General features: G+C 45.4%; 446 protein-coding genes, 2 tRNA genes, 1 other RNA gene and 2 pseudogenes (2 of these 451 running past the window's edge). 361 read left to right on the forward strand and 90 right to left on the reverse strand.

Annotation, left to right across the window (positions count from 1 at the left end; all coding sequences use genetic code 11):
* Both ABXS75_02560 and ABXS75_02565 read left to right on the forward strand, forming a co-directional pair.
* On the forward strand, nucleotides 1–679 hold the end of the coding sequence (locus tag ABXS75_02560; GenBank protein ID XCP85702.1) for an FtsX-like permease family protein. Its footprint begins 1,655 nt before the window's first position; the window shows 679 of its 2,334 coding nt (coding positions 1,656–2,334); its start codon lies beyond the left edge, outside the window; the stop codon is at nucleotides 677–679.
* Between the two features lie 206 nt (nucleotides 680–885).
* Nucleotides 886–2,232, forward strand: a complete 1,347-nt coding sequence (locus ABXS75_02565) for an MATE family efflux transporter (GenBank protein ID XCP87072.1) — start codon at nucleotides 886–888, stop codon at nucleotides 2,230–2,232.
* 140 nt (nucleotides 2,233–2,372) lie between these two features.
* Here the strand turns inward: ABXS75_02565 and pepI are convergent, their stop codons facing one another.
* Together pepI and ABXS75_02575 are read right to left on the reverse strand one after the other, a co-directional pair.
* Nucleotides 2,373–3,257, reverse strand: a complete 885-nt coding sequence (pepI, locus tag ABXS75_02570; GenBank protein ID XCP87073.1) for a proline iminopeptidase — start codon at nucleotides 3,255–3,257, stop codon at nucleotides 2,373–2,375.
* Between the two features lie 166 nt (nucleotides 3,258–3,423).
* Entirely contained in the window at nucleotides 3,424–4,278 is an 855-nt protein-coding gene (locus ABXS75_02575) for a DMT family transporter (GenBank protein XCP85703.1), read from the reverse strand.
* Nucleotides 4,279–4,596: 318 nt separating this feature from the next.
* Between ABXS75_02575 and ABXS75_02580 the strand changes: the two genes are divergently transcribed.
* The 4 genes from ABXS75_02580 to ABXS75_02595 all read left to right on the forward strand — a co-directional run bounded on the left by ABXS75_02580 (nucleotide 4,597) and on the right by ABXS75_02595 (nucleotide 8,434).
* Nucleotides 4,597–5,937: an MATE family efflux transporter gene (locus ABXS75_02580; GenBank protein XCP85704.1), complete on the forward strand. Its 1,341-nt coding sequence runs from the start codon at nucleotides 4,597–4,599 to the stop codon at nucleotides 5,935–5,937.
* 164 nt (nucleotides 5,938–6,101) lie between these two features.
* A tRNA-Gly gene (locus ABXS75_02585) sits at nucleotides 6,102–6,172 on the forward strand.
* Between the two features lie 226 nt (nucleotides 6,173–6,398).
* Nucleotides 6,399–7,220: a hypothetical protein gene (locus tag ABXS75_02590; GenBank protein ID XCP85705.1), complete on the forward strand. Its 822-nt coding sequence runs from the start codon at nucleotides 6,399–6,401 to the stop codon at nucleotides 7,218–7,220.
* A 182-nt stretch (nucleotides 7,221–7,402) separates the two neighbouring features.
* Nucleotides 7,403–8,434 (forward strand): aldo/keto reductase, encoded by a 1,032-nt coding sequence (locus ABXS75_02595; GenBank protein XCP85706.1) that lies wholly within the window; start codon nucleotides 7,403–7,405, stop codon nucleotides 8,432–8,434.
* A 129-nt stretch (nucleotides 8,435–8,563) separates the two neighbouring features.
* Here the strand turns inward: ABXS75_02595 and ABXS75_02600 are convergent, their stop codons facing one another.
* Nucleotides 8,564–9,043 (reverse strand): QueT transporter family protein, encoded by a 480-nt coding sequence (locus tag ABXS75_02600; protein XCP85707.1) that lies wholly within the window; start codon nucleotides 9,041–9,043, stop codon nucleotides 8,564–8,566.
* Between the two features lie 630 nt (nucleotides 9,044–9,673).
* On the opposite strand from ABXS75_02600, the gene ABXS75_02605 reads away from it, so the two are divergent.
* The 3 genes from ABXS75_02605 to ABXS75_02615 all read left to right on the forward strand — a co-directional run bounded on the left by ABXS75_02605 (nucleotide 9,674) and on the right by ABXS75_02615 (nucleotide 12,911).
* Nucleotides 9,674–10,906, forward strand: a complete 1,233-nt coding sequence (locus ABXS75_02605) for an MFS transporter (GenBank protein ID XCP85708.1) — start codon at nucleotides 9,674–9,676, stop codon at nucleotides 10,904–10,906.
* Between the two features lie 194 nt (nucleotides 10,907–11,100).
* Nucleotides 11,101–11,625, forward strand: a complete 525-nt coding sequence (locus tag ABXS75_02610; protein XCP85709.1) for a nucleoside recognition domain-containing protein — start codon at nucleotides 11,101–11,103, stop codon at nucleotides 11,623–11,625.
* Between the two features lie 233 nt (nucleotides 11,626–11,858).
* A complete protein-coding gene (locus ABXS75_02615) occupies nucleotides 11,859–12,911 on the forward strand; it encodes a PTS sugar transporter subunit IIC (GenBank protein ID XCP85710.1) in 1,053 nt (350 codons plus the stop codon).
* Between the two features lie 222 nt (nucleotides 12,912–13,133).
* Here the strand turns inward: ABXS75_02615 and ABXS75_02620 are convergent, their stop codons facing one another.
* The gene (locus tag ABXS75_02620) at nucleotides 13,134–14,975 is read right to left on the reverse strand and encodes a DUF885 domain-containing protein (protein ID XCP85711.1); all 1,842 of its coding nucleotides are present in this window, start codon (nucleotides 14,973–14,975) and stop codon (nucleotides 13,134–13,136) included.
* Between the two features lie 155 nt (nucleotides 14,976–15,130).
* On the opposite strand from ABXS75_02620, the gene ABXS75_02625 reads away from it, so the two are divergent.
* Both ABXS75_02625 and ABXS75_02630 read left to right on the forward strand, forming a co-directional pair.
* Nucleotides 15,131–15,667 carry a transcription repressor NadR gene (locus tag ABXS75_02625; GenBank protein ID XCP85712.1) on the forward strand — a complete coding sequence of 179 codons (537 nt, stop codon included), beginning with the start codon at nucleotides 15,131–15,133 and terminating at the stop codon, nucleotides 15,665–15,667.
* Between the two features lie 111 nt (nucleotides 15,668–15,778).
* Nucleotides 15,779–16,777: a PD-(D/E)XK nuclease family transposase gene (locus ABXS75_02630; GenBank protein ID XCP85713.1), complete on the forward strand. Its 999-nt coding sequence runs from the start codon at nucleotides 15,779–15,781 to the stop codon at nucleotides 16,775–16,777.
* Between the two features lie 137 nt (nucleotides 16,778–16,914).
* Here ABXS75_02630 and ABXS75_02635 read toward each other — a convergent pair whose 3' ends face one another.
* Nucleotides 16,915–18,210, reverse strand: coding sequence for an IS110 family transposase (locus ABXS75_02635; GenBank protein ID XCP85714.1), 1,296 nt, complete (start codon nucleotides 18,208–18,210; stop codon nucleotides 16,915–16,917).
* Nucleotides 18,211–18,676: 466 nt separating this feature from the next.
* Here ABXS75_02635 and asnS point away from each other — a divergent pair, with 466 nt between their 5' ends.
* The 5 genes from asnS (at nucleotide 18,677) to ABXS75_02660 (ending at nucleotide 24,638) form a co-directional block, all read left to right on the forward strand.
* The gene (gene asnS / locus ABXS75_02640) at nucleotides 18,677–20,068 is read left to right on the forward strand and encodes an asparagine--tRNA ligase (protein ID XCP85715.1); all 1,392 of its coding nucleotides are present in this window, start codon (nucleotides 18,677–18,679) and stop codon (nucleotides 20,066–20,068) included.
* A 144-nt stretch (nucleotides 20,069–20,212) separates the two neighbouring features.
* The gene (gene vanR, locus ABXS75_02645) at nucleotides 20,213–20,899 is read left to right on the forward strand and encodes a VanR-ABDEGLN family response regulator transcription factor (GenBank protein ID XCP85716.1); all 687 of its coding nucleotides are present in this window, start codon (nucleotides 20,213–20,215) and stop codon (nucleotides 20,897–20,899) included.
* Nucleotides 20,892–22,121, forward strand: coding sequence for an ATP-binding protein (locus ABXS75_02650; protein ID XCP85717.1), 1,230 nt, complete (start codon nucleotides 20,892–20,894; stop codon nucleotides 22,119–22,121). Before vanR ends, ABXS75_02650 begins: the two co-directional genes overlap by 8 nt.
* Entirely contained in the window at nucleotides 22,027–23,082 is a 1,056-nt protein-coding gene (locus ABXS75_02655) for an exonuclease SbcCD subunit D (protein XCP85718.1), read from the forward strand. The genes ABXS75_02650 and ABXS75_02655 overlap by 95 nt, the downstream gene beginning before the upstream one ends.
* Before the next feature lie 2 nt (nucleotides 23,083–23,084).
* Complete coding sequence (locus ABXS75_02660; protein ID XCP85719.1) at nucleotides 23,085–24,638, forward strand: AAA family ATPase; 1,554 nt, start codon at nucleotides 23,085–23,087, stop codon at nucleotides 24,636–24,638.
* Between the two features lie 305 nt (nucleotides 24,639–24,943).
* Here the strand turns inward: ABXS75_02660 and ABXS75_02665 are convergent, their stop codons facing one another.
* The 4 genes from ABXS75_02665 to murC all read right to left on the reverse strand — a co-directional run bounded on the left by ABXS75_02665 (nucleotide 24,944) and on the right by murC (nucleotide 29,863).
* Nucleotides 24,944–26,131, reverse strand: coding sequence for a ribose-phosphate pyrophosphokinase (locus tag ABXS75_02665; protein ID XCP85720.1), 1,188 nt, complete (start codon nucleotides 26,129–26,131; stop codon nucleotides 24,944–24,946).
* The gene (locus tag ABXS75_02670; protein XCP85721.1) at nucleotides 26,132–27,127 is read right to left on the reverse strand and encodes an ATP-binding protein; all 996 of its coding nucleotides are present in this window, start codon (nucleotides 27,125–27,127) and stop codon (nucleotides 26,132–26,134) included.
* A gap of 77 nt (nucleotides 27,128–27,204) precedes the next feature.
* Nucleotides 27,205–28,344: a DnaD domain protein gene (locus ABXS75_02675; protein ID XCP85722.1), complete on the reverse strand. Its 1,140-nt coding sequence runs from the start codon at nucleotides 28,342–28,344 to the stop codon at nucleotides 27,205–27,207.
* Nucleotides 28,345–28,483: 139 nt separating this feature from the next.
* Nucleotides 28,484–29,863, reverse strand: a complete 1,380-nt coding sequence (murC, locus tag ABXS75_02680) for a UDP-N-acetylmuramate--L-alanine ligase (GenBank protein ID XCP85723.1) — start codon at nucleotides 29,861–29,863, stop codon at nucleotides 28,484–28,486.
* Between the two features lie 214 nt (nucleotides 29,864–30,077).
* Between murC and ABXS75_02685 the strand changes: the two genes are divergently transcribed.
* The 7 genes from ABXS75_02685 (at nucleotide 30,078) to ABXS75_02715 (ending at nucleotide 36,963) form a co-directional block, all read left to right on the forward strand.
* Complete coding sequence (locus ABXS75_02685; protein XCP85724.1) at nucleotides 30,078–31,349, forward strand: glucose-1-phosphate adenylyltransferase; 1,272 nt, start codon at nucleotides 30,078–30,080, stop codon at nucleotides 31,347–31,349.
* Nucleotides 31,349–32,467 carry a glucose-1-phosphate adenylyltransferase subunit GlgD gene (gene glgD / locus ABXS75_02690; protein ID XCP87074.1) on the forward strand — a complete coding sequence of 373 codons (1,119 nt, stop codon included), beginning with the start codon at nucleotides 31,349–31,351 and terminating at the stop codon, nucleotides 32,465–32,467. Before ABXS75_02685 ends, glgD begins: the two co-directional genes overlap by 1 nt.
* 96 nt (nucleotides 32,468–32,563) lie before the next feature.
* Nucleotides 32,564–32,839, forward strand: coding sequence for a septation regulator SpoVG (spoVG, locus tag ABXS75_02695; protein ID XCP85725.1), 276 nt, complete (start codon nucleotides 32,564–32,566; stop codon nucleotides 32,837–32,839).
* A gap of 216 nt (nucleotides 32,840–33,055) precedes the next feature.
* Nucleotides 33,056–33,466 (forward strand): hypothetical protein, encoded by a 411-nt coding sequence (locus ABXS75_02700; protein XCP85726.1) that lies wholly within the window; start codon nucleotides 33,056–33,058, stop codon nucleotides 33,464–33,466.
* A gap of 257 nt (nucleotides 33,467–33,723) precedes the next feature.
* Nucleotides 33,724–35,082 (forward strand): AAA family ATPase, encoded by a 1,359-nt coding sequence (locus ABXS75_02705; GenBank protein ID XCP85727.1) that lies wholly within the window; start codon nucleotides 33,724–33,726, stop codon nucleotides 35,080–35,082.
* Nucleotides 35,083–35,084: 2 nt separating this feature from the next.
* Nucleotides 35,085–35,786 carry an RloB family protein gene (locus ABXS75_02710; GenBank protein ID XCP85728.1) on the forward strand — a complete coding sequence of 234 codons (702 nt, stop codon included), beginning with the start codon at nucleotides 35,085–35,087 and terminating at the stop codon, nucleotides 35,784–35,786.
* A gap of 217 nt (nucleotides 35,787–36,003) precedes the next feature.
* The gene (locus ABXS75_02715; protein XCP85729.1) at nucleotides 36,004–36,963 is read left to right on the forward strand and encodes a carbohydrate kinase; all 960 of its coding nucleotides are present in this window, start codon (nucleotides 36,004–36,006) and stop codon (nucleotides 36,961–36,963) included.
* 228 nt (nucleotides 36,964–37,191) lie between these two features.
* On the opposite strand, the gene ABXS75_02720 is transcribed toward ABXS75_02715, so the two are convergent.
* From ABXS75_02720 to ABXS75_02735, 4 genes are read right to left on the reverse strand one after another with little or no spacing between them, the layout of a single operon-like run.
* A complete protein-coding gene (locus ABXS75_02720) occupies nucleotides 37,192–38,130 on the reverse strand; it encodes a transketolase C-terminal domain-containing protein (protein ID XCP85730.1) in 939 nt (312 codons plus the stop codon).
* Nucleotides 38,131–38,994: a transketolase gene (locus ABXS75_02725; protein XCP85731.1), complete on the reverse strand. Its 864-nt coding sequence runs from the start codon at nucleotides 38,992–38,994 to the stop codon at nucleotides 38,131–38,133. It abuts the gene before it with no gap.
* Between the two features lie 13 nt (nucleotides 38,995–39,007).
* Complete coding sequence (locus ABXS75_02730) at nucleotides 39,008–40,039, reverse strand: PHP domain-containing protein (protein ID XCP85732.1); 1,032 nt, start codon at nucleotides 40,037–40,039, stop codon at nucleotides 39,008–39,010.
* The gene (locus ABXS75_02735) at nucleotides 39,993–40,844 is read right to left on the reverse strand and encodes a class II fructose-bisphosphate aldolase (GenBank protein XCP85733.1); all 852 of its coding nucleotides are present in this window, start codon (nucleotides 40,842–40,844) and stop codon (nucleotides 39,993–39,995) included. The genes ABXS75_02730 and ABXS75_02735 overlap by 47 nt, the downstream gene beginning before the upstream one ends.
* Before the next feature lie 173 nt (nucleotides 40,845–41,017).
* Here ABXS75_02735 and ABXS75_02740 point away from each other — a divergent pair, with 173 nt between their 5' ends.
* Nucleotides 41,018–42,469 carry a DDE-type integrase/transposase/recombinase gene (locus ABXS75_02740; GenBank protein XCP85734.1) on the forward strand — a complete coding sequence of 484 codons (1,452 nt, stop codon included), beginning with the start codon at nucleotides 41,018–41,020 and terminating at the stop codon, nucleotides 42,467–42,469.
* 379 nt (nucleotides 42,470–42,848) lie between these two features.
* Here the strand turns inward: ABXS75_02740 and ABXS75_02745 are convergent, their stop codons facing one another.
* Nucleotides 42,849–44,153 (reverse strand): transaldolase family protein, encoded by a 1,305-nt coding sequence (locus tag ABXS75_02745; GenBank protein XCP85735.1) that lies wholly within the window; start codon nucleotides 44,151–44,153, stop codon nucleotides 42,849–42,851.
* 145 nt (nucleotides 44,154–44,298) lie between these two features.
* Between ABXS75_02745 and ABXS75_02750 the strand changes: the two genes are divergently transcribed.
* A complete protein-coding gene (locus ABXS75_02750) occupies nucleotides 44,299–45,057 on the forward strand; it encodes a GntR family transcriptional regulator (GenBank protein ID XCP85736.1) in 759 nt (252 codons plus the stop codon).
* A gap of 223 nt (nucleotides 45,058–45,280) precedes the next feature.
* On the opposite strand, the gene ABXS75_02755 is transcribed toward ABXS75_02750, so the two are convergent.
* Both ABXS75_02755 and ABXS75_02760 read right to left on the reverse strand, forming a co-directional pair.
* On the reverse strand, nucleotides 45,281–46,132 hold the full coding sequence (locus ABXS75_02755; protein XCP85737.1) for a hypothetical protein: 852 nt from the start codon (nucleotides 46,130–46,132) through the stop codon (nucleotides 45,281–45,283).
* Nucleotides 46,129–46,665, reverse strand: coding sequence for an RNA polymerase sigma factor (locus ABXS75_02760; GenBank protein XCP85738.1), 537 nt, complete (start codon nucleotides 46,663–46,665; stop codon nucleotides 46,129–46,131). The genes ABXS75_02755 and ABXS75_02760 overlap by 4 nt, the downstream gene beginning before the upstream one ends.
* Before the next feature lie 174 nt (nucleotides 46,666–46,839).
* On the opposite strand from ABXS75_02760, the gene ABXS75_02765 reads away from it, so the two are divergent.
* Nucleotides 46,840–46,986 carry a hypothetical protein gene (locus tag ABXS75_02765; GenBank protein XCP85739.1) on the forward strand — a complete coding sequence of 49 codons (147 nt, stop codon included), beginning with the start codon at nucleotides 46,840–46,842 and terminating at the stop codon, nucleotides 46,984–46,986.
* 146 nt (nucleotides 46,987–47,132) lie between these two features.
* On the opposite strand, the gene ABXS75_02770 is transcribed toward ABXS75_02765, so the two are convergent.
* Genes ABXS75_02770 through ABXS75_02790 form a run of 5 tightly spaced genes read right to left on the reverse strand, consistent with a single transcriptional unit; the run spans nucleotide 47,133 to nucleotide 52,644 of the window.
* Nucleotides 47,133–47,945 carry a Cof-type HAD-IIB family hydrolase gene (locus tag ABXS75_02770; protein XCP85740.1) on the reverse strand — a complete coding sequence of 271 codons (813 nt, stop codon included), beginning with the start codon at nucleotides 47,943–47,945 and terminating at the stop codon, nucleotides 47,133–47,135.
* A gap of 26 nt (nucleotides 47,946–47,971) precedes the next feature.
* Nucleotides 47,972–49,351 (reverse strand): UDP-N-acetylmuramoyl-tripeptide--D-alanyl-D-alanine ligase, encoded by a 1,380-nt coding sequence (murF, locus tag ABXS75_02775; protein ID XCP85741.1) that lies wholly within the window; start codon nucleotides 49,349–49,351, stop codon nucleotides 47,972–47,974.
* On the reverse strand, nucleotides 49,348–50,406 hold the full coding sequence (locus ABXS75_02780) for a D-alanine--D-alanine ligase (GenBank protein XCP85742.1): 1,059 nt from the start codon (nucleotides 50,404–50,406) through the stop codon (nucleotides 49,348–49,350). Before ABXS75_02780 ends, murF begins: the two co-directional genes overlap by 4 nt.
* A gap of 13 nt (nucleotides 50,407–50,419) precedes the next feature.
* The gene (locus ABXS75_02785; protein ID XCP85743.1) at nucleotides 50,420–51,880 is read right to left on the reverse strand and encodes a nicotinate phosphoribosyltransferase; all 1,461 of its coding nucleotides are present in this window, start codon (nucleotides 51,878–51,880) and stop codon (nucleotides 50,420–50,422) included.
* Nucleotides 51,881–51,909: 29 nt separating this feature from the next.
* A complete protein-coding gene (locus ABXS75_02790) occupies nucleotides 51,910–52,644 on the reverse strand; it encodes a lysophospholipid acyltransferase family protein (GenBank protein ID XCP85744.1) in 735 nt (244 codons plus the stop codon).
* Nucleotides 52,645–52,756: 112 nt separating this feature from the next.
* Between ABXS75_02790 and ABXS75_02795 the strand changes: the two genes are divergently transcribed.
* The 5 genes from ABXS75_02795 to spoIIR all read left to right on the forward strand — a co-directional run bounded on the left by ABXS75_02795 (nucleotide 52,757) and on the right by spoIIR (nucleotide 57,629).
* Complete coding sequence (locus ABXS75_02795) at nucleotides 52,757–53,164, forward strand: protease complex subunit PrcB family protein (protein XCP85745.1); 408 nt, start codon at nucleotides 52,757–52,759, stop codon at nucleotides 53,162–53,164.
* A gap of 27 nt (nucleotides 53,165–53,191) precedes the next feature.
* On the forward strand, nucleotides 53,192–54,748 hold the full coding sequence (locus ABXS75_02800) for an SPOCS domain-containing protein (GenBank protein ID XCP85746.1): 1,557 nt from the start codon (nucleotides 53,192–53,194) through the stop codon (nucleotides 54,746–54,748).
* 117 nt (nucleotides 54,749–54,865) lie between these two features.
* Nucleotides 54,866–55,753 carry a 4-(cytidine 5'-diphospho)-2-C-methyl-D-erythritol kinase gene (gene ispE / locus ABXS75_02805; GenBank protein ID XCP85747.1) on the forward strand — a complete coding sequence of 296 codons (888 nt, stop codon included), beginning with the start codon at nucleotides 54,866–54,868 and terminating at the stop codon, nucleotides 55,751–55,753.
* 3 nt (nucleotides 55,754–55,756) lie between these two features.
* Nucleotides 55,757–56,431, forward strand: a complete 675-nt coding sequence (locus ABXS75_02810) for a GntR family transcriptional regulator (GenBank protein XCP85748.1) — start codon at nucleotides 55,757–55,759, stop codon at nucleotides 56,429–56,431.
* Nucleotides 56,432–56,942: 511 nt separating this feature from the next.
* Complete coding sequence (gene spoIIR, locus ABXS75_02815; GenBank protein ID XCP85749.1) at nucleotides 56,943–57,629, forward strand: stage II sporulation protein R; 687 nt, start codon at nucleotides 56,943–56,945, stop codon at nucleotides 57,627–57,629.
* Between the two features lie 435 nt (nucleotides 57,630–58,064).
* Here spoIIR and ABXS75_02820 read toward each other — a convergent pair whose 3' ends face one another.
* Nucleotides 58,065–59,279, reverse strand: a complete 1,215-nt coding sequence (locus ABXS75_02820; GenBank protein XCP85750.1) for an IS256 family transposase — start codon at nucleotides 59,277–59,279, stop codon at nucleotides 58,065–58,067.
* 109 nt (nucleotides 59,280–59,388) lie between these two features.
* On the reverse strand, nucleotides 59,389–60,108 hold the full coding sequence (locus tag ABXS75_02825; GenBank protein ID XCP85751.1) for a GntR family transcriptional regulator: 720 nt from the start codon (nucleotides 60,106–60,108) through the stop codon (nucleotides 59,389–59,391).
* 190 nt (nucleotides 60,109–60,298) lie between these two features.
* Here ABXS75_02825 and deoC point away from each other — a divergent pair, with 190 nt between their 5' ends.
* The 21 genes from deoC to ABXS75_02930 all read left to right on the forward strand — a co-directional run bounded on the left by deoC (nucleotide 60,299) and on the right by ABXS75_02930 (nucleotide 86,206).
* Entirely contained in the window at nucleotides 60,299–61,027 is a 729-nt protein-coding gene (gene deoC / locus ABXS75_02830) for a deoxyribose-phosphate aldolase (GenBank protein XCP85752.1), read from the forward strand.
* Between the two features lie 9 nt (nucleotides 61,028–61,036).
* Nucleotides 61,037–62,587, forward strand: coding sequence for an FGGY family carbohydrate kinase (locus tag ABXS75_02835; GenBank protein ID XCP85753.1), 1,551 nt, complete (start codon nucleotides 61,037–61,039; stop codon nucleotides 62,585–62,587).
* A gap of 1 nt (nucleotide 62,588) precedes the next feature.
* Entirely contained in the window at nucleotides 62,589–63,989 is a 1,401-nt protein-coding gene (locus ABXS75_02840) for a TIGR00366 family protein (protein ID XCP85754.1), read from the forward strand.
* A gap of 69 nt (nucleotides 63,990–64,058) precedes the next feature.
* Entirely contained in the window at nucleotides 64,059–64,460 is a 402-nt protein-coding gene (locus ABXS75_02845) for a DUF805 domain-containing protein (GenBank protein ID XCP85755.1), read from the forward strand.
* Between the two features lie 136 nt (nucleotides 64,461–64,596).
* Nucleotides 64,597–65,364, forward strand: coding sequence for a GntR family transcriptional regulator (locus tag ABXS75_02850; protein ID XCP85756.1), 768 nt, complete (start codon nucleotides 64,597–64,599; stop codon nucleotides 65,362–65,364).
* A gap of 407 nt (nucleotides 65,365–65,771) precedes the next feature.
* Complete coding sequence (locus ABXS75_02855; protein XCP85757.1) at nucleotides 65,772–66,947, forward strand: cation diffusion facilitator family transporter; 1,176 nt, start codon at nucleotides 65,772–65,774, stop codon at nucleotides 66,945–66,947.
* 44 nt (nucleotides 66,948–66,991) lie between these two features.
* A complete protein-coding gene (locus ABXS75_02860) occupies nucleotides 66,992–67,693 on the forward strand; it encodes an acyl-ACP thioesterase domain-containing protein (GenBank protein ID XCP85758.1) in 702 nt (233 codons plus the stop codon).
* Between the two features lie 29 nt (nucleotides 67,694–67,722).
* On the forward strand, nucleotides 67,723–68,550 hold the full coding sequence (locus ABXS75_02865; GenBank protein ID XCP85759.1) for a S1-like domain-containing RNA-binding protein: 828 nt from the start codon (nucleotides 67,723–67,725) through the stop codon (nucleotides 68,548–68,550).
* Between the two features lie 238 nt (nucleotides 68,551–68,788).
* The gene (locus tag ABXS75_02870; protein ID XCP85760.1) at nucleotides 68,789–69,022 is read left to right on the forward strand and encodes a polya polymerase; all 234 of its coding nucleotides are present in this window, start codon (nucleotides 68,789–68,791) and stop codon (nucleotides 69,020–69,022) included.
* Between the two features lie 231 nt (nucleotides 69,023–69,253).
* A complete protein-coding gene (locus ABXS75_02875) occupies nucleotides 69,254–70,231 on the forward strand; it encodes a LacI family DNA-binding transcriptional regulator (GenBank protein XCP85761.1) in 978 nt (325 codons plus the stop codon).
* Nucleotides 70,232–70,263: 32 nt separating this feature from the next.
* Nucleotides 70,264–73,731: a DNA polymerase III subunit alpha gene (locus tag ABXS75_02880; GenBank protein ID XCP85762.1), complete on the forward strand. Its 3,468-nt coding sequence runs from the start codon at nucleotides 70,264–70,266 to the stop codon at nucleotides 73,729–73,731.
* Nucleotides 73,732–74,046: 315 nt separating this feature from the next.
* Entirely contained in the window at nucleotides 74,047–75,024 is a 978-nt protein-coding gene (gene pfkA / locus ABXS75_02885) for a 6-phosphofructokinase (protein ID XCP85763.1), read from the forward strand.
* A gap of 105 nt (nucleotides 75,025–75,129) precedes the next feature.
* Nucleotides 75,130–75,594 (forward strand): DUF1934 domain-containing protein, encoded by a 465-nt coding sequence (locus tag ABXS75_02890; protein XCP85764.1) that lies wholly within the window; start codon nucleotides 75,130–75,132, stop codon nucleotides 75,592–75,594.
* An 892-nt stretch (nucleotides 75,595–76,486) separates the two neighbouring features.
* On the forward strand, nucleotides 76,487–76,987 hold the full coding sequence (locus ABXS75_02895) for a hypothetical protein (GenBank protein XCP85765.1): 501 nt from the start codon (nucleotides 76,487–76,489) through the stop codon (nucleotides 76,985–76,987).
* Nucleotides 76,988–77,027: 40 nt separating this feature from the next.
* A complete protein-coding gene (locus ABXS75_02900) occupies nucleotides 77,028–77,423 on the forward strand; it encodes a hypothetical protein (protein XCP85766.1) in 396 nt (131 codons plus the stop codon).
* Between the two features lie 310 nt (nucleotides 77,424–77,733).
* Nucleotides 77,734–78,675: an AraC family transcriptional regulator gene (locus ABXS75_02905; GenBank protein XCP85767.1), complete on the forward strand. Its 942-nt coding sequence runs from the start codon at nucleotides 77,734–77,736 to the stop codon at nucleotides 78,673–78,675.
* A gap of 279 nt (nucleotides 78,676–78,954) precedes the next feature.
* Nucleotides 78,955–80,262 (forward strand): extracellular solute-binding protein, encoded by a 1,308-nt coding sequence (locus ABXS75_02910; GenBank protein ID XCP85768.1) that lies wholly within the window; start codon nucleotides 78,955–78,957, stop codon nucleotides 80,260–80,262.
* 72 nt (nucleotides 80,263–80,334) lie between these two features.
* The gene (locus tag ABXS75_02915; protein ID XCP87075.1) at nucleotides 80,335–81,207 is read left to right on the forward strand and encodes a sugar ABC transporter permease; all 873 of its coding nucleotides are present in this window, start codon (nucleotides 80,335–80,337) and stop codon (nucleotides 81,205–81,207) included.
* Nucleotides 81,200–82,006 (forward strand): carbohydrate ABC transporter permease, encoded by an 807-nt coding sequence (locus ABXS75_02920; GenBank protein XCP85769.1) that lies wholly within the window; start codon nucleotides 81,200–81,202, stop codon nucleotides 82,004–82,006. The genes ABXS75_02915 and ABXS75_02920 overlap by 8 nt, the downstream gene beginning before the upstream one ends.
* Nucleotides 82,007–82,063: 57 nt before the next feature.
* On the forward strand, nucleotides 82,064–85,171 hold the full coding sequence (locus tag ABXS75_02925) for a glycoside hydrolase family 2 TIM barrel-domain containing protein (GenBank protein ID XCP85770.1): 3,108 nt from the start codon (nucleotides 82,064–82,066) through the stop codon (nucleotides 85,169–85,171).
* A gap of 153 nt (nucleotides 85,172–85,324) precedes the next feature.
* Entirely contained in the window at nucleotides 85,325–86,206 is an 882-nt protein-coding gene (locus ABXS75_02930) for a DUF2935 domain-containing protein (GenBank protein XCP85771.1), read from the forward strand.
* Between the two features lie 48 nt (nucleotides 86,207–86,254).
* Here the strand turns inward: ABXS75_02930 and proC are convergent, their stop codons facing one another.
* Entirely contained in the window at nucleotides 86,255–87,052 is a 798-nt protein-coding gene (gene proC / locus ABXS75_02935) for a pyrroline-5-carboxylate reductase (protein ID XCP85772.1), read from the reverse strand.
* 170 nt (nucleotides 87,053–87,222) lie between these two features.
* Between proC and ABXS75_02940 the strand changes: the two genes are divergently transcribed.
* The 12 genes from ABXS75_02940 (at nucleotide 87,223) to ABXS75_02995 (ending at nucleotide 98,009) form a co-directional block, all read left to right on the forward strand.
* The gene (locus ABXS75_02940) at nucleotides 87,223–88,035 is read left to right on the forward strand and encodes a Fic family protein (GenBank protein ID XCP85773.1); all 813 of its coding nucleotides are present in this window, start codon (nucleotides 87,223–87,225) and stop codon (nucleotides 88,033–88,035) included.
* Nucleotides 88,036–88,048: 13 nt separating this feature from the next.
* Entirely contained in the window at nucleotides 88,049–88,975 is a 927-nt protein-coding gene (locus ABXS75_02945) for a radical SAM protein (GenBank protein ID XCP85774.1), read from the forward strand.
* A 173-nt stretch (nucleotides 88,976–89,148) separates the two neighbouring features.
* Complete coding sequence (locus ABXS75_02950) at nucleotides 89,149–90,150, forward strand: Fic family protein (GenBank protein ID XCP87076.1); 1,002 nt, start codon at nucleotides 89,149–89,151, stop codon at nucleotides 90,148–90,150.
* A 169-nt stretch (nucleotides 90,151–90,319) separates the two neighbouring features.
* On the forward strand, nucleotides 90,320–90,682 hold the full coding sequence (locus ABXS75_02955) for a BlaI/MecI/CopY family transcriptional regulator (protein XCP85775.1): 363 nt from the start codon (nucleotides 90,320–90,322) through the stop codon (nucleotides 90,680–90,682).
* A 2-nt stretch (nucleotides 90,683–90,684) separates the two neighbouring features.
* Nucleotides 90,685–92,634 (forward strand): M56 family metallopeptidase, encoded by a 1,950-nt coding sequence (locus ABXS75_02960; GenBank protein XCP85776.1) that lies wholly within the window; start codon nucleotides 90,685–90,687, stop codon nucleotides 92,632–92,634.
* Nucleotides 92,631–93,206, forward strand: coding sequence for a hypothetical protein (locus tag ABXS75_02965; protein ID XCP85777.1), 576 nt, complete (start codon nucleotides 92,631–92,633; stop codon nucleotides 93,204–93,206). Before ABXS75_02960 ends, ABXS75_02965 begins: the two co-directional genes overlap by 4 nt.
* A gap of 295 nt (nucleotides 93,207–93,501) precedes the next feature.
* The gene (locus ABXS75_02970) at nucleotides 93,502–94,857 is read left to right on the forward strand and encodes a 2-hydroxycarboxylate transporter family protein (protein XCP85778.1); all 1,356 of its coding nucleotides are present in this window, start codon (nucleotides 93,502–93,504) and stop codon (nucleotides 94,855–94,857) included.
* Between the two features lie 17 nt (nucleotides 94,858–94,874).
* A complete protein-coding gene (locus ABXS75_02975; GenBank protein XCP85779.1) occupies nucleotides 94,875–95,198 on the forward strand; it encodes a hypothetical protein in 324 nt (107 codons plus the stop codon).
* Between the two features lie 21 nt (nucleotides 95,199–95,219).
* Nucleotides 95,220–95,843 carry a hypothetical protein gene (locus tag ABXS75_02980; protein ID XCP85780.1) on the forward strand — a complete coding sequence of 208 codons (624 nt, stop codon included), beginning with the start codon at nucleotides 95,220–95,222 and terminating at the stop codon, nucleotides 95,841–95,843.
* The gene (locus ABXS75_02985) at nucleotides 95,809–96,762 is read left to right on the forward strand and encodes an acyclic terpene utilization AtuA family protein (protein XCP85781.1); all 954 of its coding nucleotides are present in this window, start codon (nucleotides 95,809–95,811) and stop codon (nucleotides 96,760–96,762) included. The genes ABXS75_02980 and ABXS75_02985 overlap by 35 nt, the downstream gene beginning before the upstream one ends.
* Nucleotides 96,763–96,772: 10 nt before the next feature.
* Nucleotides 96,773–97,078, forward strand: a complete 306-nt coding sequence (locus tag ABXS75_02990) for a DUF4387 family protein (protein ID XCP85782.1) — start codon at nucleotides 96,773–96,775, stop codon at nucleotides 97,076–97,078.
* Nucleotides 97,079–97,088: 10 nt separating this feature from the next.
* Entirely contained in the window at nucleotides 97,089–98,009 is a 921-nt protein-coding gene (locus ABXS75_02995; GenBank protein ID XCP85783.1) for an FAD-dependent oxidoreductase, read from the forward strand.
* Nucleotides 98,010–98,189: 180 nt separating this feature from the next.
* Here the strand turns inward: ABXS75_02995 and ABXS75_03000 are convergent, their stop codons facing one another.
* Entirely contained in the window at nucleotides 98,190–99,371 is a 1,182-nt protein-coding gene (locus ABXS75_03000; GenBank protein XCP85784.1) for a cation:proton antiporter, read from the reverse strand.
* Between the two features lie 705 nt (nucleotides 99,372–100,076).
* Here ABXS75_03000 and ABXS75_03005 point away from each other — a divergent pair.
* From ABXS75_03005 to ABXS75_03020, 4 genes are read left to right on the forward strand one after another with little or no spacing between them, the layout of a single operon-like run.
* Entirely contained in the window at nucleotides 100,077–100,610 is a 534-nt protein-coding gene (locus tag ABXS75_03005) for an XRE family transcriptional regulator (GenBank protein ID XCP85785.1), read from the forward strand.
* Nucleotides 100,611–100,667: 57 nt separating this feature from the next.
* Complete coding sequence (locus ABXS75_03010) at nucleotides 100,668–102,245, forward strand: ABC transporter ATP-binding protein (GenBank protein XCP85786.1); 1,578 nt, start codon at nucleotides 100,668–100,670, stop codon at nucleotides 102,243–102,245.
* The gene (locus ABXS75_03015) at nucleotides 102,246–103,082 is read left to right on the forward strand and encodes an ABC transporter permease (protein XCP85787.1); all 837 of its coding nucleotides are present in this window, start codon (nucleotides 102,246–102,248) and stop codon (nucleotides 103,080–103,082) included.
* A gap of 5 nt (nucleotides 103,083–103,087) precedes the next feature.
* A complete protein-coding gene (locus tag ABXS75_03020) occupies nucleotides 103,088–104,980 on the forward strand; it encodes an extracellular solute-binding protein (protein ID XCP85788.1) in 1,893 nt (630 codons plus the stop codon).
* A 90-nt stretch (nucleotides 104,981–105,070) separates the two neighbouring features.
* Here the strand turns inward: ABXS75_03020 and ABXS75_03025 are convergent, their stop codons facing one another.
* The 3 genes from ABXS75_03025 to ABXS75_03035 all read right to left on the reverse strand — a co-directional run bounded on the left by ABXS75_03025 (nucleotide 105,071) and on the right by ABXS75_03035 (nucleotide 107,153).
* A complete protein-coding gene (locus ABXS75_03025; protein ID XCP85789.1) occupies nucleotides 105,071–105,871 on the reverse strand; it encodes a hypothetical protein in 801 nt (266 codons plus the stop codon).
* Nucleotides 105,840–106,361 (reverse strand): sigma-70 family RNA polymerase sigma factor, encoded by a 522-nt coding sequence (locus ABXS75_03030; protein ID XCP85790.1) that lies wholly within the window; start codon nucleotides 106,359–106,361, stop codon nucleotides 105,840–105,842. The genes ABXS75_03025 and ABXS75_03030 overlap by 32 nt, the downstream gene beginning before the upstream one ends.
* A 300-nt stretch (nucleotides 106,362–106,661) precedes the next feature.
* Nucleotides 106,662–107,153, reverse strand: coding sequence for a hypothetical protein (locus tag ABXS75_03035; protein XCP85791.1), 492 nt, complete (start codon nucleotides 107,151–107,153; stop codon nucleotides 106,662–106,664).
* A 406-nt stretch (nucleotides 107,154–107,559) separates the two neighbouring features.
* On the opposite strand from ABXS75_03035, the gene ABXS75_03040 reads away from it, so the two are divergent.
* A complete protein-coding gene (locus tag ABXS75_03040) occupies nucleotides 107,560–108,765 on the forward strand; it encodes an AAA-like domain-containing protein (protein XCP85792.1) in 1,206 nt (401 codons plus the stop codon).
* A gap of 264 nt (nucleotides 108,766–109,029) precedes the next feature.
* Complete coding sequence (gene hypB, locus ABXS75_03045; GenBank protein XCP85793.1) at nucleotides 109,030–109,698, forward strand: hydrogenase nickel incorporation protein HypB; 669 nt, start codon at nucleotides 109,030–109,032, stop codon at nucleotides 109,696–109,698.
* Nucleotides 109,699–109,930: 232 nt separating this feature from the next.
* Here the strand turns inward: hypB and ABXS75_03050 are convergent, their stop codons facing one another.
* Nucleotides 109,931–110,641: a GntR family transcriptional regulator gene (locus ABXS75_03050; protein ID XCP85794.1), complete on the reverse strand. Its 711-nt coding sequence runs from the start codon at nucleotides 110,639–110,641 to the stop codon at nucleotides 109,931–109,933.
* 316 nt (nucleotides 110,642–110,957) lie between these two features.
* Between ABXS75_03050 and ABXS75_03055 the strand changes: the two genes are divergently transcribed.
* The 11 genes from ABXS75_03055 (at nucleotide 110,958) to guaA (ending at nucleotide 125,198) form a co-directional block, all read left to right on the forward strand.
* Nucleotides 110,958–113,762, forward strand: coding sequence for an FAD-dependent oxidoreductase (locus tag ABXS75_03055; GenBank protein ID XCP87077.1), 2,805 nt, complete (start codon nucleotides 110,958–110,960; stop codon nucleotides 113,760–113,762).
* Nucleotides 113,763–113,764: 2 nt separating this feature from the next.
* Entirely contained in the window at nucleotides 113,765–114,109 is a 345-nt protein-coding gene (locus ABXS75_03060; protein XCP85795.1) for a hydrogenase maturation nickel metallochaperone HypA, read from the forward strand.
* Nucleotides 114,110–114,403: 294 nt separating this feature from the next.
* On the forward strand, nucleotides 114,404–114,952 hold the full coding sequence (locus tag ABXS75_03065) for a type II toxin-antitoxin system MqsA family antitoxin (GenBank protein ID XCP85796.1): 549 nt from the start codon (nucleotides 114,404–114,406) through the stop codon (nucleotides 114,950–114,952).
* Between the two features lie 3 nt (nucleotides 114,953–114,955).
* Nucleotides 114,956–115,762 (forward strand): hypothetical protein, encoded by an 807-nt coding sequence (locus ABXS75_03070; protein XCP85797.1) that lies wholly within the window; start codon nucleotides 114,956–114,958, stop codon nucleotides 115,760–115,762.
* Between the two features lie 145 nt (nucleotides 115,763–115,907).
* Nucleotides 115,908–116,750, forward strand: a complete 843-nt coding sequence (locus ABXS75_03075) for a hypothetical protein (GenBank protein XCP85798.1) — start codon at nucleotides 115,908–115,910, stop codon at nucleotides 116,748–116,750.
* A gap of 254 nt (nucleotides 116,751–117,004) precedes the next feature.
* Nucleotides 117,005–118,615, forward strand: a complete 1,611-nt coding sequence (locus ABXS75_03080) for an AAA family ATPase (GenBank protein ID XCP85799.1) — start codon at nucleotides 117,005–117,007, stop codon at nucleotides 118,613–118,615.
* Between the two features lie 135 nt (nucleotides 118,616–118,750).
* Nucleotides 118,751–119,008 carry a sporulation transcriptional regulator SpoIIID gene (gene spoIIID / locus ABXS75_03085; protein ID XCP85800.1) on the forward strand — a complete coding sequence of 86 codons (258 nt, stop codon included), beginning with the start codon at nucleotides 118,751–118,753 and terminating at the stop codon, nucleotides 119,006–119,008.
* Between the two features lie 202 nt (nucleotides 119,009–119,210).
* Nucleotides 119,211–120,566 carry an MATE family efflux transporter gene (locus tag ABXS75_03090; GenBank protein XCP85801.1) on the forward strand — a complete coding sequence of 452 codons (1,356 nt, stop codon included), beginning with the start codon at nucleotides 119,211–119,213 and terminating at the stop codon, nucleotides 120,564–120,566.
* A gap of 92 nt (nucleotides 120,567–120,658) precedes the next feature.
* Complete coding sequence (locus ABXS75_03095; protein XCP85802.1) at nucleotides 120,659–122,398, forward strand: transglutaminase domain-containing protein; 1,740 nt, start codon at nucleotides 120,659–120,661, stop codon at nucleotides 122,396–122,398.
* A gap of 12 nt (nucleotides 122,399–122,410) precedes the next feature.
* Nucleotides 122,411–123,364 carry a hypothetical protein gene (locus tag ABXS75_03100; protein ID XCP85803.1) on the forward strand — a complete coding sequence of 318 codons (954 nt, stop codon included), beginning with the start codon at nucleotides 122,411–122,413 and terminating at the stop codon, nucleotides 123,362–123,364.
* A 286-nt stretch (nucleotides 123,365–123,650) separates the two neighbouring features.
* Nucleotides 123,651–125,198 carry a glutamine-hydrolyzing GMP synthase gene (guaA, locus tag ABXS75_03105; GenBank protein XCP85804.1) on the forward strand — a complete coding sequence of 516 codons (1,548 nt, stop codon included), beginning with the start codon at nucleotides 123,651–123,653 and terminating at the stop codon, nucleotides 125,196–125,198.
* Between the two features lie 326 nt (nucleotides 125,199–125,524).
* Here guaA and ABXS75_03110 read toward each other — a convergent pair whose 3' ends face one another.
* Nucleotides 125,525–126,997 (reverse strand): IS1182 family transposase, encoded by a 1,473-nt coding sequence (locus ABXS75_03110; protein ID XCP85805.1) that lies wholly within the window; start codon nucleotides 126,995–126,997, stop codon nucleotides 125,525–125,527.
* 454 nt (nucleotides 126,998–127,451) lie between these two features.
* Between ABXS75_03110 and ABXS75_03115 the strand changes: the two genes are divergently transcribed.
* The 9 genes from ABXS75_03115 (at nucleotide 127,452) to ABXS75_03155 (ending at nucleotide 136,333) form a co-directional block, all read left to right on the forward strand.
* The gene (locus tag ABXS75_03115; GenBank protein XCP85806.1) at nucleotides 127,452–127,799 is read left to right on the forward strand and encodes a hypothetical protein; all 348 of its coding nucleotides are present in this window, start codon (nucleotides 127,452–127,454) and stop codon (nucleotides 127,797–127,799) included.
* Nucleotides 127,786–129,639, forward strand: a complete 1,854-nt coding sequence (locus ABXS75_03120; GenBank protein ID XCP85807.1) for a Mu transposase C-terminal domain-containing protein — start codon at nucleotides 127,786–127,788, stop codon at nucleotides 129,637–129,639. The genes ABXS75_03115 and ABXS75_03120 overlap by 14 nt, the downstream gene beginning before the upstream one ends.
* Nucleotides 129,632–130,921, forward strand: a complete 1,290-nt coding sequence (locus ABXS75_03125; GenBank protein XCP85808.1) for an AAA family ATPase — start codon at nucleotides 129,632–129,634, stop codon at nucleotides 130,919–130,921. The genes ABXS75_03120 and ABXS75_03125 overlap by 8 nt, the downstream gene beginning before the upstream one ends.
* On the forward strand, nucleotides 130,918–132,393 hold the full coding sequence (locus ABXS75_03130) for a TniQ family protein (GenBank protein XCP85809.1): 1,476 nt from the start codon (nucleotides 130,918–130,920) through the stop codon (nucleotides 132,391–132,393). The genes ABXS75_03125 and ABXS75_03130 overlap by 4 nt, the downstream gene beginning before the upstream one ends.
* Nucleotides 132,394–132,462: 69 nt before the next feature.
* Nucleotides 132,463–133,767 (forward strand): AAA family ATPase, encoded by a 1,305-nt coding sequence (locus tag ABXS75_03135; GenBank protein ID XCP85810.1) that lies wholly within the window; start codon nucleotides 132,463–132,465, stop codon nucleotides 133,765–133,767.
* Between the two features lie 228 nt (nucleotides 133,768–133,995).
* A complete protein-coding gene (locus ABXS75_03140) occupies nucleotides 133,996–134,208 on the forward strand; it encodes a hypothetical protein (protein ID XCP85811.1) in 213 nt (70 codons plus the stop codon).
* A 20-nt stretch (nucleotides 134,209–134,228) separates the two neighbouring features.
* On the forward strand, nucleotides 134,229–135,062 hold the full coding sequence (locus ABXS75_03145) for an ArdC family protein (protein ID XCP85812.1): 834 nt from the start codon (nucleotides 134,229–134,231) through the stop codon (nucleotides 135,060–135,062).
* 57 nt (nucleotides 135,063–135,119) lie between these two features.
* Nucleotides 135,120–135,737, forward strand: a complete 618-nt coding sequence (locus ABXS75_03150; GenBank protein XCP85813.1) for a DUF5688 family protein — start codon at nucleotides 135,120–135,122, stop codon at nucleotides 135,735–135,737.
* A gap of 47 nt (nucleotides 135,738–135,784) precedes the next feature.
* The gene (locus tag ABXS75_03155) at nucleotides 135,785–136,333 is read left to right on the forward strand and encodes a JAB domain-containing protein (GenBank protein ID XCP85814.1); all 549 of its coding nucleotides are present in this window, start codon (nucleotides 135,785–135,787) and stop codon (nucleotides 136,331–136,333) included.
* A 44-nt stretch (nucleotides 136,334–136,377) separates the two neighbouring features.
* Here the strand turns inward: ABXS75_03155 and ABXS75_03160 are convergent, their stop codons facing one another.
* From ABXS75_03160 to ABXS75_03190, 7 genes are all read right to left on the reverse strand, one after another.
* Entirely contained in the window at nucleotides 136,378–136,752 is a 375-nt protein-coding gene (locus ABXS75_03160) for a hypothetical protein (protein ID XCP85815.1), read from the reverse strand.
* Between the two features lie 21 nt (nucleotides 136,753–136,773).
* Nucleotides 136,774–137,283 (reverse strand): hypothetical protein, encoded by a 510-nt coding sequence (locus tag ABXS75_03165; protein ID XCP85816.1) that lies wholly within the window; start codon nucleotides 137,281–137,283, stop codon nucleotides 136,774–136,776.
* Nucleotides 137,284–137,311: 28 nt separating this feature from the next.
* Nucleotides 137,312–138,340 carry a relaxase/mobilization nuclease domain-containing protein gene (locus ABXS75_03170; protein ID XCP85817.1) on the reverse strand — a complete coding sequence of 343 codons (1,029 nt, stop codon included), beginning with the start codon at nucleotides 138,338–138,340 and terminating at the stop codon, nucleotides 137,312–137,314.
* On the reverse strand, nucleotides 138,327–138,803 hold the full coding sequence (locus tag ABXS75_03175) for a hypothetical protein (protein XCP85818.1): 477 nt from the start codon (nucleotides 138,801–138,803) through the stop codon (nucleotides 138,327–138,329). Before ABXS75_03175 ends, ABXS75_03170 begins: the two co-directional genes overlap by 14 nt.
* A 158-nt stretch (nucleotides 138,804–138,961) precedes the next feature.
* Entirely contained in the window at nucleotides 138,962–139,291 is a 330-nt protein-coding gene (locus ABXS75_03180) for a hypothetical protein (protein ID XCP85819.1), read from the reverse strand.
* 497 nt (nucleotides 139,292–139,788) lie between these two features.
* A complete protein-coding gene (locus ABXS75_03185; GenBank protein ID XCP85820.1) occupies nucleotides 139,789–141,462 on the reverse strand; it encodes a phage/plasmid primase, P4 family in 1,674 nt (557 codons plus the stop codon).
* Nucleotides 141,463–141,608: 146 nt separating this feature from the next.
* Nucleotides 141,609–141,806 carry an excisionase gene (locus ABXS75_03190; GenBank protein XCP85821.1) on the reverse strand — a complete coding sequence of 66 codons (198 nt, stop codon included), beginning with the start codon at nucleotides 141,804–141,806 and terminating at the stop codon, nucleotides 141,609–141,611.
* A 528-nt stretch (nucleotides 141,807–142,334) separates the two neighbouring features.
* Here ABXS75_03190 and ABXS75_03195 point away from each other — a divergent pair.
* Nucleotides 142,335–142,565, forward strand: a complete 231-nt coding sequence (locus ABXS75_03195) for a hypothetical protein (GenBank protein XCP85822.1) — start codon at nucleotides 142,335–142,337, stop codon at nucleotides 142,563–142,565.
* Nucleotides 142,566–142,988: 423 nt separating this feature from the next.
* On the opposite strand, the gene ABXS75_03200 is transcribed toward ABXS75_03195, so the two are convergent.
* On the reverse strand, nucleotides 142,989–143,198 hold the full coding sequence (locus ABXS75_03200; GenBank protein XCP85823.1) for a helix-turn-helix transcriptional regulator: 210 nt from the start codon (nucleotides 143,196–143,198) through the stop codon (nucleotides 142,989–142,991).
* A 196-nt stretch (nucleotides 143,199–143,394) separates the two neighbouring features.
* Here ABXS75_03200 and ABXS75_03205 point away from each other — a divergent pair, with 196 nt between their 5' ends.
* Together ABXS75_03205 and ABXS75_03210 are read left to right on the forward strand one after the other, a co-directional pair.
* The gene (locus tag ABXS75_03205) at nucleotides 143,395–143,985 is read left to right on the forward strand and encodes a hypothetical protein (GenBank protein XCP85824.1); all 591 of its coding nucleotides are present in this window, start codon (nucleotides 143,395–143,397) and stop codon (nucleotides 143,983–143,985) included.
* Between the two features lie 22 nt (nucleotides 143,986–144,007).
* Nucleotides 144,008–144,667, forward strand: a complete 660-nt coding sequence (locus ABXS75_03210) for a hypothetical protein (protein XCP85825.1) — start codon at nucleotides 144,008–144,010, stop codon at nucleotides 144,665–144,667.
* A 754-nt stretch (nucleotides 144,668–145,421) separates the two neighbouring features.
* Here ABXS75_03210 and ABXS75_03215 read toward each other — a convergent pair.
* Entirely contained in the window at nucleotides 145,422–146,087 is a 666-nt protein-coding gene (locus tag ABXS75_03215; protein XCP85826.1) for a PBECR4 domain-containing protein, read from the reverse strand.
* 473 nt (nucleotides 146,088–146,560) lie between these two features.
* Between ABXS75_03215 and ABXS75_03220 the strand changes: the two genes are divergently transcribed.
* Entirely contained in the window at nucleotides 146,561–147,265 is a 705-nt protein-coding gene (locus ABXS75_03220) for a recombinase family protein (protein XCP85827.1), read from the forward strand.
* Nucleotides 147,266–147,687: 422 nt separating this feature from the next.
* On the opposite strand, the gene ABXS75_03225 is transcribed toward ABXS75_03220, so the two are convergent.
* Both ABXS75_03225 and ABXS75_03230 read right to left on the reverse strand, forming a co-directional pair.
* A complete protein-coding gene (locus tag ABXS75_03225; GenBank protein XCP85828.1) occupies nucleotides 147,688–149,160 on the reverse strand; it encodes an IS1182 family transposase in 1,473 nt (490 codons plus the stop codon).
* 509 nt (nucleotides 149,161–149,669) lie between these two features.
* Complete coding sequence (locus ABXS75_03230) at nucleotides 149,670–150,197, reverse strand: helix-turn-helix transcriptional regulator (protein ID XCP85829.1); 528 nt, start codon at nucleotides 150,195–150,197, stop codon at nucleotides 149,670–149,672.
* 219 nt (nucleotides 150,198–150,416) lie between these two features.
* On the opposite strand from ABXS75_03230, the gene ABXS75_03235 reads away from it, so the two are divergent.
* The 23 genes and pseudogenes from ABXS75_03235 to ABXS75_03345 all read left to right on the forward strand — a co-directional run bounded on the left by ABXS75_03235 (nucleotide 150,417) and on the right by ABXS75_03345 (nucleotide 166,893).
* A complete protein-coding gene (locus tag ABXS75_03235; protein XCP85830.1) occupies nucleotides 150,417–150,596 on the forward strand; it encodes a DNA-binding protein in 180 nt (59 codons plus the stop codon).
* 20 nt (nucleotides 150,597–150,616) lie between these two features.
* Nucleotides 150,617–151,717: a site-specific integrase gene (locus ABXS75_03240; protein ID XCP85831.1), complete on the forward strand. Its 1,101-nt coding sequence runs from the start codon at nucleotides 150,617–150,619 to the stop codon at nucleotides 151,715–151,717.
* Nucleotides 151,701–152,024, forward strand: coding sequence for a mobilization protein (locus tag ABXS75_03245; protein XCP85832.1), 324 nt, complete (start codon nucleotides 151,701–151,703; stop codon nucleotides 152,022–152,024). Before ABXS75_03240 ends, ABXS75_03245 begins: the two co-directional genes overlap by 17 nt.
* A complete protein-coding gene (locus ABXS75_03250) occupies nucleotides 152,021–153,151 on the forward strand; it encodes a helicase RepA family protein (protein XCP85833.1) in 1,131 nt (376 codons plus the stop codon). Before ABXS75_03245 ends, ABXS75_03250 begins: the two co-directional genes overlap by 4 nt.
* 151 nt (nucleotides 153,152–153,302) lie before the next feature.
* Nucleotides 153,303–153,536, forward strand: a complete 234-nt coding sequence (locus tag ABXS75_03255; protein ID XCP87078.1) for a complexin-2 — start codon at nucleotides 153,303–153,305, stop codon at nucleotides 153,534–153,536.
* A gap of 108 nt (nucleotides 153,537–153,644) precedes the next feature.
* Nucleotides 153,645–153,851, forward strand: coding sequence for a hypothetical protein (locus ABXS75_03260; GenBank protein XCP85834.1), 207 nt, complete (start codon nucleotides 153,645–153,647; stop codon nucleotides 153,849–153,851).
* Between the two features lie 171 nt (nucleotides 153,852–154,022).
* Nucleotides 154,023–154,409: pseudogene (locus tag ABXS75_03265) on the forward strand (plasmid recombination protein).
* Between the two features lie 140 nt (nucleotides 154,410–154,549).
* Complete coding sequence (locus ABXS75_03270; protein ID XCP85835.1) at nucleotides 154,550–154,915, forward strand: DUF6050 family protein; 366 nt, start codon at nucleotides 154,550–154,552, stop codon at nucleotides 154,913–154,915.
* Between the two features lie 447 nt (nucleotides 154,916–155,362).
* Nucleotides 155,363–155,644 (forward strand): CD3324 family protein, encoded by a 282-nt coding sequence (locus ABXS75_03275; GenBank protein ID XCP85836.1) that lies wholly within the window; start codon nucleotides 155,363–155,365, stop codon nucleotides 155,642–155,644.
* A 192-nt stretch (nucleotides 155,645–155,836) separates the two neighbouring features.
* Entirely contained in the window at nucleotides 155,837–156,436 is a 600-nt protein-coding gene (locus ABXS75_03280) for a DUF1062 domain-containing protein (GenBank protein ID XCP85837.1), read from the forward strand.
* Nucleotides 156,437–156,707: 271 nt separating this feature from the next.
* Nucleotides 156,708–157,127: a response regulator transcription factor gene (locus tag ABXS75_03285; protein ID XCP85838.1), complete on the forward strand. Its 420-nt coding sequence runs from the start codon at nucleotides 156,708–156,710 to the stop codon at nucleotides 157,125–157,127.
* 77 nt (nucleotides 157,128–157,204) lie between these two features.
* Nucleotides 157,205–157,558: a hypothetical protein gene (locus ABXS75_03290; protein XCP85839.1), complete on the forward strand. Its 354-nt coding sequence runs from the start codon at nucleotides 157,205–157,207 to the stop codon at nucleotides 157,556–157,558.
* Between the two features lie 220 nt (nucleotides 157,559–157,778).
* Nucleotides 157,779–158,081: a DUF2089 family protein gene (locus ABXS75_03295; GenBank protein ID XCP85840.1), complete on the forward strand. Its 303-nt coding sequence runs from the start codon at nucleotides 157,779–157,781 to the stop codon at nucleotides 158,079–158,081.
* Nucleotides 158,078–158,368: a hypothetical protein gene (locus ABXS75_03300; protein XCP85841.1), complete on the forward strand. Its 291-nt coding sequence runs from the start codon at nucleotides 158,078–158,080 to the stop codon at nucleotides 158,366–158,368. Before ABXS75_03295 ends, ABXS75_03300 begins: the two co-directional genes overlap by 4 nt.
* A gap of 15 nt (nucleotides 158,369–158,383) precedes the next feature.
* Nucleotides 158,384–158,572: a cysteine-rich KTR domain-containing protein gene (locus ABXS75_03305; protein ID XCP85842.1), complete on the forward strand. Its 189-nt coding sequence runs from the start codon at nucleotides 158,384–158,386 to the stop codon at nucleotides 158,570–158,572.
* Nucleotides 158,573–158,730: 158 nt separating this feature from the next.
* Entirely contained in the window at nucleotides 158,731–159,756 is a 1,026-nt protein-coding gene (locus tag ABXS75_03310; GenBank protein XCP85843.1) for a radical SAM protein, read from the forward strand.
* A 153-nt stretch (nucleotides 159,757–159,909) separates the two neighbouring features.
* Nucleotides 159,910–163,845, forward strand: coding sequence for an LPD16 domain-containing protein (locus ABXS75_03315; protein ID XCP85844.1), 3,936 nt, complete (start codon nucleotides 159,910–159,912; stop codon nucleotides 163,843–163,845).
* Entirely contained in the window at nucleotides 163,800–164,363 is a 564-nt protein-coding gene (locus ABXS75_03320; protein ID XCP85845.1) for a hypothetical protein, read from the forward strand. Before ABXS75_03315 ends, ABXS75_03320 begins: the two co-directional genes overlap by 46 nt.
* Nucleotides 164,360–164,593, forward strand: coding sequence for a transposon-transfer assisting family protein (locus ABXS75_03325; GenBank protein XCP85846.1), 234 nt, complete (start codon nucleotides 164,360–164,362; stop codon nucleotides 164,591–164,593). Before ABXS75_03320 ends, ABXS75_03325 begins: the two co-directional genes overlap by 4 nt.
* Nucleotides 164,590–165,438, forward strand: coding sequence for a YodL domain-containing protein (locus ABXS75_03330; GenBank protein ID XCP85847.1), 849 nt, complete (start codon nucleotides 164,590–164,592; stop codon nucleotides 165,436–165,438). The genes ABXS75_03325 and ABXS75_03330 overlap by 4 nt, the downstream gene beginning before the upstream one ends.
* A gap of 107 nt (nucleotides 165,439–165,545) precedes the next feature.
* Nucleotides 165,546–165,974 (forward strand): hypothetical protein, encoded by a 429-nt coding sequence (locus ABXS75_03335; protein XCP85848.1) that lies wholly within the window; start codon nucleotides 165,546–165,548, stop codon nucleotides 165,972–165,974.
* Between the two features lie 152 nt (nucleotides 165,975–166,126).
* Entirely contained in the window at nucleotides 166,127–166,312 is a 186-nt protein-coding gene (locus ABXS75_03340) for a hypothetical protein (GenBank protein XCP85849.1), read from the forward strand.
* Nucleotides 166,309–166,893, forward strand: a complete 585-nt coding sequence (locus tag ABXS75_03345; protein ID XCP85850.1) for a GNAT family acetyltransferase — start codon at nucleotides 166,309–166,311, stop codon at nucleotides 166,891–166,893. The genes ABXS75_03340 and ABXS75_03345 overlap by 4 nt, the downstream gene beginning before the upstream one ends.
* Nucleotides 166,894–166,945: 52 nt before the next feature.
* Here the strand turns inward: ABXS75_03345 and ABXS75_03350 are convergent, their stop codons facing one another.
* Both ABXS75_03350 and mobC read right to left on the reverse strand, forming a co-directional pair.
* Complete coding sequence (locus ABXS75_03350; protein XCP85851.1) at nucleotides 166,946–168,622, reverse strand: relaxase/mobilization nuclease domain-containing protein; 1,677 nt, start codon at nucleotides 168,620–168,622, stop codon at nucleotides 166,946–166,948.
* Nucleotides 168,585–169,082 carry a plasmid mobilization relaxosome protein MobC gene (mobC, locus tag ABXS75_03355; GenBank protein XCP85852.1) on the reverse strand — a complete coding sequence of 166 codons (498 nt, stop codon included), beginning with the start codon at nucleotides 169,080–169,082 and terminating at the stop codon, nucleotides 168,585–168,587. The genes ABXS75_03350 and mobC overlap by 38 nt, the downstream gene beginning before the upstream one ends.
* Before the next feature lie 271 nt (nucleotides 169,083–169,353).
* On the opposite strand from mobC, the gene ABXS75_03360 reads away from it, so the two are divergent.
* Both ABXS75_03360 and ABXS75_03365 read left to right on the forward strand, forming a co-directional pair.
* Nucleotides 169,354–170,022 carry a sigma-70 family RNA polymerase sigma factor gene (locus tag ABXS75_03360; GenBank protein XCP85853.1) on the forward strand — a complete coding sequence of 223 codons (669 nt, stop codon included), beginning with the start codon at nucleotides 169,354–169,356 and terminating at the stop codon, nucleotides 170,020–170,022.
* A gap of 67 nt (nucleotides 170,023–170,089) precedes the next feature.
* A complete protein-coding gene (locus ABXS75_03365; GenBank protein ID XCP85854.1) occupies nucleotides 170,090–170,365 on the forward strand; it encodes a DUF6870 family protein in 276 nt (91 codons plus the stop codon).
* A 70-nt stretch (nucleotides 170,366–170,435) separates the two neighbouring features.
* Here ABXS75_03365 and ABXS75_03370 read toward each other — a convergent pair whose 3' ends face one another.
* Nucleotides 170,436–171,743, reverse strand: a complete 1,308-nt coding sequence (locus tag ABXS75_03370) for an IS30 family transposase (GenBank protein ID XCP85855.1) — start codon at nucleotides 171,741–171,743, stop codon at nucleotides 170,436–170,438.
* A 220-nt stretch (nucleotides 171,744–171,963) separates the two neighbouring features.
* On the opposite strand from ABXS75_03370, the gene ABXS75_03375 reads away from it, so the two are divergent.
* From ABXS75_03375 to ABXS75_03400, 6 genes are all read left to right on the forward strand, one after another.
* Nucleotides 171,964–172,545 carry a TetR/AcrR family transcriptional regulator gene (locus ABXS75_03375; GenBank protein ID XCP85856.1) on the forward strand — a complete coding sequence of 194 codons (582 nt, stop codon included), beginning with the start codon at nucleotides 171,964–171,966 and terminating at the stop codon, nucleotides 172,543–172,545.
* An 85-nt stretch (nucleotides 172,546–172,630) separates the two neighbouring features.
* The gene (gene ilvB, locus ABXS75_03380; protein XCP85857.1) at nucleotides 172,631–174,367 is read left to right on the forward strand and encodes a biosynthetic-type acetolactate synthase large subunit; all 1,737 of its coding nucleotides are present in this window, start codon (nucleotides 172,631–172,633) and stop codon (nucleotides 174,365–174,367) included.
* The gene (gene ilvN / locus ABXS75_03385; GenBank protein ID XCP85858.1) at nucleotides 174,367–174,867 is read left to right on the forward strand and encodes an acetolactate synthase small subunit; all 501 of its coding nucleotides are present in this window, start codon (nucleotides 174,367–174,369) and stop codon (nucleotides 174,865–174,867) included. The genes ilvB and ilvN overlap by 1 nt, the downstream gene beginning before the upstream one ends.
* Before the next feature lie 12 nt (nucleotides 174,868–174,879).
* Nucleotides 174,880–175,269, forward strand: coding sequence for a winged helix-turn-helix domain-containing protein (locus ABXS75_03390; protein ID XCP85859.1), 390 nt, complete (start codon nucleotides 174,880–174,882; stop codon nucleotides 175,267–175,269).
* Between the two features lie 232 nt (nucleotides 175,270–175,501).
* Nucleotides 175,502–175,921 (forward strand): hypothetical protein, encoded by a 420-nt coding sequence (locus ABXS75_03395; protein XCP85860.1) that lies wholly within the window; start codon nucleotides 175,502–175,504, stop codon nucleotides 175,919–175,921.
* A 94-nt stretch (nucleotides 175,922–176,015) separates the two neighbouring features.
* Nucleotides 176,016–176,291, forward strand: a complete 276-nt coding sequence (locus tag ABXS75_03400; protein XCP85861.1) for a helix-turn-helix domain-containing protein — start codon at nucleotides 176,016–176,018, stop codon at nucleotides 176,289–176,291.
* Between the two features lie 245 nt (nucleotides 176,292–176,536).
* Here ABXS75_03400 and ABXS75_03405 read toward each other — a convergent pair whose 3' ends face one another.
* Nucleotides 176,537–178,006: a PLP-dependent aminotransferase family protein gene (locus tag ABXS75_03405; protein ID XCP85862.1), complete on the reverse strand. Its 1,470-nt coding sequence runs from the start codon at nucleotides 178,004–178,006 to the stop codon at nucleotides 176,537–176,539.
* A gap of 172 nt (nucleotides 178,007–178,178) precedes the next feature.
* Here ABXS75_03405 and ABXS75_03410 point away from each other — a divergent pair, with 172 nt between their 5' ends.
* Complete coding sequence (locus ABXS75_03410; protein XCP85863.1) at nucleotides 178,179–178,790, forward strand: LysE family transporter; 612 nt, start codon at nucleotides 178,179–178,181, stop codon at nucleotides 178,788–178,790.
* Nucleotides 178,791–178,802: 12 nt separating this feature from the next.
* A complete protein-coding gene (locus ABXS75_03415; GenBank protein XCP87079.1) occupies nucleotides 178,803–178,940 on the forward strand; it encodes a winged helix-turn-helix domain-containing protein in 138 nt (45 codons plus the stop codon).
* Nucleotides 178,941–179,333: 393 nt separating this feature from the next.
* On the opposite strand, the gene ABXS75_03420 is transcribed toward ABXS75_03415, so the two are convergent.
* On the reverse strand, nucleotides 179,334–180,212 hold the full coding sequence (locus tag ABXS75_03420; GenBank protein XCP85864.1) for a LysR family transcriptional regulator: 879 nt from the start codon (nucleotides 180,210–180,212) through the stop codon (nucleotides 179,334–179,336).
* Nucleotides 180,213–180,324: 112 nt separating this feature from the next.
* Here ABXS75_03420 and ABXS75_03425 point away from each other — a divergent pair, with 112 nt between their 5' ends.
* The 25 genes from ABXS75_03425 (at nucleotide 180,325) to ABXS75_03545 (ending at nucleotide 195,139) form a co-directional block, all read left to right on the forward strand.
* On the forward strand, nucleotides 180,325–181,104 hold the full coding sequence (locus ABXS75_03425) for a methyltransferase domain-containing protein (protein ID XCP85865.1): 780 nt from the start codon (nucleotides 180,325–180,327) through the stop codon (nucleotides 181,102–181,104).
* Between the two features lie 23 nt (nucleotides 181,105–181,127).
* Nucleotides 181,128–181,316 (forward strand): cysteine-rich KTR domain-containing protein, encoded by a 189-nt coding sequence (locus ABXS75_03430; protein XCP85866.1) that lies wholly within the window; start codon nucleotides 181,128–181,130, stop codon nucleotides 181,314–181,316.
* Nucleotides 181,317–181,425: 109 nt separating this feature from the next.
* A complete protein-coding gene (locus ABXS75_03435) occupies nucleotides 181,426–181,779 on the forward strand; it encodes a winged helix-turn-helix domain-containing protein (GenBank protein ID XCP85867.1) in 354 nt (117 codons plus the stop codon).
* 282 nt (nucleotides 181,780–182,061) lie between these two features.
* The gene (locus ABXS75_03440) at nucleotides 182,062–182,766 is read left to right on the forward strand and encodes a response regulator transcription factor (GenBank protein ID XCP85868.1); all 705 of its coding nucleotides are present in this window, start codon (nucleotides 182,062–182,064) and stop codon (nucleotides 182,764–182,766) included.
* Between the two features lie 79 nt (nucleotides 182,767–182,845).
* Entirely contained in the window at nucleotides 182,846–184,165 is a 1,320-nt protein-coding gene (locus ABXS75_03445) for a HAMP domain-containing sensor histidine kinase (protein XCP85869.1), read from the forward strand.
* Nucleotides 184,166–184,274: 109 nt separating this feature from the next.
* Nucleotides 184,275–185,177, forward strand: a complete 903-nt coding sequence (locus ABXS75_03450; protein ID XCP85870.1) for an ABC transporter ATP-binding protein — start codon at nucleotides 184,275–184,277, stop codon at nucleotides 185,175–185,177.
* Nucleotides 185,161–186,393, forward strand: coding sequence for an ABC transporter permease subunit (locus ABXS75_03455; protein XCP85871.1), 1,233 nt, complete (start codon nucleotides 185,161–185,163; stop codon nucleotides 186,391–186,393). Before ABXS75_03450 ends, ABXS75_03455 begins: the two co-directional genes overlap by 17 nt.
* Nucleotides 186,394–186,403: 10 nt before the next feature.
* Nucleotides 186,404–186,769, forward strand: coding sequence for a hypothetical protein (locus ABXS75_03460; protein XCP85872.1), 366 nt, complete (start codon nucleotides 186,404–186,406; stop codon nucleotides 186,767–186,769).
* A gap of 61 nt (nucleotides 186,770–186,830) precedes the next feature.
* Nucleotides 186,831–187,148, forward strand: coding sequence for a winged helix-turn-helix domain-containing protein (locus ABXS75_03465; protein XCP85873.1), 318 nt, complete (start codon nucleotides 186,831–186,833; stop codon nucleotides 187,146–187,148).
* Between the two features lie 289 nt (nucleotides 187,149–187,437).
* Nucleotides 187,438–187,563: a hypothetical protein gene (locus ABXS75_03470; GenBank protein XCP85874.1), complete on the forward strand. Its 126-nt coding sequence runs from the start codon at nucleotides 187,438–187,440 to the stop codon at nucleotides 187,561–187,563.
* 426 nt (nucleotides 187,564–187,989) lie between these two features.
* A complete protein-coding gene (locus ABXS75_03475) occupies nucleotides 187,990–188,319 on the forward strand; it encodes a hypothetical protein (protein XCP85875.1) in 330 nt (109 codons plus the stop codon).
* 6 nt (nucleotides 188,320–188,325) lie between these two features.
* On the forward strand, nucleotides 188,326–188,520 hold the full coding sequence (locus ABXS75_03480; GenBank protein XCP85876.1) for a helix-turn-helix transcriptional regulator: 195 nt from the start codon (nucleotides 188,326–188,328) through the stop codon (nucleotides 188,518–188,520).
* A gap of 594 nt (nucleotides 188,521–189,114) precedes the next feature.
* Nucleotides 189,115–189,489: a GntR family transcriptional regulator gene (locus tag ABXS75_03485; GenBank protein ID XCP85877.1), complete on the forward strand. Its 375-nt coding sequence runs from the start codon at nucleotides 189,115–189,117 to the stop codon at nucleotides 189,487–189,489.
* A 2-nt stretch (nucleotides 189,490–189,491) separates the two neighbouring features.
* Complete coding sequence (locus ABXS75_03490; protein ID XCP85878.1) at nucleotides 189,492–190,352, forward strand: ABC transporter ATP-binding protein; 861 nt, start codon at nucleotides 189,492–189,494, stop codon at nucleotides 190,350–190,352.
* The gene (locus ABXS75_03495) at nucleotides 190,349–190,993 is read left to right on the forward strand and encodes an ABC-2 transporter permease (GenBank protein ID XCP85879.1); all 645 of its coding nucleotides are present in this window, start codon (nucleotides 190,349–190,351) and stop codon (nucleotides 190,991–190,993) included. The genes ABXS75_03490 and ABXS75_03495 overlap by 4 nt, the downstream gene beginning before the upstream one ends.
* Before the next feature lie 12 nt (nucleotides 190,994–191,005).
* Nucleotides 191,006–191,245 (forward strand): hypothetical protein, encoded by a 240-nt coding sequence (locus ABXS75_03500; GenBank protein ID XCP85880.1) that lies wholly within the window; start codon nucleotides 191,006–191,008, stop codon nucleotides 191,243–191,245.
* Nucleotides 191,246–191,257: 12 nt separating this feature from the next.
* Entirely contained in the window at nucleotides 191,258–191,656 is a 399-nt protein-coding gene (locus tag ABXS75_03505) for a winged helix-turn-helix domain-containing protein (protein XCP85881.1), read from the forward strand.
* Nucleotides 191,657–191,913: 257 nt separating this feature from the next.
* Nucleotides 191,914–192,360: a YbaK/EbsC family protein gene (locus ABXS75_03510; protein ID XCP85882.1), complete on the forward strand. Its 447-nt coding sequence runs from the start codon at nucleotides 191,914–191,916 to the stop codon at nucleotides 192,358–192,360.
* A gap of 34 nt (nucleotides 192,361–192,394) precedes the next feature.
* Entirely contained in the window at nucleotides 192,395–192,598 is a 204-nt protein-coding gene (locus ABXS75_03515; protein ID XCP85883.1) for a hypothetical protein, read from the forward strand.
* A 98-nt stretch (nucleotides 192,599–192,696) separates the two neighbouring features.
* Nucleotides 192,697–193,485: a methyltransferase domain-containing protein gene (locus tag ABXS75_03520; protein XCP85884.1), complete on the forward strand. Its 789-nt coding sequence runs from the start codon at nucleotides 192,697–192,699 to the stop codon at nucleotides 193,483–193,485.
* 22 nt (nucleotides 193,486–193,507) lie between these two features.
* Nucleotides 193,508–193,924 (forward strand): DUF523 domain-containing protein, encoded by a 417-nt coding sequence (locus tag ABXS75_03525; protein XCP85885.1) that lies wholly within the window; start codon nucleotides 193,508–193,510, stop codon nucleotides 193,922–193,924.
* 35 nt (nucleotides 193,925–193,959) lie between these two features.
* The gene (locus tag ABXS75_03530) at nucleotides 193,960–194,097 is read left to right on the forward strand and encodes a winged helix-turn-helix domain-containing protein (GenBank protein ID XCP87080.1); all 138 of its coding nucleotides are present in this window, start codon (nucleotides 193,960–193,962) and stop codon (nucleotides 194,095–194,097) included.
* A gap of 149 nt (nucleotides 194,098–194,246) precedes the next feature.
* Nucleotides 194,247–194,543, forward strand: a complete 297-nt coding sequence (locus ABXS75_03535) for a DUF2089 family protein (protein XCP85886.1) — start codon at nucleotides 194,247–194,249, stop codon at nucleotides 194,541–194,543.
* A 1-nt stretch (nucleotide 194,544) separates the two neighbouring features.
* Complete coding sequence (locus ABXS75_03540) at nucleotides 194,545–194,832, forward strand: hypothetical protein (protein ID XCP85887.1); 288 nt, start codon at nucleotides 194,545–194,547, stop codon at nucleotides 194,830–194,832.
* A 16-nt stretch (nucleotides 194,833–194,848) separates the two neighbouring features.
* A complete protein-coding gene (locus ABXS75_03545) occupies nucleotides 194,849–195,139 on the forward strand; it encodes a hypothetical protein (GenBank protein XCP85888.1) in 291 nt (96 codons plus the stop codon).
* Between the two features lie 317 nt (nucleotides 195,140–195,456).
* Here ABXS75_03545 and ABXS75_03550 read toward each other — a convergent pair whose 3' ends face one another.
* On the reverse strand, nucleotides 195,457–196,908 hold the full coding sequence (locus tag ABXS75_03550) for a DDE-type integrase/transposase/recombinase (protein ID XCP85889.1): 1,452 nt from the start codon (nucleotides 196,906–196,908) through the stop codon (nucleotides 195,457–195,459).
* A gap of 173 nt (nucleotides 196,909–197,081) precedes the next feature.
* On the opposite strand from ABXS75_03550, the gene ABXS75_03555 reads away from it, so the two are divergent.
* Nucleotides 197,082–197,456 (forward strand): hypothetical protein, encoded by a 375-nt coding sequence (locus ABXS75_03555; GenBank protein ID XCP85890.1) that lies wholly within the window; start codon nucleotides 197,082–197,084, stop codon nucleotides 197,454–197,456.
* A 63-nt stretch (nucleotides 197,457–197,519) separates the two neighbouring features.
* Here ABXS75_03555 and ABXS75_03560 read toward each other — a convergent pair whose 3' ends face one another.
* The 3 genes from ABXS75_03560 to ABXS75_03570 all read right to left on the reverse strand — a co-directional run bounded on the left by ABXS75_03560 (nucleotide 197,520) and on the right by ABXS75_03570 (nucleotide 199,345).
* A complete protein-coding gene (locus ABXS75_03560; GenBank protein ID XCP85891.1) occupies nucleotides 197,520–198,434 on the reverse strand; it encodes a nucleotidyl transferase AbiEii/AbiGii toxin family protein in 915 nt (304 codons plus the stop codon).
* On the reverse strand, nucleotides 198,415–199,044 hold the full coding sequence (locus ABXS75_03565; protein ID XCP85892.1) for a DUF6088 family protein: 630 nt from the start codon (nucleotides 199,042–199,044) through the stop codon (nucleotides 198,415–198,417). Before ABXS75_03565 ends, ABXS75_03560 begins: the two co-directional genes overlap by 20 nt.
* Nucleotides 199,045–199,147: 103 nt before the next feature.
* Nucleotides 199,148–199,345 carry a hypothetical protein gene (locus ABXS75_03570; GenBank protein XCP85893.1) on the reverse strand — a complete coding sequence of 66 codons (198 nt, stop codon included), beginning with the start codon at nucleotides 199,343–199,345 and terminating at the stop codon, nucleotides 199,148–199,150.
* Nucleotides 199,346–199,364: 19 nt separating this feature from the next.
* Between ABXS75_03570 and ABXS75_03575 the strand changes: the two genes are divergently transcribed.
* From ABXS75_03575 to ABXS75_03595, 5 genes are all read left to right on the forward strand, one after another.
* A complete protein-coding gene (locus tag ABXS75_03575; GenBank protein XCP85894.1) occupies nucleotides 199,365–199,565 on the forward strand; it encodes a hypothetical protein in 201 nt (66 codons plus the stop codon).
* Between the two features lie 103 nt (nucleotides 199,566–199,668).
* On the forward strand, nucleotides 199,669–199,917 hold the full coding sequence (locus ABXS75_03580) for a type II toxin-antitoxin system prevent-host-death family antitoxin (GenBank protein ID XCP85895.1): 249 nt from the start codon (nucleotides 199,669–199,671) through the stop codon (nucleotides 199,915–199,917).
* A 3-nt stretch (nucleotides 199,918–199,920) separates the two neighbouring features.
* Nucleotides 199,921–200,220: a type II toxin-antitoxin system RelE/ParE family toxin gene (locus ABXS75_03585; GenBank protein XCP85896.1), complete on the forward strand. Its 300-nt coding sequence runs from the start codon at nucleotides 199,921–199,923 to the stop codon at nucleotides 200,218–200,220.
* 36 nt (nucleotides 200,221–200,256) lie between these two features.
* Nucleotides 200,257–202,227: a DUF262 domain-containing protein gene (locus ABXS75_03590; GenBank protein ID XCP85897.1), complete on the forward strand. Its 1,971-nt coding sequence runs from the start codon at nucleotides 200,257–200,259 to the stop codon at nucleotides 202,225–202,227.
* A 395-nt stretch (nucleotides 202,228–202,622) separates the two neighbouring features.
* A complete protein-coding gene (locus tag ABXS75_03595) occupies nucleotides 202,623–202,844 on the forward strand; it encodes a hypothetical protein (GenBank protein XCP85898.1) in 222 nt (73 codons plus the stop codon).
* A 171-nt stretch (nucleotides 202,845–203,015) separates the two neighbouring features.
* On the opposite strand, the gene ABXS75_03600 is transcribed toward ABXS75_03595, so the two are convergent.
* From ABXS75_03600 to ABXS75_03615, 4 genes are all read right to left on the reverse strand, one after another.
* On the reverse strand, nucleotides 203,016–203,330 hold the full coding sequence (locus ABXS75_03600) for a DUF6618 family protein (GenBank protein ID XCP85899.1): 315 nt from the start codon (nucleotides 203,328–203,330) through the stop codon (nucleotides 203,016–203,018).
* Between the two features lie 19 nt (nucleotides 203,331–203,349).
* Nucleotides 203,350–204,156: an AAA family ATPase gene (locus tag ABXS75_03605; GenBank protein XCP85900.1), complete on the reverse strand. Its 807-nt coding sequence runs from the start codon at nucleotides 204,154–204,156 to the stop codon at nucleotides 203,350–203,352.
* A complete protein-coding gene (locus ABXS75_03610) occupies nucleotides 204,156–205,424 on the reverse strand; it encodes a DDE-type integrase/transposase/recombinase (GenBank protein XCP85901.1) in 1,269 nt (422 codons plus the stop codon). Before ABXS75_03610 ends, ABXS75_03605 begins: the two co-directional genes overlap by 1 nt.
* A gap of 89 nt (nucleotides 205,425–205,513) precedes the next feature.
* The gene (locus tag ABXS75_03615; GenBank protein XCP85902.1) at nucleotides 205,514–206,299 is read right to left on the reverse strand and encodes a DUF6431 domain-containing protein; all 786 of its coding nucleotides are present in this window, start codon (nucleotides 206,297–206,299) and stop codon (nucleotides 205,514–205,516) included.
* A gap of 40 nt (nucleotides 206,300–206,339) precedes the next feature.
* On the opposite strand from ABXS75_03615, the gene ABXS75_03620 reads away from it, so the two are divergent.
* From ABXS75_03620 to ABXS75_03630, 3 genes are all read left to right on the forward strand, one after another.
* Nucleotides 206,340–207,068: a hypothetical protein gene (locus tag ABXS75_03620; GenBank protein XCP85903.1), complete on the forward strand. Its 729-nt coding sequence runs from the start codon at nucleotides 206,340–206,342 to the stop codon at nucleotides 207,066–207,068.
* A gap of 494 nt (nucleotides 207,069–207,562) precedes the next feature.
* On the forward strand, nucleotides 207,563–207,979 hold the full coding sequence (locus ABXS75_03625; protein XCP85904.1) for a YjdF family protein: 417 nt from the start codon (nucleotides 207,563–207,565) through the stop codon (nucleotides 207,977–207,979).
* A gap of 57 nt (nucleotides 207,980–208,036) precedes the next feature.
* Entirely contained in the window at nucleotides 208,037–208,360 is a 324-nt protein-coding gene (locus ABXS75_03630) for a hypothetical protein (protein ID XCP85905.1), read from the forward strand.
* Nucleotides 208,361–208,725: 365 nt separating this feature from the next.
* Here ABXS75_03630 and ABXS75_03635 read toward each other — a convergent pair whose 3' ends face one another.
* From ABXS75_03635 to ABXS75_03645, 3 genes are all read right to left on the reverse strand, one after another.
* Nucleotides 208,726–209,598 carry a MerR family transcriptional regulator gene (locus ABXS75_03635; protein ID XCP85906.1) on the reverse strand — a complete coding sequence of 291 codons (873 nt, stop codon included), beginning with the start codon at nucleotides 209,596–209,598 and terminating at the stop codon, nucleotides 208,726–208,728.
* 428 nt (nucleotides 209,599–210,026) lie between these two features.
* Nucleotides 210,027–210,569 carry a transposase gene (locus tag ABXS75_03640; GenBank protein ID XCP87081.1) on the reverse strand — a complete coding sequence of 181 codons (543 nt, stop codon included), beginning with the start codon at nucleotides 210,567–210,569 and terminating at the stop codon, nucleotides 210,027–210,029.
* The gene (locus ABXS75_03645) at nucleotides 210,530–211,741 is read right to left on the reverse strand and encodes a hypothetical protein (protein XCP85907.1); all 1,212 of its coding nucleotides are present in this window, start codon (nucleotides 211,739–211,741) and stop codon (nucleotides 210,530–210,532) included. The genes ABXS75_03640 and ABXS75_03645 overlap by 40 nt, the downstream gene beginning before the upstream one ends.
* A gap of 200 nt (nucleotides 211,742–211,941) precedes the next feature.
* On the opposite strand from ABXS75_03645, the gene ABXS75_03650 reads away from it, so the two are divergent.
* The 11 genes from ABXS75_03650 to ABXS75_03700 all read left to right on the forward strand — a co-directional run bounded on the left by ABXS75_03650 (nucleotide 211,942) and on the right by ABXS75_03700 (nucleotide 225,371).
* Nucleotides 211,942–213,414 (forward strand): IS1182 family transposase, encoded by a 1,473-nt coding sequence (locus ABXS75_03650; protein XCP85908.1) that lies wholly within the window; start codon nucleotides 211,942–211,944, stop codon nucleotides 213,412–213,414.
* 583 nt (nucleotides 213,415–213,997) lie between these two features.
* Nucleotides 213,998–214,663 carry a signal peptidase I gene (locus tag ABXS75_03655; protein XCP85909.1) on the forward strand — a complete coding sequence of 222 codons (666 nt, stop codon included), beginning with the start codon at nucleotides 213,998–214,000 and terminating at the stop codon, nucleotides 214,661–214,663.
* 157 nt (nucleotides 214,664–214,820) lie between these two features.
* Entirely contained in the window at nucleotides 214,821–215,618 is a 798-nt protein-coding gene (locus tag ABXS75_03660; protein ID XCP85910.1) for a hypothetical protein, read from the forward strand.
* 165 nt (nucleotides 215,619–215,783) lie between these two features.
* Complete coding sequence (locus tag ABXS75_03665; GenBank protein ID XCP85911.1) at nucleotides 215,784–216,794, forward strand: hypothetical protein; 1,011 nt, start codon at nucleotides 215,784–215,786, stop codon at nucleotides 216,792–216,794.
* Nucleotides 216,781–217,374 carry a signal peptidase I gene (locus tag ABXS75_03670; GenBank protein XCP85912.1) on the forward strand — a complete coding sequence of 198 codons (594 nt, stop codon included), beginning with the start codon at nucleotides 216,781–216,783 and terminating at the stop codon, nucleotides 217,372–217,374. Before ABXS75_03665 ends, ABXS75_03670 begins: the two co-directional genes overlap by 14 nt.
* Nucleotides 217,375–217,383: 9 nt before the next feature.
* Nucleotides 217,384–217,635 (forward strand): helix-turn-helix transcriptional regulator, encoded by a 252-nt coding sequence (locus ABXS75_03675; protein XCP85913.1) that lies wholly within the window; start codon nucleotides 217,384–217,386, stop codon nucleotides 217,633–217,635.
* Nucleotides 217,595–217,762 (forward strand): hypothetical protein, encoded by a 168-nt coding sequence (locus ABXS75_03680; GenBank protein XCP85914.1) that lies wholly within the window; start codon nucleotides 217,595–217,597, stop codon nucleotides 217,760–217,762. The genes ABXS75_03675 and ABXS75_03680 overlap by 41 nt, the downstream gene beginning before the upstream one ends.
* 108 nt (nucleotides 217,763–217,870) lie before the next feature.
* Nucleotides 217,871–218,086, forward strand: coding sequence for a hypothetical protein (locus ABXS75_03685; protein ID XCP85915.1), 216 nt, complete (start codon nucleotides 217,871–217,873; stop codon nucleotides 218,084–218,086).
* Between the two features lie 430 nt (nucleotides 218,087–218,516).
* Nucleotides 218,517–219,059, forward strand: a complete 543-nt coding sequence (locus ABXS75_03690) for a hypothetical protein (GenBank protein ID XCP85916.1) — start codon at nucleotides 218,517–218,519, stop codon at nucleotides 219,057–219,059.
* Between the two features lie 13 nt (nucleotides 219,060–219,072).
* A complete protein-coding gene (locus ABXS75_03695; protein ID XCP85917.1) occupies nucleotides 219,073–220,002 on the forward strand; it encodes a hypothetical protein in 930 nt (309 codons plus the stop codon).
* Complete coding sequence (locus ABXS75_03700; protein XCP85918.1) at nucleotides 219,999–225,371, forward strand: hypothetical protein; 5,373 nt, start codon at nucleotides 219,999–220,001, stop codon at nucleotides 225,369–225,371. Before ABXS75_03695 ends, ABXS75_03700 begins: the two co-directional genes overlap by 4 nt.
* Nucleotides 225,372–225,440: 69 nt before the next feature.
* Here ABXS75_03700 and ABXS75_03705 read toward each other — a convergent pair whose 3' ends face one another.
* Both ABXS75_03705 and ABXS75_03710 read right to left on the reverse strand, forming a co-directional pair.
* The gene (locus ABXS75_03705; GenBank protein ID XCP85919.1) at nucleotides 225,441–226,133 is read right to left on the reverse strand and encodes a hypothetical protein; all 693 of its coding nucleotides are present in this window, start codon (nucleotides 226,131–226,133) and stop codon (nucleotides 225,441–225,443) included.
* Between the two features lie 39 nt (nucleotides 226,134–226,172).
* The gene (locus ABXS75_03710; GenBank protein XCP85920.1) at nucleotides 226,173–227,027 is read right to left on the reverse strand and encodes a hypothetical protein; all 855 of its coding nucleotides are present in this window, start codon (nucleotides 227,025–227,027) and stop codon (nucleotides 226,173–226,175) included.
* A gap of 828 nt (nucleotides 227,028–227,855) precedes the next feature.
* Between ABXS75_03710 and ABXS75_03715 the strand changes: the two genes are divergently transcribed.
* The 12 genes from ABXS75_03715 (at nucleotide 227,856) to ABXS75_03770 (ending at nucleotide 244,907) form a co-directional block, all read left to right on the forward strand.
* The gene (locus ABXS75_03715; protein ID XCP85921.1) at nucleotides 227,856–233,732 is read left to right on the forward strand and encodes a hypothetical protein; all 5,877 of its coding nucleotides are present in this window, start codon (nucleotides 227,856–227,858) and stop codon (nucleotides 233,730–233,732) included.
* Nucleotides 233,733–234,098: 366 nt separating this feature from the next.
* Complete coding sequence (locus ABXS75_03720; protein XCP85922.1) at nucleotides 234,099–234,491, forward strand: hypothetical protein; 393 nt, start codon at nucleotides 234,099–234,101, stop codon at nucleotides 234,489–234,491.
* A 350-nt stretch (nucleotides 234,492–234,841) separates the two neighbouring features.
* Nucleotides 234,842–235,591, forward strand: a complete 750-nt coding sequence (locus ABXS75_03725; GenBank protein ID XCP85923.1) for a transposase — start codon at nucleotides 234,842–234,844, stop codon at nucleotides 235,589–235,591.
* Complete coding sequence (locus ABXS75_03730) at nucleotides 235,497–235,697, forward strand: transposase (protein ID XCP87082.1); 201 nt, start codon at nucleotides 235,497–235,499, stop codon at nucleotides 235,695–235,697. The genes ABXS75_03725 and ABXS75_03730 overlap by 95 nt, the downstream gene beginning before the upstream one ends.
* 129 nt (nucleotides 235,698–235,826) lie before the next feature.
* A complete protein-coding gene (locus ABXS75_03735) occupies nucleotides 235,827–236,666 on the forward strand; it encodes an SMR family transporter (protein XCP85924.1) in 840 nt (279 codons plus the stop codon).
* A gap of 53 nt (nucleotides 236,667–236,719) precedes the next feature.
* A complete protein-coding gene (locus ABXS75_03740) occupies nucleotides 236,720–236,884 on the forward strand; it encodes a hypothetical protein (protein XCP85925.1) in 165 nt (54 codons plus the stop codon).
* Nucleotides 236,885–236,912: 28 nt separating this feature from the next.
* Nucleotides 236,913–237,245, forward strand: coding sequence for a DUF3795 domain-containing protein (locus tag ABXS75_03745; protein ID XCP85926.1), 333 nt, complete (start codon nucleotides 236,913–236,915; stop codon nucleotides 237,243–237,245).
* Between the two features lie 36 nt (nucleotides 237,246–237,281).
* Nucleotides 237,282–237,974, forward strand: a complete 693-nt coding sequence (locus tag ABXS75_03750) for a class I SAM-dependent methyltransferase (protein XCP85927.1) — start codon at nucleotides 237,282–237,284, stop codon at nucleotides 237,972–237,974.
* A 155-nt stretch (nucleotides 237,975–238,129) separates the two neighbouring features.
* Nucleotides 238,130–239,464, forward strand: coding sequence for a diguanylate cyclase (locus ABXS75_03755; GenBank protein ID XCP85928.1), 1,335 nt, complete (start codon nucleotides 238,130–238,132; stop codon nucleotides 239,462–239,464).
* Between the two features lie 269 nt (nucleotides 239,465–239,733).
* Nucleotides 239,734–241,008, forward strand: coding sequence for an MFS transporter (locus tag ABXS75_03760; GenBank protein ID XCP85929.1), 1,275 nt, complete (start codon nucleotides 239,734–239,736; stop codon nucleotides 241,006–241,008).
* 283 nt (nucleotides 241,009–241,291) lie between these two features.
* Nucleotides 241,292–243,034: an ABC transporter ATP-binding protein gene (locus tag ABXS75_03765; GenBank protein ID XCP85930.1), complete on the forward strand. Its 1,743-nt coding sequence runs from the start codon at nucleotides 241,292–241,294 to the stop codon at nucleotides 243,032–243,034.
* Entirely contained in the window at nucleotides 243,027–244,907 is a 1,881-nt protein-coding gene (locus ABXS75_03770; GenBank protein XCP85931.1) for an ABC transporter ATP-binding protein, read from the forward strand. The genes ABXS75_03765 and ABXS75_03770 overlap by 8 nt, the downstream gene beginning before the upstream one ends.
* Nucleotides 244,908–245,012: 105 nt before the next feature.
* Here the strand turns inward: ABXS75_03770 and ABXS75_03775 are convergent, their stop codons facing one another.
* A complete protein-coding gene (locus ABXS75_03775) occupies nucleotides 245,013–246,062 on the reverse strand; it encodes a HAMP domain-containing sensor histidine kinase (protein ID XCP85932.1) in 1,050 nt (349 codons plus the stop codon).
* Nucleotides 246,059–246,742 carry a response regulator transcription factor gene (locus ABXS75_03780; GenBank protein XCP85933.1) on the reverse strand — a complete coding sequence of 228 codons (684 nt, stop codon included), beginning with the start codon at nucleotides 246,740–246,742 and terminating at the stop codon, nucleotides 246,059–246,061. The genes ABXS75_03775 and ABXS75_03780 overlap by 4 nt, the downstream gene beginning before the upstream one ends.
* Nucleotides 246,743–247,240: 498 nt before the next feature.
* Between ABXS75_03780 and ABXS75_03785 the strand changes: the two genes are divergently transcribed.
* The 20 genes from ABXS75_03785 (at nucleotide 247,241) to larC (ending at nucleotide 276,393) form a co-directional block, all read left to right on the forward strand.
* Nucleotides 247,241–248,245 carry an ATP-binding cassette domain-containing protein gene (locus ABXS75_03785; protein ID XCP85934.1) on the forward strand — a complete coding sequence of 335 codons (1,005 nt, stop codon included), beginning with the start codon at nucleotides 247,241–247,243 and terminating at the stop codon, nucleotides 248,243–248,245.
* On the forward strand, nucleotides 248,242–249,105 hold the full coding sequence (locus ABXS75_03790; GenBank protein XCP85935.1) for an ABC transporter permease: 864 nt from the start codon (nucleotides 248,242–248,244) through the stop codon (nucleotides 249,103–249,105). The genes ABXS75_03785 and ABXS75_03790 overlap by 4 nt, the downstream gene beginning before the upstream one ends.
* Nucleotides 249,105–250,553 (forward strand): GldG family protein, encoded by a 1,449-nt coding sequence (locus ABXS75_03795; protein XCP85936.1) that lies wholly within the window; start codon nucleotides 249,105–249,107, stop codon nucleotides 250,551–250,553. Before ABXS75_03790 ends, ABXS75_03795 begins: the two co-directional genes overlap by 1 nt.
* A complete protein-coding gene (locus ABXS75_03800; protein XCP85937.1) occupies nucleotides 250,546–251,919 on the forward strand; it encodes a DUF4340 domain-containing protein in 1,374 nt (457 codons plus the stop codon). Before ABXS75_03795 ends, ABXS75_03800 begins: the two co-directional genes overlap by 8 nt.
* 167 nt (nucleotides 251,920–252,086) lie before the next feature.
* Complete coding sequence (locus tag ABXS75_03805) at nucleotides 252,087–253,832, forward strand: ABC transporter ATP-binding protein (protein XCP85938.1); 1,746 nt, start codon at nucleotides 252,087–252,089, stop codon at nucleotides 253,830–253,832.
* 29 nt (nucleotides 253,833–253,861) lie between these two features.
* Nucleotides 253,862–256,411, forward strand: a complete 2,550-nt coding sequence (locus ABXS75_03810; protein XCP85939.1) for a response regulator — start codon at nucleotides 253,862–253,864, stop codon at nucleotides 256,409–256,411.
* 142 nt (nucleotides 256,412–256,553) lie between these two features.
* Nucleotides 256,554–258,251: a Na/Pi cotransporter family protein gene (locus tag ABXS75_03815; protein ID XCP85940.1), complete on the forward strand. Its 1,698-nt coding sequence runs from the start codon at nucleotides 256,554–256,556 to the stop codon at nucleotides 258,249–258,251.
* Between the two features lie 168 nt (nucleotides 258,252–258,419).
* Nucleotides 258,420–258,752, forward strand: a complete 333-nt coding sequence (locus tag ABXS75_03820; GenBank protein ID XCP85941.1) for an MmcQ/YjbR family DNA-binding protein — start codon at nucleotides 258,420–258,422, stop codon at nucleotides 258,750–258,752.
* Nucleotides 258,753–258,827: 75 nt separating this feature from the next.
* A complete protein-coding gene (locus tag ABXS75_03825; GenBank protein ID XCP85942.1) occupies nucleotides 258,828–260,054 on the forward strand; it encodes an exonuclease SbcCD subunit D in 1,227 nt (408 codons plus the stop codon).
* Nucleotides 260,051–262,750: an SMC family ATPase gene (locus tag ABXS75_03830; protein ID XCP85943.1), complete on the forward strand. Its 2,700-nt coding sequence runs from the start codon at nucleotides 260,051–260,053 to the stop codon at nucleotides 262,748–262,750. Before ABXS75_03825 ends, ABXS75_03830 begins: the two co-directional genes overlap by 4 nt.
* 200 nt (nucleotides 262,751–262,950) lie before the next feature.
* Nucleotides 262,951–263,532, forward strand: coding sequence for a hypothetical protein (locus ABXS75_03835; GenBank protein XCP85944.1), 582 nt, complete (start codon nucleotides 262,951–262,953; stop codon nucleotides 263,530–263,532).
* 40 nt (nucleotides 263,533–263,572) lie between these two features.
* Entirely contained in the window at nucleotides 263,573–264,817 is a 1,245-nt protein-coding gene (locus ABXS75_03840; GenBank protein XCP85945.1) for an ISAs1 family transposase, read from the forward strand.
* 347 nt (nucleotides 264,818–265,164) lie between these two features.
* Complete coding sequence (locus tag ABXS75_03845) at nucleotides 265,165–269,367, forward strand: SpaA isopeptide-forming pilin-related protein (protein XCP85946.1); 4,203 nt, start codon at nucleotides 265,165–265,167, stop codon at nucleotides 269,365–269,367.
* Between the two features lie 14 nt (nucleotides 269,368–269,381).
* Entirely contained in the window at nucleotides 269,382–270,341 is a 960-nt protein-coding gene (locus ABXS75_03850) for a DNA glycosylase (protein ID XCP85947.1), read from the forward strand.
* Between the two features lie 97 nt (nucleotides 270,342–270,438).
* Nucleotides 270,439–271,458 carry a PD-(D/E)XK nuclease family transposase gene (locus tag ABXS75_03855; protein ID XCP85948.1) on the forward strand — a complete coding sequence of 340 codons (1,020 nt, stop codon included), beginning with the start codon at nucleotides 270,439–270,441 and terminating at the stop codon, nucleotides 271,456–271,458.
* Between the two features lie 330 nt (nucleotides 271,459–271,788).
* On the forward strand, nucleotides 271,789–272,163 hold the full coding sequence (locus ABXS75_03860; GenBank protein XCP85949.1) for a MerR family transcriptional regulator: 375 nt from the start codon (nucleotides 271,789–271,791) through the stop codon (nucleotides 272,161–272,163).
* Nucleotides 272,164–272,177: 14 nt separating this feature from the next.
* Entirely contained in the window at nucleotides 272,178–273,308 is a 1,131-nt protein-coding gene (locus tag ABXS75_03865) for an aldo/keto reductase (protein XCP85950.1), read from the forward strand.
* Between the two features lie 15 nt (nucleotides 273,309–273,323).
* A complete protein-coding gene (gene larB, locus ABXS75_03870) occupies nucleotides 273,324–274,076 on the forward strand; it encodes a nickel pincer cofactor biosynthesis protein LarB (protein XCP85951.1) in 753 nt (250 codons plus the stop codon).
* 51 nt (nucleotides 274,077–274,127) lie between these two features.
* A complete protein-coding gene (gene larE, locus ABXS75_03875) occupies nucleotides 274,128–274,970 on the forward strand; it encodes an ATP-dependent sacrificial sulfur transferase LarE (protein XCP85952.1) in 843 nt (280 codons plus the stop codon).
* A 97-nt stretch (nucleotides 274,971–275,067) separates the two neighbouring features.
* Nucleotides 275,068–276,393: a nickel pincer cofactor biosynthesis protein LarC gene (gene larC, locus ABXS75_03880; GenBank protein ID XCP85953.1), complete on the forward strand. Its 1,326-nt coding sequence runs from the start codon at nucleotides 275,068–275,070 to the stop codon at nucleotides 276,391–276,393.
* Here the strand turns inward: larC and ABXS75_03885 are convergent.
* Nucleotides 276,388–277,332 (reverse strand): AEC family transporter, encoded by a 945-nt coding sequence (locus tag ABXS75_03885; protein ID XCP85954.1) that lies wholly within the window; start codon nucleotides 277,330–277,332, stop codon nucleotides 276,388–276,390. The two genes, larC and ABXS75_03885, sit on opposite strands and share 6 nt — an antisense overlap.
* A 556-nt stretch (nucleotides 277,333–277,888) precedes the next feature.
* Here ABXS75_03885 and ABXS75_03890 point away from each other — a divergent pair.
* The 9 genes from ABXS75_03890 to ABXS75_03930 all read left to right on the forward strand — a co-directional run bounded on the left by ABXS75_03890 (nucleotide 277,889) and on the right by ABXS75_03930 (nucleotide 286,121).
* Nucleotides 277,889–278,749, forward strand: a complete 861-nt coding sequence (locus ABXS75_03890; GenBank protein ID XCP85955.1) for a YitT family protein — start codon at nucleotides 277,889–277,891, stop codon at nucleotides 278,747–278,749.
* A gap of 15 nt (nucleotides 278,750–278,764) precedes the next feature.
* On the forward strand, nucleotides 278,765–279,175 hold the full coding sequence (locus ABXS75_03895) for a DUF3783 domain-containing protein (protein XCP85956.1): 411 nt from the start codon (nucleotides 278,765–278,767) through the stop codon (nucleotides 279,173–279,175).
* Nucleotides 279,165–279,848 carry a TlpA disulfide reductase family protein gene (locus tag ABXS75_03900; GenBank protein ID XCP85957.1) on the forward strand — a complete coding sequence of 228 codons (684 nt, stop codon included), beginning with the start codon at nucleotides 279,165–279,167 and terminating at the stop codon, nucleotides 279,846–279,848. The genes ABXS75_03895 and ABXS75_03900 overlap by 11 nt, the downstream gene beginning before the upstream one ends.
* Nucleotides 279,848–279,997 (forward strand): CD1871A family CXXC motif-containing protein, encoded by a 150-nt coding sequence (locus ABXS75_03905; protein XCP85958.1) that lies wholly within the window; start codon nucleotides 279,848–279,850, stop codon nucleotides 279,995–279,997. The genes ABXS75_03900 and ABXS75_03905 overlap by 1 nt, the downstream gene beginning before the upstream one ends.
* Complete coding sequence (locus ABXS75_03910; protein ID XCP85959.1) at nucleotides 279,990–280,847, forward strand: 4Fe-4S binding protein; 858 nt, start codon at nucleotides 279,990–279,992, stop codon at nucleotides 280,845–280,847. The genes ABXS75_03905 and ABXS75_03910 overlap by 8 nt, the downstream gene beginning before the upstream one ends.
* 207 nt (nucleotides 280,848–281,054) lie before the next feature.
* Complete coding sequence (locus tag ABXS75_03915; GenBank protein ID XCP85960.1) at nucleotides 281,055–281,510, forward strand: LytTR family DNA-binding domain-containing protein; 456 nt, start codon at nucleotides 281,055–281,057, stop codon at nucleotides 281,508–281,510.
* Nucleotides 281,511–281,513: 3 nt separating this feature from the next.
* Nucleotides 281,514–282,209: a hypothetical protein gene (locus ABXS75_03920; GenBank protein XCP85961.1), complete on the forward strand. Its 696-nt coding sequence runs from the start codon at nucleotides 281,514–281,516 to the stop codon at nucleotides 282,207–282,209.
* A 9-nt stretch (nucleotides 282,210–282,218) separates the two neighbouring features.
* Nucleotides 282,219–283,457 (forward strand): MFS transporter, encoded by a 1,239-nt coding sequence (locus tag ABXS75_03925; GenBank protein XCP85962.1) that lies wholly within the window; start codon nucleotides 282,219–282,221, stop codon nucleotides 283,455–283,457.
* Nucleotides 283,458–283,571: 114 nt separating this feature from the next.
* Nucleotides 283,572–286,121, forward strand: coding sequence for a response regulator (locus ABXS75_03930; protein XCP85963.1), 2,550 nt, complete (start codon nucleotides 283,572–283,574; stop codon nucleotides 286,119–286,121).
* Between the two features lie 68 nt (nucleotides 286,122–286,189).
* On the opposite strand, the gene ABXS75_03935 is transcribed toward ABXS75_03930, so the two are convergent.
* Nucleotides 286,190–286,636 (reverse strand): hypothetical protein, encoded by a 447-nt coding sequence (locus ABXS75_03935; protein XCP85964.1) that lies wholly within the window; start codon nucleotides 286,634–286,636, stop codon nucleotides 286,190–286,192.
* Nucleotides 286,637–286,779: 143 nt separating this feature from the next.
* Nucleotides 286,780–288,132 (reverse strand): MATE family efflux transporter, encoded by a 1,353-nt coding sequence (locus tag ABXS75_03940; GenBank protein ID XCP85965.1) that lies wholly within the window; start codon nucleotides 288,130–288,132, stop codon nucleotides 286,780–286,782.
* A gap of 392 nt (nucleotides 288,133–288,524) precedes the next feature.
* On the opposite strand from ABXS75_03940, the gene tig reads away from it, so the two are divergent.
* A complete protein-coding gene (tig, locus tag ABXS75_03945; GenBank protein XCP85966.1) occupies nucleotides 288,525–289,598 on the forward strand; it encodes a trigger factor in 1,074 nt (357 codons plus the stop codon).
* Between the two features lie 49 nt (nucleotides 289,599–289,647).
* Complete coding sequence (locus ABXS75_03950; GenBank protein XCP85967.1) at nucleotides 289,648–290,292, forward strand: HAD family phosphatase; 645 nt, start codon at nucleotides 289,648–289,650, stop codon at nucleotides 290,290–290,292.
* A gap of 385 nt (nucleotides 290,293–290,677) precedes the next feature.
* On the opposite strand, the gene ABXS75_03955 is transcribed toward ABXS75_03950, so the two are convergent.
* The 3 genes from ABXS75_03955 to ABXS75_03965 form a co-directional block, all read right to left on the reverse strand.
* Entirely contained in the window at nucleotides 290,678–291,751 is a 1,074-nt protein-coding gene (locus ABXS75_03955; GenBank protein ID XCP85968.1) for a M20/M25/M40 family metallo-hydrolase, read from the reverse strand.
* A gap of 278 nt (nucleotides 291,752–292,029) precedes the next feature.
* Nucleotides 292,030–292,287 carry a spore coat protein gene (locus tag ABXS75_03960; protein XCP85969.1) on the reverse strand — a complete coding sequence of 86 codons (258 nt, stop codon included), beginning with the start codon at nucleotides 292,285–292,287 and terminating at the stop codon, nucleotides 292,030–292,032.
* 11 nt (nucleotides 292,288–292,298) lie between these two features.
* Nucleotides 292,299–292,481 (reverse strand): hypothetical protein, encoded by a 183-nt coding sequence (locus ABXS75_03965; GenBank protein XCP85970.1) that lies wholly within the window; start codon nucleotides 292,479–292,481, stop codon nucleotides 292,299–292,301.
* Nucleotides 292,482–292,697: 216 nt separating this feature from the next.
* Here ABXS75_03965 and ABXS75_03970 point away from each other — a divergent pair, with 216 nt between their 5' ends.
* From ABXS75_03970 to ABXS75_04000, 7 genes are read left to right on the forward strand one after another with little or no spacing between them, the layout of a single operon-like run.
* A complete protein-coding gene (locus ABXS75_03970) occupies nucleotides 292,698–293,387 on the forward strand; it encodes a GntR family transcriptional regulator (GenBank protein ID XCP85971.1) in 690 nt (229 codons plus the stop codon).
* A 37-nt stretch (nucleotides 293,388–293,424) separates the two neighbouring features.
* Nucleotides 293,425–294,360, forward strand: coding sequence for an ABC transporter permease (locus ABXS75_03975; GenBank protein ID XCP85972.1), 936 nt, complete (start codon nucleotides 293,425–293,427; stop codon nucleotides 294,358–294,360).
* A 13-nt stretch (nucleotides 294,361–294,373) separates the two neighbouring features.
* Complete coding sequence (locus ABXS75_03980) at nucleotides 294,374–295,321, forward strand: ABC transporter permease (GenBank protein XCP85973.1); 948 nt, start codon at nucleotides 294,374–294,376, stop codon at nucleotides 295,319–295,321.
* 14 nt (nucleotides 295,322–295,335) lie between these two features.
* Nucleotides 295,336–297,348, forward strand: coding sequence for an ABC transporter ATP-binding protein (locus ABXS75_03985; GenBank protein XCP85974.1), 2,013 nt, complete (start codon nucleotides 295,336–295,338; stop codon nucleotides 297,346–297,348).
* 44 nt (nucleotides 297,349–297,392) lie between these two features.
* Nucleotides 297,393–299,093: a peptide ABC transporter substrate-binding protein gene (locus ABXS75_03990; protein ID XCP85975.1), complete on the forward strand. Its 1,701-nt coding sequence runs from the start codon at nucleotides 297,393–297,395 to the stop codon at nucleotides 299,091–299,093.
* Between the two features lie 11 nt (nucleotides 299,094–299,104).
* Entirely contained in the window at nucleotides 299,105–300,220 is a 1,116-nt protein-coding gene (locus tag ABXS75_03995; protein XCP85976.1) for an amidohydrolase family protein, read from the forward strand.
* Nucleotides 300,220–301,374, forward strand: coding sequence for an amidohydrolase family protein (locus ABXS75_04000; protein ID XCP85977.1), 1,155 nt, complete (start codon nucleotides 300,220–300,222; stop codon nucleotides 301,372–301,374). The genes ABXS75_03995 and ABXS75_04000 overlap by 1 nt, the downstream gene beginning before the upstream one ends.
* Nucleotides 301,375–301,540: 166 nt before the next feature.
* Here the strand turns inward: ABXS75_04000 and ABXS75_04005 are convergent, their stop codons facing one another.
* From ABXS75_04005 to ABXS75_04020, 4 genes are all read right to left on the reverse strand, one after another.
* Nucleotides 301,541–302,377: a gamma-glutamyl-gamma-aminobutyrate hydrolase family protein gene (locus ABXS75_04005; protein ID XCP85978.1), complete on the reverse strand. Its 837-nt coding sequence runs from the start codon at nucleotides 302,375–302,377 to the stop codon at nucleotides 301,541–301,543.
* Nucleotides 302,378–302,410: 33 nt separating this feature from the next.
* The gene (locus tag ABXS75_04010) at nucleotides 302,411–302,926 is read right to left on the reverse strand and encodes a hypothetical protein (GenBank protein ID XCP85979.1); all 516 of its coding nucleotides are present in this window, start codon (nucleotides 302,924–302,926) and stop codon (nucleotides 302,411–302,413) included.
* 122 nt (nucleotides 302,927–303,048) lie between these two features.
* Nucleotides 303,049–303,411 (reverse strand): transposase, encoded by a 363-nt coding sequence (locus ABXS75_04015; protein XCP85980.1) that lies wholly within the window; start codon nucleotides 303,409–303,411, stop codon nucleotides 303,049–303,051.
* A 190-nt stretch (nucleotides 303,412–303,601) separates the two neighbouring features.
* Entirely contained in the window at nucleotides 303,602–305,389 is a 1,788-nt protein-coding gene (locus tag ABXS75_04020) for an aminopeptidase P family N-terminal domain-containing protein (protein XCP85981.1), read from the reverse strand.
* 243 nt (nucleotides 305,390–305,632) lie between these two features.
* Between ABXS75_04020 and ABXS75_04025 the strand changes: the two genes are divergently transcribed.
* From ABXS75_04025 to ABXS75_04055, 7 genes are all read left to right on the forward strand, one after another.
* Complete coding sequence (locus ABXS75_04025) at nucleotides 305,633–306,790, forward strand: PucR family transcriptional regulator ligand-binding domain-containing protein (GenBank protein ID XCP85982.1); 1,158 nt, start codon at nucleotides 305,633–305,635, stop codon at nucleotides 306,788–306,790.
* An 89-nt stretch (nucleotides 306,791–306,879) separates the two neighbouring features.
* On the forward strand, nucleotides 306,880–308,070 hold the full coding sequence (gene rocD / locus ABXS75_04030) for an ornithine--oxo-acid transaminase (protein XCP85983.1): 1,191 nt from the start codon (nucleotides 306,880–306,882) through the stop codon (nucleotides 308,068–308,070).
* A 14-nt stretch (nucleotides 308,071–308,084) separates the two neighbouring features.
* Nucleotides 308,085–308,624, forward strand: coding sequence for a 4Fe-4S dicluster domain-containing protein (locus tag ABXS75_04035; GenBank protein ID XCP85984.1), 540 nt, complete (start codon nucleotides 308,085–308,087; stop codon nucleotides 308,622–308,624).
* On the forward strand, nucleotides 308,624–309,901 hold the full coding sequence (locus tag ABXS75_04040; protein ID XCP85985.1) for an FAD-dependent oxidoreductase: 1,278 nt from the start codon (nucleotides 308,624–308,626) through the stop codon (nucleotides 309,899–309,901). Before ABXS75_04035 ends, ABXS75_04040 begins: the two co-directional genes overlap by 1 nt.
* Nucleotides 309,894–312,698: a DMSO/selenate family reductase complex A subunit gene (locus tag ABXS75_04045; GenBank protein ID XCP85986.1), complete on the forward strand. Its 2,805-nt coding sequence runs from the start codon at nucleotides 309,894–309,896 to the stop codon at nucleotides 312,696–312,698. The genes ABXS75_04040 and ABXS75_04045 overlap by 8 nt, the downstream gene beginning before the upstream one ends.
* Nucleotides 312,699–312,763: 65 nt before the next feature.
* Nucleotides 312,764–314,446 (forward strand): M20/M25/M40 family metallo-hydrolase, encoded by a 1,683-nt coding sequence (locus tag ABXS75_04050; protein XCP85987.1) that lies wholly within the window; start codon nucleotides 312,764–312,766, stop codon nucleotides 314,444–314,446.
* A gap of 71 nt (nucleotides 314,447–314,517) precedes the next feature.
* Nucleotides 314,518–315,897, forward strand: coding sequence for an MATE family efflux transporter (locus ABXS75_04055; GenBank protein ID XCP85988.1), 1,380 nt, complete (start codon nucleotides 314,518–314,520; stop codon nucleotides 315,895–315,897).
* A 172-nt stretch (nucleotides 315,898–316,069) separates the two neighbouring features.
* Here ABXS75_04055 and ABXS75_04060 read toward each other — a convergent pair whose 3' ends face one another.
* The 3 genes from ABXS75_04060 to ABXS75_04070 form a co-directional block, all read right to left on the reverse strand.
* A complete protein-coding gene (locus ABXS75_04060; GenBank protein XCP85989.1) occupies nucleotides 316,070–316,930 on the reverse strand; it encodes a class I SAM-dependent methyltransferase in 861 nt (286 codons plus the stop codon).
* A gap of 111 nt (nucleotides 316,931–317,041) precedes the next feature.
* Nucleotides 317,042–317,617 (reverse strand): hypothetical protein, encoded by a 576-nt coding sequence (locus ABXS75_04065; protein XCP85990.1) that lies wholly within the window; start codon nucleotides 317,615–317,617, stop codon nucleotides 317,042–317,044.
* Between the two features lie 21 nt (nucleotides 317,618–317,638).
* Complete coding sequence (locus ABXS75_04070) at nucleotides 317,639–317,803, reverse strand: hypothetical protein (GenBank protein ID XCP85991.1); 165 nt, start codon at nucleotides 317,801–317,803, stop codon at nucleotides 317,639–317,641.
* Nucleotides 317,804–318,243: 440 nt separating this feature from the next.
* Between ABXS75_04070 and ABXS75_04075 the strand changes: the two genes are divergently transcribed.
* Both ABXS75_04075 and ABXS75_04080 read left to right on the forward strand, forming a co-directional pair.
* Entirely contained in the window at nucleotides 318,244–318,402 is a 159-nt protein-coding gene (locus ABXS75_04075) for a hypothetical protein (protein ID XCP85992.1), read from the forward strand.
* A 47-nt stretch (nucleotides 318,403–318,449) separates the two neighbouring features.
* The gene (locus ABXS75_04080; GenBank protein ID XCP85993.1) at nucleotides 318,450–321,686 is read left to right on the forward strand and encodes a hypothetical protein; all 3,237 of its coding nucleotides are present in this window, start codon (nucleotides 318,450–318,452) and stop codon (nucleotides 321,684–321,686) included.
* 156 nt (nucleotides 321,687–321,842) lie between these two features.
* On the opposite strand, the pseudogene ABXS75_04085 reads toward ABXS75_04080, so the two are convergent.
* Nucleotides 321,843–322,878 (reverse strand): annotated as a pseudogene (locus ABXS75_04085) (proline racemase family protein).
* Between the two features lie 363 nt (nucleotides 322,879–323,241).
* Between ABXS75_04085 and ABXS75_04090 the strand changes: the two are divergent.
* The 3 genes from ABXS75_04090 (at nucleotide 323,242) to ABXS75_04100 (ending at nucleotide 325,379) form a co-directional block, all read left to right on the forward strand.
* On the forward strand, nucleotides 323,242–323,634 hold the full coding sequence (locus ABXS75_04090; protein ID XCP85994.1) for a helix-turn-helix transcriptional regulator: 393 nt from the start codon (nucleotides 323,242–323,244) through the stop codon (nucleotides 323,632–323,634).
* A 7-nt stretch (nucleotides 323,635–323,641) separates the two neighbouring features.
* Nucleotides 323,642–325,219 (forward strand): AAA family ATPase, encoded by a 1,578-nt coding sequence (locus ABXS75_04095; protein ID XCP85995.1) that lies wholly within the window; start codon nucleotides 323,642–323,644, stop codon nucleotides 325,217–325,219.
* A 62-nt stretch (nucleotides 325,220–325,281) separates the two neighbouring features.
* Nucleotides 325,282–325,379: transfer RNA gene (locus ABXS75_04100), tRNA-Sec, on the forward strand.
* 1,179 nt (nucleotides 325,380–326,558) lie between these two features.
* On the opposite strand, the gene ABXS75_04105 is transcribed toward ABXS75_04100, so the two are convergent.
* Entirely contained in the window at nucleotides 326,559–328,010 is a 1,452-nt protein-coding gene (locus ABXS75_04105; GenBank protein ID XCP85996.1) for a DDE-type integrase/transposase/recombinase, read from the reverse strand.
* Nucleotides 328,011–328,183: 173 nt separating this feature from the next.
* Between ABXS75_04105 and ABXS75_04110 the strand changes: the two genes are divergently transcribed.
* The 11 genes from ABXS75_04110 (at nucleotide 328,184) to prdB (ending at nucleotide 342,100) form a co-directional block, all read left to right on the forward strand.
* Nucleotides 328,184–329,590 (forward strand): amidohydrolase, encoded by a 1,407-nt coding sequence (locus ABXS75_04110; protein ID XCP85997.1) that lies wholly within the window; start codon nucleotides 328,184–328,186, stop codon nucleotides 329,588–329,590.
* Nucleotides 329,591–329,626: 36 nt separating this feature from the next.
* Nucleotides 329,627–330,094, forward strand: a complete 468-nt coding sequence (locus ABXS75_04115; GenBank protein ID XCP85998.1) for a (2Fe-2S)-binding protein — start codon at nucleotides 329,627–329,629, stop codon at nucleotides 330,092–330,094.
* 5 nt (nucleotides 330,095–330,099) lie between these two features.
* Nucleotides 330,100–332,376, forward strand: coding sequence for a molybdopterin cofactor-binding domain-containing protein (locus ABXS75_04120; GenBank protein XCP85999.1), 2,277 nt, complete (start codon nucleotides 330,100–330,102; stop codon nucleotides 332,374–332,376).
* A 12-nt stretch (nucleotides 332,377–332,388) separates the two neighbouring features.
* Nucleotides 332,389–333,006, forward strand: a complete 618-nt coding sequence (locus tag ABXS75_04125) for a flavodoxin family protein (protein XCP86000.1) — start codon at nucleotides 332,389–332,391, stop codon at nucleotides 333,004–333,006.
* Nucleotides 333,007–333,183: 177 nt separating this feature from the next.
* The gene (locus ABXS75_04130; protein ID XCP86001.1) at nucleotides 333,184–334,539 is read left to right on the forward strand and encodes a solute carrier family 23 protein; all 1,356 of its coding nucleotides are present in this window, start codon (nucleotides 333,184–333,186) and stop codon (nucleotides 334,537–334,539) included.
* Between the two features lie 64 nt (nucleotides 334,540–334,603).
* Nucleotides 334,604–335,083 (forward strand): (2Fe-2S)-binding protein, encoded by a 480-nt coding sequence (locus ABXS75_04135; GenBank protein ID XCP86002.1) that lies wholly within the window; start codon nucleotides 334,604–334,606, stop codon nucleotides 335,081–335,083.
* Nucleotide 335,084: 1 nt separating this feature from the next.
* Entirely contained in the window at nucleotides 335,085–337,349 is a 2,265-nt protein-coding gene (locus tag ABXS75_04140; protein ID XCP86003.1) for a molybdopterin cofactor-binding domain-containing protein, read from the forward strand.
* Between the two features lie 248 nt (nucleotides 337,350–337,597).
* Nucleotides 337,598–338,926 (forward strand): proline reductase-associated electron transfer protein PrdC, encoded by a 1,329-nt coding sequence (gene prdC / locus ABXS75_04145; protein ID XCP86004.1) that lies wholly within the window; start codon nucleotides 337,598–337,600, stop codon nucleotides 338,924–338,926.
* Between the two features lie 112 nt (nucleotides 338,927–339,038).
* The gene (gene prdA / locus ABXS75_04150; GenBank protein XCP86005.1) at nucleotides 339,039–340,940 is read left to right on the forward strand and encodes a D-proline reductase (dithiol) proprotein PrdA; all 1,902 of its coding nucleotides are present in this window, start codon (nucleotides 339,039–339,041) and stop codon (nucleotides 340,938–340,940) included.
* Between the two features lie 98 nt (nucleotides 340,941–341,038).
* Nucleotides 341,039–341,302, forward strand: coding sequence for a CBO2463/CBO2479 domain-containing protein (locus tag ABXS75_04155; protein XCP86006.1), 264 nt, complete (start codon nucleotides 341,039–341,041; stop codon nucleotides 341,300–341,302).
* A 72-nt stretch (nucleotides 341,303–341,374) separates the two neighbouring features.
* Nucleotides 341,375–342,100, forward strand: coding sequence for a D-proline reductase (dithiol) protein PrdB (gene prdB, locus ABXS75_04160; GenBank protein XCP86007.1), 726 nt, complete (start codon nucleotides 341,375–341,377; stop codon nucleotides 342,098–342,100).
* 245 nt (nucleotides 342,101–342,345) lie between these two features.
* Here prdB and ABXS75_04165 read toward each other — a convergent pair whose 3' ends face one another.
* Complete coding sequence (locus ABXS75_04165) at nucleotides 342,346–342,900, reverse strand: hypothetical protein (protein ID XCP86008.1); 555 nt, start codon at nucleotides 342,898–342,900, stop codon at nucleotides 342,346–342,348.
* A 267-nt stretch (nucleotides 342,901–343,167) separates the two neighbouring features.
* Here ABXS75_04165 and ABXS75_04170 point away from each other — a divergent pair, with 267 nt between their 5' ends.
* Genes ABXS75_04170 through ABXS75_04185 form a run of 4 tightly spaced genes read left to right on the forward strand, consistent with a single transcriptional unit; the run spans nucleotide 343,168 to nucleotide 345,749 of the window.
* A complete protein-coding gene (locus tag ABXS75_04170) occupies nucleotides 343,168–343,845 on the forward strand; it encodes a DUF3990 domain-containing protein (protein XCP86009.1) in 678 nt (225 codons plus the stop codon).
* Nucleotides 343,823–344,464, forward strand: a complete 642-nt coding sequence (locus tag ABXS75_04175; protein XCP86010.1) for a helix-turn-helix transcriptional regulator — start codon at nucleotides 343,823–343,825, stop codon at nucleotides 344,462–344,464. The genes ABXS75_04170 and ABXS75_04175 overlap by 23 nt, the downstream gene beginning before the upstream one ends.
* 37 nt (nucleotides 344,465–344,501) lie before the next feature.
* Nucleotides 344,502–345,260, forward strand: coding sequence for a proline reductase cluster protein PrdD (gene prdD, locus ABXS75_04180; GenBank protein XCP86011.1), 759 nt, complete (start codon nucleotides 344,502–344,504; stop codon nucleotides 345,258–345,260).
* Nucleotides 345,261–345,272: 12 nt separating this feature from the next.
* A complete protein-coding gene (locus ABXS75_04185) occupies nucleotides 345,273–345,749 on the forward strand; it encodes a glycine/sarcosine/betaine reductase component B subunit (GenBank protein ID XCP86012.1) in 477 nt (158 codons plus the stop codon).
* 9 nt (nucleotides 345,750–345,758) lie between these two features.
* Here the strand turns inward: ABXS75_04185 and ABXS75_04190 are convergent, their stop codons facing one another.
* On the reverse strand, nucleotides 345,759–346,364 hold the full coding sequence (locus ABXS75_04190; protein XCP86013.1) for a TetR/AcrR family transcriptional regulator: 606 nt from the start codon (nucleotides 346,362–346,364) through the stop codon (nucleotides 345,759–345,761).
* Nucleotides 346,365–346,539: 175 nt separating this feature from the next.
* On the opposite strand from ABXS75_04190, the gene ABXS75_04195 reads away from it, so the two are divergent.
* Together ABXS75_04195 and ABXS75_04200 are read left to right on the forward strand one after the other, a co-directional pair.
* The gene (locus ABXS75_04195; GenBank protein XCP86014.1) at nucleotides 346,540–348,636 is read left to right on the forward strand and encodes an MMPL family transporter; all 2,097 of its coding nucleotides are present in this window, start codon (nucleotides 346,540–346,542) and stop codon (nucleotides 348,634–348,636) included.
* 34 nt (nucleotides 348,637–348,670) lie between these two features.
* A complete protein-coding gene (locus ABXS75_04200; GenBank protein ID XCP86015.1) occupies nucleotides 348,671–351,013 on the forward strand; it encodes a hypothetical protein in 2,343 nt (780 codons plus the stop codon).
* A gap of 112 nt (nucleotides 351,014–351,125) precedes the next feature.
* Here the strand turns inward: ABXS75_04200 and ABXS75_04205 are convergent, their stop codons facing one another.
* Nucleotides 351,126–351,266, reverse strand: coding sequence for a hypothetical protein (locus ABXS75_04205; protein XCP86016.1), 141 nt, complete (start codon nucleotides 351,264–351,266; stop codon nucleotides 351,126–351,128).
* A gap of 822 nt (nucleotides 351,267–352,088) precedes the next feature.
* On the opposite strand from ABXS75_04205, the gene rpsJ reads away from it, so the two are divergent.
* From rpsJ to araA, 41 genes are all read left to right on the forward strand, one after another.
* Nucleotides 352,089–352,406: a 30S ribosomal protein S10 gene (rpsJ, locus tag ABXS75_04210; GenBank protein XCP86017.1), complete on the forward strand. Its 318-nt coding sequence runs from the start codon at nucleotides 352,089–352,091 to the stop codon at nucleotides 352,404–352,406.
* A 163-nt stretch (nucleotides 352,407–352,569) separates the two neighbouring features.
* Complete coding sequence (gene rplC, locus ABXS75_04215) at nucleotides 352,570–353,250, forward strand: 50S ribosomal protein L3 (protein XCP86018.1); 681 nt, start codon at nucleotides 352,570–352,572, stop codon at nucleotides 353,248–353,250.
* A gap of 30 nt (nucleotides 353,251–353,280) precedes the next feature.
* Nucleotides 353,281–353,901 (forward strand): 50S ribosomal protein L4, encoded by a 621-nt coding sequence (rplD, locus tag ABXS75_04220; protein XCP86019.1) that lies wholly within the window; start codon nucleotides 353,281–353,283, stop codon nucleotides 353,899–353,901.
* Nucleotides 353,901–354,206, forward strand: a complete 306-nt coding sequence (gene rplW, locus ABXS75_04225; GenBank protein XCP86020.1) for a 50S ribosomal protein L23 — start codon at nucleotides 353,901–353,903, stop codon at nucleotides 354,204–354,206. The genes rplD and rplW overlap by 1 nt, the downstream gene beginning before the upstream one ends.
* Nucleotides 354,207–354,269: 63 nt before the next feature.
* Nucleotides 354,270–355,112, forward strand: coding sequence for a 50S ribosomal protein L2 (gene rplB, locus ABXS75_04230; GenBank protein XCP86021.1), 843 nt, complete (start codon nucleotides 354,270–354,272; stop codon nucleotides 355,110–355,112).
* 25 nt (nucleotides 355,113–355,137) lie between these two features.
* Complete coding sequence (gene rpsS, locus ABXS75_04235; protein ID XCP86022.1) at nucleotides 355,138–355,419, forward strand: 30S ribosomal protein S19; 282 nt, start codon at nucleotides 355,138–355,140, stop codon at nucleotides 355,417–355,419.
* A gap of 30 nt (nucleotides 355,420–355,449) precedes the next feature.
* A complete protein-coding gene (gene rplV / locus ABXS75_04240) occupies nucleotides 355,450–355,836 on the forward strand; it encodes a 50S ribosomal protein L22 (protein ID XCP86023.1) in 387 nt (128 codons plus the stop codon).
* Between the two features lie 11 nt (nucleotides 355,837–355,847).
* The gene (gene rpsC / locus ABXS75_04245) at nucleotides 355,848–356,504 is read left to right on the forward strand and encodes a 30S ribosomal protein S3 (protein ID XCP86024.1); all 657 of its coding nucleotides are present in this window, start codon (nucleotides 355,848–355,850) and stop codon (nucleotides 356,502–356,504) included.
* Nucleotides 356,504–356,941 carry a 50S ribosomal protein L16 gene (rplP, locus tag ABXS75_04250; GenBank protein ID XCP86025.1) on the forward strand — a complete coding sequence of 146 codons (438 nt, stop codon included), beginning with the start codon at nucleotides 356,504–356,506 and terminating at the stop codon, nucleotides 356,939–356,941. Before rpsC ends, rplP begins: the two co-directional genes overlap by 1 nt.
* The gene (rpmC, locus tag ABXS75_04255) at nucleotides 356,931–357,134 is read left to right on the forward strand and encodes a 50S ribosomal protein L29 (protein XCP86026.1); all 204 of its coding nucleotides are present in this window, start codon (nucleotides 356,931–356,933) and stop codon (nucleotides 357,132–357,134) included. The genes rplP and rpmC overlap by 11 nt, the downstream gene beginning before the upstream one ends.
* A 101-nt stretch (nucleotides 357,135–357,235) precedes the next feature.
* Nucleotides 357,236–357,490, forward strand: a complete 255-nt coding sequence (gene rpsQ / locus ABXS75_04260) for a 30S ribosomal protein S17 (GenBank protein XCP86027.1) — start codon at nucleotides 357,236–357,238, stop codon at nucleotides 357,488–357,490.
* 36 nt (nucleotides 357,491–357,526) lie between these two features.
* A complete protein-coding gene (gene rplN / locus ABXS75_04265; protein ID XCP86028.1) occupies nucleotides 357,527–357,895 on the forward strand; it encodes a 50S ribosomal protein L14 in 369 nt (122 codons plus the stop codon).
* A gap of 15 nt (nucleotides 357,896–357,910) precedes the next feature.
* Nucleotides 357,911–358,222 (forward strand): 50S ribosomal protein L24, encoded by a 312-nt coding sequence (rplX, locus tag ABXS75_04270; protein XCP86029.1) that lies wholly within the window; start codon nucleotides 357,911–357,913, stop codon nucleotides 358,220–358,222.
* Nucleotides 358,223–358,245: 23 nt separating this feature from the next.
* A complete protein-coding gene (gene rplE / locus ABXS75_04275) occupies nucleotides 358,246–358,785 on the forward strand; it encodes a 50S ribosomal protein L5 (protein ID XCP86030.1) in 540 nt (179 codons plus the stop codon).
* Nucleotides 358,786–358,798: 13 nt separating this feature from the next.
* A complete protein-coding gene (locus ABXS75_04280) occupies nucleotides 358,799–358,984 on the forward strand; it encodes a type Z 30S ribosomal protein S14 (protein XCP86031.1) in 186 nt (61 codons plus the stop codon).
* Nucleotides 358,985–359,138: 154 nt separating this feature from the next.
* Nucleotides 359,139–359,540, forward strand: coding sequence for a 30S ribosomal protein S8 (gene rpsH, locus ABXS75_04285; protein XCP86032.1), 402 nt, complete (start codon nucleotides 359,139–359,141; stop codon nucleotides 359,538–359,540).
* A 92-nt stretch (nucleotides 359,541–359,632) separates the two neighbouring features.
* Complete coding sequence (gene rplF / locus ABXS75_04290; GenBank protein ID XCP86033.1) at nucleotides 359,633–360,175, forward strand: 50S ribosomal protein L6; 543 nt, start codon at nucleotides 359,633–359,635, stop codon at nucleotides 360,173–360,175.
* 19 nt (nucleotides 360,176–360,194) lie between these two features.
* Nucleotides 360,195–360,563: a 50S ribosomal protein L18 gene (rplR, locus tag ABXS75_04295; GenBank protein ID XCP86034.1), complete on the forward strand. Its 369-nt coding sequence runs from the start codon at nucleotides 360,195–360,197 to the stop codon at nucleotides 360,561–360,563.
* 15 nt (nucleotides 360,564–360,578) lie between these two features.
* Entirely contained in the window at nucleotides 360,579–361,088 is a 510-nt protein-coding gene (rpsE, locus tag ABXS75_04300; protein XCP86035.1) for a 30S ribosomal protein S5, read from the forward strand.
* A gap of 14 nt (nucleotides 361,089–361,102) precedes the next feature.
* On the forward strand, nucleotides 361,103–361,285 hold the full coding sequence (rpmD, locus tag ABXS75_04305; protein XCP86036.1) for a 50S ribosomal protein L30: 183 nt from the start codon (nucleotides 361,103–361,105) through the stop codon (nucleotides 361,283–361,285).
* 25 nt (nucleotides 361,286–361,310) lie between these two features.
* Nucleotides 361,311–361,751, forward strand: a complete 441-nt coding sequence (gene rplO, locus ABXS75_04310; GenBank protein XCP86037.1) for a 50S ribosomal protein L15 — start codon at nucleotides 361,311–361,313, stop codon at nucleotides 361,749–361,751.
* Nucleotides 361,751–363,106, forward strand: a complete 1,356-nt coding sequence (secY, locus tag ABXS75_04315) for a preprotein translocase subunit SecY (protein ID XCP86038.1) — start codon at nucleotides 361,751–361,753, stop codon at nucleotides 363,104–363,106. The genes rplO and secY overlap by 1 nt, the downstream gene beginning before the upstream one ends.
* Before the next feature lie 169 nt (nucleotides 363,107–363,275).
* A complete protein-coding gene (locus ABXS75_04320; GenBank protein XCP86039.1) occupies nucleotides 363,276–363,920 on the forward strand; it encodes an adenylate kinase in 645 nt (214 codons plus the stop codon).
* A gap of 3 nt (nucleotides 363,921–363,923) precedes the next feature.
* Nucleotides 363,924–364,685: a type I methionyl aminopeptidase gene (gene map, locus ABXS75_04325; protein XCP86040.1), complete on the forward strand. Its 762-nt coding sequence runs from the start codon at nucleotides 363,924–363,926 to the stop codon at nucleotides 364,683–364,685.
* A 6-nt stretch (nucleotides 364,686–364,691) separates the two neighbouring features.
* Nucleotides 364,692–365,000, forward strand: coding sequence for a KOW domain-containing RNA-binding protein (locus ABXS75_04330; GenBank protein XCP86041.1), 309 nt, complete (start codon nucleotides 364,692–364,694; stop codon nucleotides 364,998–365,000).
* Nucleotides 365,001–365,015: 15 nt separating this feature from the next.
* Nucleotides 365,016–365,234 carry a translation initiation factor IF-1 gene (infA, locus tag ABXS75_04335; protein ID XCP86042.1) on the forward strand — a complete coding sequence of 73 codons (219 nt, stop codon included), beginning with the start codon at nucleotides 365,016–365,018 and terminating at the stop codon, nucleotides 365,232–365,234.
* A gap of 138 nt (nucleotides 365,235–365,372) precedes the next feature.
* Nucleotides 365,373–365,486, forward strand: a complete 114-nt coding sequence (rpmJ, locus tag ABXS75_04340; protein XCP86043.1) for a 50S ribosomal protein L36 — start codon at nucleotides 365,373–365,375, stop codon at nucleotides 365,484–365,486.
* A gap of 711 nt (nucleotides 365,487–366,197) precedes the next feature.
* On the forward strand, nucleotides 366,198–366,566 hold the full coding sequence (gene rpsM / locus ABXS75_04345) for a 30S ribosomal protein S13 (GenBank protein XCP86044.1): 369 nt from the start codon (nucleotides 366,198–366,200) through the stop codon (nucleotides 366,564–366,566).
* Nucleotides 366,567–366,696: 130 nt separating this feature from the next.
* Complete coding sequence (gene rpsK, locus ABXS75_04350) at nucleotides 366,697–367,092, forward strand: 30S ribosomal protein S11 (protein XCP86045.1); 396 nt, start codon at nucleotides 366,697–366,699, stop codon at nucleotides 367,090–367,092.
* Between the two features lie 37 nt (nucleotides 367,093–367,129).
* The gene (gene rpsD / locus ABXS75_04355; GenBank protein XCP86046.1) at nucleotides 367,130–367,723 is read left to right on the forward strand and encodes a 30S ribosomal protein S4; all 594 of its coding nucleotides are present in this window, start codon (nucleotides 367,130–367,132) and stop codon (nucleotides 367,721–367,723) included.
* Between the two features lie 93 nt (nucleotides 367,724–367,816).
* On the forward strand, nucleotides 367,817–368,776 hold the full coding sequence (locus ABXS75_04360; GenBank protein XCP86047.1) for a DNA-directed RNA polymerase subunit alpha: 960 nt from the start codon (nucleotides 367,817–367,819) through the stop codon (nucleotides 368,774–368,776).
* Between the two features lie 181 nt (nucleotides 368,777–368,957).
* Nucleotides 368,958–369,494: a L17 family ribosomal protein gene (locus tag ABXS75_04365; protein XCP86048.1), complete on the forward strand. Its 537-nt coding sequence runs from the start codon at nucleotides 368,958–368,960 to the stop codon at nucleotides 369,492–369,494.
* Between the two features lie 141 nt (nucleotides 369,495–369,635).
* Nucleotides 369,636–370,826: a substrate-binding domain-containing protein gene (locus tag ABXS75_04370; GenBank protein XCP86049.1), complete on the forward strand. Its 1,191-nt coding sequence runs from the start codon at nucleotides 369,636–369,638 to the stop codon at nucleotides 370,824–370,826.
* A gap of 121 nt (nucleotides 370,827–370,947) precedes the next feature.
* Nucleotides 370,948–371,388 carry a ribose 5-phosphate isomerase B gene (gene rpiB, locus ABXS75_04375; protein ID XCP86050.1) on the forward strand — a complete coding sequence of 147 codons (441 nt, stop codon included), beginning with the start codon at nucleotides 370,948–370,950 and terminating at the stop codon, nucleotides 371,386–371,388.
* 333 nt (nucleotides 371,389–371,721) lie between these two features.
* Nucleotides 371,722–372,834 carry a multiple monosaccharide ABC transporter substrate-binding protein gene (gene chvE / locus ABXS75_04380; protein ID XCP86051.1) on the forward strand — a complete coding sequence of 371 codons (1,113 nt, stop codon included), beginning with the start codon at nucleotides 371,722–371,724 and terminating at the stop codon, nucleotides 372,832–372,834.
* Nucleotides 372,835–372,981: 147 nt separating this feature from the next.
* Nucleotides 372,982–374,535, forward strand: a complete 1,554-nt coding sequence (mmsA, locus tag ABXS75_04385; GenBank protein ID XCP86052.1) for a multiple monosaccharide ABC transporter ATP-binding protein — start codon at nucleotides 372,982–372,984, stop codon at nucleotides 374,533–374,535.
* Nucleotides 374,536–374,537: 2 nt separating this feature from the next.
* Nucleotides 374,538–375,707: a multiple monosaccharide ABC transporter permease gene (mmsB, locus tag ABXS75_04390; protein XCP86053.1), complete on the forward strand. Its 1,170-nt coding sequence runs from the start codon at nucleotides 374,538–374,540 to the stop codon at nucleotides 375,705–375,707.
* A 59-nt stretch (nucleotides 375,708–375,766) separates the two neighbouring features.
* Complete coding sequence (locus ABXS75_04395) at nucleotides 375,767–376,861, forward strand: GntR family transcriptional regulator (protein ID XCP86054.1); 1,095 nt, start codon at nucleotides 375,767–375,769, stop codon at nucleotides 376,859–376,861.
* A 69-nt stretch (nucleotides 376,862–376,930) separates the two neighbouring features.
* Nucleotides 376,931–378,526, forward strand: coding sequence for an FGGY-family carbohydrate kinase (locus ABXS75_04400; protein ID XCP86055.1), 1,596 nt, complete (start codon nucleotides 376,931–376,933; stop codon nucleotides 378,524–378,526).
* A 113-nt stretch (nucleotides 378,527–378,639) separates the two neighbouring features.
* Nucleotides 378,640–379,329, forward strand: coding sequence for an L-ribulose-5-phosphate 4-epimerase (locus ABXS75_04405; protein ID XCP86056.1), 690 nt, complete (start codon nucleotides 378,640–378,642; stop codon nucleotides 379,327–379,329).
* Nucleotides 379,330–379,385: 56 nt separating this feature from the next.
* Nucleotides 379,386–380,885 (forward strand): L-arabinose isomerase, encoded by a 1,500-nt coding sequence (gene araA, locus ABXS75_04410; GenBank protein ID XCP86057.1) that lies wholly within the window; start codon nucleotides 379,386–379,388, stop codon nucleotides 380,883–380,885.
* 146 nt (nucleotides 380,886–381,031) lie between these two features.
* Here araA and ABXS75_04415 read toward each other — a convergent pair whose 3' ends face one another.
* A complete protein-coding gene (locus ABXS75_04415) occupies nucleotides 381,032–381,850 on the reverse strand; it encodes an undecaprenyl-diphosphate phosphatase (protein XCP86058.1) in 819 nt (272 codons plus the stop codon).
* A 120-nt stretch (nucleotides 381,851–381,970) separates the two neighbouring features.
* The gene (locus ABXS75_04420; protein XCP86059.1) at nucleotides 381,971–382,813 is read right to left on the reverse strand and encodes a Cof-type HAD-IIB family hydrolase; all 843 of its coding nucleotides are present in this window, start codon (nucleotides 382,811–382,813) and stop codon (nucleotides 381,971–381,973) included.
* A 123-nt stretch (nucleotides 382,814–382,936) separates the two neighbouring features.
* On the opposite strand from ABXS75_04420, the gene ABXS75_04425 reads away from it, so the two are divergent.
* The gene (locus tag ABXS75_04425) at nucleotides 382,937–384,052 is read left to right on the forward strand and encodes a cell wall hydrolase (protein XCP86060.1); all 1,116 of its coding nucleotides are present in this window, start codon (nucleotides 382,937–382,939) and stop codon (nucleotides 384,050–384,052) included.
* A 128-nt stretch (nucleotides 384,053–384,180) separates the two neighbouring features.
* Here the strand turns inward: ABXS75_04425 and ABXS75_04430 are convergent, their stop codons facing one another.
* On the reverse strand, nucleotides 384,181–384,960 hold the full coding sequence (locus tag ABXS75_04430; GenBank protein XCP86061.1) for an HAD family hydrolase: 780 nt from the start codon (nucleotides 384,958–384,960) through the stop codon (nucleotides 384,181–384,183).
* Nucleotides 384,961–385,113: 153 nt separating this feature from the next.
* On the opposite strand from ABXS75_04430, the gene ABXS75_04435 reads away from it, so the two are divergent.
* From ABXS75_04435 to panC, 5 genes are all read left to right on the forward strand, one after another.
* Nucleotides 385,114–385,959: a deoxyribonuclease IV gene (locus tag ABXS75_04435; protein ID XCP87083.1), complete on the forward strand. Its 846-nt coding sequence runs from the start codon at nucleotides 385,114–385,116 to the stop codon at nucleotides 385,957–385,959.
* Between the two features lie 77 nt (nucleotides 385,960–386,036).
* Nucleotides 386,037–386,315 carry a type II toxin-antitoxin system Phd/YefM family antitoxin gene (locus ABXS75_04440; protein ID XCP86062.1) on the forward strand — a complete coding sequence of 93 codons (279 nt, stop codon included), beginning with the start codon at nucleotides 386,037–386,039 and terminating at the stop codon, nucleotides 386,313–386,315.
* Nucleotides 386,316–386,317: 2 nt separating this feature from the next.
* The gene (locus ABXS75_04445) at nucleotides 386,318–386,635 is read left to right on the forward strand and encodes a type II toxin-antitoxin system RelE/ParE family toxin (GenBank protein ID XCP86063.1); all 318 of its coding nucleotides are present in this window, start codon (nucleotides 386,318–386,320) and stop codon (nucleotides 386,633–386,635) included.
* A 484-nt stretch (nucleotides 386,636–387,119) separates the two neighbouring features.
* A complete protein-coding gene (gene panD, locus ABXS75_04450) occupies nucleotides 387,120–387,512 on the forward strand; it encodes an aspartate 1-decarboxylase (GenBank protein XCP86064.1) in 393 nt (130 codons plus the stop codon).
* Between the two features lie 32 nt (nucleotides 387,513–387,544).
* The gene (gene panC / locus ABXS75_04455) at nucleotides 387,545–388,384 is read left to right on the forward strand and encodes a pantoate--beta-alanine ligase (GenBank protein ID XCP86065.1); all 840 of its coding nucleotides are present in this window, start codon (nucleotides 387,545–387,547) and stop codon (nucleotides 388,382–388,384) included.
* A 74-nt stretch (nucleotides 388,385–388,458) separates the two neighbouring features.
* On the opposite strand, the gene ABXS75_04460 is transcribed toward panC, so the two are convergent.
* The gene (locus tag ABXS75_04460; GenBank protein ID XCP86066.1) at nucleotides 388,459–389,697 is read right to left on the reverse strand and encodes an IS110 family transposase; all 1,239 of its coding nucleotides are present in this window, start codon (nucleotides 389,695–389,697) and stop codon (nucleotides 388,459–388,461) included.
* Between the two features lie 464 nt (nucleotides 389,698–390,161).
* Nucleotides 390,162–390,740, reverse strand: a complete 579-nt coding sequence (locus tag ABXS75_04465; protein ID XCP86067.1) for a hypothetical protein — start codon at nucleotides 390,738–390,740, stop codon at nucleotides 390,162–390,164.
* A gap of 237 nt (nucleotides 390,741–390,977) precedes the next feature.
* On the opposite strand from ABXS75_04465, the gene ABXS75_04470 reads away from it, so the two are divergent.
* Nucleotides 390,978–391,139, forward strand: coding sequence for a hypothetical protein (locus ABXS75_04470; protein ID XCP86068.1), 162 nt, complete (start codon nucleotides 390,978–390,980; stop codon nucleotides 391,137–391,139).
* Nucleotides 391,139–391,810: an HAD family phosphatase gene (locus tag ABXS75_04475; GenBank protein ID XCP86069.1), complete on the forward strand. Its 672-nt coding sequence runs from the start codon at nucleotides 391,139–391,141 to the stop codon at nucleotides 391,808–391,810. Before ABXS75_04470 ends, ABXS75_04475 begins: the two co-directional genes overlap by 1 nt.
* Before the next feature lie 104 nt (nucleotides 391,811–391,914).
* On the opposite strand, the gene ABXS75_04480 is transcribed toward ABXS75_04475, so the two are convergent.
* Entirely contained in the window at nucleotides 391,915–392,715 is an 801-nt protein-coding gene (locus ABXS75_04480; GenBank protein XCP86070.1) for an RluA family pseudouridine synthase, read from the reverse strand.
* A gap of 363 nt (nucleotides 392,716–393,078) precedes the next feature.
* On the opposite strand from ABXS75_04480, the gene ABXS75_04485 reads away from it, so the two are divergent.
* The 25 genes from ABXS75_04485 (at nucleotide 393,079) to ABXS75_04605 (ending at nucleotide 417,479) form a co-directional block, all read left to right on the forward strand.
* The gene (locus tag ABXS75_04485; protein ID XCP86071.1) at nucleotides 393,079–394,038 is read left to right on the forward strand and encodes a calcium/sodium antiporter; all 960 of its coding nucleotides are present in this window, start codon (nucleotides 393,079–393,081) and stop codon (nucleotides 394,036–394,038) included.
* Nucleotides 394,039–394,108: 70 nt separating this feature from the next.
* On the forward strand, nucleotides 394,109–394,666 hold the full coding sequence (locus tag ABXS75_04490) for a DUF3841 domain-containing protein (protein XCP86072.1): 558 nt from the start codon (nucleotides 394,109–394,111) through the stop codon (nucleotides 394,664–394,666).
* Nucleotides 394,642–395,232 (forward strand): DUF3841 domain-containing protein, encoded by a 591-nt coding sequence (locus ABXS75_04495; GenBank protein XCP86073.1) that lies wholly within the window; start codon nucleotides 394,642–394,644, stop codon nucleotides 395,230–395,232. The genes ABXS75_04490 and ABXS75_04495 overlap by 25 nt, the downstream gene beginning before the upstream one ends.
* Before the next feature lie 215 nt (nucleotides 395,233–395,447).
* A complete protein-coding gene (locus tag ABXS75_04500) occupies nucleotides 395,448–395,585 on the forward strand; it encodes a hypothetical protein (protein ID XCP86074.1) in 138 nt (45 codons plus the stop codon).
* Nucleotides 395,586–395,656: 71 nt separating this feature from the next.
* Entirely contained in the window at nucleotides 395,657–397,096 is a 1,440-nt protein-coding gene (proS, locus tag ABXS75_04505) for a proline--tRNA ligase (GenBank protein ID XCP86075.1), read from the forward strand.
* A 41-nt stretch (nucleotides 397,097–397,137) separates the two neighbouring features.
* Nucleotides 397,138–398,478, forward strand: a complete 1,341-nt coding sequence (locus ABXS75_04510; GenBank protein XCP87084.1) for a CCA tRNA nucleotidyltransferase — start codon at nucleotides 397,138–397,140, stop codon at nucleotides 398,476–398,478.
* 252 nt (nucleotides 398,479–398,730) lie between these two features.
* On the forward strand, nucleotides 398,731–399,723 hold the full coding sequence (locus tag ABXS75_04515) for a phosphotransferase (protein XCP86076.1): 993 nt from the start codon (nucleotides 398,731–398,733) through the stop codon (nucleotides 399,721–399,723).
* 149 nt (nucleotides 399,724–399,872) lie between these two features.
* Entirely contained in the window at nucleotides 399,873–401,609 is a 1,737-nt protein-coding gene (locus tag ABXS75_04520; GenBank protein XCP86077.1) for a phospho-sugar mutase, read from the forward strand.
* Between the two features lie 68 nt (nucleotides 401,610–401,677).
* Nucleotides 401,678–402,130, forward strand: a complete 453-nt coding sequence (locus ABXS75_04525; GenBank protein ID XCP86078.1) for an HU family DNA-binding protein — start codon at nucleotides 401,678–401,680, stop codon at nucleotides 402,128–402,130.
* Nucleotides 402,131–402,335: 205 nt separating this feature from the next.
* Nucleotides 402,336–402,575: an RNA-binding S4 domain-containing protein gene (locus tag ABXS75_04530; GenBank protein ID XCP86079.1), complete on the forward strand. Its 240-nt coding sequence runs from the start codon at nucleotides 402,336–402,338 to the stop codon at nucleotides 402,573–402,575.
* A 131-nt stretch (nucleotides 402,576–402,706) separates the two neighbouring features.
* A complete protein-coding gene (gene yabP, locus ABXS75_04535; protein XCP86080.1) occupies nucleotides 402,707–402,997 on the forward strand; it encodes a sporulation protein YabP in 291 nt (96 codons plus the stop codon).
* A gap of 6 nt (nucleotides 402,998–403,003) precedes the next feature.
* A complete protein-coding gene (yabQ, locus tag ABXS75_04540) occupies nucleotides 403,004–403,348 on the forward strand; it encodes a spore cortex biosynthesis protein YabQ (protein XCP86081.1) in 345 nt (114 codons plus the stop codon).
* Nucleotides 403,349–403,421: 73 nt separating this feature from the next.
* Nucleotides 403,422–403,748, forward strand: a complete 327-nt coding sequence (locus ABXS75_04545; GenBank protein ID XCP86082.1) for a septum formation initiator family protein — start codon at nucleotides 403,422–403,424, stop codon at nucleotides 403,746–403,748.
* 125 nt (nucleotides 403,749–403,873) lie between these two features.
* Complete coding sequence (locus tag ABXS75_04550) at nucleotides 403,874–405,283, forward strand: SpoIIE family protein phosphatase (GenBank protein ID XCP86083.1); 1,410 nt, start codon at nucleotides 403,874–403,876, stop codon at nucleotides 405,281–405,283.
* A 31-nt stretch (nucleotides 405,284–405,314) separates the two neighbouring features.
* Nucleotides 405,315–406,724: a tRNA lysidine(34) synthetase TilS gene (gene tilS, locus ABXS75_04555; GenBank protein XCP86084.1), complete on the forward strand. Its 1,410-nt coding sequence runs from the start codon at nucleotides 405,315–405,317 to the stop codon at nucleotides 406,722–406,724.
* A 15-nt stretch (nucleotides 406,725–406,739) separates the two neighbouring features.
* Entirely contained in the window at nucleotides 406,740–407,261 is a 522-nt protein-coding gene (gene hpt / locus ABXS75_04560) for a hypoxanthine phosphoribosyltransferase (GenBank protein XCP86085.1), read from the forward strand.
* 21 nt (nucleotides 407,262–407,282) lie between these two features.
* Entirely contained in the window at nucleotides 407,283–409,094 is a 1,812-nt protein-coding gene (ftsH, locus tag ABXS75_04565; protein ID XCP86086.1) for an ATP-dependent zinc metalloprotease FtsH, read from the forward strand.
* Between the two features lie 14 nt (nucleotides 409,095–409,108).
* On the forward strand, nucleotides 409,109–411,151 hold the full coding sequence (locus ABXS75_04570; protein ID XCP86087.1) for a glycoside hydrolase family 13 protein: 2,043 nt from the start codon (nucleotides 409,109–409,111) through the stop codon (nucleotides 411,149–411,151).
* A 187-nt stretch (nucleotides 411,152–411,338) separates the two neighbouring features.
* Nucleotides 411,339–412,691 (forward strand): amidohydrolase family protein, encoded by a 1,353-nt coding sequence (locus tag ABXS75_04575; GenBank protein XCP86088.1) that lies wholly within the window; start codon nucleotides 411,339–411,341, stop codon nucleotides 412,689–412,691.
* Nucleotides 412,692–412,707: 16 nt separating this feature from the next.
* Nucleotides 412,708–413,877, forward strand: coding sequence for a M20 family metallopeptidase (locus tag ABXS75_04580; protein ID XCP86089.1), 1,170 nt, complete (start codon nucleotides 412,708–412,710; stop codon nucleotides 413,875–413,877).
* On the forward strand, nucleotides 413,874–415,043 hold the full coding sequence (locus ABXS75_04585) for a hypothetical protein (GenBank protein XCP86090.1): 1,170 nt from the start codon (nucleotides 413,874–413,876) through the stop codon (nucleotides 415,041–415,043). The genes ABXS75_04580 and ABXS75_04585 overlap by 4 nt, the downstream gene beginning before the upstream one ends.
* 52 nt (nucleotides 415,044–415,095) lie before the next feature.
* A complete protein-coding gene (locus tag ABXS75_04590; protein ID XCP86091.1) occupies nucleotides 415,096–415,281 on the forward strand; it encodes a PucR family transcriptional regulator ligand-binding domain-containing protein in 186 nt (61 codons plus the stop codon).
* Nucleotides 415,282–415,345: 64 nt separating this feature from the next.
* A complete protein-coding gene (locus tag ABXS75_04595; GenBank protein ID XCP86092.1) occupies nucleotides 415,346–416,545 on the forward strand; it encodes a helix-turn-helix domain-containing protein in 1,200 nt (399 codons plus the stop codon).
* Nucleotides 416,546–416,596: 51 nt separating this feature from the next.
* Entirely contained in the window at nucleotides 416,597–416,755 is a 159-nt protein-coding gene (locus ABXS75_04600; GenBank protein ID XCP86093.1) for a hypothetical protein, read from the forward strand.
* Nucleotides 416,739–417,479, forward strand: coding sequence for an EamA family transporter (locus ABXS75_04605; protein XCP86094.1), 741 nt, complete (start codon nucleotides 416,739–416,741; stop codon nucleotides 417,477–417,479). Before ABXS75_04600 ends, ABXS75_04605 begins: the two co-directional genes overlap by 17 nt.
* Before the next feature lie 218 nt (nucleotides 417,480–417,697).
* On the opposite strand, the gene ABXS75_04610 is transcribed toward ABXS75_04605, so the two are convergent.
* Nucleotides 417,698–418,948: an ammonium transporter gene (locus ABXS75_04610; protein ID XCP86095.1), complete on the reverse strand. Its 1,251-nt coding sequence runs from the start codon at nucleotides 418,946–418,948 to the stop codon at nucleotides 417,698–417,700.
* A 39-nt stretch (nucleotides 418,949–418,987) separates the two neighbouring features.
* Nucleotides 418,988–419,326, reverse strand: coding sequence for a P-II family nitrogen regulator (locus ABXS75_04615; GenBank protein XCP86096.1), 339 nt, complete (start codon nucleotides 419,324–419,326; stop codon nucleotides 418,988–418,990).
* Between the two features lie 515 nt (nucleotides 419,327–419,841).
* Between ABXS75_04615 and ABXS75_04620 the strand changes: the two genes are divergently transcribed.
* The 5 genes from ABXS75_04620 to ABXS75_04640 all read left to right on the forward strand — a co-directional run bounded on the left by ABXS75_04620 (nucleotide 419,842) and on the right by ABXS75_04640 (nucleotide 424,820).
* On the forward strand, nucleotides 419,842–420,987 hold the full coding sequence (locus tag ABXS75_04620; protein ID XCP86097.1) for a hypothetical protein: 1,146 nt from the start codon (nucleotides 419,842–419,844) through the stop codon (nucleotides 420,985–420,987).
* Nucleotides 420,988–421,009: 22 nt separating this feature from the next.
* Complete coding sequence (locus ABXS75_04625) at nucleotides 421,010–422,491, forward strand: deoxyguanosinetriphosphate triphosphohydrolase (GenBank protein XCP86098.1); 1,482 nt, start codon at nucleotides 421,010–421,012, stop codon at nucleotides 422,489–422,491.
* A 76-nt stretch (nucleotides 422,492–422,567) separates the two neighbouring features.
* A complete protein-coding gene (locus ABXS75_04630) occupies nucleotides 422,568–423,995 on the forward strand; it encodes a hypothetical protein (GenBank protein XCP86099.1) in 1,428 nt (475 codons plus the stop codon).
* A gap of 118 nt (nucleotides 423,996–424,113) precedes the next feature.
* Nucleotides 424,114–424,376: signal recognition particle sRNA large type (ffs, locus tag ABXS75_04635), an RNA gene on the forward strand.
* Nucleotides 424,377–424,397: 21 nt separating this feature from the next.
* Complete coding sequence (locus ABXS75_04640) at nucleotides 424,398–424,820, forward strand: hemerythrin family protein (protein XCP86100.1); 423 nt, start codon at nucleotides 424,398–424,400, stop codon at nucleotides 424,818–424,820.
* A gap of 146 nt (nucleotides 424,821–424,966) precedes the next feature.
* Here ABXS75_04640 and tadA read toward each other — a convergent pair whose 3' ends face one another.
* Entirely contained in the window at nucleotides 424,967–425,464 is a 498-nt protein-coding gene (tadA, locus tag ABXS75_04645; GenBank protein XCP86101.1) for a tRNA adenosine(34) deaminase TadA, read from the reverse strand.
* Between the two features lie 186 nt (nucleotides 425,465–425,650).
* Between tadA and ABXS75_04650 the strand changes: the two genes are divergently transcribed.
* Together ABXS75_04650 and ABXS75_04655 are read left to right on the forward strand one after the other, a co-directional pair.
* A complete protein-coding gene (locus tag ABXS75_04650; protein XCP86102.1) occupies nucleotides 425,651–425,839 on the forward strand; it encodes a ribbon-helix-helix protein, CopG family in 189 nt (62 codons plus the stop codon).
* Between the two features lie 2 nt (nucleotides 425,840–425,841).
* Nucleotides 425,842–427,611: a B12-binding domain-containing radical SAM protein gene (locus ABXS75_04655; GenBank protein ID XCP86103.1), complete on the forward strand. Its 1,770-nt coding sequence runs from the start codon at nucleotides 425,842–425,844 to the stop codon at nucleotides 427,609–427,611.
* 41 nt (nucleotides 427,612–427,652) lie between these two features.
* Here the strand turns inward: ABXS75_04655 and ABXS75_04660 are convergent, their stop codons facing one another.
* Nucleotides 427,653–428,546: a LysR family transcriptional regulator gene (locus tag ABXS75_04660; GenBank protein ID XCP86104.1), complete on the reverse strand. Its 894-nt coding sequence runs from the start codon at nucleotides 428,544–428,546 to the stop codon at nucleotides 427,653–427,655.
* A gap of 275 nt (nucleotides 428,547–428,821) precedes the next feature.
* Here ABXS75_04660 and ABXS75_04665 point away from each other — a divergent pair, with 275 nt between their 5' ends.
* The 26 genes from ABXS75_04665 to ABXS75_04790 all read left to right on the forward strand — a co-directional run bounded on the left by ABXS75_04665 (nucleotide 428,822) and on the right by ABXS75_04790 (nucleotide 454,051).
* Nucleotides 428,822–430,111: an L-serine ammonia-lyase, iron-sulfur-dependent, subunit alpha gene (locus ABXS75_04665; GenBank protein ID XCP86105.1), complete on the forward strand. Its 1,290-nt coding sequence runs from the start codon at nucleotides 428,822–428,824 to the stop codon at nucleotides 430,109–430,111.
* A 159-nt stretch (nucleotides 430,112–430,270) separates the two neighbouring features.
* Nucleotides 430,271–431,683, forward strand: coding sequence for an ABC transporter permease (locus ABXS75_04670; protein XCP86106.1), 1,413 nt, complete (start codon nucleotides 430,271–430,273; stop codon nucleotides 431,681–431,683).
* A 19-nt stretch (nucleotides 431,684–431,702) separates the two neighbouring features.
* Nucleotides 431,703–433,244 (forward strand): ABC transporter permease, encoded by a 1,542-nt coding sequence (locus ABXS75_04675; protein ID XCP86107.1) that lies wholly within the window; start codon nucleotides 431,703–431,705, stop codon nucleotides 433,242–433,244.
* Nucleotides 433,245–433,260: 16 nt separating this feature from the next.
* A complete protein-coding gene (locus ABXS75_04680) occupies nucleotides 433,261–434,238 on the forward strand; it encodes an ABC transporter ATP-binding protein (GenBank protein ID XCP86108.1) in 978 nt (325 codons plus the stop codon).
* Entirely contained in the window at nucleotides 434,238–435,224 is a 987-nt protein-coding gene (locus tag ABXS75_04685; GenBank protein ID XCP86109.1) for an oligopeptide/dipeptide ABC transporter ATP-binding protein, read from the forward strand. Before ABXS75_04680 ends, ABXS75_04685 begins: the two co-directional genes overlap by 1 nt.
* A gap of 102 nt (nucleotides 435,225–435,326) precedes the next feature.
* On the forward strand, nucleotides 435,327–437,138 hold the full coding sequence (locus ABXS75_04690; GenBank protein XCP86110.1) for an ABC transporter substrate-binding protein: 1,812 nt from the start codon (nucleotides 435,327–435,329) through the stop codon (nucleotides 437,136–437,138).
* 157 nt (nucleotides 437,139–437,295) lie between these two features.
* Entirely contained in the window at nucleotides 437,296–437,460 is a 165-nt protein-coding gene (locus ABXS75_04695; GenBank protein XCP86111.1) for a hypothetical protein, read from the forward strand.
* A 242-nt stretch (nucleotides 437,461–437,702) separates the two neighbouring features.
* A complete protein-coding gene (locus ABXS75_04700; GenBank protein ID XCP86112.1) occupies nucleotides 437,703–439,229 on the forward strand; it encodes a VanW family protein in 1,527 nt (508 codons plus the stop codon).
* Nucleotides 439,230–439,240: 11 nt separating this feature from the next.
* Complete coding sequence (locus tag ABXS75_04705) at nucleotides 439,241–440,293, forward strand: AIR synthase-related protein (GenBank protein XCP86113.1); 1,053 nt, start codon at nucleotides 439,241–439,243, stop codon at nucleotides 440,291–440,293.
* A 15-nt stretch (nucleotides 440,294–440,308) separates the two neighbouring features.
* The gene (locus tag ABXS75_04710; protein ID XCP86114.1) at nucleotides 440,309–440,806 is read left to right on the forward strand and encodes an Lrp/AsnC family transcriptional regulator; all 498 of its coding nucleotides are present in this window, start codon (nucleotides 440,309–440,311) and stop codon (nucleotides 440,804–440,806) included.
* A complete protein-coding gene (locus ABXS75_04715) occupies nucleotides 440,806–441,984 on the forward strand; it encodes an aminotransferase class I/II-fold pyridoxal phosphate-dependent enzyme (GenBank protein ID XCP86115.1) in 1,179 nt (392 codons plus the stop codon). Before ABXS75_04710 ends, ABXS75_04715 begins: the two co-directional genes overlap by 1 nt.
* Nucleotides 441,985–442,112: 128 nt before the next feature.
* The gene (locus ABXS75_04720) at nucleotides 442,113–442,610 is read left to right on the forward strand and encodes a tRNA (cytidine(34)-2'-O)-methyltransferase (protein XCP86116.1); all 498 of its coding nucleotides are present in this window, start codon (nucleotides 442,113–442,115) and stop codon (nucleotides 442,608–442,610) included.
* 147 nt (nucleotides 442,611–442,757) lie between these two features.
* Nucleotides 442,758–443,048 (forward strand): AtpZ/AtpI family protein, encoded by a 291-nt coding sequence (locus tag ABXS75_04725; GenBank protein XCP86117.1) that lies wholly within the window; start codon nucleotides 442,758–442,760, stop codon nucleotides 443,046–443,048.
* On the forward strand, nucleotides 443,032–443,427 hold the full coding sequence (locus ABXS75_04730) for an ATP synthase subunit I (GenBank protein XCP86118.1): 396 nt from the start codon (nucleotides 443,032–443,034) through the stop codon (nucleotides 443,425–443,427). The genes ABXS75_04725 and ABXS75_04730 overlap by 17 nt, the downstream gene beginning before the upstream one ends.
* 13 nt (nucleotides 443,428–443,440) lie before the next feature.
* Nucleotides 443,441–444,157: a F0F1 ATP synthase subunit A gene (gene atpB / locus ABXS75_04735; protein ID XCP86119.1), complete on the forward strand. Its 717-nt coding sequence runs from the start codon at nucleotides 443,441–443,443 to the stop codon at nucleotides 444,155–444,157.
* Nucleotides 444,158–444,209: 52 nt separating this feature from the next.
* Nucleotides 444,210–444,476 (forward strand): ATP synthase F0 subunit C, encoded by a 267-nt coding sequence (gene atpE, locus ABXS75_04740; GenBank protein ID XCP86120.1) that lies wholly within the window; start codon nucleotides 444,210–444,212, stop codon nucleotides 444,474–444,476.
* A gap of 119 nt (nucleotides 444,477–444,595) precedes the next feature.
* Nucleotides 444,596–445,111: a F0F1 ATP synthase subunit B gene (gene atpF, locus ABXS75_04745; protein XCP86121.1), complete on the forward strand. Its 516-nt coding sequence runs from the start codon at nucleotides 444,596–444,598 to the stop codon at nucleotides 445,109–445,111.
* Entirely contained in the window at nucleotides 445,099–445,644 is a 546-nt protein-coding gene (gene atpH, locus ABXS75_04750; protein ID XCP86122.1) for an ATP synthase F1 subunit delta, read from the forward strand. The genes atpF and atpH overlap by 13 nt, the downstream gene beginning before the upstream one ends.
* Nucleotides 445,645–445,681: 37 nt before the next feature.
* On the forward strand, nucleotides 445,682–447,184 hold the full coding sequence (gene atpA / locus ABXS75_04755) for a F0F1 ATP synthase subunit alpha (GenBank protein ID XCP86123.1): 1,503 nt from the start codon (nucleotides 445,682–445,684) through the stop codon (nucleotides 447,182–447,184).
* Nucleotides 447,185–447,200: 16 nt separating this feature from the next.
* On the forward strand, nucleotides 447,201–448,073 hold the full coding sequence (gene atpG, locus ABXS75_04760) for an ATP synthase F1 subunit gamma (GenBank protein ID XCP86124.1): 873 nt from the start codon (nucleotides 447,201–447,203) through the stop codon (nucleotides 448,071–448,073).
* Nucleotides 448,074–448,104: 31 nt separating this feature from the next.
* Nucleotides 448,105–449,496, forward strand: coding sequence for a F0F1 ATP synthase subunit beta (atpD, locus tag ABXS75_04765; protein XCP86125.1), 1,392 nt, complete (start codon nucleotides 448,105–448,107; stop codon nucleotides 449,494–449,496).
* A 12-nt stretch (nucleotides 449,497–449,508) separates the two neighbouring features.
* Entirely contained in the window at nucleotides 449,509–449,907 is a 399-nt protein-coding gene (gene atpC, locus ABXS75_04770; protein XCP86126.1) for an ATP synthase F1 subunit epsilon, read from the forward strand.
* A gap of 294 nt (nucleotides 449,908–450,201) precedes the next feature.
* Complete coding sequence (locus ABXS75_04775; GenBank protein ID XCP86127.1) at nucleotides 450,202–451,161, forward strand: PH domain-containing protein; 960 nt, start codon at nucleotides 450,202–450,204, stop codon at nucleotides 451,159–451,161.
* A gap of 64 nt (nucleotides 451,162–451,225) precedes the next feature.
* Nucleotides 451,226–451,582 carry a helix-turn-helix transcriptional regulator gene (locus ABXS75_04780; GenBank protein ID XCP86128.1) on the forward strand — a complete coding sequence of 119 codons (357 nt, stop codon included), beginning with the start codon at nucleotides 451,226–451,228 and terminating at the stop codon, nucleotides 451,580–451,582.
* Nucleotides 451,575–452,219, forward strand: coding sequence for a DUF3887 domain-containing protein (locus tag ABXS75_04785; protein XCP86129.1), 645 nt, complete (start codon nucleotides 451,575–451,577; stop codon nucleotides 452,217–452,219). Before ABXS75_04780 ends, ABXS75_04785 begins: the two co-directional genes overlap by 8 nt.
* A gap of 146 nt (nucleotides 452,220–452,365) precedes the next feature.
* A complete protein-coding gene (locus ABXS75_04790; GenBank protein XCP86130.1) occupies nucleotides 452,366–454,051 on the forward strand; it encodes an AAA family ATPase in 1,686 nt (561 codons plus the stop codon).
* A 246-nt stretch (nucleotides 454,052–454,297) separates the two neighbouring features.
* Here the strand turns inward: ABXS75_04790 and ABXS75_04795 are convergent, their stop codons facing one another.
* Nucleotides 454,298–456,427 (reverse strand): alpha-amylase family glycosyl hydrolase, encoded by a 2,130-nt coding sequence (locus tag ABXS75_04795; protein ID XCP86131.1) that lies wholly within the window; start codon nucleotides 456,425–456,427, stop codon nucleotides 454,298–454,300.
* Between the two features lie 372 nt (nucleotides 456,428–456,799).
* On the opposite strand from ABXS75_04795, the gene fliB reads away from it, so the two are divergent.
* From fliB to ABXS75_04810, 3 genes are all read left to right on the forward strand, one after another.
* Nucleotides 456,800–457,927, forward strand: a complete 1,128-nt coding sequence (gene fliB / locus ABXS75_04800) for a flagellin lysine-N-methylase (protein ID XCP86132.1) — start codon at nucleotides 456,800–456,802, stop codon at nucleotides 457,925–457,927.
* 158 nt (nucleotides 457,928–458,085) lie between these two features.
* Nucleotides 458,086–460,275: a DNA topoisomerase III gene (locus ABXS75_04805; GenBank protein XCP86133.1), complete on the forward strand. Its 2,190-nt coding sequence runs from the start codon at nucleotides 458,086–458,088 to the stop codon at nucleotides 460,273–460,275.
* A 336-nt stretch (nucleotides 460,276–460,611) separates the two neighbouring features.
* Nucleotides 460,612–461,373, forward strand: partial view of a Rossmann-like and DUF2520 domain-containing protein gene (locus ABXS75_04810; GenBank protein XCP86134.1) — the 5' portion only. The gene runs 90 nt beyond the window's last position; the window shows 762 of its 852 coding nt (coding positions 1–762); it begins with the start codon at nucleotides 460,612–460,614; its stop codon lies off the right edge, out of view.

Genomic DNA, 461,373 nt, shown 5'->3' on the forward strand with positions numbered 1-461,373 from the left:
ATTCGCAATAGAACCGGGAGATACGGTGACCCTGAAAGAGAAATATGAGGACGGAGGGTATTCCTTCCGGGTGACGGGAATTTATGATTATGTGGGTTCTCTTTCCCTGTTCATGAGCCAGGAAAAGCTGAATCAGACCTTTGATCTGGGGGAGGATTATTTCAGCGGGTATTTCTCAGATACGGAGATTACGGATATCGATGAGAAATATATTAACTCGGTGATCGATGCGGAGGCGCTCACGAAGATTTCCCGGCAGCTCACGGTCTCTATGGGAGGTATGATGAATCTGGTCAACGGATTTGCGGTGATCATGTTTATGATTCTGATCTATCTTCTGTCCAGGGTCATCATTGAGAAGAATGCGCAGTCCATTTCCATGACGAAGATTCTGGGCTATACCAACGGGGAAATCGGGCGTTTGTATATTGTGTCGACGACGATCGTGGTGATTGTATTTCTGCTGGTCAGCCTGCCTGTTGTAACGAAGGGGATAGAGATTCTCTTTTTTGAATATATGATGACCAGCATTACGGGGTGGATCACGTTTTATATTGATCCGTTCATCTATGTCGAGATGTTTCTGATCGGAATCGCCACGTATGCGGTGGTCGCAATACTGGAATACCGGAAGATCGCGAAGGTGCCGATGGACGAAGCTCTGAAACATGTAGAATAAAAGGAACAAAATCAAAATAAAAACACTGGACGAAAGGAATACGAAGGTAGTAGAATAAAGAATAGTAGGAAAGATATGCATCGATGCAGGAGTAGGATGGCTCTGCATCGATGCTTATACGTTGTAATGAAGATTTGTGCGGAAAGAGATGTACATTTTGGGGGAATTTTGTTGATAAGGAGAGGGAGAATAAGAAGATTTCAGAGATGTCCACAGAGGAAAAAGTCCAGTATATGACGACGGCTCCGATTCCGCATCTGGTGAGCCAGATGGCGGTGCCGACGATTATCAGTATGCTTGTCACATCATTTTATAATATGGTGGATACGATGTTCGTGGGGAGGATCAATACCCAGTCGACCGCGGCAGTGGGTGTGGTATTTTCGGTGATGGCGCTGATTCAGGCAGTGGGATTTTTCTTCGGGCACGGATCGGGGAACTACATTTCCAGGCAGCTAGGGGCGCAGAAATTCGAGGAAGCAAAGAAAATGGCGGCTACCGGGTTCTTTTCCGCCTTCATAACGGGGATCGTCATGGCGACGGCCGGGCTGATTTTCCTAAAACCGCTGTCTTTGTTTTTGGGTTCCACAAAGACGATTCTGCCCTATACGATGAGCTATCTGCGAATCATTCTGCTGGGTGCGCCGTTTATGATGGCCTCCCTGGTGATCAACAATCAGCTTCGATTTCAAGGGTGCGCCTCGTTTGCGATGGTGGGGATCGTGACCGGTGCTGTGTTAAATATCGTGCTGGATCCGGTCCTGATCTTCGGCTGCCATATGGGAGTGGCGGGAGCGGCGCTGGCCACGGTGATCAGCCAGATCGTCAGCTTTGGCGTACTTCTGCGGGCCAGCATGAAAGGCGGGAATTTCCGGATATCCATCAAGAATTTTACGCCGTCCTGGTATTATTTGTCCAACATTTTCCGGGGCGGGATTCCGTCTCTTTGCCGTCAGGGGCTGGGGAGCGTGGCGACGATCTGCCTGAATACGGCGGCGGGAAATTACGGTGGAGCCTGTGCTGACGCGGCGATTGCGGCGATGGGCATCGTCTCCAGGATCACGATGTTTGCCAACTCCGCGCTGATTGGGTTCGGCCAGGGATTCCAGCCTGTATGTGGAACGAATTATGGGGCAAAGAAATATGACCGGGTGCGGGAGGCATTTTTCTTCTGTGTGAAAACGGCGGTGGGAGTGTTGGTCGTGATTTCGATGGTGGGCTTTTTGAGCGCCGGTCCGCTGGTCCATCTGTTCCGGGAGGACGCAGATGTGGTCCGGATCGGGAAAATGGCGCTTCGACTGCAATGTGTGGTATTTCCTCTGAATGCATGGATCGTGATGTCGAATATGCTCTTGCAGACGATTGGCGAAGCGCTCAAGGCTTCGATTCAGGCGGCGGCAAGACAGGGGCTTTTCTTCCTTCCGTTGATCTTCATTTTGCCGAGACTGTTCGGACTTCTGGGGGTACAGATGTGCCAGACGGTTTCCGATGTGTTTACGATGACGCTTTCGGTGCCTCTTAGTATGAGCGTATTGAAACGGTTAAAAGAATAAGAGAGCGGTTTTGATAGAATACTTCTTAAGTGGATTTTGGCTATCTTCTTGTCTACTTGGGAAGTATTCTATTTTTTCGCTCTCTTTTTCAAAAAATCGGATGAACAGAAATGTGGACCTTATGCCAATTTACTTTGGGATTAATCATTCTGCTCCAACCATTCACGAAGCAATTTCACATAGCGCTCATTGTCTTCCACAAAGCACATATGACGGCAGCCCTCGAACAGCTCCCAGCGGGAATTCGGAATCGCATCATACATCGTCTTTGCGATCAATGGAGTACAGAGGTCATCGGTTCCGCTGATGATGAGGGCAGGTTCTTTGATGTCTTGGATCTTATCCCGGTATTCCCAGCCATGCAGGCTTCCGGTAGGATTGTATTCATTGGGTCCCCAGCCTGCGGTGTAGGACTCCGTGCCGGATTTTTTCGGACGACGCAGACATTCCGGGGAATCTTCGGTGACAGCTCCGGCGCAGTGAAGAAGCATATAGCGGTCATTAGCTGCAAGGTAAGCGGGATCGGAGAAATCCCCGGTCTCTTCCGCTTTGGCAATGGCGGCCTGGTCCTCGGGGGACATCTGCCGGATCATGCGATGCTGCTCCTGCTGCCAAAGATCCGCGGATGGCAGAGTGCTGGAGAGGATCACCGATTTGATTCCCTCTGGTTTGTAATCGCAGAGATATTCGATCGCGAGCATTCCGCCCCAGGACTGGCCAAGAAGATGGACCTCATCAAGCTCCAGATGTTTCCGAAGCTGGATCAATTCGTTGTCCCAGGTCCTGGAACACCAGAGCTCCGGGCGTCCTTCCACGTAGGAATTGCCGCAGCCGAGCTGGTCATAGGAAATGATGGCACGTCCGTCCTCGGCGAGTGCGTCCAATACCTCAAAATAGTTGTGCGTGGAGCCGGGTCCTCCATGCATCAGAACCAAAGGTTTCTTGTTTCCGGTGCATTCTCCGGCAATCCGATAATAAGTCTCATAGCCCAGATAGGGCATATATCCTTCTGTGATTTTCATTATGTTTCTCCTTTGTGCAAAATGTTTGTTCCATTATACCTTGTGAAACGGCCGAATGGCCATACGGGATGCCCTTGGGTATACCTTGTGAAACGGCGAATGGCCATACGGGATGCCCTTGGGTATATTTTAAGAAACTGCGATACAGCCTGTTTACTGAAAGGTACTCTTAACGTTTCTTATTATACAGAAACATCATAAGGGAAGCTCCAAAGATCACGGCATATCCGGCAAAGCTTAAGATATCCGGCACTTCTCCCCAGAGAAGGAAGCTCCAGATTCCGGCAAATACAACAATCGTATAATCGTAGATAGAGATCTCACTTCCCGGTGCATTGGCATAAGCTGCCGTGATCGCAAACTGGCCGCCGGACGCGCAGACTCCTGCCAGAATAAGGAACAGAAGCTGTAATCCCGTCATCGGCGTATAGTCCACAATCAGGACGGGAAGCGTCACAAGGCAGGAAAATGCGGAGAAGAAAAATACGATAAACGGTCCTTTTTCTCCGCGCAGGCTCAGGCTGCGGACTGCGGTATACGCGGCGCCGGCCCCCAGCCCTCCCATGAATCCGACCAGCGCCGGCAGGGTGCCCTCAAATGCAAAACCGGGGCGTATGATGAGCAGACTTCCGATAAAAGCGGCCGCCACGCAGAACGTTTGCGTAGGGGTCACCTTCTCCTTCAGAAACAGGTAGGAGAAGAGAATCACGAAGAAGGGGGACAGCTTATTCAGCATGGAAGCGTCCGCTAAGTTCATGTGGCTGATCGCGTAGAAATTACAGAGGATTCCCAATGTGCCAAAGGCAGAGCGCACCAGCAAAAGTCCCAGATTCCCCTTCTGCCAGCGAAACGGGGTGCGGCTTCGTACCAGAAGAATCGCCGCCACGCCCACAGCGACCAGGTTCCGAAAAAAACTTTTTTGTATGGAGGGAATATCTCCCGATAGTTTTACAAACATATTCATGAGAGAAAAACAGAAGGCGGAAATCACGATAAAAAAGATGCCTTTTTGTTTTTTAGTCATAACGTTTCACATTCCTTTCTTTCTTTGAAAGCAAATAGAAAAATTTGCCCGTATGTGTTCATAATAGCACCTTGACAAAAAGAATACAAGTGGGAAGAAAACAGAAGAGTTTCGCCGTTTGATGATTACTTTTCAGTGATTAGCGAAGCAGGTCTGAAGATGGAGATTGGGGTTGCAAGGCAGCGAAAGTTCTTTTATACTAAAGAGTATCCGGCTTGTATTTGGGTACTTTGTGCACTGTGATACAAGGGCAGACATAAAAGGGCGGCAGACAAGGGTACGCCCGCTTATTTGGGGAAATGAAAGAGGTTTTGTAAGATGGAAAATAAGACAGTAATGACAGAGGGAAGTATCTGGAAACAGATTATCCGTTTTTCTATTCCGCTGATATTGGGGAATTTGTTTCAGCAGATGTACAATACGGTAGATTCGATTATTGTAGGAAATTATATAGGAAGTGATGCGCTTGCGGCAGTGGGAGGAAGCGGGGCGCTGATTAATCTGCTGCTGGCATTTTGCATTGGAGCGTCTGCCGGAGCCGGCGTCGTGATCTCACAGTATTATGGCGCGGAAAATGAAAAAGGAATGCACAAGGCAGTACATACCACTCTGGCGATTTCTGTAATTGCAGGGCTTATCATGACTATAATCGGAATCGTCGTTTCGCCGGCACTTCTGGCAATGATGGGAACTCCGGAGACGGTTCTGCCGCAGGCGTCTTTGTATATGCGGATCTTTTTCGGGGGAATGCTGTTTTCCGTAGTATATAATTTTGCCGCAGGTATTTTGAATGCGGTAGGGAATTCCAAAAAGGCGCTTAAGTATCTGATCATAGCCGCCGGTTCCAACGTAGTTCTGGACTGGCTGTTTGTGGTCGTGTTCGGTATGGGCGTAGAAGGGGTGGCCCTGGCGACGGATATTGGGCAATTTTTATCCTGTGTGTTTATCCTTCGCTTCATGATAAAGAGTAAGGATCTGTTTCATGTGAATATGAAGGAAATCCGTTTAGATGTGCCGACGGCGGCGAAAATCATTAAGATGGGGATTCCCACCGGAGTACAGAATATGGTGATTTCCTTTTCCAATGTGATTATACAGTCCAGCGTCAATGCGTTTGGCGCTACACTGATGGCGGCATTTGCGGCTTATGTTAAGATTGATGGATTCAATATTTTGCCAATTATGAGTTTTAGTATGGCGGCGACCACATTTACCGGACAGAATGTAGGCGCCCGGAAATATGATCGGGTAAAACGGGGAATGTGGGCGGCGCTGGGAATGGGACTTGCATACACCTGTGTGACCTCCGTGCTGCTTTTGTGTTTTGGAAAACAATTTGTGGGTGTGTTCGTTGACGATGCACAGGTTATATCACTGGGATGCTATATTTTGAGGTTTTTCTGCCCCTTCTATTTTCTCCTTACGATCATGCATATTCTGGCAGGAACCGTGCGGGGAACGGGGAAAACGCTCCCGCCTATGCTGATCATAATCTTTGCCCTCTGCGTATATCGGGTTATTTGGATACGGATTACGACTTCCCTGTTCCATGATATGAAGTGGATTTTCATGTCCTATCCGATTTCCTGGACGATCGGCGCCACGCTTATGACGCTTTATGCGTGGCTTGCCAAGTGGCTGCCGAGGGAAGAAGGATAAGAGGTGAAGTGGAGTTTAAACTTTCGCTTTAGCACGGAAAAATAGAAAAGAATTGGAAGGATTAAATTCCACCCCAAGGTGGAATTTCGGATTACAAAAGGAGAAAATTTTGAAAATTTTCTATTGACAAATGAAAGACAATTCTTTATAATACTAAGAGTCAAGCGGGTGTAGTTCAATGGTAGAACACCAGCCTTCCAAGCTGGATACGTGGGTTCGATTCCCATCACCCGCTTTTGTTATATCATTTTTTCGAAGAATCCGGGACTGGACCTGGATTTTTTTGTTTTCATGTATGCCTAAGTAGAGATTCGGAGAATTTTTGCCGAGGTGTTAAAACTTACGGCGGTGTACGGTTTGTGAGAAGGTGGATTATGCCTGGCAGGCGGTTTTAGGTGGAGGATGAGAATGTAACTTGTACATTTTAGGCGTCATTTAGCGAGAAAACAGGAGGAGCGCAAATGAAAATATCTGAAAAATGGAAGCGGGCGATCCGTGAGGAGATCAGGGAGCATAGAAGCACTTTTACGGTTTATATTGTGTTGCGTGCTTTGGTCGTGCTATGTATGATTCTGCAGATCTTAAAGCAAAATTATGAGAATGTATTTTTGTGTGCGCTTACCCTGATTTTGTTTCTGGTCCCGATGATGCTTCAGGTGAATTTAAAGATAGAACTGCCGACAACACTGGAGATTATTATTCTGTTGTTCATCTTTGCGGCGGAGATTTTAGGCGAGATTGAAGCCTACTACATTAAGATCCCGAATTGGGATACGATTTTACATACGCTGAACGGCTTTTTGATGGCGGCGATCGGATTTTCCCTGGTGGATATTCTGAACCGGGAAGAACGGTTAAAATTCGAATTGTCTCCGGTGTTTATGTCAATCGTGGCGTTTTGTTTTTCCATGACAGTGGGAGTTGTGTGGGAGTTTTTTGAATTTGGAATGGATCAGTTTTTTGGCTTTGATATGCAGAAAGATACTATTCTTCATAGTATCAGTTCCGTGATGCTTGATCCCGCGGGAGGAAATACGCCGACAGCGATTCGCGGGATTACCGATATTGTTGTGAACGGGCAGAGCCTGGGGCTGGGCGGTTATCTGGATATCGGCCTGCACGATACTATGAAGGATCTTCTTGTGAATTTTGTGGGTGCGGTGGTCTTTTCGATTATTGGGTATTTCTACATTAAGCACAAAGGAAAGGGAAAGATGGCGGCGCGTTTTATACCGAGATTGAAAGAAGGACCGGAGGTGGAAAGCGAAGGAAGCGGGCAATAAAAATATAACGTGGTTCCTGGAAGAGTCCTAAAGCTGCGCAGCCTGTGAACTTGCCGGCTCCGACGGTGTTTTGGAAGAACAAAAGGTTCTGTAGGAGGCATTAATACTGAAACTTGATACAGCACCAAAATAGAGGTAAAATAATTATTATAACAAGATGCCCAATATTAGGAGGAAAGCACATGAATACGGTAACATTAGGAAAAACAGGAATCACAGTAAATAAAAATGGCTTTGGCGCCCTTCCGATTCAGCGTGTCAGCACGGAGGATGCAGTAAAGCTTGCCCGCAAAGCGTATACAGGAGGAATCAGATTCTTTGATACCGCCAGAGCTTATTCAGACAGTGAAGTTAAGCTCGGGGAAGCCTTCGATGGGATGCGTGAGAAAATCTACATCGCGACCAAGACTGCGGCGGAGAATGCAGAAGACTTTTGGAAGGATCTGGAGACCTCTCTTAAGAATCTCCGAACAGATTATGTTGACCTTTACCAGTTCCATAACCCGTCTTTTTGCCCGAAACCGGGAGATGGAACGGGACTTTATGAGGCAGCCCAGGAGGCAAAGCGCCAGGGTAAGATCAGGCATATCGGAATCACAAACCATCGCCTGGCAGTTGCTATGGAGGCGATCGAGTCGGGACTTTATGAGACACTTCAGTTCCCGTTTAGCTATCTGGCAAGTGAGAAAGACATCGAGCTTGTAGAAGCGTGCAAGAAGGAGCAAATGGGCTTTATAGCCATGAAGGCATTATCCGGCGGACTGATAACGAATTCAGCAGCGGCGTATGCATATTTGGCAGAATATGATAATGTGCTTCCAATCTGGGGCGTGCAGAGGGAACGCGAGCTGGATGAATTTCTTTCGTACATAGATAATCCTCCGGTGATGAATGAGGAGATCAGAACTCTGATTGAGAAGGACCGGAGGGAACTAAGTGGAGAATTCTGCCGGGGATGCGGATATTGTATGCCATGTCCGGTGGGAATTGAGATCAATAACTGTGCGAGGATGAGCCTGATGCTCAGGCGTGCGCCGTCAGATGCATGGCTTACCGAAGAGTGGCAGGGAAAGATGAAGAAGATAGAAGAATGCCTGCATTGTGGAAAATGTAAGGGCAAATGTCCTTATGGACTTGATACACCGACCCTTCTTGAGAAGAATTATGAAGATTATAAGAGAGTGCTCTCTGGAGAAGTAAATGTGAAGGCTTAGATATGCTCAGCAGGATTGTGTCGGGAAAATGGTGTTAGCATTTAAGAAGCAAAAAAGAGTGCAGGTTTGTCGGCGATAAAAATATAGCGCAGCGTCAGGAAAAAATCCGAAAGCTGCGCTTTTTCTTTTCTAGAAAATGGTCTTTTTGTATTTATTTAACGCCATATACAAAACCATGCCTAAAACTCCGCATCCGATGACCTCGCCGGCTCCGACGGTAAGCATCATAAACGGAATCGGAAGATTGACGCCATAACCATAGTAAAGTACGAATGGTACGATGAGCGTATTTGCTGCGATTGGAGGAATCGGTGCTAAGAATCGGTTCTGATTCCTTAAGGTATATGTAAAAACAGCGCCGATTAAGGTTGCAATACTCCCGAAAATGATATCCGGCAGAATCGCGCCTCCTACAATATTTCCAATTAAGCATCCGATGAATAGCCCCGGAATTGCTGCCGGTGTAAATACCGGAAGAATGGTGAGAGCTTCTGCGATCCGAATCTGGACCTCGCCGAAGCTGAATGGTGCGAATACAAAAGTGAGCACCACGTAGATAGCGGCTATCATAGCCGCCTGGGTCATGAATAGTACGTTCTTGTTCTTCATATGAAATTCTCTCCTCTAGTTTTGTTTTACGAGTGGAAGGTCTCGAACACTCGGTGAGTTTTGCAACGATTGATAGTATAACATGGGGAAGAGGAAAAATCAAGGTCTGTCTAAAATTTGCCCAAGATTTAAAATTTCATTTTTCAATTATTTCTTTCGTTTTTAAAAAATGTTGAAAATCTAAGAAGAATATGTTAAACTCCACCCAGAACAACCGTTACAGGGTGGAAGACCTCTCATTTTACATAGGTGGGAGGTGGTGCTAATGAACAATAAACATTTTGACTTCAAAGATATGATGCAATTTGGCATGTTCATGATCGCATTACTGACCTTCATTTACTTGATTAGTCATTAGTGCATAGAAAAACCACCCTTCAAAGTCTTGGCGGACTGGGTGGAATTTCAACATTCATTTTAGGTCAACCACTTTGACGGTTGTTCCTTTTGTAATTTTAATATAGCATATCTGCCTGGAATTCGCAAGTGCACATCGAAAAAGTCTTAAATAAATTGAACTGATTACTTCATAGTCGTTACATCTGCTCGGAATATATTTACACTAAACATATAAGAATGTTACAATGGAAAATGCAGGTGAGATATCCTGTGAATATATTTAGAGGATGAATGGGAAAAGGTATGTTATCACAGTATAGGGGATTAAGAAAAGAAAATTACATATTATGCTTTGGCCGCCTGGTGACAGCTATGGGGTCTATGGTCTGGCCTATGCTTACGATGATTTTGAATCAGAAGATGGGGATTCGGGCAGATCACGTCGCATGGATCATGTCTGCCATAGGAATCGTGTCGCTTCCGGCCAATTTGATTGGCGGGAAGATGGCGGACCGTTTTAATAAGAAGATGAATATTATCTGGCTGGATTTAATATCTGTGACATGTTACATAATCTGTGCGGCGATTCCTTTGTCGGCAGCATCGATTGTGCTGATGTCTGTTGCGTCTACCTGCCAGAATATGGAACATTCTTCCTACAATGCACTCACAGCGGATTTGAACGTGGCCAAGGATCGTGAGAGAGCGTATTCGCTCCAGTATCTTGGAGGAAATCTTGGATTTGTCTTGTCGCCGGTGATCGCAGGATTTTTGTTCAAGAATTATTTATGGCTGGCCTTTCTGATCAGTGGGACTTCGATAGGCTGTTCCGCGATACTGATTTTTGTATTGGTAAAAGATATTACGCCGGAAGAGGATGTAAGCTGTCGGGCTTCCTATCAGGCGGACAGGAAAGGAGAGAGCCTGTGGGCTGTTTTAAAGGAAAATAAAATTGTAATACTGTATATACTTATAGTTGGAGGATATTATGCGATTTACCAAATGTATCACTATCTGACGCCTCTGAATTTGGGAAGAGTGCACGGTGACAGAGGCGCAATGATATATGGTTCCATTACCAGTGTGAACTGCGTGGTTGTCGTTATATTTACGCCACTGATCACGAAGCTGTTCCCGAAGCTTTCGGAACCGGTAAAAACAGTTGCCGGACAGATACTGCAGTTGGCAGGCTTTGCTGTTTTTCTGCTGTTTATGGGGAAAATACCGTTCTACTATCTTGCGATGGTAATTCTGACATGGGGAGAGGTTTTTATGGTACTTGCGGAAAGCCCGTATCTGTCCAACCGTATGCCTGCCAGTCATCGGGGGAGAATTAACGGGTTATCTACGGTGACTCGAACGGGTATCACAAGTGGATTTCAGATGCTGGTTGGGAGCATTTACGCAGCCAGAACTTCGACGGAGACATGGATATTTGTCCTGGCAGTAGGAGCTTTCTTTGTATTATTGTCTGTCGTGCTGGTGGTAAAAGACCGGAAGGCTTATGAGAATTTGTATAGATAGTAAGATACCGCCTTTGCACTTTGGTGAGCAAGGGCGGTTTAATAATTAACTTAGGGGACAACTATTTTGATAGTTGTTTTTTGTTGCAAAGCATACCTAAGTGCGTTCGATGGACGTTCATCTCGGTTGCCAGGCATACTCTATGTGGTCTTTTGAATAGATTATTTATAGAAAAAAGCAGAGGAGGCCACAGGATGCATATTTTCCTTTATGTAACAGATTTTATTGTTCCGTTTATGATTCTGTCGATTATTATTTACGGGCTGAGCATGAATGTAAATGTCTATGATACGTTTATCAAAGGAGCAAAAAGCGGTTTTTTTACGGTGATCAAGATCATGCCGACCCTGATCGGGCTTATGGTCGCGGTGGGGATTTTGCGGGCGTCGGGTTTTCTTGACTATTTGTCGCAGCTTCTGGGAATGCTTACCGGACGGTTCGGATTTCCCGGGGCGCTTATGCCGCTCACCATAGTGAAAATGTTTTCTTCTTCGGCGGCGACCGGACTTCTGTTGGACATTTTCAAGGAATTTGGAACGGATTCTTATGTGGGAAGGATCGGTTCCATTTCTATGGCGTGTACGGAGACCATTTTCTATACGATGTCGGTCTATTTTATGACGGCAAAGGTGACGAAGACCCGCTATACGCTGGTCGGAGCGCTTCTGGCTACCCTGGCAGGGCTTGCGGCGAGTGTGGTGCTGGCAGGAATGATGTGAAAAGAAGGCGCAGGAAGGCAAAGGGAAGTTTTACATATAATAAATACCGTGCGCTGTTTGGAGAGTGGCATAAGGGGAGTACCGGAAAAGGCAGGAAAGTATGAATCTGAGAAAACGTTTCAGGAAAAGGATTGACTTCAATTCGAAAATGTGGATAATAGTATAAGACGTATTTAGGTGACTAGACAGCTAAAATGACAGAAGATTATGTGAGTAAAGGCGAGGGATAAGCAATGAAAGAGTTTCTAAAGAAAAAGAATATCGTTTTCTCGGCAAAACGTTATGGAATTGATGCTTTAAGTGCTATGGCGCAGGGGCTTTTTGCCTCTCTGCTGATCGGGACGATCATCAGTACGCTGGGAGAGCAGGCGGGACTTGATATCCTGGTGACTATCGGAGGTTATGCGAAAGGAGCGACCGGGGCGGCTATGGCGGTTTCCATCGGATTTGCGCTGCAGTGTCCGCCGCTGGTACTATTTTCCCTGGCGGCAGTGGGAATGGCGGCGAACGAACTCGGAGGTGCGGGCGGTCCGCTGGCAGTTCTGATCGTGACGATTTTTGCGGCAGAATTTGGGAAGCTGGTCTCCAAGGAGACGAAGGTGGACATCATCGTGACGCCCTTTGTGTCCATCTTTGTGGGCGTGGCGTTATCCATCTGGTGGGCACCCGCAATCGGAGCGGCCGCCAGCAGTGTGGGAAAGGCAATCATGTGGGCGACGGAACTTCAGCCCTTCTTTATGGGAATCGTGGTATCAGTGATTGTGGGAATCGCGCTTACGCTTCCAATCAGCAGTGCGGCGATCTGTGCGGCACTCTCTTTGACAGGGCTGGCAGGAGGCGCGGCTGTTGCGGGGTGCTGTGCCCAGATGGTAGGATTTGCAGTAATGAGTTTCAGGGAAAATAAATGGGGAGGTCTGTTTGCGCAGGGAATCGGTACTTCCATGCTTCAGATGGGAAACATCGTGAAGAATCCAAGAATCTGGATTCCGCCTACACTGGCGTCTGCCATAACAGGACCGATCGCCACCTGTATTTTTCAGATGAAGATGAACGGAGCGGCGGTGGCCTCCGGTATGGGAACCTGCGGCCTGGTAGGGCAGATCGGAGTCTATACCGGCTGGGTTCAGGATATCGCGGAAGGTAGTAAAGCGGCGATCACGGCTATGGACTGGCTGGGGCTTGTGCTGATCTGTTTCGTTTTGCCGGCAGTGCTGTCCTGGGCAATCGCGATTCCGATGAGGAAGGCGGGCTGGATCGGGGAGAATGATCTGAAGCTGGATTTGTAGAGCTGGGGAAGCGATTTTAAGATAGTGTGATGAAATACTGTTTGGGATTATGATGTTGCCTGTAGTAAGAGATTAAAAATATTATCGTGATAAAATACTGCATATGCCCTATTGAAAAATGTAGGGATCATATGCAGTATTTTTGTTGCCATGCATACCTAAGTGAACGTCCGGTGGACGTTCATCTCGGTTGCAAAGCATGCATTTATCGTTTAGGATTCATCATTTTAATAATTTTTCGCGGGCGTAAGACGATACAATATCAAAAGGCGCAGGCCCGACGTCCAGGACGGCCCGGTGAAACTCTTTTTGAGAGAATTTGTCTCCCAGTTCGGCGGCAATTTCCTTTTTGAGATTAAAAAATTGCAGGTAACCAAGGTAGTATTTTAAGTAATTTCCGGGATTTCCGACGATCAGTTCATATACATTTTGAATGGCATTCACATCTGTAATCCCGTAATCCTTGAAAAATGCGGCAGTGTCGGACAGGGACCAGCCATCGTAGTGGATTCCCATGTCGGCGAGAGCGTAGAGCGCCAGCATGACAGAACTGTTTTTCTGAAGGAGAACAGCTTCGTCTTTGGAGAGCGGAGCGAGATAGTAGGACATCATTTCCGCGTAAGTGGCCCAGCCCTCTACATAGCCGCCGAAATCCAGAATGCTTCTGAGGGGATCGGCATTTTGTGCGGTGAAATAGACGGTCTGGTACAAATGACCGGGGTAGCCTTCGTGGGCGAGTGTGGTAAAAAGGTTGAGGCCTTCTACGGTCTGCCCGCGATTGATGTAAATGACATTTTCCGAGGTATTGTCGATGGCTGGAATCATGTAGAAAGCCGGACTTAGGTATTCCTCCATCGCAGCAGGAACATATTTTACGCTGGTATTTACAGATGGAATTTCGGGAAATGCTCCTGTTATTTTGTTTTTCAGATCGTCCAGAATGGAAGTGGGGGCGGCAAGGTCCAGGACCTGGGAGGAATCCACCCGGACAACCGAATTTTTACTTAAGGACGGCGTGGTCAGAATGGGGGCGCCACATTCCCGAATGGCGGAAGGGGCAGTATATTCTGACTGACCATTCTGGCTTCCTGTGGGAAATAGTACCTGTTCCATGGCGTTTAGATCCTCGGCCATCTGCGCTTTCGTCATTTTTTGAAGGGTGGGAATGGACTCGGAAATACCGGTATTTTGTTTTACGACATACTCATAATATTTTTTTCCGTCGGAAAGAAAACAAAGCCCTTTTTCATTTTTGCCGCTTCCTTTCAGGTCATTTAGTTCCTCCGCCAGGCGCTGATAGGCTGGGAAAATGACTTCTTCGATTTGTTTGGCGTTTTCGGCTGAGAGTTCTTTTTTCTCTGCATCTGAAAGGGAAGGAAGAGCGCTCAGCCGTTCTTCAAATGTTGTGTATAGATAATTTTCCTCGCCCATGTCTACGAAGGAGCTGCATTGGGAAATGACAGAATCTGCCTGATAATCCGGCATGAACAGCCCGTTTCTGGATTTGGCCCTCTGGAAAGTGAGAAGGGAGTCAAAGTAGGCGTCTGTCTGCCCGAGAAGTTTGAGATAAGTTTTTGCATCTGCCACATCATAAAACTGGTATTCGGAGAGCAGGACCGGGAGCTGGGCGTGGATCCCGGTAATAGGGCTTAGCGGTTCCTGGTACAGAAGAAAATCGGCGCCCGATATAGCCGTGTTAAGATAAGAATCCAAAATATTGTAGGTGAGGCGGTTTTCGGACGAGAGTTTTGTATCTTTGAACTTATGTAGCGCGGCAGCCACATTTTCGGTGGAGGCCTTTACTGCCGCCTGATCGGTAGTAAATCCTCCATATGTGACGGGAGAGTTTTCCAGTTCGTACCGCCCTGGGTCCTGCAGGGTATAGTGGAGGCTGATCGTGCTTGCGGCTACTTCCTGCCGAAAGAGCTGGTCCGTAAATTTACGGAAATCCTCGTCGCCGGATTTTGTGCGACTGCACCCGGTAATAGTAAGAAGGATAAAAAGAAATAAGAAAAAAGAAAGGAAATACTTTCTTTTTTTGAGAGGGAAACTTGAATGATTCATAAAAACTCCGAGAAAGTTTTTTTATATTTTATGATAAAGAACAAGAAAGTAGACGGGGAAATAAAGGATATGGTATACTTCTAAAGGAAAGGTATTGGTAACTGTGAGGGTACCAAGCAGATACAGGAATTGAAAAATAAAGGGGACTGAATATTATGAATGGTTCTGAGCGAAGAGAACAGATTATAAGCAGAATAAAAAGCAGTAACGGTCCTGTTTCGGGTAAAGCGCTGGCGGAGCTTTTTTCAGTGAGCCGTCAGGTGATCGTGCAGGATATTGCGCTGATCCGGGCGGCTGGATATGATATCATTTCCACCAATCGCGGTTATATTCTGAATTCGCCGCAGGCGGTGACCCGTATCTTCAAGGTCAGCCATACTGATGAGCAGCTTGAAGACGAACTTTGTACGATCGTAGACCTTGGCGGAAAAGTGGTAAATGTTATGGTAAATCACCATGTTTATGGTCATATGGAGGCAGCGTTAAATGTAAATTCCCGCCGGAAAGTCAAAGCCTTTCTGGCGGATATCCAGAGTGGGAAGTCAAGTCCTCTCATGAAGATTACGTCAAACTATCATTATCATTTGGTGGAGGCTGATAGTGAGGAGACACTTGATGAAATTGAGAGGGCGTTGAAAGAAAAAGAATACCTGGTAGAAGGGAAATGGAATAGAAGCCAAGTAAAAATATAATTTCATCGATAAATGTCTATGTTCATCGAAAATATTGCAATTGAGATAAAAGGGTGTATACTTCGTATTACCTATTTGCGGCAATAAGGATAAAGGAGGAGATGGACGTAGATGACAGAAGTTTTAAGAAAGTACTTTCCAATGATCCGAACGCGGGAAGCGATTTTGAAGGATATTAGGGCACAAAAGGATTTATTGCAGATTTTTCAGGAGTGGACGCAGGAACAGCAGGAAGAATTTCTCGATTTCTGTTCTGGCAGTAGAGGAGTCAAGATGCTTTATGATTCATTTTTTAAGGAAATTTTGAATCCTGAAAGTGTGCCGGAAAGGTTGGAAGCATTGATTTCGGAGGTACTTGGAAGAAAAGTAAAAATTATACAAGTTCTACCAAATGACTCAACGCGGCTGGCTGATGAAAGTTCTCTATTAGTAACTGATATTGTGGCAGAGTTGGAAGAGGGGAGCATCATTAATGTAGAGATTCAAAAGATAGGGTATAATTTCCCAGGACAGAGATGTGCTTGTTATTCAGCTGATTTGTTGCTTCGTCAGTATAAACGGGTGAAGGGTGAAAAGAGAAAGAAGTTTAGTTATCGCGATATTCAAAGTGTGTACACAATTATTTTGTTTGAAAAAAGTACGCGGGAATTTCACAAATATACGAAAGAGTATCTGCACCATTTTAAACAGAAGTCAAATACAGGCCTGCAATTGGAACTTTTGCAGGAATATTATTTCATACCGCTTGACATCTTTCAAAAATGTTATCACAATAAAGGTATAGGTAACAAATTAGATGCATGGCTGGCGTTTTTGTGCATGGATAATCCCGAAATAATCGTGAGTATCGTAGAGCAATATCCAGAGTTTCGGGCAATGTATGGAGAAGTGTACGAAATATGCCGGAATGTCGAAGAGGTGATGAAGATGTTCTCGAAAGAATTGTTGGAGCTTGATAGAAATACAGTGCAATATATGATTGATGAGATGCAGGATACGATTGATCGACAGAAAGCAGAATTGGAGAAGCAGAAAGATGACTTTGCTGGAGAAAGAGAGGAGCTTCTTAGACGTATCGAAGAACTGGAGAAAAGAGCTTCCGAAAAATAAAATAAATCATTCTCACAAAACGGCCTCCTGGCTACTCATAACAGGAGGCCATAATCATGGGATTACGGATAAGTGTGAATCCATAACCTGAATTTTGGGCGCACTTCCCCCTTGATGGAAAACAGCTTTTTTAAAGCTTATCCGGTTTGCGCAGCACATTGCTGCTGTATGAGTTTTAAGGTTTCAGGATCAGCTCCTTGCTCTCTCAGGAACTGAAGGGTATTGTCAAGAGTAAGAATAACCGGTTTCTGCTTCGGCGGATTGACTGTGGCTTCGTAGTCATCCGGATGAAAATCTTCGCTGTCTGACAACATGTGGTAAATGCTGGTAAGCATCATCCTTGCAATGGCAATAATGGCTTTTTTCTTGCCGCGCCGTTTGGCGATACGTTGATATTTGATTGCAAAGTATGGTTCTTTTTTGCTTTTGACAGCGGCAAGGGCACACTGGATCAGTAAAGGCTTCAGATATTGTCCAGCTTTTGAACATTTGGTGGATTTCTTTTTGTTGGCACTCTCGTTATTCGCAGGGGTAAGTCCAGCCCATGAACACAGATGCCTGTCGGATTCAAAGACAGACATGTCAGCACCGATTTCTGAAAGGATGAACAAGGCAGAAAGTTCCGTGATTCCCGTAACAGTAGCAATCCGCTTGATATGTGCATCATACTGACGGCTGCGCAGAAAGAGTTCTGCTTCGATTTCATCTATGGATTTGTTGATGAAATCCATGTGTGCCTTTGCGTGTGTCATTTTAAATTTTTGCTCCTCCAGGATGTGATACCCGTGTACGGCGTCCATAACTTCGTCCGGGGAAGCCTTTACCCGGCGGTCAATCAGGGAACGGCATTTTGCCTCATCGAACGGTTCGTCAGAAAGCAGGTAATCCATGATCCGCGTGGCGGACAGGCCAAACGGGTCGGTGAGTACACAGTCAATGCGTATCCGCGAGATCGTCATGCTGTTCTGATAGCGGTTTTTCTCGGCAGTACGCATATAGGAAAGCTTCAGGCGGTAGCGGGAAAGCTCCCGCAAGGCACGTATATCAGCAGGAGGGATAAAAGATGCTTTTACAATATCAAATCGGAACAGGTTAGCGATCCATTTCGCATCACGCTTGTCTGTCTTCTTGCCTTTGATGGCTTTCACATATTTGGGATGTGTGAGGACGACATGCATGTGCGGTTCAAGGATATTAAAAATGGGAATCCAGTATTTACCAGTGGATTCCATACAGACATCGCGGCAGTCCAGTGCGAGAAGCCAGTCGCGCAGGGCGGCGATATCTGAATTGGTGGTGTTAAAGACTTTAGTCTTGTAAGAGGCCGTCAAAGTGACAGGGTCGGAGGTACAGACAGCGGAAACAACCGATTTTTTATGTACGTCAAGGCCGGCACATTTGGGGCGGATCACCTCAAACTGTTGTGAGTCCATAAGGTTCCTCCTTTCGCAAAGGGATGAGAGCATAAAAAGAGGACAGCAGCATTGACTGTCACCCAAGCGAAAAGACTTATCTCAGAACACATGGGTTCTGCCATCTTAAATGATAAGTGTACGGACTCGAAGTCTCAATTGTTTGTGCTTGAAGAGGATGACGGCACAAATAAGTTTTCGGGATAAGATGGTCTTTCGCCACTCACCACACCGTGCTCTGTAGTATACTGATGTCCTCATGGACATTATAGCACGAAACAGGAATAAGAGAAACTATAAACTGGCTGGTGATTCATGTATTGTTTGTGCCGGAAGGCAGGAACGACGTAAGGAGGGCATGCCGCCCGGCATGTTTGGAAGTTTGAAAAATGCCCCCTTCTAAATAAAGTAATAGGTTTTCGATAGGGAGGTTTTGTGTTATACTATTTAGAAGATGCTCAAAAAAAGTAAACGGAGGATTTTTAACATGGATTTAACTACAATTAAGCAATTATACAAAAATCCGGCAGGCTATCTGGATCAGGAAGTTACCATCGGCGGCTGGGTGCGCAGTATTCGCGATTCGAAAGCGTTTGGATTCATTGTGGTAAATGATGGATCTTATTTTGAACCGCTGCAGGTCGTTTATCACGACACAATGGATAATTTTGCGGATATTTCCAAATTGAATGTAGGCTCTGCGATCATCGTGCGCGGAACTCTGGTTGCCACGCCTAAGGCAAAGCAGCCGTTTGAGATTCAGGCGGAGAAAATTACGGTGGAGGGGGCTTCCACCCCGGATTATCCACTGCAGAAGAAACGTCATAGTTTCGAATATCTGAGAACAATTTCGCATCTGCGTCCGCGTACCAATACTTTCCAGGCAGTTTTCCGCGTTCGTTCTCTGACGGCTTATGCGATTCATAAGTTCTTCCAGGAGAGGGATTTCGTATATGTACACACTCCGCTGATCACAGGAAGCGACTGTGAGGGTGCAGGAGAGATGTTCAGGGTCACCACACTTGACATGGAAAATATTCCGAAGAACCCGGACGGAACGGTCGATTATTCGCAGGATTTCTTTAACAAAGAGACAAGCCTGACGGTAAGCGGTCAGTTAAATGGTGAGACCTACGCACAGGCATTCCGCAGCATTTACACATTCGGACCTACCTTCCGTGCGGAGAATTCCAATACCACCCGCCATGCGGCCGAGTTCTGGATGATCGAGCCGGAGATCGCGTTTGCAGACCTGGACGATGATATGGACCTGGCTGAGAGTATGCTGAAATACGTGATCCGTTATGTGATGGAGCATGCACCGGAGGAGATGAAGTTCTTCAATTCCTTTGTGGACAAGGGGCTGATCGACAGACTAAACAATGTAGTGAATTCCGATTTCGCGAGAGTGACCTACACAGAAGCAGTTGAGATTCTGGAAAAGAATAACGACAATTTTGAATACAAGGTATCCTGGGGTACGGACCTGCAGACCGAGCATGAGCGGTACCTCACCGAGCAGGTATACAAACGTCCGGTATTTGTGACGGATTATCCGAAGGAGATCAAGGCGTTCTATATGAAGATGAACGATGACAATAAGACCGTGGCAGCGGTAGACTGTCTGGTGCCGGGAATCGGGGAGATCATCGGCGGAAGCCAGAGAGAGGACGATTATGACAAGCTGCTTGCGAGAATGAAGGAGCTGGGTCTTAAAGAAGAGGACTACCGGTTCTATCTGGACCTGAGAAAATATGGTTCCACCAGACACGCAGGCTTCGGACTGGGATTTGAGAGATGCATCATGTATCTGACCGGCATGTCCAATATCCGCGACGTTATTCCTTTCCCTAGAACAGTAAATAACTGTGATATTTAGGAACGGGTGCAAGTACGGGAGATGAGGAATCTTTGGTCCTGCGGCCGCGTTCACATGTTTTCGCGTGGGATTTCAAAAGAAAATGACATAAGATGAGGGGGAGCACAAAAGAGCAAGTGGGATACTGCACAGGGGAGGCAGAGTATGAATATATTAATAGTGGACGACGAGAGAGAAATTGCAGATGTGGTAGAACTCTATCTGCAAAATGAATATCATGTTCTGAAATTCTATACAGGCGAGGAAGCCCTTGCCTGTATAGAAAATACAAAAATCGATTTGGCAATTCTGGACGTCATGCTTCCGGATATCGACGGATTTACCATTCTGAAAAGAATCAGGGAAAAATATACGTTTCCCGTTATTATGTTGACCGCAAAAACAGAATATCTGGACAAGATCACCGGACTGACGATGGGGGCGGACGATTACATACCCAAGCCGTTTAATCCGCTGGAACTTGTCGCCCGGGTAAAAGCGCAGATGCGCCGCTATACCCAGTACAACGACAGCGCCAGTAAAAAGATTGGTGACGTACTTGATTTTGGCGGACTGGTCATGAACCGGGAGTCCCATGAGTGCACCTACAATGAGAGGCCCCTCACGCTGACTCCGACGGAATTCCAGATTCTTTGGATCTTATGTGAGAACCGGGGAAAGGTCATCAGCTCAGAGCAGCTTTTCCAGCAGGTATGGAACGAGGACTATTATAAAAACAGTAACAATACCGTGATGGTGCATATCCGTCATCTGCGTGAAAAGATGTCGAGACCGGGCGGGAAATCGGATTTTATCAAAACAGTATGGGGAGTGGGATACAAGGTTGAATAATCATTACCGCAAATTAAAGCTCAGCATTTTGCTCCAGACCGTGTTTGTCACGGCGCTCACCGTGTTGGTGGGCGGCTTCATACTGGAGTATTTGATCGACGGCGTTTACAATGACAGCTTTGCAAATATTTTTGTACAGTTCCTAACCAGCCTCCATGTGAGCGAAAAGCGTGCGGTGGAATTGTACTGGATGCTGATCGGACATAACAAAGAGTTTTTTATGATTCTTGGTTTCCTTGCGCTTTTCGCGCTTTTTTTCTATGTGGCGCTTACGAAAATGACGAAATACCTGCGGCAGGTAGAAGTGGGAATTGAGAATATTCTATCCGATTCCACGGAGCCGATTCACTTGATCACGGAGCTGGCGCCCTTGGAGGAACGTTTGAATGAGATTAAGAATACTCTGAAACGCCAGGAGCAGGAGGCATTGGAAAATGAACAGAAGAAGAACGATCTTGTCCTGTTCCTGGCACATGATCTGAAGACGCCATTGACCTCGGTGGTGGCTTATTTAAGTATGCTGGACAGCTATCCGGATATGCCAAAAGAAGAGCGGGCAAGATACACCCACATTTCTTTGGAAAAAGCGACCCGCCTGGGCGAGCTGATTCAGGAGTTTTTCGAGATCACCCGTTTTAACCTGCAGGATATCACCCTGGAAAAAACGGAGCTGAATCTGACGATGATGCTGGAACAGATTGCCGATGAGCTGTATGGAGTTCTGCAGGAAAAGCACCTTACCTGTCAGGTAGACGCCGCGGAGAATCTTGTAGTAAAAGGAGATCCGGATAAGCTGGCGAGAGTGTTTGATAATATCTTAAGAAATGCAATCGTTTACTGCAAAAGTGATTCGGAGCTTACAATCACGGCGGTAGGGCTGAAAGAAGGAGTAGAAATTATTTTTGAAAATGAGGGGCATACCATTTCACCTGAAAATCTGGAGCGGATTTTTGATAAATTCTATCGTGCCGACGCGGCGCGCCAGAGCCGGACAGGGGGTGCCGGACTGGGTCTTGCCATTGCGAAGGAGATTGTGGAGCTGCACGGAGGGAAGATCGGAGCAGAGAGCGAGGAGGGGAAGACCAGATTCATTGTGAATCTGCCGTATGAGAAAGGGGAGAAGAAAGATGAAGTTCATGCACATGGCAGACGTCCATCTCGGGGCAAACCCAGACGCAGGAAGAGCATACACAGAGCACCGGGGCGCAGAACTCTGGGATAGTTTTGAACGGGCAATCCGCATCTGCGAAAAAGAGCAGGTCGACCTGCTGCTCATTGCCGGAGATCTGTTTCATCGTCAGCCGCTGCGCCGGGAGCTGAAGGACGTGGATTATTTGTTCCAGAGCCTGAGCAGGACGAAAGTAGTATTCATCGTGGGAAATCATGACTATCTGAAAATAAATTCTTATTATTGGAATTTCCCCTGGAGTCCGAATGTCTATTCGCTGCTTGGAAGTGAACTGGAGTATGTGGATTTTCCGGAGCTTGGGACCTGCGTATATGGACTCAGCTATGAGAAGAGGGAGATTACCGCAAATCTCTATGATGAGGCGTTCCCGGAAGGAAGGCGTCCAATAGAGATTTTGCTGGCACATGGCGGAGATGAGAAACATATTCCAATTAATAGAAATAAATTAATGGACTTAGGATATGATTATATTGCTCTGGGCCATATTCATCGGCCCGGCGAACTATTGAAAAACCGGATTTGCTATGCGGGTTCTCTGGAACCTACTGATAAAAATGACACGGGTCCCCACGGTTATATTATGGGAACAATCGAGAAGGGACAGACGAAAGTGCGCTTTGTACCTTTTGCAAAACGGGAATATATCCATATGACTGTGGATGTGGATAAAAATATGGCTGCGCTGGAGATAAAAGACAGGGTCGTGTCTCTGATTCAGCAGCGGGGGACCAAAAATATTTACAAAATCACGTTGAGCGGTTTCCGTGATCCGGAACTTCGGCTTGATACAGAGGCGATGGATCGTTATGGAAATATACTGGAGGTCGTCGACCACACGACTGCAGCCTATAACTATGAAAGAATTCAACGGCAAAATGAAGATAATCTGTTGGGAAAATACATTGCATGTCTGAAGGACAGTCCGGAGGGGAGTATCCGGCGTCAGGCATTGTTCGAGGGAGTGAGGGCGCTTCTGGAAACGAAAAGGGGTTAAAGATGAAAATTCATTCACTGATGCTGAAAAATTTCGGCAAATTTGCAGGAAGAGAGATAGAGCTTGCAGACGGGATCAACCTGATTTACGGGGCAAATGAGTCCGGTAAATCCACTCTGCATACATTTCTTAAAGGAATGCTGTTCGGTATGGAGCGTGGCAGGGGAAGAGCGGCGGCGACAGATACGTTCAGTCAATATGAGCCGTGGGAGAATCCGGCCCACTATGCCGGATCCATGCGGTTTAGCTGCGGTGGAAGGAATTTCTGTCTGGAGAGACATTTTGACAAATACTCAAAGAGCGCCAGTTTGTTTTGTGAGGATGACGGGGAGGAATTGTCCATTGAGCACGGCGATTTGGAGATGCTCCTCGAAGGAATGCAGGAGTCTGAATATGAAAATACCATTTCCATAAAGCAGCTGGGAAGCTCGGTAGGCGCCTCTCTTGCAGCCAGACTGAAAGATTATGCGGCGAATTACTATGCTGCCGGAAGCAGTGAATTACAGCTTCACGCGGCTATTACAGCGCTGAAGGAAAAGGAGCGCAGCCTGGATAAGGAGCTTCGCAAAGCCGATATGGAAAAGCAGGCCAGGCGCGATCGGATTGAGCAGGAGGCTTCCTACATCTGGCGTGATATGCACAGGTTGGAAAAAGAAATCAGTCAGGCCCGGGAAGCGCAGGATTCCTGCAAAGAGGAATGGGAGAAGCAGGAGGAAAAAATCCGGCGCAGGCAGGAACTGGAAGGGCAAAAGGGGCGTTTCGATAACTGGCGGATACACCCGTTTGAGATGTTGATCATGGTTTTGGCGGTGGTATTGTCATTTATCCTGTTTCGCCGTCCGTGGAATTTTCTGGTGGCAATCGTTGTCGCGCTTGCGGCAGGACTCTATGTGTGGAATAGCCTGAAAGACGGAAGGCGAAAAAGAGAGGAGGCATCTCTTGAGGAGAAAGGAATTTCCGATGAACTGAATAATGCCATGTCCAAACATATCTGGACGCTTGACAAGTTGGAAGAGGAGTACCGGGAAAAACAGGTGCAGTACGAGAATCTTAAGGAGCAGCTGGAAGAAACGGAACTGTCGGGAAGCGCAGGCGAGGAGTATGAGAACCGGCGAGGAGCACTGCAATTGGCGATCGAGACGATTCAGGAACTGGCGGAGCAGATGCAGAATCAGATGAGCCAGACCCTGAATGAGCAGATTTCGAAGAATTTGAGAGCTATTACCGGTGGAAAATATAGTAAGGTTTGGATGGATGATAGCCTGGATATTTATGTGTATTGTGAGGGGAGAAAGGTTCCGATGTACAGGTTAAGCCGTGGGACGATGGAACAGATTTATCTGTCTATTCGTCTTGCGGCAGCGCAGATGTTGTATGATGAAAAGTATCCGCTCGTTTTGGATGATACCTTTGCTTATTATGATGACAGGCGGCTGGAGAATACGATGAAAATGCTTGGGGAGTATCCGGGGCAGGTGATTATATTGACTTGCCATGAGAGAGAAGAGAGGGCGCTTGAGAGGATTGGGGGGAGGTATTGGAGGGTGGAGCTTTAAAGGGGGGAGAAGGGGACCGCAGGAGACTGGCGCGGGTGTTTCGATTGCGAATGCTCCGACGCTTCGTTCCCTTCGACTAGTGCACGTAGCTGTAACCTTGCGGGGTAGTCGGGCAGAGGCCCTCCTGCCCCGCAAGCTAACATCTACGGCACGGATTCTACGGGAACTCCGCTTAACCTGCGCATTCGCAATCGAAACACCCACGCCAGTCTCTTGCTCCTTGGCTCCATAACGAGGTTGGATGACGGGAGGGAATCGCAAAATGGTTATTTGGCGATTCCCTCTTTCAAATTTGATTCAAATCTTTATTCGATTTCTTCTCCTCGTTTGTACATCTCGACGATATGCTGGATTCTTTCGCTGGGGTCGAGAATGCTGCTGATCGAGCCGTCGTGGTTGAGGGTGTCGATTACGAGGGCGATGTATTTGCTCATGTCGCAGTTAATATAGTACGGTCTGCTGAGTAGTTCTGGTGACTGGTAGATGAGGTTGGTGGTCAGGATGCCGTCCAACGTGCCCTCTTCGTATGCTTTATCGAATTTGTCCATGCCGTTTGTGAATAAGCCGAATGTGGCGGCGGCGTAAATTCGTTTGGCTTTGCGGGCTTTTAGCTGTTTGGCTACGTCCAGGATGCTGTCTCCGGAGGAGATCATATCGTCCAGGATAATCACGTCTTTTCCTTCTACTGAGGAGCCCAGGAACTCGTGTGCAACGATTGGGTTGCGGCCGTCTATGACTTTGGTGTAATCGCGGCGTTTGTAGAACATTCCCATGTCCAGTCCAAGTACGTTGGCCAGGTAGATTGCTCGTTCTGTAGCGCCTTCATCTGGACTGATTGCCATCATGTGGTCGCTGTCGATCTGCAGATCTTTGACGGTGCGAAGCAGTCCTTTGACAAATTGGTATGTCGGGCGTACTGTCTCGAAGCCATTAAGTGGAATGGCGTTCTGTACTCTGGGGTCGTGGGCGTCGAAGGTTACGATGTTGTCCACTCCCATGCGTACCAGTTCCTGAAGAGCGATAGCGCAGTCTAAAGACTCGCGGCCGCTTCGCTTGTGCTGACGGCTCTCATAAAGGAAGGGCATGATGACATTCAGACGTCTTGCCTTTCCTCCTACGGCTGCAATGATTCGTTTCAGGTTCTGGAAATGGTCATCCGGAGACATGTGATTGACATTCCCTGTGAGGGAATAGGTCAGGCTGTAGTTGCACACGTCCACCATGATATAAAGGTCTTTACCGCGGACAGATTCTTCGATAATACCTTTGGCTTCCCCAGAGCCAAACCGCGGTACTTTGGCGTCGATCAGATAGGTATCTTTTTCATACCCGGTAAAGACGATATTGTCTTTATGGGCGTGCCCACCTTCTCTTCTCCATTTTACAAGGAACTTGTCTACTTCCTTTCCCATATCCTCGCAGCCGGTGCAGGCAATGATGCCAAGTGAGCCTACGGGAATATTGTCCAGGATTCGTTCTGTTCGGTGTAACATTTAGTTGTCCTCCCTGTTCATAAGTTTCTTTTGAATACGGATGTCATCGCCTGCAAGGCGGATCATCTTATAATGGTTGCTGATACGGGAAAAAGTGCGCTCCGTATAATGGTTCTTGATTTCCTCCAAATTAAAATTGGTGGAAATGATGGTAGATTTCTGATTTAGTATGCGCTCATTTAAGCATACAAATAACTGGGAAATGACAAACTCGGTGTTTCGTTCTGTTCCCAGGTCATCTATGATGAGCAGATCACAATTCTGAATCTGTTCACAGAGCATGGCGTTTTCGTCCGTCTTGGAGAGGACATACGCCATCTGTGCATCTACAAACTCGGTGGCGGTCAGATAGAGAACGGAATGAATCGACTCCATGATCTCCTTTGCCACACAGTGAGTGAGGAAGGTCTTTCCGCACCCGGTCGTGCCAAACAGAAGAAGGTTCTCACGCCCGTCGTCAAAGTGATCTGCAAATTCCCGACAGATCCGGTAGGCGTCTTCGGCAAGCGCGCGGGAGCTTCGCCCGGTTAGTCGGTCTATATAATTTCTTGAATAATAATCAAAAGAAAAATGGTCAAAATTCTCTGTTTTCAGAATGCCGGCCAGATGTGATCTGGTGTAAAACAGATCAATGATGGCCTTCCGGAAACAATGGCACTTTTCTGTGCCGATGTAGCCAGTGTCCTGGCAATCGGGACAGTCATATATAGGCTCCAGATAATCGGAAGGATAGCCTGAGCCTTCGAGGAGACGATAGCGCTCCTTAGACAGCTCGTGAATCTGTCCTTTTAGGTCCAAGAGAGCCTTGTCATCTCCGCCAAGCAGCTTTTTCGCCTGATTCACACTGATCAGGGAGATGGAATCGTCAATGTCCTTGATCTCCGGAATACGGGTATATACCTGTTCAAAGCGCTGGTTCAGCCGATGACGGTTCTTCACTTGTTTTTCTTCATAAATCCGCATTAACTCATTATATTGTGAATTGGTAAGAGACACGGTAAACTCCTTTTCGGTTAAACTGGTGCATCGCTCACGTTTATAACAAAAGGGTCTAAGCTTGAGGATACACGACACTAGCTGCTCTGAAGTAAATTTCTGGTAAGCTCGTCCATATTGTAAGTATGTTCTTCAAACTGGCAGGTCTTGGCGGCCACAGCCTGACCTGACCGGCCTGATTTTGCTGGTTTTCGGGTATTTGTTTTTTCTTTGGTGAAGGCACTGTCCAATACCTGGATGTCATTCAGTGTATGTACTTCCTGACGGTGCCAGTTCTCCAGAATGCGGTCGGTATATTCAAATCCTGGCTGATGGATCGCTTTCATGGTTCGCGCCACTGCCTCCAGAATAATCTCAAGGTCAAACGCCCAGGTCTCGCTCCATCTGCGAATAAACGCCAGCTCCGGGGCTGCCGGTCCGCGTCCTTTGATTCCGTATGCATTCAGGATCGAATAGCATGTCTTGTTATAGAGCGCAGAGGTATTTCTTGCCTGCTCTACCGAGGTAATATGTGCATCTGCCCAGGAGAGAGCGACCTTCTGTATGTAAGCCATACTCTTGTGGCCGTTTTCCACACAATACTCAATCAAGTAGTCGATTAAATCGGCGGAAAATCCAAGGGTTTCGTAAAAGTAAGTGATACTCTCCATCTCGGTATGACTCAAAGGCTTCCCCATGTATTGCTCCGCCACAAATAGGATCTGTTTTAACTCTTTGCGGTTCACGGTCTGTCTGGCAGGAGCATGTCCTTCACTTTTTGCGGGCTCTGAAGCAGGAGAGGCAAAGTCCGGTTCTGCCGCGGCCTGTGAAGTAATATCGGATTGTTGAAAATGTATCGTATCCGGAGTGCTGCGGCGTATCTCTGAATCTGCCTGGCGGGATACTTTTGCAGCAGTTTGCGAGAATACTGTGTTCCGGCTGGGAATACGTCCGACTTCCACACCGCGCACATTCTGCGCTTCATCATATTCGAGCGTCATGAGCCCCTCTTTTTCCCAGTATTTTAAAGCCCGTACAATATCCCCCTCCGTATTCTCAAGGCAGTCTGCCATCTGGGAGATACTAAGGGATACACAGGGGTTATTCAGGTGGCGGAGTAAAAGCAAATATACTTTTACATATTCGCCGTTTGCTGCCGCCATGTAGTTGTCAATAAAATCATTCTCGATCAGGGTCGTGTTGCCCTGAAAACGGTTACGCAGTATTAAAGCACTCATTCTCATTCCGCCTTTGCTGTCAGGTATTCTTCGCTCATTGAGTGTTCACATTATATCACGAAGTAAGGGGTGGAAAAAGAATTTTTTGCCCTGATTTTCGGGTTTTTTGTGGATAAAATTGTGTGGATAATGGGGATAACTAGGCTTTCAAAAGCGCCTCCCCAATGTTTACAACGTCTCCGGCGCCCATGGTTATCAACAGGTCCCCTTTTTGGCAATGCTCAAGCACATATGCTTCGATTTCCTCAAAGCTGGGGAGATATATGGCGTCTTTGCCTTTTGCCCTGACTGCCTCGGCGAGCTGGGCAGAGGAAACGCCTAAGGTGTCCGTTTCTCTGGCAGCGTAAATGTCTGCCATGATCAGGTGATCTGCATGGGAAAGTGCCTCGGCAAATTCCGGGAACAGGGCCTTTGTGCGGGTGTAGGTGTGAGGCTGGAAAATGCACCATAATTCTTTATGGGGGTAATTCACAGCGGTCTTTAGCGTAGCCATGATCTCGGTCGGGTGATGGGCGTAGTCGTCAATGATCGTAAATCCATTCCGCAGTCCCTTATATTCAAAACGTCTGTCGGTTCCGTGGAAAGAAAGAAGTCCTTCCTGCACACTTTTAGCCGGAACTTTCAGAAGATCTGCCACGGCAACTGCGGAAAGAGCGTTGAGAATATTGTGCTCCCCACCGACAGAAAGGGTGATCCGCTCCCGAATCTGGCCGTCTCTTACTACGTCAAAGGTGCCGCAGCCGTGATCGTCATAGCTGATATTCTCCGCTCTGTAATTGGCTGAAGCGTTTTTGCCAAAGGTGACTACCCGGCAGGAGAGCCCTTCGGTAAAATAGTTCAGATTCTCGATATCGCCGTTAATCACCAGTGTACCATCCTCGGGAAGAAGCTGGGCGAACCGGCGGAAAGAATGGCGGATATCATCAAGGTCCTTGAAAAAGTCAAGATGATCTGCATCTACATTTAAAATCACTCCGATTTTTGGGAAGAAGTGAAGAAAACTGTTCGTGTATTCACACGCTTCCGTCACAAAAATATCGGAATCTCCAACGCGGATATTTCCGCTGATCGCCTTTAAAATGCCGCCCACGGAGATAGTCGGATCCATCTCGCCTGCAAGGAAAATATGGGAGAGCATGGAAGTGGTAGTAGTCTTCCCGTGTGTACCGGATACCGCGATCGGCACGGCATAATTCTTCATAAGCTGGCCCAGAAGTTCCGCTCTGGAGAGCATAGGCAGGCCCTGGCGTTTTGCTTCCATAAATTCTTCATTATCTTCATGAATTGCCGCGGTATAAACGACTGCGTCAATTCCCGGTATGATATTCGAAGCCCTCTGGCCATAGAAAACAGTTGCGCCTTTATTCTCCAAATGATCCGTCAGAGAGGATTCCCTGGAATCTGAGCCGGAAACAGTAAAGCCTTCTTTTAGGAGAATCTCCGCAAGTCCACTCATACTGATGCCGCCTATACCGATAAAATGAATATGACATGGGTGGTCGAAATCAATTTTATACATAAATACACTTCCTATATTTTTATAAATAATATTTTTAAGTTTCCTCCTATATTATATACATATATCTCAAAAAAACCAAGCTATTTCTTTTTGGTATATTTTCATAAAAAGTGATGGATATACGAAAAATTTTTGTAAAATATGTTCACTATATGAAAAGGGTGTGATATAATTAAAATTACCAAGAAGAAATTTACAGCAAAGGGGTGAAGACATGATAAAAAAAGAAATGATAGCGATGCTTCTTGCCGGAGGGCAGGGCAGCCGTCTCGGGGTGCTGACTGCCAAAGTGGCTAAACCTGCAGTGGCTTTTGGCGGCAAGTACCGTATTATCGATTTCCCGCTGAGCAATTGTATTAATTCAGGTATTGATACAGTAGGTGTTTTGACCCAGTATCAACCACTCAGGCTGAACACCCACATCGGAATCGGTATTCCATGGGATCTGGACCGCAATATTGGAGGAGTGTCTATTCTTCCCCCTTACGAGAAGAGTGCGAACAGTGAGTGGTATACCGGAACAGCAAATGCAATCTATCAGAATCTTGAATATATGGAGACGTTTAATCCGGATTATGTGCTGATTTTGTCAGGAGACCATATTTACAAGATGGATTATGAGATTATGCTCAAATACCACAAGGACAATCAGGCGGACGTTACGATTGCGGCGATGCCGGTGCCACTGGAGGAGGCGAGCAGATTCGGAATCCTGGTGACAGATGGAGAGGGACAGATCACTGCATTTGAAGAGAAACCAAAGAAGCCCAGCAGCAATCTGGCTTCTATGGGAATCTACATTTTCAGTTGGCCGGTGTTAAAGGATGCGCTGATTAAGCTGTCGGCCCAGCCGGGGTGTGATTTTGGCAAGCATATTATACCGTATTGCCATGCAAGCGATAAACGGATGTTTGTGTACGAATATAACGGATACTGGAAAGATGTGGGAACTCTAAGCTCTTACTGGGAAGCAAATATGGAGCTGATCGATATCATTCCGGAGTTCAATTTATATGAGGAGTTCTGGAAGATTTACACGAACAGCGACCTTATTCCGCCGCAATATATTTCGGAGCAGGCGGTGATCGGCAGGAGCATCATCGGTGACGGAGCGGAGATTTATGGTGAGGTGCATAATTGTGTCATCGGTTCGGGAGTTACGATCGGACAAGGTACGGTAGTCCGCGATTCCATCATAATGAAGGATGTCACGATTGGAAATGGCTGCGTGGTCGACAAAGCGATCATTGCGGAGAATGTGCGGATCGGAGATGATGTTGTTCTTGGCATTGGAGCCGAAGTGCCAAATAAACTGCGGTCAGACATTTATAATTCGGGCCTTGTTACGATTGGAGAGAATTCAGTGATTCCGCCGAATGTACAGATCGGGAAGAATACGGCGATCAGCGGCGTAACAGTGAGAGAAGATTACTGTGAAGGCATGCTGGAGAGCGGCGGGGTATTAGTAAAGGCAGGTGAGAGATGATGAGAGCAGTAGGAATCATTTTGGCAGGTGGAAACAGTCACAAGATGCGTGAACTGACCCGGAAACGGGCGGTGGCTGCCATGCCGATCGCAGGCAGTTATCGAAGCATCGATTTTGCTCTTAGCAATATGACGAACTCTCATATTCAGAAGGTGGCAGTATTGACCCAGTATAATGCCCGTTCTCTGAACGAGCATCTGAACTCTTCCAAGTGGTGGGATTTTGGAAGAAAACAAGGCGGCTTATACGTATTTACGCCTACGATCACGGCCGACAATGGCTACTGGTACAGGGGTACGGCAGATGCAATTTATCAGAATCTGGATTTCCTGAAAAAATGTCATGAGCCTTATGTGGTCCTGACATCGGGAGATGCGGTCTATAAGATGGACTATAATAAGGTGCTGGAATACCATATTGAAAAGAAGTCGGATATCACTGTGGTCTGTAAAGACTTAGAGCCGGAGGAAGATGCCTGCAGATTCGGCACGCTCAAGATGGACGATAAGATGAGGATTGTGGAATTCGAGGAAAAACCTATGGTGGCAAATTCCAATACAGTCTCCACAGGAATTTATGTGCTTAGAAGGAGGCTGCTCATCGATCTGGTAGAGCATTGCGCCGAGGAAGAGAGATACGATTTTGTAAACGATATTTTGATAAGATATAAGAATCTGAAGAAAATGTATGGGTATCGGATTGAGGATTATTGGAGTAATATTTCCACGATTGACGCTTATTACCGGACGAATATGGATTTCCTGAAGCCGGAGGTGCGGAACTATTTCTTCAAGCAGCATCCGAGTATTTATTCTAAGGTTACGGACCTGCCGCCTGCAAAGTATAATCCGGGGGCAGTTGTGAAAAACAGTCTGGTTTCCAGCGGTTGTATTATCAACGGTATGGTGGAGAATTCGGTGCTGTTCAAGAAGGTATTCGTGGGAAATAATTGTGTGATCAAGAATTCGATCATTTTAAATGATGTGTATCTGGGAGATAACACATACATTGAGAACTGTATTGTGGAAAGCCGTGATACGATTCGCGCCAATACCCGTCATGTGGGAGAAGATGGTGTGAAAGTGGTTGTGGAAAAGAACGAGAGGTATGCGATGTAAGTGCGTGACAACCCATAGCTATCATATGAAGAGAAGAAGCACTTAATAAGTTTGAGAGAGTGCGAATAAGGTATTAAGGAGAAAGGGGCTATTATAATGCAGATTACAGATGTGCGTGTGCGGAAAGTCGCAAAAGAAGGAAAATTAAAGGCAGTGGTATCCATAACGATGGACGAGGAGTTTGTGGTACACGATATTAAGGTGATCGAGGGCGAGAAAGGTCTTTTCATTGCTATGCCGAGCAAGAAGGCAATGGATGGGGAGTATCGGGATATTGCTCATCCGATTAATTCCGGGACCAGGGAGCGGATTCAGAGGATTATTCTGGAGAGGTATGAGAAGGCGCTTTTGGAGGAGCCGGAAGAGGAATAGATGGGAAATGAGAACCAGGTGGGAGCGATCCTGCCTGGTTTTTTTATTTGCCAAGCATACCTGAGTGAACGTCCGGTGGACGTTCATCTCGGTACTGGAGGGACGCCGTCGCCCTGAATGATTGTCTTTCGGCACTCGCTCTCGGGAAAATGTAGTTGCAATCTGGGGGAAAGGGTTATATGATTAGGAAGAAAAATTTAGGACTTGGGAGAGTGTATGATGGAAGTGCGGGAGAGAAATAAGCGGATTTTGATGTGTGTGTTGGGGGTTTTGGTGTGCGGGATTAGTGTGGGGTTTTTTAAGTGCTCGGTGTTTGGGGTGGACCCGTTTCAGACTTTTATGGGAGGGCTGGACGCTGTGGCTCCGATACAGTTTGGGACGCTTTATGTGATCGCGAATCTGATGCTGCTTAGTTTTTCGTTTTTGGCGGACAGGCATTATGTGGGGCTGGCTACGTTTGTGAATTTGTTTCTTTTGGGGTATGTGGTGCAGTATTCGCAGGCGTTCGTGAACTGGGCGTTTCCGAATCCGGGGCTTTTGCTTCGAGTGGTGTTTCTGGCTATCGGGGTCGTGGTGATGTGTCTGGCGTCGGGACGATTATTACGGCGTTTTGTATGGGGCCGTTGATTGAATTTTTTAATGTGCATGTGGCGCAGCCGTTTTTGTATGGAAAAAATAATTTTATGAGAGGAGGTACTAGTTTAGGGAATCAGCGCGTTGGTTGTATAAGAGAAAATATCTTTGAATAATTATTTGTATATTGTGAAATGATATAATGGGGAAGTATTTAGAGAAAAAATCGTTAAATAACAAAAGTTAGATTGACCAATTTGAAAAGAAAAAGTATAATAGTAGTATCTTTTATCCAAAGGAGCGTGGCGCGTATGTTGACCAAAATAGTAGTTGAAAATTTTAAGTCGTTTGATAAGCAGACAGAATTGACGATGGTATCATCTTCAAAAATACGTGCAAAATCAGATCATAGGGTAAAGATCGGAAGTAATACCAGACTGTTAAAGCATGCTGCTATTTATGGTGCAAATGCTTCCGGTAAAAGTAATTTGGTTGATTTTTTTCGCTTTTTTAAATCAACATTAGAAGAAGGCCTGCCGGTATGGGGAGCGAAATATTTTTGCCGTAACGATAAAGAGAATGAAAAAAGGGATAGTATTTTTGAAATACAAATGGAAATTGACGGCAAATTCTATGCGTATGGTTTTTCTGCAACTCTTGCTGATTGTCGGATGACAGGGGAATGGCTTTATGAACTGTATCAAAACGGTGGATCAAAATGTATCTTTGAGAGAGAAGAAAGAGCAAAACCGTTGCTTGATTCTTCCATTACATTATCAAAAGAGGAATATAATCGATTTGAAACATATGCTTCGGATTTTGAGGATAATATAGCTGGTTTGTTTTTGGCAGAGATGAACCATGGGAAGAAGATTTTGGAAAATTCTAATCTTCAGGTATTTAAGAAAGTATTTAATTGGTTGAAGAGCCATATTGTTATTATTACTCCGAATTCCAGAGTGACTGATTTCAAATACTATTATGAAAATGATTCGTTGACATTGATTAATGATTTGATTTCTACGTTTGATACGGGCGTATCGAATGTGCGAATTGAAGAAATTGATTTGAATGATTTGTCAAAGATGTTACCCCGGCCTATTTTAGATGATATAATGGAAAATGTTAAGAAAAATTTGACGGAAACCGGTCAAAAGTCCTTTCACGTGTCTGGTAGATCTGATACGACATTTTTTAATATTGAATCCAATGGAAATGGGGAGCCTAAAATTACCACAATTAAGCTAAGGCATGGAAAGTCATTGTATGATTTTGATTTTGAAGATGAATCTGAGGGTACAAGACGTCTATTTGATTTGATGGATATGCTTCTTGTGAAGGAAGATGATGTTGTCTATATCGTGGATGAGTTGGAGAGAAGTTTGCATCCGAAACTTACAGAGCGTTTTCTGAAATTGTTTAGTGAAAGACATAAGGATCATGGGGTTCAGTTGATTTTTACAACGCATGAAGCTTCAATCATGGATCAGGAGTTATTCCGCAGGGATGAAATCTGGTTTATAGAGAGGAGCGAGGAGAATAATAGCAAGATTTATTCACTTGACCGCTTTAAGGAGCGTTACGATAAAAAATTGAGCAAGGCATATTTGGAAGGGCGGTATGGAGCGATACCTGTTTTTAGCAGATTTGAGTTTAGAAAGGGGGTATAGTTATGGCCCCTATCCGTACATATACTGATTGGAATAAAAGACCATCTGATGCCGAGGAGCAAAAAGAGCCCTTTCGAAAGTATTTTTTCATTTGTGAAGGTTCAAATACGGAAGTGTGGTATTTCCGCAAGCTTATTGATATGAGGAAGAAGTTGGAGATTCATCCGTTAATTGATATTAGATTGATGGAGAAGACAGAAGAGGATGCGCATCTTTCTAATCCTAAAGCGTTGATTGAATTTGCAGAGATGAAGAAAGGGATTGTGAAAAATAAGTTTGATAGCAAGCACGATAAGATGGTTGTTGTTTTTGATGCTGATATATATAAAAACAAGCCGGATAAATTCAAAGAGGTTTATGAAATGGGGCAGAAGAATCATATTCTGGCTATTACAAATCCGAGCTTTGAATTGTTCTTGCTATTACATTATGAAGGGGCTTATGAAGAACTCATATTGCCAAATCGTGACGAGATATTGGAAAATAGAAAGGTTGGTAAGCGTAGGTATATTACTGCGCTTTTTACAAATAAGAGCGAAATGAATCCTAAAGAGAATCCAGCGATCGGAGAATTGGCTGCGAATATACATACAGCAATTGAGCAAGAAGGAAAACTGAATCAGGATGCTGAAAATGCGCTGGGGAACCTTACGAGTAATATTGGAAAGATTATTCAGGGAATTATAGATGATGAGGGCAAATAGTGGTGGTGTTATAGGTGATTAGAGTAATGGATTATAAGTTTATTCGATAAAGAAGCGAGTGAAAGTTGCGAAAGTGGAAGAAAAATGGTATTCTTTTATAAAGTAATTTTTTGCCGCGACGGACGAGTTGCCGGAAAGCCCGGTAATGATTGTGTAGAGGAAGCAGTGTTTTCGAGGAGAGGCAGAATTTTGCGAAAATTCAGGAGGTAAGATCAGAATGGAAAAAGAATTTGATGTAATCGCGCTGGGAGAGTTATTGATTGATTTTACGATGAACGGAAAGAGCGGACAGGGAAACAACCTGTTTGAAGCGAATCCGGGCGGGGCGCCGTGTAACGTTCTTGCTATCTTGCAGAAGCTGGGTAAGAAGACTGCATTTATCGGTAAGGTAGGAAATGACCAGTTCGGACGGCTTTTGCGGGAAACCATCGAGGAGGCAGGAATCAATTCAGAGAACCTTCTTGTAGATGAAGAGATTAATACAACACTTGCATTTGTACATACATTCCCGGATGGAGATAGAGAATTTTCGTTTTACCGGAAACCGGGAGCGGATATGATGCTGAAAAAAGAGGAAATCAGTGAAGAGGCCATCAAGAAGGCGAAGATTTTCCATTTTGGTACATTATCCATGACGCATGAGGATGTGCGGGAGGCAACCTTGAAGGCAGTAGAGCTTGCGAAGAAGAACGGCCTTTTGATTTCTCTTGATCCGAACCTCAGACCGCCGCTCTGGAGCTCTATGGATCTGGCGAAGGAGCAGATGTTATCGGCGATGGAGCACTGTGATATTCTGAAGATCTCTGATAATGAGATTCAGTTCATCAGCGGCGTGGAGGATTATGACGAGGGAATTCAGATTATCCGTGATAAATTCCACATTCCGCTGGTATGCCTTACCATGGGTAAGGACGGAAGCCGTGCATATTACAAAGATCTGCGCGTGGAGGTTCCGGGATTCGCACAGGAGCATGTGGTGGACACGACAGGAGCAGGAGATACCTTCTGCGGAAGCGTGCTGAATTATGTGCTGGAGCATGGAATTGAGGATCTGAGTGAGGAGAATCTGAAGGAAATGCTGACATTTGCAAATGCGGGTGCTTCGCTTATCACTACCAAGAAGGGCGCGATTCGGTCTATGCCGGAGAAGGCGGATATCGAGGCAATGTTAAAGTAAGGATATTAAGATAAAAAGGGCTATTACCTGACTTGAGAGATGGTCAGGTAATGTCAGGAAATCGTATTCCACAGAGACAGCCGCGTCACGGAATGTGTGCACAGTAATTATTGCCGTTGTTTCTGGCTGGGATTAATCTACGAAGTCCTTAATACGTGAGAGAATCCCCGGGGCGTATCACATGGGTACATGAGAGGCTCCGGGGGTTATTAGGAGATACTATATTAATTATTGATGCAAATACTCTGTTATCTTTTCGGCAATTCCTTCGCTGTCGAGATGATAGTAGTGCAGTAATTCTCGGTAATCGCCGCAGGTGATGGCATATGCATTCGGTAATCCCAACCTTCTTACTATAACTCCCTGTTCTTCGCTTAACAATTCAGTTACAATACTTCCGAGGCCACCGTTTTGGTAATGTTCCTCGACAGTGATGACTTTGCCCGTTTTACGGGCGGAGTTGAGAATCAATTCTTTATCCAACGGCCACACGGTAGGCATGCCGATTAATTCAACGGAAATACCTTCCTTCGTCAATTGATGGACTGCCTGAATGGCATCGGCTGTTGTTGAGCCGGTGGAGATTACCGTTACATCTGTACCCTTGGCAAGAATTTCTCCCTCACCAATGACGAACGGTTTTTCGTCAAAGATTTCTTCGATTTTAGGATTCCCTATTCTCATATAGACAGGACCGTTGTGCTCCAACATAGCCTTTGCGGCCGTCCTGATTTCCATCGGATCCTGTGGTGCAAGGATGGTCATGCCCGGGATTATACGCATGATTGCATAGTCGTCGAGACTCTGATGTGTGGCACCCAAATCGGAATAGGTAATGCCGCAGTTTCTTCCGACAATTTTTACGTTTTGCTTCATATAACCAAGGTCATTTCTGACCATCTCAAACGGACGGGCCGTCACAAAGGGAGCAATCGCACAGAAGACAGGAATCTTTCCGGCTGTAGCCATACCTGCTGCCATTCCAACAACACCTTGCTCCATAATACCGCATTCGAAGTAACGTTCGGGAAATAGCTTTGCAAAATTTCCAAAACCGGAACTTTTTCCGCTGTCAGCAGAAAAAACGACAACATCTGGATTTGTTTTTGCAAGTTCTGTAACGGCATTTCCAAATTCTTTTCTGGGATCTAATATTTCACCTTTCATTTATTCTACCACCTCCAGCTGTTGTTCTATCTGTGCAATAACCTCATCAAGTTCGGCTTCCGCACGTTGTATAAGTTCTTCGGTTGCATTCCAGAAATGATAGTTCACATTATTTTCGCCAAAAGAAAGTCCTTTTGCTTTTGTTGTTTTACAGAGGATAGCGATGGGCTTGCCTCCATTATAAGGAAGAGAATCCAGGGTATCCAGGATCTCATTCATATTGTTACCGTTTATGGTGACCACATGCCATCCAAAAGTTCTGAACTTATCATCAATAGGCTCCATATTCATGACGTCTGTGACATTTCCGCTAATCTGCAATCCATTATTATCAATGAAGATTATCAGATTATCCAGCTTAAATTTAGCCGCTGCAGCTGCTGCCTCCCAGTTGGACCCTTCCGGTAACTCCCCGTCACCGGTGATCGCATATACACTGTAATTTAGTTTGTCCAGTTTGGCGGCCATGGCCATTCCTGCGGCGATGGAAAGCCCGTGCCCAAGAGCACCGGTATTTGCCTCCACCCCGGGCAGTTTATGCATATCAGGATGTCCGGGAATATGTGAGCCTAGCGCTCCATAGGTATCTAGAACAGATTTGTCGAAATATCCCTTTTCGGCGAGAACCGCATATTGAGCAAGACATTTATGCCCCGCTGACAGTAAAAATCTATCTCGATCCGATGCATCCTTCTTCTCGGGGGATACATTCATAATATCAAAATAGAGTGCAGCGACGATATCGATTGCCGACAGGGCGCCGCCAACATGTCCGTGACCACCGGCACGTACCATTCGAAAGACATTTTTTCTGGATTTTGCAGCAGCCAGTTCTGCACGTAAAATTCTTGTTTTATCAGCCATTTTCTATACCTCCTCAGTGCCGCGGATCTGCTTGATGTTCCAGGAGACTGCGTAGCTTGAGATTATGATTAAATTCATCCCATGTAAGGCCACATTCGCCCAGTCTTCTGGGATTTTGTACGCCTTTTTTCTCGTCGGCATGGTAATCGGATCCTCCGGATATGATGGATAATCTATCGGCATACTGTAACTTGATTTCACGTTCAATCTCTTTTGCACTTTGTGTGCCGTCATAGCTTGTTTTCTCATAGGTATAGCATGCCTCAATGCCGTCCAGCCCCCAGTGAATCAGACGGTCAATATAATCATGACGAGAGATTCTTCCCTCCGGGAGAAAGATAGGGTCGTTTACAAGATAAGGATGTGCCATGATTGCAATTCCGCCACAACGGTGTACCTCCGATATGACGAACAAAGGATCCGGTTTGCGACGCAGGGACTGGAAAGCGGGATTGTTCTTTACCATGAGCTTTGCTTTGCTCCAGTCCTCCGCGTAGCCTTTGCGTGCCATCAATTCAAAGATCATCTTTTTCTGAATCTGGTTCTCATCAATCGGATGTCCGTTGTTATCCAGAACTTCTTTCCAGCTAAGTGGCATGCCGGCGCTGGTTAAGGCAGCAGTAAGGCGATGATAACTTTCTACTTTTGCGCGGATTACATCTTGCTCAAGTTTTGTGAAGAAAGGATCCGACCAGTCGCATCCGAAGCAGACAAGATGGCAGTCCTCCGCAGTGGTCTCACAAGATATTTCAATGCCTCTTAAGACGGTGACTCCTTTATTGCGCGCGTATTGTTCCACCGGTATTATCTCGAGTGTGTCATCAATCATAATGGTTTCGGGTGGCCGCACATCATGATCAGTGATAGCGATTACTTTCATGCCCAATTCGGCGGCATGGTCAATCAGCATCAGCGGGGTATCCGCTCCGTCGGAGCGAGTCGTATGGCAATGCAGGTCTACAGGATAATTGGGAGTGTAAGCATGGTCATTCATCGGATTAATTCCTGTCCTTTCTGAAAATTTCCATATGTGTCTTTGCTGCATTCTCGATATGATTGGAAAGGTATTTGTCAAAGTCAAGGGGATCGATTTTGGTCGGATTGATCTTAAAATACTCTTTCGCATTATCGAGATAAGCATGTTTGAGAGCGGTTGAAACATTTACCTTCGATGCACCTGATCTGATCAGTCGACGGAAGGTTTCTTCTGAAAGACCTGTGCCGCCGTGAATCACAATAGGAGTATCAATCTCCCGTGCAAGCTGCTCCACCAGATTAAAATCAATATGTGGGACGCCTTTATAAACGCCATGTGCAGTGCCAATAGAGGGTGCAAAAGCATCGATGTCGGCTGTCCGGACGAATTCTAATGATTCCGATAATGATGCTCCTGACGCATTCTCGCTGTCAACCTGAATATCATCCTCAACACCGCTTATGCGTCCGAGTTCACCCTCAACACAGACATTTTTTGCGTGTGCGTAGGCAGCGATTTCTTTGCAGTTTGCTATATTTTCTTCAAAAGGAAGAGCTGAGCCGTCATACATAATGGCGTCCCATCCGTCGTCAATACATCTTTTTGCAAGAGACAGATCCCGGCAGTGATCCAAATGAATCAATACATTTACGGGAGCTTCCTTCTTGACTTGTTTTAACATAGCTCCGAGGGATTCTACGCCGAGCTGTTTAATGGTGGTTACCGATGTCTGAAGGATAACAGGAGTATCTAAAGAGACAGCGGCTTTTACGACAGCTCTGGCGGACAATTCATTAAAGATGTTGAATGCGCCAACGGCATAGGAGTGTTGCTTTGCATAAATTAATTCTTCTGAAAATGTTCTCTTACTCATATGTATACCTCCTTTTTTAATGAGGTAGTGTCAAAAACTACCTGTTTTTTTGTTCCAAAATCTTATAAAAACCTTGATTTTTAGGGAAATCTGCAATAAAAAGAGCATTGACCTCCCTTTTTCGTGTATAATGTCATCGACCAAAACAACACTCACGAAAGGAGCCAATGCTCATGGACATTATACAATACTTACTCTCTGTAATTCAATATCTTTACCAACAAAACTGCTGGCTGATTCACTTTATCTGCAAATATATCCCCCTCAAGCAGTGGGCCTTTGATGATTCTCATTCTCCTAAATACCAGAAGTTCAAAACTGATGAGCTTCCCAAAATGCAGATCCATCAAAATGACTGGGACTGGCAGCTCCTGATTCCCTACTTTGATCACAAGTATCACGAAAAGATCAGACCTATTGCACGCCGCAAGGAATGCGATATCCCTGAGGACCTCATATGTCCCTGCTGTCATGCTCCCCAGCCCTTCCTCTACCGCAACAACGGTAAAAAGGGGCAGATTAAATGCAAGGTCTGCAACACCACTTTTTCTCCTGATGAGAACCGTTTCTCTAAACAATACACCCTTCGCTGCCCTCACTGCGGCAACGCTCTGGCACATAAGAAAGAACGCAAGCACTTTATCATCCATAAATGCGTCAACCCGAAATGCCCTTACTATCTTCATAACCTGAAGAAAGTCGATAAAGAACATCTCGAAAAAGATTATGGCAAGAACGAATACAAGCTCCATTATATCTACCGTGAATTCACGATAGATTTCTTTAAGATGGACTTAAACTCTCTCCCCAGGAATGCTTCCTCCCTCAGGTTCAGCAAGTTCGACTCCCATGTCATGTCCCTGTGTCTGACACTTCACGTGAACCTCAGCCTTTCCCTCAGAAAGACCTCGCAGGCTCTCAAAGACCTGTATAACATCCAGATCTCCCACCAGCAGATCGCCAACTACTGCAAGACAGCCGCCATCTGTATCAAACCTTTTGTAGACAACTACGATTATGATGCCGGTGATACCTTTACCGCTGATGAGACCTACATCAAAATCCGCGGGATCAAGACCTATATCTGGTTCATCATGGACGCCGCCAAACGTTCCATTATCGGCTACCAGGTGTCTGATAACCGTGGTGTCGGCCCCTGCATCATGGCGATGCGCATGGCCTTCCGCCACTTGAAAGAACTTCCCAAAAACTTCCGTTTTATTGCTGATGGTTACAGTGCCTATCCCTTAGCGGCACAGCAGTTCTTCCATGAATTCGGTGATGCTTTTAAATTCAACATCACTCAGGTGATTGGACTTACCAACGACGATGCTGTTTCCAAAGAGTTCCGGCCATTCAAACAGATGATCGAGCGGCTCAACCGCACATACAAAGCATCCTACCGGAAAACAAACGGATTTGACAACATCGACGGTGCCAACTATGACCTGGCTTTATGGGTTGCTTATTATAACTTTCTCCGTCCTCACAAGCACAACAACTATCATGTACTTAACGAAGTGGATATGCTGAAAGGCACGGACAATATGCCGGGAAAATGGCAGCTCCTGATCTTCCTCGGTCAGCAGACAATCCTGAATCTACAAAAATCGGGAACTGCATAAACGGAGCGGAACTGTTGTCAGGTGAACCGTGGAATAATGGGGCAGGGGCCCCGTTATGCCGCGAAAGTCACTTGACATAAGGTTCTCGGATTATCCTGTACAGCAGAAAAGGGGGCAAGTGCGCCCTTTTCCTGCCTTCCGGCGAGGACGGGTTCGGGCAGAGCCCGAAAATGGGTCAAAGGGCTGGCTCCTTGCTGGTTCTTAGGGCAGAGCCCTGAGCCTTCGGAGGACTTATTGTGTGATATATTTGCAATTTTCAAGGTTCACTTGAGCCTGTTTTTTTCGGCTCGTTTTTTCATAGATTACTTGACACTACCTTTAATGAAAAGCGGATGCGGCTTTTTAACATCCTCTTTCTCTCAATACTAAAATTATTTGTTTATTTTGCCCCGTTAGCGGCGTTCATAAAGCGGCGCTGATAGGAGACAACCTGGTTCGCGCTGGAGAATCGTGCCAGATAATTCGGTTCTGCGGTGAGGACAACACGCCCTGCCATATCTCCGTATTCCTTGGAGGAGAGTAGACGGTCGATATCATAGTAGTTCCAGTCTCCTTCCATACTACAGATGATGAGGCGGGTATCATCCATATTGGTTTGACGGAGCAGGCGCAGATTGTGGCGGATGCCGTCGAGACCGTCATTTCCCTCTGCATTGTTGTAATTGCGTTGCGCAATCAATGTCTCTGCAGCGTGCATCACGTCGAGCAGATCCATATTTTCTTCACCGGCGCAGTAGTAATCCTTGCTAACCATAAATTTCCGAAGATCTTCCAGATATTTCTTGCTTCCGGTTGCCTTGTAGAGGTTAAGGAACTGCTGCATTTCCTGTGTCTGCATCAGGCGGTGGCGGATAAAGCTGTTAATGAAGTAAGGACGTGCCTGCAATGCCAATGCGGACTGCGCAGGCTCGAACATTAATGTGAAGTTTACTCTATACCCGTGCTCATGCAGCATCAGTGCCAGATTGTGGCCCCGGAATGCATCCGCGGTAGATACATTGTTGTAACGGCGGTCCAGTTTTTTATCGCCGGTGAGAAGCTGCCCGACATTGTCCTTATTTACGGGACCGGTGTGCGGAACTTTGATGACAACCCGGTATTCGGAGAGCATCTCTTTGAATTTCGCCGCTTCCTCGAGGATTTCTGCGTCACTTTTTCCGAAAGGATCGTTCAGCTCGACACTGATGTCGCAGCCCGGGCCCAGAATCCGCCCGATTTCTGCCATCACCTCATCGCGATCCTTGAACTTGTTGCCCACATTTGCTTTCGGGTTGTTGATGAACAGGTCATAAATGATGCCCGGATTGCAGGTCAGGTTTGCCAGCATCCTGGAAACCGGAGCAACCTCATACGGGTTCGCACTGTCAGCGGAAAACAGAAGATTGGTAGGGCGTTTCCGGCCATTTTTGTCATAAGAAATATTTCTTTTCAAATTGACTCTCAGGACGCGGTCGGCATTCACTTCCATTTGAATCTCGAAACCAGCTGGTGTCTCCCCTGCGGGAACTTTAAAATAGTCGATGACGTTCTTGAATTCCTGTGTCACACCGATGTAATCTGCCATTCCGGAAATGGACTTGAACTCTTCTATGGAGAGTCCCTGCTCCAGGATCCGTGCTACATATTCTTCCTCACCACGGACTGCTGGAAGATTTAAGTTTCTGATTTTTGATTGAATTAACATGGTAAAGCCTCCCTTTGTATATAGCTGTATAACTTGTATATACAGATTATACATGCGGAATATATCCGTGTCAATATTTTTGTTGAATTTTTTTATGCTTTCAATTAGAATATAAAGAAAATAATACTAGTGAGGTAACAGCGTGATGAATGAAGATATAGCAACAGAGAAAGAAGTACTGTTAAATAGAAGAAACGCCACGACTCTTTCGGAACAGCTGAAGGATATCATATATGACAAGATTAGAACCGGAGAATGGAAAGCGAATGAAATGATTCCGTCCGAAAATAAATTGAGCGAGATGTATGGAATCAGCCGTATGACGGCCAGAGGCGTCATCACCCAGTTTGTGTCACAGGGAATTCTGCACCGGATTCCCGGGAAAGGGACATTTGTAAGTGATACAAAGCTGGAGGTGTCTACCTTTGAATATTCCGGTGTTCGGGGACAGTTGGAGGAACAGGGACACAGTGTCAGGACAAAACTGATTTCTTGCGAGAAGATGAGGGCTGATGATTTCGTGTCAGGCAAGCTCGGTATTCGAATGGGCGAGGAGCATTATGTGATTAAGAGGGTGCGCTATGCAAACGAAATACCGATCAGTTTTCATGAATCCTATGTTCCGGTAAAGCTCTGCCCTGATTTGGAGGAGAACGATTTGGAGAACGGATTATTGTGCAGGATTATGCGCGCCAACTATCACCTGAATAGGAGCAGAATGGTCGAGACGCTGGAATCCTATTCGGCTGACAGGGAGAAAGCAAAATATCTGGATATCAAGCCGGGCTTTTCCTTAATTCTGCTACAGGATAAGTTGTTTACTGCCGAAAATGTGCTGTATGAGTATTCCAGGGTTTTTTTCCGGGGGGATAAGATTAAAATAAGTATTGAGTATAGGGATTAGTATACAAGAAACTAAAATATGACAATGAATGGTAATGGGTTGAAACGATTTATATGAGTGATGAAATTTGGTTGTAATAACTAACAAGTGGAGAGGAAATAGTTCTCCACTTGTTTCAATTTTACTTTCAGCGGAGCTGGTATGGTTTATGTGGTAGTGCATTTGTAGGAGGCATTAAATGAAAAATCTAAAAGGTTATCATTTATAGGTCAAGAACACCGGTTTAATGGTGGTCTTGATCAATAGAAATCGTCCCTTCATGAAAACTAATGGTATCGGAACTGGCACTGATCGTAGCCACGTTATAGTAGCAATCTTTTGTCGCCACATACTGATAGGAGAGCTCTTTTCCATAAAATTCAAATATCTCTTTCTTTAATTCTCCATCTACAATATTGACAACCGCTACATGCCGGGCACCTGAATATAGAGTCACCGTAAAATGGAGTTTGTCTCCTTTTTTCAGTCTCCATCCCCGTTTGTCATCCGTTGTAAATACGGCCATTGCATTGTTCGTACAAATAATTTCGGGTGTGATAAAATGTTCTTCCTTCTGGGTAGTAGAAAAGACATCTACGGAATAAGGGATATGTCCGCCTTCTTCTACCGTTTTGACGACTTCATTTTCTTCAAGTTCTATTTCCTGTGCCAAGTGTTCTTCCAATGCCACTTTGATGTCTTCGTTTTCTATAAGTCCCACTTCTTGCCCGAATAGTTCTTCCAGTTCTGCTTGGGTGAGTACATAATCGCCGGATACGTGATGGATTTCCTGCCCCACCATGCCTCTGGTGGAATCATCAATTTTTACTGCACCTCCCGTTTCCCACAGTTCCCAGTAAACCTGAGCCATCACGGAAGAAGAAATCAGCAGGGCCGCAGCTATGGCAATAATCAGTATCTTTTTTGCACTGATTTTTCTTTGACGATGAGGCGGTTTGCGGTTGATTCTTTCGAAAACCATCCTTTTTGTGATGTCTGACGTATACGTATCAATAAGGTCTTCTTCATAATTGCCATTTTGCAAAACATCAATGCATTCATCTTCTGCCATATCAAATATAGAATAATAATTCATAGCGACTCTCCTTTCTTCAATAATTCTCTCAAATGCGTTTTTCCTCTTCTCATATGTGTTTTCACTGTAGATTCGGGAATCTTTTCTTCCTCAGCAATTTCTTTTATGGATTTACACTGGTAATAATATTTAATCAAGACTCTTTGTTCTGACCGCTTTAAGTGTCTGATACAACTGATTACCCATTCTTTGGTAAGGAACTTCTCTATTTCATTGTCTTCATTGTCCCAAATTTCATCCGTGAGAGGAAGCGTTTGTTTATAGGAGTGCAATTTACTTTTTGCGGCATTTATGGCTATGCTTGCTAAGTAATTTTTTAAATCCGCGTAGGTATCCATGTCTATTTTATCTATATTCTTCCATAGCAGAAAAAAGGTATCGTTTATCACATCCTGGATATCCTCTTTTTCCACTATTCCACCAAGTATTTTTAGTACAATTACTGCAACATACCGGTTATATTTATCTATTAACGATTCAAATGCGTTTTGATTGCCTTGACGGATTTTTTCTATGATGATGCGGTCATTCATTCTACCCCTCCTCTTTTTAGCCTGTATTTAAAAGGTATTTGTTTATATATACTGGTTTTATGTGTGAAAAGTTTCAAAAAAATTTTAGAAAAAAATATATTTAGTGAAACTTTTTAGCAAGCTAAAGCGTATATAATTAATATACAGTAAATATTAAGAATGGAGGAATTAATTATGAAAACCGTAAAAAGTTGGTCGGGAAGCACAAGTGGGCGCTATATTTCTGGATATGCTGCCGAAACAGGACACCATAAAGGGTTAATCCGTAATGCTTCTTCTTATGCAATTACAGTGACAGGAGCTGTGTTTGATTTTGAATAAATCTGAAATTTGAATGTTATAGGGTTATTATAGAGCCGGTCAGCTTTTTCCCGAAACGGTTTAATAACTCGGTAAATAGAGAATAAACGAGTAAACTGTAAAAGAAGGTGTTGCCGTTCAAAATTCCCGGCAGCACCTTATCTTTATCAATCCCTCATAAATTCATCAATCACATACAGAACCCCGTCCTCGTCATTGGACCGGGTGATAAAATCCGCCCGCTCCCTCACGAGTGGCTGAGCGTTCTCCATGGCGACGCCCAGTCCTGCACATTCAATCATCGTGATATCATTATAGCCGTCTCCGCAGCAGATCATTTCGTCGGAGGTAAGCCCGATGCTGTTAAGAAGCCGCAAAAGAGAGTGGGCCTTATCGATCTTCTGCGGCATGATCTCCAGGAAAAAGGGGTCGGAACAGTAAATGTTCAGGTATCCGTGGAAACGAGTGTGCAGTACCTCTTTTACCATAGCGATTTCATGAGGCTCACCGGTGAGCAGAAATTTATTGTTTGGCTGCCGGCTTACTGCCTCACGGAAATTCCCGGAATTTGAGATCTGCATAGCATTGATGCGGGATTCCAGTTCCGTGTATTCATTCGGTTTAAATGCCGAGTACAGGAGGTCATCTCCGTAGGCAAGCATATCTACGGGATAGTGGGAGGCGATTTCATAAATAGGGAGAAGCACTTCTTTGGGAAGTGTTCGGTTATAAATGATCTTGCCTGAGCGGCAATCTGTGATTCGTGCTCCGTTAAAAGAAAGAATATAGCTTCCATAGCGTTCTAAATGAAGCTCCCTCGCCAGCGGCAATACGCCGCGGGTCGGACGACCTGAAGCCAGCACCACCTTTTTGCCTGCTTCCTGAATCTCGATCAGAGCCTTCAGGGTAGGAGGAGTGATCTTTTTTTCTGAATTAGTTAAGGTCCCATCTAGATCAAGAACCAAAATCTGGTATTTCATGAGTTTACCTCGTCCTCAGTCCCTGCTTATCGCAGAGACATATTCTTCAAACATTCCACAATCGCAGGAAACTTCATGCCATTCGAAGCTTTCACCAGAATCGTGTCCCCTTTTCGAACCACATTTTTAATCTTATCCAGAAAATCATCGCGGGTCTCAAAATAAAGAACAGCGCTGTCTTTAGCCAATGCCTTTGCGCCCTCATAAGCATCTTTAGATAAGTCTCCAATACAGCAGATCACATCAATACCTTTTTGCGCGGCGTAGGCCCCTGTGTTGTAGTGCAACTCCCGCTCCTTGGGCCCCAGCTCGAACATGTCACCCATAACGGCAACGGTGCGCCCCAGGCCATAGGCAAGCACGTCCAGAGAGCTTTTCATGGAGACCGGGTTCGCGTTATAGCAGTCGTCGATAATCAGGAAAGAGTCCGTCTCGATCAGATTGGTCCTACCGGCGATGGTCTTCATGGTTTCGATGCCACGGGTGATTTCTTCGGCAGTGAGGCCAAGTGCCGCCCCGCAGCAGGCGCCCGCAAGGGCGTTGTAGATCATATGATTTCCGGGGACAGGGATATGTACCTGCAGATCCATATCAGCAAGGTGCAGAGTACAGGAAGTTCCCTTAAGTCCCAGATTCTGAATCTGATCCGCGTAGGCGCAGTGCTGGTCGGACATGCCAAAGAAGATTGGCTTTTTTCCCTGGACCTCGGTGATGGTGGACAGCTTGTCGTCATCTCCGTTCAGGATCACAGATGCGCCGGGCTTTAAGTGTTCAAATACTTCGGTCTTTGCCTGTAAGATGCCGTCCCGGCTTCCCAGGTTCTCCACATGTGCCAGGCCGATGTTGGTGATTACGCATATGTCGGGCTGGCTCATAGATGCGAGGTGATGCATCTCGCCAAAATGGTCGATTCCCATTTCCAGAACGGCAACCTCATGTTCCTCGCGGATATTGAAAATAGTGAGGGGAAGGCCAATCTCGTTGTTGTAGTTGCCCTCCGTTTTCAGGACATGATACTTCTGTGACAGGACAGAAGCGATCATCTCCTTTGTGCTGGTTTTTCCCACACTTCCGGTAATTCCAACGACCTTGATATCAAGGGAATTTCTATAAAATGCGGCCAGCCTTTGCAGCGCCTTCTCGCAGGAAGCGACCCGGATATAGGGATAGTCCGTTTCGCCTAAGTCTTCCTGGGACAGTGTCGCAAGCGCACCTTTTTCCATCACCTGAGGAATAAAGGTATGGCCGTCGACTCTGGCACCTTTGATCGGTACGAATAAAAAACCGGCTCCCGCTTTACGGCTGTCAATCGCAACTCCTGTAATCTCCTGATCTAACAGGCTGTTGTCGCCACAGTATGTACCCTGACATGCTGCGACGATGTTTAATAATGTCATATTTTTCATGAGCGGTACCTTGCTTCCATAGATTTTTCGATAATCAGCTCACATAATTCGCCATACTCGATTCCGGCAGCGGCAGCCTCCTTCGGAAGCAGGCTGGCAGCGGTCATGCCGGGAAGGGTGTTGACCTCGAGACAGTAGATATTTCCCTCATCGTCCAGAAGGAAATCCGCACGGGAATAGACATTCAGCTTTAATGCGCGGAATGCATGTTCCGTAGCCTTTCTCATGCGGGCAGAAATCTCATCAGGAATATTTGCCGGGCAGATCTCTTCCGTACAGCCGGCCTGATATTTGTTGGCGTAGTCAAAAAATCCGCTCTTCGGAATGATCTCAATGACAGGAAGTGCCTTCCCATCGATAATTCCGCAGGCAAATTCGCGGCCTTTGATATATTTTTCAATGATGACACAGGTCTCGGTCTTGAAGGATTCACGGATAGCATTCTGATATTCCTCCTGGGTATGGCAGATATAGACGCCGATACTGGAGCCACCGCAGCAGGGCTTTACAACGACCGGCAGGGAAAGCCCGAATTCGGAGAGCGGCTTATCCTTGGATTTCTTATATAACCAGGTGCCCTCCGGAGTCGGGATATGGTTCTTCTGGAAAATCTGTTTGGTCACGCTTTTGTCCATGGCCAGTGCATTTCCCAGAGAATCCGGGCCGGTGTAGCGGATTCCCAGAATGTCAAAGGCGGCCTGGAGCCGTCCGTCTTCGCCGACGCCTCCGTGGAGGCCGAGAAAGGCGATGTCTGCCATGCGGCAAAGCTCGATGACATTTGGCCCGAGAAAACAATCTGACTGGTCCGCACGGGACGCTTTTACAGCCGCAAGATCCGGCTCGGTCGTTTTGATTCCCTCTGCGATCGAAAGGTTGCCGTCCGGCATCTCGAACACGTCTTCCAGATTCTCAGGGGCATCGGGAAGTCCCAGAAATACGTCCAGAAGGACAGCTTTGTGCCCACGTTCTCTTAAAGTACGGCAGATTCCTGCGCCCGAAGTTAAGGAAACGTCCCGCTCCGTGCTCAGCCCGCCGGCTAAAACGATAATCTTCATTTTAAAAATCCTCCTAATCTGTCTTGCTCATCTCATCCAACAATGATTTCTTTACTTCATACAATTTTTCGGATAAATCAATATATACCTGATGCGGATAGAAAAGACGTTTTGTCTCGTCCCAAAGGGTGTCTTTTTCCTTGGTGCAGTAAGCGGCGATCTCTTTTACGCTGGGCGACTGGTATACGCACTCTCCATTTATAAAAATCGGCTGCATCATCTCGCGCACGGTGTAGGTGCCGCCCTTCATCTTGGTCTTTTTCCAGGTCTCGATCGGATCAAAGAGCAGCAGATCCTCTTCCGGATTCAGTACCTCGTCGGCGAAACAGATCAGATCGGCCTTGACTTTGCCGTTTTCTTTTTCATAAATACGGTAAATGGTCTTGTTGCCAGGGTTGGTGATCTTCTCTGTATTTTCAGACAGCTTGATTTTTGGGACAAATTCTCCATTTGCATCCTGGACTGCGGCCAGTTTGTATACGCCGCCGAATGCAGGACAGTCTTTGGAGGTGATCAGGTTCGTGCCCACGCCCCAGGAATCGATGGCTGCGCCCTGCATCTGCAGGTCATGGATCAGGTATTCGTCCAGATCATTGGAGGCGCAGATGATCGCGTCGGTATGTCCCGCCGCATCTAGCATCTTACGCGCCTTCTTGGAAAGGTATGCCAGGTCCCCGCTGTCCAGCCTGATGCCGAGTTTTCTTGGACTTACGCCCTTTGCCTTCATCTCATCAAATACGCGGATGGCGTTCGGAACGCCGGATTTCAGGGTATCATAGGTATCGACAAGCAGCGTGCAGCCCTCCGGATATAAGTCCGCATAGGCTTTAAACGCAGTATATTCATCCGGGAAGCTCATGATCCAGCTATGGGCGTGCGTTCCCATCACCGGGACGTCAAATAACTGTCCGGCCAGCACATTGGAGGTTCCCACGCACCCTGCGATCATAGCTGCTCTGGCGCCGTAAAGGCCTGCGTCCGGTCCCTGCGCGCGTCTAAGACCAAATTCCATGACTCCGCCGCCATTCGCCGCGTAAACGACTCTGGACGCTTTGGTGGCGATCAGGGACTGGTGGTTGATAATATTTAAAATAGCGGTCTCCACAAGCTGCGCTTCCATGATCGGCGCGATGACCTTAAGAAGCGGTTCCCGCGGAAAGACGACGCTTCCTTCCGGAATGGCGTAAATACTTCCGGTAAAATGATATCCGCTCAAATACTGAAGAAAATCTTCGGAGAAGATACCAAGTCCCCGCAGATAGTCCACATCATCATAACTGAAATTCAGGTTCTTGATATATTCGATTACCTGATCTAAGCCCGCGGCGATGGAATAGCCGGAACCGCAGGGGTTGGACCGGAAAAAAACGTCGAAGATTACGACTTCATTCTCCTGCTTTTCAAAATAACCCTGCATCATAGTCAGCTCATACAGGTCCGTTAAAAGTGTAAGATTTCTGTTAAAGGTATTCATAATACATCCTCTTTTCTTTTGCCGAGATATTATACCAGCTCAGCATTTTTCTTGATTGTCTCCAGAATCAGATTCTGGCAGTACTGCCCTAAGTGTTTGCGCGTCTCTTTGTCCAGTTCTTTTGGATAGATAGGTTTCCCATATTCCAGAACCACATGCGTCTTTTTGATGAACGGCAGATGATTTTCAAAAATCTCGGCGGTATTATTCATGCTGATCGGAATAATAGCGCAACCGGACTTCTCCGCAATCTTCAGGGCGCCGTCTTTAAATGGCAGCATGGTAAGCTCTTCGCCGGTGTTACGTGTCCCCTCGGGGAAAATGCAGATCGAAATTCCCTTTTTCACATAATCGATGGCGGTGAGTATGGTCTTAAGACCTTCTCTCATATCTTTTCTATCGAGGAAAAGGCAGTACAGATAACGCATCCAGTTGGAAAGGAGAGGATAACGTTCCATCTCTTTCTTTGCTACATATCCGGTCAGGCGCCTGCAGCGGGAATATGTCAGCAGAATATCAAAATAGCTCCGGTGATTTCCAATGAACAGGACCGGTTCGTCGGGGACATTCTCCTCGCCAATGACCGTCACCTTCACGCCGGTAATCTTGAGAATGACCTTAAACGCCCACTGCACGATGCGCAGGGAGCTTAAGTCCTTCTTCCCGGGGCTTATAAGGCCGATGATCCATTCGATGAACAGAACAGGAATGGACAGGATAAGAAATGAAAATAAAAATAGTGCGACTAAGATAATACGTATCATATGTCAGATCCTCCGTAAAATGATATCGTTGCCATTTGGATTTATTATACTCTGCGGGGAATGAAAGTGCAAGAAAGTTCATACGATATTGTAAGGCAGGTGATCTTATAACATGAAGCAGACAGGTTTTGTGCTGGCAGCAGTTATTTTAGCAGTGCTTCTTTCGGGGTGCAGTGTGCAGAAAAAGCAGAAGGAGGGAAGAAAGCCCATAGAATACACCATCATCGAGGACGATGAAGTGCCGGAAGGATTTCAGAACATGATTGAGGAAGAGAGCCATACTTTGATGTGTCTGACCTGGGAGGACGAGGACGGCATATATATTGCCAGGGGCTATGGCGAACAGGAAACCAGTGGATATAGCATTGAGGTCAAAGAATGTTCGATGCAGGAAGGGATTATTTACATACATACATCTTTGATTGGACCGGCAAAAGACGAAAAGATCAGCGATACACCCACATGCCCCTATATCGTTTTGAGGGTGCAGGAAAAAGAGAAGGACGTCGTGTTTGAATGATACCACCAAAATAAGGAGGCAATAAAAATGGAGTTAATTAAGAAACGGATTCGGACTAATCGATTAGGGAAAACGGTGACCAGCCAGTTCATGGTCGACGACGATTTTAATGTGCCGGATACGAAAAGTGACGTGGGACGGATTATTTCCGACCAGGGAAGTGTACGGATTGAAGAAGTGAAGAGGGTAGAAAATTATCTGAGGATTACGGGAAAGCTGTATTTTAAGATCCTTTATGTCACGGACGGGGAGGCCATCCTTGCCTCCATGGACGGGAAGCTGCCATTTGAAGAAATGGTCTATCTGGAAGAAGAGGAGACGGGGGAGCCGGTGGCGTCGGTGACCCGGGTGGAACTGGCTTCTTCTCTGATTCATTCCAGAAAACTGGGGATCCGCGCTATGATCGAGCTTTCGGTTCACACGGAGTTGAGGGCGGATGAGGAAGTGACGGTGGACATCGAAGACGCCGAAAATCTCTATAAGAAGAAACTTCCGATCGAGCTGCTGCAGCTTCACACGTCAAAACGAGACGTTTACCGCATCAAAGAAGAGGTGACGATCCCGGGAACCAAGGAAAATATCGGGACCATTCTTTGGACAGAGGTGAGTATGAGCCGTCTGGATACCAAGCTGGTGCAGGATGCGATGCTGCTGACCGGGGAATTACAGGTGTTCTGTTTTTATGCATCACAGGATGAGAAAACCGACTGGGTGTGGCAAAGCGTCCCGTTTGAAGGGCGAATCGAGTGTATGGGAGCAGATGAGACACTGTATCATCACGTCTATGACAATCTGGTCGACGCGATCGTGGAGCCACGGATGGACGGGGACGGTGAGATGCGGACACTGGGAATCGAGGCGAGCCTGGAAATGCGTATCCTGATTTATGAGGAAGAGAAGACAGAGCTTTTGGAAGACGCCTATTCCCTTCGCGAAGAGTGCCTGCCTGAAAAGAAGGATGCGCAATACGAAGAACTGATCATGCAGAATCATTCCAAATATAAATTAAATGAGAAACTCAGCCTCCCGGAGCTGAAAGAGGAAATCCTTCAGATCTGCCATAGCGGGGGAAGTATTCAGGTGGAACATATGGAGGTGGTCCCTGAAGGAATTCAGATCGAAGGCGTGCTGCATATTCATTTCCTGTATGTGAAGGCAAATGATTCGGTTCCCTTCGATATGTGGCAGGGGCTCGTGCCGTTTTCCTACTTATTAGAATGTCAGGGGGCCTGCCCGCAGATGTGCTACGATATCACATACAGTCTGGAGCAGCTCGCCATAGATTTAACGGGGAACGATGAGGTGGAAATGAAGGCCCATCTTGCGTTCCGGAGTTTTCTTCGGTGTCCGGTGAAGACGAATGTGATAACGGATCTGAAATTCCGGCCGTTTGACAGCCAGGAGATGGGAAAACGCCCCGGAATCATAGGATATGTTGTAAAAGACGGAGATGATTTGTGGAGTTTGGCGAAAAGATATTATACGACAAAAGAGGGAATTATGGAAATTAACGAAATGTCGTCGGAAGAGCTGAAAATGGGGGATAAACTCTTGATTTTGAAGGAAAATATGAGTATACTATAAGTATAATGTATACAAGATACATAATACAAGAAACATAGAACATATGCGGCCTGCCTGCTGAGTGGATTTTGATATGTTCTGAGGGTACATTTCCGACAAAGAAGAGGAGCGATTCTGATGGAAAAATTGGAGCTGAAAGCACTGGGGAAGATTAATCTGGGTCTGGACGTACTTGGGAGACGTGAGAACGGATACCATGATGTACGTATGGTAATGCAGACATTGTATCTGTATGATAATGTGACTTTGATCAAAAAGTCCCAGCCGGGTATTGAGGTCGAAACCAATCTGCATTTCCTGCCCAAGGATGAAAATAATATTGCCTGGAAAGCGGCGCAGCTATTGATGGAGGAATTTCAGATCCGGGACGGAATCAAAATTATTCTGGATAAGCATATTCCGGTAGCTGCCGGAATGGCAGGCGGAAGTTCCAATGCGGCGGCGGTGCTGTATGGAATGAATCGGATGTTCTCTTTGGGGCTTTCCGAGAAGGAATTGATGAACCGTGGGGTGAAGCTGGGAGCAGACGTTCCGTATTGTATCATGCGTGGTACGGTGCTGGCGGAAGGGATCGGCGAACAGCTTACCGCGCTGCCGCCTTTGCCAAGGTGTCAGATTCTGATCGCGAAGCCGCCGATCAGCGTGTCGACGAAGATGGTCTATGACAAGCTGGATTCCAAGGAGATTACGGAGCATCCGGATATTGACGGGATTCTGGAAGGACTGGCACAGAAAGATATCCGGATGGTCGCTGCATCGATGGGGAATGTGCTGGAGAAGGTGACGATCGAAGCGTATCCGGTCATTGCAAGGATTAAGGAGAGCATGATGCACTCCGGTGCTATGGGCGCCATGATGAGTGGAAGCGGGCCGACCGTGTTCGGGCTTTTTGAGGACAGGCGGTCAGCGAGGAAAGCAGCGGAGCAGATAAAAAGTAAGGGCCTTGCAAAGCAGGTATACATTGCAGGAGTGCATAATGTGAAACGGGAGTACAAAAGGAGATAAGAAATGGAAGCAAATTTTCAGTTAAACATGAACGAGTATTTACCACTTAGAGATGTCGTGTTCAATACCCTGCGGCAGGCAATTCTGCGTGGGGAGTTAAAGCCGGGTGAGAGACTGATGGAGATTCAGCTTGCCAATAAGCTGGGCGTGAGCAGAACCCCGATCCGCGAGGCGATCAGGAAGCTGGAACTGGAAGGTCTGGTGCTGATGATTCCCAGGCGGGGCGCTGAGGTGGCGGAGATTACGGAAAAGAACCTGATGGACGTGCTTGAGGTGAGAAAGGCGTTGGAGGAACTGGCGGCGGAGCTTGCCTGCGAGCGGATCAGCAAGGAGCAGATCGGCGAACTTAAGGTGGCGGCAAAGGAATTTGAGGAGACACTGAAAAGCGAGGATATCACGAGGATTGCCGAGGCTGATGTGCGGTTTCACGATATCATCTTCTATGCGACGGATAATCAGAGACTGATTACGCTTCTGAATAACCTGCGGGAGCAGATGTACCGCTTCAGGATTGAGTATCTGAAGCATAAGGAATATTATGGACAGCTTATTATGGAGCATGAGAAGATTATTGAATTAATTGAGAAGAAGGAGAAGGAACAGGTTTGTGAGGTGATGGGGAAACATATTGATAATCAGTGTTATCGGGTGGCGGATTTTATTCGGGAGAGGAGATAAGTTTTGAGAAGGGACGCCGCCGAGCTGTGATATAGGGGATTGGAACGCGCTCTCGCTCGGAAAAAAACGCAGCGGTACTAAGATGCCAGGGCGCCGCGAGGCGGCTTCTGCCATCTAAGTGCCGGCGTTTTTTACGGTTCCAATCCCCTATATCACAGCTCGGCGGCTACGCGTTCTCAGGGGGAACTTTGTGAAGTTGTGGAGGGAAGGTTGTGGTGGAATTTTGGGTGTAGTAAAAAGGAGATGATGGAGTTAGTTAGGAATACGGTATAGTATGAGTGATAAAATATAGGCGACCATAGAGGCGCAGAAGTGCGTAATAGCTGAATTATAAGGGAATTTAGATGAGCAGGAGCAGGTGATAACGCTTTTAGGGAATGAATAAAGTTTGAGTGGACAAAAAGTAGATTAGGTATTTAATTTGGGGAAATATGAGCGGGCTGAATAAGCCTGCTTTTTTGTGTGCATACTCCGATTAATCAGAGAATTGGTAAAAAGGAGGTACATAGGTTTGCAGTATAGAGAAGTTTATTTGCCGGATGAGGTGGATCAGATCAGGAGAAGAGATAGGGTTTTTCCGGGGAAGAAGAGTGTGATTTGTTTGGTGGCGGCGGTTTTGATGGCGGGGGTTTTGACGGGGAGTGTGGTGCATGGGCAGAGAGTCTCGGAGAGGGTGAAGAAGACGCAGGAGGATTTGGCCGGGGAGGTGTTTCGGTTTCATGTGCTGGCTAATAGTGACAGTGAGGAGGACCAGGCGCTGAAAATGCGTGTGAAGGAGGCGGTGATTTCTTATATGGAAGAGGAACTTCCGGAGGCGGAATCGGCGGAAGAGACGAAGGAATGGGCCAGGGCGCATGTGGAAGATATAGAAGAGGTTGCGGGAGATGTGATTCATGAAGAGGGATATGGATATGCGGTGAAAGCGAAGGTTACAGAATGTGAATTCCCGGATAAAACGTATGGAGATGTGACATTTCCGGCGGGGAGGTATGAGGCGCTTCGGATTGAGATTGGAGAAGGAGAGGGGCATAATTGGTGGTGTGTGTTGTATCCTAATCTTTGCTTCCTGGATTGTGTACATGCGATTGTGCCGGAGGAAGGAAAGGAGGAGCTGAAAGAGGTGCTCACGGATGAGGAATACGAGATGGTCACGGCGGGGACTAAGTTCAGGATTAAGTGTTTTTTCCTGGGGGAATAGGCGGCATGCTCGATGAAGTAATCATGAATATGCTAAGTTTTTCTGGGGCGAATATATAGGTACTGTAAAGAATGGCGGGGAACTTCCCCGCCATTGAAAAAACACCAGGAGGGCGTAAAAAATCTTGTGTCTATAAAAAATGAATTTTTCTGATAAGAATTAGATATGTAATATTTTGCTGTCGAATTCATGCCTTTACTGTTGTCGAATTAGTTGTTCTATTTATAATATAACCATTTGGCAAGATTTTATACATCTTTTTTGATTTTTTGCATAGCAAACAAGGCATTGTGCTTATTGCTCTTTTGTGGGCTCTGCCCACACCCGACCTCTGGAATAAGATTGGGATTTTTTGGCAATAATACAAATGCCGACGGAATAAAGGAGAGGCGGGAATGGGGGCTTCAGGAGCGTTGCCATTCCTGCCTTTTCTATTTACAGATAATCGGTAAGCCTTTCTCCATATAAAACAATCAGCTGATTCAATACCTGATCCCAGTTCCGATATCTCTGTGTCCACTTCTTAACTACATTTTCACTGGCAAGATATAACATCTTTTCCAATGCCGTATCGCTCGGGAATACACTTTTAGTTTTCGTGACTTTCCGATACTGCCGATTCAATCCCTCTATAATATTCGTTGTGTACATGATCCGTCGGATATCATTTGAAAACTGGAAAAAGGAACTCAAATCTTCCCAGTTGTTTTCCCAGTTACTGATTGCATAGGGATATTTCTTTCCCCATTTTTCTTTAATGGCATCAAGCTCTGACAAAGCTGCTGCTTCAGTTGGGGCATTATATACTGCTTTGAAATCGGAGGAAAATTTTTTTAAATCATTATAGTTTACATATTTGAAGGAATTACGCAGCATATGGATGATACATCTCTGGATCTCTGCCTGAGGATAGACTGCCTGTATTGCTTCTTTAAATCCTGGCAACCCATCTACACAGAAAAAGAGAACATCTTTTACCCCACGATTTTTCAGATCATTCAGCATCCCCAGCCAGAACTTGCTGGTCTCATTGGCACCTACTGTAATGCTCAGGATATCTTTATAACCTTCCACAGTAACCCCAAGGACCACATAGGCAGCACGGCTTAAGATTCTTCCGTCTTCCCTGACCTTGTAATGGATGCAGTCCATAAAAACAAAAGGATAAACCGGATTCAGAGGGCGAGACTGCCATTCTTTGACCTGTGGGAGGATCTTATCAGTAATCTTGCTGACCATTTCTGCTGATAATTCAATTCCATAAAGATCCTGAAGCTGGTCATGAATATCACGTGTACTCATACCACGGGCATATAAAGAAATCACTTTTTCTTCAATCCCGGAAATGTCCCGTTGATATTTAGGAATCAGTTTTGGCTCAAACTCTCCATTGCGGTCTCTCGGGACATCAATTTGAAATTCACCATACTGACTTTTCAGGTTTTTCGTAGAATAACCATTTCTTTTATTGCCGGTGCTCAAATCCCCTTTATGATTTTTTTCATAACCGAGGGTTGCATCCAACTCAGCCTCCATAAGCTCCTGAAGGATGTCTTTGAAACTGTCTTTGAGAAGTGCATATACATCTGCAACGCTGTTGATGTTATTTTCTGAGATAATCTGTCGAATTTGTTCCTTTGCTACTGCCATAAAAATACTCCTTTTCGATAAGAATTGTCATATCTGAATTCTTACCAAAAAGGAGCCATTTTTTACCAAAAAACACAAACTATTTTACACTACCAACACCAGACTTTGATTAATCATACTGTAATTTAATCTTAATCTTGTCGCCTCTGAAAAGCACCTTAGTATATTCGTAAGGCACATTATTAGTATCATATATAACATCTTCTAAAAGTAATAGAGGATGGCCGGCCTCTACTTCGAGCAAACTTCCTTCTTCTTTTGTCGCGATAATAGACTCCAAAGTCTCTGACACTTTTTGTCTGGTGAGACCATACTCCTCATTTAGAATGACGCAAAGCTGCTCTCTTTCCAACAAATCCTCCGAAAGTTTTTCTCTATACTTCTCATTTATGTAGGATACATGAAGGCTAATCGGGGCGTCTTCTATATAACGAATACGCTTAATCATAAATACGGAATCCCCAAATAAAAGATCAAGATTTTTGGCAATCTTACCAGTGCTTTTAATAGTCTTGCATTCTACAATCCGGGTTTTTACTTCATATCCCATTTGTTCCAGTTGTTCACGTATTCCAACGTAGGATGGACTCAAAGTAAGAATCTTTTCACTGACAAAAGTCCCTTTGCCCTGAACACGGTATAAAAGACCCTCTTTGACCAAGTCGGATACCACAGCACGCGCAGTCATTCTGCTCAGTCCATATAGCGAACTCAACTCGTTCTCCGAAGGGATTTTTTCATTTGGTTCCCATTTTCCAGCCTCAATTTCATCCATCAGAATACCTTTCAACTGCTGATATAGCGGTTTTGGCGTATTTCTTTCTAACATTATTTTCCATCCTTTCATACATGTATATTCTATATAATGAAAGTATAGATGTCAATCAAAAGTTTTAATTTGTCAAAAGGTGTTTATTTTTAGAAAATGCATTGACAGACCAATCGAAGGGTGGTATAGTGATATCATAACTTGTATATACAGGAACGTAACAATTAAACAGCGCATAGGAGGTTTCGTTATGAAAAACGCAGATGTAAGAAACATGAGTAAACATGATTTGGGACAATTCTTTGAATGTTCCCACGTGAGTTTTAATCCCAAGGAGAAGATAATTGAAAACTGTCATAAAGCTATTGAGTATAACCTTGCCGGAGTATATTGTAATCCTTACGAAGTTCCAATTGTAAAACCCATTATTGAGGGATCGGGTTTATTCCTTGGTATGAGTCTTGCATTTCCAAGAGGGATTGACCTTCCCGATGTAAAGGCATACAATGCGCAGAAAATTCAGGAGCTTGGCGTGACAAATATTGATTTTGTTATCAATTATCGAGCGGCCAAAGAGGGGCATTGGGATATTATTGAAGAGGAAGTAGAGAAAGTGAGACACGCCGTTCCGGAAGCAGTTTTAAAGATGATTGTTGAATGTTGTGAGCTAAACGATGAGCAGTTGGAAAAAGCTGTACAGATTGGCATTAAGAATAAGGTTAATTATATTAAATCTAATACTGGTCAATTAAAAGGTCCGACTTTCCATCAGATTAAGATGATGGCAGATATGGTGAAAGAGACAGACACGTTACTTAAAGTATCCGGTGTGCAGAGTCCGAAACCACAGAATGCATTTATTTATCTTCTGGCGGGGGCAAGAAGAATTGGCACACAGACTCCTTTTGAAATGCTTGACGGTATTGACGAACTGAGAGAGGCCGGTATTTTTGATTCTGTACAGCTTGATGAGCGGTAGGTGTTTAGTATGGGCAAATATTTAGTAGGTATTGATGAGGGGACAACAGGATGTAAAACATGCGTATTCGATTTAGAAGGTAATCTTATGGGGATGTCCTACAGTGAGTATTCGTGTATATATCCAAAACCTGGCTATGTAGAGCAAAAACCGGAGGAAGTATTATCAAAACTGTTCGCTACTTGCAAAGAAGCCATTGAAAACTCCGGGATAGATGCGAATAACATATTAGCGATGGGGTTGTCAACAATTTCAAATTCATTCAGTATCATGGATGAGAATGAAAATTTACTGCATGATTTTGTAGTGTGGAATGATATTCGTGTTACGGAATTGGAGATTAAAACGTTGAAGGAGAATTTCTCTCCGGAGGAACACTATCATACGACTGGGAGACCTATTACAACAGGAAATGCCGGTATCGCCAAATTCCTATGGTTCCAAAATCATGAGCCGGAAAAGTGGTCGAAAGTTTCCAGAATCTGTTGCACTCAGGATTACTATCTAAAGCAGTTCGGTGCGGACGGCTATTATGTGGATGACACTTCTGCTTCACGGATGGCTGCAACTGATATTATAAAGCATCAGTGGTCGGAAAAACATCTTAAACTTGCTGGGCTTGAAGGCGTTCAGATGCCGGAGATTGTTGTAGAACCGGGAAAAATAGTTGGGACAATAAAAGAAGAGATATCGATTAAGACAGGCCTGCCGGTAGGCTGCAAGATTTGTTTGGGGGCTATTGACCAAAATTGCAGTACCTTTGGCGGTGGTTTGGTGGAAAGCGGATCTGCAGTTATGGTGATTGGTACTTTTGGAAGTTGTTTTATTGCATCTAATCAACCAGCATATGATCCCAATATGAAGCTGGTAGTAAAAGAAAACCATGGCATGGGTAATTATACTGTAGAAGGAATGTCAAGTGCGGCTGGTTCGGCATTCAGATGGTACAGGGATACTTGCTGTCAAGATGAAGTTACTCTTGCAGCAGCTTCAGGAAAAGATGTTTACGACCTTATTGTGGAGGGGGCTAAGGAATCGCCGATCGGAGCTAATGGTGTTTTTTTCCTTCCATATCTTCAGGGAGTATCGGCGAAGCAGGATTATAATGCGCGTGGCACATTTCTTGGCATGACATTAAAGAATGACCACAACGATATGAGCCGTGCCGTATTGGAAGGAGTTTGCTTTGAGATGCTTGACATTGTCAATGCAGAGAGGGCAGCAGGAATTCCTTTATCCAGTATAAGGATTGTCGGCGGAGCGTCGAAAAGTGATTTTTGGTGCCAGATGTTTGCAGATATTATTCAGGTGCCATTTGAGGTGGTTAATTCTACGGAGACGGGGTGCCTTGGGGCCGCAATGTATGCCGGTATCGCCTTGGGGATATATGAGTCCTGCAGTGATGCGGTGAAGAAAGCGGTAGTTGTAAGCAAGATATTTTATCCGGATGAGAGAAAGGCAGAAGAATATCAGAGAGTATTTGATAAATGGAAAAACGCCTATGAAGCGTTAAAGGATGGTTTCTATATGGAAGCCGATAGTGAGGAAGAGAGGAAATGATATGGAGAAACAAAAGAAAGGTAAGATAGAGAAGCTCAGCGATTTTTTTGAGAGAGTGCTGCCTGATTCCATAACAATTGCATTTATACTTATGATTGTTGTTATTATTTTAGCAATTGTCTTAACAGGTGCGCCGTTGATCACTTCAACTGAGGATCAATTGAGCATTGTTGATTCGATTGGTAAGAATTTCTGGAACCTGCTGGCCTTTAGTATGCAGATGTGTCTTGCGTCAATTTTAGGTACTGTTGTTGCAAAATCCCCACCGGCAAGCAAGATATTAGGTAAAGTATGTGCGGTGCCGAACAGTCTGCTGGCATGCTATCTCTTCTCCTGTATCTTATCAGGAGTGTTATCTTGGATTCACTGGGCAGTAGGTTGGTTTGGCTGTATCGTAATTGCAAAACAGATTATGGTTCAGGCGCATAATAAAGGATTAAAGATTCATGCTCCGCACTTTGTTGCTACCACTTTTATTATATGTCTTATGATGGGGCAGGGTCCATCTGCCAGCCAGATTGCTTTTGGAGCCACCCCCGGTTATTTGAAATCGTTGGTTGATCCGGCAACAGCAGCTGGATTGAAGGACTATTATACTATTATTGAAGTGGCTTGTCAGCCTCAGGCTATCATCACAGAATTACTGGCTGCTGCTTTAATGTTTATCGTTCTTTACAAAATGAAACCGAAGGAAGACGCAAAATTTTTTGATGGTATGACGAAGGAACGGTTAATTGATTATACTGCGACCCCTGATTTGGCTGTTGATAAATCTACTCTTGCTAAGAGATTGTCCAACAGTGCAGTGATTGGTGTGCTGATGGGAGTCCTCTTCCTGGTTTATGCAATAAAAGGACTTATAACCAACGGATTTGCGGGATTTGGCATCAACGAATTCAACATGATTCTGTTTGGATTGTGCTTAGTATTATGCTTGAGACCAAGAATTTTTGGTGAATTATTTAAAGAATCTGTAACAAGTGTATGGGGGTTTATAGTTCAGTTTCCTATTTATGCGGCGATTTTTGGTGTTATGACCGGAACTGGACTGGATTCAGTCATTTCCAATGCGTTCCTCACTATTGCCTCCGCTCGTACATGGCCAAGCATAGCGTATGTGTACAGCGCGTTCCTTAATATATTTGTGCCGTCAGGCGGTTCTAAATTTATTATTGAAGCGCCATATATTATTCCAATTACTCAACAGTTGAATGTTGACATAAAAACAATTTTAATGTCCTATGGATTCGGGGATAATTCTACAAATATGTTAACTCCATTCTGGTGGATTGCTCCATGTGGAATGGCAAAAATTGATTATCATAAAGTAATGCCATATGCGGTAGTAGCTTGCGGGGTTAGCGTTGTATATTTTATCATTGCTATGTTCTTCTGGGTATAATTATGCATTTGAGATTTACTGTAAAATTAGGAGAAATATGAAATTGGGATAGTTAAGGAGGGAAAGACAGTGAATTTGCTTAAACAATTTTGGAAGAGAGCATTTGATTATAATGGAGTAATATCCAGAAAAGACTTTCTCTTAACCATTGCGGTAAATGTGCTAATATTTACGTGGTTGAACGTAACGGCATTACTGTTTGCAGTACTGGATTCTCAAAGTGGGGGAATCTTGTTAACGATAGGCGGGAGTTTTGCATACTTGGGAACAGCCTATCTGATATTACAGATATTCCCGATGATTGCGCTCATTATACGCCGACTTCACGACCACAATGAAAAATGGTGGATAATTTTATTGGGAGTGCATCCTATCGGCTTTATCTTTTTGACTGTCATATTATTCATGGGGACTGTGACGGAAGGAAATCGCTGGAGGCAGATGGATATTCAAAAAGGATTACTTATATAATAAATAACGCGATATTAAAAACAGCTGTGAGAAACAGGAGGATTCTCACAGCTGTTTTTAAATTGACATTTAAAAAATATATAGATATAATTGCAATGTAAATAGGAAATTTTTCCATTAGGAAGGTAATGAAAAGATGACAGAAGATTTTTCAAGTTTAATTAACCGGAATTCCAGCAGGAACCTGAGCAGACAGCTGGAGGATATATTTCGTGATTATATAAATGAAGGAAAGTGGAAACCGGATACTCTTATTCCATCGGAAGCTGTGTTAAGCAAATGTTTTGGCGTGAGCAGAGCTACAGTCCGCGCAGCTTTAATCAGTATGGAGCAAGATAAACTGTTGTACCGTATTCAGGGGAAGGGGACGGCAGTGCTGTCAAAGCAGCTTAGTAGCAGTATTCCTGTTGCAGGACTACGGAGAGCAATTCATAAAGCAGGATTGGAAAACAATGAAAAGCTTAATGTGTTGTTGTGTGAAAAAAGAAAGGCGCCAGATGACGTTGCCAAAAAACTGAATATACCGGTAAACGATGCAGTGATTTATGTGGAACGTACCAGTATTCTTGCAGTTTCTAAAGAGCCGCGTTCACTTCAATATATTTATATTCCTGAGAAAATAGCGGATGTTATTAATTTGTCAGAGATAAGGAACCATTTTTTTCATGAACTTTTCGAAAGGGCAGGAATCTACATGTGCAAAACAAAAGAGTGGCTTAGTGTCTCTGGAACGACTCCACATGAATCAGAATGTCTGAAGGTTAATTTGCACACGCCTTCTTTTGTTATTGAGGAGTTGCGTTTTAATCAAAACAAAGTACCATATTATTACATGAAGATAATCCGCCCCAGTGGAAGCTTGAAGTTTGAATTTTCTTCTGTTCAGGATGAGTGGGAAAAGTAGACGCTGTTTAAATTTAGATAAAAGAAGTCAAGAACCTCTTGACGAGAAGGGCAGCGGTGAAGAAGAGTGGTACCACGGAACAAAGTCTTTCGTCTCTTAGCTGTTAAGAGGCGGAGGACTTTTTATAGGTTTAAGAAAACGGAGGAAAAAACAATGGCTGCACCTTATAATCATAAGGCAATCGATAAAAAAATGGAAAGAAAAGAGGGCTGAGATTCCGGTGAACCTCGAAGGGGATGTGAACGGCAATTCAAAGCAGAAGTATTATTGTCGAGGGCGTAAAAAATCTTGTGTCTATAAAAATGAATTTTGAAAAATGAAATAGTAAAACCCTTGCGGTTTCCCTTGAAAGCGTGTAGAATATAATCTAATATTCGATGAAAGCAATAATGAGAGGACGGAATTACATGACAGATTTATTAGTCAGATTATTTGTAAAGGATTATAAGGATACGGAAAAGGTGTCTGTCCGTACTGCTTACGGTGTGTTGGCGAGTATGGTAGGCATCTTTTGTAATGTGGTTTTATCACTGGCGAAGATGGCGGTAGGGTTGGTGCTTCACAGCGTCTCGGTCACGGCAGATGCATTTAACAACCTGTCGGATGCGGGTTCTTCGATCATCGGGCTTGTGGGAGTGAAGATGGCGGAGAAGCCGGCGGACGAGGAGCATCCCTTCGGGCATGGGCGAATTGAGTATATCGCTGCGCTGATCGTGGCCTTTCTGGTCATTGAGGTGGGATTTACCTTTTTCAAAGATTCGATCGCGAAGATCCGGGAGCCACAGGAACTGAAATTTCAGGTGGTATCCGTGTGCATTCTGGTTCTTTCGATTGGAGTGAAGCTGTGGCTGGGATTGTTTAACCGGAAACTGGGGAAACGGATCGACTCCCAGGTGATGATGGCGACAGCGGCAGATTCCATGGGAGATGTAGTTACCACGTCCGCCACAATTTTATCCCTGCTGTTTTTCCAGATCACAGGCAGGAATATTGACGGTTTTGTGGGACTTGGAGTATCGTTGGTGGTTATGTGGGCCGGTATCGGTATTGCGAAAGATACGCTGGAACCTCTGATCGGTGCGCCGGTCACGAAGGAAGAATACAGGAGAATCAAGAAATTTGTAGAACAATATGATGGGATTGTGGGAAGCCACGATCTGATCATTCATAATTACGGGCCGGGGAGGAGCATGGCGAGTATCCATGCGGAGGTGCCGAATGATGTTTCGATTGAGCATTCCCATGAGATTATTGACCGCATCGAGAGGGAGGCTGCAAAAGAACTGGAGATGTTTTTGGTGATACATATGGACCCGATCGAGACCCGGGACGAGAAGGTACTGAAGATCAGGCGACAGACAGAGGAGGTTGTGGCACGCCTGGATGCGAAGTGCAGTATCCACGATTTCCGAATGGTGGACGGAGAGGAGCAGATCAATCTGATCTTCGATTTGGTAGTTCCCTGGGGGTACTCTGCGGACGAGGAAAATGCTCTGATGATGAAGGTGATGGAGGAAGTGCAGAAAATAGATCCGCGTTATCAGTGCGTGATTACTTTGGAACAGAGTTATGTTTCTGAGTAAAGAAAAAATATTATAAGAAATGAAAAAGTTTGCAGGAGGAAGAAATGTACGGATTTGACGGAAGGGTACGATTCAGTGAGATCGATCATACGGAACGGATGACGATGCCCGCGCTAGTCAATTATTTTCAGGATTGCAGTATTTTCCAGTCGGAGGATATCGGGCTTGGAATTGAGAAATTAAAGGAAGAGAAGCGGGCATGGATCTTGTCGGCCTGGCAGATCGAGGTGAACCGCTATCCCATGCTGGGAGAGAAGATTCGGACGTCTACGTGGGCTACCGGATTTGAAGGGTTCTTTGGGACCAGGAATTTTCAAATGGTGAAGGAAGACGGAGAAGTGCTGGCGTATGCCAATTCTATCTGGATTTTCATGGATGTGGAGAAGGGGCGTCCGGTGCGACCGGGGGAAGAGGATATTGCATCGTACGGTACGGAGAAGGCGCTGGATATGGAGTATGCCCCAAGGAAGATCGCTCTGCCGAAGGAGAGCTGTCCGGGGGAGAGTTTCCCGGTGAGAAGATACCAGATTGATACCAATGAGCATGTGAATAACTGCCAGTATATTCAGATGGCGGTGGAGGCGCTGCCGGAGTGTGAGCGGGCAAAACGTATCCGGGTGGAATATAAGAAATCTGCGGTGTTGGGAGATCGGATTTATCCAAGTATTGCGCGGGAGGAGACGAGAAAGGTGGCAGTCCTCGGCGACGAGGCGGGAAAGCCATATGCAGTTGTGGAATTTCGGTAGAATAAAGAGAGTCGATGGAGGAAAGAGAGATGGAGTTAGGAAAAAAACAGGTGCTGACGGTCGTGAAAAAGGTGGAGTTCGGAGTTTATCTTGGAACGGAGAAGGAGAAGGTGCTGCTTCCGAGAAAGCAGGTTCCGGCGGGAATAGAGCCGGGAGACCCGGTGGAGGTGTTCCTGTATAAAGATTCTTCGGATCGTTTGATCGCCACCACGAATGAGCCGAAGCTGACGCTTGGCGAGGCGGCGGTGCTGAAGGTTGTTCAGGTAGGTAAATTCGGTGCGTTTCTGGATTGGGGGCTGGAGAAGGACTTGTTCCTTCCGTTCAAGGAGCAGACTGTGAAGGTACAGGCGGGAGAAGAGTGCGTGGCTGCGCTTTATATTGACAAAAGCCAGAGACTCTGTGCCACGATGAAGGTCTATCCGTATTTGCGGACGGATTCGCCGTATCAGAAGGATGACCGGGTAGAGGGGATTATCTATGACAGCAGCAGGCAGTTCGGTATGTTCGTGGCTGTAGACGGGATTTATTCCGCGCTGATTCCCGGCAGGGAGGTTCCCGGAGGACTGAAGGTGGGACAGCGTATTCAGGCGCGTGTTACGGAGGTGAAGGCGGACGGAAAGCTGAATTTAAGCGTCCGTGAGAAGGCATTTATCCAGATGGATCAGGATGCGCTGCTGGTGCTGGAAAGAATGGAGAAGTACGGCGGCAGGCTGCCATTCAATGACAAGGCCGATGCAGAAGTCATTAAGAAAGAGTTTGGTTTCAGCAAAAATGCATTTAAACGTGCCGTTGGGCATTTATATAAAGAAAGAAAAATCGAGATTCGAAAGGATTCTCTGGTGCTGGTGAGAAAATAGAAAAATTGTCGGAAGAACTAGTACAACGTTTCATAAATAGCTATACCAAGTCGCTTGCCTACTTTTCCGAGTGCACGGGTCAAGGACAGAGGTTTACGAAAAGAAATTTGTGAAAATGCTTGCAATTTCTGGGAAATAGTGTATTATGAAGGACGAAGCAAAGAAATAGACAGAACTGTCCGGTGCAATGATAAGGAAGTGCACATCAGTGTGAAGGGACAGACGAAAGGAGTACATTATGAAGGTACAGAATATTACGAACATTGACAAATTTTTTAAGGTAATTGACAGTTGCTCTGGCAAGGTAGAGCTGGTAACAGGAGAGGGAGACAGACTAAATCTAAAGTCCAAATTGTCTCAGTATGTTTCTATGGCAAATATTTTCTCCAACGGAGAGATTCCGGAACTGGAAATCATCGCATATGAGAAAGAAGATATCGATAAACTGGTTTCTTTTATGATCAACGGTTAATGAAGCTAATGTTTCATAACATCGGCCGTCACTATTAAGTAGTGGCGGCTGTTTTTTTCTCTTGAAAATCTGATAAAACAGATTAACAAGGGCAAACATAAGTATACAAAACTGAATCTTATTTTCACACGGAAGGTGACAGAAGAAAGCGGTTTATGGTATACTGAAAGCAAAACATTTTATGCAAACCTGCAGAAATTTACCGATTATCTGATTCAGGGGAGGAAAAGTATGGCGAGTATCAGCGATGTGGCAAAGAAAGCAAAAGTAGCGAAAAGTACGGTCTCACATGTGATCAATCATACAGGGTATGTCTCGGAGACGACCCGTATGAAGGTAGAAGCAGCGATCAAAGAACTGGATTACCGCCCCAGCCAGCTCGGGCGTAATTTGTCAAAGAACCGGACGGATCTGATCGGAATCATCATTCCTGATATTTCCCATCCGTTTTTCGGCGCATTTGTAAAATATACGGAAGATGCCCTATATCAGAAGGGCTATAAGACGATGATCTGTTCTACCCTGGATCGGGAGAATCTGGAGGAGGAGTTTCTGGAAATGCTCCGCAGCCGCACGATGGATGGAATTATTATGGGGGCACATTCGCTGAAGCAGGAAGAATACCGGAAGCTGGGACAGCCCGTAGTGGCTTTTGACCGTTTCCTTGGGGATGAGATTCCGCTGATTCAGGCAGATCATGAGAGCGGTGGCCGCATGGCTGCAGAAGCCTTCGCAGAAAAAGGCTGTCAGTTCGTGGTGCAGCTTGTTGGCGCGCAGGTGGTGGATTCTCCCGCACGCGCATATCATGAAACATTTAAACAGATTCTGGAAGAACGCGGGATTCATACGGAGAGCATTGAGATGGGACATAACGCCTTCCGTGAGACAGATTTTCGCGAGATGGCAAGGCAGACCTTTGAGCGGTATCCGGAGGTGGACGGGATCATGGGAGCGGATCTTTATGCCCTTGCCTGCCTGGGAGAGGCAAGGCGGAGAGAAATTTCGGTTCCCGGGCAGTTAAAGGTCGCAGCATATGACGGGACCGCGGTTACCCGTCTGGGAGAACGGCAGATCAGTGCGGTGGTACAACCAATCCGGGAGATGAGCCGTGCCTGCGCCGAGATGATGGACTGCCTGGTACGTCAAAAAGAGATTGACGGGATGCGCCGGATTTTCCCGGTATCGTGGCAGGATGGGGAGACAATCTGACGGTATAGAGAGAAGAAAGGATAAAGAGGAACATGAGTTTTGCACATTTACATGTCCATACGGAGTATAGCCTTTTGGACGGTTCCAATAAGATCAAGGAATATGTGTCGCGGGTGAAAGAGCTCGGCATGACGGCGGCGGCCATTACGGATCACGGCGTCATGTTCGGCGTGATCGATTTTTACCGCGCGGCGAAAGCGGCGGGAATCAATCCGGTGCTGGGCTGTGAGGTGTATGTGGCGCCGGGATCCCGGTTTGACAAAGAGACCGTGGGAAAAGATGAGGACAGGTATTATCATCTGGTCCTGCTTGCGGAAAATAATACCGGTTACGCCAATTTGATGAAGATCGTATCCCGGGGATTTACGGAAGGATATTATTATAAGCCGAGGGTCGACTATGAGCTTCTCACCAAATACCATGAAGGGATCATTGCCCTGAGCGCCTGCCTGGCGGGAGAGGTGCAGAAGAACCTGATTCGGGGTATGTACGAGGAAGGAAAGAAGGCTGCTCTCCGATACGCGGAGATTTTCGGAAAAAACAACTTTTTCCTGGAGCTGCAGGATCATGGCATTCCGGAACAGGCGACGGTGAACCAGCAGCTATTGCGGCTGAGCAAGGATACCGGGTTGGAACTGGTGGCCACGAACGATGTGCATTATACCTATGCGGAAGATGAGAAACCGCACGATATCCTGCTCTGTATCCAGACCGGCAAGAAGCTGGCAGACGAGGACAGAATGCGTTATGAGGGCGGACAGTATTATGTGAAATCCGAGAAAGAGATGAGGGAATTGTTCCGTTATGCCCTGCCTGCGCTTGAAAATACGCAGAAAATCGCGGATCGCTGCCATGTGGAGATCGAGTTTGGCGTGACCAAGCTCCCCAGATTTGATGTACCCGAAGGGTATACTTCTTGGGAATATTTGAATAAATTATGTTTTGACGGGCTGAAAAACCGGTATGGCGATCCCGGACAGAAGCTTATTGACCGGTTAAATTATGAACTGGGCGTCATTCGCGATATGGGGTATGTCGACTATTTCCTGATTGTTTGGGATTTCATTCATTTTGCACGTGAAAACGGAATTATGGTAGGGCCGGGACGAGGCTCGGCGGCGGGAAGTATCGTGTCCTATACTCTGGGCATCACCAGTATCGACCCGATCCGCTATCAGCTCCTCTTTGAGCGTTTCTTAAATCCGGAACGTGTATCCATGCCGGATATTGACGTGGATTTCTGTTTTGAACGGCGCCAGGAAGTCATCGATTACGTGGTGCACAAATACGGCAAGGAGCAGGTAGTGCAGATTGTGACCTTCGGTACCCTGCAGGCGCGCGGCGTTCTGCGGGACGTGGGGCGTGTCATGGACCTTCCGTATGCTTTTGTGGATTCTATCGCGAAGATGGTTCCGAGAGAACTGAATATTACCCTGGATAAAGCGCTGATGATGAATCAGGAGTTAAAGAAACTGTATCAGGAAGACGAGCAGGTCCATCTTTTGATTGATATGTCCAAGCGTCTTGAGGGTCTGCCCAGGCACACCTCCATGCATGCGGCAGGAGTGGTGATCAGCCAGAAGGAAGTAGACGAGTACGTACCGCTGGCGCTGGGCGCAGATAATATACCGATCACTCAGTTTACGATGACGACGCTGGAAGAGCTGGGACTTCTGAAAATGGATTTCCTGGGGCTTCGGACGCTGACCGTAATCCAGGACGCCATTCAGTTGGTGGAGGAGGATACCGGAGAACACATTGATTTTGAGAAAATGGTCTATGACGATAAGAAGGTACTGGAGCTTCTCGGAACGGGAAAGACTGACGGGGTCTTTCAGCTGGAGAGCGGGGGAATGAAGAACTTCATGAAGGAGTTAAAGCCCCAGAGTCTGGAGGATATCATCGCCGGAATTTCTCTGTATCGTCCGGGACCGATGGATTTTATTCCGAAATATATCAAAGGAAAGAATCACCCGGAGCTTATTACCTACGATTGTCCGCAGCTTGAACCAATCCTTGCGCCTACTTATGGGTGTATCGTTTACCAGGAACAGGTCATGCAGATCGTGCGGGATCTGGCGGGGTATACGCTGGGAAGAAGCGACCTTTTAAGGCGTGCCATGAGTAAGAAAAAAGGCGACGTGATGCAGAAGGAGCGGCGAAACTTCGTATATGGCAATCCCGATGAAGGGGTGCCGGGCTGTGTGGCGAACGGGATTCCGGAAAGCGTGGCAAATAAGATCTACGACGAGATGATTGATTTCGCCAAGTATGCATTTAACAAGTCCCATGCGGCGGCCTATGCGGTAGTGGCCTATCAGACGGCGTATTTAAAATACTACCACCCGGTAGAATTTATGGCGGCGCTGATGACGTCGGTCATCGATAATCCGGGCAAGGTGGCAGAGTATATTTATAGCTGCCGGCAGATGGGGATCAGGATCCTGCCGCCGGATATCAACCGCGGAGTGGGGAGTTTCTCTGTGGATAACGGAAATATCCGTTATGGTCTGACTGCCATTAAGAGTATCGGAAGACCGGTCATTGATGCGATTATTGCCGAGCGGAAGCTGCGGGGAGAATTTAAGGATCTGAAGGATTTTATCGAGCGGCTGTCCGGGAAAGAGATCAATAAGCGCACGGTGGAGAATTTTATCAAGTCGGGCGCGTTTGACAGCCTGAAAGGAACGCGCAAGCAGCATATGATGATCTACGTCCAGATTATGGAGGAGGTAAATCAGGAGAGAAAATACTCCATGACCGGCCAGATGTCCCTGTTTGATATTGTGGGGGATGAGTATAAGAAGGATTTTGAGATTGCCATGCCGGACGTGGGCGAGTATCAGAAGGAGACGATGCTGGCTTTTGAAAAAGAAGTTCTGGGCGTGTATATCAGCGGGCATCCGCTGGAAGAATATGAAGAGAAATGGAGAAAGAACATCTCTGCGACGACCCTGGATTTCCAGCTCGACGAGGAAAGCGGGCGGACGAAGGTCCATGACGGGGTGAGGGAGATCGTCGGCGGAATCATTACTTCCAAAACGATCAAGTATACCAAGAACAATAAGACGATGGCGTTCATCACGATTGAGGATTTGATGGGAACGGTGGAGGTCGTGATCTTCCCGCGGGATTATGAGAAGAATCAGATGTATCTGAATGAAGATAATAAGGTATTTGTGCGGGGGCGTGTATCGGAAGAGGATGACAATGCCAGCAAGCTGATCTGTGAGGAAATCATACCATTTGAGCAGACGAAGAAGGAATTGTGGCTGCAATATGCGGATAAAACAGCATTTCTTGCGGAAGAACAGGAACTATATCGAATGTTGTCTGACAGTGAAGGCGAGAATGAGGTGGTCATTTACTGCAAGGCGGAGCGTGCGGTGAAAAGACTCCCAAGAAACCGGAATATTCAGATCGAACCGGGAATCCTAAGCCGGTTAGCGAATCGCTATGGCGAGGACCGCGTGAAAGTGGTGGAAAAGAAGATCTCATAAGGGGTGCTAGAGGGCTAAAAGTGAAACTGAGAGCAAAATACGCATGATAGTCTAAAATAATTTGCAAAACTCTGAATATTGAAGTTTCGACTCAAATATAGATTAAGCATAATGACGAATTATTTCAAATAATCTTGTGCAAAAGTCGTGGAAAAGAATATTGAAAACGAGAAATAATTAGTATAGAATTAGCATTAGAATGTGAAAAAATGGCAAAGCCATTGGATGTGGCGAGGCAGAATTAAGAGCGCCCTGCTGCAAGCGGAAAGGTCAAGGGTATTTGCTGAAACATGACACAAGATGGAGGATCATATCATGGCAGAGAAAATAATAAGAACAATCGGTGTATTGACCAGTGGAGGGGACGCACCGGGAATGAACGCTGCAATCCGTGCAGTAGTTAGGACTGCTCTCGGCAAGGGTTTGAAGGTACGTGGAATCAGAAGAGGCTATTCCGGACTTTTGAACGAAGAGATTATTGATTTGAGTGCCAGAGATGTTTCTGATACCATTCAGCGTGGAGGTACGATTCTGCAGACGGCAAGATGTGATGAGATGCGTACCGTAGAAGGGCAGCAGAAGGCAGCGGCGATCTGTAAGAAGTACGGCATTGACGGCCTGGTAGTAATCGGAGGAGACGGTTCCTTCAAGGGAGCACAGCGACTTTCTGATTATGGAGTAAATACCATCGGACTTCCGGGTACGATCGATCTGGATATTGCCTGCACGGAGTATACGATTGGATTTGATACGGCAGTGAATACGGCGATGGAAGCAATCGACAAGGTTCGTGATACCTCTACTTCTCATGAGAGATGCAGCATCATCGAGGTAATGGGGCGTGATGCCGGATACCTGGCTCTCTGGTGCGGTATTGCCAACGGTGCAGAGAGAATTCTTCTTCCGGAAGAGCATGATTATGATGAACTTAAGATCGTTGAGGATATCAAAGAGAACCGGAAGCGTGGAAAGAAGCACTACATCATCATCAATGCAGAGGGCGTCGGCGATTCCATCAGTATGGCGAAGAGAATCGAGGAAGAGACCGGTATGGAGACGCGTGCAACGATTCTTGGATACATGCAGCGCGGCGGAAGTCCGACCTGTAAGGACAGGGTGTATGCCTCCATTATGGGCGCGATGGCAGTGGATCTTCTTCTGGAAGGAAAGACGAACCGTGTAGTTGGTTATAAGAACGGACAGTATATTGATTTCGATATTAACGAGGCACTGGATATGCAGAAAGGAATTCCGCAGTATCAGTATGATGTCGCGAGACAGCTTGCACTCTAATACGCCGGCGGGGTACGGACGGTGTACCAGGAATTTCCGCATGAACCGGGACGCTTTTTCAAGGTTCCAGACGCCTTTCAAAACAACAGAACAGGAAATGGATATATGACACAGGATGTATTATTGACGATTTCCGGCCTTCACACGATGGAGGCTATGGGAGACGGGGAAGAAAGTAACGAGCCGATCGAAGTGATCACGCCGGCAAGTTACTATTGGAAAAACGGGAAACATTTCATTCTGTTTGATGAATTAGTGGAAGGGATTCCCGGAGTGACGAAAAATAAAATAAAAATTACAGGTGACACCGCTCTTGAGATCATGAAGAGCGGTATTACCAATGCACATATGGTATTTGAGAAGAATAAAAGCAACCTTACTTTTTATGATACTCCCTTCGGACAGATTGAAGTGGGGATTCACACGCGGGATATGTGCGTAGATGTGAGGGAGGACCGGATTGACGTGAATGTGGAGTATGGTCTGGACGTCAATCATGAGGCCACGGCGGACTGCCACATTATTATGAATATCCGACCAAAGCATGCTGCGGAGAGCGTTTTGAGTTGAAGAGATATATCATATATAGATGTTCTTGGCTCAAAAAACAGATAGGGATGAATGGCCACTGGACGTTCACTTAGGCATATTTGACGACAATAAAAAATCCACTGTACTTTTTCACGGGTACAGTGGATTTTTAAAATATTCCATCCATTGGGTTATCCTCCTTTATTCTTCTTATCTATCTGAAACTATTATCTCAAATAGTGTTTTTTCTGATGAAAGATTATCTTCTCATTGGTTCTTACCTCTTTCTGTCAGATTTTTAAAGGTTAGAATTCACCATACATTGGTTTTTACCTCTTTCTGTTAGATTTCTTTTTGATCTGGAAATTCATCGTCCATTGGTTCTTACCTCTTCTTGTCAGATTTCTTTTTGATTTAGAAATTCATCATCCATTGGTCTTTACCTCTCTTTGCCAGATTTCTTTTTGATCTAGAAATTCACGTCCATTGGTCTTTACCTCTTTCTGTCAGATTCCTTTTTTGATTTAGAAATTCACATCCATTGGTCTTTACCTCTTTTTGCTAGATTTCTTTTTGGATTAAGAATTATCTTCTCATTGGTCCTTACCTCTTTCATTAGATTTGTTTTCCGGTTTTAAGATTAAGTTTTCGGTGGTCCGTCCTCCTTTTCTTTTGTTGTTCTTATAATATCTCATAAAAGAGTAAATGTCAATGGAAAAACAGAAAAAAATATAAAAAAATTAAAAATAACTGATAATTATATGAAATATAAAAAATTAACGCACAAGAATGACGGCGATAATTAAATAAAATCGTATTGGAACTACTATATATAAAAGAAAGAAGTTTTATGAAAATAACGAGGTAAACTAGAACTGTTTTTATACAGCAAAATTAGTGAGTTTGTAATGCATAAGGAGAAAAAGTATATATGGGGAAAAATGATATTTTGATGAAGAAATGGATATCGGATAAGGAACGCTTTGCAGATTTGTTTAATGGAGGATTATTTGGCGGGAAGCAAGTGATCGACCCGGAAGGGTTAGAAAATGAGGAGATTCATCAGGAGTTGTTGATTCCAGACCAAGAAAAACATGTGGTCCCAATACGCAGATATCATGATGTAGTTATGAAATCTCGGCAGAATCTCAGGTTATTGGTATTAGCTTGTGAAAATCAGCAGAAAGTGCATTATGGTATGGCAGTACGGGGAATGTTATATGATGCTTTGAGTTATACCGAGCAGATTAGAAGATTGACATTAAAAAATCGCAAAGAGAAAAAATTGACAAATTCTGCGGAATTTTTGTCAGGGATTGCGAAAGAGGATAAAATCCTTCCAGTGCTTACAGTCGTTTTCTATTATGGGGATGAGGGAAAGTGGGATGCTAGCAAGGATTTATATGGAATGATGGAGTGGGGGGGACGATGAAGAAATTTTAAAACCATATATCTCGAATTATCAGATTAACTTGATTGATGCAGGAAAGGTGAAAAAACCTGAGAATTTTAAAAGTGATTTACAGTATATTTTGGGCATGTTACAATATAAAAAAGATAAAAGTATGTTGCGGAAATATATTCAGGAACACAAAGATTTTTTCTCGGGATTGCCTGAGGATACTTATGAGGTTGTGCGAGTAATGTTGAAATCGGAGTGGAGACTGGAAGAACCAGTTCAGGATAAACAGACGGGAGGTATTAATATGTGTAAGGCATTGGAGGATTTATATAATGATGGCGTTGACGAAGGGCGTAGAAATATACTTTTGGAGTTACTTAAAGAAGGGTGGATTACATTGCAGACTGCAGCAGAAAAATTAGGAGTTACGGAGGAAGAATTGAAGGGCAGTCTGGCCAAGGAATAAAGACATATTTGTTATTGTAAAAATATTCATGTTTGTGGAATACCGTGTATAGCAGAATCTGGATTGATGCTATATGCTGTATTTTTATTGCCAAGTGTGCCTGAAGCAAGGACCAGTAGACCTTACTTTGGCATGGCATATTTGGTGCAAAGTTCTTAAATATAGGTGAAAGAAGTTGCCGCGAGAAAACAGGTGTTTACAACCCATTGAAATTACTTTCTATTTCGCTACATAACAAGAAAGCCATTGAGGAGCACCGGCGGATTATGTTAAACTAAGGGTTAAAATCGAATGGAAAGGAGGGGCTTTCGTGGGAAAAAAGAAAAAGGCACAGATGCAGTTCCGCTATTACCGAATGGCTTACGGAAGTTCTATTCTGGCTCTGCTGGGAGAAAAATGGATTCGCTCTTACGGGAGTGACGTGGAATACCTGCATTTTCATAATCTACTGGAAATCGGGTATTGCTATAACGGGTCAGGCCAGCTAGTGCTGGGGAAGGAAGAGTATCGGTACGAAGATGACACATTTTCGGTGATTCCGAGACATTTTCCGCACACGACGAACAGTGATCAGGGAGGGATCAACCGGTGGGAGTATCTGTACGTGGACTTGGAGGGGGTTCTGGGGGAACTCTTTCAGAATAATACTCGTAAAATGAACGAGATCGTAAAGAGGATTAATTCAAGGGCAATGCTAAAAAGGGCGTCGGAGGAGCCGCAGATGGCGGCAAAAGTGCTGGAGATCATGAATCTTATCCGGTGTATGGATGCGTATTACATGGAAGAGGCGAAGGCAATCATGGCGGCCCTCCTTCTGGATATCGCCCGCATGTTCGAGGCGGTAGGGGGAGAGGTGATAGAAGAAGTCAGGATGGAACATGCAGCGATGCTGGTGTTTTGTGTGCTGGATTACATCAGCTTTCACTATATGGAACCGATCATGGTGGGGGAGCTGGCGCAGATGTGCCACGTAAGTGAGACTCATTTCAGGCGGGTCTTTACAGGCTATATGAAGATGTCGCCGCTCCAGTACATCAATACGGTGCGGATACAAAATGCCTGCGAGTATCTTCGGAAAACGGACTGGCAGGTGGCGGATATTGCAAATAGATGCGGGTTCACGACGATTTCCACATTCAACCGGAATTTCAAAGAGCTGATGGGGAAAAAGCCGCTGGAATGGAGAAAATGCCCGGAAAACTATGAACAGCAGCTCCTGGAATTTAATATACACTCGGAAGAGGGATGGTAGAAAGCACCATTCCTTTTTTATTTCCGACCGAAGCGGAGCGTAGAGTAAATACTCTGCAGTTCGCTTGCGTGCAAAGAATTTGCAGGAGCGCATTCTATTTTAGGAAATAGAGGATTCCTATTCATTTACCATGTTCGAAACTGCATAGTTTGAGGGTGAAATCAAGAACATGCCGTTATCCCCTGTCGATATAATATTTATTAGAAAAAGGGCGCTCATTTTTTAAAGGAACCAGTAGGAACGATGGAGAGAATAACCAAAAGAACAGGAGGTAAGGTTATGAAGAAGAGGATACTGGCTGTATGTTTGGCGGTGGCAATGGTATTGTCGCTAGTTGCCTGCGGGACGAAAGGAACCGATGAAGGGGACGGCAAAGGCGGCGCCTCTACAAGTGAAAATGAATTGACGGTGTGGTGCTGGGACCCGGCTTTTAACATCTATGCGATGCAGGAAGCGGAAAAGGTCTACCAAAAAGACCACCCGGATTTTAAACTGAACATCGTAGAGACACCGTGGAATGACGTACAGACGAAGCTGACGACAGCGGCGACTTCGGGAGATTTGAAATCCCTTCCGGATATTTTGCTGATGCAGGATAATGCATTTCAGAAGAATGTGATCAGCTATCCGGACGCATTTGCAAGTCTAAAAGATTCCGGTATTGATTTTACGCAGTTCCCGGAAGCGAAAACGGCTTATTCCGTAGTGGATGGAGTGAATTATGGAGTACCCTTTGACAACGGGACGGTCGTAGCGGCATACCGGACGGATATTTTGAAAGAGGCCGGGTTTACGGTGGAAGATTTTACGGACATTACCTGGGACGAATACATAGAAAAAGGGGAGGTCGTATTTGAAAAGACAGGAAAACCGCTTCTTTCCTGCCAGGCGGGCGAAGCGCAGCTAGTAATGATGATGCTGCAGTCCGCAGGAGCGTCCTTGTTTGACGACGAGGGCAAGCCGGATATGGTCGGAAATGACGCACTTAAGAAAGTGCTTGAAACCTACAAGGAATTAAAGGACAGCGGGGTCCTGATCGAAGTGAACGACTGGGATCAGTATGTTGGTTCCATGACGGCAGGCACGGTAGCGGGTACGGTGAACGGCTGCTGGATCCTGGCTTCTATCCAGAGCGCTGAGGATCAGTCCGGAAACTGGGCGGTTACAAATATGCCGCGGCTGGTCGGCGTGGAGGGCGCGACAAACTACTCCAACAACGGTGGATCAAGCTGGGTGGTGACATCAAATTGTAAGAATATCGACCTGGCGTATGATTTCATGAAGAGCACCTTTGCCGGAAGCGTGGAGCTCTATGAGACGATCCTGCCCAAATCCGGCGCGCTGGCAACCTATATCCCGGCTGGAGAAAGCGAAGTCTACGCTGAGCCTCAGGAATTCTTCGGCGGACAGTCTGTCTATAAAGATGTGACTGAATATTCGAAAGAGGTGCCTGGGAATAACACCGGAGTTTACTACTACGAAGGGCAGGACGCTATTTCCACGGCCGTTCAGAATGTGGTAAACGGAGCGGATATTGACGGCGAGATCAAGACGGCACAGGAGACGACCGAATTTGCAATGAACTAAGGAAAAGGGGGGATTTTTGTGAGCAGTCGAACAATCCGAAGCGGTCCGGGAGGCGCCGCAGGCAGTGGTAAAATGACTCTGAGCCGGAAACAGAACCTGTCCGGTTGGGCGTTTCTTGCTCCGGCAACGCTGCTGATCGTATTAACCAGTTTTTACCCTATGTTCAGAGCGCTTATTTTATCTTTCCAGAGAGGAAAAGGAAATGCGCTTACATGGGGCGGACTTTACAATTATACCCGCATGTTCAAGGACGCCATTTTTTTGCAGTCCGTGAAGAACTGCTTCTTCTACCTGATCATTCAGGTGCCGATCATGCTGGTGCTGGCACTGATACTGGCATCACTGCTGAATAACAAGGATTTGAAACTAAAGGGTTTATTCCGCACGGCCATTTTCCTGCCGTGTGCGACTTCCCTGGTATCCTACGCGACGATTTTCCGTTCTCTGTTCGCAGTGGATGGGCTGGTAAATGTACTTCTGGTGAAATTTGGGATTCTGGAGAGCGGGTATAATTTCCTGAATCATGAACTCAGTGCAAAGATCGTGATCATTCTGGCGCTGATCTGGAGATGGACAGGATATAACATGGTATTCTATCTTTCCGGTCTGCAGAATATTGAGTATTCCGTTTATGAGGCGGCGAAGATCGACGGAGCATCTCCGTGGCAGTCATTTTGGAAAATTACGGTTCCGCTTTTGAAGCCGACGATCCTTCTGACAGCCATCATGTCTACCAACGGAACCCTGCAGCTCTTCGACGAGTCTGTCAACCTGACAAGTGGAGGCCCGGCAAATGCAACGATCACCATGTCGCACTACATTTACAATACCTCATTTAAGTATGTGTCGAATTTTGGATATGCGGCGGCCATGTCGTTCTTTATCCTGATTCTGGTGGCAATCCTGGCATTTGTACAGATGAAAGTAGGTGATAAGCGTGACTAAAGGGAAGAAGGCGGTTGTTTATATTGTATTAACGATTGTTTCGCTGATTTCCGTATTTCCGTTGTACTGGATGGTATCTGCGGCGACGAACAAAAGTATTGATGTCATGAGAGGAAAGCTTCTTCCGGGCGGCGAACTGATGAACAATGTCCATAGCCTGTTTGCGCAGTGCAATGTGGGGACTGCGATGACCAATTCCTTCAAATATGCGTTGATCCTGACTGTATTGTCGCTGGTGATCTGTTCTCTGGCGGGATATGGATTTGAGATTTACCATGACAGAGGAAAAGATGCGGTCATGTCGGTGATTCTGCTGGCGATGATGGTGCCCTTTGCGGCTACTATGATTCCGCTGTATCAGGCATTTTCCAAGATTGGACTTTTGAACTGTACGGCGGGCTTTATTCTGCCGACCCTCTCCACCCCGTTTTTGATCATGATGTTCCGGCAGAGCGCCAGATCATTTCCTCATGATATCATAGAGGCGGCCAGAATGGACGGGTTAAACGAACTTCAGATTTTCTTTCGGATGTTCATTCCGACTATGAAATCTACCTATGCGGCGGCTATGACCATTACCTTCATGAACGCCTGGAACAATTATTTGTGGCCGAAGGTCATCATGACGGATAAGACGAGTATCACCATGCCGATGCTGGTGGCAAACCTAAAAGAAGGGTATGTGACCGACTATGGGGTGCTGATGCTTGCGGTACTGCTCTGTACCATACCGACTGCGATCGTGTTCTTCGTATTGCAGAAGAGCTTTGCGGAAGGAATCACAGGAGCAGTGAAATAAGGAATATATTTGGAAAAAAGGCAGATGCGTGTGGCAAAGACAGGAGGAAATATTGGCGTGAATAGGTTTGACTACGAAAAAATTAAAGATCCGGAAATCTTTTGTGAAGGAAGACAAAAGGCGCATTCGGATCATCGTTTTTTTGCCTCTTATGAGGACCTGGAAGGGGAAGGAGACGCCCTTCGGATTTGCTTAAATGGCGTCTGGAAGTTCCATTATGCGAAGAATTACAGGTCCACGCTTCCCGGCTTTGAAGCGGAAGAATATGATACGGAAGGCTGGGACGATATCCGGGTGCCGTCCCATATCCAGCTTGAAGGGTATGATGTCCCGCAGTATGTCAATGTGCAGTATCCCTGGGAAGGCCATGAGGAAATAAGTCCGGGGCAGATTCCGGAGCGTTTTAACCCTGTGGCGAGTTATGTGACCTACATGGAGATCCCGGGGAGAATGCAGGGCAAACGTCTTTTCGTTGTGTTTGAAGGGGCGGAAAGCGGACTGGCCTTGTGGCTGAATGGAGCGTATGTCGGTTACAGTGAGGATTCCTTTACCCCATCGGAATTCGAGATTACGGAGTATGTAAAAGAGGGAAGAAATAAGCTGGCCGTACAGGTGTTTAAATGGACGGCGGGAAGCTGGTGTGAGGATCAGGATTTCTTCCGTTTCTCGGGAATTTACCGTGATGTGTACCTCTATGCGGTGCCGGAAGTACATGTGCATGACCTGAAGATCTGCGCGGGCCTTGCCGAAGACCTGCGCGCGGGAACGCTGGAGATAGAAGCGGCTGTCTGGGGACGGGGGAGGATGAAAATCCTCCTGCAAAAAGATGGCGAAACGTTGCTGGAAGGCGAGATCTGTCTTAGGGAAGGCGAGAGGAATTGCTATACCCATGAGATCAGCCGGCCGCAGCTTTGGAGCGCGGAAGATCCGCAGCTTTATGAGCTGCTGCTGGAGATTTATGATACAAAAGGTCAGCTGCAGGAGATCATTCCGGAGAAGGTCGGCTTTCGGCGGTTTGAGCTGAAAAACGGGCTGATGCAGTTAAATGGGAAACGGATCGTGTTCAAGGGTGTGAACCGCCATGAATTTCATACGGTGACGGGGAGATGCATGGACCCGGAGGATATCCGGAAGGACCTGGTCACGATGAAACGGCATAATATCAATGCAGTCCGTACCAGCCATTACCCGAATATGAGTGCATTTTACCGGTTGTGCGATGAATATGGCTTGTATGTGATGGACGAGATGAATCTGGAGACGCATGGAACCTGGGAGATGCCGGAGGGAATCGCCCCGATGGATGAGATTCTGCCAAAGGACCGGAAGGAGTGGGCGGCCCTGGTGATGGACCGTGCGGTCTCCATGTATGAGAGAGACAAGAATCACCCCTGTATTCTGATCTGGTCCTGTGGAAATGAATCCTTTGGAGGGAAGGATATTCACGCCGTGTCACGGTATTTTCGGGTAAATGATCCTGCGCGTCTGGTGCACTATGAAGGAGTGTATCAGGACCGCAGCTATAATGATACCAGCGATATAGAAAGCCGCATGTACCCGAGCGCCAAGGAGATTCAGGAGTTCCTGTGTCAGAACCGAAAGAAGCCGTTTCTTTGTTGCGAGTATACCCATGCGATGGGAAATTCCTGTGGCGCTATGCATAAGTATACGGATTTGAGTGACCATGAGCCTTTGTATCAGGGCGGATTCATCTGGGATTATATTGATCAGTCTCTGGTGAAAAAAGATCGCTACGGCAGGGAATATCAGGCATACGGCGGAGATTTCGGAGACCGTCCTACAGATTATAATTTCAGCGGAAACGGAATCGTGTACGGTAAAGAACGCGAGCCATCTCCCAAGATGCAGGAGATAAAGTTCAACTATCAAAATATCACCTTGCAGGTGGAAAACGGCAGAGTGGTAATCTGCAATAAGCATCTGTTTACCAACACCAGTGCATATACCTGTATGGTCATAGTGGAAAAAAATGGTGTCGAAATTTTACGAAGAGAAATGCAGACGGAGGTGGAACCACTGACAAAGAAAGTCTATTTGCTGCCAATCCTTTATGAAAAAGGGGAGGGAGAATATGTGGTCACGGTTTCCTTCCGGCTGAAGGAGGACACTCTGTGGGCTAAAAGAGGATATGAGGTTGCCTTTGGGCAGGCGGTGCACAGGGTATACCCAAGGGCATCCCGCATGGCCATTCGGCCGTTTCACGAGGTATACGAAAGAAGAAAAGACGATGGGAAAAAGCAGGAGAAGGCCCCGGAGGTGATTCACTCGAACAATAATCTGGGAGTGAGAGGCGAGCATTTTGAAGCGATGTTCTCTTACCTGAGCGGTGGGCTGGTGTCTTACCGGTATGCGGGGAAAGAACTGCTTAAGGCAATCCCGCGTCCGAATTTCTGGCGGGCGCCGGTGGACAATGACTACGGGAGCTTAATGCCGATGTATTATGCCCAGTGGAAGATTGCCAGTCTGTATCTGTCCTATAAGAGATATCGGGGAGAACAGCGGTGTACGGTGATTATGCCTGAGATCGCGGAGGCGAAGGACAGCGTTACCGTTACCTACACTTACCTGATGCCGACTGCGCCGGAGAGCTCCTGTCGTCTGGCATACCGGGTGTTTGCCGATGGAAGAATCAAGGTGACACTTTATTATGATAAGGTGGAGGCTCTCGGGGATATGCCGGAGTTCGGCGTGATCATGAAGTTCGATGCGGATTATGACCGGCTGAAATGGTATGGTCTGGGTCCCCAGGAGACTTATGCGGACCGGAAGAGGGGAGCAAAGCTGGGAATTTACCGAAATAAGGTCAGCGATAACATGGCAGCTTATCTTTGTCCTCAGGAGTGCGGGAATAAAGAGGAAGTGCGCTATGTGGAGCTGGCAGATCGGAAAGGAAGAGGAATCCGGTTTTCTATGGACGAGGAAAATGGGCCCATGAGTTTTTCAGCGCTTCCCTTTACCCCGCATGAACTGGAATGTGCCCGGCATTCCTATGAATTGCCGGAGGTGCACTATACGGTAGTCCGGATCGCGAAAGGGCAGATTGGGGTTGCCGGGGATGACAGCTGGCTGACACTGCCGCATCCGGAGTACCGGCTTGCGGTGGAAGATAAGATGGAATTCAGTTTTTGGATGCAGGGAATCTGATGTGATGGAAGAGGAATGCCTGGAAGCGGTTTAAGCTTTCAGGCATTCCTGCAATAAGGCTGCATGTAAGGGCCGGGAACCCTCCTCAAATGTATAACATATAGTATAGAGAAACCGTAACTTATATAGGTATGCAGAAATATGAGAGAATATGTGAAATTATCATTAGAAACCCATTTGTTTTTTGGAAGGATCATGAAAGAACACTCGCTGTTTCTTCTGGCCGGATTTCCGGAAGGGGAGATGGAGATGAGAAAACAGGCGGATTGGTTACGAAAGGAGTTTGAAGACGGCTTAAAGAGGACTGTGCAATTGAGCGACGGCGTTGTGGGAGAGTCAATTCTTGAATCAGGAGAAATTGTGACAGAATTTACGCATAAAGCGGAGCAGCAGACAGAGAGGCTGGCCGGTATTCCCATTGACAGCAGGATTACGGAGGCAGAACAGAAACTGCGCTCCGGGTGTCGGTTTATGGTGAATCAGAATATGGTGCGGAATGTACGGATGCTGAATCGGCGGATGCTTAGTTTAGTGAACGGGCTGATTGAATTCAAAGAACGGATTTTAAGGGAAGTGAAGGAATGCAGGCTGTATACGTCAAATTATCCGCTTTTGGTTGAGCACATTCTGCGGGAGGCGCGGTTGTACCGCTCTATCATTTCAGAACTTGAACAAAGAGGAAGGATTTCCTCGAAGGATTTAAGGGAAACTGAAATGTTCTGGAACCAGATTATGATGGAGCATGCGCAGTTTATCCGGGGGCTTTTGGACCCGACGGAGTGCGAACTGATTGAAACGGCGGAAGGATTCGCAAAGGACTATCGCCGCCTTCTGAAGGAAGCGAAGGAACAGGATATGCGCGCTTTGGAAGAAATGACGAAGCGGAGCATCAGGATAACTAAGGATTATCAGCAGTTTAAGAGTGCAGGAACAGCAGGGATCGTTGGATGTCAGATCCGTTCTGTGATATTGCCATTGCTTGCGGATCATGTGCTTAGAGAGGCAAACCATTATCTGAGGATTCTGGAGGTTTGATTCGGACTGCTGCAAAAGGTGAAGGGGAGGACGTGAGGTCCTCTCCTTTTACAATTTTCTGGATTTATCGGCGCCGGCATTGATGCAGTCGATGACGGTCGCGCGGAATCCGCCTTTTTCCAGCGCCTCGCAGCCTTCGATGGCCGTTCCGCCGGGGGAGGTTACCATATCCTTAAGTGCGCCCGGGTGAATGCCGGTCTCCAGCAGCATCTTTGCGGTGCCAAGACAGGTCTGAGCGGCCAGACGGTAGGAGGCGGCACGGGTGAGACCCTGCTTCACGCCGCCGTCGGCCATGGCTTCCACGAACATGGCGATATAGGCCGGTCCGCTTCCGGAAAGACCACATACGGCGTCGAGCAGATTTTCGGGAACCATTTCTACAATTCCCATGGTCTCGAAAATCGATGTGGCAAGTGCAAGCTCCTCCTCGGTAAGATCATTATCCGAACAGAGTGCGAAAGCCCCTTCCAGCACGATGGCCGGAGCGTTCGGCATAGTGCGGAGGATCCGGGGAGTTCCGTCGATCATAGCGCGCAGACGTTCCACAGAAATCCCTGCCATGACGGAGATGATCGCCTTGTTATCCAGCGCATGTTTGCACTTCGCAAGAGTCGCCTCCGCATTCTGCGGCTTTACAGCGAGCAGGATGATATCGCAATTTTGACAAAGGTCTTCATAGCCGGAAGCCAGATGGACGCCCCAGGTGCCTGCCTTTTCCATCATCTTGGGATTGGTATCGTAGACATAGGCTGTGTCGCGGGAGATCACACCCGCGTCAAGTGCGCCGCGAAGGATCGCGCCGCCCATATTCCCACAGCCGATAATTCCGAAATTCTTTGTAATCATGATGTAGTTCACTCCTTTAAGCATTGAATCAGGGTCGATGGTTTTTGTCAGTATATAACAGCGGGGGAGTGATGTCAAGAAAATCCGTGGTGGGAAAAGGGGCACCAGAAAGAGAAAGTAACAGGCGCCAGCAAATTGGTTGGCAGTTTTACTGAAAAATGGTGTTTTGTGTGAGCAAAAATATGTTATACTGGGAGTACCAGAAAGACTGGGGGAAGAGCGCTATGAAATATGACGAGATTGTTGCATGGTGGAAAAAGGAGCAAAAAGAAACTGCAGAGGATATTTATACACTATTAGATAACTTTCGCATTCTTTTTGCCTATCATTCGGGAAGAATAGAGAATGAGGCAATTACGCTCCACGATACAAGGGAAGTATTTGAAAATGGAAGAGTGGTTGGCTATACGGGAGATTTGCGAACTCTGTTTGAGATAAAAAATCAAAAAGACTGTTTTGAAGATTTAGTGGAAAAGATTGTGAAAAAGGAAGAGATTACCCTGGATTTGATTCGGGAGTTGCACAGGCAGCTAATGAAGGGCTGTTATGATGAGACCAGATATCGGAAAGGAGAACGTCCGGGAGAGTGGAAAAAGCATGATTATGTTACGGGGGACGGAATCGGAGCGGCGCCTGAAGAGGTAACGGAGGAGCTGACAGATCTGCTTGACGAGGTGAGGGAAGCCGAGGGCGGAGATGTCATGACGATCGCAGCATATCTGCATTTGCGATTTGAGGAAATACACCCGTTTGCCGATGGTAACGGCCGCGTGGGAAGAACACTCATGAATTATTACCTGATGACGCATGATTATCCGCCTCTCATTTTGCATGAGGAGGACAAGAGGACCTATTATCTGTCCTTGACCGTTTATGATAAAACGGGAAAAATCGACGGGTTTATCCAGTTCCTAAAAGAACAGATGGTGAAGACCTGGGAGAAAAAGAAGCTAAGGCCGGCTCGGCTTAACATGTTTTTATAAAGGAGGAATACGAATGAATTACGAAGGTCAAATCTGCAGAGCGCCGATGGAAAGGGCGTCTTTTATGCTGCCGGTGATGGTGGGCTGTTCCTACAACCGCTGTAAATTCTGCAACCTGTTCCGGCATTTAAAATACCGGGAACTTCCGATGGAAGAGATTGAAAATGAGTTAAAAAGAGTGCAGGTGGCGGGCGGAAAGCCGAAAAAGATTTTTCTGGGGGACGGAAATGCGTTCGGACTTCGCACGGGACATCTGCTGGAGATTCTGGAACTGATCAGGACCTATTTCCCGGAATGTGAATGCGTCAATATGGACGCTACGGTGACGAGTATTCTGAATAAATCTGATGAGGAACTGCGTTTATTGTATGAAATGGGTGTGCGGCACCTGTATCTGGGGATTGAGAGCGGCCTTGACGATGTGCTTCTGTTTATGAAGAAGGATCATAATCTTGAACAGGCGTATGAGGCAATCGGGCGGCTCCAGAAGGTGGGGCTTATTTATGATGCGCATATTATGACCGGTGTTGCGGGAAAGGGACGTTCTATGGAGAACGCCGAGGCGCTTGCACATTTCCTGAACAGCACGCACCCGGCACATGTGGTGAATTTTTCCATGTTCCTGCATAAAGAAGTTCCGCTGTTTGAGGACGTGGAAAATGGTAACTACATACCGGCTGATGAACTGGAATGTATCTGCGAGGAGAGGCATCTTATTGAACTTCTGGATGAGGAGATGCTGTATGACGGGTTCCACGATTTCATCCAGGTGAGAACGCGCGGGAAGATTCCGGCGGATAAGGAGAAAATGCTTGCAAAGCTTACGAAAGTGGTTGAGGAATATAAGGAGCGCGAGCCGATTTACGCATATGTGCAGGGAGAATGTCCGGATTTGGAAAAGTGTGACGGGCTCAAAAAAGTGTGGGATATGAGGGATTAAAGATGTGGCAGATGCCTTGGGTTATTGATTTGTAAAGAGATAGTCTTTAGGAATACAGGGATTAAAATTTTAGTTGCCAAGCATACGACAAAAATGTCCAGTTGACATTTTTTAGTGATATACTTGTATATTGGAGGAAGAAAATACGCAAGATAATACGCAAGATCATGGAGGTGTTTTTATTGGGAGACTACAGGCCGCCTTTTATTATAACAAATAGGATATTATCGTATGTTTCATCCATTTCCGAAAAAATTGGCCGGATCACGGCAACCAGTAACCTGGAGGCTAAACCGCACCTGAGAAAAAATAATCGTATAAAGTCTGTCCACTCATCTCTGAAAATTGAAGCGAATTCGCTTTCTCTGGGACAGGTCAGGGATGTCATTAACGGTAAGATTGTATTGGGTGAGCAGAAAGAAATACAGGAAGTTAAGAATGCATATGCCGCTTATGAGCGCTCTTCAGAAATTGATCCGTACAGTATCAAGTGTCTGAAGCAGTTCCACGGGATTATGACAAAATATGTTGTAGAAGAATCCGGAGACTTTCGCCGGGGCGAAGAAGGCGTATTTAACGGAGAACAGTGCGTTTTTATGGCTCCGCCGGCACGATTTGTTCCGCAGCTTATGGACGAGCTGTTTGACTGGATGAAAGAAGCGCGCAGCAGTGTACATCCGCTGATTTTGAGCAGTGTATTTCATTATGAGTTCGTTTTTATTCATCCTTTTTCTGACGGAAACGGCAGAATGGCAAGGCTATGGCACACCGCCATTCTTTCTGGGTGGAAGTCAGTATTTGAATATATTCCGATTGAAAGCCAGATTGAGAAGTTCCAGGACGAATATTACAATGCAATTGCTAAATGCCACGTGGATGGAGAGTCTACGATTTTTATTGAGTTTATGCTGTCGCAGATCGATAAAGTTTTGGATGATATTTCTGGTCAGATTAGCGAAGAAGATGAGCGTCTTTCCGAATACACCAAAAAGCTGCTTGAAGCCATGGAATACGATATTCCTTATACGGGCAAAGCACTTATGGAGAAGTTGGGGTTGAAATCCAGGGAAGGCTTCCGCAGGAACTATCTGCGACCGGCAATAGATTTAAATCTGGTTCAAATGACCATTCCGGATAAGCCGAACAGTAGAAATCAGCGATATGTGAAAATCTAAAATTAAGCCATGGCTGCAACTCAAATTGAGCTGCAGTCATGGCTTTTAAAGTTGCCAAGCATACCTAAGTGAAGGCCGGATGGCCCTTCACTTAGGTACAAACCTATTGACAAAATCATCCTACAGGTGTAGTATAAATGCATATACTACACCTGTAGGAGGGGATGCTATGAAGCTTTCTGAACGTGAATGGACAGTTCTTAATGCTCTTTGGGAAACCGGCGGTGCAGAGCTGGGCGTACTTGTTAATGAACTATATGAGACTACCGGTTGGAGCCGAAATACCGTACTGACATATTTGACACGAATGGAGTCTAAAGGCTTGGTGCGAATTGATAAGGAAATTTCACCACATATTTACTATGCAGCATTGGATCGTGAGAGCTGCCAACAACAGGAACGCCAGAGTTTCCTTCATCGAGTCTACAGTGGCTCTGCCGGAGATCTGATTGCGGCCTTTCTGAAAGAGGAACCTATTTCTCAAGAGGAAAGAGAGCGTCTGCGTAAGATTCTTGATGATATGGAGGTGTGAGAATGGTTGATATATGGGGATTCCTTTTCCAAACACTTACTGCCTCAGGCGTTGCCGTTCTGTTGCTTGTGATTAAGGCGTTGTTTAAGGATAAACTGTCTCCCAAGTGGCACTTTGCTGTGTGGGGTGTTCTGGGAATTATGATATTGATACCTGCAGGATTTAACGGGCGGTACACATTGTTTCAGTGGCAGGTGCTTGTAGAGGTAATTAAATCGTGGTTTGGAGATTATTCTTTTACCCGGGTCCTTTATCCAATTCCTATTTTAAGTACCATACCGAGAACCATTATACAATGGATCTTCGCCGGGTATATTCTTGGTGTCATCGTCCACATTATAATTTACATAGCATCCTATATCCGTCTTCTCTTAATATTGCGAAATGGAAGTAAGCCCTGTGAAGAACTTGCCGCTCGTATTCGGCAAATTGCTGCTTTACAGAAAGTCAGGCCCGGCAGAGTAGTTGAAGTTCCCGGATTGCCCAGCGCTTTTGTGTGCGGAATAATCCGACCGATATTGGCGGTACCTGCAAATAAGGATATTGACGACAAGGTGATCCTGCATGAGCTTCTTCATATGAAGTATAAGGATACTCTTTGGAGTGTGGTGATATGTCTGTTGAGATGCATTCATTGGTGCAACCCTCTTCTTATTTTCTGTGCGGATCAGGCAATCAATGATATGGAAGCACGCTGCGATCAGCATGTGTTGGAACAGCTTGAAGGTGAGGAACGCAGAGACTATGGCCGAATACTTCTTTCTATGGCAAATGACCGTTTTGCGAAAACTCCGGGAAGTACCTGTATAAACAACGGCGGTAAAAACATTCGTGAACGAATCGAAACCATTGCCCGCTTCAAAAAATACCCTGTTGGAATGAGCTTGGTGTCGGTCTGTGTTATAATCCTTCTGACTCTTTCGTTAGTTGTGGGTGTGCAGGCCACAACAGTATATGATTTAAGTAATTCGGTACAGTTGTCTTTGGCATCAGCCAGAAGCACTCCTTGCACAACATCAGCGGGAGCGTTTGACACCTACGCAAAGGCAATATTGGATCAGAACGGAATCTATCGGTCCATGTGTGCACCATGGTCTGTGCAGGCAGAGATTTTGAATGAGATACTTGAGAAAGATAAGGCCGGTATCTATCCAAGCTGGGACTCTGGCCTTAACGAGCGGTCTAATTCCCAAAGCGGATATTACATATATAATCTAAAGCAGAGTGGTAATAACAGCTTCGAAGGGCTCTTGGTAGTAGAGACAAATTATCCACCGAACGGTCAACCTGAGGAAGAAGGTAAGATGTATCTTGCAGTCCAAAATCTGCGGGTTGAAAAGGAAAATGGACGTTGGGTCGTAATTCCTTTAGAAGAGTTCCGAAATATTGCAGTGCCAGATCAAAATTTGGAGTGGGGCAGCATGGAACTTCCGGGTATTATGTATTCGGGAATTGTTGATGAGTTGCAAGTTGATGTAAAGGTTCAAACCATATACGCGGTTGAGAGTACTGTTCAAACAAATAATAATAATTTCATATTTGAAAACAGCTCATATTTTGATACAACACCTAAACCAAATGCCGAGTTCAGTTGGGCAGTAAGAACCCAAAGTGAAAGTGTTACACATCTTGGTTCGGCAGCAGAAAGAGACGCCATTGAAAGAATCGGTCTTTCTGTTGCACCGATATATCCCGGAGATAAGCGTCCTGAAAGACTTGGTGCTTCCTTTGAAGATAACTTCAGGGGAACAAGTAGTACCGGCGAAAGCTGGGGGAGTCAAAAGACCGAACCTGGTTGGGGACCTTCTATTGAAATTGGTGGTGGAGGCGGAGGAACCTTCGATCCGGCGCATGATGTTCCGCTTCCCGATTATTATGTGGCTGATCTGTTTATCAATAGCAAACTTGCAGCGCAGCTTGACTTAGCTTTGCAGGAAGGGGTGGCAAAATGACGAATTATCAAAAACGTTATGAAGGCATTTCAAAGGCGGCCTGGGGTTACCTTTTTATCTATTTGGATGTCAACATTAACTCAGTCAGTCTCCTGCCAGCGTTTATTGGATACTTGTTCTTTTTGTCAACGATAAACTACCTGAAAGACGAGGAACGAGAGCTGTCCTTACTTCGCACCTTGGGCATTATCCTCGCTTTATGGCATGGTGCAGAATGGGTTGCGAGTTGGGGAGGCATTGACCTTGAGGGAACGTGGCAGTTTATAGATATTATTATCAGCCTGGTGAACTTATATTTTCATTTCCAATTGTTGACCAATCTTGCTTCCATTGCAACAAAGCATCAGCCGGAAGGCTATAAGCAAGATGCCGAGCTTTTATGGTACAGAACACTGCAAACGATAATGTTGACAGCGATTGCGATTATTACACATCTTCGCCCTTGGCTGTCAGAGGCGTGGACATACATATCTGTTGTTATACTTATCGTTTACATCATAGCAGGCATCTGTTTGATGAAGACATTGTTTGATCTTAGACGATGCCTGCCGGTAAACGAGGGACCTATTTGATCGTAAGAGTTACGTGAAAAGTTAAGAGTGAAATTTGAAAAAGCAAGGCACTGCTGCGGCAGTGCCTTTTGCTTATACATAAACTATGTATTATTCTTACCTTTTTGAAGCATCTCGGTATGACCATTAGTCTGTCGAGCGGTTTGGAAGAGGAGTATTATATGTTAGTTATAGGTAAAAACCTATCAATTAAATAAAATAACTAGTATTTTACAAATACTAAGAATTATACTAAGATTTCATTGTAGATAGAATTTATTGCTGGCAGTAAAACAGAAGAAAGGAGAAATGGTATATGTCGAGTACATCTAAAGACGCAGAGCGTGTGAAATGGTATCAATTTAAAAAAGTGACGCATGTTTTTGGGATACATGTAAAATATTTTCTGCCCTTATGCCTGATTGTTCTTGTAGCTCTCTTAACAGGGTGCCTGCCGGCAGACGGATTTGTGCAGTCTATTGTAGTTCTTATGTCTGTTGGAGGATTGTTATCCTGGATTGGAAGCGTTGTCCCGCTTATCAGGTCAATAGGGGGGAAATTATTGTTCCCCATGTTTGGGGCGGTCATACTGATGAAAACGGGAATATTTCCGGAGGAGGCGTCCGCCTCAGCTAATCTTCTCATGGACAATGGTTTTCAGATGTTTTTTGTAGCAGCTATTGTAGTAGGCACGATTTTTGCAACCGATGGTAAGCTTTTAAAAGCAAGCGCGCTGCGGTATTTGCCGGTATTACTTATTGTACAGGTATTCGCACTAGCATTTGCGTTTTTGTCATCACTTATTACAGGAAAAAGTTTCTATGAGGCGGTGTTCTTTGTAGCTGCACCCTGCATGGCAGGAGGAACGAGCGGAGCGATCACTACGCTTCCGGCACTATACTCATCTGTACTAAAGACAGATATGAGTACAATGTCGGGGACTTTATTTGCTACAGCAATGTTGGGAACATACCTTGCACTGGCGGTTGTTATTATTATGAAGGTTCTTGCACATAGTTTTCCCAAGCTAATGGGAAATGGTCATGGTGAGCTCCTTCGGCATGAATCTGCGGCAATAACTGAGGCGAAGAAGAATATGACGGTTTACCCGAATTCTACAGATGATTATGGTGACTTGATTGGCGGGCTATTCATTTCGCTTGCAGTAACAGTTGTCGGAGCTATTCTTAACCATTTTATTCCCAGTGTTGTGTACATTGCATGGACGATTATTATTGTCATTTTGGCGAAGATTTTTGGACTAGTGCCCGATGACCTGTGTAAAAAGGCAAATTGTTGGAGTCAATTTTCGCAAGAATTTCTACTCATAATTGTCTGTACCGCGATCGGAATGTCTTCTTCCAGCGGAGCAAGTCTGGCGTCTATTCTTAGTCCTGCGACCGTTATCATCTTGTTGTTGACATTTGTCGGGGCAATCATCGGAGCGATGGTTGGGGCGAAGATTTTTGGATTGCATCGCTATGAAACGGCGATCACTGCTGCGATGTGTTCCTGTAATATCGGTGTTTCCGGGGATGTGCAGATGCTGGCGGTAACAGAGCGTATGGATTTGCTCGCATTTGCAACGATATCGACTCGTATCGGTGGTGCGATGATGTTGATTGAGATTAGTATCTTATTCCCGATGGTGGTAAGAGCCTTAGGATTATAGGGGAAGGGGAAAATGCAATGAGTGAACAATATGAAGTAGTATGGCCCTCCGGAAAATGCAGGATAGAGCCGGTTCCAATGGCACCCAGGATAAAAGATTTGAATGAAGCAGTTATCCTTGAATTGAATCATAATTCCTATCGGGGTGATGAAATCTTTCCTGTTCTTAGAGAAGAACTGAAGAGAAGATATCCGGGGATTCGTTTTATTACATATGACGTGTTGGGAAATTTCCGTGACGCGAGAAATTACGGAGGATATGAGCTGGAGAGTTGGCCCGGTCTGTCAGATTTTATAAGAGAAAATAAAGTGACAGGCGCAGTTGCAGGCGTAGGCGGGTGAGGCGCTTGCACGCCCGCAGTTTTGCGGGCAGCAACGGCTGTTGAGCGCAATAAAGTTCCAACGGCCTCCATCATTCTCACAGGATTTTTTCCGCAAGGCAAATTAATAGCAAAGAGTCAAGGGATCAATGATCTGGTGATGTGTGGGTATCCGGATACAATGATGACCGACAGCTATGAACAATTAGTTGAGAAAGTGACGACAGTAGTGGCAGACCAGATTGTGGAAGGTCTGACCAAACAATCCTTATCTAACCGAAGGACTAAGCCAGTCAGAGAGCCGGAAAAACGGGATATTGTATTTGCGGGAACGCTAACTGAAGTAAATGAATACTTCTATGACCGATTATGGACGGATGGCTTACCGGTTATTCCGCCGACGATAGAGGCGGTGGAGGAATTCTTAAAGTTCACCGACCGGAAAGCAGAAGAGATAATCGCTATATTGCCCCATGAAAAACGGGAGGCAACCATTTGGAATATTGCAGTTAATGGCGTGATGGCAGGGTGCAGGCCGGAGTATATGCCGATATTGATCGCAGCAGTTGAAGCTATATCCGAAAAAGGTGATCCGACAAATCCACTCAAGGGTGGATTCCGCCCTCAGGATATTGGAACAACGCCGGGGTATCTTTGCAAAATGTGAGAATATTGTTGCTCTTGCCGGAGCGGAGCCTTTTATTGAGGCTTATAGGCAGGGAGCGGATATTATCCTGTGCGGGCGCTCGTCTGATACAGCAATTATGGCAGCCCTTCCAATCTATTGGGGAATGCCGGAGGGAGCAAGCTGGCATGGAGCAAAAACTGTCGAATGTGGGGCACAATGTTCGGATACAAGTGGAAATAATTGTATCTTATTAGAGGTAGACAGCGCTGGATTCACAGTGACGCCAACAATGCCAGATACGCATTGTACACCATACACAGTATCTGCACATCTGCTTTATGAAAATGCGGATCCATTTTGCCTTACAGAGTCATCGGGAGCATTTCTTACTCAAAATGCTGTCTATACGCAGAAAGATGAACGATCTGTGAGAGTAACAGGAAGCGATTTCGAAAAGGCTGAAGTCTACACGATGAAACTGGAAGGCTCCAAGATGGCTGGATATCAGAATATCAGTCTTGTTGGAATCGCAGATCGCGAGATTATGCTAGAGCCAAAAAAGTGGGTCGATAATGTAAGCGCTTATGTGCAAAATTTGCTGGACCGAAATGGATTTTTGAGAGAGAGTTATTCTTTCAATTTTAAGATGTATGGTTACAATGCAGTAGTGGATAGTTTGAATGCAGATGATGATTATGTACCGCGTGAGATTGGAGTCCTGCTCACGGTAACAGCCGATACGCAGGAACTGGCAACTCAGATTGCAAAAGAGTTCAATCCATATTTATTACATTTCCCGGTTGAACTAACGAATGATAAGACCCTGCTTCCAACATTTGCCTTTCCATTTTCTCCGGTGGATTGTTCGAAAGGGCCGATATACGAATTTTGTCTGCACCACGTAGTTGAAATGGAAGATTCGCTTGAGTTAGTTAACATTGTATATCAGGAGATATAGGAGGAGAGACATGACTTTATTAAAAGATGTTGTACAATATGTTCGTTCAAAGAATGCAGGGCCGTTTTGGGCGACCTTAGAAATATTTTGCGGAAGTACGGAAGCATATGAAAAGATTAGGTTATCCGAAAACATTTCCGTGGAAAATATAGCCAGGCTTTATAAAGTGAATAAGGAGGATATACAGGAGTTTTATCTGCCTGGCATTCATGTGATCAAATATTCATTTCCTCGTCCGTTCCCAAGTGGTTATCGATATGAAAATGACATGCATTACGGACAGCAGTACCGTATTATTGAAGAGGTAGAGGTATAGGAGGGAGAAGATGTATACAGATTATGATGTTATCATTGTAGGTTCAGGGGTCGCAGGACTTGCGGCAGGAATCTATATAAGTCGTGCAGGGCTGAATGCTGTTGTGATGGAGAAAAGTAGTATGGGCGGGGAACTTATGAACCGTCAGTTGATTGAAAATTATCCTGGATTTGCGGAGGGCATACAAGGTCCGTCTCTTGCTGCGGCAATGCTTTCGCAGGCTGAAAATGTGGGGACTGAGTTTATGAGCTGTGAGGTTCAGAATATAAAAAGTAAGAATGGATTACATACAGTGTATACTGATAACGGAATGTATACAAGCAAAGCAGTTATTGTAGCAAGCGGATCGCATCCCCGGCTTTTGAATGTTCCGGGTGAGGCCAAGTTGCGGGGGAAAGGTGTCTTCTACTGTGCTACTTGTGACGGTCCTCTCCTGGCGGGAAAAAATGTTGTGGTAGCAGGGGCCGGGGATAGCGGAGTTACGGAAGCTTTACATCTGGCAAATCTTGGGTGCAAGATAACAATTTTGGAATTTATGGACAGGCCCAAAGCCGCCTCTATTCTTTTAGAAAGGATTGAAGCAGAATCAAATATCCAGCTAATATGTGGTGCCAGGATAACAGAAATAAGAGGGGAAAACTGGGTAACCGGCGTTGTGTATGAGGAATGCGAGACGCAAATACAGAAGGAACTTGAAGTAGAAGGTATATTGATTCGAATAGGAATCATGCCGAATACCGGATTCCTGAAAGGCGTGGTGGAGCTTAGCGAAGGCGGTCAGGTTCAGGTGACAGAGCAGATGGCAACTTCTATAGAAGGAATTTTTGCCGCCGGGGACATCCGGACGCATTCGCCTGCGCAGCTTGGAACTGCCGCCGGAGATGGGATTACCGCGGCGATGGCAGCAGCCAGGTATGTTCAAATGTTGTAAATGAAAATAAAATTACTTGCCTTGCAAGGTTAAAAATCCAGTATCTTATTTTGGACAACTGAAAATACAAATAACCGCTGTAGAACTTGATATATAAGGACTACAGCGGTTATTTGTATTGTTTTATAGAGCAGGTAATTTATTCCTCTCTATTTTTTGTGATTTACTAAAGAGTGGCATTTATTCTGCTTTCTCTTTTTTCCCCTGATACAACATTTTCAAAAAGATCGGTGTGATCACAGAGGATACCAAAATCAGCAGAATCACGGCCGAGAAATAGCTGGATTTGATCATCTGTACCTGAAGTCCTTTCTGTGCGACGATCAGGGCAACCTCTCCACGGGTCATCATGCCGATGCCGATTTTCAGCGAATCGCGGCCACAGAACCCAAGAATTCCGGACATCAGTCCGCAGCCAATGATTTTGGCGATAAGTCCCACGATAACGAAGAGTACACAGAAAACCAGCAGGGAAGAGGACATCTCATCAATCGATGTCTTCAGTCCGATACTTGCAAAGAATACCGGAGCAAAGAACATGTAGGAGCTGATATCTACCTTCCGTGCGATATAGTCGGAATCGTCAATACTGCAAAGGATAATGCCGGCTACATAAGCGCCCGTAATGTCAGCGATGCCAAAATATTTTTCCGCCGTATAGGCCAGGGCAAAGGCCAGTACGAAGCCGAGGATCGGAATTCGTCTGGTATGCGGGTAGCGCTGATCCAGGAATTTGAAAATATGGTAGATAATGAAGCCGCAGACGAGTGCAGCCACAAAAAAAAGTACGGTGCTGATGATGACGGTAGACGGTTTGGACTCGGGGTCCTTCATGCCGATTACAAAAGTCAGCACGATGATGCCGATGACATCGTCGATAATCGCAGCGCTCATAATTGTTGTCCCGGTCTCGGATTTGAGATAGCCCAATTCCTGGAGGGACGCAACGGTAATACTTACGGAAGTCGCCGTCATGATAGTGCCGATGAAGATGGCGGAGAAGAACTGGCTGCTTCCGGCAGGCGCGAAACCGTAGTAAAGGCTGTACAGAAGATAACCGCCGGCCAGAGGTACGAACACGCCTGCGCAGGCGATGAGCAGCGCCTTCCAGCCGGTGCGCATCAGGTCCTTCAGGCTGGTCTGAAGTCCTGCGAAGAACATCAAAAGGACAACGCCGATCTCCGCCATACCGTTAATCAATTCACTTTGCTGTACGAGTCCCAGTACGCTGGGACCAATCAAAAGTCCGGCAACGATCTCGCCGACGACCTGGGGAGCCTTGAGCTTTGCCGCAAGAAGGCCGCATAGCTTGGCGGAAATAAGAATGATAGCTAGGTCTCTGAATATTATGTAGGTTTCCATTTCATATTACCCCCTTGAAAATAACGTAAGTTAGTTGATTAAAATTATCTTTTCCAGATTATAGCACTGTGGTTATTGCAGTGCAAGAGAGGGAGAAAGGGGTGCTTTGTGTGAAGATAGGAAACTAATTTGTTTATATAGAAAAATAAAAATATTAGTTTTACAACTGAAATTATGCATTTTGTATAGTGCATGCCATAGAGAGAAAATAATTTTTGTGTAGTTTTGTCATTGCAGAAAGTAGATTCTTTTTGAGGTGGAATTGACGTAAGGGCGTTGTTAAAAGTTGGAATTTTTAGAACTGCCAGATTATGTGGAACAGAGGGATTGACGTAGAGGGTATTCGTTAAAAGCCGGCGTTCTAAGAACTTCCCGACGACGTGGAGAGACGAGAATTACGTAGGAGTTGTTCGTTAAAAGTCAGTAATCTAAGAACTCTTAGGCAACGAGGAGGACCGGGACTTTATGCAGGAGGCGTTCTTTAAAGCGCGTCTAACATAGAGTAACGATAAATTTTAGGGAAGATGGAATCAGATTTGAAAAATTTTCTCTAAATCTATTGCAATTATTGGATATATCTGTATAATAAATCGTGTTCGATATATTTAAAAAGAAAGTATAGTATTAGAAAACCCGGACTGAATAAGCATGTGGACGTGACCGCATGGCTGTTCGTCCGCAAAATAAAAAACGGGAGGTGTAATTTTGGATATCGGAAAGAAGCTCAGGGAGCTTCGAATACAGAACGATCTGACACTTACAGACCTGGCATCAAGAAGTGAACTGACAAAAGGATTTTTGTCTCAGGTGGAGCGGAATCTGACGACGCCAAGTATTGCAACTTTGGAGGATATACTGGAAGCACTGGGGACGAATATGTCCGAGTTCTTCCGGGAAGAGGAAGAAAGACAGATCGTATTTCAGACGAAAGACTTTTTTGAAGACGTGCAGGACGATTATACGATAGAGTGGATAATCCCGAACGCACAGAAGAATGAGATGGAACCTATTCTGCTGACTCTCCATCCGCACAGGAAGAGTCAGGTGCTTCAGGCGCATCAGGGAGAAGAATTCGGGTACGTGCTGAAGGGGAATGTGACACTTATCTGCGGCAGCAAGAAATATAAATTAAAAGCGCAGGAGACATTTTACTTAGAGGGGACGAAGAGTCATTATCTGTACAATCACGGCAGCGGTGATGCGAAGATACTTTGGATCACCACGCCGCCGGTGTTCTGATAGAACGGTTTTGTGCAGTATTCTGGCGTTTTATCTCCCGGGAAGGAGAAGGTGATAATGGAACAGAAGAAACTGATCGAGTTTCGGAACATTGTTAAAAGTTTTGATGGACAGATTGTATTAAAAGGGGTAAACCTTGATATTTATGAGAAAGAATTTGTAACCCTGCTGGGGCCAAGCGGGTGCGGAAAGACGACGCTCCTCAGAATTCTGGGAGGATTTCTGGAAGCAGATGAGGGAAAGGTGATCTTCGACGGCGAGGAGATCAGTCAGAAACCGCCGTATGAGAGGGAGCTGAACACCGTTTTCCAGAAATACGCGCTGTTTCCGCATTTGAGCGTGTACGAGAATATCGCATTTGGGCTTAAGATTAATAAGATGAGCAAGGACGTGATCGAGCAGAAGGTCATGAAGATGTTAAAGCTCATCGGTCTGGAAGGGTTTGAGAATAAAAATACGACCTTATTGTCCGGCGGCCAGCAGCAGCGGGTCGCGATCGCGCGTGCGCTGGTGAATGAGCCGAAGGTGCTGCTTCTCGATGAGCCACTTGCCGCTCTGGACCTAAAGCTCAGAAAGGAAATGCAGTACGAGCTGAAACGAATCCAGCAGGAGGTCGGGATCACGTTCATTTTCGTGACACATGATCAGGAAGAGGCGCTGACCATGTCGGATAAGATCGTTGTCATGAAGAGCGGAGAGATTCAGCAGGTCGGCACGCCGCAGGAGATCTACAATGAACCGGCGAACCGGTATGTGGCGAATTTCATTGGCGAGAGCAATATTATTCCGGGCGTGATGGTGGAGGATTATAAAGTCCGGTTCGACGACATCACCTTTGACTGTGTGGACTTTGGATTTAAGGAAAATGAGCTGGTGGATGTGGTCATTCGTCCGGAGGACATCGACATCGTGGATGTGAAGGACGGAAAGATGACCGGCGAGGTGCTGAGCGTCCTGTTCAAAGGCGTTCACTATGAGATCATGGTGGAGACCGTGCCGGGTACCCAGGTGACGGTCCGAATGCATGTGACCCGCAACCATGACGTGACCAGCGGGGACGGAAAAGAGAAGATCAGTGCGACGAATTTCTATGTGGATCTGGAGGACGTGAAGGATCTGGACGACAAGGAAGTGGTGGCACGTTCGAATGCACAGGCGTGGAATCCGGAAACGGACGATTATATTTCCATTTCCAAAATCGAGTATGATGTAAGGGAAGAAGAGGGAGTGTATCCGGTGACATTCTCTACTGCCAACGGAACCACGATCGAGCGCAGCATTTTCGTGGTAAATCAGCCGTTCGTCAAGAATGAGAAGGCAAATGAGGCGGTCATGGCGTTCAACTTTATGACCACGGTAGAGGAGCTGGAAGAATCTCAGGCACTTGACACGGATATCAAGACCTGGGCGAATGCGCAGGCATGGAAGCTAAGCGATGAGAATCAAAGTGTTGACATCAGTGTAGATTATGATTTCGATCCGGAAAATGTGACGGAAGGCGTTTACCGGATCACCTTCTCCACGACGGGGCGGGAGTTTAAGATCCACACTACGGATTACACGGAGGAAGGTCAGGAGGTCGGACTGACATTTTTCCCGGAAGATATCCATGTCATGTCAAGGATGGTATATTAGATGAAGAAATTTTCGCAGCTCGCAATCCCTTATATTGTTTGGGCGGTGATCATGCTGGTACTTCCGATGGTATTGATCGCCTTGTATTCAATCACCCAACCAGGAAACAGTATTGTTTCTTTTTCAATTACATTGGATCATTATGTCAAATTTTTTACCGACCAGGACTTTTTGATTATCCTTTGGCGTTCTCTGTGGATTGCGGTGAAAACGACGATTATCTGCCTGCTCATCGGCTATCCGATCGCCTATTACATTTCACGCTGTAGCGAGCGGGTGCAGAATATTCTGGTTCTTGGCATCACGATTCCTATGTGGATCAACATGCTGGTGAGAACGTATGCGTGGATCGGCCTTTTAAGTGAAGACGGACTGGTGCAGAGATTCCTTGGTATTTTTGGCCTTGGAGGAACAGAACTTTTGTATACGGAAGGCGCGGTGCTTTTGGGAATGGTGTATAACTTCCTGCCGTTCATGATCCTACAGATCAATACGGCCCTGTGTAAGATGGACCACTCTCTTCTGGAGGCGGCCGCGGACCTGGGAGCCAATCAGGTGCAGACCTTTAGACGGGTCACGCTTCCCCTGTCTCTGCCGGGAGTGATCAATGGAATCACGCTGGTGTTTTTGCCGGCGGTGAGTTCCTTCTTTATTCCAAAGCTCCTCGGCGGAGGAAAATATTTCCTGATTGGTAATGTGATCGAGAATCAGTTCATTACCGTGGGAGAATGGAACTTCGGCAGTGCGATTTCTATGATCATGGCAGTCATCATGATGCTTCTCATGATGTTCGTGCGCAAGGTGGAGATCCGTAATCAGGGCGGAAAGGAGGAGTAGGCGTTATGAAAAAAGGGAAACGTCCGGTGGGAAAGATTTTGATGATTCTCGCGATCGCCTTCTTCTATCTGCCGATTCTTTATATGATCGTGTTCTCGTTCAACGATGGGAAATCCCTGACCAGCTTTACGGGATTTTCCCTGCGCTGGTACCAGCATATGCTGGATTCCGGCGATATGATGGAGGCGCTCTATACGACGTTCAGTATTGCGCTGATCGCGACTTTTATTTCTACGGTCGTCGGGACCATTTCCGCAATCGGGCTTAGTAAATCAAAAAAACTGGTGCGGGATCTGATGCAGCAGGTGGACAATCTGCCGATGATGAACCCGGAGATCGTGACGGCGATTGGATTTATGCTGTTATTTATCACGTTCCGGGTGGAGAAGGGGTATATGACGATGCTCCTTGCGCATATTGCATTCTGTATTCCGTATGTGATTCTTTCGGTTATGCCGAAGATCCGTTCTCTGGACCCGAATCTGGCGGACGCGGCGATGGACTTAGGGGCAACGCCCTGGCAGGCCCTGACGAAGGTCATCGTGCCGCAGATCACGCCGGGCATTGTGTCGGGGGCACTGATCGCATTTACGATGTCGGTGGACGATTTTATTATTTCATATTTCGTTACGGGAAGCGGGGTTAAGAACTTAAGTATCATGGTCTATACCATGAGCAAACGTGTGAACCCGAGCATCAACGCGGTCTCTACCCTGATGATCGTCATTATCACGGTCGTGCTGGTGGTGATCAACGTGGCGCCGGTGGTGGCGGCGAAGCGGCAGAGATCCAGCGAGGTGAAGAGACGAAAGGCGTTGGTTCCGGTAACTCTGGCTGTTGTTTGTGTGGTAGTCTTTCTGGTAGTATTCCGGTTTGGCGGTGGCAAAGAGGAACGCCCCTTTGAAGGACAGACCCTTCATCTTTATAACTGGGGAGAATATACCGGGGAAAATATCATCGGCGACTTTGAGGAAGCGACCGGTGCGAAGGTGGTTCAGGAAAATTTCGACTCCAACGAGCAGATGTATATCAAGGTGGCAAATGGCGAGGCCTATGACATTCTCGTGCCCAGCGATTATATGATTCAGAGGCTGATTTCCGAGGGGTATCTGCAAAAGCTGGATCACTCCAGGCTGGACTGTATGGATAAGCTGACGGAGTCGGTAAAGAATCTTCCGTATGATCCGGGAAATGAGTACTCGGTTCCGTATTTCTGGGGCACGGTGGGAATCGTGTACGACAAGAATAAGGTGGATATCGAGGATCTGAAGCGGGAAGGCTTTAATATTTTCCTGGATGAAAAATACCGCGGGGATATTTACCTGTATGACTCAGAGAGAGACAGCTTTATGATGGCGCTCAAAGCCCTGGGATATTCGATGAATACGGAAAATATGGATGAGCTTAATGAGGCCTATGAGTGGCTGGTGAAATGTGTGCAGACGATGGAGCCGGAGATTGTGATGGACGAGATTATCGATAACATGGCGCAGGGAAGAAAGGCGCTGGGGCTAATCTATTCCGGAGATGCGACTTATGTCATAGATGAGAATGAGGAGATGGGATATTATCTTCCGGAGACCGGGACGAACCTGTGGTCGGATGCGATGGTCATTCCGAAGAATGCGAAGAATCCCGAGCTGGCCCACGCGTTCATCAATTTTGCCAGTGATTATGACGGGGCTTATGATAATTCAAGCTATGTGGGATATACTTCGGCAAATCAGGAGGTCATGGATGATCTTTTTGGAGAGGGCGGAGATTTCGAAGGGATTAATGCCTACATTCCGAGGTCGGATAATGAGATGGACGAGGTGTTTGTCTATAATGAGAATACCAGGAAGGAGATTGCGAATCTCTGGAGCCGGGTGAAGATCGCGGCTAGTAATGCAAATTAGATAGTGTCTGTTGATTAGCATGGAAACACTTGATTTGTATTCGTAATGAATCTGCCCGGGATTCATTACGAATACTTTCAGGTATGCTTGTTATTGTAAGGAGTTTATGATTTCTTTCATTGTTTCAGTAGATACACTTCCTTTAAGGGCATATTGTATACCATCTGCTACGAATACAGCACATTTTCCTGAAACAATACCAGAAGCATCAGCACTGGAATTTGCAGATTGAATCAGGTTTACTTTATATCCCTGGGAGGAAACAAAGGATTCGGCATATTCATAGAAACCTAAATATTCTGAATCCAGTCCTTGTTCCAGTTGCTCGTCACTTAATATTACAATAGCTTCCAGCGTGATTGGTGTTTTATATTTCATGCCAGGCATATATGAATAGAACTGTTCATTTGCATTATATTCAAAATGGGAAGTATCACCTATGATGAAGTTTTTAATTCTGATCGTAGCGGTACTGGCTTTATCAGTTTCCATGTTGCCCTGCATGTATGGATTATTTTGCGCTAGTTCAGTTGTCAATAGGTGAAGACCGGTTGATTCGGCAAAAGCATCAATGTCTGTAAAATCATAAAAATATAATCCGTTTTCTTCTTTGATTCCGTCTGGAAATGTTATTTCTACTTTTTGCATCGAATCTAATTCGGGAAGTACCGTTCCGTTTACTTTTATAATATTATTTATAAAATACCCCGCTGCAGCAGTAGTGCCTAAAACCAGAATGAACAAGCACGCAATGGCAGCATATCTAAGGGGAGATTTGTAAAAAGTCTTTCGCGGTTTACTACTTTTGCGGATTCGTTCTTTTAAGTCTTCACTAAATATAATTCTTTCTAGGTCTCTATCAAGGATTTCTTTCATATTGGCTTGGTTCATTATCATCATCCTCCAAAATTTGTTTCAATTTTTTTCGCGCGCGCCTGATTTGTTGAGCTATTGTATTTTCTTTTTTCTTTGTGATCTTGGAAATTTCCTTTATAGATAGGCCTTGGTAATAATAAAGTATAATCAACTGGCGGTCATTTCTATTTAATAGCATAACAGCTTCAGCCAAAGAATTATGTTCTATCATATCATTGATAGGATTCATTGTATGCTGCCGCTCTAATATGTTGTCATCAGGTGTGACGTATTTGTACCAAGAAGTACGCATAATATTTTTGCAACAGTTGATAGCAATTTTGGTTAACCATGCTTTTTCGCTTTCTGTGTTTTTTAGATTATTATAAGCATTAAGTGCTTTCAAAAATGTTTCTTGCGTAGCATCCTGTGCTAAGTGATAGTCTCTTGTATAAAGAAAACATGTCCGCAAAATACATGTGCCATATTCATTCATCAGTTTTTCTAATATGATTTCATTCGGCATTATGTCCTCCTTTTATTATTAAAGACACATTCGGGAGAAAAAAATGACAGTTTACACATAATATATTACTCAACTTTTCTACCAGCATAATCTATAAAAGGTGCTGATTTCGGAGGGGGGGGGTAGGGTTTATACAAAACAAAAATAAAGCAACAAATAGGCACGCTTGACAGGCTTTGCTTGCGAATAGATGGAAAAGTTGGGTATATTATAAAAAACCTGCCTATATAATCCTTTGTATTATATAGGCAGGATTATTAATTTATATCAGTTTTTTTCTGACAAAATAATTGTAGCTCATTAGTATGAATATACGGTTCCACTGCCTACAAGTTTTTTGGTAGCATCAAGATAATCATTATTGGTAATCTTTACTTTATAACTGCCACCTTTTTGTAATCCAGTTATAGTACCAGATTGAGTGCCGCCAACAGAGAATTGAAGGTTTCTGTTAACAATACCTATTATTGATACAGTATATAGATGTCCATCATATCCCGATTGTGTTACTTCCTGTAGGTTCTGCACTTCTGCATTTGCTGTTACTTTTACCTTTGTTCCATTAATTTTAAAACTACTTGAAGTTACAGAATAGCTAATCCTAAAGCTGAAATGTTTGTCCGTTCCTCTGGTATTATGCCATCTAATGTATTCTCCGGTATCAGGATTTTCATAGTCTTCGCCTACATAAACGATATCTTCACCATTGACAATTAAATATTCCCTGTTATCTGGTGAAACGTTAGTATTTGTTTCTGCTGCAGAAACGGTGGTCGGTAATGACAACATCATAATTGCAAAAAGCAGAGTGATTTTCGTAATCTTTTCATTTAACTTGTTCCTCCTTAGCTATTGAGCATTTTTGGTGGAGAATGCAGTTCTCCCAATTCTGCATTTTATATTTCCCGTTATTATATATAGACACGCCCAGATAGAAAAAAATGACAAAAATAATTGTAAAAAGATAAATAATAAATAAAAATTGAGATGGTATTTGCCCAAAAATCGGCAAGAAAAAGGTTTTTATCGAAACCTTTGCAAATATTATATCAGGCATTGGAAATAAAATCAGTAAAATTAAGCGTTTCGATTTTCAACGGAAAAACAATGGACCTGGGGAAGTAGAACAGTTTTTAAAGCAGATTGTAATTCTATGGGGGAACGTTTATAATATCCAGTATAAGGAGCGGTAAAGAATATGGAGAATAAGACCTTTAATGTGACGGGAGTATGTATCCCGGATAAACACTACATGGCAGATGTTAGCGGAAAACTTAAGAAAATTACGGAAACTTTTATAAAGCCGGGGAAATATTTTACGATCAACCGTGCCAGACAGTACGGAAAAACGACGACATTATATTTACTTGAAAGATACCTTCAGAAAGACTACCTGGTAATTAGCCTGAGCTTTGAGGCTGCGGATGATTTGTTTGCGTCGCGTTATTCTTTCGCGGCCGGATTCATACGCCGTGTTGGCAGGAAGATGCGGCAGTTATGCTGGGAAGATGCTGTACAGGAAAAGTGGAACGTACCGATATCCAGAGAGTTTCCAATGGAAGATTTAAGCGATAGAATATCCGAACTGTGTTTGCTGTGTGGAAAAAGGATTGTTTTAATGGTTGACGAAGTGGATAAAAGCTCCGATAATCAGATTTTCCTATCCTTTTTGGGAATGCTTCGCACAAAATATCTGGAGCAGCAGCAGGGAACGGACAGGACGTTTCATTCGGTAATTCTTGCAGGAGTGTATGACGTTAAAAATCTGAAACTGAAGTTGAACCCCGGGGAGGAATCAAAATATAATAGTCCGTGGAATGTTGCGGCAGATTTTGATGTGAACATGAATCTCTCGGTATGTGAGATTGAGGGTATGCTGTCGGAATATGAAAAAGATCATATGATGGGAATGGATTTGCATCTTATGGCGCAGGAAATTTATGATTATACTTCAGGATATCCGTTTCTGGTGTCTAAAATTTGTAAAAGAATGGTGGAAGATATTGAAGAAAAGATTCGATGGACCAGGTATGGCGTGTCAGAGACGGTCAAACTGATTTTGAATGAGTCGAATACTTTATTTGACGATATGCGCAAAAAGATTACAGATTATCCGGAATTAAGGGAAATGTTGTATGCCATTTTGTTTAAAGGACAGAGCTTTGCATATAACCCGGACAATTTTATCATGGATGTTGGATGCATGTTTGGCTTCATTAAAGAAGAGGATGGGAAAGCTGTCATAGCGAACCGAATTTTTGAAACCAGGCTTTATAATCTGTTTTTATCAGAAGAAATGTTGAATAATCAAACGTATTTGGCTGGCGCAAGGGTGAAAAATCAATTTGTGCAGGATGATGGTCTGAATATAGAAGATAAGGTTTTGGTCGAAGTTGTGGTGTAAGATCTCTGGCGAACGATCATAAAAATGGGAATATCTCTATAAGAAGTAAAGGTCTTAGGACGAAAATTCTTATAGAGATATTTTTTTGCGTGATTGGAACTGGACATACCAAATTCCAAAATGTGTAATACGGGAAAATATGGTGATATTACTGAAAGAAATATCAAAAATGACCGATAAAGATTGACATTTTTTTAGCAAAACGGTATAATGATGGAAAATAACAGAAACTGGTATAACCAAATGCATGGAGGACTGAAAGGAATGGGAGAGTTTAGGATTCTGGAAATCAAGCAGAGTGTGTTTGCGGACAATGACAGGCGTGCGGACGAGATGAGAAAGGAACTGAAGGAAAAAAAGGTCTTTCTGCTGAATCTGATGTCTTCACCGGGAGCGGGAAAGACGACGACCCTGACAAGGACGATCGAGCGATTGAAGGATCAGATGCGGATTGGAGTCATGGAAGCGGATATTGATTCAGATGTGGACGCCAGGACAATTTCGGAAACGGGCGTGAAAGCAATTCAGCTTCATACCGGGGGAATGTGTCATCTGGACGCCGACATGACGCGGCAGGGACTGGAAGGATTGAAGACCGGCGATATTGATCTTGCTATTCTTGAAAATGTAGGCAATCTCGTCTGCCCGGCAGAATTTGACACCGGGGCAGTGAAGAACGCTATGATTTTAAGCGTTCCGGAGGGTGACGATAAGCCGCTGAAATATCCGCTGATGTTTTCCATCTGTGATGTGGTCCTGATCAATAAGATTGATGTGCTTCCGTATTTTGACTTCGATATGGAGGCATGTAAGAAAAACATATTAATGAGAAATCCGAATGCCAGAATTATTCCGATATGCGCCCGGACGGGAGAGGGAATCGACAAGTGGACTAAATGGCTGAAGGATGAAGTAGAGGCATGGCAGGAATAGGCGTATTTAGAGAGTGTGCTATCGGGGGAGACAGATGGGATCCTTGCAAATATACCTTGTGAAACGGCCGAATGGCCATACGGGGTACCCTTGGGTATACCTTGTGAAACGGCCGAATGGCCATACGGGGTGCCTTTGGGTATAAAAAGCGAAACGAAAGCTCCGGGATGAACGTCCGGTGGACGTTCATCTCGGTGATAACAGAAGAAATAGGATCTGTTATAGATATTTACTAAGATTCGTAATATAGCTTCCATTTCCCGGTGATACATTCGGTCATGGAATAGTTGATCCAGTCAAGAGTCTGTTTTAAATCTCTGTCACGGATGCAGGTCCAGATCTTATAGTTGCTGCTGTACAAGGTATCAATTCCGTAGAGTGTACAGAACCGTTCCCAGAGGGTGAAAATGGGAGCTTTGAATGACTGGAATATCAGAGGAAGCAAAGTGTTTCCTGAGATAAGTGCAAATTCATGCTGGAATTCAAAAGCCGCCTGTGTAGCTTCGGAAATATTTTCAGCGGTCCGGATTGACTCTACCTTTTCAAAAAGAACCTGGATGTCCTCGTCGCTGATGTTCTCTACGCACAGCTGGGCTGCCAGCGTATCGAGAGCAGTCCTGACTTCCAGGATCGAGCGGATTTCATCATTTCGGATACGGCCGCCGTTGTATTTCATAATAGCGGTGAGCGTATCAAGGGTGCCGCGCCTCCGGTAATCGGCGACATAGGTGCCGCTTCGGGGCTTGACGATGAGAAATCCCATTTTCTCCAGGTCGGAAATGCCGCCGTTGACGACAGCGCGGCTGACCTGCATTTTCTCGGCAAGCTGCCGCTCAGGAGGGAGCTTTTCCCCGATTTTTAATTTGTCGGAAAGAATCAGGTGCTGCAGTTGCTCTACAAAAAGCTCTCGAAGAGTGGGTGAGCTGATTTTTTGAAATTCCATATAAACCTCCAGAATCCTGTGGCGAAAACCGCCGGTATTTGACGTACCGTCTGTAATTTATTATAGGATAAAAGAGGAAAGAAAGCAAACCGGGAAACGTAGATTTTCTGAAGTGAATGTAAAATACGGTTACTTGTATCTGCCATGTTTCGGAAAGCAGAGCCGGAATACCGGTAGGTGTGAAAAGTGGGCATGTGAAGAAGCGGCTGTAAATAGTAACGTAAAGATATGTTGAAACATGTGTGCTGGGGAAAAACGCAAAAGCAAAAAAATATAAAACAGTTAAATAAAAGATAAAGGAGAAAAGCGTATGGACATGAATAAGTATAATGAGTGGCCGGCAAGACATAAGGGGGATAAAACCCCAAGCCCTAAGATCATAAAGCTTGGGAAGAAGATTACAGATGTCGCGGCCCACAAGCTGAAAGGCGTGACGGTAGAAGATCCGGAGTATTGGGGACTGGCGGAGATCATCACGGAGGAAATGGCGGATGTCGCACTTTCTATGAAACTGAGGACCCCATACACATTCCGTGAGATGTGTAAAATGAACCGGATTGATAAGGCGGGGGAAGCAAAGTTCCAGAAACTCCTGGATGAGATGAGCTATATCGGTCTTCTGGAGTATGACTACGGTTATCATTATGACCACAACGGCCGCACGAAAGAGCAGACAGAGAGAAGATACATCCTGCCGATGTTCGTTCCCGGTTCTGCAGAGCTATTTAACATGGAAGAACTCCCGGACGGCAGCAATCCGAGGCTTCGCGACCACCCGGATGTGGCGTCATTTTTCGAGAGAATGACGTATATACCACTTGCGGGAATCACGCAGATGGTTCCGCCGGGAGGCGCCGGAATCGGTATGCATGTCATTCCGGTCGAAAAGGCCATTTCTATGGAAAATGAGTCGGTCGATCTGGAGCATTTGTCTTACTGGCTCAGTAAATATGAGGGAAAGATCGGCGTAGGGCGCTGTAGCTGCCGCGCGTCCCGGAAGGTGCTCGGAGATGGCTGCGGTGATGACGATTATGGCTGGTGTATCGGTGTGGGCGATTTCGCTGATTACTGCCGTGAGACCGGGAAAGGGCACGACATCACGAAGGAAGAGGCACTGGAAATCCTGAAGCGTGCGGAGGATAATGGATTTGTGCACCAGATCACCAATATCGACGGGGAAAATAAGATCTTCGGTATCTGTAACTGTAACGTAAATATCTGTAATGCGCTTCGGACTTCGCAGTTATTCAATACGCCGAACATGTCCCGTTCTGCCTATGTTGCGCATGTGGAGAAGGAGAAATGTGTGGCGTGTGGACGTTGTGTAGAATACTGTCCGGCCGGCGCGCTGAAACTGGGACAGAAATTATGTACGAAGGACGGCGGGGAGATCCAGTATCCGAGACAGGAGCTTCCGGACGCAGTGAAGTGGGGACCGGACAAATGGGACCCGAATTACCGGGACAATAACCGCATCAACTGTCATGAGACGGGAACTGCGCCGTGTAAGACGGCCTGTCCGGCGCATATTGCAGTACAAGGGTATTTGAAAAAAGCCGCTCAGGGTGAATACAGAGAAGCACTGGCATTGATTAAGAAACAGAATCCTTTCCCAGCTGTCTGCGGACGCATTTGCAACCGCCGCTGTGAAGATGCATGTACAAGAGGAAGCATCGATCAGGCAGTTGCGATTGACGCAGTGAAAAAATTTATCGCAGATCAGGATCTGAAGGCAGAGACGAGATATATCCCGCCGGTAGTGATTCCGGCAAGTATTCACAGAGAGCGCTGGGATGAGAAGATCGCGATCATCGGCGGAGGTCCGGCAGGCCTTTCCGCAGCCTTCTATCTGGCGGAAAGAGGATATTATCCGACGGTGTTCGAGAAGAACGAGATGCCGGGCGGTATGCTTCGATATGGAATTCCTTCCTACAAGCTGGAGAAAGATGTGATCGAGGCGGAAATCGACGTCATGCGCGAGATGGGCGTTGAGATCAGGACGGGCGTTGAAGTCGGAAAGGACATCAGCTTAGACGAATTGCGCACTCAGGGATATAAAGCATTCTATATCGCAATTGGCTGCAGCGCAGGACGGCTTCCGGGAATCCCGAACGATACGGCAGAAGGCACCATGACGGCCATCGATTATTTGAAAGAGGCCAATACCGGAAATACGACATACACAGGTAAGGTAGTTGTGGTCGGCGGTGGAAATGTGGCGATCGACGCATCCAGAGTCAGCATAAGAAGCGGAGCCTCCCAGGTGCTTCAGGTGTGCCTGGAATCGGAAAAGGAGATGCCGGCATCGGCAGAGGAAGTCCGGGAAGCTCTGGAGGACGGCGTGGAAATAAAGAACGGCTGGGGGCCGAAAGAAGTGCTTGTCACAGACGGAAAAGTTTCCAGTATCGTATTCAAAAAATGTACGTCAGTATTTGACTTAGACGGAAGGTTCAATCCGGTCTATGATGAGGCTGATACGATTACGGTTGCATGTGACAGAGTTATTTTTGCGATTGGGCAGCAGATCGTGTGGGGCGACCTGCTGAAAGGAACGAAGGTAGAATTGGGGTGTGGTAACGGGCCAGTGGCAGATACCCTTACTTTCCAGACTGCGCAGCCGGATATCTTTGTAGGCGGCGATGTATTTACCGGACCGAAGTTTGCGATCGATGCCATCGCCCAGGGACACTATGCGGCAGAATCGCTGCATCGTTTCGTTCAGGGCGGTCACATGACCATCGGCCGGAACCACTGGGAGTTCATAGAACTGGATAAGGATAATATTTCTGTCAAAAACTACGACAATTCATCACGTCAGATGGAGGGCGTTGACGGGGCTGTACCGGAAAAATCATTCCGCGATGCACATTTGACTCTGACGGAGGAGCAGGTGAAAATAGAAACGGCGCGCTGCCTGGGCTGCGGAGCGACCATCGTGGACCCAAATAAGTGTATTGGCTGTGGCGTCTGCACGACAAAATGTGCATTTGATGCGATTTCACTTCACCGGGACCGTCCGGAGTGTACAAAAATGGTGAAAGCGGAAGATAAATTTAAATATATTATTCCATACCAGTTAAAACGTGCGGCGAAAATCGCGGTACATAAGAAGGAAAAATAGTTATGCATGAATTAGGTGTCGTATTTTACGTCATACGGGACGTAAAAAAGGTTGCAGAAGAGAATCTGGTAGAAAGCGTGGAGACGGTCACTCTGGAAATCGGCGAGGTATCCGGCGTCATACATGAGTATTTGATCGACTGCTGGAACTGGGCGGTGAAGAAGGAGCCGATCATGGAGCACGCCAGGCTTCAGATAGAGACAATCAAAGCGGTTACTTTTTGTGAAGACTGCAAGAGAGAGTATGAGACGGTAAAATACGCGAAAGTCTGTCCATATTGTCAGAGCGAACATACCTATCTCTTGCGGGGGAATGAATTTAATATTAAGGAAATCGGAGTGACGTAGAAGAAAAGGGACGGGTTCATTGTGAGGTGAGAGCCTGTCTCTTTTTGGTTGCTACGTATACATAAGTGATCGTCCAGTGGACATTCATCTCGGCTGGAGGGAATTTGGGGGGCAGGGTATGCGAAATGGAAGGTTTGGCAGAGAAGAGTGTAATTATGGTAAAAGTCTGTTTGAATAAGAAGAAACGGGATACACTGAAAAGAAAGTATATTAAAATAAAAAACAATTAAAATGATTGTTTTTCTTATTTACAAACCATTAAAATAATGGTTTAATATAATTGAGGTGGTTCAAATGGAGGAAAAACGGTTTATGATTCCTGGGTTTGCGACTGCACAGGACATAAAAAGAATAAGAAAAATGTTGGGACTTACACAGAAAGAATTTTCGAATCTGATTGGCTGCTCCAAGCCAACAGTAGAGAGATGGGAGACTAGTGAAAAGAAGATTACAGGTCCTGTTGTCCTGTTGCTTAAAATGTTGGAACGTCAGTCGGAATATGTGGAGGAGATACTGGTTCCGCCAAGAAAATTTCCACTTAGGCTGTGGTATATGCATAGACAGAATGTATGTACATTGATTGATGTAGATGAGATAAGGCATCAGGTTAAAATCAGAAATTATACGGACAATGTCTTGTTTCGGGCATTTGGCAGTAATGAAAGCCCTGATTTTGAACAGTATCAGGAATTCCTGGAATCCAGGTGTTTCCCCAAAAGTCGCGATAAGATAAAATTGGTGCTGAAGGATTTGGATCTGCCATTTTATGATCCGCTTATGATTATAGAAAAGACAGAGGGGAGGATGGCGGAGGACGATTTCTGGATTCGGATAGAGAGGTAAGGTATGGTTGAACTTTTTGAACAGGATATTCGAAAAAACGACAGACAATCTTCTAAGGGTAATCAGTTAAAGTGGAAAAATGAAGGGGTCTGGTATAAAGCTGACTATACGGGCTATGAAGGCCTGGCAGAATATATGGTTTCACATCTGCTTGGGTATTCGACACTTGAGAAAGAAGAATATGTGCTTTATGACCTGGAACAGATCAAATACAAATCGATTGTTTATAACGGGGTAAAGAGTAAAGATTTTTTGTACGGAGATTGGCAGATTATCACATTGGAGAGACTATTTAAGAATATTTTCAATGTGAGCCTGTATCAGTCGGTTTTTCGCATAGGGAATCACGAGGAAAGATTACATTTTCTCGTAAATCAGGTGGAGAGAATTACACACTTGAAAGATTTTGGAAAGTATCTCACGAAGCTGTTTACCATTGATGCTTTCTTCCTTAACGAGGATAGGCATATGCATAATATAGCAGTATTGATGAATGCGGAAGGGGAATTTGCATACTGTCCAATTTTTGATCATGGAGCGGGACTTTTATCGGATACAACGATGGATTATCCGGTAGGAGGAAATCTGGAGGAATTTATGAGGGAAGTGTCAGCGAAAACGATATCGGGGGATTTTGAGGAGCAGCTTGATCTTGCAAAGGCGATGTTTGGGGGTCAGATGAAATTTTCTTTTCGGAAGAAGGAGGTCGAGGAGCTATTGAATGCGGCAGAGGGATACTCCGTGGCAGAAAAAGAGAGGGTGAAGGAAATTCTGTATTTGCAGATGAGAAAGTATCAGTATTTGTTTTAATGTCAGGCAATAAAGATCCCTGCCAGACTTCTCAGCTATCTGCGCAAGATATAGGCCTTGTGTTGAACAGAGGTTATGGTATATTATTAAATCAATAACAAATGGAAAAGTGATGAAGTACCATTATGAAGGAGGAACTCGTAAAATGAATGGAAATGGAATTATGAAAAATATATCTTCAAAGAAAATAGCAATGGTTGCGGTACTAATAGTGGTAGCAATCTTTTCCATGACCGTTGTATCGAAAATAGCAAGCGACCCAGCAAATCATTCGAAAACGATAGAATCCTTAGATGAAAAGAAAGCAACCGTTCTAAAGCTAACTGCAACATCGACGGCCGCGGCCTCTGCAATCGCCGCAATTCCCGGAGATGCGACTACGCCTGTAGCGAACAAACTGGCAGATTTATCGTCGTATTTTTTAATCATTTTAATGGTTGTTTTTGTGGAAAAATATCTAGTCACATTAACGGGATATGCCACATTTTTTATATTGATTCCACTGGCATGCGCATTGCTTGCATTGGGGCTTTGCTTAAACAAAAACGTTTTGAAACTGTTGGCTTTGAAAGTAGCGTTGTGTGGTCTCATCATTTTTTTCATTCTTCCAGTCAGCATGAAGGTGACGGACAAAATCGAGCAGACTTATGAATCTTCGCTGGAGACGACCCTGGAGGACGCGGAAAATATGACGGAGGAAATTAATGAAAATACGGACTCAGAAGGAAATATACTCGAAAAGGCCTTGAAGAAAATCCAGGGCGGGATATCGGGAGTGATTGAAAAAGGGGAGAATCTTCTGAATAATTTTATTGAATCGATTGCTGTGATGCTGGTCACATCTTGTGTGATACCGGTAGTGGTGCTGCTATTCGCAGTATGGCTGGTGAAAATGTTATTTGGGATACAGATTAATGTCTCACCTGATTTGCCTAAAAGAATATCGAAAAAAGTTACAAACCGTAAAGAGGTAAAGAGAGAAGAATAATGCTATGGTAAGGCAGACGGCAAAGCGGTTCGGGATTAATAAAAGTACGATAGTAACAAAATAGAATGATATGTGAGATGGATATGGAGAAATCATAACAGAAGCTATGGATGATTTTTGTGACGACCCGTTTCTGATAGAGAAATATGTCTTTGCCGGAATGTAAAATACAACCCGGAGGGTGAAGCAATAAATGTGGCATCATTTGTAGGATTATGATACACTAATGGCAAAGAAAAAGAAGACAGTTCAAAATGCTTCGAAAAAAAGGTGTTGATAGTATGGGTATGTATTTGAATATCGGAAATGCCGGATTTCAGTCGGTTCGAAAAGGGCTTTATGTTGATAAAACAGGATTAATTTCGTTTATCAATAACACGCTTGGGACAAAGGATAAATTAACTTGTGTGAGCAGGCCAAGAAGATTCGGGAAATCATTTGCCACGCAAATGTTGTGTGCATATTATGATAAAAGCTGTGATTCTGAAGAATTATTTTGTGATCTGGAGATAGCGAAGGATCCGGAATACGATAAATTTTTGAATAAATATGATGTGATCTATCTGGATATCACATGGTTTATTTCTACAGTAAAAAATGTGAAAAATACGGTTTGTTATTTGCAGGAGCAGGTAATTGAGGAACTTTGCAGTGTTTACACTTCCGTTGAAAGGGAATCTTCGCTTCCTGTCTTGCTTGCAAAGATTGCGGAAGTAACTGGACATAAATTTATCATCATTATAGATGAATGGGACGCTCTGTTTAGAGAAGCGAAGGAGGATACAGAACTGCAAAAGGAGTATTTGCAGCTGCTCCGGGGACTTTTCAAAAGCAGTCTGACGGATAAGATGATAGAAGCGGCATATATGACGGGAATTCTGCCAATTAAGAAATATGGAACTCAATCAGCGTTAACGGATTTTAGGGAATATACAATGCTTCAGCCCAAAAAGTTAGCAGAATATGTGGGGTTTACAGAAAATGAGGTAAAATCTCTTTGCCAGGAATACGGCATGGATTTTGAGACTGTCAAGAGGTGGTACGATGGCTATTCCTTCAATAAAGTAAAATCCATATATAGTCCTAATTCTGTTGTACAGGCAATCAAAAATGAAGAATTTTGTGATTATTGGACAGAGACAGAAACGTATGAATCATTGAAATTTTATATAGGTATGAATACAGGTGGCTTGAAAAATGCAATTGTTGCCATGCTTGGAGGCGAAAGATACAAGATTAATACAAGAACATTTCAGAATGATATGTCAAGCATCAGAAGTAAGGATGATGTGTTAACACTGTTGGTGCATTTAGGATATCTTGCCTATGATTCAACAGAGAAAGAAGTGTATATACCCAACCATGAGGTTGCTGATGAATTTAAAAATGCGGTGGAATATAGTGACTGGGAAGGAGTTTCAGCAGCATTGCAATCATCAGAGAAGTTATTGGAAGCAACGCTTCGGGGAGATACAGAGACTGTGGCAAAAGTACTGGATAAAGTTCATACAGAGAATGTATCGGTGCTTGCGTATAATGACGAAAATTCTCTGAGTTGTGTTATTACGCTTGCTTATTATGCTGCACAAAGGGATTATTTTTTGATAAGGGAGCTGCCTGCAGGAAAAGGATTTGCAGATATTGCTTTTTTGCCGCGAAAGTATGCAAATAAGCCGGCGCTTGTTATTGAATTAAAATGGGATAAATCGGCTCAGGGAGCAATCGCTCAGATTAAAGAAAAAAACTATGCTGGTGCGCTGGAAGAATATGTGGGAAATATTTTGCTGGTAGGAATCAATTATGACAAGAAAAACAAAACACATGAGTGCGTAATAGAAAAAATGCCGGGGCATTTGCCGGAATAGATGAAAGGTAGTAAAAGTTATCATATTACAACCAGTCAATATGTGAGGGGAAACGAGGAGAAAATAGAACGTGAATCCGCATATTGCATTTTTCCCCTGCATACATTGTAAAAACGATGTTTGCAGGGGGATTTTTTGAAAGATTATATTGCAAAAAGAGCCGTAGAAATCGCCAATTATATTATAGAAAATAATGCCACGGTAAGGCAGACGGCAAAGAGATTTGGGATTAGTAAAAGTACGGTACATAAAGACGTGACAGAACGCCTGATCCAGATTAACCCTTCTCTTGCGGCGGAAGCGCGCAAGGTGTTGGACCTGAATAAATCGGAGAGGCACATACGCGGTGGACTGGCTACACGGGAGAAATATCTTCATATGGAACACAGGTAAAAAATGTGCGGGGCATGAGACATGTCTCGCATTTTTTGAATGCAAAAATAGGGCGGGCTTTTTGCGATCAAGAAAAGCGTGTTATGGTTGGAAAATAACCTTCTCACGTTATTTATACTGTCATGTAAAGTCAGGGTAATATTATATCCTTGAAAAACCATCTATCCAGCCGTATAATGAAACGGTCAGGAGTGAGGAAAAAATGAAACAAAAGATAGACAGAAGTCATTATTTATTTACAAACAAACAGCTTGCCGCGCTGATTGGACCGCTGGTCATCGAACAGCTTTTGGCTGTTCTGGTGGGAATGGCGGATTCCATTATGATCGCAAATGTAGGAGAGGCAGCAGTCTCAGGGGTATCCCTTGTGGATAATATCATGGTGCTGCTGATCAATATTTTTGCGGCGCTGGCGACCGGAGGCGCGGTGGTGGCCGGGCAGTACCTGGGGCAGGAGAATAAAAAAGACGCCTGCAAGTCGGCAACGCAGCTGGTGTGGTTCGTCACCTTGTGCGCCGTGGGGATTACGGTACTGGTGTATTTGGGAAAGGATTTGATCCTGGATCACATTTTCGGACAGATCACGGCCGAGGTCAGGGGGCATGCAAATATTTATCTGTTGATCGTGGCGGCGTCGATTCCTTTCATCGCGCTCTATAACGGAGGAGCCGCTATTTTCCGGGCTATGGGGAATTCACGGATCTCCATGGTTGTGTCCATGATTATGAACGTGATCAATGTAAGCGGCAATGCGATTTTGATCTTCGGGCTTCACCGCGGGACAGAGGGAGTTGCGATTCCCACCCTGGTGTCGCGTATGGTCGCGGCAGTCATTATTATTGTACTGCTCTGCCAGGAGAAATGGACGCTGCATATTGAGAGAAGCTGGAGGTTTAAGCCGAACAAGAAGATGATTCGAAATATTCTCAGGGTAGGCGTTCCGAATGGTTTGGAAAACAGTATGTTTCAGCTGGGGAAAATTCTGGTGCTGAGTCTGGTTTCCACCTTTGGTACATATGCCATCGCAGCGAATGCGGTGTCAAATGCGGTCGCGCTGTTTCATATCCTTCCGGGAATGTCCATGGGGCTTGCGATCACGACGGTCGTTTCCCAGTGCGTTGGGGCGGGGGATTATGAGCAGGTACAGTATTATTTGAAGAAAATGCTGGCGATGACTTACGGGGCGATCGTTGTGACCGTGGGAATCATTTATCTGATGATGCCACTCATTTTGAAAGCCTACCATTTGTCCGATCTGACTGCCAGAACGACGGAACAGATCGTAGCTTTCCATGGATTGAGCTGTATTGTGATCTGGCCGGTGTCATTTTCCCTTCCGTCGGCGTTCCGGGCGTCGGGAGACGCGAGAATGTGTATGATTATTTCGGTGGCTTCCATGTGGATTTTCCGTATCGGGTTCAGTTATTTGCTGGGACTGTATTTTGGAATGGGCGTTTTCGGAATCTGGGTAGCGATGGTGATCGACTGGGTAGTACGGGCGATTTGCTTTGTAATCCGGTATCGAGGCGGCAAATGGAAACATGCGGCGTTGGTGTAGAAGTAATGAAAAAGACAGCTGTGTGAAAAAGGGAAATATATCGTGGTGATGTAAAGATACCTGAAAGGGGAAAATGCGGTAAGGGGGATCTTATGTTTTCGGATAAATTGCAGGAATATGCGCAGAAAAAATATGAGCAGAGGCTTCCGGTACTGGGAAAAATCGGGGAAGTCGTGGCAGGAAAACTTCCGCTGTGTACCAAGGAAGAGCAGATTTTGATGAAATTTTTCTACGGAACCATGCCGCTTCGAGATGCCGGTGAATATGAGTTTGAGGTGTTTTTGGGCTTTGTGCGGCATTCGCTTATGGTGTATCGAACGATGGAGTGGTGCCGGGAGGTGCCGGAGGAAATCTTTTTGCACCACATTTTATATTATCGAATTAATTCGGAAAATATCGAAGACTGCCGGAAGTTCTTTTATGAAAAACTGATTGACCGCATCAAGGGGAAAACTTTGCAGGAAGCGGTGCTGGAAATTAATTACTGGTGTGCGGAAAATGGCTCCTATGAGGCGTCGGACCATAGAACGATTTCGCCGCTCGTGCTATATCGCTCGGGAAAAGGACGCTGCGGGGAGGAGTCAACATTTGCGGTAACGGCATTTCGCAGTGTGGGGGTTCCGGCCAGACAGGTTTATGCACCATGGTGGGCACACTGCGATGATAATCACGCGTGGGTGGAAGTATATATAGAAGGAAAATGGCATTTTCTGGGGGCTTGCGAGCCGGAGGAAATATTGGATAGGGGCTGGTTTGTGAATGCATCTTCCAGAGCGCTTCTGATTCATACCAGGAATTTTTCGGATTATGGGGACGATTTGGGAGAGCCGTGTGTCGGGCGGGAGGACCGAATCTGGTTCTATAATGTGACTGCGGGCTATGCAAAAGCCAGACAATTTGAGATCCGGGTTCTGGAAGAAGACGGAAGAGCGGTCGGACAAGCAGATGTGTTTGTGGAAGTTTTGAACAGCGGGGAGTATCATAGTGTTGCAAAGCTCTGTACGAATGAGGAGGGAAAGGCATCGATTCTGATCGGCCTCGGGTCCATACATCTGCGCATAGTAAAAGGGAAGAAAGGCCGTGAGGTGACGGTCAATACCCGTGTTCAGGAAAGCGCTGCGGTCGTGATTAGAGAGGACTGGTTTGCGGAAGGACAGGGAGAATGGACTCAGTTGGATCTGGAAGCGCCGGAGGATTCCCCGATACATCGGACGCTTATGTCAAAGGAGCAAAAAGACAGGAGCTTAAGGAAACTTTGCAGGGCAAATGAAATACGTTCCGGCAGGATAGAAGGGTATTACGTGGAGGAAAAGGCGGCCCGGTATCCGGAGGAAAAAGAAATCTTGCATGCTGCGGCGGGCAATTTTGATGAGATTTACAGTTTTTTGGATAAAGACAGCAATGTGGACAGAAGATATTTGCTGCATAGCCTGACGGTGAAGGATTATAAAGATGCGAAGGCGGCGATTTTGGAAAAACATCTTGGCCATGCGTCGAAATACAGGGAACGTTGGGAAAAGGCCGGGAAATTGGATATTTATATTTCGTATATACTTTGTCCCAGAATTTATCTGGAAGAAATGACGTATTACAGGGAATTTATTGAGAAATATTTTGGTGGGCAGGCATGGCTTAGTGATCCGTTTGCGATATGGGGATATATTGAACGGACGATTGGTTATGACAGTGCAGAGGACTACGGAACCATTTTCACAACGCCGGTCGGTACGCTGTCGCTCCGGTTTGGAAATCTTGTCAGCCGCAGGATCTTGTTTGTCGCCATTTGCCGTACTTTTGGGATTCCGGCGCGAATAAGTCCGGTCAATATGTAGGCGGAGGCGTATTTGGGAGAAGCCTTTGTTTCGGTGGAGCATGTGATGGACGGCGAGGCGGAAGATGAGGGGAAGCAAGGGCAGAGTAAGGAATCGAGCCAAATTGAAGTGTTGGAGCAGAGTAAAGCGCTGGGGCAGATTAAAGAGCCGGGCAAGAGTAAAGAGCTGGGTCAGGTTAAAGAATTGGGGCAGAGTAAAGCGCTAGGGCAGATTAAAGAGCCGGGCAAGAGTAAGGAGCCGTGCCAGATTATATTACGGAAGACGGAAGAGCAAACGGCCGGGTATTATCAGACATGGACGATTGCAAAATTTGACGGAAACAGGTTCATAACGCAAAATTATGCAGAGGAAAGCTTTGTGGATAATTGCCTTTGCCTTGAGGCGGAAGCAGGATTTTACCGCATATTGACCACGAATCGTTCGCCGAATGGAAATCAGTTGGCGGCAGAGTATCGTTTTTGTTTGGAAGAGGGTCAGACAGAAGAGGTGCAGATGCATTTTCGAAAGGGGAGCCCGGAAGAGATGCTGGTAGAGTATCCGCTGGAGGATTTTGAGGTGATGGAGGACGGGAAGCAGGAGATGGCTTCTTGTTTAACAGGGGAGAAAATAACGATTCTGGCGTTTCTGGACGAAGGGCAGGAGCCGACAGAGCATGTGCTGAATGAAATGTTAGAGCAGCAGAAGTATCTGGATTCGCAGAATTTTCATATTTATTTTGTCCTGAAAGGTGAAGAGGCTTTGCAGAACAAAACGCTTGGAAGAGTTCTGGAGAGCGTGTTATCTGTCCGGGTCGTATATGGGGCATTTGATGAAATTGTGGAACCGTTGGCCCGCAGGATGTATGTGGACCCCGACAAACTGCCGCTGCTCCTTGTGGTGCGGCCGGGACTTATTGGTATTTATGCGAGCAGTGGGTATAATGTGGGGAGTGTCGAGATGATGCTGAAATGTATCCGCGAGGTATAGTGAACTCCAATTTATTTATGAGGGCGTGATGGAAAATATATTTGCGAGGCGTGATCAGTGAGTTTGTCTGCGGGAAACGTAAGGGAAATGGGACGTGGAACGGGCAAACAGAAAAATACTGATTTGAAATTTAAATTCCAGTGCAAAGTTACATTCCGCACGCCCAACAGAAAAATTTGGTTTCAGGCATTGTAAATATCTGAGTGCTATTTTATAATTGAAATGATTTGACGTGAAGAAATATTTCACAGCACAAGACGCGAGAAAATAAAAGGGAGGCGCACAGGTGAAGAGAGAATTAGTCATCGTATTGGATTTTGGCGGACAGTATAACCAGCTTGTGGCGAGACGTGTTCGTGAATGTAATGTGTATTGTGAGATTTACTCTTATAAGATCGAAATTGAAAAAATCAAGAGCATGAATCCGAAGGGGATTATTTTGACCGGCGGCCCGAACAGCTGCTATTTGGAGGATTCACCGACTTATACGAGAGAGTTATTTGAAATGGGAGTTCCGGTACTGGGGCTTTGTTATGGCGCGCAGCTTATGATGCATGTGCTTGGAGGAAAAGTAGAGCGTGCCGATGTCAGAGAGTACGGAAAGACCGAAGTGATTATTGATAAGACGGATTCTAAAGTATTTGAAAATGTATCGAAGGAAACGATTTGCTGGATGAGTCATTTCGATTACATTTCCCGGATTGCACCGGGATTTGAGATTACGGCACATACGGCAGATTGTCCGGTGGCAGCGGCTGAGAATGCGGCAGGGAAATTGTATGCGATTCAGTTCCACCCGGAGGTACTGCATACGGCAGAGGGAACGAAGATGTTGTCAAACTTTGTACTTGGTGTGTGCGGCTGCGCCGGAGACTGGAAAATGGATTCATTTGTGGAGGAGTCCATTAAGCAGATTAGAGAGAAAGTCGGAGATGGAAAGGTGCTGTGCGCTCTGTCAGGCGGCGTGGATTCTTCTGTGGCAGCGGTACTGCTGTCCAAGGCGGTCGGCGATCAGCTTACCTGTGTATTTGTAGATCATGGCCTTTTGAGAAAGAACGAGGGCGATGAGGTAGAGGCTGTCTTTGGGCCGGAAGGAAATTACGATTTGAACTTTATCCGGGTGAATGCGCAACAGAGATTTTATGATAAACTTGCAGGCGTGGAGGAACCGGAGAAAAAGCGTAAGATCATCGGAGAAGAATTTATCCGGGTGTTTGAGGAAGAGGCGAAGAAGATCGGCGCGGTTGATTTCTTGGTGCAGGGAACGATTTACCCGGATGTGGTAGAAAGTGGCCTGGGGGGTGAGTCGGCTGTGATTAAGTCTCATCATAACGTAGGCGGTCTGCCGGATTACGTTGATTTTAAGGAGATTATTGAACCGCTTAGAGACTTGTTTAAGGACGAGGTCCGAAAAGCTGGTTTGGAGCTTGGAATTCCGGAGTATCTGGTATTCAGACAACCGTTCCCGGGGCCGGGACTCGGAGTTAGAATTGTTGGAGAAGTTACGGCCGAGAAGGTGAGGATTGTTCAGGATGCGGATGCGATTTACCGGGAAGAGATTGCAAAAGCTGGTCTGGATCAGGAGATTAACCAGTATTTTGCGGCACTTACGAATATGAGAAGTGTGGGAGTTATGGGGGATGAGAGAACCTATGACTATGCTGTGGCGCTGCGTGGGGTCAAGACGATTGACTTTATGACGGCGGAAGCGGCGGATATTCCGTTTGAAGTGCTGAATAAGGTGATGAGCAGGATTATTAATGAGGTGAAAGGGGTTAATAGGGTAATGTATGATCTGACCTCTAAGCCGCCGGGGACGATTGAGTTCGAGTGATGAAATTGTTTCCGTGCAACATTTGTTATCCTCAAAAAGACAAAAATCGTTAGCCTCAATCGTTAACAAATTAGCATAAAAAATTGAGCCTCAGACTGGGTTAAATGGCCCATGTCTGGGGCTATTTTTATGTGGAGGAGGATTGGTTCGGGAAAATAGGATTGGGGGTATGACAGGCGTAAATCCCGTTGCGGAAAACTGCCACAAATGCCGTATTTATAAGGGCACTGAAAAACTTCCATTTTTTAAGTGGGAGTTTTTCTTTTATGACGATTTTTTGTGATTTTCAGTTCTTTTTCGATAAGATTACAGAATAATGCTATGGTTTAAGCCATAGCCAATTCCTGTAATCTTACTATCCTTTTTACATTTGCTGTAAATGCGGTAAAATACATTTGAACATGCATAGCAAATAACCCTCTTGAATCTGCTCTGCGCAAACCGTGGGCTTCTTTTAATTCTCCATTCTTTTCTTCTATCCTATGCCGGATTTTCATTCTCTCTTGGAAGTATTCACTTTCTTCAAATTTAAGCCTTTCCATGTTTTTCGCGCTTGCCTGCGTGATACTGTAACTCCGTTCTTTTGAGTTTGATTTTCCTACACGGCAGTTTTCTCTTTGCGGGCATTTCCGGCACTTAACTTTGCTAAATATATATCTTAAATAGGTGTTCCCGTTTTTGGCAGCTCTCTTTTCCACTCGCATGGAAAGCTCTCCGGCAGGACATTGCAGCAACCCTGCATCTTTATTGAAACAGAACCCCTCCGCAAGGTTTCCGTTTGCAGCCGCCGCTACAGCTGTATTCGTTCGGGCAATCAGTGCAATCTCTTTTCCGCATACTTCCAGATTATCATCACTGACATATGCCATATCTCCGATAACTTCTGTTACTTTTATTCCATTTTTCTGTGCTTTTTCTATCAGTTTCGGCAATTCCTGACCATCCGGTGCTCCTCCATCTGTTACACTTATCCCAGCAATCAGACGGCCTTCTGTCATTGCGAGATGATTCTTATACCCATAAAACGTACTGGTCGCCGTTTTGTGCCCAAACCGTGCATCTTTATCATCTTTGGAACGGATCTCTCTGATCTGTTCGTTCTCAAGCAGTTCTTTCATCTCTTTAGAGATTTTCTGTATCTTTTGATTTCCACAGGTTTCTATCCCTTCCTCCAGAACCTGGAGCAGTTCCTTCGTATAGGCGATCTCTTCGTCCAATCCTGCTTCCAAAGATGGTTTCTCTGGAAATCTCTCTGATAATTCAAAAGCATTTTTATAAATCTCTTTCCGAAGTTGTTTACTCATATCCCTCAGGATTTGTGTGGGGGATTTCGCTCGGACGGATGCAGTTGTGTGGGTAGAATCCACGATAATCGTTCCCGATTTGATTAGACCTTTGTCCAGAGCCTGCTGGATTGTTTCTTTCAGCATTTCCTCCAGAATATCTTCCGTGATGCGGGTCTTTCTGAATTTCGTCAGAAGACTGGGATCTATCATTTTTTCTTCTGGTTCCAGATCCAGAAAAAATTTATATGCCATGTCTGTCTGAGCACTGCTGATCAGGGTTTCATCGGACAGATCGTACAGCTTTTTCAGAAAAAGCAGTTTAAACATCATCTCCGGTTCTTTCGCCGGCCGCCCGAAATTTTCACAATACTGTTTACGGAGCATTGGATTTACAAAACTAAAATCTATATTTTCTTTAATTCTACGCAAAAGATGATTTGCTGGAATGATTGCATCATAAATCCCCTGATAGGGTGATAATGAAAGTTTCAACTGTGAATGGTCTTTCAACATGGCAGAACCTCCTTCCTCATGATTCTATTATAATGGATACATTAAAAAAGCCCAATTCTTTTTTAGAATCAGACTTTTTCAGTGCCCTTTATTTATGCGGGTTTGAGGGGTGAGAGATGATGTGGGAAATAGCTATGGGAGGTTGTTACGAGAATAGGTGCGAGAGGTTGTTACGTGATCTCGTTACGGGATTTTTGAGGCGGGGGATGTTGTTGCCGGTGGGATGTTACGGGAGGATGGTGAGATTTGCCTTTTTCAGGATAGTGAGGGTTACACCGGAACATAGTGCTTTTTACAAAATCCATTTTTGGGAAAGCCTTAAAATGGCGGGAACCCGCATAAATAAAAGGAAAAACGGGTGCAGGTTTGAAAATCCCCAAAAACAAAAACCGGGAAATCGGCGTTTTTGGGGAAATAAAATTCTTTTTGGGAATGTTTTTGGGAGGTCTGTGCCATGCGGAAAAAGAATTACAAAGGGCGGTGTGAGAAGTGCACAGTGTCAAAATCAAAGGAAGTCTGTAAGACCTATGATGGGCTTCAAAAGGCTTACCTGCACATCTTACAGGGGTGTGAGGATATACAGGAAATACGCTGCAATGTTCTTCTGGATGGTCTGGATATCGGAGCCTACACCTCAGATTTTGTCTGCGTGAAGCAGGGAAATGACCTGATGGTGAGGGAATGCGTATTCCGCAAATTCCTGACAAAGCCGATGACAGTAAAGCTTCTGGATGCGTCAAGAGATTACTGGCTGCGGCATGGAGTGACGGATTGGGGGCTGGTGATTGATGAAGAAAAATAGTCTTTTAAAACAGGTGATACCAGAAACAGGAGACGCAATACAGCCGGAAATCCTGCGTGTGCTGGAATTGACGGATGAAGAAGTACTGGTTATTGGCTGCCGGAAACGTACTATGCCCGGGTGGTGGAAGCGGATCACGCTGCAGGACTACGAATCCATGACAGAGGAAGAACTCTGGGAACTGACCGGAATAAGGCCTCGGGGACTGGATTCCCTTACCGCAGAAGAAAATCGCTTCGTCCATGAGCATTTTACTCTGATAGCGGGAATCCTGCCTTTTATTGCCGATGAAAAGGAGCGCAGCCGGATGGTTGCTTCTGTGGCAAAGATGTATCATGTCAGCAAGCAGACCGTCCGCTATTATCTATGCCTGTATCTGGTATATCAGGATATGTCTGTTCTGGCACCGAAGCGAAAGGCGGTGGCAGAGCTTTCGGATGATGAAAAAAATATGAGATGGGCGCTTAACAAGTTTTATTACACAAAGAATAAGAACAGTCTGACGACAGCCTATACGCTTATGCTCAAAGAGCGGTATTGTAATTCCCGTGGGGAATTGTCGCCAGAACGTCCGACCATTCATCAGTTCCGCTATTTTTACCGTAAGACAAAGAATCTGCAGGATTATTACATCACCAGAGACGGGATGAAGGATTACCAGCGGAACCACCGCCCGCTTCTCGGGGACGGCGTGCAGGAGTTTGCTTCCGGTGTGGGCGTTGCCATGCTGGATTCTACCATTTGCGATATTTATCTGGTCAATGAATCCGGTGGGCTGGTCGGCAGGCCGATTCTGACTGCCTGTGTGGACGCATACAGCGGGATGTGTTGCGGATATTCTCTGGGATGGGAAGGAGGTACCTACAGTCTTCGAGGGCTTATGCTGAATGTCATAGCCGATAAGAAGGAGCATTGCAGGCAGCATGGCATTGGGATAGACGATACGGCGTGGGATTGCAGCCGTCTTCCGGCTACCCTTGTGACAGATAAAGGGGCAGAATATGCTTCGGAAAACTTTGGGCAGCTGGCAGAGCTTGGCGTGACCATTATCAATCTTCCTTCCTTCCGGCCAGAGTTAAAAGGCCCGGTAGAGAAATTCTTTGATTTAATACAAAGTACATACAAGGCACATTTAAAAGGCCGGGGAGTGATTGAAGTGGATTACCGGGAGAGGGGTGCACACGATTACCGGAAGGACGCCTGCCTGACGCTGGAACAGTTTGAAAAAATCCTCATCCACTGTATTATCTATTACAATTCCCGAAGGATTGTGGAGAACTTCCCCTATACAGAGGATATGCTGGAAAAGGGAGTCCGGCCTTATGCCAGTGATATCTGGAATTATGGCATGGGGCAGCCGGGGGCACATCTTCTCGATGTTCATAGACAGGATTTAATCCATTGTCTTTTCCCGAGGACGGCAGCGAAATTTACCCGCCGGGGGCTGAAAGCCAATGGCCTGCGATACCGGCACGATAATTACACTGAGCTGTACTTAAAGGGCGGGGACGTTGTCGTGGCATACAACCCGGAGGATGTTTCCTGTGTTTGGCTGATAGAAAATGGTGCTTACGTCCGTTTCGAACTGATAGAGACCCGCTTTACAGGAAAGGATTTGTGCGCCGTACAGGAATGTCTGGACAGGCAGAAAAAGAGGGTGCAGAGGGAGACAGGGGAAAACCTGCAGGCCCGTGTGGAACTGGCGAACCATATCGAGGCGATTATTGGCCCGTCAAGGCCGGATGGCCGGACTTCGCTCCATAACATAAGGAAGAACCGGCAGAGGGAGCAGGAACGGGTGCACCGGGATTATGGAAAGGAGGATGGAGACGATGTTTGATCCAGAAATCCTTATCGGGAAGCTGCCGCCGATGTTATCCGGCGGGAGGCTTCAAAGGGCGATGGAAGTTCTGCCTCCCTATGAGGAGACGGTGAAAGAAAAAGAGATTACAGACAGGCTGATAGGACTGTCTGACCTGTATCAAATCTATCTCCCATCACAGATGTCACAGGAGATTTACAGCAAGCTCTATCTGGCAATGCTGCGTGCCCTCAGGAAAAAGGGGACAAGGCTTGCCATACAGCAGAGCAATGAGAATTACAGGGGAATTTGCGAAACAGGGAAAAACCGCAGTCTGTCATATGAATATACCGGTATTCTCGGGGGAAGCGACAGCTTTACCATCATTGGAACCAGCGGTATTGGGAAATCCAGTGCGATAGCAATGTCGATCCGACTGATGATGGAAAATCCGGTTCTGGAGCTTACAAACCCATACATGAGGGTTCTTCCCTGTGTTGTGGTACAGTGTCCCTTTGATTCTTCGGTCAAGGGAATGCTGCTTGAAATCCTGCGGAAGGTGGATGAGGTGCTGGAAACAAAATATTACGAAGGGGCGCTCCGGGCGAGGTCGACTACGGATATGCTTATTGGTTCTGTCAGTCAGGTCTGTTTAAACCACGTAGGCCTTTTGGTTGTGGATGAAATACAGAATGTGGCAGGCAGCAAAAACGGGAAAAGCCTTATCGGTTCCCTGACACAGCTAATCAATAATTCCGGTATCAGTATCTGTATGGTCGGTACGCCGGAAAGCACGGCCTTCTTTGAACAGGCAATGCCGCTTGCAAGGCGCAGCCTTGGCTTACAGTATGGCCCTATGCCGTATGGGAAGGAATTTTCCTCTTTTTGTGAAGTGCTGTTTTCCTACCAGTATGTGCGGGAACCGTCCTTTCTCAGCGGTCAGATAATTGAATGGCTTTATGAACACAGCGCAGGGGTGGTTTCGAGTGTGGTGTCCCTTATCCATGACGCACAGGAAATCGCTATTTTGGATGGCAGGGAGAAGCTGGATATTGGCACGCTAAATGACGCTTACCGGCAGCGGATGAAGCTGTTACATGGATATATCCGTCCGACAGTGGTACATAACGGACAGTGTTCGGCTCCGAAAAAGAAGCAGGCAGCCGGAGCATATGTTCAAGGGGCTTCGGGAGTAGAAAATGGAAACAGTGACACAGAAGAACACTTGATAGCCGGTCTTGTCGCCGCTGCTAAAGCGGAGCAGGAGAATATTGTCGCAATCCTGAAAAACTATATGGTAGTAACGGAGGTGGGGGTATGATTGGATTCTTTCCAACTCTGTACCCGGATGAACTGTTATACAGCGGGATGAGCCGTTATCATGCCCAAAATGGATATGGGACATACAGAAGCTCTGCGGAGGATTTCTTCCAGAATCCGCAGGTCAGGCCGGATATCGAGTTTATGAATGCCTATACGGAGAATGCGTTATCCGTACTTACAAGTGCCATGCCATTGGAAGAACTGATACTTCGACATACCATGTTTCTGTTTTATGGTGCGTTCCTGCCTCTGGAACGGAGAAAGAAAGCCTTTTCCTCCCTCCTTCGGATGGAGGGAGGCCACAGGAATTATCTCTCCTTGCCGCTTTCAAAACAGGGAAGATCACGATTCTTAAGGTACTGCCCGCTTTGTGCCGAGACGGACAGGGAAACCTATGGAGAAACATACTGGCACAGGAGCGGGCAGTTAGCCGGAATCAGTGTCTGCCCCATTCATGGCTGCTTTCTTATTGACAGTGATATCTCTGTTTCAGGAAAGGCAGCACCGGCTTTTGCTCCTGCGGAATTGTCCATCCCATACAGTAGCCATATATGCTATAGCGACAGTGCAGTGGAAAAGGAACTTGCAGCCTATGTATTTCAGCTATTTACGGAAAAGACAGACATTCTGAATGAAGTGGAGATGGGAACCTTTCTGCATACAAGGCTGGAAGGGACAAAGTATCTTTCCCCACGGGGAGAACAAAGAAATATCGGGTTATTGCACTGGGATTTTACAGAATATTACCGGGAATTGCCGGATAATCGCTTTACGGAACTGTGGCAGCTGCAGAAAGTATTTGCCGGTGACCGGTTTCACTTTACAGAGGTCGCTATGCTGGCCATGTTTCTACAGATCGCTCCAAAAGAGGCCGCACAAAGAACGCTCCCGAAAAAGACGCAGGTGCAGGTATTTGAGGAGCAGATACGGCGGCTGCACTCAGAGCAGGGGCTGAACTATCCAGAGATAGCAAGGCGGCTGGGGGCTTCGGTCAATGTGGTAAAACCGGTGGGTGAGGGCAGGTATGGGAAGCAGAAAGCACTTTCTGTAGAGAGCAGACCCCAAAAAGGAGGTCCGCATGTGAAAGAATGGGAAACCATCGATATAGAAACGCTTCCTCTGGTACAGCAGGCAATCGAAAGGCTATGGAACGGCACAGATACCGGCGGCAGGCCGGGCCGGGTGACCGTGTTTGGTGTGGAGAAGGCGCTGGGACTTCCATCGAAGCGGCTACAGAAACTGCCCCGGTGCATGGCAGAAATACAGGCGCACTATGAGAGCTTCCCGGAATACTGGGCAAGAGAGGTAAGCGTAGCTGCCTGCAGACTGGAACAGCAGGGACAGGCCCTGAACTGGAAACATATCAGGGAAATGACGAATTTAAACCGCAGAAATTTCCAGTTATGCCTTGCCTTTCTGGAACAGTATGCGAAGCCGGAGCTTGCTGCGGCTATACGGGAGATTTTATAACAGGAAAACAGAAAGCTCATCCTTCGGGATGGGCTGATTTTATGATACAGGGAAAGGTGGGTGGAATCCATGAAGCGGGATTCGGCAAAGAAATTTTGGCGGGGCTATATGGATGTCTTATGCAGGGGCGGCGGCAGCATAACCATGGTAAATCCATTGGAGGAATTTAGGACCCGGGCAAACAAAGGCGGGTTTGCAGCCCTTACGGATGAAGAATACTTTCAAAATGAACAGCAGGCCGCAGAGTTCGCCTCTTTTTGGAAATATAAGCCGAAGGAGGTTATCAGTAACATTATCGCAAATGCGCTAGCGAAAATTGACCTGTCGGAGGAAGACCAGAAAATGATTGCCGACATTATCGCCGAAGCCTCCGTAAATACAAAGTATGATGTCAGTACCGATATGGATGAAATTCCGTGGGCGGAGGATGTCTGCGATTTTGAACCTGCGGATATGCCGACTCCTTTTGATGATTTGGGGTGGACGCCACGCAGTATTTATAATTACCTTGAGAATCGGGTTTACGGGCAGAAGGAAGCCAAACGGGCGGCTGCCATGCTCGTATATCAGCACCTGCATGGGAACCGAAGGAATGTTGTCATGGCGGGGCCGACTGGTTGTGGAAAGACGGAAATCTGGCGTACCCTGTCCCGGGAATTTGACTGCATAAAAATCCTCAATGGACCGCAGATTTCCTGTGATGGCTGGAAGGGAAGCTATCACATAAAGGATATCTTTCTGGATGAGCCCCGGGAAAAGGCGGGGAAACAGATAATTGTCATTGATGAGGCAGATAAGCTTTTTGAGCCCACCGTAGGCGCTGGCGGTACGGATTTCGCTCAGAGAATACAGAATGAATTGCTGAAAATAATGGATGGAGATACCATCACATTTGTGGAGGAGAATAACACCGGCAGACGTCTTACCGTGGACTGTTCCGGTATATCCATGGTCTTTTGCGGCAGCTTTGAGCGTATGCTTAAAGAAAAGACAGCAGCTTCCGGCAGTATTGGCTTTGGCCAGCCTGTTAAGACGGAAAGTGTGATTGCAGAGTGCAGCGAAGAAGATTTAATCCAGTATGCGAATGTACGCCGGGAAATTGCAGGAAGAATTAACCAGATAGTGACACTGGATATGCTGGATTCCAGTGATTTTGAGGCAATCTTAAAGAGCAAAGCCTCCCCGATTGAAAAACTGGAAAAAACATATGGAATTACTCTGTCCGTGGATGATGAAATCAGGAAAAAACTTGCCACGGAGGCGGCAGAAAGCGGTCTTGGATGTCGATACATCTTTTCCAGATTACAGAGCATGTTGGATGATAAGATGTTTGACACCCCGGAATCAAAGGCGTTTGTACTGGCACCGGATTGAGATGGTCTTTTGCAGTAAAATGAAGATAAGTAGGGAATCGGAAATCGTGATCGATCCTGAGACAATGAAAGATGTGAAAAAATCTGAATATTTGAAACCCGAGGTCTCCTGTGGAAAAGAATGTGCTTTCCACGGGAGATTCTTTGTTATGGGTATTTTTCCCTAAAAAGCTGCTTACGCAGCTGCGGGTGTATTTATAGAAGTACACGGAAAGGGGGAGTCTGATTTATGGCTGTGTATGACCATGTCAATTATGCTGTTCCCAATGATAATCATGATATTGCAAAAGCGTTTCTGCAGGGGCTTGACGCCCGTTTCGAGATATCCGAAATGGGAGGCGATGAATGCTGCTTTGCCTTATACGACCTGTGTCCGGAACAGGCATACGCTGTTAAATGCTTTTTCGAACAGGAATGTGGAGCAGTAGAGCTGCCTTTTTAAGAAGGGAAGGGGGAACATTCATGTCATGTAAAGAACAGATGGACGCCCTTGAGCAGAAGCTAAAAAATGGCATTACTGAATATTTCACATCAGAAAAATACGCTGTCCTGCTCAAGGTCATGAGTAAATTCCATCACTATAGTTTTAATAATGCCGTTCTTATTGCCGCTCAGTGTCCGCAGGCAAGCTATGTAACAGGTTATACGAACTGGAAACAGTCATTTAACCGTATTGTCCGCAAAGGGGAGAAAGCCATCCGTATTATTGCCCCATGTCCATATAAAGTCACGAATGAGGAAACCGGGGAAGAGGAAGAAAAGCTCTCATTCCGGGCCGCTTCTGTATTTGATATCAGTCAGACCATGCAGATACCAGAGACCGAGGAAATCCGGCTGGAACTGCCGGAACTTGTGGGGGATGTTGCGGATTTTGAATCGATCATCGGTGCGATCATAGCAGCGGCTTCCGCTTCGGTATCTTATGAGCCTGTCGCTGGTGGGGCGAAGGGGTGTTACCTGCCGTCTGAGCACCGTATTATCATACAACCGGATATGTCGCAGCTACAGACCATAAAAACGCTTATCCATGAATCAGCACATGCCCATTTGCACAATACAGAGGCATTAAAGGGCCGCAAGGCTGACCGTGAGACAAAAGAAATAGAAGCGGAATCGGTGGCGTTTATTGTTTCGGATATGCTGGGCCTTGATACTTCGGAATACAGCTTTGAGTATATCGCAACATGGGAAGGAAAAGACGACTTGAAGCAGCTGAATGCTTCGATGAAACTGATCCGTGATACCGCAAACGTCATGTTCGATAATATACAGGTGGTATTACAGAACGCCGCTTAAATACTTGCCGTTTGTTTTTATTTTAAGACCATTTCAACAAAAAAGGAGAAAATCATTATGACACAATATTTACAGGCCTTTCGTGAAGAGACAGATATCATTTCCAAAGAGGAGTTAATAAGCAGCTTGTTTCCGATTTTGTACCCTGCTGAAAAATTGCCTGATACCTGTGTGAAGGCAGCAGTAAAAGGAATGGAGGATATCGCCATCGCATTTCTTATCAATAGACAGAATGGGTATGGCACGCTGTTCTCTAAGACAGAAATGGAAATGTACGGAATCACCATGCAGGAGATATTTGACCATGCAAATCATACAAATTATGGGTTCAAACTGGCTTCCCTGTCTGCAATGCTGGGCCATCCTGATGATACCATAAATAACATTTTTTATGTCCTTACCAATGAGAGTGGCTATTTTGGCGCTGCGGCCATTACTAATCCTGTTGTGCTTCACAGATTACGGGAAAACTTTGGCTGTTCTCTCTATATTTTGCCGTCTTCCGTACATGAAGTACTGCTTCTTCCTGTAGGAGTATTTCCGAAGGCAGACCCCAGGGAACTTGCAGCGATGGTTAAGGAGATTAACCGGGCAGAGGTGGAACCGAAAGACCGCCTTTCTGACCGTGTATATTTCTTTGATTACGAGCAGGACTGTATCCGTACAGTCGCATAAAACCGGGTTCTAAACCTAAAAAAAATATATATGAAAGGAGTTCATAAATGGCAGAGAGGGTAATTCCGGAATTTCATCAGGTGGAGCCAAGGCTTTCGCTTGTCCATTTTCCACCTGTACAGACAAAGATTGAGAGAGCCGTAGACGCTATAAAGTTTGTATGCAGGAATATCTTGAATGAGTCCTACCGTGAAAGGCTTATAGGAATTTATTGTGACTGCCAGCTACACCCGGTTTGTTACAGTGTGATTGCAGAGGGGGACGAAATACATGTAGACACCAGAATTCAGGATATACTGACACCGGCTCTGCTTTATGGGGTAAGCCGGATTATACTCATTCACAACCATCCGAGTGGAAGTGGTGCTCCCTCAGAAAATGATTATAAATTCTCCTACAATATGTATCATCGTTGTATGGATTTTGGTATGTACCTGATGGATAGTATCATCATGCCCTGCGGTCAGAATCCCGATGATATAAAATTTACAAGCCTTGCCTTTGAGAAAGAGGAGGAAAACCCGTGGTATCAGTATGAGTTGCAGGTACAGGCGAAAAACAAGCAGAAAGCAGCTGCGGCAGAGAGTACTACATGACTACAGGACGCTTGGCCTTATTGGCCAGGCGTCCTGTAGTTTTTTTAGATAAGCTGTTCGGTACAGACAACGGAAATCAGTCTGCCGGTGGCTTTGATTTCCCGGAACTGTTCCGGGCTGACGACAATTTCTACAGATTTTGTGGCTTTATCGTAGGAATTGGCTACTTTTCGGCATTTCCGGTACAAGGTCATATAGTCCCGGTACTTGATTCGGATAACTTTAAAGCCATCTGCCTTTTCCTTTTTGCGGCAGGCCTTGTAGTAACAATTATCGCATAAATGATAATAACTGTTTGCCCATTCTTCCCACTCTTTGGAATCGTCCCAGTCATGAATATCGTGGATATGGGTTTTTTGAAATTTATAAAATGTAACGCCGCATTTTTTACATTGGCAGCGTACCATTCCTCCGGCCATGGCTTTGCCTCCTTCCGTTAGTTAGACTGCCTGCGTGGGAATTTGGGCTTCCTCAAATAATTCGTGCAGAATCTGGGAAGCCTCGTTATCTGGCATGAAGGGAAGGCCGGTACATACGTGTTGGAAATCGTAACGGTCTGTCGGATCGTACCATTCTGGGAAATATGTTGGGAAACAGTGTTCTTTGACAAAATCCCGGTTTTCTTCACCTACAACAACACTGAGTTCATAGCTGACATCGTTATGGCAGGTCTCTCTTGTAATCATGGCATATACATAGTAGGTTTTTCTCGGGTCGATAGCAATATTCTCCTTGACCAGTTCTGTGATACATGCTCTCAGGTTCAGACGGTCAATATTTTTGCTGTCAGCTGTTTGAGGTTTCAGGCCTTTGGTGTTTGCCGCATTGTAATCTCTCAGGTAAAGATGGTTCATTACTAAATTATTGGTCATGGTGGTTTCCTCCTTGATAGTGTTAATGGTATTGGTGGTGTTTTCAGTTACGTTAATGTTTTTCATGTTGTTATTCATTTTTGTAATCTCCTTTATTGTAAATTTTTTAAAGATTTTCATATTCATCATAATCTGGATTATCTTCTTCCGGGGAGCTCTGGCAGAATGGAAATTTGATTTCCAGTGCTGCCTGTCTTTGATCCAGTTCTTTTTTTCGGAAGTAAGCAATCAGCTCATTGCGTTCAAGGGAAGGGTCTTTTTTACTGCCTCTCATGGATACGCTTTTTTTCTTGCCTCCGGCTGCGTGGTATGCGGTCAGGTCATCAAGGACAAAGGTCACATACTTATGCTTGGGGTTTAAATGGCCGTCCGGTAATAAATCTTTGATGTGTACCCCGTTCGTCTGCAGGCGGGCTTTAAAATCGTCCCAGCTTACAGAACTGTTTTTGGAATCCAGTACACGTTGGAGTAAATCTTCCATGACGATGTATTTGGGGGCCTCGCCATTTTCGATAAGCGTTTCATTACGCTTACACATAGCTCGGAGCGTTGTGGAAGAGGACGGGACCTCCGTATCTTTTCCTGGATCGAAGCGGTTACCAATTAACTGTTTCACAATTTTGTCAGATGTGTCTCGGAAGCCGTCTTTACACAGCCAGGTGGTCTGTTTGCCCCGGAGGCATTTCCCATCACTGGCTCTGGCATTGACCACGGTAATGTGGTTATGAAGACATCCGTAATCATCGCCATATTTTTGGTACGTGCTGCCGCTCCCATCAGCTTGGGTGACTACAAGAACTTTATAGCCTGGGAACATGGACTTTGCAAGCTGTACGCCCGCTTCGTGGGCCGTCATTACATCGTCCAGATTGTTGGGGTCAAGTTCTCGCCGTGAAAAGCTCTGCAAATACCGGTAACACTGGATAGCTTTCCCGGCTTTATTGTCCCGCCCGTTTTTCATCAGGTCGCCTCTCATTTGGCCGATATACATCTGAGACCATGGATTAGAATTTTTCATGCCGACACCGGTACAGGCAAGTACCCGGTCGGATTTCCCGTTGTGGCCGTCACCATCCAGCGAATAGCGGATGGCCGCTTCCAGATAATAACAGGGAATGACACTACAAACACTCAAATAACCCCGCCTCCCTCACAACTTTCAAGTACAAATTTCCGATACATCTTTGCTCCCGCTGAATGTATTCTACGAGGGTGGGAAGTTCTTCTACTGCTCCATTATAGGGAGTCCCGAGAAAGGAAACCTTGTCCTTGATATAATCGTTGAAATCATCAAGGTTACCACTTCCCCCCGCCTGTTTTACATAGGTGTTATAAGTTCGGGCCAGTTGATTTAAGTTCACACCGATTTGGCGGTGGTAATTCATGACCATGCAAAGCTGCTCGTTCAGTGTTTCAATAGCCTCTTTTAACTGTTCGGCATTCTTTTCCGGAAGTGTCGATATCAAACCCGGCTTCAACTGCTCATCCAGAAGAAGAGAGCCGATTTTTGATACCGACATGTGGCGCTGCTCGGCTACCTTGTTGATGGAATCATATAATGGTTTATCTACCATAATCTGCAATCGTTCTTTTTTCATAAAGTATCTCCTTCATAGTAGGTTTCGGTCTGTCTGAAAAGCTTTGGGCACGATTGGGCCGGGTACATTCTGCAAGCAGTTCCAATCTTACTCACTTTCGTGAGAACCGATTGGCTGCTTGCAAGGGACTCCGTCCCTTTGAACCCTGTTTCAGGATTTCAGTTGCGGTCTGGATTGACGTAACGGTTATAACTGTCCGGTTGAAATGGGTTCGGAATGGATTCCTGCTCGGACGCCAACGCATTCTCGGAGAAGATATCGGCAACGGTAACTGGTGCGTGATCATGCTGCGTGTTTGGCGACAGGTCTTGGAAAAAGTCGTATAATTCTAACTTGTCGCTCGGGAGACGGTCGCCAAAAATCTGCAGCGCAGCTTCACCGATATTTTTAATGCGCTGCTGGCGTTTCAGTTCTTTTGCTTCTTGCAAACGCTCAATCATACTGTCAATGCGTTCCTCTGTCATGTGTACATATTTATTTGCAATCATGTTAAAAACCTCCTGATCCAATAGTTGTTTATATTTTTTGTGATACCCCTCTCCCCGTAATACAAAAAAACAAGAGTGAGATGGGGTGGGGGAAACCGTATATGTACCGTTTTTGTGGTACAGGGAAATGCTTTACAGGTATAAGGCTTTTCCCATCTGTGGCAAGAGACGATTTTACGGGGTACAGGTAAAAATCAATGCCAGTGCTACAAAGAAGAATTTGTGGCAAAGTACCATGTTTCCCAGAACTGTATATTTACAGAAAACAGATAAATCAAAAATATCAATACTTTTCATGATATATTAGATATTGTTTTTATCCATATATTATATTTCTGTTTTTAGTGGTACATTGGTACATCTGTAATATGTCTCTTACCTGCTTTGGACTTTGCCTGTACCATGTATTTGGTAAGAGTGGTACAGGATATCCCCATTCGGGAATATTCCTATACCAGCTCTGTATGTCCCTGTACCATTTTCATGGCACGCTGTATTTATGAGATTCCTTTTCGGAGCAAGCCACGGTAACTTTCTTTCAGGCATGGCCTACAGTATTTATCGTTATCATAACTGGAACTGTAGTGGGGGTTTACCCATTCAACCAATCCGTACTCCCGGATAAACAGTTCCGGTTTATCCATTTTGCTGCCTGTGCGAATCTTTTTTTGCTTATCGTCACAGTACCATTCGGAATCCGGGTCTTTGGCAAGAATTGAGAGCAGTTCGTTAAGGAAACTACTTTTCCCCTGTACGGTGCCTGAGGGATTCCATCTTTTAAAGTATGCCTTATATAAATCGTAAACAAAGGAGAAGGGAAGTAAATCCCACACACATTCGGAGAGAATATCGCCGATAAACTGCCGAATCGGGTCGTTGAACTCCCTGTATTCTTCCAGCGCAAGTTTGCACGCTTTTGGTTCGCTGAGTGTATAGTAATTCGTGTTCAGTACCTTATACAGCACATATTCCAAAACCTCCGGCCTGTGCAGATAGTCCTCCTTGATATACTTGCGTTCCCTTCCGGTAAAGCATTTTTCAAACAAAATGAACAGCTGGCGGCGAAAAAAGGAATCGGATTTATCCTTGATTCTTGGCATTTCATTCAGACACTGTACCATAAAACCCCGGAACTGATAGGAGATGGGAGTCTTAAATTTGCGGTTAATTTGAAGCACATCACCGGTAATAATGGCTTTCAGGTTCGCAGCCTTATCAATAAAGGTGCCAACATTATTCTCGTCAACAATAATGGCACTGGAATGGATAAGCGGTTCGAGCATGAAGTCTTTCCCCATATCGGAAAGAGAGATAGAAGTATAACTTCCTTTTCCACAAAGCTGGCGCATGAGCTCGCAAAGTGTTCCTTTTCCGTTGTTGCCTTGAGTGCTGTAAAACCATGCCGATTTGTTCCATGGCACATTAGGCCGGATGATTGCCCCCAGAATTTCCCATAAAAGACGAATAATTTCGGGGTCGTCAGATAAGCTGCACATCCATGATTCTACATCCCAGTCTGTACCATCTTCATCATTATGAATAATGATATTTCTGGCCAAAATGTTATAATTCACTTTTGATTTTGTAAGAAAGACCTTATCCGTTGTAAAAGGATGGAGAACCTTTGCGTCATAATCAAAAATACCATTGTTAAGGGCGATAAGGTTTGGTTCCGTACAGCGGGGGACGCGAGGTGCAGTGTCCCATAAAATTGTTTCTACCTCTTTGCAGCCACGGCTGTCCAACATATAGCTGTATTGTCTCGCAAGTCTACGGAGAGCAGCTGGATCTGAAACATAGGTGCCTTTGTTTTCCCCTTCCGTTTGGTAGAGGGCCAGAATATCGTAGCCACTGTCATCACTTGCAGTAACCACCCGGGCAATGCAATAGAGGTGAAGCAAAATCGCTGCGATCTGTGCGGGACAGAGTTCCTTGAGATAACGGAATTTTTCCCCTTTCGCTTTGATGGAATTTACAATATTGATTTCCGTTCTGATTCGGCCCAGCAAATCTTCTTTGAGTTTTGTTGGCGATGGAGGATTCTGCGGGTCAATGGTTGCGAGATATTCCTTTGTGATTTGCTCGATAAGGGAATCCCGGCTTTCACAGAATGATGTAGGTGATGTCTGCCCGGTATTTGGGGCAGAAGCATTGTTTGTAGTTTCTTCCATTATAAATATTTCCTTTCTTTGTGTAATATCGGCCCCGCAGCTGTGAAATTGACTTTTTTCGTATATCTGATATAATAATTTTGGACGAATTATCAGACACAGGGTATCAACAGAGCTTCACAGCGGTTGGTGCCTTTTGTTGTTACCTAGATAAAATCGTGTGTCATCAGATACTCTTTAAATGGCCGGTATCTGATGAGAAGTTTTCTTGGCCCCACATACAGGGCAAAGTTGCAGTCAGGCTGCTTGACGAGCTTGTAAATCTTACTTTTGCTCAGACCAGACAATTTTGCGGCCTCATTCATATCGATGGTAATTGCTTCTGAAATAGCTGTCTCACGCATATGTTCCACCTCCTTTCCACGAAAAAAACGGCGCAATGAACACAAACTCCCAATTTTGGGAATCTGTGTTCATTACGCCGCTGCTATGCAAAAATATAATACTAAGTGAAATGACACTCAGCACCGGTAATCATACGTCCGGACGACCTTCTCTTTCACCCTCCGTCTGTGCTGGCACTAATACTGCCCGGAGGTGAGGTGTATTAGTATGGCCGTTTGCCGAATCTCCACGTAATTAAACACGGTTTTATTCAATTCTATGATTTCGTGAAGCCTTCTGTGTGCTTCTGTATATACTATACCCTTTCCTTTGGGTTTTGTCAATATAGCGAAAAAAACAGGCCAATCGTCTTAAAACCTATACTGGGTATAGAAATTAGCTTATTTTAGGGGGAAAACTTAAAAATAAAAAAAGAATAATAAAATAAATAAAATATAAACGAAATATAAACAAAATATAAACTGAGTTAAAAGAGGTACATAATTTAATATGAATCCGGGTGCCAATTTAAAAAGGAGATATCAAATATGAATAAGCAAAAAAATGAAACGTTTTGGGATGTTGCAATTCAACTTGCCCGGATGTATGGAATAGCAGAGACGTTAGAGCCATTGCCGGTTCTGGCATGGGACAAGACCTGCTCTGTAATATGTGAGTGGGTAGAGGAATATTTACAGCTACAAGAGGTAGATATTGTGGATTTCTTTGATAAAAAGGTTGAAATAATAAAAAAAGCAACGATCATCACGGAACAATAATGTGGTGCGCTGCTTAGTCTTGTGCAGGTGGGATATTGACGTTATCACTCCACTAATAGTAGTGACAAAAGCGTTTCACATCTTTTATCTCTACTATGTGGACCAAAGGGCTTTCCACCTCTGGACTCCCCCTTCAAAAACCAAAACAAATTTATACAAAAATTGTACAATTTTTATATAAACCCATGCCCCCGGAACATTGGCACCGAATCCAGATACGCCACACCGTCCCACGCTCACGCCATATCCCGTATCTGCCTCCCTGTGCCAATATCCCTCATCTTGCCCATTTCTCCTCATTTATGAGCAGTTTTTGCATGGGCATTCTATGGGCATGGCATAGGCACAGTATTCCCATTACATGGGCATCGCATGGGCATAGAATGTCCATGCAAAAAAAGCAGACGGCGAAAAACCATCTGCTTAAATATTATCATCTTCTGTAAAAGTAACAACATCATTCGGCGTACAATCCAATACCGCACACAACTTTTCCAGTGTATTCATCGTGATGCTTTGATTTCTTTTTAACATTGTTATCGTGTACGGACTAAAACCTTTTTTGTAAATCAGTGTGTATGTGGTAATCCCCTTCTTTTGCATCGTGTCCCAAAGTGGGGCGTATGAAATCACGGCAATCCCTCCGAATCATAATAGTGTAGATAAATCTTTATTATGATTATGATGTGACTTTTGCATCTTGCATATTAACAAATATTTGTCTATAATACTGTGTATACAATGTATGTGATGTGTCTGTTGTTCATCTGATTTTGTCGGGTGCTACAGTACATATACAGCAACATCAAAAGAAGAGAGGTAATACAACATGAAGAAGAAATTAGTACTAATCTTGATTGCGGCAACACTGACACTTGCATCTACCGCTTGCGGCAGCAAACCAGCACAGGAACCAGCAGAACCGCAGCAGCAGGAACAGCAAGAAACTGAACCTGTAGAACAGGAAGAGGAAGAAGAATCTGAACCAGAAACCACGGAACCGGAAGAATCTGCAGAACCAGAATCCGAACCGGAAGAAACCGACGAATCAACACCTGGTGCAAGCATGACGAACGCACTTCCGCTTACCGTAGGTGAAACCGTATCAGGGGAAGTTGAAAGAGGTAAATCTGTATGGTATACTTTTACCGCAAGTGATAAAGAATCAGTGTATAATGTAATCCTCGAAAACACCACCACAGACGGAGGAGCGTATGGTCTTGAAATCCAAGGTGTTCTTCGTGATGAAAATGGCGAGAAAATTGGTTCTCATTTCAATGCTTTCGATGATGGAAAAATCGAAGTCGAAGAGCTGAAAGATTTGAAACCAAATACTACTTACTATGTACACCTGTCACTTACCGACCTTGTCGATGTAAATGGTGACTATAACCTTACGGTAAAAGAAGTAACAGAGTAAATAATTAAAGGAGATGGAAAAGGTGAAACACCTACATAAATTGTTGATGGTGATTTTATCTTGTATGATGATTGTGAGCCTTGTCGGATGCGGGTCATCCGACAAGATGAAGGATACATTAGAATCGAAATATGAATCATCATCGGAAGAATCATCAAAACCAGAGACGAAACCTGAAACGAAACCTGAGACGGAATCCGAGGACAAGTCAGAGCCTACTGAAGACAGCAAAGCTGACTCTAAGCCTGCTGAAAGCAAGCCTGAAGTAAAACCTTCTCAGCCAAGCAAACCTGCACAGCCAACTCCGACTCAGCCGTCTAAGCCTACCGAAACGAAGCCTGCTCATACGCACAGCTGGAAAAACCACACTGTCACTGAGAAAGTGCAGACAGGTACAAAGCATCATGATGCTGTGACAGAAGAACAGTGGGTTCCTGGTGAAATGGTAACTTATGTTGATTGTTCTTGTGGACAAATGTTCAAATCAATGAACGCATACGAACAACACACAGTAGACATGCTCCTTGCAGGTGACCAAAGAAACCATTCTTGTGCAGTTAGTCAACAAGAAGAAGGTGGTCACTCTGAAACTGTCACAGTAAAAGAAGCTTGGGATGAACCCATCTACGAAAATCAAACTCGTGTTGATTATCAATACTGTGACTGCGGTGCACGCAAATAACAGGTACTTTCAACCAATACAGGTCGGGACTTAGTCCCGACCTGTATATTTTTTCATAAATACAAAAAACAACAAAATACTACATAAAATCCTACAAAACATACAACAAATAAACAACAAGAGGGAGGTAGCCGTTGGCTACCTCCCTATTGTTGTTTCAAATGGCTACTAACGTAGCAAATTACCTACATACATCACACATTTCTCAAAATAGACAATATCCCATCAATATCTGGTGTCATTCGATGCTTATCACCATTTTCATACTCATTCAAATATCTCTGACAATCATAAACAATTTTACTCTCATTTTGTGCCAATATATTTAGAACACCATTATAATAACTATTATTTCCAACAAAATATGTATCAATATATTTTCTCATAATCGGAAACAATTTAATATAATGCACACCATGATGACAATTAACCCTGGTTCTTGAATTCGGTGGTAAAGAAAAATACTGAGACTTAGGAACATTTGCAGATATATTTGACCTCAAAGGTACAACAAAATCTTGCAATCACTAATTTTATCATATGTCTCCTAACACAATAATAACCCCACATATGTGGAGTTATTATTTTATCATACAATTGGATGATATTCTAAATTCAAGTCCCATCATCCACGGAGACCAAACTTACAAAAAAATATCTATTAAGACGATTTTTAAGGCTTCGTAACCTACTATTATGCTATCAAAATTATTATTTTATTGATAATAGTATAGAAAAAATGTTACTGACCAAACTATACACATAACTGTTCAGGCTTAGTAATAATTTCTAAAAATTTCATCTGAAGGGAATCATCAAGTTTATCCAATAACAATTCATCCTTTTCATATATACCAACTACATTTGAAACATATACCAGTTCATTATATGTAATATTTCCCACCTGTTTTGCAAATATAGCTATAATCCGTTTTTCTGCTTTTGACTTTGTTGAAGCGCTGGCTTTTCTTAAAGTTCTTGCCTTATTAACATCAGTTGCAAACCCAATGCACATATTACTGGCAGGGCTTTTAACAGCATAAGGAAATATACAAGTTCTAGTATCTAATACTTCCAAAAGTAAAGATTTACCACCATCTTTATAAAACAATTCATGAATTTTTTCAACATGTTTTCCCTTTGTTCTTAATGTACTCCAATTATACTTTTGGTCTGTAGCAATATTTCCAACATCAATCGTTCCCAAAACACAATTTCGATAAAAATCATCATCACCCAAATTACTATAAAGACCTGTTAAATGCTTATAATCCGATGGAAAAAATCGAACATCAACCTCAAGTCCGTCGGCACACACAATCTTAAACACTTTATTAACCAAATATTTATTATAATTTCGTGCCCCAGTAATTATCTGATTTCTTAACTTGCTTTTATGTCCATTTGATAACGTCTCCATACGTCTACTCCTATGTATTTTATATGCAAAAAATAAAAGCAGGAGAAATCCATTTCTCCTGCTCCTAATTGCAAGTTTCCTGCTGGTTGTCAGCCTCGTATCGCCTATAGCCATACAAAAACGGATTTGGACTTTTAACAACTTCCAATTGTTCACAACTTCAATGCTGGTTGTCAGCCTCGTATCGCCTATAGCCATACAAAAACGGATTTGGACTTTTAACAACTTCCAATTGTTCACAACTTGTCATGCTTGCACATGAAGAACATTACTGTTCTTGGTATAAGTATATGCAAAAACCACCCTTTTGTCAACTAAAATCACAAGGAATCTCTGGAAAAATGCTCATGCTGAAGAAAAAATAAAAAGTGGCATAGAATTTATTATTTGATATGATAACACTTCCATTCTGAATAATATGAGCTAAAATAAATTTATAAAGAGCAATATACAAGAAAAGCAGGTGAGACAAAATGAGTATTTATGGATATATCCGAGTCTCGACCAAACAACAGAAGGTACAGAGACAAATTGATAATATTAAGGATTTTGACAATGACGCAATTCTTTATATTGAAAAACAGTCTGGTAAAGATATTGAGGGGCGCAATGAGTTCCAGAAGCTCTTAAAACGTGTAAAATCTGGTGATACGATTATCTTCGATGAAGTTAGCAGGATGAGCAGAAATGCGTCAGAGGGATATGCACTTTATATGGAATTGTTTCATAAGAATGTCAATCTGATTTTTTTAAAGGAGCGGCATATTGATACAGAGGAGTACAAACGCCGTACACAATCACATCTTCATCGTATTGAATCGCAGGACGCAAAAATGGATAATCTCGTTAATGGCATTCTGGAATTGGTAGAAGAATTTGAAAAAGAAAATTTGAAGGATAATATCCGATTGGCTTTTGAACAGGCAGAGCATGAACGCTTATTTTTGATTAAACGTGTCAGAGAAGGGAAAGCGCGGAGCCAGACGAAGCAAGGCAGACCAGCGGGCAGCCCGAATCTGTCAAAAGAAAAAGCAAATGCTATTAAGAAGAAAATCCGGGAATTATCGAAAGACTTTGACGGATTTTATACAGACACAAAAATTTTCAGAGATTACCTTCAAATTTCCAAAACCACCTATTACAGGTATAAAAGGGAACTTCTTGCGGAGCGTAATTAGTGCCAAAATAATACGGAATATTTTTGTGATGATTTATAGCGAAAATATAGGTAAAAATGTATTCCAAAATAATCATAAATAAAAGGGTTCGATTTAACACTATGTTTCCGTGCAACATTTGTTATCCTCAAAAAGACAAAAATCGTTAGCCTCAATCGTTAACAAATTAGCATAAAAAATTGAGCCTCAGACTGGGTTAAATGGCCCATGTCTGGGGCTATTTTTATGTGGAGGAGGATTGGTTCGGGAAAATAGGATTGGGGGTATGACAGGCGTAAATCCCGTTGCGGAAAACTGCCACAAATGCCGTATTTATAAGGGCACTGAAAAACTTCCATTTTTTAAGTGGGAGTTTTTCTTTTATGACGATTTTTTGTGATTTTCAGTTCTTTTTCGATAAGATTACAGAATAATGCTATGGTTTAAGCCATAGCCAATTCCTGTAATCTTACTATCCTTTTTACATTTGCTGTAAATGCGGTAAAATACATTTGAACATGCATAGCAAATAACCCTCTTGAATCTGCTCTGCGCAAACCGTGGGCTTCTTTTAATTCTCCATTCTTTTCTTCTATCCTATGCCGGATTTTCATTCTCTCTTGGAAGTATTCACTTTCTTCAAATTTAAGCCTTTCCATGTTTTTCGCGCTTGCCTGCGTGATACTGTAACTCCGTTCTTTTGAGTTTGATTTTCCTACACGGCAGTTTTCTCTTTGCGGGCATTTCCGGCACTTAACTTTGCTAAATATATATCTTAAATAGGTGTTCCCGTTTTTGGCAGCTCTCTTTTCCACTCGCATGGAAAGCTCTCCGGCAGGACATTGCAGCAACCCTGCATCTTTATTGAAACAGAACCCCTCCGCAAGGTTTCCGTTTGCAGCCGCCGCTACAGCTGTATTCGTTCGGGCAATCAGTGCAATCTCTTTTCCGCATACTTCCAGATTATCATCACTGACATATGCCATATCTCCGATAACTTCTGTTACTTTTATTCCATTTTTCTGTGCTTTTTCTATCAGTTTCGGCAATTCCTGACCATCCGGTGCTCCTCCATCTGTTACACTTATCCCAGCAATCAGACGGCCTTCTGTCATTGCGAGATGATTCTTATACCCATAAAACGTACTGGTCGCCGTTTTGTGCCCAAACCGTGCATCTTTATCATCTTTGGAACGGATCTCTCTGATCTGTTCGTTCTCAAGCAGTTCTTTCATCTCTTTAGAGATTTTCTGTATCTTTTGATTTCCACAGGTTTCTATCCCTTCCTCCAGAACCTGGAGCAGTTCCTTCGTATAGGCGATCTCTTCGTCCAATCCTGCTTCCAAAGATGGTTTCTCTGGAAATCTCTCTGATAATTCAAAAGCATTTTTATAAATCTCTTTCCGAAGTTGTTTACTCATATCCCTCAGGATTTGTGTGGGGGATTTCGCTCGGACGGATGCAGTTGTGTGGGTAGAATCCACGATAATCGTTCCCGATTTGATTAGACCTTTGTCCAGAGCCTGCTGGATTGTTTCTTTCAGCATTTCCTCCAGAATATCTTCCGTGATGCGGGTCTTTCTGAATTTCGTCAGAAGACTGGGATCTATCATTTTTTCTTCTGGTTCCAGATCCAGAAAAAATTTATATGCCATGTCTGTCTGAGCACTGCTGATCAGGGTTTCATCGGACAGATCGTACAGCTTTTTCAGAAAAAGCAGTTTAAACATCATCTCCGGTTCTTTCGCCGGCCGCCCGAAATTTTCACAATACTGTTTACGGAGCATTGGATTTACAAAACTAAAATCTATATTTTCTTTAATTCTACGCAAAAGATGATTTGCTGGAATGATTGCATCATAAATCCCCTGATAGGGTGATAATGAAAGTTTCAACTGTGAATGGTCTTTCAACATGGCAGAACCTCCTTCCTCATGATTCTATTATAATGGATACATTAAAAAAGCCCAATTCTTTTTTAGAATCAGACTTTTTCAGTGCCCTTTATTTATGCGGGTTTGAGGGGTGAGAGATGATGTGGGAAATAGCTATGGGAGGTTGTTACGAGAATAGGTGCGAGAGGTTGTTACGTGATCTCGTTACGGGATTTTTGAGGCGGGGGATGTTGTTGCCGGTGGGATGTTACGGGAGGATGGTGAGATTTGCCTTTTTCAGGATAGTGAGGGTTACACCGGAACAGAAATGGGTTTGAAAAGTCTAGTGTTTATGCGGATTACAAGCAAATTTGTTTAAGCGCTGGCAACGATTTGGCAACATTTCGGGTATCACTCACTGAATAACAGAATACTTCAATAACAGAAAAACCTTACTGATTTTCAGAAATGAAGCTGAAAGTCGGTAAGGTTTTTTTTTGTGGATAAGGAACTGACAGGCGGCGGGACAGTGTGCATTTTCGGGTTGGAAATCAATCAGTTTCGTCCTTTAAAGCCTGTGTAATCAGGTCACTTAATCCCTGTGAGGGTACAATCTTCTTCCAGTGATTTGAGGTATCTAATTCGGGATATTTGTACCGCCACTGGTCGTATTCCTCTTTGGTTATCGCCCCCTGTTCCAGACGGGCAGCCTGTTCCTGCCATGCATGGAACATATCAAACATGGTGGAGTAGGTGGAGCCGGTGGATTTGTCCAGCCGCAGACACACCTCGTCGTCAATTTCTCCGATTTTCAGCCCGTACATATCTTCCAGTGCAAAGAGCGTGTGCATAAGCCCGATATAGCTGTCTATTTCCGGGACTGTGATTGCGCGAGGGCTGACATCAAGGATATGTGCCATTTCTTTTACAAGGTCTTGCTTCGGTGTTCTGGCTTCCGATTCGTATTGTGCCATACGGACATCAGAGGTCTTTCCCAGAAAACCAAGGATTTCACCCAGCTGCTTCTGCGTCATGCCTTTTCGATTGCGGAAAAAGCGGATTCGTTTGCCAATTGCCATAATAAAACCTCCGTTGTAGTTATAGTGATACAATCATTCTTGACTTAAACATTTCTGTTGAAGTTAGTATAACATGGTGTAATAGGAATAGCAAGAGAAACTTAAATAAAAAAAGTTAAGATTTTTCCGCAAACTACTTGACTTAACGGAATTTATTTAGTATTATACATACAGACATTAAACAAAAACAGTTAAGGACAAAAAGGAGAGGATAACTGAATGGCTGAAAAATCATTTATGACAGTGGAGGAAGTGGCAGCGGAATTACGGGTGTCAAAGTCAAAAGCCTACCAGATTGTGCGGGAACTGAACGCAGAATTGCAGAAACAGGGCTATCTGACGGTGGCTGGCCGTGTGAACGCTACATTTTTTCATAAAAAGGTCTGTTACAGCGATTAAGCGGAAAGGAGATGATTTGAATGGCTGTATACAAAGACAATGCTACGGGAACATGGCGGGTAATTTATCGCTTCACAAACTGGAAAGGAGAGCGGAAGCAGACACAGAAGAGGGGATTTGCCACAAAAAGGGAAGCACAGGCATGGGAGCATGAAGCCATGCTGAAACAAGGAGCAAAGCTGGATATGACATTTGCAAGTTTTTTTGAGATTTATGAAACTGATAAGAAACAGCGTGTCAAGGAGAGCACATGGGAATCCAAAAGTCATGTGATCCGCACAAAGATTTTACCGTATTTCGGGAACCGGAAGATAGCGGAGATTGAAGCAAAGGACATTATCGCATGGCAGAATGAACTCATGGCGTACCGGGACAAGAAAGGGAAGCCTTATTCAGCGGACTATCTGAAAACCATACACGCCCAGCTTACAGCGATTTTGAACCATGCTGTGAACTTTTATAACCTGCCTTACAATCCTGCAAGGAGGGCTGGCACTATGGGAAATGAGATTCCAAAGGAAATGAATTTCTGGACGAAAGAGGAATATCTGAAATTCTCCGAAGCCATGATGGATAAGCCACGTTCCTATTATGCTTTTGAAATGCTTTACTGGTGCGGAATCCGTTCTGGCGAACTGCTGGCACTGACGCCGGCTGACTTCAACTTTGAAAATCAGACGGTCACAATCAGCAAGACATTTCATCGTTCCAAAGGGCGGGATATTATTACAAGCCCGAAAACGAAAAAGAGCAACCGAATCATTAAAATGCCTACCTTTCTCTGTGAGGAAATGCAGGAGTATATCAAAATGCTCTATGACATTAAGCCGGATGAGCGGCTGTTTACGGTCACAAAATCTTATCTTAATCACGAGATGGAGCGAGGGGCAAAGCAGGCAGGCGTAAAAAAGATTCGGGTGCATGATATTCGCCATAGTGCGGTTTCCCTGTTAATCGACATGGGATTTTCGGTACTGGCAATCGGGGAGCGCATGGGGCATGAAGCGGAGAAAATCACTTACCGCTACGCTCACCTGTTCCCTACGGTACAGACGGAAATGGCGGAGAAACTGGAAATGGAGCGAATGACAAAGGAGGATACAAATGGAAAGAACACTTGATTACAAAGGACGGTGGCGCAATCATACGGTGGCATTCCGGGTATCGGACGAGGAAGCGAAGCTGCTCAATGACCTGGTAGCATTGTCTGGCTTGACAAAGCAGGATTATATCACAAGGCGGCTGCTGTGCCGGGATGTGGTGGTACAGGGCAATCCGAGGGTTTATAAAGCACTGAAAAATCAAATGGCGGCTATCTATGAGGAATTGAAGCGGCTGGAAGTGCTAAGCCCGGACAATGACGAACTGCTCTATACGCTGCAGGTAATCGCAATCACATTAGACGGTCTGAAAGGAGAAGATGAATGATAGAGAAAATGAAAACGACTGCTCCCGTATCATCTGTTGGCGCAGATGGGGCGCAGCCGATTATGAAAAATCACACTGAAATTATAGCAAATCCGCAAACACAAATCAATCTGCAAGCCGCACAAAACCCGGAGAAATCCGGGAGCGGCGGGCTTCAAACAGTATCTATGACAGAATTGTATGATACGCTTTACCCGCCGAGAACGCCGGTTGTAGACGGTTTCCTCTATGGCGGCACTTATCTCTTTGTGGGTGCTCCAAAAGTGGGGAAATCGTTCTTCATGGGGCAGCTTGCCTATCATGTGGCAATAGGGCTTCCGCTGTGGGATTATCCGGTCCGAAAGGGGACGGTGCTGTATCTGGCATTGGAAGATGATTATGCAAGGCTTCAGCGGCGGCTCTCCGGTATGTTTGGTGTAGAGTGTGCGGATAATCTGTACTTTGCGATACAGGCAAAGACACTGAATGAGGGCTTAGACAGGCAATTAGAGGAATTTCTTAAAGAACATACAGACGCAAGGCTGATTATCATTGATACGCTCCAGAAAGTGCGTGAGGTCGGCGGGGACAGGTACAGCTATTCCAGTGACTATGAAATTGTGACAAAGCTAAAATCGTTCAGCGACAAATACGGTATCTGCCTGCTGGTGGTTCATCACACACGCAAGCTGGAATCCGAGGACAGCTTTGATATGATTTCCGGCACAAACGGGCTGCTTGGCGCGGCAGACGGGGCGTTCATCATGCACAAGAAAAAGCGTACTGATAATCTGGCTGTGCTGGACATTGTAGGGAGTGATCAGCCAGATCAGGAGCTGACGATAGAGTTTGACCGGGAGCGTTGTGTCTGGAAATTCAAAAAGGCGGAAACGGAGTTGTGGAAGCAGCCGCCGAACCCACTGTTGGAAGCAATCAACGAATTTCTGACGGAGGATAAGCCGGAATGGGAGGGAACGGCAACAGAGCTTGTGAACCAGTTGCCGGATATGCAGTTACAGGCGAATGTACTTTCCAGAAAGCTAAATGTAGTCAACAGCCAGTTACTTAATGACTATGGCATTTTCTATGACAATAAGCGGGGATATGAAAGGAAAATTGTCTTGAAACGGCTTGAGCGGAAAGAGTAAGAGCGACGATATGCGTCGGTTGCGACGGTATTTTTTATAGCGGACTGGTATAGAAAATATCGACGCTATCGACGCAAACCGACGCAGAAGCCCCTAAAAGGATACCTTGATGTCTGGCACTGCCAGACAGGAATAAGGAAAGGATTGAATGATGAAGAACGTGCAAATTCCTTATAAATTGTTTGTGTCGCTGCTCCGCTATCATCTGGTGGAAGATGATGATTGTCTGCATGAAATCCGGCAGGGCTTAGAGCAGAAATTAGATTCGCTGGTGCGCCATGAACTATACGCAAAATATAAGACTGCGCCTACACAGGAAGAACGGGAAAAAGCCAGACAGGAATATCTGGATAACCGAGGAGTGCTAGACAGCTTTCGCTGGTAGATTTTCCCTTGATGACAATAGACAGGAGCGTGTCACGCTCCTGTGGATAGTAGACAAAGAGAAAGGTGTGATTCGATGATAATTCAACCGAAATGGAGAACCCGAAACGTGAACGAATATTTTTACGAAAGCGAAGCCCGGAGGATTGCCGCACTCAACGAGATATTCGGAGATGTGGAATTGACTGCGGCAGAAATGCGGACGCTGGTATGGCTTGCCGGGTGGGAGGAATGTACGGTGAAAAACCTACTTTCGGCTATTCGAAAAGCGATGGCAGCGGAAGCAAAGCGGCAGGAACAGCCGCCCCGTCCGTAGGACGGAAAAGCCCTCGGCAGAGCGCAAAGGCAGCTTTTGATGGACGGAACGTCTGTCAAAAGTGCTTTCGCGTTACTTTCGACGAAAGTAACAAAGCTTATGCGCCGTATCCGGCGCTGATTACCCGGCAGACGGGAGAAAGGATATTGATTGAAGCGAACGATCAGCTTTATGACAGGGAAAGGCTCTGTCAACCATAATAGCAGAAAATTTCATGCAAAGAACACTGACCCGGAACGGAGTTATCTGAACATAGAATACTGCAACGAAAATATCAAAGACGTATATCACGAATTATTTGATGAAGCACTTGACCGGTATAATGAGAAGCAGACCAGAAGTGACCGCCGGATTGACGACTACTATGAAAAAATTTGTTTCGGCAAACAGGAAAAGCCATTCCATGAGATTATCCTGCAAATCGGGGATAAGGACAACATGGGAGCGAAAACGGAGAACGGACAGCTTGCGGCAAAGGTGCTAGACAAATATATGCAGGCCTTCCAGCGGCGAAATCCTACGTTGAGAGTATTTAGTGCTTATCTCCACATGGATGACTGTGAGATAATAGGACTAACAAGGAGAAACCCAATAAAATCAGGGGTTCTGCCGTGTTAGTTCTATTTTTTTGACCGAAAAAGAACATGATTATATGAGTATGAAAGGAGATCCCGTCAGCGATAGGCTGGCTTTAAAATTTGAAAAGTATTATGTATAATGAAAAAATGAAAAAAGAAAAGTCAAGAAAGGGGATAAGAATGATGGGCCAAAAATTGATAAAGAAAACGATATTGCCGATGTTGTTTCTGACAATATGGGGTGGGCTTGCATATTATTTTTGCATATCTTTAGGCTGGACTGAGTGGTGGCAAATATGGTGGGTGATCGGTATGCCATTTGGAGTACATAGAATGTGTATTTGGTTGCTACCCAAGAATTTTGATATAGGGGGAACCGTGGGTGTTTGGGCCATAAATATAATATTGGGTTGTCTGATTGGTGAAGTGATAGTTATGTGGTATGTATTCCGTGCGATTTATGTTTTAGTAAAGTTCTTTTTGTAAGTGCTTAAATAAATTGTTTTTATCCATACTGTTACATTATTACTTGCAATCTACGAAGCAGTCTGGAAAGAGAACCCGAAACATTGCGAGGTGGTGGTAACAACTATGGTGAGCCAGATCAGGGAAAAAATCGGAGATGAGTATATAGACTGTGGTAGGGAGTGGCTATCGGTTTGTAGGCTAACTTAAAAAAGCAAATTCCAGTGCCATTTTGAAATAGAAATGAAATAGAAATCTCATTTTCATTTAATAAATAAATTTGAGGTTTCATATGCTTATCTATTATGCTAATATAAATTAATATGGATAGAGAAAGGAGGATTGGGAATTTATGCTTAATCCTATCGTTATTGTTGCGTAAGCAAAGCTATCGCAACTAATAAAATTGAATGGTGTTGCAGATAGACTTTGCTGTTCCTGTTAGAGAAAATGTGATAGGAGTACGAAATGGGCTATAAAAGTGCAACACAAATTCTGCCTCAAGATTTATTACAAAAGGTTCAAGAATATGTTGATGGAGAATTTCTTTATATTCCCAGGATTTCTGACAATAAAAAAGATTGGGGAGCAACAACTTCAACTCGTCAAGAATTACAGGTTAGGAATCGATGCATTTATGAAGATTATCTTTCAGGGGAATCTATGGATTACTTGGCAGAAAAATATTTTTTATCTTTGAAAAGTATTCAACGAATTGTCGGGCAGCTAAAAAAAGATTATAAAGAATAAAGTTGGGTTGGTATAGTTTCATAAGCTATACCAGCCCTTTTCTTATGTTCGATTATAAAAAGAGTATTAGGTTGGATTTATTATTTCACAATGTTACGATTTGAGAGAAGGTTAAAGGGAATGATATTGCTGAAAAAATATCATGACTATTTACCTCTTATTTTTAGAATTACGGAATGGAGAACTTATGATATGAAGAAAATAGTATGGGAGGTACAGCATTTATCACTACTGCCTGTATTGAAATATTGTAAAAAATGTGGTAAAAAAAGTGCATTTATTTGTTCAGGACAATTCCGTGTTAATGCTCAAAGAAGATGTCTAGATATTTGGTTGATTTATAAGTGTTTGAGTTGTGATACCACATGGAATGCTACAATTTATTCTCGTGTTTCGCCACAATTATTACCAGCTAATCTGCTGGATGATTTTTATAAAAATGATGAAGAACTTGTGGAACAATATGCAATGAACAGTGACTTTTTGCGCGGGAATGGTGTGGAGGTTGGATTACCTTCATATAGTGTGATAGGGAATAACTTTTACTTAGACGAAACTGTAGAGCTTGAGATAAAATGCAAATATTCATGTGCTATAAAGGTATCTTCTATAGTTAGAGAGAAATTACATTTATCGCAAAAAGAATATTTGCAGTTAATTTTGGATGGAAGGATAAAAAGCATATCAGATCAAAATTTAAAAAATTGTAGATTAAAGAATGGAATTATTCTTGTTTTCAATGAAAACTGCAACCAAGAGTCAAATACTGAGACGCAGAGCCGATGCCTATGAGATTTTGTCCTAGGTTATTGGCTCCGTTTTATTTTGTTGTATTGCGTCGAACGATTTTCAAAATCTTAAAATAGCCTTAGACGGTTCTTAGACCGCACTCAGACCAATATTTTATAATAGCAAAAAATGAAAATCTTGTGTGTTATCTGAAGCATAGGAATATTAGTTGAAAGTTTTTAAATAGTAATAACAGTTTGATTGAAATGGCAGAGGATAGAGATATGGAGATTTACTTCACCATGTCTAAGATGCAGTAGGAAGGGAATGTAAAGTGGATGCACTATTTATTAGGATGGAAGAAGTCCATGAGGGCTTTTGTGAGGAGTTAATGAAACTGGCCGTCCAATACGGATACAGCATTAAGAAAGCTACCTATGGGACGAAAGATATTTCATTTGGTGACTTGAAGATTGTTCCATCAAAACGTCAGGTTTTTCTGAACAAGCAGGAAATCACCATGACGAGTAAGGAGTTTGATATTCTGGAATTTCTCGCCAGAAACCAGGGGCAGGTGTTTAGTAAAGAGCAGATTTATGATAGGATATGGGGAGAATATTATATGGCGGATGACCGGAATATTACTGCTTATATCAATAAAATCCGTAAGAAGATCGAGCCAGATCAGTCCAAGCCAATTTACATTCAAACAGTCTGGGGCGTAGGTTACAAATTTAATGAGAAGATAGGATGAGCAGGGATGTATGAAATATGCAGTCTCTGCTTATTTTATAAAACAAAACTATATTTTAACCAAAGGAGGATTTGGAAATGGGAAATGAAGTAACGGAAAAATTGGTGCTTTTTCTGCAGAACCTGAGATGCGAGGACGCAGGCAGGGAGACACTGGTACATCTTGCCGGCAGTAAAAGAGAAAAAGAAGATTTGGGAAATCTTCGTGCCGGATACGAAAAATTGAAGGAACGGATGCCTGCCGCTGATAAAGATTATCTGGAGAAGTATATGGAGCAGACGAAAAGAGTAGCTTTTGAGGAACAGCAGGAAGCGTATCTGCAGGGGATGTTTGACGCTTTCCAGATTCTGCAAGGGACAGGAGTGATTCGGGCGAGTGAAAAGGTTGAAAATCTGATCAGACAAATAGAAAATGACTCATTCAATTCTTAGAATGGGTCATTTCTTTTAGCATAGCTTATAGAGACTGTTGTTGGAAGCGGGCATCGGTTTGTGGGGTGAATAAGAGCTGGTAGCAGGCATCTGGAAACAGGTGTGGCTATCAGCTTTTTAATTTGTGATTAAATAAATTTCCTTGAAAATTTGATATTGACTTTAATAAAATTTATGCTATACTAAGTTTTATTAAAGAAAATATGAAAGGAGGATTAAAATGGAACTAGATAAAATTCCACAATGGATACTTGCGCTGGAACAGGAGGATGCTACATTCTTAAAGAATTTCGTTTTGAAATCAGGTTCATTAAAGGAAATTGCTAAACTGTATGAAGTGTCGTATCCAACGGTACGCTTGCGCCTGGATAAGCTCATTCAAAAAATAGAGATGAATGACCGCCAGGAGGAAGAACCATTCCAGACATTTATCAAAGGGTTGGCAGTGGATTCCCGTATTGATTTAGAAACTGCAAAGATTATTATTGAAAAATATAAGCAAGAAAAGGAGATTAAAAAATGACTGATTTGGTTATTGGATTTGCTGTTGCTGGTGTGTTGCTTTTTATAGAGTATCTTCTCTGTACGAAACTGAAAAACCCTCTTTGGGGAGGCATTATCCCAATGCTTATTCTGATTGGAACGATCTATATTTTTGCAAGTGGCAGGGTACCAGTTACCGTAAGGAATGTTTTCCCATTTGTCATAGCCAATACGGTATTCTGGGGAGACTGGGGAACAGGCAGGGAGAAATATAAAAAGCTTCAACAGGCGGAAATGGATAAAATGAAAGCAAAAGATATTGAATAAGCAGAGGAGGAAGACATGGTAAAAAAACAATGGATATTTTGCCCTGTCTGTGGTGGTAAGACAAGATTAAAGATTCATGAAAATACGGTACTTGAGAATTTTCCTTTGTTTTGTCCGAAATGTAAACAGGAAACGATGATTGATGCACGACAACTGAATATATTTGTTATTACAGAGCCAGACGCTAGGACGCAGAGCCGGTAACCTATTGAAATATTTCTTAGGTTGTCGGCTCAGTTTTTTATAGAGGACTAAAGACTCCTACTTCCCAAAAGGATAGTCCCTTTCAAAAAAGTGCATTCTTGTTAAGGAACATGTGAAATGCTACCTTTAACCTGAGTACATAGAAAGGAAGAATGCGAATGAAAGATATTGAAATCGGGCCTATCCGCCCACCTTCCGAGAGCGACAGCCTGTTAATCCGGGTAACGAGAGGATGCCACTGGAATAAATGCTATTTTTGTGGTTTGTACAAATCCATGAAATTTTCGATGCGCCCTATTGATGAAACGATAGAGGATATTAAGAAGCAGGCCGAGTTATATCAGGGAAAGAAATTTTATTTCTGCTTTCTGCAGGATGGGGACGCACTGGTGCTAAAAACAGATTATCTGCTCCGGATACTGGAAGCGATCAATCGGTATTTTCCAGATATAGAGAGTATCACATCCTATGCCCGTGCAGACAGCATCACCAGGAAGAAGCCGGAAGAACTAAAGCAGCTTCGGCAGGCAGGACTGAACCATCTCTACTGTGGCATGGAAACCGGATCAGACAGGATATTAAAGCTGATTAATAAAGGCTTTGACGCAGATACCGTTGTGAAAAGCGGATGTATGGCAAAAGACGCAGGCATGATTTTGTCAGAGTTTATACTGTTGGGAATCGGTGGAAGGGAACTGTCAGAAGAAAATGCAATCCAGACAGCAAAGGCTCTGAATGCGATCCAGCCGGATTTTATTCGGGTTCATGCCACAGGTATCAAGCCGGAGTCTAAAATGGGAGAGTTTGTGCGGGATGGTTCTTTCGTCTTACAGTCTGAGGAAGAAATTGTAGCAGAACAAAAGCTGTTCCTGCAGCAATTACAAGAGATGAATAGCTATTATGTGAATGAACACATCATCAACCTGCTTTTGGAAGTCCGGGGCAGCTTGCGGACAGAGAAACAAAAAATGCTTTCTACGATTGACCGTTTCCTGAACATGCCCCCGGATGAGAGGCTTCTTTTCGCTGTTGGCAGGCGGCTTAATATTTTCTTCTTTCTGGATGACCTGAAAAAGCCGGAACTGCACAAAAAGGCAGAGGAAAGCCTGAAAAAGATATTAGAGAAAGAACCAAAAGTTGATTTTGCCGCACTGTGTAATTATGTGAGACAGTCTCAGATTTAATAAAAAGATGGGTATTGAAGGCTTCCGGTTTTTATTGTGAGGGCATTGCGGGAGGTCTTGCATGGAATGGAGAACGCAGACCGAAGCAGGAGAACCAGTATCCCCATGAAATGAAAACAAGATGGGTGAGATTGATAAAGGAGGGACAGCGTTATGGCATCCAAACAGGATAAGCAGTTACAGGAGATTACCAGGAAGCTGGAAGAAGGCGTAAAGGAGATGCTTACTTCCGAGAATTATACAGAATATTTAAAGGTCATGTCCCAGTTCCATGATTACAGCTTTAACAATACCATGCTGATTGCCATGCAGAAGCCGGAGGCAACACTGGTGGCTGGCTATCAGGCATGGCAGAAAAAGTTTGAGCGCCATGTAAAAAAAGGGGAAAAGGGGATTCAGATCATTGCGCCGGCCCCGATCCGGGAAAAGGAAGAAGTGGAGAAGATTGACCCGGTTACCAATGAACCGGTGCTGAAAGAGAACGGGCAGCCGGAAACGGAAATCATTACGCATGTGATACCGAGGTTCCGTGTGGCTACCGTATTTGACGTGTCCCAGACAGATGGAAAGCCATTGCCGGAATTTGCAGTAGAAGATCTGACTGCCAGCGTGGAGAACTATGAAGCATTTATGAAAGCAATTACCGATGTTTCCCCTGTACCTATCCGTTTTGACGAGATTGAGGGAGAGGCGCATGGTTATTATCACCTGGTAGATAAGGAGATCGTCATTCAGGAAGGAATGAGCGAAGGCCAGACGATGAAAACAGCGATTCACGAAGTCAGCCATGCGAAGCTCCATGACAGGGAGATCATGGAGGAGCTGGGAGTCCAGAAGGACAAGCTGACCAGGGAGGTGGAAGCGGAAAGCATTGCCTACTGTGCATGCCAGTATTTTGGACTGGATACTTCTGAATATTCCTTCCCTTATATCGGAAGCTGGAGCAGCGGAAAGGATATGAAGGAACTTCGTGCTTCCATGGATACAATCCGGAAAACGGCTGGTGAGTTTATCGACAGCATGACGGAAGCGCTGCAGCAGCTTATGAGGGAGCAACAGGAAAAGGAACATCCGGAGCAGGCGGAAGAATACCAGCAGGCAGAGTTTTATGATGTGCCGGCATTGTTTTCAAATGGCCGTGTAGACAGGGAATCCCTGCCGGAAGGAATCTTCTGCTATGAACTGCGGGGAGCAGACTATGATCCCGGCCATCCCCTTACCGTGGAAGAACATGTAACAGTCAATCATGCCGCTACCATCCTGACGGCAGTTCCGGTCACGATACCGGAGCAGGAGTCTCTCCGGCTTGGAGATGGACTGAATTTTACCGGAGGGGAACAGACCATACCGGAATACCTGCAGGAGATGGCAGAAAGGAGCATGGAGGCAGACAAAGGGATTGTAGAAAGTGCCATCGGGCGGAACAATGAAAATCTTTATCTTTCCGGGACGGAAGAACGCTATGCGATTTACCAGATCACAGATCATTCCAAAGGCCGGGAATATCAGTTTATGGGACTGGATTTTGTGACTTCCCATGATATGACGGTGGATGCGGCGGATTATGCTTTTATCTACGGCGGGCGGTTATCGGGAGAGGAAACCTTAGACAGCCTGTATGAAAAATTCAATCTTAACCATCCGGCTGGGTATCAGGGGCATTCCCTCTCCGTGAGTGATGTGGTTGTCATGCAAAGAGGCGGGCAGACGAAGGCATACTATGTAGACAGTTTTGGATTTAAAGAGCTGCCTGATTTTGTCTGGCAGCGCCTGCATGAAGCGGAAATGAACCGCAAAAGAGAGGATTCCGCTGTCACGCTGGATACTTCGGGGATTGAGATCGAGCAGCATGAAGGGCTGTGGCATACGGCAGACAAGCGTGAGATTGCGGATGAAATATTTTACCTTATGGAGCATAACGAATATGGGGATTCTGTTGCAGCCGTCATCGTCAATGCAGATGGGGAACTGGTAGCGCAGGAACTGGAAAACGGGTTTGACCGTGGCGCAATGGAGGCCATCCATGAGTATCTTGCCGGGAAGGGGATTGCATGGGAGCCGGAAGCGGAAGAAACCGAGGCATCAGAGAAAAAGAGTTACCCACCGGTTTACCGGAACACTCTTGCTTATGCTACGGAGCATGGCGCTGCTGACGAATACCTTGATTCCAGAAAGTTAAATATTGACTGTAAAAGGGCAGTGGAGGAAGCAATCCGCAGCCACTTTGACGGGATGCATCTTGCCCATGATGTGGTGGATGGTGTGCTGGAAGAATACGGCACGGAAAGGCTATCGTTTGTCCTTGCCTGCACAGTGCAGTATAAGGAAACCGACGGGCGGTTTTCCAGGGATACAAAGGAGTGGGCAAAAAGTATCTCAATACCGGAGAATATGGGCAGGGGCATTGACCTGAATTATGATTACGTGGTGGAGAGCCATCCGGCAGTGCTGGACGGTTTTATCGGGCTTGCAAGGGAGAAATTTACAGAACTGGAGAGGATGGCACTGCAGGAAGTGGAGCCTTACATTGCCCACTATTATGTAGTGGAAGATTTGCAGAAACAGGGCAGCCTGGATATTCAGGAATTTCCGGAGATCAACAAGGCACTGGAGGCTTATTTCACTCTGCCAAACGATAAACGAAAAGCGTTGGGAATTCAGAATAGCAGACCGATGCCGGGAAGCTTGGATTTTATTCAGTGCATCAATGGAATAGACCGTAAGATTTTTGATTATCAATCGGTGGAAGGGTGGGACAATCCGGAAATTGCGGATGTAGTGAAACAGATTGACACAGCCATTGGTTTGCATGATACAGAAATCGCTTACCGTCTGGAATCCGCAGGAAGGTATTTTGCCATCCAGACGGTATCGAATGGTTATGATTATACGTTCTATGACAATCAATTCCGTGAGCTGGACGGCGGTGTGTATGATAATCCGAATATATCCATTCAGGAAGCAATCGAAGAAATACTGTCTGATGAAAAAGATATGTCTTTTTCAGAGTGTGAAGTGATTGACGGTGAGGTATTTTGGGAGAAGGTAGAACGGGCAGAATATTTTCCGCAAAAAACATATGAAGCATTAAAGGAGCTTATGAGCAGTGATGCAGATGAAGTTGCATTTCGGTGTGGTTATGGGTATGTATCCATTCAAAAGGTTCCGGAAGGTTATGAATATATTGATTATGACAATGAATGGAAGGAGATTGGCGGAAATCTTTATGACATACCGGAAGCATCTATGGAGGATGTGCTGGCATGGATTTTTAAAGACGAAGGTTTTGGCGATCTGGATTGCGAGCCGCTTGATTACGAAGAAGTAGTAAAAGGAACTTTGCAGTCAGCGAAAGAACGTTTAGCGGATGATAACCTTACTCCAACATCACAGATCAGCAGAAGGGAGGCGGCATTAGAGGGCAACAGCCGCCATGATATTGAAGAAACTGTGCTTTACTATGCACAGGCAGCGCTGGAAGAAATGGAGCTTTCCGATGAAGTGAGGCTGCGTGCGGCCCGCATTTATGGCAGCCGTTTAAGAGAGGGCCTTTACACGGAAAAATCGGATATTGATGTGGCGCTTTCTTACAGCGGCAATATCCGTGAAGATGTTTTTTTCAATGTGCTGCATGAACATGGAATGAAGATCGGGGGTCTGTCGGTTGACATTAACCCAATATCTACGGAGATAACAGGATCACTGGAAGTGTATATGGAACAGGCGGAGCAGTATTTGGATAACAAAGAAGTGGAAAAGCTGGCGGCGGATATTGATACTTTTGCACATGACAATGATTTCTATGAGTATCAGGATCAGGTGGAAGATCGTGAACAGCAGTTACAGGAATTGAAACAAGACCTTATGGATGGAAAAACAGAACCTATCAAATCATGGCTGCAGGTGTTTGTTGACGAAGGGGAACCGGAAGAAACGGTATCCGAGGCACAGCAGCTGATTGACAGGATTCATCAGGCGGAGGACAAAAATCTTTTCCATCAGATAGAGCAGATGGAGCCGAGCATCAGCTTTTATGTTGCGGAGTGCATGGAATATCCGGTCATGGGGGAGAGTACCATGAAAACCTGACGCTGCAGGAAGCATATGAGTTATATAAGAAGATTCCGCCAGAGCGTATCAATGGAGTGAAAGGAATTGGTTTCTGTCTGGAGGATGGCAGCATTTACGATGGCCTGTTTGAATTGATGTCGGGAGGTACGGTAATCAAAGATGTTATCAATGAGATTCCACATTATAAGGAAAGCCCATTGGTGCAAAAGGCGATAGCTGACCTGGAAAAGATTCTATCTGAAAATCGGGAGAGGGAAGTGGCTCCGGAAGCAGAGAAACAGCAGATTGAACAGCCAGAGAAGCCATCCATAGTAAAGGATAAGGCAGGCATGGAAGCATCCAGCGAAACTGTTTTAATGCCGGAGCAAACGCCGGAAAAGGCACCGGAAATGCACAGTACCGTACCAGAAGGGACTGACCGGAAACAGTCTGTTTTGAAAGCCTTGCGGGAACGACAGGCAAAATTGAAGTCACAGGAGCAAAAGGGGACAGAGCAGAAATCGCAGGAACGTAAGAAAGGGGAACAGGAATTATGAGAAAAGTATCTTTTGAGCAGGACGAGATGTTAGTCATGGCGATGTTTGATGCCGGGAACCGCAGGCATACCTTGGAGAGACTGGAGGAGGTGATCCCATATGTCCGGGATGATGAGGAAGTGCTGCCGCTGGTGATAAATACTATGGAAAAAATGAAGCGGCTTTCCGATGCGGAATTTCATAAGCTGGATTTGGAGCCATATAAACAGGAGCCGGAGGACAGGGAATGAAGCTGAACCAGTTTGCCGTCTATCAGCTGAAAAGGAGTGCGGAGGCAAGGAAGCTTTGTTTCCGCACTTACCAAAACCTGATGGATGAGAAGATAGCGGTCAGGGCAGAAAATTATGACCAGGTGTATTTAGCGACGGCACTTCCGGGCGACAGTGCCGAGAAGATATGGCAAAGATTAAGGGATAAGCCGCCAAAAACATTTAAGGGGCACCATTCCATAAGCGTGAGCGATGTGCTGGTCTATAATAAGGAAGGGGTCGTTACTTCTTACTATATAGATAAAGAACGACTCATTGTTCTTGCCGGTTTCATTCGGCTCAATTCTTCCAGTGCGCTGATTTCCATGGAGACAGACGATTTTAAGATTGAGGGGACAAAGGGAAACTGGATTGCTGCGGATGAAACCATTGTTGACGGAAGGCAGTTTTTTCTTTTACAGAATGATATTTATAAAGATGATGTTCCCTATGTGGTTGTATCGGAGGACGGCAAGGTGGTCACGGATGAGAGCAGAGGCTTTGATGAAACCACTCTCCAGAAAATCCGGGATTTCATGTGTCCGCCGGAAAAGCCGGTGCCGGTTTCTGAGAAACCGCAGATGGAGCAATGGCAGAAGTATTATGAGAATGGCGAGTATCTCCGCAGTGCGGAAATGACGGAAGAACAGAACTACAACATGATCGACGGAAGGCTCAACAATATTTCCGGGAAGAAACAGGCAAAGCAGAAGGAGAGGACTTCTGTTCTGGAGAAGCTGCACCGCAAGCAGAAGGAGATTTCAATCCGGAGCGGGAAGCAGCCGGAGCAGGCCATGGGCGCAGATATGGAGCGTAACCGGAAATAATCACAGGAGGGATGCCAGCAACAAGGAAACTGGTATCTCTCTTTTTGTGTTTCTTTTTCCATCCCTATGATTTATAATAGGCATATATAAACCAGAGGAGAACGGAAATGAAAGACGGGGAACTGATTGGAAAAGTACATAATTCTGTTTATCAGCAGTGCAGGAAAAGAGGGTATGCCGCACCAGTGGATGTCCTGATGGATGTAGGAATCCTGCAAAAGCAGAAATATGAGGAATGGAGATTTGGAAAAATCCCATATCTGGAAGCTGTCTGTAACTGTAATCTCCGCCAGCTCACCTTCCTTATGAAACAGATACGGTGTTATGCTAACAAAACCGGATTGAAGCCGTCATTTTGCTATTACAAGAGATGGGGCACAAAAAAGAGAAACGGACAGGGGCACAAGCCGGTATATCCGCTGCGGTTCAGCAAAAGTGGAAAAGCAGAAATTGAAAAAGCGTATGCGACGCATTTTCTTGATCCAAAAAGGATTGAGGAGATAAAGACAGAGGAAAAGTGCAAAAATCAAAATTGAAAAATTATGGAAAACCGGCAGAAATGGAATTTTTCTGTTCTCCCAAAACAGTTGATTTTCTGCGGCATTTTGCGTATAATAAAGATGAGCAAGTAGTTTTGCTTGCGGGACTACAAAAGGAAGTGCCATTAACACAAGAAGGAGGTGCGATTATGGCTACGTCGAGCATTTTTACAAATATCGTGATCAGCGATCCGAAAAAAGCAGAGAAGTTTATTGATGCGCTTGAAGCGTCAAGCCTTGATCCTGAATGGAAGCCGACGACACCTGTCAAGCCGCCACTCACCGATATAGAAGCGATTCGCAGACTGATGGCAAAGAGGGTTCAGAAAAAGTGAGTAATTTTACATCGGTAAATATTCTGGATATGATAAACGCAATCGGAGAGGAGGAATTGCAGCTCATTCTCTCCGATTTCTCTTGTCCGAAGAATCATGAAATTGAGGAATTTGTAAGAAAAAACGCAATAGAGTTTGCCAAACGCAAGATGTCTATTACATATTTGGTGGTTGACGGGGAAAGCAGGATCGTGGGAATCTTCACATTGACCCATAAGGCAGTACAACTGCTGGATACAGGACTGACAGGAACTGTGAGAAGAAAAATCCAGCGTCATGCCCGTCTGGACGAGGCAACGGACTCATACATGTTATCCGCTTTTTTGGTTGCCCAGTTTGGGAAAAATTATCAGTATGAGGAGTCGGCGGCTCTCACAGGAAATGAATTGATGGATATGACGATAGTCACTTTAAAAGAAATTCAGCGGCAGATCGGCGGCGGAGTTGTATATCTTGAGTGTGAGGACAAGCCTAAGCTGTTGTCATTCTACCAGAATAAGGAGAACCGCTACCAGATATTTGGAGACAGATATTCTGTAAGGGATTCCGTCAAGTATATCCAGCTGATGAAAATTATTTAAGAGAGTAAATCCCATCCGGTGCTGCATTATGCCGCATGGATGGGATTTCTTTTTATGAGCGGTCTTGTGATTGGGTAATCAATGGCTCAAGGTTGTTTTTTTGCCTGAGAATGGAATCTACATTGGAGCAGACCGTCCGCAATTCTTTCTGGTATTCTTTAAAATATTGATAGGTTTCATACTGCGCTGACCGCTGGATGGTCAGCTTTTCTTTTTCAGACTTTAACGATTTCATAGACGGGATTTTCCCGTCGGCATTCTTCTCTTTGAAAAATTTGACTGCAGATTCATAAAGTTCAAGTTCTGCCTGATGTTCCTGACGGAATTTTTTCTTATTTCTGGCTTTCAGCATTTGAGCAAAAACCGGTTTATTCGCAAGATACTGGCCGGCATAATGAATCTGCTCATTGATCTCTTTTATTTTTTCCTCAGTGGATTTTACCGCTTTTCTGGATTCCTTCCATTTTTCAGATATTTCCTCAAAGGACATCTGCAGGCTTTCCCTGGTTTCATAATGATGCTCCTGTACATAAGCAATGGTTTTTGCCATTTGCTGCAGATTGGAGACTTTTACTTTCTGTGCATAGGCACGGCTCTGGCTGGCTTTTACATTATTTTGAAGGTCAACGACCAGACGTAAGTCCGACCTGATAAACAGAATGGCAGCCGGATCGGAGGAATAGTCATAATCTGGGTTGTACTCAAAAAAGCTATGCTTGTTTTCTGCAGAATTGCCGGAAAGCTCCGGGGAAGGTTCTGTTTCCGGACGGTGATGTGTTTCTACCAGATTATGCTTATTTTGTTCAAACAGCGCCAGAAGATAATCCCTGCTGTATTGGGTTCCAAGCGCTCGGTCAGTAATGTTTTTATTACGTTCCGGGTGGAGATAGCTGAAACGGCCCCTGCGGTCCGTAAGGGTGATATGGTATTTTCCCTGCAATCCATTTTTAAATTCTTCCAGATTTTTTGAATGGGAAGCGATGTCATTTATGGCATCCCGCAAAAATTGTTTCTGTGTCTGAAAGATTGTCCGGCGTGGTTTCATACCATCCGCCACAATCTGCTCGTTGCGTTTATTTAATTTCTCCTGCCCTCTGCGGGTTGCCCAGTATTCTTTCTGGGTGATCTTATTTTTGGAAGGGGAGAGCAGGTCAACCTGATAGAGATTTTCCCTGTGACACATATCCATGACTGATTGCTGCAGGTGCCGGAGGTAACCGTCTGTCAGGTGGTGCTTATAACCGGCACGGCTGTCACAGGGACGCTCCATAAAGGGCTGCTGTTCCACGTCCAGTTTCCGGAGGGAGTTTATAATGATGTGAACATGGATGTTTCCACTGCCATTGTGACCGTCCATATGGGTGCAGACGAGCGCCTGATGGCCGGGAAAATTCTTTTTGGCATATTCCATTCCGAGAGCCTGCGCCTGTTCCCCAGTCAGGCCATGGTCGTCTTTGTCTTTTGGATCGAAGCTCAGAATATAGTGATGGGATTTGATATCATCATAGTTCTGGTTCTTGTGATGCTGGGCATTCAGCTTTTCACATTCTTTATCAAAGAGCATGGGTTCACAGTTGATGCCGTCCATGTAATATTCCTCCCTTAATACCATCCTTCCGTTTTCATCAAGGACAGGCTTCATGGTAAATTCATCATGCTGGAACAGCATATAATCCATGATCTGGCTGTAATCAGCGTTTTTGCTTGCGATATGTTTCAACACTGCCATGATAAACACCTGCCATTTCTGCAACCTCTTTCCGCATGTCAAATATCTGTGAGATACATTCGTGTATTTCGTCCTGCATTGCTTTGGAACGGATACCGCCCATGTGGAAATACCGTGCGATCTGGTTCAGATTGCTCCCGATTTTTCCAAACTCTGCGGCCAGCTTCTGAAGCTCCGGCACATCGGCAACCACTTCATAGGTGATGTTTACCTTTCCGTCCAGCAACAGTTTCCGGATATAGGCGGAAGCACTAAGGCCGGCTTCCTTTGCCATTCTGGTCACAAGGTCATACTCCACATCTGTCAGGCGGAAAGCGATCAGATGGGAGCGGGCCAGTTCTTTTTCCTTCTTTGGTCTTGCCATAAGCTCTCCTTTTTCCATATGCGCCAGCATATCCGGCATACGCTGTATGACGCTGCGAACACGATTTTCGTGGAAGCCAAACAGCACAATTTTCATTGTGCGTCTACCGAGGGAATGGGGAACCGGAATCCCCATCAAGATATGCCAGGTATGCGAAAATCCATGAAATGGGTTTTTGTATAACATAGGCGAATCTTGCCCTAGAAAAGAAAATCCCTCTCATATATCTCTATCGGGAAAAACACAAAAACAAGCCGCACACAAAAATGAATATGACAGCTTGATTTTCAGCCGCCGGCGGAAAGGGTAAGTGAAAGAAATGGCGCTTATAGGGAGCAGAGAACCAGACAGGAGAGGAGAAAAAGGAATGAGAAAACGGGCAGATTATCCATTGAATTTGTTGAGGGATATTCCGGTGGGGCAGATTTTATCGGACGATCAGTTGAAAGGGCTGGAATATGTTTTAGGGCAGCTGACAGAACGGGAGCAGATGGTTTTGGAATACCGCTATGTAAAAGGAATGAACTATTCGGAAATCGGTGCGGCATTTGAACTGACAGGCAGCCGGATACAGCAAATCATAAAACGGGCATTGCGGAAGCTGCGGCATCCGGCGAGGACGGCATATATCCGGGAAGGATTTGCCGCACATGAAGCCTCAATTTTGGAACATGTCCGTAGGACAATGGAGAAGAAAGAGGGAAGACTGCAGGTTGCCGGCGATAGAATCTTAGACCAGGATATTGAAATTTTGCAGCTACCCATAAGACCATATAACTGTTTAAAGCGGCATGGCATTGGCACACGCCATGACCTGCTTCGGATGATGTTGAAAGAAGATTGGCATAAGGAGTGCAGGAACCTTGGGAGAAAGGGAGCGAAGGAGATCGTGGTCAGCCTGCTAAAATTGGGGATCGTAGATACGGAGTATCCGGGATGCCGCCCTTTTGTGACAGAACAGCATGAAGCAGAAAAACTTTGCCTTACGGAACAGGAGTGGGCATGGGTATTGGCGCATCTCAAAAAAACTTCCTGATATAAATTATTGTGACAGCTTGTTTTCCGGCCCTCGCAGGAAGGGGTAAGTGAAAGGAGCTGGTACGATGGCAAAGAAGCAAACAGAGCAGGAAACGCTTGCGGAGAGATTAAAAAGAATGGCACAGACGGATATCCGGACTGTGGATAAGAATACCTTGGTGGAGAGAAGTACCGTGAAACTTGATCCGGCCATGAGCCGGGAAGAACGTATTTTGAGTTTTATCGAGCAGATCAAAAACCCATACTGCTATCTGGATGATGGCGTGGTGGTAAGGGTTAGCTTTATGGATACGGACGTAACCTTAGAGGAGCGTCTGGAAGAATATGTGCGGAATCTGTAAAAAGAATATTTTTTATGAAGATTTAAAAGCAGAATTACCTAACAGCAGATTTTTTGTTTGGGTTTATGGGTTACTTAATCAGCTCAGGCGTCAGGACGATCTTTTCTGGATTGACAGGCTTGAGCTGAAGTGCTGCCAAGATATCCATACCGAAGTTTTCCTTTACCGCCTGATATGGAGTAAGGCCGAGCAGGCTCTGGCGCGGAACCGAATCGATGTTATTTACAATCAGGTTCAGGTCCCATTGCGTCAGATATTCGAAGCTGGTACCCTTCGGAAGAATCTCACGTAGTTTTGTGTGAACATTTTCAACGCCACCTTTCTGACCGCTGCGCATGGGATCGCAATAATAAATATTAGTACGCTGGCTGCCATCCATGCCGGTTTCCAGGGCCAGTGGATCACCGAATTCACCGCCCCGGTCTGTCAGGACCGTTTCAAACAGGATGCGGAATGTTTCCGTGCCGAGCCGTGCTTCCAGACGGTCAAAAACAGCACGGACAGCGCCTTTGGTGCATCGGTTCAAGAGATAGGCAAGGAACAGTTTCTCGTCCCGGAAGTAGAATGTCAGGATACATTTTTTAGAATCCCGCGAAGACTTAACGGTATCCATTTCAACTACGTGCGTGGGAGGGAGTTGGAGGAAATCACTGTAGAGGCGGCCGGAAAACACCTGCCGGTCTGTAATCTGAGTTTTGTGGCACTTGCGTGCCTTGAACTTCACTTTCCGTTTCAGGTCGATGTTGCGTCCGGTAAGCAGTCCGAGTTCTATGTATTGGTAAATGGAGCGTACGGAAAGCCCCAGTTCCGGATGTTCCACAACGATCTGATAGGGAGAATGGCCCTGCCAGATCAGAGGGGTAACGACCTCATCAATGTGGTGGAGTTCCTTTTTTGAAAGGTTAATACCAGACCTGGAATCCCGAAGCATTTCGCGGTATTTGCGGTCTGCAAAGAGAGCATCGTAATGGTATTTATGAGGAACGGTACAACGGACATGGGTCTTATCGCAACCATTGCAGACATAGGGAGCCCGGTCAAGTCTGTTACAGCGTTCCTTCACAAAATCCTTACAGTGCTGGTTGCAGGAGGGGCAGGAAGAACATTTCGTATCGCAGAGAATGATTTTTCTGCAGACATTCTTTTTTTGGCAATGGAAACGGTGGACGCAGAAATTTTTAGCATTCAGGAAGAGTCCTTTGCCTGGATAGAAATCGGATAGACGGTGAGAACGCACCTCTTTGGATATGGTACTGGGATCTTTGCAGAGGTAACAAGCAATCTCCTTAAAAGAAGCCCCTGCATTCAACTGGCGTTCAATATAAAGTCTGTCTGCGGTAGTAAGATGTTTATGGTTTCCTGGGATATGTTTACTCATGATGTCTCCTTCTACTGCTGTCAGGAATAAAACCATCATAATACGTATGCAGGACTAAATTCAACCTATGCAAAAGTAACTTCTATCAAAGAAAAAGTAGGTGGAATTTACTTTTGCAATTTAGGAAACGAAGATGTTTTGAATTATCGTCTTGACTTTCCTGGTGCTATCGACTAAAATGAATGAAAGTGTTCACTTGCATTGAAAGGGAGTGGTTAAGGTGGATGAAACCAGCCAGAAGATCATAGACGCAACCATGTCACTGATCAGGGATAAAGGATATGTCGCAACAACGACAAAGGATATTGCAAAGACTGCAGGTGTGAATGAATGTACCTTGTTTCGTAAATTCAAAAACAAAAAGGATATTGTTTTAAGCGGAGTGGAACAGGAAAAATGGAGAGCTAATCTTACACCGGAAATATTCACAGATGTCAAATGGGAACTGCAGCCTGATCTGGAAATGTTCATGGAAAAGTATATGGAGAAAATCACACCGGAGTTCGTAAATCTGTCGATTGGACTCAGGGCACCTCAGATCTATGAAGAAACTGCACCGATGGTGATGAAAGTCCCCCAGGCGTTTCTTTCTTCACTGATACAGTATTTTGAAGAAATGGAACAAAGAGGCAAATTGCCACATCTGGATTTTGAGTGTCTGGCACTGACGATTTTTTCAAGTACCTTCGGATATACATTTTTAAGTGCTTCATTTGACAAAAAACTGTCTGGTGTCAGGAAAGAGCAGTATATCAAACAGTCGGTCGCAACCTTTATTCAGGGAATACCTGAACGGAAATAGTGTTACGGTACTGTCATGTGATAGTACCGTAAAAAAATATCTGTAATGCAAGCGAGTACACGCAATCATAAAGGAGGAGTATGCGATGCAGATTACTGGAGCAGAATTATTTGTAAAAGCATTATTAGCGGAACAGGTGGATACGCTTTTTGCCTATCCGGGAGGGCAGGCCATTGATTTGTTTAATGCTCTTTATGGTGTAGAAGGGCTGGATGTGATTCTTCCCCGTCATGAACAGGGGCTGGTTCATGCTGCAGATGGATATGCACGTTCCACAGGAAAAGTCGGAGTGTGCCTTGTGACAAGCGGACCCGGAGCAACGAATCTGGTTACGGGAATTGCAACTGCCAATTATGACAGTGTTCCCCTGGTCTGCTTTACGGGGCAGGTTCCGACACATCTGATTGGAAATGATGCATTTCAGGAAGTTGATATTGTTGGGATTACAAGGAGCATCAGCAAGTATGCGGTTACCGTCCGCAGGCGGGAAGATTTAGCCATTACGATAAAGAAAGCATTTTATATCGCAAGGTCTGGGAAACCGGGCGTTGTAGTGGTGGATCTTCCAAAGGATATTCAGCAGGCGTTAGGAAGTGACGGATATCCACAGAGTATCGAGATCCGCAGTTATAAGCCAAATACATCGGTTCATATGGGGCAGATCAAAAAGTCGCTGGATTGTCTGAAAAGGGCAAAGCATCCGGTTTTCCTGCTGGGCGGAGGTGTGAATATTTCCCGTGCAAATGAGGTTATGACTGCTTTGGCTGAGAAAACAGGGATTCCGGTGGTTACAACGATTATGGGGAAAGGGGCAATCCCTACCAGTCATCCTCTGTATGTTGGGAACCTTGGTATTCATGGGAGCTATGCTGCGAATACGGCAATCAGTGAATGTGATGTGCTGTTTTCCATCGGTGTCCGTTTCAATGACCGCATTACTGGTAAAGTCAGTGAATTTGCCAAAAAAGCAGCTATCATCCATGTGGATATTGATCCGGCATCTATTTCAAGAAATATAGAAGTAGATATTCCGATTGTGGCAGATGCCAAAAATGTAATTACCGCATTGCTTGAAAAAGCGCCGGAATTTGATTTTCACGAATGGAGAATGCAGATTGATGAGTGGAAGAAACAGAAACCGCTTGGGATGAAGCAGACGGGTGAGTCAGGAGTCACACCGTTTGCAGTCATACAGAAAATCAATGAAATATTTTCTGATGCAGTTATTACAACAGATGTCGGCCAGAATCAGTTGTGGACCACACAATTTCTTGAACTGACAGATCAGAAACAGATGCTGACCTCTGGCGGTCTTGGAACCATGGGATATGGCTTTCCGGCAGCGATTGGAGCCAAGCTGGGAAATCCGGATAAAGATGTTATTACAATTTGCGGTGATGGCGGTATCCAGATGAATATTCAGGAAATGGCTACAGCGGTTGTATATGAACTCCCGGTCATCATTTGTATCTTGAATAATGGATATTTGGGGAATGTTAGGCAGTGGCAGGAAATGTTCTTCGATAAGCGCTATTCCAGCACATGTCTGCGTTACCGTAAAAGCTGTGCTGCGGCCTGCAATACACCCTCTGCCTGCTGCCCGGAATATACACCGGATTTTATCAGGCTGGCAGAAAGTTACGGGGCAAAGGCGATCCGGGTTCAGAGGTATGAGGAAATCGAAAGTACATTATCAGAAGCTAAAAATACAGAGAAAATTCCTACGGTGATTGAATTTATCATAGAACGGGAAGAAAATGTTCTTCCGATTGTTCCGCCGGGAAAACCCTTAAGTGATATGATTATGGGAGGTGACGAGTGATGAAGAAAAGATGGATCAGCCTTTTTGTTGAAAATGATATCGGAGTGCTGGCACGTATTTCCGGATTGTTTTCCGGAAAGTCCTACAACCTGAACAGCCTGACAGTCGGCACAACAGAAGATACCACGATTTCAAGAATGACAATCAGCCTTACCAGCGACGATAAGACATTTGAACAGATAAAGAAGCAGCTTAACCGGAGTGTGGAGGTCATTAAGGTCGTTGATTTTACGGACACAGCAATTCACATGAAGGAATTAATGTTTGTTAAAATTCACGGATGTTCGGAGCATGATATGATGAAGCTGTCTTACATGAAAGAGATTTTTCAGGCGAAGATGATTGATTATGCCCCATCAATGGCTCTGATCGAAAGTGTTCAGACAGAGGCAGGGAATAATGATTTAATTAAACTGTTGGAAAGCGATTTCTCTGGCAGGATTGAAGTTGTACGGGGCGGCAGTGTTGCGATTGAAGCGATCAGTTTTTCAGAGCGATAACAGGCGGTCAAGATGATAGAAATTGTGTTGAGAAAGATTGGAGAATCAGGGGATGTTTCAGAAATTATTCTTGCTTTACTGCCGACAGTGGGAACAATAGTCACTGATCATTCCACGGATGTCATTGCTTTTCTAGGGTTGGTTATCCGTATGAAAGAGCAGATGGTTTATCGGGATTGCCAATTAGTATCCATGACGCATTATGAATTTTTTACGTTATCTTATCTGGCACTGCATCCGGGATGGGTATTCAGTAAAGAGCAGATATACGAAGCAGTGTGGCGAGAAACTGGTGATAAGTGTGGTACGGCGGTTGTGAACGTGATAAGCCAAATCAGACGGAAGATTGGTGAGAGGTACATAAAAACGGTTATCGGTAGCGGATATAAATTTGAAGCATAGGTAAAAATCCGGCAGCAGGCATCTGTGGAATGGATGTGGCTGTCGGATTTTTATCATGCTGCTGTACTCACATTTTACAAATGCGGACAGCCGTGGATTTTCCACATGACGAGTTTAACAAACTTATCAATATAGACCGACAAAGTTATCTTTCATGACAACGAATAATAAGAAATCTATGGTAACATCCTACCCGTAGTGGTAAATTGTTCTACAGGAAAGGGTGCGAAACATGGAAAATGAAGTATACGAAAAAGACTATGGAGAGGAATTCCGGGAGAGAAGTGATAGGGCAAAAGGGCAGGACTTTTTAGACACATTGATGGATGTTGGCTTCTTCCAGGCGTACCAGGAGGAAATGGACAAAATCCCAAAGCGTGTGGTTCCAAAAGAGAAAGCAGATTATGAGTACCTGCTTGGAGAATGTGATGCCTATGTGCAGCAGTTTGGCGGAAAGGTACGGGGTGAGGTAGATTACCAGAAATGGCAGGCTACCATAGATCTGTATCAGTCACATTTTGAGTTCTGTGACAGGGAGGCACTGACGCTGCTAAAAGAGATCGCAGAACGGGCGGAGAATGTGACGTTTTCGATTAAGGACGGGCTGTTGCGGATGACCGTATTCATTGGGTATTTTGATGAGGTGTATTAAGGGTGAGAGCATCTGTCAGTGAGGACTGGCGGATGCTTTTTTCTCACAGATATGGTATGCTGTAAGCAGAATTATTTGTCGGAGGTACGGAGCCATGGACGATCAGCTGAACCTATTAGATTATGAGACGATCAAGGGTGCTGTTGCTGGAGAGAAATGGGCAATGGAACGGATTCTTAAACATTATGATTCCTATATGGCTGAACTTGCTACGGTGAAAGAGACACAGCCGGATGGCAGCGTGAGAGCTTATGTGGATGAGGATTTGAAGCAGGAGATAGCGCTGAAACTTTTGGAGGAGATACCGAACTTTCCGCTGGAGAAAGTGGAGAGAGTAGCAAAAGAGGAAGCAGAGGCGGAAATTATTTGAGAGCAGTCTTTGCCTTTTATCTCAATTGAGAAAATGCAGGATTAAGGTAAATGTAAAAAATTTAGGCATCAAGTTTACGAGAACTGCTTATGAATCAAGGCATGAAAGTGCGGGATTGTTCAAAGTTTTATGGACTTGGTAGAAATCATTGTAGAGTTGCAATACGGAACCATAAGGAGAATGAAAAACTTGTTGCAACTCTACAAGATATATTCAAATAGTAATTTTACCATTATTATGCGCTGCTATAATTGTTCCCGAATAATCTCGGCAAGTGTTATAGCAGCCTTTTCAAATTCTACACACGATGTATAGGCATAAGAAAGCCGTAGGGAGTTATTGTGTTCAAAGTCATAAATATCTCCAGGATTTAAGAGAATATTTGCTTTGACAGCATTTTCAAAAAGCCGTTCCATGTTGAGCGGCTTTTTTAGGGTAAGCCAGATGTAAAAGCCGCCTGCAGGAAAATTCCATTTCGCAATATCATCATAGTAATGTTCCAGAACAGATAGGGCATGGTTTCTGCGCTGCAGTAATTCCCCTTTTAGATCAATCAAATATTTACTATACATCCCACTGGAAAGAAGTTCTGCAAACACCCATTGTGAAATAGAACTGGCACCGTAGTCCATCTGCATCTTTACATCCCCTAATCTTTGGACGATTGGTTCAGCGGCAATGAGCCAGCCAATACGCAGGCCAGGAGCAAAAGATTTCGATGCACTTCCCAAATAAATAACCATGCCTGTCTTATCCATTGATTTTAGTGTTCTGGGGTGATTTCCTTCATAGCATAATTCCTGATATGCGCTATCTTCGATAATCGGCAGGCGATTAGCGGTACAAAATGCAATCAGTTCTTCACGTCTGCGCTCTGACATGGATATACCTGTGGGATTATGGTTGGTGGGTATTGTATAAAGGATAGAGGAGCTTTGCGGATCATTTCTTTTAAGCTGTGATTCTATTTTCCAAAACTGCATTCCATTGGCATCCATTGGTACTCCGGATAGGTTCATTCCGGCAGATTGGAATACCTGCAGGGATTTCAGATATGTTGGAGCTTCTGTATATATAGTCGATCCGCTTTTTAATAGGCAGACAGAAATTAACTGTAGTGCCTGAAGCGAACCGGATGTAATTAAAATGCAGGAAGGCGGAGCATCAATGCCTAAAGTTCTCATATGGCGGGATATAGCTTCCCTCAATGCAGGAAGGCCCAGAGGCTCTAAGTATCCTAAAGAAGTTACCTTTTTACTTAATTCCTCTAATACACATTTCCACATACTTTCAGGAAAAAGTCGTGGGTCGAGTTCACCAGTTCCTAATCTTATCATGCCGGGTACAAATTCCAAGCGGTTAATAGCCTGAATCGTAGAATTGTTTGCCTGAAAAAAGCCAGAAGTGACATAGTTGCTCCAGTTTGGAGAAGGGGGCAGGAGCAGTGACCATGTATTACTGACAATCTGTGTTCCAGCTCCATGGCGGCCTTCAATAATGCCGTAGGAAGTTAATTCTTCTATGGCAGTGACAACTGTACTCCGGTTTACTCCAAAGCTCTCTGCTAAAGTGCGTTGTGGGGGAAGTCTGGTACCGATGGGCCATTCACCTATTGCGACTTTATTGCACACGAATTGAACAATTTGCTGGTAAATAGGTGTTGTTGACTTTTTATCTGGTTTCCAGTCTATTTGGATCGGCAGTGTTCGTTTCAAGATATCATCTCCTGTTTTGGTTGGTTCTAATTTTGCATATTTGGATGGTTACAAAAGGGCATAGTGAAGTTATAATTAGTTAGTAATATGCACGAACAACTTGATTATACCATATAATCTCAGTTGTATGAAGATACAGAAATAAAATTTGGTTGGTTTAGGAGAGAATGAAATGAGTTATTTTTTACAAGGATTGACGATGGGACTTGCTTATGTTGCCCCGATTGGCCTTCAGAACTTATTTGTTATTAACTCGGCACTGACACATTCACGAAGGCGGGCGCTTATGACTGCGCTGATTGTGATTTTTTTTGATGTCACACTGGCATTGGCCTGTTTCTTTGGCATTGGTGCCGTAATGCAGCGATATGAGTGGCTACAGATGCTGATTCTTTTAGCAGGCAGTCTGATTGTGATCTACATAGGAATTGGATTGCTGAGATCAAAGGTAGAAGAACTGGAAAAGTCAGAATCAGATTTATCTGTCCGGAAGACGATTTCTTCTGCCTGTGTTGTAACCTGGTTTAATCCCCAGGCAGTCATAGACGGAACAATGATGCTTGGAGCATTCCGTGTGACACTCACTGCATCGCAATCCACACCGTTTATCTCCGGTGTTGCGGCGGCATCCTGTTTATGGTTTACGGGACTGACTTTTGTGATCTCTATTTTTAGCAGTAGATTTAATGCAAAGGTTCTGCGGGTCATTAATGTAGTTTGTGGCACTGTTATTATATTTTACGGGGTGAAACTGTTCTGGAATTTTGTAATGATGGTTGTATAAGTATCAAAACAGATCTACGAAGCGGTCTGGAGAGAGCCGGGGGATAAGTGTCAGGCTGCGGTTACAAATGTGGTGAGTGCGCTTAGAAGGAAGATTGGGTATGGGTATATAGAGACTGTGGTTGGGAGAGGGTATCGGTTTGTGGGGTGAGAATAGAGCTGGTAGCAGGCATCTGGAAACAGGTGTGGCTATCGGTTCTTTTTGTATGGATAAACTTTACTTCGTATGAGCATATGGATAGCCACTCGAAAAAAAGATATAAAAAAATTCCTCCAAACTGAAAACAGGTCTGGAGAGTGTTTGTTAGGTCTTTCGGGCATAGCAAAACCGCCCACTAAAACACTGTTTTTTTATTTGGTGGGCGTTCACCTTAAAACCTTACGAAATAAAATAGAACCAACAAACGGTGATTTCTTTTCACCAGTTCATTGGCTCTGTGATTACTACTACTTGAAAGTTTTTGATTTCTATCAATGTTTCTAGCTTGCATTAAGGGCAATAAAGCGGAAGGTTTTAATAACTCTGCTACATTTTTACTATTGTTTAGCCAAAATTTATATTGATAAATTTTAAGATATTGTTATTAAAAGGTTGAATGTGATTATATAAAAAGCCAATCTCACGAGGGGGAATTGGTTTTGATAAGTTTATTTCTATGAGAGAAGACGATTCTATTTCGTGTTCAACGAATTGTTTTACAACACATGATATGCCAATGCTCATTTTTGCAAATTCGATAAGCATATCCATATCATTAATTTCCAAAATATGTGATGGCATTATATTGTTTTTGGCATAGTAGTTATTTATATGTGTGCGAGAACCGTTATCTTTATTAAGTAGCATAATATTTCCATGTTCAAAAATTTCATCATTTGTACAGTTTAATTTATTTCTATATGTGGGGGTACAAACAAAAACATATTCAATTATCCCTAATGAATGGTATTGAGATTTGCCTAATTTTTCTGGCTTTGCTACAAAGGCTAAATCAATATTGCCTTTTTCAATCATAGAACAAGCATTTGATGAAGAGGTACAGGTAATGGATACGTCGGTATTGGGGTATTGATGTGTAAACTCTTTGAGGTAAGGCATAAGAAAATGTTTGCACAATACATTACTTGCAGCTATCCGTAAATGTCCTGTACTTTTGGGCGATTTAAGAAGCTGTTCTGTATCAGAAAGCAAATTAAATGCTCGCCTTGCATTGTCATATAGTATTTTCCCCTTTTCAGTAAGAGAAACGCCCTTGGGGTTTCGTATAAAGAGCGTGGTATTTAGGCTTTCTTCCAGTTTTTTAATTGTAATGCTTACGGCAGGCTGGGATATATATAATTGTGTTGCTGCTTTTGATATGCTTTTACATTCAGCCACTGAAAGAAAAATTTTATATTTCGTAAGATTATCAAATATGTCCATATCACATCTCTCCATAAATTTTATTTATATGTTTGATAAAATACATATATTTGAATTATATCATTAGGGGTACTATAATTCAAGATAGAAAATAAGAAGGAGGTGTTATTGAATGAACACATTTGAATTTGATGGAAAGAAGTACAAAATGGCTTCAATACATCAAAAAGAGTGGGGAAATACACTGATTTCAGAACTTCAACTCAAAGGAGATGAAAGAATTTTGGATTTGGGTTGTGGAGATGGAGTTTTAACAGAGCAATTATCTTTAGCAGTACCAAATGGAAAGGTTTTAGGTATTGATGCTTCAATTGGGATGATAAAAACGGCAAAAAGCATTAAAAAAGATAACATTGAATTCCAACAATTGGATATCAACGAAATAGATTATAAAAATGAATTTGATGTTATTTTTTCAAATGCTGCATTACATTGGGTTAAAGACCATAAAAGATTGCTGAAAAGTGCATATAAAGCATTAAAGATGCAAGGAGTAGTGTTGTGGGATTTTGGCGGTGATGGTAATTGTGCGAACTTTATCGATGTGGTTCGTAAAAAAATAATGGATGATAAATATGCAGGATATTTTAAAGGTTTTGAATGGCCATGGTTCATGCCATCAAAATCTCAATATGAGGATTTAATGTATTTTAGTGGCTTTTCTAATTTTACAATTATGGAGGTGAACAGAGATAGGTATTTTTCAAATGAAGATGAAATGATAAGATGGATAGACCAGCCTTCTATTGTTCCGTTTCTTAAATATATACCCGATAAAGAAAAAGATATATTTCGTGATGAGATAATTGCTGAAATGAAAAAAAGAACGCAGCAGTCAAACGGTACTTATTTTGAAACTTTTCGCAGATTAAAAATATATGCTAAAAAATAAACTAAACAAAGGAAAGGGGATATTTGAAAAAAATAGAATGGATACGTTGCCCTATTTGCAATGGTAGGACACGTAATAAAGTTAGAGAAGATACAGTTTTGATAAATTATCCTTTCTATTGTCCAAAATGTAAACAAGAAAATTTAATCAATGTAAAGTTATTAAAGGTAGTAGTTATCAAAGAGCCAGACGCTAAGACGCAGAGCCGGTAACCCATAGAAGCATTTTCTTAGGTTGTCGGCTCGATTTTTTTTATAAGGCGGGTGATGTACAATAGGAAAAATTCTTATACTGACTTTCGCAGACTCGGAAGAACATATCGTGAATAAAATCCTTACAGCGGTGGAAGGTGAGACAGGAATGGAATCTATTCAAAATCCCCATTCCCCATCCGTTCTTACCTTCTCCGGACTGGAAATCCACATACACGAACAGACCGTCTACCATAACGATACGCTCATCCCACTGACACATCATGAGTTCTTTACTCTTACATATTTGGCATCCCATCCATCCTGGGTGTTTAGTAAAGAGCAGATCTATGAGGCAGTATGGAAAGAGCATGGTACGAATTGTGGTAGTGCCGTGACAAATGTAGTGAGTCAAATACGGAGGAAGATCGGCGATGAGTATATTGAGACTGTGATTGGCAGCGGGTATCGTTTTGTGGGGTGAGAATAGAGGCAGAAGTAGTTGTTCTGTTATGGGAGCAGTTACCTCTGCTTTTTTAAGTTATCAGAAAGTTTAGGATCATTTAAGACTGTATGACTTGCTTCTTTCGCTTTGGCGAAATATAATAAAATCATTGTGCATAGAAAAAATAAGAGTGCGGTATCAAAATCTTCTCGCTTGTTAAGATTAAATTAAGATTGCATAAAGGCTATATTAAGAGTGAAACAGTATTCTATATAGATAAGACTGATAAAAATAAACCGCAGTTAGAAAGGTAAATATGAAATGGCTGAATATAAAATAATGATTGTTGACGATGAACCAGATATTTTGATTCTGCTGGAAAAGGCACTGAATATGGAGGGTTTTTCTGATATTGTCAAATGTGGTAATGGACTCGTTGCCGTAGATGCCTGCCAAAAACTCCTCCCAGATCTTATGATTTTGGATGTGATGCTGCCGGACATCGACGGTTATGAGGTGTGCAGACAAATCAGGCAGTTTTCCCATTGCCCGATCCTGTTCCTTTCCTCAAAAAATGATGAAGTTGATAAGATACTCGGTTTGGCTGTGGGCGGCGATGATTATGTTACAAAGCCTTTTAGTCCCAAGGAGGTAGCTTTTCGAGTGAAAGCACAACTGCGTCGGGCTGAATATCAGAAAAGCCCGGATAGAACCCACATTATCACTGTTGGAGATTTAGTGATTGACCCGGACGGTTGCGGAGCCGCAAAGAGTGGCAGGGATATGGAACTGACTGCAAGAGAATTTGAAATTCTGCATTATCTGGCCCAAAATTTAGGACGTGTAGTAAGCCGTGAACGTCTGTATGAAGCGATTTGGGGCGAAGATAGCTTTGGGTGTGACAATACGATCATGGTGCATATCAGGCATCTGCGCGAAAAACTGGAGGATAATCCCACAAAGCCGCAGTATATTATCACAATGAAAGGTTTAGGTTATAAGCTGGTGAATCCTGATGAAAAATAGATGGAAAAGAAATCCGCTTGTAAGAATTGTTGTTTTACTCGTTGCATTGGTATTGATCGGAGCTGCTTCGGGAATTGGATTGTTTTATTATGCTTTTTCCATCCCTGAACCGGAAGGGTTAAGTCTGGCAGCATGGCCGAACCGCTTTACTGAAAATTTTTCAACATGGATACAAAATGAGGATGGATCGATTACAATAGAGGACATAGGATTAGAAAGGCTGGACGAATATGGGCTTTGGCTTCAAGTCGTTGATGAATCAGGACAGGAAATTTTTTCCCATAACAAGCCCTCAGATTATCCTTCCAATTACTCGGCCTCTGAATTGGTGGAATTGGCGGCAAGCGGATATGAAAACGGGAATACAGTTTTTGTGAGCAGTTATGAAGATTCCGGCAATACATGGAACTACATTGTTGGTTTTCCTTATGCTATTGGGAAATATATGCTCTATTATAACGGTGAAACCGTGAGCCGTCTTTCTCCGATGTTTCGGATGGGGATATTTTTTATAATCTTTGTGGGCAGTTCGCTATTTCTTATTTATGGTTTTTGGCTCACACGCCAAATGGGGAAAATATCAAGAGGGATTGGCGCTGTTTCACTCCGCACCTATCAGAAGCTCCCGGAAAAAGGCATATTCAATGGTATTTACGCGGCACTCAATAAAATGGACGCAGAAATTCGTTACAGCGATCAGCTCAAGAACAAAACAGAGCGTGCGCGTCAGGAATGGATTGCCAATATCACTCATGACTTAAAAACCCCACTTTCTCCTGTAAAGGGATATGCGGAGCTGCTTGCGCATGGGACGGCAAACGATAGCCAGACGGTGCAGGAATATGGTTCGATTATCTTGAAAAATGTCGATCATGTCGAAAAGCTGATAAATGATCTGAAGCTGACCTATCAACTGGAATCAGGGGCATTGCCCTTTCATCCCGAACAGGTGCGGCTGGTGCGCTATCTAAAAGAATTGGTGATAGATATTGTAAACGACCCGGCATTTTCAAATCGAAACATAGAGTTTGAATGTGACCTTCCAGAGATTACAGCCACCATTGACCCTGATCTATTTCATCGGGCGGTGTGCAATCTTGTTGTCAACGCACTTGTTCATAATCCGCCTGACACAACGATAACTGTATCTGTTTCGGAAGATAATGGAAAGGGCATCTGTCTTTCCGTCCGTGATAATGGAGTAGGGATAAGCGAGACGGAACAGGCTGAACTGTTCACCAGATATTATCGAGGAACCAATACAAAAGAAAAGCCGGAGGGCAGCGGCCTGGGACTTGCGATTGCAAAGCAAATTATCACACTGCACGGTGGCGATATTGCTGTTAAGAGTAAGCTGGGCGATGGTACGGAGTTTTCAATACAGATTCCTGCAAATTAAGGTTAAATTAAGATACGGAAAAGTCAGACCTAAGATGGGTGATTTATGATATAAGCATAGATCACCTATTTTTATTTGATCTAAATTCAAAATGAACAGGAGGCTTTGTATGGAACTTCAATTACAGCATTTGCGCAAGCAATATGGAACGAAGTGCGCTGTCGATAATGTAAGTATCCATTTAGAACCCGGCGTATATGGCCTGCTTGGTGCAAACGGAGCAGGAAAAACCACTTTAATGCGGATGATCTGCGGTGTGCTGAAACCAACATCCGGCAGCATCCGCTTGGATGGAAAGACAATGCAGGAGCTGGGGGAACGCTACTACACTCATTTGGGCTATATGCCGCAGGACTTCGGATTCTATCCCGATTTTACAGCACGTGAGTTTATGCTCTACATGGCAGCGGTAAAAGGCCTGGACAAAAAACACGCCAGAGTCCGGACGGAGGAACTGCTGGAATTGGTGAATCTGCGTGATGTGGCAGACAAGAAGATCAAGTCATATTCCGGCGGTATGAAACAGCGTTTAGGAATCGCACAAGCGGAACTGAACGATCCTGACATTCTGATTCTGGATGAGCCAACTGCAGGGCTTGACCCGAAGGAGCGTGTCCGCTTCCGCAATATCATTTCCGACTTTGCTAAAGATAAGATTGTGATTCTCTCCACCCACATTGTTTCGGATGTTTCGTATATTGCAGATATTATCCTGATGATGAAACAAGGTAAAATATTGCTCCAGGGTCCTAGGGAAACCGTCACGAACAGTATTGGGGGCAAAGTGTGGGAGGTTATGGTTGATGAGCGCAAAGCTGCGTGGTACAGCCGGAACCTTCGCGTTGTCAACCTGCACCACGAAGGTAATTTGGTTCGTTTGCGGATTGTAGATGATGTGCCACCTGCACCGGATACCAGTATCGTGGAACCCGGTCTGGAAGATCTGTTCCTGTATCATTTCAGCGAAGATGTGCAGGATGAAAGGAGTGATGATAATGAAAACTTTGGTTAAGTACGAATTTCTGAAGGTTCTGCGGAAAAAGTCTGCCTTGATTGCAATGGCGGTAAGCCTGCTCATAACCGCTGTTTTCTTTGGCCTGCCAATCACACAGTTTCAGATTAATAACCAGGATGGGGTTCTTCGGGGGTTGGAAGGTATTGCATACGAAAAAGAACAGTATGCGGACATCTCTGTCTCCTTAACGAATGAATATGTTACTGAAACCATCCGGGAAGTGCAGGCGCTCTTTGAAGATCCGGATCATATAGGCTATGACGGGAATGAGCAGTTTTTAATTGAGGGCGCATATTGGAACGGGATTGCACCACGGGAAAAGCTGTTGGGATTGATCGCAAGAAACTATGCTGCTCCCAATGTGAGCGCTAGGTACAATGCACTCACTGATTTAGATGTTTCGGATGGAACAGACTTCTATCAGGCACGAAAGGACAAAATCGAAACGATACTGAGTGACCCTTCTAATGGGCTGTCAGAAGCAGAAAAAGATTATTGGCGGAATATGAACAGTGAGGTGGAAGAACCCTTCCAATATGGCTACTTCGGCGGATGGGAAGTAATTATTTCTGCCTTTGAACTGTTAATGTTTGCGATTTTGGCCATCTGTATTGTGATCGCACCTGTTTTTGCCGGTGAATATCAGGCTGGCACAGATGCAGTCATTTTGTCCGGCAAGTATGGAAAGACCAAGTTGACCACGGCAAAAATTGTTGCTGCACTTTTATTTGGAGTGTTGGCATTTACCCTTCATGTTCTCGTTGCATTTGGTATCTCACTTGCGGCATTTGGAATGGATGGCTGGAATCTTCCTTTGCAGATCAACGGCACTACCGTTCCTTATCCGCTTACATTCCTGGAGGGTACGCTTCTCAATTTGGGTGTCATTTATTTCGTCCTAATCGCCATGATTGGCTTGACTCTTTTCCTGTCAGCCAGAATGAAAAGCCCTTACTTTGTACTAATCGTTGTTGTTCCGGTGCTTTTTATACCCATGTTCCTTTCTCCGAATGGAACCACTGGAATCTACAATTTGTTTGTACTTTTGACACCGTATCAATCACTGGTTCCTCGTTTCAACTCGTACCTTTCCTATCAGTTCGGTTCCGTAATTTTGGACGCTTTTGCCATGAGAGGACTTGTTTATGTGATACTGACATTGATTTTGCTGCCTCTTGCGAGGATCGGCTTTAAGAAACACCAGGTTGCATAAGGAGGCGCTGATGAAAAATAAAAAGTATATCATCATCACAGTTGTCGCGGTTATCATTGTCGCTGCGGCGATAATGATAACGCAGCCTTTTAAGTGGTCCGAGAAATCATTTGAAGCGGTTGTTCAAGAAAGGGTCACTCAATCCGACGGAGAAATTCGTTTGATTGTGGAACGAACAACAGAAATCTATGGCGACCCTATGAACTCTCTTGGTATCAGCGAAGAAACAAAGCTTCTGTCCGCCAATGGAGAAGAAATAGCGATTGGTGACTTTCGGCAAGGAGACACTGTAAGCGTAACGCTGAAAGATGCTTTTACAGAAGAAACACCTTTTTACTACCCTGTCGTATATGAGATCAAACTTGTTAAATATTGAGCAATCTGCCAGATAGCAGTAAAAACAGCATATCTTGATTGGCAATAAGGAGGAGAGGGATATGTTAGCACAAATGAATATAGAACGCCAGCCTGTTATCCAACGGGGCAACCTTACCATTGATCCACAGTGCTGCATGGTTTTATTAGAAGCAGAAAATATCAGTCTGTATCCAAAAGAATTTGATGTCCTTATCCTGCTGGCACAGTATCCCGGTTGGGTGCTTTCGCCGGAACAGATATATGAAACTGTTTGGAAGGAAAGCGTGGCAGGGTGTGAGCATGTGATCTATAATGTGATCTGCCAGCTTAGAAGGAAACTGAAAAATCCAGATTTGATTCAGACGATGGTTGGGAGAGGTTATCGGTTTGTGGGGTAGTGTGATCTCTCGGAGCAGTGAGAAATAAAGCTGCTCCATGTGATTTTGCTGTTTTCTAATGGTATATACGGAAACAGCCTGGAAGGAGCCGGGGAATCAGTGTCAGGCTGCGGTAGTAAATGTGGTGAGTGCGCTTAGAAGGAAGATAGGGGATGGGTAAATAGAGCTGGTAGCGGGCATCTGGAAACAGGTGTGGCTATCAGCTTTTTTTTGCGTTATTCTTAAAATTCTGTGTTCTCCACCTGAACTCCGCTTTTCTATGGTATACTTGGCATCGGAGGCGATATAGATGCAGAAAAATATTTTAATTATTGAAGATGAAAAATCTATACGGAATATACTAAAAGCATTTTTAGAGGACGCAGGCTATCAGATTACCCTATTCAAAAAACGATTGGGTGTATTTGCTGAATAGAGGCGGATGCCCCGGAATTCAGTGTTTGGTGCCGGTTCCGGAGTTTATTCGTTTTAGGGTACGATGCGGTAATCCGATTGAGAATGCTTATGTATGGTAAAGAAGCAGAAATTACAAACAGGTAGACAACCAATGTAACACTATTCCAGAATTGAATCAGTAGCAAGAAAAGTCGAAGTATAGATTTTTCTTGCTATTTTCTTGTATTAAAGGAAAGTTCTCCTGTCGGAGAACCCTTGAATTAATGCTCATGTACGGTAAAGAAGCAGAAACTAAAAATAAGAGATAGACCGCCAGCACCACACTATTCCGCATAATAAATGTTAAAAGGTCTTGACATTTTGGCTTCCGTGAGTATAATTAAAAATGTAAAGACCTTTTAACATTACAGAGGTTCTTTAACAGTACATCGGGAGGTAAATCCATATGAAAAATTTAGATGAAATGGACAGAAACATTCAGTTGCGCTCGGAAGAAATCGGCTATAAAGTCACACTCTTGATTTTGTCCGTTTGGACATTTTACGACTGTTGGCAGGTTCTTGTAAATGGCGCAAAATATAGCCCGTTGCCGGGGCTGATTGTTTGCTTTGTGGTATGTATTCAAGGCTTTTCACAAATGGCAATGAAACGGAAAATGATTGCTGGTGATGAAGAATACCACGAACCGAACAAATTTGTTTGGGCTATCGTTGGTGTAATTGCTGTTGTCGCCATTCTGCTATCTATCGGCACATACTTTTTGATGAAAGCGTAAAACGCTATGAGGAATGTGATTAAAAAACTTAGGAAAGAAGCAGGATTACGGCAAGAGGATATGGCAAATGAGTTAGGCGTAAGCCGTCAAACAATTATAGCGATTGAGAATGATAAATACAATCCCACTCTTGAACTTGCAATGAAAATCGCTAAACTGTTAAATCTCCATGTAGACGAAATTTTCTTTTTAGATGAATGAAAGTAGCAAACCCAGCCAAGCCAGTCAACGGTCAAGATGAACGGGCTTCGCCCGCCGTTGACAGCCCCGCCCGGTTTTGCAGCCCAGCAGTCAAGTGGCGACAGCCTAAAGTGCTGCCGCCACTTACTATCATAAAAGGCAACTACCAACCAGCATTTATGGAGGAAAGTAGATTTTCTATGTCCTGTGCAGCAGAATACCGGGAGCATATCGAGGAATATATAAGGATACACACTCAAGGATATCGGTTTAGGGTGCAAATTTAACGATTACCCTACTCAAAAAACGAAAGGGTGCATTTGCTGAATAGAGGAGGAGGCCCCGTAATTCAGTGTTTGATGCCGGTTCCTGAGTTTTTTCGTTTTAGGGTACGATGCGATAATCCGATTGAGAATGCTTATGTATGGTAAAGAAGCAGAAATTACAAATAGGTAGGCTTCTAATGCAACACTATTCCAGAATTGATTCAATAGCAAGAAAAGCCGATGTATAGATTTTTCTTGCTATTTTCTTGTTTTTATTGACTTCCGATACAGACTGTATTATACTGTACTTACATAAAAGTACAGTTAAGCACAGTTGGAGAGTGAGAAGTTGAATATAATTATTAGCAATCGGACAAGCAAACCTATTTATGAGCAGATAGCCAGTCAGATTAAAGGCTCTATTATGAGCGGAGAATTGCAAGCCGGCGAAGCACTCCCCTCAATGCGGGCTTTGGCAAAATCATTGAAAGTCAGTGTATTGACCGTACAAAATGCCTATGAATGTTTACAAAGAGATGGTTTTATTGAAACCACTGCTGGAAAAGGCTGTTTTGTATCAGCACAAAATCAAGACTTTTATCTTGAAGAACAGCAAAAGAAAATCGAAGAATTGTTTATAGCTGCGATAGAAATTGCACGTTGCAGCGGTATCAAACAGGAAAAGCTGGAAACCCTGCTGAAAGTATTATGTGAGGAGGAGTAAGAATGAATAACGCAATTGTGGTACAGAATTTGACTAAAAATTATGGCGATTTTGTTTTAGACAGTTTGTGTTTTGAATTGCCTCAAGGACATATCATGGGAATTATTGGAGAAAACGGTGCTGGTAAATCTACTACAATCAATTGTATCCTGAATGAGGTAAAAGCCAGTAGTGGAACCATACAAATTTTTGGCAAAGACCATATAGCAGCAGAAAAGGAAATTAAAAACGAGATAGGCGTAATTTTTGATGAATGTACTTTCCCGGTTTATTTCACAGTGAAGCAGCTTGAACAGGTAATGAAACATGCGTATTCAAATTGGGATACTGCAACGTATTATTCGTATGTGAGAAAATTTTCACTTCCAGAGAAAAAGATGATTAAAGATTTTTCAAGAGGGATGAAAATAAAAGTTGCTTTTGCTGTTGCGTTATCACATAATGCCAAGTTACTGATTTTGGACGAAGCGACAAGCGGATTAGATCCCATTATTCGTGATGATATTTTGGATATTCTATTTGAGTTTATACAAAATGACACACATTCCGTATTGTTTTCCTCACATATTACAGACGATTTAGAAAAAATTGCCGATTATATCACTTTTATACATGCAGGCAAAAAAATCTTTACAATGCCTAAAGACGAGTTGTTAGATAATTACGGGATTGTAAAATGCACAGATGAACAGTTCGGAGCTGTTGAAAATGGCGATTATATCATTTATCAAAAACAAGACTATCAATATCGGTTATTGGTTGCCGACAGGAATAAAACAGAGAAAAAATATCCAAAGTTAGTCGTTGAGCCTGCTTCTATAGACGATATTATGCTTCTATATGTGAAAGGAGAAATTGTATGAAAGGTCTAATTATAAAAGATTTAACTGTCTACAAAAGGACATTAAAGAAAAGCAATCTCATTTTTGAATTTGCCTTATTTTTAGCACTCCTTTTTTTTAATCATTACATTGGATTATTTTTATTTAACATTGTAATCCTGCTTACATCCGGCATGGCTGTTGCAGGAATTATGTTTAACGATGACAGCGCATCTAAATGGGAAAAATTTATGATCGTTCTTCCTGTCAGCAAAAAAGATATAATTTTTAGTCGTTTTGCAGCGGTATGGGTTATTTTAGGAATTGAATTTGTGGAAGTCCTTTTATTCAACATTTTGTCAGCGGTAATTCATGCCCCTGCAATGTTAACCACATATATCTCTTTTGCTGTAATTGGGTTTTTGGGAGCATTTGTTTTGTCCGCAATATCTTTAACAATCAATTATTTAAAGGATGATAAACTATCAGGCGTAGTTGGTATGATGACGATTATTGTTGCTATCATTGTTTCTTTTTTAGTTTATCAATCTGGCGTTAACATAATTGATGTGCTTAATACTTCAAAAACTATTCTTTTGCTACTGGCACTTTTAGGAGCAATTGTTTCCTTTGTCGTATCATTTTATGTATCGGTATGGGGATTTTCACGAAAGCACAGTTAAAGGGGGGACGCTATGGGAACAGATTTTCTTGCAATTATTCTTATGCTATTGATATTGGGAACACATTGGTTTCTTATCCACTCAAAAATCAAAGCGCTGGGAGCGATTATCCCTTGCCTGCTGTTTATATGCTGCATTTGGTCTTTTGTTTCATTTAAGCCTGACACACAGACAGCAATTTATTTAATTGGCTGTTTTGCGATTGCAATATTTGCATGTACATACTTGTGGATAAAAGCGTTAAAGAAATAGCTGAAATAAAAGATGGGTGGTGATACGGATGGAACGATTGAGATTGTAATGAGGATCATTAAGGCATCTGGAATAGTGACAGAGACAGTGCTTACTTCTTTTGCGGTTAAAAATATAGAACAAAGAGTATCTGTTCTTGCTTTTTCTAAACTGGAAATCCATCTAAAAGAACAGGTTGTTTACCATAGTGGGGAGCTTATTTCTATGAGCCACCATGAGTTTTTCACATTATTATATTTAGCGCAGCACCCGGGTTGGGTGTTCAGTAAGAAACAAATATATGAAGCCGTGTGGAAAGAGGCTGGAGATGGCTGGGCAGCGGTGACGAACGTGGTAAGCCAGATCAGACGGAAGATTGGGGAGAGGTACATAAAAACGGTTATCGGCAGTGGATACAAATTTGAAGTATGAGGATGGCCGGCAGCGGGCATCTGAAAACGGTGGAAAGAGTCCATTCTCTATGGTATACTTGCAATACGAGTAAAGAGACAAATATGGATTTGAAGGATTTAGTTGGAGGTAAGCTGTATGGTTGATTTGTGGCAGATTTTATAGCAGGTATAATAGAATTGATAACTAAACCCTGGGTAGACAAGATGAACAAGAAATGGAAATCCAGAAAAAAGAAATAGATAGATCGGGATTCAACGTACAGGAAGGAAATAGAAATGGACATAAAAGAAATAGAGAAACTCCTTACATCGAGAAATATACAGTATGAGGTCATTCAACAGGATAAGCCTATTTTATCTGCATTGGATGCTGAAGGCTATTATCCTGTTGAAAAATCAGCACCTACATTTGTGTTGCAAACAGAGAATGGTTTGATAGGGTGTATGGTTTCTTTACAGAATGGACGACTTGATTTTGACAAATTGAAACAGGTTTTCGGTTTCAGCAAGCTGAAAATGGCTGATAGGAAGAAGATAAAAAGCCAAACTGGATATGACGTTGGAGCCATTCCGCTTGTTGGTTTACATCTTCCCTGTATATTCGACAGAAAACTTCTTAAACATGATTTTGTGTATGGCGGCACTGGAAATGAATTGTTCACATTGAAAATTGCTCCATCGGAATTGCTGAAAGTAAACGAAGTTATAGGAATGTTTGATTAAAAACGCAAGTTCCAGCTTTGGAGGAGGATGAAAGATGGAAATGGAATTTTCAAAAGATGACTTAATAGAAGCGAAAAGACAGATTGATTCAACACTGCATAAGTTAAGGGAAACGATAAAGACTTTAGAATCCAAAGAAAATGTGGAAAGGTATAAATCACAAATCACACTGGCAAAAAGGCGGGTAAGAGCCTTTGAAATTGCGAATTGCTTTATTGAAAATGAAATTGAAAAATGAACAGCTTTCTGTCTGCTAGGTGACAAATATTTCTGTATATATAATGAACTAAGGAGAAGGAGCGAAAGAAAAAAATAGGAATTGAGGAATGTGAACTTATGAATATAACAGATAAAAATATAGATGGCGGAAAAGCATTTGATTGGGGTAAAACTTCAACAGATTATGCAAAGTTCCGTGACATTTACCCGCAGGAATTTTATGATAAAATAATAAAACGTGAACTATGTATGAAAGGACAGCGTGTTCTTGATGTAGGAACAGGAACCGGAGTGCTGCTAAGAAGTATGTATCGTTATGGTGCCAAGTGGACAGGTACAGATATTTCTGCGAATCAGGTGGAACAGGCAAGAATTCTTTCCAAAGGTATGGATATTGACTATTATTCACTGCCTACAGAAGATATAGATTTTCCAGAAAATTCTTTTGATGTAATTACCGCATGTCAGTGCTTTTGGTATTTTAATCACGAACAGGTTAAATCTAAGTTTTTTCGTATGCTGAAACCGGATGGACGTATTCTTATATTGTATATGGCATGGCTACCCTTTGAAGACAAAATTGCAGGAGAAAGTGAAAGGCTTGTTTTAAAATACAGTCCTAAGTGGAGTGGAGCGGGAGAAACTATTCATCCAATATTCATTCCTGATTGCTATAAGGAAAAATTTGAACTGGTTTATCATGAGGAATATCCTTTGAAGGTGCGTTTCACCCGTGAAAGTTGGAATGGCAGAATGAAAGCCTGCCGAGGCATTGGTGCTTCTCTAACAGAGCAGGAGATTTCTGCGTGGGAAAAGGAACATATTAAATTACTTGCAGAAATTGCTCCTTCTGAGTTTGATATTTTACATTATGCTGCTATTGCCGAGTTAAAAGTAATAAAATAAATATTGATTGAGGTGAACGATTTTGAAGGTATTAGTTAGTTCCTGTGTTATGGGTAAAAACTGTAAATACAATGGCGGCAATAATTATAATCCCAAAGTTATGGAGTTTTTAAGGGATAAAGACGTTATCGAAATTTGTCCTGAATTATTGGCTAATCTGCCAATTCCCCGGCCATCGGCTGAATTGGTGGATGGTGTTGTAATGAATATAAATGGAGAGAATGTTGATAAGGAATACCGCCATGCTGTTGAAATTTCCATGAAAGAAATTGAACACATGGATATTGATCTTGCAATCCTTCAATCGAGAAGCCCTACTTGCGGCGTGAATCAGGTTTACGATGGGAGTTTTACCGGGAAATTAGTAAAAGGGCAAGGGGTGTTTGCACAGGCACTCATTAGAGCTGGTTATAAAGTAATAGATTCAGAGGATTTTTAGAAAGCAGCCCATCCTGGGTTCTTTCACAAACCGTAATCTACGAAGCGGTCTGGAAAGAGCCGGGGGATAAGTGTCAGTCTGCGGTTGTGAATGTGGTGAGTGCGATTAGAAGGAAGATCGGAGATGGGTATATAGAGACTGTTGTTGGTAGCGGGTATCGGTTTGTGGGATGAATAAGAGCTGGTAGCGGGCATCTGGAAACAGGTGTGGCTATCAGCTTTTTTATATGATTAAATAAAATTTCCTTTTATTTTGGTATTGACTTTAATAAAATTTATGCTATACTAAGTTTTGTTAAAGAAATTATGAAAGGAGGATTGAAATGGAACTAGATAAAATCCCACAATGGATACTTGCGCTAGAACAGGAGGATGCTACATTCTTAAAGAACTTTGTTTTGAAATCAGGCTCATTAAAAGAAATTGCTAAACTGTATGAAGTGTCGTATCCAACGGTACGTTTGCGCCTGGATAAGCTCATTCAAAAAATTGAGATGAATGACCGACAGGAGGAAGAACCATTCCAGACATTTATCAAAGGGTTGGCAGTTGATTCCCGTATTGATTTAGAAACTGCAAAGATTATTATTGAAAAATATAAGCAAGAAAAGGAGAGGTAAGATGTTTGAATTATCAATAGGTTTTGCAATAGCAGGTATACTTATGGTATTGGAATATCTCATTTGCACCAAATTAGAAAATCCATTATGGGGAGGAATTATTCCATTAATAATACTTATTGCTACAATTTGGATTTTTGCCAGCGGCAGAGTGCCGTTTGAATTGAAAACGGTTTTCCCGTTTGTTATTTGCAACAGTATTTTTTGGGGAGAATGGGATAATGGCAGAAAGAAATATGGCGAAAAGAAAAAAGAAGAAATGAATAAAATGCGTGCTAAGGACATTTAAACTAGGAGGAAATATTATGTTGATTGATTTTTTTAAGATTTTTGGTTCCATCATTATCACACTTCTTATAGCTGGGATACAAAAATATATGAGTACAAGGAATACAGCCTTGTTAGGAGTAATTATTCCTATCATCTCTTGTGTCATTATGGGTTTATTAGTCTGGCTAAAAAATGTACCTCTTTCTACAGAATTAGTTATTGCCTGTGCTGTTATTATCATTTTGGAGCTTTTCCTTTGGATAGACGGCCGTAGAGAATATCGTTTCAAATCACTTAATAAAATGAAAGCAAAAGATATTGGATAAGGTAGTGTCAAGTAATCTATGAAAAAACGAGCCGAAAAAAACAGGCTCAAGTGAACCTTGAAAATTGCAAATATATCACACAATAAGTCCTCCGAAGGCTCAGGGCTCTGCCCTAAGAACCAGCAAGGAGCCAGCCCTTTGACCCATTTTCGGGCTCTGCCCGAACCCGTCCTCGCCGGAAGGCAGGAAAAGGGCGCACTTGCCCCCTTTTCTGCTGTACAGGATAATCCGAGAACCTTATGTCAAGTGACTTTCGCGGCATAACGGGGCCCCTGCCCCATTATTCCACGGTTCACCTGACAACAGTTCCGCTCCGTTTATGCAGTTCCCGATTTTTGTAGATTCAGGATTGTCTGCTGACCGAGGAAGATCAGGAGCTGCCATTTTCCCGGCATATTGTCCGTGCCTTTCAGCATATCCACTTCGTTAAGTACATGATAGTTGTTGTGCTTGTGAGGACGGAGAAAGTTATAATAAGCAACCCATAAAGCCAGGTCATAGTTGGCACCGTCGATGTTGTCAAATCCGTTTGTTTTCCGGTAGGATGCTTTGTATGTGCGGTTGAGCCGCTCGATCATCTGTTTGAATGGCCGGAACTCTTTGGAAACAGCATCGTCGTTGGTAAGTCCAATCACCTGAGTGATGTTGAATTTAAAAGCATCACCGAATTCATGGAAGAACTGCTGTGCCGCTAAGGGATAGGCACTGTAACCATCAGCAATAAAACGGAAGTTTTTGGGAAGTTCTTTCAAGTGGCGGAAGGCCATGCGCATCGCCATGATGCAGGGGCCGACACCACGGTTATCAGACACCTGGTAGCCGATAATGGAACGTTTGGCGGCGTCCATGATGAACCAGATATAGGTCTTGATCCCGCGGATTTTGATGTAGGTCTCATCAGCGGTAAAGGTATCACCGGCATCATAATCGTAGTTGTCTACAAAAGGTTTGATACAGATGGCGGCTGTCTTGCAGTAGTTGGCGATCTGCTGGTGGGAGATCTGGATGTTATACAGGTCTTTGAGAGCCTGCGAGGTCTTTCTGAGGGAAAGGCTGAGGTTCACGTGAAGTGTCAGACACAGGGACATGACATGGGAGTCGAACTTGCTGAACCTGAGGGAGGAAGCATTCCTGGGGAGAGAGTTTAAGTCCATCTTAAAGAAATCTATCGTGAATTCACGGTAGATATAATGGAGCTTGTATTCGTTCTTGCCATAATCTTTTTCGAGATGTTCTTTATCGACTTTCTTCAGGTTATGAAGATAGTAAGGGCATTTCGGGTTGACGCATTTATGGATGATAAAGTGCTTGCGTTCTTTCTTATGTGCCAGAGCGTTGCCGCAGTGAGGGCAGCGAAGGGTGTATTGTTTAGAGAAACGGTTCTCATCAGGAGAAAAAGTGGTGTTGCAGACCTTGCATTTAATCTGCCCCTTTTTACCGTTGTTGCGGTAGAGGAAGGGCTGGGGAGCATGACAGCAGGGACATATGAGGTCCTCAGGGATATCGCATTCCTTGCGGCGTGCAATAGGTCTGATCTTTTCGTGATACTTGTGATCAAAGTAGGGAATCAGGAGCTGCCAGTCCCAGTCATTTTGATGGATCTGCATTTTGGGAAGCTCATCAGTTTTGAACTTCTGGTATTTAGGAGAATGAGAATCATCAAAGGCCCACTGCTTGAGGGGGATATATTTGCAGATAAAGTGAATCAGCCAGCAGTTTTGTTGGTAAAGATATTGAATTACAGAGAGTAAGTATTGTATAATGTCCATGAGCATTGGCTCCTTTCGTGAGTGTTGTTTTGGTCGATGACATTATACACGAAAAAGGGAGGTCAATGCTCTTTTTATTGCAGATTTCCCTAAAAATCAAGGTTTTTATAAGATTTTGGAACAAAAAAACAGGTAGTTTTTGACACTACCGATTATCTGCAGGAGGTGTGAACATGAAAGAATATATTACAAAAACAGAGATGGAACACTGTCTGCAGGTAAAAGAAATCTTCAGGAAATTATCGGAAGGCGGCAGGGACTTTTGCGTAGTCGATGCGTACCCATTTGGATGTGAAGTGCTGGAGTGGTACGGTGAAGGGAGAGGCTTTGACCGGATCGTGCATTTTACAAAAGCTCCGGAGCTTTTTGATTATCTTCTGGAGACCTGGGAAAAGATTTACCTGTTTGATATGAAAGAACGGTATGGGGATACGGATATGGACGATGAGGAGATACTTAAAATCCTTCCGGAAGAACGAAGAAAAGAGATGGCATCACTTAAGGAAGATTATATCATGCAGTATGAACAGTACAGGGTAAATTGGTAATGAGTGTTTAAAGAGAAAAGAGTCATGGATTCCACGGAATGGGAATAACCATGACTCCGTTTTTTATTCAAAATAGTGTCCATCAACTAAATACTGAAGACTGGATATTGCAGTTTCATAGGAGACTGGTGAAAAAAGCAGATTTTCTGTGATTTGTTTATAGTCCTGCTTATAAACGCTTTTGCTGATGATTTCTCTCAGAATGCAGTTTATATTGATTCCGTCTGCCGCAGATGGGCAGATTGGAAGCTGCGCACGTAATGCACGGACTTCACTGATCAGGGATGCAAAGGATTCTGGAAGGATAGTATTCTCCAGAATTTTATGTATATCATAAAGGTGTCTGGAATGGCGGTCTGTATTTCCTGCCATATAGTAGTCGCAAAGAGCAAATACTTTATCGACCAGTGTACGTTCGATAGCCTGTACGGTAATTTCAAACGGCATCAGATTAAATTCTTCAGCTAAGTGTATCTGATTCGACTGCCGTAAGAAGCGATAGATATAATTGTCGGTCATGCGTACGGTTGTTGGAAATGGAAGCAAGGCAATATAGGTTTCAATAACCAGTTCTGTCTTGATTTCCAATACCGGTGCATAAACTGACGGATATGCAGCACGATAGCAGTTGTAATTGCGGCGGCTCCGGGTTTGCTCCAAATTGGTAATTGGAAGGCTCAGAGTATCCATAGAGGCAATAATGGCTTTTTTGAGCTGGCGTTTTTTACTTTCACCGGGGATGCCTTCCGAAGCAGCGTAGGAGATATCTATATCTTCAGAGAAACGGTCAAGGATCTGGTAGCATTTGGTCAGGGAGGTTCCTCCCTTAAATACCATTCCCTCAATACGTGCAGAAAGCTCACGTAAGGCAAGTGTCACATAATAATCTTTTTCTACAATATTTGGTGGTATATGTAGCTCTAAGGAAGTGGCAGTAACCAATTCTCCGAAGGCTTCTTTATCCTGATGTAAATTCATAAATCAATCCTCCTTCGATGAGTTTCTTAGCGGTATTTCCAGTAATCGCTGGCATGATCTCAGTTAGCTGTGTTTGGGAAAAACCCTTTTCACGGATATAGTTTTTGTAAAGAGCCAGGGCATCCTCTTTTTCTAACTCTGCATATCGGTCCATTTGTCCAATGGCATCAATTACTTGCAAAAGTTCCGCATTTTCCTGCGTCACAGTGACTGCAGGGCGTTTCAGGCGAATGGACTGTCCGCCAACAGTAACGATACGGCCTTTTGTAGATTCTTTATTTGTCACAATTTCCATTACTGCAGGCATCTGGGTGGTCAGCCCAATCTGGTTGGCAAAAAAAGCGCCAGAGAAGTATCCGAAAGTAGAGGAATCATTTTTTATATATTTGCGGATAATGACTTTTAAAGGATCCATATAGGTTTTGCTTAGCAACCGGGATGTTTTGGGAAGGTAGTAAATTCCTGTATCAAACCGTACCAGATCACCGGATTTTACCATGCGCTTAAAATACTGACGCAGGGAATTGTCATTCATATTATCAAACTGAAGGTCGCTGATAAAAATAGGTTCATTATACCCGTATGTCTTTTCCAGATATTCTTTTAGCATAGATTCATCCACTCCTTTCACCCCCATAATACTATATTTATACCTAAGAAGTCAATAAATATGTCATTTATATTATGGACAGAGTATCTGGAAATATTCTTTATCAGGAAGCATGATAGGATCTGGAATGGATCAGGTGATAAAAACTGATGGTACGCACGATACAGCATATCCCGATCAGGATGCTGAGAATCAGGAACATCCTGTCATTTGCATGGATGCCGTAGATGCACCCAAAAAGGACATAAAATAAGCCGATTGCCGCCTGGACAATCAGCTTTGAAAATAATGGTTTTGGCATAAGACTCCTTTCATAGTCGTTGGAACCAGTAGTTGGTGGAGTTATTGGAGGTGGTTTGACCTATGTGTCATTCAAACCATGCTGTGATAAATTGAAAGCATCTTTACAAGATACTTTGCTGAGTAATCCAGATCATAAGGCTACGGATGAAGAAAATGAGATTATTATTGATGTTGAAGACGTAGAGATGACAGAGAGTGTAGAGGAAACTGAAGAATAATTAGACAAACAAAAGCTGTAAAATTTTAAGTTGAATTTTACAGCTTTTCTGCATATAATAAACGTAGAGGAAAAGTAGTAGACTGGAAAGGAGATTGGTGTATATGGCAAATATTTTACCGGTATCTGATTTGAGAAATTATAATGAAGTTTTAAAGAATTGCCGGACAGGAGAGCCGGTGTTTTTGACAAAAAATGGCAGAGGGCGTTTTGTAGTGCTTGATATAGAAGATTATGAACGTGATCGAGAAGAGAAAAAACTTCTGATGAAACTGCAAGAAGCGGAAGAAGCAGTAAAAGATGGGGAAGGCTGGCTCAGCTTGGATGAATTAAAAGCACTTGTGGGGGAATAAAATATGCTGAAATTACGGATTACCCCATTAGTTGCAGTAGATTTAAAAGGGATACGGGATTATATCGCTGAAGATAACGAAGAGTATGCGACAAAGACGATTAACGAGATTTACGGCAAATTTGAAAATATTCAGATGTTTCCGGGAATAGGTACGGATCTTTCTAAAAGAGTTAGCTTCAGGACAGATTATAAATATGCAGTCTGGAAAGATTATGTTATTATTTATAAAGTGGGAAAAGAGTATGTGGAAATTTACCGAGTGGTGAATCGGTATCAGGATATTACAAGAATTTTTACGTAGAATTAACGTTAACTGGATACACAAAGGAGAAAGGATATGGATGTTTCATCAACAATTTTTCAACCAATTTTTGAGGGTGTAAAGCAATATGTAGTTCCTTTATTTCAGCGTTCATATAGTTGGAATAAGAAAGAATGGGTAACATTATGGGATGATTTGAAGGAATTATATGAATCAGAAAACCCCAGACAACATTTTATGGGGTCTGTAGTTACAATTCCTGCCAAATCTGTACCAGAAGGTGTGGCAAAGTTTTTGTTGATTGATGGACAACAAAGAATTACAACTGTATATTTGATATTAATGGCAATTAAAGACTTATATAAAGAGCGTGGAGAACAAGAGAAATATGAAGAAATAAAGAATATTTATTTGGTTAATCCATATAAACGAGGTAATGATTATTATAAATTATTACCTACACAGGTTGACAGAAATACTTTTAAAAGAATAATCGATGCACCACAAGAGAAAATTGAACATGGAATGTGGGACTCGTATATGTTTTTTAAAAGGAAGCTATCTATAAATGTAGATTTAGATAAAATGAAAACGATAATCACAACAAAACTATCTATTGTTAGTATCGTTTTAGATGCAACAGACAACCCCTATTTAGTTTTTGAAAGCTTAAATCATAAAGGAAAACCATTATCAGTTGCTGATTTAATAAGAAACTATGTTTTTATGAATATTCATGTGGATCATCAAGAAGATATATATAATGATATTTGGAAGCCCATGCAAGATAGGCTTGGTGAAGCTGTGCCTGAGTTTGTAAGACATTATTTAACCATGAATGGAGACTATATAAACACAGGAGATGTATATAATGTTTTAAAGGATCGAATTGACCGAATCGGAGTAGAAGAATGTTTAAAAGAGCTAGAGAAGTATTCTAAATTCTATAGTATTTTTTTAAATCCTGAGAAAGAGGAAAATGAAATAATATGTAAAGAATTGTTTATATTAAAAAGATTGGATATTTCAACCTCATATCCATTGTTGTTAAATTTATATAATTTGTATTCGGAGGGAACTATAACTACAGATGAATTTGGAGAAATGCTGTGTGTGATTGAAAACTACATAATTCGCAGATTTGTATGTGGAGTTCCGACAAATCAATTAAATAAAGTATTTCCACAAGTATTTATTCAGATGAAGAAAGTAGAGGAGGGGTCTTATTCTGATAAGTTAAAATCTGTTTTGCAGACAAAAAATTATCCGAAAGATTATGATTTCAGAGAAAATCTTAAAACTGCAAAGTTGTATGGAAAAGGTGACAGGATAAAGAAAACAAAGATTATTTTAGATAGAATAGAACAATCATATGCCCATAAAGAAATGAGTGTTTTAGATGAATTAACTATAGAGCATATTATGCCACAGTCACTTACAGATGAATGGAAAATCCATTTAGGAGATGATTGTGAACAAGCTTATGATCTATATTTGGACACTTTAGGAAATTTAACACTAACTGCATATAATTCTGAGCTTTCTAACGGAAGCTTCAAAAGAAAATGTGAAATATATAAAGAATCTCATTTAGAGATGAATAAATATTTTATAAATACTGAAAAATGGACAGATTATGAAATAAAAAAACGTGCGGGTATACTGGCAAGTAAGGTTTTAAAGATATATCCATATTTCGGAGAAACAGTAAGTGGGCATGACCTTGAAAGTGTTACAGGAACAAAACCTTATTTGTTGATTGTTCTGGGACAGGAATTTAATGTGAATTCGTGGACTGATGTACTATTCTATACATTGCAGGTGGTTTCTGATCTTGCACCGGATAAATTGGAATTAATAGAAAATGATTATCCATCACTTTTGGGGAGGCGAGCAGACTTGTTTAGGCGTCCTAAAGAACTTTCAAATGGATATTATTATGAGGCAGGTTTGACTGCTGTTCATATATACAATTTCTGTAAGCAACTTGTTAACATAATGGAATTGTCTCAAGATGAATGGGATGTTGCGGTGGTAAATTCATAACGAGTGATAATAAATTAATAATACCATTCGATACAGCCCATAGGGCTCGGACAGTTGGAAAAGAATAAATCCAAATAGAACCAAAACATTTATACAAAACTGTATAGACTAATTTCAAATTTTGCGTTGAATGATTATATGTTTTGGAAAATTAATAATTTCGGATTTAGAGTTCAAACATATACACGATATAGTTCCTCCATCAGAAAATGTATTTGATTTTGTTATTGGAGTTTTAGAAAATTATTTGCGAAGTAGTGGAGGGAATGATGAAGAAATAAAAGTTATATATGAAGGATATGTAGATGATGGCAACGAATAAAAAAGGGATTGTATGATACATTTTAATGACGATAAGTTTATAGGGTTGAGATGAAAACAAGGAGAGGATATAATTGAATAAACATAGTCTTGAAGTTCCTTTATATTTAAATCAGAAAATCGTATTTGATTTATTGGCGTCTATTAATGATGGATTTACTCAGGTAACTAAGTTAAAAACAGCATCTGCTACAGACGGGAGTCTTAGTGGAACAGTAGAGGCTGATTTGGGGAACAAAAATATTTTTGCATTGCTGGGGGTTAAATTGTTGGACGGCAAATTGAAGGAGACATAAACGGCGAATTATTTTTCTGATTTTTATCCCGTTGACTGCGCAGTGCAACCTGCAAATGCATTCTTCTATCAAAAACGCGGCACGCTGTTGGCAACAGGGAGACTGCTCTGAAATACAAAGAGCTGTGGAATCCATTGTGGGATCCACAGCCCATGTAAAATTCGTAATCTTTCAAATATTATCAGCCAGGGCAGGCAGATACACCAGGGCGGTGGCCACGGTTACTGCGTCTACCTTCCGCATCAGACTGCGGAGCCTTTCTTCGTTCCAGAAGATATCGGAGAAATCAGATAATTCGCACCCGATATCATGGTTGGGGATGCACAGGTAATTCCCATATTTATGCCGCCCGGCAAGGATGTGGAAGTAAGTCCCTCTCCCGCTGATTTCTGCTTCGTACTGGCCGGGAAGTTTCCGCAGCAGCGTAAGTTTTCCAGTCCAGCATTCTTTCCGTGAACCGTGCCTGAGAATACAGGTGTATTCCATAAACAGTACCCCTCCTTCCTTAGCCGAGGTTCTGGCTGCTGACGGAAGCCAGGATGACCTCTGTATCAATGACCTTCTTTTCCATCTGTGCCCCAAGTGTCAGCGCGTTGGTCATCAGGTTATCAACAAGCCTGGGACTGCCCTGGGAGTGGCTGTGGACAGCACACAGGGCTGCATGGTCAATAATGGAGGAAGCTCCGCCAGCACAGGCGATCTTGTGGAGGACATACTGCCCGACTTCCGAATCGGAGAGCCCGGAGAAGTTATAGTGGACGGTAACACGCTGCCGCAGTGCCTCATGGACGGGCTTTTTGAGCGTATTGTTCAGATGGGGCTCCCCACAGAGTATGAGAGTAAAGCAGTTGAGGGAATCATAGCCGTAATTCATGAGCATCTTGATATCCTCCAGAATGCCGGTAGAGAGATACTGTGCCTCATCGATGGCAAGGAGGAGGGGCTGCTTCTTTTCACGGTAGAGATAGAGGACCTGCTCCTGGATCGCCCGGAACATGCCGGGTTTGCCGCCTTTGGGTTCTATACCAAGCGTAGAACAGAACTGGCGGTAGAACTCCATGACACTGACGGTAGAGAGGCAGAGATACTCCATGTGGTAAAGATTCGGGTTCAGGCTTTTGGCAAAACAGCGCAGTGCGAAGGACTTGCCCATGCCGGGGCGTGCGGTGAACAGCCCGATGCCCCTGGTATCCTTGAGGTAGTCCAGCCGTGAGAGCATCTCCGAGATGTCTTTCGAGAGGAAACGGTCCTTCTCAGAGGCCATCTGTTTGTCAAAAGGGTTGAAGGCCAGCCCATAGTAAGTGCGGAACATCAGCAGGCACCTCCTATCTTTGAATAATCAATAGAAGGGGTGTTGTTACGTTTTGTCCTGCAGTTTTCATTTTTATCTGTCGGCCGGATGGGATAATGCTCCCCCTCATAAAGGATGTAGGCAGAGGACATATCGTCGGGAAGGAAGCGGATCTCAACTTTGGATGAGATGAACTGCATGGGGACGTCATAGGAGACCTTGTCGATGGAGACAGTGGAATCCTTATTCACCTTCCTGTTGATGCGGTTTAAGAAACATTCCTCCAGCCATTCCCTGGACTTTGGCATCTGTATGGCACAGCGCGTCTTCTGGTAACGTTCCATGGGGGTACAGCCGATGCCGGAATGCATGGAAGTATTGTAGGTGCGGATATAGTCCCGCAGGAGGGAATTGAACTGTGCCAGGGACGTGATGGAATCCATGTCCAGCGTATAAAGCCAGGTCTCCTTGAATGTCCTGAACTGGCGTTCGATCTTGGCCTTGCTGGCGCCGTCCCGCACTTTTGTATGAAGGAGGACCGTGCCGATGGAGCCGCAGATCAGGGAGAGCTGTTCATTTGAGTAGCTGCAGCCATTGTCGACATAGAGTTTCGCCGGAATGCCGTGGGAGGCAACTGCGTTTTTTAAAACTTTCTGGAAGTTATAGGCGTTATCGTTATAAAAAAGGCCGCCGCCCACCAGGAAACGCGAGTGGTCATCAATGATCATAATGCAGTAAACCCTCCTGCGCTGCCCGCCTTCCGTGATATAAGGGAGGTAACAGGTATCCGCCTGCCACATTTTCCCAAAGGCATCTTCCTCAAAAGCTTTCCTGTCCCTCATAGATGGATTGCGCGCCGACTTCAGGTCATGCTTTTTCACGAAGCGCTGGACGGCGCAGACGCTGACAGAGGCGGGGATAAAAGCTTCCTCCACAAGATGGCGGTGGATCTGGGTTGCGTTTAAGCGTGGGAAAGCCTCTTTCAGCCGGTAGATCTCTTCAATGGCCGTGTCCGGCAAGGCGCGTGTGGAGCCTTTGTCGGAACGTTCCCGGGGCATGAGCGCGTCAATGCCGCCATTCTGGTAAAGAGAGGCCCACTTGCTGAGGGTCTTGGGGCTGTACTGGAATACAGAGCCGTCAGGCAGGGTGAGGGGTTTTTCCGTTACCCGCTGGTAATAGGCGTTTCTGGACGCATCCGGATAAAGGCCATGGATGACCGGTGCAATGAGTGCGAGCCGGAACTGTGCCATAGCAGATGCGTCTGAAAAGTTTTTGGTGTTGTAATGCATAAAAAAATCCTCCTTTACTGTTTTCTATCAGCATATAGGAAGAACAGCCTGGAGACCATCCCTGTGTTATGTGGTGTCTGGGAAACGGTTCAGGGGCCGAACTGCTGTTGGCAGTAAGCCGCCGGATTTCTGTGGGACTGGAGGAAGGAGACAGAGAAGCGGCGGACAAAACCGGATGCAAAGCCGGAATAAGCGGGCATCCGAAAAAGGCCTTTCAGGAAAGAGAGGCCGGAGGACTCCCTGGAAGAGAGAAGGCCCAGCCACTCTTCCTTCTGCTTTTTGAACAGGGAAAGCCAATGGTAGAGCTGGTTTTGGTTAATACAGAAGCGTGCGCAGATTTTTTCTACGGAAGCAAGCCGAAGGAAATATTCCGCCAGGACACGGAGGATAAAGAAAAGGCCGTAGGAGGAATAAGGGATGATGAAATCCGGAAGGATGGCATGGGTATGGCCGCAGGAACAGACAAGGCGCAGGATACAGAGGCTGTGCCAGACAGGCTTTCCACCAACGAAATCAGCCAGGGAACGTTCATAATAGGCATGGACGGAACAAGCTCCCTTTGCCCCACAACAGGGGCAGGTCTGTAGTTCAGGCCGGAAACCGTCCATGAAGGAGTCAAAAAGCTTTTTTGATGAAGATTTTATACGAATTAACTTGCAAAACAGGGAATTATTTCTTATCATAATAAATGTCAGTGATGCCAAAGCCTCATGAGTGGGACATGATCCCGTATATGGCAGGTATGCTGGTGTATGAGAGAAAGAACGAACTGTAGGAGGGGCTGTTCTTTCTCTTTTTTGTTCCATAAAAACTATACTGGAATAGAGCAGGATGGTCAAGATAAAAGTGTGCTGTTTTTTACTGCACGCTGACATAGATAATAATTAAATGTTGAGATTTTAATTTGCTGTATTTGTGCAGGAGACAGGAACTTTAATTTGCTGGCTGACAGTTAAATTAAAAGGAAAAGTTGGCTCAGAATATAATAAAGAACATAGTAAGGAGCAAGAACAAGAAAAAATTCATACACCATCATCATTGTTTAATAACCTGAAAGCGCAGTTGTTTAAAGAAAAGATGGTAAAACATATCAATGGAAAAATATATGATGTACATCCAGGAGAGTTTATTGAGATATCTGGGATTTTAAAAATAAATCCATTGATTACGATAATGGAAAATATGACTCGTTTACTGGAATTAGCTAACGTAATGCAAAATGACGGAACTGGTAGGAAAGCGAAGCAAAAGAATTTCGAAGATAAAAAAACCATTATACAAATGGAGGCATTTACAAATAGTCTTAAGGCAAACGGAATGGTGGATATGATTTGTGAGATAGAAGGGATAGAAAAGTGTAAAGCAGTTTTGCCTGTATACATGGATTATTTTTTTAATGGGAATAGCAGTGAAATTGTAGATGGGAAATTTAAGGTATTGGGAAAGGTTGCTAAAGTATGTGATCAAAACGAAAAAATTGATTTACTTAGGAATACAAGTTTAAGTATTTTTAAAGAGAGCTTACTTGAGGAAATGTTATCTGGGTTTAATGCTGATAGCAGTCAGGAAATGAATATTGGAGAACTAGAAACTACTGTACAGGGACCAGCATTATTAATCATTCCTATTGCTATATATTTATAGAGGTCAATATTAAAAGTGGATATAGTATTGACATACAGAGTTATATCGTGTAATCAAGCGGTATTAGAATGTTACGAGAATTATTGATTGATAACAGAAATCTGATAACAAATTGATAACATCATTCGGTACAGCCCATAGGGCTTGGACAGTTGGACAAAAATAAAACCAAATAGAAACAAACCACCTATACAAAACTGTATAGAACCAATTTCGAATTTGCGAGTTCGAATAGTAAACAGAGAGCCGGGAAGCCGCATAAACAGCGGACTTTCCGGCTCTTTGTGTGTGGCGGCGGCTATACTCCTTCTTTCTTGTGGTAAATTTGACGATAGTATGTTAAAATCAAAGAACAGAGATAAAAACACAACGTAAGGGATAATATCTCTTATAGAGCCGGTAGGTAGTCCGGCCGCACCACTTTGGTGTAAGTAGCCCTCCCTCCTTGGGTCGTCCGTTCTTTGTTCAGTACAATCATTTAAGGAGGAATTGTCATGGACAAAGTATTGGGCAGACTGACAGTATTTTTTGAGGAACCATTTTGGATAGGTGTTTTTGAACGCATATCGGAGGGGAAGCTATCTGTATGTAAGGTTACGTTTGGAGCAGAACCGAAAGATTACGAGATATACGAATTTGTTCTGAAAAATTACTATCGACTGAAATTTAGTCCGGCTGTGGCAACTGATGTAAAGGAAGCTGGTCGCAATCCGAAACGGGTACAGCGAGAAGTGCGAAAACAGGTACAGAATACTGGCATAGGCACAAAATCGCAGCAGGTTTTGAAATTACAACAGGAGCAGTTGAAAACTGAACGCAAGACTGTGAGCCGAGAGCAGCGGGAAGCAGAGAGGCAGCGGCAGTTTGAACTGAAACAGCAGAAAAGGAAAGAGAAGCATAGGGGCAGATAACGCCTGCTCCTATGCTTCTACAAAAGTATTTAAGAAGGGGATTCCGCATGGAAAATTTTGCCATACATAGTATCAGTAGTCTGTGCTTTAATTTCCGGGATTGCAAGCTATACTGTTGCGAGAAGGCAGAACAAAGAAGATATTAAAAAACTTGAAAAGACTTATGTGTTAGATTTGGAAAAGGAAAAAGAAAAACATAAACTGGAAATTGATAAATTAGAGTTGGAACATAAACATCAATTAGAATTACAACAAAAACCATTTGAAAATCAATTAGGCGGTGATATGATAAATACGCTTATCTCTGGGGCGATGAAGATGCCAGAGGTTAAAAAACAAATTTCTCAAGGCATGAATGCCGCAGGTAATAAAAGACGGTAATTGTTCAGTTGTAGAACACGCATATATTTGTGTGCTTTTGCATAAAAATTTAATGGAAAGCCCTATTGATTTTTCCCTTTGCGATTGCTAGAATGCAGGTACAAAGAAAGTTTACCACTGACCGATATGTGGTATATAAGTGGTCGGGTTGTAAGTTTACCGCTGACCGATATGCGGTATATAAATGGTTGGGTCGAAAGTATAGTCCTTCGCCGCAAGGCGGAGGACTATTCCGTAATGAGGACAGGCAAATGAAGAAAACAGGATTTATAGATTTTTGCTGTTGGCATAAGAAGTACATGGTGCTAGCACCATGTAGATAGGGCACTTAAAGAGAATAATTTGTGATACCCGTGATACCTGCCTTATTTATTTCCTTTCACATACAAGTAATGGCGAAAGGCTTCTACAATATAATCGCAACTGCCTGCGCCGTACTTGGTGTCGGTTACAGTTTTCAGATAATCATTAGAGTAGACTTCAATAATCATCTGGCAATAATTATTATCATCTCCGACTAATTCAGCCGGAGCGTTTCCGTGGGCGCAAGAGATAATTTCTTTAACCATGTTTTGAATACTGTCCGAAGAGACGTCCTCCCCTTTGCGCGAAGCTAATTTAAGAAACTTGTCCTCGGTTCTCATTTCCTCTGGGATTTTTGAATACCAGTTGTCCATGGTTTCAGAGAAATGTTCCAAATTGTGCTTCATAGTTTCGGTGTATTTTTCGATGCTGCCGAACTCTTGAATGGCGAGTTTTGCCACATGGTCTTCATCGTCCTTGATTTTTTGAATGAACATGTCAAAATTTTCAATGCTTCCCCAGTGCTTGATAACTTCTTCTGTCTGATTGAACTTAAAATCTTCTAAAGCATTAATATAATCCGACAAATCAAATTCTTTAAAACTCATACATTGCTCTCCTTTCTCTAAGCGGCTAAGAAGCTGTATGAGTCTGTCTATGCGATTGCGCTTTAGAAGAAGCAGTTCTTTTTGTTTTTTGAATGCAGCAATTCTGTCAAAATTGGGTTTTTGCAGAATTTCTCTAATATCATTTAGTTTGAAACCCAATTCCTTAAAAAACAGAATTTGTTGAAGTTTCTGCAATGCTTCATCATTGTATAAGCGATAGCCGGACTGCGTTAATTCACTTGGTTTTAGCAGTCCGATTTCATCATAGTATTGCAGCGTGCGTATACTGATACCTGTTAATTCTGCAACTTGGCTTATGGTTCTCATTCTTACCAGCTCCTTTAGTTAGTAGGGAAGCAAGATAGAAATTGCCGGCTAATATCTATTCTGCCTCTGTGAGAATAGAATACAGTATCACGTTACGTTGGAGTCAATAGTTTTTTGGTTTATTCAGAATATATTTTTACTGCATATAATTTTACGTGAATTGAAAAAGTAAATTCGGTATGTAAGACTTAATTCTACATCTATGAAACAAGTTTGCTCCATTGGCTTTTGAACCTTTTGCAATTTCTACCATCGTATATACGATAGCCCCCGTTTTTCTGCAAATAGATTTGAAAATTTTCTTGCATTTTTGTTGCAGGTAATATATCCTGACTTTTGCAGGAAAAATAAGCTAAAAAAGGCCGCAAGTCCAGTATTTATGCTGGTTTGCGGCCTTGACATTTTGTCATTTTTTCATAGGGATTTTTCTATTTTTTTGTATCCGCCAAAATTTTTTTTATTTCTCCAAGTGTACGGATCCGTTTGCTGAAATCAATGTTCATCACTTTGCCTATATCTTTAAGTGTTTCATCATAATAGTCGAACAGATAATAATTCTGTTGGAGCAGACTACATTCCGCTTTTGAAAGCGCATCTAGTATAGTTCCAATGCTGTACTTTCTCTCTAGCTTCATTTCTAGTATCCTGGCAATGGTAAGTGCAACAAAGCAGGTAAGAAAGTGCGCTTCGATGTGTTCTTTTGTCCAAACATATACAGGCCTGGCTTCCAGTTCGCTTTTGGTGACTTTAAAGGACTCTTCAATTCTCCAAAGTCCTCGATATATGTCTATTATCTCATCATCTGATGTTTCCATCTCACTGGTCAGAAGCATGTAATAACCGTCAAATGCTTCTTCTTCCCTGAGCTTTTCTTCATCGATATCCAGAATGGAAGAAGCAGTAAGGATTTCCCCGGTTTCTTTATCAAAATCTATTTTTTTATATACTTTGCTGCTCCATAGGAAGTGGATCTTTTGTAGTTGCCGGGATTTGCAGCAAGCTCTCTTGCTTTTGCCAGTGCAGCTTCCCGTTCGGCTTTTGCTCGTTTTGCATATTTTGCGCTCCAGAATACGACTTGTTTTTCATCTACCTGTTTGTTGAGTTTTTTCCCGGTAACAGAGGTTACCCGGATAGTCCTCGGATACCTTCTGGATTTTCTTTTATATTCTTTGTCAAGCCATTCATAACCATTTTCATCCAAAACATAATCCTTTATACTTTTTTCAGCTCCCCGGATGGACATGCTGAACACGTAGCCATCATGAGTGGGAGTATTTATGGTGTACCAGATATTATCCCCGGTAGTCATTCCTTTATCTGCCACAGAGATTACCCGTCCAAGATCAAACTGTTTTTTGATGCGCCCGAAGTTTGGCCGGTAGGTAAGGCAGTCATTGGTATTCCCAGGAAAAAGTTCATAAGTGATGGGAATACCATTTTGATCCATGAAAAGGCCCATCTGGATAATCGGGTTGGGGCGATGTTCTTTGGAAACGCCTTTATGCAGGAAATCATCCTGCCTGTCCGACTCAAAGTAATAGTTGGTGACATCATAGTAAATAAGGCTGGTATCCCTGCCGTAATTCTTTTTGATTCTGTCATTGAGCCAGAACTGTAGATTTTCCTTTTGCTTGTCCAATAATGTCAGACAACGATAAACATCATCGAGAGAGTAGTCAGTCTTTTCAAAAAATCTGTGCCGGTTATCATAGGAAGATTTTTTGGAAGCTGGGAAAAGGAGTCTGGAATAGACAAGCATTTTCATGATCGTATTGGCGTCATACTGTTCTTTTGAGTGGCGCTGCCGATTGATGAGGAAAGTATGGATGCCAAGCTCATGATAGATTTTACTTAAAGCGGCATATCCAAAGTTTTTCCGGAAGTCATCACCGACGCATAATCGGTCGGAATCAAAGAAAGTAAAGTTGATTGGAGCTTGCCGAGCTTTTTTTTCAGCTTTTAATTGCTCGACCCTTTTTGTAAAGTGAGCGATAGGGTCATCGTATTGCTTTTCTAACTCGTCCAGCCAGCCAAGAGATTCTATTGTTTTTTGGCGTGCATATTTTTTCTCTTTATCATAATAAGAATCTACAATGGAAAGCCGGATACGACCTTTAGGATTGGGTGTTTTTTTAAGATGCATATATTTTAAACTCCTGTCAATATAATATTAATTATACCATAAAACGCGACATAACGCAATATAAATATGACGAAAACTAGAAATAAAAAAAGCTTGAAATCCTGTGTTTATAAGGGCACTGAAAAAGTCTGATTCTAAAAAAGAATTGGGCTTTTTTAATGTATCCATTATAATAGAATCATGAGGAAGGAGGTTCTGCCATGTTGAAAGACCATTCACAGTTGAAACTTTCATTATCACCCTATCAGGGGATTTATGATGCAATCATTCCAGCAAATCATCTTTTGCGTAGAATTAAAGAAAATATAGATTTTAGTTTTGTAAATCCAATGCTCCGTAAACAGTATTGTGAAAATTTCGGGCGGCCGGCGAAAGAACCGGAGATGATGTTTAAACTGCTTTTTCTGAAAAAGCTGTACGATCTGTCCGATGAAACCCTGATCAGCAGTGCTCAGACAGACATGGCATATAAATTTTTTCTGGATCTGGAACCAGAAGAAAAAATGATAGATCCCAGTCTTCTGACGAAATTCAGAAAGACCCGCATCACGGAAGATATTCTGGAGGAAATGCTGAAAGAAACAATCCAGCAGGCTCTGGACAAAGGTCTAATCAAATCGGGAACGATTATCGTGGATTCTACCCACACAACTGCATCCGTCCGAGCGAAATCCCCCACACAAATCCTGAGGGATATGAGTAAACAACTTCGGAAAGAGATTTATAAAAATGCTTTTGAATTATCAGAGAGATTTCCAGAGAAACCATCTTTGGAAGCAGGATTGGACGAAGAGATCGCCTATACGAAGGAACTGCTCCAGGTTCTGGAGGAAGGGATAGAAACCTGTGGAAATCAAAAGATACAGAAAATCTCTAAAGAGATGAAAGAACTGCTTGAGAACGAACAGATCAGAGAGATCCGTTCCAAAGATGATAAAGATGCACGGTTTGGGCACAAAACGGCGACCAGTACGTTTTATGGGTATAAGAATCATCTCGCAATGACAGAAGGCCGTCTGATTGCTGGGATAAGTGTAACAGATGGAGGAGCACCGGATGGTCAGGAATTGCCGAAACTGATAGAAAAAGCACAGAAAAATGGAATAAAAGTAACAGAAGTTATCGGAGATATGGCATATGTCAGTGATGATAATCTGGAAGTATGCGGAAAAGAGATTGCACTGATTGCCCGAACGAATACAGCTGTAGCGGCGGCTGCAAACGGAAACCTTGCGGAGGGGTTCTGTTTCAATAAAGATGCAGGGTTGCTGCAATGTCCTGCCGGAGAGCTTTCCATGCGAGTGGAAAAGAGAGCTGCCAAAAACGGGAACACCTATTTAAGATATATATTTAGCAAAGTTAAGTGCCGGAAATGCCCGCAAAGAGAAAACTGCCGTGTAGGAAAATCAAACTCAAAAGAACGGAGTTACAGTATCACGCAGGCAAGCGCGAAAAACATGGAAAGGCTTAAATTTGAAGAAAGTGAATACTTCCAAGAGAGAATGAAAATCCGGCATAGGATAGAAGAAAAGAATGGAGAATTAAAAGAAGCCCACGGTTTGCGCAGAGCAGATTCAAGAGGGTTATTTGCTATGCATGTTCAAATGTATTTTACCGCATTTACAGCAAATGTAAAAAGGATAGTAAGATTACAGGAATTGGCTATGGCTTAAACCATAGCATTATTCTGTAATCTTATCGAAAAAGAACTGAAAATCACAAAAAATCGTCATAAAAGAAAAACTCCCACTTAAAAAATGGAAGTTTTTCAGTGCCCTTTGTTTATAGGGGATTCAAGCTAAAATCGAACATATGTTGCTGCAAAACTGTGGAGAATATATTTTTACTGCATATAATTTTACGTGAATTGAAAAAGTAAATTCGGTATGTAAGACTTAATTCTACATCTATGAAACAAGTTTGCTCCATTGGCTTTTGAACCTTTTGCAATTTCTACCATCGTATATACGATAGCCCCCGTTTTTCTGCAAATAGATTTGAAAATTTTCTTGCATTTTTGTTGCAGGTAATATATCATATTTAATGAAATAGTTTAGATATTTATCGAAATTTACTACATAATACAAATTACGTATCAGACCCAACGCCGGGCAGGATGGCTTGCGAATGACAGAGGAAAGCGTGGACGTTTTCCTGTGCCAGCAGAAAGAGAGCGGAGCAGGCTATATCACGAAACGATATGCAGGCGCTGGAGCTGCTGATAAGCGCAAATAAAAGAAATGAGGACACGCAGATATGAGCAAGGCAACGGAAAATACGAAAGAACCAACCTCCGTGGGCCACAAGATAGGGACTGTGATCGGTACGATCCTGTGCATACTTTTGGTTCCGATTCTGGTAATCAATATTACACTGATTATCCGCAGCTTCACAAACCCGGACAAGGTACCCAATGTTGGAAATTTTTTCCCACTAATTGTTCTTACTGATTCCATGTACCCGGATATCCAAAGCGGCGATCTGATCTTCTGCCACACAGAGGAGCCGGAAAACATTCAAGTTGGCGACGTCATCGCCTTTTTTGATCCGGCCGGCAACGGAACCAGCATTGTGACCCACTCGGTAGCAGAGGTTACACAGGTCAATGGGCAGACGGCGTGGATCACCCGTGGTATTGCCAACAACGCCGACGACGCTATGCCTGTGCCGGTGGATAAACTGGTGGGCGTATACCGGATGCGTATTCCTAACCTTGGCAATGTGGTCATGTTTATGCAGACTACAGCGGGACTGATTGTATGCGTGGTATGTCCTATTCTTCTTCTGGTCGGATGGGATATTTTACGCAGGCGAAAATATGAGAAAAGAAAAAAAGCGGATACGGATGCGCTTTTGCGGGAGTTGGAGGAACTTCGCGCGCAGAAAGCGAAACAGGCGGAAGACCAAACACCCGTTTCTTGATTTGGTTCAGCTTCACAGAGGCCACGCTGTGAATTTGAATAGATAAAAGATGCCTGGCCCGGCAGGAAACTGCTTTGCTCCCGGCAGCCACGGCAAGAGCAAAGCCCATGGAGGTTTTCTGTGGGACCAATGAAAAACTCTGAAAGGAGGATAAAGAATGAAAAAAAATAAGATGCTCCGTATGGCGTCCGCTCTGATGGTTTTAACGCTTTTGACTACCAGTATTATCGGCGGCACCTTTGCGAAGTACACCACTACCGGCAATGAAAGTGATAACGCTCGGGTTGCTAAGTGGGGCGTGACCATTAACGTGGAGTCTGATTTGTTTGCAACGGCTTATAAGGATGAAAAAGTTGATGACAACGCCGCCACCGCAACTGTTAAGTCATCTGATACGACGCAATTGGTTGCTCCCGGTACAAAGGGTACAGGACTTGACATTACCCATGGTAGTGGCACACCTGAGGTTTCTTACAATATGACGATCAAGTTGAATCCTGCTACAGCAAAAATGCCTACGCTGAAGTACGCACCGAACGGTGGGAGCGAGGCTGATTATGAGCCTGTGAAGTTTAGTGTTTACAACGGTGAGAACGTGCTTGTGGAAGATAAGACCCTTGAGCAACTGAAAGCATTGTTCGATGGCTTTAAAATTATTTATACATACGATGTTGGTGCCCAAAAATACTATGTTGATAAAGACATAGATGGTACTATCAGTGATAGTGAAAAAACTACTGCCTCGGATGATTTACCGGACATCAAAATCAAATGGGAGTGGGCATACGAAGATAACGCGAATCAGACTCTTAACGATAAGCTGGATACCGTTCTTGGCAATGCTGCTGCTACTACTCCTATTCCTACTGAGGCGGAGTATGATGGCGGTAAGGCTACCCAAATTAACACTGAAGTTAAACTGGATTGGACTGTAACCGCAACGCAGATTGACTAATTTTTGAATGGTAAACTTATTGTAACGTACTGAAAATCCCTCTCCCCCCTTCGTGGCAGGAGGGAGAGGTGTTTTCACCTTTTCAAAGAAGCGAAAACCGGATTCGCTTTTTTGAAAGGGTGAAAAAGGCTTGGATACCCGGACTATATTGTGAGGAGGGCTCTTGTGAAGAAAGTACAGATCAATCAGATGGCTTCGCGGCAAGCGGGAGCCGATTCCCCAAAAAAATATCCGATGTTTGGAATCCTTGTTCTTTGCCTGCTGCTTGCCTTTGGAATCGTTATCAGTTTGGTGTTCCTTGGGAGCAGTATAGGTCAGTTTTCCAGAAAGGACACCAATGTGATTTCTCTTGTTCCGCCGGAAGCTGCTTATTCGGAGTCCGAAGGAAAAGCGACGGCCGATATTTCTGAATTTAAGGAGAAACCGGCGCAGGAAGAAAGCTCTGTTGCAGGCAGCACGACTTCGCCCCGGCACACGGCCGGAACCACCAGCTATATCGCCGGGCAGTCGGACGAATACCAGGGAGAGTTGCAGGTGTATGACGATGTGCAGATATGGAACAGTGAAACCCATGTGGATTTGTTCAGAAACAGCTATGATGGCACGGTGAAATCCGATGATGAGGAAAAGGTTATTGCCCCCGGTACCTCCAATTTCTATGATTTTACCTTAAAAAACAACGGCAATATTCCACTGGACTATGCCATTTCTCTGAGAGTGGACACCTATTTGGGAGAGGAGGAAACCTATTCCGCAATCCCGCTGGAATGGCGCCTGCTGGCCGGTGACGGGACAGCCGTCAGTGATTGGCGGGAATATAATGAGCGTACAGAAGTACTCAGACAGGCTACGCTGGATATCCGCCATCAGGACAATTATACCGTCGAATGGCGTTGGGCCTTTGAGCGGGGCGAGGGCATGGACGAGTCGGATACCGATATGGGAAATCTGGCCGTGAATCAGCCCTTGGGCGTAAACGCCACAATTTATGTTTACGCGGAACAAAGTGCAAGCTGGGATGGAAAAACGCCGAGCTCTTGGAAGGTACCGAAAACCGGGGATCCGTCCAATATTCTTTTTTATATTGTATTAACGGCGGTATCCGCCTGCGGGCTGCTGATGGTTTTATGGGTACGCGGAAAAAAAGATAAGGAAATAAAGGATGGCAAGAAGTGACTGTAAGACCTCTAAAAAGAATAAATCCGGCACAGGAAGTCACTGGCGGCGGGCCTTGGTGGTTATCGCCGGACTGATATTAGGACTGAACCTGTACAGCTGGAACGCCTCCGCACTTGCGGGAAACGCAATGCCCATGCCCTTTGGAATCGGTGCGGCGGTAGTGCTGTCGGGCAGTATGGAACCGACGCTGGATGTCAACGATGTTATCATAGTACGGGAAACGGGCAGTTATGAGGTGAACGATATTGTGGTGTACCAAAGCGGCAATACTCTGATCGTCCACCGCATTATCGCAAAGGACGGTGAAACCATCGTCACCCAAGGCGATGCCAATAATGTGGCGGACACACCTATTGAAATACACGCCGTCAAAGGCAAAGTTATTGCCCACATACCGGCGGCTGGGCTGGTGGTGAACGCACTAAGAACTCCGGCTGGTATTTTGATTGTGCTGATTGCTGCCTTTACTCTGATGGAGTTTTCTTTCCGTAAGGAAAAGGATAAGGACGAAAAAGAACTGGAAGCCATTAAAGCAGAGATCCGGAGGTTCAAGGAAGAACAGGAAGAAAAGGAATGAGAAATGAGCATGGGAAAATACCTGCATAAAAACAAAAATACCGCCTTTGTAGATTATCCATGCGGCGATTTTCTGAAAGAAGTTCGTAAGAGCTTGAAATTGTCGCAAGCCGTTATCGCGCAGGATATAGGTATATCCCAAATAGCTTATTCCGGCTGGGAGCGTGGAGCCAGGGTTCCACGGCGCAAAGAATACCAGCGCATTGTCGCCGGCCTGGATCATGTGGAAGAACAAAAAACGCTATCTCTATCTGAATTATGAAGAAACCCGTGTGGTGCTGCAAAGCCTGATCCGGCTTAAGAACACTCTAATACAAGAGGGACGCTGCACGGATTGCATTGACGAGCTGATCGTGAAAATCACGGCGGCACCCGTGAAGAAAATGTAATAGTGAATACTGTAAAAATAGTAAAACAGTAAGAGTGTTTATCGATATGCGCTGCATAATGCAAATTATGTATCAATTCAGCGTAGGGCAGGAGGGATGGCTTTGCGAATGACAAAGAAAAGCGTGGACAGTTTTCTGCGCCGGCAGAAAGAAAGCGGTGCATCGGCAGACTGCGTACGCAAGCACAAATGCTTTATAACGGCCCTCTACAATTGGCTTCCCGAAGGAAAAGAATTGACGGCGGACGCTCTTCTTTCGTGGAGAGAAAGCATGGCCGTCAGAGGTTACTCCAAAGCCACTGTCAGCAGCTATGTCAAAGAATAACAGAAGCAATCACCAAAACCAACCCAGCCGAAGAAGCCCCGGAAATGGTAACAGACATCAGTGGACTTCTTTCAGAACGCTTATGTCAACCAAAACGGTGAGATCACGGTACAAAGTGCCGACGGAGATAAGGTAATCGCTCCGGGAACCAGCAATGATTACACCTTCACTTTAAAAAATACGGGAAACATTTCCCTTGATTATATACTGAATTTAGACAGCCTATTTCAGGTGGATGAGAAAAACATCCCCATTCTGGTGCGCTTACGAAAGGGCAAAAAAAGCCCGAAAATAAGCGTAATCAGACTCCGGGAGGACTCCGGATCGGTGAAGATAATCATTTAATCATAGGATAAAGCGAAGCGGATTCCAGATATCCGCTGTAGGGAGATAGAAAAGCAAGGTTAAGAACAGAGAGGAGCGGCAGCGAATGGAGGAAACAAGGGCATATCGACCGAATTGGGTATTTAGGGCGGCCATGGTTTTGTTGTGCATGGTGCTGGTCTTGACATATATAACGGCAGGACTTTTGGCCAAGTATGCAGCCATGGGAACCGGCCAAGATCAAGCCCGGGTAGCTTCTTATGATGTAACTGCGAATATGCCGGCGTTTGAAACGGAAATTCCCGTGGTGTTGAAACCGGGAGAATCCAAGGAATACACTTTTACTATTACCAATTCCAGCGAGGTAGCGGTACAGATGCAGGCGGCTTTGCAGACAGAAGGCAATCTGCCGCTGAAAATAGAACATCAAAAGGGAACTGCCGAATCAGGCAATTGGCAAACCCTTACAGGTAATATTCAAACCGAATCGGGAACCACCTGTACATGGTCCGATCCGCTGGCCGCCGGAGATGTGGAAGAGCAGACATATCGGATCCGAATCTCATGGGCAGAAAATTGCAGCGAGTACCAGTATGCCAACGGAGTAGAGGCAGTCAAATTGACCATCACGGCCAGTCAGATCGATTAAGGAGGAGACGAGTGTGAAGCTTCATCACAAAATCAGTAAAAAGCATTTCATTCAGGTGCTGGCTGTCACTTTAGTCTTATTTGCTGCAGTCGTGCTGGCGAAATACATTCAAACATTTCAAACGGATCATGGCGTAATCACTTCGGAGAAATTCTATTTCACCGTGGATCTGATCAGCGACAGTAAAATGGCAGCAGGATCCGATGGCCTCTTCTCCCTGAAAAATACAGAGAGCGGCACATGGCATCTTTATGGCGGCGGCCAGCATACCGTGGATTTCAGCGTGCGCAATTATTATGATGATCTGCGGATTACGCGGGAAAGTATCACCTATTCTGCTAAAGTAGAGGCAGCAGACATTCCCAATGTGAATCTAACCGCCGAGGGCGAGGGCGGAAACGTGACGGGTTTGATGACCTTGGGAGAAAAGTCCGAGGCGGAGGACAAATATACCAAAACGGATAAGCTGTTTCACCTGACCATACCGGAGAATTATACGGAAGAAACGACGGTTAAGGTTACCATTCAGAGCACAAGCCCCTATAAAAAGACCATAGAATTGTCCTTCGTGGTTCATCCGGCCGGAGAGGAGCTGACCTATGAGGTTGTTGATTCCATGAACAGCCCTTATGCGGAGCTGATCATCCGTAACGGAACCAGTCAGCCAGTTCGACCGGTGATTAACTGGAGCAGCACCACGCTCTCCATTGACAATACCAATGAATTGACATTTGTATATGGTGCGGATAACACATTTACAATTCAACCTGACATGGAGTCTAGGGAAATGCAGGTCAGCAGAGAAATCAAATCCGGTGAGAGCGTATCGATTTATTTTTTTAAGAGTGACAGCAAGAATTATAGCCAGGTCAAGACTTTAGTGGCTTCTGATAATAAGATTGTAATTCGGGATTCCGGTTCGGGGGAAGGAAACGCAGAATGAAGAGCATAAAAAGAATGACGATTAATAGACTCTTTGCCGCTTTGTTATGTGCCGCAGTATTACTGGGGCAGTTTGGCACGCCCTACTACGCACAGGCAGCAGAGGGCGGCAGCAAAATCCCGGAGGCGGCCGAGACGACTGAAATCGTGGAGCCTACAGAAGAGAAGAGTAAAGAAGAGGCGGATCTCACCGCGGATGTGGAATCCGAAGCGGACTGGAATGGCACGGTGGGCGCTTTGGCGTTCACGGGAGATTGGCGGCACGACCTTTTGCTCCTGGCCGACACGCAAACAGGCTATGATGAGAGCACCCGGAACTACATTGAGGAAGACGGCGTCCGCCATGGCTATACCCGCTACGGCCAGTGGTACGGGGACCCTTACGGAGCATGGAACACGACCATGATCGGCTTCTGCCTGCATTATGCGGGTGTAAAAGGTGTGCCCTTTTTGCCGGACTGCCGGCAGTGGGTGGACCGGTTACAGGAATGGGATAAGGAGAATCAAACCGCCTTGTATCACGAGCACGGCTCATATCAGCCGGAGGCGGGCGATATTGTGTTCTTCTATACCGTGAGCGAGAAAACGGGCCAGCTGGAGGCGTCCCGGGCAGGGATCCTCCTGGAAGTGACCGAGGACGGTTTCCGGACCCTGGAGGGGGACGACGGCCCGGTCAGATCTTGCGAATACAGAAAGGATGCCGAAGACGCGAATTGTGTCTTGGGCTATCTTGCTATACCGGAAAACCCGGATTATAACGTGCCCGAGGAGAGCGTATCTCAGGAGGGCGAGCCTCAGGACGGGGAAACAGTTCCCGATGATTTGGATACGAAGCCGTATCCTTGGGAAAATCTGGACGATGCAGGCTTTGCCGCCTGGGTCACAGGTGGGGAGAATGACGAAGCCCTGAAGACCATGCAGGAGGAGGACGGGGCAGAATTTGATGCATTCCAGCTTCGCCTGGAGGAAATGCAGTCCTTGGCGCTGCTGCAGCAGGTGACAGAATACCTGCAGGCTCTGCTGGGCGGGGAGCCTACGGCACCCCTTGCCGATGATGCGGGGAAGGAAACTGTCTATGTGGGCGTAACGTACGGTAAGACATTGGAATCCGCCGACGTGGGAGACAGGCCGGAGTATCCCTATCCCACCATGGAGGATGCCATGCAAGCTGTGAAGAACGGCGGCACAATTTTAGTTGTGGACAAAATTGATGTCAGCGCTTTGCCTGGACAGCAGAACGGCAAGGCTGTCACGATTAAAGGCTGGAGCGGCACTATCGCAGCGGACGCATCGCAGGACGGGAAGGAGCATGTGCTCACTGACCCCATCATTACTATGAAAGGAGACTGGGTACTGAAGGGCGATACTACAATTTGCGACGTCACTCTGAAACAGGGAGGCAGCGGAACCAAAATGCTTTATCCGGAGGGGTATAAGCTGCAGATTGGAACGCCGGCGGAGGAAACCGGTGAGGCAACGACCTTCATTAAAGATGCGAACGGTAATGAAAGTAACTGGTTCACGATCTATACCGACCCATACGGTTCCAAAGGTGTAGCTGCGGCAACTGTAGAAAATAAGGCAAACAGCAGCATTACAAAGGTAGATATTGCCATTTACGGTGCGCATAAGGGTGTCTTCCTTAGCAGTTTCCATATACCCGCAGAGTTTAATAAGGTGCTGCTTCCCAATCTGGAGACGGTCAACATATATGTTGCCGGTAGTAATACGAAAAAGAATACAATATATGCAGGGAGCTGGTATGAATCTCTGATTCCTGCATTTGGAAATAAATTACAGACCGTTAATGTGACGCTAAAATATATAGACTTTAAAGGATATCATCCTCATCTGAACCGTGGGTGGCAAGACATCAGGCAGCAATCCGGCGCGAATTTTATGTATACCCTGGACAATGTTAAGACTAACGGGACTGACCCTAATAACGGAGATGGTAACTGGATGTGTATCGGTCCGTTTAACACAACAGGGAATATAGAATTCAATTTAAAGAATTCCGAAATAAGTGAGTTATATATTGATGGAGGAATAACCAGCAAGGTCAACAATCTCACACTGAATTTGGAGAACTCCACCATTAGAAAGCTGTTTTCCGATTATCATGAACAGTATGGAGACATCAACGTATCGGTAAACGGTGCGTTTGAACTGAACTTAACGGACTCCAAAATAACCGACAGTTTTCTGCTCACCAATGCGAGCAGTGAGGCATTGGCTACGGAAACGATCAATGTAAAAGGCGCTTCCTCCTCATTGCCGGGTACATTTGAGATTCGGAATAAGACCGCCAGAACTCAGCCGGTTCAGATCAACTATTCTGATGGTATAACCACCACCATTCCGTCGCTCCAAGAGGAAAGTTATGACGTTACTGTCGGCGCCGGATGTACGGTCACGTTCGATAAAGCGCAGAATCATGTCCATGACGTGACCAATAATGGAACGATTATAGCCACAGTGAACCAAAACTGGAGCGGAAATTACACCGGAGCTGGCGGTGCTAAAATAATACTTGACGCGGTCAACAAGGTGCATATCAGCGGCAGTGTCAGCGGCACCACGAATGTGTCCCTGCAAGATACGGCTGTGAGCGCAGACAAGATCATTGCGGCCATTTCATCAGGCAGCGGTGACGTCAGCGCAATGACGTTGCCGTCTGTCGATGGCGTTATTGTTTCGACAGCTGCGGGCAGTTGGCGGTATGAAAAGAATGTGCCGAATTATGCGCAGCCCGGTTGTGTTTATCTGAGCTACCTCGGAAGTGACGCTTATGATGGTTCAAGTTATCAAAAGGCCGTATTCAGCGTGAAAAGAGCGTATGAGCTTGCAATACAAGGAAATAAACGAATCGTTCTTTGCGACAAATACTTCTATGATAATATCGATGCGAATGGGCAGTGGGCGTTTGGTAAAGATAACAACGTCTTATCGCATCCTTCCACACCGATACTCTTTACAAATACGGACGGAAACCATACGTTTAACGATGCAAAGCTGATTGTCCCTACGGCAAATAATTTTGATGCTGTAATAGTTCGTGAGAAAAGCTCGAGAGACTCCACGGGAATCCGGATGGAGGGCAGCTTTGAGTTTCAAAACATCACCTTTTCATGTGCCGAAGGAGATACCTACGGAAACAAACACAGATATCTCAACATTTACGCAAATGGATACAAGACGGTAATCGGCGACGGCTGCAAAACCGATGGATTAAGGCGCACACAGCTTTTCGGCGGATCGTACAATGGCGAAGTTCAATCAACCGATCTGACTGTGAAGTCCGGCAAGTTCTACCGCATTTACGGCGGAAACTGCACCGGAGACGTTAAGAACGGAATCAAGCTTTCGGTCATTTCGTCAGACGCTCAGTCTGTAACGGGGGTAAATCTCATTGACGGCGGGAGCACCAACGGAGAGATCAGTGTTGAGGTTTCGGGAAACGTGCAGTTTGACGATGACAAGATCGATCCGCCTAAAAATGATAATATTTATAAAATACCTATAAAAATCAAGGGCGGCAGCACGGGCCAGGATAAAGCCGCAGCGCTGAAAATCCGTGATATTACTGAAAAGATCGATTACATTTACGGGCCTAACAGCAGCTATTCGAAAATTGAAATTGATGGTGTTACAGTGACCACCATATATTTACATTCCTGCGTTAACCCTCATTACGGAAGCGGCGTTGCAAAAATCGGATATACCGGTCCGGTAACAGCAGATTATATTTACGGGGCCGATTCTTTCCAGTGTGCATCAAGCGGCAGATATGATATCTATTTTAAGGAAGCAAAGGTAAAATCTGTAACCGGCTATTCGAAAATAGACAACGTTTTCGTAGAAGGAAACAGCGAGGTCGAGTCTGAGATTGCCGGGGTAAAAGCTGTGACCGTGCAGAGCGGCGGTACTCTGATCTATCACGGACCGGAGATAAAAGCAGAGGGTGTTTGTGTAAATGGCGGAACACTGAACCTGACGAATCTGTCTGCTCGTCTGCCCAGCCTGAGAGCGACGGACAGCGCAAAGCTGATACTCTTTGAAGGAGGAAGCTTGACGATTGCAGGTGCGGTTAGCGGAACCACCACGGTGGAATCTGAACGCTTTACCATCACCGCTCCAACCGCATTCGTTGAGAGTGATCCCAAGAAAGGGGCGTTTACGGCGGAGGGCATCGAGTATAGCACCTCCGGCGTAAATTCGATCTGGAAAAAAGAGAAGGTATATACCGGTATTCTGGACGTCGTATATGTATCTCCCGATGGAGATGACTCCAACGACGGCGCGAAGAATACTCCTGTTAAAACGCTGGGCAAAGCGTTTGAAAACGTAAATGACAACGGCTATATCGTTGTATGCGGAAAGGTCGAGTTCACGACATGGCCGAGCATACCTAAGAAGGTATTTATCACCTCGGATGACCGACTTATTCCCGAAGTATCGGACGGTCAGGATTACAGAGCCTCCGGGGCGAAGCTGTCTTTTGCGCCGGGAACGTCGGGTTCAAGCTACATCACCATGCTTGCGGATCTTACGCTGAGAAATCTGAACGTAGAGTATGACTTTGGTACAGATTATGGCGGCATTGACGCCAACGGGTATTGCCTGACCATCGGTGAAAAGACGGCAGATACCTATCAGGACGACCGGTCTCCCGATGTTACCTTCACTAAAAAGAGTCCTACCAGCATCAATAAGTTCTTCATTATCGGCGGCGGCAGAAACGGAGATTTGAGTTCCGTCAACTTAAATCTCTATAATACAACCGTATATGGGGTATCGGCAATTTGGGGCGGAACGAACGCCGACGGCGCTGTTACGGTTAAGGGCAATGTGGATCTTGATCTGCAGGACTGCTCATATACCCATTTGCTGATTTGCGGCGTGCCTGATCAACCAGATCCAAAAGTGGACTATAGATCAGGCTACGGTACAATAGAGGGAAACAGCACGATCACGGTCGAATTTACCGATTCCAAAGCGGTTAATAGAGTGATTGGAAATGATCTAAATAAGGGACTTTCACATCCCAGAGGATATGCAAACCTGAAGCAGAATGGGAATACGACGCTTAGAATGGAGAATCATTCCAAGCGTAATAACGCATTCATTTGGGACGATTGGAGTATCAATGCCGGTAATTATAATTTTGACTTGCCCCATGCGAAGGGTACGAATACCCGCTATTATGACGGAGGAGACTACGGCGTAACATCCAAGAATTTTGTTATCGCGGGAAAATCCATGGATTTAGATTACGCAGCGGGCGACAACCCGGAGATCGTTGTGGAAATGCGCGGGAAAATTACAATTCTGTGGTCAGATTTTCTGCGTAGTTATAGTCCGGTCTGAGCTCCCCATACTTCCGTGAAGCTGATTTTAGGCGATGAAGTGAACGGAAGCGGCGGCATAAATATCCAATCAGACAACAATCCCAAATACCAGTTGTTTGGATGGCAAGCTGAAACCAGTGGCGCAAATATTGGTACTGGAAAATATAACGGGGACAATGCCTTCAAGGATTTTACCGTAGAGGTATATCCCGGCACCAAAGCTCGTTTCCGTTTTAATCCGACGGGTTATGAAATCGAAACGAAAAATGCACTGTACAACAATAAGCCTGTTGTTATACTCCACAGCAAGAAAGGGGAAAAGTCCGTTTACACTGCGGAGGATATAGTGTCGGAAAATCCGTATGCATCGGGCGTATATTTGATGCTGGATGGTGTCACTCTGAAAAAGAAGAGTATTTCTGGAACCAATTTCGATCTGCACCTTAAAAAAGAAAGTGAATTTATTTCTTTGGATGACGAAAACATCGCTTTTGTACTGAACGGGCAGCTCACCGTGGAGGGCGCGGGCTCCAAGCTGACGGTTCCCACCGTGGCGACGGTTAAGAGTGCAAAGTTTACGGAAGCGCAGTTTACGATCGAGCAGTCGCTTACTGTCGAGGGGAAGCTGACGTCCACAAACAGCACATTGACCATGGGACCCTACAGTGTACTGAACGCCGGGGAAGCGGACGGAAGTGCGGTTGTAAATTACAGCGGTACAGGTGGCGATGGCAAACGGTTCCGCATTGTGGAAAAGAAAGGCAACGCTTTGCAGGATCATTTCAAGGCCGGCAAAGACAGTAACGGTAGTGATTTTACGTTAACCTATACACCTACGGGCACCGATACAACCTGGCGCTACGGCGCAGAAAACGATGGAACAGTCATCTTTGTCAATATGCTCGGCAATGATTCCAACAGCGGTCTTGAACCCTACGATGCCGTTATGACCTTGCGAAAGGCGTTTGATCTGGCAGCTGAAAAAATCAAAGCGCTGAGAGCTGAAGATTCTAATGAAAAGGTGGCTGTTCGGATTGTATTCTCCGGGGCGTATGACCTTACGAATGATCCGATCAATCAGGTAAGTGGTACTGCACAACAAACGCTGACGGGTATCGGAGCCGAGAACTATGAGATCACCCTGTCGCAGTGGGTCAGCGCCAAAGGTAAGGTTACTGTTAAAGATGGGTATGAGATGCCCTGGGACCTTACGGTAAAGAACATTAAGTTCACACATCCGATCGACCAGAATACTCTGTTCGCAAATGGCCATACGATTGTTTTTGACGAGGGTGTTCAAAATCTTCTTGAAGACGGAACAGTGCAGGCGAAGCCGGTCCTGTATGGCGGAAGCGAGGATGGCACAGTTGAAAACACCAATTTGACGGTTAATTCCGGAAGCTGGCTCCAAATATACGGCGGTGGTAAAAACGGCGACGTGAAGGGGAACACTACCGTCATTCTGGGCGATCCGGAGAAGAAAACCGCCCCCATCTTTAACGGGCGGGATGAAGATTTCAGCACCGCATCCACCCCGGCAGTCTTTGGCGGCGGTGAAAAAGGCGATGTGAAAGGCAATACCAATGTGACGGTTCGCTTCGGCGAATACGGTCACATCTACGGCGGCGGCCAGTCCGGCAACGTGACCGGCGATACTGCTGTCATCATGAAGCATAAGGACGCTTCGGCTCTCCGCGTCTATGGCGGCGGTTACACCGGGACGGTCGGCGGTACGGCAGCAGTGAACCTTAAGAGCGGCACCGCCAAACGTGTTTACGGCGGCGGCGAGGCGAATGATGCTACCGTGGGCAAGACAAATGTCACCATTGGTGACGGCTTGGACAGCTCCGCACAGGTGCTTAACTATCTCCGTGGCTCCGGCGCCCGAGGCGGCGTGACAGATACAGCGACCCTGACCATTCAGGACGGTGCCGTGATTCCGGCAGGATGCGACGCGGCTGCCGGCGGTTATACCGGCGGCGTTGGCACTAGCATACTGAACGTCATCGGCGGTGAGGTGAACACCGATCTGTTCGCCGGCGGCGCCGGGGAGATCGTCCTATCCGGAGCCAATCAGGGGCAGCCGGATCCCGACAAGGGCGTGGTATCCGCGTCTAAGGCTATCATCACCGGCGGCACCATTAAGGGTAATATCTACGGCGGCGGCAACCTTGGCTCCGTGGGAACGAACAGCGTCTCTGGCTCTACGGCCGTGAATTTGGAGGGTGGCAGCATCACCGGTAACGTTTACGGCGGCGGCAAGCAGGCGTCCACTTATGGCAATATCGACCTGACTGTGGATATGGCCAATGATTCAGATTCTGTCACCGGCTCCGTTTTCGGCGGCGCGCAGGGCACAGATACTGTGGCGGCAAATGTCAACGGCACAGTCAGCGTCACTGTTAAAAAGATCACCATTAAAGGAGCCGTTTACGGCGGTTGCGATACCAACGGCAAAGTCAACGAAACGAATGTTACCGTCAACAACCTCCCGGACTGTGATGTGTTCGGCGCGGGTCTGGGTCAAAAGACGGAGGTTGAGAATACCAATGTCACTCTGGCATTGCCGGAATCACAGGCTTTAGAAAAAGATAACGAAGACAGTCCTTTAAATGACTTCTCCGTCTATGGCGGCGGCGAGAAGGGAACAGTTACAGGCCAAAGTGCTGTAACCGTGAACCGCTGGTCCGGCGATGTCTATGGCGGTGGCAAGGGCGTTAAGGAAGGAGAAAACCTGATCGATGCCAATGCCAAGACTACCAATGTTACGGTGAGCGGTGCCCTGATGGGTAATGTCTATGGTGGCGGCGAGCTGGCCACAGTAGGCACTTCCGGTGAAACCGATATAGTAACCCATGTCACTTTGGAAACCACTGCGAAATTGTTTCACAGCGAAGTGTTTGGCGGCGGCCGCGGAGAAATGGAAAAAGAATTTGCTACGATCTACGGCAGCACAGAGGTGGTTGTAAACGGCGGTACGGCTGACGAACATAGCCCGGTGTTCGGTGGCGGCCAAAACGCCTCGGTACAGGGCAACACCAATGTGACGCTGAATGGCGGCACATACGACAGTGTGTTTGGTGGCAACGAGATGTCCGGAGAGATCAAAGGTTCTATTAACGTCACAATCCCGGAGGATAGCAGCGTAAAGGTTGCGCATCTCTTAGGAGGCGGACGTGAAGCGCCTTATGATGGACTAGGTACAAACGTCTCCATTGCCGGCGGCACAACCGGGAATGCCTATGGCGGCGGTTTTGGTCAAGGTGCGGTTGCGTTGCGCACAAACATTACCATCACCGGCGGTCGGGTGGATACCCTTTACGGCGGCGGAGAAGAGGCAACGGTTACGGAATCAGTCTCCATCAAAGTCAATGTAGAAGATAACACGGAGGCCATCGGCACCCTGTACTGCGGAAACAATCAGGCGGATATGGAGATTCAGCCGACACTGGAACTGACAGACGGCAAGATCGGAACCCTTTACGGCGGCGGTAATCAGGGTGCTATGACGGTAAAGGACGGCCTTGTATACAATCTGAACGCCGAAAACATCGAGATCGGCACGGTTTACGGTGGCTGCAATAAGGCGGATGTGCCAGGCGGCGTAAAATTGACCCTGACCAAGGGTATCTACGGCACAGTCTACGGCGGCAACAACCAGAGCGGCGCGATGCCCTCCACCTATGTGAAGCTGGCAGGCGCTACCGTGGGAACTACGCAGAATAACGCTGACAAAACCACCACCGGTGGTCTTTACGGCGGCGGCAACAAGGCAGTAACCGGAACGACCCAAGTCGTACTCAAGTCCGGCACCGCCTCCGACGTCTACGGCGGCGGCAATGCGGCTACGGTAACGGACAGTGTTTCCATTAATGCCCCGAAAGACGGCGAAGCGAAGGTCACGAATCTTTTCTGCGGCAACAATCAGGCAGATATGGCGATTCATCCGACACTTGATTTGCAAAAGGGCGAGGTCTGGACCTTCTACGGCGGCGGCAATGCAGGCGCAATGACCCATTCCAAAGGTCTGACCTATACCTTTGACAAGCCGGATATGCAATATACCTATATCATCGGCGGCTGCAACGCGGCGGACGTGATTTCAAAAAAGGGCGTTACCCTAAACCTGGAGAATGTCAAGGTGAATACGGCGGTTTACGCAGGATGCAATGAGAAAGGAAACGTAGCCAAGACCCAGGTGAATATCCTGGGGGATGTGACGCCTGTGAGTTCCCAGTTTACCTCCGTCTTCGGCGGCGGCAGAGGTAAAGATACCTCTGTTGGTAAGACAGATGTCCGCGCGATGAACGGAACCGTTCAGGGTACCCTGTACGGTGGCAGCGGCTTCGGCAGAGTGGATAAATCTCATGTCATAGTCAAGGAGAAGGAGGACGATGCAGACAGCAAAATCGTCATCAAAGCCCATGTGTACGGCGCGGGTTATGGCGAAAGCTCTGTTGTCGGTACCACGGATGTTGTGATCAACACAAAGCTCCGCATTAAGGATCCCAATAACACCGATTTATCCGATGGTTATGACGTGGTCGTCACGGAAGAAGTGACAGATACGATAAATAAAGACGAAGTCGGCTCCGGCGCAAGCTCTGTGAGCGTTGATTGGAAGAACCCAGAAGTCAGCCGTATTGAAGGCAATGTCTATGGCGGCGGCGACATGGGTCAGGTTGGTGTCGGAACCATCCATGTCGGCAGCAATACGGCGGCGATCTCGGAAGACGGATATTCCCATGTGCAGCTTATAAGCGGTTATGTGAAAGGGGATCTGTTCGGCGGCGGCAACGGCAAGCCCGCAGAAGGTACGGATTACAGCCTGAATATGGGCGCTGTATTCGGCGCCTGCCAGACGGACATTACCGGCGGCTATGTGGGCGGCAGCGTCTATGGTGGTGGCTACCAGAGCCGTGTTTACGCGAATCAGAGCAGTACAAGGCGGCTTCCGCTGCATTATGATCCGGCACAGCCTAACGGAGTCCCGGTATCAGGCGCAAAACACGATAATGCACTGGCGACCCAGGTCAATGTTTTGGAGCAGCCTGATACTTACGACCCCATAATCATCGGCAAGAGCGTGTTCGGCGGCGGCGCCAAGGGAGAAAATAACTCCACCAACCCAACGATCTACACGGTAGTGGGCGATGTGGAGGTCAACATCATCGGCGTTCACGGCAGAGTCGAAAGCAGATCTACCGCCATCTATTTCGACCAGACCGGCGGTGATTTGGGCGGCGGCTTGTATGGCGATGGAAACCTCTGCCTGGTCAACGGAGAAAAAACCGTCAATATCCGCTGCTTCAATGCAGGATATCTGATAGGCGGTAAAGGAGTGGGCAACAAGCTGAAAACCTTCTACTCCCTGCAGCGGGCCGATGTCGTGAATGTGCAGCACAGTAGGTTCGTACTCCGAGGGGCGGAGGATCTGGTGGATGAGAACGCAGACGACACCCTCTATTCCATCAACCGGGTGGAGCAGCTCAACATGCGTCAGAACAGCACCATCAAGCTCAATGAGATTGTAAACTATCTGGGCGGCCTCTGGAGCGATGAGCACTATGATACCCGCTACATCAACCGGGGCAACAACGGTCAGAATAGCTATACCACCCGGGGCGGTGTGGGTTTGGATTACATCTATGACGGCGTTCCCGAGGGCAAGGATTCGACCCAGAACGGCATGTATGACAATCTAGACGGTTCGATCCGCAGGGTACTGGGGAACAACAACCGGATTATCCATTACCGCAACGCGTATATGGAATACGTGCATGGTAAGGGGAAGTATCAGGAGGAATATGACAAAACGGATGAACCTTCCAACCAGTATGCCAATCTTAAGTCCTTCAACGAGATCTGTGTGGCCAATGGTAAGTATCTGGAGATCAAGAAGAACGATACCGAGTACGGTGATGTGAAGGGTGTGTTTATTCTCTCCCTGCTCCATGCCAATCCCGGAACCGGCGGCGGCTTCGTCTATGCCTCCATCGGCGATAAGGATACACTGAACTCCGGCTCCACCGGCGCGTTTGTCTGCGTGACCAAGGATACATCCAAGCATACGGAAGACGGGCAGCCTGTCCCGGATGATCAGCAGCCCTATATGATCATTTCTCATAACGTGGGCGGCTATCGCAGCAAGGCCGGTGGAAACGGGGACTACAGCTATTATTACTGGTATATTAAAGGCAACAAGTATGTCTATGATATGAAGGTGACCGGCTATATCGGGACGTTGGATACGGATTTTGAAAGCACTGCGGTGCTCACGGAGATGGAGGACCGGCATTACATCCTGAAAAGTATTTCGGGCGAAAAACCGGACGAGGATCCCGATGCATCTGACAGTTTCTGCTCCAAGCAGCTGGTGGATGAATGGAAGGAAGTCTATGCCGACAGCGACAAATACGCTCTGGAGCTGAAAGTCATAAGCAGCGGCAGCAGTGGTAATATCACGGAAGAATCCATTGGATTCCTGTATTACCAAAATGACGAATGGGTGATCAGAAAGACATCAGATAACTCCTATGTATCCGGCAAGAAGGAGAGCACAGATCAGGAAAAAGATTTTAAGCCCAATGACCTGATCACGGCGAAGGCCGGCACCACCAATCTGGAACTGATGGTGGTGCTCCATAAGGGCCGTGCGGTGCAGACGGAGATCCGGGATGTGCCGGTAACGCTGGATTTCGATGTGTACAGCACGGAACAAGGCGGAACCGGATATGATACCGTTAAGGATGCAAGCTCGATAAAAATCAATCTCTTTACCTCCATTGTCCGTCTGGTTCCGACCCAGGACGTGTTTGTGAGCGCGGGGCGCATTTACGCCGGTGTGCCCACCAAAGCAACCCCTTGTATCACCGGAGACTCGGCTTTCACGGTGCAGTACATCACCAAGTTCATGCCCAGCGCCTTCAATACCGCCACGGACACGATGACGGAGTGCCTGACCACTGCGGTCGAGGAGATCTATCTGCTGGATAATGAAACCGGCGTTGGCTTCACGGTGAAGGTAAACGATGATGGCACGGTAAACCTGATCCATGCCACGGAAGGGGCGAAAACCGACTATGAAATCAAGCAAACAGGTGGTGGCTACGAGGTAACATATACGAAAGGCAAGTACGCGCCGACTGAAGAAGGGCAGACAAGTATAAATCCTCTAACGGAGTCAGTGATGCAGCATTCCAATGGCATCACCTTACCTGCGGGCACGATGATCACCATGATCGCCCAGATCGACAACTACACGCCCACCTACTGGTATTACTACTGCATTGGAAACGAAACCGAAATTGACCTGGCGAAATTTAAGAAGATGAACAGCCTGGGCAAAGAGGGTGAAACCTACAACTTCGTAGCAGCATCGGGCGGCAACATTTCCAACACCGCCAGCCAGAGGGTGACGGAGAATCTGAGCTTTATCTTCGACTTCTCGAAGACGGATCAGTCCCAGGAGACGGCGGCGGGAATGCAGGATGAGCTTACAGGGCAGCTTCGCCTGCTCCATACGTATAAGTCGGGCAGCGATGATGTCGATATCATGGACGGCGTGAACGTGATCTCCAAGTCGGGCAGTTCGCCGGTTTATACCCGCAGCTATCCTGTGGTCAGCAATGGATTCGATGTTATGGGAGGCACCGGAAACCAGAGCCTGACGGTAAATGGGATAACGGGCAGTTATGCAAAGGACACCTTCGATGTGACCTTTACCATCAATGCGGATAATAACGCAGGGGAGAATACCCGTTACGGTGAGCGGGAATATTCTGTCCTGCTGGAGCGGGAAAAGGGAGAACCATTCCCGGCGGGCACCACCTTCACCTATGACAACCAACTTCTGACCCCGGGGGAGGAAAATCGGTCGGTCTGCATTCCGGTGAAGAGCACGGGCACCCATACCGTCACCATGCGGACAGAGATGGTAGGATTCCGGGAGGGAGAGGTGAAGTTGAAAGCAACGCTGTATTCTTCTCAGGACGCGTACTATCACAACGAACTGGACACCACAAGGATAGACGATCGGACGTTTACAGTGAAGCCAAATCCGTCCATTGCCCTCTCCGTCACGCAGCAGACACACCTTTATTCCCCTGGAGAATCCATGGAACTGACCGTGGAGGCGAAAGGCCCTGAGAACAATCCGGAGAAGGTTTCCGTACGGTTGTTCCGGTATAACCGAAGCGGGAAGAATTATGAGGCGAAATCGCTGGAAGATGTTCTGCCGTATGCGAGCGAATCCCTCAGTCCAGGGACAGGGCCAAGGTCGTGGACTGCCGAGATCTTCGAGAAAGCGGCCCCCGGCACCTACCGATTGGAATTCCAATATCACGATAAGATCGAGTACTGGGATTTTATTGTGAAGTAAGGCCAGCCACGCAAGCAAAATAGCCTCTTTGACATTCAAATCAAGAGGAACTTGCTGCTCTGCGGGAAGCGTATCGACTCCGGCGCAAGCTGGTAGATATGGAGCGGCCACCAATTTGCTTTCGGGGTCATTCGGACGCAGTGGCCTATCTAAAAAGAGTGGGGCAATTGAATAGGAAAAGCAGCACGGATTTGATTTGATAGTCTGTGCTGCTTTTCGTATTGTTGGAAAAGTGGTAGTCATATTCAGGGAAGATTTTGCACCATTCTTTTTGCATTACTATTGACAAAAAACAAAGCAGAGTGTAATAAACTCAAAATACACCAACTCGTAACTCAGCTATTTGAGAAAAGGGAGGAAGAAACTATGTTTTATTGTCGGGAAGAAGAACTGCGCACGATGAATCGTCGTTATGAAAAAAGCCGGTTTGTTTCTGCCTTAAATGCGTCCTCCCAGGAAAATTTGGAGGCGCTCTCCAAGGCAATCTTTACTTGTCAGAACCCGGACATCGCCAGCACGCCTACCTATCAGAGCTATGCGGATGCGCTGGATGCTGTTACCGCGATGGCAAGGGGAAAACGGCTGGTATTTGTGATTGATGAGTACCCCTATTTGGCTAAAGCGGAGAAGTCGATTTTCTCCCGGCTCCAGCACATTATCGACCATCAGTGGCAGGACAGTAAACTTTATCTGATTCTGTGCGGTTCCTCCATGAGCTTTATGGAATATCAGGTGATGGGGCTATCGGGAAATAGATAGTCTCAAACAGGAGAGGTTGTGGTCAAAAGTGACTACAACCTCTCCTTAACTTTATGATAAAAAGAAAAAAGATGGCTAACGACAGCCATCTTCTCTCCCGTTCCATGTTATAATGGAACTATGCTAAAACAAGATTATTATAACGAATTTTTTGAAATTGGGCAACAGAAAATTAACTTCAGTTTCTTCGAATTGCATTTACCCGATGACGATCCAGTCTATACCCTGAAAAAAGTGAAGGAGGAATTAGATTTTACAGGCTTGCTTGCCTGTTATTCAGATAAGGGAAGAACCGGGTACAATCCAATCATACCGTGATAGAGATTGACAACTGCTCCCTACTGGAGCTGTTGAAACTGCAGAAGAACCTGCTGAGGATTGCAGAAGGGGAAGGGATCCGGTTTGTCTGTGGGAAAGGAAAACATAAACCGGGGATCCAGAAACTCTATGAGGAACTGGAAGAATGCGGGAGCCGTCTGATGGAATATAAAGAATGCTTTGAGATCATGGGGAAAGACCGCAACAGCTATTCCAAAACAGATCTGGAAGCAACCTTTATGAGAATGAAGGAAGACCATATGCTGAACGGCCAGTTAAAACCGGCATATAATGTACAGATCGCAATGGAGAACTATTTCATCATCCACGGGTATGTAAGCAATGACCGTACCGATTACAACACCCTGATTCCGGTATTAGAAAAGCACCGCAAGGCTTTTGGGAAAGAGCTGGAAGAAGTAACTGCAGACAGTGGATACTGCAGCGAAAAGAACCTGCTGTATCTGAAAGAGAATGGCATTGCGAGTTATATTAAACTGCAGGACCATGAAAAACGGAAGACCCGTGCGTATAAAGAGGATATTGGAAAGTATTACAACATGACATATCAGGTGTTTGAAGATGAACATTTCTATATCTGCCGGGATGAACGGGAGCTTCGCCATATGCGTACAGGAAGCATCCAATGCGAATATCCTGAGCGAAAAAGGGATACTGAAGCGTCAGATCCGTTCGATCCAGACAGAAGGGCACTTTGGAGATATCAAAGAGAACGAAAACTTCCGGCGGTTCAACTACCGTTCAGCCGAAAAAGTATATAAAGAGTTTATGCTGTATGCGATCGGTCGAAATATCAATAAATACCATCGGTTTTTACATCAAGAGATTGAGAAATATGAAGGAAAAACCGGGCAAAAAACAGCATAGAAAAGGGAACGCCTTCAAATATCCAAACAAGGGGTTTTTGCGCCTTGAAATAAGGACTGTCAGAAATCGGTATTAACCGACTGCCCCAAGATATAGAATCAATAGTGAGGGAAGAAGGGATAAAAGACTATGTTGTATTTAGGATTGGCGATTATCGCCAGCGCGCTGGTGTCAACGGTTATGCGTCTTAGTGAAGGTAAAGTTAAGAATAATATGGGAATGTTTGTGGCGAATTACGCTGCCTGTTCGTTTCTTTCCCTGCTGTTTATGGATAATCTGGATTTTGGGAGGGCGGAGGCGAAAGCGGGCATTGCGGCCTGCCTTGGAGTGTTCTCAGGCGTTCTGTATTTGACCAGTTTTGTTCTTTTGCAGCAGAATATCAGGAAAAATGGTGTAGTCTTAGCTGCCACGTTCATGAAGCTGGGTGTGTTGATTCCGACGCTTATGGCTATCATTGTTTTTCGTGAGCAACCTGAATTTTTTCAGGTATTAGGCATCGGACTGGCGATTGCCGCTATTATCATAATTCACTTTGAGAAGGAAAACGTGGAGGCCTCTAAATATCAGTTCCTGCTGATTGTTCTGCTATTGGTCAGTGGCTTTACTGACTCGATGGCAAATATTTATGATAAGCTGGGGAGCACAGAATTAAAAGACCACTATCTGCTTTTTACCTTTCTGGCGGCCGGTGTGTGCGCATTCGTGCTCTGGATCAAAGAACGTCAGAAACTTTGCGTATGGGATGTTTTGGCAGGCGTCTGTATCGGGATTCCGAATTATTTTTCTTCTCGTTTTCTGCTGCTGGCGCTTCATCATCTGCCTGCAGTCATTGTTTATCCGGCGTATAGTGTAGTGACCATTGTGGTCATTAGCGTTGTGGGTGTAGTGCTGTTTAAAGAGAAACTGAGCAGGAAAAAGCTCGCTGCAATCGCGTTGATTTTTCTTGCATTGGCGTTACTGAATTTGTAATGCCGTCATGTGATAGTCGCGATATTATGATATTGAAGTGAGGTAGATAAATAATGGTGGAAGAAAAGCGGAATAAAGATTTCTTCGAAAGAACAGCAAAAGCAGACTGTGGGAGCGATTATGCGGATGATAGGTGGGAAGAGAGAAACGAAGCAGGAGTAGCTTTCATGGGGAAGATCCCATCAATTCCTGTAGTAAAACTGTTGACAATATGCTAAAATCAAGAAACAAGGAGGAGAGATATTGATGATAAATAAAAAGATGATAGCCTTTTGCGGTACATATTGCGGAGTGTGCGAATGGAAAGATAAAATCGGATGTAAGGGCTGTAAAGCCAATAGAGGAATGATGTTTTGGGGCGAGTGCGATAAAGCGAAATGCTGTATGGAAAAGGGATTTGAGCATTGCGGTGAATGTGCAGATATGCCCTGTCAAAAGCTCAGAGATCTGTTTGATGATCCAGAGCATGGCGATCATGGAGCAAGACTTCGCAATCTGAAAAATTGGAAAAACGGAAACTATGCCTATGAGAAATTAGGCAATGCAGCGCAAGAGAAGGCAAAAAACCTGGAGCGATAATAACACAACAGGAAAGATAAAAAATGGGGGGTATATATGCATTACATAAATACAATAGAAGATTTATATGATATGCTTGATCAGTATACGGAAGGAGTAGATTGGAACACTTTTTATACCAAAAGGGACAAGCCGGCGCCTTTTTTGAAATACAATAAGCTGCCAGATAAGTGTGTCGTTGAGTTCATAAGGGAGCACAATATTAAGAGCGCCTGTGAATTTGGCTGCGGAGAAGGAAGAAACGCAATTTATTTGTCTGGAAATGATATTGAGACAGAAGCATACGATTTATCAGAGGTTGCAATAGAAAATGCAAAAAGAAATGCAAGGGACAGCAAGGCGGAAAAAGTGATCTTTAAGGCGGGAGATATTTTTGCATTAGACTTGACAAATAAAAGGTTTGAATTGGTAATAGACAGTGGTATTTTCCACCATTTATCTCCGCATAGACGTTTGCAATACAGGGATATTGTATCAAATATATTAGTAGAAAACGGCTATTTCATTTTGCTGTGTTTTGCGGCGGGAGGTGATGGCGCAGATGAGATAGATGATTATGAGTTTTATAAGAGCAGGCAAACAGGGGTTGCATTTACCAAAGAGAGGCTGGAGGAGTTTTGGGGAGCAAAATTTGATATTGTAGAATTGCGAAAAGGGGAAAATGTTGTAGATTCCCAGATGTGGGAAAGCGAATACTTGTATATTTGTGTGTTGAAAAAGAGGAATTAAGACATAATTTATGGGTGGTTACCTGGAAATCGTGAAAAATACTTGCTTTGTTCAGGGTGAATAAGTTATCCTATAAACAACTATATCTACTATAAAAAACTGTGTCAAACATTTTGCAGCATCAGGAATTGCATAGGACAGGGGGGGAGATGATTATGAAGAAAATCTGGGAATTTTTTGAGAACCTGAATGAATTTGTATATGCTTCAGATATGGACAGTTACGAATTGATTTATATGAATAAGAAGCTGTTGGAAGTATATGGTTTTCATTCTCTGGAAGAAATTTACGGGAAGAAATGCTACGAGGTGCTTCAGAACTGTTCCAAACCCTGTGCGATCTGTACGAATCATGAGCTGTCACCGGGTAAATTCAAGGAGTGGGGATATTATCAGCCGGTCCTTGGAAGGTATCTGGTGCTAAAGGATACCATGATGGTGGAGGGTCAAAGACGTTACCGGATAGAGCTTGCGCTGGACGCAGAGACATCGGAGTGGCAAAGTAATGTGATCCATGGCTATAAGAATATGGAGAAGCTGGTAAATGAAGGGCTTCGGATTGCTCTGCAGGCAGCTACGCCTGATCAGACTATTGAAATCATACTGGAATATCTTGGTAAAGCATTGAATGCCGAAAGAACTTATATTTTTGAGAAAAATGAAGCCGGCTGTGACGATAATACCTATGAATGGGTGGCAAACGGAGTGACGCCGGAAAAGGACAGTTTGCAGAATTTACCTCCCGAAATCTGTGCAGAATGGTACCAGAGGTTTAAAGAGAACAAGAAAATCGTGATTGAGGATCTGGAAAATATACGTGAAGTGGATTCGACGCTGTACGAGATTCTGAAACGTCAGAATATCCGTTCGCTCGTGGTGGCCCCGCTTTACAACGACAAGAATGTGATTGGTTTTTATGGCGTGGATAATCCCCCTGCAGGATTTCATGATTATACCTACGATATGCTCCAGATCATGGGATATTTTATTTCTTCATCCATGAAAAGGCGTAATCTGGTAAAAATGCTGCAGTGTATGAGCTATTCCGATCAGCTAACAAAATTCGGCAACAGATATGCGATGAATGAGCAGATTGAGAATATATCGGATGGGGAAAGCGTGGGTATCGTATTCTGTGATGTGACAGGATTAAAACGGGTCAACGATACGGAGGGCCACAAGGCAGGAGACAGGCTGCTCCTCCGTGCATGCGAGAGCTTAAGAAGAGTTTTTGCAGATTATGAGATGTTCCGCATCGGCGGAGATGAATTTTTAGCCCTGTGTCCGGGAATAGAGGAAGAAGAGCTAAGCGGAAGAGTCGAAGCGCTGAAAAAAGATTTACAGGAAAGCTCTGTTATCATGGCAGTCGGTGCCTTCTGGCAAAAAGAGGGAAAGAAAAATATTGACAGTCTTTTATCCGAGTCAGAAAAACTGATGTATAAGGATAAATCCGCTTATTATAAGGCGGCAGGAATAGACAGGAGAAGATAAAGGGAAAATTGGGTTTTCAAAGGAAAGGAGTAGCAGCATGCTGTGCCATTTAACAATTAATTTGAATGCAGTACTCTGTGCAAGGTCTGGTGATTGGACGATACTTGTACAGAGATGATGATTGGATAGGTTGATTGATATTTAGACCTATGGTAGGAAATCGTCCACATTGGATTTTGCACTTATAGAAAATTTACCAAAATAAGGTTCACTGGACCTTATTTCAGGTATGTCTGGCAATTAAAAATATCTATAAGGAGAGAAATTCAATGAAGAATAATTTTAGAAGATATATCGTATTTTGGCTCAGTCAGGCGTTATCACAATTTGGCAGTTCTATGACGAGTTTTGCGCTGATTTTGTGGGCGTATGTGCAGGAAGGGACGGCGATGACCGTTTCGCTCATGACGTTTTTTAATTATGTCCCGTACATTATTGCGAGTCTGTTTGCCGGAGCTTTCATAGATTGCCACAGCAAGAAGAGCATCATGCTGGTGTCGGACAGTATTGCCGCGGGATGTTCCGCTGCCCTGTTTTTTTTGAGCATGGGAAATGAATTGCAGATATGGAATATTTATCTGGTGAATTTTATTATTGGTTTTATGAACGCTTTCCAGGGACCGGCATCTGCGGTCGCGATCGGTAAAATAGTACCAAAAGAGAAATTGGAGCAGGTAAGCGGAATGAATTCCTTTTCCGGCAATCTCGTCGCTGTTCTCTCTCCGGTAGCGGCAGCCTCGCTGTTTGTCTTTGGCGGTTTGAGACTGATTCTGGTAATCGACCTGGCGAGCTTTCTGTTTGCCTTTTGTGTACTTCTTTTTGTGCTGAAAATCCCGGAAGATCAGGCACGGAAGGGGGAAAAGAAATCTGCATTTGCCGGATGCAGGGAAGGGTTTGTGTATCTCAGAGAAAAGAATGAGATTTTTATGGTCGTCCTTACGATGGCGTTGCTCAATTTCTTTTCCCGATTAACCTACGAGAATATTTTGTCGCCGATGATTCTCTCAAGAAGTGCAAATGACAGTGTTATTCTGGGTATTGTAAATGCAGTCATGGGAATGGGTGGAATCGCAGGCGGTATTATCGTTTCCACCGGAAAAGTAAAGGCGAGCAGTGCAAAGATGATTTATATATCGGCATTGCTGTCGTTTCTGTTGGGGGATCTCATGATGGGAATCGGCAGAAATGTAATAGCCTGGTCGTTTGCCGGTTTGGCGGCAAGTATGCCGATTCCGTTTATCCAGGCGGGACAGATGGTCATACTATATCGAAATATCCCGGAAGAACTCCAGGGGAGAGTGTTTGCCGTAAGAAATGCCATTCAGTTTGGCAGCATTCCGCTAGGAATTCTGCTTGGTGGTCTTTTGGCGGATTATGTGTTTGAACCCTTTATGCTTAGGGACAATGTTGTTACACTGGCTCTGCGAGTGCTGGTAGGCGAAGGGGTAGGAAGCGGTATGGCGGTTATGTTTTTATGTACCGGGGTGTTAGGGGCTTCGTTTAGTTTTATGTTTTATCGCAGGAAGGATATTCGGGAGCTGTAGATTAAAAAATGATTAGCGTCCAGTAGAAAAAATTAAACCTTGAGATATGAGTGAAATTGCTTGTATCCCAAGGTTTTTTGTTGCCAAGCATACCTGAGTGAACGTCCGGTGGACGTTCATCTCGGTTTTCAAAACGTGAAAACAATTTTATATTTTTTTAATCTTTAAGAATCATTAGTTTAAAATCAGTTTAAGTAAAAAGGATATTCTAATGAAATGAGAAGGAAATGGCGTGGAGGATGCAAAGAATGATTAGAAAACAGGGAGCAGGAGGGTTAGAAGCATGACGGTAAAAACACTCATGAAACAGATTAAACAGTATAAAAAAGCATCAATACTTTCAGTGGCGTTTACGGTGTTAGAGGTGATTCTGGAGCTCATGATTCCATTGTGGATGGCTTCTGTTATTGATAAGGGAATTGAAGCGCAGAACATGTCAAATGTCTACCTATATGGGGGAGGAATGCTGGTTATGGCAGTTCTCGGTCTGGGCTGCGGCGTCCTTGCGGGGAAGTATGCAGCAGAGGCATCTGCGGGGGTGGCGTGTAACCTTAGAGATGGAATGTATGAAAACATTCAGTCATTTTCATTTTCAAACATTGATAAATACAGCACAGCAGGACTGGTTACAAGATTGACTACGGATGTTACGAATGTACAGAATGCTTATCAGATGATTATCCGTATGTGTGTTAGAGCACCGATCAGTCTGATCTTTGCATTATCAATGGCAGTCATGATCAGTGCGAGAATCAGCATGATCTTTGCCGTGGCAATTGTATTTCTGGCAGCCGCACTTGGACTCATCATGTATAACACAATACCTGTATTCGCACGGGTATTCCAGAAGTATGATGATTTGAATGCCAGTGTTCAGGAAAATGTAACGGCTATTCGAGTCGTAAAGTCTTATGTAAGAGAAGAGTTTGAAAAAAGTAAATTTGATAGAGCAGTGAGTAATTTATATAGTTTGTTTGTGAAAGCAGAAGGAAGATTAGCTTTTAATAACCCATCTATGATGACTGCGATGTATGGATGCATTATTGCAATTTCCTGGTTCGGGGCAAAAATGATTGTAAAGGGAAGCCTTACGACAGGAGAACTTACGAGTTTATTTTCTTATGTTATGAATATTTTGGTGGCTCTTATGATACTTTCTATGATATTCGTTATGGTCAGTATGAGCATTGCCAGTGCGAAACGAATTGCAGAGGTACTGAATGAAAATACAGATTTGCAAAATCCTGATGATCCTTGCTATGAAATCGCAGATGGAAGTGTAGAGTTTCAGCATGTGGATTTCTCATATAAAGCAGAAGGAAGCGGTGAACTTGTCCTTACTGATATAGATATTTTTGTAAAACCGGGAGAAACGGTAGGGATTATAGGAAGTACCGGAAGTTCGAAGTCCAGTCTGGTAAACCTGATCAGCAGACTATACGATGTGAAGAATGGATGTGTTATGGTTGGAGGAAAAGATGTTCGGGAATATGATTTAACGACACTTCGCAATGGAGTAGCAGTTGTATTACAAAAGAATCAGTTATTTTCCGGAACCATTCTGGAGAATCTCCGTTGGGGAAAGGAAGATGCTACGGAAGAAGAGTGTATTCACGCATGTAAGTTAGCACAGGCAGACGGGTTTATTCAGAATTTTCCTGATAAGTATAACACTCATATTGAACAAGGCGGTACGAATGTGTCAGGTGGTCAAAAACAGCGGCTGTGTATTGCACGTGCGTTGCTTAAAAATCCAAAAGTATTAATTTTAGATGATTCTACCAGTGCAGTGGATACGGCTACAGAGGCGAAAATCAGAGAAGCCTTCCATAATGAAATACCGGAAACCACGAAATTTATCATTGCACAACGCGTATCCAGCATACAGGAGGCAGACAAGATCATTGTATTGGATGATGGGAAGATAAATGGCTGTGGGACGCATGAGGAATTGATGCAGAAAAATGAGATCTACCGTTCTATTTATGAAGGCCAGACAAAGGGAGGAGGAGATTTTGATGAATAGGAAGAAGGGGATGGTATCAGGTGCAGAAAGTACAGGACGCCTTCTGAAGATGGTGTGGAAAGATTATAAAGTTGCCATTCTTTTGGTGGTATTGGGCATTCTGGGGTCTGCCCTGGCTACAGTAAGAGGTACTTTATTTATTCAAACTCTGATTGATGATTACATTATCCCGCTTACTAAAGTGGATGAGCCGGATTTTGGACCTCTGGCGAAAGCCTTATTTCAGATTGCGGGTATCTATTTCATTGGCATTCTCTGCTCTTTTATGTATAATCGTATTATGGTAAATGTCGGACAGGGGACGATGAGGAATATCAGAAAGCAATTATTTGATCACATGGAGTCATTGCCGATCAGATATTTTGATACCCATGCTCACGGAGATATCATGTCTATTTATACCAATGATACCGATACTCTGCGCCAGTTTATCAGCCAGAGTCTTCCCCAATTGGTGAATAGTATTGTTACGATTGCAAGTGTCTTTCTTGCGATGATAACATTGAATGTTCCGCTGACCATCGTAACGCTCGCAATGGTGGGAGTTATGCTGTTTGTAGCACAAAAAGCAGCAATACTATGTAGCAAATATTTTATAAAACAGCAGATAAATCTGGGAAAAGTGAATGGATATATTGAAGAAATGATGAGTGGGCAGAAGGTGGTAAAGGTATTTTGTTATGAAAAGAACAGTCTGGCTAATTTCCGCAAAGTCAACGAGGAACTCAGGGACAGTGCGCAAAAAGCGAATACTTATGGCAATATTTTAATGCCGGTGATTATGCAGACCGGTAATGTAAGTTATGTAATCTGTGCGATTGCAGGTGCCGGTCTTGCATTGAATGGATATAGTGGATTAACGATAGGGATGTTGGTTTCTTTTTTGACTTTGAATAAAAACTTTAACCAGCCCTTTGGTCAGATCAGTCAGCAGATCAATAGCGTTGTTATGGCAATGGCGGGTATTGAACGTATATTTGATCTGCTGGATGAGGAACCTGAGACGGATAACGGTTACGTGACACTAGTCAATGTAAAAAGAGATTTGGCAGGGCAGCTTCGAGAAAGTAATGAACGGACGGGTCTTTGGGCATGGAAGCATTATCATAAGGCAGATGATTCGATCACATATAAGGAATTAAAAGGTGATATCGTCATGGACGGGGTAGATTTCGGATACACGGATGAGAAGATGGTATTGCATGATATTAGGCTGTATGCAAATGAGGGACAGAAAGTTGCTTTTGTTGGAAGTACAGGTGCAGGAAAAACGACTATTACCAATCTGATTAATCGGTTTTATGATATTCAGGATGGAAAAATCCGCTATGACGGTATCAATATCAATAAAATCCGAAAAGAAGACTTAAGGAGGAGTCTGGGAGTGGTATTGCAGGATACGCATTTATTTACGGGGACCATCATGGATAATATCCGATATGGTAATCTGGGTGCAACCGATGAAGCATGCGTTGAAGCAGCGAAATTGGCAAATGCAGATGGATTTATCCGTATGCTGCCGGAGGGATATCAAACACAGATTACCGGAGATGGAGGCAGTCTGTCACAGGGGCAGAGACAGCTCCTTGCGATTGCCAGGGCAGCAGTAGCAGACCCGCCGGTTCTGATTCTGGATGAGGCAACCTCCAGTATTGATACCAGAACGGAAGAACTGGTACAAAGCGGAATGGATCAGCTTATGAAAGGAAGGACCACGTTTGTAATCGCCCATCGATTGTCTACCGTGAGGAATGCAGACTGCATTATGGTTCTGGAACAGGGTAGAATTATTGAGCGGGGAACCCACGATCAGTTGATAGAGGAAAAAGGAAGGTACTATCAGCTTTATACGGGGAATGCAATTAGTGCATAAATTTAAAGAGGAACCGAGGCGGTTGTGTATGCGACTCGGTTCCTTTTTTTGAGTTGCCAAGCATACCTGAGTAAAGGTTCGGTGGACCTTAATCTGGCTAGAAGATTACTCCATCATAACCGGAAGTGTAACAATAAAGATGCTTCCCTGCCCAGGCTGACTTATTACAGTAATTGTTCCGTGATGGAGTTCTACAATCTTTTTTACGAGAGGCAGCCCAAGCCCATTTCCTTCAGAGGAGTGAGAGATATCCCCTTGATAAAATTTGTCAAAAATTTTATGTTGTGTTTTTTTATCCATTCCCGGCCCGCAGTCTTTCACCATAATTTTAACGGAATTATCATCGGCAGCCAGCGACAGAGCAATCTCGCTTTTGGCAGGTGAGAACTTGATAGCGTTATCAATAAGGTTCATCCAGACTTGTTTTAGTAATTGTTCATTACCGTTAAATTGTAATTCTTTCAGGTCAAAGTCAAAAGAGATTTCCTTTTTATACCATTTGTTTTCAAGTAGTACAATGGATTCCCGAATCTGTTCTGCGATATTAAATGTAGTAAAGTCAGTTAAAAGAGACATACTTTCTACTTTTGACAGATTAAGTATATTAGTTGACAGCTCAGTAAGCCGCTCGGATTCCTCGATAATAATATCCAGATACTCGGATTGTTCTTCTGGAGTGAGGCTTCCTTTTTTCAGTAATTTTGCAAATCCAAGAATAGAAACCATCGGAGTCTTAAATTCATGGGAGAAATTATTGATAAAATCAGAGCGCAGCATTTCTATTCCGGCTAATTCTTCCGTCATACGATTAAAACAATGTGACAGTTCTCTGAATTCCCGTGGATGCTCCATATAGATTTTGGTCTGGAAGTCACCCTCGGAAACAGCATGGATTGCCTGTATTAATGTATTGACCGGGCGCAGGGGCAGATGACCGATGGATAAGGTGAGGACGGTCCCGATCAGGATACTGATAATACCCGTCTGAAGCAAAAATGGAAATAAAGATGCTTCCGGCGGGTTGAATATCAGTCCGTGTTTGGAAAGAAACACAATGATTGTATTACTGATAATCATAGTCAGGGTAAGGAGAATAAAAATGATTCCCGTACTGATTAATACAATATTCGTTGGGAAATTGGACTGTTTTCTCATAGTGTATCCTCCTTTACCTGAGCTTTATACCCCAGTCCCCGAATGGTAACAATTGAGAAATCGGGGCAGTTTTCAAATCGGTTTCGCAGACGGTTGATATGAACGCTGACAGTAGCGTCTGTGGAATCAGACGATGGCCCCCAGATATCTTCCATTAACTGTATTCGTGTAAAAATCTGGTTTGGATAAGATAAAAGTTTGTATAACAGATAAAATTCTTTCTGAGGCAGTATTTGCTCGTTGGAACCGGATTTTACGGATAATGTATCATAGTTTAAAGTTGTATTTCCTACGGTAAGTTTATGTTCCGACACAATTTTAGAGCGTCTGAGAAGCGCCTTGACGCGTAAAACCAATTCTTCTTCATCAACGGGCTTCGTCATGTAATCGTCCGTACCGGAAAGAAATCCCTTTTTGATATCCTGGGGCATTTGCTTTGCGGATAACATAAGAATGGGAATATCATTGTGACAGTCTCTTAATAATTCTGAAAAAGTATACCCATCCATTCCGGGCATCATAATATCCAATATGATCAGATCTATTTTTGAATCTTCCATGACACGGAGTGCTTCTTCCGCAGAGCCTGCGCTAAAGGTTTTGTATCCGGCCTGAGAAAGAACTACACGTAAAAAACGCCGGATATTTTTATCATCATCTACAACTAATAATTGAAACATTGAAACACCTCCCAATAATTATTAATGAACTATAGCATGAAAATATAAACTGAATTTAAAGAAATACTCTACTTTCTTGAGTTTATATTTTTTTCACATAATGCTGGGTGTAGTTTAAATTTAGTTTAACAAAAACACTTATGATAATCAAAACAAAAAAACGGAAAGAAGCGAATAAGCGAGGATATCAGATGAGAACGGTAGGATTAATTGTTGTGTGGGTAGTAATGACAGTAACACTGGTGCTGAGGTTTACAAAAATAGAAGACCCCAGAAGCTTCATAATTTTATATGCAATGTTGACTTTGTATTTTGGATATTTAATATGGCGGTACAAAAGAAAGGGATACAAAAAAGAAAAATAGGATACTCAAACTCTCTTCACAGAATTTTCATACAATGAGCGGATGAGTTTAAATTGAGTTTAACTTATCTGAGTATGATGGCTTTGATTGCAAAAAATGAAATGACAGTGAAGTGTCAGCAAGGAGGTTTGTAATGATTACAGTTAGGCATTTAACTAAGTGCTATGGCGATTTCAAAGCGGTTGACGATCTCTCGTTTGAAATTGATGAAGGTCATGTGTATGGTTTTTTGGGGCCCAACGGTGCCGGAAAATCTACTACAATGAATATTATGACGGGCTGCCTGTCAGCAACAGAAGGACATGTTGAAATCAATGGTTATGATATTTTTGAGCATGCAGACAAAGCAAAGAAATTGATAGGATATCTTCCGGAATTCCCGCCACTTTATATGAATGAAACGCCATTAGAATATTTACGATTTGTCGGTGAGGCAAAAGGGCTAAAAGGGAAGGAACTGGAAACGCAAATTGAAGAAGTGATATCGCAGACCAGGATAAGTAATGTGAAAAATCGGCTGATCTCAAAACTATCTAAAGGTTATAAGCAAAGAGTGGGGATCGCCCAGGCATTACTGGGCAACCCCCAGGTCATTATTCTTGATGAGCCGACAGTGGGGCTTGATCCCATTCAGATTATTGAGATCAGGGATCTGATTAAGCAGCTTGGTCAATCGCATACAGTTATTTTAAGCTCCCATATTCTCTCAGAGGTGCAGGCAATCTGCGAAAAGGTACTGATTATTTCGAAAGGCAGGCTGATTGCGTTTGATGAGCCGAAAAATCTGGAAAAATTGCTGTTGGGGTCAAATGAAATCATTTTCATTGCAGAGGCAGAAGCGGAAGAGACTGGTCTGCTTTTAGAAACGATAGGAGGCATTACGGACGCATCATACAAAGAAAAGGAAGACGGCCTGTTGGAAGTCTGCCTGAAAACAGACAGTGAAAACACATACGATATCTGCCGGAAATTATTTTTTGCTTTTGCAGAAAGAGAAAAAGCATTATTGGAAATGACATCCAAAAAGGCGAATCTGGAAGATATATTTATTGAACTGACTGAAGGTGAACTGCCTGAAATTGAACATGTAGAAGCCGCCCGGACGGAAAAGGAAGTGGCAGAGGAGGTTAGCGAATGATAGCAGTATTAAAACATGAATTATCCAGTTATTTTCACTCATTGACAGCATACGTTTTTGGTGCATTTTTACTGGTATTTGTTGGTATTGGTTCTATGCTGTACAATATACAATCGGCGGTTTCAAATTTTGAATATGTACTTGCATTTATTAGTTTGATCTTTGTGGGCATTGTCCCGATTTTGACTATGCGGGTAATCGCAGAAGAGAGAAAACAAAAGACAGATCAATTGTTATATTCGCTGCCTATTACCACATCGAATATCATTATCGGAAAGTATCTGGCGTTGCTGGTTGTATATTTGATTCCGCTGCTTATTGTTTCAATATATCCTCTGGTCTTTTCCCAGTTTGGCGATGTGTATCTGTTGACATCTTATGGCAGCCTCATAGCATTCTTTATTATGGGGGCGGCTCTTATCGCTGTCGGAATGTTCATATCTTCTTTGACAGAGAATCAGGGATTTGCAGCAGGAATTGCGGTTCCTGTGATCCTGTTTAACTATTACAGTGTAAGGCTCGCGGACTATATCTCCAGCAGTGTGACGGGTTCTGTAATTGCTTTATGTGCACTTATATTCCTTTTATGTGCAGTTATTAAACTCCTTACGAAAAACGAGATTCTGGCCTATGGCGTTGGTTTGGTTCTTACCATAGGGATTGTGATCACATATTTTTATGATAAAACAGTATTTGAAGGATTGCTTCCGAATATCATGACAAAGTTATCGTTATTTGAGAGATTTTATACTTTCGTAAACGGTGTATTTGATATGACAGCAATTGTTTACTATCTGACTGTTGTTGTTTTCTTTCTGTTTCTTTCGGTACAATCACTTGAGAAAAGGAGATACAACTAATGAAAAATGAATTTAAAATATTAGAAAAACTGAAAGGTCCCGGTATGAATCAGGCCGCTTTGAAAGGAGGGACCTATTCCATTACCATTACGGCCATTGTATTGGCAATAGTGATCGTAGTTAATATTTTTGCACAGGCTCTGCCGTCTCATTTGACGCAGTATGATATCAGTTCTACGAAACTTTATTCTATCACCAGCAACACAAAGGTTGTTGTCAATGCACTGGAAGAGGATGTGACAATCTACTGGGTCGTTCAGTCCGGTGAAGAAGATGATGTGATCGAGAAACTATTAGATAAATATGACAGTTTATCGGAGCATCTTGAGGTTGTAAAAAAGAATCCGGATATCTATCCGACATTTGCCCAGCAGTATACCACGGAAACAGTTTCCAATAACAGTCTGATTGTAGAATGTGGTGATCGCAGCCGTTTTATTTCATACAGCGACATCTATCTTAGCAGCGGAAGTATGTATAGCAGTTCCTCCAGTACGTCCTTTGACGGTGAAGGAGCTATAACATCGGCTATCGATTATGTGGTAAATTCAGAGCAGCCGCAGTTATATATACTGGAGGGGCATGGCGAGGAGGAACTTTCCTCAACATTTAGTGAACAGATTGAAAAAGAAAATATGGAAACCAATACCTTTTCTTTGTTAAACAGTGATTCAATTCCGGAAGAAGCTGACTGCGTATTAATCAATGCGCCGACAAGCGACATTTCCACAGAAGAAAAGGAATTGCTGGAGAAGTACATTGCAGACGGAGGTAAGCTGTTTGTAATGGCAGGACCTGCAGAAGACGATGAATTACCAAATCTTTACAGCTTACTGTCGGATTATGGCGTGGAGTCGGAAGAGGGAATCGTGATAGATATGGACAGAGAATATTATGCGTTCCAAATGCCATATATCTTAATGCCGAATATCTGCAGTGATGAAATCACAGATCCATTGATCGAAGAGAAATACCATGCGATCGTACCGATCTCAAAAGGCTTGACCGTAGGTGAGACACCGGATGGTGTAACTGTAACGGAGCTGCTCACTACTTCGGACGAATCTTATAGCAAGAAGGCCGGATATAATCTTACCAGCTATGAAAAAGAAGAAGGAGATGTGGATGGTCCTTTTGCACTGGCAGTATCAATAGAAAATGCAAATGAAGGCCAGGTTGTCTGGATTGCTTCTTCCCATTTTGTTGATGATATGTACAATGAATATTCGTCTGGAGCAAACCTTGATCTCGTGATGAATGCAGTATCTTCCATGGTGGGAGAAAGCGACGCAGTATCTATCCGCAGCAAGTCACTGAAGTACAGTTATCTTACCATCAGTGATTCCACAGCCTCACTTTTGAAATTCGTCATGATAGGTGTATTTCCGTTATTGTATCTGATGACCGGTATTGGAGTGACCTTGAAGAGGAGAAAAAACGATGAATAGAACTAAAAAAATATATTTGCTTTTGGGTATTTTTCTTGCAGTCTGTATTGTGACATTTATTTTGAGCAATATAGAAGAGCAAAAGGAGAAGATAAAAAACAGCGATGAAATTATCCTGGAGATAGACAACGATACGGTTAATAAATTGTCATGGGAATATGATTCGAAGAAACTGGCCTTCCATAAGGATGAAAATTGGCAGTATGATGAGGACGAGGCATTTCCGGTCGATGAAGATAAAATTAATGAATTGCTTGAACTGTTCCAGGAGTTCGGAGTTTCCTTTATTATCGAAGATGTCGAGGATTACGGGCAGTATGGTCTGGATAATCCGGAGTGCACGATTACCCTGGAAACAGAGGAAAAGACCTATGAGATTCTTTTAGGAGATTACAGTACTATGGATTCTAAGCGGTATGTCTCTATTGGCGATGGCAATGCATATCTCGTGAAAGATGACCCGTTGGAATATTTTAACGTAGAACTTAAGGATATGATAAGGGACGATGAAACGCCGGATTTTGAAAAAGTGAAAGCAATCAGTTTTTCGGGAAGCACTTCTCTGGAAGTTATATATGAAGAAGGAAGCAGCAATACGTATTGTGAGGACGATGTTTATTTTGTAAAAGAGGACAGCGAGTATCTTCCGCTTGACACCTCCCTGGTAGAAGAGTATCTGGAAAAATTAAGCGGTCTTGATCAGGGGAATTACGTGACATATAATGCTTCGGAAGAAGATTTAAAAACCTATTGTCTTGATTCGCCGGAATTTTCGGTCCAGGTGACATATATTGAAGAAACAGAAGACGGAGAAGAAGAGAAGGAAAGTACCTTTGTCATGCACGTGGGCTGCAATGAAGAAGAAAAGGAGGAAGACGAATATTCTGCGTATGTGAGAATCGGAGACTCTAAGATTATTTATGAGATTAATAATACGGACTATGAAGAAATTGTGGAGGCATCCTACAACTCCCTGCGGCATCGGGAAGTGGTAACCGCTGATCTGGCAGAGGTATCTCAGATAGAGGTTTCCTTAGAGAAATCTTCATACACCATTACGGTGGAGGAAAAGAAGGATGAGCTGATCTGTACGTATCAGGATGAAGAAATAGAATCCGATGATTTCCTTGATGCTATCGAGAATCTAAAAGCAGACAGCTTTACAAATGAAGAGGCTTCACAAAAGAAAGAAATTGGATTTACCATACAATTTAAAGATAAAAAATATCCGGATATGGAAGTGGAAATATACCGTTATGATGGCGATTCCTGCCTTGTAGTGATTGACGGCGAATCCGTTTCCTTAGTAGAAAGAAGTTCTGTGGTAGAGTTGATGGAGTCAGTCAATGCAATTGTTTTGAATTAGCAGGAAATGGATTGAATGTAGAGTCCATGTGAAAAGTAAAAGGGGTACCGTTCTATGAAAGCAGGAATGTTTTGAAGAGAAGGGTACCCTTTGAGTTAATAAATATGGGTATTATTGGGTGAAATGAATTCATACATTTTGTGGCAAATTGTAATAAGGGAGGTATCATGAAGAGGGTGTTTTTATCTTTTTATAAAATCCTTAATGTACATCAGAAAAAGAGAATGTTGATTCTTTTTTTTATGATGATTGTAGGTGCGCTTTTAGAAACAATAGGGATTTCATTAATATTGCCATTCGTATCGCTGATACTGGATGTGGATAGCATTTATACTAATAAGATAATGAACAGTGTATATAGTTTTTTAGGCATGGAAAGTAGCAGAGAATTTTTGATTGTAATCAGTATTGCACTGATTGGAATTTATGTGGCGAAGAATATCTACCTGTATCTTATGTATTCCATTCAGTATAGACTCGCATCTAACTATAAATTACAGATGTCCTCAAAATTATTTAGTGTATATTTGAACAAACCGTATGAATTTTATTTGAATAGAAGTTCTTCAGAGATTATAAGAAATGTAAATACGGATGTTTCAAATGTGTTTACTCTTCTTACAACTATTCTGCAAATGCTTACTGAAATTACAACAGCGATAGGCATGATAGCGGTCCTGCTGATAATGGATTTTCAGATGACAGTTTTTGTGGTGGTATTACTTCTTATTGCTGTTGGAATTTTGAAATATATCTTCAAACCTATTCAAAGAATTACAGGGGTAAAGGTAAGGGAAAGTGATGCTGAAATTTTAAAATGGCTGAACCAGTCAGTACATGGAATCAAAGAAGTAAAAGTTACAGAAAGTGAAAGATATTTTTGGGAAAAGTATTATAAAAGTGGGTTGGTATCCGCAGAGGCAACAAGAAAATTTAATGTTGTTAATACTATTCCCCAACTTTTTATAGAAGTTGTTTTTATGGTAGGTATTATAACCTATATTATATATCTTCTTATGACAGGGAAAGATGTTTCTTTGTTAGTGCCACAGATATCTACATTTGCAATGGCGGCTATAAGATTATTGCCAATCGTGAACAGAATGAACCGCTATATGGGAACGATTACCTATTTAATGCCATCATTAGAATTTATTGAACAGGAATTAGAAGTGAAATTTGAAATTATAAAAGAAGAGAAATCAGATACAAGACCACATAAATTGAAACAAGGAATTTTATTCGATCATGTATCTTTCCGGTATTATAATTCGGAAAAATGGATTTTAAAAGATGCAATTTTAAATATACCGGTAGGGAGTTCGACTGGTATTATGGGGCCAAGCGGTTCAGGGAAAACGACGTTGATAGATTTGCTGTTAGGATTGTTATGTCCTAATGAAGGACGCATTGTGGCAGATGGCGCAGATATACAGACTTTGGGAGAAGAGTGGCTGCATAAAATAGGATATGTGTCGCAGTCTATGTATTTGACGGAAGATTCTATTAAGAAAAATATAGCTTTTGGTCTTTCAGAAAATGAAATAGATAACGAAAAGATAGGTACAGTATTAAAACTGGCACAGTTAGATGAATTTGTTAAGGGATTACCTAAGAATGTAGATACAAAAATAGGAGAGTTTGGGACAAGATTATCAGGAGGACAGAAACAAAGGATTTGTATAGCGAGGGCTTTATATTTTAATCCGGAAATATTGATTTTGGATGAAGCAACTTCAGCACTGGATTATGTTACGGAAAATGAGATAATGGAAAATATCAAGCAATTAAAGGGTAAAATTACAATGATTATTATTGCACACAGATTAAAGACAATAAAAGATTGTGAATATACATACCAAGTGAAAGAAGGAAAAATTATTCCGGTTCGATATGATGAAATACAAAGTTAGTGAGGAAAATCTATGGAGGATAGGTTACTATGAAGAAACGAGATAAGATTACGCGCTTTCTAATAACAAGCCTGATTTTTGTCTGTGCTTTTTGTATTGCTGTTTTTGCTTTTCTTATCAAGTATATCAACAGACAGAATGAAGAAACTATCGAACAGATCGGAAATACATACATGGCTGGTATGAATGAGCGGATTTCCAAGCATTTTGAAACCATGGTGGATCTGCGGATGACGCAGCTTAGTACTCTGGTGGATACGATGCCGATTGCGGGTGATACGGACAGTGAAGAGCTCCGGGAGTGGCTGGAGTACAGTGGAAAGGCCCGGGGGTTTGAAGGGCTGGCATACTATTTTGATGATGGAAGCTTTGAGATGATTTATGGGGAGAAGGTAGAATCCTCGAGTGCTGAAGCTTTTCTTGATTCCATGAAAAATGGCGAGAATATGGTTTCTGTCGGTGTTGGTGAGAATGGAGAAAGATCCGCTATAATGGGTATTCCCTTTACAATTGATACGAAAGATGGAAAAGAGTGTGTGGCATTGGTTGGGAAACTGCCACTGGAGTATATCAGTCAGACACTTTCTCTGAATGAAGAGGAATCCATGATATATTCTTTTGTTATCAGAATAGACGGAAGTTTTGTTATCCGTAGTTCAGATGTATCCCGGGATAACTATTTTAACCGGGTCAAGGATTTGTATGAGGATGACGAAATTGGGGCAGACCAGGTGATTGAAGAGCTGAAGGCTTGCATGGAGAAGGATGAGGACTATGCTGCCATGATTAAGATATATGGAGAACGCCGTCAGATATACTGCTCCAGCCTGCCTGCGTCTGAATGGTATATTATTACGGTGATGCCTTACGGAACAATGAATAAAGTGATAGAGGATGCGGGAGACCGGTCAATCAAAGTATTCATAGGATGCTGTGCTGCTCTTCTGATAGTATTACTTTATATTTTCTGGAGATACCTGCGTATGACTGCAGCACAGATACAGGAGCTGCAGGAGGCAAGAGAGATGGCTGTGGAAGCCAATAAATCGAAGAGTGAATTTCTCTCTAATATGAGCCATGATATCCGCACGCCTATGAATGCTATTGTAGGCATGACCTCGATTGCTCTGGCAAATATTAATAATCCCCAGAGGGTACAGGATTGCCTGAAAAAGATTGTGCTTTCCAGCAGACATCTGCTGGGACTGATCAATGACGTGCTGGATATGTCCAAAATCGAAAGCGGGAAGATGACGCTGAATGTGGATCTGGTTTCCCTGCGGGAGGTTATGGATGGTATAGTCAGTATTATTCAGCCGCAGATCAGGGAAAAGCAGCAGAAATTTAATGTGTTTATTTATGATATTTCATCTGAAAATGTGCGGTGTGACAGTGTGCGTCTGAATCAGGTCATTTTGAATCTGCTGTCCAATGCAATTAAATTCACTCCGGAAAAGGGCACCATAGAAGTGTCACTTCATGAGGAGCAGTCTCCAAAGGGTGATGAGTATGTTCGTATTAAGATTCAGGTGAAGGATAATGGAATCGGTATGTCCGAGGAATTCATGGAGCATATTTTTGATTCCTTCACCCGTGAGGACAGTAAGAGAGTCCAGAAAACGGAAGGAACCGGTCTGGGAATGGCAATCACGAAGTATATTGTCGACGCAATGGACGGGGAGATCACTGTAAAAAGCAATCAGGGCGCCGGAACAGAGTTCTGTGTGACGCTGGATTTTGAAAAGGCAGAGGAACAGGAGGAGAATATGATCCTTCCTGACTTTACCATGCTGGTGGTGGATGATGACCAGCAGCTCTGTGAGAGTACGGTGTCTTCTCTGAAATCAATCGGTGTAAGCGCAGAATGGGCACTGGACGGAGAGTCAGCCATCGAGATGGTAAACGAGCATCATAAACGCCATTCCGATTATCATATTATACTTCTGGACTGGAAGCTGCCAGGCATGGATGGAATCAGAACCGCAAGGGAACTTCGGAAGGAGCTGGGCAATGACGTGCCGATCATTCTGATTTCTGCCTATGACTGCAGTGAAATTGAAGACGAGGCACGTGCGGCGGGAATCAGCGGATTTTTATCCAAGCCACTTTTTAAGTCTACATTATATTATGGATTAAAGCCGTATACAGGTTCTTCGGACGAAGTGACCGTACCGGAGAAGGCAGATGTGAATTTCGCAGGCAAGCGGCTTCTGGTAGCAGAAGATAATGAGCTGAACTGGGAAATTGCAAGTGAATTGCTTAAGGACTTAGGACTGGAGCTGGAATGGGCAGAAAATGGTCGGATGTGTGTAGATATGTTTAAAGAATCGCCTGTGGGCTATTATGATGCGATCCTGATGGATATTCGTATGCCGCTTATGGGCGGTTATGAGGCGGCGGATACGATCCGCAAACTGAAACGTCCGGATGCAGTGCTTCCTATTGTCGCAATGACTGCGGATGCATTTTTAGAGGATATCCAGAGATGTCTGGAGCATGGTATGAATGCGCATCTGGCAAAGCCTATCGACATAAAAGAAGTTTCTCGTATTCTGGACAGATGCCTGGTCAGAAAGTAATAAGAAGAAAATGGGAAATTTACAGAAAACATTTTTTATGCTTGCTTGATTTTACTTAGATTTAACATTTCCCTGTCTTTGATTTAACGCAGCTGTAGTAAGGTAAAAACTACTATAATTGGAGAAAGTTGGGGTTAAATCAATGAACCATACCTTAGAAATCATATTTGGACTTCTTGGCGGTCTTGCAGTGTTCATTTTCGGAATGAATATGATGAGTGAATGTCTGCAAAAAGCGGCAGGGGAGAAGATGCGGAGTATCCTGGCGCTTCTCACCCGGACACCGATTCTCGGAGTGCTTGCGGGAGCGCTTACCACAGCGGTCCTGCAGAGCAGCAGTGCAACGACTGTCATGGCAATCGGGTTTGTCAGTGCGGGGCTGATGACGCTGCCCCAGGCAATTTCGATTATCCTGGGGGCAAATATCGGGACGACCATGACGGCTCAGATCATTGCATTTAACATCAGTGATTACATATCGGTGATCATTTTTGCCGGATTCATGGTGTCGTTTGTGGCAAAATCCGAGAAGGTGAAGAATATCGGGCAGACCATATTTGCGTTTGGACTTTTGTTTCTTGGGATTGAGACGATGGGCGGGGTGATGAAGCCTCTGGCGTCAAGTCCGGTGTTCACGGATATGATCGGGAAGGTTGCGGATATTCCGGTGCTCGGAGTTTTGGTGGGCACTCTGATGACGCTGGTGGTGCAGAGCAGCAGTGCGACCATTGCCGTGCTCCAGAATTTTGCGTCGCAGGCGGGACCGGACGGGGTGACCAGTGTGATCGGCCTTACGGGAGCCATTCCAATTCTTTTAGGGGATAATGTGGGAACGACGATCACGGCGCTTCTTGCCAGTGTGGGACAGCCGAAAGATGCGAAGCGGACTGCGGCGGCACATTGCATTTTTAACCTTTCAGGCTGTATGCTGTTTATCTGGTTTGTTGAGCCGTTTGCGAAAGTGATTCGTTTCATTTCCACGAAAGGGCCGGAGGTGGAAGTGATATCCAGGCAGATTGCAAATGCGCATACCTTGTTCAATATTGTGATGACGATCATCTGGATTCCGATGATTGCGTTGATGGTGAAAATCGTAATGAAACTGATTCCCGACGGAAAGAAGGTCTCGCAGGATTCGTCCATACCGATGTATCTGGACAGCAAGCTGATCGGACAGCCCGTAGCGGCGCTCCAGCTTGTGGCGAAAGAGGTGTTAAGGTGTAGCCATCTGGTGGAAAATCTGCTTCAGGATTTGTCGAAGGCGGTGAAAAAGGAGGATCAGGGCCTGATGGAATCGGTGTGCAAGAAGGCGCCTGCATCGCGGGAACTGATCGTGCGGATCAACGAATATCTGACGGATCTGTTTTCGGCGGGCGTTCTGACGGAGGAGCAGGCGTCGCAGACGGCGGGGATCATGTATGTGCTCAGTGATGTGGACCGAATCAGTTTTCTGTGTCAGGCTATTGCAGAAGCGGTTCTGGAACGTCGGGATAAGAAGCATTGGTTTTCCAAGGAGGCCCGTGGGGATCTGGAAAAGGGACTGGGAATGATCGGCGATATGTATGCGGAGGTGCTTCAGGTCATGGAAACCGGTGATCTGGAAAATGCGAAGAAGATTCTGAAACGAAAAGAGAAGATCCTGGATCTGGACATTCACATGAGGAAAGCACATATGGAGCGCGTTGGAAAAGGAAAGTGTGCAGCGCATCTTGCCGCGCCGTTCAATAAGATCCTGACGATGGTGGACCGTATGAGCAATAGCTGTGCAAATATCGCAGACGCGGCGTTGGGGGAAGTGGATATGCGGTATTTCCGAATGGTCTCGGAGGAGAAAGGATAGCGGGAAGAAGAGGTCCCTTTCATAGGAATTTGAGAGAGCAGATTCTTATGGGAGGGGCTTATTTTTGGAGTGAAAGAACCGGGGCGGAGAAATTGACAGTAGTAATTTCGGGCTTTTTTTATTACAATGGAGGAGAGAATGATTTCCTATGGAGTGAGGCATATAGCTATGACAAAAAGAGAAGAAGTAATCAAATATTGTATGGAGTTTCCGGACGTTTTTGAGGATTATCCGTTTCATGACACAAATTGGACTTGTATGCGAATCCGAAAAACGAACCGGATTTTTGCGTGGATTTATGAGCGGGAAGAGCATATTTGGGTCAATGTAAAATGTGAACGCGAGTGGAGGGATTTCTGGAGAGATGCGTTTGAATCCGTGGTACCTGCGTACCATATGAATAAGGAGCATTGGAATTCGATTATTCTGGACGGCACGGTGCCGGATCAGGATATTAAGCGAATGGTGGCGGAAAGTTATGATTTGTGTGCGGGGAAGTAGGTAATCTGCTGCTTTGGCGAGAAAGTATCGAGATATGTGCGGCTGGGTGCATTTGGGGAAAGGAAAAAGTTTATCATGAAATTATTACATACATCTGACTGGCACTTCGGCATGGCGGCCGGAGTGCGGTCTTTGGCGGAGGACCAGAGGTATTTTCTGGAGCAGCTCTATGAGATTATAGAAAAAGAGCAGGTAGACGCCGTGCTGCTTGCGGGCGACGTCTATGACAGCAGTGTGGCAAATGCGGAAGCGATTTCCATGTATAATGACGCGACGACGAAGATTTGTGGGGAAATGAAGCTGCCCTTTATTATTATTGCAGGCAACCACGACGGAGCGGCAAGGCTGGCTTCCTGTCGGGAATTGTTAAAAGGGGCTGGACTATTTGTGACGGGGCGGCTGACCAGGGAAATCGCTCCGGTGCTTTTGCGCAAGCAGGAAGGAGCAAAAGAAGGGGTAAAAGAGCCTGGGGCAGAGGAGAGCTGTCGCAGGGAAGAGTGCGAAGAGACGGAAATCGCCGTATATCCTATCCCGTTTTTTAATCGTGATGAAGTAATAGCGTTGTTCCCGGAGCGAAAAGAGGAAATTATTTCCCAGGAAATGGCCTATAAGGTCGTGTGTGACCATATCCGGGAAACGATGGATCCGGGGCGGATCAATATTGTGATGGCACACGCGATGATCGTAAATGCAGAGCTGTCTGAGTCGGACCGGACTGCGAGAGTGGGACAGGCTCTGGCAGTCTCGAAAGAGGTTTTTGAAGGGTTCGATTATGTGGCGCTGGGGCATATTCATAAACCGCAGAAGATTACGGAGAGGATTCGTTATTCCGGAAGCCCGCTTAAATATTCCTTTGGAAAGGAAGAAGAGCAGCAGAAATGTGTGCTGATTCTGGATACGGACACGATGGAGGTAAGGGAGATTCCTCTTGTCATGCGACATGACCGGAAAACGGTGACAGGGACTTATGAGGAACTCATAAAACGAGAGGAGCTTGCGGGGGATTGCCTGCGGCTTTATGTCACGGACCGCTATGCGGGACTGGAACTTCTGGGAGAATTGCGGGAGCATTTTCCCTATTTGCTGGAATTGTACGGAAAAAGCCTGGAAGAAACGGATAAATTTACAAGTTTGAGTATTAGTGAGCTTGAGAGCTTAGATGAAGTAGATATCATGATGAAGTTCTGTGGGGAAAACTTTGTGGACGCCGATACAGAGCGTGGATATGTTCCGGGAGCGGAGCAGATCGCATTGTTTCGGGAAGTTCTGGAGTGGAGTGAGAAGGAGGCGGAGATGTCATGAGACCGATTTCGATACGTTTTCAGTGTTTTGGACCTTATCTTAAGGAGCAGTTCATCGAGTTTGAAACATTTGCAAAAAATGGTCTTTTTCTTATCTGCGGAGAGACCGGAGCGGGAAAGACGACGATTTTGGACGCTATGTGCTATGCCCTTTATGGGAAATCCAGCGGCGGGCAGAAGGGCGACCGGGGAGATTTGAGCGTAATGCGGTGTGCCCTGGCGAAGAAAGAAGACGAAACGCTGGTGGAATTTATTTTTGAGGCGGGCGGCAGACGGTACAAATTTGTTCGTTCTCTGAAATACAGCAGGAAGAATTTGCATGATTATCATAACTGTATGGTCTTTGAGGCGGGAGAGTACGTGCCGATTTTTGAGAATCCGAAGAAGCAGAATGTGAACCAGAAGGCGGAAGAGCTTTTGGGCCTTACGGATAAGCAGTTCCGTCAGGTTGTCGTTCTCCCGCAGGGGCAGTTCGAGCGGTTTTTGGTGTCGGACTCGGCGGAGAAGGAAACGATTCTGGTCAGCCTTTTTAAAGCGGACAGGTGGCAGAAGATCGCAGATGAGATTTTCCGGCGGGTGACCGAGGAGGATCAGGAATTGCAAAGGGAGTCGGCAAGAATGGCTGACCGGCTCGCGGATTATGCATGTGGTTCTGTGAAGGAGTTTGAGGAATTTACGCAGTGCAAAAAGGCGGCCCTGGAGCAGGTGAAATTGCAGGCGGAACAGGCAGGCGCTGTGGAGAAGAAGGCGAAGGAGGTATGCGTTTGGGCAGGGCGTTTGCATGAGGAGTTCGTGCATTTGCAGGAGCTAAGGGAGAAGGCCCGCGCCCTGCATTTGCGGGAAGAGGGAATGAAAGAGGAAGAGGCGTTTCTTGTTCTGGCAGATCGGGCGGAGGAGGTAAGGCCGCTGTACCTTGCATACGAAGAGGTGAAGAGAAAGGAGCAGGAGAGTCTTCGGGAGCTTGCGGCGGCAGAAGAGAATTTGGCGCTTGTCCGGGCAAAGCGGGAGAGGGCCGGGGAGGAGAAGGCGCGGCACGAGGCCGGAAGATCCGGATATGAGGAAAGGCAGCGCCGAAATACCTTGCTTATGCACGCCAGAGAGTTATATGCGGCTTTGGAGGAGAAGAAGGCTGCGGTAATCCGGGCGGAGAAAGAATGGAAGAAGAAGGAAGGCGAGTCGGAAGCGGCAAAGGAGGTATTTGCGAAGGTAGATGAGGCGTGGATAAGCGCCATGGAGGTGCAGAGGGCGCGGATTCGGGAATATACAGATGCGCAAAGTGCGTATTTGCAGGGAATCAGCGGAATCCTTGCAGAGCAGCTTCGGGAAGGGGAGCCCTGTCCGGTCTGCGGAAGCAGGGAGCACCCGCAGCCGGCTTCGGTTGCCATGCATACGACAAAAACATCCGATGGACGTTTTTTAGTGAGTGCCTCCAAGGTGACGGAGAAGGATTTGGAACGGCTTGGCAGCGCGATGGAGGAAGCCAATCAGAAGGTGGAGCGGGCTGCAAAAGAGAGAAGAGAGGCGGAAGGCATTTACCAGAGTGTGAGTGGGGAGGCTGCGGAGGCGAGGCAGCGTGCCTTGGCTTTCCAGACGGCTTACGGGGAAATGGAGAAGCAAAAAATATCCGGAATTGATACGTCAGAGCAGCTTGAGAGGGCGCTTAATGAGCTGGGGAGCGCCCTGGCAGAGTATGTGGCAGAGGAGCAGAAACTGCAGGCGCAGCTTACCGTGGCCATGGGAAATGAACAGGCGGCCCGCATACGAAGATCTGAAGCCGCCGGGAAGGCAGAGCGGGCGGGAAAAGTGCTGGAAGAGAAGCAGGAGACGTGGACGCGGATCTATCGGGAAAAGGGATTTGCTTCGGAACAGGATTTTTCAGAGAAGCTGCTAAAAGTGTCTGAGAAAAATGCGAGGTGGGAGGCGGTCATTCAGTTTCGGACGGATTTGAGAAATGCGATGCTTGCATTAGATGAGCAGGAGAAGAAGCTGGACGGGGAAGACGATCCGGATATAGAGTTCATAAGGAAAAATGTGGAAGAGTCTGAGGCGAAGCGGGGGGAAGCGGAGCGGAATCTGATTCTGGGGCAGCAGGAGCTGAAAAGGCTTGAAAAGGAGGTTCGTGCTCTTAAGGCGAGTAAGAAACGGTATGATATGCGGCGCATAAAGGTAGATGAAAATCTGGAATTTGCCTCCCGGCTCCGGGGACGTTCCGGCATCAGTCTTCAGCGGTATGTGCTGGGCGTGATGCTTTCTTCGGTCACGGTCGAGGCGAACCGTTTGCTTCAGCATGTACACGGCGGGCGCTATCAGATTTACCGGACCAATGAGATTGCAGGAAGCGGTCATAAAGGCGGCTTGGAGCTGGAGGTGCTGGACGCTCAGAGCAATGAAAGGCGGAGCGTCACCACACTTTCGGGCGGGGAGAAATTTCTGGTGGCCTTAAGCCTTGCGATCGGGCTCTCAACTGTCGTTCAGGCTCAGGGAAGCGGTATGAAGCTGGAAGCCATGTTTGTAGATGAAGGCTTTGGTACATTGGATCAACATTCGATTTTAGATGCGCTGGAGGTGCTGCAGGGGATTCAAAAGGGAAATGGCCTGGTGGGAATCATTTCGCATGTGGAGTTGTTAAAAGAGGTAATCGGAAGCCGGATCGAAGTGGTGAAAGAGGAGAACGGCAGCAGGTGTATCATTCGATAGAAAAATCGGAAGGCCTGTGGTTGTTTATGAGATGAAGCAGGGTTGTTTCATGAAGAATAATTCAAATGATTAAGCATACTGTTTTTACGGGGGTTATGGAAATTATACATTTTTTTCATAACCCTCGACTTTTTTCTCTTGTAGAGGTATAATGTCTATATAGTATAGGTATGCTCTACCTATACAGAAAGGAGGATATTATGCCAGTAACAGAGAAAAAATATCCTGACTGGGTGCAGGAGAAACGGACCAGGGGAACCACCGTCAAAAAGAAAGGTGATACTTATTATCTCTATAAACGCACTTCCAGGCGTGTTCCCGGGAAAAAATACCCACAGCCGGTAGATACTTATATCGGCATCATAACTCCGGAAGGAGTCATAAAAAGTGAAAAGAAAAAAATATCCCTGGGAGGGATAGAAGTGAGGGAGTATGGATTCTCCAGGGCAGTATGGCAGCTGTGCCCGGAGGGATGGAAGAAACCTCTGGGGAATGACTGGGAGGATGTCCTTTCGGTTATTCTGAAAAAATGGTCACCAGAGACCTACCTTGCGAAAGAAAGAGAGATAAAAACGGAGCAGGAATTTCACTATCAGTTTAATGCCCAGGCAGCATCCCTGAGCAGACGGATTTATAAAGAGCACGGAGTAGAACTTCAAAAACTGCAGATATTGAAAAGTATTTATCTGCTGTATTTTGAAAAAGAAAGGGTGATATCAAAGATTAGTACAGAACAGGAGGAACTGTTAGAAAAAACAGGGGTGGAACTTTCCGTGTGCTGAGAATGGCTTTCGGACAAAAATGCTTCTGGAATATATGAGGATGGTGCCGGATCCACGATGCGGCCGGGAGACAAAGCATGACTCTGCGGAAGTGCTGGTATGTCTGGTGACCGGTTTTCTGGCAGGAAAGACAACTATACGCAGGAGCCTTAGATGGTGTAACAAACATCTGGAAGAGCTGCGGGAATATCTTCTATTAAAGAAGGGTATCGCATCCCCGGCAACAGCATGCCGGATCCTATGGGGGATTGACGTGGAACTGTTTGCGCTGGCATTCATGGAATGGATCGGGGAGATTGTAAGCACGAAAGGAATCCATATATCAATTGACGGAAAGGCACTGCGGGCAGCAATGGAGAAAGTGAAGGATTTCAGGGCCCCGATGATCCTGAATGCGATAGATGCGGTAACGGGACTGGTGATCGCGCAGATGCCCATTCAGAATAAAGACTGTGAGATTAAGGCGATACCGGAGCTGTTGAAACTGCTTGATATCCAGGGAAGTACAGTCACAACAGATGCAATTGGGACACAGACGCAGATCATGGAGCAGATCCTTTCCCAGGGGGGACATTTTGTGCTGATGGTAAAAAAGAACCAGCCACAGTCCTATGATGAGATCGTGAAATATTTCGGAGAGATGGCAGAAGACCACAAAAAGATGAAAAAAGACAGTAACTACAGGGCAAGGTATCCGGAAATGCAGGAAAAATATGAGGAAGTGTGCCAGCAGGAAAGGAACCGTGACAGGCAGGAATACCGATGGTACAGCGTTTGTGGGGAATGCAGCCTCCTGACAAAGACACAGAAAGAATGGCCTTTTGTAAAAACAGTGGGATTAGCCCGTCAGATACGGATACCGGTTGAACGGGATCCTAAGGGAAATGATATCACACCAGATGTGAGGACATTTCTGGAAAAGGGTTCAAGAAGAAGGCCCAGACCAGTCCAGGATGAGGAAAGGCCAAAGGATATACAGAAAACAGGAATGATCTCGGATATGGAACTGACAGCGGAAGAAATGGGACGTATAAAAAGGGAGCACTGGTCGGTCGAAAACCGACTTCACCATGTGTTAGACGATACGTTCCGTGAAGACAGGTCCCCGGCGAAAAAATCAAAGATCAATCTGGCCCTGATCAGGAAGTTTGCCTATAACATCCTGCGGATAGCTATGCTGGCCGGGGACTGTTCGGAGATCATGACAGAAGCTATGGACGAGTTCAGTGATGATCCATTCTTAAGAAAGAAATATGTCTTCAACGGGATAGCCAGTTTCTATTGATATAAAATAAGTATAAGTTATTTTGAAAAAAGTGTAAATAAGATATAGGGATATTTTGCGCCTTTTTAGAGGGCAAACATCTTGGATGCGGGTAAGGAATTGCAAAGGATGCGTTTAGAAAGATTCTGATCTGAATAATAGAGGGGTTATAACAAATGAAGCTGTTTGGGAAGATTCATGAAACAACCCTGTGAGATGAAGTAAAGAATATTGAATTAATTATAAAAGCTGTTTATAATAAATAGAATAAAGAGTGTTCATTTGGCCGTAAAAGCGTGTATATAGATTCCGAAAGCGCGACAATCAGTTGTGTCGCGCAGAACCGGAGCATGGTAAGGAGGAGTAAGATGGAATCCGTCCAGAAATTAATAGAAAAAATGTTACATAACAAGCGACAGAACAGGAATAGAAGATATATAATCACCTGCATTGCAGCAGTTGTTGTATTTGCGACGGTCTATGGAATAATGTCGCCAGCCTTCGCTCTAACAAAGCAAGAGTGCGTTCAGGAAGAACATGAACATATGGATGAGTGCTACATCGGTGGAGGAGAGGAGAAAAAGATGAGCGATACCTCTGCCGGCGATGGAGAAGATGGGCAGAATGCAGAGCCCGTGGTGGGCGGAGACTCTGACGCCATGCTGCCGGACGATGATTCGTCTGATAGTGATATAGTGGAGGATGCGGAAGCATCCGCCAACACGCCTGATGCCGGGGCGGCGGAAGATGATGTAATGTCCGATGGCACACCTGATGTTGGAGTAGCGGAAGATGACGTAATGTCAGATGGCACATCTGATGTTGGGGTAGTGGAAGATGGCGTAACCTCAAGGAATGCATCTGGTGTTGGGGTAGTGGAAGATGACGCAATACCAAGAGACGTATCTGATGTTGGAATCGTGGAGAATGCCGTAACGCCAAATGGCACGGTGATTCATGTGTTTGACTATTGGCTGACGGATAGGGTTTCTAAAAACTCAGGCGGGGATTATGGCGAGGGGAATCAACCGGATAAGGGGATTAACAAGGGGCATGCGTTGCAATTTACGACAGACGGTGCAGAGGGAATAAATAAATGGACGGGTAAGGCCGGAGGTCCGTACAAAGGAATTGTAGAGAACACGCTTGTTAACGGCTATCCAAAGCTCACAGAGGAGGCTGCGGGCAAATCGGGCAAGAACGGCGCGGAGGCAGAGTCTCTCGCATACCTGTTTGATCCGAAGATAGAGAATCCGTATAAGAAGACTTTCCGTAACGTGGGAGGTCTATTGCAGATTGATAAGACGGGATACTATTACTACAACAGTCAGAGTAATTTTGCTGAGTTTGATGAAGAGAGCAGGCAATTTGTGTTGTATGACACATGGGGAGTAGAAGCCGGTGGAAGCAGTCCGAACGGACAGTTTTTCCCGTTTAATAAGTTCAAGGAGTCGGTAAATCATAAGTCTAATAGTAAGGAAATCAACCACTATTTTGGCCTGACCATGACGTCCCGCTTCGTGCAGCGGTATGGAGGGCATACGGATTCATCCCGGAAGAAGACCACCGTCTTTGATTTCGCGGGCGATGATGATGTATGGGTTTTCATCGACGATGTGTTGGTTGGCGATCTCGGTGGCATCCATGACAAAGTAAGCCTTGCCATAGATTTTTCAACAGGCGATGTGCAGATTAATGGAGAAACATCTAACACAATACGATCAGCGTTTCAAGCGGCAGGGAAAACAATCGATGAGGATGAGTGGGCCGGAAATACATTCGCCGATAATACGTACCATACTTTGAAGTTTTATTATCTTGAGCGCGGTAACATGGATTCCAATATGTATTTGAAATATAATCTGACTGCGGTTCCCACTACGGGAATTTATAAGGTGGATCAGTACGGCGATCGGATACCTGGCGTTGGATTCTCGGTGTATAGAGCTGATGAAAACTGGAATTACAGCGAAGATGATGTACCCGTATACACGGGCACCACTGATGCAAATGGCGAGATGATGTTTGTCGACGAAGACAATATGCCGTATACATTAAAGGAACTGAGAGCCCTATTGGGAGATTACTGTGTTTTAAAGGAGACTGGGATTTTAGATGGATACCGACGGACCAGCAGGGAAATCCGGCTGCAGATTACGGATAAGGTGATGTTGTGCAGAAATACCTATGATTCCGGCGTGTGGTCAACGCCGACACTTCGGGTTGCGGCACCGGGCATACTGCGTCTGATAAGTGGAGCAGAACAGCCATATTACGACGAGAGCGAAATAAAGGGCACGTTATTTGCCGTCGTGCTCAAGCGAAGGGGAAACGGAGCATTAACCGCACAAAGTAGTTGGGATCCGGTTTCGGGCAACAGCACGAATGGTTATAACGTGAACACAGTAAACCAAGGAGACAACTTTATTGCGAAGGCAATTGAAACAGCGAAGGCACAGAAAAATAATAAGAGAAACGTTGAATTTGCCATGGCGCCCAGTGGGGCAATGGAGCTGACGTTAGAGGATATTCCGGGTGATATCACAGAATATTATCATATGCTTGATTCAAGTGAAAAAGAGAAAGCGAGGTATACGGTTGCATATTACTGGACAAATGCAAAAAGCCTTGATGGGGCTACCAGTGAGAATACGGTTCGTGTCAATGGAGAAGCAGAGGATCATGTATTTGACCGCATGTTTGGCGCAATTGTTGAGATACCGAACCTGTCCAATCGTCTGATTGTTCAGAAATTTGACGAGAAGATGGAAAAACGCATAAATGGTGCAAAATTTGCATTGTATAAAGCGGATATAGGCGGGGGCTATATTGCTGACAATGATGAAGTTATTATGTCCCTGGAAGATGGGAATTATACGATTGATGAGCAGACCGGTGTGATCACATGTAGTGACGGCAAGACAGTTTCTCCGGTTGAGGTTCTGGAAACGGAAGACAGTAAAATCGCGGAGGAAGATGGAACAGCCGTTTTCGGGGTAAAGAAGGTATTGTCGCAGGGGTGCTATTACTTGCGGGAGATTAAGGCTCCGGTGGGCTATACGATTAATCCAACGCAGATTATGGCTCGGGTGACGGCAGAAGGCATTTACGCAAATGCAGGTACAGAAGAAGATGGTGTGAGAGTTGGTTGTGGTCCGGGGCATATTGCGGCTACGCTACATAAGGCGGCTTCGGAGGGTCAGGTAGACAATACATTGACGTGGATTTATGAGAAGCTGCGAGTATCTCAGGGGAATGCGGGCTTTACGGCAATGGACGAGGAGACTGGCCAGACGTGGCCGTACCTCAAGGATGCGAATGGAAAGGATCTGGTTACGTACCTGAAATATATCGTCACAGATAATCAGGAGAAGACGCTGTTCAATTACGCGGTGAATGAAAAGAGGTATTCAGAAGGCACGGATCTCTCCAGGATTACCAGACGTATCTACACAGATACCGGTTGGCCGTACTATGAGATATATCAGGATGCAGAGTACGGTAAAGGAAAGGCGGAGGCAAAGGGGGCCGATTATGATGAACTGGAGAGCAAAAGTATTGCAAATCTGTTTTCACGCTCAACGTACGTTCAGGTATCCGACAGTAAGGTTAGCAATTTAGAAATCAGTAAGACGGTTGTCAATGCTCCGGAGGGAAAGGATGACAGTTTTACATTTACGGTCGGCCTGACGAAGGCGGATGGTGAGATTTTGGCCGGCTCTTATCTTTATCAGGTCTACACAGTCGGTCAGGATGGGAAACGAATTGCAGTGACCGACACGGATGGAAATCCAGTCACGGGTGTCATCCAGCCTGATGATCAGGAGAAGAGCACGCTCACGCTGAAGGCTGGACAGACTGCAGTGATAGAAAACCTGCCGTATGATGCGAAGTATACGGTCACGGAAACGGCAGTGAAGCAGTATACTACGACTGCAGCAGTGGATGGAGAGAATCTCGGAACTTTGGATTCTCTCCGGGTGACCGGTGAATTAATCTGGAAACTGTCGGATGATGCCACAACGGTAGAAAATACCACGACCGTGGCGTTTACAAATACATATTACCCGCCGTTTACTGTGATACTGAAAAAAACGGATGCGGCGGATTTAGAGAAGCTTCTTTCCGGCGCAAAGTTTGTACTTTATCGTACGGAGAAGGGGGAGAAGCAGTACTACAGCGAGATGGGTGGTACAGTGACGTGGAAAACGCTGACAGGTGGTCAGACAGAAGAAAACTTTGCACTGATGACGGATGAAAAAGGTGAAATCATATTTGAGAATCTATCTGAGGGAACATATTTGTTAAAGGAAGTGAAGGCACCGGATGGTTATAATATGTTGAAGGAGCCTTTTGCATTCACCATATCCCGGAATGCAGTCCGAATCGATGCTTCCAACAGCGGCATTACGGTGGGAGAAGACGGAAAAACGCTCCTTGTCAAAAACAGTGCAGGGGCTGCGCTGCCGGAAACGGGCGGTGTTGGTACCACAGTGTTTTACATTGTCGGGGGCATCCTGATGATTGGTGCAGGAGTCCTGCTGGTAACGAGACGTCGGTTGGAAAAATAGAATCTGGGTGAATTATGATTAAAATTAAGTCGGAACATTTTAATATTTCCCAAATCTGTGCATCAGGGCAATGTTTTCGTATGGAAATGCGGGAAAATGGAAGATATAGCGTGATTGCAGGGGAACGGTATGTGGAGGTCAAACAGTGTAAAGAAGGGGCAGTGTTTTATTTCGAGGAGGATTTAAACAAGAAAGAGTGTTCAAAGATATGGCCGGGAAATATCTGCAAAGAAGGGGAAAGGGAACCTCTGGAAAAGGAGACGGCTTCATGGGAAATGCAGGAATTCTGTGGATTTTGGAGGCAGTATTTCGATTTGGAGACAGATTATGCGGCATATATGGAGATGGCGAATCCAAATGATGCATATTTGATGCGGGCGATTGCATTTGGGAGCGGTATGCGGATCTTGCGGCAGGATCTTTGGGAGATGATCGTTTCCTTCTTGATTTCGCAGCAAAATAATATCGTCAGGATTCGCAGATGTATCCACAATATTTGTGAGAAATATGGGGAGGAACGAAGGAATTTCCACGGCGAAGTATTTTATACCTTTCCGAAGCCGGAGGCGCTTGCCGGACTGGACGAGAACGCCTTGATGGAATGTAATCTGGGGTATCGGAGCAAGTATGTGGTCCGCGCGGCCCGAAGTGTGCTAAGCGGGGAAATCGACCTTGAAGCAGTAGAAGGTATGCCGTATAAGAAAGCAAAGGCGGAGCTTTTGAAATTGTTTGGAGTGGGGGAAAAGGTGGCGGATTGCATTTGTCTTTTTGCACTGCATCATTTGCAGGCATTTCCGGTGGATACCCATATTCAGCAGGCACTTGGCGCGCATTATAAGCGAGGCTTTCCCCATAGGAGATATGGGAAGTTTCAAGGGGTGATTCAGCAGTATATTTTCTATTATGAATTATGTGGGGAAAAGGACGGGGAGTTAAAACGTGTTTCGCGGAAAATAGACGAAAAACAACGATAATAATCTTTATCTACCTAAGTTCGTCGAAAGGCTTGCAATAGGGAAAAAAGGGTGTATACTTCTAGGAACTTAAGTACCTGGAAGGAGGAATGGTTAGATGGCTGGAAGATTAAAAGAATATTTCCCTATGATCCGCGAGCGAAGGGAACTTTTGGAGGAAATTGGAAAAAGGAAGGATTTAGAAGCGGTATATGAGTCGTGGACTTTGGAACAGAAGGAAGAGTTTCTGGATTTTTGTACGGGAGCCCGGGGCGCGAAAATGTTGTATGACTCATTTTTTAAAGAAATCCTGAACCCGGAGAGTACGCCGGAACGGCTGGAGGATCTGGTATCGGAGGTGTTTGGGCGAAGGGTGCGCATTTTGCAGGTGCTGCCCAATGATTCGGTGAGGCTGGCGGATGAAGGGTCGCTTTTGATTACGGATATTATAGTAGAGATGGAAGATGGATCCGTGATAAATTTAGAGATTCAGAAGATAGGATATAAATTTCCGGGGCAGAGATGCGCGTGTTATTCGGCAGATATGCTGCTTCGGCAGTATAAGAGAGTGAAGAGCCGGAGAAAGAAAAAGTTTAGTTATAAGGATATTCGCGGTGTATACACGATTGTTTTGTTTGAGAGGAGCACGAAGGAATTTCAGGAATATAAAGACAAATACAGACATCATTTCAGGCAGAGATCGGATACGGGGCTTGAACTGCCGCTCCTGCAGGAATTTTACCTGATTCCGCTTGACATTTTTCAGGAATGTTATCACAATAAAGGTATAAGCAGCAGGTTGGACGCATGGCTGGCGTTCTTGTGCATGGACTCCCCGGAAGTGATAGAGGAAATCATTGAAGCTTATCCAGAGTTTCGGGAGTTGTATGAGCATGTGTACGAGATCTGCCGGAATATCGAAGAGGTGATGACGATGTTTTCGAAAGAATTGTTGGAACTGGACAGGAACACGGTGCAGTATATGATTGATGAGATGCAAGATGAGATAGATGAGCAGAAAGGGACGATAGATAAGCAGAAGGGGACGATAGATGAGTTGAAGGGAACAATAGATGAGTTGAAGGAAACGATTGATGCGCTAAAGCAACAGATTCAGGAATTAAAGCAGGCTAAGTAGACCTGCTTTTTTTCAATGAAGTGAAGAATAATCTTTCCACGGCAGTGTAGTCTGAAAGTAAAGATAAATATTGTAAATCCATATAGGGACAATTATAATGATAAAGGAAAGATTCAGAAGAAAAGACCGGACAGATGAGGAGCATATCTCGATCCTATAAAGCAGGACTATTGAGATTAGCCTACAATTTTATAAGTTCCATGAAAAAATAGCTTGACTTGGAGTGAACTCTAAAGCATAAACTATATATGGAATTAGAAAATAGCAGGGATATTGCGGGGCAGAGTGCAGTGTGAAACGGCATTTGCATATGCCAGAAAGGGAAGAGTCATGACAATTTCGGAAGTGAGCAGGAAATATGGGATTACGCAGGATACATTGCGGTATTATGAGAGAGTCGGCGTGATTCCGCCGGTGCACCGGATGGCCAGTGGACTTCGGGATTATACGGAGGAAGACTGTGGCTGGGTGGAGCTTGTGAAATGCATGAGAAGCGCAGGGCTGTCAGTGGAGGTGTTGACAGAATATGTAAAACTGAGCAGAAAGGGGGATTCCACCATTCCTGACAGGCTGAAACTTTTGGTAGAGCAGAGAAAACAGCTTGCCGCGCAGTTGGAAGTGATCCGTGAATCTATGGAAAGACTGGATTATAAAATATCCCGTTATGAAGATGCAGTAAAAACAGGAACATTAAACTGGGATTAAAGGAGGAAAAAAATATGATCTATAAGAATTTTCAGGAATTAAAGCTGTCCGCCCTGGGGCTGGGAACGATGCGTCTGCCGCTTATTGACGGAGATGACAAGCAGATCGATGAGGCGGCAACTGCGGAAATGGTGGAGTTTGCGCTCAAACAGGGAATCAATTATTTTGATACGGCGTGGGGATATCACGACGGCAATTCTGAGATCGTAATGGGAAAAACGTTGAAGAAATATCCAAGAGAGAGCTTTTATCTTGCGTCTAAATTCCCGGGATACGATTTAAATAATATGCCGAAGGTGGAAGAAATATTTGAAAAACAGCTTGAAAAATGTCAGGTGGAGTATTTTGATTTTTATCTGTTCCACAATGTCTGCGAAATGAATATTGATGCGTATTTAGATGAAAAATACGGTATTTTCGAATACCTGATGAAGCAGAAGGAAAATGGAAGAATCCGCCATCTCGGTTTTTCTGCACATGGAAGCTATGCTGTGATCAAACGTTTTCTGGAGGCGTATGGGGAGCATCTGGAATTCTGTCAGCTGCAGATCAATTATATTGACTGGGAATTCCAAAGCGCTAAGGAGAAGGTGGAATTACTCAAAGAATACCAGATTCCGGCATGGGTAATGGAGCCGCTTAGGGGTGGCAAGCTGGCCTCTCTTCCGGAGGAGGAGGCAGGGACGCTTAAGGGACTGCGCGCAGATGAGGACATTCCCGCCTGGGCATTTCGATTTTTACAGAGCATACCGGAGGTGACCATGATTCTTTCCGGTATGTCCAATATGCAGCAGCTTCAGGATAACATACATACGTTTGAGACAGAAAGACCGTTAAGTGATGAGGAAATGCAGAAACTTCTTGACATGGCATACCGCTTAAGTCACGGAGTACCCTGCACGGCCTGCCATTATTGCACCAGCCATTGCCCGAAGGGAATTGATATTCCGACGATGATTAAGCTATATAATGAACATACATTTACCGGAGGCGGATTTATTGCCCCGATGGCGCTTAAGGCAGTTCCGGAGGAAAAACAGCCGTCCGCATGTATTGGCTGCAGAAGCTGTGAGGCAGTCTGTCCACAGCAGATCAAAGTATCTGAGGTCATGGCGGATTTTGTAAAGAAATTAGGTACGGAATAAATTGAGGGAGACTTTATGGAAGCAAGAGAGATACTGGAGCAAGTGAAAAATGGAGCGATCACTGTGGAGGAGGCGGAGGCCTATTTCAGGCGGAAGCCATTTGAGGAACTGGGATACGCGAAACTGGATACACACCGGGAAATGCGCTCGGGCTTTCCGGAGGTTATATTTTGCAGTGGAAAACCGGATCCTTTTCTGGTATCTATTTATCAGAAAATGGTGGATCAGACCGGTCAGGCTTTTGGGACAAGGGCAAGCCATCACCAGTATGAGATCGTGAAAGAAGTGCTGCCGCAGGTCATCTATGATGAGACTTCCAGAATCTTGAAAGTGGAAAGGCCGGGGCAGAAACGGCAGGGGAAGATTGCGGTCTGTACTGCGGGAACGGCGGATATTCCGGTGGCCGAGGAGGCTGCTCAGACGGCAGAATATTTTGGCGCTAATGTGGAGCGGATTTATGATGTGGGTGTCAGCGGCATTCATCGGTTGTTTTCCCGGCTGGACGCGATTCAGTCTGCAAATTGTGTGGTGGCTGTTGCGGGAATGGAAGGAGCGCTTGCGAGCGTGCTGGGCGGTTTGGTAAGTAATCCGGTCATCGCGGTTCCGACTTCGGTGGGATACGGTGCGAGTATGCACGGACTTTCCGCACTTTTGACGATGATCAATTCCTGCGCAAATGGAATTGCCGTGGTAAATATCGATAACGGCTATGGGGCAGGGTACATGGCGACGCAGATTAATCGCCTTGCTTCTGGCGGGAAAGAGTAATTTACAGGTCTATACCTGGAAGAAAGAGTGGCAGGCCAAAGGAGATACGAGATGTCGGGAGTTCAGAAAGAGACCGAGAGCAGAGAGGGCGCTGTGGCAGAGGAGAAGCTGGAGGAGCTAAAACAATATTTCATAAAGCTGGGTGATGTTCTGGTCGCGTATTCCAGCGGTGTGGACTCTACTTTTTTGCTCAAAGTGGCGCATGATGTGCTCGGGGAACGGGCGGTGGCTGTTACAGTACAGTCCTGCCTGTTCCCGGGAAGAGAGTCTGCGGAGGCGGAAGACTTTTGCAAGAAGGAAGGAATCCGGCAGATTATTTGTAATGCCGATGAGATGGAAATTCCGGGGTTTTCCGGGAATCCTAAGGACCGATGTTATTTATGCAAAAAGGATTTATTTGAAAAAATCGGACAGATTGCAGCCGCTATTCGGATAGAGCATATTGCAGAAGGCTCTAACGTGGACGATATGGGAGATTACAGGCCGGGACTTCGGGCGGTGGCAGAACTGGGAATCTTAAGTCCGCTTAGGGAGGTAGGACTTACCAAAGCGGAGATCCGGTATCTGTCCAGAAAGCTGGGGCTTGTAACGTGGGAGAAGCCGTCGTTTGCGTGCCTTGCCTCACGTTTTGTATATGGGGAGACGATCACAAAAGAGAAGCTTGGTATGGTGGAGCAGGCGGAACAGTTGTTATTGGACTTGGGATTTCGCCAGATGCGGGTGCGGATTCACGGGACGATGGCGCGGATTGAGGTGCTGCCGGAGGAAATTGAACGGCTGGCGTCAAAAGAGATTCGTGAAGTCGTTACGGCAAGATTCAGGGAATATGGATTTACATATATAGCAATGGATTTAGCCGGCTATCGTACAGGAAGTATGAATGAGATCTTATAGAGTAGTTGGGGCAGAAATTGATCGATTGGATCAAGAAAATCAGGGCGGAGCGTTTTAAAAGACGAATGGCTCGGAATCAGGGACAAGGAGAAAATTTATGGGAAAGACATTATATTTGGAATGCAGTGCCGGAATCAGCGGGGATATGATGGCGGCCGCACTTTTGGATCTGGGGGCAGATCAGAAAGTGCTGGATCAGGCTCTAGCAAGTATACCGGCGGGAGGATTTTCCGTGGAAGTCGGCCGGGTGAAAAAGGCGGGAATAGACTGCTGTGATTTTAATGTGAAGCTGGACGCAGAGCATGAGAATCATGATCATGATATGGAGTATCTGCACGGTAAGACGTATGGACATGAGGCGGCGCATGAGCATGGGGACCATGGGCATCACCATGAGTTAGCAGAAGAACATAGCCATGAGCATACGAATCATGGACACCATCATCATCACGAGCATCGAGGCATGCGTGAGGTAATGGAAATTATCGACGCATGTACGATGTCGGAGAGTGCGAAAAAACTGGCGGTGAAAATTTTCCAGATTCTTGCTCGTGCGGAAGCAAAGGCACACGCAGTTCCGGTAGAGGACGTACATTTTCATGAAGTGGGCGCCATTGATTCTATCGTGGATATCGTGGCGGTGGCAGTGTGCGTGGACAATCTGGGGATAACAGATGTCATTATCCCGAAATTAGTGGAAGGGTGCGGCACTGTGAGATGCCAGCACGGGATTCTGCCGATTCCGGTGCCGGCTACGGCAAATATTGTCGCAGAACAGGGCTTAAAACTGCAAATTACAGAAGTGAAGGGAGAATTTGTCACTCCGACCGGTGCGGCGATCGCGGCGGCACTTAAGACTTCTGACAGACTTCCGGAAGAATTTACGATACAGAAGATTGGAATTGGCGCAGGAAAGCGGACGTATGAACGCCCGAGTATTTTGCGTGCGATGCTGATCGAGAGTCAGGAAAAAAAGGAAGATAAAGCGCCGGAGACAATCTGGAAACTGGAAAGCAATATCGACGATTGTACCGGAGAAGCATTGGGATATGTCATGGAACAGCTTTTTGCTGCAGGAGCACGGGACGTGCATTATATGCCGGTCTATATGAAGAAGAATCGACCGGGCTGGCAGTTAAATGTAATTTGCAGCAAGGAGAAAATAGAAGCTTTGGAACAGATCATTTTCCGCGAGACTACCACGATCGGAATCCGCAGACAGGAGATGGCACGTACAGTGATGCGGCGTGAAATCCGGGAGGTGGAAACATCTTGCGGCAGGGCGCAAGTCAAGTTCTGCTCCTGCGGGGATATCGTAAGATATTATCCCGAATATGAAAGTGTGGCGTCCATTGCCAAAGCGCAGAGAAAACCGTATGCGGAAGTGTACCGCGAGGTGATGGAGGCCGCGGCAGATTTATAGGAACGGATACAGGAATACCAAAAGTGGAATGGTCAGAATGGAAAGTAATGTGGACAGAATGATCGTATAAGCACATTCCTTTCCGTCCAGACCGTGTTCTTTTACCAGCATCAATACCAGATTTCCACAAGGCATAGCCAGCATGATCATATAAGTCTGGCACATGACCGGGGAAATTGGCAGGCGTTTTAACAGAAAGGTCCCTGCAAGTGGAAGGAGTATCAGTTTCCAAACGCAGAACAGATAGCGTTTCCAGCTGGTAAACAGTGCAAGGATACTGTCCTGGGCACCCAGTGAGACGCCGATTACCAGAAGGGAGATCGGAGTCGTCGCATTGGCAAGGTATTGAAGACCGTCGGCAATAGGACCGGGAATCGTAAATCCGGTCAAAAACACGATCAGTGTCGCTATGCAGGCAAGGGTCCCAAGATTAAGAAGCGGTTTCAGGTTAGAAAGCTCAAACCGCTTTTTCTTATCTCCGGTTTCCAGAAGTCCGATGCCATATGTATAAATCAGTATATTATATTCCAGAATAAAGATGGCTACATAAATCAGCTTATCTGCGCCAAGCAGTGCCTTCACCACCGGAATTCCCACAAATCCTACATTTGCAAAGATATAGAGCAGTTCCGTGATATGCTTCTGATCCGGAGTATTTCGGGTGAAATGCACCAGGATTTTAGAACATATGATCAGGAAAACAAAGAGTCCGGTGGACACCATAAACAGGCTTGCGACAGAGTCCTTCGCCCCGGCAGAGGCATTCCCCAGAACACTGGAAAAAATCATAGCAGGGTTAAAAATATTAATTACCAATTTTGATAAAGTCGCATTATTTTCTTCGCTGATCAGGCCCTTTTTATGGCAGAAAAACCCTACAAGAATCAGTAAGAAGATAACAAACATTTGCTCGGTTGCAGTCATTACGCTCATTTTCATTCCTCATTTCTCATACCTTTTACAGGTGATATTCATATCAACATATAGCATATAATTGTATCCAATGGTTTTATTATATGAAAAAGAAAGTATTTTCACAAGGGGATTTAGAAATTCAGTTTTCAATATCTAAAAAACGTTTAAAAATGAAGACTACATGAGTAGAAGTTTAACTATAGACGTGTTATAATGTCCACGAAAGCAATGAGCAGTGCCAAAGTGCAGAAAAAGCAATCGGCTGCTTGCAGACGAATTGCTTTTCCTGCACTTTGATAGGGCGAAGCCCGTGAACGAACGAGCGAAAGCTCGTGAGTTCGCACTGCGGAGAACTGTGCATCAACGCATTTTGATAGGGCGAAGCCCGTGAATTCGCGAAGCGAAGAACCGTGCACCAATGCATTTTGATAGGGCGGAAAGCTCGTGAGTTCGCACTGCGGAGAACTGTGCATCAACGCATTTTGATAGGGCGAAGCCCGTGAATTCGCGAAGCGAAGAACCGTGCACCAACGCACAGCAGGGGAATGCTTATCGTATTGTAGTAGAAAAGGAGAAAATAATGTCAAAAAAAGTAAATTTAAAAGAATATGCCGTAATCATAATCGGTATGTTCATCATATCAGCAGGAATCTATTACGTAATGATGCCGGGAGGCTTCGTTCTGGGAAGCCTTGCAGGTCTTGTGGTCGTACTGGTCAATTTTATTCCGTTGTCGGTATCGACTCTCACATTTATATTGAATGTAATCCTATTATTGATCGGCTTCGTGTGCATAGGAAAAGAGTTTGGCGGCAAGACGGTATTTGCGTCGATGCTGCTCTCCGTTTATCTGTGGATTTTCGAGAGACTGACTCCGAAGGTCTCACCGCTTACCGGAGATATCCTGATTGATATGCTTTGCTTCCTGCTGATGCTTTGCTTCGGACAGGCACTCCTATTCAATGTGAATGCCTCCTCAGGCGGACTGGATATCGTAGCAAAATTGCTGAACAAATATCTCTACCTGGATCTCGGAAAAGCAGTAATGTTCGTGGGATTTGCGACAGCCGCGACTTCAATCCTGATTTATGACCGGAAAGTTCTGGTAGTCAGTTTGCTGGGAACCTACTTAAGCGGTATTGTACTGGATAACTTTATCGACGGTTTCCACATGCGAAAACGGGTATGTATTATTTCGCAGAATTACCAGGCCATACTGGATTTTATTTTCAAAGACTTAAATCGGGGGGCAACGCTGTATTCCGCTTATGGTGGCCTGAACCATGAGGAAAAAGTAGAAATCACGACGATTCTGGAGAAGAATGAATACGGAAGACTGTTGGCGTATATTCACGAGAATGATCCGACAGCTTTCATGACGGTATCCAGTGTCGGTGAAGTGATTGGAAAATGGAACGAGAATCGTAGAAGAATCGGATAAATAAGGAGCGATAGCATGCGTGAAACAGTGTTATTGATTAATTTTCAGGACAAGAAAAGACTGCGGGAGATTCAGATGATGCTGATGACGGCAAAGCTGCGCCAGCGCCTTGTGAAGAAGGAAGAATACCTGCAGACTATAGGGGCCCTTGCCGGCGTGAATGGCATGGAACTGACGGAGGAGATTTATACAGGGGAAGAACTGGGGGAGGAAATGATGGTATTTGCCTCCCTGACAGAGAATCATCTGAACCAGATCTTGTATCTGATGCGAAAAAGCAACGGAGGACCGGTGGCATATAAAGCGGTAATGACAGAGACCAACCGGGAGTGGAAGGTGAGGGATCTGTATGCAGAGCTTGCGAAGGAACATGAGGCAATGCAGAAGTTGAAGAAGAAAGAGGGGACTGATGATCATGAAAATTAGAAATCCTAAATTAATGGCGCTTATGCTGTCTGGGATATTGGGAGTATCGGTATTGGGAGGGTGCTCCGGCGAGAAAAAAACAGAGGAGAAGAAAGAAGTGACCCAAGAGGACGACTCCAAAGAGGACCTCTTCGAAGACGATGCATACGAAGATGATGCGTATGAAGATGAGGGGTATCCGGACATGGGCGACGAAACCGGTAATATTAGCACCGTTGGGCAATTCGAAACCACCGATATAGAAGGAAATGCTTATACAGAAAAAGTATTTGCGGATTACGATCTTACGCTGGTCAATGTACTTGCTACCTGGTGCTCTCCGTGCGTGCAGGAACTGCCGGAGCTGCAAAAGCTTTACGAGGAAATGGAGGGCAAGAAGGTCGGCGTAATAGGGATTGTGATGGATACTGCGGAGGATAACGGGCAGTATGCAAAAGAGGCAATAGAAAAAACGAAAGAACTGAAAGAGAAGGCAGCGATAACATTTCCGCTTCTGGTGCCGGACACAGGGTATCTGAACGGACGTTTAAGCGTGATTCAGGGCTATCCGACAACGTTTTTCGTAGATAAAGAGGGAAATATTGTCGGGCAGACTTACGAGGGCAGTACCGACCTGGAAGCGTGGAGGGAGGTCGTGGAAAATGAACTGGCCAATCTGAAAGGGGAAGAGTAATGAAGAACTGGCTGCATTCCCGATGGCTAGGGGCCATCGCCGCCGTCGCAGGGCTTCTTATGATGTGCTACGGAATTTTCAGAGGCGAGGTGGGCGTCGTACTTACCAAAGCAATAAATATATGTATGGAGTGTATTGGGATTGGATAAGCAGAAGAGAACATTAGGCGAATGGCCCAGGCACGGGATACAGGCATTCTGGGCCTTGCTGACAAACAGCCATATCGTGGGGTTTTTGAACGGGAAGATTTATAGAGGAGACCTTAAAAAAATCTGTGTCCCGGGACTGAACTGCTATTCCTGCCCGGGAGCCGTCGGAGCCTGCCCGATCGGGGCGATTCAGGCGGTCGTGGGGAGCTGGAATTTTAAGTTCGCCTATTACGTGATTGGTTTTTTGATCTTTATAGGCTCAATGATCGGAAGGGTGGTATGCGGGTTTTTGTGTCCCTTTGGTCTGATACAGGATCTGCTACATAAGATTCCATTCCCGAAAAAGATCAGGACGTTTCGGGGCGACAAAATATTGCGGAAACTGAAATACGTGATTTTTCTCGTATTTGTCATTCTGCTCCCGCTGTTCGTTGTGGACATTGTGGGGCAAGGGGCGCCGTATTTCTGTAAACTGATCTGTCCGGCAGGCACACTGGAAGGCGGAATTCCTCTGGTGCTGCTGAATAGGGGAATGCGAAATGCCATTGGCTGGCTGTATGCGTGGAAGAGTGTAATACTGGTTGTAACGATCGTGCTTTCCATTTTGATCTACCGGCCATTTTGTAAATATATCTGTCCGCTGGGCGCATTTTATTCTGTTTTCAATCCGATTTCTATTTTTAGGTATCGGGTAGACGAGGTAAAATGTGTGCACTGCGGAAAATGTGCCAAGGCCTGCCAGATGCAGGTGAATCCAGTGGAGAATGCGAATGATATGGAATGTATCCGGTGCGGCAGATGTAAAACGGTCTGTCCGACGCAGGCGATCAGTTGCGGGGTGAAGTGGTAAAGTAGAAATAACAGGCCAAGGTAAATGCCAAGTAGGCATTTACCTTGGCCTGTTATTTTGGAGCATGCAGGAACACATCCCAATTCTACCACTTGGCAGCCTATATTTACCACTTACCGAAAAGCTATTTACAGAAAAACTGTGATGTGGTTAGATAGGTCTATGCGGAGCAGTAAATGCGTATGACCGGTGCAAAGGAGGGAGAGGATGAGGGTACGAATAGAGATTGATGAAGATCTTAAGGAAGAGGAAGTCATTATCCGAAGCCGTGCGCTGGACGACCGGGTGCAGAGTATTCAGGCCGCTGTGGAGGATGTGGCGAACCGGCGTAGAAAAATGGTGTTTTATAAGGGAGAGAAGGAGTATTATCTTCCCCTTTCGGAGATGCTGTTTTTTGAGACGGATGGAAATGAGATCTATGCACATACCATAAAGGACGCTTACCGGATTAAGTATCGGCTCTACGAGCTGGAAGAGCTCCTGCCCGGGTATTTTATGCGAGTATCTAAATCGACGATCTTAAATACGAAATGCATCTATTCGATCAGCAGGTCGGTGTCGACATCGTGTGTGGTGCAGTTTCAGAACACGCATAAACAAGTATATGTATCCAGATTTTATTACAAACCACTTAGGAATAGATTAGAAGAAAAGAGGGAATAGGTCATGAAAAGAAAAAACTGGTTTTGGGGAATATTTTTTATTGCGGCGGCCGTTCTGCTGGTGGTTGGCAACCTTGGAATTCTCGGAGCTGTGAATATCTGGGGGCTTCTGTTTACGGTAGTATTTGCCGCGACTTTGGTAAAAAGCCTGGCGCATAAAAATGTGGCGGGCGTGCTGTTTTCCATCGCATTTCTTTGTATTATCTACGCCAAGCCCCTTGGAATCACGGCGATCACACCGTGGACGGTTCTTGGCGCGGCACTTCTCGGAAGCATTGGGGTGTCCTTTTTTTACCACCCGCATATGCCGGGGGGCGGTCATATACAGGTGGGAGACGAGAACTTCAGCGACATCGAGACCGTAGAAGGAGAGGAAATAGAGTTCGTGACCCGGTTCGGCGGTAGTATTAAATACGTCAATTCTGAGGATTTCCGCTCCGCCAGGGTCGTGGCGTGCTGCGGCGGCGTAAAACTGTATTTAGACAATGCGGTGATTCAGGGCGAGCAGGCAGTGCTGGATCTGTCCCTTTCTTATTCCGGACTTGAACTGTACGTTCCCAAGACATGGAAAATCGTCAATAACACAAATGTATTTATGGGCGGAATCGAGGAGAAGAACAGCAGGGGAGTGGCGGAAGAAAAGACACTGGTTCTAAGAGGGGAAATCAAGCTGTCGGGAATCATGGTGATTTATATATAGGAGAAGAAAATGGGAAAAAATTTTTGGATGGTAGTAGTAGGCCAGGTGATCTCCCTGTTTGGAAATGCAGTTCTGCATTTTGCGCTCCCTCTGCATTTGCTGAATGTGACGAATTCTCCGGCTCTGTTTGGTATGGTTTCTGCGCTGGCTTTTCTGCCGATGCTGGTCATGTCGCCGATTGGCGGTGTGGTGGCGGACCGGGTAAACAAAAAGAACATCATGGCAGGCCTGGATTTTTTCACGGCAGGGATCGTGCTGGTGTTTACGCTCTGCTATGGAAAATATAATATGGTTTTAAACATTTTGATTGTGCTGACGCTGCTTTACGGGATTGCGGGGGCGTATCATCCGGCGGTTCAGGCCAGCGTCCCGGCGCTTGTGAGGGAGGAAAAGATTGTGGCGGCGAATGCAGTGATCAATATGGTGACGTACCTTTCCGGCCTCCTGGGACCGGTCATCGGCGGAGTGTGCTACAGTATAGGCGGTCTTAGACCGATTCTGACGATCAGTATCATTTGCTTTTTATGCTCTGCGGTAATGGAACTGTTTATCCGGATTCCACAGGCGGAAAAGCAGCAGAAGAGGGAAAATGCATTTCAGATCCTGTCGTTGGATTTAAAAGAAAGTATCCGGTTCATCGGGAAGGAGGAGCGGAATATAGGAAGGCTCACGATTTTGCTCGCGCTGTTCAATCTCTTTTACTCGGCTCTCGTGACGATAGGGATTCCGGTCATCGTGACGCAGATCCTTCCATTTAAAAATGCAGACGCAAACCAGATGCTGGGGTATGCGCAGGGCATACTGGCGTTTGGAGGAATTGCGGGCGGACTGGTAAGTGCGTATCTGGGAGAGAAGCTGAAGATCGGCGGCAGTTGGAAACAGTTATTATGGGCGTGTATTCTCCTGATTCCAATGGCGCTGGTCCTGTTTTTGAAAGCCAGTGCGGAAATCGCGTATGTGGTCATTTGCATGAGCTGCTTTGTCGGAATGCTGCTGGCAAGTGTATTTTCGATAGGCATGCTGGCATATGTGCAGAAGATCACGCCGGGGAATCTGATCGGAAAGGTGATTGCGTGGGTGATGGTGGTCTGCAACTGCGCACAGCCGGTCGGACAGGCGATGCATGGAGTACTATTTGAAAAACTGGCGGGCAGAGAGTGGGTGATTTTCCTTATGTCGTTGGCGGCGACAGGAGTGATCACGTGGAAATTCTATCAGTGGACGGCGGTTTATCGGGAAGAGGAATAAAGGAAAATAAAAGATATATTACCGATTGAAATTGCGCGGGTTTTCCCTTATACTAGGTTGGGAAGATTTTAAATGCGATTCGGAAATTCCAAAATATATGTGGAGGAAAACAATATGCGCAAACAAGGTAAGATAATCCATTTTTTGAAAGACAGCATGGTATTTGTTGGCATTATCTGCATTGGTATTTTTGCTTTTCTGGGGTTCTACATGAACAAACGGAGTGAGGAAACTATCAACCAGGTAGGCAGTGTTTATATGGCCAGCATGAATGAGCGGGTATCCAAGCATTTCTCGACCATGATCGATTTGCGGCTGACACAGCTTAACACGCTGGTGGAGACAATTCCGACGAAGAATCAGGAAGACAGCGCGGAAGTACGGGAATGGCTCGAATACAATGGAAAGATCCGGGGCCTGGAATCTATCGCTTACTATTTTGAGGATGGAAGCATGGAAACGGTCTATGGGATTCCGACGGAGTCTGCCAAGGCTGAGAATTTCCAACAGGCGATGCAGAACGGGGAAAAAATGGTTTCTGTAGGCATAGATCAGGGTGGGGATAAATCGGTAATCATCGGAGTCCCTTTTGAGGCTGCAATGCAGGATGGAAGGAAAAGCATTGCCATCGTAGGAAGAATGCCGATCGAATATATCAGTGAAACGTTGTCATTGGATGACGAGGAAGCGCTTATGTACTCCTATGTCATCCGCAAGGATGGGAGTTTTGTTATCCGCAGCGGAGCCACAAGGGACAGCTTCTTTGAAAGAGCCAGGGCGCTCTACGACGAAGTAAACGGAAAAAGTGATATTGAACAGTTCATTACAGAACTGCAGGAGACTATGGAAGCGGGGAGGGACTACTCTGCCATGCTCAAAGTAGAAGGGGAGCGCCGCCAGCTCTATTGTTCTGCTCTGCCTGCATCGGAATGGTATCTGGTTACGATTCTGCCTTACGGTACACTGAATGAGGTGGTAGAGGCTCAGGCAAGAGAGTCTCTTTTGGTGTCTTTGGTAGGCTGTATTTGTATTTTGCTGGTGCTGCTTGTTATATTCATGAGATATTTCCGCATGAATCAGGATCAGCTTCAGGAACTGGAAGAGGCAAGACTTGCCGCCGAGGAGGCCAACCGCTCCAAGAGCGAATTCCTCTCCAACATGAGTCATGACATACGTACACCAATGAATGCGATCGTGGGCATGACGACCATCGCTTTGGCAAATTTCAATGATAAAGTCAGGGTGGAGAACTGTCTGAGGAAGATTGTTCTGTCCAGCAAACATTTGCTGGGGCTCATTAACGACGTGCTGGATATGTCAAAAATCGAGAGTGGCAAGATGACGTTGAATGTAGAACTGGTGTCTCTGCGGGAGATCATGGATAGCATTGTCAGCATCGTCCAGCCACAGATCAAGGCAAAGCACCAGAAGTTCGATGTATTTATCTACGACATCACATCGGAAAATATATTATGTGACAGTGTGCGGCTGAATCAGGTTCTTTTGAATCTGTTGTCCAATGCGATTAAGTTTACTCCGGAGAAAGGTTCTATCGAAGTGGCTCTGCACGAAAAGAAATCACCAAAGGGTGACAAGTATGTGCGGATCCTGCTCAACGTGAAGGACACCGGAATTGGTATGTCTGAGGAGTTCCAGACACGCATCTTCGATTCCTTCACCCGTGAGGACAGCAAGCGTGTCCAGAAAACAGAAGGTACTGGCCTGGGAATGGCCATCACCAAATATATTGTAGATGCCATGGGTGGTGAGATTGAGGTCAAGAGTACTCAGGGCGTCGGTACGGAATTTAATGTGACGTTGGATTTTGAACGCACGGAAGAACAGGAAGCGGACATGATTTTGCCTGACTTTATGATGTTGGTAGTGGATGATGACCAGCAGCTCTGTGAGAGTACTGCCGCGTCGCTTAAATCTATCGGTATTCGGGCAGAGTGGACTCTGGATGGAGAGAGTGCGATCGAGATGGTACGCCAGCGTCATATTCAGCACAATGACTACCAGATTATTCTGTTGGATTTCAAGCTGCCGGGTATCGATGGTATCAAAACAGCCCGACTGCTTCGAAAACAGCTGGGCGACGACGTGCCGATTCTGTTGATTTCTGCTTATGATTGCAGTGAGATTGAAGCCGAGGCACGGGAAGCGGGAATCAACGGATTCCTGTCCAAGCCGCTCTTCAGATCGACTCTGTACTATGGAATCAAACCTTTTGTTGAGTCTCCTGAACAGCCTTCTATGCCTGAAAATGACACGATTACCTTTGAAGGAAAGCGCATTCTTTTGGCGGAGGATAATGAATTGAACTGGGAGATTGCAAGTGAACTGCTTCAGGAATTGGGACTGGAACTGGATTGGGCGGAAAACGGACAGATTTGTGTGGACAAGTTTCGGAATTCTCCGGTGGGCTACTATAATGCAGTCCTGATGGATCTCCGTATGCCTGTCATGGGTGGCTATGAGGCTACAGATGCGATTCGTGATATGGAGCGCCCGGATGCGTCCCTCCCGATTATCGCCATGACTGCGGACGTTTTCTCTGAGGATATCCAGAGATGTCTGGATCATGGCATGGATGCACATGTGGCAAAACCAATCGACATTAAAGAATTCTCCCGGATTTTGAGCAGATGTCTCGACAAATAGAATCAGGGAGATTAGATAAAAAAGGAGAAGTACATCACCAGTACTTCTCCTTACTTCTTATATTGAAATTATTTATCCCCGCGAAGTTTTGCCATGAAGCCTTTCTTCTTTTTCTGGGGAACTACGAGTGAACCTCTCACACCTTTCACTGCAGTGATGTAGATACCGCTTACAGTCGCTTTTACTTCTTTCTTGACCGGAATCACTTCGTATACTTTCGCATCGCACATCAGAGTCATGATTCTGGGACCAACTTTAGCCTTTACTACCGGTACTTTGGAACGACGCAGATATTTCGGCGTGTTCTCCACTACAGCAGCGGGGAAACCGGCGTCCTTCAGGCGCATCTTGCCTTTATCAATGACCAGCATCGATACTTGTTGGGCTGCGGCAGCCATCATCTGTTCCTGCTCTGCCTGTTTCTTTTCTGCTTTTTTACCCAGGAAATATAAAACGACTAAAACAATGATTAAAATAACCAGAATGACTAATAAGACAATCGTTAATTTGCTCACGGGTGAACCTCCTCTAAACGTTTTCCATTTTGTAATTGTATCATTCTTTGGGGGAGAGTGCAAGAGCTTTGTCTTTTCTTATCTGCAATTCTTATCCGCAAAAAACCGGAAGAACATAAGAAATCTGTCCTTCCGGCAAAAAATCAATTTTCGAAGTTCTTAAAGTATTTTTTGTAGGTAATGAGAAACAGGATAAATGCCAGCAATGTGGCCATATAATCCGTGACAGGCTGGGCCGCTGCCAGCATCCTTGCGGAATCAAATACCGTCCTGAAGATCAGCAGAGTCGGGAGGTACAGAATTCCCTGACGGCTGAGGGAGAGGATCAGCGACGGAAGTGCAGCTCCCGTGGACTGGATCGCGTTGATGAACACGAACAGGATTCCCAGTATCGGTCCGGAGATGATGTAGGTGCGGGCGAACGCCATTCCAAAGTTAAACGCGTCTGCGTCCTCCAGAAAGGCGCGTACCAGGGGGCCGGCTCCGAAGTAGCAGATTACCGTCATGATTGCGCTGAGGCCGAACGCCAGGCAGAGGGAAAACTTCAGTACTGCCGTGTAGCGTTTCTTGTTACCGGCTCCAAAGCAGTAGCCGAGAAGCGGCTGTATGCCGGTTCCAAGGCCGATCAGAAGCATAACGACGATCATATTGACCTTCATGGCCACGCCAAGTCCCGCTACCGCCATATCTCCGTAATCAGCCATCAGGTTATTGATGATGATATTGGAGACACTCAGAAGGACGTTGTTCAGGGAAGCCGGCACGCCGATGGCGAGTACCCCGAAGGCCACACCTTCCTTCGCCTGGTAGTTTTTGGGGTTGATGGACAGCATGGATCTGGAGGACAGAAGATGCCGGATATAAAAGAACGCGGCACATACATTTCCAATCACCGTAGCAATGGCGGCTCCAGCCACATTCCAGTTAAATACAAGGATCATCAGCGGGTCAAGGACGATATTCATCATGTTGCCGATGATCATTCCCATCATGGCGATTTTCGCATTTCCCTCCGCACGGATAATGTTACTGAAGCTGTTGCTGACGATCAGAAACGGGATTCCGACCGCAACGACATTCAGATATTGCTGAGCGTAGCCGATGGTATCGTTGCTGGCTCCAACAGCCCGGCAGATAGGGGAGGAGAAGATCCAGATCATCACCATGGCGATCACTCCGATCGTGAGACCGGTCCAGAAACAAAAAGCGGAGATCCGTTTCGCGCGGTCTGTCTTTCCTTCTCCCAGCATACGGGAAATCAGCGAGGTCCCTCCGATTCCGAACAGCAGCCCCACTGCCATAAAGAGGAGGAATACCGGGGTGGCTATGGATACTGCCGCCACCATATAAGCGTTTTTGGTCTGTCCGATGAAGAATGTATCGGCAAGATTGTAAGCCAGTACCATGATCATGCTGATGATGGACGGCACTACGTTGCTGATGACTGCCTTCGGGACAGGTGCGTTTCTAAAAATTTCAGTTGTTTTGTCTTGCATCAATGCTTCTCCTTTCGTAACTTTTGTAATAATTTGTCTTTTGTGATCTTGCTTCTATGCAAAATGACATAATTTTTAATACACAACAAAGTATATGATACGATATTATTTGGGAAAAGAAAAGCCTTGATTTCATTTTTCAGCAGGTTAGTCGTATATGTCTGCTTTAATATGCGGAATGTATACTCTTCGGGTTTGGACATTATTATATATAGAAAAAACGCGCCGGGAAGATGAGGCAGCATGTACGGAAACTTCTTAAATATGTATGAAGTTGCGAAAACGGCTTTTTATTTTAAGGATTCTGTGATATAAAAAGGTGTAGGTCAAAAGGAAACTCTTCGGTGTTTGCCGAGGGAAGAACCGGACGAAGAAAAATAAGAGGTGTAGAGATGAAGAAAAGAATCAGAGTACTTATAGGTGTATGCACGGCGCTCATGCTGACCGGGTGTTCCGGCGAGATTTCCAACGATTACGTGACCGTGTCGAAATATAAAGGCGTGGAAGTAGCGAAGCAGGAGAAGATGACTGTGACTGATCAGGATGTGGAAGATAATATTAAGAGTCTTCGTGAGGCGGAGGCAACTTATGAAGAAGTGACCGGGCGCGCGGCTGCGAATGGCGACGTGGCAAATATTGATTATGTGGGAAAAATTGATGGAGTGGCATTTGAAGGCGGAACGGCTGAGGGTGCGGATTTGACACTGGGAAGCAATACGTTTATTGATGGATTTGAAGCGGGTATTGTGGGGCACAATATCGGTGAAACGTTCGACTTGAACCTGACTTTTCCGGATCCGTATGAGAATAATCCGGATTATGCGGGGAAACCGGTAGTGTTCACCGTGACGCTCAATGGGTTGTCTGCGCAGATCCTGCCGGAGCTCACCGATGAGTTCATTCAGAAATATTCTGAAAGCGCCAAGACGGTGGAAGAGTACAAAAAGGAATTAAAGGAACAGCTTCAGAACAACTACGACGAGTATGCTAAGTCGGCTCTCAAAGAAGCGGTCTGGTCCGAGATCATGGATAATCAAGTGGAAGTGAATCAGTATCCCAAGGATAAGCTGAAAGATATGAACGAGAGAATTCAGAAGCAGTATGAACAAAGAGCAGAGATGTATAATATGGAATTCGAGGAGTATCTGAAAAGCTATCTGAATATGGATGTAGACACGTTCAACACGGAGAAGAGCAAGGCGGCCAAAAGCCAGGTAAAAGAGAATCTGGTCTGTGAACTGATCGCCGAGAAAGCGAAGATTGATCTGTCTGACAAGGCGTTGGAGAAGCATTATGAAACGTATGCAGAGGAATATGGTTTTGAGAGTGTAGAAGCAATGCTGACAGCCTTCAAAGAGGCAGGTATGAATGAGGATTTAAAAGAAATGGTCTCTCTGGAGATCGTGCAGGAATGGCTGACAGAGAACTGCAAGCAGGTCGAGCAAAAAGAGACAAAGAGCAACTAAAAGGCAGAGAGCCTTGCAATCGCGATAGAGGGAATGGAGAGACTTACCGGTGATAAAAGCAGTATTATTTGATATGGACGGTATTTTAATCGACACAGAAAAGTATTTGACGGTATATAAGCAGCAGGCCATGCGGGAAGCGGGATATCGCATGAGTGTTGCCGAAGCGTATTTGTTTCGCAGTAAGGCTGCAAAGTTCGCCAGGGTGCAGGCGAAGGAAATGTACGGAGAGGATTTTGACTATGATGGGATCCGTGGGCGCAGGCGTCAGCTTATGAAGGAGCATATTCAGAAATATGGATTGGAGACGAAGCCATATGTGCGGGAGACCGTGACGGAGCTTCGCAGAAGAGGCTATCAGACTGCGGTTGTGACGGCGACCGAGGAGGAGCAGGCATTACGGTATCTCCAGATGGTAGGATTTGTTGATCTGTTCGATGAGATTGTCAGCGCCTCCATGGTGGAGAATGGGAAACCGTGCCCGGACGTCTATCTGTTCGCCTGCGAAAAGATTGGAAGACGACCGGAAGAGTGTATGGCGGCGGAGGATTCGCCCAATGGCGTTCATGCGGCTTGGAGTGCAGGTTGTCATGTGACGATGGTACCGGATCTGACAGGGCCTGATGAAGAGACCGGAAAGATGGCTGAGTACGTGGTGCCGGATTTGAGAGGGCTTCTTGAAATCTTGTTATGACAGGTATCCCTCCCCTGAAATGAGGAGTGCCGATATTCAGAACTCTGAATACCGGCATTATGAAAAAGAAAAATTTATGTGAAAAGGTTACTTGCTGTCTGTTTTCTATGTTTATAAGTATAGCCAGGAAATGTGAGAAATCTGTGATAAGATTTTGAAAGATTTGTGAATAGAACGTTAATAATTTTGTTCACAATTCTCCTGCTATTTTTGGAAAAGCCAAATGATGCGTAGCTTGAGAGGTTGTCATAAGCTTTACAAAAAGAAAGGGACTGGAAAAATTGGAGTTGAATGCAATCCGATTTTTCACAGTCCCTTGTATTGTATCTTTATACCTTCAAAGTTAAGAAAACGCCTTGATTGGCCAACGGAGTGTTTATATAAACTAGAAAGATTTAATTACATCAGCGTTAAGGTGCTTGATAATTTCTACGGCCAGCTTTACGCTGTTATTATAATCTGCCAGGCACGCGAAGCCGTGGTGTGAATGGATGTAACGAACCGGAACTCCAATGACGATTACGGGAACTCCGCCGTTTGACATATGGATCGGACCGCCATTGGTGCCTCCGCCTGAGCGGACAGATTCCTGAACCGGTATTCCCAGTTTCCTGCCAAGCTCCAGAGAGAAGCGCTGGAAGCGGGGATTCGTGATCATAGAGCGGTCGTAATGACGCAGCATAGGACCTTTTTTCATAGCGGTCTGGATGAGATAGTCCGGAGCAAAGGTATCGTCTGCCGGACAGCCTTCAAAGCAGATTGCGATATCCGGTTTGACAACATCACGGGTAACGAATGCGCCGCGTTCGCCGATCTCTTCCTGGCAGGAGAGTACGCCGACCAGATCCACATCCAGAGATTGTTCCTTCAGATCCTTCATGGTTTCCAGAACTGCGGCACAGCCCAGCCGGTTATCGAATGCCTTGCCGAGCATAACGTCCGTGGTTTTATCATATTCAAAGGTGACGTCCGGAACAACAGGAGCGCCGATATGGATATTATAGATTTCTTCTACCTCCTGTTTGGAAGTGGCTCCAATGTCAATGACCATATCGCTGAAGTCCGGGCAGGTATTTCTCTGTGCATTGGACAGGAAATGTACCGGAGTGCTGGCAAAAATGCCGGACACCCATCTTCCGTCGTAGGTCTGTACTTTGACCTTATGGGCCGGAACGGTGTATGCAGCCCACCCGCCCTGGGGTAAGAAGCAAAGCGTGCCGTTAGGTTTAATAGCCTGAATGATAAAACCGACCTCATCACTGTGAGCGTCGATCATTACAACTGGTTTTTCACCGGAGTTCTTTTCCGCGTTGATATATACATTCAGATTACAGTCATGTCTTACAGAACCAAGCGCTTCATCGTGCGCGTATTTTTCCGCTATTTCGACAACCTCATCTTCAAAACCGCTCGCTCCATAAGCGTTGGAGAGGGCTTCAATTAAAGCTAAAGAGTCCATGTATAGACTACCTCCTTGATTATAATAATTTTACTTGCTGATTATGTGAAAAATATCAGATAAAATCAGACGGATTCCCAATCCGCCAGCTGATAAAATCTTATCATAGCAAAATGGGAAACTCAAGATGTATCCATGTAAAATAAGAAAGTCAAATAGCTGGTTAAAATGTAAGCCGACAACAATTATGATATCCCCCGTCAGGCAGACAGATGAAATATCATTATGTTGTCGGCTGTACTTATCTTATGCCCAAGGCACACATTCTAATATTTCAACTAGCGCATGGAAGGCTGGGTCAAAATATTTTTTACATGCGCCACTTCCTCGCGACTTGCCTTGGCAGCCGGAACGTAGTAGCTTTTCTCACGCGCGAGCTGATACAGATTCTCCTGGGACATCTCGCACTGATTGCGAATCTGTTTCAGGCATTGTTTCAGTTCCTTATTTTCCGTCTGCGGAATGATTTCCCCAAACATCTTTAATTCCCCGTTTACTCCGACCAGAGCGTCGGATACCATTGTCTTTTCGTCCATGATGGTCCCTCCTATAAAAATTTCATCAGTTCCTGTTTGTTTTTCATTGCAGAGTCGGCAGCATCCTGAAAGAGCTGTTTCACCTGTGCATCCTGAGCTTCAGAAGCGTAAGCAGTCATTTTGCAATGTGTAGTGTCATATCCGCCAATCAGGTGGCGAAGATTCTGCAGATCCAGAATAGAAATTTCAGCCATTTTGAATTCCTCCTTCTTGTGACATAGTTAATTTGGTAACAAAAATAGTATGTCTGATTGTGGAAAAAAATATGTATGGATCAGAATTTGTTTATTTTTTTAAAATTAATAGAAAAAATAAATACGAGATTGTTAACAATTGACAATGCGTATAGAACAGGGTATAATTAAGATTATAAATTGTTAACAATCTATAACGGAAAGGGGCTGGTTGATATGCCAGACAACAGAGTACCAGTATTTACGAAGAAGACAATGCGGGAGCAGATTGCAGATATTTTGAGAGATCAGATTTTACATGCAGATATTGCACCGGGAGAGAGAATTATCGAGGAAGATATTTCGAAAAAGTATCAAGTGAGCCGGGGACCGGTCAGAGAAGCGCTCAGGCAGATCGAGGAAGAGGGGCTGGTCACCTATTTGCCGCACCGGGGCTGTATTGTCAGGACACTGACAGAAGATGAGATGGCGGAAGCGTATCTGATCAGATCGACATTGGAAGGACTTGCAGTACAGGTATATTCCGGAAAGATGAGTCAAAGAGGGATAGAACGGCTTCAGCAGACAATCGATGACCTGCGTGAGGCGGCCGGGAAAAAAGACCTCTATGCAATCATCGAGGCAGATGAGAGGTTCCACGCAGGAATCGTGGAGGAAGCAGATCTTCCCAGATTATATCAGATGTGGAAAACGCTCTGCAGTGTTAACACATGTACCTATTACACCATGAAGTCAGAGAATTTGATGCCTTATGATGTTTTGGGCAAGAACCATCAGTGCATCTTGAATCTCTTTATTGAGAATGTTGGAACGAACAAGATCATAGAGGCAATCAAAGAGCATTATATGGTAGTTCCCGAGACGTTACACAAGGCTCAGGAAGGGAAAACGGCGGAAGGTGAGTAGAAATAAAAAGTAAAGGAAATTAGCAGGAGGGATGAAGATGCTGAAATTTATTGGAAAACGCCTTGTATATGCAGTGCTGACATTATTTTTAATTGCAACGGCGACATTTTTTCTGGTATCCGGAGCACCTGGAGATCCGATCGCCGCGAAGGTAGGGCAGATGCCAGAGCAGGCCCAGGCGATCATCAACGCAAAGTACGGGCTTGATAAGCCAGTAGTAGAACGGTATGTCATCTATATGAAGAATTTATTGACGACCGGTGATTTTGGAGAGTCGATTATTTACACGGGAAAGTCGGCGAACGATGTAATACGGGATAACACTCTGGTATCGGCTAAAATCGGGCTTTTGGCCCTGTTTTTTCAGGCGACGATAGGGATTTCGCTGGGGCTTGTGGCAGCACTGAACCGAGGAAAGAAGATTGATCATTTTATTCGGTTCATGGTGGTCCTGGCCATATGTGTGCCCAGCTTTGTATTTGCGGCGCTGCTTCAATATTTTCTGGCATTTAAGCTGAAAGTGGTTCCCGTGTTTGGCTGGGGAGAGCTGAAACACTACATATTGCCTGTGACGGCATACGCGATCGGAGGAATTGCTTCTTATACAAAATATATGCGGAACAGTACACTGTCCGTAATCGGAGAGGATTATATTGTTACGGCAAAAGCGAAGGGCTGTAAGAAGGGAAGAGTCATCAAAAAGCATGTTCTTCGAAATTCTATGATTCCGATTGTTACGATGATAGGCCCGGCAGTTGCGGGCGTGTTCGCTGGTTCCTTTATTTTGGAGAAGATGTTCTCCATTCCGGGACTTGGTTTCTATTATGTAAAAGCGGTGTCTGATAACGATTATACGATGGTGATCGGCCTGACTATCTTCTTTGCGATCCTTTATGTGGGTGCATTGATCGTGGTAGATATTCTCTATGGCATTGTAGATCCGAGAATTCGTGTGACAAAAGGTAAGAAGTAAGCGAGGTGGCAAGATGAGTGAGAATGTTTTAAATAGTGCGGCAGATGCAGAGATGTCTGATGAATTGTTTGAACGTGTGGGAACAAAGGGGCTGTCGGGAGAAGATATCGGTAAAAAATCGCTTACCTATTGGGCGGATGTCTGGAGACGTTTTCGCGGAAATAAAATGGCACTTTTGGGGCTGGTCCTTCTGGGAGTTGTGGTATTCCTTCTGTTTGTGGGACCTATGATCTCCGGACAGGATTATCAGCTTATCGATTCTCCAAATAAGAATCTGGGGCCGAGCGCACAGCATTGGTTCGGGACAGATGATATGGGGCGTGATTTGTTTACCCGTGTCTGCGTAGGCGGAAGAATTTCAATTTATATCGGACTTTGCTGTACAGTAGTGATGTTTGTAATCGGTGCTTTGGTTGGGGCGTTTGCCGGTCTAAAGGGCGGAATCGTAGATGATGTGATCATGCGGATCTGTGAATTTATCGGGAATCTTCCATATCTGATCATCGTGGTCATTCTGTCTATGGTACTGGGACGAAGCATGTTTTCCCTGGTATTTGCCATGTCGCTTACGGCGTGGGTGGGGACGGCGCGAATGGTCCGCGGACAGATCCTTCAGATCAAAGAGATGGATTATGTGCAGGCTGCAAAGGCATTGGGGGCGGATACGAAAAGGATCATACTGAAACATCTGCTTCCGAACACGATGGGAATTATTATGGTAGATATCACCATGTCTGTTCCGGGATTTATTTTCAGCGAGGCATTCCTTAGCTATATCGGACTAGGAGTAAGACCGCCGGAGACCAGCTGGGGAGCGCTTGCCAGTGCAGGACAGCAGCAGTTGATGTTTTATCCGTATCAGTTAATGTTCCCGTGCCTGATGATCGTCCTTACCATGTTGGCCTTCCATCTGATAGGAGACGGACTTTCTGATGCACTGGACCCGAAACTTAGACAGTAGACAAGGAGAGGAAAATGAGCGAGAAAATATTAGAAGTAAAAGATCTGCAGGTTTCCTTCCGCACGTATGCAGGAATCTCTCATGCTGTCCGCGGGGTGGATTTTTATCTGAATAAAGGTGAGACACTTGCGATTGTAGGGGAATCGGGTTGTGGAAAAACGGTTACCTCAAAAGCCATTATGGGACTTTTGCCGGAATCTAATACGCAGATCAAAAGAGATGGAGAATCAGCGATTCTGTTCCACGGCGAAGACCTTTTTACATATGACGAGAAAAAGATGACGGAGATCAGAGGAAGCAAGATTTCCATGATTTTCCAGGACCCGATGACATCACTGAATCCGACAATGAAAATCGGTGACCAGATCATGGAGAGTATTCTGATCCATCAGAAGAAGACGAAGGACGAGGCTTACAGGCAGGCGGTAAAGATGCTGGAAATGGTCAAGATTCCCAATGCCGTACAGCGAATGAAACAGTATCCATTTGAATTTTCCGGCGGAATGCGCCAAAGAGCGATGATCGCAGTAGCACTTGCATGTAACCCGGAGATTCTGATTGCAGATGAGCCGACGACCGCGCTGGACGTGACGATACAGGCGCAGATCATGGAACTGATCGGGGAACTGCAAAAAGAACTGGATATGGCTGTGATCCTGGTTACGCACGATCTGGGAGTGGTTGCCAGTGTGGCAGACCGAATACAGGTTATGTATGCAGGAAAGATCGTGGAGAGGGGCAATGTAGACGAAATTTTCTATAAATCTACGCACCCGTATACGAGGGCACTTTTGAACTCGGTGCCGAAGATTCACACGAACAATAAGGATACGCTGTATTCGCTTAAGGGAACGCCTCCGGATCTGATCAATCCGCCGGCCGGCTGTGCCTTTGCACCGCGGTGTGAATATGGAATGAAGATTTGTCGTATGAAATATCCTGAGATCACACATTTTAGCGACTCTCAGGAATGTGCATGCTGGCTCGCAGCACCCCAAAGCAGATATCACCGGACTTCCGGAAGGAATGGCCAGGAGAGGAGGCAGCAGATGAAAGAGAAAGAAATGCTGATAGAAGTAAAAGATCTGAAGAAATATTTCCAGGTAGGAAAAGGCGCCACGCTTAAGGCAGTGGACGGGGTCAACTTCTGTATCTATAAAGGTGAGACGCTGGGACTTGTAGGGGAATCGGGTTGCGGAAAGACAACCTGTGGAAAGACGGTTATGGGACTTTATGAGGCGACCGGCGGGCAGGTGATTTTTGATGGAACTGATATTCATAAACTTGGCAGAAAAGAAAAAAAGGAATTTACAAGACGCGCGCAGATTATTTTCCAGGACCCGTATTCCTCTTTAAATCCCCGAATGACAGTAGGGGATATCATCGGAGAAGGCATTGATATCCACGGGCTTTATAAAGGGGAGAAGCGCATGGAAAAAATCTATGAGCTGTTGGAACTGGTGGGACTGAACCGGGAACATGCACTGCGCTTTCCGCATGAATTCTCAGGTGGGCAGAGACAGCGTATCGGAATTGCGAGAGCACTGGCAATTGAACCGGAGTTTATCGTGTGTGATGAGCCGATTTCCGCTTTGGACGTATCGATTCAGGCGCAGGTGGTGAATCTTCTGATCGAATTGCAGAAGAAAAAGAATCTGACATATCTGTTTATCGCACACGACCTTTCGATGGTAAAGCATATTTCGGATCGTGTTGCCGTGATGTATTTGGGAAATATGGTGGAGTTCGCAGGAAGCAATGAGTTGTATGCACAGCCGCTCCACCCGTATACCAAGGCACTGATGTCCGCTATTCCGATTCCGGATCCGGAGGAAGAGAAACGGAAAAAACGAATCCCGATTGAGGGAGAGATCCCAAGCCCGATCAATCCGAAACCGGGCTGCAGGTTTGCTGCCAGGTGCCGGTATGCAAAGGAATGCTGCAAATCGGAGACGCCGGAGCTTAAGGAACTAAGACCAGGGCATTTCGTTGCCTGTCATAGGGCAGAGGAATTAAATCAATTATGAATTTGACAGCGGAAAGCTGACAAAGAATAAAGGAGGATTTTAAGATGAGGAAGAGAACAAGACTACTTGCAGGACTTGTAGCAGCAGTACTTGCAGTCACGACCATTACCGGCTGCGGAGGCGCTGAAACAAGAAAGAACACAGGCTCAGGAGAGAGTTCAGCAGATGCAAAGGTATTCAATTACAGCGTGAACAGCGTAATCGTAGGACTGAACCCGATCATGGACAGTACAGCTCCGGATAACGAAGCACACAATCTGATCTGTGAGCCGCTGGTGAGAAAGGCAGCAGCAGAGAATAATACGATGGAATGTATTCCGGCAGCGGCGGAGTCATGGGACGTCAGTGAAGATGGAAAGACCTATACCTTCCACCTGCGCGAGGGAATGAAGTGGAATGACGGAGAGCCGTTTACAGCAAAGGATTTTGAATATACATTGAAGCTGATGGCAAATCCGGATACTGCGGCAGTAAATGCATGGTTGTTCGACGGTGTGATCGAGAACTTCGGTGAGGCTCTTTATCAAAATGGTAAGACACCGGATGAGATCGGTGTAAGCGCGCCGGATGATACGACTCTGGAAATCCGTCTGACGCACCCGGCTTCTTATCTTCTGGAGCTTCTTGGAAGCCTTTTCCCGGTTCGCCAGGATAAGTATGAAGAGTGGGGACAGGAATATGGTTCTTCCGCAGATAAGATTATTTGCAGTGGTCCGTTTGAAGTGGAATCCTGGAGCCAGAATACGGAGTTTGTTGCAAAACGTAATGAAAATAACTGGAATGCGGCGAATGTTAAACTGGATAAGATCGTGCAGAAGGTCATTCAGGAGCCGGCAACTGCAATTCAGGCATTTATCAATGGCGAAATCGATGTGGTCTCGACCCTGGATCCGAACTGGGCCAAGACGATCGAGGAAGCCGGAATCTCCACAACGGAGACGGTTCCGGATAGCTCACCGGAATTCCTGATGTTTAATCTGGCAAATGAATATTTATCTAATGTGAAGATTCGTCAGGCTTTGTCTGCGGCTTTTGACAGAGAGGAATTCATCGATGCGACTTATAATGGACAGGCAATACCAATCTATTCTGTTATGCCGGACACCATGATGGTAGGAGAAAAGACTTATACTGAGTTGGTTGGTGGAAGAAATTATTTTGTAAAGGATCTGCAAAGTGAGAATCCTGATCCGAAGAAGCTGATGCAGGAAGGCTTAAAAGAACTTGGTAAATCAGATGATCTGTCTCAGGTAACTCTGCGTTTTGCAAGTCGTGGTACGACGGAACTTTCCAAGAAAATGGCAGAGTGGTATAAGCAGACATGGGAAGCCAATCTTGGCATTACGGTACAGATTGATATGATGGAGTGGAACGTAATGTGGGAGAAGATTGATGCCGGCGACTATGATATCGCAGTTGGCGGCTGGGGACCGTATTACAATGAGCCCAGTGCGATTCTGACCTTATTCGACCCGGAGAATGGATACTTCAATGCGGAAAAGATTGGCTGGAAAGACGAAAATGCTGCCAAATTCAAAGAATTGTGTAATACAGCAAAGGATACGGTAGATGACAAGGAGAAAGCAGAGCTGTATCTGCAGGCTGAGGAGCTTCTGGTAAAGAATGCAATTGTAGCTCCTGAATATCTGTCGCAGAGCCCGACATTCATTGCGAATACAGTAGAAGGATATATCGTGGCTACGAACGGATATGAGAACTGGGCAAATGTAACTGTGAACAAGTAGAAGGAGAGAAGATGTATATAATTCGGAACGGAACGGTCCATATTGGAGATGGATCGTTCCGGGAAAATTGTGATATTCTGATTGAAGCGGGCAAAATTAGGGCGGTCGGCCCGAATCTTGCGAGTGAAGGAGCAAAGGTTCTGGACGCAGAAGGGTGCCAGGTATTTCCCGGATTTATCGATCCGCTATCCTGTGTGGGGGCAATGGGAATGCCTTCCAGGCATTTGGACAATGATGAGCATTCGGAGCCGGTCACACCGGAGATGAATCTGCGGTATAGTCTCGACCCGGACGAGGTCAACAATCAGGAATTCTATAAAAGTGGTATTACTACGATCGGCCTTGCCAGCACGAATAATAATCTGATGGGCGGGCAGATCGCAGTCTGTAAGACGGCACCTCAGAAGATGGAGAAGCGTCTGGTGAAGGAGCATGCAGGTCTTAAATGCAGCGTGACCGGAAGCGTAAAGGAGACCTTTGGTTCGGCCAAGTGTCTGCCGATGACGAAGATGGGAATCTTTTATCTGTTTCAGGAGACGCTCCGCCAGGCGAGAGATTGTGAGAAAGAGAAGCGGACTACGAAACAGAACGTAATCTGTGAGGTGTTTGACGAACAGTCCATGCAGGTATTCTGCGCCGCAGCGACCAAGAATGAGATAGACGGTCTATTACATATGATGCGTGACGAGAAGGTGCAGCTTAATATTGTGGACGGGTACTGTTTTGCAGATTCGCTTAAAGAGATTAAGGAAAAGAAGGTTGGCCTGATTCTGGGAAATGTGAATAATATGTCTCAGATTGCAAAACATCACATGGATTTGCCGAAGCTAAAAGAATTGGCGGAGAATGGAAACCGGATTGCATTTACCACGTCCTGCGGCGGATATTCTGAAGGACGTGAAGTGTTCCTTTGGACGGCAATCGAGGCGTACCGGGCAGGTGTTCCTGCGGAAGAGGTCGTGAAGATGATGTGTAAATACCCGGCGGAAATGCTGGGAATTGCTGACAGAGTCGGAACCCTTGAAGTCGGAAAGGACGCAGATATTTCCGTATTTACCGGACACCCGGTGACAAGCTATGCGGCAAAGGTGGTTCATAGTGTAGTGAATGGCGAGGTGATTTTCTAATGGGCAGGAAATTGATCAAAGGTGGAATCCTTTATACTATGGAAGATGAAAAAGAGGCATTTCAGGGAGACGTGCTGATTGAGAACGGAAAGATTTTCGCTGCCGGGGAACATCTTGAGGCAGAGGATTGTGAGATTATTGATGCTTCCGGCCTGTATGTGATGCCGGGACTCATTGATGCGCATTCTCATATCGGCCTGTTTGATTTCAATGCGGATAAAAGTGTAGATGATGCCAATGAGATGACTGATCCGGTATCGTCGGCGATGGACGCCCGGTATAGTATCAATCCCAAGGCAAGAGAATTGAAAGTCGCCTATGAGCACGGAATTACTTCTATGCTTTTTACACCGGGAAGCGGAGATGTGTTCTGCGGACAGCCGTTCGTGGCAAAAACGTATGGAGACAATATTTTTGATATGACGGTGAAGGCTCCGGCAGCGGTCAAGATTGCTCTTGGGGGGAATCCGAAGAATACGTTCGGGGATATGAACAGATGCCCGATGACCAGAATGGGCGTTGCCCATGTCCTGTGGGAGAACTTCCGAAAGGCTAAGGAGTATCTTGAGAAGAAAGAAAACGGCAAGAAACCGCCGTATGATGCGGCTATGGAGGCTATTATTCCTGCACTTTCAGGTGAGATTCCCTGTAAGATACATTGCACACAATATGATATGCTTACGGCGATTGAAGTGGCGAAGGCATTCGGTGTGCGGTTTTCACTGGAGCATGCGTGGGGCGCGACCGATTATCTGGACGAGATCGTAGCGAGTGGATGTGATATCTGTTATGGCCCGATCGCAACGTACAGAGCCCCGGGAGAACGACGAAAGATTGATGTAGAGGCGGTCAAACTCTTAGATGAGAGAGGTGTGAACGTAGCATTGATTACGGATTCGCCGATTTTAAGTGAAGAATCCCTGTATCACCATATGGGAGAGGCAGTCCGGGAAGGAGCGCCCTGGGAGAGAGTGCTCCGCATGGTAACTATCAATCCCGCGCGGCAGCTTGGGCTGGAAGAAAGACTGGGGTGCTTAAGCGAAGGAAGAGATGCAGATGTGATCTTGGTCAAAGGGAGGCTGGGACTGGATACCGATGCCAAGGTGATGATGACGTTGGTGAACGGCGAAGTCGTATATCAGGCGTTGGGATAATGGAAAGACGGAAGCATTAGAGGAGAGAGGGGAAGATGCTGCAATGGACCTTGGGAGAAAGGGCAGCATCTTCTCTTTATTGCAATGCATACCTAAGTGAACGTCCAGACGTTCTTCTTGGTGCCGGAGGAGGCTTTTCTCATAAAAAGGCGGGAAATCAGGGCGCTTATGCATTCGTACAGTGCTGAAGAAACAGAGACAATAGGTTCCGCATCGGAATGGAAGTTTCAAACATGGCTTCGGGGTGCCATTGGACACCGAGTGCAAAAGGGTGGTTGGCAATCTCAATGGCCTCGATGGTGCCATCGAGGGCGCGGGCGCTGATTGTCACTTTCGCGCCGTGAATGTGAATGCTCTGGTGGTGGAAGCTATTGACGGCGATGGAATCTCCGATTACCTGATGGAGAATGCTGTCCGGGGTGATGATAATCCTGTGGCTTACATCGCTTCTTCGGCGGGATTTCTGCATATGACGATGGGATCTGCCTGGCTGTAGGGAAAGATCTTGATAAATGGTTCCACCGCAGGCGGCGTTCATAACTTGCATACCGCGGCAGATGCCAAGGAGTGGTTTCCCAGTCTTAAGTACAGCTTTGGCAAACTCAATCTGGAAGATGTCCAGTGCAAGGTTGGTTTCGCCGATATCGCAAAGGGGCGTTTCCTGAAAAAGAAGAGGCGTAAAATCACCTCCGCCGGGCAGGAGAAACCCTTGACATAGTGTAAGATATGAGGAAAAATGATGGGACATTTCAGTGGCTAAGCCGGCAGATCTCGCCACAATTTCCTCAGGAGGGTCAATGTGGCGCCAGCTTGCAGACAGAGTGCAACACTCTGATTTCCCGAGAGAATAGTCGGTGTAGAGAGTGGTGCCAGCATCAGGAAATACCGGTATGATGACGGGGATACCGCCGGATAGAATGATTGCCCGGATATAGGAGTCCGTGACGAACTGTCCGTCATTTTCAGTAAAGCCACAGGATAAAATACCAATGATTGGTTTCATAGGAGATTTCACTTTCTTTAAAGGGGGATTATTTTATTTTATGTTGTCATGCATATCTGAGTGAACACTCAGTGGGGTATCCCGGTTGCCATGCGCACCTGAGTGACCGTCCGGTGGAGGTTCATCTGGTTGCCAAACATCTATTGAGAAAAGTGTTGGGAAAAGATTTCTATATATCATATTTCTAGATCGTGAATTGAAAAAGTAAATTCGGTATGTAAGACTTAATTCTACATCTATGAAAAAAGGCATTAAGGTCCTCATAAAAGTTGCAGAATGGTCTGTTTTTGAATAACTGTTACGGTCTGGACCGCATATTTCTACCTTTTCTATGTATTCCTTTAGTTTTTCAATATACTCCTGCAGTTTTTCGTAATGACGCTGCTGTATGGATTTACGGTGCCCTTTTCCATAAACAAAAGTATCCGTATCTATTTCAAAAGCCTCTGCATATCTGGCTAAGATATCTTTTAACCCTTCCGGCGAATATTCCACATTTGTCTGTATCTTCAATCCGCTCCAGGCCAGTGCTTCATTCATTTCATCCAACAGGGCTGTGATCTTCCCAAATAGCCTGTATCTGGATTTTTCAGTTGTCTTTTTCCATACCCAGCTGTATCTATTGGCATTTGCTTCAAACTTTGAGCCATCAATGTAGATATGGCTTAGATCTACATGTTCTTCCTCAAATATTTTCCGGTTGATCTCGTTGAAAATATCTTCAATGGAATCCGCAAAACCTCATTGATAAAATATCCAAAGGTACGATAGGAAGGTTTTTCATTATCCATGAGATACATAAATCTGATATTTACGCTGCAGTTGTCTTCCAGTTCCCTTAGCGACATATAGCCCTGGGTCATAAATCCGAAAAGCACCGTTTTTAACATGTTGACAGGATTATATCTGATGCGTCCGGTCTCATGCCCCGGCAGTTTTTTCAGATACTTAGCTAAATCAATTCCCTCCATGAATTTGTCGAATGTCAAAACGGGATCACGAATATCGAGAAAATCTGAAATAAATATTGGCAAAATGCCTTGTTTGGGTTTAAAATAAATTGTGGTTTTATTTTTCATCGTAGTTAAACTTTACCACAAAAAGAGGATTCTCAAATCACAAATGTGAATTGAAAATCCTCTTTTTTATTCAGACTGTTTTTTCACAGCCCCTATCCAAACTATCTCTATATTTTTTTACTCTCCTACCGATGCGAAGCAACTTCTAAATCTCTCTCGTATACTTCGCCAGCCATTCCTTCTCTTCTTCATTCAGATGCGGAGCCACTTTCTCATAAACCGTCTTATGATACTCATTCAGCATCTTTTTCTCCTCCGCTGACATATAGTCCGGATTAATCGCATCTAAATCGAACGGAATATACGTGATCGGTTCAAAATACATGAACTGGCCGTATTCATTCTTCTCTCCCTTGCGCACCAGAAGCTCGTTCTCCAGACGCACGCCGTGAGAACCTTCGATGTAAACGCCCGGCTCGTCTGTGATGATCATGCCTTCCTCAAATTTCTGAATCTCGCCTGAACGGAAGGTCCAGCGGAATCCAGCCGGTCCTTCATGGATATTCAGCAGATATCCCACGCCATGTCCGGTGCCATGGTTAAAGTTCATATTCCTGTCCCAGAACGGTTTTCTCGCCATCATATCCAGCGTCATTCCGGTACAGCCATACATGAATTTGGCGTTTGCCAGCATCAGGTTGCTGACAGCGACCAGTGTAAAATGCTCCTTCATGATTTCCGGAATCTCTCCGAACGCGTAGGTCCTGGTGATATCCGTAGAACCTTCATAGAAGCCTGCTCCGGTATCCGTCATGAGCATCGCACCCTCCGTAAGCTCCACATTCGTCTCCGGTGTAGAACTGTAATGCACGATCGCACCATGCTCGCCAAAGGAACTGATCGGATCAAAGCTGGGGCGGATAAAATTGCCCATCTCTGCCCGGAACTCGTCCAGCTTATCCGATGCGCTCATCTCCGTGATATGGATTTTTCCAACATTCTCCTTCAGCCATTTCATGAAACGCACGTGCGCCACGCTGTCCTTAATCTGCGCTTTGCGGATATTTTCAATCTCGACCGGATTCTTGATCGCCTTGAATAAAATCTCCGGGTTTGGCTTCTCTACTTTTGCCACCTCTGCCGGAATATTTGTGTAAAGCGCATAATTCAGCTTGGACGGGTCAATCAGCAGAACATCCTCTTTGCCCACCTTTTTAATATCCTCATAAATATCATTGTAGGGGTGAAGAATCACGCCGTCTTTTGCCAGATCTGCGCGAATCTGGTCGCTTAATTTTGTCTCATCAATGTATAAATCCATCTGGTCCATCGTGATGACTGCATAAGACAGGACCAGCGGGAAGAATTCGATATCATTTCCACGGATATTAAGTGTCCAGCAGATATCGTCGAGCGTGGTAAGTACATGCGCTGTCGCCCCATTCTTTTTCATCTCTTCGCGGATACGGCCGAGCTTGTCACTTACAGACTCGCCGGCATACTTCATCTCCAGTGCAAATATCGGTTCTTTCGAGAGTGCGGGACGATCCGCCCAAACGGCGTCGATCAAATCATATTCGTAACAGATCTTTCCTCCTTTATCGGCCATGATCTTCTCATAGCTCTGTCCCTCGCCCATGGAAATCACGCGCCCGTCAAATCCCAGCACGCTGCCTTCCGGTACAGCCTGTTCCAGATATTCCATGATCGTCGGAACTCCCGGCTCGCCCATCTTCATAAGCTCTACCGTGCTTCCCTCCAGCTGCGCCGCTGCCTGAATGAAATATCTTCCGTCCGTCCAAAGGCGCGCCTCCTCCTTCGTAATGACAGCCGTTCCTGCCGATCCGGTAAATCCGGTGATAAATTGTCTTGCTTTGAAATGTTCCCCAACATACTCACTCTGGTGAAAATCCGCAGTTGGAACGATATAGAAATCGACTCCCTTTTCTGCCATCTGCTCACGCAATTTTGTAAGTCTCTCAGGTATACTCATAGTAATAAGCCTCCTCATCTGTTTCATACTAAACACTATTCTGATTATAGCACGCTGTTGTCAAAATGGGAACCCAAAACAGCAACCTCTTTTCCCATCTTTTCTCATGATATAGAAATAAAGAATACTTTTATTGTGCATGTGATAGCACTAGGAATGAACGAGGTTTTGTGTTATCATAATGTCGAATGTTATGAATCTGTCAACAGATTGGAGATAGATTGAGAGCAGGGAGGCCAGAGTATGCTGCAGATTTATGAACTTCTTGAGATTCCGCTGTTTCAGAATTTTCGCCTGGCGGCGGGAAAGCAGGGGCTGACCCGGGCAATTACTAATACTACGATATTGGAATATGAGACCTTTATCGATGGATTTCATGTCTTTAAGGCGGGAGATTTTATTTTGACTTCGCTTTTCTTCGCAAAGGATGATCCGAAGCTGATCCGCAGATCATTCGAGGGCCTGCTGGCGCGGGAGGTGGCGGGGATCGCGGTGAAGACCAGCTTTTATGATACCCTGCCTCAGGAAGCCCTGGATTATGCGGACAGTAAAAACCTGCCGGTATTTTTGTTTGATGATACCTATATGGAAGATATTATTGTGGGCATAGATGAAGTGATTAAGAAAAAAGAGGCGTACCTTAAGGACGAAAGAATCCTTCAAAAGTTTTTGCAGCCTCATTCTGCCGTTGATGTGGTAAAATTTGCCGGGAAATTCTGCAATTTTTTGTATGGACAGTACGTGATTGCATGTCTGACTCCGGTAGTAGAAATGGATATGAACAGGATTTTTAATTACATTTCATATCATCAAAAGGCATTGGGAAGCGGAGAAAATATCACATTTGTCAAATATCGCAGTCAGATGCTTGTTATCTACAATTTTCAGACCGGACTTAAGCCGGATCTGAGACAGAAGCTGGAGGGACAGCTAAGGGAATTAGGGCTTAGACTTCAGGATTTTTATTGTGGAATCGGGGAAGTGCATACGGAACTGATGTATTTTGATATTGCGCTGGAACAGGCGATTACGGCGAATTACATCTGCCGTTTTAAAAAAGAAAAATTTTTGACTTATTCCGAGATTGGAATTTATCAATACATTTTTCCGCTGCTTAAGAACAAGTCGCTGGTGCGGGAATATGAAAAAACGGTTCATATTTTAAAGGAATATGATGAGAGATATGGTTCTGACCTTTTGGGGACGCTGCAGGTCTATGTGAAGAATAACGGCAAAATCGCGGCGACAGCGAAGGAGCTTTTTCAGCATGCGAATACGGTGCGCTATCGCCTGCAAAAGGCAGAGGAATTGATTCACGCTGAGAATTTCTACGAGTATATTTTTCTGGTGATGCATCTTTATGAACTGAAACAGATTGAAGGATTGTATGAAAATACATAAATTTTCGAATAACTTTTGTAGAAAAGACAATGAAACTGTCTTTTTGCCTTGCTATAATAAAGTTAAAGCAAAGAAAAGGAGACGATTTCATGAAAACATCTGAGAAAATTATTGAAAAAACTGAAAAATATGGTGCACACAACTATCATTCTAAGGAAGTAGTATTTGAGTATGCGACTGGGGCTAGAGTAACGGACCCGGAAGGCAGGAAATATTTTGATATGCTCAGTGCTTATTCAGCATTGAATTTCGGACATCTGCACCCGGAGATCGTGGCGGCAGCGAAGGAGCAGCTTGATAAGGTGACTTTAACTTCCCGCGCGTTCCATAATGAATTGCTGTGTGATTTTTATGAATCTTTGTGTAAATTGACCGGAAAGAATATGGTACTTCCGATGAACACCGGAGCAGAAGCCGTGGAGACATCTCTGAAAACGGCACGTCGCTGGGGCGCTTTTGTAAAAGGAGTAGAGGACGGAAAACAGGAGATTATCGTTTGCAATAATAATTTCCACGGACGGACGATCACGGTTATTTCCATGAGCTCCGATCCCTCCTGCCGGAAAGGTTTCGGACCGTTTACGCCGGGATTTGTGAATATTGATTATGGCAATATTGAACAGTTGAAAGCCGCGATCACGCCGAATACGGTGGCATTTTTGGTAGAGCCGATTCAGGGAGAAGCGGGAATTATTCTCCCGCCGGAAGGATTTTTAAAAGAAGCCAGCGAGGTCTGCAAGGAGAATAACGTGCTGTTCATTGCAGATGAGGTACAGACTGGATTTGCGAGAACCGGAAAGATGTTTGCCTGTGAATGGGAAGGCGTGGAGCCGGATATCTATGTGCTGGGAAAGGCTCTGGGTGGCGGTGTGATGCCGGTATCCGCAGTGGTGGCTGACAGCAGTATTCTCGGGGTCTATGAGCCGGGCTCTCATGGTTCAACGTTTGGCGGAAACCCGCTGGCTTGTGCAGTTTCCATTAAGGCAATGGAGATTCTGGTGCGCGATGAATACCCGAAGATGGCACAGGAAAAGGGCACCTATTTTATGAATAAATTAAAGGAACTGAAGAATCCGGATATCCTGGAGATTCGCGGCAGAGGCCTGCTGATCGGGGTGGAATTCAAGGTTCCGGCAGCGCCTTATGTGAAAGCGTTGATTGCCAACGGGGTGCTTGCAAAAGAGACACATGAGAAGACGATTCGTTTTGCGCCGCCGATCACGATTTCTTATGAGGAGATCGATCAGGCGATGGAGGGAATCAGAAAAGCAATAGGATAGAGGAGGAACTGTAGATGAGTGGATACGGGTTTCTGATGGACTTAAGAACGTGCATCGGCTGCCACTCCTGCCAGGCTGCGTGTGCTGAGGAGAAGGCTCTGGCAAACGGGGAATGGTTCAGAAGGGTACTGCATTTGGAACCGGAGGACCAGAAACAGTACGTGGGGGCATTTTCAATGGGCTGTAATCATTGTGAAGATCCGGTGTGTGTGAAGGCCTGCCAGAATGGCGCCATGGTAAGGGACGAGGAAAAAGGGGTCGTGCTGCACGACGGAAAGAAGTGTATTGGCTGCGGGGCCTGCACCTGGGCCTGCCCTTATGGAGCCGTATCCATTTCAGAAGAGACAGGAAAAGCACATAAATGTGATAGCTGCATAGAGCGCAGGCAGGCGGGATTTCCCCCTGCCTGCGTAGCAGCGTGTCCGGTTGGAAGCCTGAAATTCGGGAAGCTCAGTGAATTTGAAGAGGAAGGGGCGGCCCCCCTTTCCCTGGATTTTCTGCCCGAGGAAGATGTGACGAGACCTTCTGTCAGAATCATAAGGAGGGCATTGTGATGAGAAAAGCGGATTATCTGATTCTTGGGAATGGAATTGCCGGCCTCAGTGCTGCCGGGGCGGTTCGGGGTGAGGACAAGGACGCCCGGATTCTGATTGTGACACGGGAAAAATGGCCGACTTACGTGCGCCCGCTGCTTTCCAAGGCGGGCCTGAAGCTGGCGGATTTTGACGTGCTTCATATGGTAGATGAGGCGTGGCACAAAGAAAACCGGATCGAGTTGGTTAGAAACATGACGGCAGAGGAAATCGATGTTAAGAATCATGTGATCCGGTGTGCGACGGACAAAATAGAATATGGAAAATGTATTTATGCTTTGGGAGGAGACGCGTGGCTGCCGCCGGTAAAAGGACGGAACTTTCCGGGCATTTTTGTGCTTCGAAATATAGAAGATATGCAGGCAATCAAAAGATGGGCGCTGCGGGCTGGGAGAGTGGTCGTGATCGGCGGCGGTGTGATCGGTATGGAAATCGGCGAGGCGCTGTACCGCCATAAAATGCAGGTGACCGTGCTGGAGAATCAACCGCGAATCCTGCCGCGGGTGCTGGATGAGGAGACGGCAGAGGAGTACGTTATGCGGCTCAACCAGGTTTGCAAAGGGACGCAGGGGAATCTTATGGTGCGGACGAATGTGAATGTGGCTGAGATTTTGGGAGAAGATTGTGTGACGGGCGTTAGACTGGCAGATGGCGAGGTGCTGGACTGTGATATGGTTATTTTTTCCTGTGGGATTCGTTCCTGCACGGAGCTGGCAAGCCGGGCGGGGATCGAGGTAGAGAGGGCGGTCGTCGTAGACGAATACATGAGAACCAGTGCGGAGGATATTTACGCCTGTGGAGATTGTGCACAGTTCCGGGGAAATTGTGCGGCTTTGTGGAAGCCTGCCATGGAGCAGGGGAGGATCGCCGGTCTTGCGGCCTGCGGAGTTTATGAGAAATACAGACCGCAGAAGTTTCCGGTACTCTGTAATTCGTCGCTGGTGTCTTTATTTGCAGTGGGAGATCTGGCCATTTTTGGTGAGGAAGGATACCGGATCGAGGTGTCGGATAACAGGAAGGATTCCGGCGCGGCGATGAGTAATGGGGAGGAAGGCTGCGTGGCAGGACGGGTGCGAAAAGAAATGGAGAAGATAGCGGTAATGCCGCGGGAAACGGGCACCTATAAGAGGCTGGTTTATCGGGGGGATCGTCTTGTGGGAGCGGCGCTGGTCGGGAACTTATCGGAGATGCAGGCGCTGAGAGAAAAAATGGCAGATGAGGAGGGCTCTTATGAATAAGCAGCATTTTGCGGGGGAATATGTGAGATGGCATGTTCTGACGGAAGTTTTTTCCGGGTATGAGAACTGGCAGAATATTATGAGTCTTCTTGGAGCAGGGATCGAACTGGAAGAACAGGACTATGAGGACTATTTTTATGGGACGAATGCGGCGATTTACGTTCCCCTGTGGGCGTCGGTCTGCCAGGGCAGGGAGCCGGTTCTGATGAATAGAGAGACGTTGGAAGTGATACGTTTTTACAAGCGTTTAGGATATCGGACGGTGGATATTGAGAGCAATCCACCGGATTATATTGGGCAGCAGTGCAGGTTCATGGAATATCTGTCCGTATTGATTTTAAAAGGAGATAAGGAGCTGGAAGCGGAGTATGAGCGGTTTCTCGTCCGTTTTGTGGAGAACACCTTTTATGAGATCGAGAAGGCGGTAAATGAGGGAAATCCTCCGGAAGGGATTCAGTGGATCTGTGAGCTTTTGCGCGAGGCGGTGTGTAGGGAGAGCTGGAGCGGCGCCGATGTAAAATGGGAGAAGTTTGACAGTTATGCATGGACGCGGGGGGAAGCAGAAGAATTAGAGGCACCTTACGAGACGCCGCAGGCGAGCTTTTACGACTGCGGAAGAAAGTGTAAGATGAAGGCGGTGGTCCAGGAAGGGTGTGTGCTGTCGATCGGACCGGATCTGGAATATGGCAAGAAGGAATTCGTGGGCTGTATCAGAGGGTATCAGTACCGGCAGACCTTTCTGACGCCGCACCGTCTCCGCTATCCGATGATACGGCGGGGGAAGAGAGGGGAAGGACTCTTTAAGCGGATTACCTGGGAAGAAGCGTCGGATATTGTGGCTGCGAAGATCCGGCAGACGATGGAGGAGTACGGCCCGCAGTCCCGCTATGTCATGCCCGCCTCGGGTGTGTGCGGAGCTATCCGCGGAGACAGATTTGCAAAGGAGCTTCTTGTCCTTACGGGAGGCTTTCTGGATTACTATAATTATTACAGCGCGGCGTGTGCGGAGCATATCCTCCCTTATATTTACGGGACGGAGGCGTGTGGAAGCGCGGAGGAGGAGATGCTTAAATCACGCCTTTTGATCCTGTGGGGAAATAATCCGGCTGACACCATCTGGGGGCCTGATTTTTTGAAAAATATGGCGGAGGCGAAAAGGAGAGGAGTCCGGATTATTGTGATCGATCCGCGGCAAAGCGATACGGCAGTCCAGTATGCGGATCAGTGGATCGGAATCCAGCCGTCCACAGACGGGGCGCTTGCGGATGCTTTGGCGTATGAGATCTGGAGCCGGGGGCTGCAGGATCAGGAATTTATGGACCGGTTCTGCATTGGATTCGATGAGGAACATATGCCGGAGAATGTGCCGAAGGAGGAAAATTACAGGGCGTATCTGTTTGGAGAGAAAGACGGGATCGTGAAGGACGCCGTATGGGGCGAGAACATAACAGGTGTCTCGGCAGAGGTAATCGTAAAACTGGCAACTGAACTGGCCGGGACAAAGCCGGCCTGGATCCTGCCGGGGCTTGGACCGCAGCGTACACTGAACGGAGAGCAGACCTGCCGGAGCTTTATTATGCTTGCCTGCCTGACCGGAAATGTGGGAATCCCGGGAGGCGGAAGCGGAGGTTTCCTGATGAGAAAAGGGGAGAGTGCGCCGGAATACACGTACCGCACGAATCCGTATCCGGGGAAAATTCCTTCTTTTCTGTGGGTGAAGGCGGTAGACCGATGGAACGAATTTACCGAGGGGGACGGACTTACCGGGACAGACAGGCTGGATACGGGAGTGAAGCTGCTGTTTAACCTGGCGAGTGGCCTTTTGATCAATCAGCACTCCAATATCAACGACACGATCCGGGTGTTAGGCGAAGAAGACCGGTTGGAAACGGTCGTGGTCTCAGAGCTTTTCATGACGCCGGGAGCCCGTTATGCGGATCTGCTGCTTCCGGGCGCGTCATTTCTGGAAACGGAGAATATAGTGCTGCCGTGGCTCCCAGCGGACTATTTTCTGTATAATACGGCGGCAATCACTCCGCTGTTTGAAGGAAGATTTGAATATGAGTGGCTGAGGGAAGCGGCGGCGAAGCTGGGAGTAGAGAAAGAATTTTCACAGGGCAGGACGGCCGCAGGGTGGCTTAAAGCCCTTTATGAGAAGAACCAAAGTGCCAACGAGGAAGCTCATTTACCGGATTATGAAGCGTTTAAAAAGGAAGGCTGTTACGTTTACCGGAGCCTGGAGGAGAAGACGGCATTTGGAGAACAGATTGAAAAAGGAGTTCCCTTCCAGACTCCTTCCGGGAAGATTGAGATATTTTCCAAACGTTTGTATGAGAGAGGGCAAAGAGAACTGCCCGGTATTCCCTGTTATACGCCTTGCGAGGAGGGGGCTGAGGATCCTTTGCGAGAAAGGTTTCCGCTGCAGCTTATCGGGTATCATACGAAAAGGCGCTGTCATTCTACGAATGACCATAACCGGAATCTGGACCGGATTGATAAGCCGCATTTGTGGATTCACCCGGAAGATGCGAGTAAGAGAGGGCTGGAAAATGGAGCATTGGCCGAAATCTATAATGACAGAGGCCGGGTGAGGGTTCCTGTTAAAGTGACGGAGCGTATCGTAAGGGGAGTGGTTGCGCTCAGCGAAGGCGGCTGGTACACACCGGATGAGAACGGAGTGGATGTGCGGGGAAGCATCAATGTGCTGACGATGACCCACAGAGCGACTCCACTTGCCAAAGCGAATCCGCAGCATACAAATCTGGTAGAAGTGAAGCGGTGCGAGGAATATGTGTAAATATGTACAGACTACCGTTTCAGGCTATCATGTAGGGGCAAGATGACGTAAGGAATGATATTTATATGGGATACATTTTGATAAAGAAAACAGGAAAGGCTAAGAGAATGGGAAGAAAAGAAGAAATTATAGAATTAACAAAAGAACTTATGGAAATTCCCAGCATTTCAGATTCTGACAGTGAATTGCTGGCTTCAGATTTTATTGTTAAGTGGTTCCAAAGCCTCCCCTTTTTTCGGGAATTTCCGCAATATGCCGGTTCTTATCAAATTCCGGGGGATTATCGGAATCGGGATGTAGCATATGCCTATGTTCCCGGAACGAGCAAAAAAACTTTGGTTTTGATGGGACATTTTGATGTGGTTTCTGTGGCGGATTTCGGTGAGGGTCAAGAGGTGGCATTTTCTGCGGATAAGGTTATCGGATATCTGGAAAAATGCGAGTTAGATGAGGATGCGCGGGCCGATCTGGAAAGCGGAGAGTGGATGTTTGGGCGAGGCTGCGGGGATATGAAGGGCGGTCTTGCGGCAGCGATGATATTTGTAAAGGAATATACAGAATGTGCGAAGAGACCGGGAAGTCTTCTTTTGGTGGCTGTGCCGGATGAAGAATCCTATTCTGCCGGCATGCGGGGAGCCGGCGGACTCATGAAGGAACTGAAGGAGAAATATGACCTGGATTATGAACTTCTGATCGATCCGGAACCGAATGCACGGCAAGGCAGCAGACATATTGTCCCGGTGGGATCGGCGGGGAAATGTATGCCGGTGCTTCTGGCGCAGGGAGCAGTTTCCCATGTCAGTAAATGTTTTGAGGGGCTGAATCCCATGGGAATTATGGGCGAAATATTTAATCGGACAGAGCTTTCGCTGGAGTTTTCAGATATCAGTGACGGAGAGATTACCTGCCCTCCTACCTGGCTGTGGCTGAAGGATATGAAGGAGGAATATGACGTATCCGTTCCGCACCGGGTCAGCGGATATATTAGTATGATAAGCTATGAATCGACGCCGGAGGACGTTCTCGATAAGCTCATTCCTATTTGCAATGAGGCGTTTGAAGCCTACGTGGAGAAAATGAAGAATATTTATCAGAGATATCAAAAACTGTGCAAATATCCTTCTGATTATCAGATAGCCTGGGAACCGAAGGTCATGACTTTGGCAGAGCTATGTGCTTACCTGAAGGAAGAGAAAGGGGAAGGATATAGAAGGTTTTACGAAGATCTGTATACAGAAACAGCGGCTAAGATTCAAAGTGGTACTTTGAATTACCCGCAGGCGACGATTTACATGATGGACAGTCTGCTTACATTTTCGGGAATCACAAAGCCACTGGTACTTTTAGGCTTCACTCCGCCGTATTATCCGGCAGTGCGAAGCGATCATGTAAAAGGAAAAGAAAAAACCGCGGACAGGTGTTTGACGGCGGCGGGAAAGAAGATGGAAGAAAAATACGGGGTTTCCTATGTGAAGGAGAACTATACGCTGGGTCTGTCTGATCTTAGCTATTGTAGTATTGACAAAGAGTTTGATTATGTGAAATATTCCCGGAATACGCCGTTGTGGGGAGATTTGTACAGTATTGATTTTGATGTGATTAGCCGGATTGATGTGCCGTCGATACTGGCAGGGCCATGGAGCAAAGATTTGCACAAAAAAACGGAGCGGGTACATATAAAGAGTCTTTCGGAAGAGTATCCGGAGTTTTTGGCGGCAGTCAGCGAAGAAGTGTGGAAAAATAGTTGAGACAGAGGTAGACAATATAAGAATCCTACCGTACAATGAAATTAGTTTCATTTACAGGAGAGGATTATGCTATGGAGAGACTAAAGAAATTATTTGCACCGGTGGATATGACGGTGGGAAGGCCCTGGGAGAACATTCTTTTATTTACGATTCCTATGTTGATCGGTAATATCGCACAGCAGCTTTATAACACGGTGGACAGTGTGGTGGTCGGGAACTATGTCGGGGATAATGCGCTGGCGGCAGTGGGGAGTGCCGGGCCTATTCTGAATCTTCTGATCGTGTTGTTCGTCGGAATCAGTGTGGGAGCCAGTATCATGGTTTCGCAGTATTTTGGCGCGAGGAACCGGGAGGATTTGTCAAGGACGATTGGAAATTGTATCACGCTTACGGCAGTGGCGTCGCTGTTTGTGATGGTGGTGGCGACCCTGGCAGCGCGCCCGCTGCTCGTTATGCTCCGGACGCCGGATAGTATTCTGGATTGGTGTACGTCCTACCTGCGGATTCTGTTTATCGGAGTCGCCGGAATGGCGTATTACAATATCCTGGGCGGGGTGCTTAGAGGGCTTGGAGATTCCGTGTCGGCACTTTTGTATCTGATCGTGGCCAGCGTGATGAATATTATACTGGACTTGGTCTTTGTGATTAATTTTGATATGGGAGTTGCGGGAGTTGCTCTTGCGACGGCAATCGCGCAGGGCTGTTCAGCGATGCTGTGTCTTCTGAAGCTACTTAGGATGAAGGACGCGTTTGATCTGAATTGGTCCTATCTGAGGATGACGAAGCATCATTCCATGAATATCATTCGCCTGGGGGTGCCTTCCGGGGTGACGCAGGCAATTCTTTCTATGGCGATGCTGGTGGTACAGTCCCTTACGAACAGCTTTGGGGAACAGTTCATTGCGGCGAACGTGATCGTGATGCGTGTGGACGGTTTTGCGATGCTTCCGAACTTCTCATTTGGAACGGCGATGACGACTTACGCCGGGCAGAATGTGGGAGCGGGACAATTGGATCGTGTGAAGCAGGGGGCTAAGCAGGGGACCTGTATGGCGCTTGGGACTTCCGTGTTTATCACGATGCTGATTCTGATATTTGGAAAACATTTGATGGGGATTTTTACAAATACGCAGGAACTGGTAGAACTGAGTATGAATATGATGAGAATCCTTGCGTTTGGATACCTTGCCATGGCAGTGACGCAGAGTCTTTCCGGCGTCATGCGCGGAGCGGGAGATACGATGACCCCGATGTGGATCTCCCTGTTTACGACGATCGTGCTCCGGGTACCGGTCGCTTATGGCCTGGCGTATGTGACGAGGAGCGCGGCCTATCCGATGGGACGAAAGGAAAGCGTGTTTATCTCGCTTCTGGTGTCCTGGGTCATGGGAGCTGTGATTACTGCGATATTCTATAAGAGGGGGAAATGGATAGATAAAGGGCTGAAATAGGAAGAAGAGAAAGAGTGCTGCTGAATCGGTTATTTGAGGATTTGGCAGCACTCTTATTCGATTACCAAGTATGCCTAAGTGAAGAATCGGTGGCCATGAGGTTGCCGGACATATTTAAGCGAAGGTCCGGAGAACCTTATTTTGGTCAAAAAAATCGTGTTTACCTATCCGATCAGGAACGTTCCCATCTCCCGCTTGCCCCGCAGGGAAGTACCAGTCCGTTGGAAGAGACGGGAAGTCCGATTTCCTGGGAGTCTACGTGTCCGTTCCATTTCCTGAGCTCCGTTGCCAGCATGTAGGTCAGCACTGCCGGCGCAAGGCCGGTGGTGTAGGAGTTGATCAGGAAGAACAGCGGATCATCGGATAAGATCTTAGCGCAAAGCTTAATTAAGGGGTGGATAGCCTCTTCGATTTTCCATATCTCGCCTTTAGGTCCACGTCCATAGGACGGCGGGTCCATGATAATCGCGTCGTAGTGATTGCCACGGCGGATCTCCCGCTCTACGAATTTGACACAGTCATCTACCAGCCAGCGAATCGGGGCATCGCCAAGACCTGATGAGACGGCGTTTTCCTTGGCCCAGGTAACCATGCCCTTGGAGGCGTCCACGTGGGTGACCTGTGCACCCGCTGCGGCAGCGGCAAGGGTGGCGCCGCCGGTATAAGCAAAAAGGTTAAGTACCTTTACCGGGCGTCCGACGGATTTGATCTTTTCAGAGAACCAGTCCCAGTTGACGGCCTGCTCCGGAAAAAGGCCGGTGTGCTTGAAGTTAAAAGGTTTCAGGTTAAAGGTCAGAGTCTTATAATGAATCTGCCATTGCTGGGGGAGGTCAAAGAATTCCCATTCTCCGCCGCCTTTTTTGCTGCGGTGGTAGTGGGCGTTCGGAGACTTCCAGCCCTTTTGCGTTTTGGGAGTATCCCAGATTACCTGTGGGTCCGGGCGTATCAGAAGAAAATCGCCCCAACGCTCTAATTTTTCTCCGCTTGCGGAGTCTATTACTTCATAATCTTTCCAACCATTAGCAATCCACATGTTGTATTGTCCTTTCGTATCAGTTATTCTTTATTATTTGGCGGGAATTTCAAATGATACCTGGTTTATTTATTTCCTGAATTAGTTTGAGGACGGTATCCAGATCCAGTTCTAATTCGTCTGCGATGGTTTTCGGGGATTTGCTTTTTTGGAGTTTTTTTCTATCAATTCCCGGTGTGCGGCGTTACGTCCATCTTCCTGCCCAGCACTATACCCATCTTCATGTCCCGCTTTATATCCTTCTTCATGTTCGTAATATTTTTCTTCCCAAGCCTGCATATACTTCACTCCAATTTCTTCGCTGAGCTTGACCTTACGCACCCGCTCATGGATTCGTCGGATTCTTTCACTGCCAGAAGCGTCCGCCTCAGAAGCTGTCGTATTCTCCAGATAATGCAGAAAATCTACCAGTTCCTTTGAGACTTCGGTATCATTCGTCCCTCGCGTATTCAGAAAAATGTGGACAGCCTTATCTTCCAGAAGACATTCCGGTACTTCATGACACCTTGCTTCAAAGGTATATTGGTACTTCCCGTAGCCAAACAGATTAAAAGGTGTGATGATAATGATATACGACGTATTCAAAAGATTATAATTCGGAATACCGGGTTTCAAAAGTCCAGTATCGATAAGCGTCTGGTAGTAGCGGCTTCGTTTTGCCAGGTCAGCTTTCTTTTTGGCTTGCATTTCCGTGTTATAAATCGTATTTTATTCTTTTTCGGTTTTGATTTTATCAAGCAGAGAAATCTCTTTTCCGAAAATAATACTGAGTACGTCCTGATGCGTCTGTGGGTCGTCCATCACTTCATCGAAAAGGAAACGACTGGTCAGGTTCAGGTCTTTCAGCGGTATGATATTTTGTTTATGGTTCATGTATCCTCCTTTAGTGTATCATAGTTGTTCAGTATATTACAAATAAAATCAATCAATTATGTGGTCATAATTATATGGTCATAAATATCCCCTCCGTTCTTTTGTATTTGTTTCTGCTATGAAATAATTTGGCGATCAGCCATGAATTTGTGATCCTATTGCTATTCGAATTTCTTGTCAGTGTATCAAGCATACTCTGAAAGAAATAAAATTTCAAGATATGGAAAAGAGAAAAAGTTTTTAATATGATTTATTCAAAAAGACTGAATTGAATACAAAATTAGACAAAATAGAACAAATAAAGACAAATGAAAGTGAAATATAGAAAAAATTTCTAAATAGTGATACAATAACAACAGGTAACAGTAGGCATATACTCCTGTAAGTGAATCTTATCTTTACATAGCACGAAGAAAAGTTTTGCAGGAGGTGAGATACGAATGAGAAAACTCTATGTGCTGATGCTGCTAAGCATTAATTTGTTACCAATGTTGCTGCTTTTCCTGCTTGCCATTCTGGTGTTTACTCGCAAGAAAGGGAAAGTAAAAACAATTGATTTGGATATTTGGGGGTGTCATTTGATACTTACAATGTCCTGATATAGAAGCCGGGTAGCACCGGCTTTTATATTGTGAGGAGGAGCATAATGATAAAATGCAAATATAGTAAATACGATAGAGCAGGGAGAGAATTGACCAGCGAAATTATGCCGGTATGTGATGTGGTTAGTGAAGGGATAGAAAAGGGAGAATTTCCTTTTTTTATTGCACATGAATATAGCAGGCTTTATGACATGGTGGAAAAAAAGCAAATTGCAGGAGCCCTGTTTGAAATAAAAGACGTTTTCGAAGTTATGTTAAAATTTCCGATACTTCTTGGGCTGGCTCTTATTGTGCGGTTGAAGGAAGAAGGAAACGGAAAAACGTATGAAATCATGAGCGGGCTGGTTGTAAAAGAACTGACTCTTGGAGATTGGGAAAAGCTGGCAAAAAAGCTGAATAATATATTGTATGACATGGAGGAAACAGAAGAGACAGAAGTAATCCGTATCATCATTGAGAAAACGCTTTGTTTTTATGAAGGTTATGAAGTGGTAAGTTGGCGGAATGATATGATAGGACATGGGGCTCTTCCGTTCGAGAATGATATATCCTTCATAGAAAGATTTATCCATATTGCATATGGAATCACGGAATGCCTGGAGCAGTCATTTGAACAGTATCGTGTCATGCAGCTGTATTGCGGGAATAAGCTAATTAGGAGCCTGGAAGATATAGAACAGTCATCCGGTAATGAAGTGATGGTAGAGATGAATGGAAATACTAGAATATCAATGGGAGATTTTGTAATCAATAAGAAATATTTCTTTGATGGATTTTATTGGAGGATATTAAAATCATATTGTTTGGATTATATTGAGGGAAAAAGAGAAAAAAAGGATATTGAGCGCTTTAGAAATTTATACAAATGTACGAAAAAGGAACTGGGAAATCATAGTAGTGTTGACAACCCGGTGATACAAAGAGGTCTGGAAGAGAGTTTAAGAAGCCTTAATAGTTCAGAGAATTATTTTGAGTTTAAAAGTCTGAATAAGTGGTTTAAGAAACAAATCGGGAAAAAGAAAGGCATCTTTCTTTTGCAGATGGATCGTGGAATGGGGAAAACGGCATTTGTTGCAAATTTAGACCCTTTGCAGAGAAAGAGTAATAATACCTATTACGATTGTTGTATCCGGGTATACTATTGCAATGAGCTCTCCTATCGAAGCGCAGATGAATTTGTTGAGGCGATTAATCAGTTATTTAAACTAAATAGAGACAGGAGCCGGGAGATATCGCGAGAGAATTTCATGAGATTGAAGCCTGGAGATACTGGGAAACAGCTGGCACTTGTTTTGGGAGACATATTAAATAAAATACATCATGTGGAAAGTGATATAAGAAAACTGATATTGGTTATCGATGGACTTGATGAAATTTATCCTTCGACGGACAGCATATTCCAATATATACCGAGTGAGGAGGAACTGCCGGATAATGTTTATATCCTGCTTACCTGCCGCAACGAGGATGGCGTGCGTTTAAATGAATTTACCAAAACCAAACTTGATGATATTAAGAAAAATAAGATTAAAACAGAGGATGGTATTTTAAATATCCCGTTAAAAGATGAAAAAAATATAAATCATTTAAAGAAATATATCAAGGCCCGAATGGTGGCGGGAATAATCGATAAGAAAACGGAGTTGTGGAATGAAGGATTCCAGGAGGAAATACTTAAGGCATCAGAATATCGCTTTCTGTATGCAAAATTAGTGGTGGACTTGCTGATAGAATGCAGGAATAAAAATATAGATTACCGAATGGTATTTAATTCGGTTGATGTAATGGGTGCGTTCTTAAAGTATATCGAAAGTCAGTTCGGAACGAAACTGTTTAAAGAGGCATTCAGGATATTGCTGATTATCGCGACAGAATATGTGCCGCTTACACTTAAAGAAATTTGTTTTTTGAGTGAGGGAAGAGAAGGTGGAATTCCTGCGTATGTTTTAGCAGTGCTTAAGACCTTTGATAGTATACTTATGACGGTCAGAACACCGCGAGGGACATGTTATAAGCTTGCGAATGCTGAGTATAAGAAAAAACTTACAGAGAAATCCCAGGAGCAGATGAAAGAACTGATTGACGAGTGGAAGAGATATATCTTATGTACAAATATTGGGGAGAATGCAGGTTATGTAGATAAGAGTATATATGAGAATAGTGGAGAAATGTATCTGACGGCACACTTATATCAATATATTCAGGACTACTTTGGAAAAGTATGGGGAAGTGTAGAAGAAATCAATAGACTGTGTCAGGTGATCATGAAATATGAAAATCATCTTCCGGCTATTCAAAAAGGAGTTCGTGTACAATTATGGGATATGCAGATGACGGAATCTGTGATTATCATGCTGGAAAAGCTGAAACGTGAGGGGCATCATTACGATAAGCAGGCTTTGGCTTTGGCATATAGTAATTATGCATATCATTATGCAGATGTACAGAGAGCGGAGGCTGACAAGGAGAAAATCATCACGTATTACAATAATGCGATTAAAGAAATGGAACATAATGAAGAGATTAGTGAAGGGAAAAAGAAAATCACATTATCAAGATTTTATTCTGGAAAAGGCGTGTTTCTGAATAAATATAAAGAAAATATTGAGGAAATAGAGAAAATTTTCCTGAAAAGTTATATGCTGTGTCTGGAGGCAATGGAAGCTGGGGAGGTAACAGCCCGTTATTCCTATTTGTTGTCGGTAATAAGAGTTTTAGATATTTATGGTGTCAGAAAATTTGGAGAAGCAGTGGATTTGTTTTATAGTGCTGCAAAGAGAACTTCTGCGATAAAGAAGCAATACAGTAAAGAAAAAAAGGTGTTAATTTATAATACAGACAACCGGATTGAGTCGGGAATTCTGTTCCAGGAAGCACAGCTTTATAGAAAAATGGCGAATATCGCAGTGCGCTCAAATACGGTGGAACTAAATGCCGACGAGTTGTTCCGGTATGCGGTCACTTGTATGGAAGAACTCATAGGCTATGAGGTGAAGAGGGAGGAAGTTGACCGCGTAAACAAGGATAGATGGGTAATTATATTTGAGTATAGCAGATACTTGTATGAGAAAAATGATATAGAAGCGGCCGAAGAAGGGTTTGATCAGGCCTTAAGGCTGATAGATGACTTGGTAAAGAAGGAAAAATTAGAAATGAAAGGAAATCGATATTTAAAAGAACTCATGCAATTATGGTGCAATATGAAAGAAACTAAAGAAATGACTGAAACCACCAAAGGGCGCGTTCAAATGTACCGCAGAAGACTTTGGGAAGAGTGCTAGAAAGGTCTATCCTCAAAATAATATCCTATGATAAGTGGGCCGAAAATGTAAATATTTATTATTTTGAAAAAGGGAGATATTCCGCAACGGAAAGTATCTCCCGATATTTTCATAATTAGAAACTGGTAAAGACTATTGTATGAAAATCAGCTTTTCTTATCTCTTACGTCCCACCTTAAATCCATATTTCAACGGATCGTCCGGATCGATCACATAGGTGGATTCTCCGGTCACATATGCGCTTCCGGTGATCTGTGGAATGACTGCGTCGAATTCTCCAATCTTGCTTTCCTTCAGGATTACTCCTTTGAATTTGGAACCGATAAAGCTCTCATACACGAACGGCTCCCCGATGCCAATCTCACCCCGTTTGTAGAGGGTGGCGAGCTTCGCGCTTGTCCCGGTACCGCAGGGAGAGCGGTCGGCCATATGATCCCCGAAAATCACTACATTCCGTTTGTCGCAGCCCGGCGTGTCGGTGTGGCAGTAGAATTCGGCAAGATCCACGGTAGTGATATCCAAAGTCGGATGCTTGATCTCGACTTCCTTATTTACCTGGTCGATCACATGCATTCCGAATTCCGTGAGCTTTGGAATTGAATCAGGATCTACGCTCCAGCCAAGCTGCTCGGCGTCGATGAGTGCAAAAGCTGCCGCCGAAAGCGATGTCATATGTGATCGTTTTTCCGTCCACAGTCGTGGTCAGGTTCTCCTTGTAAAGAAAGGCTGGAACATTCGTCAAAGTGACGCTCTGGACCTTGCCGTTCTTTACTTCTGCCCGGGTGCGGATGATTCCTGCCGGAGCGTCAAGCACCACCTCTGTGTAAGGCTCGACTGCCGGCACCAGTCCGGTCTCAATGATCGCGGTGACAGATCCGATCGTTCCGTGTCCACACATATTCAGATATTCTCCGGTATCCATAAAGATTACGCCGAAATCGGCTTCCGGGTGAATTGGGTCCGTGAGGAGCGCCCCGAACATATCGTGATGTCCACGTGGCTCGAACATCAGGGCACGGCGGTATTGATCATAGTTTTTGGCGAGAAAATTCTTCCGCTCGATCATCGTGTCCCCCTCCAGCTCAGGAAAGCCGGAGACGATGATGCGGGTAAACTCCCCTACCGTGTGCGTGTCGATGGCATGAAAAGCTGCCTCATATCGCTCTGTTTTTAATCTTGGATTGATTTCCATAATCCAAACCTCCTGACATGGTATCGTACGATGTGCTGCACCCGCATATCGTGCAGTGAATCCTGGCTGCCAAGCATACCTAAGTGAAGGTCTAGTGAACGTTCATCATGGTAGACTAAGTTCTAGTATGCGGTACAGCTTATGGGTTTATTATGACGGAAAAAGGGGGAAAAGTCAACGGATATTCAGGATTTCATTTTGCTCTTTTGGTTTCTATTAATAGAAGCATGATAGTTTCAGTGGTTCGAAATGCATGTGGTTGCAATATGAAAATATTCACCGTCTGGGACAGAATAAAGGTTGCGAAATGAAACTGAATGGAGTATAATACTACTTAAGAAAGGCAGAAAGCGGTGGTATTTTATGAAGAACAAATTTCATGAGAACTTAACGATTCTTAGAAAAGCAAGGAATTATACGCAGGCGCAGATTGCGGACAGATTGGACATTTCTCGTTCCACCTATGCGAATTATGAAGCGGGAAAACGCTCACCGGATTTGGATATGCTGGAGAAAATCAGCGTGGTGCTGGATGTTTCTATAGATGAACTTTTTGGAAGGCGCCCGAGGAAGATGTGGGATGTCATTTGCGAAGATCCGGCTCCTTACGGGACGGACACGGACTTGTCCATACGCAGAGCGTCTGCAGTTAAAAGAGCGATACTGGATGTCCCGGGGCGAAACAAAAGAAAAGGCCTGGCGATTGGTGAGCAGAGCTTTCGGAAGATGCGGGAGGCGGAGCTATTATACGGATAAGACTCGAATGATAGCAGAATTCCTGAAAAGTGACACTGTAGTGACTTTGATTACCCGTCCAAGAAGGTTTGGCAAGACACTGAATATGTCCATGCTGGCAGAGTTTTTGGATTGCACCAGGGATTCGGAGGAACTTTTTGCCGGAACCGAGATTATGAATCTGGGGTTTACAGAAGAGATGAACCGGCGTCCAGTGGTGTTTTTTTCATTTCATAATGTCAAAGGAAGGACGAAGGAACTTCTGCTTCGCAATCTATTCCAGGCCTTGTCCGTAGAGTATCAGCGTTATGAGACAATCTGGATGGATGAGCGGGTAAACGAGAAAGTGAGAAGAGAACTGGCGGATATTTATGAGGTATTGCAGGCTAACAGCGGAATTGACCGGGAAGTACAGGAAAAGATTGCGTATGCGATTCAGAAATTGAGCCAGGCTCTGTATGAATATTATGAGGAAGAGGTCTATATTCTGATTGATGAATATGACACTCCGTTTATCGAAGCACAGGTGAGTGGTTATTATTCGGAAATCCATGATATCCTGGCAATTCTGCTTGGCTCCGCTCTGAAAGGGAATCAAGCCATTAAAAAGGCGATGCTGACAGGCATTCAGAGGGTCGCAAAAGAAAATATTTTTTCGGGACTGAATAATCTGTCAGTCTGCACGGTGAAAGACCCAGAGTATTCAGATTGCTTTGGTTTCACGAAGGAGGAGACCGAAGAATTGCTTAACTATTATGGGCTCAACCTGACTGAGGAAGTGAAGGACATGTACGACGGCTACCGGTTTGATACGACAGAGGTATATAATCCCTGGTCCGTGATAAACTATGCGTCCCGAAAGCGACTGGAGCCATACTGGGTGAATACCAGTGAGAATAAGATGATTCGCGATGCGATGGACCAGTGCGGGCCGGAATTCAGGGAAGAATATGAGGAACTGATAAGAGAGGGGCGCGTGACGCCGACAGTGCAGATTGAGACCTCTTTTTATGAATACCAGAGCAGTGATTCTTTGTGGGGGCTTCTGATTAATGCGGGTATGGTCACGATTGAGGAAGTAATTGATATTGATATGTATACCCTTCGGATCCCTAACAGCGAAGTGGCCCGTGCCTTCCGCGGGCTGACCGCGCATCATCTGAATGTGCGGGAGAGCAGTCTGAATCATATGTTTTTAAGTCTCAGATTAGGGGATATGGAGCGTTTTGCGGGTCAGTATCGCAGAACTGTGTTGGAACTGCCATCCTATCATGATCTGAAGGACGAGAACAGTTACCATATGTTGATGCTTGGTATGTGTGCGTTCCTGTCAGGGGATTGTGAGATTAAGAGTAACCGTGAGAGTGGAAAAGGCAGAAGCGATATCATTCTGAGGTCGAAGAACGGGAAATATCCAAACGTGATCATGGAGTTCAAATACACAAAAGAGGAGAAGGAAGACCTGCATAGTCTTGCCATGGCTGCGATTCGGCAGGTGAAGGAGAAACAATACGACGCCGGAATGCAGGGGCCGGTGTGGTATATGGGACTTGCGCACTACGGCAAAGAGACAGAGGTCGTGTGGGAACAGGCGGATTTTCGGTAAAAAGGTATTGAAAAAACATATAAACTATGGTAAGGTAATTAGGTCGATAACATATAATATCTGGGGGTAGATGGGTAACTGGTGTGCCTCCTAGTCTTCAAAACTAGTGTGGGGCGTTAAGAGCGTCCTGGGTGGGTTCGATTCCCACATGCCCTCGCCAGAAAAGATCATGAAAGTGTTTTAATAGAGCGGCTGTCGTTTGAGAACGACAGCCGTTTTACTGATACAAAGCATACCGAAGCCAACGTCCGGCGGACATTCATCCTGGTTGTCAGGCATACCTGAAATAAGGTCCAGAGAATCTTATAAAGGATCAGTTTTCACTTCTTTGTTATTAATTTAACAAAGAAAGCCATATGTTGATATATATTTTGTTAATAATATAGAAAAATGCTTAACCAAATTTGAATCACGGAAAAATACACTTTTTATTGATAAACTGTTGACAAAAAGAAAGGAGATTGATATAGTATTTGTATAGAAAAAGCCATTTATAGGAATTGTTTATGGTTAAAATGTACAAATTTTGTAAATGCTAAATATAGTTTTTTTTGTCTCGCTGCATAATCTATAAACTTTTTATAAGGTTGTTTTAAAGAATATGCAGATTGATGTTAGAATCGGAAATAAGGGTTTGGCGACTTATTCTAAGTTGTCATGCCCTTTTTATTTTGCCTTGAAGCAAAAATAATAAAAGGAAATTTTAATAAAAATATTGAATATAGTTTTTTGTCTCGCTGCACAATTCATAGAGTTTATTTATGAGGCTGCTCTAAAATGTGTGCAGATTGATGTTAGAATCGGAAATAAGGGTTTGGCGACTTATTCTAAGTCGTCATACCCTTTTTTATTTTGCCTTGAAGAAAAAATAATAAAAAGAAAGATTCAGGCAAAACGAGAAACCAATTACAAAGGAGGGGTGAGAGAGAACGTATATTTAGTCGGAATCGTACTAAATATAAGAGGTAACAAACACAATAACGATCAAGGTGGTAAATCGGAAGAAGTCTAAAAAGACATCCGAGGTAGTGTCAAGTAATCTATGAAAAAACGAGCCGAAAAAATAGGCTCAAATGAACCTTGAAAATTGCAAATATATCACACAATAAGTCCTCCGAAGGCTCAGGGCTCTGCCCTAAGAACCAGCAAGGAGCCAGCCCTTTGACCCATTTTCGGGCTCTGCCCGAACCCGTTCTCGCCGGAAGGCAGGAAAAGGGCGCAATTGCCCCTTTTCTGCTGGACAGGATAATCCGAGAACTTTATGTCAAGTGACTTTCGCGGCATAACGGGGCCTCTGCCCCATTATTCCACGGTTCACCTGACAACAGTTCCGCTCCGTTTATGCAGTTCCCGATTTTTGTAGATTCAGGATTGTCTGCTGACCGAGGAAGATCAGGAGCTGCCATTTTCCCGGCATATTGTCCGTGCCTTTCAGCATATCCACTTCGTTAAGTACATGATAGTTGTTGTGCTTGTGAGGACGGAGAAAGTTATAATAAGCAACCCATAAAGCCAGGTCATAGTTGGCACCGTCGATGTTGTCAAATCCGTTTGTTTTCCGGTAGGATGCTTTGTATGTGCGGTTGAGCCGCTCGATCATCTGTTTGAATGGCCGGAACTCTTTGGAAACAGCATCGTCGTTGGTAAGTCCAATCACCTGAGTGATGTTGAATTTAAAAGCATCACCGAATTCATGGAAGAACTGCTGTGCCGCTAAGGGATAGGCACTGTAACCATCAGCAATAAAACGGAAGTTTTTGGGAAGTTCTTTCAAGTGGCGGAAGGCCATGCGCATCGCCATGATGCAGGGGCCGACACCACGGTTATCAGACACCTGGTAACCGATAATGGAACGTTTGGCGGCGTCCATGATGAACCAGATATAGGTCTTGATCCCGCGGATTTTGATGTAGGTCTCATCAGCGGTAAAGGTATCACCGGCATCATAATCGTAGTTGTCTACAAAAGGTTTGATACAGATGGCGGCTGTCTTGCAGTAGTTGGCGATCTGCTGGTGGGAGATCTGGATGTTATACAGGTCTTTGAGAGCCTGCGAGGTCTTTCTGAGGGAAAGGCTGAGGTTCACGTGAAGTGTCAGACACAGGGACATGACATGGGAGTCGAACTTGCTGAACCTGAGGGAGGAAGCATTCCTGGGGAGAGAGTTTAAGTCCATCTTAAAGAAATCTATCGTGAATTCACGGTAGATATAATGGAGCTTGTATTCGTTCTTGCCATAATCTTTTTCGAGATGTTCTTTATCGACTTTCTTCAGGTTATGAAGATAGTAAGGGCATTTCGGGTTGACGCATTTATGGATGATAAAGTGCTTGCGTTCTTTCTTATGTGCCAGAGCGTTGCCGCAGTGAGGGCAGCGAAGGGTGTATTGTTTAGAGAAACGGTTCTCATCAGGAGAAAAAGTGGTGTTGCAGACCTTACATTTAATCTGCCCCTTTTTACCGTTGTTGCGGTAGAGGAAGGGCTGGGGAGCATGACAGCAGGGACATATGAGGTCCTCAGGGATATCGCATTCCTTGCGGCGTGCAATAGGTCTGATCTTTTCGTGATACTTGTGATCAAAGTAGGGAATCAGGAGCTGCCAGTCCCAGTCATTTTGATGGATCTGCATTTTGGGAAGCTCATCAGTTTTGAACTTCTGGTATTTAGGAGAATGAGAATCATCAAAGGCCCACTGCTTGAGGGGGATATATTTGCAGATAAAGTGAATCAGCCAGCAGTTTTGTTGGTAAAGATATTGAATTACAGAGAGTAAGTATTGTATAATGTCCATGAGCATTGGCTCCTTTCGTGAGTGTTGTTTTGGTCGATGACATTATACACGAAAAAGGGAGGTCAATGCTCTTTTTATTGCAGATTTCCCTAAAAATCAAGGTTTTTATAAGATTTTGGAACAAAAAAACAGGTAGTTTTTGACACTACCACATCCGACCAGGAGGGAGAAATATGGAATTATTATTAAAAAATGCGATTATCGTTACAGTGAACAAAGAAAGAGAAATTATTTATGACGGCGCAATGGCTGTTGACAATGGAAGAATTGTAGCAGTTGGACATGAAGCAGACGTGCTGAAAGAGTATCCGACCGCAGATCGGGTAATGGATCTTAATGGAAAGATCGTATTCCCGGGATTTATCAATACACATAATCATCTGTTCCAGACACTGCTCAAAGGCTTGGGAGACGATATGGTGTTAAGTGACTGGCTGGCAACAATGACTTTCCCCGCTGCACAGTATCTGGAGCCTGAAGACTGCTATTATGACTCTATGCTGGGATGTATGGAAGGAATCCACAGTGGTATGACTACACAGGTTGACTATATGTACCCGCATGCAAGAGAAGGCTTAAGCGACGGCGTGATCAAAGCGTATAAAGAACTCGGTATCCGTGGAATCTTCGGAAGAGGATGTATGGACGTAGGACTTGAATTCGGAGTATGTCCGGCAATCACACAGCAGCCTGACCAGGTAGAGAAGGATCTTGTTCGTATTTTTGATACATATCACAATACAGAGAATGAAAGAATTAAAGTATGGGTAGCTCCGGCTGCACTGTGGTCTAACTCAGAAAAAATGCTCAGAATGCTCTGGGATGTGACGAACAGCTATAAGTCTGGATTTACCGTTCATGTATCCGAGACTCCGTTCGACCGTATGGCAACCAACACACTTCATGGATGTGAAGGTACGGACTGCCTGGAAAAACTGGGAATTCTTGGAGAGAACGTGCTTATGGTTCACTGCGTGTATCTGAATGATAAGGATATCAGACGTTCTAAATATTATGACCTGAAGGTTTCACACAATCCGGTCAGCAACATGTATCTGTCATCAGGCGTGGCACCGATTCCGAAACTCCTCAATGCAGGTGTTACCTGTAGCCTTGGTGTAGACGGTGCGGCAAGCAACAATGGTCAGGATATGATCGAGCTGATGAAGACAGCATCTCTGCTTCAGAAGGTTGACACACTTGACCCGACAGTTATCACAGCAGAGAAGGTTCTGGAGATGGCTACCATCGACGGAGCAAGAGCAATTGGTTTGGAAGACGAGATCGGTTCTCTTGAAAAAGGCAAAAAAGCTGATTTCGTTATTTTCAACCCGTACCTTAACCCGAAGGCTATTCCGGTTCATAACCCGGTATCTACACTGGTATACTCTTCCAGCATGCAGAATATCGAGAGCGTGGCAGTAGACGGACAGTTCATCATGGAAAATGGTATCATCACCAAGGTTGAGAACGAAGAGAAGGTGCTTCGTGAGGCACAGAAGACGGCTGAGAACCTCTGCGAGCGCGGAAAAATTACGAACCGTATGGACGGACATAAGTGGAAGAGCATTGCGTTCTAATTAAGAGCTGTATGGTTCAAATGAAAGGAATTCACTATGGAAGTAATTCATTTTAATCTAAACGGAGAAGATCGGGAACTGAAGATCGAAAAAGGACAGAGACTGCTTGATATTTTGCGGGATGTTTATCACATGACAGGAACCAAATGTGGCTGCAGTACAGGTGATTGCGGGGCATGTATGGTCGTGATGAACGGTGAGGCGGTTCGTTCCTGTCTTATTAATGCCGGCAAGCTGGAAGGAAGCAGAGTTCTTACCATAGAGGGTATGAGCGATGGAGAACATTTACATCCGATTCAGCAGGCATTTATCGATGCGGGAGCGATACAGTGCGGTTTCTGTACTCCGGGGATGATCATGTCGGCGAAAGCTTTGCTTGATAAGAATCCAAATCCGACAGAAGCGGAAGTGAGAAAAGCGATCAGCCCGAACCTGTGCAGATGCACGGGCTATGAAAAAATTGTCGAAGCAATTCTATTGGCTGCTGACAGATTGGGGAGGTAGAGTTCATGAACGAGAAATTTCGTGTATTAGGAAAAGACAAACCAAATCGTGATGCAGCACTTAAAGCGACAGGCAGTAAGAGATATGTGGCAGATATGGAATTTCCGGGCATGCTCTATGCGAAGGTATTATTTAGCCCGGTAGCACATGCGAAGATCAAGAGCATCGACACAAGCGAGGCGGAGGCTCTTCCGGGAGTGCGTGCGGTTGCATGTTACAAAAATGTGCCGCAGGTAAGATATAACAGTGCAGTACGTTTTATAGAACATCAGATTCCGAATACGGAGAGAATTTTTGACGATACGGTACGCTTTGTGGGAGATCGCGTGGCAGCAGTAGCGGCAGACAGCCTTAAGATCGCTGAAAAAGCGGTAAAGCTGATCCATGTAGAGTATGAAGAGCTTCCTATTTTGCTGGATGTGGAAGAGGCTGCAAAGCCGGACGCATACCCGATTCATGAAGGCGGCAATGTAGTAGGAGAGAACATTGTAAATGCCGGGGATATCGAAAAAGGCTTTGCAGAGTCAGACTACATATTTGAGGACCGCTATGAGACACAGCCGATTCATCCCGGCGCGATCGAGACCCATGTGGCAGTGGCGGATTGGAACTATGAGAATAAGCTCACGATCTACAGCCCATGTCAGAACACCTTTGGATTCCGTGTCATCTTAAGCAGGATATTCGGACTTCCTTACAACAAGATCCGTCTTGTTTCTCCGGCAATCGGAGGAGGCTTCGGCGGAAAACTTGAGATGGTGCTGGAGCCGATCGTGGCAGTTCTGTCGAAGATGACGAGGCGTCCGGTCCGGCTGGAGTATAACCGTAAGGAGACCATGCTTGGCACGAGAGTGCGGCATGCGTCCGTGGCTTACGTAAAGACCGGTGTTATGAAGGATGGAACTATTCGCGCAATGGATATCCGGATGTTCACCAACACAGGAGCCTATGCGTCCAGCGCCCTGAACGTAAGCGGCGCGATGTCCCATAAGGTATTCAAGGCATACAAGATTGACAATATGAGATTCGAGAACCATCCGGTCTACACGAACACGCCGATTGCGGGCGCTATGAGGGGATATGGCTCACCTCAGGCATTTTTCGGAATGGAGCGTCAGATCAATAAGATCGCGAAGACGCTGGGAATTGATCCGGTCGAAATGCAGAGACGTAATCTGGTAGATCCGGACAGTCTGGATCCCTGCTTCCACACACCTCATGGTAATCCGAGAGTAAAGGACTGCCTGGAGAGAGCGGTAGGGCTTATCCATTACGAGGATGCCCTGAAAGAGCAGGAGGCTACGAAAAATGATGATATCCGGATCGGCGTTGGAGTGGCGGCCGGAGTTCATGGAAATAACTGTTTTGGAGCTCACAGAGACACGACGACTTCCATGATCAAGATGAACGAGGATGGAAGCTGTATTCTCTTTACCGGTTCCCATGATATGGGAAATGATAACGTGGGCCTTCAGACGGAGATCGTCTCAGAGGTGTTGGGGATCAGTCTGGACCGAATCGATGTGGTTCAGGCAGATACAGACGGTTGTCTGTGGCATCTGGGCGATTATGCGAGCCGAGGCACATTCGTGGCAGGAGAAGCTGTCAGAAAGACAGCAGAGTCCATGAAAAAAGAGCTTCTAAAGCAGGCGGCAGAGGTCCTCGAGGTGCCGGCAGAGGAGATCGATCTGTATGACGACACGGCGTGGTGGATTAAGGATGAGAATAAACACGTTTCACTGGCAGAGGTCATGCTCCACTGTCAGCGTGATAACATCAAAGAGCTTTGTGTCAGCGAGACGCATGTGGCGAATTGCAGCCCCACCTCCTATGGCGTACATATAGCGAAGGTGCAGGTCGACACAAAGAGTGGAGAAGTAAAGCTTTTGGAGTATGCCGCGGTGCAGGACGCAGGACGTATTCTGAACCCACTTACGATAACAGGCCAGTTGGCAGGCGGAGTTCATATGGGACTTGGCTATGCACTGTCAGAAGGCATGGAATACGATGAAAAGGGAAGGCCGCTTACGACCAACCTGAAAAAATATCATATTTTGCGGGCGGATGAGATGCCCAAATTATATTTGGATTTTGCAAAAGAGGGGGCCGGTGAAGCCGGCGGACCTTATGGGGCAAAGAGCCTGGGCGAGAGCCCGGTCGTACCTGTGGCCCCGGCAGTGCTGAATGCCATCAGCAATGCAATACGCAGGGAAATCAATACTCTTCCTGCAAAACCGGAGAAGATCCGGAAAGCAATGGAGGGACCAGAAGAAACATATTAGGAGGTGAAAGGCATGGTAAAAATTCTCGGTATTTGCGGAAGTCCCAGACAAAAATCGTCCTATACGGCACTTCAGGCAGCTTTATCTGCAGCAGAGGCACAGGGAGATGTGGAAACAGAACTTATCTCACTCAGAGCTAAGAAGATCAACCCCTGTATACACTGTAACAAGTGTCTGCGCGATGAGGCGGACAGATGTACCATCTATACGGATGATATGACGGAGATCTATGATAAGTTCTATGAGGCAGATGGAATCATCATCATATCACCGGTATACGACATGAATATTACCCCGCAGCTTTCGGCATTTATGAGCCGTTTCCGTTCAGCATGGAGAATCAGCGCGAGAGATCAGTACTTCTTTACCAAGAAGGTGGGAGCAGCGATGAGCGTTGGCGGAACACGTAACGGCGGTCAGGAAGGCGTGATCCATTGTATCATGAACTTCTATAATACACACGGAATCACAATCTGCAACGGTGGCGGTGAAGTGTATGCCGGAGCAGCTCTGTGGAGTCCCGGAGACGGATCTCAGACAATGGATGATCCGATCGGCTTAAGGAATGCACAGACTCTTGGAGCGAAGGTTGCGGTTATGGCAAAGATTATGAAAAATGCAGATATATAAGTGTAAAAGCTAACCCCTTAGACACCGTTTCGGTCTTAAGTATGCATTTAACATGAAAATAGCTGCTGTTATTGAATTTTTCTGCGGTCGCGGGGCGCTAAAGCGCCCCGGAGAAAAAACAAAATTCTAAAGGGCTGTAATGCAAGACGGCAGCATTACAGCAAAAGGAGAAATAATATGAAGATGACATATGGCATTAATGATAAGGTACCTATAGCAAAAGCGATTCCACTGGCTATGCAGCACGTATTTGTAATTTTTACAGGAACAATTGTAGGAAGTACATTGCTGGCACAGGGAGCCGGACTGGGCGTAAATGAGACGGCATTGATCATACAGTGTGGTATGCTGGCGTGCTGTCTGGCAAGTATGATTCAGTCATTCGGTATCAAGATCGGCAATTTCCAGATTGGTTCAAAACTTCCGATCATTACAGCCGGAAGCTATACACTTATCACGCCAATGGTTATGTTTGCTAATGATCCGGATATCGGATTGGGAGGATCTTTTGGAGCTGCGATTGTAGGAAGCTTGGTGCTGTTCCTGGCAGGCCCGGTCCTGATCAAATATCTGCATCGCTATTTTACACCGGTCGTTACGGGAACCGTTGTACTTACCGTTGGTCTTAGCCTGGTAACAACGGCCGTACAGAAGATGGTTGCTTATAATCCTGAAGGACCGGATGTATGGAAATTTTTTGCAATCGCAGGTTTCTGCGGAATTTTAGCATTGCTTATCGATATGTTTGCCAAGGGCTTCCTTCAGTCTCTGTCATTATTGATTTCCATCGTTATTGGTTATATTCTTTGTGTTGCCCTCGGAGTTGTTGATTTTTCATCTATGCGCGAAGCTGCATGGGTAGCAGTTCCGAAACCGCTTAACTGGGGTATTTCTTTTAATATTGGTGCAATCATTACAGTATGCTTCGTACATATTGCGACTTTGATGGAAAATATCGGAGATACAACAAGTATCGTAAGTAACGCAGAAGACAGAATTCCGACCAGAAATGAGTTGATGCAGACAATCCGAGGAGATGCTTTCGGTAGTGTTATCGCAGGCTTCCTGAACGGACTTCCGGTATGTTCCGCTACACAGAATGCTGGTGTACTTGCTATGTCAGGATGTGCAAGCCGCTGGGTAACCGGTCTTGGAGCTATTATCTTCGGTGTATTCGCATTCTTCCCGAAAATTTCTCAGATTCTTGCTCTGATTCCTGACCCGGTACTCGGAGGAGTTCTCATGGTAGCATTCGGAAGCATCATGGCAAGCGGTATCCGTGTAATCGGAATGGGCCGTATGACCAAGAGAAGTATGACGATTGTAGGTGTAGCGCTTGCGGTAGGTATCGGCGGACAGTATGCACAGGATTATCTTGTGTTCCTGCCGACAACCATTCTTACAATCTTCACAGGAATTTCCGGTAGTGCAATCATAGCATTAGTTCTTAACATTATTCTTCCTAAGACAGACGAGGATAGAGAATATGATAAGGAATTCCAGAAATCTATCGGTATGGAAGTAGATAAATAGTGATATAGGGCAAATACGAGGAATGCCAGATGGGGCATTCCTCTTGCCTAATGGAGAAGATGATATGGAACAATATTGTTTGCGAATAAATGGAAAAGAATATGTTTGCCTGGCAGAGCCTAATTGGACCCTGCTTTATGTGCTTCGGGAGGTATTGGATCTGACAGGAACCAAATGTGGATGTAATACAGGGGATTGTGGAGCCTGTCGTGTGATTGTGGACGGCGAGGCGGTCAATTCCTGTGTGATACAGGTGAGAAATGCGGTCGGAAAATCTATCGAGACGATAGAAGGCGTGGCAAAAGATGGAAAGCTGCATCCGATCCAACAGGCGTTCATCGACTGTGGCGCGGTTCAGTGCGGTTTTTGTACTCCGGGGATGATCATGTCGGCAAAAGCATTGTTAGATAAGAACCTGAATCCGACGGAGGAGGAGATCCGTGAAGCTATCGCAGGCAATCTCTGCCGTTGTACCGGTTATGTTAAGATTGTAGCGGCAATCAACCAGGCGGCACAGATGATGCGTGCAGAGAGTGAGGAGTAAGATGAAAGGTGATGTGATTAAAAACGGAGTAGTTGGTAAGACAAAGCCTGTTCGTGATGCAATCCAGAAGGTGACAGGAGAGATTCGGTATGTAGGTGACATGAAGCTGCCTCATATGCTGCACGCAAAGGTGTTGTTCAGCACGGTTGCTCATGGAAAGATCAGGAAGATAGACACTTCAAAGGCTGAGGCGCTTCCGGGAGTAAGAGCAGTTGTATGCTATAAGGATGCCCCGAAGGTGCGGTATAACAGTAACGGAGAAGACCGGAACGACTTTCCGTCCGAGATGATATTTGAAGATCATGTGCGCTATGTCGGTGACAAAGTAGCGGCGGTAGCGGCAGATACACCGAAGATAGCGGAACAGGCGGTAAAGCTCATAGAGGTTGAATATGAGGAGCTGCCTTTCTACCTGGATCCGGAGGAGGCCATGAAGGAAGGGGCTGCCCCGATTCATGAGAATGGCAATATCCTGCAAGAGGTTCATATGTCAAGCGGTGATGTAGACCAGGCATTTCAGGATGCGTATCGTGTCTATGAGAGAAGATTTACATTACCGGCTGTTCATCACAGCGCGATGGAGCCGCATGGATGTATCGCGGATTATTCGGCGGACGGGAAACTGACCATCTATACTCCGACCCAGGATACTTTTGGACAGAGGGATAATCTTCAGAGAATCTTTGGCCTTCCCATGAATAAAATACGGGTGGTCAATCCTGTTATGGGCGGTGGATTCGGAGGAAAAATAGATCTGATCACCGAACCGGTGGCGGCACTTTTGTCCATGAAGACCCGGAAACCGGTAAAGCTTGTTTATACCCGTGCGGAGGCGATCGCAAGCAGCCGTACCAGACACGGAATGGTGGTCTACAATAAGATGGGCGTGGACCGTGAAGGCAATATCACGGCACTGGACATCAAGGCGATCGTCAATGCCGGTGCACAGACCAGCTGTACCATGAGTGTGACCTGGGCGATGGGCGGTAAAATATTTAAGAATCTAAAGACAAAAAATATACGGTTCCATGGAATCCCGGTATATACGAATACCGAGCCGGCAGGTGCCATGAGAGGCTTCGGCTCTCCGCAGGCATTTTTCGGCGAACAGTGTATGATCAATACGATTGCAAAGGATCTCGGAATCAGTGTCGCCAAGATGCAGATGAGGAACCTGGTGGAGCCGTTTGATGTGGATCCGGGCAATCAGTCCTCACACGGCAATGCGAGGGTCAGAAAATGTCTGGAAAAGGGAATGGAGCTTCTGGAATACGAGGATGCCATGAAGGAGCAGGAACTGTCAAAGAAAGAAAATGGCCGTTACCGCATCGGAGTGGGGATTGCCTGCGGTGCGCATGGAAACGGGCTGTATGGCATTATGCCGGATACGACTGCGGTGACGATCAAGATGAATGAGGACGGCTCCGCCACACTTATGACCGGTGTAAGCGACATGGGAAATGGTTCCGTGACAGTACAGATCATGGTGGCGTCAGAAACTCTTGGCATTCCAATGGAGAAGTTTGCATGCGTGCAGGCAGACACGGAGGCTACGATGTTCGACATGGGGGCCTATGCCAGCAGAGGAACCTTTGTGGGTGTCAGTGCAGCGCTTAAAACGGCGAGAAAAGTAAGAGAGGTTCTTGCAGAGGAGGCTTCAAAGCTGCTTGAGGTTCCGGCGGAGGATCTGGAATTTGCAAATGAGGAAGTCTTCAGCGTCAGGGATGAATCGAAACGGGCAACTTTGAAAGAGGTCATGACTCATGCGATGAAGGTGACGCAGCGGGATGTCTGTATATCAGAGACATTTGCAAGCAGTGCGGCGCCGATGTCATACGGAGCCCATCTTGTCAAGGTGCAGGTAGATACACAGACCGGTGAGGTGCAGCCTCTTAAGTATGTGTCCGTGCATGATATCGGCAAGGCCATCAATCCCGGCAATCTGGAGGGACAGATGCAGGGCGGAATTCAGATGGGCTTAGGATATGCCCTGACTGAAGAAATCCGAAGGGATCCTAAGACCGGAAAGGTGCAAAATGCCACATATAAGAAATATCAAATATTCCGCGCCGACAAGATGCCGGAAATAAAAGTGGCAATGATCGAGGATAACGAAGAATCCGGTCCATTTGGTGCAAAGAGTATCGGAGAATGTGCGGTCGTACCGTCTCCGGGCGCAGTAGTCAATGCTGTTTCAAATGCGCTTGACTGCGAGTTCATGGACATTCCGCTGACGCCGGAACGGGTTTTGAAAGCGATAAAATAAACAGAATATTTATGCCAGCCATCCAGAGAGGTGGCTGGTTTTTTTAGTTGCGGGGCATGCCTAAGTGAAGATTCGGTGTACCTTCACTTAGGTATTCTCGCATAAAAAAGTTATATGCGGACAGAAGGAAATAAAAAATAGACTATAGTCTAGTATGGAGTTCAGTTTTTTGCTACAAATTCATGCAAATCTATTGAAATAACCCGTATTATTTGCTACAATTAGGGCGAATTATAGGAGGAGTGGTCATGGGAAACTTACAAATTTTATTGCGTCAGCATGTAGGTGCACCCTGTGAGGCAGTTGTAAAAGAGGGCGACAGAGTAGAAAAAGGAACTTTGATCGCAAGACCCACCGGGCTGGGAGCGAATATATTTTCCAGTGCATATGGCGAGGTCGTGTCTGTACAGGATGACCGAATTGTGATCAGACCGGATGAAGAGCAGCCGGAGACCTTTGTTCCGATTCCGGAAGGAACGAAACTGGAGATGGTAAAAGCGGCCGGAGTTGTCGGAATGGGCGGCGCCGGATTCCCCACGGGCGTGAAGTTGGGAACGGACCTCGCCGGCGGTTATATTTTGATCAACGCCGCAGAGTGTGAGCCGGGGCTTGTGCATAATATCCGCCAGTTGGAAGAGGATGCGCCGAAGGTGATCCGCGGTGTCAAACATAGTATGGAGATCACGAATGCGTCAAAAGCCATATTTGCAATTAAGAAGAAGAATGAGAAAGCAGTTGCCCGTCTGCGGGAATTGTTGAAGGAAGAAGAGAATATTACGATTCATTTGCTGCCGGATATCTATCCTATGGGGGAGGAACGTGCGGTAGTACGTGAATGTCTGGGTGTTGAACTTGGCACGACGCAGCTCCCGTCTGCGGCGGGTGCGGTCGTCTGCAATGTAGAGACTTTGGCGAGAGTTTCCGAGGCGATTGATGAGAGGAAGCCTTGCTACTCCAAGAATCTGACGGTAGTCGGAAAGCTGAATGGTGGAAACGCTCCCCATGTATTCATGGACGTTCCTGTGGGGACAAGCGTGGAAGAACTCATCGAGAGAGCAGGCGGTATTGACGGCGTCTACGGTGAGATCATCATGGGCGGTCCATTTACCGGGAGAGCGACCGGTAAGGAAGAGCCGATCACCAAGACGACGGGCGGAATTATCGTGACGATCGATCTGCCGGATCTGCATGGGGCGAAGGTAGGGCTTTTGGTCTGTGCGTGCGGTGGAAGTGAGGAGCGTATGCGTGACATCTGCGCGAAGATGAACGGCCAGGTGGTATCGGTAGCGCGGTGCAAGCAGGCGATCGAGAACAAACCGGGAGCGCCGCTCAAATGTGAAAGACCGGGGAATTGCCCGGGACAGGCGAAGAACAACATTCAGTTCAGGAAAGACGGATGTGAGTATATCATTATCGGAAACTGTTCGGATTGCTCCAATACGGTCATGGGTTCTGCACCGAAGATGGGACTTAAGGTATTCCACCAGACAGACCATGTGATGCGGACGATCGGCCACCCGCTTTACCGGTATCTGCGGGTATCCAAGCAGGTGGAGCAGCTTCCCGATGGAAAATAGATTTCTGCATTTCCAGGGGTATTTTATGCCGGAGGAAATGTCAAATAGAGTGTAATAGAAAGATTGTAGGAGTTAAACAAGCATTTCACTAAGAAAACAGGAGGGAAAGATTATGTCAATTACGGCTGAGACAGCGAAAGAACACGCAAAAGACCCGGCAGTGCTTTGCTGCCGTGCGGAAGGCGGGATCACGATTCAGGTAGCGAACCTGGAGGATCCGGCAATTTTTGATGATCTGGTAGATTCCGGACTTTTGAATCTGGACGGCGCTCTTGCGATTGAGCAGGTTCTGGGTGCTAAGCTGGTAAAGACCTGTGATTCTCTGACTCCGCTGACCGTTGACCTGGTAGAGGGAGCAAAAGTGGCAGAAGCAGAGCAGGAACGAGAAGAAGCTTCGGCAGAGACGCCCGCAGAAGCAGCGCCGGCAGAACCGGCAAGAACGATGCCGGTAGTTTCCGGCTGCCAAGCATACCTAAGTGAACGTCCGGTGGACGTTCATCTCGGTGGAGTACTTAAGATTCATATTGGAGAGGGCAAAGATATTGATATCGAGATGCCCATGGGTTTTAACAGCGGTGTTGCCGGGGTAGAGATGCCTGCGCAGACGGCAGCAGATGCCGTGGCAGCACCGGAAGCAAAGGAGCAGGAGCCGAAGTTTATCCGCAGCGTGACAAGAAAGCATTATCAGATTACCGAGGTAAAACGTGGACCGGAGACGAAGATCGAAGGAACGACGCTCTATATCCGTGAGGGAATCGAGGCGGAGGCAATCGAGTCCCAGAAGCTGGTTCACAATCTGAAAATTGATATCATCACACCCGAGAAGTACCACACCTATTCTGAGACGATCATGGATGTACAGCCGATCGCAGCCAAGGAAGGGGATGACGAGATCGGAAGCGGTACCACGAGAGTTCTTGATGGCGTCATCATGATGGTGACCGGAACCGACGATAACGGAGTACAGATCGGCGAGTTCGGTTCTTCCGAGGGATATCTGGACGAGAACATCATGTGGAATCGCCCGGGCGCACCGGATAAGGGCGAGATCTTCATCAAAACAGAAGTGACTATCGAAGCGGGAACCAACATGGAAAGACCGGGACCGCTTGCTGCACATTCTGCAACAGATGTGATCACCCAGGAGATCCGTGAAGCACTTAAGAAACTGGATGATGAAAGCCTGGTAGTGGATACGGAGACGTTTGAACAGTACAGAAGACCGGGTAAGAAGAAAGTGGTCATCGTAAAAGAGATCATGGGACAGGGCGCGATGCATGACAACCTGATCCTTCCGGTAGAGCCGGTAGGCGTGCTGGGCGCAAAACCGAACGTAGATTTAGGAAATGTTCCGGTCATGGTTTCTCCGTTGGAGGTTCTTGACGGCTGTATCCATGCGCTGACCTGTATCGGACCGGCGTCCAAGGAGATGTCCAGACATTACTGGAGAGAGCCTCTGGTAAAAGAAGTGTTAAATGACGAAGAAGTGGACCTTTGCGGCGTGATTTTTGTGGGAAGCCCGCAGATCAATGCGGAGAAATTCTATGTATCCAAACGTGTGGGAATGATGGTGGAGGCGCTGGATGTGGACGGTGCATTCGTGACCACCGAGGGATTTGGAAATAACCACATCGATTTCGCGAGCCATATCGAGCAGATTGGTATGAGAGGAATTTCCGTAGTAGGAATGTCCTTCTGTGCGGTACAGGGTGCGCTGGTAGTGGGCAATAAGTATATGACTCACATGATCGATAACAATAAATCAGAGTCCGGTATTGAAAATGAAGTTCTGGCATGTAATACGCTCTGCAAAGAGGACGCAGTACGTGCACTTGCGATGCTGAAAGCGGCGATGGCAGGCGAAGAGGTGAAGAAGCCGGAGAGAAAATGGAATCCGAATGTGAAGTCCACCAATGTGGAACTGATCTCAAAGGATATGGATACGACTCTGGAACTGGTTGCCAATGAGCAGTCACTGCCGATGAGCCAGAAGAGGAAAGAAAAATACGACTAAGGCTTTTGAAGCTGGAAAGATAGAAGCGCAGATAAACAGGAAAAGCAGAAGGAAGGATTCAGATCCGGCAGGGTGAGAATCCAAAGCAGGTGGAAAAGATGCAGTACGGAGATAAGATTATTTATATGGAAGGCGTGATCGTAGAGATCCATGACGGCTGCGTAGGAATTGATCTGAAAGGCCGTTTGGGGTATCTTAAGATACCCATGCGGATGCTGATCACAGATTATCCGCTTAAGGTGGGCCAGGAGGTCGGCTGGAACATGAGCTTTATCGAGCAGCTTGGCCCCGAGAGCAATGAGAAATACGTAAGTAATCTGGAAAAGACGAGAAGGCTTAAGTCCGGACAGGATTCCTGTTAAATCTGTTTGAAAATGTCGGATAGATGAAGTCGCAGAGTATAGGACTACCTGCAGATTTTAGGAGGGAAAGATATGAGTTTAACAGTAGTAAAAAGGCTGCAGTCGGAAATCTATGTTCCGATCACTCCGCCGCCCGTATGGGCTCCCGTGAAAAAAGAGTTAAAGGACATGACGATCGCACTGGCTACCGCCGCAGGCGTACACCACAAGGATCAGGAGAGGTTCAACCTGGCAGGCGATTTTACATGGAGAAAGATTACGGATACCATGCCGTCAAACGAATTGATGGTGTCTCATGGTGGATATGACAACAGTGATGTCAACAAGGATATCAACTGTATGTTCCCGATCGACAGAATTCATGAGCTGGCAAAAGAAGGATTTATCAAAGCCTGTGCACCGGTACATGCCGGATTCATGGGCGGCGGCGGAAATCAGGAGAAATTTAAAGGCGAGACCGGACCTGCTATCGCGGAGATGTTCGTGCAGGAGGGTGTAGATGCAGTCATCCTTACCGCCGGCTGAGGCACCTGCCACCGCTCTGCAGTTCTGGTGCAGAGAGCGATCGAGGCGGCCGGAATCCCGACCATTATCATTGCCGCGCTTCCGCCGGTAGTACGTCAGACCGGTTCCCCGCGTGCTGTGGCTCCGCTGGTTCCCATGGGGGCAAATGCCGGACAGCCAGGCAACGTGGAGATGCAGACGGGCATCGTGAAAGCGACGCTGGAGGCTCTGGTGAGCATTGAGTCTGCCGGAAAGGTTGTTTCACTTCCGTTCGAGTATGTTGCGAAAGTATAAAAAGAGAATAGTTTTATGCATAATTAAGAGGCAGAGCCTTTCATGAATGTGGGGGGCTCTGCCTCTTGTCAGATGCTATGTATACGCCTGGAGAGATGTGGGAGGACTTTTAGCTGCTATGTATAAGCTCAAACTGTTCGGCGGAAAGGTTAGTTGCCATACATATGCCCAAAAACGTTCGATGGATGGTTTTTGGTTGCCATGCATGCCTAAGTGAACGTCCAGTGGACGTTCATCTCGGTTCCCTAGATATAACAATCGTGTTCCACGCTCCAGATATTGACCTGCCAGATGGAGCCGTCGGCGTTTTTGCGGAATTTGAGCTTTTCCTCCTGCTCTGTTTCTTCAATGGAGATGGTGACTTTTACGATTTCATAGTCATCGTCTTTTTCTACAAGTTCCATATCCGTCACTTCGACCGTTTGCCCGTAATAGGTATCCAGATAATAATAGCCGGTTGTGGAGAGAAAATAATTCAGGGAATTCGGACTAAAATATTTGCCGACAGCCTTCTCCCATGCCGCAGTGCGCGCTTCGGTTGCCTTGCGTACTTCTTCCTTCTCTTCCTCGGAAGGAACCTCAGTGCCTAAGCCGATCGTAAGATGGGGTTCTCTGTCATACAGGTCAGGGTTCGGGACGGTCATACAGGCTTTGATGATTGCCTGTGCACCTTCGCTGATTTCTTCCGGCGATTTTTCATTTGTCTTTTCGTTTTTCTTACAGCCGCTACATGCGATTGTGATAACGAGCAGCGTTAGTATGAGAATCGATAAATTTCTGGATGTGATTATTTTTTTCATAAAAACCTCGCCTCCTTATCTGAAAATAATAAGTCCATTAGTGATATCACAGTTTATTTAGTTTGGTTTATTATAATAGAATGATAATTTTCTTGCAATATAGTTTGCGTGAATGCAGAGATTTCCTGCGTGGATATTGACTATGTTTTTACTTTCAAAGCAAGCAAGATTCTCTTCTATACCCAAGGGCACCTTAATCCGGATAATTATTTTATAATCCTTGCTATTGTATCGCTGTGGAGATATAATTGGGGAGAGGTGATGAAAATGAAAAAGACACTTTACCATGGCTCTGACCATATTATTGAGAAGCCTGAATATGGGAAGGGTATGCTAAACAATGATTATGGCAGGGGCTTTTATTGTACGGAGAATTTGGAGCTTGCAAAGGAATGGGCTTGTGCAAAGCAAAAGGACGGGTATGCCAACATCTATGAGCTGGACATGGAGGAACTCAGGGTCCTGAACCTGAATGCGCCTGAGTATCACATTCTGAACTGGCTTGCCCTGCTGGCAGAAAACAGGACGTATTGGCAGAACGGAAGTATCGCACGTGAGGCGAAACAGTATATAAAGGAACACTTTTTGATCGACATTTCAGAATATGATATTTTGGTTGGATACCGTGCAGATGATTCGTATTTTTCCTTCGCACAGGATTTTGTGTCAGGCGCCATTTCCCTGCAGAAGCTCTCCGAGGCAATGCGGCTTGGAAAACTGGGAGAGCAGGTTGTTTTAAAAAGCCGTCTTGCATTTGAAAAAATTCATTATATAGGGAACGAGCCGGCTGGTGCCGTGGAGTATTACCAGAGGAAAATGCAGAGGGAAAAAGAGGCAAGGAAGGAGTACCGTAGTACAAAGAAACGTACCAATTATTTGGAAGAATTGTTTATCATTGATATTATGAGGGAGGGGATGCAAAATGATGATCCGCGCCTACGATGAGGATTATGTGGTGTCTGCGCAGCGCATTCTCGGAGATATGATGGATTTTGCCATAAATACGCTGGAATATGACGGGGATACCTTTTTTACGATGTTTCGCATATCCGGTCTGGCGCATCAGTTTGGGAGCGGAAACCCTTCTTATGTGGCAGGAAAGACAGGATGTGAATTGGTAAGGGAGGTGTTACGGGAAAGCGGATTAAAGGAGCCTTTAGTCCCGGACGAGATGTATATAGATAAATCTCCGGAATACTGGAGCGGCTGGGCGCTTGCGTATTACCAGTGGTATACGGGGAAGACATTTGCAAAGATTCACAAGGCAGTTTCAATCGCAATGATTTTGGATATGTACCCGGCGCTGCACGAAGCGGATATTATGAAATTTGTATCAGTCATGGATGAGAAACTGCGGGATTATTATACGGAAACAAATCTGAAGCGGCTGCGTACCGGTATGGGCCTGTCACAGAGGGAACTTGCGCAGCTATCCGGCGTCGCGCAGAGGCAGATACAGCTTTTTGAAGAAAAGCACAGGGATATTAATAAGGCGCAGGCATTCACGCTTTTTAAGCTTGGAAAGGTCCTGCACTGTAATTGTGAAGATTTGTTAGAGATTTAGAAAGGCCGGAAGTGCCGGACGCAGAAAGGAGAGAACGATGGAAAAGGATTTGCGCCGTCTTGTGATCAAGGCGTTTCATATAAAAAATATAGAAGAAGGGGCAGAAAACCGGATATCCCCAAGTGGAACCATGACGATTGACCGGGGCATTCTGGAAGCTATCCTGAAGAAATATCCGCAGATCGATCATGCAGATATCCAGATCATCCGCCCCGGAGACCGGGACAGATACACCAATACCATGATGGATATTATCCCGATTTCCACAAAGGTCCTGGGAAAGCTGGGCGAGGGTATCACACATACTCTGACCGGTGTCTATGTGATTCTGACGGGAGTGGATACGAATGGCAAGCAGACCCATGAATTCGGTTCCTCGGAAGGAATTCTGCGCGATAAGCTCTGTCTGAACCGTGCAGGTACGCCCGGAAATCAGGACTATATCATTTCTTTTGATGTGACACTGAAAGCCGGGATGGGGCAGGAGCGGGAAGGCGTGCTGGCGGCGCATCGGGCGTGCGACGAATTTATACGGATTTTCCGCATGCAGATGAAAAAGTTCCGGGGCGAGGCCTGCACGGAGCGCCACGAATATCACGACGTGGTGCGCCCGGGTAAAAAGCGGGTTCTCATTATCAAGCAGGTGGCTGGCCAGGGAGCGATGTACGACACCTCCCTGTTCGCAAAGGAGCCCTCCGGCACGGAAGGCGGAAGGTCCATCATTGATATGGGAAATATGCCTGTTCTTGTTACGCCAAACGAATATCGGGACGGAATCATCCGTTCCATGCAATAGGAGGGGAAAACTATGGGAATCGGACCATCAACGAAGGAAACATCACTCCATCATTTTCGCGATCCGCTGCTCGACATCGTGTCTGCCGATGAAGAACTCGATTTGATGGGAATTATAATTGTGGGAACCCCGGACGACAACGAAGATAAGCTCCTGGTGGGAGAGCGCGCCGCCGTCTGGGCGGAAGCCATGCGCGCTGACGGCGCCATTATCTCGACAGACGGCTGGGGAAACAGCGACGTGGATTTTGCCAATATGGCAGAACAACTGGAGACGCGCGGTATTTGCGTCACCGGCCTCAAATTCCAGGGAACCGTAGGAAAATTCGTGGTGACCAACGATCACCTGAGCGGTATCCTGGACATCAATAAGAGTGCAGAAGGCGTTGAGACCAACATGCTCGGGGAAAACAGCGTCACCGCTCTGGACGCACGAAAAGCGACCGCCCTTCTTAAATTAAAAATGCGTAACCGGGAAAAGAAGGAATAAATCCCGGCTCTATCGCACAACGTGATTGCGTATGATGGCCCGAATGCTCTCGTTCAGATAAGGCTTCAAGTCCTCGAACGGCATCGGGTCATTTTCCAGTATGGTACTGTAAGAAGTAGAGCTTGCCAGCTCAATGATCAAAAAGAGCATGGTATCCGGAGCGCGGAGCGTGACCTCCGGGTTGTCCAAAAGCAATTTCTGATAAGTCTCGACCACATTGAACGCGGCATCATTTTCGTTATGTGTGATCGCCTGGCGGAAAATGCCCCAGCTCAAATTCTTGGAAATGAATCGAAGGACGGACTTATTTTTTCGCATCTCTTCCAATATGTAATCCACCACGAAAATGATCTTGTCTTCAAATACGGGAATCTGCGCCGCCTGCAGCGCGTTGTAGGCGGAAAAGAACAGTCTGCCGGCAGTTTTTGCGATCAGGCGGTCCCGCACCTCGTATTTGTCTGTGAAATAGAGATAGAACGTCCCCTTTGCGACACCGGCATTGTGCGTGATATCGCTGACGGAGGTCTTCTCGATTCCCTGCGTAAGGAATAAATCATAGGCGCTGTGAAACAGCGCATCTAATTTCTGCTGTTTGTTTTCATCAACTTTACTCATAATATTCCGACCTTTTCTATTAGCGTAGTATGTTTCTAGGTAACATTATAAAATTTTAATAACTTCCCGTCAACTTTTTATAAGAAAAATATTGACTAATAGTCATTTTTGGAATATAGTAATTAGCGAAACAAGAAAATGACCAACAGTCATAAAAGAAAAGGGAGGCATTTTGATGATTAAGGTAGGGAAAAAAATCGTAAAATACCGTGTATTCATTCTGATTTTGGGATTCCTGCTTCTGATTCCTTCGGCGCTTGGATATTTCAAGACGAGAGTCAACTATGATATCCTGTATTATCTTCCGGGGGATATCGAGACGATGAAGGGCCAGGATATCCTTATGGAGGATTTTGGAAAAGGTGCATTCGCCATGGAAGTGGTGGAAGGAATGCAGACGAAAGAGATCAGCGACACCCGGAAACTGATCGAGGGCGTAGAAGGCGTTGCAGAAGTGATCTCATATGATAAGCTCACGGACGGAATGATTCCCGCTTCGATTCTTCCGGACGACATCAAGGAGGTATTTAGTAAAGGCGACGCGACGCTGATGGCAGTATTCTTTGACGACACCACATCTGCGGACAGCACGATGAAAGCGATCACCAAGATCCGCAGGATTACAGGAAAGCAGTGTTATTTGAGCAGTATGTCGGCAGTGGTAACGGATATCAAGCAGCTGTCGGAAAAAGAGACCCCTATCTACGTGCTGATCGCGGTGATTCTTTCCTGTATCGTGCTTTCCGTTTTTATGGATTGTTGGGTGCTTCCGATCTTCTTTATGCTGAGTATCGGAATGGCGATCGTTTATAATATGGGAACCAATTACTTCCTGGGAGAGATTTCGTATATCACAAAAGCGCTGAGTGCGGTTCTGCAGCTCGGCGTGACGATGGATTACTCTATTTTCCTGTGGCACAGCTATCAGGAGAACCAGCAGAGGTTCCCGGGACAGAAGGAACGGGCGATGGCTCATGCGATTTCCAATACCTTCTCTTCCGTAGTGGGAAGCTCAGTCACAACGGTCGCAGGTTTTATTGCACTCTGTTTTATGAGCTTTACACTGGGCAGGGATTTGGGAATCGTTATGGCAAAGGGTGTCGTGTTCGGCGTGATCAGTTGTGTTACGATCCTCCCATCCTTCATTCTGATTTTTGATAAAGTAATAGAGAAAACGACGCATCGCTCGATCATGCCGGATATGAAGCGGGTGGCGGACGCAATCACCCGTCATTACCGGATCTTCGTAGTCGTGTTCCTGATCGTTCTGGTTCCGGCATTTGTCGGATACCGCAAGGCCAAGGTCTACTATAATCTGGACGCGACGCTGCCGAAATATCTGGACAGCATTAAGGCAAACGACAAATTGGCGGAAACCTTTGATATGAACGCCACACACATGGTGCTTGCTGATGCCGAGCTGTCCTCAAAGGATGCGAAGGCGATGCTGGGAGAGATGGGAGAGGTCGACGGCGTGAAATTTGCGCTGGGAATCGACAGCCTTCTGGGCTCGGCGATCCCGCGTGACATCGTTCCCGCAGAAATGACGGATGCCCTGAAACAGAACGGCAGGCAGCTCATCTTGGTACAGTCCGAATATAAGGTGGCAACAAATGAGGTCAACAGGCAGTGTGAGAAATTGAATCAGATCATCAAAAAGTATGATTCTTCGGCCATGCTGATCGGCGAGGCTCCCTGTACCAAGGACCTGATCACGATTACGGATAAGGATTTCAAGGTGGTCAGCGCAGTTTCAATCGTGGCGATTTTCCTGATCACTGCCCTGGTATTCCGGTCGGCGACCCTTCCGATCATTTTGGTTTCCGTGATCGAATTTGCGATTTTTATCAACCTGGGAATTCCGTATTACACCGGAACGAAGATGCCGTTTATCGCATCCATTGTTATCGGAACCATTCAGCTTGGCGCTACGGTGGATTACGCGATCCTGATGACGACGCGGTACAAAAAAGAGCGCTGCAAGGGCAAAGAAAAACGTGACGCGATACAAATCGCACTGGCCGTTGCGATTCCGTCCGTCATCGTATCAGCTTTGGGATTCTTCGCGGCGACCTTTGGCGTAGGACTGTATTCTGACATTGATATGATTTCTTCACTTTGTACGCTGATGGCAAGAGGCGCGATCATCAGTATGCTGGTGGTAATCTTTATTCTTCCGTCGATGCTGATGGTATTTGATAAAGTGATCTGTGTTTCAACCAGTGAGATGCATGTGAAGAAGCGTAAAAATAAAGCCGTAACAACACAGTAAGGCAATAGACTCATCACAACAGGAGGTATATGATATGAAAAATAGAGAAGTTCGGGTGCTGCTGGCAATGGCAATGACAACAGCTCTGGTGGTAGGAAGTATTAGTGGAACGACAACCTTTGTCCGCGCAGAGGATCAGAATGCCGCAGTCGTAAAAGAAGTGGCGGATATCAATAGCAGTGAAAACGAGAAGAAAGCTGAGACAAAAGGCGATGCGGTCAAAGATGAAACCGTGTACGTGAAGCTGGATGCATCAGGAAGCACGAAACAGGTCACGGTCTCCGATCAGTTGAAAAATGTGAAAAATCTTTCGGAAATCAAAGATATTTCAGAACTGACGGATATCGAAAATATAAAGGGAGAGGAAGAATTTTTCCAAAAGGACGGCAATCTGGTATGGAGTGGGGCCGGAGCGGATATCTGTTATCAGGGAACGACGAATAAGAAGCTCCCGGTAGGAATCAAGATCACATATGAACTGGACGGAAAAGAAATCTCAGCGGAGGAGCTCGTCGGAAAGAGTGGCCACCTGGTTATTCGATATACGTACCAGAACATGACGGGAGAGGATGGAACAGAGTATACGCCGTTTGCCATGGTTACAGGGCTTTTGCTGGATTCAGAGAAATTTACGAACGTGCATGTGGAGAACGGGAAGATCATTTCGGACGGGGAACGCGAGATCGCAGTAGGAATCGGGATTCCCGGACTTAAGGAAAATCTGAATGTGGCAGATTTGGATATTCCGGAATCCTTCGAGGTGGAAGCAGATGTGACGGATTATGAAGCAGTTCAGGGTGCAACAATCGCAACAAATAGTCTGTTTGGCGATATTTCAACCGATAATTTTGACAGCTTGGATGAACTGGAAGATTCTATGGGAGAACTGGAAAGCGCGGCAAATCAGTTGGTAGATGGCGCGGGCGCATTAAAAGATGGAATCGGTACACTGCTGGCGTCTTCTGATACGTTGATTTCGGGAATTGATCAGCTCGCGTCCGGCGGAAAGCAGCTAGCAGAAGGAAGCAACACGCTTGCAGGAGGCGCAAGTCAGTTAAAGCAGGGAAGCAGTGCGCTGGCATCCGGCACAGAACAGCTTGCAGTAGGTAGTAATACGCTGAATCAAGGGGCTTCGGCTCTGGAAGCCGGTGCTAAGAGCGCGCTTGCGGGAACGACCCAGCTCTACGGTGGGATCGCACAGCTTGACCAGGGCGTGGCAGAGATGCAGTCCCAGGTACAAAGTGGAGTGGAAGCACTGGCGTCCGGTTCTGCAACTCTGGTGGAAGGCGCGACAAAGGTGTCTGCCGGTGCAGGCCAGTTAAGCGAAGGGATTGGGCAGGCGTCCGGCGCCGCGGCGGCACTAAGCCAGGGACTTACCGGAGTGTCTCAGAAGGCGTACCAGCTGGCTGATGCAGTGGAGAGTATACAGCTGCAGAGCCAGGGAAGCGTAGAGGTAACGGTGAATGAAACGATTGCGATAGATAACAGTAGTGCGATAGCCGCACTTCAGAGTATCAGGAGTCAGACGGAGGATGCGGATATTCAGGCACAGATCGATGGCGTGATTGCACAGCTTAGCGGTCAGACGGCTTCCATATCTAAGACAGAAACGGTTCCGGTGACGCAGGAGATGGCAGGCGGAGCCAATACACAGGCAATCGCTGCGGGAATCCGGGAGATGGCAGCGGGACTCGGAGCCGGGGGCCAGCTCGGCGGGGGAGCGGCAGCTCTGACAGCTTCTCTTGAGAATACGATAAGCCCGGCAGCAAAGAGTCTTTACGGAGCATTGAATGAGCAGATTCTTCCCGGCACACAAACTCTCAGTGCCGGAATCGGACAGGTGGCGACGCAGCTAAATGCAGGAACACAGCAGCTTAAGGCCGGTACAGGAATGCTCCTTGGCGGGGAAGATGGAAATGGCGGTGTAAAAGCACTGCAGAGCGGTATGTCTGCTCTTGTGGCCGGAGCGGAAGATCTGCATAGTGGAAGCGCGCAGCTTGGCGGGAAAATGGCAGAAGCAGATGCGGGGGCAAAGACGCTTGCCGCTGGTGCGGCGGAGTTGGCCGGCGGAGCAGCCAGCCTGGCCACGGGAGCCGGTACCTTATCTAACGGACTTGATACACTCCAATCTGGTTCTACGGCATTGGTCGATGGCGTGAAGCAACTTGATGATGGAGCCGCTGAACTGAATGACGGTATGATCAAGTTCAATAAGGACGGAATTCAGAAGCTGGCCACTGCATTCGATGGAGACATCAGTGCCCTTTTGGATAAGGCAAACGATATGCTTGATGCATCGCGCTCTTATAACAACTTCTCGGGAATCGCCGAAGGAATGGATGGAGAAGTGAAATTCATTTTCCTGACGGATAAATAAGTGGGAAGATATGATTAAAAAACACGATAGATGGGGCAGAAGCGGAGAGAGATTCACTTGATTGTCTGAACAGAGGAGGCACGAAAGTGTCTCCTCTAAAACGTACCGGCGGTTAATACCTAAGCTGTATTCCCTGCTCCTCGATCCAGTCTTCCAATTCATCCTGGGAATCGGCGGCCCATTCTTCGTTATTCTCCGCCCGATATTCTTCTTTTAATTCTTCCTGAACTAGTTCTTTTCCATAGTCGCTCATGATAGCCCTCCTTTGCAATGCGTCGGTTCGCGTATTTCCGTCTGGCCTTTTTCTTCCTATTATATAGTATGAATTTGAGAATGCAAGGCTCAGGCGGAAGAAGTGTATATCCCATCTTCCCAGGCAGAGTGTGGGATTTTATCTATGTCCGGAGAAATCTTGTATTTTCAAATTCTAATATATCTGATATAGTAGAAAAGACACGACCGCAGTCATGTCTTTTCTATTTGGTATGTCATTGAGAGGTTTTCCTCGTTGCATTGCAGTTTGTCTATATACAAAGCTGGGGAATGCTCCTACAAAGAGGATGTATATAAAAATTGGAGTTTATCACTGCAGGATCGTTCTTGGGGGAAACAATCGGCAGCGACGTAACTGCAATAACAACCAAAATTGGTCTAGCACTCAATCAAGTTTTGAAAATAACAACCTTTTCAAAAGGAATTGCTATTCTCTGACGCTCAATTAAGTTGGTTACAATATAGCATTTTATCGAAGTGATGTCAAGAAAGTGGGTCAAAATTATTGTACGAAAAAAAATACAAAATTTTTACAAAACCTCTTGAAAAGCCCGTGGTTATCATGTATACTGAAAAAGCTGTGACATGATAGCAATGAAGCGCGAGGTTGCTGCCCGATATGGCAGGTTTTCCGTGGAGCGAATGTCAAGTTAGGAAACTGGCGACAAGTCACTGTACGAAATCATAACGGCCGCTGAGATGCGGTAACAACGTGTGAGTAACTCACGACACACACGGGGAAGTGTACAGTCACCGCTTGTCGTACTGAAGTCAAAAGTACGAAAAGGAGGCGACTTTTTTTATGGCAAGTCAAGTAATGAGAATCACACTTAAGGCATATGATCATCAGCTTGTAGATGCATCTGCCAAGAAAATCATCGAAACTGTTAAGAAAAATGGATCACAGGTGAGTGGACCGGTGCCGCTGCCGACGAAGAAAGAGGTAGTGACCATCTTAAGAGCGGTTCACAAATACAAAGATTCCAGAGAGCAGTTCGAGCAGAGAACTCATAAGAGACTCATCGATATCATCACACCGACCCAGAAGACGGTAGATGCTCTTTCCAGACTGGAGATGCCGGCAGGTGTACACATCGATATCAAGATGAAGAATAAATAAGAAGCATACGGCAACATCTCACGGGCCGATGCATATAGAGTTCGCAAACCGGACGGAGTGAGACGGACGGAAAAGCAGCGGACATGAACAAGAAAACACAGTATTCCTAAAATTTAGGATGAACGCCCAGGCGTTCCGCTGTAAATCACAGGAGGTAATTATAATGAAGAAAGCTATCTTAGCTACCAAAGTCGGAATGACTCAAATCTTCAACGAAGATGGAGTATTGACTCCGGTAACTGTTCTTCAGGCAGGACCTTGTGTAGTAACACAGATCAAGACTGTTGAGAACGATGGTTACAGTGCTGTTCAGGTTGGCTTTGTTGACAAGAAAGAAAGAATCGTCAACGTAGACAAGAACGGCAAGAAAGAGATCGTGCACAGACACGGTGTTACAAAAGCTGAGAAAGGACATTTCGATAAGGCTGGAGTGACAGGCAAGAGATATGTTAGAGAATTCAAGTTCGATAACGCTGATGAGTATCAGTTAGCTCAGGAAATTAAAGCAGACATCTTTGAGGCTGGCGACAAAGTAGACGCAACAGCTATTTCCAAAGGTAAAGGCTTCCAGGGTGCAATCAAGAGACACAACCAGCACAGAGGACCAATGGCTCACGGTTCCAAGTTCCACCGTCATGCAGGTTCCAACGGTGCTGCATCTGATCCGAGTAAGGTATTCAAGGGTAAAAAGATGCCTGGACAGATGGGAGCAAAGAGAATTACAGTTCAGAACCTTGAAGTTGTAAGAGTAGACGCTGAGAACAACCTGATCTTAGTAAAGGGTGCCGTACCGGGACCGAAGAAATCTTTAGTAACAATTAGGGAAACTGTAAAATCTATCTAAGATTTGCACTGGGAAAGGAGGAACACACAGATGGCAAACGTATCTGTTTACAATATCGAAGGCAAAGAAGTTGGCACAATCGAGCTTAGCGACGCTGTATTCGGTGTGGAAGTAAATGAACACCTTGTGCATATGGCAGTTGTGAGCCAGCTTGCAAATAATCGTCAGGGAACACAGAAAGCAAAGACACGTTCCGAAGTTTCCGGCGGCGGAAGAAAACCGTGGAGACAGAAAGGTACCGGTCATGCAAGACAGGGTTCCACAAGAGCACCGCAGTGGACAGGCGGCGGAGTTGTATTCGCACCGACACCGAGAGATTACTCTTTCAAGATGAACAAGAAAGAGAAGAGAGCTGCTCTTAAATCTGCTCTTACATCAAGAGTAGAGGAGAACAAACTGATCGTAGTTGATGAGATCAAGTTTGATGAAATCAAGACAAAGAAATTCCAGGAAGTATTAAACAACCTGTCAGTATCTAAAGCATTAGTTGTATTGGAAGACGGCAACAAGAACGCAGAGATCTCTGCAAGAAACATCGCTGATGTTAAGACCGCTAAGACGAATACAATCAATGTGTATGATATCCTGAAATACAACACAGTGATCGTAACGAAAGCTGCTGTTGCTGCAATCGAGGAGGTGTACGCATAATGGCAAACGTTCAGTATTATGATGTAATCCTTAAACCGGTAGTGACCGAGAAGACTATGGAGCTTATGGCAGACAAGAAATACACATTCCTTGTACACACAGAAGCTACAAAGAACCAGGTAAAAGAAGCTGTTGAAAAGATGTTTCCGGGAACCAAGGTTGCAAGTGTTAACACGATGAACCTTGACGGAAAGAAGAGAAGAGTTCGTGGAACCATGCAGTATGGAAAGACAGCTAAGACGAAGAAAGCGATCGTACAGCTTACAGAAGAGTCTGCTGAGATCGAGATATTCCAGGGACTTTAAGAATAACGAGTATACGGTGCAATTCCGTGAAAACAATAACTAGCAACGAAAGGAGATAGAGTAATGGGAATTAAAACATACCGCCCATATACACCTTCCAGAAGACATATGACTGGCTCTGATTTCTCTGAAATCACCAAGACTACTCCGGAGAAATCCTTAGTAGTATCTCTGAGCAAGACAGCCGGCCGTAACAATCAGGGTAAAATCACTGTAAGACACCGCGGAGGCGGAGTTAAGAGAAAATATAGAATCGTAGATTTCAAACGGAAAAAAGATGGAATTTCCGCAACGGTAATCGGAATCGAGTACGATCCGAACCGTTCAGCAAATATCGCGCTGATCTGCTATGAAGACGGAGAAAAGGCATACATCCTGGCTCCGGCAGGACTGACAGACGGCATGAAGGTAATGAATGGACCGGAAGCTGAGGTAAGAGTAGGAAACTGCCTGCCGCTTTCCTGCATCCCGGTTGGTACACAGGTACACAACATTGAGCTGCATCCTGGAAAAGGCGGACAGATGGTTCGTTCCGCAGGTAACAGCGCACAGTTAATGGCAAAAGAAGGAAAGTACGCAACACTTCGTCTTCCTTCAGGTGAGATGAGAATGGTTCCGATCGAGTGCCGCGCATCTGTTGGTGTTGTCGGAAACGGCGACCACAACCTGATTAACGTAGGTAAAGCAGGACGTAAACGTCACATGGGATTCAGACCGACCGTTCGTGGTTCTGTTATGAACCCGAATGACCATCCGCACGGTGGTGGTGAAGGTAAGACTGGTATCGGACGTCCGGGCCCGAGTACTCCGTGGGGCAAACCGGCACTTGGCCTTAAGACCCGTAAGAAAAATAAACAGTCTAATAAGCTGATCATCAGAAGAAAAGACGGTAGAGGTATCAAATAGAGAATTTTGAAGGAGGTTAGAACCTATGGCTCGTTCACTTAAAAAAGGACCATTCGCAGACGCAAGCCTGCTTAAGAAAGTGGAAGCAATGAACGCATCTGGTGACAAGGGCGTTATCAAGACCTGGTCACGTCGTTCTACGATCTTCCCGATCATGGTTGGACATACAATCGCAGTTCATGACGGAAGAAAACATGTTCCGGTATATGTAACAGAGGATATGGTTGGACACAAGCTCGGAGAGTTTGTAGCTACCAGAACCTACAGAGGACATGGAAAAGACGAAAAGAAATCCAAAGTTAGATAATATTTAACGAAATGAAAGGAGGGTTCATCCATGGCAAAGGGACACAGAAGTCAAATTAAGAGAGAAAGAAATGCAAACAAGGACACCAGACCGAAAGCGACGTTATCTTACGCACGGGTTTCTGTTCAGAAAGCATGTTTTGTTTTGGATGCCATCAGAGGTAAGGATGTACAGACAGCGCTTGGTATTTTAACATACAATCCAAGATACGCTTCAAGTATTATAAAGAAATTATTGGAATCAGCGATCGCTAATGCTGAGAATAACAATGGTATGAATGCCGAGAACCTTTATGTTGAAGAATGCTATGCAAATAAAGGACCGACAATGAAGAGAATCAGACCGCGGGCACAGGGAAGAGCTTACAGAATCGAAAAGAGAATGAGCCACATCACACTTGTGCTGAATGAAAGATAAGGAGGAAGAGTATGGGACAGAAAGTTAATCCTCATGGCTTGAGAGTCGGTATTATTAAAGACTGGGATTCCAGATGGTATGCAGAGAAAGATTTCGCTGACTGCCTTGTGGAAGACCACAAGATCAGAACATTTCTTAAGAAAAAATTATACAGCGCAGGTGTTTCTAAGATCGAGATCGAGAGAGCATCTGACCGCGTTAAGATCATCATCTACACTGCTAAACCGGGCGTTGTGATCGGTAAAGGCGGTTCTGAGATCGAGAAAGTGAAAGCAGAGCTTCAGAAGATGACCGATAAGAAACTTATCGTTGACATCAAAGAAGTTAAGAGACCTGACAAGGACGCTCAGTTAGTAGCTGAAAATATTGCACAGCAGCTTGAGAATCGTATTTCTTTCCGTCGTGCAATGAAGTCCTGCATGTCCAGAACTATGAAAGCAGGAGCACTTGGTGTTAAGACTTCCGTATCCGGACGTCTCGGCGGAGCTGATATGGCTCGTACTGAGTTCTACAGCGAGGGAACTATCCCGCTTCAGACACTGAGAGCAGACATTGACTATGGCTTCGCAGAGGCAGATACCACCTACGGAAAAGTTGGTGTTAAGGTATGGGTATACAAAGGCGAAGTTCTTCCAACAAAGGCTAGTAAGGAAGGGAGCGATAAATAATGTTAATGCCAAAAAGAGTTAAACGTAGAAAACAGTTCCGCGGCTCCATGAAAGGTAAAGCATTAAGAGGAAACAAGATCACCAACGGTGAGTACGGTCTTGTTGCTATGGAACCGTGTTGGATCAAGTCCAACCAGATTGAGGCTGCCCGTATTGCTATGACACGTTATATCAAGCGTGGTGGTAAAGTTTGGATTAAGATTTTCCCGGATAAACCAGTAACTACGAAACCGGCTGAGACTCGTATGGGTTCTGGTAAAGGAACTCTGGAATACTGGGTAGCAGTTGTAAAACCGGGACGCGTTATGTTTGAGCTTGCAGGAGTACCGGAAGAGGTTGCAAGAGAAGCGTTGCGTCTGGCTATGCACAAATTGCCCTGTAAATGTAAAATCGTTTCTCGTGCAGATTTAGAAGGCGGTGATAACAGTGAAAATTAAGACATTCGTAGAAGATTTAAGAGCAAAATCAGTTGCAGAACTGAACGAAGAATTAGTAGCTGCTAAAAAGGAACTCTTCAACCTGAGATTCCAGAACGCAACAAACCAGTTGGATAATACAAGCAGAATTAAAGAAGTTAGAAAGAATATCGCAAGAATTCAGACCGTGATCGCTCAGGCAGAAAGAAACTAGCGAGGTAGTTTCGAGCTTAGTTTTTCGTTGTTCTTTGAGCAAAACAAAAAGAACTTCATTTAGCGACAATGCGATATTGATATCTGGAAAGGAGCAAAACCGTGGAAAGAAACCTGAGAAAAACGAGAGTTGGTAAGGTTGTCAGCAACAAGATGGACAAAACGATCGTAGTTGCTGTAGAGGACCATGTAAAACATCCACTTTACAAGAAGATTGTAAAAAGGACATATAAGTTAAAAGCGCATGACGAGAATAACGAGTGCAGCATCGGCGACAGAGTAAGAGTTATGGAGACCAGACCGCTGTCCAAGGATAAGAGATGGAGACTCGTAGAGATCGTTGAGAAGGTTAAATAGTTTGACTTTAAGAATAGTATAAGGAGGTTTACCTGCATGATACAGCAAGAAAGCAGATTAAAAGTAGCAGACAATACAGGTGCGAAAGAATTACTCTGTATCCGTGTATTAGGCGGTTCTACAAGAAGATATGCAGCTATCGGCGATGTGATTGTTGCCAGCGTTAAAGATGCAACACCAGGCGGCGTTGTTAAAAAAGGCGATGTTGTAAAAGCGGTAGTTGTACGTACTGTAAACAAGACCCGTCGTAAAGATGGTTCCTACATCCGTTTCGACGAAAATGCTGCGGTAATCATCAAAGATGACAAAAACCCAAGAGGAACTCGTATTTTTGGACCTGTAGCCAGAGAACTTCGTGAGAAACAGTTTATGAAAATTGTTTCCCTGGCTCCGGAAGTGCTGTAAGGAGGTTCGAGTATTATGTCAACAATGAAAATCAAAAAGGGTGATACCGTTAAGGTCATCACCGGAAAAGATAAAGACAAAGAGGGCAAGGTAATTGCTGTTAATAAAAAAGACGGTACAGTCCTTGTGGAGAACGTGAACATGAGAACCAAACACGCAAAACCGAGTGCTGGCAATCCGGAAGGCGGAATTATCCACCAGGAAGGCCCGATTGATGCATCTAATGTAATGTACGTTCACAAGGGAAAAGCTACCAGAGTTGGCTTCAAACTTGACGGCGACAAGAAAGTGCGTGTTGCAAAATCAACAGGCGAAGTGATTGATTAGTTCGAGGAAGGAGGTCAAAGGCTTTGAGTAGACTTAAAGAACAGTACCAGAACGAGATCGTAGACGCTATGATCAAAAAGTTCGGTTACAAGAATATTATGGAAGTGCCGAAACTCGACAAAGTTGTAATCAACATGGGTGTTGGCGAAGCAAAAGATAATGCGAAAACTTTAGATTCAGCAATCGCTGATATGGAAAAAATCACCGGACAGAAAGCCGTAGTCACAAGAGCTAAAAAATCTGTGGCTAACTTCAAGATCAGAGAAGGTATGGCAATCGGATGTAAGGTTACCTTAAGAGGTGAGAAGATGTATGAATTCGTTGATCGTCTTATCAACCTTGCACTTCCCCGTGTACGTGACTTCAGAGGTGTAAACCCGAACGCGTTTGACGGAAGAGGTAACTATGCTCTTGGAATTAAAGAGCAGTTGATTTTCCCTGAGATCGAGTACGACAAGATCGATAAGGTAAGAGGAATGGACGTAATCTTCGTAACGACTGCCAGGACAGACGAGGAAGCTCGTGAGTTACTGAAACAGTTCAACATGCCATTCGCAAAGTAAAGGAGGGAAATTCATGGCAAAGACAGCAATGAAAAATAAACAGCAGCGCAAACAGAAATTCTCCACCAGAGAGTACAACCGCTGCAGAATCTGTGGACGTCCACATGCATATTTAAGAAAATATGGAATCTGCCGTGTATGCTTCCGTGAACTGGCATACAAAGGAGAAATTCCGGGCGTAAAGAAGGCAAGTTGGTAAACACCGAACACTTAGCGAGCGCGCAGAGCGCGAGCTTAGTGAGAGGGTTCATCGTGCTGCTTAGTGAAGCCGAGCCGCAGGCGAAAGCTGAACTTAGCAGAGTGATGGGCATATTACCGTCTTAGATAGATTAGAAAAAAGGAGGAAATCCACAATGACTATGAGTGATCCGATTGCAGATATGCTTACAAGAATCCGTAATGCAAATACTGCAAAACATGATACAGTTGATGTTCCGGCATCAAAAATGAAAATCGCTATTGCAGACATCCTTTTAAACGAAGGATACATCGCAAAATACGATATCGTGGAAGAAGGAAACTTTAACACTATCCGTATCGCATTAAAGTACGGTGCAGATAAGAATGAGAAAGTTATTTCCGGACTGAAGAAAATCTCCAAACCGGGTCTTCGTGTTTACGCTGGTAAAGACGAACTGCCGAAGGTACTTGGAGGACTGGGAACAGCAATCCTTTCCACGAACCAGGGCGTAATCACCGATAAAGAAGCAAGAAAACTCGGCGTAGGCGGAGAAGTACTTTGCTTTATATGGTAGGCACTGAACACTTGTTAAGTGCTCACAGCAACTGAAAACAGAGCAGGCTTTAGCACCTGCTCCGAAAATGTAAGTGTAGGAGGTAAACAGGCATGTCACGTATAGGAAGACATCCGGTAGCAATTCCGGCAGGCGTAACTGTTGAGATTGCAGAGAACAACAAAGTGACCGTAACAGGTCCTAAGGGAACTCTTGTAAGAGAACTCCCGGTTGAGATGGAAATCAAAAAAGAAGGCGAAGAAATCGTTGTTACAAGACCGAACGACCTTAAGAGAATGAAATCTCTTCATGGTCTGACAAGAACCCTTATCAACAACATGGTAATCGGTGTGACCGAAGGATACCAGAAGGTTCTTGAAATCAACGGTGTTGGTTACAGAGCAGCTAAATCCGGTAACAAGTTAACATTAAATTTGGGATACTCTCACCCGGTTGAGATGGAAGATCCGGAAGGAATTGAGACAGTTCTTGAAGGACAGAACAAGATCATCGTTAAGGGTATCAGTAAAGAAAAAGTAGGCCAATACGCAGCTGAAATCAGAGACAAGAGAAGACCTGAGCCATACAAGGGCAAGGGTATCAAGTATGCTGATGAAGTGATCAGACGTAAAGTTGGTAAGACTGGTAAAAAATAAGTAAGGAGAGTGTGAACAAATGGTTAGTAAGAAATCAAGAAGCGAAGTTCGTGTAAACAAGCATAAAAAATTACGCAACCGTTTCAGCGGCACTGCTGAGAGACCGCGTCTGGCTGTTTTTAGAAGCAATAATCATATGTATGCTCAAATTATTGACGATACAGTTGGAAATACTCTTGTTTCAGCTTCCACTCTTCAGAAAGATGTGAAAGCAGAACTTGAGAAGACCAACAACGTTGATGCGGCAGCATACCTGGGAACAGTGATTGCGAAAAAGGCAATCGAAAAAGGTATTACTTCTGTTGTCTTTGACAGAGGAGGCTTTATATACCACGGAAAAATCAAAGCATTAGCAGACGCAGCCAGAGAAGCTGGTTTGAATTTCTAGTAAGGAGGCGCACACATGAAACAGGAACGTATTGATGCTAATCAGTTAGAGCTTACCGAAAAAGTAGTATCAATTAAACGTGTTACCAAAGTTGTTAAGGGTGGTCGTAACATGAGATTCACAGCTTTAGTAGTTGTCGGAGATGGAAACGGCCATGTTGGTGCAGGTTTAGGAAAGGCAGCAGAAATTCCGGAAGCGATCCGCAAAGGAAAAGAAGATGCCATGAAGAAACTTATCACAGTAACATTAGATGAAAACGGAAGTATTACACATGATTATGTTGGAAAATTCGGAAGTGCATCTGTACTTCTGAAGAAGGCTCCGGATGGTACCGGTGTGATTGCCGGTGGTCCGGCCCGTGCCGTAATCGAGATGGCAGGTATCAAGAATATCCGTACCAAATCTCTTGGTTCCAACAATAAACAGAACGTAGTACTTGCTACTATCAACGGTTTAAGTGAACTGAAAGCTCCAGAAGACGTAGCTAAACTTCGCGGTAAATCTGTAGAAGAGATTTTAGGCTAAGGAGGAGATTACAGATGGCAAATTTGAAGATCACATTAGTGAAATCCACAATCGGAGCTGTTCCGAAGCATAAAAAAACAGTAGAAGCATTAGGCCTTAAAAAGGTCAATAAGACAGTTGTCCTGCCGGATAACGCTGCAACCAGAGGAATGGTTCAGCAGGTAAGACACCTGGTAAAAGTTGAAGAAGAAGCATAAATCTGATAGATAAGGAGGTGTCACAATGGACTTATCAAATTTAAGACCTGCTGACGGAGCAAAACAGAGCGATAATTTCAGAAGAGGCCGTGGACACGGATCAGGAAATGGAAAGACCGCCGGAAAAGGACATAAAGGTCAGAAAGCTCGTTCAGGAGCAACCAGACCGGGATTTGAAGGTGGCCAGATGCCGCTTTACAGAAGAATTCCGAAGAGAGGATTCACCTGCAGAAACTCTAAAACAATCGTGGGAATCAATGTTAGCGCATTAGAGGCTTTTGATAACGATGCAGTAGTATCTGTAGAGACTTTAGTTGAAGCTGGTATCGTGAAGAACCCGAGAGATGGCGTTAAAATTCTTGGAAATGGAGAGTTAACCAAAAAGCTTACAGTTCAGGCAAATGCGTTCAGCGCAGGTGCAGTAGAAAAGATTGAAGCACTTGGTGGAAAAGCAGAGGTGATTTAATGCTACAAACATTCCGTAAGGCATTTCAGATCGAGGATATACGGAAAAAAATATTGTATACTCTTGCAATGCTGTTTGTAGTGCGCCTTGGATCTCAGTTACCTACTCCAGGCGTAAATCAGTCCTTTATTAAAGACTTTTTTGCAAACCAGTCCGGTGAGACGTTTAACTTTTTTAACGCCTTCACCGGCGGCTCTTTTGAGCAGTTTTCAGTATTTGCACTTAGCATCACTCCGTATATCACATCTTCTATCATTATGCAGCTTCTGACGATCGCGATTCCAAAACTGGAAGAGATGCAGAAGGATGGAGAAGACGGAAGAAAGAAAATTGCTACAATTACACGTTATGTTACTGTACTTTTAGCTTTGATCGAATCTACTGCCATGGCAGTTGGATTTGGACGTCAGGGCCTGTTAGTCAAATTTAATTTTGTAAATGCAGCAATTGTAGTTATGACACTGACAGCCGGTTCCGCATTCCTGATGTGGATTGGCGAACGTATTACCGAAAAAGGAGTAGGAAATGGTATTTCTATAGTCCTGCTCATTAACATTTTGTCTCGTGTACCCAGCGATCTGACCACTCTTTACGAGAAATTCGTGAAAGGGAAAGGACTCGCCAAAGGTGGACTCGCAGCACTTGTGATTTTGGCCATTATTCTGGCGCTTGTGGTATTTACCGTTATTCTTCAGGATGGCGAACGGAGAATTCCGGTTCAGTATTCCCAGAAGATGCAGGGAAGAAGAATGGTTGGCGGACAGTCCAGCAATATTCCTCTTAAGGTGAACACGGCAGGTGTAATTCCGGTAATTTTTGCATCCTCATTGATGCAATTCCCTATCGTCATTGCAAGTTTCCTCGGAAAAGGCGATGGCACGGGAATTGGAAGTGAGATCCTGCGGGGAATGAATTCAGGAAACTGGTGCAATCCGAACCACCTGAAGTATTCGTGGGGACTCATTGTTTACATCATTTTAACAGTGTTCTTTGCATATTTCTATACGAGTATCACGTTTAACCCGCTGGAAATCGCAAACAACATGAAGAAGAGCGGCGGATTTGTTCCGGGTATTCGTCCGGGCAGACCGACAGTCGATTATCTGAATAAGATCCTGAACTACATTATTTTTATCGGAGCGTGTGGTCTTGTAATCGTACAGGTGATTCCATTCTTCTTTAATGGTGTATTCGGAGCAAATGTGTCATTCGGAGGAACATCACTGATCATTATTATCGGTGTAGTATTAGAAACTGTGAAACAAATTGAATCACAGATGCTCGTACGTAATTACACAGGATTTTTAAATAGCAAGGGATCCTCTTCCATGAAGAACAGTTTCCTTGGATTTTAAATCATTTTTAGCTCGTTGTTTTTTATCTCAGATGAATGATAAATAGCAACGGGCTAAATTGACATAAGAATGCAGCAGGCTCCGCTGCGTTTTGTACCGGCTTCTGAACTATTCCGGTAAGGAAAAACGTGGCCTGTGGCTGTATTATAAATGTAAAGGAGGTAGCAAGATGAAAATTATTATGTTGGGCGCACCGGGTGCAGGAAAAGGGACCCAGGCAAAGAAGATTGCCGAGAAGTACGGAATTCCGCATATTTCTACCGGAGACATTTTCCGCGCAAACATCAAGAACGGAACAGAACTTGGTAAGAAAGCGAAAACTTACATGGATCAGGGGCTTCTTGTACCAGATGAGCTGGTGGTAGATCTGGTAGTGGACCGTGTGAATCAGGAAGACTGCGCAAACGGATACGTGCTGGATGGATTTCCGAGAACTATTCCTCAGGCAGAAGCACTTGACAAGGCACTTGCAGCACAGGGACAGAAGATGGACTATGCCATCGATGTTGATGTGCCGGATGAAAATATTGTAAAACGTATGGGCGGACGCCGCGCATGTGTCGGCTGCGGAGCTACATACCATTTGGTATATGCAGCGCCGAAGAAAGAAGGAATCTGTGATACCTGCGGAGCCGAGCTGATCCTGCGCGATGATGATAAGCCGGAAACTGTTCAGAAACGTCTTGGTGTTTATCATGAGCAGACTCAGCCGCTTATCGAGTATTATACAAATGCTGGTATCCTTAAGAGCGTTGACGGAACTGTTGATCTGGAAGATGTATTTAAGGCGATCGTAGAGATTCTGGGAGAGTAATCCATGTCAATCAGCGTAAAGTCAGAACGGGAAATTGAACTTATGACAGAGGCCGGAAGAATTCTGTGGCTTGTACATGAGGAGCTTGAAAAAGCGCTAAGACCAGGAATGACGACACTGGAGATAGACAGATTAGGCGAGGAGGTCATTCGCAGCTACGGCTGCGAACCCTCTTTCCTGAATTATAACGGGTATCCGGCATCTATCTGTGTGTCAGTAAACGAGGAGGTCGTGCACGGAATTCCTTCGAGAAAACGCAGGATCCGGGAGGGCGATATCGTCAGTCTGGATGCGGGAGTTATCTACAAGGGCTATCATTCCGATGCGGCCAGGACGCATGCGGTCGGCGAGATTACGCCGGAGGCAAGGCAGCTCATCGAAGTGACCAGACAGAGCTTTTTTGAAGGAATAAAGTTCGCTAAGGAAGGCAATCATTTATTTGATATCTCTGCTGCGATTGGAAAATATGCGGCTGGTAAAGGGTACGGTGTGGTGCGGGAACTGTGTGGACATGGAATCGGAACCCATCTTCACGAAGATCCGGAGATTCCCAACTATCCTATGCTTCGCAGGGGACCAAAACTAAAGGCGGGGATGACACTGGCTATAGAACCGATGATCAACCTGGGAACGGAAAAGGTCAGGTGGCTCGCGGACGACTGGACCGTTGTTACAGCTGACGGGAAACTATCCGCGCATTACGAAAATACGGTACTTGTTACCAAAGGAGAGCCGGTTCTTTTGACTTTGGGAAGGGGAGCATGATCGTAAATGGAAAGATGGGAAAAAGGCATGCTCGCTAAATCACTGGCAGGGCACGATAAAAACAAGATTTATGTAATTATAGAATTGGACGATACTTATGTATATCTCGCTGACGGAGAAATAAGAACTCTCGCAAACCCTAAAAAGAAAAAGAAGAAACATGTACAACTTATCAGAAAAGTACATGAAATAGATGCGGCAGATGACGTAAGGATCAAACGGATACTGAAAGAATATGCTTTATCGCAAAAACAGAGCAGAGAAATATTGATAAGAAAGAACCGAATGGGAATCAAAATCAGGAAACCAATATGAATGAGGAGGCGTAATATGTCTAAAGCAGATGTAATTGAAATCGAAGGAACCGTAGTAGAAAAACTTCCGAACGCAATGTTTCAGGTAGAGCTGGAAAATGGACATCAGGTCCTGGCTCATATCAGTGGGAAGCTGCGTATGAATTTTATCAAGATCTTACCGGGTGACAAGGTTACACTTGAGTTATCGCCATATGATTTATCAAAAGGCAGAATTATTTGGAGAGATAAATAGAAATAGGTATTGACTTTATTGAATTAATAGTGCTATAATATTAAAGCTGTCCGTGGGTGTATTGCGCCCACTCAGCAAAAGTTGCAATTTGTTTGCCGCTTATGCGGCAGGGAGCAAGGTAGGAAAGGAGGATTTGACGTGAAAGTTAGGTCATCAGTAAAACCGATTTGCGAAAAGTGCAAAGTTATCAAGAGAAAAGGAAGCGTCAGAATTATCTGCGAAAATCCGAAGCATAAACAGCGTCAGGGCTAGGCATTGAACACTTAGTGAATGCAAGCTGAAAGCGCAGCATGAATTTAGTGAGAAAGCCGTTCTTGAATCTTAGCGACGATGAGCCAATAGGCGACAGAGGAGCTTAGATGAAAGAACATGGATGACTTGTACGAAGTTTATTATTTAATTAGGCGGCTGATAGTAGGAAACGCAAGGGTGTGTGTAGAGCGCTTGCTACTATTTCAAATATACAGGGAAGCACCCCACCTGCCGAGAGCTAAAGTGGTGGTTTCAAGTATATTGCGGTAAATACCGGCGGTCATTAACCGAAAGCTCGGTTGCCGGAAAGGGCGTGCATACCGACACGCCTGGGCTGGGATATCGGACAAAGAAGATCCGGTAGGGCGCTTTCGATAACTTTTGCTGCCCGCAGCCTCAGTTTAGGACAATATGCGAAAGCCAAGAAATGCGCAGATTGAAAAAATGACAGCAGGCAAGCTTGCTTGCATGATGGCATTTTTTGCAAGATGCATAGGGCGCAGCCCGACATCGAGATGTAGCGAAGCGGAATCGAGATGGCATTTCGTCCCTCTTGAACAAAGTAGCCAAAACACAATCGAGACGAGCGAAGCAAAGTCGAGATTATAGATTTAAAGAGGACCAAGGCCCATTCGCAGCTGGCAAAGAAGTGCTCTGACAAGCACTTCAAAGTGCAGGAACCAAGATCAAAGAAAATGGAGGAAATCACAAATGGCTCGTATTGCAGGTGTAGACTTACCAAGAGACAAACGTGTAGAGATCGGTCTGACTTATATCTACGGAATTGGTAGAACAAGCTCCAACCGTATTCTCGCAGAAGCAGGAGTTAATCCTGATACCCGCTGCCGTGATCTGACTGACGACGAAGTTAAGAAGATCAGTGCAGTAATCGATGAGACTCAGATGGTAGAAGGTGATCTTAGAAGAGAGATCGCTCTCAACATCAAGAGACTTCAGGAAATCGGATGCTACAGAGGAATCCGTCATAGGAAAGGACTTCCGGTTCGTGGTCAGAAGACCAAGACAAACGCAAGAACCAGAAAAGGTCCGAAGAGAACTGTTGCTAACAAGAAGAAATAGTCAGGCGAAGACCAGCTAAGTGAACGACTGAAGTTAGCTATTTCTTTGTTCACCGCACAGGGGGCGGGGAACTACCTTAAAAGTGAAACCGTATAACAATTAATATAGGAAAGTGTAGGTTAGTTTTATTATGGCTAAGAAAGTTACAAAAAAAGTGACAAAAAAACGTGTCAAGAAAAACGTTGAACGCGGACAGGCACATATCCAGTCATCTTTCAATAACACTATCGTTACTCTGACAGATGCACAGGGAAATGCTTTATCATGGGCAAGTGCCGGCGGTCTGGGATTTAGAGGTTCAAGGAAATCTACTCCGTACGCTGCACAGATGGCAGCAGAGACAGCAGCAAAGGCAGCATTAGTTCATGGTCTTAAGACAGTAGACGTATTCGTAAAAGGACCTGGTTCAGGAAGAGAAGCAGCAATCCGTGCACTTCAGGCTTGCGGTATTGATGTAACAAGCATCAGAGACGTAACCCCGGTACCGCACAACGGATGCCGCCCGCCGAAGAGAAGAAGAGTCTAGTCGAATAATTGTCGAATTATAATAGGAGGATAAGAGCATGGCAGTAAATAGAGTTCCGGTTCTGAAAAGATGCCGTTCTTTAGGAATGGACCCGGTATATTTAGGAATTGATAAGAAGTCTAACAGACAGTTGAAGAGAAGCAACCGTAAAATGAGCGAGTATGCTCTCCAGTTACGTGAGAAACAGAAAGCTAAATTCATCTATGGCGTTCTTGAAAAACCGTTCAGAAACTATTTTGAGAAAGCACAGCAGATGAAAGGGATGACAGGTGCGAACCTGATGATCCTTCTGGAGTCCAGACTTGACAACGTTGTATTCCGTCTCGGATTTGCAAGAACCAGACGTGAGGCTCGTCAGATCGTTGACCACAAGCATGTACTTGTAAACGGAAAACAGGTAAACATTCCGTCTTATCTGCTGAAAGCCGGCGATGTAGTTGAGATCAAAGAGGATAAGAAGAGTTCCCCAAGATATAAAGAGATCGTAGAGGTTACCGGTGGACGTATGGTTCCGGATTGGCTGGAAGTTGACGCTGAGAACCTGAAAGGAACCGTAAAAGAGCTTCCGCTTCGCGAAGCGATTGACGTTCCGGTAGACGAGATGTTAATCGTCGAGTTGTATTCTAAATAATAATTAGTACACTGGCTCACAGATGGTATAGTCTGTGAGTCGGGATACTTCAACCCCTCAACATTTTAAAACCCATAAGGAGGGACTAAAATAGTGTTTGATTTTAATAAGCCAAATATTGAGATTACAGAGATTTCTGAAGATAAGAAATATGGAAGATTCGTAGTAGAGCCTCTGGAAAGAGGATACGGTACAACGCTTGGCAACTCTTTGAGAAGAATCATGCTTTCATCCCTGCCTGGTGCTGCAATCAGCCAGATTAAGATTGAAGGGGTACTGCATGAATTCAGCTCGATTCCGGGTGTAAAAGAAGATGTAACGGAAATCGTTATGAATCTGAAGTCCCTTGCAATCAAAAATACTTCCGAGACCGATGAGCCGAAGAGAGCTTATATTGAGTTTGAGGGAGAAGGTGTTGTGACCGGCGCCGATATCCAGGTGGATTCCGATATCGAGATCATGAACCCGGAGACGGTTATTGCGACACTTAACGGCGGAACAGACAGCAAACTTTACATGGAACTGACGATTACAAAGGGCAGAGGCTATGTAGGCGCTGATAAGAATAAGACAGAGGATATGCCGATCGGTGTGATTCCGATTGATTCTATCTACACACCGGTAGAGCGTGTCAACCTGACAGTAGAGAATACCCGTGTGGGTCAGATTACCGATTATGATAAACTGACTCTTGATGTATGGACAAACGGAACTCTTCAGCCGGATGAGTCTGTAAGCCTTGCGGCTAAAGTTCTTAATGAGCATTTGAAACTTTTTATCGACCTTTCTGAAGTAGCGCAGGCTGCAGAGGTCATGATCGAGAAAGAAGACGATGAGAAAGAGAAAGTTCTTGAGATGAGCATTGATGAGCTGGAGCTTTCTGTTCGTTCTTACAATTGCCTTAAGAGAGCTGGAATCAATACCGTAGAAGAACTTACAAACAGAACTCCGGAAGATATGATGAAGGTCCGCAACCTCGGACGCAAGTCATTAGAAGAGGTTCTGGCAAAATTAAAAGAGCTCGGTCTGGAACTAAGCCAGGGCGAGGAGTAAAGCGACGAGTCCTGGCACCGCGGAACAAGCTGCTAATGTTTGTTCCGACACCGCAATTATCAGGGCGAAGAATAACCTTGTAACTATCTGGCTAGTAAGCCCGATGAAGCATAACCAGATGGCATAGTGCGATAAGTCCGATGAGCGCGTATTATGTCCCGAATAATGGAGGATTAGAACAATGGCAAAATATAGAAAGCTTGGCAGAACAGCCAGCCAGAGAAAAGCATTATTAAGAAACCAGGTAACGATGTTACTTCAGCATGGAAAGATCAGAACTACCGAAGCTAAGGCTAAAGAGATCCGCAAGATCGCTGAAGGCCTGATCGCTATGGCAGTCAGAGAAAAAGACAACTATGAAGAAGTGACCATTAAGGCTAAGGTTGCAAGAAAAGACAAAGACGGCAAGAGAGTGAAAGAAGTAGTAGACGGCAAGAAAGTGACCGTATACGACGAAGTTGAGAAAAAGATTAAGAAAGACAATCCGTCAAGACTTCATGCAAGACGCCAGATGCTGAAAGTTCTTTACCCGGTAAAGGAAGTTCCATCTGCAGCGGCAGGAAAGAAGAAAAATACAAAGGAAGTTGATCTGGTAGAGAAAATCTTTACTGAGATTGCTCCGAAGTATGTAGACCGCAAGGGCGGCTATACCAGAATTATCAAAATTGGCCAGCGTAAAGGTGACGCTGCTATGGAAGTTCTGATTGAACTTGTTTAATTAAAATGTAATATAGCTCCGCATCTCTGAGTCGAACGAGATGCGGAGTTTTTGCTACCAATTACATGAAGATTTGCCAGACAAACGCTTAAAGGGGCGTATTTGGCAATAAATCCTGTATAGAGGCGCGGAGGAAATCCAGTGAAAAATAAAAAGAACAAAATTATTTCGATTATTTTGAGTTTTGTATTTGTACTTGGCCTGACTGGGTGTGGCGGTGAGGTAAGAAGAGCAGATGGAAGCCAGGAAGAATATGAATATCTAATTACGGTAGGATTTGCACAGGGAGGCGAGGAAGGATCTTGGAAGACGGCTAATACAGAGTCTTTTCAAACCATATTCGTTGAGGACAATGGCTATGAATTACTATTAGAAGATGCGGGAATAGATCAGGAAAAGCAGATACACGTTATCAGAGAATTTATTGAAAAAGAAGTAGATTATATTTTGTTGGCTCCGGTGGCGGAGTACGGCCTGGAAGAGGTGCTCGAGGAGGCAAAGGAAGCACGTATTCCCGTACTTTTAGTAGGAGCGCTCAATGCAGATATCGATTCCTCTCTTTACGAGTGTCAGATTTGCAGTAATACGGAAAAGCAGGTGCAGGAGATGGGAAACTGGCTGGAGACGTATCTGGAAGAGCGTGAAAATAAGGGCGAAAACAAGGAAGTGACTGATAATAAAGGATACACAAAGAAAACGAAACAGGACAGGTTAAAAGAGGAAGAAAAGCAGAGGCAGGAAGAAAAAGCAAAGCAGCAAAAGTCCGGAGGCGGTGAGACGGACGAAAGTAAGGAAGAACAGGAAGAGGAAAAAGAAGCTCCCTATATTTTAGCAGTTGTCCAGGACTATATTGGGACTGCGCGGCAGCTCACCCTGGCAGAAGGATATCAAAAGCTGATTGAAAAACATTCAGACTGGCAAATGGAGGGACAGCAGACAGGGGAAAACAGCCGGGAAATCGCAAAACAAGTCGTAGAACTTTTTATAGAACATTACCCGGAGCTGAATATCATCATTGCAGAGACCAGTGACATGGCGCTGGGAGTAGTCGATGCGCTTGAGGAGCATAAAAAAAATCAGCAGAGCGAGGCTGATGATCAGGAGGAAGTAATCCTGATTTCTCTGGGAGCGGGAAGAGAGGTTCTGGAAGCAGTCAGAGACGGCAAAATCCAGGCTGCTTTTGAACAGACTCCGCTCCAAGCCCCGAAAACAGCAGAAATCATACAAAAACTGGAATCTGGTATCTATCTGGATAAAATACAATATGTCAAGGATGTTTATTATGACCAGACGATGAATCTGGAGGAAGTTATCGCCAAGCAGACCTACTAACTGCCGGGCATGCCATGGTAAATGCCAACGTAGTTACAGGAGATGCCAAAAATTCTTGAAAAACAGTGAGTTTCGGGTATAATAAAACTATCATATTATTTTATTAAAGGAGATGGAGAATATGAAGATTGGAATTGCAAACGATCATTCAGCGGTAGATATGAAAAAGCAGGTTGTGGAATATCTGGTGGAGAAGGGCTATGAAGTAGTGAATTATGGAACAGATTCCTATGAGAGCTGCAATTATCCGGAATACGGTGAGAAGATTGGACGCGCAGTGGCTGCCGGGGAAGTGGATTTAGGTGTGGCGATCTGCGGAACCGGACTTGGCATCTCACTTGCAGCGAATAAAGTACATGGCATAAGGGCAGCAGTTTGTTCTGAACCGTATACGGCTAAGATGGCAAAAGAGCATAACAATGCGAATGTTTTAGCCTTTGGCGCCCGTGTAATTGGAATCGAGATGGCCAAAATGATTCTGGATGCCTGGTTGAACGCTGAATTTTTGGGAGGACGCCATCAGGATCGGGTAGATATGATTATGGCGATTGAGGAAAAATAAAAAATTTTCAAGAATAACATGTGTACAAAAAAACCGGTGAGAGGATTTGTCAAGTAAAAAATGGGCGAATTCTCGAACCGGTTTTTTATGCGTTTTATAGTGAAAACAGAAAAAAATAAAAAATATGTATATATACAACTTGCGAATAATAAAATACAAGTTTAAAATTTGTACAAAAAGTTGTATTTCATTTTGTAACATATTACATCTTGCAAAATATAAAGTTGTGTTGTATATTAATACTACAAACAAATTTGAGAGATCTCAAAAATATGCAAATTGAACAAAAAGCATAAAATTGAGACTCCAAAACAAAATAAGGAGGAAAAAAGAATGAAAAAGAGAATTCTCAGCGTAGCTCTTGTAGCAGTGATGGCACTTTCTCTTGCACTGACCGGATGCGGCAGCAAGAAAGAAGGCGGCGGAGAAGAAGGCGGAGACAAAGGAGAAAGCAACGGCAAGAAAGTTGGCGTAGCAATGCCGACCCAGAGTTCTGAGAGATGGATCAAAGACGGCGAGAACATGAAGAAGCAGCTGGAAAAGCTCGGCTACGAAGTAGACCTGCAGTATGCAGAGGATGACATCGCTGCACAGCAGCAGCAGCTCGAGACTATGATCGCACAGCAGGTTGACTGTCTGGTAGTTGCAGCTATCGACTCATCTGCACTGGTTAACGTACTGGATCAGGCTAAACAGGCAGAGATTCCGGTTATCGCATACGATCGTCTGCTCATGGACACCGATGCAGTAAGCTACTACGCATCCTTCGACAATGAAGGTGTAGGTAGAAAGATCGGTGAGTACATCGAAGAAAAAGCCGGCCTGAAAGAAGCAACAGAGCCGCAGACCATCGAGTTCTTCATGGGATCTCCGGACGACAACAACGCAGTTCTTCTTCACAAGGGTGTTATGAGTGTTCTGGATCAGTATCTTAAGAGTGGCGTTCTGGTATGTAAATCAGGAAGAACTTCTTTTGACGATACCTGTATCTTAAGATGGTCTCAGGAGACAGCTCAGCAGAACTGTGAGAACTACTTAACTGGATTCTATGCAGACGAAGATCTTGATATCGCTTGCTCAGCATTTGACGGTTTCGCTTATGGTATCAAGGCAGCTCTTGAGGGCGCTGGATATACAGAAGAGAACTGGCCGCTGATCACAGGACAGGATGCAGAGGTTATGGCAGTTAAGAACATTATCGAAGGAAAACAGACACAGACAATCTTCAAAGACACAGGACTCCTTGCAGAGAAATGTGTAAAGATGGTACAGGCAGTGTTAGAAGGAACTGAGCCGGAGATCAACGATACAGAGACATATGACAATAACGTATTAGTTGTTCCGTCTTACCTTTGCGAACCAGTATCTCTTGACAAAGACAACTACAAAGAACTTGTAATTGATAGTGGATACTACACAGAAGCTGATATCGAGGCAGCAGAATAGTGTTAATGCTCGTGTAGTCAAAGGGCGGCGGCGAACAGGCGCCGCCCTTTATTCCTAGGGAAACTTGAGGGATCCGAAAGAGGATTTCTTTGGTGATATACTCGGACATGGGGCCGGGAAAAATAGAAAAGAAAAGGAGTTGAGGAAATGTCTGATTACATTCTGGAAATGAACCATATCACGAAAGAGTTCTCAGGCGTGAAGGCACTGGACGATGTGAATCTGAAGGTGGAACGTGGTGAGATTCATGCACTCTGCGGTGAGAATGGTGCTGGTAAGTCGACACTGATGAATGTACTGTCAGGAATTTATCCGTTTGGTACTTATTCCGGTGACATCGTATATAACGGTGAAATCGTTAAGAACCATAACATCAAGGACAGTGAGAAAAAAGGCATCGTTATCATTCATCAGGAACTTGCGCTTAGCCCGTATCTTTCCATTGCTGAAAACGTGTTTATGGGGAACGAGCAGACAGCGATGAAGGGGGTTATCGACTGGACGAAGACACGCAGCAAGGCACAGGAGATGCTGGAAAAAGTAGGACTTCCAAACGAGAATCTGGAGGCGCCTATTAATTCTCTGGGTGTAGGAAAACAGCAGCTTATTGAGATTGCAAAAGCGTTGGCGAAAAAAGTAGACCTTTTGATTCTGGATGAGCCGACTGCCGCACTGAATGATGAAGAGAGTGCACAGCTTCTGGAGATTATGCTGCAGCTTAAGAAACAGGGTATCACCTGTATTATTATTTCACACAAACTGAATGAGATCAGTTACGTTGCAGATTCCATTACCGTTATTCGTGATGGACATACGATTGAAACTCTGCGTAAAGGTGTTGATGAGTTTACAGAGGACCGTATTATTAAAGGCATGGTTGGACGTGAGCTCACCAATCGTTATCCGGAGAGAACAGATTGCCCGATTGGCGATGTGATTCTGGAGGTTAAGAACTGGAATGTATTTCATCCGGAGGACCCGGAACGTCAGGTGCTTAAGGATATCAATATCAAGGTACGTGCCGGCGAGGTAGTAGGTCTTGCTGGACTTATGGGTGCCGGAAGAACAGAGTTCGCTATGAGTCTTTTTGGAAAAGAGTATGGACAGAAGATTTCCGGAGAGGTTTATATGCACGGCAAGCCGGTCAAGATCAATAGCGTAAAGGATGCGATTGCAAATAAACTTGCCTATACCTCTGAGGACAGAAAGACCTATGGTCTTGTCCTTATCAATGATATTAAGTGGAATATGACTCTGGCCGCACTGAAAGGCTTCTTCTCCAAGAACGGCGTAGTGAATGCGAACGATGAGATCGTAGCGGCAGAAAAATACAAGAAACTGATTAATATCAAATCAAATTCCATTAATCAGACGGTTGGTTCTCTGTCAGGAGGTAACCAGCAGAAGGTCGTTCTTGCAAAATGGATGCTGACAGAACCTGATGTATTGATTCTGGATGAGCCTACCCGTGGTATTGACGTAGGTGCGAAATATGAGATTTACTGTGTAATCAACGATTTGGCGAAGGCCGGAAAGGCTGTCATTGTTATCTCCTCCGAGATGCCGGAAATTATCGGTACATGTGATAGGACTTATGTGCTGAACGAAGGGCAGATCGCAGGTGAATTGTCAAAAGAAGAGTTATCACAGGAAAAGATTATGAAGTGCATTATGCAGCATAATAACAAGAAAGGAGCATAACAATGGAGAAGAAAAAAACAGTTAATCTTAATCTGAAGCAGTATGGTATGATATTTGCCCTGCTTGCAATTTATATTATTTTCTATGTTCTGACAGGAGGTTCTAACGCGACTCCTATGAACATGAACAACCTGATCATGCAGAACGGCTACGTTGTTATCCTTGCAACCGGTATGCTGCTCTGTGTACTTACCGGTAACGTTGACCTTGGTGTTGGTTCTTATGTGGCTCTGACCGGTGCAGTTGCAGCTAAGCTTATCTGCGAGAACAACCTTCCGATCGCAGTTGGTTTCATTGTAGCACTTGCAGTAGGTCTTGCATTTGGTATATTCAATGGTATTTTCATTGCATACCTGGATGTTCCGCCTTTCGTATCAACCCTGGCTTCCATGCTGATTGGACGTGGTCTTACATACGTATTCCTTGCAGCTAAGACGATCGGACCGGTTCCGGATGGATTCAAATTCTTTGGCGCAGGTTTCTTTATTTCCAAGAAGGTTCCTTTCGGAGATGGAACGATTGAACTTGTAACGATTATTGTGGCAGCAATCGCAACTGCACTGATTATCGTCTCTGAGATGAAATCGCTTGCATCTAAGAAAAAATATGGATTTGCGGTTCCGCCGATGTGGCAGACGGTAGCAAAACTGGTAGTAATCCTTGGCATTATCTGGTTCTACGCTTATAAGCTGTCACGCTACAATGGTATTCCGATCGTGCTTGTTATCATGGGTGTGATCGTTGGTATCTATCATTTTATCACCAGTAAGACCGTTGCTGGACGTCAGATTTACGCATTGGGTGGTAACGCAAAGGCAGCAAGACTTTCCGGTATTAATACCAAGAAGGTATTCTTCTGGGTATACGCTAATATGGGTCTTCTTGCAGGTGTTGCAGGTATCGTTCTTGCAGCCCGTGCAGGATCTGCTACTCCGAAAGCCGGCGACGGATTCGAGCTTGATGCGATTGCTTCCTGCTACATCGGTGGTGCAGCAGCAGCCGGTGGTGTTGGTACGATCATCGGAGCCGTAGTTGGTGCGTTCGTTATGGGTATTCTGAACAATGGTATGATCCTTTGCGGTCTGTCTACAGACTGGCAGAAGGTTGTCAAAGGTCTCGTTCTTCTTGGAGCAGTTACCTTCGATATCCTTTCTAACAAAAAGAAAAAATAATCAGATAGTAGTCGGGCGAAGCTGTCAATGGCTTCGCCCTGATAAAAAGAGGTAGAACCATGCCGGAGATGGTTTCAAAATATGAAGAAATACTAAAGTGGATAAAAAAACGACTGGAAGAGGGAGAACTGAAACCCGGTGACCGGGTGGAATCAGAGCACCAGCTTTGCGCCCGTTTTCAGGTCAGCAGGCAGACGGTGCGGCACGCTATTTCTGTTCTGGAAAATGAAGGCGTGCTTGAGCGGCGCAGAGGAAGCGGGACCTATGTGAAGACCATAGTGAACGTGCAGGAAAAAGAGAAGAAAGCGATGCAGGTCGCAGTTATGACGACCTATGTACAGGAATATATCTTTTCTTCCATTATTCAGGAAATTGAGAGGGAGTTGTCCCAGTCAGGATACGGGATGCAGCTTTCCTTTACGAATAACGCGGTGGAAAAGGAACGTTTTATTTTGAAAAATATTTTGGAGAAGAATATGGTGGATGGACTGATTGCCGAACCGACAAAGAGTGGTCTGCCGAATCCAAATTTAGATTTATATAAGAAAATTATGAGTAAAGGAATCCCGATACTTTTCATCAACAGCTATTATCCGGGACTTGAGGCCCCGCATGTCAGTCTTAATGATAAGCTGGCGGGCAAGATGGTGACGAATCATTTGCTCCGATGCGGACACAGGAATATTGCTGCGATATTCAAGGCGGACGATGGACAGGGACACCAGCGGTATGCCGGATACATAGAAGCACTTATGGAGGCAGACATCAAAGTGCGGGGGTCTCAGATTGTCTGGATTGATACGGATGGGGTTCGGAATATGCGTGAGGATGCAGGTTGGATTCTGCGGAGAATCCATGGCTGCAGTGCGTGTGTGTGCTATAACGATGAAGTGGCAAGCAGCCTGGTGGCGGTATGTCTGGAACAGGGAATCAGGATTCCGGAGGAGCTTTCCGTGATAGGAATTGACGATTCGGACCTGGCAACTTATTGTGAAGTACCGCTCACATCGGCAAAGAATCCAATCCGCGATTTGGGAAGGATTGCAGCGCTTGAGATTCTGGAAATGATGAAGGGAATGCCGGTCCCGATGTGTACGGAGCTTGATCCGGAGATCATCAACAGGAATTCCGTTACGATCATTGACAGTATATAGAATATGGAACAGAACGAAAGTGGCGTGGCGCTGCTTTGGATAAATGAGGAAAGGGAAAGGTGTAAAGAAATGAATGATGTAAAAACTTCCATTTTGAATGGGAAAACAGCACTGGGAATCGAGTTTGGTTCCACCAGAATTAAAGCAGTACTGGTCGGCGAGGACAATGCCCCCATTGCATCTGGAAGCCATGACTGGGAGAACCGGTATGTGGACGGCGTATGGACCTATACACTTGAGGACATCTGGATGGGACTTCAGGATTGCTACAAGAACCTGGCAGAAGATGTAAAATCGCAGTACGGCGTGGAGCTTGAGACAGTCGGTTCACTTGGCTTCAGCGCGATGATGCATGGATATATGGCATTTGACAAGGCGGGAGAGCTTCTGGTTCCCTTCCGTACCTGGAGAAATACGATTACAGAGCAGGCTTCCGTAGAGCTTACAAAATTGTTTGATTTCCATATTCCGCAGAGATGGAGCATCGCACATCTTTATCAGGCTGTTCTTAATGAGGAAGAGCATGTAAAAGATGTTGAGTTCTTCACGACTCTGGCAGGATATATTCACTGGCAGCTTACCGGCGAGAAGGTCCTTGGCGTGGGCGAGGCTTCCGGTATGTTCCCAATCGATATCGCGACCAGAGACTGGAACGCGAAGATGATTGCACAGTTCAATGAACTGGTAGCACCGAAGGGCTTCCCGTGGAAGCTGGAAGAATTACTTCCGAAGGTACTTCTTGCCGGGGATGCGGCAGGCGTGCTGACAGAAGAAGGTGCAAAGCTGCTTGACCCGACCGGCACACTGAAAGCGGGTATTCCGGTATGCCCGCCGGAAGGTGACGCGGGAACCGGTATGGTCGCAACGAACAGCGTAAAAGTACGTACCGGCAATGTTTCTGCAGGAACCAGTGTATTTGGCATGGTGGTTCTGGAAAAGGAACTTAAGAAGGTACATGACGAGATCGACCTGGTAACGACTCCGTCAGGGGATCTGGTCGCTATGGTGCATTGCAATAACTGTACCTCCGACCTGAACGCATGGGTAGGCATTTTCAAAGAATTTGCAGAGGCTTTTGGAATCGAAGTGGATATGAACAAGCTGTTCGGAACCCTTTATACAAAAGCACTTGAAGGAGACGCCGACTGCGGCGGACTTCTGGCATACAACTATTTCTCAGGTGAGCATATCACCGGATTTGAGGAAGGACGTCCGCTATTTGTACGCACACCGGAGAGCAGATTCAATCTGGCGAACTTCATGAGAGTGAACCTGTTTGCATCTCTTGGCGTACTGAAGACCGGTATGGACATTCTTTTGAAGGAAGAGGGCGTGGCACTTGACGAGATTCTGGGCCATGGCGGACTTTTTAAGACGAAGGGCGTTGGCCAGGGAATCCTTGCAGCAGCTTTAAATACGCCGGTATCCGTAATGGAGACCGCGGGAGAAGGCGGCGCATGGGGAATCGCAGTGCTTGCATCTTACATGGCAAACAAAGCCGAGGGCGAGAGCCTGGACGCTTATCTGGCAGAGAAAGTATTTGCCGGACAGAAAGGAAGCCGCATGGAGCCGAAACCGGAAGACGTAGAAGGTTTTGACGCATTCAGCAAACGCTATCTTGCGGGTCTTACGATTGAACGTGCAGCAGTGGAGTCCTTGAAATAATAAAGCTTATATATTTGCGGAAGGCGCCGGAGGGCAGAAGATATGCTGCGGGCTTATCTGATACAAAAGGCGCCTGACGGAAATTATAATAAAAAGGCAGGAGGGTAAAAGAAATGTTGGAACAGTTGAAAAAGGAAGTATATGAGGCAAATATGCTGCTTCCGAAGTACGGACTGGTTACCTTCACCTGGGGAAATGTAAGCGGAATTGACCGCGCAAGTGGTTTGTTCGTGATCAAGCCAAGCGGCGTTGAATACGATAAGCTGACCCCGGAAGATATGGTAGTCATGGACCTTGAAGGAAATAAGGTAGAGGGACGTTACAATCCGTCCTCCGATACCGCAACGCATCTGGAGCTTTACAAGGCATTCCCGGATATGGGCGGAATCGTTCATACCCATTCTCCGTGGGCAACGAGCTGGGCGCAGGCCGGAAGAGGAATTCCGTGTTATGGGACCACTCATGCTGATTATATGTACGGTGAGATTCCGTGTGTGCGCAATCTGACGAAGGAAGAGATCGACGAGGCATACGAGAAGAATACCGGCGTATTGATCGTGGAGCATTTCAAAGATAAAGAATACATGGCAATGCCGGCAGTACTCTGTAAAAATCACGGACCGTTCTCCTGGGGCAAGGACGCTCACGAGGCGGTGCACAATGCGGTGGTATTGGAAGAGGTCGCGAAGATGGCGGCGCGCTGCGAGATGATCAATCCTGACGTAAAACCGGCTCCGCAGGAGTTGCAGGATAAGCACTATTACAGAAAGCATGGAGCAAATGCGTATTACGGACAGAACTAAAAGTGTTAGTATGTCCCTGATTATATAACAAACTATCAAATAAGGAGAGTAAAATTATGTTAGCATGTAAAGATTACAAATTTTGGTTCTGTACAGGTTCCCAGGATTTATATGGAGATGAGTGTCTTGCACACGTTGCAGAGCATTCTCAGATTATCGTTAAGGCTTTGAATGAGTCCGGCGTTCTTCCATACGAGATTGTCTGGAAACCGACCCTCATTACCAATGAACTGATCAGAAAGACCTTTAACGAGGCAAATATGGATGAGAACTGTGCAGGCGTCATTACCTGGTGCCATACCTTCTCACCGGCAAAATCCTGGATTCTGGGACTCAAGGAACTGAGAAAACCGCTTCTTCACCTGCATACCCAGTACAATCGAGAGATTCCGTACGATACGATTGATATGGATTTCATGAATGAGAATCAGGCAGCACATGGAGACCGTGAATTCGGACATATCTTCACACGTCTTGAGAAGAACCGCAAAGTCATCATGGGATATTGGGAAGACAAAGATACACAGGAGAGAATCGCTTCCTGGATGCGCACTGCGATCGGCGTGATCGAAAGCAGCCATGTTCGCGTAATGCGTATCGCGGACAACATGAGAAACGTTGCCGTGACCGAGGGTGACAAGGTGGAAGCACAGATCAAATTCGGTTGGGAGATCGACGCGTATCCGGTAAATGAGATCGCAGACGCGGTAAAAGAGGTTCAGGCAGGCGACGTAAATGCTCTGGTAGAAGAGTACTATGACAAATATGAGATTCTTCTGGAAGGCAGAGATGAGGCTGAGTTCAGAAAACATGTGGCAGTGCAGGCTCAGATTGAGATCGGATTCGAGAAATTCCTGGAAGAGAAGAATTATCAGGCAATCGTTACACACTTCGGCGATCTTGGAGCTCTTCAGCAGTTACCGGGACTTGCAATCCAGAGACTTATGGAAAAAGGCTATGGATTCGGAGCAGAAGGCGACTGGAAGACCGCTGCTATGGTTCGTATCATGAAGATCATGACTCAGGGAATGAAGGGCGCAAAGGGAACCTCATTCATGGAAGATTATACCTACAACCTGGTACCTGGAAAAGAAGGTATCCTGCAGGCTCATATGTTGGAGGTCTGCCCGACGATCGCAGACGGCCCGATCAGCATCAAGTGCCAGCCGCTTTCCATGGGCGACAGAGAAGATCCGACCCGTCTGGTATTCACTGCAAAAGAAGGACCGGCTGTTGCAACGTCACTTGTGGACCTTGGCGACAGATTCCGTCTGATCATCAACGATGTAAACTGCAAGAAGACAGAGAAACCGATGCCGAAGCTGCCGGTAGCTACCGCATTCTGGACACCGGAGCCGAACCTGAGAACAGGTGCAGAGGCGTGGATCCTTGCAGGCGGCGCTCACCATACCGCATTCTCCTATGACCTGACAGCAGAGCAGATGGGAGATTGGGCAGAAGCTATGGGAATTGAAGCTGTATACATCGACAAAGATACCACCATCAGAAACTTCAAGAATGAACTGATGTGGAATGCAGCAGCATTTAGAAGATAGAAATTAAAAAGGAGCATAAAGAACCGGGATTCCATGCTATGTCCCTGTCAGGCAGACAGGTGAATAAGAAGGAATCCCGGTTTTTTGATCGTGCGCCTTGCGCCACACGTTTCCGACAGCTTGCAGTATGTATAAGAATCCTGCGTTTATCCCCAGATGATAAAGTATAAAAGCACCAGCACGCCAAGTACGATCCGGTAGTATCCGAATGCTTTGAAGTCGTGTTTCTTGATATAAGACATCAGGAACTTAATCGCAAATACGGATACGAAGAATGCGACCAGGCAGCCGACGATCAGGATCACGACCTCAATCGGCGTATAGTGGAGGCCGAATTTGATCATTTTAAGGGCGCTGGCTCCGAACATGACCGGGATAGCAAGGTAGAAGGTGAATTCCGCAGCCACATAGCGGGAGGTCCCAAGCAGTAGGCCGCCGAGGATGGTCGCGCCGGAGCGGGAGGTTCCCGGAATCATGGCAAGCACCTGGAATAGACCTATGTAAAAAGCAGTCGTATATGGCAGGGCGGAGAGCTTGGTGATTTTCGGAGTTGCATGTTCGTTGCGCTTCTCGATGAAAATGAAAAGTACGCCGTAGATAATCAACATCAGAGCGACGGTGACGTAGTTATAGAGGTATTTGTCTAAAAGGTCATCAAACAAAAGCCCGATTACGCCTGCCGGTATGCAGGAAATGATGATTTTACTCCAGAGAATTAATGTGTTTCTGCTTTGTTTTGCCGTTTTTTTGGATGAAAACGGATTGAGCTTATGGAAATACAGGACCACGACAGCCATAATCGCGCCGAGCTGGATTACCACCCGGAACATTTCCATGAAATCTTTATCCACGGTCATGTGAAGGAATTCCTCCACGAGAATCATATGTCCGGTACTGCTGATTGGAAGCCATTCGGTAATACCTTCTACGATACCGAGGATGATTGCAATTAATACATTTATCATAGTGTTTCCTCTTTTCTATCCCTGACGGGATTGGTTTTATTGTAAGTTTATTCTATGTAAGCGGTTATCATGTATAACCGGAGTATTCAAGATTTTTCTGTCAATGCGGCGGAAGAAGTATTATATGCGGTGTACCTGCAATACAAAACGTTCAATTGCTTTGGCAGCACCGTCCTCATCATTGGAGCATGTGACATAATCGGCGGCTTCCCTCACTTCGTCGATGGCATTTGCCATGGCAACACCGAGGCCGGCGGCGCGTATCATGGGCAGATCGTTGTTGCCATCACCGAGAGCCATGATCTCTTCGCGGCGGATTCCCAACAGTTTGCCGAGTCGTAACAGGCCATTCCCTTTGTTGACGCCGGAGGCGTTGACTTCCACATTGTGTCCCATCGCACTGCTGATTTCTAAAGAACCTAAAGCGTGGATGCGATCTTCGGCTTCTTTTTGCTCGTCTGCATTGGCAAAGATAGCGTGCACCTTGTCCAGGCCATGGCCCTTCATCGCCTTCATCTTCTCCCAAAGATTCGGGATGGGAAGGCGGGTAGAACGTATATAATCTGCCATGGGCGGGGAGGACACATATTCATCCAGGCGCTTTAGCTCGTCTTCCTGAATATAGCCCTGACCGTCAAAGTAGATCTCATGGATGACATCGTAGTCGTCGAAGATTCTTAAGACTTCTGCGGAAAGCTCATAAGGTACCGGGCAGTTATAAAGTAGTTTATTCTCTTTGATATCTACGATGCGGCCGCCATTTGAAGCCACCACATAGCGGATTCCGGGAAAGGCGAGGAGTTCTTTCGGTACACCTGTCACTGGACGCCCGGTAGCAGGGAGGATGACCACGCCCTGCCGCACAGCTTCGGCCAGCACCTCTCTTGTATAGGTAGTCAGTTCTTTTTGGCTGTTCAGAAGAGTTCCGTCCAAATCGAACCCGATCATTTTGACTTGTTCCATTGTTTTCTCCTTTGTGAATAACAACAATTGTACATTTCAGAAATTAGTATAACAAAATTTGCGTAATAAAGCAATTTGTAGTATACTATATTAGACTCATTTTTTCTAAGAAAGGAAAATAGGATGATGAATGGAAAGAGAAAGGCGCTGATTCGAACCATTACAGCGTTCGCATGTGCTATTGCTGTCTGTTTTACCGCGGTTCCTACTTATGCTGAGGATACGGTCGAGTCTTTGGAACAAAAGAAAAACGGGCTTCAGGACAAACTGGATGCACTAAATAACGAATTGGGAAGCTTAAGTTCCCAGATTACGGCGCTTGCAGCGAAGATGGAAGAGACGGATGCCGCAGTTAAGAAGGCTGAGCTTGATCTGGCAGCTGCCAGATTGAATGAAGAGATGCAGTACGATTCTATGAAAAAGCGTATTAAGTATATGTACGAAGGAGGCAATAATTCACTGCTCCATGTGCTGCTTTCCTCCGAGAGTATGGGGGACTTTCTGAATAAGGTGGAGTTTGTCCAGAATGTTACAGAGTATGATCGTAACATGCTGGTGGAATTACAGCAGATTCAGGAAGAGATTGGGGAGAAAGAGGCCAGGCTGAAGAGTGAGCAGGCTGCTTTAAAGAAGATGCAGAGCCAGATGGAGGAGCGCCAGGGAGCGCTGAATGCGGCCATTGCGTCGACATCGGGAGAACTGCAGGCTTCGGCGGAAGCTCTAAGTGCAGCTAAGGCTGCGCAGGAAGCTGCGAAGAAGGCGCTTGAAGAACAGAAAAAGAAGGAGCAGCAGGAGAATGCGGATAACACGGGAGGGGATTCCGGAGATAAGAAGGATGAGGATTCCGGAAGCAGCCCTGATAATAGCCAGACAACATCAACTCCGGTCGCTGCGGACAGTTCGGATATCGCCCTGCTTGCGGCAATCCTGCAGTGTGAAGCGGGAACTTCGAACTATGATGCACTTCTTGCGGTCGCGACGGTGATTATGAACCGTGTGGCAAGCGGAAGGTATCCGAATACGCTGCGGGGAGTGATTTACCAGAAGGGACAGTTCTCTCCGACCTGGAATGGAAGTCTGAACCGGGTTCTGAAAAGAGGCCCTGCTTCGTTATGCTATCAGGTGGCACAGGATGCCCTCGGGGGTGCGCGGCTTTCCTCGGTAAGCGGCTGCTATCAGTTCCGGGCCTCGTGGACAGGCCATTCAGGAATCGTTGTGGGAGGCAATGTATTTTTCTAAAGAAGAGGCAGAAGGAAACTGCTTAGGTGGTGAATATAGGACAGGCATTCATGGGGAGCGAGAAGCTCCGGCATGAATGCCTGTTTGAATTTTCAAAAATATTCTGAAGAAAGCAAAGATTTTCCTGATCAGAGAGTTTTTAATACGGGAAGCACAGAGTCGATCACGTAATCTGCGTAACCGGTCACTTCCGGCACGCCGGTTTTCATGGCGTAACTGGTTCCTGCCATTTTGAGCATTTCCAGGTCGTTTTGCTGGTCGCCAAAGCAGATACATTCTTCGCGATGGATGCCGAATTTTTCCATAATAACGGCAAGAGCGGAGCCTTTATTGGCGTTGGGCGCGATAAAATCAATCCAGTGCGCAGCTGAAGTGGCAACTCGGATCTTATCTCCGACCCGCTTACGGAAGAAAGGTTCCAAGTTTTTTGTGCCATTAAAGTCACAGATTGCCGCCTTTATGAAAGCTTCGTGGACTTCATATAGATTCGGAGCATAAGTGAGCTGGTTACGCATAGTATTCAGCATATAATCCCAGAACCTTGCATCTTCCGAGTCGGTATAGTAAGTATCTTTGAGAGAAAGAATGCAGTGTCCGGTGTGGAAATGTTCCCGGTATTCGGTGAGGGCATCCAGGATGCAGCGAATCGTCTCGTCAGGAATCCGTCCGGTCGAGAGAACCTCTTCCCGGTAGACACAAAGAGAGCCATTCTCGGCAATATAGGGGATATCAAAACCCAGGGGAGCAAACAGACGGCGGATGCCTGCGTACTGTCTGCCGCTTGCGGCAACAAAAATAATACCTTTGTCGTGAAGGCGTGTGATTTCTTTTAGAATCTCGGCGGGCACTTCCTGTTGATAATCACGAAGGAGCGTGCCGTCTAAGTCGCTTGCAATCAGTTTTATCATATGGTAAACTCCTTTTTAACATAGTTGTAATCCTACGTGGTAAGTATATAACAGAATGGAAAAAAGAGAAAGAAAAAATTACGGATTCCAAATTTTGGGGAAAACATATAATAATAGGTTAGTATTCAGAAGATAGAAGTACAGGAGGAAAGAATCGTGATTATAGGGACACACATGTCTATTGCAAAAGGACTGGTTAAGACGGCGGAGAATGTGGTGAAAATGGAGGCGAATACCATGCAGATTTTCAGCCGCAATCCGCGGGGATCGAATTTTAAAGTGCCGGGTGCTAAGGAAGTGGAAGCATTTCAGAAGATAAGGCACACGCAGAATTTTGGGCCGCTTCTGGCACATGCGCCTTATACGATGAATCTGGCAAGTGCGAAGCCGGAGGTATATGAGTTTGCCTGTACCGTGATTCGGGAAGATGTGGCACGGATGGACGCACTGGGCATAGAGAATCTCGTATTTCACCCGGGGAGCCATACGGGAATCGGAGTGTCCGCCGGAATAGAAAATATAATTGCCGGTCTTGATCAGGCGATTACCGGCAAAGAGAATATCACGGTCCTTTTGGAGACGATGTCGGGAAAAGGGACGGAGATCGGAGATAAGTTCGAGCATCTGAAGGCAATCCGGGATGGGGTCAGCCATCCGGAACGGATCGGCGTCTGTCTGGACACCTGCCATGTTTTTGCGGCAGGGTATGATATCGTGGAAGATTTGGATGGGGTTCTGGAAGAGTTCGATCACGTTTTGGGGCTTGAGCTGCTCCGGACGATTCACTTCAATGACAGTATGATGCCGTTTGGCTCGCATAAGGACAGACACGCACCGATCGGAGAAGGAGAGATCGGCTGGGAAGCGCTTCTTAGGGTGATAGAGCACCCGGCGCTTAGGGATCTGCCATTTTATCTGGAGACCCCGTTCGACGACGCCGGCCATAAAGAAGAAATAAAAACGATTCGTGAGAAACTTTTGAAGAACAACATAGTATGAGCTAAGGAAGATAAATATTTGAAGATATAGACATATTATGATATAATTAGTATATGATGAAAATGGAGGTGAAAGCTATGTTGACATTACAAGAAAATATAAGACCATCTGCTGACTTAAGAAATCATTATAATGAGATTTCAAAGCAGTGCAGAGAAGGTAAAGAAGCAGTGATTATTACAGTAAATGGACGTGGAGATACTGTATCACTTTCATATGAAGAGTATAAAAATATGAAAGCACGTATAGAATTATTGGAAACTCTTGCTGAGGCAGATGAAGATGTGAGAAATGGGCGTGTAGCACCAATCAGGGAAACTTTTGATGATTTGCGTACAATGCTGAAAGGGGAATAATTATGAAATATCATATTATCCGAACTGATACAGCAGATGCAGGCATTAGAAAGATCGTTCTACATGTTGCACAAAATTTTGGCAATGATGTAGCATTAGAAAAGCTGGATGAATTAGAACAAAACATATTGTCTTTAGAAGATACTCCTTATATTGGCACAGATCCCCGGTACCCAATACTAAAAAGGCAAGGATTTAAAGTATTGATATTAGAGAAGGATTTAGTATTCTATAAGATTGATGAGGAACGAAAAGAAGTAACTCTTTATGCTGTTGTCGATCAAAGACAAGACTATTTGAATATAATCCGTGGACTTTAAGCTCCAGGGTGTTTTAATCGGAAGCGGGTCAGAGGAGAGGAAACTCAAGGCAATTTTTTATTGCGCTGTACATTTGACCGTGGTATAATACCAGCGGAGATAGTATTTGAAAGAAGCTATACTCCGTCTGGTTCACTGAATTTCATATAGATATAAGGATATTGTAAGTAAGAGCTTATATTTTTGGTAAAAAAGCAAGACTCAGAAGATACAAGAACCGAAAGGTCCGCAGATACTGGTATATTTAGCGCAGGAGGGTGAGAATAGCCGCTCCATGCGAAGGTGGCAGTGTGTGCCGGGCATTTTGATATGCGTTGCAGTTGAAAGCATTTTCAGGGTCGAGTTGTACCTACTCTGAAAGTGCTTTTTTTACTGCTATGGATACGGAGAACATGTCCGGTCGTATTTTGCCGTCAGGCATACCGGAAGGGAAATGCCTGCGGACATTTCTCCTGACTTTTGGAAAAAGAAAGAGGTGTATGAAATGACAGTAGAGATGTTAAAAGGAAAGATTCACCGTGCAACGGTCACTCAGGCAGAGCTTGACTATGTGGGCAGTATCACGATAGATGAAGAATTGCTGGAAGCAGCCGGGATACTGGAGTACGAGAAGGTACAGATCGTAGATGTGAATAACGGCAGCAGATTTGAGACCTACACAATCTGCGGCAAGAGAGGCAGCGGCATGATCTGTTTAAATGGAGCGGCGGCCCGTTGCGTCAGCGTAGGGGATAAGGTTATCATTATGGCGTATGCAGGGTATGATGCGAAGGAAGCCGGGGCGCATAAGCCGGCAGTTGTTTTCGTAGATGAAGAGAATAAGATCAGCCGGATCACCAGCTATGAAAAGCATGGTCTGCTCAAGGATATGGAATAGGACAGCGAAGCTAAGTAAAGGAGAGAGATAAGATGCAGGTTACAAAGACAGTGGAAGAAACAAGAAGACTGGTAAAAGGGTGGAAACGCGAAGGGAAAACGGTAGGACTTGTGCCGACTATGGGATTCCTTCATGAGGGACATGCGAGCCTGATTAAACGGTGCCGCAAGGAGAACGATATCGTGGTGGTATCCGATTTCGTGAATCCGACCCAGTTCGGACCGAATGAGGATCTGGAAGCGTATCCGCGGGATTTTGAGATGGACAGCCGTCTCTGTGAGAGCCTGGGGTGTGATCTGATCTTCAACCCGGAGCCGGAAGAAATGTACCACGATCCGTGTGCTTATGTGAGCATTGACACGCTGTCTGAGACGCTTTGCGGAAAGACAAGGCCGATTCATTTCAAAGGCGTGTGTACCGTGGTGTCCAAGCTGTTTCATATCGTAGCGCCGGACAGAGCCTATTTTGGACAGAAGGATGCACAGCAGCTTGCAATCATCAGGAAGATGGTGCAGGATCTGAACTTTGATATTGAGATCGTGGGCTGTCCGATCGTGCGGGAGGAGGACGGGCTGGCCAAATCCTCCAGAAATACCTATTTAAGCCCTGAGGAGAGAAAGGCGGCACTTTGCCTGTCAAAAGCGGTAAAATGCGGCAGCGAACTGATCCACGCAGGTATGTTTGCAGAAGAGGTATTAAGCAGGATGCGTGCGGTGATCGAGGCGGAGCCGCTGGCAAAGATTGATTACGTGTCCATGGTAGATGCGCTGACGATGCAGCCGGTCGAAAAGGTTGAGAAAGATGTGCTGGTCGCTATGGCAGTGTATATTGGGAAGACGAGACTGATTGATAATTTTACTGTGAAACATTAACTTCCGGGTAGCCAAAAAGCGCAAACTGCCCCTATCAAGCTATTAAACATTCATTTTGAACTTAGTAGACAGGTCTATGTGGCAACTACAGGAGCCTCCCAGCCAAGTGCTTTTAACTTTTTCAGGTACGCATTGATTTTACGTTCCTTATTGAACTGATTATAGTATTCGGCACCGAGATCTTTGAAAACTACACTATCCTTGAGGATATGATAAATTGCTATCAGCATGGAATGAGCGACAGCAACGTAGGCACGTTTCGGTCCCCGATGTGAACTGATCCGCATAAATTGCGCATAAAAGTAGGACTTTTTATTCTTAACAGCTGCATGCGCACAGGTAATTAAGGTGGTTCGGAGAAGGGCATTCCCTTTCCTTGTTTTACCGGATTTTCGCTTCTTTGCGCTTTCATTGTCTCCGGGACATAGGCCTGCCCATGAAGAAATATGGGCATCCGTGGGAAAACGTTCCATGTCTGTGCCGATCACGGAAATGATTGCCTGAGCGCTGGTATTTCCAATCCCGGTAACATCCTGAATGGCAGCTGATGCTTCCTTTTCCTCCGGCTTCATAAAATTGTCTATCTCACCATCAAGATTCTTGATATGGATATTCAATTCATCCAGATGGTTCAGGAGTTCCTTCATCATCCTGCGCTGAAGCGGGGACATGAAACCATTGAGGTCGTCCACAATCTGCTCCTTTGTTGCTTTGAGATTATGCGCAATAATTTTTTTGTCATACATTTCATCGTACTTTGCACCGTCAATGGATTTACCCGTGAGCAGATATTCGAGGATACTGCGTGCGCTTTTACCATTGATATCGGTGACAGTTCCGGAAAGCTTGATATTTGCACCTTCCAGCATCTTTTGGAGCCGGTTCAGTTCCCGGGTTCGCTCTGCGACAAGGCTTTTGCGGTAGCGGACAAGCTCCCGCAGTTCCCGCTGGTCTTTATCTGGGATATAGCTGGGCCGTAACAGACCATGCTGAAGAAGGTCAGCAATCCATTCAGCATCCTTTACATCCGTTTTTCTCCCGGGAACAGCCTTCATATGGCGGGCATTTACCACCATGGCTTTCAGGTCAGAAGATTCAAGGATGTTATACAGAGGCTTCCAATACGAAGCGGTGCTCTCCATTGCGGTCATTTCACAGCCGCTGTCTTTGAGCCAGTCAGCCAGCATGAGAAGTTCTCTGGTTGTTGCACCAAACTCACGAACTTCCTGCCTGTTGCCTTTTCTAAGGCAGGCAACGATGAGTTTTTTGTGCACATCAATACCACAACAATTGTCGTAAATTTTATCCATCATGATACCTCCGTGGGAAATTTACGGCACGGTTTCCTGTCTGTTATCATTTTACTGTACGTCCTTTTGCCGCAAGCAGCTGGACAGATGGTGGTGCAAATGAGGAAACCTGAAATCAGTTTAGTTAGCGGGCTACAAGCCCAAAGTTAAATCGATCTTTGCCGTTAATACCAGTATAAGTTGCGTCAAAGATAAATTCAATAACCTGTCGTCTGCATAGTTTCATTTATGGTGGTGTCAGGCGTGCGGACATGGGGGTTTAGTTTTGAAGTGTAAATCGTCAAAAATACATGAAATTAATAGCCGAAGGGAAGGCTTGCAGGAGCTTCCGTGAGGTATGCCTGGCAACAAAGAGAAGGTGCGAAAAACCACAGAATAAAATCGTTTTTGCACCTTCTTTTTTTCATTGTCACATGCCTTTTTCCGGTGATATTGTGCAAATTCAATATTCCGGCGTTGTCGCATTTTTATTTGTCTGGAACTGCGGAAGCAGGGACCGCCTCTTCGGCGGGCAGGGCGCTGGTAATCATGCGGACCGGACTGGACTTCTCGATATCCTCCGCAATCTTCTGTGCTTTGAGGAGGATGTCACTGATTTCGGTGTCCTCCGCCTCTTCCGGGGTATAGCAGCGGGCGCTTTCGTCGGGGAAGAGATGATTCTTCAGCTTAAACGCCATCAAAAACGCTTCCAGCTCTTGCTTCAGTGCATCCCGGTAGAATTCAAAATAGAACCGGATCTCCGTTTTCTCGAAATCGGTGCACATACAGCCGCACTGAGTGCCGCGCGTGCGGCTTCTGCGGCGGAAGTATTCGCTATCGCCTGTCACCATGTAGAAAATCTGCACGAGAAGATTTTCTTCGATCTCGTTCTCATATGTAAACCAGTGTTTCCCCAAACTGTCTTTTTGAAGAGATTTCTCATCTATATCGTACTTTTTAAGAAGCTTATGGTAAAGTTTGAGAGCGGATTCCTTTTCTCCGCCTTCCCCGCGTTCCGCGAGGGCTTTGATCTTCAGAAGTTTGGCTTCGATCTTGTTTTCGTCCATGATAATACTCCCCTTAATTTTTGACCATGTCCGAAAGCTGGATTGCTTTCGTGCATAAGTATAGCATACTTTTTTCTATTGCAAAATGGCTAAAACAGGAAAAGATTTCAAAATCTTAAAGTTTTGTTTAGAATTTGTGAATTGGGTTGCAATATCGTGGGAGTAAGGTAAAATAAATGAAAGAAATATTTTGTTCCTAATGCGTAATTTTCAGACAAAAAGAAAAGGGGGATTCATATGACAGCAGATATGATCAAACAGCTTAAGACAATGAAGCAGGCATTGGTCAATGTGGAGATGACTGGGGAGGATGCCGAGGAGAGACAGGTAATTCTGGAAAAGATTGAGGATATCACCAGCTATCTGAAGGATGCCCTCGGAAAAGGAATTGAGTTCTGATGGTGAGGATCAAGGCTTTAATCTTTGATATGGACGGTCTGATCTTTGACTCGGAGAGAGTGGTCCAGCGGACCTGGAATTATGCGGGAGAGAAGCTGGGCTATGGGCGGGTCGGAGAGCATATTTATCATACACTGGGGTTCAATGTGAAACGACGGGAAGCCTATTTTAAGAGTGTATACGGCGAAGACTTCCGAATGGACGAGTTCAACGCGATCACCAGAAAGACATTTTATGATATTGTAGATGTGGAAGGGCTTCCGGTGAAAACCGGTGCGCGGGAGCTTCTGACCTATGCAAAGGAGAAGGGGCTCCTTCTGGGAGTTGCCACTTCTTCGCGGCGGGAATATTCCGTGCGGAATCTGACAAATGCAGGGCTTATGGAGTACTTTGACGGCTGTATTTTCGGCGATATGGTCACCCAGGCGAAGCCGGAACCGGAGATCTATCTGCGGGCCTGCGAGATCGTTGGGGCAAGGCCGAAAGAGAGTATGGCGCTCGAGGATGCGCCGGCTGGGATTCGCTCGGCATATGCGGCGGGAATGTATCCGGTCATGGTGCCTGATTTGGTTCAGCCGGACGAAGAGGTGGAGAGGCTCTGCTATCGGAAGGTGGATTCTCTGTTGGAAGTGATTCCGATTCTGGAGAAGATTTTTGATGCAGAGGCGTAAATAGAAGTGATTCCGGTATTTGATGCGGAACATGTTTGAATAGACGTCTCGCGTATTTTCTTAAGCATATCTGGCAATGAAAAACAGACTGCGGTAGGTAAGGATTACCAGCCGCAGTCTATTTTAAATTGCATATTCTTGCCGGTTCTCGGGTGAGAGAAGGAGAGGCTGCAGGCGCAGAGAGCGACAGAGCAGCGCTCAGAGCTGCCCGGACGGCCCGGGGAGGCTTCCGAAAACGCCGGGTTGTATTTGGTATCGTACAGAAGAGGCGCGCCTGCGCCGGCCATCTGAACCCGAATCTGGTGATGGCGCCCGGTTTTTAGCTGAATCTCCACTTCCGTTACTGTCTGCGGGCGGAAGGCGGGAAGTTCCCTGAGGACCCGGTAGCCAAGTTCGGCTTTTTTTGCGCCGGGCGTATCAGAACTGCAAATGCGGGAGGTGTTGGTGCATCCGTCTTTGACCAGATAATCGCACAGGGTGCCCTGCGCCGGATGGAGAGTGCCGCATGCCAGTGCATGGTAGATTTTTTGGAATTTTCCGGTCTGCATCTGGTGGTTTAGCTGCTTAGCGGCAGAAGGGATCTTGGCGAATACCAGGATTCCTCTTACCGGCTGGTCCAGACGGTGAATGACCGCAAGGTAGGGAGCGCCTGATTGTGTTGCCTTTTTTGGTCCGCAGGGGGCAGGACGCTGACTGGGGGCTGCAAAATGTTGCCTGGTAGAGTCGGAACGCTGATTGGCAGACGCAGGACGCCGGCCGGCAGAAGCCGCAGTTTGAATCAGGTGATTTTTCAGCAGACTTTCCATATCAGGGGTGCGAAAACCTCGGGTCTGTACCGGAGTTCCGGCCGGTTTTACGCAGACGATGATATCGGCGTCTTCATATAAAATATTAATGTTTTCCATGTTGGTATCCTCGCTTATTTATTTCATCCGATAAATGTAATTTTACCTGTAAATGTAATTTGTCCTTGACTTTTGAGAATTGGAAAGTTACACTAGTTTTGATAAGAGGGAGTAGCTTCCATTGAAGGACAAACCGATCGTTCAGTGTAATACGAAATCGTCATCACGATTATTTAAACATAATCCGGTTCGTATTGTCAATTAGCGAGACTTTTATTGCAAATATTTTACGCCCGAAGTGTATGAATGTTGCAATTAAGAGTCTTTTTTTGTTGCATACATACCTAAGTGAAGGTCCAGTGTGCATTCATCTCAGTTGCATAAGAAGCGGGGTATACATTTAGGAAAGAGAGGAAAAAAATTATGATGTATCTGTTACTGATTCTGGGATTTGTACTTTTGATCAAAGGCGCGGATTTCTTTGTGGACGGCAGTTCCAGTGTGGCGAAGCTTTTGAAGGTGCCCACGATCATTATCGGTCTTACGGTGGTGGCGTTCGGGACCAGTATGCCGGAAGCATCGGTAAGTATCACTGCGGCATTAAAGGGGCAGAATTCCCTGGCGGTCAGCAATGTGCTGGGATCGAATATCTTCAACCTTCTGGTCGTTCTGGGATGCAGTGCGCTGATGAGACCGGTGGCTGCAAGCGCAGGAGTACTCAAAAAGGAATTCCCATTTTCGATTCTGATTACAGCTGTTCTTCTGGCTTTAAATTCACAGCTTGCATTTGGTAAAGTGATGTCTGGTGAGGGAGAATTCGTGCTTGGCAGAATGAGCGGAATCATTCTGCTGGTGCTGTTCGTGTGGTTTTTGTTCGATCAGGTGCGAAGCGCATTAAAAGCCCGCAGTGAGGCGTCGGATGAGGAGGTAGAAGTGATGCCTCCGCTTAAAAGTGCGCTTTACATTATTCTTGGACTGGCAGGCATCGTTTGGGGCGGGGATCTTGTGGTGGATTCTGCTACGGAGATTGCTGTACAGTTCGGACTGAGCCAGACGTTTATCGGTCTTACCATTGTGGCGATGGGAACCTCCCTTCCGGAGCTCGTGACCTCCGTGATCGCGGCGAAAAAGGGAGAGAATGACCTGGCACTGGGAAATGTGGTGGGATCAAATATTTTCAATATCCTGCTGATCCTGGGGGCAAGTTCGGCGATTTCTCCGATTACGGTGGATATCAATGCAATTTATGATATGGTCATTTTGATTGTGTTCAGTGTTCTGGTCTACCAATGTGCGAGAAGCAAAAGGGAACTGTCGAAGAAAGAAGGTATCTTGTTTTTGGTAGTCTATGCAGTGTATTTTGGATATATTTATACGAGATAAAAATGAAAATATTTTAAAGAATGGATAGAATATTCTGCGGACATTCATTTCGGCGGAAGGAGTTGGGGAAATGGAGAGGATCAAGGTATGGACGAAGCAGCATGAAAATGTATTAAAAGAGCTCATGAGTACGGGAAGATATACCGCGAAGCGGGACTATATCCGTATGGATCTCAGGGAACATGCGAATTTGGTCCTTGAAGTCTATGACTGGCTGGTGAAAAACGGACCGGACGCGGCAAACAGGCCGGCGGATGTGGAGTATCCGGTGTGGGTTTCGTTTGTGAGTGAGGGGACGATGATGGTGGAGAAGGGGTATCAGATTCTGGAACTGACAATTGAACCTAAGATCATTACCCCGGTGAATATCAGCAAGTGGGGCGCGATTTTGAATTATTCCTATATCCCGGCCGATGAAGCGGATGCCAGGCGTCACTATGAACTGCTTGACATGTACGGGATCGATGATGCCAAAGCCTATATGACACAATTCTATCCCCAGATTAAAAGGGAGATTGTGGACAGTTGGAAGCGATTGTTCGATGAGAAAATCCTGATGGGAAATGATTTGAAATACGGAACGATATGGGAGATTAAAAGAGAATGGCTGACAGATGTAATACAGTAAAATTATATGCATCACAGACGGATGTGGTGGTAGAAGCGCTGCGGCGCGACGGGGTGTGTTATTCGAAAGAGGCATATGTCCGCAGAAAATATCAGGAAAGCGCGCCGATTTTTGTGACGGCGTATTCCTGGTTTGTGGGGAAGGCGCGTGAAATTGTCCCATGCCCTGCAGGGGCTGAGTATCCATACTGGGCTTTCAGGGATTTGTATAGCCTGGATCAGTCCGGCGCGGGCAACGTGCTGGAACTGAGTGTACCAATCGATCAGGCTGTATTTTTTGACGTGATGGATTGGAATAAGATCATGCGCTTAAGTTACATCGGCGCATCGGAAAAAGAGGAGGAAGCCTTTCAGGAGGAAATGCGTGAGCGGGGACTGAATTATAATGATGTGATGCTCACCCAGTTCTATCCGGAATATAAGAAACAGATCATGAAGAGCTGGGACCGCCTGTTCCGTCATCATGATGAGATTAAATCGGGAGATTTTACCGGAACACACAGCGTTCAGGCGGGACTTTGGCAGATTCGGGAAGAATGGGTTGACAAAATCGAAAAATTCAATTAAAATTCTTGGTAATTCCATATGAGAAACGCAAGGAGCGTCCGAATGCATACTAGAAAGGTGGGATTCAGGGCAATCAGATGCGTTTCTGTTTGACAATGAAGAGGAATAGTATATATCGGAAGTGGCACAGAGAGGTTTTGGGGACATGGCGTCGCCTATTCTGTAAGTAAAGAAGAGCGGGCAGGCGCGGTGTGCCGGTTGGTGGGAGAAACTGCATGGAAGATATAGAACCGGCCTTGGAGTCTCTGCATGAAAATGCGGCGTACCCGGCGTTAACGGGGAATGAAGCGAACTGTGTATTGCAGTTAATTAGGGTGGTACCGCCGGCTTTTCGGTCCCTTATAGAGGGATAGAAGAGCCGGCGTTTTGCTTGCTTCTGTCCCGAACGATGATGATATCATATAAATAGAAGGAGAAAAAACAAATGGCAAAGGAAAAGAAATTTGTAGAATCTATCACTTCCCGCGATGTGGATTTCGCGCAGTGGTATACGGATGTGGTCCGTGAGGCAAAGCTCTGTGATTACTCCAGCGTAAAAGGCTGTCTGAATTACCTGCCCAACGGCTATGCGATTTGGGAGAAAGTACAGGCTGATCTGGACAGGAGATTTAAAGAGACCGGCGTGGAGAATGTATATCTGCCGGTTCTGATTCCGGAGAACCTGCTCCAAAAAGAGAGCGATCATATTGAAGGATTCGCTCCCGAGGTGGCGTGGGTGACGAGAGGCGGTATGGAGCGTCTCCAGGAGAAGATGTGTATCCGTCCGACCTCCGAGACCCTGTTCTGCGATCTCTGGTCAAGGACCGTACAGTCCTACCGCGATCTGCCGAAGGTATGGAATCAGTGGTGTTCCGTTCTTCGCTGGGAGAAGACGACCCGTCCGTTCCTGCGTTCCAGAGAGTTCTTATGGCAGGAAGGACATACCATTCATGCAACCTATGAGGAGGCGGAGCAGAGGACCTTAACGATGCTGAGGGTTTACCAGGAGTTCATCAGGGATTCCCTGGCGATTCCGTTCGTATCTGGTCCCAAGACAGAGAGCGAGAAATTTGCGGGAGCACAGGACACCTACACCGTAGAAGCATTGATGCATGACGGTAAAGCACTCCAGTCTGCTACAAGCCATTTCTTCGGAAATGCATTCCCGGACGCTTTTGATATCAAATATTCTGATAAGAACAATGAGCTTCACAGTGTATATGAGACCTCCTGGGGACTTTCTACCCGTATTATTGGCGCGATCATCATGGTTCACGGCGATGACAGCGGTCTGGTACTGCCGCCGAGAATCGCACCGGTCCAGACCCGCGTGATTCCGATCGCACAGCACAAAGAGGGCGTGCTGGAAAAAGCGAACGCACTGACGGAGGCGCTTAAAAAGGCCGGATACAGTGCGAAAATAGATGACTCCGAGAAGAGTCCGGGGTGGAAATTCAGCGAGCAGGAGATGCTGGGAATTCCGACCCGTATCGAGATCGGTCCGAAGGATATTGAGAAGAATCAGGTTGTTGTAGTGCGCCGTGATACCCGTGAGAAGATCGTGGTAGCCATGGACGAGATTGAGACAAAGCTGGGCGAGATTCTGGAGACGATCCAGAAGGATATGTATGACCGCGCGAAGGCTTTCCTGGATGCTCATATTGATACGGCGCTTACTATGGATGAAATGAAAGAGAAGTTCAATGAGAACCGCGGCTTCATCAAAGCGATGTGGTGTGGAGATGAAGTATGCGAAGGCGAGATAAAATATGAGACCGGTGGAGCGTCCACAAGATGCATCTGCAAGGAAGCACCGATTGGAGATACCTGCATTTACTGCGGAAAACCGGCCAAACATCTCGTATATTTTGGAAAAGCATATTAGGAATAATGGTCGTAGTTTAAGCCAGGAGTAGATGAAGTATGATTAAAATAGAGTTGCCCGAAAAGGTAAGCAGAATCATTGCCACCTTGCAGGATCACGGATATGAAGCCTATGCGGTAGGGGGATGTGTGCGGGACAGCATTCTGGGAAGAAAGCCTGAGGATTGGGATATTACGACTTCAGCCACCCCCATGGAAACGAAATCGTTATTTGAACGCACCTTCGACACCGGGATTGAGCACGGAACCGTGACGGTTCTGCTGGAAAGAGAAGGATTCGAAGTCACCACATACCGGGTGGATGGAAAATACGAGGACAGCCGTCATCCCAGCGAGGTGCATTTCACAAGGAGTCTTTCCGAGGACCTTTTGCGCCGGGATTTCACGATTAATGCAATGGCGTACAATGAAAAGGACGGACTGGTCGATATTTTCGGCGGTCTGGAGGATCTGAAGAAGGGCTGCATTCGCTGTGTGGGAAATGCAAAGGAACGCTTCGGCGAAGATGCACTGCGTATTTTGCGGGCAATCCGCTTCTCTGCTCAGCTTGGATTCGAGATTGAAGAAGACACGAAAGAGGCGATACGACTGCTTGCCTGCACCCTTGCGAATATCAGCGCCGAGAGAATTCAGGTGGAGCTTGTAAAGCTTTTGGTATCTCCCCATCCGGAACGAGTCGCACTTGCCTATGAGCTTGGAATTACAAAGGAGATCCTGCCGGAATTTGATGCAATGATGCAGACAGAGCAGGAGACCCCTCATCACTGCTATAATGTAGGAGAGCATACGCTGCATGCCCTGATGGAAATTGCACCGGTGAAGGTTCTTCGGCTTACCATGCTCTTTCACGATATGGGAAAACCGGCGAAGAAGACGGTCGATGAGGATGGCGTGGCGCATTTTAAAGGGCACGCAGCCGTCAGCGCGGAGCTGGCAAAAGAGATCATGCAGCGTTTGAAATTCGATAATGATACGCTCCACAAGGTATCACGCCTGGTGTGGTATCACGACTATCGTATGCACGCAACTTCCCGAAATGTACGGCGCGCCATGCATAAGATTGGAGAAGACATTTTCCCATATTATATGCAGGTAAGAAGGGCGGATACGATGGCGCAGAGCAGCTATCAAAAAGAAGAAAAGCTGGCAAATCTGGATGGAATCGAACAGCTTTATGAAGAGATTCTGGAAAAAAAGCAGTGCGTCTCTTTGAAAGAACTGGCCCTTACCGGAAATGACCTGATTGCAGCAGGATTAAAGCCCGGCCCCCAAATTGGAGAACTGTTGAAAAAGCTTCTGGACGAAGTGATAGAGAATCCCAAGAAGAATGAGAAGGAGTATCTGCTCCGGCTCGTTCAGGAATGGAGCAAACAGCTGGATTAACACATTTTTATTGCGAAGCATACTAAAAAACGTCCGGTGGGCGTTTTTTTAGTTGCCAAGCATACCTGAGTGAACGTCCGGTGGACGTTCATCTCGGTATAAAGATTTCTGTCATGATTTTCCCTGTATCATGCATACATTAGAAAGAACGGTGGGCAGCGCAGAGGACCCGGTCAGGGGCAACTCTGGCTCAGGTCTTACCGGTGTATACGGTAAAACTGCGCTGCTAATTACAGGTTACAGGGGGATGCCATGAAGGATTATGGAGTTAGTGTGCTGGAACAATATGAGATGGAAGTTTTTAGCACCCGCAGGATAAGGGGTGCTGTTTTATGCGATACAGACAGGGGCGTTTTTCTGTTGAAAGAAACCCGGGTGGCGAAGGGGCGTCTCCCGGTGCTGCTGAGCGTGTATGAACTTCTTGGGGAAAACGGATTGGAGCTGGCAGATGCGCCGCTGGCAAACAGGGAAGGGGAGTATGTAAGCTGCGCAGAGGACGGGACTTTCTATATGGTAAAACGATGGTTCTGCGGGCGGGAATGTGATATCCGGCGGGAGGCGGAGCTTTTGGAAGGCGTCCGGCTTTTGGCGAATCTTCACCGCATTCTGCGATTTCCCGGGCGCTCAGACGCGGAGGCAGAGAAACGGGAGAGCTTGAAGGAAGAGTATGAGAGGCACAACCGGGAATTGAGAAAGGTGCGCAGCTTCGTCCGAAAACGTAGTGTAAAAGGGGAATTTGAGACCGTATTTTTGCAGGGCTTTGAGAAAATGTATCTTCCGGCGTCTCTGGCGGCAAAGCGTCTTGAAGGAGAAGGCATCGCGCAGCTTTATGAAGAATTTCAGCGGGAAGGCACCTTTATTCACGGCGATTACAATTATCACAATTTGATGATTTGTCCTCAGGGCATGGCAGTCACTGGATTTGAACGGACCCATCAGGATGTTCAGATGGCAGATTTTTATTATTTTCTGAGAAAGACCATGGAGAAATACCACTATGATGAGAGATTGGGATATCGAATGATGCGTGCGTATGATGACGTGCTGACTTTGGACCGCCCCAAGCGGGATTATCTGGCGGTGCGCCTGGCATATCCGGAGAAATTCTGGAAAATCGTGAATATGTACTATCATTCCAATAAAGCATGGATTCCGGCTAAAAATGTAGAAAAATTACGAAATTCTATTGCACAGTCAGAGGAAAAACGACGTTTCCTGGAAAATTTATTCTCATTTTCAATCTGAGGGCAAAAAGTTATTGCAAGAAACAGGGGTTCCCGCGAATTTCTCTTCTTTTCATTTATCCTGAAGTGGTGTATAATGGAAATAAATATTGTTCCGGCAGACGATTGATGTGGTGGTGCCGGTCAAGAAATCATGGAGGTAAAAGGAGTATGGAAGAATATTTAAAGAGATACCAGGAGTGGTGCGAGAACCCGTATTTTGATGCTGACACCAAGGCTGAGCTCAAAGGAATCGAAGGCAACGACGGAGAGATCAAAGAACGTTTCTACAAAGACCTTGAATTCGGTACCGCAGGGCTCAGAGGAGTGATCGGTGCGGGAACTAACCGTATGAATGTCTATACGGTACGCAAAGCTACTCAGGGTCTTGCAAACTATATCACGAAAAAAGATGCAAAGGACCGCGGAGTCGCGATTGCATACGATTCCCGTCGTATGTCACCGGAATTTGCAGATGAGGCAGCACTGTGCCTTGCGGCGAATGGTATCAAGGCTTACGTATTCGAGAGCCTCCGCCCGACTCCGGAGCTTTCCTTTGCAGTGCGTGAGCTTCACTGCATTGCAGGTATTAATATCACAGCCAGCCATAACCCGCCGGAATACAACGGATACAAGGTATATTGGGAAGACGGCGCGCAGATCACGCCGCCGCACGACAAAGGAATTATGGACGAGGTTCTGGCAGTTACGGATTATACGACCATGAAGACCATGGGACCCCGGGAAGCGAAGGCTGCAGGTCTTTATGAAGTGATCGGACAGGCAATCGACGATGCATACATCGCAAAATTAAAAGAACAGGTCATCCATCAGGATGCCATTGACGCAGTAAAAGATCAGATCAAGATTGTGTACAGCCCGCTTCACGGAACCGGTAATATTCCGGCAAGACGTGTGCTTAAGGAGCTTGGATTTGAGAATGTATATGTAGTAAAAGAGCAGGAACTGCCGGATGGAGAATTCCCGACCGTTTCTTATCCGAACCCGGAAGCAGAGGAAGCATTTGAACTGGGACTTAAGCTGGCGAAAGAGATCGACGCAGATCTGGTACTTGCTACGGATCCGGATGCAGACCGTCTCGGCGTTCGTGTAAAAGATAGGGACGGCGTTTACCACACACTGACCGGTAATATGTCCGGATGCCTTCTGGCTGACTATGAGATCGGACAGAGAAAGGAATTGAACGGAGGTCTTCCGGAAGACGGATATCTGATCAAGACGATCGTAACCTCTAACCTGGCGGATGCAATCGCAAAAGGCTATGGAATCGGGCTGATTGAAGTCCTGACCGGATTCAAGTATATCGGACAGCAGATTCTTGGCTTTGAGACCACCGGAAAGGGACAGTATCTCTTTGGATTTGAGGAGAGCTACGGCTGCCTGATCGGTACTCATGCAAGAGATAAAGATGCGATCGTGGCAACGATGGCTCTGTGTGAGGCAGCGGCATATTATAAGACCAAGGACATGACCCTTTGGGATGCAATGGTAGCGATGTATGAAAAATACGGCTTCTATAAAGACGATATCAAGTCCATCACCATGAAGGGAATCGAGGGTCTGGAGAAGATTCAGAATATCCTTCAGACGCTGAGAGACAACCCGCCGGCAGAGATTGGCGGATACAAGGTGCTGAAAGCAAGAGATTACAAAGCAGATACCATTAAGGATATGGAAAGCGGCGAGGTAGTACCGACCGGACTTCCGTCTTCTAATGTACTGTACTATGATCTGACAGATGATGCATGGGTATGTGTACGCCCATCCGGAACAGAGCCGAAGGTGAAGTTCTACTATGGAATCAAAGGCACCTCTCTGGAGGATGCCGATGCGAGGTCAGCGGAGCTTGGCAAAGCAGTTCTTGCTATGGTAGATAAACTGATGTAGAAACCGCTTGCCAGAGAGGCATTTGCATCAAGAAAAGACATTGTGAATTTAAGGTCCTGCCATTTTTGATGGCAGGGCCTGTTTTGCCCCAGATTTTCCCCATTTTCAGGGAAATATGCTTGACAAAGGACCTAAAAACCGATATAACATTACATAGAGTGTGTCATAGACCTAACACAGGAACTCTGAACTCAGGACAGAATACATGGGGGTATTCGAAGATTATATTACAGGAGGAAATATCCATGAACAAAACAGAATTAGTTGCAGCAATCGCTGAGAATGCAGAAATTTCAAAAAAAGACGCAGAAAAAGCAGTAAAGGCTTTTATTGATGTAGTGACAGATCAGCTTAAGAAGGAAGAAAAAGTTCAGTTAGTAGGATTCGGAACATTTGAAGTAAGCAAGAGAGCAGCAAGAGAAGGAAGAAACCCGCAGACTGGCGGAACCATGAAGATCAATGCCTGCAAAGCGCCGAAGTTCAAAGCCGGCAAAGCATTAAAGGATGCAGTGAACGAGTAATACAGATCGGTTGAATATGCGATGTTTTTGCATTTCCCGAAGTGGGCGTGCCAAAGATATCAGTTGATAGATGTGTGTAATGGAATGGTAGGAGAGCGATGGTGATGTCGCTCTCTATTTTTTACCGGGGAGAAGCCTGCGTGCCGAAGGGGTGTTGGAATTACCAGGCGTTTTCACGGAAGAGCAGATGAAGAGGAGAAGCAGAATGCGGTTAGACAAATTTCTTAAGGTTTCGCGGCTGATCAAGCGACGGACCGTGGCAAATGAAGCATGTGATGCGGGCCGTGTGTTGGTAAATGGCGTGGTGGCCAAGGCATCGCTGAAGGTAAAAAAAGGTGATATCATTGAGATTCAGTTCGGCACAAAGAACGTGAAGGCAGAGGTGCTGGAACTGAAGGATACGACGAAGAAAGAAGAAGCGGGAGAGTTATTCCGTTATCTGTAAGGTGCCTGCTGCGGGGTACAGCAGAGTAGCAATGGCTTAAGCGACGACTGCAAATAGCAGGAAGCTTTGGTTCTAAATTTCGGGAATCTTTCATAGAATAAGTAGAAAGCAGAAAGGTTGGGACAGGGAAGTTGGAAACAAAGCAGATGCCGAAGGTGCAGAATCATAAATTAGTTGTGAACAATAGACAAAGCAGTACAGTGACGGGGGTTTTAGATGTGCTGTCCTTTGATCTGAATGAAATTCTTCTTGAGACAGAACAGGGAATGCTGATGGTGAAGGGGACGGACATGCACGTCAACCGTCTCAGTCTGGAAAAAGGGGAAGTGGATCTTTCCGGGCATATTGACAGTATTGCTTATTCGGATATCCATGCCGGAGCGAAGTCGGGAGAGAATTTCCTGACAAAGCTGTTCCGATAGGCAAAGATGCTGGGAATCGGTGTAGAGTTTGCGGTATTTATTCACGCGGTGCTAAGTGGAATCGTAGTGACGTGCGTGTATTTAAGCCTGCGTGTACTGCGCCGGATCGTGCCCCACGCGCTCTGGGCGGTGAATCTGGAAGATGTGATTTACTGGCTTGGGACCGCATTATACCTTTTTGTGCAAATTTACCATACCAGTGATGGGGTGATAAGATGGTATTGTGCACTAGGTATTGTGCTAGGGGCGTGCACGATTCGTTTTTTACTCTTTTTAGCGCAAAAAATTGCAAAAAAAATGTACGTTTTTATTTTGAAAAAATCGGGAAAAAGTGTTGCGAAATCAAAATAAAACCGATAGAATAAGTTTGTTGATAATGGGTAAGTGAATCGAAAAGTGACGATTACGAAGGGTGAATATAGATATGAGGAGCTTAAAGCCAGAGAGCCGGAATCGGCGTCCGAAGAGCAGGCTTCAGAATCATAAGAGAAGTGTCGTATTGATCAGCCTTATTATTTTCCTGTTAGGCGCAGTGATATTTGCCCAGGGTATGTCTCTGCGGGAGAGAAATAAGGCGTACAAAGCACAGGAGGCGGAGCTGATGGCTCAGCTTGATGAGGAGAAGGAACGTTCGGAAGAGATTGATCAGTTAAAAGAGTACGTAGGTACAGATGAATACATAGAAGATGTTGCAAGAGAGAAGCTGGGTCTGGTTCATGAGAACGAGATTCTGTTTCGGGCAGAACAATAGATCAGGCAGGTGCAGATCTCAGGAAGGGATCGGTCGTGCCGGGAAAGAGACAAAAGATGAGCTTTGGAAGAGATTTCCGGAGCTCTTTTTCTTTATTTCACAGGAAATATAAGGGGGAGTCGCAGATGGACAAGGATTATAAGGGGCAGGAGGTCATGGTCAACCCATATGTAGCACAGGCGGACCGATTTGCTTCCTCTCTCCGCCATTTGGCAGATACATTTTTAAAAATGGAGGGGCCAAGGGAGACATTTACCCGGGAAGAGACCCGGGACATGTTCGATGAGGTGACGGGAAAAGTGTGCGCCCTCTGCAAGAATAAGGAAAGCTGTCTGAAAAAAGACCGGGAACAGGTATATGAGCTGATGTATGAGATTCTCTGCACGGTGGAGGAATATGGTAGCGGACTTAATGTGGAGATGAAGCGGAAGCTGCAAAAAAGGTGCATACTTGCGCCTCGTTTTTTGCGGGAAACACTGGGCGTATTCGGCGAGGCGAAAAAAATGCTTGCCTGGAATAATAAGATGGTGCAAAGCCGGGAAGGCTGCGCGGTCCAGCTCAACGCATTTGCGCAGATGATACGCCATGCGACGCGGGAGCTTGACGCCAGTATTTTTACGGATACTCCGATGGAGAAGCGAATCAGGGCACAGATGAAAAAAGAAGGGGTGAGGCTGCTCAGCTCTGTTTTTTTTGTAAATGCCAGGGGGAGATATGAGATTCATCTGACGGTGCGTCCGGAAAAAGGTATTTGTATGACGACAAGAGCGCTGGCAAGGGCGCTCTCTGCGTGTGTCAAGCGGCGTATGGTGCCGGCGAAAGAGGAACGCCCGGTTCTGGCGCAGGAATACTGTACAGTCGTGTTCGTGGAAGGACCGGGGTTCTATACGCTTCAGGGGGTGGCGCGGATCGGAAAAGGCTGCGAGAAGATATCCGGTGACAGCTTTTTGATGACCGAGCTTCCCGGCGGACAGGAAGCGGCGATCCTTTCGGACGGAATGGGAGCGGGGGAAGAGGCCGGCCGGGAAAGCGCCATGGTGGTTGAGATGCTGGAGGAGCTTCTGATGGCCGGATTTCCCAGGCAGACGGCGCTTCAGATGCTGAACACGGCGCTTGTGATGGGACGCGAGGAGGTCTGCTTTTCCACGCTTGACATGTGCGTTTTCGACCTGTACAGCGGCGTGTGCGAGTTTGTAAAGGCAGGGGCTGCAACGACTTTTGTGCGCCATGGGGACAAGATAGAGCATATTTATTCGGAAAGCCTGCCCCTTGGAGTGGTGCAGAAACAGAAAATCGAGGAGGCAAGTATTAAGCTAAAGTCCGGAGACCTGGTGGTCATGGTAACGGACGGGGTGCTTGATGCACTCCCGGCAGGGGAGCAGGAGTATTTGCTGGATCTGATGCTGCGCTCGTCAGAGCAGGAGAATCCGAAGGAACTGGCGCATGAGATTTTGGAGAAGGTTCTGGAGCTGGGGCAGGAAGAACCGCTTGACGATATGACGGTTTTGGTGGCGGGAATCTGGGATTTGTGTTAAGATAGATGACAGAAAAACAGAGGATAAAATCATGGTTCATACGGTAAAAGAATATATACAGAGATATCATATGCTGGCAAAGGACGATGTCGTGATTGCCGGAGTCTCCGGAGGCGCAGATTCTATGTGCCTTCTTTTGGTGCTGGAAGAGCTGGCAGGGCAGATGGATTTCAGGCTGGCTGTGGTGCATGTCAATCATATGCTGCGCGGAGCTGATGCGGACGCAGATGAAAGGTATGTGGCCGCATTTTGCAGTAAGAGAGGGATTCCGTTCGAAGCATTTCACGTGGACGTGTCACTGCTTGCAAAGGAGAGAGGACTGTCTTTTGAGGAGGCAGGGCGCATGGCGAGACGGGAGGCGTTTCTTCAGGCAGCCGGAGAATATGGGGAGAGGAAGGGAAAGGTGCGCATCGCTCTGGCGCATCACCGGGAAGATAATGCGGAGACCTTTCTTATGAATCTGGCGAGAGGCAGCAGGCTTAAGGGGCTTGGGGGGATCAGTCCGGTAAATGGAATGTGGATTCACCCGCTTTTGTGTGTGGGAAGAGAGGAAATTGAGAAATTTCTGGAAGAAAAAAAGGTGTCTTATTGTATGGATGCCACAAACCTGGAAGATACTTATACGAGGAACCGCATTCGCAGGAATGTCCTGCCGGTTCTGACAGAACAGGTCAACAACCGTGCAGTGGAGCATATGAACGGCGCCATAGAGCAGCTTCGTGAGGTTTGGAGGTATCTGGAAGGGCAGACGAAAGAAGCATACCGGGAGTGCGTAAGGACAGAAGAAGAGCATAAAATTCTGCTGGAAACGGTATTTCTGGCATTAGATGAAGTGATTCAGTCCATGGTGCTGTATCATTTGCTGGAAGATATGGCTGGTCAGGCGAAGGATATCGAGGAGCGTCATGTACACGCCTTGCGGGAGCTGATGGACAAACAGACCGGGAGAGCGATCAATCTTCCTTACGGAATGCGGGCCTTAAGGGTATACGATGGCATAGAGATCTGGCGGGAAAAAGAGGGGAAGGACAAGGCGGAGTCTTTGGAGGCAGAGGAACTGAAAATAGAGATCGGACCGGGAGAGGCAGAAGAGTATCACTTTAAGGAACGGACGATTCTTGTGCGGGTTTTTCCGCGTCCCAAGACAGATTTGGATATCCCGAAAAAAACATACACGAAATGGTTTGATTATGGTATAATAGAACAAGGTCTAACTATACGTACCCGCAGGGCGGGGGATCAGCTGGTTATCGACAGGAACGGAAGTTCCAAGAAGCTTAAGAAACTGCTGATCGATGAGAAGATTCCTTCGCGCAGGCGCGATGAGATTCTTCTGGCAGCGGACGGCAGCCGGATTCTGTGGGCCGTGGGCGTCCGCCAGAGTATGGCGTATCAGGTGACACAGCATACGAAAAATATTTTGGAAATTACGATTAGATAAGCGGAGGTATGGAAGATGTCTGAGACAGTAAAGGTATTAATCCCGGAGGAAGAGGTTTATGCCAGAGTGCGGGAACTGGGAAAGAAGATCAGTGAGGATTATGCGGGGAAGCAGGTGCATTTGATCTGTGTTTTAAAGGGCGGCGTGTTCTTTATGTGCGAGCTTGCCAAACGTATCGAAGTGCCGGTTTCCATGGATTTCATGAGTGTGAGCAGTTATGGCGACGGGACGCAGTCAAGTGGAATCGTGAAGATCGCAAAGGATCTTGATGAATCCCTGGAGGGAAAGGACGTGCTGATTGTGGAGGATATCGTGGATTCAGGACGTACCTTATATTATCTGATGGATATTTTAAAGAAGAGGGGACCGAAGAGTCTGCGCTTATGCACCCTGCTGGACAAGCCGGACCGCCGCGTGCGCGACGTGAAGGTGGACTATGTCGGATTTGAGATTCCCGACGAGTTCGTGGTCGGCTTCGGGCTGGATTATGCGCAAAAATATAGAAACCTGCCGTACATTGGCGTTGTGCAGTTATAGCAGGTTGGAAGGAGCAGTTCATTGAATAATCATAAGTCAAGAGGAATCAGCGGGCTCACGATTCTTTTATGCGTCGTGATGCTTTATGGAGTCTGGTTTTTTATGAACCAGTCTCAGAGTCAGGAGAATGCTTATACGTATCAGGCTCTGCAGAAGGATCTGAAAGCGGGCCGGGTGAAGAGCGTGGAGATCAGGCAGAATAAAGTGGCCCCGACCGGTACACTTCGTATTGATTTCGGGGAGAATGTGTTTAAGGAACTGAATGTGTCGGACGTAGGGAAAGTGGAGGAACTTTTGGATTCCTACGACGTACCCTGTTTCGTGTACGATGTTCCGCAGGACAGCTGGGTGACTTCCTGGCTTCCCACTCTGGTCACGATTGGAGCATTCGTTTTCCTGTTCATGATGATGAATCGCCAGGGAGGCGCCAACGCCAAGGCGATGAATTTTGGAAAGAGCCGTGCCAGGATGAGTACGGAGGCGGATAACCATATTAATTTTGATCAGGTCGCGGGCCTGAAGGAAGAGAAGGAAGATCTGGAGGAAATCGTGGATTTCCTGAAAGCGCCGGGCAAATATATCCAGGTCGGAGCGAGGATCCCCAAGGGTGTTCTTTTGGAGGGGCCTCCAGGAACCGGTAAGACCTTGCTCGCAAAGGCGGTGGCAGGAGAGGCACACGTTCCGTTCTTCACCATCTCCGGTTCCGATTTTGTGGAGATGTTCGTGGGCGTGGGCGCGTCCCGTGTCCGTGATCTGTTTGAAGATGCGAAGAGAAATGCACCGTGTATTATTTTCATCGATGAGATCGATGCGGTGGCCAGAAGACGTGGAACCGGTATGGGCGGCGGCCATGATGAGAGGGAGCAGACTCTGAATCAGCTTCTTGTGGAGATGGACGGATTCGGAGTCAACGAAGGTATCATCGTGATGGCAGCGACGAACCGTGTGGATATTCTGGACCCGGCGATTTTGCGTCCGGGACGTTTTGACCGGAAGGTGATGGTCGGCCGTCCGGATATACAGGGAAGATACGAGATCCTGCAGGTACATGCCAAGGGAAAACCGCTGGGAGAGGATGTGGACCTTCAGCAGATCGCGCAGACAACGGCTGGATTTACCGGGGCAGACCTTGAGAATCTGCTCAATGAAGCGGCAATCCTGGCGGCGAAGGAAGGCAGAGTTTATCTGCAGCAGGCGGATATACGTCACGCATTTATCAAGGTGGGAATCGGTTCGGAGAAAAAGAGCCGCGTGATCTCTGAGAAGGAGAAACGGATCACGGCCTATCATGAGGCGGGGCATGCGATCCTGTTCCATGTATTGCCGGATGTGGGACCGGTATACAGCGTATCGATCATCCCGACAGGGGTGGGCGCGGCAGGGTATACGATGCCGCTTCCGGAGAAGGATGAGATGTTCAATACCAAGGGCAAGATGCTTCAGGATATCACGGTGGCGCTGGGCGGAAGAGCGGCTGAGGAGCTGATCTTTGACGATATTACGACAGGGGCTTCTCAGGATATCAAGCAGGCGACGGCCTACGCCAAATCCATGGTGACAAAGTTCGGTATGTCCGAGCGGCTGGGACTTGTCAATTATGATAATGACAGCGATGAGGTGTTTATCGGACGGGATCTGGCTCATGCCTCCAGGGGATATGGGGAGCAGATTGCGACCACCATTGATCTGGAAGTGAAGCGGATCATTGATGAATGCTATATCAAAGCGAAAGATATAATAAAGGAACACGAAAATGTATTGGAAGCCTGTGCAAAGCTTTTGCTTGAGAAGGAAAAGATTACGAGGGAAGAATTTGAAGCGTTGTTCGTGTAGAATTGGGGTAATTTATGAATAGGGATGCACTGTTTTGTGACGGGACGGAAGCCTATATGGCACCGCCTGAGCCGGAGGTAGGAGATACCCTGAAGTTCTGGTTCCGCACGGCAAAAGACGATGTAGATGAGGTATACCTGCAAAGCGGGGGCGTAGATTATCTCATGAAGAAAGTGATTTCCAGAGGGAAATTCGATTATTATCAGACGGAAAAAAAGATGACGGAAGATATGCTCCGGTATCGTTTTCGGATCTTAAGTAAAGGCGAGGTCTGCTATTACAATAAATGGGGTCCTGCTGATGAGATCCTGGAATATTATGATTATCGGATCGCTCCGGGATTTTCCACGCCTGATTGGGCGAAGGGAGCGGTCATGTATCAGATTTATGTGGACCGTTTCCGCAATGGTGATAAGACAAATGACGTGTTGACCGATGAGTACAGTTATATTGGGGAACATGTGCACCGTGTGGAAGACTGGAACCGTTACCCGCAGGCGATGGACGTGCGGGAATTTTACGGAGGCGATCTGCAGGGAGTGATCGACAAGCTGGACTATCTGCAGAGCCTGGGAATCGAGGTCATTTATTGCAATCCGATTTTCGTCTCACCGTCCAACCATAAATATGACAGCCAGGATTATGACTATGTCGATCCGCATTTTGGCGTGATCGTAGAGGATGGCGGCGAACTTCTGGAAATGTGGGATCAGAACAACAGTCATGCGAAGCGGTACCGGATCCGCACTACCAGTAAGGCAAATTTGGAAGCAAGCAACCGGCTGTTCATCAAGCTGGTGGAGGAGATACACCGCAGGGGGATGAAGATCATTCTGGACGGAGTATTCAATCACTGTGGATCCTTCAATAAGTGGCTTGACCGGGAGAAGGTGTATGAAGACGCCGATGGCTATCAGCCGGGCGCTTATATTTCAGCGTCAAGTCCATACAGAAATTTCTTTAAATTTGAGAGGAGCCAGGATCATGACTGGCCGGAAAATGGAAGCTATACAGGCTGGTGGGGGCATGATACCCTGCCGAAGCTGAATTATGAGGGCTCCAAGGAGCTGGAAGAATATATATTGGGTGTGGCGAGAAAATGGGTCTCACCGCCCTACAATGCGGACGGCTGGCGGCTGGACGTGGCGGCAGACTTAGGACAGAGCAATGAGTTCAATCACGGATTCTGGAAGAAATTCCGCAAGGCAGTGAAGGAAGTGAACCCGGATGCACTGATTCTGGCGGAGCATTATGGTGATCCGATCGAATGGCTTGAGGGCGATGAGTGGGATACGGTGATGAATTATGATGCTTTTATGGAGCCGGTGACCTGGTTCCTGACCGGAATGGAGAAGCATAGCGATGAGTTCCGTGAGGACCTGCTGGGCAATGCGCATAATTTTGAAAATGCCATGAAACATCATATGGCGAGTATGATGATGCCGTCCCTTCAGACGGCCATGAACCAGCTATCGAATCATGATCATTCCCGGTTCCTGACGAGGACCAATCATATGGTCGGCCGTGTGGCAGATCGCGGCTCAGAGGCTGCGAAGCAGAATATTGACTATGCCATTATGCGTGCAGCGATTGTAATCCAGATGACCTGGATAGGCGCGCCGACATTATACTATGGCGACGAGGCGGGGGTGTGCGGGTTTACGGACCCGGACAGCCGGAGAACGTATCCATGGGGCCATGAGAATAAGGGACTTATGAATTTCTATCGGGAGATGATCCAGATTCACCGCAGACATCAGTCTCTGGTGAAGGGATCGCTTAAGATGCTGAAGGTGGAGAAGGATCTGCTGGCCTACGGAAGATTCTGGGGAGATGAGCAGATCATCGTGATCGTGAATATAGCGGATTATCTGAGAGAAGTCGATGTTCCGGTGTGGCAGGTGGAGACTGCGGAGGGCAGCAGCATGGCACGGATGATGTATTCGTATGAGAAGGGCTACATTGGAGAGTTTGAAGAGTATCAGGTGCAGGATGGTATGATTTCGCTGATGATGGGAAAGAAATCGGCGCTTGTGCTTAAGAATAAGAAATGGTAATATACTTAGCTTTTATCATGGCAAAGAGCTGTGTAAAGAGGGTGTCGCAATTTTGCGACACCCTCTTGTTGTTGCCAAGCATGCCTAAGTGAACGTCCGGTGGACCTTCATCTCGGTTGCCAAGCATGCCTAAGTGAACGTCCAGTGGACGTTCATCTCGGTAAATAAAAGACGGAGGTTTTATTGTATGGAAAGAATAAAATTAGATTATGCAAGAGACATATTGGCAGGTGTTAAGGATGATAAGCTTGTAGACCCTGTTGCACAAATGTACAAAAGTGGACGGACCATTATTAAAAACGGAACAGTAGTGGATCCTAAAAATGGAATTCATGCGCAGAGGGATATCGCTTATATCGGTGATACCATTGTGGAAACTGCGGATGAAATCAAGCCGGAAAGAGGAGACAGGATCATTGACTGTGAAGGTCTTCTGGTATTCCCCGGATTAATTGATATGCATTTGCACATGCATGACCTTTTTGAAGTGACGACCAATTCCATATATCATGCAGCGGAGGATGGCGTGACGACAGGATTTACCCCGGGAGCAGGAAATACGCTGATCGGGCCGGCGCTTCTTGGAGCAGAGATCGACAGAGGACTGCCGGTTAATGTAGGAATGTATTTGGGCGCGGCCAGCCTTTTGAGCACGCAGATGAGCACAGAAGATTGGATTTCCTATTTCAAGGGTACACTGCCTGCCGAGGTGGCATTTGAAAAAGCAACGTTGAATTTCTTTGCAAATACCTGTGGTAATTTAATTATGGGAATCAAGGATCACATGGGACATTTCTTATTGTCGGACGAAGACCTTGACGCTGTGTATGAGATTACTTCAAAGGCGGGTCTGGTATTTATGTCACATACACAGGATCCATTCCGGGCGGAACATGTTGTAGGGATTTCCAAAGGAAGACCGGTGCATTTGGGACATGTGGATATTGCCGGCTGTGGTACTCATGGGGATGCAGTAGAAAGTATGAAAATGGTTCTTGATTTATGTAAACAGCCAAATGTGTCGGGTGAGGTAATCTCAACACTTATGCGCATAGGCAAAGGAAGCAGGGAAGCATTATTTATTCCAAAGGAAAGTCAGAGATTGCTTTACGATGCTATTCATGATGGATTGATTCGAGTGATGATCTCAGATGGAGATAATGACGGAACGATAAAAGGCGGTGGAGATACAAGAGATAATATCCCTGCAATTCTGGAACTTGCTCAGCAGGAAGTAGTGACTCTTCCACAGGCGGTTGCACTGATGACATCAAATGTAGCAGAGCTTTTGGCCGAAAGATGTCATAATCCGTACTTTACCGAAAAACTGGGACATCTTGGAGTAGGCGCATCCGCTAATATCACAATTGTGGATGAAGCCGATAAAATGGCAACTTATACAATCGTGAACGGAGCAATTTCCGGTTTCGAAAATCGCGTAGTGCGGAAAAATGTAGGCTGCGGAAAATGGATATCCAGAATAGGAAGCTTAGAAAATATGGGAGTCGGAGAACTGCCAATGTTCTATTATTGGAAATAATCTGAGTGGTGAAAAAATGTTAGTGTTTAATCAAACGAAAATAGAAAAATGTGAGGAAATTTTAGGATATCTGGTTTCCTGGGACACAAGACAGCCGGAAGGAAATGAAAAGGAAATAGTAGATTATATAGAAATGCTTTTTGGGGATACAGTGGAAAAAGAGGTATATCTTCATTCTCCGAAGCGTGCGTCACTGGTTCTTAAGTTTGATGGGGAACAAAAAGATGGCGGGATCGCCTTTGTAGGACATCTGGATACGGTGTCCTACGAGAATCCCGATGACTGGAAATACAATCCTCTGGAGGCAGTCGTAGAAGACGGCGTGATGTACGGCAGAGGAACGGCCGATATGAAAAGCGGCGTATGCGCTATGATACTGGCTGCTCTGTATTTGCAGGAACAGAAAGTAAAGCTGAAAAAGCCGGTATATTTTTGTTTCACAGCAGATGAAGAACGGGGAGGCATTGGCATACAAAAGATCATAGAATCAGGAATTCTGAATACGATTGACGCTGCTATTATTTGTGAGCCCAGCAGCAGAAAGATAGGAATTGGAGAAAAAGGAGCATTGTGGCTTCAGGTAACGGCAACCGGAGCGGCGGCACATGGCTCCAATCCTTCCGCGGGAACGAATGCACTTGATTGCCTGATTGAAATAAAGACGATGCTGGATTCCTATATGACAAAAGAAAACGGAGATAGTATGCTCGGAAAAAGCACTATCTCCCTCACGAAGATGAATGGGGGAACGGGAACGAATATCATACCTGTTTATGGAAGCATGGAACTTGATATCAGAACAATTCCCGAGACCAAAAATTCAGAGATTCTGGAGTTCCTGGAGACGGCATGCAAGGAAGTTCAGCGGAAAAACAGAGAGTTTAAGTACGGGATTCATATTTTAAATAACAGAGGATCTGTCTGTACAAAGGAAGACAATCCGTTCGTGCAGGACTTCAAAACTGCTGTGGAAAGCTTAGAAATAGAAGCAAATTGTGCAGGACTCAAGTATTATACGGATGCGTCCCAGATGATTCCGCCGCTTAATATTCCCTTTATCATCTTTGGGCCGGGAGAAGCTGAGCAGGCACATAAGACAAATGAGCACGTCTCGCTGCATTCTGTTAAAGAGTGTAGTGATATCTACATTACTTATCTGATAAATTATTGTGGGGGTAGAATATGAAGGAAAAATCAACAATAAAACTTGGTTCAATAAAGGGATATCTTATTACTCTGGGTATAGGTTTTGGTTTATATTTTCTTACGAAAAATCTGCCAAGCCTTACTAATAAAATGGCCTATGGGGACATTGCATCAGGGGTACTGGATCATACTTTCTATAAATTCTGCTGGTTCTTTATGGACTTTACAGAGGCCACCTTTTTTGCAAGTGTATGCGCTTCCTTATTTATGATTATTGGAGGAGCTTTAGCGTGGAGGATGGCGGTACATGGTTCCAAAAAACAGGTATTCCCCATTTGTTACGGAATGAGCAGTATGTGGCCATGGGTTCTTGCGGGCCAGTGCCTGTCGCTGATATTGACTTTGTTTGTATTTGGGTATATAAATTTATTTAAAGAGGCAATGTGGATTCCGTCTTTCCTCGTTACTGTGAGCACGCCCAACGCGGTACTTTTGCTTTATGGTCCGAGTGTGAGTGCTTTGCTGACAGGTTCTATTTTAACCGCATTGATCTGTGCACCTTTAGCTACATGGTGTATCAATACTATAGTACCGCTTCTTCAGCTTCCGGCGGGATATGGCGGGCTGATGACCATGGCACTGATGGCTTTCTTAGTATGCTCAGTATGTAAATATTTGCCGTGGATGAAACAAAAAGCAGCAAAGCAATATCCGGCACCGGAAAGCCAGGTGGATCTATATTCTGCTCAGTGGGCAGTCAGAAGAACCTTCGCAGACTTTACAGAGCCGATGTTTTATGGAAATGATGTGGCGGGCGCCATGATGGTTCTGGGCGTTCTGGTGGATTATCTGATCAATCATGATCATGTGGCGAATGGAGCAGGCGCGCTTCTTCCGGCGATTCTCTTATCCCAATTTGTGGCATCGGGAACAGGAGTATTCCTCTATACATCAAAATATGAGGAATATGGATGGGTTGGAACGTTCATTCCTGTAGTCAGTGCAGCACCGTTTTGTGTATTGACTCATGGAGGAAGCATTGGCGTGGCAGTGCTGGCTGGCGTGATTGGCGGAGTCTTCTGTGCTCCGGTAGGCCATCTGATATCTGAACGTGTGCCGAAGGGAATTCATCCTTTCTTTGCAGGCGTATTGACTATGCTGCTGGTTACACCGGTGACATTGGCTGTAACAGGAATATTTTTCTAAATGACGGGCAGGGCAGGTCTCTTTTAAAAGTAAAATAAAGGAGTGTATTGCAATGATAACTGTACATGATGTAATGGGGATGTTCAAAGATTTTTCTGTACTTGCGGGAGAAGAAGCATTGGACAAGGAGCTTACGAATGTAACAGTAGTTGACGCACCGGATATCGGAATTTGGATCAAAGGAGGAGAGTTTGTCCTGTCAACAGCCTATGCTTTTCAGAATAATATTGAACAATAGTGAATTAACCGCATTACAGTATTCAGAATATATTCACAATTTGTTTATTGAGATGATGAAGGGCGTGAAGGTTGAAAAAATTCTGGATGAGCTGGAAAGACTCACAAATATTCAGACGGCCTTATACCAGTACCATGATGACAAGATTGTTTTCTCGTCGGGGTCAGAGGAACTGAAAGAGCAGATAGAGGTACTGGAAAAAAAGGAGATGTCTCATGTGAATATAACAAGGGCATTTCCTTTTTTTGAACTTCGTCTGGGAAATACCATATTTGGAAGACTGCTTTTTCTCGAGGACAATCCGGTATATGGAAGAGAAAAGAAAGAAAACAAAATTGTAATTGAACAGGCCGGAATGATTCTGATCTTGCTCATGCAAAGAGAGATAGCGGACAATAAAATAAGGGCACAGTACAAGGACGAATTTGTGCAGGACTTGTTATATCAGAATATCAAATCGGAGGAGGAAATCCAGAACAGGGCAAAACTTTATAATTGGAATTTCAGCAATGGCGGAATTGTTGTTATTGTAGATGTGGATGACTATAAGCTGATGTACCATAACAAAAATTATAATGTGGATATGAGCTGCGTGCAGGAGGAGCAAAGGAAAATTATATTTGCGAGATCCAAAAGAGTGATGACAAAAAGATTTGACAAGGTAGTATATAACTACTTAAGTGATCAGATTATATTTATAATATCAGTAGAAAATTATAACAAAGAACAAGTTATCCGGCAAATAATAGAGGCAGGGGACGAAATCAGAAAAACCGTGGCAGAGGATACGGATTTTACGGTTACAATTGGAATCGGACGATATATGGGTAAGATTGTAGATGTGCATAAAAGCTATACCCAGGCCAAAAAGAGTGTTTTGATCGGGCGTGCGATTTACAAAAAGGATAAAACGGTAGCCTTTGAGCAATTGGGCGTGTATAAATTGCTATGGGCGGTTATGAATACAGAAGAAGCAGTAGAACTGTATGATGAGTATATAGGGAAATTGGTGAAATACGACGAACAATTTCATACACAGTTGGTCCAGACAGTGGAGGCAATATCGAAATATGACTGGAACCTTATGAAAGCGGCAAAAGAAAGCTATATTCATTATAATACGATAAAATACAGGTTTTCTAAAATTTGTGAGATATTGGAGGTAAATCTGCGGTCAAAAGAGGAGCAAATTAATATGGATTTGAGCCTGAAATTGTATTATTTGAATGAGGAAAAATGTGAATATGTTAAAAGTATGAGCTGATGATGGGGAAATAGCCGGAGAGATAACTTAGAAGAAAAGGAGATAGATAGCATGGTTACGGGATTTATCTGCGTAGCGGGGACAGCGGTCATATTGGGGATTATGCCGACGATTCAGAAGCAGATTATGCTGAACGGCATGCCGCTGAATAGTTTGATGTTTTTTACAAATCTGACAATTACCATTGTATGCCTTGATAAAGAAGCGTAGTCTGAAGGCATCGGTAAAGCAAGCGGCTCAGACGCTTCTTATGGGAGTATTTGGAATGCTCCTCACACCAGTACTGTTAAACAGCAGTTATTTGTATCTGCCGGTGGGAACGACAATTATGCTGAATTTTCTGTATCCGACGATTGTATGTGTGATCATGGGAACCCTGTTCAAGGCTGGCTTTACCAGACTCCAGCTTATAGCGGTTGCAGCTTCGATTCTGGGAATGGTATTTCTGACCGGAGGAGGCAGCAGGATGCCGGTCATTGGCGTAATTATGGCGATCGCGTCGGCCTTTACATATGGAATTTATTTGGTGGCCAATGAAAAAGGGCCCGCCAATGATTTATCGATCGAGGTGAAATTATTTTTTGTGTCTCTGCCGGCGACTGTTCTGTTTGCTGTGCTTACACCGGCAACAGGCACATTGGTTATTCCGGTGGGTCTGACAGAATGGGCGATGGTAATCGGAGGTTCCGGCCTCTTTACCGTATGCGGATATTTCCTTATGATGTTTGGAATCAGTAAACTCGGGGCGTCTACGGCAGCATTCGTATCTATGTTGGAGCCAATCGTAAGTGTAGTATTTGGCACTATTTGGTTCAACGATCCGATAACAATCGGGATTGTGGCGGGAGGATGCCTTGTTATGGCAAGCATTCTGCTCATTACAATAGATGGGTATCAGAAAGGCAGGCAGGAGGGAAATGCTTTATGCTCTTAGGGAAATGCTTGTAATCTAACCGAAAAAACTGTAAAGCGGAGGTGGCAAAAGGTCTGGGAACGACTTTTTGCCACCTTTTCGGTTGCCATGCATACCTGAAATAAGGTCCAGTGGACCTTGTTTCGGTGGTAGGCATATCTGAAATAAAGCCTGTTAGAGATTATTTTGGCTCTTCAGACTGTTTTTACAGCCCCTTCTTTTTTGATGCACTCGCCCGGCTATAGACGAAAGTTAAAGTCTGCATAAGCGGAGCAACCGTGTTCGTGAACGTCGAGTCCGTCGAGTTCTTCCTCTTTGGTCACGCGAAGTCCGACGGTCTTGTCGATTAAAGTGAATATAATAAATGCCATTACGAATACGAAGGCAGCAGTAGCGGCGACTCCGATGACCTGGGTGGTAAGTGCATATTCTTTAGAGAAAACTCCGGTGAGGATCGTTCCGGTCGCACCGCAGACGCCGTGGACACTGATGGCGCCGACCGGGTCGTCGATTTTGGCTACCTTGTCGAAGAATTCTACAGAGAATACGATCAATACGCCAGCAATGAGTCCGATGATGATCGCGGAGGTGTTACTTACCGTGTCACATCCGGCAGTGATAGCCACCAGACCTGCCAGGGAGCCGTTGAAGGTCATAGATACATCCGGTTTGCCGTAGCGTATCCAGGTGACGATGAGGGCTGCGAGGGTCGCGGTTGCGGCAGCCAGGTTTGTGGTCATGGCGATGTCGCCGAGGTTCGTGGCAGCGGCAGTTGTGGAGCCGCAGTTGAAACCGAACCAGCAGAACCAGAGAATGAATACGCCTAGTGCTGCGATAGAAAGGTTATGTCCCGGAATAGCGCGTACCTTGCCGTCCTTGCCATATTTGCCAATACGGGGACCGAGGATCTTCGCGCCGACTAATGCACAGATACCGCCAACCATATGTACTGCAGTGGAGCCTGCAAAGTCGTGGAAATTCATCCGGGCGAGCCAGCCGCCGCCCCAGATCCAGTGTCCGGATACCGGGTAGATGAAAATGCTGATTGCGGCGCTATACAAAAGATAGGCGATGAATTTCGTCCGCTCTGCCATGGCGCCGGAAACGATCGTCGCTGAGGTGGCGCAGAATACGGTATGGAAAATGAGGAACACTCCGATGGGAAGCCCGTTGAACAGACCGTTAGCATCTGCGAGCTTCGTAGGGTCAAAAAAGCCCTGCGTACCTAAGATTCCATTCCAGTCCGTCCCGTGCATAATGGCAAATCCGAAGATGAAGAAGAACAGGCTGCCAAGTACAAAATCCATCATGTTTTTCATCAAAATGTTACCTGTATTTTTCGCTCTGGTGAAGCCTGCCTCACACATGGCAAAGCCTGCCTGCATGAAATATACCAGGATTGCTCCGACCAGGCACCATACGACATTCAGGAGAAGTTCAGTTGCTGCTGTGGCGTCTATACCGCTCTCTATAAGTGCTGTTAATCCCATAAGTAAATCCTCCTATTGATTATTGATTTTGAAAACAGGTTACAATGCGGCCGGACCGCGCTCACCGGTACGAATGCGGACCGCGTCCTCCACTTCGTATACAAAGATCTTACCGTCGCCATACATGCCGGTCTGAATCTCGTCTACGATTTTCCGGATCAGAGGCTCAGCCACCTCCGGCTCCACAACGGTCTCCACCTTTACCTTCGGCAAAAGGTTCACGTTGTATTCTGCGCCGCGGTAGATTTTCTTGTGCCCTTTCTGATTTCCATATCCCATGATATTGCTGATCATCACGCCATTGGCGTTTGATTCATCCAGAATGACCTTCAGGTCTTCCAGTTTCTCGGGCTGAATAATGATTTCCAGTTTCTTCATAATAAACTCCCTCCTTTTTGATGTTAGGTATGCCCTGCAGCCGGGAAAAAGGTCTATCACATTTCCTTTTCGGTGTGCCAGGCAACCGGGATGAATGTCCACCGGACGTTCACTTAGGCGTGTTAGGCAACCGAGATGAACGTCCACCGGACGTTCACTTAGGCATGCTTGGCAACAAAAAAAGGACATTTTCCGGATTGGAAAACGCCCTTGTTTTTGGATAGTCCCTATTATACTCGGCAGAAAACATTTGTCAAAGAGATTTTTATAAAAATTTAATATTTTGTGAAGTGTGTCCTGTTTGGCTGTAAAATGAGAAAAAAGATTGTGGAAAATGTGGGACTGTCACAGAGTAATGCGGAAAACAAGAAAAAATGTAGCGACTGTTGACGGATAAAAAGTCATTTGTTACAATAAAGGGTAGGGAAAAATATAGGTTTATGAAGCAATTATAAAGTTGCTAAATACCGATAAACACTAAGGAGCATAATGATTAACAAGGAGGAAGAGGTAAGATGATAAGTCTCACGTTTGGGGAGCAGGTCAAAATCGTTTTGAGCAGAAAAGGTATGACTATTAAGGAATTGGCAGAGCAGATCGAAATGAAGACGGGAAAGAAGATGTCCCGTCAGAATCTGACGCAGAGACTGGGAAGGGATAATTTTCAGGAGCAGGATATGCGTATGATCGCAGAGATTCTGGGCTGTTCCTTCCAGCTTAGCATTTTGGCAACGCAGGAAGCGGCTGAGAGGGCATCTGTTATCGAAGAGGTACTGCCGACTACGGGAGAGATCGGCAGACTGGAGGCGCGGAAAGAGCGGAAAGCGGCGCGTGCGGAAGCGAAGCGGAAGGAATTGGAAGAGCGGGATCTGACGGTCGGTGAGATCGTAGATCTGTTGCGGTCCACAGCGGAGGCTGTGGAGAATGAGGCTTCCGGAGCAGAGGAGCACGTCGAAGGAATGACTGAGATGCAAGGTGAGAGTGAGACGATCGCGGAAACGGAAGCGGTTTCTGCTAAGGAAGAAAATAGTAATGAGATGGCGAAGAACTCTGGGGCAGAAATAGAAGAAGAGACACTGGCAGAGCTGCCGGTAAGTGAGGAGATTGTCGAAGAGACCACAGGAAATGAAAATACAGCCGCAGCGGAAGCGGGTGAGATGGCTGCAGGGGAAGAGATGCAGGAAGCAGCTTCGCAGATTGAGCCGGAGTATGAAGGGACTAAAGCTATGCCGGAAGAGGCAGCGGTAGAAGCACCGACCGAAGAAGAGGAAGCGGCGGACTCACATGCGCAGGAGCAGATTGAGCAGCCGAAGCCGGAAGAGGCAGCGCCGACCGGAACGAAGGCACCCGAGAAAAAAGGCGGTTTCTGGTCAAGATGGGAGAAACCGAAAAAGAAGGAGGAGCATTCTGATTTCCAGCCGATCCGCCAGCGTGTGGACGAGGATGAGGACCGGGAGAAGGGTGATGTGAACCCGTATACCGGCCGGGAGTACCAGAGCAACAGTGTGCGTATGCATCCAAAGCGCATCGGATATGTGCAGGTATATGACCGGAAGGAGCATAAATGGACTGATATGACGGAATGGGCTTTCCTGGGATTTGAGGAGCGCAAGAAGGCTGCAATGGGCAAGGATTATGAGCCGCCGATCTATCTGGATTAGGCAGGAGGAAATAAAATAGAAGATGAAATGGGAACAGTTATTGTCACCTCAGCGGAGCCGCGGGGGAGTGGGGAACAGATATGCCAGGTCCACCGACCTGCGAAGTGAGTTCGAAAAAGACTACCACCGTATTATAGGAAGTGCGTCTTTTCGGCGGCTGCAGGATAAGACGCAGGTATTTCCGCTGGACAAAAGTGATTTTATCAGGACGAGGCTCACACATTCTCTGGAGGTTTCTTCTTTTGCAAAATCGCTTGGGCAGAATATCGGGGAAAATATATTGGCTTATAAAAAGGACCCGGATTTTACGCCGCGCATGAAGGAAGACATCTGCAGTATCGTACAGTGTGCGGGGCTGATTCACGATATAGGGAATCCCCCGTTCGGACATTTCGGGGAAATGGCTATCCGGGAGTGGTTCGAGAGAAATCTGGACAAAATGATGTTTGGCGGGAAGCCGGTCTCGGAGGTCCTGACGGAGCAGATGAAGCAGGACCTGTATCATTTTGAAGGAAATGCGCAGGCGCTGCGTCTGGTGACGAAGCTGCATTATCTGGTGGACGAGCATGGTATGAATCTGACCTATGCTCTTCTGAATACCATTATCAAATACCCGGTGGCATCTACGGAGGTGAATACCGCATCAGGGAACATTAAGGATAAAAAGCTGGGATATTATTATGCGGACCGGGAGATTTTTCAGGCCGTGCAGGAGGCTACGGGAACGAGGGGAAGAAGGCATCCTCTGACGTATATCCTGGAAGCTGCCGACGATATCGCGTATAAGACGGCGGATATCGAGGACGCGTTCGTGAAGGGATTTCTTTCCTATCATCAGCTCTGCAGAGAACTGGGGGCTTTAGACGGCAGGTATACGGCGGGAGCCGTCGATGAACGTTCTGCGGCCGACTGCAGTGATTTGAGGGAACGAACGGGAAATGCATCATATCGGTTCGACGCGCTAGGGAAGCTGAATGAATTATATGAGCGCGGCGTGAAAAGAGGAGAGAAGTGTCCGGAAGAATATGCGGTCAAGAATTGGATCGTGCGGGTGCAGGGATTTTTGATCAGCTGTGCTACGTTCGGATTTACATCGCATTATCGTGAGATCATGGAAGGAACGTATGGGCACGATCTGTTTTATGGGACTTTTGCAGAGAAACTCATGGATTTGCTTGGGGATATGGCGTATCGGATCGTGTTTACGTCGGAGCAGATCTACAAAATGGAAGTGACGGAGTCAGTGATTCTTAATTTCCTGATGGATCAGTTCGCAGCGGCAGTTGTGAGGTATGATAACCCAAAGGAGAAACCGGATACGCTGGACCGGCGATTGATTGCATTGATCTCAGATAATTATAAGAATGCCTATCATTTTCAAAGTGAAGGCAAAGACGAGGTGGAGAAGCTATATCTGCGGCTTTTGCTGATGACGGATTACATCTGTGGAATGACGGACAGCTATGCAAAGCGTCTGTATCAGGAATTGAATGCAGTGTTGTAACAGAAGGAATGTTTCGGATAAAGGTTGAATAGTTTGTAATAGCGAAGAAAAGTGTAAAGGAGCGAAAATGCAGGCTATGAAAAAATTTATCCGATATTTATACGAATATCAAAATGGAAGAAGGGTGCTAAATGCCGGGTTCGTGAAAGCAGAGGAGTCCGGCAGTTCGGCAGTCCTTCAGATTTATGGGAAAGGATTTCCGACGGCGGGCAGGTCGATGGAAATTCTTCTTTTTTATCTCATGGGGGATCAGGTCGTGGGGATCTCTATGGGAACGGCCGAAAATGTGCGGCCGATGTTCGGATACCGTCTTACATATACCCCCGAAGATGTGGGTGGGGAGGAAATCTTTCAGGCGATTGAAGGGGTGATTATCTTAAGCTGTGCCTCCGGTATGGAGATGGAAAGAGAAAGGGGCAGCGAGAGGGCGTCGTTACCGGCAGGGCAAGGATGCCGCTGGTATGCCGCTTTGTGGAACGACGGGACGGCAGCAATTGAGAAAATGATACGGCGGGAGGAAGTGCTGCGGCAGAAGGAGAACGATGCGAGAAGGGAAAGTGGGCCGGAGGAGAACGATGCGGGAAAGCAAAATGAACGGGAGAAGAACGGGGATGGAGTGCGAAATGAGCAGGGAGAGAATGGCGGAGGAATAAGAAAAGAATTGGAGGAGAACGGCGCGGGGCAAGAGGATGCGTTGGGGGAGAATGATGAGCGGATGCGAAGTGAGCAGGGGGAAAATGGCAGTGGAATAAGGAAAGAACTGGGGGAGAACGGTGCGGGAAAGCAAAATACACGAGAAAAGAATGACGACGGAATGCGAAGTAAAACTGTGGAAAACGGTGGGAAAATAAGAAAAGAGCTGGAAAAGAGCAATGGGGCAATGGGAAACTCACCGGAGGAGAACAGCAGAGAAATACAAAATGCGTCAGAAGAGAACGGTGTCAGAATGAGGGGTATATCGGGAGGAAGCAGTGCAAACAGAGAAGAGGCGCCAATAAGAAATAGTGGTGAAAATAGAAATATGACAAAGGAAACAGAGGTACGGGGAGAGGTACGAAGTGTGAGGGAAGAGAATAATAATGAACCGGTGGAACCTCTCGGGGAGAAAGAAAATGCGCCAGAAGTTGAAAGCGAGGGACAAGAGGAAGGGACCGTACAGGCCAAAGCGGAAGAGGATACGCGGGGAGAAAGAGAAATCTATAAGATTACCCGCCGCGATCTTGCAAAACTGCCACGCCGGGAGTGGAAATTGGCAAATAATCATTTCCTGATGCATGGTTATCGGAATTACCACTATCTTGTTTCTTTTAAGAAGGACGGTTATTGCTGGCTTGGCGTTCCGGGAATCTACCATCCCCGGGAACAGCAGGCAGCCTCCGCTTTTGGATTTGGACAGTTCATGCGGCCGGACGGGCAGGAAAACATCTCAGGTGAAGGAGGAAAAAGTACAGGAGAGGAGTTTGGATATTGGTGTCGTGCTGTAGGTGCTTTGATTCAGAATTAAGTGAAGAAGGGGTATTTGGAGTCATGACGAATCGAATGGAGTTAAGGGAATTAGGGTGGTTTGGGAATAAATTTCCCGGATATATTGACATTTGCCCCAAAACAAGGTAAAGTAGAAAACGTGCAGCCGGGGTGTTAGCGGTACCCTGTACCTACAATCCGCTACAGTAGGGGTGATGCTGTGCCGAGGGCATATTTTGTCAAAGCTGCCCCTGGTTCGCGGCGTTGATATCCGGGTCTTACGCGGCGGGAATCTGTGAACCGTGTCAGGTCGGGAACGAAGCAGCACTAAGCAGAAGCTCTCGGGTGCCGTAAGGTAGCCTGGGTTGAGTTTGCGGCCAGGGTAACGTTTGGGAGGGTCTGTTCGACGCACAGCGCACATAAAAAAAGGAGGAAGAGCAGAATGTACGCAGAATTTGACGAAAGTTTGGTAACTGGTAACGAGATGATTGATGCGCAGCACAAAGAATTGATCGGAAAGATTAATGAATTATTAAAAAGCTGCGAACTGAATTCTGGTAAGATGGCAGCCGTTCAGACTCTTGGATATCTGGCTGATTATACCGACTATCATTTCCAGGCAGAAGAGAAACTGCAGGAAGAGATCAAATATCCGGGACTTGCTGAGCATAAGCAAAAACATGAGGAACTTCGTAAGACTGTTGAGGAACTTCATAATATGCTGGAAGAGGAAGAAGGACCCAGCGAGGCATTCGTAGATCAGGTTCAGAAGAAGGTTGTTGAGTGGCTTTACAATCACATCAAAGGATTTGACCGCTCTGTCGCTGAGTATAAGAATATGACATTGAGCAGTGACAGACTGTAAAGAATGGTTTTGGTAAATAATTTTATATTACCCCAATAAGGTCCACCGGATCTTATTTCAGGTATGTATAGTAACCGAGATGAAGGTCTGTGGGACCTTCACTTAGGTATGTATGGCAATATAAAAGCTCCTGGTGTTTTTAGACATCAGGAGCTTTTTGCTGCCTTTAATGCTTTTTGTTTCATACGCAATTCCCTGAAGAATTCTTTCATCATCAGTGAACATTCTTTTTCCAGAACGCCTGTGGTAAGCTCAGCCTGATGGTTGAATTTAGGTACCTGCAAAAGGTTGAAAATAGATCCGGCGCAACCGGCTTTCGGATTCATACACCCGACTACAACGCGTTTCATACGGGCCTGAATGATGGCGCCGGAGCACATTTGGCAGGGCTCCAGAGTTACATATAGAGTACAGTCTTCCAGGCGCCAGTCACCGAGCCTTTTGCTGGCCTTTTTTATCGCAATCAGTTCGGCGTGTGCGAGGGGATTGCCGTCAGTTGTGCGGCGGTTATAGCCACGTCCAATGATACGGCCCTCATGTACGATCACGCAGCCGATGGGGACCTCTTCGAGCTGCCACGCTTTATTCGCCTGCCTGATGGCTTCTTTCATGTATTTTTCGTCTTCGGTCAGCTTGGGACGCATGGGTCTTCCTCCTGCTAGTGGATTAAGGTAGTACAGCTAGTTGATTAAGGTGATACGGCAAAAAAAGGAACTGTACATCATTATACGGAAATAAGGAAGGAAAATCAATAAAAATGTGCTTGCTTTTTTGTAATACATGTATTAAAATATTTGTACTACAAAAATGAAAGAAGAGGTGGATTAAAATTGGGAAAAGTAGGAAGACCAAAAGGCGAGAATAATAAAGACATCGTTTTTACACTGCGCATGGACAGCAGTATGCAGAGGAGATTGGAAGCATACTGCAAGAAGATGAATGTGGCGAAGTCGGAGGCCCTGAGGCAGGCGATTGAATTGCTGGTCAAGGGAGAGGAAGCAGAGAAGAAGGAACTATAATTATGAAAATACTATTAGCCGCTATTAACGCAAAATATATCCATTCCAATCTTGCCGTATACAGCCTAAGGGCTTATGCAAAAGAAAAATTGCCGGAAGAGGCGGATATCACGATAGATATTGCTGAATACACGATTAATCAGCAGACAGATGCGATTCTGCAGGATATTTACAAAAGCAGACCGGATATGCTCTGCTTATCATGTTACATCTGGAACATTACTTATGTGGAAGAGGTGGTAAGAGAGGTTCACAAAATATTACCTGATGCTATCATATGGCTGGGTGGTCCCGAGGTGTCGTATGACGCGTGCCAGACGCTTTTGCGCCTCCCGGAAGTGGACGGAGTCATGAAGGGGGAAGGAGAGGAGACGTTTCTGGAACTCATTTACTGTTATGCGGGTAGGGGGAACTCCCTGGAAGATATTGAGGGGATCACATGGAGAAAGAGGAGCAGCGACAGCTTCGCCGAAGCAGGTTCAGGCAGCGGCGAGGTGATCGAGAATCCATGGCGGCAGGTGATGGACCTGAGCGAAGTTCCGTTCATATATGAAGATATGGATATCTTTAAGAATAAGATTATTTATTACGAGTCCAGCCGGGGCTGCCCGTTTTCCTGTAGCTATTGTTTGTCGTCAGTCGATAAGTGCCTGCGTTTTCGGAAGCTGGAGCTGGTGAAGAAGGAATTGCAGTTCTTCCTGGATCATCAGGTCCCGCAGGTGAAGTTTGTTGACAGAACCTTTAATTGCAGGCATGACCATGCTATGGCAATCTGGTCCTATATATTAGAGCATGATAACGGAATCACGAATTTTCATTTTGAGATTTCGGCGGATTTGTTAAAGGAAGAAGAATTAGAGCTGATGCGGCATATGCGGCCGGGACTCATTCAGCTGGAGATCGGCGTGCAGTCTACGAATCCCGAGACCATAAGGGAGATCAGGAGGACGATGCGTTTTGAGGAAGTGGCGCGGATCGTGAGGAGGATCCATTCTTTCGGGAATATCCACCAGCATCTGGATTTGATCGCAGGGCTTCCCTATGAAGATTATGAGAGCTTCCGGAAATCTTTTGATGATGTCTATGCACTGGAGCCGGAACAGCTCGAGCTGGGATTTTTGAAGGTGCTGAAAGGTTCCTATATGGAGGAGCAGAAAGCAAACTATTCATTAATATATAAGAGTGCTCCGCCATACGAGGTGCTGGCCACGAGATGGCTGCCATATGCAGATACCCTGCGTTTGAAGGAGATTGAAGAGATGGTGGAAGTCTACTATAACAGCAGGCAGTTCTGTTATACGCTTCCCTGGCTGATTCGGAGATTTACGGGCCCATTCGCATTTTTTGAAGAACTGGCGAAGTTCTATGAGGTGAGGGAGCTGACGCAGGAGAGTCATGCCCGTGTGACCAGATATGGGATTCTGCTTGCATTTGCCGGGGAAAAGGATCCGGAGCATTTAGAGGAATACCGCCAACTGCTGACGTTGGATTTTTACCTGCGCGAGAATGCGAAAAATCGTCCGGCTTTTGCGGGGGAGGAGCGTGTCCATAAAGAACTGGCAAGGGAATTCTATGATAAAGAAGATATAGAAAGAAAATATTTATGGAACTATGATGAGTTTGATAAAAGAAAAATGCGTAAGATGACGCATTTAGAAGCGTTTACAAATAATGTTCTGGGAGACATGAAGCCGGAAACGCTGGTGCTGCTGTTCGACTATAAAAACCGCAGCCCGTTAAATCATCAGGCCGCGGTCTATATTGTCGGTTAAAGCAGGTCATGTCCCTGAAAAATTAAAAAAGTGCACATGGCTTATTCCGGCTGCAGGGGAAATGTGAGCGCTAATTGCAGAAAAGCCGTCATCTCTTTTGTCACCCATTTGTCTTTATGATAGAAAATCTGCCGCCAAACCTGCAGATGGAAGTTATCTACATTCAGAAAGGCAAGCTCTCCTGCATCGACCTCGTGCTGTACGGTAAATGCGGGAAGGAATGAGACGCCAAGATTGTGCCGAAGCTGTTTGACTATAAATTCAGTGTTCCCGGTTTCCAGGAAAGGATGTAGTCCTTTTCCAATAGAGGCCAGATGCTGTTCCAGAAGAAAACGGTAGCTGGCATCTTTTTCAGTGGAAATAAAGGGCTGGCAGATTACGTCGTCAAGCTCAAGGTGTTCTTTTTCGGCAAGCTCGTTTGAAGAAGAGGAGACGAACATGACATCCTCGGGTTCTTCCAGAACTTTGATCCACTTGTTGTCATACATGGGTTTGTCCAGCAAATATACGATATCAATTGTATTCTTATCCAGCATATTCAGGAGTGTTTCAGGCGAATCCGTAATAATGTTGACATTTACCTGCGGATAGACCCGATGGTATTCCCGTAAGAGAGCGGGGAATATGGATGCGCAGATGGACTCTATAGTTCCGATACAGAGTCGTCCGTTTAAATGCTGGGCATCAGAAACTGCTTCCTTGGCGTGTGTGACATTATTCATGATCAGAACAGCATATTCATAAAAGACCATGCCCTGGTGGGTGAGGGTGATCTGTTTGCCGATGCGGTCAAACAGATGGACGTTAAGTTCCGTCTCTAAATGCTTGATCTGGATGGTTACAGCTGCCTGAGTATAGCCGAGTTGTTCAGCAGCCTTGGAAAAACTTTGAAACTTTGCAACGTAAAGAAAAGTTTTAATCTCACGAAGTACCATACCTGCACCTTCTTTTAGTGAATTGTGGAAACTGCTGATGAAAAATAGTCTCCTGTTGACGAGTTATATGACATTTAGCAGTGTAAAAAGTACATTTAAAGCAAGTCCTTTGTGTAAAACTTATAAAAAATTTTTAATGATATTATAAAAACAATAAATTTTACACTAATATAATCATATGATACACTTAAAACATATAGAAATCAAGAGGGATTTCAGAAAGTGAAGAATGCAGGAATATATTGATCATCTTGCAATACAGAAGGAGAAAAAAGATGGAAAAAAGCAATGTAAAGTATGGAGCGTACATTAATATTCTGAAGGAAGAGCTTGTACCGGCTATGGGGTGTACTGAGCCTATTGCACTTGCTTACGCATCAGCTAAGGCGCGCAATGTACTCGGGGAAATGCCGGACCGTGTTGTGATCGGGGCCAGTGGAAGTATTATCAAGAATGTAAAATCTGTAATCGTGCCGAATACGAACCATTTAAAAGGAATTCCGGCGGCAGCTACGGCAGGAATTATAGCAGGAGATCCGGACAAGGAATTAGAGGTAATCGCCAGTGTAACGGCAGAGCAGATTCATGCAATGAAGGAATTTCTGGAGAAAACGGAGATCGTAGTAGAACATATTGACAATGGTATTACATTTGATATTATTGTTACGCTTTATAAAGGTGATTCGTATGCAAAGGTACGTATTGCAAATTATCACACGAATATTGTTCTGATAGAAAAGAATGGTGAGATTCTGAAAGAGATAGAGGTTGCCTCTGAGAGTGAGGAAGGCTTAACAGACAGAAGCCTGCTGAACATGAAGGATATTTTTGACTTTGCAGAGACTGTGGATGTAGAGGATATTAAAGAGATTCTGGAACGCCAGATGCAATATAATATGGCTATTGCAGAAGAGGGAATTCATGGAAATTATGGGGCCAATATCGGGGCGGTCCTTTTGGATATCGGGGGCAATAATCTGACAGTCAAGGCAAAAGCGATGGCGGCAGCCGGCTCTGATGCCAGAATGAATGGCTGTGAGCTTCCTGTGATCATTAATTCCGGTAGCGGCAATCAGGGAATTACGGCTTCCGTTCCGGTTATTGTATATGCAAAGGAAATAGGAGCATCAGAAGAAAAGATGCTGCGGGCGCTGGCCCTTTCCAATCTGACGGCAATCCATCAGAAAACGCCGATCGGCAGATTGTCTGCATATTGCGGAGCAGTGAGCGCAGGTGCAGGTGCAGGTGCGGGAATTGCATATTTATGCGGCGGCGGATATGAGGCGATCATTCACACGATAGTTAATGCCCTGGCGATCGTTTCGGGTATTGTTTGTGATGGGGCGAAGGCGTCGTGTGCGGCGAAGATTGCTTCGGCAGTAGAGGCGGGAATCTTCGGTTATCAGATGTATACCCACGGACAGGAATTCGTAGGCGGAGACGGAATTGTGGCAAAAGATGTGGAAGCTTCTCTGCAAAATGTAGGTCGGCTCGGAAAGCAGGGAATGAAAGAAACAAATGAAGAGATTATCCGGATTATGATTGGTGAGAATCACGTGTGTTAAACTGTCTGGACAATGCAGGCGGAAGGACTACCGGCTGCATTGTCCATGGCCGAATTGGTATATTCTTGTCAGGGGCGAGCTGACAAAAATATAAAGTTTCAGGGGATTTTAACTGGAGCGAATCCCCAAAAGACGCATTATCACAAAAGAGGTGAAGAGATGAAAGGTAAAAAAATTAATGGTGCATTTGCAAAAATGTATCGCAGCTCACAGTACCGCATCTGGATGTGGCTCCTGGGCTTCTTCACAATGCTGGTAACGTATGTTGTCTACAGATCTAAAAAGGGCAAGGATGCGTTTGCAGAAATGAAGGAAGCACTGCGAGGCCAGGAAGAGATGCAAAGCCTGAAGGAAAAGTTTTATCAGGATGCTTTGGTTCAGGTGAGAAAGAAGAACGAGTATTTTAAGAAAACAGTATCTGAAACCGAGGTGCAGAAGCAGGCAAAGGCTATCGCCGAGAAGAATTTTGAACAGCTTTTGCAGGACAAAGCCAAGGAAAAAGCGGAAATGCAGGGGATGCATGAAATTACGGTAGTTTCCTGTTATGCAGGGCTTATGGCGAATCCGGTATTTATGATCGCGTCGTTTGTCTTGTCTTTCCCGATGTACATTTTGATGATACTGTATATGCGTCCCATTGCGAAGTACGTTACGGAACGATTATTCCTGATGATTTTCGTTCTTTTCGGTGTAACATGGCTGGTATTTACGATTCTTTATATTGCACCGATGGATGCGGCGACGAACATTCTGGGACAAACTGCTACACAGGAACAGATTGATACATTTAACCATGTATATGGGTTGGATCAGCCTTACCTTACGCAGCTGGTTAAAACCTTCAAGAACCTGATCACGTTTGATCTGGGCAATGCATATCAGGGAAATGAACCGGTTATGGCTGCGATTATGGCAAAATTCCCGGTTACAATGCAGGTAACTTTTTCTTCTATGATAGTTGCCTTGCTCATTGCAGTTCCGGCGGGTATTATTTCAGCAATCAAGCCGTATTCTTCATTTGACTATATTGCAATGTTCATAGCACTTTTGGGATTGTCTATTCCGAACTTCTGGCTGGGACTTATGTTTATTCTCGAGTTCTCGATTAATTTGGGATGGCTGCCTGCCACCTTCCAGCCGGATCAGTTGGTGACGCTCATCTTACCGGCAATTGTCGTCGGCACCGGTATGTCGGCGTCGATAGCGCGAATGACCCGTTCATCCATGCTGGAGGTTAAGAATTCGGATTATATCTTAACTGCCCGTGCAAAGGGGCTTCCGGAAAAGAAAGTCGTTTTAAAGCATATTTTAGGGAACGCTTTGATCCCGATTATTACGACAGTCGGTATGTCTTTTGGCGGTTTGATGGGTGGAGCATCAGTAACAGAAAAAGTTTTCAATATTAACGGTATTGGTTCCTACATTGTAGACAAACAGTTTATACCGGATATTCCGGTTGTATTAGCGGGCGTGGTCTATATTTCCTTTGTGGTATCGCTGATGAACCTGTTAGTTGATATTTTATATGCGTTTATTGATCCGCGTATTAAATCAAAGATGAAGAATTACTAGGAAAGGAGAGACGCTTAAGATGGCTAAGAAAGAAATGACTAAGAATGAGAGCTTACATATTAAGAAAGTCAACAAAAGAAAATTAAGTGGCTCTCTGGAATTTACGACATCAAGACTGGCGTCCCAGGTTACCGGTGTAGGAGTGCTGCTTCTTGCATTGTGGCAGGTTGTACTTCCGCTGATAAGAGGCAAAGAGATTTCTCCGGTTATGGGGATTGTCACAGCAGTTTTTGGTGTGGAGTTCATTTTGCAGTATATTATTGTAAAAAGAATTGAAAAAGAAGTGACGGGAGTAACGGGAGAAATAACAAATGCCACAAGAAAATTGGGAATTTTATTGATTCCATTTGTTGTGACAGGAAACTTCCTTTTATTCATCGCCGGAGCAATGCTGGTAAAAAAAGAAAAAAATCTGGAATACCAGCTTTCGGTGTACTCGCTGTTAGTAAATATTTTTGTTATCCTTGTTTCGCTTCTTAATTTGTTCAAGGATGCGCTGGTGGATACTTTCTGGCTTGGAATCGGATTCTATTCACTTTATGCAGTGTTAAACATTGTCATTATCTGGGCGGTGAACAAATATACCTTTGGTAAAAAGCCGGATAAGAAGTTTATGCCGTTTGCGATCGTCTGTCTTTTGGGAATTGCTTTAGGAAATGTGTTCTCATTTGTGCTTGGACTTATCACAATCGGAAAATATCGCAATAAGAACGAAGAGGTTAGTGTGGAGTGGATCGACGTTATCCAACGTTTGTTCAGAAACTACACTGCAGTCATAGGTATGTTTTTTGTAGTATTTTTCATTGGAATTTCAATCGGCTCTAATCTTACCTTTGATTATGATATTGCAATTTCCAACAACTTTGTGGCACGGCTTGCAGAGCCAAGTCTGATGTATCCCTTTGGCTGTGATGACTATGGCCGCTGTGTGTTTACCAGAATTGTATTTGGAGCAAGTATTTCCCTGATCATCGGTATGATTTCTACGATAGTTCCGATTATTCTGGGCGGAATCTTAGGAGCGGTAGCCGGATTTTACGGTGGAAGAAGAGACAACGTGATCATGCGTGTTATGGACGTTCTTAACGCAGTGCCAAGTATTTTGCTGGCAATTGCTATTATCGCAGCGTTCGGAGTCAGCACAGTGAACCTTATTTTGGCGCTGTCTATATCTGTGATTCCCAGTTATGCGAGAACAGTACGTGCTCAGGTCATGGGAATTGCGAATCAGGAATTCGTTGAAGCGGCAAAGGCCTGCGGCGCGAAAAACGGTACGATCATATTTAAACACATTATCCCGAACTCCCTGGCTCCGGTTATTGTACAGGCTACTATGGGTATCGGTTCAGCGGTTCTTTCCACCTCGTCCCTGTCTTATCTGGGAATCGGTGTTGAGGCGCATGTGCCGGAATGGGGTAACGTATTAAAGGCTGGTTCCACCTTCCTTGAGACGAACCCATACATAGCTATTTTCCCGGGTCTCGCTATTATTATCATCGTACTTGCATTCAACTTCTTCGGCGACGGTCTTCGCGATGCGCTTGATCCGAAGCTCAAATAGTGTGGGGAGGTAGAAAATGGAAAAAAATACAGTTTTAAAAGTAAAAAACCTTCATGTTCATTATGTTACCAGTGATGCTGCGGCAAAAGCGGTAAATGGTATAGATTTTGAAGTGAAAGAGGGAGAAGCGCTGGGACTTGTAGGGGAAACAGGTGCAGGAAAGACTACGACGGCTCTCTCTATCATGCAGTTGATTCCGGATCCGCCCGGGATTATAGTCGACGGTGAGATTGATTTTGAAGGTAAGAATGTAATTTATAATACGGATAAAGAAAATCAGGCAATGCGTGGAAATGGTATTTCCATGATTTTCCAGGATCCCATGACTGCGCTTAACCCGGTCATGACGGTTGGAGATCAGCTTGCGGAGGTTGTTCTTACCCATGAGAAGATCTCAAAAGCTGAGGCTAAAAAACGAGTGATTGATTTGCTGGAAATTGTTGGCGTAAAAAGTGACCGTTACGATGATTACCCGCATCAGTTTTCAGGCGGACAGAAACAGCGTGTCGTGATTGCAATGAGTCTTCTCTGTAACCCGAGACTGCTCATTGCCGACGAGCCTACAACAGCTTTGGATGTTACGATTCAGGCACAGGTGCTCGACATTATTAATAATCTGCGTGAACAGTATAAGATGGCTATGATTCTGATCACTCATGATCTGGGCGTTGTAGCTGAGACCTGTGACAATGTAGCAATCATGTATGCGGGTCAGATCGTGGAAGCGGGAACTGTGCGCGATGTGTATCTGCATCCGAAGCACCCGTATACAAGAGGACTGTTTGACTCTATCCCGAAACTGGATGATGATTCGACGGAACTGATTCCGATTGAAGGAGCAATCTCAAATGCGGCTGACCTGCCTACGGGATGTTATTTCCATCCGCGCTGCCGTTATTGCAAGGAGATCTGTAAGAAAAAACAGCCACCACAGCAGGGTGACAAGCACAAATTTATGTGTCATTTTGATTTATTTAGCGAGGAGGGAGAATAATGGAAAATCAGGTTTTAATAGAGACCAGACGACTGAAAAAGTATTTCCCTGTTCCGGCGGGTTTCCTTCATGCTGTAGATGATGTCAATCTTACTATTAATAAAGGAGAGACTCTGGGAATCGTAGGTGAATCAGGGTGCGGTAAGAGTACGCTGGGACGTGTCATCCTTCGTCTTCATGAAGCAACCAGTGGAGATGTGTTGTATGATGGAATGGATATTAACAATTTTTCCGCAGACGAGATGCGTCATATGCGTCAGAATATGCAGATTATTTTCCAGGACCCTTATGCATCTTTGAATCCGCGTATGACGATCGGGCAGATTATTGAAGAACCGCTTAAGCTTCATAAGCTCTATAAGTTAGCGGAAGAAAGAAGAGCAAGAGTGGAAGAACTGATGAATCTGGTAGGGCTTCCGATGCGTTCCTATAATCAGTATCCTCATGAATTTGACGGCGGCCGCCGCCAGAGAGTGGTTATTGCCCGTGCTCTTTCCATTAATCCGCAATTTATCGTCTGTGATGAGCCGGTATCTGCGCTGGATGTATCCGTGCAGGCACAGATCCTGAATCTTTTGATGGAACTTCAAAAGAAAATGGGGCTGACATATATGTTTATTTCACATGATCTGTCGGTGGTAAAACATATTTCGACGAATATCGGGGTTATGTATTTGGGACAGTTGATTGAGAAAGCACCCAAAAATGATATATTCAATTCTCCGTTGCACCCGTATACAATCGCTTTGCTGTCGGCAATCCCGTCTACGAATGTTTTGGAAAAGAGTAAAAAGATCATTTTGAAGGGTGAAATTAATTCCCCAATCAATCCAAAGATAGGCTGTCGTTTTGCAACGCGCTGCCCGTTCGCAACAGAAAAATGTAAATCTGAGAATCCTCAGTTTGTGGAGGCTATGCCGGGACATTTTGTGGCATGCCACAGATGGAAGGAAGTAGCAGATGGCAGTCTTAGCTTTGATGTATAGCAAGCGATATTCATTAAGGCTGTAACTTGTCAGAAGTAACTGATAGTACTGGTGAATTGCTCTTCGAGCTTCACATAAAAAAAGGAAAAGGAGAAAAAAAGGATGAACAAGATGAAAAAGTTTACTGCTGTCGTGCTTGTTTTGGCAATGGTTTTGTCACTGGCTGCATGCGGTAAGAAAACAAGCGGTGGTTCAGGAAAAAAGACTGAGACCACGGGTGAAACCATAAGATTGTTAGGTTATTCTTATTATGAATCAACCATGAACATCTTACGTGACCAGTTGACGAAGGCCGGCTTTGAGGTTGAACTCAACATGCAGCCGGACTATTCAAGTATGGTAACTGTCCGTGATACCGGAGAGTGGGATCTCTGTATTTCAGGCTGGACGACTGTAACAGGTAACCCGGACTATGCTGCAAGGGACGTATATGCTTCTTATGGTCAGTATAATGCAGGCGGAATCAATGACCCGAAGGTTGATGAGCTGATTGACAAGGCATCTACCCAGACTCCGTCTGAGTATGCAGCTACCTACAAAGAACTGGAAGATTATGCAATAATAGAGAACGTTTACTCTCTGCCGTTATATGCGCAGAAAGGTATCCGTGCCATCAACAACACAGTTGTGGATGAGAGCACCGTTCTCAACCCGCAGTCCCGTTCTGCATACTGGGAGAACTATTCTTATGTTGATGAATCCCAGAATGCTACGAGAACATTGATGCTTACACAGACAATGGGCGCATTGACCTCCTTAGACCCGATTCAGGCTAATGATGGTTCAATCAACCAGCTTTCTGCTAACCTTAATGTTCGTATTGTCAACATGACGCCGGATGACCAGATTGTACCGGAAGGTTCACTTTCACGTAACATTGCAATCGGTGAAGGAAATAGTGCATTCTATTTTATCCTTCGTGATGATGTTTATTTCTCAAGAGTAGAGAATAAGCATGTTGTGGCTACTGATGTACGTGTTGGCGCAGAGGACGTAGAGTTCTCTCTGGAGAGAGCAGCAGACAAAGACAGTGTTGCAAGCCACAAGACCTACAACCTGCATAACCATATGTCAGACGTTTCTATCGTGACAGATATTGAGGAACTGAAAAATATTAACGATGCTGATACAGGAAAACCGGTATTTGAGACCTTATCTAAAGATCTTCCGTCTGAAATCACTACACTGACGGCTGATAAGACACAGGTTGATAATGCAAACGGTGTATATCAGGTTGTTAAGATCTCTACAGAGAATCCGTTCCCGCAGGTACTTTATTACCTGGCTCACCAGTCAGCAGGTATCCTGAACAAGGAAGCTGTAACAGAAATGAACTCCAAGTTTGATGTTGCTACTTATGACCCGACCAAGGATGTATGTTATGGCGACCCGGCTGCAATTAAAGCTGGAAACAATCATCTGTGGATGTCCGGTCCTTATGCGCTGGTATCTTATGACGATTATCAGGTAACCTTTGAGAAGAACCCGGGCTACATGGCAGGAACAGAACACGAAGCAAAGATCAGCAATGTTGCAATCAAGTTCATTAAAGACGCAACTTCTGCAACTTCTGATTTCCGTGCAGGTGGTATTGATATCCTGGATTCCGTTGCAACCAATGATGTTGCTACACTTGAAGAAAACAAGGATTACACCGTATACAAGTATATCAGACATGCTACATCATACTGCGATTTCAATATGAAAGATGGCAATAAGTTTGAGAATCTTGACCTGAGAAAAGCGGTATACTATGCAATTAATGAGGAAGAGTATATTGCTTATAACAACGAGCTTGTAGGACCGCTGTGCTCAACATTCTCTACACTGATTGACACAGGAAATACTCATGAATTCAGTCTTGAGAAGAGTGCAGAGCATCTTGCAGCATACCAGAAAAGCGCTGGTAAATAATATAAGCGGATAAACAGGCATACACATTTAGAAGGGAATAGTAATTATGAAGAAAGTGATAATGTTTTCAAATGTACATTGACCGGGCTGCCCACCAGTGAAAGAGGCTCTTTCCGAAGCAGGCATAAAGTTTGTCTATTTTGACATTTCTTCAGGTATGCTGCCACTTAAAAAATTTCTTAAATATCGTGACGAAAGACCGGAATTTGCTCCGATCAAGGAAGCCGGAAGGGTTGGACTTCCCTGTATTGTCGTAGAAGATGATGAAAAGGGTGTACAAGTTCTTTTTGAACTTTCGGAGAATTTAGACGAACTGAAATAAAGGCGGAGAAGGGAACGCTTGCAGACTTGCAGGTGTTCCTTTCTTTTTTCAATCCTATATCTTGCAAAAACAGAGCAAAGAGTATAAAATGAAAGGAAATATGCGATTTGAGGTGAGCGTAATATGCTGAATGGAAAGAATAACAGGAGAATAGCGGCGATCATTATACTTGTAGTCGTAGTTGCAATGCTGGCTACAACGGTAATTCCATACATTTTATAATCGAAAAAGGGGAGTTACACATGCCAAAACAAAAAAGAAGGTCCCAGACACAGGGGAGAAAAAGGAAGAACAGAAAGAGAAGACGGATCGTTTATCTTTGCGGTGTCTATCTGACGTTTGCTCTGGTGGTGTTCGGGCTGATCTATATGGCATTATATAAGTATGTACATAAGGTAGATGAGAAGAAAATCTGCGACAATATTTACATCGGCCCCGTGAAGGTGTCCGGCATGGACGCGGGGGAGGCCAAAAGCGCAATGGAACAGAAACTGGAAGAGTGGAAGAGCCTTAAGCTGACGATGGAAGTGGGGGATCAGACAGCGGAGGCGACGTTTGGTGAGCTTGGACTTTCCATGAAGGAAGTCGATAAGTTAGTAAAGGAAGCAGTTTCCTATGGAAAAGAAGGAAGCCTTCTTGAACGTTTTAAGGCCATACGCAGATTAAAAAAAGAAAAGAAACAGATCATACTCGCATTTTCTTTAGATAAAGAAGCGGCCTCTTCCGTGATCGACGAGAGGACGACGCCGCTGGAAAAGCGGGCCGTGAATGCGACCATTACCCACGATTCTTCCGGATTTCAGATCACGGAGGAGTCGGCGGGGCAGAGTGTGGATATCGAAAATGCGATTCAAAAGATAGAAAAGCATCTGAACGGCAAATGGAAATATACGGAGATCAAGATGAAACTCCCGGAGATTGAAGAGGAGCCCCATATCAAGAAATCGGATTTGGAGACGATTCAGGAGGAATTGGGTTCTTATCAGACGGAGGCCGGATATGGAAAGCGTGTCACGAACCTAAAAAGAGGGGCAGAACTTTTAAATGGCAGAGTTCTGATGCCGGGCGAAGAACTGTCGGTTTTGGATGCAACCATGCCCTACTCGGAGGAGAACGGGTATGTAGATGGCGGCGCCTATGAGAATGGCGAGGTCGTGCAAAGTATTGCCGGGGGGATCTGCCAGGTCTCGACAACCTTATATAACGCGGTACTCTATTCAGAGCTGGAGGTCACGGAGAGATCGGCACATTCGATCATTGTAAGCTATGTGGACCCGTCCCGCGACGCCGCAGTTGCCGAGGGCGTGAAGGATTTTAAGTTTAAGAATAACTACGACACTCCGATTCTGATCGAGGGCTATATAGATGGAAATAATATGCTTCGTTTCTATATATATGGAAAGGATACGCGGGACAAAGGGCATTCCGTAGAATTCGAGAGTGAGACTTTGGAAAAGAAAGAATACACAAAGAAATATATCGAGGACAGTGAAAAAGAGCTTGGTTACATGGAAAGCGAGGGGACTCCGATCAATGGAAGAACTGCGAGACTTTGGAAAGTGGTCTATGAAAACGGGGAGGAAGTCAGCCGCGATGTAATCAACAACAGCACCTATAATCCTACCGAGATCAAGATCAGGGTAGGCACCTCCTCCGACAATACGGAGGCGTCAGAGCTTGTTAGAAATGCGATTAAATCGCAGGATGAGGGTCAGATTAAAGAAGCGATCAGTCAGGCAAGGACGATGAAAAAGAAAGCAGAGGAGTAAGGAGTGCAGATATGAATCTGGGAAATGTATCACAGACGGTATACCGCCGGTCTGTTCTCAAACAACTGCATAAAGAGTCGCAGGCCGTTCTGGTGCTGCCCGGACAGGAAGAGGAGTGTTGGGGAGTTATAAGCGGACCTGGAGAATCCGTCCTTGCAAGTGATGTCACCTGCTATGGCAACGAGAAGGATCTGTGCGTATTTGCCATGGCACAGGCGGCGAATAATCTCGCTTCCAGAGGAGCGCAGGTGAAAGGGTTTGCAATCTCGATCCTTTTGACGGACTATGCCCACGAATCCAGGCTGAAGGCCATGATGCAGTCGGCAAGGCAGGCAGCAGAACGGGAAGGGCTTGCAGTGATGAAAGCACATGCCCAGACGATGCCGCTTTTGCAGACAACCGTAGTGCAGGTGACGGCACTTGGGACGATTTCTACCGTATCTGCAGGAAAAGATAAGAGTGCCGCGATCAGTGGAAAAGAGAGTGCAGGGCATGAGAGGCGCACAGACCTCATTTTAAGCAGAAATGCAGAGCCGGAGCAGGATCTTGTTATGATAAAATGGGCCGGACTTGAGGGCACGCTGCGAATCAAGAGAGAGAAGGAAGAGGAATTAAGCGAAAGGTTTCCGGGCGCATTTTTGAATAAGCTGGAATCTTACATGGCGGAGTTGTTTTCTATCCGGGAAATGAAGGCTGCTGCGGCCACAGGCGTATCTGCCATGCATCAGATCACAGATGGCGGAGTGCTGGCGGCACTCTGGAATCTGGCGGAAAGCGCCGGAATCGGCCTTTCAGTAGATTTACGGAAGATACCGATCCGTCAGGAGACGATCGAAGTGTGTGAACAGTTTCACCTCAACCCTTATCAGCTTACCAGTACGGGAAGTATCCTTGTGGTGACGCAAAAAGGGGAAGAGATGGCAGATGCGCTGAAACGGGAAGGTACCGCTGCGGCGGTGATTGGATATACAACGAGGGGACGGGAGAGAACGGTGCGAAGCGGCAGTGAGCTTCGGTATCTGGACAGACCGGCCCCGGATGAACTAACAAAGATTTTTGCATAATTTGGAGGTATAGAGATGGAGAATAAAGAAACAAGACGTGCTATTTTGAATTACATTGAAAGGAATAGCAAGGCGAATTTGAGTGATCTGGCTATCATGATGGGCACGGATGAGGTGACGATTGCTAACGAGATTGCTGAGATGGAGAAAGAGAAGATCATATGTGGATATCATACATTGATCGATTGGGATAAGGCAGGATCTGATATGATCACGGCGCTTATTGAGGTGCGTGTTACTCCACAGAGAGATAACGGTTTCGATAAGATTGCTGAGAGAATTTTCAATTTCCCGGAGGTGACCAGCGTATATCTGATTTCCGGGGCCTATGACTTTATGGTCATTTTGGAGGGCTATACTTTGAAGGGGGTATCTCAGTTCGTATCTGAGAAGCTGTCGCCGATTGATTCGATTTTGTCCACGGCGACCCATTTTATTCTTAAAAAATATAAAGATCATGGAACAATAATGGTACCGCAGAAAAAGGCAGAAAGGATGTTGGTGACGCCGTAATGAGAAATCCGTTATCAAAGAAAATTGTACAGTTGGAGCCTTCCGGTATCCGTAAATTTTTCGACGTGGCAAATGAGATGAAGGATGCTATTTCCCTGGGCGTAGGCGAGCCGGACTTCGATACGCCATGGAGAATCCGTGAGGAAGGAATCTATTCTCTGGAGAGAGGAAGGACTTTTTATACAGCGAATTCCGGACTTCAGGAATTAAAAATCGAAATCTCAAAATATTTAAAGAATCACATTAACGTGCAGTACGATCCGGCGCATGAAGTGCTTATTACCGTAGGGGGAAGCGAAGCCATTGACGCCATGTTCCGGGCGATGATCGATCCGGGCGATGAGGTGCTGATTCCGCAGCCGAGTTTCGTTTCCTATCTGCCGTGTGCCGTGATGGCGGACGGAGTTCCGGTCGTGATCGATATGAAGCAGGAAAATGATTTTAAGCTGACAGCAGAGGAGCTGGAGGCTGCAATCACGCCGAAAAGCAAGATTTTGGTGATGCCGTTCCCGAACAACCCTACCGGTGCAATCATGACCAGGGAGGATTTGGAACCGATCGTGGATCTGGTGATAAAGCATGACCTCTATGTTCTTTCTGATGAGATTTACTCGGAACTTAGCTACATGGGCGATCATGTATCTATCGCAAGCTTCCCGGGAATGAAGGAGAGAACGATCCTTGTCAATGGATTTTCCAAGGCATTTGCCATGACAGGCTGGAGACTTGGATATGCCTGCGGCCCGGCTGAGATCATAGAGCAGATGACAAAAGTGCATCAATATGCGATCATGTGCGCGCCGACGAACAGCCAGTATGCTGCGATAGAGGGTCTGCGCAACTGCATGGGTGAAGTGAAGAAGATGCGGGAAGCATATAACCAGAGAAGACGTTATCTGGTCCACGAATTTAAGCGTATGGGCCTAACATGTTTTGAGCCTTACGGTGCATTCTACATTTTCCCGTGCATCAAAGAATTCGGCATGACATCAGAAGAATTCGCGAACCGCTTCTTGTTTGAAGAGAAGGTGGCGGTCGTTCCGGGATCTGCATTCGGGGCATGCGGAGAAGGATTCCTGCGGGTATCCTACGCGTACTCTTTGGAGGATCTGAAAGAGGCGCTGGGGCGTCTGGAGCATTTCATCAATAAGCTCAGGGAAGAGAAGAAATTCAAATAAGCTATAAATGCCTGTTGGTGGTTGCTGACAGGCATTTCTTTACATTGCCGGTTGAAAGCACTGAGACCAGGCCGGCGAAGGCTCCTATTGGAGGAGTTGGCATCTAAAAAATGAAAGGACAGGGTAGTATGTTAAACATTGTATTATTAGAGCCGGAGATTCCGTCAAATACGGGAAATATCGGAAGAACCTGCGTTGCTACGGACACCAGACTGCATTTGATCGAGCCTTTGGGGTTCCGATTGAATGAGAAGAATTTAAAACGTGCCGGAATGGATTATTGGCAGGACCTGGATGTGACCACTTACATTGATTATGAGGATTTTCTTGAGAAGAATCCGGGAGCAAAGATCTATATGGCGACCACAAAGTCCCCGAATCTCTATACGGATGTCAGATATGAACCGGACTGCTATATTATGTTTGGGAAAGAGAGCGCGGGAATTCCGGAAGAAATTCTGATCCGTAATAAGGAAAATACGCTAAGAATACCTATGGCAGGAGAGATCCGGTCTCTGAACCTGGCAAATTCTGTGGCAATTGTACTTTATGAGGCCCTCCGGCAGAATGGATTTGCAGGCATGAATACGGAAGGGCATCTGCATCGCTTAAAGTGGCAGGAGTAGAGTGTGGTCTATCCTTTTTATAAATCACGTAAAATCAGGCGTTCTAAGAGGTGTCATTCTAAAAAATATATAAAATAATTTGAGGATAAGAGGAATTTACTAGACATACTGCTATAAAATGGATATAATATAGGCTAGAGAATTTTTATGAAACGGGGAACAGTCATGGGATATAAGAGAAGTGTATTTCGCAGTTTTGCATTAATATCACAATTAGGTATCAGTATACTGGCTCCCGTTTTATTGTGTACTATTCTCGGAAGTTGGCTGGAGGAGAGGGTCTCTTTTCCGGTCTTTATCCCACTTATCATCATGGGCGTTCTTGCCGGTGTACGCAACGCGTATGCACTCGCAAGGCATGCCAATGAAGATCCGGAAGACAAGAGAGAGCAGCAGACAGGCGGAAGGATGGATAAAAAGGATGGGAAAGACAGATAATACAGTGCTCAAGGATATGATCATCATTATGATTCTATATGGAATTGTTGCGCAGATTATTTGCCTTTTCATACCGGGAGATCATCTGAGGATGGCTTCGGGGCTCTGGATCGGAGTCGCGGCAGGAATCGGGATGGCAGTTCACATGAAGAACTCTCTGGATGAAGCGTTGCTGATGGGAGAAAAGGGTGCGCAGAAGTATATGCAGAAGTCGTATGCGGTGCGTTATATATCGGTGGTCGTTATATTTATGACGGTCTCCTATTTTAAACTCGCCAATGTGGTGACGTTACTTGTAGGAGTTATGGGATTAAAAGCATCGGCCTATCTTCAGCCGGTGATGCACAAAGTTTTTGAGAAGGTTAAAAAATCTAAGTAAAGGAGGTGGAGATGTGGTAAATAGCTTAGGGATACTGGCGGCGAAAGAGCCGGATTTTCAAATTCACGGTCTCGTTAAGTTTCACTTGTTTGGACAAGAGTTATGGCTAACCACCACCCATGTCAGCATCTTGATCGTTGGTCTGCTGCTGCTGATATTTGCGCTGGTTGTCCGGTCTAAGCTAAGTAATGCGGAAGGGAAGCCCGGGGCGCTTCAGAATGTTGCCGAGCTGATCGTGGAAATGCTGGACAACATGGTCAAAGGAAGCATGGGGAAGAACGGGATTCGTTTCCGGAATTACATCGGGGCATTGTTTATGTTTCTGATCATAGCCAATATATCGGGTCTTTTGGGACTTCGTCCGCCCACAGCGGACTATGGCGTGACCCTGCCGCTTGGTCTTATTACGTTTGTCTTGATTCAGTTCAACAACATCAGGTACAACAAGATAGAAGCATTTACAGGCTTGTTCAAACCATTACCATTCTTGTTTCCGATCAACCTGATCGGTGAGATCGCAGCACCATTTTCAATCTCGCTGCGTTTGTTTGGTAATGTACTTTCCGGTACAGTTATCATGGGACTTCTGTATGGTCTTCTGTACAAGGTCGCATGGGCGTGGCCCGGATTTCTGCACATATACTTCGACCTGTTCTCAGGTTGTATCCAGGCGTATGTGTTCTGTATGCTGACGATGGTATATATCAATGATAAGATGCCGGAAGCATAGCAAATGAAAATTGAATAGGAAGATTGAAAATTAGAAACAGGAGGAATTAATTATGGGAAACATTTCTAATGAAGCTTTAGTTTTAGCGTGTTCAGCAATTGGAGCAGGACTTGCGATGATCGCAGGTATCGGTCCTGGTGTTGGTCAGGGTATCGCTGCAGGTCATGGTGCATCAGCAGTTGGACGTAACCCGGGAGCAAGATCTGATGTAACTTCTACCATGCTTTTAGGTCAGGCCGTAGCCGAGACGACCGGTCTTTACAGCTTGGTTATCGCTCTGATTCTCTTATTCGCAAACCCGCTGCTTGGAAAACTGTAAGAGTAAGAGGCGGTTTGCCGGAACTGTTCCACAGAACCTGCTGAGAAATCATGTGTTGTAGTGTGGTGGGAAACGAGGAACAGTTTGCCTTGAAAAAATGAGAGAAAGGAGGCAAGGACTTGGAGCGTTTATTTAATTTGGATGCGCAGCTTCTGTTTGACGCATGTGTTATGGCTGTCAGTATGTTCGTCATGTTCACATTCCTTTCTTATCTGCTGTTCGAGCCGGTGAGAAAGATGCTGGAAGACCGTCGTCAGCGGATCGCTGATGAGCAGGAAACAGCAAAGCGTGAGAAAGAAGAAGCCATCACCTATAAAGAAGAATATGAGCAGAAATTAAAAGAGATTGATAAAGAAGCTCAGGAAATCTTAAGTGAAGCCCGCAAGAAAGCAATGAAGAATGAGGCGCAGATCATCGCTGAGGCCAAGGAAGAGGCGGCACGCATTATTGCCCGCGCGAACTCTGAGATTGAACTGGAGAAGAAACGTGCTCTGGATGATATGAAACAGGAGATGATTTCCATCGCATCATTGATGGCCGGAAAGGTTGTCTCAGCCTCTATCGACACCAGTATACAGGATAGTCTGATTGACGAGACATTAAAAGAAATGGGTGAGCAGACATGGCTAAGTTAGTATCAAAGGTATACGGCGACGCCCTGTACGAAGCTGCTCGTGAAGCCGGACGTATGGACGATATGTATGAGGAGGCAAAGGCACTTCTGAAGATTTTGGAAGAGAATCAGGGGCTTCAGAAGATGCTGGACAATCCGAAAGTCATACGTGAGGAGAAAGAGAGCGTCATCGAGACTGTTTTTGGCGGCAGAATCTCAAATGAGATCGTGGAGCTGATGAAACTGATGATCGTCAAAGGGCGTTACAGCAGTATTGAAAGTGTATTAGAGTATTTTATCGGTCTGGTAAAAGAAGAAAAGAAGATAGGAATTGCAAGCGTTACGACAGCCGTAGAGCTGACGGACGTTCAGAAAAAAGCGATAGTTGCGCGGCTTTTGGAGACCACCCGTTATGAGTCGTTTGAGATGAACTATGGAGTAGATTCATCTCTAATTGGCGGTATGGTCATCCGTATTGGGGACAGGGTCCTGGATTCCAGTATCCGGACGAAGCTGTACGAACTGTCAAAGGGCCTGAGGAAGATTCAGGTCTAGCGTTTAATATTATAAAGAAAGAAGGTGGATTCGCTCCATGAATTTAAGACCAGAAGAGATTAGTTCAGTAATCAAGGAACAAATTCAGAAATATGCGTCTGAGATGAATGTCTCCGACGTGGGAACCGTTATTCAGGTAGCGGATGGAATCGCGCGTGTCCACGGCCTTGAAAATGCTATGCAGGGAGAGCTGCTTGAATTTCCGTCAGAGGTGTACGGCATGGTGCTGAACCTTGAGGAAGACAACGTAGGTGCGGTTCTTCTTGGTGATCATAAGAATATCAACGAAGGCGATACAGTAAAGACTACGGGACGAGTAGTTGAGGTTCCGGTCGGAGACTGTTTGCTTGGCCGTGTTGTAAATGCGCTGGGACAGCCGATCGATGGCAAAGGCCCGGTTCAGACGGACAGATACCGTCAGATTGAGCGTGTGGCGCCTGGCGTTATCACACGTAAATCCGTAGATACCCCTCTTCAGACTGGTATCAAGGCGATCGACTCCATGATTCCGATCGGACGTGGACAGCGTGAGCTTATTATCGGTGACAGACAGACCGGTAAAACTGCCATTGCGATCGATACCATTATCAATCAGAAGGGGCAGAATGTAAAATGTATTTATGTTGCCATCGGACAGAAAGCGTCTACCGTGGCAAATATCGTAAAGACTCTGGAGAGTTATGGCGCTATGGATTACACTACCATAGTAGTTGCTGCAGCCAGTGAGCTTGCACCCCTCCAGTATATCGCACCGTACTCAGGATGCGCGATGGGTGAAGAGTGGATGGAAAATGGAGATGACGTCCTGATCATTTATGACGACTTGTCCAAACATGCTACCGCATATCGTACACTTTCCCTGCTGCTTCGTCGTCCGCCAGGGCGTGAGGCTTATCCGGGCGACGTATTCTACCTGCACTCAAGACTTCTTGAGAGAGCGGCAAGACTTTCCGATAAATTAGGCGGAGGTTCTCTTACTGCGCTTCCGATTATTGAGACACAGGCAGGCGACGTATCTGCGTATATTCCGACCAATGTTATTTCCATTACAGATGGTCAGATTTATCTGGAAACCGAGATGTTCAACTCCGGATTCCGTCCGGCTATCAATGCGGGTCTTTCCGTATCCCGTGTAGGTGGCTCCGCGCAGATCAAAGCTATGAAGAAGATTGCAGGTACGATCCGTATCGACCTTGCACAGTACCGTGAGCTGGCTTCTTTCGCACAGTTCGGTTCCGAGCTTGATGCAGAGACCACAGAGCGTCTGGCACAGGGCGAGCGTGTTCGTGAGATTCTGAAACAGCCGCAGTACGAACCCATGCCGGTAGAGTATCAGATCATCATTATCTATGCGGCAGTTAAGAAGCTGCTTCTGGATATTCCGGTTGCGGATATCCTGCGGTTCGAGAAGGGACTGTTTGAGTTTATTAAGACTAAATATCCTGAGATTCCGGAGTCTATCAAGAATGATAAGGTACTCAGCGAAGAGAAGGAAGCATTACTTGTAAAGGCAATCGGCGAATACAAAGAAGAATTCTAGGAAGAGGTGACAGATCATGGCATCTATGAGAGATATCAAGCGGCGCCGGAACAGTATCCAGAGCACGCAGCAGATTACCAAAGCCATGAAACTTGTTTCTACCGTAAAGCTGCAGAAAGCAAGAAGCCGTGCCGAGGATTCTAAGGCGTATTTCGAGTGTATGTACAGCACCATGATTTCTCTGCTCGCAAAGGCGGGGAATGTGAACCATCCTTATGTGAAGGGAAGCGACTGCCCGAAGAAGGCAGTTGTGGTAGTTACCTCCAACAGAGGTCTGGCAGGGGGCTATAACTCGAATATTGCAAAGCTGGTTACCGGAAGCGACTTAAAGAAAGAAGATGTGCGTATTTACGCAGTGGGCGGCAAGGGACTGGAGTTCCTTCAGCACAGGGGCTATGAGATCGTTGCAGACTATTCTGATGTGATCGATGAGCCGACCTATGATGACGCCAAGGTAATTGCGACCAGACTTTTAGATGATTTCGCAAAGGGCGAGGTCGGAGAGATCTATCTGGCGTATACATTCTTTAAGAACACGGTGAGCCATATTCCGAAACTGATGAAGGTTCTTCCGGCCGAGATGCCGGAGGAGGGAAGAGAAGAGCAGGCAGCAGATGCTGCTGATAAGATTACTCCAATGAACTTCGAGCCCGAAGAGGAGGAGGCAATCGCACTTCTGGTTCCCAAATACGTCAGCAGTATTTTATATGGCGCCTTTATGGAAGCGGTTGCGAGTGAAAACGGAGCCCGTATGCAGGCGATGGATTCTGCTACAAGCAACGCGGAAGAAATGATAGATGATTTGGAACTCATGTATAACAGAGCACGTCAGGGTGCGATTACTCAGGAGCTGACAGAGATCATTGCCGGTGCGGAGGCAATCGGTTAGGATCAATGCTCCCGTGAGCAAGGAGGAAAAAATGGCAAATAAGAATATAGGAAAGATTACCCAGGTAATCGGTGCCGTACTTGACCTCAAGTTCGTAGAAGGCAATTTGCCGGAGATTAACGAAGCCGTTGAGATTATAAGAAAAGACGGCGGACGGCTTGTGGTAGAGGTGGCTCAGCACCTGGGTGATGATACAGTCAGATGTATTGCCATGGGACCAACAGACGGCCTTGTGCGCGGCATGGATGCCGTTGCAACAGGCGCGCCGATCTCGGTTCCGGTTGGCGAGGCAACACTTGGCCGTATCTTTAATGTGCTGGGAGAGCCGATTGATGAGAAACCTGCACCGACAGGTGTAGAGTATGCTCCGATTCACAGAAAAGCCCCCAGCTTTGAGGAACAGGCAACAGAGACAGAGATGCTTGAGACTGGTATCAAGGTCGTAGACCTTCTCTGCCCGTATCAGAAGGGTGGTAAGATTGGTCTGTTCGGCGGTGCCGGTGTAGGTAAGACGGTTCTTATTCAGGAGCTGATTACCAATATCGCTACCGAGCACGGTGGATATTCCGTATTTACCGGTGTAGGTGAGCGTACCCGTGAGGGTAACGATTTGTATTATGAGATGACAGAGTCGGGAGTTATCAAGAAGACAGCCATGGTATTCGGTCAGATGAACGAACCGCCTGGGGCTCGTATGAGAGTTGGACTTGCCGGACTGACATTGGCAGAGTATTTTCGTGATAAGGGTGGAAAGGACGTACTTCTTTTCATCGACAACATTTTCCGTTTTACGCAGGCAGGTTCTGAGGTGTCCGCTCTTCTGGGACGTATGCCTTCAGCCGTAGGTTATCAGCCGACACTGCAGACGGAGATGGGGGCTCTTCAGGAGCGTATTACTTCAACAAAGAACGGTTCTATCACATCCGTACAGGCTGTATACGTGCCGGCTGACGACTTGACCGACCCGGCTCCGGCTACTACATTCGCCCATCTGGATGCGACTACCGTACTTTCACGTGCGATCACAGAGCTTGGTATTTACCCGGCAGTAGACCCGCTGGAGTCTACTTCCCGTATTCTGGATCCGCACATTGTGGGAGAGGATCACTATAATGTTGCCAGAGGTGTACAGGAGATTCTTCAGAAATACAAAGAACTGCAGGATATCATCGCAATTCTTGGTATGGATGAGCTTTCCGAGGAGGATAAGCTGGTAGTATCCCGTGCCAGAAAGGTACAGAGATTCCTGTCTCAGCCGTTCCACGTTGCGACGCAGTTCACCGGTCTGGAGGGACGTTATGTACCCATCAGCGAGACGATTCAGGGCTTCAAGGAGATTCTGGAAGGTAAACATGATGATGTGCCGGAAGGATATTTCCTGAATGCAGGTAATATTGATGACGTGCTTGCCCGTGTGAAATAGGAGGGACGTCCTATGGCAGATAAATTTAAACTTAGTATTATTTCTCCGGATAAGATGTTTCTTGATGGCGAGGCGGAATTCCTGGAATTCACCAGCACTGAGGGTGAGATGGGTGTGTATGCAAAGCATATCCCGCTGACTACCATACTGGAGCCTTGCGTAATGAAGATTCATAGTGATGGAGAGGTCAAAAAAGCGGCGATTTTGGGAGGGTTTGTTGAGATCCTGAAAGACAAGATTACCGTTTTGGCAGAGGATGCACAGTGGCCCGGAGATATTGACGTGGCGCGTGCCAAGGCTGCAATGAAACGTGCGGAAGATCGGCTTACTGCAAGGCAGGAAGGGATTGATATGGTTCGCGCGGAGGCTGCACTTAAGAGGGCGATTGCCCGGATTGGGGCGGTTGAATAAAATATAGAGTAAAATGAAAAGGACGCTTCTTTTTTAGGGAGGCGTTCTTTTTTGGGGTTTTAGGAGACTGACGATTGGAAACTTCCCAAAGGATAAAAATGGGAGACTTGATGGGGAGGAAGATGGGAGTTTTTGACTGAAATGTTGTTGGAACTGGAGTATGTTTATTAGTGACAAGAATTAAAAATATGGTTGAAAATATAATAATTATGTTTTACAATATACTTAGTAATACAAAGTATATGAAGTGTTTTGCTGATGACAAGTATTTGATGTTTTGGAGGTGTCGGGAGTATGAAGGAGAAGCGAGGTTACTTGAAGTGGGTCAGCAGGGGATCGGTTTTGGTATGTTTGGGAACGATTGCCTTGATAGGAATCTTCTGGAGGAGGATTCCTGAGAGAATACCTACGCATTATAACTGGGAAGGGGCTGTAGATTCCTGGGGAGATAAGACTTCGCTTATTCTTTTGGTTGTGGTGATGCTGTTTTTGTTGGGAATGATGAAGATTACGGAGTATTTTTTGAAAACGGGAGCGGAATCTAAGAGTACTTCGGAGAGTGAGAAGGAGCAGTATTCGGCAGTTTATCCGATGATTGTTTGGATGGACTTTTTGATGGAATTGATGTTTGCTTATATTTTGTTTTGTTCAGCGGCGGCGAGAACAGTGGGAAAATGGTTCTTGCTGGTCTGTGTAATTGGGATAAGTGTTCCGGTGGTTTATTATTTGATCATAAGGCGGCGAAGGGGTGACGCGGAGTGTGTAGACAGTGAGAAGGGGAAGATTACCAGAAAAGAATTAAGAGAGATCTATGCGCAGCAGGAGGCGCTAGAGAGTGGTGAGGTCTATCGGACGAAGATCGATTGGTGGCTGGGGTTGATTCTTGGGAGTGCACTTTTGCTGCCGTTTGGAATCTTGTTGGAGGTATTTATGGAGGAGGGAAGGATAGAGTGGGTGACGCTGTTCACTGGAATTCTGATAATTGTTATGTGCGTGCCTATGTTTTTTATCAGGTATACACTTTATGCGGACCATATTAAGATAGATGTCGTCATTTATGGAAAGGAGAGGATTCCTTATAAGGATATTACGGGAATAAAGTCAACGCATAATCCGCTCTCATCGGCGGCGATGTCGCTTGACCGGGTGCAGATTGATTATGTAAAGAATGGAAGGCACGAGATGACGATGATTTCTCCTGTGAGGAAGAAGGAATTTATTCAGAAATTGGAGAAATATGCTGGATTAACTTAGAGTATTGGGGGAAGGTTTTTCATTTTAACTGATCAGGCACTATAGTAGTTCGGGAAAGGGGTTGGTGGTCCTGCTGAGTGATAAATATGTAAGTCAGATGAAAAAAGGGGTTTTGGATATGCTGGTGCTAAAACTCCTTAGGTCGGAGGAAAAGTATGGTTACCAGATCATACAGGAACTAAGGGATTTAAGTGACGGCAGGTTTCTGCTGAAGGAGGGAACACTGTACCCGATTTTGTATCGCCTTGAAGATGAAAAGATGGTCGAAAGCAAATGGAGCGAGGCGGAGGGAAAACGGGTCCCCAGAAAGTATTATGCAATTACAGCGCTGGGACGTGATGCGCTGGGCGAGCTTTCGAAGCTGTGGCTGGAGATCAGCAGCAGTGTTTCGGCAATTATGGAGGAGAAGGAAAATGAGTAAGAAATATTTACGTAAATTGATGAAACAATTGCGGTGCTCAAGGCATAGACGGAAAGAAATCATAGGGCAGTTGGCACTGGAGCTGGAGGCAAGGGTGGAGCAGGGAGAGACAGAGGAAGCTGTTCTGGCGCAGATGGGTGCGCCGGGGGAGATTGCGAAAGAGTTCAATGCTACTTTTTCCATAGAAGAGAAACGGAAATACAGGAGAGAAAAGTGGGGAAGGATAGCGGCTGTAATTGTAGGAATCCTTTTGATTCTGGGCATAGGTATTTACTGGGTCCTGCCTAAGACGTATGATATCGGGGAAAGTAAAATTTTCGATAAGGAAGCAGTGCGGCAGCAGCTTGAACAGGTGGTCTCATTCGTGGAGGAAGAAGACTATGAAGCGCTTAAAAACTGTTCTGATGAGCAGATGAAAGCATTTTTTAGTGGAAATGATCTAAAAGAGGCGAAGCAGTTATTTGGAGACGAATGGGGAGAACGGCAGGCGTTCGGGAATATGTATATCGCAGAAGTTCACCAGATGGGCGAGGCAAACGCGGTAGCACAGTTTAATACATCTTATGAAAATGTAAGTGTCACGTATACCCTGATTTTCGATGAGGATATGAGGCTGACAGGACTGTGGATGAAATAGTTAGGGCTGAAAACAAAGTGTATAGTGGCAAGTATATGGAACGAAATATAGTGAACCGGAAACGGAGCAGAATAGTAACAGGAGGGTTGCATTGGAATAGAGGGATAAGTATAATAGATTCATAGGAAATAACGGGAGGTGAGCTTATGGCAAGAACGGTAGGAATCGGGCATCAGGATTTTGAGACCTTGATCAGGAATCATTTGTTTTATATAGATAAGACCCATTTTATCAGGGAATGGTGGGAGAACGCGGACAGTGTTACCCTGATTGCAAGGCCCAGGCGTTTTGGAAAGACTCTGAATATGAGTATGCTGGAACAGTTCTTTTCGGTACAGTATGCAGGACGGTCGGATTTGTTTGAAGGACTGGATATCTGGAAAGAAGAGAGGTACCGTAAGTTGCAGGGAACTTACCCTGTTATCACTATTTCGTTTGCGAGTGTAAAAGAGACCTCTTTTGTTCAGACGAGGAAACATATCTGCCAGATCATCACAGACTTATACCATAAGTTTGACTTCCTTTTGAAGGGAAATTTGCTGAGTGACAGTGAGAAGGCAGAGTATTTGGAAGTGTGTGCCGAGATGGAGGATTTTGTACTTGCTTCCTCTCTGAAAAAATTGTCCAATTATTTGTGCCGTGCTTATGACCGGAAGGTTCTTATTTTCCTGGATGAGTATGATACGCCTATGCAGGAAGCCTATGTGAATGGATATTGGGAAGAGATGACGGGTTGTATCCGAAGTCTTTTTAATGCCACGTTTAAGAGCAATCCTTATATGGAACGGTCAGTGATGACAGGGGTTACAAGAGTCAGCAGAGAATCGGTGTTTTCAGACTTGAATAATTTGGAGGTGGTGACCACAACCTCTGACAAGTATGAAGATAGCTTCGGATTTACTGAAGATGAAGTGTTTGCCGCATTGAAGGAATTCGGTATTTTGGATAAAAAAGATGAAGTCAAAGCCTGGTATGACGGATTTACATTTGGAGATGTGAAGGATATTTACAATCCATGGTCAGTAATCAATTATTTGGATAAGCAGAAAACAGGCGCCTATTGGGCGAATACCAGCAGTAATGCATTGGTGAGCAAGCTGATAAGAGAAGGCAGCCCTGATGTGAAAACAGATTTTGAAGAACTGCTTAAGGGAAGGAGTCTGGATAAAGGTATTGACGAGCAGATTGTGTTCCGGGAGCTGTTAGATGATGAGAATGCAATATGGAGTTTCCTTCTTGCAAGCGGGTATTTGAAAGTAGATGAACATGTAATCAACGAGCCCATGGGAAGAGAAGAGTATCGCCTTTCTATCACGAATAAAGAAGTGCGTATTATGTTTAGTAATATGGTGCGGCGTTGGTTTTCACGGGAAAGTTCGGGGTATAATGCCTTTATCCGGGCCATGCTGCGGCATGACTTAAAGTCCATGAACGGGTATATGAATCGGGTAGCGCTGGCGACGATCAGCTATTTTGATACCGGAAAGAAACCGTCAGAGGCGTCTGAGCCGGAAAAATTCTATCATGGATTTGTACTGGGGTTGATGGTAGAACTGGCAGACCGGTATGTGATTACCTCTAACAGGGAAAGTGGATTTGGAAGATATGATATTATGTTGGAGCCGCTTGGGACAGACGACGCAATAATCATTGAGTTCAAGGTTTTTGATTCGAGTGAGGAGAATACCCTTGCAGATACGGTGAAAAATGCACTTCTGCAGATTGAGGAAGAAAAATATGAAGCTGCCCTGATTGCAAGAGGCATTCCCAAAGAGAGAATACGAAAATATGGATTTGCTTTTGAGGGTAAGAAAGTGCTGATAGGGGAGTAGAAGCGTACAGAGAAAATAAGGGATGGTTGACAAATAGGCTAAAAAACCAAATGATTAAGGTGGATACCACGTAAAGAAAATAGAAACGGCAGTTGGATGAAGTGAGATTCAAATCCATACTGCCGTTGTTTTATTTCCAAGCATATCTAAGTGAACGTCGGTTAGTTCTTTGCCTCAGTATCCGGGAAAAGCGTTCTGCTTTTCACTGAAAAATGCAAACCACTCGTGTACAGGGCATATATTTTTTTACATCTGTCTTGCCGTAAAAATCGCCACAGACCGTGGGCGCATGACGAAGCTGCCGTCGATGCGGATCTCTTCATTCTCCGGGTAGCAGTAACGCCCCTGTCCATCGCCGTAGGTATTCACACTTAGAAACCAGAAATAACCACGTGCTTCCGGGAGGGTAATAGGTACGTCTTCCCAGTAGGAATTGATGGCGACATAGACAATATCATCTTTCCCCTTCTTCCTGTCATATCCCGCGAAGCTGCTTGCGAAGAACCGGGTATCCCGGTCGATATTGGTGCGGCGGCCGTCTGCGCTGTGGGCGTGAATGGCGTCCATACCGCAGATCGCATCGGGCAGCTTCCGGCTGATGATGGGGTGACGGAAACGATAGTTTATCATGAATTTGAAAAATTCAAAGAGGCTGCGGTTCTTTTCCAGCAGACTCCAATCCAGCCAGGAAATTTCATTGTCCTGACAGTAAGAGTTATTGTTTCCGAACTGCGTGTTTCCGAATTCGTCGCCCGCCAGGAACATAGGAGTTCCGCGGCTGGAGAGAAGCACGGCACAGGCGTTGCGGATCATGCGGTAGCGCAGCTTTAGCACCTCAGGATCGTTGGTCTCGCCCTCGGCGCCACAGTTCCAACTACGGTTATCATTTGCACCATCAGTGTTATTCCAGCCATTGATCTCGTTATGCTTTTCATTGTAAGAATAAAGATCGTATAGCGTAAATCCATCATGGCAGGTCAGGAAATTGACGCAGGAATTGTAGCCTGCATAATTGTTGTTATGCTCAGAAGTATACCCGCCGTACAGATCTCCGGAACCGGCTACGCACCATGCGGCGTCAATGGCATTCCAGTTATCCCCTTTCAGGTAGCCTCTGATGGCATCACGGTATCTTCCGTTCCATTCCGCCCAGCGCAGATGTGCGGGAAAACGTCCTACCTGATACAGCCCACCGGCGTCCCAGGCCTCTGCGATCAGCTTTACGTTGCTGAGCAGCGGGTCATAGGCAAGCGCCTGTAAAAGCGGCGGATTATTGCTGGGGGATCCGTCCTGGTTACGCCCCAGGATACTGGCCAGATCGAAGCGGAATCCGTCGATCCGGTAATTGACCGTCCAGTAGCGCAGGCACTCCAGAATCATCTGCCTCACCACAGGGTGATTGCAATTCAGGGTATTTCCGCAGCCGCTGAAATTATAGTAGTTTCCATCGGGCGTCAGCATATAGTAAATATTATTGTCCAGCCCCTTAAAGCTAAAAGAGGGGCCGAGCTCATTTCCTTCGGCAGTATGATTGAATACAACGTCCAGAATGACCTCTATTCCGTTGGAATGCAGGGCTTTGATCAGTTTTTTCAGTTCCGTACCCTCGTGATTATGCTCCGGCGAGGACGAATAGCTGGTATTGGGAGCAAAGAAACAGACAGAATTATAGCCCCAGTATTCCAGCAGAGTCTTTCCATCCACCTCCCTCGCATTCATGGTCTCGTCGAACTCAAAAATCGGCATCAGTTCAACAGCATTGATCCCGAGTTCCTTTAAATAAGGGATTTTCTCCATCAATCCGGCGAAGGTGCCGGGATACGCCACGTTGGAGGTAGAGTGCCGGGTAAAACCTCTGACATGCAGTTCATAGATCACCAGATCCGCAAGCTCCCGTGTGGACTGCGGCATATCACCCCAGTCGAACACATCGTTCACGACCCGCGCATGGTAGGCTTTTTGATTACGTTTTCCCCAGATATGCTGGTCACTCAGAGCTTTCGCATAGGGGTCGAGCAAAATGTTGTTGCGGTTGAATAAAAGCCCTTTCTCCGGGTGATAAGGACCGTCTATCCGGTAAGCGTATTCAAATTCCCGGATATCCAGATTAAAGACGATCATGGAGTAGACGTCTCCGATCTTAAATTCCTCGGGAAATGGAAGTACGGCGTAGGGTTCTTCCTCTCCGGTGTGAAATAAAAGCAGCTCACAGGAGGTGCCGTTGTGGGTGGCGATGGTAAAATTCACTCCGTTTTGGAGCGGCATGGCCCCGCTGATCCCAAATAGTCCGGGACGGACCGGAAAGCCCGCAATCTCGCCGGTGGGTTTGTCAAAAGCGGCATATTCTGTAATTGGTAAATGGTTATGAGGCTTCATATATCTATTCTCCCTTGGATTTTTGCGTTGTTTACCTGTGTAAAATAAAAGTGATATTGTGCTTATTATACGGGTTTTGGAAGAGAGAGTCAAATTTTCAGCGGAATTTCTTGGTCAGGGGAGAAAGTACACAAAGGAAGAATGAATTTTTTAGGGGTATTTTCTTATGAAATAGTTGATAAAGCGAAAATGTTTGGAATACAAATGCGAAATTCCAGAGAATAAAATGCGAGGCCTTGCGGGACGAAAATGCGAAATCCCCCAGAATGATATTGCGAAATCAAGAGGAATGGTGTATGTTTACAATGGCAGGGGGTTGCCACAAAAGTAAGGAAATGGCTGTGGATTCCTACTGTAGAAAGGATAAAAAAGATGCTATATACAATCCCAGATTACTATAAAGAGTTCCGGTGCATCGCCGGAGCGTGTGAGGATACCTGCTGCGCGGGGTGGCAGATCGTGGTCGATGAGAAGTCGCTCAAAAAGTACAAAAAAGTCGAAGGGCCATTTGCCCGAAAACTCAGGCGAAGCGTCAACTGGAAAGAGGGAACCTTCCGGCAGGAAGAAAATCGAAGATGCGCATTCCTAAACGAAAAGAACCTGTGCGACCTGTATACGGCCTTGGGGAAGAAGAGCCTTTGCCGGACTTGCCGGTTGTATCCCAGGCATGTGGAGGAATTTGAAAATGTCCGGGAGATTACGCTGTCCCTGTCCTGCCCGGAGGCGGCGCGCCTCATTCTTGGGAAAACAGAGCCGGTGCATTTCTTAAGCTGCGAGAAGGAAGGGGAGGAAGAGTATGAGGATTTTGACCCGCTTCTTTATTCCGCGCTGGTTCAGACAAGGGAAGTGATGCTGGAAATCCTTCAGGACCGGACGAAAGCGACGAAAGCAATCCAGGTTCGCGGCGCGCTGGTGCTCGGGATCGCTCATGATCTTCAGTTCAGAATGAATAGAGGAATGCTATTTTCTTATGAAGAGATCCTGGAGAAGTACCGCAAGCCGTCTGCCGCATTATTCGTGGAGGAAAGGTACGAAAACTGGAAACAGGATATGGGGAAATGTTATGACGATGCACAGACATTTTTCGCAAATTTATATGATTTGGAGATTTTGCGCCAGGAGTGGAAGGCAAATCTGGACGAGAGCGCCTATCTACTTTACGGAAAAGGCGCGGTCGAATATCAAAAATTGCAGGAGCATTTTCAAAGATGGCAGAAGAGACATTTCCCGGAATTGGACGTGATGAAGGAGCAGATTCTAGTCTATTTTATATTTACGTACCTATGTGGGGCGGTTTACGATGGCAATGTATATGCGAAAGTAAAAATGGCAGTCCTCTCTACCTTCCTGATCTGCGAGCTCTTGGCGGCAAGGTGGAGTAAGAATGGGGAAACACTGGAATTTGAGGATATTGTGGAAGTAGTGTATCGGTTTTCGCGGGAAATCGAACACTCGGATCTAAATTTAGAGCGGATGGAACGGTGCCGTTTGCATTTGTAAAAGCATACCCAAAGGGCATTCCGTATGGCCATTCGGCCGTTTCACAAAGTATACCCAAGGGCATCCCGCATGGCCATTCGGCCGTTTTACAAGGTATACCCAAGGGCATCCCGCATGGCCATTCGGCAGTTTCATAAGGTTTAAAAAGGAGTAATAGTATGAAATCATTGGTAATTGCAGAGAAGCCTTCCGTTGCGCGGGATATTGCACGGGTTCTAAAGTGCAATAAGAAATTAAACGGCGCATTGGAGGGGAATACCTACGTCGTGACCTGGGGCCTTGGTCATCTGGTAACGCTGGCTGACCCGGAGGACTACGACAAAAAATATAAGGAATGGAAGATGGAGCATCTCCCCATGCTGCCAAAGCCTTTTAAGCTGGAGGTCATTAAACAGACCGGGAAGCAGTTCGCGGCAGTGAAGACGCAGATTCACCGAAATGACGTGGGGGAGATCATCATAGCCACCGACGCCGGACGGGAAGGGGAGCTGGTAGCGAGGCTGATTCTGGAGAAAACGAATTGTAAAAAGCCGATCAAGCGTCTCTGGATTTCCTCCGTGACCGACAAGGCGATCCGGGAAGGGTTTGCCAATTTAAAGAGCGGGCATGAGTACGACGCACTCTATGATGCTGCCATGTGCCGTGCCGAGGCGGACTGGCTGGTCGGCATTAACGCCACCCGGGCTTTGACCTGCAAATACAACGCCCAGCTTTCCTGCGGGCGCGTGCAGACCCCGACGCTTGCCATGATCGCAAAAAGGGAAAAGCAGATCCGCGAATTTGTCCCCAAACCATATTTTGGGATAACGGCAAAAGGGGAGGGGATTACTCTTACATGGCAGGATCAGACGTCAAAAAGCTATCGCTCCTTTGATAAGGAACGAATGGAAACGATATTGTCCCGGTTAAGAGGGCAGCAAGGGACGGTGACGGATATCCGCCGCACGCCGAAAAAGACGTATGCACCGCTTCTTTACGATCTGACGGAGCTGCAGCAAGATGCGAATAAACGATTCGGATTTTCTGCAAAGGAGACCCTTAACATCATGCAGAGATTGTATGAGAATCATAAGGTCCTCACCTATCCGCGAACGGATTCGCGGTATCTGAGCAGCGATATCGTGCCGACACTAAAGGACAGGCTGGAGGCCTGCGGCACCGGGCCGTACCGGAAAATGGCAGGAGCAGCGGCGAAAAGGCAGCTTCCGGCAAAACCGGCTTTTGTGAATAACGCTAAGGTGTCCGACCATCATGCCATCATTCCGACGGAGCAGTTTGTACAGTTGGATCATATGACGAATGAAGAACGCAAAATCTATGACCTGGTGGTACGGCGTTTTCTTTCCGTGTTCTTTCCGCCTTTTGAGTATGAACAGACGACACTGACGGTGGAGATTGGCGGGGAGTATTTTGTGGCGTCGGGTAGGATCGTGAAGCAGGCCGGGTGGAAAGAAGTCTATGAAAATATGACTTTGGACGACGACGAGGAAGAGGGCGATGAGGAAAAGAGCTTAAAGGGCCAGACATTACCTGAACTTGCAAAAGGGCAGCGTTTGAGCGGACTAAGACTTACGATGACGGAGGGAAAAACAAAGCCACCGGCTCCATTTAACGAGGCAACCTTGCTTTCTGCGATGGAAAATCCAGTCGCTTATATGGAATCACACGATAAAAAGATGGCGCAGACTCTCGGGGAGACCGGAGGTTTGGGAACGGTCGCGACCCGGGCAGACATCATTGAAAAACTGTTCTCCGGTTTTCTTCTGGAAAAACGCGGCAAGGACATTTACCTGACTTCCAAGGCAAGACAGCTTTTGGGTCTGGTGCCGGAGGAATTAAAAAAGCCGGAGCTGACGGCCGACTGGGAGATGAAGCTGTCCCGCATTGCCAAAGGGAAGATGAAGCGCAGTGTATTTATGAAAGAGATCGAAGCGTATACCGGCGAAGTGCTGGAGGAGATCCGGTCCGGAGAAGGCTCCTTTAGGCATGACAACCTGACGAACACGAAATGCCCCCGCTGCGGAAAGCGTATGCTGGCGGTGAAAGGGAAGAATAGTGAACTGCTCGTCTGTCAGGACCGGGAATGCGGTTATCGTGAGACCGTGGCAAAGACGACCAACGCCAGATGCCCGGTATGTCACAAGAAAATGCAGCTTCGCGGCAAAGGGGACGGGCAGATCTTCGTCTGTTCCTGCGGGCATAAGGAGAAGCTGACAGCGTTCCAGGAGAGAAGGAAAAAAGAAGGGGCGGGCGTCAGCAAACGGGACGTACAGAATTATCTGAAAAAGCAGAAGGAAGAACCGGTAAATAATGCGTTTGCGGACGCATTTGCAAAATTGAAGCTGTAAGAACAGGCATGTCAGGGATTTTTGGTTGCCAGGCAAGCCTGAGTGGACGCCTATCCCGGTTGCCGGGCATACCTGAAATAAGGTCCAGCGGACCTTATTTCGCCCCATGCCATGATGAATTTTTCACATGATAGATTTTTAAGATTGTCCCTATGATAAACGTGCAAAATGTGATAGAATAGTTTTCGGATAGTATTCCCAGGGAAACTATACCGGGACAACACTTGTTTTCAAATCCTGACATATGCCATGGAACTTATATCGAGACAGAATGAGATTTCATTTCCCGGCCGCCTTGAGGCAGGAGAGGGTATCACCTGAAAGGAAGGTGATAGGATGAGAATAGGATTTGTGGGTGCAGGAAAAGTGGGCTTTACGCTGGGCAAGTATTTTATGGAACATCACGTGGATGTATCCGGCTATTACAGCAAAAGTGAGTCCGCAGCCAGGCAGGCATCTGATTTTACACATACCAGGTATTATGAGACACTAGAAGATATTGCAGCGTCGAGTGATGCTCTCTTTTTGACGGTCCCGGACGGGGCCATAGAAGAGGTATGGAATTCTCTAAAACGATATTCTTTGACAGGCAAGTTGATTTGTCACACAAGCGGCGCTATGAGCTCCGCTGTATTTTCCGGGATCAGCCAGATGGGTGCGTTTGGCTATTCTATCCATCCTTTGTTTGCGGTGAGCAGCAAACAGAATTCTTATAAGGAAATTTCTCAGGCGTATTTTACAATCGAAGGAGACGAGGAGTATCTGGGCTTTTGGAAGTCCTTTTTCCAGGAACTGGGTAACCCGGTGCGGGTGATTGGGGCGGACGATAAGGTGCGCTACCACGGGGCCGCGGTCTTCGTCAGTAATCTGGTGACAGGGCTTTATGAGGCGGGCGTGTCTCTTTTGGAGTCCTGCGGCTTTGACAGGGAAAGCGGCGAGGCAGCCCTTGGACCGTTGTTTGTAAATAATGCGCAGAATGTGGCGGCAAAGGGGACGGCTGCGGCTCTTACCGGACCGGTGGAAAGAGGCGACGTGTCAACCGTTACGAAACATCTGGAAGCATTTTCAGAGGAGGAGCGAGAGATTTACCTGCAGATT

The organism is Roseburia hominis (genome assembly GCA_040702975.1).
Classification (GTDB): domain Bacteria; phylum Bacillota; class Clostridia; order Lachnospirales; family Lachnospiraceae; genus Allocoprococcus; species Allocoprococcus hominis_A.

Bases quoted from the DNA above. Each gene is read 5' to 3' on its own strand.
- ABXS75_02565 (XCP87072.1), top strand. From the start codon at position 886: ATGTCCACAGAGGAAAAAGTCCAGTATATGACGACGGCTCCGATTCCG.
- ABXS75_02575 (XCP85703.1), bottom strand. From the start codon at position 4,278: ATGACTAAAAAACAAAAAGGCATCTTTTTTATCGTGATTTCCGCCTTC.
- ABXS75_02580 (XCP85704.1), top strand. From the start codon at position 4,597: ATGGAAAATAAGACAGTAATGACAGAGGGAAGTATCTGGAAACAGATT.
- ABXS75_02590 (XCP85705.1), top strand. From the start codon at position 6,399: ATGAAAATATCTGAAAAATGGAAGCGGGCGATCCGTGAGGAGATCAGG.
- ABXS75_02595 (XCP85706.1), top strand. From the start codon at position 7,403: ATGAATACGGTAACATTAGGAAAAACAGGAATCACAGTAAATAAAAAT.
- ABXS75_02600 (XCP85707.1), bottom strand. From the start codon at position 9,043: ATGAAGAACAAGAACGTACTATTCATGACCCAGGCGGCTATGATAGCC.
- ABXS75_02605 (XCP85708.1), top strand. From the start codon at position 9,674: ATGGGAAAAGGTATGTTATCACAGTATAGGGGATTAAGAAAAGAAAAT.
- ABXS75_02610 (XCP85709.1), top strand. From the start codon at position 11,101: ATGCATATTTTCCTTTATGTAACAGATTTTATTGTTCCGTTTATGATT.
- ABXS75_02615 (XCP85710.1), top strand. From the start codon at position 11,859: ATGAAAGAGTTTCTAAAGAAAAAGAATATCGTTTTCTCGGCAAAACGT.
- ABXS75_02620 (XCP85711.1), bottom strand. From the start codon at position 14,975: ATGAATCATTCAAGTTTCCCTCTCAAAAAAAGAAAGTATTTCCTTTCT.
- ABXS75_02625 (XCP85712.1), top strand. From the start codon at position 15,131: ATGAATGGTTCTGAGCGAAGAGAACAGATTATAAGCAGAATAAAAAGC.
- ABXS75_02630 (XCP85713.1), top strand. From the start codon at position 15,779: ATGACAGAAGTTTTAAGAAAGTACTTTCCAATGATCCGAACGCGGGAA.
- ABXS75_02635 (XCP85714.1), bottom strand. From the start codon at position 18,210: ATGGACTCACAACAGTTTGAGGTGATCCGCCCCAAATGTGCCGGCCTT.
- asnS (XCP85715.1), top strand. From the start codon at position 18,677: ATGGATTTAACTACAATTAAGCAATTATACAAAAATCCGGCAGGCTAT.
- vanR (XCP85716.1), top strand. From the start codon at position 20,213: ATGAATATATTAATAGTGGACGACGAGAGAGAAATTGCAGATGTGGTA.
- ABXS75_02655 (XCP85718.1), top strand. From the start codon at position 22,027: ATGAAGTTCATGCACATGGCAGACGTCCATCTCGGGGCAAACCCAGAC.
- ABXS75_02660 (XCP85719.1), top strand. From the start codon at position 23,085: ATGAAAATTCATTCACTGATGCTGAAAAATTTCGGCAAATTTGCAGGA.
- ABXS75_02665 (XCP85720.1), bottom strand. From the start codon at position 26,131: ATGTTACACCGAACAGAACGAATCCTGGACAATATTCCCGTAGGCTCA.
- ABXS75_02675 (XCP85722.1), bottom strand. From the start codon at position 28,344: ATGAGTGCTTTAATACTGCGTAACCGTTTTCAGGGCAACACGACCCTG.
- murC (XCP85723.1), bottom strand. From the start codon at position 29,863: ATGTATAAAATTGATTTCGACCACCCATGTCATATTCATTTTATCGGT.
- ABXS75_02685 (XCP85724.1), top strand. From the start codon at position 30,078: ATGATAAAAAAAGAAATGATAGCGATGCTTCTTGCCGGAGGGCAGGGC.
- glgD (XCP87074.1), top strand. From the start codon at position 31,349: ATGAGAGCAGTAGGAATCATTTTGGCAGGTGGAAACAGTCACAAGATG.
- spoVG (XCP85725.1), top strand. From the start codon at position 32,564: ATGCAGATTACAGATGTGCGTGTGCGGAAAGTCGCAAAAGAAGGAAAA.
- ABXS75_02700 (XCP85726.1), top strand. From the start codon at position 33,056: ATGATGGAAGTGCGGGAGAGAAATAAGCGGATTTTGATGTGTGTGTTG.
- ABXS75_02705 (XCP85727.1), top strand. From the start codon at position 33,724: ATGTTGACCAAAATAGTAGTTGAAAATTTTAAGTCGTTTGATAAGCAG.
- ABXS75_02710 (XCP85728.1), top strand. From the start codon at position 35,085: ATGGCCCCTATCCGTACATATACTGATTGGAATAAAAGACCATCTGAT.
- ABXS75_02715 (XCP85729.1), top strand. From the start codon at position 36,004: ATGGAAAAAGAATTTGATGTAATCGCGCTGGGAGAGTTATTGATTGAT.
- ABXS75_02720 (XCP85730.1), bottom strand. From the start codon at position 38,130: ATGAAAGGTGAAATATTAGATCCCAGAAAAGAATTTGGAAATGCCGTT.
- ABXS75_02725 (XCP85731.1), bottom strand. From the start codon at position 38,994: ATGGCTGATAAAACAAGAATTTTACGTGCAGAACTGGCTGCTGCAAAA.
- ABXS75_02730 (XCP85732.1), bottom strand. From the start codon at position 40,039: ATGCAGCAAAGACACATATGGAAATTTTCAGAAAGGACAGGAATTAAT.
- ABXS75_02735 (XCP85733.1), bottom strand. From the start codon at position 40,844: ATGAGTAAGAGAACATTTTCAGAAGAATTAATTTATGCAAAGCAACAC.
- ABXS75_02740 (XCP85734.1), top strand. From the start codon at position 41,018: ATGGACATTATACAATACTTACTCTCTGTAATTCAATATCTTTACCAA.
- ABXS75_02745 (XCP85735.1), bottom strand. From the start codon at position 44,153: ATGTTAATTCAATCAAAAATCAGAAACTTAAATCTTCCAGCAGTCCGT.
- ABXS75_02750 (XCP85736.1), top strand. From the start codon at position 44,299: ATGAATGAAGATATAGCAACAGAGAAAGAAGTACTGTTAAATAGAAGA.
- ABXS75_02755 (XCP85737.1), bottom strand. From the start codon at position 46,132: ATGAATTATTATTCTATATTTGATATGGCAGAAGATGAATGCATTGAT.
- ABXS75_02760 (XCP85738.1), bottom strand. From the start codon at position 46,665: ATGAATGACCGCATCATCATAGAAAAAATCCGTCAAGGCAATCAAAAC.
- ABXS75_02765 (XCP85739.1), top strand. From the start codon at position 46,840: ATGAAAACCGTAAAAAGTTGGTCGGGAAGCACAAGTGGGCGCTATATT.
- ABXS75_02770 (XCP85740.1), bottom strand. From the start codon at position 47,945: ATGAAATACCAGATTTTGGTTCTTGATCTAGATGGGACCTTAACTAAT.
- murF (XCP85741.1), bottom strand. From the start codon at position 49,351: ATGAAAAATATGACATTATTAAACATCGTCGCAGCATGTCAGGGTACA.
- ABXS75_02780 (XCP85742.1), bottom strand. From the start codon at position 50,406: ATGAAGATTATCGTTTTAGCCGGCGGGCTGAGCACGGAGCGGGACGTT.
- ABXS75_02785 (XCP85743.1), bottom strand. From the start codon at position 51,880: ATGAATACCTTTAACAGAAATCTTACACTTTTAACGGACCTGTATGAG.
- ABXS75_02790 (XCP85744.1), bottom strand. From the start codon at position 52,644: ATGATACGTATTATCTTAGTCGCACTATTTTTATTTTCATTTCTTATC.
- ABXS75_02795 (XCP85745.1), top strand. From the start codon at position 52,757: ATGAAGCAGACAGGTTTTGTGCTGGCAGCAGTTATTTTAGCAGTGCTT.
- ABXS75_02800 (XCP85746.1), top strand. From the start codon at position 53,192: ATGGAGTTAATTAAGAAACGGATTCGGACTAATCGATTAGGGAAAACG.
- ispE (XCP85747.1), top strand. From the start codon at position 54,866: ATGGAAAAATTGGAGCTGAAAGCACTGGGGAAGATTAATCTGGGTCTG.
- ABXS75_02810 (XCP85748.1), top strand. From the start codon at position 55,757: ATGGAAGCAAATTTTCAGTTAAACATGAACGAGTATTTACCACTTAGA.
- ABXS75_02820 (XCP85750.1), bottom strand. From the start codon at position 59,279: ATGGCAGTAGCAAAGGAACAAATTCGACAGATTATCTCAGAAAATAAC.
- ABXS75_02825 (XCP85751.1), bottom strand. From the start codon at position 60,108: ATGTTAGAAAGAAATACGCCAAAACCGCTATATCAGCAGTTGAAAGGT.
- deoC (XCP85752.1), top strand. From the start codon at position 60,299: ATGAAAAACGCAGATGTAAGAAACATGAGTAAACATGATTTGGGACAA.
- ABXS75_02835 (XCP85753.1), top strand. From the start codon at position 61,037: ATGGGCAAATATTTAGTAGGTATTGATGAGGGGACAACAGGATGTAAA.
- ABXS75_02840 (XCP85754.1), top strand. From the start codon at position 62,589: ATGGAGAAACAAAAGAAAGGTAAGATAGAGAAGCTCAGCGATTTTTTT.
- ABXS75_02850 (XCP85756.1), top strand. From the start codon at position 64,597: ATGACAGAAGATTTTTCAAGTTTAATTAACCGGAATTCCAGCAGGAAC.
- ABXS75_02855 (XCP85757.1), top strand. From the start codon at position 65,772: ATGACAGATTTATTAGTCAGATTATTTGTAAAGGATTATAAGGATACG.
- ABXS75_02860 (XCP85758.1), top strand. From the start codon at position 66,992: ATGTACGGATTTGACGGAAGGGTACGATTCAGTGAGATCGATCATACG.
- ABXS75_02865 (XCP85759.1), top strand. From the start codon at position 67,723: ATGGAGTTAGGAAAAAAACAGGTGCTGACGGTCGTGAAAAAGGTGGAG.
- ABXS75_02870 (XCP85760.1), top strand. From the start codon at position 68,789: ATGAAGGTACAGAATATTACGAACATTGACAAATTTTTTAAGGTAATT.
- ABXS75_02875 (XCP85761.1), top strand. From the start codon at position 69,254: ATGGCGAGTATCAGCGATGTGGCAAAGAAAGCAAAAGTAGCGAAAAGT.
- ABXS75_02880 (XCP85762.1), top strand. From the start codon at position 70,264: ATGAGTTTTGCACATTTACATGTCCATACGGAGTATAGCCTTTTGGAC.
- pfkA (XCP85763.1), top strand. From the start codon at position 74,047: ATGGCAGAGAAAATAATAAGAACAATCGGTGTATTGACCAGTGGAGGG.
- ABXS75_02890 (XCP85764.1), top strand. From the start codon at position 75,130: ATGACACAGGATGTATTATTGACGATTTCCGGCCTTCACACGATGGAG.
- ABXS75_02895 (XCP85765.1), top strand. From the start codon at position 76,487: ATGGGGAAAAATGATATTTTGATGAAGAAATGGATATCGGATAAGGAA.
- ABXS75_02910 (XCP85768.1), top strand. From the start codon at position 78,955: ATGAAGAAGAGGATACTGGCTGTATGTTTGGCGGTGGCAATGGTATTG.
- ABXS75_02915 (XCP87075.1), top strand. From the start codon at position 80,335: ATGACTCTGAGCCGGAAACAGAACCTGTCCGGTTGGGCGTTTCTTGCT.
- proC (XCP85772.1), bottom strand. From the start codon at position 87,052: ATGATTACAAAGAATTTCGGAATTATCGGCTGTGGGAATATGGGCGGC.
- ABXS75_02945 (XCP85774.1), top strand. From the start codon at position 88,049: ATGAATTACGAAGGTCAAATCTGCAGAGCGCCGATGGAAAGGGCGTCT.
- ABXS75_02955 (XCP85775.1), top strand. From the start codon at position 90,320: ATGAAGCTTTCTGAACGTGAATGGACAGTTCTTAATGCTCTTTGGGAA.
- ABXS75_02960 (XCP85776.1), top strand. From the start codon at position 90,685: ATGGTTGATATATGGGGATTCCTTTTCCAAACACTTACTGCCTCAGGC.
- ABXS75_02965 (XCP85777.1), top strand. From the start codon at position 92,631: ATGACGAATTATCAAAAACGTTATGAAGGCATTTCAAAGGCGGCCTGG.
- ABXS75_02970 (XCP85778.1), top strand. From the start codon at position 93,502: ATGTCGAGTACATCTAAAGACGCAGAGCGTGTGAAATGGTATCAATTT.
- ABXS75_02975 (XCP85779.1), top strand. From the start codon at position 94,875: ATGAGTGAACAATATGAAGTAGTATGGCCCTCCGGAAAATGCAGGATA.
- ABXS75_02990 (XCP85782.1), top strand. From the start codon at position 96,773: ATGACTTTATTAAAAGATGTTGTACAATATGTTCGTTCAAAGAATGCA.
- ABXS75_02995 (XCP85783.1), top strand. From the start codon at position 97,089: ATGTATACAGATTATGATGTTATCATTGTAGGTTCAGGGGTCGCAGGA.
- ABXS75_03000 (XCP85784.1), bottom strand. From the start codon at position 99,371: ATGGAAACCTACATAATATTCAGAGACCTAGCTATCATTCTTATTTCC.
- ABXS75_03010 (XCP85786.1), top strand. From the start codon at position 100,668: ATGGAACAGAAGAAACTGATCGAGTTTCGGAACATTGTTAAAAGTTTT.
- ABXS75_03015 (XCP85787.1), top strand. From the start codon at position 102,246: ATGAAGAAATTTTCGCAGCTCGCAATCCCTTATATTGTTTGGGCGGTG.
- ABXS75_03020 (XCP85788.1), top strand. From the start codon at position 103,088: ATGAAAAAAGGGAAACGTCCGGTGGGAAAGATTTTGATGATTCTCGCG.
- ABXS75_03025 (XCP85789.1), bottom strand. From the start codon at position 105,871: ATGAACCAAGCCAATATGAAAGAAATCCTTGATAGAGACCTAGAAAGA.
- ABXS75_03030 (XCP85790.1), bottom strand. From the start codon at position 106,361: ATGCCGAATGAAATCATATTAGAAAAACTGATGAATGAATATGGCACA.
- ABXS75_03035 (XCP85791.1), bottom strand. From the start codon at position 107,153: ATGATGTTGTCATTACCGACCACCGTTTCTGCAGCAGAAACAAATACT.
- ABXS75_03040 (XCP85792.1), top strand. From the start codon at position 107,560: ATGGAGAATAAGACCTTTAATGTGACGGGAGTATGTATCCCGGATAAA.
- hypB (XCP85793.1), top strand. From the start codon at position 109,030: ATGGGAGAGTTTAGGATTCTGGAAATCAAGCAGAGTGTGTTTGCGGAC.
- ABXS75_03050 (XCP85794.1), bottom strand. From the start codon at position 110,641: ATGGAATTTCAAAAAATCAGCTCACCCACTCTTCGAGAGCTTTTTGTA.
- ABXS75_03055 (XCP87077.1), top strand. From the start codon at position 110,958: ATGAATAAGTATAATGAGTGGCCGGCAAGACATAAGGGGGATAAAACC.
- ABXS75_03060 (XCP85795.1), top strand. From the start codon at position 113,765: ATGCATGAATTAGGTGTCGTATTTTACGTCATACGGGACGTAAAAAAG.
- ABXS75_03065 (XCP85796.1), top strand. From the start codon at position 114,404: ATGGAGGAAAAACGGTTTATGATTCCTGGGTTTGCGACTGCACAGGAC.
- ABXS75_03070 (XCP85797.1), top strand. From the start codon at position 114,956: ATGGTTGAACTTTTTGAACAGGATATTCGAAAAAACGACAGACAATCT.
- ABXS75_03075 (XCP85798.1), top strand. From the start codon at position 115,908: ATGAATGGAAATGGAATTATGAAAAATATATCTTCAAAGAAAATAGCA.
- ABXS75_03080 (XCP85799.1), top strand. From the start codon at position 117,005: ATGCTTCGAAAAAAAGGTGTTGATAGTATGGGTATGTATTTGAATATC.
- ABXS75_03090 (XCP85801.1), top strand. From the start codon at position 119,211: ATGAAACAAAAGATAGACAGAAGTCATTATTTATTTACAAACAAACAG.
- ABXS75_03095 (XCP85802.1), top strand. From the start codon at position 120,659: ATGTTTTCGGATAAATTGCAGGAATATGCGCAGAAAAAATATGAGCAG.
- ABXS75_03110 (XCP85805.1), bottom strand. From the start codon at position 126,997: ATGTTGAAAGACCATTCACAGTTGAAACTTTCATTATCACCCTATCAG.
- ABXS75_03115 (XCP85806.1), top strand. From the start codon at position 127,452: ATGCGGAAAAAGAATTACAAAGGGCGGTGTGAGAAGTGCACAGTGTCA.
- ABXS75_03120 (XCP85807.1), top strand. From the start codon at position 127,786: ATGAAGAAAAATAGTCTTTTAAAACAGGTGATACCAGAAACAGGAGAC.
- ABXS75_03125 (XCP85808.1), top strand. From the start codon at position 129,632: ATGTTTGATCCAGAAATCCTTATCGGGAAGCTGCCGCCGATGTTATCC.
- ABXS75_03130 (XCP85809.1), top strand. From the start codon at position 130,918: ATGATTGGATTCTTTCCAACTCTGTACCCGGATGAACTGTTATACAGC.
- ABXS75_03135 (XCP85810.1), top strand. From the start codon at position 132,463: ATGAAGCGGGATTCGGCAAAGAAATTTTGGCGGGGCTATATGGATGTC.
- ABXS75_03140 (XCP85811.1), top strand. From the start codon at position 133,996: ATGGCTGTGTATGACCATGTCAATTATGCTGTTCCCAATGATAATCAT.
- ABXS75_03145 (XCP85812.1), top strand. From the start codon at position 134,229: ATGTCATGTAAAGAACAGATGGACGCCCTTGAGCAGAAGCTAAAAAAT.
- ABXS75_03150 (XCP85813.1), top strand. From the start codon at position 135,120: ATGACACAATATTTACAGGCCTTTCGTGAAGAGACAGATATCATTTCC.
- ABXS75_03155 (XCP85814.1), top strand. From the start codon at position 135,785: ATGGCAGAGAGGGTAATTCCGGAATTTCATCAGGTGGAGCCAAGGCTT.
- ABXS75_03160 (XCP85815.1), bottom strand. From the start codon at position 136,752: ATGGCCGGAGGAATGGTACGCTGCCAATGTAAAAAATGCGGCGTTACA.
- ABXS75_03165 (XCP85816.1), bottom strand. From the start codon at position 137,283: ATGAATAACAACATGAAAAACATTAACGTAACTGAAAACACCACCAAT.
- ABXS75_03175 (XCP85818.1), bottom strand. From the start codon at position 138,803: ATGAAAAAAGAACGATTGCAGATTATGGTAGATAAACCATTATATGAT.
- ABXS75_03180 (XCP85819.1), bottom strand. From the start codon at position 139,291: ATGATTGCAAATAAATATGTACACATGACAGAGGAACGCATTGACAGT.
- ABXS75_03185 (XCP85820.1), bottom strand. From the start codon at position 141,462: ATGGAAGAAACTACAAACAATGCTTCTGCCCCAAATACCGGGCAGACA.
- ABXS75_03190 (XCP85821.1), bottom strand. From the start codon at position 141,806: ATGCGTGAGACAGCTATTTCAGAAGCAATTACCATCGATATGAATGAG.
- ABXS75_03195 (XCP85822.1), top strand. From the start codon at position 142,335: ATGAATAAGCAAAAAAATGAAACGTTTTGGGATGTTGCAATTCAACTT.
- ABXS75_03205 (XCP85824.1), top strand. From the start codon at position 143,395: ATGAAGAAGAAATTAGTACTAATCTTGATTGCGGCAACACTGACACTT.
- ABXS75_03215 (XCP85826.1), bottom strand. From the start codon at position 146,087: ATGGAGACGTTATCAAATGGACATAAAAGCAAGTTAAGAAATCAGATA.
- ABXS75_03220 (XCP85827.1), top strand. From the start codon at position 146,561: ATGAGTATTTATGGATATATCCGAGTCTCGACCAAACAACAGAAGGTA.
- ABXS75_03225 (XCP85828.1), bottom strand. From the start codon at position 149,160: ATGTTGAAAGACCATTCACAGTTGAAACTTTCATTATCACCCTATCAG.
- ABXS75_03230 (XCP85829.1), bottom strand. From the start codon at position 150,197: ATGGCAATTGGCAAACGAATCCGCTTTTTCCGCAATCGAAAAGGCATG.
- ABXS75_03235 (XCP85830.1), top strand. From the start codon at position 150,417: ATGGCTGAAAAATCATTTATGACAGTGGAGGAAGTGGCAGCGGAATTA.
- ABXS75_03240 (XCP85831.1), top strand. From the start codon at position 150,617: ATGGCTGTATACAAAGACAATGCTACGGGAACATGGCGGGTAATTTAT.
- ABXS75_03245 (XCP85832.1), top strand. From the start codon at position 151,701: ATGGAAAGAACACTTGATTACAAAGGACGGTGGCGCAATCATACGGTG.
- ABXS75_03250 (XCP85833.1), top strand. From the start codon at position 152,021: ATGATAGAGAAAATGAAAACGACTGCTCCCGTATCATCTGTTGGCGCA.
- ABXS75_03255 (XCP87078.1), top strand. From the start codon at position 153,303: ATGAAGAACGTGCAAATTCCTTATAAATTGTTTGTGTCGCTGCTCCGC.
- ABXS75_03275 (XCP85836.1), top strand. From the start codon at position 155,363: ATGGGCTATAAAAGTGCAACACAAATTCTGCCTCAAGATTTATTACAA.
- ABXS75_03280 (XCP85837.1), top strand. From the start codon at position 155,837: ATGAAGAAAATAGTATGGGAGGTACAGCATTTATCACTACTGCCTGTA.
- ABXS75_03290 (XCP85839.1), top strand. From the start codon at position 157,205: ATGGGAAATGAAGTAACGGAAAAATTGGTGCTTTTTCTGCAGAACCTG.
- ABXS75_03295 (XCP85840.1), top strand. From the start codon at position 157,779: ATGGAACTAGATAAAATTCCACAATGGATACTTGCGCTGGAACAGGAG.
- ABXS75_03300 (XCP85841.1), top strand. From the start codon at position 158,078: ATGACTGATTTGGTTATTGGATTTGCTGTTGCTGGTGTGTTGCTTTTT.
- ABXS75_03305 (XCP85842.1), top strand. From the start codon at position 158,384: ATGGTAAAAAAACAATGGATATTTTGCCCTGTCTGTGGTGGTAAGACA.
- ABXS75_03310 (XCP85843.1), top strand. From the start codon at position 158,731: ATGAAAGATATTGAAATCGGGCCTATCCGCCCACCTTCCGAGAGCGAC.
- ABXS75_03315 (XCP85844.1), top strand. From the start codon at position 159,910: ATGGCATCCAAACAGGATAAGCAGTTACAGGAGATTACCAGGAAGCTG.
- ABXS75_03325 (XCP85846.1), top strand. From the start codon at position 164,360: ATGAGAAAAGTATCTTTTGAGCAGGACGAGATGTTAGTCATGGCGATG.
- ABXS75_03330 (XCP85847.1), top strand. From the start codon at position 164,590: ATGAAGCTGAACCAGTTTGCCGTCTATCAGCTGAAAAGGAGTGCGGAG.
- ABXS75_03335 (XCP85848.1), top strand. From the start codon at position 165,546: ATGAAAGACGGGGAACTGATTGGAAAAGTACATAATTCTGTTTATCAG.
- ABXS75_03340 (XCP85849.1), top strand. From the start codon at position 166,127: ATGGCTACGTCGAGCATTTTTACAAATATCGTGATCAGCGATCCGAAA.
- ABXS75_03350 (XCP85851.1), bottom strand. From the start codon at position 168,622: ATGGCAGTGTTGAAACATATCGCAAGCAAAAACGCTGATTACAGCCAG.
- mobC (XCP85852.1), bottom strand. From the start codon at position 169,082: ATGAAAATTGTGCTGTTTGGCTTCCACGAAAATCGTGTTCGCAGCGTC.
- ABXS75_03360 (XCP85853.1), top strand. From the start codon at position 169,354: ATGAGAAAACGGGCAGATTATCCATTGAATTTGTTGAGGGATATTCCG.
- ABXS75_03365 (XCP85854.1), top strand. From the start codon at position 170,090: ATGGCAAAGAAGCAAACAGAGCAGGAAACGCTTGCGGAGAGATTAAAA.
- ABXS75_03370 (XCP85855.1), bottom strand. From the start codon at position 171,743: ATGAGTAAACATATCCCAGGAAACCATAAACATCTTACTACCGCAGAC.
- ilvB (XCP85857.1), top strand. From the start codon at position 172,631: ATGCAGATTACTGGAGCAGAATTATTTGTAAAAGCATTATTAGCGGAA.
- ilvN (XCP85858.1), top strand. From the start codon at position 174,367: ATGAAGAAAAGATGGATCAGCCTTTTTGTTGAAAATGATATCGGAGTG.
- ABXS75_03390 (XCP85859.1), top strand. From the start codon at position 174,880: ATGATAGAAATTGTGTTGAGAAAGATTGGAGAATCAGGGGATGTTTCA.
- ABXS75_03395 (XCP85860.1), top strand. From the start codon at position 175,502: ATGGAAAATGAAGTATACGAAAAAGACTATGGAGAGGAATTCCGGGAG.
- ABXS75_03400 (XCP85861.1), top strand. From the start codon at position 176,016: ATGGACGATCAGCTGAACCTATTAGATTATGAGACGATCAAGGGTGCT.
- ABXS75_03410 (XCP85863.1), top strand. From the start codon at position 178,179: ATGAGTTATTTTTTACAAGGATTGACGATGGGACTTGCTTATGTTGCC.
- ABXS75_03420 (XCP85864.1), bottom strand. From the start codon at position 180,212: ATGGACATATTTGATAATCTTACGAAATATAAAATTTTTCTTTCAGTG.
- ABXS75_03425 (XCP85865.1), top strand. From the start codon at position 180,325: ATGAACACATTTGAATTTGATGGAAAGAAGTACAAAATGGCTTCAATA.
- ABXS75_03440 (XCP85868.1), top strand. From the start codon at position 182,062: ATGGCTGAATATAAAATAATGATTGTTGACGATGAACCAGATATTTTG.
- ABXS75_03450 (XCP85870.1), top strand. From the start codon at position 184,275: ATGGAACTTCAATTACAGCATTTGCGCAAGCAATATGGAACGAAGTGC.
- ABXS75_03455 (XCP85871.1), top strand. From the start codon at position 185,161: ATGAAAACTTTGGTTAAGTACGAATTTCTGAAGGTTCTGCGGAAAAAG.
- ABXS75_03460 (XCP85872.1), top strand. From the start codon at position 186,404: ATGAAAAATAAAAAGTATATCATCATCACAGTTGTCGCGGTTATCATT.
- ABXS75_03465 (XCP85873.1), top strand. From the start codon at position 186,831: ATGTTAGCACAAATGAATATAGAACGCCAGCCTGTTATCCAACGGGGC.
- ABXS75_03470 (XCP85874.1), top strand. From the start codon at position 187,438: ATGCAGAAAAATATTTTAATTATTGAAGATGAAAAATCTATACGGAAT.
- ABXS75_03475 (XCP85875.1), top strand. From the start codon at position 187,990: ATGAAAAATTTAGATGAAATGGACAGAAACATTCAGTTGCGCTCGGAA.
- ABXS75_03480 (XCP85876.1), top strand. From the start codon at position 188,326: ATGAGGAATGTGATTAAAAAACTTAGGAAAGAAGCAGGATTACGGCAA.
- ABXS75_03490 (XCP85878.1), top strand. From the start codon at position 189,492: ATGAATAACGCAATTGTGGTACAGAATTTGACTAAAAATTATGGCGAT.
- ABXS75_03495 (XCP85879.1), top strand. From the start codon at position 190,349: ATGAAAGGTCTAATTATAAAAGATTTAACTGTCTACAAAAGGACATTA.
- ABXS75_03500 (XCP85880.1), top strand. From the start codon at position 191,006: ATGGGAACAGATTTTCTTGCAATTATTCTTATGCTATTGATATTGGGA.
- ABXS75_03505 (XCP85881.1), top strand. From the start codon at position 191,258: ATGGGTGGTGATACGGATGGAACGATTGAGATTGTAATGAGGATCATT.
- ABXS75_03510 (XCP85882.1), top strand. From the start codon at position 191,914: ATGGACATAAAAGAAATAGAGAAACTCCTTACATCGAGAAATATACAG.
- ABXS75_03515 (XCP85883.1), top strand. From the start codon at position 192,395: ATGGAAATGGAATTTTCAAAAGATGACTTAATAGAAGCGAAAAGACAG.
- ABXS75_03520 (XCP85884.1), top strand. From the start codon at position 192,697: ATGAATATAACAGATAAAAATATAGATGGCGGAAAAGCATTTGATTGG.
- ABXS75_03535 (XCP85886.1), top strand. From the start codon at position 194,247: ATGGAACTAGATAAAATCCCACAATGGATACTTGCGCTAGAACAGGAG.
- ABXS75_03540 (XCP85887.1), top strand. From the start codon at position 194,545: ATGTTTGAATTATCAATAGGTTTTGCAATAGCAGGTATACTTATGGTA.
- ABXS75_03545 (XCP85888.1), top strand. From the start codon at position 194,849: ATGTTGATTGATTTTTTTAAGATTTTTGGTTCCATCATTATCACACTT.
- ABXS75_03550 (XCP85889.1), bottom strand. From the start codon at position 196,908: ATGGACATTATACAATACTTACTCTCTGTAATTCAATATCTTTACCAA.
- ABXS75_03555 (XCP85890.1), top strand. From the start codon at position 197,082: ATGAAAGAATATATTACAAAAACAGAGATGGAACACTGTCTGCAGGTA.
- ABXS75_03560 (XCP85891.1), bottom strand. From the start codon at position 198,434: ATGAATTTACATCAGGATAAAGAAGCCTTCGGAGAATTGGTTACTGCC.
- ABXS75_03565 (XCP85892.1), bottom strand. From the start codon at position 199,044: ATGCTAAAAGAATATCTGGAAAAGACATACGGGTATAATGAACCTATT.
- ABXS75_03570 (XCP85893.1), bottom strand. From the start codon at position 199,345: ATGCCAAAACCATTATTTTCAAAGCTGATTGTCCAGGCGGCAATCGGC.
- ABXS75_03580 (XCP85895.1), top strand. From the start codon at position 199,669: ATGGCAAATATTTTACCGGTATCTGATTTGAGAAATTATAATGAAGTT.
- ABXS75_03585 (XCP85896.1), top strand. From the start codon at position 199,921: ATGCTGAAATTACGGATTACCCCATTAGTTGCAGTAGATTTAAAAGGG.
- ABXS75_03590 (XCP85897.1), top strand. From the start codon at position 200,257: ATGGATGTTTCATCAACAATTTTTCAACCAATTTTTGAGGGTGTAAAG.
- ABXS75_03600 (XCP85899.1), bottom strand. From the start codon at position 203,330: ATGGAATACACCTGTATTCTCAGGCACGGTTCACGGAAAGAATGCTGG.
- ABXS75_03605 (XCP85900.1), bottom strand. From the start codon at position 204,156: ATGTTCCGCACTTACTATGGGCTGGCCTTCAACCCTTTTGACAAACAG.
- ABXS75_03610 (XCP85901.1), bottom strand. From the start codon at position 205,424: ATGCATTACAACACCAAAAACTTTTCAGACGCATCTGCTATGGCACAG.
- ABXS75_03615 (XCP85902.1), bottom strand. From the start codon at position 206,299: ATGTCAGCGTGCAGTAAAAAACAGCACACTTTTATCTTGACCATCCTG.
- ABXS75_03625 (XCP85904.1), top strand. From the start codon at position 207,563: ATGGACAAAGTATTGGGCAGACTGACAGTATTTTTTGAGGAACCATTT.
- ABXS75_03635 (XCP85906.1), bottom strand. From the start codon at position 209,598: ATGAGAACCATAAGCCAAGTTGCAGAATTAACAGGTATCAGTATACGC.
- ABXS75_03645 (XCP85907.1), bottom strand. From the start codon at position 211,741: ATGCATCTTAAAAAAACACCCAATCCTAAAGGTCGTATCCGGCTTTCC.
- ABXS75_03650 (XCP85908.1), top strand. From the start codon at position 211,942: ATGTTGAAAGACCATTCACAGTTGAAACTTTCATTATCACCCTATCAG.
- ABXS75_03655 (XCP85909.1), top strand. From the start codon at position 213,998: ATGAGCAAGGCAACGGAAAATACGAAAGAACCAACCTCCGTGGGCCAC.
- ABXS75_03660 (XCP85910.1), top strand. From the start codon at position 214,821: ATGAAAAAAAATAAGATGCTCCGTATGGCGTCCGCTCTGATGGTTTTA.
- ABXS75_03670 (XCP85912.1), top strand. From the start codon at position 216,781: ATGGCAAGAAGTGACTGTAAGACCTCTAAAAAGAATAAATCCGGCACA.
- ABXS75_03675 (XCP85913.1), top strand. From the start codon at position 217,384: ATGGGAAAATACCTGCATAAAAACAAAAATACCGCCTTTGTAGATTAT.
- ABXS75_03680 (XCP85914.1), top strand. From the start codon at position 217,595: ATGTGGAAGAACAAAAAACGCTATCTCTATCTGAATTATGAAGAAACC.
- ABXS75_03685 (XCP85915.1), top strand. From the start codon at position 217,871: ATGACAAAGAAAAGCGTGGACAGTTTTCTGCGCCGGCAGAAAGAAAGC.
- ABXS75_03690 (XCP85916.1), top strand. From the start codon at position 218,517: ATGGAGGAAACAAGGGCATATCGACCGAATTGGGTATTTAGGGCGGCC.
- ABXS75_03700 (XCP85918.1), top strand. From the start codon at position 219,999: ATGAAGAGCATAAAAAGAATGACGATTAATAGACTCTTTGCCGCTTTG.
- ABXS75_03705 (XCP85919.1), bottom strand. From the start codon at position 226,133: ATGATCCTGCAAAGCGTTGCCTTTCTTTTCCACAATGCGGAACCGTTT.
- ABXS75_03710 (XCP85920.1), bottom strand. From the start codon at position 227,027: ATGCTTCATGATGACAGCAGTATCGCCGGTCACGTTGCCGGACTGGCC.
- ABXS75_03720 (XCP85922.1), top strand. From the start codon at position 234,099: ATGTTTTATTGTCGGGAAGAAGAACTGCGCACGATGAATCGTCGTTAT.
- ABXS75_03735 (XCP85924.1), top strand. From the start codon at position 235,827: ATGTTGTATTTAGGATTGGCGATTATCGCCAGCGCGCTGGTGTCAACG.
- ABXS75_03740 (XCP85925.1), top strand. From the start codon at position 236,720: ATGGTGGAAGAAAAGCGGAATAAAGATTTCTTCGAAAGAACAGCAAAA.
- ABXS75_03745 (XCP85926.1), top strand. From the start codon at position 236,913: ATGATAAATAAAAAGATGATAGCCTTTTGCGGTACATATTGCGGAGTG.
- ABXS75_03750 (XCP85927.1), top strand. From the start codon at position 237,282: ATGCATTACATAAATACAATAGAAGATTTATATGATATGCTTGATCAG.
- ABXS75_03755 (XCP85928.1), top strand. From the start codon at position 238,130: ATGAAGAAAATCTGGGAATTTTTTGAGAACCTGAATGAATTTGTATAT.
- ABXS75_03760 (XCP85929.1), top strand. From the start codon at position 239,734: ATGAAGAATAATTTTAGAAGATATATCGTATTTTGGCTCAGTCAGGCG.
- ABXS75_03765 (XCP85930.1), top strand. From the start codon at position 241,292: ATGACGGTAAAAACACTCATGAAACAGATTAAACAGTATAAAAAAGCA.
- ABXS75_03770 (XCP85931.1), top strand. From the start codon at position 243,027: ATGAATAGGAAGAAGGGGATGGTATCAGGTGCAGAAAGTACAGGACGC.
- ABXS75_03775 (XCP85932.1), bottom strand. From the start codon at position 246,062: ATGAGAAAACAGTCCAATTTCCCAACGAATATTGTATTAATCAGTACG.
- ABXS75_03780 (XCP85933.1), bottom strand. From the start codon at position 246,742: ATGTTTCAATTATTAGTTGTAGATGATGATAAAAATATCCGGCGTTTT.
- ABXS75_03785 (XCP85934.1), top strand. From the start codon at position 247,241: ATGATTACAGTTAGGCATTTAACTAAGTGCTATGGCGATTTCAAAGCG.
- ABXS75_03790 (XCP85935.1), top strand. From the start codon at position 248,242: ATGATAGCAGTATTAAAACATGAATTATCCAGTTATTTTCACTCATTG.
- ABXS75_03795 (XCP85936.1), top strand. From the start codon at position 249,105: ATGAAAAATGAATTTAAAATATTAGAAAAACTGAAAGGTCCCGGTATG.
- ABXS75_03800 (XCP85937.1), top strand. From the start codon at position 250,546: ATGAATAGAACTAAAAAAATATATTTGCTTTTGGGTATTTTTCTTGCA.
- ABXS75_03805 (XCP85938.1), top strand. From the start codon at position 252,087: ATGAAGAGGGTGTTTTTATCTTTTTATAAAATCCTTAATGTACATCAG.
- ABXS75_03810 (XCP85939.1), top strand. From the start codon at position 253,862: ATGAAGAAACGAGATAAGATTACGCGCTTTCTAATAACAAGCCTGATT.
- ABXS75_03815 (XCP85940.1), top strand. From the start codon at position 256,554: ATGAACCATACCTTAGAAATCATATTTGGACTTCTTGGCGGTCTTGCA.
- ABXS75_03820 (XCP85941.1), top strand. From the start codon at position 258,420: ATGACAAAAAGAGAAGAAGTAATCAAATATTGTATGGAGTTTCCGGAC.
- ABXS75_03825 (XCP85942.1), top strand. From the start codon at position 258,828: ATGAAATTATTACATACATCTGACTGGCACTTCGGCATGGCGGCCGGA.
- ABXS75_03830 (XCP85943.1), top strand. From the start codon at position 260,051: ATGAGACCGATTTCGATACGTTTTCAGTGTTTTGGACCTTATCTTAAG.
- ABXS75_03835 (XCP85944.1), top strand. From the start codon at position 262,951: ATGCCAGTAACAGAGAAAAAATATCCTGACTGGGTGCAGGAGAAACGG.
- ABXS75_03840 (XCP85945.1), top strand. From the start codon at position 263,573: ATGGTGCCGGATCCACGATGCGGCCGGGAGACAAAGCATGACTCTGCG.
- ABXS75_03845 (XCP85946.1), top strand. From the start codon at position 265,165: ATGGAATCCGTCCAGAAATTAATAGAAAAAATGTTACATAACAAGCGA.
- ABXS75_03850 (XCP85947.1), top strand. From the start codon at position 269,382: ATGATTAAAATTAAGTCGGAACATTTTAATATTTCCCAAATCTGTGCA.
- ABXS75_03855 (XCP85948.1), top strand. From the start codon at position 270,439: ATGGCTGGAAGATTAAAAGAATATTTCCCTATGATCCGCGAGCGAAGG.
- ABXS75_03860 (XCP85949.1), top strand. From the start codon at position 271,789: ATGACAATTTCGGAAGTGAGCAGGAAATATGGGATTACGCAGGATACA.
- ABXS75_03865 (XCP85950.1), top strand. From the start codon at position 272,178: ATGATCTATAAGAATTTTCAGGAATTAAAGCTGTCCGCCCTGGGGCTG.
- larB (XCP85951.1), top strand. From the start codon at position 273,324: ATGGAAGCAAGAGAGATACTGGAGCAAGTGAAAAATGGAGCGATCACT.
- larE (XCP85952.1), top strand. From the start codon at position 274,128: ATGTCGGGAGTTCAGAAAGAGACCGAGAGCAGAGAGGGCGCTGTGGCA.
- larC (XCP85953.1), top strand. From the start codon at position 275,068: ATGGGAAAGACATTATATTTGGAATGCAGTGCCGGAATCAGCGGGGAT.
- ABXS75_03885 (XCP85954.1), bottom strand. From the start codon at position 277,332: ATGAAAATGAGCGTAATGACTGCAACCGAGCAAATGTTTGTTATCTTC.
- ABXS75_03890 (XCP85955.1), top strand. From the start codon at position 277,889: ATGTCAAAAAAAGTAAATTTAAAAGAATATGCCGTAATCATAATCGGT.
- ABXS75_03895 (XCP85956.1), top strand. From the start codon at position 278,765: ATGCGTGAAACAGTGTTATTGATTAATTTTCAGGACAAGAAAAGACTG.
- ABXS75_03900 (XCP85957.1), top strand. From the start codon at position 279,165: ATGAAAATTAGAAATCCTAAATTAATGGCGCTTATGCTGTCTGGGATA.
- ABXS75_03905 (XCP85958.1), top strand. From the start codon at position 279,848: ATGAAGAACTGGCTGCATTCCCGATGGCTAGGGGCCATCGCCGCCGTC.
- ABXS75_03915 (XCP85960.1), top strand. From the start codon at position 281,055: ATGAGGGTACGAATAGAGATTGATGAAGATCTTAAGGAAGAGGAAGTC.
- ABXS75_03920 (XCP85961.1), top strand. From the start codon at position 281,514: ATGAAAAGAAAAAACTGGTTTTGGGGAATATTTTTTATTGCGGCGGCC.
- ABXS75_03925 (XCP85962.1), top strand. From the start codon at position 282,219: ATGGGAAAAAATTTTTGGATGGTAGTAGTAGGCCAGGTGATCTCCCTG.
- ABXS75_03930 (XCP85963.1), top strand. From the start codon at position 283,572: ATGCGCAAACAAGGTAAGATAATCCATTTTTTGAAAGACAGCATGGTA.
- ABXS75_03940 (XCP85965.1), bottom strand. From the start codon at position 288,132: ATGCAAGACAAAACAACTGAAATTTTTAGAAACGCACCTGTCCCGAAG.
- tig (XCP85966.1), top strand. From the start codon at position 288,525: ATGAAGAAAAGAATCAGAGTACTTATAGGTGTATGCACGGCGCTCATG.
- ABXS75_03955 (XCP85968.1), bottom strand. From the start codon at position 291,751: ATGGACTCTTTAGCTTTAATTGAAGCCCTCTCCAACGCTTATGGAGCG.
- ABXS75_03960 (XCP85969.1), bottom strand. From the start codon at position 292,287: ATGGACGAAAAGACAATGGTATCCGACGCTCTGGTCGGAGTAAACGGG.
- ABXS75_03965 (XCP85970.1), bottom strand. From the start codon at position 292,481: ATGGCTGAAATTTCTATTCTGGATCTGCAGAATCTTCGCCACCTGATT.
- ABXS75_03970 (XCP85971.1), top strand. From the start codon at position 292,698: ATGCCAGACAACAGAGTACCAGTATTTACGAAGAAGACAATGCGGGAG.
- ABXS75_03975 (XCP85972.1), top strand. From the start codon at position 293,425: ATGCTGAAATTTATTGGAAAACGCCTTGTATATGCAGTGCTGACATTA.
- ABXS75_03980 (XCP85973.1), top strand. From the start codon at position 294,374: ATGAGTGAGAATGTTTTAAATAGTGCGGCAGATGCAGAGATGTCTGAT.
- ABXS75_03985 (XCP85974.1), top strand. From the start codon at position 295,336: ATGAGCGAGAAAATATTAGAAGTAAAAGATCTGCAGGTTTCCTTCCGC.
- ABXS75_03990 (XCP85975.1), top strand. From the start codon at position 297,393: ATGAGGAAGAGAACAAGACTACTTGCAGGACTTGTAGCAGCAGTACTT.
- ABXS75_03995 (XCP85976.1), top strand. From the start codon at position 299,105: ATGTATATAATTCGGAACGGAACGGTCCATATTGGAGATGGATCGTTC.
- ABXS75_04000 (XCP85977.1), top strand. From the start codon at position 300,220: ATGGGCAGGAAATTGATCAAAGGTGGAATCCTTTATACTATGGAAGAT.
- ABXS75_04005 (XCP85978.1), bottom strand. From the start codon at position 302,377: ATGAAACCAATCATTGGTATTTTATCCTGTGGCTTTACTGAAAATGAC.
- ABXS75_04020 (XCP85981.1), bottom strand. From the start codon at position 305,389: ATGAGTATACCTGAGAGACTTACAAAATTGCGTGAGCAGATGGCAGAA.
- ABXS75_04025 (XCP85982.1), top strand. From the start codon at position 305,633: ATGCTGCAGATTTATGAACTTCTTGAGATTCCGCTGTTTCAGAATTTT.
- rocD (XCP85983.1), top strand. From the start codon at position 306,880: ATGAAAACATCTGAGAAAATTATTGAAAAAACTGAAAAATATGGTGCA.
- ABXS75_04035 (XCP85984.1), top strand. From the start codon at position 308,085: ATGAGTGGATACGGGTTTCTGATGGACTTAAGAACGTGCATCGGCTGC.
- ABXS75_04040 (XCP85985.1), top strand. From the start codon at position 308,624: ATGAGAAAAGCGGATTATCTGATTCTTGGGAATGGAATTGCCGGCCTC.
- ABXS75_04045 (XCP85986.1), top strand. From the start codon at position 309,894: ATGAATAAGCAGCATTTTGCGGGGGAATATGTGAGATGGCATGTTCTG.
- ABXS75_04050 (XCP85987.1), top strand. From the start codon at position 312,764: ATGGGATACATTTTGATAAAGAAAACAGGAAAGGCTAAGAGAATGGGA.
- ABXS75_04055 (XCP85988.1), top strand. From the start codon at position 314,518: ATGGAGAGACTAAAGAAATTATTTGCACCGGTGGATATGACGGTGGGA.
- ABXS75_04060 (XCP85989.1), bottom strand. From the start codon at position 316,930: ATGTGGATTGCTAATGGTTGGAAAGATTATGAAGTAATAGACTCCGCA.
- ABXS75_04065 (XCP85990.1), bottom strand. From the start codon at position 317,617: ATGCAAGCCAAAAAGAAAGCTGACCTGGCAAAACGAAGCCGCTACTAC.
- ABXS75_04070 (XCP85991.1), bottom strand. From the start codon at position 317,803: ATGAACCATAAACAAAATATCATACCGCTGAAAGACCTGAACCTGACC.
- ABXS75_04075 (XCP85992.1), top strand. From the start codon at position 318,244: ATGAGAAAACTCTATGTGCTGATGCTGCTAAGCATTAATTTGTTACCA.
- ABXS75_04080 (XCP85993.1), top strand. From the start codon at position 318,450: ATGATAAAATGCAAATATAGTAAATACGATAGAGCAGGGAGAGAATTG.
- ABXS75_04090 (XCP85994.1), top strand. From the start codon at position 323,242: ATGAAGAACAAATTTCATGAGAACTTAACGATTCTTAGAAAAGCAAGG.
- ABXS75_04095 (XCP85995.1), top strand. From the start codon at position 323,642: ATGATAGCAGAATTCCTGAAAAGTGACACTGTAGTGACTTTGATTACC.
- ABXS75_04105 (XCP85996.1), bottom strand. From the start codon at position 328,010: ATGGACATTATACAATACTTACTCTCTGTAATTCAATATCTTTACCAA.
- ABXS75_04110 (XCP85997.1), top strand. From the start codon at position 328,184: ATGGAATTATTATTAAAAAATGCGATTATCGTTACAGTGAACAAAGAA.
- ABXS75_04115 (XCP85998.1), top strand. From the start codon at position 329,627: ATGGAAGTAATTCATTTTAATCTAAACGGAGAAGATCGGGAACTGAAG.
- ABXS75_04120 (XCP85999.1), top strand. From the start codon at position 330,100: ATGAACGAGAAATTTCGTGTATTAGGAAAAGACAAACCAAATCGTGAT.
- ABXS75_04125 (XCP86000.1), top strand. From the start codon at position 332,389: ATGGTAAAAATTCTCGGTATTTGCGGAAGTCCCAGACAAAAATCGTCC.
- ABXS75_04130 (XCP86001.1), top strand. From the start codon at position 333,184: ATGAAGATGACATATGGCATTAATGATAAGGTACCTATAGCAAAAGCG.
- ABXS75_04135 (XCP86002.1), top strand. From the start codon at position 334,604: ATGGAACAATATTGTTTGCGAATAAATGGAAAAGAATATGTTTGCCTG.
- ABXS75_04140 (XCP86003.1), top strand. From the start codon at position 335,085: ATGAAAGGTGATGTGATTAAAAACGGAGTAGTTGGTAAGACAAAGCCT.
- prdC (XCP86004.1), top strand. From the start codon at position 337,598: ATGGGAAACTTACAAATTTTATTGCGTCAGCATGTAGGTGCACCCTGT.
- prdA (XCP86005.1), top strand. From the start codon at position 339,039: ATGTCAATTACGGCTGAGACAGCGAAAGAACACGCAAAAGACCCGGCA.
- ABXS75_04155 (XCP86006.1), top strand. From the start codon at position 341,039: ATGCAGTACGGAGATAAGATTATTTATATGGAAGGCGTGATCGTAGAG.
- ABXS75_04165 (XCP86008.1), bottom strand. From the start codon at position 342,900: ATGAAAAAAATAATCACATCCAGAAATTTATCGATTCTCATACTAACG.
- ABXS75_04170 (XCP86009.1), top strand. From the start codon at position 343,168: ATGAAAAAGACACTTTACCATGGCTCTGACCATATTATTGAGAAGCCT.
- ABXS75_04175 (XCP86010.1), top strand. From the start codon at position 343,823: ATGATGATCCGCGCCTACGATGAGGATTATGTGGTGTCTGCGCAGCGC.
- prdD (XCP86011.1), top strand. From the start codon at position 344,502: ATGGAAAAGGATTTGCGCCGTCTTGTGATCAAGGCGTTTCATATAAAA.
- ABXS75_04185 (XCP86012.1), top strand. From the start codon at position 345,273: ATGGGAATCGGACCATCAACGAAGGAAACATCACTCCATCATTTTCGC.
- ABXS75_04190 (XCP86013.1), bottom strand. From the start codon at position 346,364: ATGAGTAAAGTTGATGAAAACAAACAGCAGAAATTAGATGCGCTGTTT.
- ABXS75_04195 (XCP86014.1), top strand. From the start codon at position 346,540: ATGATTAAGGTAGGGAAAAAAATCGTAAAATACCGTGTATTCATTCTG.
- ABXS75_04200 (XCP86015.1), top strand. From the start codon at position 348,671: ATGAAAAATAGAGAAGTTCGGGTGCTGCTGGCAATGGCAATGACAACA.
- ABXS75_04205 (XCP86016.1), bottom strand. From the start codon at position 351,266: ATGAGCGACTATGGAAAAGAACTAGTTCAGGAAGAATTAAAAGAAGAA.
- rpsJ (XCP86017.1), top strand. From the start codon at position 352,089: ATGGCAAGTCAAGTAATGAGAATCACACTTAAGGCATATGATCATCAG.
- rplC (XCP86018.1), top strand. From the start codon at position 352,570: ATGAAGAAAGCTATCTTAGCTACCAAAGTCGGAATGACTCAAATCTTC.
- rplD (XCP86019.1), top strand. From the start codon at position 353,281: ATGGCAAACGTATCTGTTTACAATATCGAAGGCAAAGAAGTTGGCACA.
- rplW (XCP86020.1), top strand. From the start codon at position 353,901: ATGGCAAACGTTCAGTATTATGATGTAATCCTTAAACCGGTAGTGACC.
- rplB (XCP86021.1), top strand. From the start codon at position 354,270: ATGGGAATTAAAACATACCGCCCATATACACCTTCCAGAAGACATATG.
- rpsS (XCP86022.1), top strand. From the start codon at position 355,138: ATGGCTCGTTCACTTAAAAAAGGACCATTCGCAGACGCAAGCCTGCTT.
- rplV (XCP86023.1), top strand. From the start codon at position 355,450: ATGGCAAAGGGACACAGAAGTCAAATTAAGAGAGAAAGAAATGCAAAC.
- rpsC (XCP86024.1), top strand. From the start codon at position 355,848: ATGGGACAGAAAGTTAATCCTCATGGCTTGAGAGTCGGTATTATTAAA.
- rplP (XCP86025.1), top strand. From the start codon at position 356,504: ATGTTAATGCCAAAAAGAGTTAAACGTAGAAAACAGTTCCGCGGCTCC.
- rplN (XCP86028.1), top strand. From the start codon at position 357,527: ATGATACAGCAAGAAAGCAGATTAAAAGTAGCAGACAATACAGGTGCG.
- rplX (XCP86029.1), top strand. From the start codon at position 357,911: ATGTCAACAATGAAAATCAAAAAGGGTGATACCGTTAAGGTCATCACC.
- ABXS75_04280 (XCP86031.1), top strand. From the start codon at position 358,799: ATGGCAAAGACAGCAATGAAAAATAAACAGCAGCGCAAACAGAAATTC.
- rpsH (XCP86032.1), top strand. From the start codon at position 359,139: ATGACTATGAGTGATCCGATTGCAGATATGCTTACAAGAATCCGTAAT.
- rplF (XCP86033.1), top strand. From the start codon at position 359,633: ATGTCACGTATAGGAAGACATCCGGTAGCAATTCCGGCAGGCGTAACT.
- rplR (XCP86034.1), top strand. From the start codon at position 360,195: ATGGTTAGTAAGAAATCAAGAAGCGAAGTTCGTGTAAACAAGCATAAA.
- rpsE (XCP86035.1), top strand. From the start codon at position 360,579: ATGAAACAGGAACGTATTGATGCTAATCAGTTAGAGCTTACCGAAAAA.
- rpmD (XCP86036.1), top strand. From the start codon at position 361,103: ATGGCAAATTTGAAGATCACATTAGTGAAATCCACAATCGGAGCTGTT.
- rplO (XCP86037.1), top strand. From the start codon at position 361,311: ATGGACTTATCAAATTTAAGACCTGCTGACGGAGCAAAACAGAGCGAT.
- secY (XCP86038.1), top strand. From the start codon at position 361,751: ATGCTACAAACATTCCGTAAGGCATTTCAGATCGAGGATATACGGAAA.
- ABXS75_04320 (XCP86039.1), top strand. From the start codon at position 363,276: ATGAAAATTATTATGTTGGGCGCACCGGGTGCAGGAAAAGGGACCCAG.
- map (XCP86040.1), top strand. From the start codon at position 363,924: ATGTCAATCAGCGTAAAGTCAGAACGGGAAATTGAACTTATGACAGAG.
- ABXS75_04330 (XCP86041.1), top strand. From the start codon at position 364,692: ATGGAAAGATGGGAAAAAGGCATGCTCGCTAAATCACTGGCAGGGCAC.
- infA (XCP86042.1), top strand. From the start codon at position 365,016: ATGTCTAAAGCAGATGTAATTGAAATCGAAGGAACCGTAGTAGAAAAA.
- rpsM (XCP86044.1), top strand. From the start codon at position 366,198: ATGGCTCGTATTGCAGGTGTAGACTTACCAAGAGACAAACGTGTAGAG.
- rpsK (XCP86045.1), top strand. From the start codon at position 366,697: ATGGCTAAGAAAGTTACAAAAAAAGTGACAAAAAAACGTGTCAAGAAA.
- rpsD (XCP86046.1), top strand. From the start codon at position 367,130: ATGGCAGTAAATAGAGTTCCGGTTCTGAAAAGATGCCGTTCTTTAGGA.
- ABXS75_04365 (XCP86048.1), top strand. From the start codon at position 368,958: ATGGCAAAATATAGAAAGCTTGGCAGAACAGCCAGCCAGAGAAAAGCA.
- rpiB (XCP86050.1), top strand. From the start codon at position 370,948: ATGAAGATTGGAATTGCAAACGATCATTCAGCGGTAGATATGAAAAAG.
- chvE (XCP86051.1), top strand. From the start codon at position 371,722: ATGAAAAAGAGAATTCTCAGCGTAGCTCTTGTAGCAGTGATGGCACTT.
- mmsA (XCP86052.1), top strand. From the start codon at position 372,982: ATGTCTGATTACATTCTGGAAATGAACCATATCACGAAAGAGTTCTCA.
- mmsB (XCP86053.1), top strand. From the start codon at position 374,538: ATGGAGAAGAAAAAAACAGTTAATCTTAATCTGAAGCAGTATGGTATG.
- ABXS75_04395 (XCP86054.1), top strand. From the start codon at position 375,767: ATGCCGGAGATGGTTTCAAAATATGAAGAAATACTAAAGTGGATAAAA.
- ABXS75_04400 (XCP86055.1), top strand. From the start codon at position 376,931: ATGAATGATGTAAAAACTTCCATTTTGAATGGGAAAACAGCACTGGGA.
- ABXS75_04405 (XCP86056.1), top strand. From the start codon at position 378,640: ATGTTGGAACAGTTGAAAAAGGAAGTATATGAGGCAAATATGCTGCTT.
- araA (XCP86057.1), top strand. From the start codon at position 379,386: ATGTTAGCATGTAAAGATTACAAATTTTGGTTCTGTACAGGTTCCCAG.
- ABXS75_04415 (XCP86058.1), bottom strand. From the start codon at position 381,850: ATGATAAATGTATTAATTGCAATCATCCTCGGTATCGTAGAAGGTATT.
- ABXS75_04420 (XCP86059.1), bottom strand. From the start codon at position 382,813: ATGGAACAAGTCAAAATGATCGGGTTCGATTTGGACGGAACTCTTCTG.
- ABXS75_04425 (XCP86060.1), top strand. From the start codon at position 382,937: ATGATGAATGGAAAGAGAAAGGCGCTGATTCGAACCATTACAGCGTTC.
- ABXS75_04430 (XCP86061.1), bottom strand. From the start codon at position 384,960: ATGATAAAACTGATTGCAAGCGACTTAGACGGCACGCTCCTTCGTGAT.
- ABXS75_04440 (XCP86062.1), top strand. From the start codon at position 386,037: ATGTTGACATTACAAGAAAATATAAGACCATCTGCTGACTTAAGAAAT.
- ABXS75_04445 (XCP86063.1), top strand. From the start codon at position 386,318: ATGAAATATCATATTATCCGAACTGATACAGCAGATGCAGGCATTAGA.
- panD (XCP86064.1), top strand. From the start codon at position 387,120: ATGACAGTAGAGATGTTAAAAGGAAAGATTCACCGTGCAACGGTCACT.
- panC (XCP86065.1), top strand. From the start codon at position 387,545: ATGCAGGTTACAAAGACAGTGGAAGAAACAAGAAGACTGGTAAAAGGG.
- ABXS75_04460 (XCP86066.1), bottom strand. From the start codon at position 389,697: ATGATGGATAAAATTTACGACAATTGTTGTGGTATTGATGTGCACAAA.
- ABXS75_04465 (XCP86067.1), bottom strand. From the start codon at position 390,740: ATGGACGAAAACAAGATCGAAGCCAAACTTCTGAAGATCAAAGCCCTC.
- ABXS75_04470 (XCP86068.1), top strand. From the start codon at position 390,978: ATGACAGCAGATATGATCAAACAGCTTAAGACAATGAAGCAGGCATTG.
- ABXS75_04475 (XCP86069.1), top strand. From the start codon at position 391,139: ATGGTGAGGATCAAGGCTTTAATCTTTGATATGGACGGTCTGATCTTT.
- ABXS75_04480 (XCP86070.1), bottom strand. From the start codon at position 392,715: ATGGAAAACATTAATATTTTATATGAAGACGCCGATATCATCGTCTGC.
- ABXS75_04485 (XCP86071.1), top strand. From the start codon at position 393,079: ATGATGTATCTGTTACTGATTCTGGGATTTGTACTTTTGATCAAAGGC.
- ABXS75_04490 (XCP86072.1), top strand. From the start codon at position 394,109: ATGGAGAGGATCAAGGTATGGACGAAGCAGCATGAAAATGTATTAAAA.
- ABXS75_04495 (XCP86073.1), top strand. From the start codon at position 394,642: ATGGCTGACAGATGTAATACAGTAAAATTATATGCATCACAGACGGAT.
- ABXS75_04500 (XCP86074.1), top strand. From the start codon at position 395,448: ATGGAAGATATAGAACCGGCCTTGGAGTCTCTGCATGAAAATGCGGCG.
- proS (XCP86075.1), top strand. From the start codon at position 395,657: ATGGCAAAGGAAAAGAAATTTGTAGAATCTATCACTTCCCGCGATGTG.
- ABXS75_04515 (XCP86076.1), top strand. From the start codon at position 398,731: ATGAAGGATTATGGAGTTAGTGTGCTGGAACAATATGAGATGGAAGTT.
- ABXS75_04520 (XCP86077.1), top strand. From the start codon at position 399,873: ATGGAAGAATATTTAAAGAGATACCAGGAGTGGTGCGAGAACCCGTAT.
- ABXS75_04525 (XCP86078.1), top strand. From the start codon at position 401,678: ATGGCAGGGCCTGTTTTGCCCCAGATTTTCCCCATTTTCAGGGAAATA.
- ABXS75_04530 (XCP86079.1), top strand. From the start codon at position 402,336: ATGCGGTTAGACAAATTTCTTAAGGTTTCGCGGCTGATCAAGCGACGG.
- yabQ (XCP86081.1), top strand. From the start codon at position 403,004: ATGCTGGGAATCGGTGTAGAGTTTGCGGTATTTATTCACGCGGTGCTA.
- ABXS75_04545 (XCP86082.1), top strand. From the start codon at position 403,422: ATGAGGAGCTTAAAGCCAGAGAGCCGGAATCGGCGTCCGAAGAGCAGG.
- ABXS75_04550 (XCP86083.1), top strand. From the start codon at position 403,874: ATGGACAAGGATTATAAGGGGCAGGAGGTCATGGTCAACCCATATGTA.
- tilS (XCP86084.1), top strand. From the start codon at position 405,315: ATGGTTCATACGGTAAAAGAATATATACAGAGATATCATATGCTGGCA.
- hpt (XCP86085.1), top strand. From the start codon at position 406,740: ATGTCTGAGACAGTAAAGGTATTAATCCCGGAGGAAGAGGTTTATGCC.
- ABXS75_04570 (XCP86087.1), top strand. From the start codon at position 409,109: ATGAATAGGGATGCACTGTTTTGTGACGGGACGGAAGCCTATATGGCA.
- ABXS75_04575 (XCP86088.1), top strand. From the start codon at position 411,339: ATGGAAAGAATAAAATTAGATTATGCAAGAGACATATTGGCAGGTGTT.
- ABXS75_04580 (XCP86089.1), top strand. From the start codon at position 412,708: ATGTTAGTGTTTAATCAAACGAAAATAGAAAAATGTGAGGAAATTTTA.
- ABXS75_04585 (XCP86090.1), top strand. From the start codon at position 413,874: ATGAAGGAAAAATCAACAATAAAACTTGGTTCAATAAAGGGATATCTT.
- ABXS75_04590 (XCP86091.1), top strand. From the start codon at position 415,096: ATGATAACTGTACATGATGTAATGGGGATGTTCAAAGATTTTTCTGTA.
- ABXS75_04600 (XCP86093.1), top strand. From the start codon at position 416,597: ATGGTTACGGGATTTATCTGCGTAGCGGGGACAGCGGTCATATTGGGG.
- ABXS75_04610 (XCP86095.1), bottom strand. From the start codon at position 418,948: ATGGGATTAACAGCACTTATAGAGAGCGGTATAGACGCCACAGCAGCA.
- ABXS75_04615 (XCP86096.1), bottom strand. From the start codon at position 419,326: ATGAAGAAACTGGAAATCATTATTCAGCCCGAGAAACTGGAAGACCTG.
- ABXS75_04620 (XCP86097.1), top strand. From the start codon at position 419,842: ATGATAAGTCTCACGTTTGGGGAGCAGGTCAAAATCGTTTTGAGCAGA.
- ABXS75_04625 (XCP86098.1), top strand. From the start codon at position 421,010: ATGAAATGGGAACAGTTATTGTCACCTCAGCGGAGCCGCGGGGGAGTG.
- ABXS75_04630 (XCP86099.1), top strand. From the start codon at position 422,568: ATGAAAAAATTTATCCGATATTTATACGAATATCAAAATGGAAGAAGG.
- ABXS75_04640 (XCP86100.1), top strand. From the start codon at position 424,398: ATGTACGCAGAATTTGACGAAAGTTTGGTAACTGGTAACGAGATGATT.
- tadA (XCP86101.1), bottom strand. From the start codon at position 425,464: ATGCGTCCCAAGCTGACCGAAGACGAAAAATACATGAAAGAAGCCATC.
- ABXS75_04655 (XCP86103.1), top strand. From the start codon at position 425,842: ATGAAAATACTATTAGCCGCTATTAACGCAAAATATATCCATTCCAAT.
- ABXS75_04660 (XCP86104.1), bottom strand. From the start codon at position 428,546: ATGGTACTTCGTGAGATTAAAACTTTTCTTTACGTTGCAAAGTTTCAA.
- ABXS75_04665 (XCP86105.1), top strand. From the start codon at position 428,822: ATGGAAAAAAGCAATGTAAAGTATGGAGCGTACATTAATATTCTGAAG.
- ABXS75_04670 (XCP86106.1), top strand. From the start codon at position 430,271: ATGAAAGGTAAAAAAATTAATGGTGCATTTGCAAAAATGTATCGCAGC.
- ABXS75_04675 (XCP86107.1), top strand. From the start codon at position 431,703: ATGGCTAAGAAAGAAATGACTAAGAATGAGAGCTTACATATTAAGAAA.
- ABXS75_04680 (XCP86108.1), top strand. From the start codon at position 433,261: ATGGAAAAAAATACAGTTTTAAAAGTAAAAAACCTTCATGTTCATTAT.
- ABXS75_04685 (XCP86109.1), top strand. From the start codon at position 434,238: ATGGAAAATCAGGTTTTAATAGAGACCAGACGACTGAAAAAGTATTTC.
- ABXS75_04690 (XCP86110.1), top strand. From the start codon at position 435,327: ATGAACAAGATGAAAAAGTTTACTGCTGTCGTGCTTGTTTTGGCAATG.
- ABXS75_04695 (XCP86111.1), top strand. From the start codon at position 437,296: ATGCTGCCACTTAAAAAATTTCTTAAATATCGTGACGAAAGACCGGAA.
- ABXS75_04700 (XCP86112.1), top strand. From the start codon at position 437,703: ATGCCAAAACAAAAAAGAAGGTCCCAGACACAGGGGAGAAAAAGGAAG.
- ABXS75_04705 (XCP86113.1), top strand. From the start codon at position 439,241: ATGAATCTGGGAAATGTATCACAGACGGTATACCGCCGGTCTGTTCTC.
- ABXS75_04710 (XCP86114.1), top strand. From the start codon at position 440,309: ATGGAGAATAAAGAAACAAGACGTGCTATTTTGAATTACATTGAAAGG.
- ABXS75_04715 (XCP86115.1), top strand. From the start codon at position 440,806: ATGAGAAATCCGTTATCAAAGAAAATTGTACAGTTGGAGCCTTCCGGT.
- ABXS75_04720 (XCP86116.1), top strand. From the start codon at position 442,113: ATGTTAAACATTGTATTATTAGAGCCGGAGATTCCGTCAAATACGGGA.
- ABXS75_04725 (XCP86117.1), top strand. From the start codon at position 442,758: ATGAAACGGGGAACAGTCATGGGATATAAGAGAAGTGTATTTCGCAGT.
- ABXS75_04730 (XCP86118.1), top strand. From the start codon at position 443,032: ATGGGAAAGACAGATAATACAGTGCTCAAGGATATGATCATCATTATG.
- atpE (XCP86120.1), top strand. From the start codon at position 444,210: ATGGGAAACATTTCTAATGAAGCTTTAGTTTTAGCGTGTTCAGCAATT.
- atpH (XCP86122.1), top strand. From the start codon at position 445,099: ATGGCTAAGTTAGTATCAAAGGTATACGGCGACGCCCTGTACGAAGCT.
- atpA (XCP86123.1), top strand. From the start codon at position 445,682: ATGAATTTAAGACCAGAAGAGATTAGTTCAGTAATCAAGGAACAAATT.
- atpG (XCP86124.1), top strand. From the start codon at position 447,201: ATGGCATCTATGAGAGATATCAAGCGGCGCCGGAACAGTATCCAGAGC.
- atpD (XCP86125.1), top strand. From the start codon at position 448,105: ATGGCAAATAAGAATATAGGAAAGATTACCCAGGTAATCGGTGCCGTA.
- atpC (XCP86126.1), top strand. From the start codon at position 449,509: ATGGCAGATAAATTTAAACTTAGTATTATTTCTCCGGATAAGATGTTT.
- ABXS75_04775 (XCP86127.1), top strand. From the start codon at position 450,202: ATGAAGGAGAAGCGAGGTTACTTGAAGTGGGTCAGCAGGGGATCGGTT.
- ABXS75_04785 (XCP86129.1), top strand. From the start codon at position 451,575: ATGAGTAAGAAATATTTACGTAAATTGATGAAACAATTGCGGTGCTCA.
- ABXS75_04790 (XCP86130.1), top strand. From the start codon at position 452,366: ATGGCAAGAACGGTAGGAATCGGGCATCAGGATTTTGAGACCTTGATC.
- ABXS75_04795 (XCP86131.1), bottom strand. From the start codon at position 456,427: ATGAAGCCTCATAACCATTTACCAATTACAGAATATGCCGCTTTTGAC.
- fliB (XCP86132.1), top strand. From the start codon at position 456,800: ATGCTATATACAATCCCAGATTACTATAAAGAGTTCCGGTGCATCGCC.
- ABXS75_04805 (XCP86133.1), top strand. From the start codon at position 458,086: ATGAAATCATTGGTAATTGCAGAGAAGCCTTCCGTTGCGCGGGATATT.